The organism is Rhodoferax sp. EU05-FHT12H12 (assembly GCF_058791215.1).
The window spans coordinates 341,608-777,744 of sequence record NZ_JBYTDI010000001.1 but is presented as its reverse complement, the minus strand read 5'-3'; the positions used below and the strand labels follow the sequence as shown (position 1 = coordinate 777,744).

Sequence of the window (436,137 nt, the reverse complement as noted above, 5' to 3'; positions counted from 1 at the left end):
ACGCGGGAATAGCTCAGTTGGTAGAGCGATACCTTGCCAAGGTATAGGTCGAGAGTTCGAGCCTCTTTTCCCGCTCCAATTTCGTACTGGAGTGTCGTTTCTAGTGCAGTGTCAGTTTATGCGGGAATAGCTCAGTTGGTAGAGCGATACCTTGCCAAGGTATAGGTCGAGAGTTCGAGCCTCTTTTCCCGCTCCAATTCAAAAAATGGAAGTCTTGACTTCCATTTTTTTATTCAAAGTGGCGCGGTAGCAAAGCGGTTATGCCCCGGATTGCAAATCCGGTTAGTCCGGTTCGACTCCGGACCGCGCCTCCAGATTTTTCTGGTCACAAACGCCTCGTCGGCCTCGGTTGGCGGGGCGTTTTTGTTTGACAATAGACCCACGTGCCTGAGTGGTGAAATAGGTAGACACATCGGACTTAAAATCCGCCGCTTCGTGAATAACGGGCGTACCGGTTCGATTCCGGTCTCAGGCACCAACCACTACTGCTATGTCGAACTACAACGCCCCTTTTGAAATCCATGTCCATGGTCAGGTGATGCTGCGTGCAGACGTGACCTTCGCCCAGTTGCAAGATGCGTTGAAGCCGATGTGGAAATACGCTGGCGCCAAGTCGCTGACGGACGGCGCCAAAAGCAGCTACGAGGATGAACCGGGCATCCAGCTTGATGCGCATGACCATGTGCTGCAGATGTGCTGGACCGTGGCCGGGGATGAAGACTTCCGCCAGACACTGGACGAAGTTTGTATGAACCTCAATGAGTTGGCCGATGCGGGGGCCGCGATTGAGGTCACTTTCTATGACTCCGAGTTCGACGAGGATGAGCCGTCTTCCAGTGCCGCGTCACGGGACGATTTCGTGGTCCTGTTCGTCGGCCCTAACCCGGCCTCCATCATGCAAGTCCAGCGCGATCTGTTGGTGCAGGATGTCATCAACCTGATGGAGCGCCACTTTGATGGCTCTGAGTTGGGCGGTGTGGTAGCGGAAGTCGACAAGCTGTTTACCCAGCGCTTTGATGCGCTCGTCAGCTCGTTGGAGATTGGCAAGCCCCCACGGGGATCGGGGGGCGGTTTTGGCGGTGGCCACGGCAGCGGACGCAAGCCACGGCATTTGCACTGACCCCTTTTTTTGCGTGTTTGGGCACGCTGGCACGTATACTGAATTCACCGTTGGCCATGTAGCCTGAGATCCCTAGATTTCCGTGTCGTTGCGCGTTTCCAAAAAGACATCCATGCTTAAAAAAATTAGCGTTCAGCAATTGACAGTTGGCATGCACCTCAAGGAGTTTTGTGGTTCGTGGATGGAGCATCCGTTCTGGCGCACTGGCTTCGTCATCACGGACCCCAAGGACATCACCACGATCTTGGCCAGCAGTATCAAAGAAGTCTGGATTGATAGCAGCAAGGGCCTGGATGTGGCCGATGGGCAGTTTGTGGTCACCGAATCTGAGTCGGAAGAACTGGTGGAAGAGGAGTTGCGCCAAGCGGTGTCAGCCCAGCGCGAAGTAGCACCGGTTTCGATGAGCGTTGAATTGCAACGTGCTGCCAAGATTTGCTACCAATCCAAACAGGCCGTCATGTCCATGTTCCAGGAGGCCCGCATGGGCAACACTGTGGATGCGGGCAGTGCCAAGCAGATGGTGGAAGAAATCACGGACTCGGTGACGCGCAACCCGGGTGCTTTGATCAGTTTGGCCCGACTCAAGACGGCAGACGACTACACCTATATGCATTCTGTCGCCGTGTGCGCCATGATGGTGGCGCTGGCCAAGCAACTGGGCTTGGACGATGACCAAACCCGTCTGGCTGGCTTGGCCGGCCTTATGCATGATTTGGGCAAGGCAGCCATGCCCATGGACGTGCTGAACAAACCGGGCAAGTTGACTGATGCCGAGTTCGCGATCATCAAAACCCACCCCCAAGAAGGTTTCCGGCTGCTCAAGACGGGTAAGGATGTGGACCCGGTGGTGCTGGATGTGTGCCTGCACCACCACGAAAAAACCGATGGCTCTGGCTACCCGGAGGGTTTGAAGGCTGACCAGATCAGTCTGTTCGCCAAGATGGGGGCGGTTTGCGATGTGTACGACGCTATTACCTCCAACCGCCCTTATAAAACTGGCTGGGACCCGGCCGAATCGTTGCGCAAGATGGCCGAATGGGCCAATGGACATTTCGACGGCAAAGTCTTTCAAGCCTTTGTCAAAAGTCTGGGGATTTACCCGATTGGATCACTGGTGCGACTGAGTTCGGGGCGCTTGGGCGTGGTGGTGGAGCAGACAACAAAGTCGCTGACGACGCCCTGTGTGAAGGTGTTTTTTTCCACCAAATCCAATATGCGGATCGTCCCCGAGATGGTGGATTTGTCCAAGCCCAGCGTGAACGACAAAATCGCCAGCCGCGAAGATCCGGCCAAATGGCGCTTTACCGATTTGAACGAGTTATGGTCCGGCTTGCCCAATGCGCCTTGGTAAGGATGCGGATTTTGAATGAAATAGGTCGCTAGCCCTCGTGAATGCTGCGTGAGTAGCTATCAAAAAAAGAGCAAGTGTTCGGGCACTTGCTCTTTTTTTGTTTTAGCAGCCTCGGGTGATGGGCATCTCAACCGGTTTGGGATTGAGTGCGTATTTTCCCAGTTCCAGTTTGGCAATGGCGTTGCGGTGCACCTCATCCGGGCCGTCAGCAAAGCGCAGCGTGCGGGCTTGGGCGTAGCTGTAGGCCAAGGGAAAGTCGTCGCACATGCCGCCGCCACCGTGTACTTGTATTGCCCAGTCGATGACTTCGCAGGCCATGCTGGGAGCCACGACCTTGATCATCGCAATTTCATTTCTGGCAAATTTATTGCCACCCATGTCCATCATCCAGGCCGCCTTGAGCGTAAGCAGGCGCGCCATGTCGATTTTGCAGCGGGCTTCGGCAATGCGTTCTTGTGTCACCGTCTGTGCAGCAATCGGTTTGCCAAATGCAATACGGCTGGAGGCGCGTTTGCACATCAGCGCCAGCGCACGCTCGGCCAGGCCGATCATGCGCATGCAGTGGTGGATGCGCCCGGGGCCGAGGCGACCCTGGGCAATCTCGAAGCCGCGACCTTCGCCCAACAGGATGTTGGAAGCCGGCACGCGCACGTTTTCAAACAGCATCTCCATGTGGCCATGGGGTGCGTCGTCGTAGCCAAACACATTGAGCGGGCGCACTAAGGTGATGCCTTGGGTGTCGGCCGGCACCAATACCATACTTTGCTGGGAATGGCGAGGCGCCTCGGGATCGGTCTTGCCCATGGTGATGTAGACGGAGCAGCGTGGGTCACCGGCACCGGAAATCCACCACTTGCGGCCGTTGATCACATACTCATCACCTTGGCGCTCAATACGCGTTTCGATGTTGGTCGCATCGCTGGACGCCACATCCGGTTCAGTCATGGCAAAAGCCGAGCGGATCTTGCCCTCCAGCAGGGGCTTGAGCCAGCGCGCCTTGTTCTCGTCCGAGCCATAACGGGCGATGGTTTCCATATTGCCGGTGTCGGGGGCCGAGCAGTTGAACACTTCGCTGGACCACAGGACGTGGCCCATGATCTCGGCCAATGGGGCGTATTCCTGGTTCGTCAAACCTGCGCCGTGGTAGCCCGACGCCTCGGCGCTGTCCACCGGCAAGAACAGGTTCCACAGCCCTGCAGCTTGGGCCTTGGGTTTGAGGTTTTCGATGGTTTGCAGCGGGGTCCAGCGCTTGCCGGCCGCGGTGTTGGCCTCGATCTCTGCGTGATACGCGCCCTCGGAGGGGTAGATGTGTTCGTCCATGAACTTGAGCAGGCGGGTCTGCAAGTCTTTGGTCTTGGGGGAGTAGTCAAAATCCATGGAGTCTCCGGGGGGGGTAGATGTGTGTGTGGTGTAGAAAGCTTCAGGCCTGGCGGGCAAACTTCCATGCCATCTGGGCCAGTGGGCGGGCACCTGCAGCGGAGCTCACGGCCTGTGCGCTGGAGGCCGTGCCAGCCTCTACGCGCTTGGCAATACCTTGCAAGATGGCCGCGATGCGGAACATGTTGTAGGCCATATAGAAGTTCCAGTCCGCCTTGAGCTGCGCGGGCTCGGCCAGGCCAGTGCGGTCGCAGTACATGCGGATGTAGTCGTCTTCGCTGGGGATGCCCAGCGCAGCAAAGTCCAACCCGCCAATGCCGCGGAAGGCGCCGGGCGGAATGTGCCAGGCCATGCAGTGGTAGCTGAAGTCGGCCAGTGGGTGCCCCAGCGTAGATAGCTCCCAGTCCAGCACGGCACGTACCTTGGCCTCGCTGCTGTCAAACATCAGGTTGTCCAGGCGGTAGTCACCGTGCACGATGCTGACCATGCTGTCATCGCGTGCCATGGCGGGAATGTTCTTGGGTAGCCATTCCATGAGCTGGTCCATCTCGGGGATGGGCTGTGTGATGGAGGCCACGTACTGTTTGCTCCAGCGACCAATCTGCCGCTCGAAGTAATTGCCGGGCTTGCCATAACCCGCCAGTCCGCGTTCCGCAAACTTGACCGTGTGCAGGGCGGAGATCACGCGGTTCATCTCGTTGTAGATGGCGCCACGTTGTTCGGTCGTCATGCCGGGCAGGGACTGGTCCCACAACACGCGGCCCTGCATGAACTCCATCACGTAGAACGCACGTCCGATGACGGATTCGTCTTCACACAGACAGTGCATCTGCGGCACCGGCACATCGGTGCCATGCAGGCCCTGCATCACCGCAAACTCGCGCTCCACTGCATGGGCCGATGGCAGCAGCTTGGCTACCGGGCCGGGCTTGGCGCGCATCACATAACTTTTGCCGGGTGTGTTGAGCTTGTAGGTGGGGTTGGATTGGCCGCCCTTGAACATCTCCACTTCCAATGGTCCGGCATAGCCTGGCAGGTGGCCTTGCAGCCAGCTGTCCAGGGCTGCCACGTCAAATACGTGTTGGCCGGAGACGGAACGGGTGCCGATAAAGTGGTCAAAGTCGCTCATGCAGATGGCGTCGTGTAAAGGTCGAAAACTAGTTGTCGGCGTCAATGATGCGCATGAGCGCGGCGCGATCGCGTATCACCAGGCCGCCGGGTTCGATGCGAATGGCATCCTCGCGCTCCATGGCCTTGAGCTCCTGATTCACGCGCTGGCGCGACGCACCCAGTAGCTGCGCCAGTTCTTCCTGTGCCAGTTGCAGGCCAATACGCACCTCGCTGCCATCGCTGAGCGAGGGCACACCGTAGCTGCGTACCAGGTGTAGCAGTTGCTTGGCCAGGCGCGCGCGCAGGGGCAGGGTATTCAGGTCTTCCACCAAGCCGTAGAGCTGGCGAATGCGCCGTGCGTGCAGGCGCAGCATGGCTTCGTACAGCTCCACATGGTTGGCCAGGATTTTGCGGAAATCCGCCTTGGCCACGCAGAGGATGGTGGTGTCCCCGTGCGCATAGGCGTCGTGGGTGCGACGGTCCCCATCGAAGATCGCCACATCGCCAAACCAGATGCCCGGCTCCACATAGGTCAGCGTGATCTGCTTGCCCGAGATCGAGGTGGAGCTCACGCGCACCGCACCCTTGGCGCAGGCAATCCATTCTTCGGGCGGCTCGCCGCGCGCTGCAATCAGCTCGCCGTCTTTGTAACGTTTGACGTAGGCGCATCGAAGAATGTCGTGTTTGAGAGAAGGCGAGAGGGATGAAAACCAGCGCCCCGCGTTGATTGCAGTGCGTTCATCAATGGTAAGAATGGGGTCGTCCATGGCCTGTCTTTTGGGTGACTTGCTGAAGGGAAATCTCGCCCACATTGTCACCCCCGGGACCTCGCTGGGTGCATGCGGGTGTCGCCAGTGCGTCTGGTGCCGGTACTACTCTTCTTCGTGCAGCAGGCTCAGGCCAATGGCGCCGCGCCGCCGCAGCCATGGGCTGGGGCGGTAGCGTGGGTCGCCGTAGACGGTTTGCATGTTGAACAACACTTCCAGCACATTGGTGGGGCCACACAAATTGCCCAGTGCCAAGGGGCCCATGGGATAACCCAAGCCCAGTGTTACTGCGGTCTCCAGATCCCTGGGGCTGCAAATGCCTTGTTGACACATATCCGCCGCAATGTTGACGATGTTGGCCACCACGCGCTGGGTCACAAAGCCGCCGCTGTCGCGCACCACACTCACGGCTTTGCCATCGCGCGCAAACAGCGCATGGGCAGCATCGCGCATGTCGGTGCGCGTGGCCGGGTTGGTTGCCAGCACGCGGCGCTTGGTGCCTGCATCGTCCAGCAGCATGTCGATGCCCACCGTGCGCGCCGGGTCCAGCCGCTCCACCACGGCCACGGTGGTGATGTCAAAGCCCAATGGCGCCACCAGCGTCAGCGCCAGTGGGGAAGGGGATTGCCCGGTCTCGATCTTTGCGCCCAGGTTCTTCAACAGCATCAGCAGTTCCATGCGCCGGGATGCACGGGGCGACAACCACACGGGGGGCATCTCGTCGACCACGGGCACGGGCGGTTCGGCGGGCAGCGTGGCGTGGTCGTCGGCGTATTGGTAGAACCCTTCGCCAGCCTTGCGCCCGGTCAGGCCCCCGGCCAGGCGCTGGGCGGTGATCACGCTGGGACGGTAGCGCGGCTCCTCGTAGTACTGCTGGTAGATGGATTCCATCACCGGGTGCGACACATCCAGCCCCGTCAGGTCCATCAACTCAAATGGCCCCAGCTTGAAGCCGACCTGGTCGCGCAAGATGCGGTCGATGGTGGCGAAGTCCGCTACACCTTCCGACACGATCCGCAGGGCCTCGGTGCCATAGCCACGCCCAGCATGGTTGACGATGAAGCCTGGTGTGTCTTGTGCCAGTACCGGTGTGTGGCCCAGATCCTTCGCGTATTGCTGCAAGGCCTGCACCACTGCGTGCGCAGTCTTGAGGCCCGGGATCACCTCCACCACTTTCATCAGTGGCACCGGGTTGAAGAAGTGAAATCCGGCCAACTGCGCCGGACGTTGCAGACCCGCTCCCAGTGCAGTAATGGACAGGGACGAGGTGTTGCTGGCCAATATGGCGGTAGGGGGTAGGCAGGATTCCAGGGTTTGTAGCAGTAGGGTTTTGACATCCTGCTGTTCCACCACGGCTTCCACCACCAGTGTGCAAAGCGACAGCGCTTGCAGAGTCGCAACCGGGCGGATGCGGGCCGTGAAGATGTCCACATCACTCGCAGCGATGCGGCCCTTGTTTGCCAGGGTGCGCCATTGCATTTGCAAGGTGGTACAGGCAGCTTGTGCGGTGCCTGGGGCTGTGTCAAACAGCCAGACGGTGCTGCCGGCCTCGGCTGCTATTTGGGCAATGCCGCGCCCCATGGCGCCGGCACCGACGATGCCAATGTGTTCAAAGTAAGGATTCATGCCCGAATTATCTGGCGCAGCAGCCCAGGTGTCAGGGGTGTTGCCGGTGGCTCGGCCCCTTTTTCAGGCCGTTGGGGTGTGCGAGAATCGATTGCATCAATGAAGCCGGTCTTTCAATTCAACCATTCCGCCCTTGGGGTGGTGCTCCTGTGTGCCGCCATGGGCAGCAGTGCATTGACCCTGGGCCGCGCCCGGGGGGCTGCCTTGTTGGGGCAGCCCTTGCAGATCACCGTGCCAGTGCAGATTGCCGCGGATGAAGATGCCAGCGGCGTGTGTTTTGAGGCCGATGTGTTTTACGGTGAGGTGCGCCAAGAGTCCACCCGGGTGTCCATCACCCCTGAGCGAAATGCCGCAGGTAAGCCGACGGCTGTGCGTATCCAGGCTCGCATGCCGGTCGATGAGCCTGTGGTGTCGGTGTACCTTCGGTCGGCCTGTGGAGTTTCCACATCCCGCCGTTACGTGCTGTTGGCCGACTTGGTCTCCGAGCTCAGCCCGGCACTGGTTCCCAGCGCACAGGTCCAGCCCGCACGTCCGTCAGCGGTGGTGTCATCCGGGGAGCGTGCCCCATCCAGCACCCCGGCTGCGGTAGATACGGGGAATATGGCTCCCACCGCAACGTTGGTGGTCAAACCAGCACCGACGCCTGCGGCACCTGCCAAAAGAACAGCTCCGCGCACCGATGCCGCCCAACCCAGCGGCAAGACGCCAACCGCCAGTCGGCCACGCCTCAAACTGGCACCGCTGGATTTGTCGCAGGATTGGGATCCGGCGCTCAAGTCGTCTTCTGAGTTGTTGGTGCCGCCGGTGGAGGATTTGCAAAAACGCCTTGCGGCAGCGGCACTCTGGAAAACCCTAAACCTCACCCCAGAAGAGGTCTTGCAAGATGCTGCGCGTTTACAAGGGCTTGAGCAAAGCGTAGGCAAGCTCTCTGAGCAAACTGCACAAAACCAACGCCAGATGCAGACGCTGCTGGCGCGCCTGGAAAAGTCAGAATCCGAACGCTATTCCAATCCGCTGGTCTATGCCCTGGTCGCCGGATTGCTGGCCTTGGCTGGTGGCATGGTGTGGTTGTGGCTCCGCTTGCGCAATGCTGGCGATTCTCCTTGGTGGCGTGGGCAGGGCGAATCGCAGTCGACACCTGTGGAGCGCGAAACTACGGCTCCAGACACCCCTGCAGTCAGTCTTCCCGCCGTTTCTGCGCCTGTGCTTGCCACGGCGGCCCGCGCTAAGCCAGTGCCAGCGGATACCCGCAAGCCCTTGAAAGATGTGGACATCGATTTGCATCTGGATGAGCTGTCGCCGCCAACTCCGGTGGTGGTGCCGACGGCATCGGCGCCGCTTTCTTCCCGCATGATGGGGCTGCGCGATTTTTCGCCCAGCATGTCCGGCTCACTGCGTTCCATCAACACCCAGGAGGTGCTGGACGTACGCCAACAGGCCGATTTTTTTATGACGCTGGGGCAGTACGATGATGCCATCGCCCTGCTGGAGCACAACATTGCCGACCACGCGGAGTCCAACCCGCTGGTGTATCTGGATCTGCTCAAGGCCCTGCATACTCTGAGTCGCAAGGAGGCGTTTGACCGCTACCGCGACGAGTTCAATGCCTTGTTCACGGGTGAGGTGCCGCCCTATACCCAGTTCAATCAGCCCGGTCAGGGCCTGGATGCCTATCCCGAGTTGTGCGCCCACATCGCCTCGGTGTGGCCCAGCAAGGCCGCGCTGGAATTCATTGAAAAATGCCTGGTGCGTGCCCCTAATGCGGCCGCCGACGTGCGTTTCGATTTGGAGGCCTTCCGCGAGTTGCTGCTCTTGCATGCGTTGCTGACACGCTTGTCAGGGGAGGCGACCAGCGGTCTGGCACCGTTCAGTGCCGCCAAATCGGTGGAATCGTCGCTTCAGCCTTCTGCAGACACGGGGGCGGTTCCGGTGGAGGCAGCTTTGCCCTCCATGGACATTGACTTGGATTTGTCCGAGTCCGTGCCCGCGTCGGACAATCTCATCGAGTTCGACGCCTCAGGCCTGTCCCTCACACCACCGTTGACCTCGCGTCGCTAGAGCGGCGGCGTGGCCCGAGGTTCAGCGCCGCACCTGAAGCGCGCCGGGATTGATGATGTTGGATGGTGTGCCCTTGATGAAATTCACGACATTGTCGAACGCCGCACCGAAGTACATCTCATAGCTATCCTGCTCCACATAGCCGATGTGGGGCGTGCAAATGCAGTTCTCCAGACGCAGCAGTGCGTGGCCTTGCAAGATGGGTTCGGTTTCAAACACATCCACTGCGGCCAGGCCCGGGCGACCACGGTTCAGGGCACCGATCAGGGCGTCTGTTTCAATCAACTCAGCCCGTGAGGTGTTGACCAACAGGGCCGTATTCTTCATGCAAGCCAGGTCGGCGCTGGTGACGATGGAGCGAGTGTTGTCATTGAGTCGCAAATGCAGGGTCAGCACATCGCTGCGCGAGAAGAAGTCTTCCCGGTCTGTGGCGCTTTGGTAGCCATCTTGCACGGCTTTTTGGCGCGAACCTTCGCTGCCCCAGACCAGAACGTGCATGCCGAAGGCGCGGCCATAACCCGCTACCAATTGGCCAATGCGGCCATAGCCCCACACCCCCAGGGTTTTGCCGTGCAGCACGTTACCTAGCCCGAAATTCGCGGGCATGGAGCCCGCCTTGAGTCCGGACTGCTGCCAGGCACCATGCTTGAGGTTGCCAATGTACTGGGGCAGGCGGCGCATGGCCGCCAGAATCAAGGCCCATGTCAATTCCGCAGGGGCGACAGGGGAGCCCACGCCCTCTGCCACGGCAATGCCACGCTCGGTGCAGGCTTGCACATCGATGTGTGCGCCAGCGCGACCGGTTTGGGCGATGAGTTTGAGACGAGGGAGCTTCTCGATGAGGGCGCGGGTGATTTGGGTGCGCTCGCGGATGAGGACGATGACGTCGGCATCCTTGAGCCGGATGGACAATTGACCCATGCCTTTGACGGTATTGGTGTACACCTTGGCCGGGAAGGCATCCAGCTTGGCGGAGCATTGCAGCTTGCGCACGGCATCCTGATAGTCATCCAGAATCACAATATTCATGCCTGCCATTGTGCCTTGGGATGCTGGCTGCCCGGGCGGGCGCAGGGCAAATTTGCCCTGCTTTTGTTACGCAGTTTCGCAGGCAGCCAGACGGTCCAGCTCGGCGCAGACGTCGGCCATGCGCCCCGAGATGACCATGCGACCGACCTCGGAGCGGGATTGTCCGCTTTCCAGGACGCGAACCACCCGCAAGGGCTTGGATTTACAGGAATTTTGGCCTCTAGCCCCCGTGGAATCTGCGCGCATAGCTATCAAATGAGGAGCATTGCAATGCTCGGTAGATCGGGCTGAGGCGTAGCGGGGGGCACGCTGGGGCGGACTCGGCAGCAGCCATGTCAGCAGTAGTCGCAAGGGGGCCAGAAAGTCGGGTTTCATCACGAGGGCGGTATTCATGGTGGGTGCTTTCTGTCTGCGTTACATCAACATGGTGTTACGAATCAGGCCTACGGCCAGGCCTTCGATTTCGAAAGGTTCACCGGGCTCAACCACGATGGTCTGGTAGTCGGGGTTTTCGGGGTGCAGCTCGATCAGGTGCTTGTTGCGGCGAAAGCGCTTGACGGTGACTTCTTCACCCAGGCGGGCGACGACGATCTGGCCGTTTTTGGCATCTTTGGTGGCTTGTACGGCCAGCAGGTCGCCGTCCATGATGCCGGCGTCGCGCATGGACATGCCGCGCACCTTGAGCAGGTAGTCGGGCTGGCGCTGAAACAGGCTGTTTTCGACGTAGTAGGTTTGGTCCACATGCTCTTGGGCCAGGATGGGCGAACCGGCGGCCACACGGCCAATCAGGGGCAAGGCCAATTGGGCCAGGCCTGGCAAGGGCAGGGCGAACTGTTTCATGCGCGACTCTTGCATGGAGCGCAGCACCTCGCCCTTGAGACGGATGCCGCGGGAAGTGCCACTGACCAGTTCGATCACGCCTTTGCGGGCCAAGGCCTGCAAATGCTCTTCGGCTGCGTTGGCGGACTTGAAGCCCAGCTCGGTGGCGATTTCCGCCCGGGTGGGGGGGGCGCCGGTGCGCGCAATGGCGCCCTGGATCAGATCCAGAATTTGCTGTTGGCGGGCGGTGAGTTTGGGACTTTCAAGCATACTGACTCCTTCGTGGTGGGTCGGCGCTGGCTGTGTGTCTGTACACACTGTTTTCTCATCCAGTAACTGTATTTTTAACCAGTTTTTTGATTAATGCAAGTGGGGCAGTGATATATGGGTAAAAAAGTGGTGGTTTTGGGCACGGGCGGCACGATTGCAGGCCGATCGGAACGGGGATCGGACAATGTGGGCTACAAGGCCGGGCAGGTGGGCGTGCAGTCATTGCTGCAGGATATTGCCCCGCTGCAAGCTGCGCTGCAGGGCCGCACGCTGGTGGCCGAGCAGGTGGCGCAGGTGGACAGCAAGGACATGGGCTTTGCCGTGTGGGCGGTGTTGGCGCAGCGTTGCGCCCAGCACCTGCAGGACGCCGAGGTGGATGCCGTGCTGATCACCCATGGCACTGACACGCTGGAAGAAACCGCTTTCTTCCTGGAGCAAGTGCTGCCGCCAGCGCTATTGCAGGCCAAGCCTTTGGTGCTGACCTGTGCCATGCGCCCGGCGTCAGCGCTGACGCCTGATGGTCCGCAAAACGTGCTGGACGCAGTGGCTGTGGCGCTGGATGGCACGGCGCGGGGGGTGCTGGTCGTGTGCGCGGGCGCTGTGCACAGCGCCCGCTTGGTGCAGAAGTGCCATACCTACCGCGTGGACGCGTTTGACTCGGGGGATGCCGGGCCGCTGGCTGTGGTGGAGGAGGGGCGGGTGCGTTGGTTTGGCGTGTCAGCCTCCACAACCCCGTCGCATGCGGTGGACTTGCAGGCCTGGGCCAAGGTGGCTTGGCCGCGGGTGGAGATTGTGATGAATTACGTGGGGGCGTCGGGGGCCATGGTGCGCAGCCTGGCCCGGCCGGACGACACCGTTGCACCATTGCGCGGCCTGGTGGTGGCCGGAACCGGCAATGGCACGCTGCATGTGGACCTGGAGGCCGCTTTGCTGGAAGTACAGGCGCAGGGTGTGCAGGTGGTACGCGCTAGCCGCTGCGCGCGTGGCCAGGTGGTGCAGGGCGAGGCGACTGCCGCTCTGCCGCATTCCCGGGGCCTGTCTCCGGTCAAGGCACGGATTGCGTTGACGTTGCAGTTGATGGCGTAAAAAAAGCCGCTGACGCGGCTTTTTTTGGGGGGGAGGCAGGTCGCTTACGCAGACAGTGCTTCCATCACCCGTTGGGTAATGGCATCTACATCGCCCATGCCGCTGATGGCGCGGTATTGGGGGGCGGCAGTGGGATCTTTTTGGGCCCAGCCGGAGTAGTACGCCACCAGCGGGCGGGTCTGGGCGCTGTAGACGTCCAGGCGTTTCTTGACGGTTTCTTCTTTGTCGTCGTCGCGCTGAATCAGCGGTTCGCCGGTCACGTCGTCCTTGCCTTCTGCCTTGGGCGGGTTGAACTTGACGTGGTAGGTGCGGCCCGAGGCGGGGTGAGAGCGGCGGCCGCTCATTCGCTCAATGATGGCGTCGAAGGGCACATCGATTTCGACCACGTAGTCCAGCGCCACACCGGCGGCCTTCATGGCGTCGGCCTGGGGGATGGTGCGGGGGAAACCATCGAACAAAAAGCCCTTGGCGCAATCGGGCTGGGCGATACGTTCCTTGACCAGGTTGATGATCAGGTCGTCACTGACCAGGCCACCGGATTTCATGACGGCATCGGCCTGCAGGCCCAGTGGGGTGCCGGCCTTGACGGCGGCACGCAGCATGTCGCCAGTGGAGATTTGCGGAATTCCGTACTTTTGACAAATGAAGGTGGCTTGCGTGCCTTTGCCAGCGCCAGGTGCGCCCAACAGAATCAGTCTCATGGATAACCTCGGGTAAAACAAAACTTTGGCGCTTGTTCGGCACCTTGCTGGTGCATTTTTTTTGCGCGCGTGTAGCGCTGGAGAATAGCACGGGCTGTCCCGTGCTTAACTTACAGCTTGGGAGCCAACCCTGCGAGGATGGCACGTACGCGTGCCAGGTCTTCGGGGGTGTCTACGCCAGGGCCTGGAGCGTGCTCGCTGACATGCACCACGATGCGGTGGCCATGCCACAGCGCGCGCAGTTGCTCCAGCGCTTCCACCACCTCAATGGGGGCCTGGGGCAAGCGCGGAAACTCGCGCAGAAAACCCACGCGGTACGCGTAGATGCCAATATGGCGCAAGGGCGCCGGCGAGGGCAGGCTGCTGATGCCATTGGCAAAACCATCGCGCCACCAACTGATGGGCGCACGGCTGAAGTACAGGGCAAGGTGGGCTGCGTCATGCACCACTTTCACCACATTGGGGTTGGCAAAGTCGGCCACCTCGGTGATGGCGTGGGCGGCCGTGGCCATGCTGGCCTGCGGGGTCGTTTGCAGCAGGGCTGCCACTGCCTGCACCAGGTCGGGGCTCATCAGGGGTTCATCCCCCTGCACGTTGACCACGATGTCCTCGTCGGCCAGGCCCAGAATGTCGCAGGCTTCGGCCAGGCGGTCGCTACCGGAGGGGTGGTCCTGGCGTGTCAGGATGGCTTGCACACCATGGGCGGCGCAGGCCTGCACGATGGAGTCGCTGTCGGCGGCCACTACCACGCGGTTGGCCTGGGGGACGCCTTCACTGACCCGTTGGGCTACCCGCACCACCATCGGAATGCCCCCCAGGTCTGCCAGAGGCTTGTTGGGCAGACGGGTGGAGGCCAGGCGGGCCGGAATCAGAACCGTGAAGCTCACAGGCCGAGCTCCGCGTCACTCAGAACACGTGCCTCGTTTTCCAGCAGGATGGGAATGCCATCGCGCACCGGGTAGGCCAGGCGCGCGCTGCGGGAGATGAGTTCCTGCTGGTCGCGGTTGTATTCCAGGGGGCCCTTGGTGACGGGGCAAACGAGCAATTCGAGAAGTCTGGTGTCCATGTCAGGATGATAGCGGGGCAGGGCGAAGGGGTTGCAGGCAGCGGTCCAGCGCGGCATAGAACTCGGGCGGTGCGGTTTGCACCAGCGGGACAGCACGGGCCAGGGGCGCATGCTGCCACAGCTTGGATGCGTCTTTTTCGGTGCAAATAAGGGTGTAGCCCTCGTGGATGCTGCGCGACCAGCTATCAAAATCATAGTGATCTGGTAGCGCCATGGTACTTTCCAGCGTCACTCCGCGCGCGCGTAGCAGCGCAAAAAACGCCTCGGGTTGGGCGATGCCCGCCACTGCACGCACAGGGCCGGCACCTGGTGCATGCAGCGCGGCCAACGGTTGGATATCTCCCGCGGCACCCACGGTGTGATCGGCCAGCTGGCGCTGTGCCGCATAACCCGTCAGGGCACTAGGGCCGGTTTTCAGCACCAGCAAATGTCCGCTGCGCTGACCTACTGCGGGCAACGCGCGCAGCGGCCAAGGCTCGCGCAGCGGGCCGGCCGGCAACAGCCAGCCATTGCCCGTGCCGCGGCTGTCGAAGACGCAGACCTCCACGTCGCGGTACAGCGCGTAGTGCTGCATGCCGTCGTCGCAAACGATGATCTGGGTGTGAGGATGGTCTTGCAGCAGGGCCCGTGCGGTAGCCGCGCGCTGGCGGCCCACGTACACCGGAGCCCCGGTCTTGCGCTGCAGCAGCAAGGGTTCATCACCCACCTCGGCCGGAGTGGCGCCATCGTGCACCGCCAGAATGGCATCACCCTGGCGGCCATAGCCACGCGAAACAATGCCCACCCGCCAACCCTGCGCCTGCAAATGTGCCACCACGCCAATGACCGTGGGGGTCTTGCCGGCCCCACCTGCCACCACATTGCCCACCACCACCACGGGCACAGGCAGGCGCTGGGTGGCCAGCCACTGTTGGCGGTACAGCCAGCGTCGCAAGGCAATCAGGGTGCCATAAAGAAACGCCATGGGCTGCAGAGCCCAGGCCAGCGCACCGCGGCCTGTCCAGGCCCGCAGCAAGGCCTGTTGCAGGCCGGGGTGCATGGCTTACTGACCGCCCGCCTGGGCGGAAGACTGGGTGGCGAAGGTGATCTGGTTCAGCCCGGCACGGCGGGCGGCCTCCATCACGGTCACCACGGCTTGGTGCTTGGCACTGGCGTCGGCGCTGATGATGACCACGGTGTCTTTGCCTGCTTTTGCATTGTCGGTCAGGGCGATGGCCAGGCTGTCCAGGTTGCGGCCCGCGATGGCGTTTCGGTTGATGCTGTAGCTGCCATCGGCACTTACTGCCACGATGAGTTCCTTGGGGTAGTCGCGCTGGGCATCGGTGTCGGCTACGGGCAGCTTGAGCTGCAGCTCGGTGAACTTGCTGTAGGTGGTGGACAGCATCAGGAAGATGAGCACGACCAAGAGCACGTCGATAAACGGGATCAGATTGATTTCGGGCTCTTCGTGACGACGGGGACGGAAGTTCATGGGGTGGCGGCTCCTGCGGGCATGCCCGGCTTACTTGCGCATGGCCTTGAGGTGGCGGCTCAAGTGATCGGCAGCCAGCTCCAAGGTCAAGAGGTAGCCATCGACGCGGGCTCGGAAGTAGCGCCAGAAAATCAGCGAAGGGATGGCCACAATCAGGCCGAAGGCCGTGTTGTAAAGCGCAATCGAAATGCCGTGTGCCAGCTGGGCCGGGTTGCCGCCTGTGCTGCCGCCGGGCGCCTGCGAGCCGAAGATCTCGATCATGCCCACCACGGTGCCGAACAAGCCCATGAGGGGGGCGGCTGAGGCGATGGTGCCCAGGGCGCTCAGGTATTGTTCGAGGCGCTGCGAGACCCGGCGGCCTGCGCCTTCCATGGTGGCGCGTACATCGTCTTCGGAAATCTGCGGGTCGGCGTTGACAGCGCGCAAACCGCTGGCCAGCACTTCGCCCAGGGCCGAATTCTTTTCGAGCTGGGTGACAACGTCGGGAGCCGGGACGCTGGTGCGGGTGACGCTGAGCACTTCTTCCAGCAAGCGGGGGGGGGCCACCTTGGCCACTTTGAGGCTGAGAAATCGCTCAATCACGATGGCCAGGGCCAGGATGGAGCAGGCAATCAAGGGCCAGATCGGCCAGCCTGCGGCTTGTATGATGGAAAACAAGAGTGAAACCCCACGCAGAGTAAAAGCTGGCTGATTATGGCGTACCCCAGTGCGCCCATTTTTCACAAAATGTGTGGATAAGTGTGTGGGCAACTGCACTTGGGATACCTCTCGGGCCCGTCTGCATGCGGGTGCCAACAGTTTGATGACAAATACAGCAGTGAAAAATCCAATCAATTCAATGACTTGCTACGAACGCCCATGCGTTGGCGTGTGCCGGTGGCGTGTGTATGGCAGCGTTTGAGTCTGCGCCCCCCGTGCGGCGGGTGTGGCCGGTGTCGGCCTTGTGCCGCGCGCTGGCTGACACCCTGGATGCGCGCTTCAATCCGGTGCGCGTCACCGGAGAACTGGCCAGCTTCATGCGGGCCAGTAGTGGCCACTGCTACTTCACCCTGAAAGATGCACAAGCCCAGCTGCGTTGCGCCATGTTCAAGCGAGCAGCGTCACAGCTGGACTTTGCACCACGCGAAGGTGAATTGGTGGAGCTGACCGGACGGCTGGACATCTACGGCCCGCGCGGCGATTTGCAGCTGATTGTGGAAAGCATGACGCGCCAGGGTCAGGGCAATCTGTTTGAGCAGTTCATGCGCCTCAAGGCGGAGCTGGAGGCCGAGGGTTTGTTTGACACCGCACGCAAGCGCCCCTTGCCAGCAGTGCCACGCACGATTGGCCTGGTGACGTCGCTGGGGGCTGCGGCCCTGCACGATGTGGTGACCGCCCTGCGCCGACGTGCGCCCCACGTGCAGGTGGTGCTGGCGCCAGCCTTGGTGCAGGGTGAGGGCGCGGCCCCCGCGCTGGTGCAGGCCCTGGCGGCGCTGTACCGCTACCGCGATGCGCAGTCGCAGGGGATGGATGCCATTTTGTTGGTGCGGGGTGGCGGTTCCATGGAGGATTTGTGGGCTTTCAACGACGCGACCCTGGCCCGTACTATTGCCGCCAGCCCAGTGCCAGTGGTTAGTGGCGTGGGGCACGAAACCGACTTCACGATTGCTGATTTTGTGGCTGACGTGCGGGCTCCCACGCCCACGGCGGCGGCCGAAATGGTGAGCCCGGCCACGCAGCAGTTACAGGACTTGGTGGACGGCCAGCAAGACCGCCTGCAAGCGGCCCTGATGCGCGTGGTGGACCGGCAGGCGCAGCGTCTGGATGGTGTTGCGGCGCGCCTGGGGCGGCCTTCGTCCATCGTGGCTCAGCGCAGTGCCGGTTTGGTGTATCTGCGCCAGCGCATGCTGCACGCCATGGCCTCCGAGGTGCAGTGGCGGCGCTCTGCCTGGCAGCACATGCAACAAGGCCTGTTGCCCAGCTTGGCACGGGCACACCAGGCCCAGCAGCAGCGCACCGCAAGCGCAGGCTTGCGCTTGGAGCTACTGGACCCCAGCCTGGTTTTGCGCCGGGGTTATGCCTGGCTCAGCGACGCATCCGGGCATGCGGTGACCCGCGCCGCCCAACTTCGGGCGGGTGAGTCCGTGCGGGCCACCCTTGCCGACGGTGCGGTTGATCTTGTGGTCACCCAACAGGTTTCCAATTAGTTTCTACAATTCCGTTTTCTTGCTAACCAACTCAGAGGACTCCATGGAACATACCTTGCCCGCCTTGCCCTACGCGATCGACGCTTTGGCTCCCGCCTACTCCAAAGAAACCTTGGAGTTCCACCATGGCAAGCACCACAATGCCTACGTGGTGAACCTGAACAACCTGCAAAAGGGCACCGAGTTCGAGAGCATGACGCTCGAAGAAATCATCAAGAAGTCCAGCGGCGGCATCTACAACAACTCCGCCCAAATCTGGAACCACACCTTTTTCTGGAACTGCATGAAGCCCAACGGTGGCGGCGAACCTACCGGCGCGTTGGCAACTGCCATCAATGCCAAGTGGGGCAGCTATGCGGCCTTCAAGGAAGCGTTTGTGAAGTCGGCTGTTGGCAACTTTGGTTCCGGCTGGACCTGGCTGGTAAAGAAGCCTGATGGCTCGGTAGACATCGTGAACACTGGCGCGGCCGGCACGCCCCTGACTACCGCTGACACAGCACTCTTGACCGTGGACGTGTGGGAACACGCGTACTACATCGATTACCGCAATATGCGCCCCAAGTTTGTCGAAACTTTCCTCGACAAGTTGGTGAACTGGGAATTTGCGGCACAGAACTTCGCCTGAAGCGCGTTTTGTCTTAGCCGAAAGGCCAACAGGGTGACCTGTTGGCCTTTTTCACGTTGGGGTCATACTTTCATCTCGAAAATTTTTTTCGCCAGAATGAAGTTAAATTTCGTATCGTGAGAATGCATTGCAAAAAACAGGGTTTGGGTCAGACCACTGAAAGCACAATCACGCACTATCCGGTGAATAAAGTCGGTGGGGAGTGCAGACCCACGGCGCCACACCTTTCTATTTTTTGGAGACAAGAGATGAGTACCCAGCAACCCACCATCATCTACACCCTGACCGATGAGGCGCCTCGCCTGGCCACGGCGTCGTTTTTGCCCATCATTCGCACCTTTGCGGCGCCTGCGGGCATCAACGTGACCGAAAGCGATATCTCGGTGGCTGCCCGGGTGCTGGGGGAGTTCCCAGAATGTTTGCCCGAAGCCCAAAGACTGCCCAACACCTTGGCCGAGCTGGGCAAAAAGACGCTGCAGCCGGATGCCAACATCATCAAATTGCCCAATATCAGCGCCTCGGTGGGTCAGCTGCAGGCTTGTATCAAGGAGCTGCAGTCCAAGGGCTACGCCATCCCTGACTACCCCGAAGCCCCTCAAACCGACGAAGAAAAAAGCATTCGCGCCCGTTATGCCCGCTGCATCGGCTCGGCTGTGAATCCCGTGCTGCGCGAAGGCAACTCGGACCGCCGTGCGCCCAAGGCCGTGAAGGAGTACGCCCGCAAGAATCCTCACAGCATGGCCGAGTGGAGCCAAGCTTCGCGTTCGCACGTGTCGCACATGCATGCCGGCGATTTCTACCACGGTGAAAAATCCATCACTCTGGACCGTGCCCGTGAAGTGAAGATGGAGCTGATTACCAAGAGTGGCCAGACCATCGTGCTCAAGCCCAAGGTGTCGCTGCTGGACCGGGAAATCATTGACAGCATGTTCATGAGCAAGAAGGCCTTGCTGGAGTTTTACGAGAAGGAAATCGAAGACGCACGCAAGACCGGCGTGATGTTCTCACTGCACGTCAAGGCGACCATGATGAAGGTGTCTCACCCCATCGTGTTTGGCCATTGCGTCAAGATCTTTTACAAGGAAGCGTTTGAAAAACACGGGGCCTTGTTCAAGGAGCTGGGCGTCAACGTCAACAACGGTATGGCCGACTTGTACGGCAAGATTGCTACCCTGCCGCAAAGCAAACAGGACGAGATCAAGCGCGACCTGCACGCTTGCCACGAGCACCGCCCCGAGCTGGCCATGGTGGATTCGGCCAAGGGCATCACCAACTTCCACTCGCCCAACGACATCATCGTGGACGCGTCCATGCCCGCCATGATCCGTAACGGCGGCAAGATGTGGGACGCCAACGGCCGCCTCAAGGACGTGAAGGCGGTGATGCCTGAGTCGACCTTTGCCCGCATTTACCAGGAGATCATCAACTTCTGCAAATGGCATGGCAACTTTGATCCCAAGACCATGGGCACTGTGCCCAATGTGGGTCTGATGGCCCAGCAGGCCGAGGAGTACGGCTCGCACGACAAGACTTTCGAAATTTCGGAAGATGGCGTGGCCAACATCACCGACTTGGCTACGGGTGAAGTGCTGCTGAGCCAGAACGTGGAAGCGGGCGATATCTGGCGCATGTGCCAGGTTAAGGACGCTGCGATCCGCGACTGGGTCAAGTTGGCCGTCAACCGTGCGCGCAACTCCGGTATGCCAGTGGTGTTCTGGCTGGATTCGTACCGCCCGCACGAGGCGCAACTGATCACCAAGGTGAAGATGTACCTGCACGAGCACAACACCGTGGGGCTGGACATCCAGATCATGAGCCAGGTGCGTGCGATGCGTTACACATTGGAGCGTGTGATCCGCGGCCAGGACACCATCAGTGCCACCGGCAACATCTTGCGCGACTACCTGACCGACCTGTTCCCCATCATGGAACTCGGCACCTCGGCCAAGATGCTGTCCATCGTGCCGCTGATGGCCGGTGGTGGCATGTACGAAACCGGTGCCGGCGGCTCTGCGCCCAAGCATGTGCAGCAGTTGGTGGAAGAAAACCACTTGCGCTGGGATTCACTGGGTGAATTCCTGGCCCTGGCCGTGTCGCTGGAAGACCTGGGGCTGAAGACCGGCAATGCCAAAGCCAAAGTGCTGGCAAAGACCTTGGACGCTGCGACAGGCAAACTGTTGGACAACAACAAGAATCCTTCGCCCAAGACCGGCCAGCTTGATAACCGTGGTAGCCAGTTCTACTTGGCCCTGTATTGGGCGCAGGAACTGGTGGCGCAGACCGAAGATCCTGCGCTGGCGAAGCTGTTTGCTCCCCTGGCCAAGCAACTGGCAGACAACGAGCAAACCATTGTGGCGGAGTTGGCTGCGGTGCAGGGGAAGTCGGCGGACATCGGCGGCTACTACCTGCCAGACACCAGCAAGCTGGATGCCGTGATGCGCCCCAGCCAGACACTGAATGCTGCTTTGAAATCGGTCAAGGCCTGATGCCGGCGGGCCTTCAAAGGCCTGCCACCAAATAGTGCAAAGCCCCAGCAGACGCGAGTCTGTTGGGGCTTTGCACTATGGGGGCGGAGCGCGCCTGTTACTCAGTTGCGCTTGTCAAATGGTGCGCCACCCAGCTTGCTTCCCGCCTTGAAACCACGTTTTGCAAACCAACCCTGGTTCATTTCCAGCACGTAGCGCACCGGTTTGCTGGCGCAATGGGTATCGGTCGTTTGTGGCTTCATGTCTGCCAAGTTGACGATGGTGCCATCGTCAGCAACAAAGGCGGCAGTCAAGGGCAACAACGTGTTCTTCATCCAGAAGCACAAGCCTGAGGGGCGTTCAAAGACAAACAACATGCCCTCGTGGTGTGGCATATCTTTGCGGAACATCAGGCCGATGCTGCGTTGGTCGGGCGTTTGTGCCACTTGTGCGTCGATGCGATGCATCCCGGCTGTGAGCTGAACGCGGGGCAAATCCATTTGGGGCGCCTCTTGCGCGAGTACGGCCCCGGCTGTTGCCATACACAGTGTGAGGAGGTAGCGGCCGAGAGATTTCATGTGGTGTCAGTGTTCGAGTGGGTGGGCGAATACGATTTGAATTGTGCGCCATGCGCAGAGGCAGATGGCCAGGCATTTACAACTAAAATTCCATGGTTCCAGTCTGGGTGCTGCGCGTTGTCATGCGCCCTCAGGCATCACATTGTTACCGTATTGAACACGGAGTCCTGTTTCTATGTACCAGCACATCAAGGTGCCTGAGCAAGGCCAAAAAATCACCGTCAATGCCGACATGACATTGAATGTGCCGGATCAACCCATCATTCCCTATATCGAAGGTGACGGCACCGGACTCGACATCACACCGGTAATGCTCAAGGTCGTTGATGCGGCGGTCGCCAAAGCCTATGGTGGCCAGCGCAAGATTCAGTGGATGGAAGTGTATGCCGGTGAGAAATCCACCAGAATGTATGGCCCCGATGTTTGGTTGCCCCAAGAGACTCTGGATGTGGTGCGTGAGTACGTGGTGTCCATCAAAGGGCCGCTCACAACCCCGGTGGGCGGTGGCATTCGCTCGTTGAACGTCGCGCTGCGCCAGGAGCTCGATCTGTATGTGTGTCTGCGTCCCATCCAGTATTTCAAGGGTGTACCCAGTCCGCTGAAGGAGCCCGAGAAGACTAATATGGTTATCTTCCGCGAAAACTCGGAAGACATTTATGCGGGTATCGAGTTTGAAGCTGAGTCGGACAAGGCCAAGAAGCTGATCAAGTTTTTGCAAGACGAATTCGGTGTCAAGAAGATCCGCTTCCCCAATACTTCCGGAATCGGTATCAAACCGGTATCGCGCGAGGGAACCGAACGCTTGGTGCGCAAGGCCATCCAATACGCCATCGACAACGACAAGCCCAATGTGACGATCGTGCACAAGGGCAACATCATGAAATTCACCGAGGGTGGTTTCCGGGACTGGGCCTATGCGTTGGCGCAAAAAGAATTTGGTGCCGAATTGATTGATGGTGGCCCATGGTGCAGGTTCAAGAACCCCAAGACCGGCAAGGACATCATCATCAAAGACAGTATTGCGGATGCCTTTTTGCAGCAAATTCTGTTGCGCCCGGTGGAGTACAGCGTCGTGGCGACTCTCAACCTCAATGGGGATTACATCTCTGACGCATTGGCTGCCCAAGTCGGTGGCATTGGCATTGCCCCTGGTGCCAATTTGTCCGACACCGTGGCCATGTTTGAAGCGACCCATGGCACCGCCCCCAAGTATGCGGGTAAGGACTATGTGAACCCTGGGTCCGAGATTCTGTCGGCTGAAATGATGCTGCGCCACATGGGCTGGAAAGAGGCAGCGGACCTGATCATCCGTTCGATTGAAAAGTCGATTGCCAGCAAGAAAGTGACCTACGACTTTGCCCGCCTGATGGATGGCGCCAAGCAGGTCAGCTGCTCCGGCTTTGGCCAAGTCATGATCGACAATATGTGAGTTTTGTGGTGCGGCACTGTCTGCTGTGCCACTCCAATCGTTCAAACCGCTGTGGGGCATGGCCTTGCAGCGGTTTTTTCTTGGTCGGGCTTGAAACCCCTGCGTTTGCCACCAACTCCAGACAACATCGCCAGCGTGCACGCAAGCAAGCGCCCGATAAAATCCAACGCATGGCTACCAACAAACCAACCCAACCCACGATTTCGCCGCCCTCCACTGGGGAGGGAGATGGCTCCGTCGTGATGGAACGACTGACGCAGAAGGTGCAACCACCCTCCATGTACCAGGTGGTGATGCTCAATGACGATTACACCCCCATGGAGTTCGTGGTGGTGGTGATTCAGGAGTTTTTTGGCAAGGATCTGGAGGCCGCGACACAAATCATGCTCAAGATCCACTTGGATGGACGGGGGGTCTGTGGTGTCTATTCCAAAGACATTGCGGCAACCAAGGTGGATCAGGTGATGGAAGCGGCACACAAGGCCGGCCATCCTCTGCAGTGCGTGAGCGAACCGGTGGATTTGTAGGGTATTTGCGGCGTGAGCGCTTCGGGCGACGTAAAACGCATTACAGTTATTCAACACAGCAAGGCAAAAAGGAATTCATATGATTGCCCAAGAATTGGAAGTCAGCCTGCATATGGCGTTTGTCGAAGCGCGGCAGCAGCGACATGAGTTCATTACCGTAGAGCACTTGCTGTTGGCCCTGCTTGACAACCCCAGCGCTGCCGAAGTGCTGCGGGCCTGCGCAGCCAACATCGATGATTTGCGCAAATCCCTGAGCAACTTCATCAAGGACAACACGCCCCAGGTGGCGGGCAGCGATGAAGTTGATACCCAGCCGACCTTGGGCTTTCAGCGCGTGATTCAGCGTGCCATCATGCATGTGCAGAGCACTGGCAGTGGCAAGAAAGAGGTCACGGGCGCCAATGTGCTGGTGGCCATCTTCGGCGAGAAGGATTCGCATGCGGTCTACTACCTGCACCAGCAGGGCGTGACACGCCTGGATGTGGTCAACTTCATTGCCCATGGCATCAAGAAGAGTGACCCGCCAGAAGCCGCCAAGTCCAGCGAGAACCCTGCGGAAGCAGAAGAGGGTGGTTCTGAAAAGAACGAGAAAGCCTCCCCGCTGGAGCAGTACACCCAGAACCTGAACCAGCTTGCCAAGGAAGGCAAGATCGATCCGCTGATTGGCCGTGAGTACGAGGTCGAGCGGGTGATCCAGATCCTGTGCCGCCGTCGCAAGAACAACCCCTTGCTGGTGGGCGAAGCCGGCGTGGGCAAAACGGCCATTGCCGAGGGCTTGGCGTGGCGCATCTCCCAGAACGACGTGCCGGAAATTCTGGCTGATTCCGTTGTCTACTCGTTGGACATGGGCGCCTTGCTGGCAGGCACCAAGTACCGCGGTGATTTTGAGCAACGACTCAAGGGCGTCTTGAAGGCACTGAAGGACAAACCCAATGCAGTGTTGTTCATTGACGAAATTCACACACTCATCGGTGCCGGTGCCGCATCGGGCGGTACGCTGGACGCCTCCAACCTGCTCAAGCCGAGCCTGAGCTCGGGCCAACTCAAGTGCATTGGTGCAACGACATTCACGGAGTACCGCGGTATCTTCGAGAAGGATGCTGCACTGTCCCGCCGTTTCCAGAAGGTGGATGTGGTGGAGCCCACCATTGACCAGACCGTGGAAATTCTCAAAGGGTTGAAGTCGCGTTTTGAAGAACACCACAATGTCAAGTACGCCCTGGCTGCATTGCAGGCTGCGGCGGAACTGAGCGCGAAATACATCAACGACCGCCACTTGCCGGACAAGGCGATTGACGTGATTGACGAGGCGGGCGCTGCCCAGCGAATCCTTGCCCCCAGCAAACGCAAGAAAACCATCAGCAAGACCGAGGTGGAGGAGATTGTGGCGAAGATCGCACGCATTCCTCCCGCCAATGTGTCCAACGATGACCGCAGCAAGCTCAAGACGCTGGAGCGTGACTTGAAGAGCGTGGTGTTTGGTCAGGACAAGGCGTTGGATATTCTGGCCTCTGCGGTCAAGATGGCGCGCTCGGGTCTGGGCAAGGGTGACAAGCCTATTGGCTCCTTCCTGTTCAGCGGCCCCACGGGGGTGGGCAAGACCGAGGCTGCCAAACAGTTGGCCTACATCATGGGTATTGACCTGATTCGCTTTGACATGAGCGAGTACATGGAGCGCCATGCGGTGAGCCGTCTGATTGGCGCGCCTCCCGGTTATGTGGGCTTTGACCAGGGCGGTTTGTTGACGGAGGCTGTGACCAAGAAGCCACATGCCGTGTTGCTGCTGGATGAGATTGAAAAGGCCCATCCGGACATCTTCAATGTGCTGTTGCAGGTCATGGACCATGGCTCATTGACCGACAACAATGGCCGCAAGGCGGACTTCCGCAACATCATCATCATCATGACGACCAATGCGGGCGCCGAGACCATGAACAAGGCGACCATTGGTTTCACCAACCCCCGAGAAGCGGGTGACGAGATGGTGGACATCAAGCGACTGTTCACGCCGGAGTTCCGTAACCGTCTGGACGCCATTGTGGGCTTCAAGGCCTTGGACGAGGTCGTGATCCTGCGCGTGGTGGACAAGTTCTTGTTGCAACTGGAAACCCAGCTGGCCGAGAAGAAGGTGGATGTCACCTTCACCGACAAGCTGCGCAAGCACTTGGCCAAGAAGGGCTTCGATCCATTGATGGGCGCACGTCCGATGCAGCGTCTGATTCAGGACACGATTCGCCGTGCCTTGGCAGATGAGTTGCTCTTCGGTCGTCTGGTCGATGGTGGTCGACTCACCGTGGACTTGGATGATGCTGTGGCGGACAAGACGGAAGTGATTCTGGATATACAGCCGCTTCCCAAGAAGGAAGGCAAGTCAAAGCCAGAAGAGGCTACGGCGGGCTGAGAACTTTGCGACAGGCAAAATAAAAAGGGGCGCTTCAAGCGCCCCTTTTTATTTTGCCGTTAGCCATTTCAGTTGGTGTTGAGTTGGGCTCGGATCGCCTCTATACGCTGGCGGTTTACACCAAAGTCTTTGCGCCCGATGCGGCTCGCAGAGCGCACCTGAATTTTCTGTTGCGCGGCATCCAACCAAAACTCGACATCGTCGGTAAAGCGCAGCAGCTGGGTCGTACTTTGGGCATACAAATAGTCATCGGTTTGCGACACGATCACTGTACCTGACTGAGCTTGCAGCACGCCCACCAGTTTGGCCATGGCCGCTTTGGCATCACCCTGGTAATCCAGGGGCGCAATTGCTGCGTACTGGGCTTGTGGATGATTTGGGTAAAGGTCGGCCTGGCTGCTCACACTGTTGGGTGTGTGGGCCGGTGGTTTCAGTCGACCGTCTTTGACTCCCAAATCGGAGGGCTGTGTCCCTTTGAGCCAGCCCAACTGGCCTGCCAGAAAGAGCAGCGCGGCAATGACTACGGCCACCAAAGCAATGAACCAAACGACTTTCATGGCGAACCTCCTCTAGGCAAGTGTGTTGTGGTTGCACCCTGCCATTGGGACAAGGTTCAACCAAACCCAAGCTTACTTGAAGCCGACGCGGTCCAGCATCTGCTGAACCTTGACTTGGTTCATCCCCACCACACTGATGGGAATGGTTTCGCTCTTGAATGAACCACCGCCCATTGCCTGCAGTGCGGGGTTATTGGACTTCACGCCTTTTGCCGTGGGCCATTCATTGTTGCCATTGGCAAAGTGCTCTTGGGCAGAGGGGCTGGCCAGGTACTCCAGAAACTTGACCGCATTGGCCACGTTCTTGGAATTCTTGGCGACTGCGCCGCCTGCAATGTTCATGTGGGTGCCCCAGGTCGCTTGGTTGGGGAATACGACGCCGACACGCTCTACAACTGCCTTGTCGGCGGGAGCCTCAGAGCGCATCAAGCGCGCCAGGTAGTAAGAGTTGGTCACGGCAATACCGCACTCTCCGCTGGCCACCGCCTTGATCTGGTCCGTGTCGCCACCTTTGGGCGCACGTGCCATGTTGTCGACCATGCCCTTGAGCCATTGTTCGGCGGCGGCGTCGCCCAAATGCTCGGTCACGGAGCCAAACAGCGACAGGTTGTAAGGATGTGAGCCGGAGCGGATGCACAGCTTGCCTTTGTTCTTGGCGTCACCCAGCTCTTCGTAGGTGTCCACGTCTTCTTTTTTGACCTTGACCTTGTCGTACACAATCACGCGTGCGCGGGTGGAGAAGCCATACCAGGGCGTGCCACCGTCGGCGGCGGTTTTTCCGCGCAGCTGTGCAGGAATTGCGTCTTCGAGCAGCTTGGATTTGACCGGCTGGAACAGACCATCCACTTCACCGCGCCACAGGCGGCTCGCATCCACCAGCAAGATAATGTCAGCCGGAGATGCAGTACCTTCAGCCTTCAAGCGCGCCAAAATGCCGGCATCATCGGCGTCCACACGGTTGAGTTTGATGCCTGTGGCCTTGGTGAAGTTGGTATACAGGGCTTCATCTGTGGGGTAATGGCGTGCTGAATAAATGTTCAGCGTTTGCTCTTGCGCCATGGCGCCCGTTGCGTAAACGGCCATCAGTGCGGCCAAGGTAATGCGAGAAATTTTCATGGTGTGTCGCTTGGATGTTGTGAGAACCAGTCGCATCATAGAGCAAACACGAATCATTCGTAATAAAGGTGGATTGATGCTGATCACGGAGTGGATAAAAAGAGGATGGATGACGTCGGTCGTCTCGGGGAGCGTCTGGGTTTTGGTGGGCTGCGCATCGGTGCCGGTAACAGAGGCTCCCGTGGTTGATGTCGTTCCGTCTGTGCCTGTACCCCCCGTCTTGGTGGTGAAGCCTCCGCCAAAGATAGGGCTGGCACTGGGTGGAGGGGCTGCGCGCGGTTTTGCGCATGTCGGCGTGATTCAGGTGCTTGAAGAGAACGGCATCCGCCCAACCCTGGTGACAGGCACCTCTGCAGGTAGTTTGGTTGCGGCCATTTATGCCAGTGGCAAGACTGGGGCGCAACTGCAGCGTGTAGCGGAAACAATGGAGGAGGCCGCCATTGCGGACTGGACCCTGCCGATCTTCAGTCGGGGCATGCTGCGGGGGGAGGCACTTGCGCGCTACGTGAATACCCAGGTGGGCTCGCGCCGGATCGAAGACATGCCTTTGCCTCTGGGCATCATTGCGACGGACCTGAATACCGGCAAGGACGTTATCTTCCAGCGCGGCGACACTGGCACAGCGGTTCGGGCTTCCAGTGCTGTGCCAGCAGTGTTTCAGCCCGTCAAGATTTCGGGGCGTGAATATGTGGATGGCGGACTGGTGTCGCCCGTTCCTGTGGGGGCTGCGCGCAAGATGGGGGCAGATTTTGTGATTGCGGTGGACATTTCCAGCCCACCCGAAGGTAGCTTGACGGGGGGAACGCTGGAAATTTTGCTGCAGACCTTCTCCATCATGGGCAAGAGCATCAACACCTTTGAACTGCGCGATGCCGACGTGGTGGTACGTCCCGCCCTGCAGGGTATTGCCAGTTCCGATTTCAGTGCCCGCAAGCGCTCGATCGACGCTGGCCGCCAAGCCATGCTGCGCGCGATTCCCGAACTCAAGGCGGCATTGGCCGCCCGCATGCGTTGAGGGAAGGGGGGGAGTGGCGGGGCCAAAAAAAAGGCCCCGTTTTGCAACGAGGCCTTGAAGGGATCCCTGAACCTGAAGGTTTCGAAAGGACCCGAGGAGACAACCGGTGGAAACAAACTTTGTTTCCGATGACTGAATTATCTCAGGGTTTTCCCTTGGTAGCTAGGGAAAAGGCTCAAATTATTGAAAAAACTTCGAGCCCTGGCCTGAATTAACGCTTTTTGGCGGCAGCCTTGGTGGCGTTGGTCGCAGTGGCGGCCACAGCGTTGAAGTTGGCTTCGGCCACATCAGTCGCTTGCTTCACAGCTTTTTGCACGGATTCCAGGGCGTTGTTGGCAGCAGCCACCGAGCTCTTCAGGATCGCCACAGCGGCTTCGGAGCCGGCAGGTGCGTTCTTGGCAGCGCTGTCGACCAGGCCGGCAAACTTCTTCTGGGCTTCGGCAGCCTGGCCTTCGACTGTCTTGGTCAGCTCGGCGCTGGCGCCGGAAGCGATGTCGTACAGGTGGCGGCTGTAAGCAGCCGTCTTTTCAGCCAAAGGCTGCAGCAGGCTGGATTGCAGGGCCAGCAGCTCTTGGGCGTCTTTCACGCTCAGGATGGACTGGGTGTGGCCAGCGACTTCGGACAGGGCAGCCTTGGAAGCAGTCAGGTTCAGTTCAACGATTTTTTCCACGCCTTCGAAGGCCTTGTTGGTCAGGCCAAACAGGGTTTCGATGTTGGCTTTGTGGGAAGCGATTACTTGTTCAACGGTCAGCATGTTCATTCTCCAGTAGTTAAGGTGAAAATCACTATCTGCTCCGTAACCTGGCCCCTTGGCTCTGTTTATGTTGCAGTGCAGCATGGGGTGAATTGTACCGATGCTGCACTGCAATGCAAGCATTATTTGTTGCGGTGCAACAATTTAGATGCGAAGGCCTAGTTCGGCACTTTTTCATGCCTTTGTCACCGCAGGCCACTAGGGTGCCATGCGCTGGCAGAATGGACCCATGGATCACGTTCCTGCCAAACCCCACGCCGAACCGCGCAGCGCCTACAAGGCATTCCGTCCCATCTCCACCCGCTGGTCGGACAACGATGTCTATGGCCACGTGAACAACGTCGTCTATTACAGCTGGTTCGATACCGCGGTGAACGCCTACCTGATAGAACAGGGGGTGCTCGATATCCACCAGGGCGCCACGATTGGCCTGGTGGTGGAGACGCAGTGCAACTACTTTGCCTCGCTGGCTTTTCCGCAGGCGGTGCAGGCCGGCATCCGGGTGGCGAAGCTGGGCAATTCCAGCGTGCGTTACGAGGTGGGCATCTTTGGCGAGGGTGAGCTCACCGCCGCCAAAGGCCACTTTGTGCATGTGTATGTAGACCAGATCACCCGCAAACCGGTGGCGTTGCCACCGGCCCTTAAAAAAGTACTGGAGACCCTTGTATGACCGCTTCCGTGGTGGACGATGCCATTAGCTCCCGCATGTCGGTGCGGGCCTTTGCCGGGCAGCCGGTGGCGCGTGCGGACCTTGAAGCGATTCTGGAGGTTGCCAGCCGGGCGCCCAGTGGTACCAACTGCCAGCCCTGGAAGGTGTATGTGCTGCAGGGTGCCAGCCGCACCGGGCTGATGGACAAAGTCTGTGCCGCGCACGATGCCATCCGCGCCAACCCGGCGCTGGCGGCCGAGTACCAAGAAGAATACGACTACTACCCGGGCCAGTGGGTCAGCCCCTACATTGACCGGCGCCGTGAAAACGGTTGGGGCCTGTATGGCTTGCTGGGCATTGGCAAGGCCGACAAGGACAAGATGCACGCCCAGCACCAGCGCAATTTCCGCTTCTTCGACGCACCTGTGGGCCTGATGTTCACCGTAGACAAGGTCATGGGCCGCGGTTCACTGGTGGACTATGGGGCGTTTTTGCAGAACATCATGGTGGCCGCGCGTGGGCGTGGCCTGCATACCTGTCCCCAGGCGGCTTGGAACGGGTTTGCCAAGATCATCTTGCCGCACATTGGTGCGGGCGAGGGCGAGATGCTGGTGTGCGGCATGTCGCTGGGTTACGCGGATGCGCAGGCTCCCGTGAACGGTTTTCACACACCGCGCGTGCCGGTGGCCGAATTCACCCATTGGCTGGACTAAGGTCGGTAATTTATAAGAAATAGGGCCATAGCCCTCGTGGATGCTGCGCAAGCAGCTATTAAAAGCATAGCAAATCAAGGTGCCACAGCGGCGCCGCCTGTCACACCATGATCATCGCCAGCCTTCTGGATACCGACTTGTACAAGTTCACCATGATGCAGGTGGTGCTGCACCAGTTCCCGGGTGCGCAGGTGGAGTACCGCTTCAAATGCCGCAACCCAGGGGTGAACCTGGCGGCCCATGCCGAAGAAATCCGGGAGGAAATTCGCAGCCTGTGCAACCTGCGCTTTCAGGACGACGAGCTGGCCTACCTGCGTTCGCTGCGCTTCATCAAAAGCGACTTTGTGGACTTTCTGGGCCTGTTCAAGCTCAACGAGAAATACATCACGGTCACCCCCTTGCCCACAGGTGAGCTGGAGATCGTGATCGAAGGGCCTTGGCTGCACACCATCCTGTTCGAAATTCCGGTGCTGGCCATCGTCAACGAGGTGTATTTCCGCAATACCCAGCCACAACCGGACCTGGAGGAGGGGCGCCGCCGCCTGGACACCAAGATTGCCGAGTTGCGCGTGGCCGGGTTGGGTGACCTGAAGATCGCCGACTACGGCACGCGGCGGCGCTTCTCGCGTGCCTGGCACGAGGAAGTGTTGCAGGTGTTGGCCGCCAAGCTGGGTACGGTGCGCAGCCCGGGCCACACCGATGCTGCTCCGGGTCAACTGGCCGGTACCAGCAATGTGCTGCAGGCCATGCGCATGGGACTGTTGCCGCTGGGCACCATGGCGCACGAGTACCTGCAGGCCTCGCAGGCACTGGGGCCACGCTTGCGCGACAGCCAGATATTTGCCTTCGAGTCCTGGGCCCGCGAATACCGGGGCGACCTGGGCATTGCGCTCAGCGACGTGTATGGCATGAACGCCTTCCTGCGCGACTTCGACATGTACTTTTGCAAGTTGTTCGATGGGGCACGCCATGACAGCGGCGATCCCTTCACCTGGGGCGAGCGCATGCTGGAGCACTACCAACGCAACCGTGTCAACCCGCGCACCAAAACACTCATCTTCAGCGATGGCCTGACGGTGCCGCGCACCATCGAGCTGTACCTGCAGTTCCGGGGGCGTTGCCAGCTGGCATTTGGGATCGGTACCAATCTCACCAACGACCTGGGTTACGAGCCCTTGCAAATCGTCATCAAGATGGTGCGCTGCAACGGCCAACCGGTGGCCAAGTTGTCGGATACTCCATCCAAGAATATGTGCGATGACGAAAAGTACCTGGCCTACCTGCGCCAGGTCTTCGAGATCACGCCACTGGCCTGACAGCTGCGGGCTGTTCAGCGTTTTTTCAGGGAATCACCAAAGCATGTCTACCAAGCCCCGCATTCTTGTGGCCCGCGCCATTTTTCCGGAGGTGCTCGACTTCCTCTCCCAGCACTTCGAGGTGGAGTCCAACCAGGCTGACCTCGACTGGAGTCCCGAGGAATTGGTCCGGCATTTGCAGGACAAGGATGGCGCGCTGACCACTGGCAGCGTCTCCATCAGCGCCGCACTGCTGGCGGCCTGCCCGCAACTGCGTATTTGCGCCAACATGGCGGTGGGTTTCAATAACTTTGATGTGCCCGCCATGACGGCCGCCGGTGTGCAGGGCACCAATGCGCCCGATGTGCTGACCGAAACCACCGCCGACTTCGGCTTTGCCCTGCTGATGGCCACCGCCCGGCGTGTGACCGAGAGCGAACACTACCTGCGCGCCGGCAAATGGACACGCTGGAGCTACGACATGTTTTGCGGCTCCGATATTCATGGCGCCACGCTGGGCATCATCGGCATGGGGCGCATTGGGCAGGCCATTGCACGCCGTGGTGCCTTGGGCTTTGGCATGCCGGTGATTTACCACAACCGCAGCCGCCTGGATGCGGCCACCGAAGCTGCCTGTGGCGCCCGCTATGTGGACAAGGACACTCTGCTGCAGAGCGCCGACCACGTGCTGCTGGTGGTGCCGTACTCGGCGGCCTCGCACCACACCATTGGCGCCGCCGAGCTGGCCCGCATGAAGCCCACGGCCACGCTGATCAACATCGCCCGGGGCGGCATCGTCGACGACGCGGCCCTGGCCGTGGCCCTGCGCGAGGGGCGCATTGCCGCCGCCGGACTGGACGTGTTTGAAGGCGAGCCCAAGGTTCACCCCGACCTGCTGACCGTCCCCAACGTGGTGCTCACCCCCCACATTGCCAGCGCCACACGGCGCACGCGCCTTGCCATGGCGCAACTGGCTGCGGATAACCTGGTCGACTACTTTGTCCGCGGAACGGTGCGTACGCCCGTCAACACGCCACTGCCCGTGGCCCGCAGCGCATGAAGTGGTGGCCACAGACCGATGCCGACAGTGGCACGGGTGGCACTCCATCGGCAGACGAGCTGGTTGGCATCGGTGCGGTAGCCCGCGGCTTCAACGCCAGCATTTTTGTGGTGTGTGGCCTGGTGATCATCGCGGCCTACGCGCTGGGCCTGTTCACCGACGGCCTCAACATGCGCAACATGGTGCTGCTGGTGTGCCTGGCCGCGATGGTGCAGGTGTTCCTGATCCGGGGCTGGGTGCGGTCCAGCTCCGCGGTGGTGTTGGTGTTGCTGTTTGTGGGCGTGTTCTCCAGCATGGTGCGCTTTGGCTCGGTCAGCATTGCGCAGGCCGCGCTGGCCGGCATACCGCTGATTTACTGCGTCATCATTCTGGGCGAGCGTGCGGGCCTGCTGCTGTTGTCCTTGTCGATTGGTGCCAGTGCCTGGATCACCTGGGCCCAACTGTCGGGCAGCCTGCCACCGTCGTCCCCCACGGTGCCGCAAGCCCAATGGGCCATTCTGGCCGCTGGCCTGTTTGTGGCCTACCGCATGGCGGTGCTGATCAAGCGCCACCTGCTGGATGCCTCCCAGCGCATCAACGCAGCGCAGAAGATGCTACTGGACGAGCGCGACGCCAGCAACGCACGCGTGCTCAAGGCCTTGTCGGAACTGGAGCGCCAGCGCTATGTGATTGACCAGCACGCCATTGTCACCATCATGGACCTGGGCGGCCACCTGACCTATGGCAACCAGCGCTTTGTGGAAATCAGCGGCTACGCGCCCCAGGAGTTTCTGGGCAAGAGCTACCGCATGATGGACTCGGCCCAGCACGACGACCGCTTCTATGCCGACCTGCTGCACACCATTTCCCAGGGCAAGGTGTGGCGCTCGGAGTTGTGCAACCGCGCCAAGGACGGCACCCTCTACTGGCTGGACATCACGGTGGCCGCCTTCATGCACACCGATGGCACGCCGCGCGAGTACATCACCGTCAGCACCGACATCACCCAGCGCCGCCAGGCCGAGCAGTCCGCGCTGGCGGCCAGCCAGGCCAAGTCACAGTTTCTGGCGAACATGAGCCACGAGATTCGCACGCCCATGAACGGCGTGGTGGGCATGGTGGACTTGCTGCGTGCCACTGAACTCACGCGCGAGCAGCGCCGCATGGTGGGCACCATCCACGACTCCTCGATTGCACTGCTGCAAATCCTCAACGACATCCTCGACTTTTCCAAGATCGAGGCCGACAAGCTGGAGGTGGAGGCCATGCCCACCCACCTGCGCGAGCTGGTCGAAGGTGTGGCCCAGCTCATGGTCACCATCTCGGCCGGCAAGGACATTGACCTCTCGGTGCTGGTGGACCCCGACCTGCCAGCCTGGGTCTGGGTAGACCCTACGCGCCTGCGCCAGGTGCTTTACAACCTGGTCGGCAATGCCCTCAAGTTCACCCTGGGACGGGCCGAGCGGCGGGGCAATGTGCGTCTGTACGTGCGCGCGGCGCAGCAGACCCAGGGCGTGCCCATGCTGGAACTCAGCGTGATGGACAACGGCATTGGCATGGCACCTGAGCTGGTGGAGCGTTTGTTTGAGGCCTTTACCCAGGCCGACGTGAGCACCGCACGCCAATTTGGCGGCACAGGGCTGGGCCTGACCATTAGCCGTCGCCTGGTCGAGATGATGCATGGCCGCATCCTGGTGCACAGCACCCAGGGGGAGGGCTCCATCTTCACCGTGCTGCTGCCACTGCAGGTGGCCACCGTGGGGGGCGAAGTGGTGCCCGGCGTGCGCCTGGAAGGCACGCAGGTGCTGCTCGTCACCGACGACCCGGACTGCGCGCAAAACCTGCCCGGCCATCTGCGTCTGGCCGGTGCCCAGGTGCAAAGCGTGCACACGCTGGACCAGGCCGGCCCCTGGCTGGCAGCAGCCCCCCACCAAGCGGTGCTGCTGCTGGATGTGGAGGCGGCCTGGGACGAATCGGTGGAGGCCTGGGCCCAGGCCGGCAGTGGCCGCGGTGTGGTGCGCCTGGTGCGGCAAAACCAGAGCAGCCTGCCTGGCCGCTCGGTCACCGTCTGCGCCCGGCCGCTGCTGCTGCAGGAGTTGCTGCGTGGCATTGCGCTGGCCTGTGGGCACCTGTCGATACCTGCCGTGGTGCCCAGGCCCGTGGCGGCATTACCGCTGGGGCCGGCTTCCTTGTCGGTCGAGGCCGCGCGCGATGCGGGCCGCCTGATTCTGCTGGTGGAAGACAACGAGACCAACCGTGAAGTGATGCAGGAGCAACTGCGCATCCTGGGCTATGCCGCAGAGGCGGCACCGGACGGCGCCACCGCACTCACCATGTGGCGCACCGGCCGCTACGGGATGATGCTGACCGACTGCCACATGCCACACATGGACGGCTTTGCGCTGACCGATGCCATCCGCCAAGCAGAGGACCCACAGCAACACATGCCCATCGTGGCGGTGACGGCCAATGCCATGGACGGCGAGCTGCAGCACTGCCTGGAGCGTGGCATGGATGACTACCTGACCAAGCCCCTGCGCCTGAGTGAGCTGGGCGCCATGTTGGTCAAATGGTTGCCGCGCAACACCGATGTACAAACCGCACCGCCGCAGTGGGACAGCCAGGCCCTGAGCCGCATGGTGGGCGATGACCCCACCATGCACCGCCGTCTGCTGGACCGCTTTGTCACCACCACGTCCACGCAGATGGGCGAGCTGGAGGTGCTGCGTGCCGCGCAGGACCTCAAGGGGCTGGCCGCAGTGGGGCACCGGCTCAAGTCATCGGCCCACACGGTGGGGGCGATGCAACTGGGCGCTCTGTGCCAAGACCTGGAAACCCTGGCCCGCCAGGGCAAGGCCGAGGAGGCCTTGGCGCTGGTGCCGGCCATCCAGCAGGCGTTTGCCGCGGTGGAGCCGATGCTGCGTGGGGCATAGGCTGCTATAAATTCAGGAGCTGCTTGCGCATACTCCACGGGGGCTAGAGTGGTTTTTTATTCATATTTGACTGGGTGTGGCAATGCAATGGTTTGAAGGGCTGCTCGTCGGCTTGGCGGTGGTGCAACTGGCGGTGTTGCTGGTGCTGCTGGTACGGCGTGCGGCAGTGCCGCCGCCCAGCCCCTTGCAGGAAGCGCAGCGCCAGGAGCTGTTGGCGCTGGTGAAGACCAGCAGCGAGCGGCTGGAGCGCGAGCTGCGCCGCGAGGTGACCGAGTCCGCCCGCGATGGCCGCCAGGAGTTGTCGCACAACCTGGCCACCTTTCAGAAGGCCTTTGTAGAGCAGGGCGCCGAGGCCACACGCACCCAAAACACGCAGATCGACGCCTTTGGCCAGCAGCTGGCCCTGCTGCAAAAAACGCTGTCGGACACACTCACCAACCAGCTCTCAGGCTTGAGCGAGTCCAACGCACGGCGCATGAATGAAGTGCGCGAGACGCTGGAGAAACAACTCGCCCAGCTGCAGACCACCAACGCCGCCAAGCTCGACGAGATGCGCGCCACGGTGGACGAGAAGCTGCAGACCACGCTGCAGGCCCGCCTGGGGGAGAGCTTCAAACAGGTGGCCGAGCGCCTGGAGCAGGTGCACAAGGGCCTGGGTGAGATGCAGACGCTGGCGCAGGGCGTGGGCGACCTCAAACACCTGCTGACCAATGTGAAAACCCGCGGCATGTTTGGCGAAGCACAACTGGCCGGCCTGCTGGAGCAGGTGTTTGTGCCCGACCAGTACGCCACCCAGGTGGCCACGCGCCCAGGCAGCAAAAACGTGGTGGACTTTGCGATCAAGCTGCCTGGCAAGTCGGACGACGGCACGCCGCTCTGGCTGCCCATCGACGCGAAGTTTCCCAACGAAGACTACGAACGCCTGCTCGATGCCCAGGGCCGCGCCGATGTGCTGGCCGCCGAGGTGGCGGGCAAGGCGCTGGAAATGCGGATTCGGCTGGAGGCCAAGTCCATCTCCGAAAAATACGTGGAGCCGCCGTACACGACCGATTTCGCGATTTTGTTCTTGCCCACCGAAGGTCTGTACGCCGAGGTGCTGCGCCGCCCCGGCCTGATGGAAAGCTTGCAGCGCGACCACCGCATCACGCTGGCCGGCCCCACCACCTTGTTGGCCATGCTGAGCTCCTTGCAAATGGGCTTTCGCACGCTGGCGCTGGAGAAACGCTCCAGCGAAGTCTGGCAGGTGCTGGGCGCCGTCAAAACCGAGTTTGGCAAATTTGGTGATGTGTTGGCCAAGGTCAAGGCGCAGACCGAGACGGTGCTCAAAACGCTGGACAGCGCCGAGGTGCGCAGCCGTGCCATGGGCCGGGCCCTCAAGAAGGTGGACGCATTGCCAGATACGCAGGCGCAAGCCTTGTTGCCCACCGACCGCGACTTTGACCGTGACGCCGACGCGGCCTCGGCATGAGCCGTTCTGCTGGCGAAGCCTCTGGGGCACACGCCAACGGCAGCATTGGGGGGCTGCTGCGGCTGGTGGCCGGGCAGGTGTGTCTGCATGCCAGCATGGCCGGTATGCGCATGGCGGCACCGCTGTGGGCTCTGCAGCAAGGGTATGGTCCGCTGGCGGTGGGCTTCTTGCTGGCCTTGTTCTCGCTGAGCCAGGTGTTTCTGGCCTTGCCGGCGGGCCGGTATGCCGACCGCCACGGCCTGCGGCGTCCGGTGGCGTTGGGGATTGGGGCGTCCATGCTGGGGGGCGGGCTGGCTGCGCTGCTGCCCCATTTTGCGATGCTGTGTTTGAGCGCCTTGCTCATGGGCGCCGCCACCGGGGCTGCCTCGATTGCCCTGCAGCGGCATGTCGGGCGTGCTGCGCATGGTGCACAAGAGTTGCGGCGTGTGTTCAGCTGGTTGTCCATCGGACCGGCTGTCTCCAACTTTCTGGGGCCGGTGTGCGTGGGGCTTTTGATTGACCATGCCGGTGTCTGGTTGGGTGGGCATGCCGCAGACGCCAATGGTTTTGTCGCCGCATTTGCCCTGACGGCTTTGGCACCCGCACTGGCCTGGCTGTGTGTGCGCCATGCCGTGGAGTTGCCCAGCCTGCACACCAAGCCCGGCGCAGCTGCGCCCAGCGTGTGGCCGCTGCTGCGCGAGCCACTGATGCGGCGTTTGCTGTTGGTGAATTGGTTGCTCTCCAGCTGCTGGGATGTGCACACTTTTGTCGTCCCGGTGTTGGGCCATGAGCGGGGTTTCAGTGCTTCGGTCATCGGCACCATCCTTGGCGGATTTGCGGTGGCGGCAGCTGCGGTGCGTGTGGTGATGCCACTGCTGGCGGCCCATTTGCGGGAATGGGCGGTCGTGACCGGGGCCATGGTCGCCACAGCCGGGTTGTTTGCGGTTTACCCCTTCATGCCAGGCGCCTGGTCCATGGGCCTGTGTTCGGTGCTGCTGGGGCTGGCCTTGGGCGTGGTGCAACCCATGATCATGAGTACCTTGCACCAGATCACGCCCCATGCCTTGCATGGCCAGGCCATCGCGCTACGGCTCATGAGCATCAACCTCTCCAGCGTGATGATGCCCATGCTGTTTGGCACGGCTGGTGTGGTGGTGGGCGTGTCGGTGGTGTTCTGGACCGTGGGCGCCCTGGTGGGCCTGGGGGCCCGCACCGCCTGGGCGTTGCGGCCCCGGGCGGTGTCTTAGCGGCGCTTTTTACACGGTCAGGCTGTAGAAAGTGCGGATGGTGTCCCAGGCGTCCTGCGGGTCGTCGGTGTAGTGGAGCAGGTTCAGGTCTTCGGGCGAGATCGCGCCTTCTTCCACCAGCACGTCCATGTTGATCAGCCGCTTCCAGTAGTCGGTGCCAAACAGCACGATGGGCACGGGCTTGGCCTTGCGGGTCTGTACCAAGGTGATGACTTCAAACAACTCGTCCAAGGTGCCAAAACCGCCAGGGAAGGCCACCAGGGCCTTGGCACGCATCATGAAATGCATTTTGCGCGTGGCGAAGTAGTGGAACTTGAAGCTCAGTGAGGGCGTGACATAGGGGTTGGCCCGCTGCTCGTGGGGCAAGGCGATGTTCAGGCCCGGGGTGGGGGCGCCCATTTCAAACGCGCCGCGGTTGGCCGCCTCCATGATGCCGGGGCCACCACCGGTGCAGATGAAAAGGCGGTCTTTGAGTGGCTTGCGTGCGCTGTAGCCCGCCACCAGGCGGGCAAACAGGCGGGCGTTTTCGTAGTGCTTGGCGTTGCGCACGTGGCGCTCGGCCAGCGTCAATTGCGCCGCGTCGCCGCTGGCCTTGGCGGCCCTGAGTGCCGTGTTGGCGTCTTCGGGGGAGGGGAAGCGGGCGCTACCAAACACTACGACGGTGTTCTCCACTCCTTGGGCGGCCTGGTCCAGATCGGGCTTGAGCATCTCCAATTGGATGCGCATGCCACGGGTCTCGCGGCGCAGCAGAAATTCAGGGTCGGCAAAAGCCAGGCGGTAGGCATCGGCCTCCAGCATGTTGCCGAGGTCGGCGTGGGCTTGCAGGTCGGCCCAGGCATTGGCCAGGCGGGCTTCGTTGAGGTTTTGCGTGTTTTCCATGCGTGCATTGTGCGGCAAATGCAAGGCAGCAAAAAGGCTCCCGAGGGAGCCTTTTTGCGGAGCACGGAGCGTGGTTTAGACGCGTTTGCGATATTCGCCAGTGCGGGTGTCGATTTCGACCTTGTCGCCTTGGGCCACAAAGATTGGCACACCGATTTCGAAGCCGGTAGCGATCTTGGCGGGCTTGAGCACCTTGCCGGAGGTGTCACCCTTCACGGCGGGTTCAGTCCAGGTGATTTCGCGCTCGACGCTGGTGGGCAGTTCCACCGAGATGGCCTTGCCTTCGTAGAACACCACTTCGGCAGTCATGCCGTCTTCCAGGTAGTTCAGCGAATCGCCCATGTTTTCGGCTTCCACTTCGTACTGGTTGTAGTCTGCGTCCATCCAGACATACAGGGGGTCGGCAAAGTAGGAGTAAGTGCAGTCCTTCTTGTCCAGAATGATCTGGTCGATCTTGTCGTCGGCCTTGAACACGACTTCGGTGCCGAAGTTGGCGATCAGGCTCTTGAGCTTCATGCGCACGGTGGCAGAGTTGCGGCCGCCGCGGCTGTATTCGGTTTTCAGGACGACCATGGGGTCTTTGCCGTGCATGATCACGTTGCCGGCGCGGATTTCTTGAGCGATTTTCATAGGATTGCGAGAACGTATGTCGCGTGGTGCGACTGTAGGCCGCTGTCTGCGGCGGGGCATGACTTGCCCCAAAACTCAGGCGGCAAATTCAGCAAAGCCTTGGATTTTATCTTTTTTTCTGCACGAAATCGGTGAGCTGGCTGGCCAAGTCGTCCATTTGTAGCAGGCGGTGGCGCCAAGCGTGTGCAGCGGCGGACCATTCCGCCAGGGGCAGGGCTCCCCAATCCAGGGCCTGGGGGCCCGCCCCCGCCGTGGCTGCCAAGCCATTCCAGGCGCATTGGGCGGCATGCAGTGAGGCGGGGGCCTGCATCTGGTCAAGCAGCGCCTGCAGCTTGTCGGCGTGGGCGCCATCGTCCTGGGGGTAGATCTGCCACAGCCACGGCTGGCCGGCCCAGATCGCGCGCACCAGCGAGTCTTCCCCGCGCACCAGGTTCAGGTCGCAGGCCCAGAGCAGTTCGTCGAAACCGCATTGGGTCAGCGGCTGCAGCCAGTGCAGGGTCAGCGATCCCTTGCCCGTGCTGGGCCAGTCCCACGGTGCGAGCAGGACTTCCACCGCCTGGCGTGCCCGGCCCGGCGTGACCAGCAACAGCGTGGAGATGTCGCTCTCTACAAGCCCTTGCAAAAATTCCGCCAGCGCGGGTGGTTCGTAACAAAACAGGGAGACCACGCGTTGGTCTTGCCATGCAATCCCTCGTTGAGCCAGCCAGTTCCGGCGTGCCTCCGTGTCAAACGCAGCCTGACGGGCCAGGTAATCCGGCTCGCGGATCAGACCGCCCGTGCCTGCAGTGAAACCGGGGTAGTAGAAATGCTTGGTCCAGCCTTGGGCCGGCCCTTGCATCACCGGTGAGGGCAGGGCGTGGCAACGTTCCACATAGGCCTCGGCCGAGAGGTACTCCAGGTTGATCCACACGGGTGGTTTGTGGTAATTTTGGCCACTATCCCTTGTATTCATTGCGCGAGCAGCTATAAATTCAGGAGCAATTTCGCAGCCAAAGCCTTCTACCCATACATCGGCAGGAGGCAGTGCCTGCAGCACGGCCGGGGTCTGTGCGTCCCCCCAGGGGTGCACCTGCACACCGGGCCACTGGCCCTCCGCGGCGCCAGGCGCCATCCAGGCCAGGGCGCTGGTGTCATCCACCCACAGGCGCACCGCGTGGCCGCGGTGGGCGAGGTCGGCGCACAGGCGCCAGCACACGCCGATGTCGCCAAAGTTGTCGATAACTCTGCAGAAAATATCCCATTGCATGGCGGCTATTGTCCATGCGGTGCTGGCTTGCCCAAGGAGCACGCACAATAGCGTCCCATGTCTGAAGTACCCTCCGCAGAAACCCATTCCGACGCGCTGCTGCGCGAAGTGGCGGCTCTGCCGCCGCTGCCCGGGGTGTACCGCTACTTTGATGCGGACAACCAGCTGCTCTACGTGGGCAAGGCCATCAGCCTGAAGAAGCGGGTCAGCAGTTATTTCCAGAAGGACCACGGGGGCACACGTATCGGCCACATGGTCAGCAAGATTGTGCGCATGGAGACCACGGTGGTGCGCTCCGAGGCCGAGGCCCTGCTGCTGGAAAACAACCTCATCAAGACGCTGAACCCGAAGTACAACATCCTGTTTCGGGATGACAAGAGTTATCCCTATTTGAAAATGACCGGCACGCCGCCCGTGCCCAAGAACCTGGCGCCCGCTGATGCGTCCGGCAAACCGCGCCCACCGCAGCCCGTGGAGTTTGCCCGTGTGTCGTACTACCGCGGCGGGGTTGAGAAGAAACACCGCTACTTTGGGCCTTACCCCAGTGCCTGGGCGGTGAAAGAAGCCATCCTCCTGATGCAAAAGGTGTTTCGCCTGCGCACTTGCGAAGACCCGGTGTTCAGCAACCGCACCCGGCCCTGTCTGCTGTACCAGATCAAGCGATGCTCCGCACCCTGTGTGGGCCACATCAGTCCGTTGGATTACGCACAGGACGTGGCCAATGCTGAACGCTTTTTGCGTGGCGAGGCGCAAGACGTGATGCGGGGCCTGGAGGCCCGCATGATGGCGCACGCGGACAAGCTGGAGTTTGAGCAAGCGGCCGAACTGCGCAACCAGGTGGCGGCGCTGTCCAATGTGCTGCACCAGCAGTCGGTGGACAACGTGTCGGACCGCGATGTGGACATCCTGGCCGTGAAGGTGCAGGGCGGCAAGGCCTGTGTGAACTTGGCCATGGTGCGTGGCGGCCGCCATCTCGGCGACCGACCCTACTTTCCCGTGCATGTGGAGGACGCCACGGTCATGGGCGAGGCCGATGACAGCGAGGTGAAGAAGTCGGTGGAGGCCCAGGTGCTGGAGGCATTTTTGGCGCAGCACTATATCGATGTGCCCATGCCCGGTGCGCTGGTGGTGAGCGAGCCGGTGAGCAAGGGGCTGCTGCAGGCGCTGTCTGAACAAACCGGCATCAAGGTCACCGCCGTGCACCAGCCACGCGAACAGCGTCGCGCTTGGCTGGACATGGCACAGACCAATGCTGCATTGCAACTGGCCCGCCTGCTGGCCGAAGAGGGCTCGCAGCAGGCGCGCACGCGCGCTTTGGCCGATGCGCTGGACTTGGCGCTGGAGGACCTGGATGCGCTGCGCATCGAGTGCTTTGACATCTCGCACACCGCTGGCGAGGCCACGCAGGCGTCGTGTGTGGTGTTCCAGCACCACAAAATGCAGAACAGCGAGTACCGCCGCTTCAATATAGAAGGCATCACCGGCGGCGACGACTATGCCGCCATGCGCCAGGTGCTGACGCGCCGCTACAGCAAGCTGGCCGAGGCCCTGCGTGAGGCCAAACACCAGGGCACCACACCCAGCGGCACGGCGCGGCTGCCCGATCTGGTGTTGGTGGATGGCGGCAAGGGCCAGGTGGCCATGGCGCGCGAAGTGTTTGAGAGCCTGGGTCTGGACCTGTCGCTCATCGTGGGTGTGGAGAAAGGCGAAGGCCGCAAGGTGGGGCTGGAAGAGTTGGTGTTTGCCGATGGCCGTGAGAAGGTCTACCTGGGCGCCGACTCCGCAGCCCTCATGCTGGTTGCACAGATCCGTGACGAGGCACACCGCTTTGCCATTACCGGCATGCGTGCTGCACGTGCCAAGGTGCGCACCGGCGGCGGCAAGCTCGAAGAAATTCCGGGCATTGGCCCCAAGCGCCGCGCCAAACTGCTGCAGCGTTTTGGTGGTGTGCGCGGTGTGGCGCTGGCCAGCGCACAGGACATTGCCACGGTGGACGGGATATCGCGCGAACTGGCCGATGAAATCTACCGGGCCCTGCATTAGCCGTGCCACAATCCCGCCATGTTTATGACCATCCCCACCCTCATGACCTGGACGCGGATCTTCGCGATTCCCCTCATCGTGGGTGTCTTCTATTTGCCCGACTCCATGGCGTCGGTGTACGAGCGAAACCTGGTAGCCACCATCATGTTTGTGGTGTTCGCGGCGACGGACTGGCTGGACGGTTACCTGGCCCGCAAGCTGAACCAGACCTCGTCATTCGGAGCGTTTCTGGACCCGGTGGCAGATAAGTTTTTGGTGTGCGCCTGCGTGCTGGTACTAGTGCACCTGCAGCGCGCCGATGTGTTTGTGGCCCTCATCATCATTGGCCGCGAGATTGCCATCTCTGCCCTGCGCGAGTGGATGGCACAGATTGGTGCATCACGCAGCGTGGCCGTGCACATGATCGGCAAGGTCAAGACGGTGGTGCAGATGGTGGCCATTCCCTTTCTGCTGTTTGATGGCCGGTTGTTTGGTGTGATCGACACGCACCAGTGGGGTGTGTGGCTCATTTGGGCCGCTGCGGTGCTCACGGTTTGGTCCATGGTCTATTACCTGCAAAAGGCCTTGCCGGAGATCCGTGCACGAGCCAATTAACAAGTTCGCCATGCGCGCGCCCCTAAGCGGTGCATCCCGCATGGCGCCTACACTTTGTTGCATTTACAGCGGCCCCCCGCAGCCGAAAAAACTTCCAGCCTGCGCCAAGTTTTAGAAAGAATTGCGTCTAGAATTCGCCTCCGCGCTGTTGCAATGTTGCAGGGCATATTGACACGGAATTAGGCCGTGGCTTTAATGCAATGCAGCAGCTTCGACTGCTATCGCCAAACCACTGTGTGCCTGCGTTGTGTTCCATTGCGCAGTCCTTGGTGGGACTGGGCGGTACAACCAAATTTGAAGAGACAATCCATTAATTTGCTTCCGTACAAGGGGTCTTTGTGAATAAAACAGAACTGATTGAGCACATCGCAAAACACGCCGACATTTCCAAGGCTGCTGCAACACGTGCTCTGGAATCCACCATCGGTGCAGTGAAGACCACCCTGAAAAAAGGCGGCACAGTTTCCTTGGTCGGTTTTGGTACTTTTGCCGTGGGCAAGCGTGCTGCGCGCACGGGTCGCAATCCACGCACTGGCGCTGCGATTAAAATCAAGGCTGCCAAAGTGCCAAAGTTCCGTCCAGGCAAAGCATTGAAAGATGCTCTGAACTAAAATTCGGTTTCGGTTTGGGTGATTAGCTCAGTTGGTAGAGCGTCTGCCTTACACGCAGAATGTCGGCGGTTCGAGCCCGTCATCACCCACCACCCACCCAGCAAAGGCGAACAGTGTGTTCGCCTTTTTTGTTGTTTACATGGAGAGTTAGTGCATGTTTGAATTTGTCCGCCGGAACACCAAGTTCATCGCGGCGCCATTGTTCTTGCTGATCATTGCCGCTTTTGTGTTGGTGGGGATTGACGGTTACAAAGGTGTCGCCTCCACGGGAGCCACCGTGGCCCAAGTCGGCAACACCAGCATTACCCAAGAAGAATGGGACTTCGCACACAAGAATGAAGTGGACCGCTTGCGTGCCTCCATTCCGAACCTGGATGCCAAGTTACTCGACTCTCCGGAGGCCCGTTATGCGACGCTTGAACGTTTGGTGCGTGAGCGGGTCATGGCTGCTGCTGTCAATGACGCGCATCTCACCACCTCGGATGCGCGCTTGGCCCGTGAGCTGCAGCAAAATCCGACAATCGCCGGTTTGCGCAAGCCCGATGGCTCGCTGGACATGGACCGTTACCGCCAGTTGGCAGCTAGTCAGGGCCTGACTCCGGAAGGTTTTGAAGCCCGTGTGCGCACGGATCTGTCGCTGATGCAGGTGGAGTCGGGTGTGACGTCCACTGCCTTTGCGTCCCATGCGCTGGCGGACATGGCCTTGAATGCTTTTTTTGAGCGACGCGAGGTGCAGATCACACGTTTCAGCCCTGCCGATTTCGCCAGCAAGGTCAGCCTGTCAGACGCAGATGTCGACGCCTTCTACCAAGCCAACCTTTCCCAGTACCAGTCGCCTGAATCCGCCACCGTTGAGTATGTGGTGTTGGACTTGGATGCGATCAAGAAATCGGTGGTGCTGAATGAGGCGGACCTCAAGTCGTACTTCGAACAGAATGCCAGCCGCCTGAGCGCCAAGGAAGAGCGTCGCGCCAGCCATATTCTGATCAATGCCCCCAAAGACATGCCTGCCGCCGACCGTGAAAAGGCCAAGGCGAAGGCACAGTCCCTCTTGGAGCAAGTCCGCAAAGCGCCTAACAGCTTTGCCGATCTGGCCAAGAAAAATTCGCAGGACACCGGTTCTGCGCCCAACGGCGGCGACCTGGATTTCTTTGCGCGTGGTGCGATGGTCAAACCCTTTGAGGACGCCGCTTTTGCCATGAGCAAAGGTGATGTCAGCGATGTCGTCGAATCTGATTTCGGTTTTCACATCATCAAGTTAACGGACGTCAAAGCTTCCAAACAACCCGTGTTTGAAGAAGCACGGGCGGGACTGGAGGCCGAGTTGCGTCTGCAGCAGGCTCAGCGCAAATTTGCCGAAGTGGCAGAAACCTTCACCAACGCGGTGTACGAACAATCGGACAGCCTGAAACCCGTGGCCGAACGCCTCAAGCTGGACGTTAAACAAGCCACCAATGTGCAACGTCTGCCTGCAGGCGATGCCAAAAGCATGCTGGCCAATGAGAAATTGCTGGCTGCCATTTTTAGCGCCGATTCACTCGAAAAGAAACGCAATACCGAGGCGGTGGAAACTGGCCCCAACCAGTTGAGCGCAGCGCGTGTGGTGTCATACAGTCCCGCGGCTGCATTGCCCTTGTCCGTGGTACGCGCGCAGGTGCGTGAGCAACTGGTGGCGAGCCGTGCACAAGAGTTGGCCAAAAAAGAAGGTGTTGCCAAGCTGGAAGCATGGAAGGCAACGCCCGCATCCGCCAGCTTCCCCGCTGCCGTGACCGTATCGCGCGAAGCCAAGCAGCCCGTGCAGGGCCTGTTGCTGGATGCCGCCTTGCGTGCAGACCCCGCTAAGCTGCCTGTTACCCTGGGTGTGGATTTGGGACGTCAAGGCTATGCCATTGTGAAAGTCAACAAAGTGTTGCCACGCAATCCGGTCGCCGACGATGTGACCAAGCAAGAGCGCAATCAGTACGCCCAGTGGACCGCCAATGCGGAGAGCTTGGCCTACTACGCGGCCCTCAAAGAGCGCTTCAAGGTGCAAATCAAAGTGCCTGCACCCACAAGTTCTGCCCCGTCTGAGGCTCCATAAGGGTTTTATCGGGTTATAATTTCGGCTCTGCGGTGGCTGTAGCTCAGTTGGTAGAGTCCAGGATTGTGATTCCTGTTGTCGTGGGTTCGAGCCCCATCAGCCACCCCAAGGTATGTAAAAACCCTGTTTTCGCGAGGAAACAGGGTTTTTTTACGCCTGGTCGATTCCCTTGGCCTGCGTGCGCTTGAAGAAACTTTTTCTGCCATCCGATATCTCATCCACCTGACCCGGGTGCGCGCAGCGTTTGGTCGCTGCTGCAGCCACCGGGCAGTCGTTGGATGGAGAAAACACATGGTTGAAGACAGCATCTTTTTCAAGACGATTGATGCGGCCTTTCCGAACATCGGAAAGAAGATCAAGCTGTTCTGGGGGCACCCGGAATTTGTGGCGCTCATGCACGAGCTGCAGCACGACATGGGCGAGAGGCCGCGGGCCGGGTTTCCTGCAGAGGTGTTGATGGCCATTCATGAGTTGTCGAATGACCACGATGCAATTTACCCGCAGCTCGCCCGCAAGGATGCCAATCTCTGGCACCTTTGAGGCGCTTTGACGTACGCGGCCTAGTTCACCATTACCAGCTTGCCCATCACGCCGCGTGAGCCCATGTGGGCGTAGGCAGCCTTAAGCTCGGCCATGGGCATGGTGCGGTCGATGACCGGCTTGATCTTGCCTTGGCCGTACCACTGGGCCAATTCACCCATCATGGCGGCATTGGCCTTGGGTTCCTTCTTCGCAAAATCGCCCCAGAACACGCCGACGATGGATGCGCCTTTGAGCAATGCCAGGTTGAAGGGGAGCGCGGGAATGGGGCCGGACGCAAAGCCCACCACCAGGTAGCGGCCGCGCCAGGCGATGGAGCGGAAGGCTGGTTCAGCAAAGTCACCACCCACCGGGTCGTAAATCACGTCCGGGCCCTTGCCGTCGGTCAGGGACTTCAATGCTTCGCGCAAATTTTCTGTGCTGTAGTTGATCGTGGCGTCTGCACCAATGGATTTGCAGAGGTCGCATTTCTCTTGTGTGGAGGCCGCGGCAATTACCCTGGCTCCCATCGCCTTGGCAATCTGGATCGCGGAGGTGCCCACACCACCTGCGGCGCCCAGCACCAGCACCGTCTCACCGGCCTTGAGCTGTGCGCGGTCCACCAGCGCGTGGTACGACGTGGCGTAAATCATGATGAAGGCCGCGGCATCCACCATGGGGAATCCTGCGGGGAGCGGCATGCACAGGGCTGCAGGGGCGATGGTGTGGGTGCCAAAGCCGCCGGTACCGCTCAGGCAGGCCACGGATTGGCCGACTTTCAGATGGGTGACACCTTCGCCCACGGCTTGCACGATGCCCGCGTACTCCGAGCCTGGCACAAAGGGCAGGGCAGGTTTCATCTGGTATTTGTTTTGCACGATCAGGATGTCGGGAAAGTTCAGGCTGGCGGCTTTGATCTCCAGCAGCACCTCGCCGGCCTTGGGCTGCGGTGTAGGCAGCTCTTGCCAGGTCAGGGCGTCGATGCCGGTGGGGTTGTCGCATAACCAGGCGTGCATGGGGTGTCTCCAAAAAAGTTGGCAAATCATAGGTGGGGGCAGGCTTGAAAAATGTCTCTCGTGCGACCAGGTTTCACCCCCCCCACCTACAATGCCAGCACACTCTGCACTCCTATGAAAATCCTGATTTCCAACGACGACGGCTACCAGGCCCCCGGCATCGTGGCGCTGTATGAAGCACTCAAAGACATTGCCCAGGTGGAGGTGATTGCCCCCGAGCAAAACAACAGCGCCAAATCGAACGCGCTGACCCTGCATTCACCGCTCTATGTGCACCACGCGGCCAACGGCTTTCGCTACGTGAACGGCACCCCTGCCGACTGCGTGCACATTGCGCTCACCGGCCTGCTGGACTACCGGCCTGACTTGGTGGTGTCTGGCATCAACAACGGCGCCAATATGGGTGACGACACGATTTACTCCGGCACGGTGGGTGCGGCCATGGAAGGCTTTTTGTTCGGTATTCCGGCGATTGCCTTCTCTCAGGTCGAAAAAGACTGGGTGCACCTGACCTCGGCTGCCCAAAAGGCACGCGAGCTGGTGCTGTCCATGCAACAGCAGCAGCTCATCACCCCCAAGCCCTGGCTGCTTAACGTCAACATTCCCAACCTGCCGTTTGACGAGATTGGCAGTGTGAAGCTGTGTCGCCTTGGCAAGCGCCATGCAGCGGAAAAAGTCATTCAGCAGCAAAGCCCACGTGGCGAGACCATGTACTGGATCGGTGCGGCCGGCCCGGTGAAAGACGATGCCGATGGCACCGACTTCCATGCCACGGCGCAGGGCCATGTGGCCATCACACCGCTGAAGGTGGACCTGACCGACCACGACAATCTGGGCTACTGGGCGCAAACCGCATCCCGGTTGGCACCGCACCCTCCCGTCGCCGCATGAAGCCACGCCCGTCCTTTCCTGCCCGGCTTGACGCCACGCTGGCCAAAACGCGGCCCAATCCGCATGGCGCCGTGGTCAGCACTGCGGTGGCCGCGTCCAAGTCCGTGGCGCAGGCTGCGCTGGCCAAGCCCACGGTGGTGCCGACAGCGCGCGCCAAGGCCCCACTGCCTCACGCGCCCCACATGCCCCAGGGCCATGGCATGGACTCCCAAGCCGTGCGCCAGCGCATGGTGCAGAAGTTGGCCGGGCAGGGCGTGACCGACCCACTGGTGCTGGGTGCCATGGGCGCGATCGAGCGCCACCGGTTTGTGGACAGCGCGCTGGTCAACCAGGCCTACGAAGACACCAGCTTGCCGATTGGGTTGGGACAAACGATTTCCAAGCCCGGTGTGGTGTCGCGCATGATCGAGCTATTGCGCAATGGCGCCACCGGACGTGTGGGGCGTGTGCTGGAAATCGGTACGGGCTGCGGATACCAAGCCGCGGTGCTGAGCCTGGTGGCCGATGAGGTGTACAGCATCGAACGCCTGCGCGGCCTGCACGACAAGGCACGCGAGAATCTGCGCCATCTGCGCCTGCCCAATGTGCACCTGTTGTTTGGCGATGGCATGGCAGGCTACGCCAAGGGCGCGCCGTATGCCGGCATCATTGCCGCAGCCGGTGGCGAGGCGGTTCCCCAAGCCTGGGTGGACCAATTGGTCGTGGGGGGACGCCTGGTGGCACCGGTTGTCACAGGCGGGGGGACGCAGGCCTTGTTGGTGCTGGACAAGACCCCACAGGGCGTGCGCCAGACGCTTTTGGAGGCTGTGCATTTTGTCCCCCTAAAATCGGGCATTGCCTGAAGGGAATTAAACATATGTTTGGTGTGCGTCGTTTAGCGTTGGCCGGGGCTTGTGTGGCCGTGGTGGTCTTGTCCGGCTGTGGCTCTACGGCTGTCAACCGGGCACCGGTGGAAGACCGTGGCAGCTCCGCTGGCAAGGCCGGCACGGTGATTGACCCACGCACCCAGGCAGTGAAGCAGCCGCCGGGGTTCGAAAACGCGGGCAAGGCGGGTTACTACACCGTCAAGCCCGGCGACACCCTCATGCGCATTGGCCTGGAAACCGGCCAGGGCCACAAAGATATCGCGCGCTGGAATGCGCTGGATAATCCCGACAAGATTGAAGTGGGTCAGGTGTTGCGTGTGGTGCCGCCCGTCGCCGACACCGTGGCGGTGGCCAAACCCGTGGCAAGTTCGTCGGCTACGACCACCTCTCTGCCCGCCGCGGGTGCGGCGTCGGCACCCGCCAAAGCTGCGTCCACACCGGTGGCGGCCGCATCGGCACCCAGCACACCAGCGCCAGCGGCAGCCGCCTCTGGTGAGGATGAGCTGGCCTGGATCTGGCCCGGCAACGGCCCGGTGGTGGCGGGTTTTGACGAGGCAAAGAACAAAGGCCTGGACATTGGCGGCAACGCGGGCGACCCGGTGCTGGCGGCTGGCGAAGGCAAGGTGGTGTACGCCGGTGCTGGCCTGCGCGGTTATGGCAACCTGATCATCCTCAAGCACAACAACACTTACCTCACGGCCTATGCCCACAACCAGACCCTGCTGGTCAAGGAAGACCAGACGGTGAAGAAGGGCCAGAAGATTGCCGAGATGGGCAGCAGCGACGCCGACCGGGTGAAGCTGCACTTCGAGGTACGCCGGCAAGGCAAGCCAGTGGACCCGGCCAGGTACCTCCCCGCCAGATAGCAGGCCCCCATGAAAAAGCCCAGCCCCCCCGCCCCGGATGACGCTCCCGCCCGTCCGAATAACGCGGGAGGCAGTTGGGCATCCCATGTGCCTCCAGAGCGCATGGAATCTGCGCGAGAAGCTCCTGAAAATATAGCAAGTGCTGCTCCCGAGGGCTGGCCAGCAGAGCTGGCCCCGTCCGCTGCGGGCGAGGAAGTGGCCGATGCACTGGCGGTTTACCTGCGCGGCGTGCGGCGTACCGAACTGTTTACCCCCGAAGAAGAGTTTGCGGTGGCTACCCGCGCCCGTGCGGGTGACTTCGCGGCGCGGCAAAGCATGATCGAACACAACCTGCGCTTGGTGGTCAGCATTGCCAAGGGTTACAACGGGCGTGGTGTGCCCATGTCCGACCTGATCGAGGAGGGCAACCTCGGGTTGATGCACGCCATTGACAAGTTCGAACCCGAACGGGGATTCCGCTTCTCTACCTACGCCACGTGGTGGATACGCCAGTCGGTGGACCGGGCGCTCATGTACCAGGGCCGTGCCGTGCGCTTGCCGGTCAATGTGGTTCGCGAAGTGCAGCAGGTGTTGCGTGCCCGCCGGGCGCTGGAAAATGACGCGGCGCTCGTGGCGCAGCGACCCGAGGGTATCCGCGTGGAGGACATTGCTGCGCTGCTGGGCCGTGAGGCGCCCGATGTGGCCGATTTGCTGGCCATGTCCGAGGCGCCACGTTCGCTCGATGCGACGCTGGACCCGGGCGGCGAGGAGCATTCGCTGGGGGACAGTCTGGTGGATGAGCTGGCACTGGACCCGCAGGCGCAGGCCCATGCCCACGAGGTGGATGGGCTGCTGGAGGAGTGGATTGCCACACTGTCTCCGCGGGAGCGCGAAATTCTGGAGGGTCGCTTTGGCCTGCATGACCGTGAGCCTGAAACGCTGGACGTCATCAGTAGCCGGCTGGGCCTGACGCGTGAGCGTGTGCGCCAGGTGCAGAACGAGGCGCTGTTCAAGCTCAAAAGGCACCTGGCCCGCCGCGGCATCAAGCGCGAATTCCTGATGTAGCCCGTGGCCCCCACGCTCCGCCACTGCGTGGGGCGCTGCCCCCCCCCGAGGGGGCTAATTTCCCTCTTTCGGAGCTGGCCGCCAAGTGGTTCAGCACTTGGGGTGGCCCGGCGATACATTGCCCTCTCTCCGACCTGAGACAATTGGGGTATGAGCGACGTTATTTCTCCAGACACCCTGTCCCCGATCTCCCCCGACACTCCCACAGAACCCGCACTGCCTGAGGGCTGGTTGCGCGTCAAATCCCTGGACCTGGAAGCCCAGGGCGTGGCCCACCGGCCTGATGGCAAGGTGGTGTTCATTGACGGTGCGCTGCCGTTTGAGGTGGTCAGTGCCCAGATCCACCGCAGCAAAAGCAGTTTTGAGAAGGGCACGCTGACCGAGATTCACCAGGAATCGTCCCAGCGCGTGCGCCCGGCCTGCCCGCACTTCGGCCTGCACGAAGGCGCCTGCGGCGGCTGCAAGATGCAGCACCTGCATGTGAGTGCCCAGGTGGCGGTGAAGCAGCGTGTGCTGGAGGACAACCTGTGGCACATCGGCAAGGTCAAGCCCGACAACATTCTGCGCCCCATCGAAGGGCCGGCCTGGGGTTACCGCTACCGTGCGCGCCTGTCGGTACGCCACGTGCGCAAAAAAGGTGCGGTGCTGATTGGCTTCCATGAGCGCAAGAGCCGCTACGTGGCCGACATGAAGGAGTGCCATGTGCTGGCACCCCATGTGAGCGCCATGCTGGTGCCGTTGCGCCGCCTGATCGAGTCCATGGACGCGGTGGAGACGTTGGCACAGATTGAGCTGGCCATGGGGGATATGGCGCCTACCGCGGGTGCCAATGGCGGTGCGGGCGAGGTGATTGCCATGGTGCTGCGTCACCTGGAGCCTTTGTCAGAAGCTGACTTGAGCCGCTTGCGCGAATTTGCGGCGGCCAATCCTGGCTTGCAATGGTGGTTGCAGCCCAAGGGGCCGGAAACCATCCACCGCCTGGACGAACTGCCCGGCCACACCACGGGCCAACTGGCCTACCAGTTGCCCGACTTTGGCATCACCATGCCGTTTCGCCCCACGGACTTTACCCAGGTGAACCCGCATATCAACCGCGTGCTGGTGTCGCGTGCATTGGGTCTGTTGGCGGTGCAGAAGACCGAGCGTGTGATCGACTGGTTCTGCGGCTTGGGCAACTTCACGCTGCCGCTGGCTACCCAGGCGCGTGAGGTGCTGGGGGTGGAAGGGGCGGAGTCACTGGTGGCGCGTTCGCGCGAGAACCTGAAGCTCAATATGACTGCAGATTCTGAGTCAAATCGCACGCAAGCCCCTGCGAAACCTGCGCTGGCAGCTACCAAATTTGTAGCGCGCAACCTGTTCGAGATGACGCCTGAGCTGCTGATCGGTGATGGCGCTGCCGACAAGTGGCTTGTGGACCCGCCGCGCGAAGGTGCTTTCTCCCTGGTGCAGGCGCTGGCCGCTTTGCACCAACAGCCCGAGCTGCGCAAGGGCTGGACGCCGCCCCGGCGCATTGTCTACGTGAGCTGTAACCCCGCTACGTTGGCGCGTGACGCGGGAGTGCTGGTGACGGAAGCCGGCTACCGCTGTACCAAGGGCGGGGTGGTCAATATGTTCCCTCACACGGCGCACGTGGAGAGCATTGCGGTGTTTGAGCTGGCGGACTGAGCCGCCACACCACACAAACTAACGAGGAAAAGATCAAGACTTGCCGCTGGCTTTCGCGGTGGGCTTGGTCTTTTCTTCTTTGGTTTCGGTGACGATTTCTTCTTGCGGTGGGGGCGGCTTCAGGCCCGAGGGCGCAATGCCTTCGATCTTGTTGTCCCGCATGTATTGGTCCATGTCCTTCCAGCCCGCAAACACCGCGGCCTTGGAGGCTTTTTCATTCAGCGCATAGCAGTCTTCAATGCTGCGCAGGCCGTGGCGGCAGGCGCTGCCTATGGCTTTCGCATCGGCCTCACGCTGGGCCACGCGCGGATCCGCCAGCAGGGCCTCCAGGTCGCAGCCGGCCAGCAGCAGGGTGAGGGTGATGGGGAGTAAGCGCAAATACATGGGTGCAAGGAGTGGTCTAGGTCATTTATCGGCAGATTTTGCGCCTTATTGAGCGCACCATGCAAAAAGGCCCCGAAGGGCCTTGTGTGCAGGGGGTGTGCGGCGTTTAGTCGCGTTCACCACCGAAGATGCCCAGCAGGGCCAGCAGGCTCTGGAACACGTTGATGATGTCCAAGTACAGGGCCAGCGTAGCACTGATGTAGTTGGTTTCACCACCGTCAATGATCTGCTTGATGTCGTAGAGCATGTAGGCGCTGAAGATGCCGATGGCAGCCATGGACATGGCCATCATGCCGGCCGTGGAGCCGACAAAGGCGTTGATCACGCCACCCACCATCAACACGATCACGCCCACAAACAGCCACTTGCCCATGCCGGACAGGTCACGTTTGATAACGCTGGCCAGGCTGGCCATCACCAGAAACACACCCGCTGTGCCGCCAAACGCGGTGAGCACCAGCTCGGAGCCGTTGCGAAAGCCCAGCACCTGGCCAATCAGGCGCGACAGCATCAGACCCATGAAGAAGGTAAAGCCCAGCAGCACGGGCACGCCGGCCGCAGAGTTTTTGGTCTTTTCGATGGCGTAGATGAAGCCGAAGGCACCGGCCAAAAACACCACCATGCCCAGAATGCCGCCCAGCGACTGGGTGATGCCGGTGGCCACGCCCACCCAGGCGCCCAGCACGGTAGGCACCAGGCTCAGGGCCAGCAGCCAGTAAGTGTTGCGCAGCACTTTGTTGCGCTGTGCGGAAGATGCGCCATAGCCCAGGCTGTGGCCCATGGTGGTTATGCGATCAGTCATAGTCTTAGCTCCTTGTAACTGCAGTCTGCAGGTGCGGACATTCTAGGGATAAACAAGGTGCTCGCCGCATTTGGCCTTGTGATTGGCCGGGTTTTGTGCAGGGCTGTTCTTCGATGGCGATGGCCAATGCGCTTTTTGCAAACGGTATGCTTGGGGTTTTTCCCTATCCGCATCATTTCTACCTACAGGGTCTCGCCATGAAAACCAAATCCGTTCTCGAATTCTCCGACGTCAAAGCCATCGCCGCGGCTGCCGAAGCCGAGGCCCTCAAAAACAACTGGGCTGTGAGCATTGCCATCGTGGACGATGGTGGGCACCTGCTGTCTTTTCAGCGTCTGGATGGTGCTGCCCCCATCTCGGCACACATTGCGCCAGCCAAGGCCCACACCGCGGCCATGGGCCGCCGCGAAAGCAAGGTGTATGAGGACATGATCAACGGCGGCCGTGTGTCTTTCCTGAGCGCTCCCAACCTGGAAGGCATGTTGGAGGGGGGCGTGCCCATCCTGAAAGACGGCCAGTGCCTGGGCGCCGTGGGTGTGAGCGGAGTGAAGTCCAACGAAGACGCCCAGATCGCCAAGGCCGGCATTTCCGCCATCGGCTTGTAATGTCTGGTGTGTAGCAATCAATAGCTACAAAAATAATAGCTGCTAGCGCACGATGGACGTGGGCTAGCAGCTATTTTTATGCCTATTTGGTGAGAATCAGCTTGCCTGAGCGGGTGCTCTGCAGGCGGTAACGCTGCCCGTTGTGCTCAATTTCAATGGCCTGGCGCTCGCCCAGCAGTGCGCTACTGGGCAGCACGGCATCCTGCGCATGCCAGTACGCCAGCGCCATTTCGGCGGCGGCATGGTCGGCGGGGCCCCTGTCGCCAGACGCCAACGGTGCGGGTTCTGTCACGCCATCTCCTGTCAGGGTTTGGGTTCGGTGATAAAGCCGATCTTGCGCAGCCCGGCTACCTGGGCCGCCCCCATGGCTTGCGCCACAAACTCGTAACGCACAGCCTTGTCGCCGCGGATATGCAGCTCGGGCTGGGGCTCCTTGGCGGCCTCGGCCTGCAGCACGGCAGGCAGGGTGTCGGGTGCCACCGGGTTCTGGTTCAAAAAGTAGCCGCCCTGGGCGTCCACGCTGAGCTGGATGGTTTCGGGTTTGGTGTTCTGGGGCTGGCTGGTGGCGGTGGGCAGCTCCACGTTCACCGCGTGTTTCATCACTGGCACGGTGATGATGAAGATGATCAGCAGCACCAACATCACGTCCACCAGGGGCGTCATGTTGATCTCGTTCATCACCTCGGATTCGCCGTCCGCGCTGGTGTCTTGCATTCCAAAAGACATACGCTGCCTTACGCCTTCTTCATGGCAACAACCTTGCCGTCTGCCTGGTGCTTGCCCACACGGGCACCGGTCACAAAGTAGGCGTGCAGGTCATGGGCAAAGCGGTTGAGCTTGGTCAGGATGGACTTGTTGCCGCGCACCAGCGCGTTATAGCCCAGTACCGCAGGAATGGCCACCGCCAGGCCCAGTGCCGTCATGATCAGCGCCTCCCCGATGGGGCCTGCCACTTTGTCGATGGTGGCGGAGCCCGCAGCGCCAATGCCCATCAGTGCGTGGTAGATGCCCCAGACGGTGCCAAACAGGCCCACAAACGGCGCGGTGGAGCCGACCGAGGCGAGGACGGCCAGCCCGCTCTGAAAGCGTGCTGTGCTGTCGTCAATGCTGTTGCGCAGGGCGCGGCTGATCCAGTCGCTGATGTCCAGCGCGTCATGCAGCTGGGTTTGGGTGTTGCGGTGGTGGGCGGTGGCTTCTTGCCCAGCCTGGGCCAGTTGCACAAAGGGGTTGCCTTGCTGGGGGCCCAGGGCTTTCAGGCCGGTAGAAAAGTCTTCGCTGTGCCAAAACGTTTCGGTGCGCTGGCCGAGGGATTTGAACTTGAGAATGTCCAGCGCCTTGATGAGGATCACGATCCACGAGGCCAGGGACATGCCCAGCAACAACACAGCGACAGATTTGGTAACCCAGTCACCTTGGGTCCAGAGGGTGACGAGTCCGAGTTGCGATTCCATGTACTACTCCACTAAAAAGATCCAGAAAAATTACTGCAGTACCCAGTTCACGGGTACGTCAAACCACATGGCCTCGGGCACGCCACCGCGCTTGCCGGGCACGTAGCGCCATTTGAGAACGGTGTTCAGCGCTGCCTGGTCTAGCCGCTCGAAGCCACTAGACGTTTTCACGGAGGCCTGCGAGGCCTGCCCCTCTGTGCTGATATACACCCGTACCACCACCTTGCCCTGTTCCTGCAGGCGCTTACTCAGGGCTGGGTAGGGCGGTTTGGGGTTGTTGAGGTAGTCCGCATCGCTGGAGGGCAATTCCACCTTAGGCGGAGCGGGTGGTGATGGGGGCGCGTTGGTAGCGCTGCCGGTGTTGGTGCTGGCAGCCGCCGCGGCCACCGCGGTCGGGGCTGCGGCAGAAGGAGCGGGTGCGTTGGCTGAAGGCGCAATCGCCAGCGGCGTCGGGGTTGGCTGCTGGGCCACTGCGGGTGTTGGGGTTGGTGCCACGGGTTTGGGGGTAGGGGCCTTCACCTCAACCTTGGGTTGCGGCTGGGGCTTGGGTTGTGGCGCCGGCGGCGCTGCAGGTGGCGCCATGATTTCCACCAGAATTTCGGCCGGCACCACGGCCTCGACCACCCGGCGCAGCAGGCCCACTTGCATGGCCCACAGCACCGCCACGTGCAGGGCAATCACGCTGACAACGATAGTGGTATTGCGGCTCATGGCGGGACGCGCGTAGGGGCGGGGCAAAGCGGAAGTGGACATTGTGGAGGAGGGGCGGCAGGGGCGCGGAGGGCTCAGGTGTCGGCCCACATGCGCAACATATTGTGGTAGACGCCAGTCAGCGCCGTGGTGTGGGCGTTATCGCCATGCTGCTGGCGTAGGGCCAGCAGGTTCATATCCAACTCGTACAGCATGCGGCGCTGCTCATCGCTGCGCACCAGGCTCTCAATCCAGAAAAAGCAGGCCAGGCGGTAGCCTCGGGTAACGGGTTTGACCTGGTGCAGGCTGGTGCCGGGATACAGCACCGCATGGCCGGCTGGCAACTTGACCGATTGCTCACCATAGGTGTCGGCAATGCAGAGTTCACCGCCGTCATAGTCCTCTGGGTCTGACAAGAAGATGGTGCACGACACATCGGTGCGCAGGCGCCCACTGCTGTCCGGCAGGTAGCGCACCGAGCCATCGATGTGGTTGCCGTAAAAGTTGCTGTCGCCGCCATACCGGTTCAGGCGGGGCGGAAACACCTTTTTGGGCAACGCTGCCGAAAAGAAAGTCGGGCTACGGTCCAGCCCGCGCAACACCATCGCGCGGATGGTGCGCGCTGTCTCGCAGTCGTGATCCAGTTGCTCGTTGTTCTTGACCTGCCGCGCCAGCTCTCCAGCCCCCTTGCGCCCGTCGGCCCACGGCGCTGCGGCCAGCAGGGCTTGGGCCTGGGCGACTTCGTCAGCAGACAGGATGTCGGGCAAATTAAGGAGCATGGCGTGGCGTTCTTTAGTTTTAGAAATTGATATTCATACTGAGCTGCAAATTACGTCCAGAGCCTGGCACATAGTGGCCGTTATAGACAGAATCGACATAAAGTTTGTCAAATACGTTGATCAAATTCGCTTTCAGGACATAACGTTCGCTGAACTTGTATTCGGCCATCATGTCCAGCGTCGCATATGGACGGGTTTGAACATCACGGTTGGTGTTTGCGTACTGTTCGCTACGGAAGTTGATGCCACCGCCCAAACGAAATTCCTGTGTGAATTGGTAGGTTGACCACACGGTTCCGCTGTGGACAGGAGTCAAACCCGGTCGGGAGCCCACTGCATTGGTGCTTCCGGACGATTGGGCGCAATTCCCAGTGGCTGGGCATGGGGCTGCAGCATCTACTTTCGCGTGTGGCATCCACATGTAGGAGCCGAATACTTCCCATTTAGGAGAAAGTCGTCCTGTTAGATCAATTTCAATGCCAGCCGTGCTGCGGCGTCCGGACAGAATTTGAGTTGCTGCTGCAGAATCTGGATCAGTATTCCGCTCGTTAAATTTGGTCGAGTGGAAGAGCGCTAAGCGCGTGGTGTAACGTTTGTCAGCGCTATCCAGTTTTGCACCAAACTCAACGTTTTGGCTTTTCTCTGGAGCCGCATTGACGGTTGTTGATGAGTATGAATAGGTGTCCGCTGAGGTGTTGTATGAAGTGCCGTAAGAGACGTGGTAGGAGCTCAGCTCGGTCGGCTGAAAAAGAAGACCGAGGCGAGGGCTCCAGTTGCTAATTGTTTGCGAGAACTTTCCGGTACTCACTCCTGTACTGGCGTTGAAGCTCTCGTAATTGCCTCGCATGCTGTCGTAGCGCAGGCCGCCCAGTACTTTCCAATGTTCCGCGACTTGCATCATGTCTTGGGCATACAAGCCAAAATTGTCTGCAGTGAACGCGCCACTTTTTCCGACGGGCCGTCCATTTTCATCGTAAGACGCATCTGTGTTTGGGGTACCCACGGTAGTGAACGGTTTGGCAGTGGTATTTGTAGGGGCATAGTTGTTCTTTGCCTCATGGGCCAAATCGATACCGGTCAACAATTCATGTTTCAAGCCCAAAGCAGAGAATTTCTTGCTGTAGTCGCTCTGTACGTACGTTCCGTGGAAGTCTTGAATTTTGTTCCGGCTGTTGTTGTTGTTGTGATTCAGACGTGTCGAGTCCGTGATGTTGCTCGTATTCGTTCCGGCGGCATAGCTGAGTGTGTCAGAGCGAAGATCGCGTGTGTACACTCCGTTGCGCAGCTGCGTTTTGAGCTCTGCATCGTCTTGGAATCGATGGGTGTGTGACAACGTGATGTGGTCCGCCGAACCTTTGTTCTGGTCGCTTGCCATACCGTAATTGTTCGTCGGACTGACGTTGAGCATTGCACGCTCGGACGAACCCGCTACTGGGACCCACGGAATTCCCAGGTTCATGCCATTGTCGTTACGCAATGAGTAGAGGTTGACAGCGAATTCGTCAGCGGTACCTATTCCAAAACGGTATGTAGCGGCCAACCCCTTTTTATCAATTTTTGTACCAGCACCGTTGTTGTCTGCTTTGGTCGCCATTGCGTTGATACGCAGACCCGCGTCTTCCCCTGTCTGGATGTTGAAGTCGCCCGTTACTCGGCGATAGTTGTAACTGCCAACCGTTGTCGTGACTTCACTTTGGTCCATTGCGCGCGCTTGCTTGCTGACCTGGTTGACTGCGCCGCCTGTGGAACCACGGCCAAACAGCATGGAGGCAGAACCGCGTATGAGCTCTATTCGATCGTGATTGAAGGTGTCGCGATCGTAGGCTGCCGGGTCACGAAGGCCGTCCAAGTAGATGTCGCCTGTAGTTGCAAGTGAGAAGCCACGTAGGCGGATGTCCTCCTCACCACCTTCTGCCGCTTGAAACGCGACACCAGCGGTGTTGTGAAGCGCATCTTTCACAGTCTCTTGTGCGCGGTCATCCAGTAACTTTTCTGTGACTACGGTAATGGACTGGGGAATATCGCGAAGCTCTTGCTTGCCCTTTCCGATCGTGGTTGTAGTCGTGCGTAGGGTGTCTTTACCTTGAACTTCATCTGCTTTTTCCGTGATGGTGACGGGCTTAAGCGTTTTCACCTCCGCGTCATTGGCTTGCTGCGCCAGCGCACTGCCGGAACTGGCAAGCAGCATGGCGCCCAAGGGCAACAGTGGTGCGGTGTAGATAGGGGATGGGCGAGCGAAAGCAGGGGCAAGGTGTGGCATGGCGCGTAGTCTTCAGGGTAGAGGGCTGGCTGGCTATGTCATGGCTGCCGGACGGCGGCCAGGTGTGGCTTGCTGCTGTGGGTTAAAACCAAGTAAACAAGAAGCGTTCTTGTTTACTGTCAAAAAAAAGCGGTCGATTTACCGGGACATGGATACAGCAATTGGCATCCAGCTTTGCTGGGCGATGCTGGCTTGGGCATGGCATTTGTCGATCACATCACGGGCGCAATCTTCGCAGCGGCCACACTGGGTCGCAACGCCAAGTTCAAACTGGATGTCGTCAAATCCTTTGCCCTCGCTGGCGTGCAGAGCAATCTCTTTCTCGGACACGCGGCGGCAAACGCAAACAATCATGGCAAATCGGGGTGGCTGATATTGATGGATGAATTTTAAATGAGAATCTGTCTTATTTGTATTCTATGTAAAGAAAAATGTCTGAAAAAAATTGATATGGGTCAATGGGGGCTGGCCGCTGGCATGAATTGCGACATGCTTACGCGTGGGGTAGCAACGTGGCGTGGTTATCCCACGGCAGGGAAACCCCATAGCGCTGTGGTTGGGGAGTGTGGCTCCGGTAGAGCAGGGCTGCCGTGCCGCCACCGACGATCCAGCGCCCACTATGGGCGGCCAGCGCGCCAGCACCCACCAGGGCCTGGGTCTGTAGCTCGTCTCCCGCAGCAGACCACGACGCCAGCCAACCGGCATGGGGGGCGCTGACCCAGAAGCGCCCCTCCGCCCAACACACGTCACCTGCGTACCCGTCCCAAGCGCTGGGTGCTTGACGGGTTTGCCAGTCCACTGTGCGCAGCTCCTCGCCTTTGAGCAAGGCCAGCGCGGGCGCGCGTTCACGGTCCAATGGCTGCGGGTGTTCTGCCTGTAGCGCAATGCCCAGCGTGCCGTCGGGCGCGAAGGCCAGGTGGCGCAAACTCAGATAGTGGTCGGCCAGGCGGTACTGGGCCAACGACTGGCCACTGGCCACATCCAGCCGCGTCAGGTTGGAATCCATGCGGCCAATGTTGAGCTTGCGGCGTCCGGTTTCGGGCAGGTTCAGGATGCCACCATTGGCCACCATCAGGGTGCCTGCGGGCTCCAGCAGCAGTGCGTGGGGGCCAATGCCGCCGCTGGGAAACTCGCGCAGCTTTTCCAGCGTGTGCAGGTCACGCTCGGCAATCAGGCCTTGGCCGGTGTCGCCATCGGTCTCGGTGGTGAAAAAGGTGTTGCCGTTGGCGGACAGTGCTGCATGGCCACCGAGGTAGCGGTCGTCTTCCATGGTGTGCCACTGCAGGGCTTTGCCGCGCCGCGGGTCCATGCGCAGCAGGTATTCACCGGGGCGGCGGGCCAGCACCAGCGCTTGCAGCGGGGTGCCCTGCGTGCCGGGCACCAGCAGCAGTTGGTGCGCGCGTGCGGGCAGGGCGATGCCACGCGGCGTTTGCCCCGGCGTCCAGACACCGGCCCAGGATTGCTCGCCGCGCATCCAGGCGGTCAGCACGCGGAGGGCATCCGGGTTGCGGGGTGTGGCAGCCCAAGTGTCTATGCCGCTGCCAGCCACGCCCAGCACGGCGGCGGCCTGGCCCAGAAAGGCGCGGCGAGAGGGCAACACAGTCATGCAGGCTCAGTCCCCATCAGCGTCGGTAAAGCCCATGGTGATGGTCAGCACGTCGCTGGCCAGGCCATTGGCCAGTGCTGAGGCCTGGGCCAGCGCGGCTTGTGCGGCGCGCACCGAGGCGGGGTTACCAGGTCGTGCGGACTGCACGGCACGCAGCATGGCCGCGCTGCGCTCTTGCAGGGCCAGGCCGTCGCGCAAGTGGCCGCGACCCAGCAGCAGGCTGTGGAGGCTGCCCGCCACTGGCCAACCCGGTGTGGCGGCCTGTGCGGCGGGTGCGCCGACCAGGAACGCCTGCAGGCCCTGGGCCTGGGCTTGCCAGCAGGCGGCGGTCTGGCCGCTCAGGCCGCGCACCCAGGGGGCGCTGTCTTTGCCACGGGTGTCTGGCACCATTTTTTTGATGCGCAATTGGTCCAGCCCGCCCACGGCTTGGCCAAACCATTCGCCGTACAGGGTCCAGGCGTCTTCCTCTTCCCGCTCGGTGCTAGCCAGTGTTTGGTAGCCAGTTTGCAGGGCATCGCTCTCGGCCAGCACCTGCTGGGCGAGCACGCTGGCGTAGGCGGCGGCGTGGCCGCTGCCGTCGGTCTTCCAGAGCAGCCACTCCAGCGCGGGCAGGCCGCGTGCCGTGGCGCCCACGGTGTCCAACTGCTGCACGCGGGTGACGCTGCCGCTTTCCAGCAAGCGCTGGATTTGGGCTGGGCGGGTGGGCCAGAAGTCGATCGCGCGCGCCGAGCGCCGCTCCAGCAGCGGCCCCACGGCCACCGCCGCCAGCCGCTCCCAGGCCAGCATGGTGGCCACCCACAGCGCGCGGTGCTGGGCCCAGGGCGCCTTGGCCTGCGCCAGAGACTGCACCAGCGCCTGCGCGGCCTGCTGCAGGGCGGCGGCGCTGGGCTGCAGGTGCTGGGTCAGCAGGCCCTGCACCATCTGGCCCGCCGAGATGTAGGGTGCTGCCACCTTGGGAGTTGCTATGGTTTTAGTAGCTGCTTGCGCAATATCCACAAGGGCTAGGGCACTAAAAGGCACCGATTTTAGAAGTGCACGTCGTTTCACAAAGACTCCACAAAAGCGACCAGCGCTTGCCGGTCGCGGGCATTGAGTTGCAACACTTGCTGCCGGGCCGCCTGGGCTTCGCCGCCGTGCCACAAAACGGCCTCCAGCACGCCATTGGCCCGGCCGTCGTGCAGCAGGCGGCGGTGGCCGTTGACGTCATGCACCAGGCCCACGCCCCACAGCGGCGGGGTTTTCCACTGCTGGCCGTTGGCCGCGTAGTCGGGGCGACCATCGGCCAGGTCGGGGCCCATGTCGTGCAGCAGCAGGTCGGTGTAGGGCCAGATTTTCAGGCCCTGCACCTTGGGGCTGGACAGGCGCGGAAAGGGCGCCGCACCCGTGGTGTAGCTGGGCCGGTGGCAGGCGCTGCACTGGGCTTGGGCAAACAGGGCTTGGCCGCGCAGTACCTGCGCGTCATTCACATTGCGCCGCGCAGCCGGGGCCAGGGTGGCCTGGTAGAAGATCACCTCGCCCAGTGTGCGCTCGTCAATCTCGGGCGCCTTGCCCTGTGCGCCGCGCGGGGCAACCTGGCAGTCTTTTTGCGCAGGCATGCAGGCTTCGTCCGGGTGCTGGGCCGAGGTGATGCCGATGTCACCCAGGAAGGCACCAGCCGTTTGGCTGGCCACGCTAGCCTGGTTGGCCTTCCAGCCAAAGCGGCCGACACGCTTCGCCTGCGCAAAGTCATCCCACACGTGGTTGGGCTGCCCTTTGATGGGGCCGGGGCTGGCGGCCTGTAGCGACGCGTTGGCCAGGATGTCGGATTCGGGTATTGCTTCGAGCAGGCCCACGCCGGCCATTTGCGGCGCAATACGCGGGCTGATCATGGCCCCGGGCGCCAGTGGGCCATAGGCCAGGTGGGTCAGGCTGTAAACGGGTTTGCGCAAGGTGTAGCGGGTGCCGTCGGCAAATTGGCCACGCAGGGACTGGTAACGGATGCGCACTTGACCCTCGGGCGCGACGCCCTGGATGGCTGCGTTGTTGAGCTGGTCGCCATAGACCGGGTCGGGCACCACACCGCCGTGGGCGCCGATGCCGGGAATGGACAGGCGCATGAGCAGTGCCACAGGCGGCTCGCTCAGGCCTTTGCGGAAATCGGGTGGTGCACCGCGGCCGTCTTGCACATGGCAGCCCCCACAGGAGCGGGCGATGAAGTGCGGGCCCAGGCCGTCGCGGGCGGTGGTGGAGGCGGGGGCTTCCACCCAATTGCGGCGGAAGAAGGAGTTGCCCACGGCAAAGCGGGCGCGCTCGTCGTCGTCCAGCGTGGGGAAGGGCATGGAAAAGGCGTTGCGCCCGGTGGCAAAGGCTGTCGCCTCTCCGGCCGTGAGTTCACCCTGAACGGCACCGGAGAGGTCTGCTTCGCCATGGCCCCATAGGGGCCACAGCAAACCCGCCATGGCGCCCGCCGCAGTCAGCGCCAGGCCGACTTTTTGACGGGTGCGCAACTTCATTTGGCTTGGGCCAGTTTGGTGATGCCCAAAGCGGCTGCGGCTTCGGTGATGTCCTTGGACTGCTGCACCAGGCTGTCAATCGTCTTCTGCACGCGGATACGGCCGGGGGCGTCTTTGGCACCCACGATTTCGCGGTCAAACGGGGCCTGGATGGCGGTGGCGTTGGCCACGCTCTGGGCGATCTGCTTGCTCACCTTGTCGGCCAAGCCGGCATTTTTGGTGGCCACCAAGTCTTTGAGGGACGCGCCTTGCAGCATGCTGCCGTCCAGGCGCTTGTAGCTGCCCAGCCAGACGTTCTCAATGCCCTGGGCGTTGGTCACCACGTCGCGGTGGGTGTTGTCGGAGAAGCAAGAGTGTTCGTCTTCCTTGTCCTGGGTGTTCATGGCCACCTCCAGGCGTTCACCGGCCAGTTCGCCGCGCGACAGCGAGCCCATGCCCACGATCATTTTGCGCACCGACTGGATGCCACCTTGTTCAAACTTGGCGCGGTAGTTCTTGGCGCCGGGTGTCCAGGCTTTCACTAGGAAGCTCAGGTCGTCGATCAGCAGCTCGGTGACGGTGACCAGGTAGGCGCGGCGGCGGTCGGCGTTTGCGGCCTTGCCGTCCACAAAGTCTTCGAACGATCGGCTGCCGGGGCCGGTGTCGCTCTGGTCCTGGCCCCACAGCGAGAACTCGATCGCGTGCCAGCCGGCTGCAATGTTTTCCTCACCACCACGTTCGTTGAGCTTGGCCAGGTTGGCCTTGGTGATCTTGACCTTGGGGTTGTTGACCAGGCCAGCCTTGGGCTTGCCGGTAACGCTGTCGATGTAGGACTCGTCCAGCGGCCAGGCGTTGATACGACCTTCGGGGCCGTTGTCGTCGTCAATCGGGCCACTGTAGAAGCGGAACACTTCGGTCTGGCCATAAAACTCGCGCGCGGCCAGCCAGGCTTTTTTGGCATCTTCCAGGCCTTGGGCCGAAGGTGCGGCGGCAAAAGCGGCGATGGCCTTTTGCAGGGTCTGGGCACTGGTCAGCACGTCGCTGTAGTTGGCATGCACCAAGGTGGCGTAGTGCTGAACCACGGCTTTGGGCTCGGTGGTTTGGGCGTGGGCAGACGCACCCAACAACATGGCTGCGCTGAGCAGGGTGGTCTGGAGGAAATGACGCTTGTGCATGAGGAACTTTCGAGAAAAAGACGGAGGCTGATCATATGCCAATACAAATCGTTCTCATTTTGGTTGAGTCAAGCTTCCTTAAATTTTCATGATCCGGTAAGCCACTGGCCCAAGTCGGCCTGTCGCAAACAACTTTCTTGTGCGCGCAAAAGAAAAGTGTCTGCCGCTCGCCATACTTCACGTCAAATAGAAATCATTCTCAATTACATTGGAGTAGGACTATGAACGATGTCTTCAAGGGGGTGATCGATGCGCAGGCCGAAAAGTTGCTCTCGGGCTACCGCAGCAGCGATCCATTTTTCTTTGCCACACCCGAGCACACGCTGCTGGCCCGGGGCCACTATGCCCGGGTGCCGCACGCAGCGGGATTGCCTGCGCTGAGCGGCGTGGTGGCTGAGGCCTTGAAAACCGCCCAGCGCAACGGCCACCCGAACCCAGTCGTCGTGGGTGCGATTCCATTTGATTCGCATCAACCGGCGCGCCTGTCGATTCCGCACCACGTGGTGTTTGCGGGGCCTTTGAGCTGGCGCGGCGAAGTGTTTGAGCGCCGGCCCAGCAGCTACACCGTGCAGCCCATGCCGGCGACGCAGGTGTATGCCGATGCGGTGGCTACTGCGGTAGACCGTATCCGAGCCGGAGAGCTGAGTAAGGTGGTGCTGGCCCGCACGCTGGAGTTGACCGGCAGCAATAACATTGATGTGCAGTTTCTACTAGAGCGCCTGGCGCGCCGCAACCAGCACGGCTATACCTTTGCCGTCGATCTGGGAGGCACCGAGCCCGGTACGCTTGTGGGGGCCAGCCCGGAGTTGTTGATCAGCCGCAGAGGGCTGCAGGTGCGATCCAATCCGCTGGCCGGTTCGGCGGCGCGGTCGGTGGACAGCCAGGAGGACATTCGACGCAGCCGGGCGCTAGCGAATTCGGCCAAGGACTTGCATGAACACCAGGTTGTGGCAGACGCCGTTGTCAAAGGCATGCAGCCGCATTGCCGCATGCTGGATGTACCCGACGGCCCATCGCTGATCCACACCGCAACCATGTGGCATTTATCGAGCGATATCCGCGGCGAACTGGCCTCCGCAGACACGAACGTGCTGAAACTCGCGGCCAGTCTGCATCCTACGCCGGCCGTATGCGGTTATCCCAACGCGGCAGCGTTGGCCCTGATTGACCAGTTGGAGCCGTTCGACCGGGACTTCTACACCGGCATGGTGGGTTGGTGCGATGCCGAGGGCAATGGCGAATGGGTGGTGACTTTGCGTTGTGCCAAGGTGCAGGGGCGTCGCATGCGCCTGTTTGCTGGCGCGGGCATCGTGGCGGACTCGGACCCTGTGAGCGAAGTCGCCGAGACTGGCGCCAAGTTCCGAACCATGCTGAATGCACTGGGCCAGGTTCCGGCGGAGGTGGTGTGATGTTGCCGCACTGCACCTCATGGCCCGAGGACCTTGCTGCACGCTATCGCAGCCGGGGGTATTGGCGTGGAGAGACATTTACGGGCATGCTGAACGAACGCATTGCGCGCCACGGAGACCGTTTGGCCGTTGTCAGCGACACGCGGCGCTGGAGCTACCGCGATCTGGGCGCGGAGGTGGATCGGTTGGCGCGCGGTTTTCATGCGCTGGGCATTACGTCCAATGACCGCGTGGTGGTGCAGTTGCCCAATTGCGCCGAATTCTTCTCGGTGCTGTTTGCTCTCTTTCGGGTGGGCGCATTGCCCATCTTTGCCCTGCCTGCGCACCGGCAATTTGAGATTGGTCATTTTTGCCAGCATGCTGAGGCGGTTGCCTACATCATTGCCGACGAACACGGCGGGTTTGACTACCGCCAGTTGGCCCGCGATGTGAGGGCGGTTGCACCCAGCCTTCAGCATGTCTTGGTTTTAGGTGCGTCGGCGGAGTTTCGTGGGCTGCATGACTTGCCGCCGCTATCGGGCGCGTTGCCTGTACTGCCACAGTCGCACGAAGTCGCTTTTTTTCAACTCTCCGGTGGCAGCACAGGCACACCCAAGCTGATTCCGCGCACGCATGACGACTACCTGTACAGCGTGCGCGCCAGTGCAGAGATATGCCAATTAAATGGCGACAGTGTGTACCTGAGTGTGATTCCGGCAGGGCACAACTTCACCATGAGTTCTCCAGGCTCGCTGGGTGCCCTGTATGCCGGTGGCGCGGTGGTGATGTGCGCGCATCCCAGCCCCGATGTGGCGTTGGACTGGATTGCGCGTGAAAGCGTCACCATTACGGCGCTGGTGCCACCACTGGTGCCGGTGTGGTTGGACGCAATCCAGCGCCTGAAGCCCGACCTGCGCAGCCTTGAGGTGGTACAGGTGGGCGGTGCACGCTTCAATACGGAGATGGCACGGCGTGTCACGCAGGAACTGGGTGTGACCTTGCAGCAGGTGTTTGGCATGGCGGAAGGGCTGGTCAACTACACCCGCCTGGACGATACGCCGGATGCCATCTTGCACACGCAGGGTCGGCCCATCTCGCCGGATGACGAGGTGCGCATTGTGGATGACGATGACCACCTCGTGCCTGAAGGTGAGGTAGGCCACTTGCTCACACGTGGGCCGTACACCATTCGTGGCTACTACCGCGCAGATGAGCACAACCAGCGCGCCTTCACGCTCGAAGGTTTTTACCGCACGGGTGACCTGGTGCGTCGCACCCCCGAGGGCAATCTGGTGGTGGAGGGGCGCGCCAAAGACCAGATCAACCGGGGTGGTGAAAAGATTTCTGCCGAAGAGGTGGAGCACCAGCTGCTGGCACACGCAGGCGTGGTGGACTGCGCCATGGTGGCCATGCCCGACGCCTACCTGGGTGAGAGGAGTTGTGTCTTCGTGATTCGCAGGGACGAGCAACTGCGCAGTGTGGATCTGATCCGTTTTCTGCGTGAACGTGGCTTGGCGACTTACAAGATTCCTGACCGCATCGAGTTCGTGAACCAGTTTCCTAAAACCAGCGTGGGCAAGGTCAGCAAGAAACAGTTGCGCCACGACATAGCAGCGCGCCTGGCGGAGCTGCATCCGCACACACTCTAACTTTTCCGTACAAGAGATACACAACCATGACCATACCCAAAATTACCTCCTACCCGATGCCCACACATGCGGGTGACAGCCGGGTGGTGTGGCAGCCCGATGCCAAACGCGCCGTGCTGCTGGTGCACGATATGCAGGACTACTTCCTGGACTTTTACGACCGAAGCCTGGCACCCGTGCCAGCGCTGATCCAGCATACGCGCCAACTGGTTGATCTGGCGCATGCCCAGGGCATTCCTGTGGTCTACACGGCTCAACTGCCAGAACAGTCTGTAGCCGACCGGGGCCTGCTGCAGGACATGTGGGGGCCGGGGCTGACTGCTCAGCCACAGCGCAGCCGCATCGTGGCCGCACTGGTGCCCCAGACGCAGGATACGGTGTTAGAAAAATGGCGCTACAGCGCGTTTCAGAAGTCACGCTTGCTGGCCCTGATGCGCGAACAATCGCGTGATCAGCTCATCATCTGCGGCATTTATGCGCACATCGGTTGCATGATGACTGCGTGCGAGGCTTTCATGAACGACATCCAGCCGTTCTTTGTGGCCGACGCGTTGGCCGATTTTTCGGCGCAAGAGCATGAGATGGCCTTGCGCTTTGTGGCCCAGCGCTGTGGCCAGACGGTGCTGACTCAGACTCTGCAGGACAGCCTGCAGCCCCGTTTGCCGGCATCGCTGCACGAACTCAAAACCAACATCGCGAACAGCTTGCAGGTCTCTGCGGAGGAGCTGCAAGACGATGACAGTTTGCTGGACTGGGGGCTGGACTCCATCCGCATCATGTCCCTGTTGGAAGGGTGGCGCCGCGCCGGCCTGGAGATCAATTTCATGACCCTGGCAGAGCAGCCCACGCTGGCAGCTTGGTGGGGCCTGCTGAACCAAGAAGAACTGGTGACCAACGAATGACGCCCCCATGTATCCCTGGAACAAAAGTCACCCGGCGCCGTGCCGCACTGCTGTGCGGACTCTGGCTACAAGCCTGCATGCCCCTGCAGGCACAAACTGCAGTGGCTACTGAGCTGGTGTCGGTTCCAGCCGAATGGCGGCCGGCAGAACTGTCCCGCAGCCTGAGTTTTGACGTGAGTTCCAAGTTCACCGGCCAGCGCTACCGCATCCTGATCGGCTTGCCGCACAAGGCTGTCCCGGCGGGGGGCTACCCCGTACTGTGGGCATTGGATGGGTTGGCCAGCTTCCCAATGATGGAAGTGGTGCGCCCCAGGCCCCCCGCCGCGAACGAGAGCGCTGAGTGGCGCCAGAAAATTGGCGAGGAACCGGCCGGGCTGATTGTTGCGGTGGGGTATGCGAGTGGCGATGCTATAGATGTCAACGCGCGCGCATTGGACTACACCCCCGGGGTATCTGGCAAGACTGGTGATGCGTTTTCGACCCAGCATGGTGGTGCGGATGCGTTCCTACGCTTTTTGACCGAGGAGCTGCGCCCGCAACTGGCACGGTATTTCCCTATGCATCCGCAAAAGCACACGCTGTTTGGGTTTTCGTATGGCGGCCTGTTCACGCTGCACACCTTGAGCACCCAGCCCCAGCACTTTCAGCGCTACTGGGCGGCCAGCCCGTCGCTGTGGTTTGGAGGATCGGTGACGATGAAGGAATTGCCCCAGCGTCTGCGGGCGCTGCAGTCGGTGCGGGGTGTGAAGAAAGTGGTGGTCACTGTGGGGTTGGACGAGCAGTATCCCGCCAGTTTTGCTTCACCCGAGGTGAGGCAGCGGCTGCAGGTCCGCACCATGGTAGACAACGCCGCGCTGTTTTCGCGCTTGTTGACGGAGGCCGCGCCGGCCGAGCTGCAGGTGCAATTCCAAAAACTGGCGGACCATGATCACCAGGACATGCTCATGCATGGCGCGCGCCGGGTCGTAGATTTTGCATTTGCGGAGTGACGGCATGCGCAGTACAGCTTCCCAGCGCATGGCCACTACTTCGGCCCAATACGGTATCTGGATGGGCCAACAAATGGTGCCCGAGAGCCCGTGCTATCTGACCGCCGAGGTAATCGAACTGCGTGGTGCTTTGGACTTGCAGGCCCTGTGCGATAGCGTGGCGGAGGTGCTGAACAACTGCCAAACCCTGCATATGCGCTTTCAGATGACCGAGGAAGGTCTGTGGCAATGGCCGCAGCCCGTGTCCGATACGTCGCTTCCCCTGCATGACTTTCGCAAGGAGATAAATCCGGAGGCTGGTGCGCGGCAATGGATTCAGCAATCGCTTTCGGTGCTGTGCGATCCAACGCGGGATTCGCTGTACCGCACTGTGGTCTTGCAACTGGCCGACGATAGGTATTGGTGGTACTTGCAGGTGCACCACATAGCGCTGGACGGTTACGGCTACAGCCTGGTGTGCCAGGCAGTAGCCACACGCTACAGCCTGCGTGTGCGGAACGAGTCCTTGCCCGCGCTGCCAGACTGGACGCTGGACAAGGTGGTGCAGGCCGAGCAGACCTACAAAGCCAATGGCAAGTTTCAGAAAGACAAGGACTTTTGGGGCCAACACCTGCACCGCGCGCCCTTGCCCGCAGTCGTGGATGCGGCGCAGGAGTTCTCGGATGACATCGCGCGCAACAGCACGCGCCTGAGCCAGGCGTCCATCGACCAGTTGCAGCAAGCTGCCCAGCGCTGCGGACAGGACTGGGGCAGCTGGATGTTGGCGGCCATCGGCCTGTGGCTGGCCAAACACTCGGGGCAGCGCCAGCTGACCTTTGGCCTGCCCGTCATGAACCGGCTGGGAACCCCTGCACTGGGCGTGCCCTGCATGGCCATGAACATCGTGCCCATGAGCGTGCATGTGGATCCCGAAGCGGACATGCAAAGCATGGGCAAGCAGCTCGCGGACCGCATGCGTTGCATGCGCCCGCATCTGTATTACCGCTACGGCTGGATCCGCGGGGATCTGGGCTTGCTGGAGATCCAGAAGCACCTGTTCAACCAGGCCGTCAACCTGATGCCGTTCGACCGCCATGCACCGTTTGAAGGGCTGGACAGCACGGTCCTGCCCATTACGGCGGGGCCAGTCAAAGACCTGAACATCAGCGTGTCGGTGCTGAACGCCGAATGGCGTCTGCTCACCGAAGCCAACCCCAATGCCTATAGCGTCGAACGTCTGGCCGAGCTGCATGAGGACTTGTTGCAGTGGTTGAGCACGCTGGCGGCGTACTCCGAGCGCACGCCTCTTGCCCCCCTATTACAGGATATGCCACCGGTGTCCATTTTGCGCGGCCCTGAATTGGACCGCCCCGTGACCCCCGTGCTGGAGTTACTGCTGGCGGCTGCGGCAAGGCGGCCAGACAAGGCGGCGATCGAAACCCGGGGTGAGTTTCTTACGTATGCAGAGTTGCTGCGCCAAGTCCAGCAACTGGCGGCACGTCTTGCAGAGGGCGGGCTACAGGCGCAGGACCGCGTTGTTATTTTGTTGCCGCGCGGTCCTCAAGCCATTGTTGCCATTCTGGCCACCCTGTGGGCCGGCGGCTGCTATGTGCCCCTGGATCCCTTGGGGCCGGGAAGTCGGCTGACCATGGTGTTGGCCGATGCGGCGCCACAGCAAGTCATTACCCTGGCTTGCTGGGCCGGTAAGGCGGGTGCCTGGCCCGTACTGAGCCTGAATGACGCCAATGTGGCCATGGGGAGTGGTGCCATGGAGCACCCGTATGCCGCTTCCAGTGCGCAACCCGCATATCTGCTCTATACATCGGGCTCAACCGGCAAACCCAATGGCGTGGTTATGGGGCATGGCGCGCTATCGCATTTTGTGGCCAGCGCGGGCCAGTTGTACGGCGTGCATCTCAATGACCGGGTGTTGCAGTTCGCGCCCCTGCATTTCGATGCCAGTATTGAAGAGGTCTTTCTGGCGCTGTGCCATGGGGCCACGCTGGTTTTGCGCGACGATGCCGCGCTGGATTCGGTAGCAGCTTTCGCGGCTTTTGTGGCGCAGGCGCGCATCAGCATCCTGGACTTGCCCACCGCCTATTGGCACGTACTGGCGCATGCGCTGGACCCCGAGCAGGCCGCCTTGCTGCAGGGGGTACGGTTGACCATCATCGGTGGTGAGGCCGCATTGCCCGAGAGGGCGCGACGTTGGCGTGCCTTGCTCCCTGGCAATGTGTTGATGAACAGCTATGGTCCTACGGAAGCATCGGTGATTGCCACCACTGCAGCCCTGAGCGGACCAGGAGCAGTCTGGAATGGCCAGGACACGATGCCCATTGGCTTGCCCCGGCCTGGGGTAGATGCCATCGTTGCAGATGAACACGGCTATCCAGTGGCCGTGGGTGTGGCGGGTGAGTTGTTGCTCAGCGGCGATGCACTGGCTTTGGCGTACCGCGGAGACGCTGCGTTGACAGCGCGCCGATTCGTGACGCTGCCTGCGCTGCTACAGCGGCCGCGTGCCTACCGCACAGGCGACCGTGTCTGCTTGCAGGATGGGCAATTGGTATTTTTGGGGCGTCTGGACAACGAGGTCAAGATCAGTGGCTTGCGCATTGACCCTGCCGAAGTGGAAAACGCGTTGCTCACGCATACCGGTGTGCAGGAGGTGGCTGTGGTTGCTGTGCCTCGTACTCAGACCGGTTGGGCTTTGGTGGCATTTGTGGTGGGGGGCGACCTTGATCCGAAAGCATTGCGCCACCATCTGGCGGAGCTTCTGCCCGCTGCCGCCATACCTGGTCATTGGCAAGTGCTGGATAGTCTGCCTCGCAATGTGAATGGCAAGTTGGATCGCAAGCAGCTTGTGGCTCAGATGGATGGGCAGCTGGGGACCGTGCCAGCACAGGCAACGGTGCTGGAGAAACAGATTCTGCAGGTGTGGAGCAACGTGCTGGGGGCCATGCCAGAGAGCGTGGAAGCTAACTTTTTTGATTTGGGTGGCAAATCGCTGCAAGCCATCCAGGTGTCTAGCCAACTCAGCCGTTTGCTCCAGCGTGAGATTGCGGTGTCGGCTCTCTTTAAGCACGCCACGGTGCAGGCCTTGGCGCAGGCGCTGTCGGCACCGGTGGCCCATCGCCCGCCGCCTGCGAGTCAGGACCAGGCCTTTGCCCCGGTGTTGACCATCCAGCAAGGGCAGCCCCCCGCGCTGTTCTGCCTGCCGCCCGCGGAAGGCTTGTCCTGGTGCTATTTGGGCCTGGCGCGTCATTTGCCGGACACCGCGATTTATGGCCTGCAGGCCTCCGTGGTGCTGGACGGGTTGCCATCCAGTTTTGACGCGATGGTCGACCGCTATGTGGCCTTGATACGCCAACAGCAAGCAAGCGGACCTTACCGTTTGCTGGGTTGGTCGCTGGGTGGTGCACTGGCCCAGGGTATTGCTGTGAAGCTGACGCAGCTTGGCGAGGCGGTGGATCTGGTTGCGCTGATGGACAGCTATCCGGTCAGCGCGTTTACGCAATGGCGTGCGCCCACGCTGCATGACGCGCTGATTGCATTGCTGAGTGTGAATGGCGAGCTGGTGGCAGAGACGCCGGAATCCATTTACCAGCGTTTGTTGCGTCCGGGTAGTCCGTTGGCTTCCCTGGGGCGCAGTGCGCTGGAGCGCTGGGGGGAGGCGGCACTGCACGGTATGCAGCTTTTTCGCAGCAGTGACACCCCCCGTTACGAAGGGGATTTGCTGCTTTTTTATGCACGGGAAGGGGGGGCAACAGCGCCACAGCCCGCCTCGTGGAGGCCCCACCTTGCGGGCCGACTCGACACCGTGGGGCTGGATTGCAACCATTTTGGGATGAGCGACCCAGGGCCCATGCAGGCCATTGGTATGGAGCTGGCTAGGCGCTGGAACAAAGCTACTGCATTGGCATAACAGGAGGGAAGAGATGAACGACAAATTGGCTGTAGTGACGGGGGCGGCGCAGGGCATTGGCGCTGCAGTGGTGCGTGCTTTGGTGCGTCGCGGTGTACGCGTTGCGGCGCTGGATATTCAGATTGACGCTTTGCAAAATCTGGCCGCCCAGCAAGACGGGGATGTGAAGGCCTATGGCGTGGACTTACGTTCCAGCCGGTCGGTCAACACCGTGGTCGAGACCATTGAAAAGGACATGGGGCCCATCGACATGCTGGTGAACGTGGCAGGCATCCTGCGGATGGCGAACGTGGTGGAGGTGAGTGATGAAGACTGGGAGAATACCTTTGCCGTGAATACACATGGCGTGTTCTATCTCTCCAGGGCCGTGGCGCGGCGCATGCAGCCACGCAAGCGTGGGGTCATTGTCACGGTCGGGTCCAACGCTGCAGCGGTTCCACGCATGCAGATGGCTGCCTATGCCGCGTCCAAAGCGGCAGCTTGCCATTTCACCAAGTGCCTGGGACTGGAGCTGGCGGGGTCAGGCATCCGCTGCAACATTGTCTCGCCGGGTTCTACGGATACCGCCATGCAACGGCAGCTTTGGCAATCTGATGCCGATGCACATAAAGTGATTGCGGGTTCTTTGCCCAGCTTCAAGACGGGCATTCCGTTGGAACGTATCGCCAGCCCGGACGACATTGCGGCTTCCGTACTCTTTTTGCTCAGTGATGACGCGCGCCACATTACGCTGCACGATTTATGCGTGGACGGTGGTGCCACTTTGGGTGTGTAACGCATGTTTCTTGAAGGCCCTTTTCTGATCGGCATGTACGACTTGACGCCTGCCGGGGCGCCGGCGGAGCTCGATGTGTGGCTGCTGGAGTTGGCGCTAGGCCGGGGAGGGCTCAAGGCATTGCTGCCATGGTTGTCCGAGCAGGAGCAGGCCCGGTGTTTGCGTTATCGGCGGGGGGAAGACCGGATGCGCTATGCCGCTACCCGGGCAGTGCTGCGGCACATGCTCGCCCATCGGCTCGATTGTCCGTTGCAAGACATCGCGCTGGTATTCAATGCGTTTGGAAAGCCGGGCCTCGCGCCTCACTTGTTGGAGAGGCAGGGGTTGCATTTCAATGTGTCCCACGCTGGCAAGTTTGCGGTGATTGCCTTGTCGTCCCTGGGTTCTGTGGGGGTGGATATTGAGGCCATCACCTCGGTAGATCAGATCTGGCCTCTGGAGACGGGGCTCACCGACGTTGTGCAACGCTATTGCCGGGAGGGCGAGGGCGCTGAAGCGTTCTTTCGCATCTGGTGCGGCAAAGAGGCGGTATTGAAAGGACTGGGGGTGGGCATTTCCCAGCATCTGTCGTCGGTGTCCGTCGTTCCGGATACGGAGCATGGGTACTCCGTGGCACTGCCCATGGGGAATCCGCCCGTGCAGGCTTGGCAATTGCAAGCTCCGGCAGGCTTTGCGGCCGCACTGGCCGTACTAGAGCCGGTTGCGGCAGTGCTTGGGCATCAGGCCGAAATGGCGACGGAATGCAGTTGAAAAATTTGCCTGGCTGCTGTAGCCGGCGATCTCGGCTGCACGCGCAACGCTGACGCCGTCATGACGGAGCGCCATGGCCGCGCGTTGCAGGCGTTGCTGACGCAGGTAGTCAAAAATGGTTTGGCCACACACTTCGCGAAAATGCTGCTGCAGGGTGTTGGCATTGCAACCAATGGCTTGGGCGATGGAGCGCATGTCTAATTGGTCTGCCTCTCCGCTGTCCAGAAATCGCTTTAACCGGTCTATACGGCGCAGGGCACTGCCTGGCAGCGCGTGCTTGCCCGGGGCGTCGGTTGTCAGAGTTTGTGTCAGTGCTTCGGCTACCAATTCCAGCGCCCGACTCTCCTGATGCAGTTTCTGCATCACGTTGTTCAAACCTTCAGGGCGTATGAGCAGTTCTGCGACGGAGATGGCGCGCGGGGTGGGCGTCCAGCTATGCATGGCGAGGTGTTCACCGATGAAATCGCAGGGCAAATCTGCGGCATCGAACCATGCGGGCGTCAATGTGAGGACCACCATGCGCTGCCGTGAGCCGGCCCACGAGTGGCGCCGAAATGTAGCTGGCGCATTCAACGCCACCACCGCACCCTGTGGCCTCGCCTTTCTGCCTTCACCAGCGCCCAGGGGTAGGCTGTGTGCATCCATGAATACTTCTGCATCCCCCTCCAGTTTTAGCAGCACTTTGACGCCTTCACTGCGTATTTCAAACTGCGTTGTCATGTCCTGCAACTGCAGCAGGTCCGTGCAGTGCAACGACAAGCCTTCGCGCAGCGGGATGATGGAAAAACTGCCTTGCATGAGAGGCGAGGCACTCCGAATGCCGGGGGTCAACAGCTGGTGGTCTTGGCCCATTTGCATACGCAAAGCGCTGGCATGAATGGGCTGAGGTGCGGCCAAAGGTTGCTGCGGTGATGGGGAAGGGTTGTGCACAAACATCTTTCTTGCTCCGGCAAACAAAAAACGGGGTGTCTATTGCCATACTATTGGCTATTCTAAATGATAACGATTCGCAATAACTTTGGGCTCCGAAAGCCCTTTTAAGGAAAAGACATGCAGGCTAGTGTGGTGGGCATACGGGTAAAGCCGTTGGTGATGGCGCTGGGGTTGGCGTATGCAGCGTTTCCGGCAGCAGCCCAGGAGCCCGTGAAGACTTTGGCTGAAGTGGTAGTTCTGGATACGGCTGAAGACGCCCTAAAGCAGGCGTCCGGGGTCTCCATCATCACAGTGCAGGATATTGAGAAGCGCCCACCAATCAATGATTTGTCTGAAATCATTCGAACCATGCCGGGCGTGAACCTGACCGGTAACTCCACCAGTGGTCAGCGCGGCAACAACCGCCAGATTGATCTGCGCGGCATGGGGCCGGAAAACACGCTGATCCTGATTGACGGCAAGCCCGCGAGCAGCCGGAATGCGGTTCGCTATGGCTGGCGTGGTGAGCGTGACAGCCGTGGTGACAGCAACTGGGTGGCGCCAGAGTTGGTGGAGAGCATTGAGGTTATTCGCGGCCCGGCAGCGGCACGTTATGGCAACGGTGCGGCGGGTGGTGTGGTCAACATCGTTACCAAAAAGGCCGCCAAAGAAACGCATGGACAGGTCAGCTTGTACGCGAACGCTCCGGAGCACTCCGATGAAGGTGCGACGCAGCGCTTGAACTTCAGCTTGAGTGGCCCTCTGGCTGAAAACTTCTCCTACCGGCTTACGGGCAATACCAATGAAACGGGGGCTGATGGCAAATACATCAATGCTGGCAAGCAAGCGCCAGGGTATGGAACTGTGTTGCCGGCAGGTCGTGAAGGGGTGCGTAACCAGGACCTGAGTGCGCAGTTGAGCTGGAATTTTCTGCCAGATCAAACCCTGGATCTTGATGTCAACTACGGGCGCCAGGGAAACATCTACACGGGGGATACGCAAAACGTCAATACCAACACCGCTGTGGATGCCTTGCGCGGCAAGGAAACCAATATTCTCACGAAGCGTGCCTACGCGCTGACGCACAAAGGCAAATTCGATTTCGGCCGAACCAGCAGCTATTTGCAGTACTCCGAAACGGAAAATGCGCGGGTTCAAGAAGGGCTGGTAGGTGGTACGGAAGGCATATTCCTCACAGGAACACCAACCTATCTGACAAGTCTGCTGCAGGATATGACGGCCCATTCCGAGGTGAACCTGCCTATCCGTGGCACCTGGAACCAAATGCTGACTACCGGTGTGGAGTGGACCGGACAGAAGTTGCAGGACCCCAGCTCCAACTCGCAGGTCAATACGTTCGGGAACATTCCCGGTGTCAGCAACTCGGGGCGTGGTGCAGACTCATCTGCCAATATTGTTTCTGTGTTTGCTGAGGACAACATTGAGGTGGCCGCCAACACTCTCTTGACACCCGGCATTCGCTTTGACAACCACACACAGTCTGGTGCCAATTGGAGCCCCTCGCTGAACCTGATCCAGATGTTGGGCAGCAATCTGACGGTGAAGGCTGGTGTAGCGCGTGCCTACAAAGCGCCCAACCTGTTCCAGAACAATCCTAACTATCTGCTCTACAGCTCTGGCAATGGTTGCCAGACGGTAGGTAACGGAACCACTGGGTGCTTTTTGCTGGGCAATGAAAATCTGAAGGCTGAAACCAGTGTCAATAAAGAGCTGGGTATCGAATACAAGGACGGGGGGCTTTCCGCCGGGATTACGTGGTTCCACAACGATTACCGCGACAAGATCCAGGCTGGAAGCACACCCATTGGCATATCGGCTACCGGCAACCGCAGCATCTATCAATGGACCAACGTTGCTGCAGCCGTAGTGCAGGGGCTGGAAGGCAATGTCCGCGTGCCGGTGACCAAGTCATTGGACTGGATCAACAACTTCACTTACATGATCGAGTCCAAGAACAAGGACACGGGCGACTACCTGTCCGTGATCCCGGAGTACACGGTCAACTCGGCGCTCGATTGGCGTGTCAGTGGCAAGCTGGGGCTGATGTTTACTGCCACGTTTTATGGTGAGCAAAAGCCGATGAAGTACGACTACAAAGGGGCACTGGTCACCGGTACCTCTGCTAACTCCGTATCGCCATATGCCATTGCCAGCTTCAGTGGTAATTACGAGATCAACAAGGGTTGGAAAATGAGCGCGGGTATCAACAACTTGTTCGATAAACGCCAATTCCGCCAGGGCAATGCGGTGTCGGTGACCAGCACCCCGGTGTATGGCACGACAGGTGGGGCTGGGGCCGCCACCTACAACGAGTCAGGCCGCACCGTGTATGTGTCATTGACGAGTTCGTTCTGATGAGCACCACGACATTGCAAGGAAAAGGGGTGCTTTGGCGCACAGTGTTTGCCGCCGTTGTGTGGCTAGGCCAGGCTGGGGGGCAGGGCGCAGTCGCACAAGAGGTGGTGACAGACCTTGCGGGGCGCAGTGTGCGGGCGCCAGCCAAGGTCGAGCGCATTCTGCTGGGAGAGGGGCGATTGGTGCCACTGCTGTCGGTGCTGGAGCGTGGCGACCCGCTGCGCCGTTTGGTGGGCATGTCGGCGGACTTTGAAAAGCTGGACCCGGCGGGTTATGCGCAGTATGCGAAGCGCTTTCCTGCGATCGGGCAGATTCCCCGCACGGGCCGCACCACGGGCGACAGTTTCAGCGTGGAAAAGGCAATTGCCCTGAAACCTGATTTGGCCATTTTTGGTCTGGGGGGACATGGTCCCTCGCCCAAGGATCGGGAAACCTTGGCGCGCCTGAATGCGGCAGGCGTGGCGGTGGTGTTTATCGACATTCGCTTGGAGCCGTTGCGCAACACTTTACCCAGCGTGGAGGTGCTGGGCAAGGTGCTGGGACGGCGTGTCGAAGCGGCTGAATTCATGGGCGTTTACCAAACTCAAATGACCCGTGTCACCCAGCGTCTGGCCCGGGCCAAACCGCGTCCCCCCTCGGTGTTTCTAGAAAACCGGGTCGGCATGAATGAGGAGTGTTGCGACACCATGGCCAACGGCATGCTGGGCCACGTGCTGGATGCTGCGGGAGGGCGCAATATCGCCAGCAGCATGGTGCCCGGTGCATTTGGCACACTGAGTCTCGAGTATCTGTTGAGCCATCCGCCTGAGGTGTACATCGGCACGGCCATTGGTGCCAGTGACAGCGTGGCACGCACCCCCAACCTGATTGTTCTAGGGGCAGGCGTCGATGTGCGTACGGCACGTGATTCGCTGGTGCGAGCCACCCAGCGCCGCGGCATTGCGCATTTGCCCACGTTCAAGCAAGGGCGGGTGCACGGTATCTGGCACCACTTCTACACCTCGCCATTTAACGTGGTGGCGGTGCAGACGATGGCCAAATGGCTGCACCCGGCACTGTTTGCCGATCTGGACCCGCAGGCCACCCTGCAGATGTTGTATCAGCGCTTTCAGCCAGTGCCATTGGATGGTGTGTATTGGGTGTCTTTGGAGGCTGCGCCATGAAGGGCGCAAGTCTCGTGGCACGTTATGACCAACATGTGCGCCAACGCCTGCGTCGCCTGCTTGGGTTGCTGGTATTGGTGCTGGTACTGGTTGCCATCGATCTGGCCACCGGCCCTTCGGGCATGCCACTCCCGGTGTTGTGGCGAGGCCTGTGGGACGCACAGAGTCTGCAACTTGGTCAGCGTGTCATCTTGTGGGAGGTACGCATGCCGTTTGCGGTGATGGCCGTGCTGGTGGGGGCTGCCCTGGGGCTATCGGGGGCACAAATGCAGACTGTGCTCAACAACCCGCTGGCCAGTCCATTCACCCTAGGGCTGTCGGCGGCGGCCACAGTCGGGGCCGCATTGGCCATCGTCACCGGGTTTGACGCCTGGGGCTTGGGCCTCCATGTGGCATTGCCCCTGTGTGCGTTTGGTGGGGCGGCTACAGCGGCCGGGCTGATTTATTTGCTGACTTGGCGTTGGGGGGCTTCGATCGGGGCGGTGGTGCTGTTCGGGATTGCGTTGATGTTCACCTTCGAGGCGGTGTTGTGGCTGTTGGAGTTCATTGCCGACAGCAATGCCCTGCAGCAAATTGTGTTTTGGAACATGGGCAGTTTGGGACGAAGCACCTGGCCCAAAATTGCGACCCTAGGACTTGTGCTGCTGGTGTGTGGCGTGTGGACTCAGAGCCAAGCCTGGCAACTAACCGCCTTGCGCGCTGGGGAGGACCATGCGCGCAGCAGTGGCGTGGCTGTTGAACGTCTGCGCTTGCTGAGTCTGTTGCGCGTCTGTGTGTTGAGTGCAACGGCGCTGGCGTTTGTGGGCACGATTGCCTTTGTCGGGCTGGTGGGGCCTCATATCGCGCGCATCTTGCTGGGGGAAGACCATCGGTTTTACCTGCCCGCCAGTGCCTTGGCCGGGGCGGTCATGCTGGCAGGTGCTTCCATCTTGAGCAAGACCCTGGTGCCGGGCGTAGTTCTGCCGATTGGCATCGTGACGGCACTGGTCGGTGTCCCCGTGTTTTTGGTGCTCGTTCTGCGCGCCAAAGGTGGATTGCAGGTATGACGCTGCAACTCAAACACATGGGGGTAGCCTATGCAGGCGTGCCTGTGGTGCAGGGGCTGGACCTGGCGCTTCCCGGGGCGGGACAGGTGGTGGCCCTCGTGGGGGCCAATGGTGCAGGAAAGTCCAGTACTTTGCGCGCTATTGCGGGTTTGTGCGGCATGACCGGTGAAGTCTGGCTGGATGGTGAAAACTTGGCTGACCTGAGCCTGGCGCAGAGGGCGCGCCGTGTGGCCTACATGCCGCAGAGCTTGCCCCAGGCCACATCACTCACCGTGTATGAGTCTGTGCTCAGCACACTGCGCATTGCCTGTTCGCACTGGTCGTCGGCACAGGTGCATGCGCGCATTCCTGAGGTGTTGCAGGCGATGGGCTTGGAGTCGCTGGCACTGCGGGCACTGTCCACACTGTCCGGTGGGCAAAGGCAAATGGCCGGGTTGGCCCAGCTGTTGGCGCGTAGTCCACGGCTATTGCTGTTGGACGAACCTACCAGTGCACTGGATGTGCGCTGGCAGCTGCAACTTTTTCAGGTCTTGCGCACGCATGTGGCTGCCCATCAAACGCTGTGTGTGATGGCCGTGCATGACCTCAATCTGGCGGCCCGGTTTTCTGACGTCATGCTGCTCATGGCAGATGGCCAATTGCTGGCCAGTGGCCCTCCAGCGCACGTGCTGACACCTGCGTTGTTGCACCAGGCATACGGCGTGGAGGCTCGGGTGGAGCGCTGCTCCCGTGGCATGCCGGTGGTGCTGGCGGATATGGCCGCACCATTCACCGATTGATTCAACTTTTTCTGACAAAGAGAAACGCATGCTATTTCTGCAAGGCTATATGAACAGTGCTGAGCCCAGCCGCTACATGACACGACTGTGCTATCACTTTTCCAAAAAAATCGAAGTGCAGTACGACGAGGTTCAGGGCGTGGCGCTTTTCCCTTGGGGTCGATGTACTTTGACGGCGATGGAGGATGGCATTCGCTTTGCCTGTGAGGCGGAGGATGCCAACAAGATGACCCAAGTTTGCAACGTGATCGACTCTCACGTGGTCCTGTTTTCCCGCAGAACGCCATTACAGGTTGTCTGGGATGCCCCGCGTGGGGAGTCAGGCCCCAGCGATGTGGAGGCCTGACCGTAGCAGTTTTAGGGCAGCTCGCCCATCTGGCTCTGCAGGTAGTTTTGCAAGCCCACTTTGCCAATCAATTCGATCTGGGTTTCCAGAAAGTCGATGTGTTCTTCGGTGTCATCCAGAATTTTTTGTAGCAGGTCGCGTGACACATAGTCGCGCACCGATTCGCAGTGGGCGATGCCGGCCTTGACAGTGGCCTGGGCGCCGACTTCGGCCTTCAGGTCGCATTCCAGTGCCTCAGGCACGTTTTCGCCGACCAGGATTTTGGCCAAGTCCTGCAGGTTGGGCAGACCGTCGAGCATGAAGATGCGGTCCATCAGCATGTCGGCGTGTTTCATTTCGCCAATCGACTCGGAGTATTCCTTCTTGGCGAGCTTCTCCAGTCCCCAGTGCTTGTACATGCGGTAGTGCAGGAAGTACTGGTTGATGGCGGTCAGCTCATTTTTGAGTTGGGCCTGCAGATGGCCAATGACTTGTGCGTCGCCTTTCATGGGGGGCTCCTTGTAGTGAAGGGGTAATTATCCCCAAGTGCCAGGATCCCAACGAATTCTCCCGCAGTGAATAACCCCCAAATAGAAACCATAAAAATATTGCAAATGAGAACGATTCGCATATACTAAATTTATTCGCAATGAATCAGACGCACTGATCAGCCCAGGAGAGACCATGCAAAGCATCCCGCAAGCCCACCCCAACGAGGAGTACACCCTGCCTTGTGCCGAAGCCCTGTTGGCCGGCACGATGGCGCTGATGACGGGCCACGTGCAGGCCTGCTGCGGTGCGCACCGCGAGGCCATGGTGGGCAAGATCGTCGCCAACCTGACTGCGCTGGCCGAAGACCCCTTGCTCTCGCCCGGCTTCAAGACCTTGCTGTGGGCCCTGCGTCAACGCTGGCAGAGCCAGGGGCAGGGCGCCGCACTGGCGCAACTGCCTGCCACCGAGCGTAGCTTGTGGCACAGCAGCCCGGAGGTTGTGCAATGAGCTCTGCAGTGCAAGCTTTGTTGGAGGGTCATAGCTCGGCGGCCCGCCATGGCAAACGCAGCGCCTACCGCGCGATGTGCGCGTGTTGTGCGCCCGAGCCAACGGCCCACGACGGCAAGCCCCAACGCCAGGGCGCCAAGCGCCCGGTCTTGGCCTGGCGCACCCGCCTGGCGCTGCAGCAGACCGAGGCCGCAGGTCTGGAAACCCCTGCCGTATAAGCAAAAAATAGAGCCAAAAGTGCCACTAGCCCTTACAGATGCTGCGCAAGCAGCTATTAAAAACATAGCATTTGGAGGCCCGCCCATGCTGAAGAATCTGCCTAGCCCTGAGATCCATTGCCACCACGACCACGTGGCACCCCCGGCATCCGGCTCGCGCCGTCGGCGCCTGTGGGACCTGGACCACCATTGCCATTGCCCACTGGTGGGGGTGAGTTTGCCCATGGACACGCTGCGCCGTTTGGTGAACAAGGCGCTGGGCGGCAGTGCCGTGGCCAATGACTACGAGGTGCACGCTGGCGCCGTGTCGGAGTGCGCGCGCCGATGCAAGCTGTCAGAGTTGATGCAGGCCGAACTGGACGCGCGGTATGCCCGCGAAATACAAATCTTCAAAGGGGCCAAAAGCGCCCTGGCGGTGGCGGAGCTGTGGATCAAGTACCTGAAAGCCGGTGATGTGGCGGGCGCCTTTTGGGCGGCGCTGAGCCATCCGCGTTGTGATGTGCCGCTGCAGGAAGCCATGTGCAAAGACTTGCACATGTTTCAGCATCAGGCAGGTGCCGGGGTGCGTCTGGAGATCGCTCGCTTCAATGCACTGGCCGAAGAGAATGCGGTGCTTGGGCGCGAGCTGGGCAAGGTGCAAGAACGCATCACCCGGGTGATGGCGCAGAAGACAGCGGATATGGAGCGCCTGCATGCCGAGCTGCTGCAGGCGCGCGCCGACGCGATTGCCAAAGACAGCCGTATCGCCTTCATGGCACAAGACCTGGAAACGCTGCAGGCCTCCATCCCGCAACTGGAGGACAAGCAGCGCCTGCAAAAGCGCGTGGACCAGATGGCCCAGCGCCAGCAGGAGCTGGAGGCGAGCAACGCGGACCTGCGCCGCCGGCTGGCTGTGGCAGAGCGCGCAGTTGCAGAGCGATCAGGCGTGGAGCGTTCGGTGGCTGAGTCGCCTGCCGTGCCGGATGTGCAGGCGGTGGTGGTGCAGCTGCACCAGAAGGTGGTGTTGTGCGTGGGCGGACGCAGCGGCAACATTGCCAACTACCGTGACGTGGTGGAGCGCGTGGGCGGCAAGTTTGCTCACCATGATGGTGGCGTGGAGGACAACGCCTCGGTGCTGGACGCGAACTTGGCCGCTGCGGATTTGGTGATATGCCAGACCGGCTGCATCAGCCACAACGCCTATTGGCGCGTCAAAGATTTTTGCAAACGCACGGGCAAACGCTGCGTGTTCGTGGAGAACCCCAGTGCGTCGTCGCTGGAGCGCGGCCTGGCTCAGATCACCTTGCCCAGGCCGGTAGCCGATGTGTTGGCGCCTGAGCTGCCGCGGTGAAATAAAGTGTCGGCAACAATGTAAATGCGAATACTTCTCAAGTAGAATAAGTTACTTAGAGTAGCAAGCCAAGCCAATCAAGGGCGTCTATCCAGGCGCCCTTGGCATGCCCAGCCAGCCAATGTGAAACAACCGTTTTTCCAATAGGTGGTGTATGGCAGGTATCCGTGTGTCCGGGCAGTTTTCGCTGACCCGGTTGTCCTTGTGTTTGGGCTTGGCGTTTGGCGGCAGTGGCGTGTGGGCCCAAGAGGCGCCAGTCACAGAGCGCCCGGTGGCGACGCTGAAGGAAGTGGTCGTCAGTGCCAGCCGTGTCGAGCAGGAGTTGGAGGATGTGCCTGCCACTCTCACCGTGATTACGGCCGAAGACATTGCGCTGGAAAACCCCACCGATCTGGAGGAACTGCTGGCGAACGAAGTGGGTGTGTCGGTGCGCTCCCAGCCCAACCGTTCTTCGGGTGTGTTTTATGCCACCGGACGTGGTGGAAATGAGGGCGTGAATATCCGTGGCCTCGAGGGTGATCAGGTTCGCTTGCAGGTGGATGGCGTGAGCTTGCCCTCCACCTACGCCAGCGGCCCTTATGCGGCAGGCCGTGGTGACACGATCGACCCGGAAGGGTACAAGCGGGTTGAAATACTGCGTGGGGGCTCCAGCAGCCAGTTCGGTTCGGATGGATTGGCTGGAGCGGTCAGTTTTGTCACCAAGGAACCGGAGGACTTGCTCACCTTGGGTAAGCCCCAGCAATTCACCCTGAAATCCGCCTATGCATCGGTGGACAACTCGTTCCAGCTTGCGCCCAGTTTTGCGTTTGCGGGTGATGGCGTTAAAGGCATGGTGTTGGCGAGCATGCGGCGCAGCCACGAAACCGACAACATGGGCACCAACGATGCCGCCAACACCAGCCGTACCACGCCTAACCCGGTCAACAACCAGGCGGACTATGTATTGGCAAAACTGGTCTTGTCGCCCAGTGCTGCACACCAGGTCAAGCTGAGCGCAGAAACCATTCGGCGACAGAACAACACGGACATCAAGAGTTTCTTCGGTGATCCTTTCACCGTGGCCACGTTGACAGACGTGGATGTGCGCGAAGACATTTCCCGCGACCTGGTCAAGCTGGATTACCGTTATGCGCCCAGTGGCGCGTGGTTTGATGTGTTGAGCGTTGGGGTGTACGCACAGCAATCCAAAAACCTGCAGTACGGCTATGAGGCGCGTTCGACAGCCCCGCTGGTGCGCACGCGGGACACCAGCTACGGGGAAAGCACGCTGGGGGCAAATCTGCAAATGGAAACCAACCTTGGTGATCGCATCAAGCACCGATGGGTTTATGGCCTGGATACATCCGTCACCGATGTCACTTCGTTGAAAGAGGGATACAACAGCTCCGGCACCGCCTTTGTGCCCAACAAGAGCTTCCCGGATACGGACTACCGTGTGTTGGGGGCATTCATCCAGGATGAAATCAACTTGGGTTCTGTGAGTGTGACGCCTGGTTTGCGATACGACAGCTTCAAGCTCACTCCCAAGCCCGATGCCCTGTACCGGGTCAACAACTCGGCAACCCCATCGGAGTTGAGTGACTCTGCACTTTCTCCGCGTTTGGGTGCTGTGTGGAAGCTGGCGCCCATGGCCCAGTTGTTTGCGAACTACGCGCATGGCTTCCGGGCTCCCAAGGCGAGCCAGGTGAATGGTGGTGTCACCAACTTGACGGCCGCAGATCCTTACACATCAATTGGCAATCCGAACTTGAAATCAGAGACGAGTGACTCCGTGGAGTTGGGGTTGCGTGGCCATATTGCCGACACCAAAAATTCTTACAGCGTTTCCGTTTTTCACGGCAAGTACAAAGACTTTATTGCCAGCAATGTCAAGGTGACGGATAACGCGGCGCCCACGCCGGATGTGTACCAGTCCATCAACTTGAGCAAGGTCACCATCAGCGGCTTTGAGGCACGTGCCAACTGGGCGCTGACGAAGAACTGGAACGTGTCGGCGGCCTATGCCCACGCCGAAGGTGATTCAGAGAGCAATGGTGTGAGCACGCCTTTGGCCACCATTGATCCGGACAAGTTGATTGTGGGTTTGAGTTATGCCCATGGCGCGCACTGGGGCTTGGCCACACAGATCACTGCGGTGGAGCGCAAGCTGCGCAACCCCGATACCACCAAGGTTACGCCAGGCGGTTACAGCGTGACTGACGTTTCAGCTTGGCACAACTTCAGCAAGTCAACCCGCTTGACTGCCGGCATCAACAACCTGTTCGATAAAAAGTATGTGGAATGGGCGGATGTGCGTGACCTGGCCGCTACCAGCACCATTGTGGATGCTTACACCCAGCCCGGCCGCAACTTCAAAGTGAGCCTGACCCACAGTTTCTAACGGTGAGGGCACCGTTTGCCGGAGGCGCTTTCGGGTGCTTCCGGTTTTTTACTTCAAAGAACGCAATGACTGACTTGACGTGGTGGAAGGGCTGGCGCCCGCTGTTTTTCTGGCTGGTCCTGATGTTGGGTGGCTGGCTGTTGCCGTCTTTGGGTTTCGCCGCCTCCTTGTTGTTCGTAACGACTGGTCCCATTACGCCAGGCAAATTCAAGGTGCTGTCTGAAGCTGCTGCCCCCTATGGTGTCAAGGTCGAGGCCAAGTTCATCGAAAAACTGGGTGTGGTCGATGCCCGCCTCTGGGCCGGGCATGACATAGTGTTGTTTGACGCGCCGCGCGACCATATCCAGGAGTCCATTGCAGCCAAGGTGAATGAAGCATTGCCTGCGTTGGCGCAGGCCAAAACACCGGTGTTGTGGCTGCACACCAGCAAGCCTCAATGGTCCCATCTACCGGATGATCTGGCCAGGCGCTTGCATGCCTATTACGTGAATGGCGGGCGCGCCAACAGTGCCGGTTTTTTTGCAACCGTGGCGGCCCACTTTGCCAAGAAGCCCTGGAAGGGGATTTCTGCGCCACAGGTGTTTCCGGCAACCGCGATCTATCACCCCAAGGCTCCTTCGCTGGTGTTTGCCGACACGGCATCGTATCTGCGCTGGAAGGGCGCGCCCAAGGGCAAGCCGGTGATTGCCGTGGCCTTCCACCAGCAAGCCATCGCGGCCGAGCAGACCGGCATGATTGATGACTTCATTGCCCGCATAGAAGCTGCGGGCGCCGTGCCGCTGGCCTTCTATAGCCCGGTGATGGACAACAACGCCAACACACAGGTGCTGGCGCCCGAGGGCAAGCCGCTGGCCGATGTGCTGATCACCACGCAGATCATGCTCAACCCCGAGGGGCGGCGTACCGAGTTTGAGAAGCTGGGCATTCCGGTGATCCAGGCCATGGCCTACCGCAAGGGCAGTGCCGATGCCTGGTGGAATGACAGCGCGGGCATTGCGCTGATGGACGTGCCGTTTTACCTGGCCCAGCCCGAGTACGCGGGAGTGCACGACATCATGGTGGCGGCAGCCACTGACAGCGACGACCAGTTGCGCGCGATTCCGGAACAAGCCGATGCGGTGGTAGGCAAGGCCCTGGGGCTGGCCCGCCTGGCACGTGCCACCAATGCAGACAAAAAAGTGGCCATCATGTTCTGGAACTACCCTGCGGGGGAAAAGAACCTGGGTGCTTCGTTCATGAACCTGCCCACCAGCTTGCACAGCACCTTGGCCGCCATGAAGGCCGAGGGTTACCGCACCGAGGCGATGGACGCGGCAGCACTGACGCGCAATCTGCAACGCCTGCTCACACCGTTTTACCGCCCGGGCAGCGTGGCGCAAGAGATGGAGGCGCTGGTGCGCGATGGCTTGGCCGAGTTGATGCCCTTGGCCACCTACAAACAATGGCTGGCCAGCCTGCCGGACGAGCGCCGTGAGGTCTGGTCGTCTGCCGTGGCACAGCCCGAGAAATCGGTATTTTTGGTGCGCCGCAATGGCGAGGCCTACTTTGCCATTCCGCGCCTCAAGTTGGGCAACGTGGTCATCATGCCGCAGCCCCCGCGTGGAGAACCGGTTGGCGGCGGCCTGTATGCCAAGGGCAAGGAGATTTACCACTCCACCACCGCAGCGCCACCGCACTCCTACATGGCCGGCTATTTGTGGACCCGCGCGCAGTTCAAGGCCGATGCCCTGATCCACTTTGGAACCCATGGCACGCAAGAGTGGTTGCCCGGCAAGGAGCGCGGCCTCTGGGTGCATGACTACCCGCTGATGGCGCTGGGCAATGTGCCCGTGATCTATCCCTACATCGTGGACAATATTGGCGAAGCCACGCAGACCAAGCGGCGTGGCCGCGCGGTCAACATCAGCCACCAGACGCCGCCGTTTGCGCCGGCCGGTCTGTATGCCGTGTTGACCAAGTTGCATGACGACCTGCACGCCTGGCTGGCCCAGGACCAGGGTGCGGTGAAGGAGCAATTGCGCCTGTCCATCACCGCCCAGGTGCGCAAGGAGCGCGTGGACCGTGATATGGCGTGGACACCCGAACGCATGGAGCGTGAGTTCCCCGTTTTTATCAATGCGCTGCACGATCACCTGCACGAACTTGCCCAAACGGCACAGCCCCTGGGCCTGCACACCTTTGGCCAGGGCTCGGATGAACAGGGCCGCCTCTACACCGTGCTGATGATGCTGGGCGCCCCGTTCTGGGAGGCCGCAGCCACGTTGGCCGATGGCAATGACCTGGAGGCCGACGAGGCCATCATTGCGGACTACGCCAAGATGACGCAAACCGCACCCTACAAGTTGCTGGTCAGGCATGCGGTGCAGGGCCAGCCCACCGACGGTTTGCCGCCCAAGCTCAAGGCCATGGTCGAACAGGGGCGTCGATGGGTCGCTGATCTGAAGGCAGACGGCGAAACCCGCAACCTCCTGGCCGCCCTGAGCGGCCGCTACATCCCCACGTCCTACGGCGGCGATCCGATCAAAAACCCTGACAGCCTGCCCACCGGGCGCAATCTGTATGGTTTTGACCCCTCCCGGGTACCCACCAAAGCCGCCTGGGAAGCCGGCAAGGAGGCGCTGGACAAGCTGGTGGCGGCGCACAAGCAAAAAACGGGCGTGACGCCTTCCAAGTTCACCTTTACGTTGTGGTCGGTAGAGACCATGCGCCATATGGGCATGCTGGAAGCCCAGGCGCTGTGGGCCATGGGGGCGGAGCCCGTCTGGGACGCCGGCGGCCGCGTGACCGACGTGAAGCTGGTAGCGCGCAAGGACCTGGGCCGGCCACGCATTGACGTGGTGCTGTCGGCCACAGGCCTGTACCGCGACCACTTTCCCAACGTCATGAAACAGCTGGCGCGTGCTGCCCAACTGGCTTCGCAGGCGACGGCCGAATCCGACAACGCGGTGGCCAAGAATGCCAAAACCATCACCGGCCAACTGCAGGCCCAGGGCTGGCGCGCCGATGCGGCACAGCGCGCGGGTGAGACGCGCATTTTCTCGGGCGCCTCGGGCAACTACGGCTCTGGTCTGGACGACGCGGCCTTGGCCACCGACACCTGGAAAACCAAGGAGGAGGGCGATCGCAAGATGGCCGAGCTTTACCTGCGCAAGATGCAGTTTGCCTATGGGCCGGTAGAAGCTGATTGGGGCAAGAGCGGCGCCGACCTGGCGCGTGAGGCCGGGGGCAGCAGCGGGGGAGCAGGCTTGAATCTTTACGCCGCCCACCTCAAGGGTACCCAGGGTGCGGTATTGGCCCGCAGCTCCAACCTCTATGGCATGCTTACCACCGACGACCCTTTCCAGTACCTGGGTGGTATTGCCACGGCGGTGCGGTACCTTGATGGCAAAGCGCCCGAGCTGTTTATTTCGAATCTGCGGGGCACGGGTTCGGGCAAGGCTGAGGACGCGGCGGGTTTTCTGTCCAAAGAGCTGGCCACGCGCAACTTCCATCCCGGCTACATCCAGGGCCTGATGAAGGAGGGTTACGCGGGCACCCTTCAGATGCTGGACGGCATCAACAACTTCACCGGCTGGACCGCGGTAGCACGCGAGATTGTGCGGGACGACCAGTGGCAGGAGTTTGCCGATGTCTATGTACGAGACAAGCACCAGCTGGGCATGCGCCAGTACATGGAAAAGAACAACCCCCACGCGCTAGCCCAGATGATGGAGCGCATGCTGGAGATGGCCCGCCAGGGGTACTGGCAAGCCGATGCTGCCACCGTGGATGAACTCAAAGCGCGTTACACCGATCTGGCGAAGCGCTTTGACGTGCGCACCAGCAACACCACCTTCCAGGAGTTTGTCGGTTTGTCAGGCTATGGTCTGGGCCAATCGGTGGACGGCGCGGTGACCGCTGCAGCCCTGGCGTCCACCCGTCCGGCCACGGCTGCACCGCCCTCTGAGGCTCCCGCAGAGGCAAGGCCTTCGGAACCTTTTGTCCCCCCTTTGATTGAAGGCATGAAGCTGGAGAAAGTGAGTGAGCCCGTGGTTCAGGCCTTGAGCACCATGCTCTTGTTGGCTATGGGTGTGTTGTTGATGACGCCGGCCATCGGGGCCTGGCGCCAATGGAGAAAAACATGAAAAACCAACGATTGGCCAGGGCCTTGAACCTGTGTCTTGGCTTGTGCCTGGGCGGCACGGCAATGGCCCAGGTGCCCAGTCAGCCCACCCAGGGCCTGCAAGGCCGCATCTGGGACACGCGCACCCAGGCGTTTATCACCGAGTCCGTGTTGTACCAGCGTGCCGCGGCTGCCCGCTATGTGCTGCTGGGCGAAAAACACGACAGTGAGGCCCACCACGCGCGGCAGCTGGATGTGCTCCAGGGCCTGGCGGCCCTGGGCGCCCAACCCGCGCTGGCCATGGAACAGCTGGATTCAGAACACCAAGACGCGCTGAGCCGCGCACAGTCGGCCGGGCAGACCGATGCAGAGGCGCTGGCCGATGCGGGCCAGCTCAACCGCAAGGGCTGGCGCTGGCCCATGTACAAGGATCTGATGGCCTTTGCCGCACAGCGCCAGTGGCCATTGCGTGCGGCCAATCTGTCGCGTGCAGAGGCCCGCAAGATCGCGCTTGGCGAAATGACACCGGCTTTGCCTGCTGCCACGCCAGCGCAGCTGGCGGCATTGGAAAACGATGTGGTGCAAGGCCACTGCGGCCACCGGCCCGAGCCTGCACGCTTGGCTGGCATCGTGGCTGCACAACGCGCGCGTGACGCACGCATGGCCCAGGTGCTGGACGCCGTGGGTGGCCCCGTGGTGCTGATTGCCGGTGCGGGCCACGTACGCAGCGACCGCGCGGTGCCGCGCTACCTGGCCGCACCCGACAAAGCGCTGACCATAGCTCTGGTTGAAACGGTGTCGGGCAAAGCCGCGCCCGCTGATTACGACCACGCCGGCTTCGATGTGCTGTGGTTCACCGCACCCGGCGAGGTGCGCCCCGATCCCTGCGCCACTGCATTGCCAGGCCTGGCGGCACCTGCTGCTGTGGCGCCCGTTGCCCCTTCAACCCCGTCTCCCAATCCCAAGCCTTAAGGAAACCCCATGAGCCAAAGCTCGATGATCGAAATCTTCATGTACCAGGTGGGGCAGCTGTTCTTGCTGCCGGTGCTGACCCTGGTTGCCCTGCTGTTTGTGTATGCGCTGTATGTGCTGGGCTCTTTCACGGTGCAGGCACTGCAGCGTCGCAATCCCGCCAAGTTGGGCGGCTACCCCTTGATGCGTTATGTGGAAAGTCGTCCCGAAGCCACCGAAGACGAGCTCGACCTGTTTGCCCACAAGTTGCTGGAGCCTGAACGTCTGGCCAGTCGTATCGCCCCCATGCTGGGCCTGGTGGGCACCATGATTCCCATGGGGCCTGCACTCAAGTCGCTGTCGGATGGCAACCTGGCCCAGGTGTCCGGCAGCCTGACCGTGGCGTTCTCTGCGGTGATCCTGGCGCTGATTGCCGCCAGCATCACCTACTGGGTGGCCAACGTGCGCCGCCGCTGGCTGGCCGAAGAGCTGGTGACCCTGCAGCAAAGGAAGACAGCATGAACGCCGCGCAGGGCCGCCCCAAGCAAGCTCGCATAGCAGTGCGCAGCGCGGAGGTTTTCCAATGAGCCTCAAGCTGTTGCACGAATCCGAGAGCGACGATCCCATCCTGTCGGTGGTGAACATCATTGACATTTTTCTGGTCATCATCGCCGCGCTGCTGATCACCGTGGCGCAAAACCCCATGCTCAATGCCTTCAGCAAGCAGGAGGTGACCGTGATCACCGATGCCGGCAAGCCCACCATGGAGATGATGGTGAAGAAGGGCGAGAAGATCGAGCGCTACAAGTCCAGCGGCCAGATCGGCCAGGGCGAGGGCGCCAAGGCCGGAACCGCCTACCGTATGAAGGATGGCGGCATTGTCTACGTGCCGGAATAGCCATTTACATATGAAATAGGCCTCTATCACCCGTGGAATATGCGCGAGCAGCTATGAAATTCATAGTGAATTGGGCGTGACCACGTCAGTACACCAGCCGCTCCGGGTGGATCTCCTGCAGGATGGTGGTGGCGATCTCTTCGATGGACTTGGTGGTGGTGGACAACCAGCGGATGCCGGTGCGCCGCATCATGGCCTCGGCTTCGCTGACCTCCATGCGGCAGTTCTCCAGGGCGGCGTACTTGGAGTTGGGGCGTCGCTCGTTGCGAATCTCGCTCAGCCGCTCGGGCTGGATGGTCAGTCCAAAAATCTTGCCTTTGTGGGGCACCAGGGCCGGCGGCAGTTGGCGGCGCTCAAAGTCTTCGGGAATCAGCGGGTAGTTGGACGCCTTCAGGCCGTACTGCATGGCCAGGTACAGTGAGGTGGGCGTTTTGCCACTGCGGCTCACGCCCACCAGAATCACATCACTTTGCTCCAGGTCGCGGTTGCTCTGGCCGTCGTCGTGCGCCAGGGAGAAGTTGATCGCCTCGATGCGGTCCTGGTACTCCTTGCTTTTGCTGGCGTCGCTGAAACGGCCAATGCGGTGGTTGGACTTGATCTGCAGCTCGTTTTCCAGCGGGTGCACAAACATGCCAAACATGTCCAACAGCATGCCCTGGCAGCCTTCCTGAATCACTTTGAGCACTTCCATGTTCACCAGCGTGGTGAACACAATCGGTTTGTTGCCGTCCACCACCCCAGTGTGGTTGATCTGGCGCACGGCCTGGTGCGCCTTGTCGGCGGTGTCCACAAAGGGCAGGCGCACATGGCGCGCCTTCATCTCAAACTGGGCCAGGATGGCGTTGCCAAAGGTCTCGGCGGTGATTCCGGTGCCGTCGGAAATGAAAAATACGGTGCGTTGGGGCATGGTGGGTGGGTCCGGGTGTCAGTGAATTGCAAGCGCGCGCGGGTTTTCAGGTGTCTGGCGGGGGGCGCCTGCCACCTACAATCACCGCAATTTAGCGCATTTGGTAACCGCGTCGTAATTCCATAAGAGCAACAACAGAAAACGAACGGTCGTGCGTTTCGGCAGGCGGGTGATATTTCCCCGCGGGGCCATGTAAAGGTTTTAACTTCTGGAGCATTCCTATGTCTAATCTTTTCAACCCGACCGACCTGGTCGTCCCCTTCGAGCTGCTGCGCATGGCCGATGTGGAATCCGTGGGAGGCAAAAACGCCTCCCTGGGGGAGATGATTTCCCAACTGCCGCAGGGCGTGAAGGTGCCCACTGGCTTTGCGACCACGGCGCACGCCTTCCGCCAGTTTCTGGCGCACGCGGGCCTGGCCGACAAGATCAGTGCCAAGCTCAAGGACCTGGACACCGAGGATGTACGCGCCCTGGCGCAGGTGGGCGCCGAGATTCGTGCCATGGTCGAGGCCCAGCCTTTCCCCGCGGACCTGGAGAAAGCCATCCGTGAGGCCTTTATCACCCTGTCCGGCGGCAACGCACAAGCCAGTTTTGCCGTGCGCTCCTCCGCCACGGCCGAAGACTTGCCCGACGCCTCTTTTGCCGGCCAGCAGGAAACCTTCCTCAACGTGGTGGGCATCGAGGACGTGCTGCACAAGATGAAAGAGGTATTTGCCAGCCTCTACAACGACCGCGCGATCAGCTACCGCGTGCACAAGGGTTTTGCCCATGATGTGGTGGCGCTCTCGGCTGGCGTGCAGCGCATGGTGCGCTCCGACCTGGGCGCGGCCGGTGTGATGTTCACCATCGACACCGAGTCCGGCTTCGACCAGGTGGTGTTCATCACCTCCAGCTACGGCCTGGGCGAAACCGTGGTGCAGGGCGCGGTGAACCCTGACGAGTTTTACGTGCACAAGCCCATGCTCAAGGCAGGCAAGCGCGCGCTGATCCGCCGCAACCTGGGCTCCAAGCTGCTGCAGATGGTGTTCACCTCGCCCGAAGAAAAGGCCGCCGGCGGCAAGCTGGTCAAGACGACGGATGTGCCCACCGAGCTGCGCAACCGCTACTCGCTGACCGATGCCGATGTGGAACAACTGGCCAAGTACGCGCTGGTGATCGAGGAACACTACGGCCGCCCCATGGACATCGAATGGGGCAAGGACGGCGTGGACGGCCAGCTCTACATCCTGCAGGCCCGTCCCGAGACGGTGAAGAGCCAGGCCGGCAACCAGGCTGAGTACCGCTACAAGCTCAAAGGCAAAGGCACCGTGCTGGTGGAAGGCCGTGCGATTGGCCAGAAGATCGGCACCGGCCCGGTGCGCATCGTGCACAACATCAACGAGATGGACACCGTGCAGGCGGGCGACATTCTGGTCACCGACATGACCGATCCCAACTGGGAGCCGGTGATGAAGCGCGCCAGCGCCATCGTCACCAACCGCGGTGGCCGTACCTGCCACGCGGCCATCATTGCGCGTGAACTCGGTATCCCGGCCGTGGTGGGCTGTGGCAACGCCACCGACCTGCTCAAGGACGGCATGCTGGTGACGGTGAGCTGCGCCGAAGGCGACACCGGCTTCATCTATGACGGCCTGCTGGAGACCGAGGTGTCCGAGGTGCAGCGCGGCGCCATGCCCGAGATCCCGGTCAAGATCATGATGAACGTGGGCAACCCCCAGCTGGCGTTTGACTTCTGCCAGTTGCCCAACCAGGGCGTGGGCCTGGCGCGGTTGGAGTTCATCATCAACAACAACATCGGTGTGCACCCCAAGGCCATCCTGGACTACCCCAACATCGACAGCGACCTGAAAAAGGCGGTCGAGTCCGTAGCCCGTGGCCATGCCTCGCCGCGGGCCTTCTATGTGGACCGCGTGGCCGAAGGTGTTGCCACCATTGCAGCAGCTTTCTGGCCCAAGCCCGTGATCGTGCGACTGTCGGATTTCAAGAGCAATGAATACCGCAAGCTGATTGGTGGAAGCCGCTACGAGCCCGAGGAAGAGAACCCGATGCTGGGTTTCCGCGGCGCCGTGCGTTACACCAGCACCGAGTTCGGCGAGGCGTTTGCCATGGAATGCGAGGCCTTGAAGCGTGTGCGCAACGACATGGGGCTGACTAATGTGCAGGTGATGGTGCCTTTTGTGCGCACCCTGGGCCAGGCCAAGAAGGTCACCGAGTTGCTGGGGCGCCATGGCCTGCGCCGCGGCGAGGATGAACTCAAGCTGGTGATGATGTGCGAGATTCCGAGCAACGCCATCCTGGCGGACCAGTTCCTCGAATACTTCGACGGATTCTCCATCGGCTCCAACGACCTGACCCAACTGACCCTGGGGCTGGACCGTGATTCGGGTCTGGAGCTGCTGGCTACCGACTTTGACGAGCGTGACCCTGCGGTCAAGGCGCTCATCAGCTTGGCCATTGCGGCGTGCAAGCGCCAGGGCAAGTACATCGGCATCTGCGGCCAAGGCCCCAGCGATCACCCCGACTTTGCGCAGTGGCTGGAAGAGCAGGGCATCTCGTCCATCTCCTTAAACCCCGACTCGGTGGTTGCCACCTGGCAGCAGCTCGCCAGCAAATGACGGCCGTGGCAAGCCCACGCCGGTGGCACCTGCATGCAGGGCTGCTGGCGTTGTGGTTTGCCGTGTCGTTTGGCGTGGTCTTCTTCGCCAACGACCTGCAGCAGGAAGTCCTGGGTTGGCCGGTGGGTTTCTGGTTCGCGGCCCAGGGCGCTGTGCTGGCTTTTATTGCCATCGTAGTGGTGTTTGCCTGGCGGGTGAACCAGCGCAGCACCGAAACCCTGGGCTTTGACCCGGAGGCCTATCGCGGCTACGAGCGGCGTTTGCATCGCCGCTTCGGGTTGTATGTGCTGTTGGTCTTGTTGTTCATTTTCGCATTGGCCTGGGCCGAGAGCATGGGCTTGTCCAAGCCCTGGGTTGCCGGCATTTTCCTGTCGACCACGTTGGTGCTGTATGCCGTCATTGGCGTGATCGGACGCACCGCTGATGCGAATGAGTACTACGTGGCCGGACGCCGTGTGCCCGCCATATACAACGGCATGGCGACTGCTGCCGACTGGATGAGTGCAGCCTCTTTCATCAGCATGGCTGGTGGTCTTTACCTGCAGGGTTTTTCAGGGGCGGGGGGGCAGCCCGGCGGTCTGGCCTATGTGCTGGGTTGGACGGGGGGGTTCTGTCTGGTCGCGCTGCTGGTGGCACCCTATCTTCGGCGCATGAAGCTTTACACCGTGCCCGACTATTTCGCGGTGCGTTTTGGTGGGCGTTGGCCACGCATGCTCGCGGCCATGGCTGCGGTGTTGTGTTCGTTTACCTATGTGGTGGCCCAGATCTATGGGGTGGGGTTGATCACCTCGCGCCTCACCGGCGTGCATTTTGAAATCGGCATTCTGCTGGGCCTGGGGGGCGTGCTGGTGTGTTCGTTTTTGGGGGGCATGCGGGCAGTGACATGGACCCAGGTGACGCAGTACGTAATCATCATCCTGGCCTTTCTTATTCCGGTGTCCTGGCTGTCGTACAAACAGACCGGAAATCCTCTGGCCCCCCTGGCCTATGGCCAGCAACTGGGCAAGATTGCCGAGCTGGAGCGGCAGTTCAAGGCGTCCCCCGTCGAGCAAGAGGTGATTGGCATTTACGCCCAACGCGCCCGCGACCTGGAGCGCAAGTTGCTCAACGTGGAAGAGGCTTTGCAACAGGAGCGTCAGGTACTACGCCAACAGTTGCGTGCCTTGGGGGATCTGAAGGCGGATGATGCCCGCGCCCAGCATTTGCGTCGTGAATTGGCTGCCTTGCCCAAAGATGCCAACGCGGCACGCGAGCGCTGGACCAAAGCGCTGGTCGACAATCTGGAACGTGCCCAACCCTTGGGCGGCATGCCGGCCCATACGCGGCCTTACGCGGGAAGTCCGGATGGCACTGCCCAGGAGCGAGCCGACTTTGATGGCGCCCGGGCCAATTTCCTGGCCCTGATGTTCTGCTTGATGGTGGGAACGGCTGGACTGCCGCATTTGCTCACGCGGTACTACACCACGCCCTCGGTGGCCGAGGCGCGGCGCTCGGTGGCGTGGTCCCTGGTGTTCATTGCCTTGCTGTATTTGTCGGCCCCGGCGCTGGCGGTCTTGGTCAAGTACGAGGTGATGGCGCACTTGGTGGGCCAGCCCATGGATGTGCTGCCCCACTGGATGGCCCAATGGGCGCGCGATCCCTCCCTGCTCATGGCCGTGGATGTCAATGGGGACCAAATATTGCAGTTTGCGGAGCTCAAGATCGGCCCGGACCTGGTGATGCTGGCCACCCCCGAGATTGGTGGCTTGCCGTATGTGGTGTCGGTGCTGGTGGCCGCCGGTGGCCTGGCAGCCGCGTTGTCGACGGCCGATGGACTTCTGCTCACCATCGGCAATGCGCTGGCCCACGATGTGTACTTTGAAGGCAACAGCAACAAGGCGCAGGCCATGCGCCGCGTCATGTGGTCCAAGTTCGCCTTGTTGGTGGTGGCTTTGGTGGCCGCCTACGCAGCGGCGCAACGACCAGCCGGCATTTTGTACCTGGTGTCCGCTTCCTTTTCCTTGGCGGGGGCTGCCTTTGTGCCCGCCATGGTGTTGGGCATTTTTTGGCCGGGCATGACCCGGTCGGGCGCCGTGGGCGGCATGCTGACCGGCTTGGGTGTCACGGTGTACTACATGGCCATCAATTTGCCGGTGGTGCGCCACACCCTGGGCTTGCAGGGCGACGGACTGTGGTGGGGCATTCAGCCTATTTCGGCGGGCGTGTTTGGAGTTTCTGCAGGTTTTGTGGCTTGTGTGCTGTGCAGCTGGCTGGGTCGCCCCGACCCGGTGCCTGAGCGCGATTTGGCACCCCATCTGGGCTGAGCTATAATCATAGGCTTCGCCTTGCTGCACCCTGTTTAGACGCCGGGGGCAGCTTATCCAACCCAAGCCGCCAGGCAATGGGGAAATCCTCAAGGAGTATCAATGCGTCATTACGAAATCATCCTCATGATCCACCCGGATCAGAGCGAACAAGTTCCTGCCATGCTGGAGCGTTACAAGGGCATGATCACCGCTGGCGGTGGCAAGGTGCACCGTGTTGAAGACTGGGGCCGTCGTCAGATGGTGTACATGATCAACAAGCTGGCCAAGGCCCACTACCTGTGCGTCAACATCGAAGCCGACCAGGCCGTGATGTCCGAACTGGAACACGCGTTCAAGTTCAACGACGCTGTGTTGCGCCACCTCACCGTGCTGAAGAAAAAAGCCGAAACCGGTCCTTCTTCCATGATGAAGACCGTGGAACGTGAAGACGCACGCAAGGCCCAACAGGCCGAGTACCAAGCGTAAACACGTATTTGCCTGAGAAGGAGTGCAAACCAACTCACTGGTTTTAAGTGCCTGTATCGCAGAGGTTGAATCCATGCGTTACACGCCAGCCGGCATGCCCGCCCTGAATTTGCGGCTCGAACATGAGTCCCAAGTCTCTGAGGCAGGTGGTCAGCGAACCGTGAAGGTGGTGGTGAAAGCAGTGGCTTTCGGCACATTGGCAGAGCGGCTTGCAAAGCAGGCCATCGGCAGTGTCTGGAGGTTCAATGGTTTTCTTGCCAATGCACGCCAAGGCAAATCCCTCGTGTTTCACATTCAAGATTTTTTGCAAGACTAATTTTTAGGAGTCCATCATGCCCGGACCAAAACGTTTCAACAAAGACAAGCGCCCCAAGCGCAACACCCAATCGCTGCTGTTCAAGCGCAAGCGCTTTTGCCGCTTCACCGTGACTGGTGTGGAAGAGATTGACTACAAAGACATCGACACGCTGCGTGACTTCATTGCTGAAAACGGCAAGATCATTCCCGCACGCCTGACCGGCACCCGCGCAATTTTCCAGCGCCAACTGAACACCGCTATCAAGCGCGCTCGCTTCCTGGCGATGCTGCCTTACAGCGACCAGCACAAGATCTAAGGAGTCCCGACCATGCAAATTATTCTGCTCGACAAGGTCGTGAACCTCGGCAACCTGGGCGAAATCGTCAAGGTCAAAGATGGCTACGCACGCAACTTCCTGATCCCTTCTGGCCGTGCACGCCGCGCTACCGAATCTGCCAAGGCAGAGTTCGAAGCCAAGCGCGCTGAACTGGAAAAAGCAGCTGCTGCCAAGCTGGCTGAATGCCAGGCTCTGGGCGAAAAGCTCGGTGGCACCACCATCAAGCTGACCCAAAAGGCTGGCGTGGATGGCCGTTTGTTTGGTTCCGTGACCAACTACGACATCGCCGAGGAACTGGTGAAGGCCGGTTACAAGGTTGCCAAGGCCCAAGTGCGCATGCCCAACGGTCCCATCAAGATCGTTAGCGACAGCACGGTGAGCGTGGCTCTGCACACCGACGTGGTGGTGGACATCACCGTGTCCGTGTACGGCGAAACCGCTTAATTGCACCCAGAAGGCTGACCCGCGGTTGCGGGGCAGCCCTCTCCAAAAGCCGCCGGGGCTGGTCCCTTGCGGCTTTTGTGTTTTTGGGGGCGGACTTATCCTGAGCTTTACACAGTTTGCCCACATCTTGCCCCCAGCTTTTGCTATCGACGTGCCCCTGCGGGCCGCTTAGGATGCAAGGTTCCAAGGAAATTCACCATGTCTGCCGTTTTGTCTGCCAGCGACGCTTTTGAGCCCGACCGCCAAATTGCCCAACTGCGTGTTCCACCACATTCCATCGAGGGAGAGTCCAGCGTGCTGGGTGGTCTGTTGTTGGACAACGAGGCCTGGGACCGGGTGGGCGATGTGGTGGTGGACACCGACTTTTACCGGTATGAGCACCGCCTGATTTACGCCTCGATCGGCACGCTCATCAACGGTAACAAGCCTGCCGACGTGATTACGGTGTTTGAGCATTTGCAAAGCCAGGGCAAGGCCGAAGACATTGGCGGGCTCACCTACCTGAATTCGCTGGCCCAGTATGTGCCCAGTGCCAGCAATATCCGCCGCTACGCCGAGATCGTGCGCGACCGCTCCATTCTGCGCAAACTGGTCAGCGCCAGCGACGAAATCGCCACCAATGCCTTCAACCCCAAGGGGCGGGCGGTGTCTGAGATCGTGGACGAATCCGAGCAGAAGATTTTCAACATCGGTGAGCAAGGCAAACGCAACAAGCAGGGCTTCCAGGGCATGGACACGCTGGTGGTCAACCTGTTGGACCGTGTGCAGGAGATGGCCGATAACCCCAACGACGTAACCGGGGTGCCCACGGGCTTTATCGACTTTGACCGCATGACGGCCGGTCTGCAGGCGGGTGACCTGATTGTGTTGGCTGCCCGTCCCTCCATGGGCAAAACTGCGCTGGCCATCAATATCGCAGAGCATGTGGCATTGAACGAAGGCCTGCCGGTTGCCATCTTCTCCATGGAAATGGGCGCCGCCCAGTTGGCGGTGCGTATCGTCGGTTCCATTGGCCGCATCGACCAGGGCCACTTGCGCACTGGCAAGCTCAGCGACGACGAATGGCCGCGTCTTTCTGAAGCGATCGAGAAGCTGCGCACCATTTCCTTGCACATCGATGAAAGCGCGGGTCTGAACTCCAGCGAGGTCCGGGCCAATGCACGCCGTCTGGCACGCCAATGCGGCCAGCTCGGCCTGATCGTTGTGGACTATTTGCAGCTCATGAGTGGCAGCAGCGGCGATGGTGAAAACCGTGCCACTGAGCTCGGTGAAATCTCCCGGGGCCTGAAGATGCTGGCGCGTGAACTCAAGTGCCCGGTGATTGCGCTCTCGCAGCTCAACCGCTCGGTGGAGCAACGCCCCGACAAACGCCCCATGATGAGTGACTTGCGCGAATCTGGCGCCATCGAGCAGGATGCGGACATCATCATGTTCATTTACCGCGATGAGTACTACACCAAGGACCAGTGCAAGGAGCCCGGCGTGGCTGAAGTCATCATTGCCAAACAGCGTAACGGCCCCACGGGCACGGTCAAGCTGGCCTTCATGAACCGCTTCACCAAGTTCGAAAACCTGGCCCATGGCGGCGGGGGCGACGACTACTGAGCACGCTCCGACGCCAACGACAAGGACTGGATGCCAAATTGGCCTCCAGTCCTTGTCGTTATTGCGCGAGCAGCTATTAAATCAATAGCATTCCAGTCCGTGGGACTTGGGGCACGTCACTGCGTGAGTGGTCTGCCCTACAAGTATTAGAGAACCTCACTCGCAAAGTCCGCCAGGCGCGAACGTTCGCCGCGCGCCAGCGTGATGTGCCCGCCGTGTGGCCAGCCCTTGAACTTGTCCACCGCAAAGGTCAGGCCCGAGGAGCCTTCGGTCAGGTAGGGGGTGTCAATCTGCGCGAGGTTGCCCATGCAGATGATCTTGGTACCAGGGCCCGCGCGTGTGATCAGGGTCTTCATCTGTTTGGGCGTCAGGTTTTGCGCTTCGTCGATGATCACGTACTTGTTGAGGAAGGTGCGCCCGCGCATGAAGTTCATGCTCTTGATCTTCACGCGGCTGCGGATCAACTCGTTGGTGGCAGCGCGGCCCCACTCGCCCGCACTGGTGTCGGTCTTGCCCAGGACTTCGAGGTTGTCGTCCAGCGCACCCATCCAGGGGCCCATCTTCTCTTCTTCGGTGCCTGGCAGGAAACCGATGTCCTCTCCCACGCTTACGGTGGCGCGGGTGACGATGATTTCGGTGTAGCGGCGGTCGTCCAGCACCTGGGTCAGGCCGGCGGCCAGGGCCATCAGGGTCTTGCCGGTGCCGGCGGTACCGGTCAGGGTCACAAAGTCGACTTCGGGGTCGGTCAGCAGGTTCATGGCGAAGTTCTGCTCGCGGTTACGGGTGGTAATGCCCCACACCGCATTCTTCAAGTGGTTGAAGTCCTTGAGCGTCTTGAGCACGGCGGTGGTGCCGCGAATTTCGGTCACGCGGGCATAGAGGCTGGGTTCGCCGGGTGATTCGAAATACACAAACTGGTTGATCATCATGCTCGGCACGACAGGGCCATCCACCTTGTAGAAGGTGTGGGGGCCTTGTTGCCAGCTTTCCACCGCCTGGCCGTGTGTGGCCCAAAAGTCGGAGGGCAGGGCGAGTGCGCCGGAGTACAGCAGATCGCCGTCTTCCAGCGTCTTGTCGTTCTGGTAGTCGTCCGTGGCAAGGCCCAGTGCGCGCGCTTTCACGCGCATGTTGATGTCCTTGGACACCAGCACCACCTCACGCGGCGCATAGTGCTGGCGCAAGGCTTCCACCACCCCCAGGATCTGGTTGTCGGCCTTGCCTTGGGGCAGGCTGGTGGGCAGGCTGTAGTTCAGCGGTTGGGTCTGAAACATCAGCTTGCCGCGCGCATCCTTGTGGCCGGTGCTGTCGAGCTGGAAGCCCGCTGTGATGTCGGCACCGGGGGTGCCGGCCAAGGCGTCGAGCGTGCGGCTGGTCTGGCGGGCATTGCGCGCCACTTCGGTCATGCCCTTTTTGTGCCCGTCCAGTTCCTCCAGCACGATCATGGGCAGGTAGATGTCGTGTTCCTCAAAGCGGAACAGGCACATCGGGTCGTGCATGAGTACGTTGGTGTCCAGCACAAACAACTTGGTGGGGCCGGTTCCGCCGGTCTTTTTGGCACGGCGTACGGGTGATACGGCGGTCTTGGCGGCGGGGGCGGCCAGCACAGGGGTACTGACTGGTACGTTGACGGGGGTGTGCGTCAAGGCAGCTGTTTGCGGCTTTTTGTTGGCTTCTGCCGCTACTGGCTTGCTGCGGGTGGCAGAGGCAGCGGGCGCCAGGGGTTCTGTCTGCGGGGCTTTGCGCTGGGGGCGCTGGGAGGCTCGTGCGGGTGCGTCAAAGTCTTTGGCGGTCAGGCGATCGGCGCGCTTGGACGGGGCAGTGGGCAATGGCATGGAGTGGGCTCGCAGAGAATGGAAAGTGAGAAACCGTAGCCGGAAAAACGAAAAAGCCGCCTTGAGCCAAGGCGGCTTTTTGTGAGAGCGCGGTTGCGACGTTCAACGGCATGAAACCATTATGCATGAGCCCCATGGCGGTCTTGTTTTGGTGGTGCACCAAAACAACAGTGAACGATCAGCCGGCTTTTTTGAGTGCTTTGACAGCCTTGAGCACATCATCCACGTGGCCGGGAACCTTGAGGCCGCGCCATTCTTCCTTGAGCACGCCATCGGCGCCTACCAGGAAGGTGCTGCGTTCAATGCCCTTGACCTTCTTGCCGTACATGATCTTGTTCTTGACCACACCGAACATGTGGCACATTTTTTCTTCGGTGTCGGCAATCAGTTCAAACGGCAGTTCCAGCTTGGTCTTGAACTCGTCGTGCGACTTCATGTTGTCGCGGGAAACGCCGAACACCTCGGCGCCGGCTTTGACAAAATCTTTGTACTTGTCGCGGAATTGCATGGCTTCCGTGGTGCAACCGGGGGTGTTGTCCTTGGGGTAGAAGTACAGCACCATGGTTTTTCCGACATGGGTGGTGTTGCTCACCTTGATGCCGCCGGTGGCGTTGGCTTCAAATTCGGGTAGGGGTTTGTTGACAACGATCGCCATAGGGTATTTCAGTCTCGCGTGCTTGATGTGTCAGTCGTAGTGCGGGGCGCCAAACGTGACAGCAATTCGTCGCCCCAGACCGCAACCCGCGATTTTACTCTGAAATGCCTACCACCCCGCTACGAATTGCTGGTGGATCCCCTAGACCAGCAGAGCGGCGACTACCTTGCGGCCTTCGCCCGCCAGAAAGTTGTAGGTGCGGCATGCGGCGTGGGTGTCCATGGTTTCCACGCCAATGCGCCTGCCAAACAGGGCGGTCAGCCACTGGGGCGGCGGAAACTGGATGCGCGGGCCGCTGCCAAACAGCACCAGCTCGGGCTCCAGCGCTGCCAGTTCGTCAAAGTGACCGCCCAGCAAATCGGCAAAGCTGCTTGCGCCCCAGGGGCGGCACAGGCCCTGGCTGCTGACCAGGATGCTGGAGTGGTGTTGCTCACCGTTCACGGCCACCCAGCCCGGTCCGTAGCCGGTGATGGACGGGCCTTGGGCCGCATCGGGGATGAATTTCATGGTGGGTTCGGGCCTGTAGGGGGTAGGAAGCGGTTTGCGCTGTGGCAACGCGGGTGTGGGCCCGTCGTTCTGTGGTCAAATTATAGGTTTCACCCTGTGCTGCCTACCTCCCGGAGGGACTTTGAAAACCATTCAGAAATCTGCCAAGCTGGCCAATGTGCTCTATGACATCCGCGGTCCCATCATGGACGCGGCGCGTCAGATGGAGGACGAGGGTCAGAAGATCATCAAGCTCAATCTGGGCAACTTGGCGGTGTTTGGTTTTGACGCGCCCGAGGAAATTCAGCAGGACATGATCCGCAACCTGCCCAACTCGGCAGGCTACTCCGACAGCAAGGGCATTTTTGCGGCGCGCAAGGCCGTGATGCACGAGACCCAGAAGCAGGGCATTGTCGGCGTCACGCTCGACGACATCTACCTTGGCAATGGCGCCAGCGAGCTCATCACCATGGCGACCAACGCGCTGCTGGACGATGGTGACGAATTGCTGCTGCCGATGCCCGACTACCCGCTGTGGACGGCCGCTACCAGCCTGTCTGGCGGGACACCGGTGCATTACCTGTGTGATGAAACCAATGGCTGGATGCCCGATCTGGACGACATCCGCGCCAAGATCACACCGCGCACCAAAGGCATTGTGGTCATCAACCCCAACAACCCGACCGGCGTGATGTACTCCACCGCGCTGCTGCAGGGCATCATCGAGATTGCGCGCCAGCATGGTCTGGTGATCCTGGCCGATGAGGTGTATGACAAGGTGCTGTACGACGGCATCCACCACACGGCGCTGGCCAGTCTGTCCACCGATGTGCTTACCCTGACCTTCAACTCGCTGTCCAAAAGCTACCGTTCTTGCGGCTACCGCGCCGGTTGGCTGGTGGTGTCGGGCAACAAAAAGGTTGCCACCGATTACATCGAGGGCCTGAACATGCTCTCGAACATGAAGCTGTGCTCCAACGTGCCTGGCCAGTGGGCGATCCAGACCGCCTTGGGTGGCTACCAGAGCATCAACGACCTGGTGTGTGAGGGCGGACGCCTGCGCCGCCAGCGTGACCTGGCCTATGAGCTGATCACCGCCATCCCCGGCGTGAGCTGCGTCAAGCCGCAAGCCGCGCTCTACATGTTTCCCAAGCTGGACCCGGCGGTGTATCCGATTGCCGATGACCGCCAGTTCTTCCTGGAGCTGCTGCGCGAGACCCGCGTGATGCTGGTGCAAGGCACGGGGTTCAACTGGCAGCAGCCGGACCATTTCCGCATTGTGTTTTTGCCGCACGAGGACGACTTGCGCGAGGCCATCGGCCGCATTGCCAAGTTCCTGGAAAGTTACCGCAAGCGCAATGCCAGCTGAATCACTCTGATTTTGATAGCGGCTCGCGCAGTATTCATGCGGGCCGGACGTATTTTTTACTTGAAAAGCTTATGAAACCGATACAAGTGGGCGTGATGGGCCTGGGCACTGTGGGCAGTGGGGTGTTCAACGTCCTGCAGCGCAACCAGGAAGAGATCAAGGGCCGTGCCGGCCGCGGCATCGAGGTGACCATGGTGTCGCGCCGCAACACCGCGCTGGCCAAGGAGATCGTGGGTGACAAAGCCCAGGTGGTGGCAGATGCGCGCGAGATCATCCGCAACCCCGACATCGACATCGTGGTCGAGCTGATTGGTGGCTACACGCTGGCCAAGGAGCTGGTGCTGGAAGCCATTGCCGCGGGCAAACACGTTGTTACTGCCAACAAGGCACTGCTGGCCGTGCACGGCACCGAAATTTTTGCCGCGGCGTCTGCCAAGGGCGTGATGGTGGCGTTTGAGGCCGCCGTGGCTGGTGGCATTCCCATCATCAAGGCGCTGCGCGAAGGCCTGACCGCCAACCGCGTGCAGTGGATTGCCGGCATCATCAACGGCACCACCAACTTCATCCTGTCCGAGATGCGCGACAAGGGCCTGGACTTCGATGTGGTGCTGAAAGAAGCGCAACGCCTGGGCTACGCCGAAGCCGACCCCACCTTCGACATCGAAGGTGTGGACGCCGCGCACAAGCTCACCCTCATGTCGGCCATTGCCTTTGGCATCCCGGTCCAGTTTGACAAAGCCTACGTGGAAGGCATCACCCAGCTGGGCTCGGCCGACATCAAGTACGCCGAGCAACTGGGTTATCGCATCAAGCTTTTGGGCATCACCAAGCGCACGGCCAAGGGCATCGAGCTGCGCGTGCACCCCACGCTGATTCCGGCCAAGCGCCTGATCGCCAATGTGGAAGGTGCCATGAACGCCGTGGTGGTGAATGGTGATGCCGTGGGCACCACGCTGTACTACGGCAAGGGCGCAGGCTCCGAGCCCACCGGCAGCGCCGTGATTGCCGACCTGGTCGACATCACCCGCCTGCACACGGCCGACGCCGCCCAGCGCGTGCCGCACCTGGCCTTCCAGCCGCACAGCATGAGCGACACCCCCATCCTGCCCATGGGTGAAGTGGTGACGAGTTATTACCTGCGCCTGCGCGTGGCCGACGAGGCCGGTGTGCTGGCCAAGGTCACCGGCATCCTGGCCGAGGCCGGTATCAGCATCGACGCCGTGCTGCAGCGTGAAGCCGACGAGATCAGCGGCGAAGCTGGCACGCAAACTGACGTCATCATCCTCACGCACGATTGCGCCGAGGCCAAGATGAACGCCGCCATTGCCCAGATGCAGGGGCTGCCCACGGTGCTGGCGCCTATCACCCGTATCCGTAAAGAGGAGCTGAACTGATGCGTTACCTCTCCACCCGCGGCAACCCCGACCGCAAACGTTTCTGCGAAATCCTGCTGGAGGGCCTGGCGCCCGATGGCGGCCTGTACCTGCCGGAGGCCTACCCGCAAGTCAGCGACGCCACCTTGCAGCAATGGCGCCGGGTCTACCACGAGCAGGGCTACGCGGCCCTGGCGTTCGAAATCCTCTCGCTCTACATCGACGACATTCCGGCCGACGATCTGCGTGCCCTGTGCGCCAAGACCTACACCGCCGAGGTGTTTGGCACCGGTGAGATCGTGCCGTTGCGCCATCTGGAAGACGGCGTCTGGATCGAGGCCCTGTCCAATGGCCCCACGCTGGCCTTCAAGGACATGGCGATGCAGCTGCTGGGCAACCTGTTCGAGTACGAACTGGGTCGCCGTGGCGAAGAGCTCAACATCCTGGGCGCCACCAGTGGCGACACCGGCAGCGCGGCCGAATACGCCATGCGTGGGAAGAAGGGCGTGCGCGTCTTCATGACCAGCCCGCACGGCCGCATGAGCCCCTTCCAGCAGGCGCAAATGTTCAGCCTGCAAGACGCCAACATCCACAACATCGCCATCAACGGCGTGTTCGACGACTGCCAGGACATCGTCAAGGCTGTGTCCAACGACCTGGCCTTCAAGCGCAAGTACAAGATTGGCACGGTGAACTCCATCAATTGGGCGCGCTTGCTGGCCCAGGTGGTGTACTACTTTGCTGGGTACATCCAGGCGACTGAGCAGAACGCGCAGAAGGTGAGCTTTGCGGTGCCTTCTGGCAACTTCGGCAACGTCTGTGCTGGCCATGTGGCGCGCCAGATGGGTCTGCCGATTGACAAGCTGGTGGTTGCCACCAACGAGAACGATGTGCTCGACGAGTTCTTCCGCACCGGTGTTTACCGTGTGCGCGGCACGGCGGATACGCATGAAACCTCCAGTCCGTCCATGGACATTTCCAAGGCCAGCAACTTCGAGCGTTTTGTGTTCGACCTGTTGGGCCGCGATAGCGCACGGGTGAAGGCTTTGTTTGGCGAAGGCCTGTCCAAGACCGGCCAGTTCGACCTGAGCGCAGACCCGGTGTTCGCCCAAGCCGCCAGCCGCTACGGTTTTGTCAGTGGCAAAAGTGTGCATGCCGACCGCCTGGCGACCATCCGCGCGACCTTCGAGCAGCACGGCATGGTGATCGACACCCACACGGCCGATGGCCTGAAGGTGGCGTTGGAGCAGCGCACGCCCGGTGTGCCCATGGTGGTGCTGGAAACCGCCTTGCCCATCAAGTTTGCGGCCACCATCGTGGAAGCCCTGGGCCGCGAGCCCGAGCGGCCCGCGAAGTTTGAAGGCATCGAGGCCCTGCCCAAGCGGGTGCAAGTCATGGACGCCGACGTAGCCGCCATCCAGGCGCTGATTGCCGCGGAGTGCGGCTACTGAGCCAAAATATGAGAGAAATAGCTGCCTAGCCCTTATGGAATATGCGCAAGCAGCTATATAAACCATAGCAAGAAAGAGCATGTCTACAGCCCCCCGCAAACCCCTGATGCCGCTGGACGACGCGCTGGCCCAACTGCTGGCCAGCGTGCAACCCTTGGCCCAGACCGAGTCTGTGTCCATCAGCGATGCCGATGGTCGCGTGCTGGCAGAGGCCATTGTCTCGGGGCTGCAGGTGCCGCCCTGTGACAACAGCGCCATGGATGGTTATGCGGTGCGCGTGGACGACGTGCTGGCTGCGCAGGGCGCCTTGCCGGTGTCGCAGCGCATTGCAGCCGGCAGCGTGGGCTCGGCCTTGCAGCCGGGTACCGTGGCTCGCATCTTCACCGGTGCGCCAGTGCCACCGGGGGCCGACGCGGTGGTGATGCAGGAAGAGTGCACGGTGGTGGAGGCGACGGATGCCTCTGCGCCACCCCGTGTTCAGATCAATGCCACCCCGCTGCCTGGCCAAAACATCCGCCGTTCGGGCGAGGATGTGGCCCGTGGCGACGTGGTGCTGGCCGCTGGCACCCGCTTGGGGCCCGCCGCGCTGGGCCTGGCCGCCAGCGTGGGAATGGCCCAACTGCAGGTGGTGCGCAAGCCGCGTGTGGCGCTGTTCTCCACGGGCGACGAGCTGGTGCTGCCCGGCACCGTACCGCCCGAGCAGATGCCACCGGGTGCCATCTACAACTCCAACCGATTCTTCCTCAGCGCCATGCTGCGCCGCCTGGGCTGCGAGGTGACCGACCTGGGCATCGTGCCCGACCGGCTGGATGCGACCGTGCATGCGTTGCAACAGGCTGCCGCCAGCCACGACCTGGTACTCACCAGCGGCGGTGTCTCGGTGGGAGAGGAAGACCACATCAAACCTGCCGTGCAGTCCCTGGGGCAGCTGGACCTGTGGCAAATCGCCATCAAACCCGGTAAACCCTTTGCGCATGGCCGCATTGGCGCGGCGCACTTCGTGGGTTTGCCGGGTAACCCGGTGTCCAGCTTTGTCACTTTTGTCTTGCTGGTGCGGCCCTTGTTGCTGCGCCTGCAGAAGGTGCAGGATGTTGCTATGAAAAGCATAGCTGCCCGCGCAGACTTTGATTGGCCCAGGGCCGAAAAACGCCGTGAATTTTTGCGCGTGCGCCGCAACGACCATGGTGGCCTCGATCTCTTCACCAACCAGAGCTCCGGCGTGCTGACGTCTGCAGTCTGGGGCGATGGCCTCATTGACACGCCGCCGGGCGAACCCATCCTCTATGGCGCCACAGTGCGCTACATCCCGTTTAGCGAGTTGTTGGCATGAAAATTACTGTGCGCTACTTTGCGTCCGTGCGCGAAGCCATGGGCACCGGTACCGAGGTACTGGACACCCAGGTTGCCACGCTGGGCGCGCTGCGCGCCGAGCTGGTGGCCCGTGGCGGCGCAGGGGCCGAGGCCCTGGCCCCCGGCCGTGCGGTGCGCATGGCGCTGGACCAGGTGATGAGCCCCGAGTCCACGCCACTCACCGCCAGCTGTGAAGTTGCCTTCTTTCCGCCCGTTACCGGGGGCTAGACTGCCACCGCAGCACTAAGCGCCGCCAGTTGGGTTGTCAGTGCGGCGGATGCCGCGGTCATCGGGGCGCGCAGCTCCGCCTGCATCAACCCCTGCTGCGCCAACAGCGCTTTGACCGGCCCCGGGTTGGGTTCTGCAAATAGCGCCTCTATCAACGGCAGCAGCGGGCGCCATAGCGCCTGTGCTGCCACCAGTTCACCGCGCAGCACATGGTGCATCAGCGCCACCAGGCGCGCCGTGTGGACGTGGCCGCTGGCCGCAATCGCACCGGTTCCGCCCAGCGCCAAGGTGGTGAAGATATTGGCATCATCCCCGGCCAGCACCTGCAACTGCCTGTCGGCAATTAGCGCCTGGGTCTTGGCCAGGTCGCCACCGCAGTCTTTGATGGCGATGATGTTGGGGTGCTGAGCCAGCGTGCGCAGCGTGGCCAGCGTGAGCAGGGCTCCGGTGCGCGCAGGGATGTCGTACACCACCACAGAATGGGCACTTGCATCGGCAATCGCAGTGAACCACTGCAACAGCCCGGCCTGCGAGGGCCGGATGTAGTGGGGTGCCGGCACCAGCAGGCCCGCCAGCGGGCGCGTGCGCAGGGTGCGCACCCAGTCCAGCGTGTCCGGCAGGTGGTAGCCCGACAGGCCCATTACCAGTGGCAGGCCCGGGGCAGCCTGCGCCACGGTGTCCAGCACGGCCAGTTGCTCGTCGGCACTCAGCGCGGCGGCTTCGCCCGTGGAGCCGCAGACCACAATGCCGGCAATGCCTTGCGGCACCAAGTGCTGCACCAGCTTGCGCAGGGCCGTGTGGTCCACGGTGTTGTCCCGAAACGGGGTGACCAGTGGGATCCACAGGCTGGAGAAGGTGGAGGGAGCGTGCACGAAAACATCCTTTGCAGAAACAAGACCGATGGAAAGAACCATCGTCAGCTGCGCGGCGGTTTGCGTAAACGGGGGAGGGTGTTGTTCGCAGTTCCATCGCTCATCTGAGGACGGAACCGCAGCTCCGGTCAAATGAGCTTGGGTTTTTTGGAAGTGTTCGCAGCCATCGCGCACGGGCCTGCCAGAGCCAAAATGGCCATGGTGAAGCGTGTGGTGTCTGTGAACATGGCTGCCATGCTAGCACGGTGCCACAATTCGACCATGCCTTCTGACGCCATTTCTTCCCCCCGTGTTCGAATCCAGCCACAGCCTTTCGATGTGGCGCAAGAGATTGCCGCCCTGCAGGCCGGTGATCCGCGTGTGGGTGCCGTCTGCACTTTTGTGGGCACGGTGCGGGACCGCAATGTGCCGGGTGCGGAAGGGTCGGTGCAAACCATGGAGTTGGAGCACTACCCCGGTATGACCGAGAAGTCCATCGAAGCCATGGTGGACGCGGCTTTTGCACGTTTCGACATCCTGGGCGCCCGCGTAGTGCACCGCGTGGGCCTGTTGTACCCGACCGACGGCGTGGTCCTGGTCGCCGTGACCTCGGCCCACCGCGGCCAGAGCTTCCAGGCCTGCGAGTTTTTGATGGACTACCTCAAAACCCAAGCGCCTTTCTGGAAGAAGGAGCAGACGGCCGCCGGCGCGCATTGGGTGGATGCCCGCGTCAGTGACGACGAAGCCCTGGCGCGTTGGGGCATAGAGGCACGCAACGCCTGAGCCCCCTGTGGCGAAAAGCGTAGCACCCGGGCCCTGAAAACAGGCGCTTTGGGCCTGATCCACCTACAATCATTCGCAGGCAGTTGCTGCAGTGGGTCTTGCCCCATTCAGTCTCCGCCTCAGCGCATTCAACAAGGGTAGCAATGGATTTCCGGCGACTCGCACTGCGGCTTGGAGGGGGTGTGGCGGTCACGCTGTGGAGTGCGTGGGTGTGGGCTGCTGCCTTGCCGGTGGACTATCGTTGCGACCTGCAGTCGGTGCAGCAGCCCATGGCCCATCCCGATAACGGCTGGACTGCGGCGCCCGATGGCAAGGTGCCGGTGGACCCGGAAGGTGGCGCCTGCTGGATTCGCATCCGCCACTTGCCTGCTGCCCAGGCACAGCAAACCCGGCCTTGGCTGTCCTTTGCTGACCTCAATGTGCAGCGCGTGGACATTGCCCTGTTCGATGCCCGGGGCAAGCCCTTGGGGCAGGCCCTGCGCTTGGGCCCCAGCAGTGGGGCGGTGGTCACCGGCTTGCGTGCCCTGTTTCCCCCCGATGCCGTGGCCGTGTTTCCGCTCTACGCCCGCTTTGAGCCGGCCCTGGGTGCTCTGGCCTACCCCGGTCTGGCGCGCACCCTCCTGGTGGAGGCCGTGGTGCCCGAAGACAGCCTGCGCAACGAACACGGGACCGACCTTCTCAACCACAGTGGCGCAGTCTTTCTGTTCACCACCGCGCTGGTGGCGCTGTTTTTCAGCATTACCCTGCGAGAGGTCAATTACGCCATTTATGCGCTGTATGCGAGCCTGCAGTCGCTCACCATTTTCACCAAGAGCGGGCTGCCGTTTGTGCTGGATGCGAGCTCTCCGCTCTGGCTCAATGCCTGGATTTTTAATTATCTGGTCGGTGTGCTGTCGGTATTGCTAAGCGTGCGTTTTGGACGCTTTGCCAAACACAGCCCCCGCACCACCAAGGTGGCCTATGGTGTGGCTGTGCTGTTTGCCAGCATGATCCCTTTGCACTACCTGTGGCCCGGTTTGGCCAATGTGCTGATCTATGGGCTGGTGCCGCTGCACTTTCTGGTGCTGCTCTCCGGCAACTGGCGCGGCTGGCGTGGGGGCGAGCGCGGCTGTGGCATCCTGCTGCTGGGGCTCACCCCGATTGCCATCTATTGGCTTGCTTTTTTGCTCTACAACGTGCTTCTGCGCGAGCCCATGCCTTCGGCGGTGGCGTTGGGCTCCACTTTCGATTTCGCGCGCACCCTGTTGCTGCCTATTGCGTTTTGCTACGGCATTGCCGACCGCACGCTGCGCCTGCAGCGTGAGACCTCTCGCATGGCCCGCTTTGATGCGCTCACAGGCCTGCTCAACCGCGAGGGCGCACGCCAGTATGGCCAACTGCGCATCGACGAAGGGGATGTGCCCGCGGCCCTGATGCTCAATGTGGAGCGTTTTCACGCCATCAACGAAACCCTGGGCCCCACGCTGGGGGACCAGATTCTCAAGGAAACCGGGCGCCGACTACAGGCCGTTTGCCGAGTGCACGCCAGCGCCTGTGTGGGGCGCATGCATGCAGACCAGTTTTGTCTGGTGTTTCCCAGCGACATCGGCCTCACGGCCATGCGCGAAGAGGTGGACTACGCGTTCAACAGTCCCGCAGAGATTGAGGGCCAGGCGGTCGACATCACCTTGGCAGTGGGGGTGGCACTGCCCCCCGCTGACCACACCACCATGGCGCAACTACTGCGCAACGCCGAAATCGCACTCGACGCGGGGCGCACCCAGCACCGCAACTGGCTGCTGTACCAGCAGGAAATGGAGACGAGCCAGCGGGCCGATTTGGACTTGCTGTCCGAGCTCAAGCGGGCGGTGGAGCAGAACGAGCTGCGCCTGTACCTGCAGCCCAAGGTACGCCTGAGCGACGGCACGGTGGGCAGTGCCGAGGCACTGGTGCGCTGGGAGCACCCACGCCGCGGCATGATTCCGCCCGGCGACTTTGTGCCCTTTGCCGAGAAGACCGGGCGCATCACGCTGATTACCCGCTGGGTGCTGGAGCGGGCCATGCGCCTGGCCGCCAGCTACCGCGCCCAGGGGCGGCCCTTGCAGATATCGGTCAACCTCTCCACCTTTGATCTGGGCGAAACCGGCTTTGCAGCCCGCACCGCCATCCTGGCGCACGAGGTGGGTGTGGATCCGGGTGATATCCGGCTCGAAATCACCGAGAGCGGTGCCATGCAGGACCCGGCCTCGGCGCTGGAGGTGATGAACGCGCTGCGCACCAGCGGCTTCAGCCTGTCAATTGACGACTTCGGTACCGGCTACTCCTCGCTGGCCTACCTGCAAAAAATGCCGGTGGTCGAACTCAAGATCGACCGCGCCTTTGTGCGCAATGTGCGCCCCGGCAGCGACGGTGCTGCACTGCTGGAGTCCACCATTGCCATGGGGCACCGGCTGGGGCTGACGGTGGTGGCCGAGGGGGCCGAGGATGCGGAGGAGTGGTCGCTACTGCGGGCCATTGGCTGCGACTATGCGCAAGGCTGGTTTGCTGCGGCACCCATGCCCGTGCCCGAGTTTGACCGCTGGTGCGAAACGCAACTGCCTTTTGTGCGGTGAAATCCATAGAAACATTCAGGGAGATCTGCCATGCATTGGCTGTCACACGGTGTGGAGCAACTGATTGCCAGCACCCAGGAAGAGGGCTACGCGCCCGAGGTAGTGGTGGTGGGCTCGGGGTATGGCGGCGCGGTGGCCGCATTGCGTTTTGCCGAACATGGCCACAGCGTAGCCGTGCTGGAGCGGGGGGCTGAGTACCTTGCCGGTGAATTCCCCACTGACTTTGGCCAGTTCGGCGGCTTTGTGCGGGTTGAGGTGGGTGGCAATGCCGAACGCCAACAGGGGCCTGCGGCGATGGGGTACGAGGATGCGCTGTTTGACTTTCGCGTGGGTACGCGCGCCACGGCCCTGGTGGGCAATGGCCTGGGCGGTGGCAGCCTGATCAACGCGGCGGTGGCGCTGCGCCCCGATGCACGCGTGTTCCAGCAAGAGGCGTGGCCCGTGGCGCTGCGCGAGGCTTCGCTGGATGCCGACTACGCGCAGGCCGCACAGGTGCTGGAAGTTCAGTCACCCGCTGCCCAGCGCGCTTCGCCAGCCTGTGTGCCGCAGCACACCGCCAAATACCAGCGCATGCAGGAGATCGGCCAGGCCGCCGCAGACCGGTTTGCCAATACCCGCCTCAAGGTCAGCACCGAAGACGTGCCCCTGGCGATCGAGTTTCGCGCCGATGCCCCGCTGACCCTGGGCCCGCGCGATGCCTGCGTGGGCTGTGGCGACTGTTGTTCGGGTTGCAACCACAACGCCAAGCTCAGCCTGGACAAAACCTACCTGCCGCGCGCGGCCCAAGCCGGTGCGCGCATGTTCACCGGCGTCAGCGTCTTGTATGTGCGGCACCAGCCCGATGTGGCCCACCCCGGACGCGACTGGCTGGTGCACTGCGTGCGCACCACCGAGCGTGGCACCTGGGAGCAGTCCTTCGAGGCACCGGAGGGACCGCTCAACAGCGCCTACGAATTTGTGCTGCGCACTGGCCGCGTGGTGCTCAGTGCGGGCACCTTTGGCTCCAGCGAAATCCTGTTGCGCTCGCGGGAGCATGGCCTGCCCGTGGCCCACAGCTGGCTGGGCCGGGGCATCTCGGCCAATGGGGATGACCTGAGCGCCGCCTATGACATGGCAGACACGGCCAACGCACTGGGAGAGGGCAGTGGCGCCGTGCGCGCTGCCTCCGACAAGGTCGGCCCCACCATCAGTGCGGTGATCCGCTACCACGACACCCAGGACCACACCCGCAGCACGGTCACCGAAGACGGCGGTATCCCCGGCATGCTCGCCCCCGTGGTGGGTGAAGCCCTGGCCACGCTGGGGGTGCTGCCCCAACTGGCGCGTTTTGGTCTGCGCCAAACGGGTAGCCAGGACCCGCTGGTGGCGGACCCCCGGCGCACCGCGCGCAGCCTGGTCATGCTGGGGATGGGGCACGACAGCTCGGCCGGGCAGGCCCGGCTGGCCAAGCCGCAGTCGCGCATCGCCTGGTCCTGGGGCAGTGGTGCGGTGGATCCTGCGCCCGGGTTGCACCGCAGCCGTGCTGCCAGTGTGGAAGGCGTGGGGGCCGAGTTTTTGCCCAACCCGGCCAGCGGCGTGTTGCCCGACAAGATCGCCAGCGTGCTCAGTGGTCCCAAGGCCGAGAGCGGCTGGGTCACGGTGCATCCGCTGGGCGGCTGCCGCATGGGGGCCTCGCCCACACAGGGGGTGGTCAACCACCTGGGCCAGGTCTTCCTGCCCGATGGGGGCGTACACACCGGCCTGCTGGTGGTGGACGGCTCGGTCATCCCCACCTCGCTGGGGGTCAACCCCTTGCTCACCATCACTGCATTGGCCGAGCGGACCTGCCGTTTGCTGCTGCAAAACGAGACCGCCCGCGCGCCGCAAACCCGCGCCTTGCCCCTGCACCCGCCCGTGGCCCCCATGGTGAAAGCCGAGCCCGAGGCACCCCACGGCGCCGTGCTGGCCGAGGTGTTGCGCGGCCCCTTGCAGCCCAAGCCCGATGCCGTGCTGCCACCCTGGTGGCCCGCCGGGCCAGCTGCACCGGCTGCACCGGCTGCACCGGCTGCGGCGCTGTTTTTGCAGATGGATGTGGCCGACTGGACGCGCCTGTGGCAGGACCCCCGCCACACGTTACAAGCCTTGCCGGGCACCCCTACGGCGCGCAGCCTCACGACCTCGCGTTTGGTGATCGATGCCACCCAGGGGCCATCCACCGTGTTGCACGTCACTGGTGGCACGGTGCAGTTGTTCCGCGCCGCCCCCGAGGGTTTGGGGGCCCGAGCCTGCCGCGCGGTGCGCGCCGGGCTCACCTACGGCATCACCCGCTGGTACCCCGACAGCCTGCGTCCCAAGGAAGCGGGAGACAAGAAACAAAGGCTGAGCGATATGGTTTGGGACGGCCTCAAGCTGCTCTGGCATGCCAGTGCTGCCCGAACCTTTGACTACCGCCTCACCTTGAGTGACGGCGAACGCAGCTGGTACCTGCAAGGTGAAAAGCTGATCCAGCCTGCCTTGAGCTGGGCGGAGCTGTGGGGCTGGCTGCGCAAGAAACTTCGGCACGGCGGCTGGCCCGCCCCACAACGCCGCAGTGTGTGGGACGAGCTGACCCAGCTGGACGTGCAGCTCATGCAGGCCAAGGGCGGGCGCGTGCTGGCCACGGGCCGCCTCACCATGGATGTGCCCGAGATGGTGCGCCGCATCGCGCCACAAATGAAACCCGGGCCCGACACGGTGAACGCGCTGGCCGCCTTCATCACCTACCCACTCACCATCCTGCGCTACGTGGTCAGCAGCCGCATGCTGGACTTCCGCCTGCCCGACTACAAAAAAGACCTCCCAGCCACCGACCCTGCCACGCTGCCCGACAACGGCGACTTTGAGCTGACGGCGGACCAGTACCCGCCCATTCGCCTGCCCGATGGCCGTGTGGTGCCGCCACAGGCACCGGTGTGCCTGACGGTGCCTTTGCGTGCCGGGGCCGATGCGTCGGACCCGAAAACCGAAACCATCCGCATCGGCCTGGTGCGCTACGCCCAGCCGCGGGTCGAGTCCAGCGTCACCGCGCAGCGCCTGCGGCGTTTCAAGTCCATCATCTTGCTCAACGGCTTTGCGCAGAACACCTTGCCCTTTGTGGCCGAGGAGTTGGGTGAACGCGCACTGGCCGCCATGCTGTATGCGCAGGGCTGGGATGTGTGGTTGCTTGAGTACCGTGTGAGCCCCTTTCTGCGCGCCTCGGCCCGGCTGTCCAGCATGGACGACATTGGCGCCTGCGACCTGCCGGCTGCGGTCAACCACGCGCTGGCCGTGCTGCAGGCCGAACGCAGCGAGCCCGAATGGCTGCCGGGCCAGCTCAGTGTGTTCAGCCACTGCGTGGGCTCGGCCTCTACCGCCATGGCGCTGCTGGGCGGGCACCTCATGCACGAAGCGGGCAAGCCCAAAGTGGCGGCGGTGCTGTTCTCGCAGTTCCAGCCCTATGTGATTGGCTCCGTCACCGCGCAAATGCGCCTGCAGGTGGCCGCACTCATGGTCAATGCGCTGGGGCTGGAGTATGTGAACTTTGCCGCCGGCACGGCGCAGGCGGATGGCCTGCATGCCCTGATGGATCGGCTGTTTGCCAGCTTCCACTACGACGAGGCCGAGCGCTGCCCGCACGAACACGACCTGCGCGTGCACCAGCCCGACAGCACCTCGTGCAAACGCATGGCTGGCTTCCTGAGCCGCCTGTTCCGCCACGACCAGTTGATTGAGAGCCAGCCCGGCCGCCCCGGCACGCACGAAAAGCTGGACCTGTACTTTGGCCGCACCAACCTGGGCGTGTTTTTGCACGGTGCCAAGTGTGTGGAGTACGAACACCTGGTGGATGCTGACGGGCAGAACATCTACGTGACGGACGAAAACGTGCGCCGTTACCTAGGCATGCCGGTCATGCTGCTGCATGGGGCTGACAACGTGTTGTTCGACCAGGAGTCGCTGCACGAGACGCAACGCCAGTTCAGCCGTGCCTTTGGCGGGCAGCGCCTGGCCACCGGTCTCGACCGCTTTTTGGTGGCACCCGAACATGCGCACTTTGACTGCACCATTGGCAAGCGCGCGCCCGAGGTCATTTTTTCGGAGGTGGTGGACTTTTTCAACCAAGCCCAGGCTGCCGACCTACCCGAACCGGTAACGCAAAACCGCCTGCGTGCGCGCTTGCCGCGCACCGGACCGCTCACGGGGTGGGTACGCCGTGAGGGGGATGAGACAGTGCTGCGCGTGTGGATGGAGGTGGACAACTCCCAGGCCGACACCGCCGTGGCCGCCATGACACTGCTCTCGGTGGGGCGCCAGCGCAGCGTGCACGCCTGGTCCTTGGTCAGCAGTCCGCTCGAAGGCCTGGTGGGCGTGGCACAGGACGCAGCACCCGACCAAAGCATTGTGTATGCCGTGGCCGATCTGCGCGTGCCCGCCGACTGGCTGGGTGCCATCACCGTCGCCATGGTGAGCCTGCACCGCATTGCTGCCGATGCACCCGCCGATGGCGCAGCCCAGGCGCTGCATTGGCCCGATGTGTGGGGCGCACCAGTGACCGTGCAGGATGTGGCGCACAGTGCCGGGCGCAGCCCGGTGCCTGCGGTGCCACCGTCGGCCGAGGCTGCACATGCGGACTACCGGCAAACCCTGGCACAGGGCCAAGGAGCCGCCGGCTGGGAGTTGGCCCCGACAGCCACCGCCGTGCCGCACGCGGTAGGCCATGGTGCGCTGCAGCCCCTGCCGCTGGACCTGACGCTGGACGACGCCGTGGCCCTGCTGCGGCCCCTGGCCGCGCTGGTGCGCGAGCAGCGCGCCGTGGCACTGCGCGCGCAGCCCGGCACGCTGTCACGCGAGCGCCGCAGCCTGCGCTGGATGCGCGACTGCGTGCTGCGCCTGCAAGCGGATGTGTTGGCCCCCCAAAACGGCCTGCGTTTTGTGGCCGCCACCTGCCGCCACCCAGGCATCACCGCGTTGGAGGCTGCCCGCAGCGACCACACTCTGCAGCAGCTGGCCGAGCGCCAGCGGCAGGCGCCAGCTTCGCTGATGTGGATGCTGGGCGACCAGATTTATGCCGATGCACGGGCCGGCCTGGCCTCCAGCAGCTCGCCCATCGAGTCGTTGCTGCCTCGCTACCGCGAAGCCTTTGGTTCGGCGGGCTTTCGCCAACTGGCGCGCAGCCTGCCGTTCTACATGGCCATGGACGACCACGAGATTGCCGACAACTGGAGCCGCGACGAAGAGCGCCTGGGCACGGCGCGCGCCGTGCTCACGCGCAATGCACTGAGCGCATTTGCGGCCTTCCAGCGCGCCCATGGCCCGGCACCGCTGGGGCCGCAGGGGCACGACGGAGCGGTTTCGCACGCGGCAGCGGCATTTCTCTCCCTCAACACCCGGGTGCACCGCAACCGTGCCTTGGGCACCGAGCGGCGCCTGCTGGAGCTCGGCCAGTGGCCGGTGCTGGAAGCCTGGCTGCTGCAAGAGCAGGCGCGCGGCCACCAGGCCAAGTTCATTGCCACGGGCGCGGTGCTGGCACCGGGCCTGGTGCAGGGGCTGGGCCGGCCCTCACCGCGGTCCACCGACAACTGGCAGTTTGCCGAAGGCGACCGCCAGCGTGTGCTGGACTTCATTGCCACGCAGCACATCAGCAACGTGGTCTTCCTCTCGGGCGATTACCACTGCGCGGCCAGTGCCACCATCACCTTCAGCCACAGCCCGGTCAAGGCCTACGCGCTGGTCGCACCGCCGTTGCACGCGCCGCTGCGGTTTGCCAACGTGGCCGCCAGCGATGTGCTGGCGCAGGAGACGGTGCCATTGGCGGGCGGCAATGCGCAGATTGAAGCGCAGGCCTGGAATGGCGACGGCTGGCTCGAGTGCGAGCTGGCGCCGCTGGCCAGCGGCGGCCAGCGCTTGCGCGCCAGTTTCAGCATGCGCCGTTTTGATGTGAGCACCCTCGACCAGGTGGTGACCGAGTGGACCCTGGCCTGAATGGCGGACACCGGCGCGAGGGGCAGGGCGGTTTGATGTGGATCAAACTGCCTGCCAATGTCCGCTGGCGCACGGGCGCTGGCCTTGAAATGGGGCACCATGGCCCCAAGCTGGTTGTCATTCCATAAACCGTCGCGGGAGCAGCAATGCGAATCGAAAAACTCACCACCAAATTCCAGGAAGCCTTGAGCGAAGCCCAGAGCTTGGCCCTGGGCAATGACAACCAGTACATCGAGCCCGTGCACGTGTTGGCGGCCATGATCCGTACCGACGATGCTCCCAAGGCCCTGATGAACCGCGCCGGTGTCAACGTGGCGGGCCTGCTGGCTGGGGCCGAGGCTGCCATCAAACGCCTGCCCCAAGTGCAGGGCCATGAGCAGGTGACGGTGGGCCGTGACATGGTGAGCCTGCTGCAGGCTTCAGAGAAAGAATCCATCAAACGCGGCGACCAGTTCATTGCCGGCGAGCTGTTTTTGCTGGCACTGGCCGACCACAAGGGCGAAGCGGGCAACCTGGCCCGTGCCAACGGACTGACCCGCAAAGCCCTGGAGGCTGCCATTGAGGCGGTGCGCGGCGGCCAGAAGGTGGACAGCGCCGACGCCGAAGAGCAGCGCGAGTCGCTCAAGAAATACTGCATCGACCTGACCGAACGCGCCCGCCTGGGCAAGCTGGACCCGGTGATTGGCCGAGACGACGAAATCCGCCGCGCCATCCAGGTGCTGCAGCGCCGTACCAAAAACAACCCCGTGCTGATTGGCGAGCCCGGCGTGGGCAAGACCGCGATTGTGGAAGGCCTGGCCCAGCGCATCGTGGCCGGTGAGGTGCCGGATAGCCTGAAGGGCAAGCGTGTGCTGAGCCTGGACATGGCGGCGTTGCTGGCCGGTGCCAAGTTCCGTGGCGAGTTTGAAGAACGCCTGAAGAATGTGCTGAAAGACCTGGCCAAGGACGAAGGGCAGACCATCGTGTTCATTGACGAGCTGCACACCATGGTGGGGGCCGGCAAGGGCGAGGGTGCCATGGATGCCGGCAACATGCTCAAACCCGCGCTGGCCCGTGGCGAGCTGCACTGTGTGGGCGCCACCACCTTGGACGAATACCGCAAGTACATCGAGAAAGACGCCGCGCTGGAGCGCCGGTTCCAGAAAATTCTGGTGGGTGAACCTACGGTGGAGGCCACCATTGCCATTTTGCGTGGCCTGAAAGAACGCTACGAAGTGCACCATGGCGTGGATATCACCGACCCCGCCATCGTGGCCGCGGCGGAGCTGTCCAACCGGTACATCACCGACCGCTTTTTGCCCGACAAGGCCATTGACCTGATCGACGAGGCCGCCAGCAAGATCAAGATCGAACTGGACTCCAAGCCCGAGGTGATGGACAAGCTGGATCGCCGCTTGATCCAGCTGCAGATCGAGCGTGAGGCCGTGAAGCGCGAGAAAGACGAGGCCTCGCTCAAGCGCCTGGAGTTGATTGACGAAGAGATCCGGTCCCTGCAAAAGGAGATCGCCGACCTGGACGAAATCTGGAAGGCCGAAAAGGCCACCGCCCAGGGCAGCGCCCAGGTGCGGGAGGAAATTGACAAGTTGCGTACGCAGATTGACGGCCTGACCCGCAAGGGCGACCTGGCCAAAGTGGCTGAACTGCAATACGGCAAGCTGCCTGAGTTGGAGAAGCGGCTGAAGGAGGCGCAGGAGAAAGAAGCCGGCAAATCCAAAAACGGCGAAGGTGCCACGCGTCAGCTCTTGCGCACACAAGTCGGTGCCGACGAAATTGCCGAGGTGGTGAGCCGCGCCACCGGCATTCCCGTCAGCAAGATGTTGCAAGGCGAACGCGACAAGCTGCTGCAAATGGAAGACAAGCTGCACGACCGCGTGGTCGGGCAGGACGAAGCCATTGCCGCCGTGGCCAACGCCATCCGCCGTTCACGCTCGGGCCTCTCCGATCCGAACCGCCCCACCGGCTCCTTCTTGTTCCTGGGCCCCACGGGCGTGGGCAAGACCGAGCTGTGCAAGGCGCTGGCAGGTTTCATGTTCGACAGTGAGGAGCATCTGGTGCGCATCGACATGAGCGAGTTCATGGAGAAGCACTCCGTGGCGCGCCTGATTGGTGCGCCCCCCGGCTATGTGGGCTACGAAGAAGGTGGGTATTTGACCGAGGCCGTGCGCCGCAAGCCCTACAGCGTGCTGCTGCTGGACGAGGTGGAAAAGGCCCACCCCGATGTGTTCAACGTGCTGCTGCAGGTGCTGGATGATGGCCGCTTGACCGATGGCCAGGGCCGCACCGTGGACTTCAAGAACACCGTGATCGTGATGACCAGCAACATCGGCAGCCAGCTCATCCAGAGCATGGTGGGGCAGGACTACGAGGACGTGAAAGAGGCCGTGACCGGCGAGCTGAAGAACCACTTCCGCCCCGAGTTCCTGAACCGCATCGACGAAACCGTGGTCTTCCATTCGCTGGACGCTGCCAACATCGCGTCCATCGCCAAGATCCAGCTCGCCACGCTGATGGGCCGCCTGGCCAAGATGGACCTGACGCTGCAGGTGAGCGACGCTGCGGTGGCCGAACTGGCCAAGGTCGGCTTCGACCCGGTGTTTGGTGCGCGACCCCTCAAGCGCGCCATCCAGCAGCGTATCGAGAACCCGCTGTCCAAGCTGTTGCTGGAAGGCAAGTTCGCGCCCAAGTCCACCATCAAGGTGGGCGTGGACCCCATCCTGGCACCGGGGCAGTTCAGCTTCGCCTGAAGCCAGCCGGAGCCCCCCAATGCAAAACGCACCGGTGACGGTGCGTTTTGTTGTTGGGCGTGGGCTTTCAGGCGTTTTCGTTCATCTTGCGCCGGAAGAAGGCGCCAAACCAAATGGCCATCACCACAATGAAGGCCAGCACCGCCACACTCATCAGGCCGTAGTCGGTGGAAAACAGGTCGGTCATCAGTTTCATGGTTTTCTCCTAAGTGTCAAAGCCATCGTAGGCGTGTGGCAGATGCAAGTTCTGACCTGCATCAAACCGTGCTTCAGGCCGCTACGGGCGCAGGTGCCATGCTGTCCCAGGCCGCACCGGCCTCTGCGGTGTACATCAAGGCGGGGCCGCCGCCCATGTACACACACACCGCCAGCATCTCGTCCAGCTCGGTGCGGGTGCAGCCCAGTTTGTGCAGCGCCTTGATGTGAAAACCGATACACCCCGAGCAATGCTGGGTGATGCCAATGGCCAGCGCGATCAGCTCCTTGTGTTTGGCGCTCACAGTGCCTTCGGCCATGGCCGCTTTGGCCAACTGGCCGAAGCCTTGCAGGGCGTCCGGCTGCGCCTTGCGCAAAGGGCTGAGGTTGTCGTTGATGTTCTTGATCAGGGTGCTGTGGTCAAAGCTGCTCATGCCGGGCTCCGTGGCTGAAAGCTTGACTGTAGGCAGCACGGCGCGGGGTCGCCTTGACCCGGCGCAAACAACGGTGGATCGCGTGTGGAACGGCTGCTCCCACGCTTTTTAAGCGCCAAATTGGCCTCTAGTACCCGTGGATATTGCGCAAGCAGCTATTAAATGTATAGCGTATTTCGGCCGCTCAGTGCTGCCACTGCACCTGCCGCGCCAGCCGCTCAAACGCCATGTCGGCGGCCACGGCCAGCAGGCCGACCAGCACCGCGCCTTGCAACACATAGGCGGTATTGAAGCCACTCAGGCCCACGATGATGGGCGAGCCCAGTGTCTTGGCACCCACGGTGGAGGCGATGGCGGCGGTGCCGATGTTGATGATGACGGAGGTGCGCACGCCGGCCACCCACAGCGGCAAGGCCAGCGGCACTTGCACTTGCCACAGCTGTTGCCAGGGCGAGAGGCCCATGGCGCGGGCAGACTCTTGCACCGGCTGCGGCACCGACTCCACCCCCGCCAGCGTAGCCTGCAGCACCGGCAGCAGCCCAAACAGTGACAGCGCCAGCAGCGCCGGCAGTTCCCCAAAACCGACCACGGGCACCGCCACGGCCAGCACGGCCACGGGCGGAAAAGTCTGGCCCATGGCGGCTATGGTTTCCAGCAGCGGGCGGAAGGCGCGGCCAGCCGGGCGCGTGGCGGCCAGCCCGGCCGCCGTGCCCAGCAGCACCGACACCGCGCTGGACAACAACACCAGACCCAGGTGCTGCCACAGCAGCGCAGCCAGTGGCTCTTGCAGGTAGACCGGGCGCGGCAGGGCGGGGAACAGTGCGGCAAACAGCGGCGCGCTGTGCGGCAGGCCATAGGCCAGCGCCAGCAGCAGGGCCGCTGTCCACAGCAGGTGGTCGGCCCACCAGGCGCGGGCCGGGCGCGGGGCGTTCACCACGTCCTTAGCCACGGTGCTGCGCTTCCAGCAGATCGGCCGCGAGCACCTGGCCCAGTGGCTCGCCCGCAGCATTCACCACCCGCAGCGCCGACACCGCATGCGCCGCCATCTGCGAGAGGGCTTCACGCACGGTGGCGGTGTCGGCAATCTGCACGGTGGGCACGGGCCCGTTGAGTGGCTGCACCAGCGGTGCAACGGGCCGCAGCGAGAGCAGCTTGAGCCCGCGGTCCGCACGGCCCAAAAAATCCGCCACAAAGTCGTTGGCTGGCGTGGCCAGCAGTTCCAGCGGTGTGCCCACCCGTTCGATGCGGCCCTGGCGCAGCAGCACGATGCGCGTGGCCAGCAGCAGGGCTTCGTCGATGTCGTGTGTAACCAGCACAATGGTTTTGCCAGACGCCTGGTGCACGCGTTTGAGCTCCAGCTGCAGCGCCGCGCGTGTCACCGGGTCCAGCGCGCCAAAGGGTTCGTCCATCAGCAGCACATCGGGGTCGGCTGCCAGTGCGCGCGCCACGCCCACACGCTGCTGCTGCCCGCCCGACAGCTGGTGCGGGTAGCGGTCGCGGTACTGCGCGGGCTCCATCGCAAACAGGGTCAGCAGCTCGGTCACACGTGTTTCGATGCGCTCTTTGCTCCAGCCCAGCAGCTGCGGCACGGTGGCAATGTTGCGCGCCACGGTCCAGTGCGGGAACAGGCCCACCGACTGGATGGCATAGCCCATGCGCCGGCGCAGGTCGCGCACGTTGAGGCTGTAGATCTCTTGCCCGTCCAGCAGGATGCGGCCGCCGTCGTGGTCCACCATGCGGTTGATCATCTTGAGCGCGGTGGACTTGCCCGAGCCCGAGGGGCCAATCAGCACCAACAGCTCGCCGCGGGCAATGGTCAGGTCCAGGTCGGTGATGGCGGGCGTGCCGTCATACGACTTGCTGGTGTGGTCGAAGGTGATCATGCGGTGGGTTTTTCCAGCAGCGCGGCCAGCGCCTTGAACAGGGCATCGGCCAGCACGGCCAGCAGCACAATGGGCAGCACGCCCAGCATCACCAGCTCGTTGGCCGCGCTGAACAGGCCGTCAAACATGATGTGCCCCAAGCCCCCGGCACCCACCAGCGCAGTCACCGCGGCCAGGCCCGTGGTCTGCACCACCGCCGTGCGCAGGCCCACCAGCAGCACCGGCAGCGCCAGCGGCAGCTCCACCTGCCACAGCACCTGCCAGGGCGCCATGCCCATGGCACGCGCTGACGTGGTGACTGCCACGGGCACCTGCTCCAGCCCGGCCAGCGTGGAGCGCACGATGGGCAAGAGCGCATACAGCAGCAGTGCCAGCACCGCGGGCGCCAGGCCCACACCGCTGATGCCCATCTGCCCCAGCACCGGTGCCTGCGCGGCGGCCCAGGCCAGCGGCGCCATCAGCAGGCCAAACAGTGCGATGGAGGGAATCGTCTGGATCACATTGAGCACGGGAAACAGCGCCTGGCGCAGCCGTGGCGCGCGCACCATGGCCCAGGCCAGCGGCACACCCATGGCCACCGCGGGCACGATGGACAGCAGCACGATCTGCAGGTGGCGCAGCACGGCGGCGCCAAACACATCGCTGCGGTTGGTGTACTCCTGGGCGATGGACAGGTCTTGCCCCATGCCCAGTACGGCCAGCAAGGGCAGGGCGGCGGCGGTAAGCACCGCCAGCCGCGCCAGCGTGCCCAACCGCAACCGGGCCACGGCGTCCAGCGCCACCAGCCAGGCCAGGCCCGCCAGCGTCCAGAAGCCAGCACCCAGTGCCGTGCGGTGCAAAGAAGATTCGGTGTGCGCCACGTGCTGGGCATGTGCACCGGCCAGCAGCCACAGCCCGGCCAGCGCGGCCGCCATGGCGGCCAGCACCAGCCCGTGCGTGGCGCGGCGCTGGGCCTGCACTGCCGCCATGGCCAGCGCCAGCAGCAGCGCGGCGACCAAGCAAGCCCCGAGGCCCTGCAGCAGGTCCATCACAAACACGGGTTCGCCCGAGAGCAGGCGGTTGGGCGCCACGCGCACAAAAGGCAGGGCCCAGGCGGCAACCAGCGCCAGCGCCACACACAGTGCCAGCACCGGGTTGCCGCGCCGGGAGGGCGTGTCCGCCACGGCGGCGGCTATTTCAGGAAGCCCTTGCTCTGCAAGAAGGCGGTGGCTACCTTGCGTGGGTCCTGGCCTTCGAGCTGGATGCGTGCGTTCAGCATTTGCAGCGTGGGGCCGTCCAGCGCCTTGAAGATGGGCGCCAGCACCGTGGCAATGGCGGGGTATTTCTTGAGCACTTCTTCACGCACCAGGGGCGCGGGTGCGTACACGGGTTGCACGCCCTTGGGGTCGTCCATCACCACCAGGCCCAACGCGGCTACCGGGCCGTCGGTGCCGTAGGCCATGGCGGCGTTCACGCCCGATGTTTTTTCGGCCGCGGCCTTGATGGTGGCTGCGGTGTCGCCACCGGCCAGCACCAGCGACTGGTCGGCGCGCAGCTTGAAGCCATATGCCGCCTGGAAGGCCGGCATGGCATCGGCCCGCTCCATGAATTCGGCCGAGGCCGCCAGCTTGAAGGTGCCGCCCTTGGCGATGTAGCGGCCCATGTCGTCCAGCGTACGCAGCTTGTTGGCCGTGGCCACGTCGCGGCGCACGGCAATCGCCCAGGTGTTGTTGGCATTGGCCGGCTCCAGCCAGACGATTTTGTTCTTCCCCAGGTCCATTTTCTTGGCCAGCTCGTACCCTGCGCGCAGGTTCTTCCATGCCGGGTTGCTCTCGTCGCCCAGCATGAAGGCGCCGTTGCCGGTGTATTCGGGGTAAATATCAATCTCGCCGGCCAGCAGGGCGGTGCGCACTACTTTGGTATTGCCCAGTGCCACCTTGTTCTCGGTCTTGATGCCATGGGCCTCCAGTGCCAGCACCACGATGTTGCCCAGGAGTTTGCCTTCGGTGTCGATCTTGGAGCCCACGCGCACGGGGCTTTGGGCCTGGGCAGCCCAGCTAGTCAGCAGGCCGGCTGCCAGCACCAGCAGGTGGCGGCGGGCAAAAAGCGAGGATGTACGCATGGCGGGTCCTTTCAAATGAGGGCACAGGATAAGCGAAAGCGAATAGCCCGGGTAACCCTCCGGATGGCCGGTGCTGTGGTGCAATGGGAGCCCCTGAATGCGAGCCCGGAGCGTGCAATGAAAGCAATTTGGAACGGCACCGTAATAGCCGAAAGTAATGACACCGTGCTGGTGGAAGGCAACCACTACTTTCCCGCCAGCGCCCTGAACCGCGACTACGTGCAGTTCAGCAACCACAAGACCAGCTGCGCCTGGAAAGGCCAGGCCAGCTACTGCTCGCTGTTGGTGAATGGCGAGATGAACATCGACGCCGTCTGGTACTACGCCGACCCCAAACCCGAAGCGGAAATGGTGCGCGACCGGGTGGCGTTCTGGAAGGGCGTGCAGGTCACGGCCTAGGCTGATTTATTGGTCAAATTGGCCTCTAGCCCGCATGGAATATGCGCGAGAAGCTACTGATTTGGTAGCAATCTGCGCGCGCTCCCGCAGCTGCCCCGATCACGCAGCCATGCGCTGGCCGTGACGCAGCCCGCGCATGGCGTAGTGGGTGACGGCAATGCACAGGCCCGCAACGGCCAGGCAGTGTCCGAAAAATCCGGCCACCGAGGCGCCGAAGTCCCACCAGTCCAGGGACATTTGAAACAGCAGCTTGTCGCGCAGATTCAGGGCCTGCGCGCTGATCAGACCTTGCACTGCAATGCCGAGCGTAATGCTGCGCAGCACTGCCGTCCGTGCCCGGTTGGGTTGGGTGATGCCGAACAGCCGGCTGGCCGTGACCATCAGCAAGGGCCAGCGCAGTCCCAGATGAATGGCGACCACCAGCAACAGCCAGTAGGCGCCACCGGCATGCAACCGCCGCGCCGTGAAATCGTCGTCCCAGCGCAGCCCGGCAAACACGGTCTCGGAAATTACCAGGCTCGTTGCCAGCAGCACCAGCATGCCCGTGAGCAGCAGCAAGGTGAGGGCGATGTTGAACTTGCCGCGCCGTGCACGAGGCGCGTTGGCCAGACCGGCAAACCAGCGGCGATGGAATGCCCCATGCACCACCAGCAGCATGAACATGCTGAGGCCCGCCACCTCATGCGCCGCATTACCTTGCCAGTAGTAGGAAAAAGCAAACAGCAGCAAACCTGCGGCCACGCCGTCCAGCGCCAGTCGCAGCAGAAAAACAGGGTTCAAGGCAGGGCTCCTGGCGGTCTGGGGCTTATTCCACTGGCTTGCCACGGAACTCGGACAAGCGTCTGGCGGTGTACAGGTACTGACTGTCCTTCTGCGACGCATGGCAGGCCATGCAGCGTGCGGTGTTTTCCTGCAGATTGATGGTCCGATCGGGCTTGAACCACTGGTACTGCCAATCACCGGTGCGGCGGCGCTCCTCAAAGTCGTTGCCCCAACCCGCGCCTTTTTCCATCACGAAGTAGCGAAAAATCTTCTCGTCCCGGTAGTCCGCCAGCACGAAATGTGTGCCGTTGGGCACCGGCAGGCCTTTCTGAATGGCCTCGATGGCGGCCCGCGTGGTGGAGATGTGCTCCGTCACCTCACCGCGGCGCACCGTGGTGTAGTGCACCAGTTCATCCAGCTTGGGGAAGGTCACACGGTTGGGCTCTGCATGCGCCTGCAGGCCAGCGATGCACACGGCCAGGGTGATCCCTGCGGTGGCCAGCGCGCCCCAGCGCACGAATGTTTGGGTGAATTGCTTCATGGTGTCGTCCGAAGTTGTTGTTGCCAGAATTGCGTGGCCTGTTCGATCCAGCCCTGGGCACGGGTGCCCTGGCCGGTGCCAAATCCGTGTGCCACCCCTGGGTAAATGTGGAACTCCACCGGGGTTCCCAGGCGTCGCAGCGCGTTGACGCGGGCTTCCATGGAGGCAGGCGGTGCAATGCCATCGCGCTCGCCCACCACCACAAACGTTGGCGGCTCGGACGCGGCCACATCCGCGTGGCTGGTGTACGCCATCACCACCGCCGACGGCTTGGGCAGCGGCTGCCCGCCAAAGGCGGCCGTGCCATGGGATCCAATGGCCGCTGCCATGCGCGCGCCAGCGGAACTGCCCCACAGTGAATAACCCACTGTGCTGACTTGCAGTGCGCTGGCGTTCTGGAAGATGTAAGACACCGCCGCCGCCAGATCTTCGGTTGCCACGCGTCCCCCTTCACCCGCGCGGTACTTCAGCACGAAGGCATTGAGCCCCTGTTGGCTGATGGCTTGGGCGTAAGGAAAGCCCTCATGCACCGAACCCACGTAGGCAAACCCGCCGCCGGGCGCAATGACCGCGAAGGGCGCACCGGGCTTGCCGCGGAAGAAAAAGAGTCCGGTGTGGCGCAAGGCCGGGTGGGCCTGTTTCTGGGCTTCGGTATGGAAGTCATGGAACACGGTGCGGCCCGCGTTGGTGTCGTCCACCATCCGGTTCAGGGCACCCACCACCACGCCAGGGTTCACCTCGCTGTGGTAGGGCAAGAGTTGCCCGATGTCTGCCAACGGCATGGCCGTGTCATAGGCGCGTCCATCCCAAGGCAACATGCGCTGGCCAAAGCCGCGAAAGGCGGAGTGGTTCAACAGGTCGCCCAAGCTATCCTCAGCACGCAAATGGGGATAGCGGGACGGGGCTTTGTCCTCCTGGGACACATGCACTGCAACCTTGTGGGCGGACGGGGGGCTCACCTCACTCGCTTCGCTACAGGGCATGGCCATGAGCATGGGTAACATCCCCCTGACCAGCTTGCGGGCGGGGTCAATCCAAAGCTTCTTTTTCATAGCCTTATCGGCCTGACTTTGATGTGTTGCAAGGATCAAAGCCCAGTCATCTTCAATACGCTTTCTGGCAGACGTGCCCCTTGAAGGCTGATTTTTGAAGCCTCAGCGTCCATCTCGCTGAGTTCCACAGCGGTGAGCTCGACACGCATTGCCCCCAGGTTCTCTTGCAGACGGTGTAGCTTGGTTGTGCCAGGGATGGGCACAATCCACGGCTTTTGGGCTAGAAGCCACGCCAGTGCGATCTGCGCAGGCGTTGCTCCCTTGCGAGTCGCAAAGTTGCGAACGATATCGACCAAAGCCATATTGACCCTCAGCGCCTCTGGCGCAAAGCGCGGCACGTGAGTGCGGAAATCGGAGCTGTCGAATTGGGTTTTCTCATCGATCTTGCCGGTGAGAAAACCCGCTCCCAAAGGGCTGAATGGAACAAAGCCGATGCCAAGCTCCTCCAGTGTCGGAAGTATCTCAGCCTCTGGCCCGCGCCACCACAGCGAATACTCGCTTTGAACCGCTGAGACCGGCTGAACCGCGTGTGCACTGCGTATCGTTTGAGCGGATGCCTCCGAAAGCCCAAAGTATTTGACCTTGCCTTCTCGAATCAGGTCGTTGACAGCGCCAGCTACATCCTCAATGGGCACCGATGGGTCAACCCTATGCTGATAAAAGAGATCAATCGTTTCGATGCGAAGGCGCTTCAGCGAAGCTTCTGCTACGGCTTTGATGTGTTCCGGGCGACTGTTCACACCGCCGCTACGCGCACCGGTCTGCAGATCAATGTCAAAGCCAAATTTCGTGGCGATCACGACCTTGTCCCGAATCGGTGCCACGGCTTCACCGACGATGCTTTCATTGGTGAAGGGACCATAGGCTTCCGCCGTATCGAAGAAGGTCACACCCTCATCAAAGGCTGCACGGATCAAAGAAATGGCCGTGCTCTTGTCCACCGATGGCCCATAAACGGCACCCAGACCCATACAGCCAAGACCCATGGCTGACACTTCCAGTCCAGCCGTTCCCAATATTCTCTTCAACATGGTGTGATTCCTTTGCTGTGTGGCCCGTTATTGGGGCTGAAGTTGCGTTCGGGGGCGAACAATGAATGCGAGAACAAGTCCCAAGGAGAGTGTGAGCATGGCGGCGCTTGCAGTGAAGGTATTGGCGATGTGGTGCGCCAATGTCCCAGTTGTGCCCAGCGCCACCGAACCACCAGATGCAAACACCACGACCAAAATACTGAGCCCCAACGATCCCCCTAACTGGTGGGCGACATTGACGAGTCCAGACGCGGCTCCGGCGTCTTCACTGGCGACGCCTTGGACTGCGGACACTGTCAGCGGGGCTAGAACAAACCCTTGACTGATGCCAATCAGGACCATCGGCAAAGCGATCGCTGTTACGTAGGGGGAATACTCAGACACCTGGGCAATCCAGGCCATACCCACAATACCAATAGCCAACCCGATGGCAAGCAGCGGTGCATTGCCAAATTTGCGAGTCAATCGTGGCACCAATATGGCCGCAATAAAGTTGGGAATGGTTGTTGGGAGGAATGCGAGACCAGCCACTAGAGGCTTGTACATCAGCACACTCTGAAGGAATTGCGTGGTGAAGAACCAGAAACCCACCATGCCGCCAAGAAACAACATGCGGGCCGCATACGCTCCGCTGCGCTCACGGTTGGCAAACAAGTGCAGCGGGAGAATAGGTTGTTTGGCACGTGACTCATGGAGAACAAAAAACGTCAGGAGCGCCAAACCCATGACTAGTGATGCGCTACTGATGCCCTCGCCCCATCCAAATTCGGCGGAACGAACAATGCCAAAAACCAGTGCACCCATTCCCAGCGTCGAACTCACTGCACCCGCCAGATCGAGTTGGCCTGACTTCAACGGAGTCTCCACAAGGTAGCGTTTTGCACCCAGTATTAGTGCGATGCCAATGGGAAGGTTGATTAAAAAACCGACCCGCCAAGAGATCATCTCTGCGATCAACCCACCCAGAACCAAACCAAGGCTTGCGCCCACTCCGGCTGCCGCCGCATACAGCGCAAGCGCGCGGGTTCGCTCATTGCCTTCGGCAAAGTGAATGGAAAGCAGCGCCAGCGTTGACGGGGCAAGAATCGCTGCACCGACACCCTGAATGGCCCGCCCAAGCAGTAGCCATGTGGGTGATGGTGCAAGGCCGATAGCCATTGACGCCGCAGTAAAAATCGTCAACCCGGCAATGAACATGCGTCGACGCCCTAAGATGTCACCGGCGCGTGCTCCCAGCAGCAAAAGCCCACCGAAAGCCAGGGTGTAGGCGTTCTGAACCCACGACAGCGCTGCAGAGGAGAAGCCCAGGTCCGCCTGGATGTTGGGCAGACCTGTCAGGACGATAGAGATGTCCACCACCAGCATAAGGTAACTCGTCACGATGATGGCCAGAACGGCGGTCTGGTTGACACCGTTCAAACGATGGTGCTCATTTACTTCATGCACTATTGAGGAGTTATTCGGTTTTTGTATTGGCATAGTTACCCTTCACCCAGGTTCGGAAATCCACTATGTCCTGTCCCACATTGGCGCGGCAGCGTCCATGGAGGGCTAAGGGGTGATCAGCTAAGGTGCTGCCTAAGACGGGTTAATTGCTTGTTGGTCACGCCAAGTGAAATGTGAAGTACGTTTGGAGATACGCCACTGACCACCTTCACGAACATATTCGTCGTTGTAAGACACGCCATTGGTATTCCTGGTCTTCTTCCCGTCCGCCGTGCTGATAAGGACAACGAGGCAATAGTGAACCGCTGTCGCGCGGTCACCATCAATTTGGGCGGTGTGTTGACCATTGATGTGGTACATGGTTTCAAAGTTGGCGACAAAGTTTGTAAAAGTTTCCTGTATCTCCTTACGTCCTTTGAGCGACGCAAAAAGCTGGCCTTCGAAGTAGGTGTCGACGACTGCGTCTTCAGTGAACAGAAGCGATTGAGTAGCCATATCCTTCTTGTCTGCGAGATTTGAGAATGCGTCGACGAGCGCCTTTAGAGCTCCTTTGTCTTCAAGTTCTTGGATGCGTTGTTCTAGAGTGGCGTTTTGCATAGTCTTTCCTGATGCTGTTGATGAAGTTGAGTAAGGTCTGGTGAGTTTGCAGGGCGATAAAAAAGTGTGCAGATCGAGGTCATGTCTTTACATAGAGTCCAGGCCCTTTCTCTTCAAAAAGTCCGACAACAAATCGGCAATGTCGCGATTGTTCAAATCGGAGAAAGGAAAATGGGTGTTACCTTGGATTCCGACCTGAGGCAGGTGCACTACCGTGACATCTCCACCGTGGCGATTCACTGCATCTCGCCATAGGCGCGCCATCTCCAGCCGGATTCGCCAGGAGTCTTGTCCAGGATTAGCCATAGGCTGCTCGGGAATGTTGTCACCGTAGAAAACAATGATGGGAATACGAGTGAGCTTCATGAACTCGTCCATGGACACACCCAAGGCTTCCAGAGAACCACCGGCACTCTTCAATGGTGCGGGTAACTCTTCTTTGGGAAACACAAATCCGCTGCCTGGCTCATACGAAACAATGGCGCGGACATTGGGGGCCTTCATTGCAGTTAACCAGCCAGGGCCACCTGCTTGAGAGTGGGTGATTAGTACACCCGCCCCGATTTTTTGGAACAGTGCTGCAGTGGCATCTGAAATCACGTCGGCGTCATAGGGGCCCGTGTTGGGGGTCATTTGGCGGAAGTATTGGTCCAGCGCCTCGGGCGCGCGTGAGAACTGTGTATTCGCAAAGAAGTTGGGCCACACCCCAAGGCGAAATTGGTTAAACCAGATCTGTTCATCAGGTGTGGATGCCACATTGAGCGGGACGGTGCTGCGTCCGGCCTTGCCACGGCGCGGTTGGTCCAGCAGATAGACTGGAAAGCCACGGCGCAAAAAGAGGTTCTGAAACCCTTCGCGACCGTCTGGTGTGCTTTCCCATGTCTTGGAAGATTGGCCAGCACCATGCCACATGACGAGTGGTAGTGGACGCGCATTGACTGGAACCTGGTAGTACACATAGGCGTGGTCACCGTGGTAGCTCTGTCCTGCTGCACTTGGGTTGAGTTGATCAAAGGTGCCTGGGTTTCGAATGACCGTACCACCCACGGCAAAACTGCCTTGTGCCTGAATGACCAGCGGTGCACTGTCATCTGTCTGCGCTGCGGTCGCGCCTTGCGAAAGGGTGAGCGCTACCGACATGAATAGCAATCCCGTTGCCACGGTCTTCAGTGGCATCCGATGCAAAGTGTTGATGGAAATGCGTGTGGTCATGGTGGTCGATCCTTGGTGAGGCAATGGAATCAGGAATTTTCGTAAAAGAGGGTTTATGTCAACCCTGGCTCACACCCAGGCTGTGGCGTACTTCCAGTGTTGGTGACAGGGATAACTTCACAATCAAGTCAGAAAGGCTGTTAAGGGAAATCTCATGCCCTTTGAACGGCTCACCCTTGTGGGTGATCGTGTAATTGATTTCGATACCGTGCGTGAACCAGCCCGGCCGCAAGATGGTGTAGTCCAGGTCCGAAGCCTCGATCACAGCAGCGGAATCGCGGTAGGGGTTCAGCACACTGCGGTATTTTTCGCCTGGCACTTCGCCATAAATACCCATGGAGCTGATGAAGATCAGTCGTTTCAAACGGGCCGAATGCATGGCTTCCACAATGGTGAGGGCTTGTTGCGCCATTGCGCCCGACAGGTTTGCGTAGACCGCATCCTGGTCCTGCATGGCCGCTGTCAATTCCTGACTGTTCAACACATCGCCTTCGATGATGGTCACCCGACTTGGATCCGGATTTTTCAAGCGGAAGGCTTGTCGCAGGTAGAGGGTGATGTGCACGTCCGAGTGTTTGAGGAAGTGCGCTGTCGTATGGCGCGCCAGCTGGCCGTTGGCACCAAGAATCAGGATCCGAGTCATCATGTTTTCTTATCTTCAGTCGAAGAAGTTGGCCTGGATAGCGTCCAGCCAAATCCCAGCAGTGGCATCTGGACGCCGTTGTTCAAAGTGACTGTGTGCATGGCGTTCTCTGCAGTGTGGGATTGGAGCGAACTGTAAGCTTGCAACTCGCATCTGAATAGCTGCAAATCATTTGTTGGATTGGCATCCAAAAGGGGATAATCATTCGAAAAAGAGGGGCACCCATGGCCATCAACGAACTGCGTTCCGTGACCACATTCATCAAAGCCGCCGAGTTGGGCAGCCTGCGCAAAGCCGCACTGGAGCTGGACATCAGCCCCCAAGCCGCCAGCAAGGCCTTGGCCCAGCTGGAGAAGCATCTGGAGGCCCGGCTGTTCCACCGCACCACGCGGGTCATGTCGCTCACCGACGCGGGCCAGCGGCTGCTGGAGGATGTGCAGCCCGCACTGGTGGGGGTGCAGCGCGCGCTGAAAAAGGCCAAGTCCACCACGGACGAGATTGCGGGCCCCCTGCGCATTACCGGCCCCCGCACCACCTTTCAGCCCATCCTCTGGCCTCTCATCGAAGAGTTTTGTGAACGCTACCCCGGCATCCAACCCGATGTGCTGCTGGAAGACCGTGTGGGCAACTGGGTGGAGGACCGGGTGGACGTGGGTTTTCACATGGGGCGCTCGCCGCACGAGGGCGTTATTGCCCGCAAGCTGTTTCCGCTGCAGCTGCTGGTGTGCGGCTCGCCCGACTACTTTGCGCGTTACGGCGTGCCCGATTCACTGGCGGCCCTGGCCAACCACCGCTGCAGCGTGTTCCGCCACCCTGGTACCGGAAAACTCGCCCCCTGGCACCTGCGGCTGGACCAGCAACCGATTGAACAACCTGTGGTGCCCACCATCATCAGCAACGACGAAACGCTGGAGCTGCATGCCGTGTTGGCTGGCAAGGTGCTGGGGCAACTGGCCGGCGCCACCGCAGCACCCTACATACGCACAGGCCAGTTGGTGCCCATTTTGTTGAACCACATGTCGGACATTGGCAGCTACTTTGTCTACTTCGGCAGCCGCCAATCACAACCCGCCCGCGCCCGCGCATTCGTAGACTTGGTGGTGGAGCGCCTGACCGATAGCGCTGCGTATGTGCTGTCTCCCAAAGAGCTGGCGGGCACCAAAAGCAGGTTGCCCAAACCGGCACGAGGTACCAAGGGTAAAGCCAGCTGAACGGGGAGGCGGGGCAGCGACTTTTATAGATAAAAGTGCATCCATCCCTTGTGAAATATGCGCGAGCAGCTACTAATTTAATAGCAAATATTTCTTCACGCAGCGCCTGATGCACATTGCCTGGCCAACTGTCGGCAAGCTAGCGGCGTGGCGCTTGTAGGCGTATTCCTACGCCAAGTCGGGATTTTTTCCTCTGGTTCCGAGCGCGTGCGCCAGCCACACTGGCGGCGTGGTTTATTCAGTCACCACAGAAGGAAAATCCATGAACTCGTACCCCATCCCTAGCAATCAAACTCGCGTGTCGCGTCTGCATCCGCTGATCGCGGTTGCCGCAGGCTCCGTGGTGCTGGTGAGCCTGCTGGGCGCCGCTGCCATTACGGGAATACTCCCCAACTCCAATGCCAAGGCGGCGTCCGATGGTGTTGCCATCAGTGCTCCAGCGGATGTGTCTGCCCCTGCGACAAAAGCTCCCGTGCAGAAGGCTGCAAGCCAGAAGCCAGCAACGCAAAAGTCCTCCACGCAAGTGGCAAGCAATTCCAGCGTCCCTGCGCAACCCGCTGCGGCGCCCGCGGCTCCGGCCCAGAAAAACAGCGTGGTTGGTATCGGTATTGGTGCTCTGGTGGGCGGTGCGTTGGGCAGCCAGATTGGCAGTGGCGACGGCAAGACCCTGGCCACCATCGCCGGTGCAGTCGGCGGTGGCTACGTTGGCAATGAAATTGCCAAGAAGAACGCGGCCCCTTAAACCTCTGGCCCCGCTACGCGGCTTGCCGCCACTGGCGGATTTGCGCCACCGTGGCGGTGGCGCCACCGCACACGATGAACAACACGTTGCGGTAGGGCGCCAGCGCCGCGTTGGCTTCATAGGCCAGCGCCAGGCTGGCACCGCAGGCCGGTTCCACCAGCACGCGGTGGTCGGCCAAGAAACGCTCGCACGCATCCAGCGCACTCGCGTCTGACACCAACACGCTCTGTACCGGGCGCTGCTGCGTCCACTGGAAAGCCTGTTCGCACACGCGCTTGGCTCCGAGTGAGCTGGCAATGCTGGTGATGGCATCCAACGCCACCGTGTGCCCGGCCTGCATGGCCGCGTGCAGCGACGCAGCGCCATTTGTTTCCACCGCAATGATGGGCACATTGCTCCAGCCATTGCGCGCCATGCCCTCGGCCACGCCCGACAGCAGGCCACCACCACCCACCGACAGCACCACCGCATCGGGCACCACGCCAGCGTGTGCTACTTCGTCCACCATGCTGGCGTGGCCGGTCCATAGCAGCGGGTCGTCAAACGGATGCAAAAACGCATCGTCCGGCCCCACCATGGAGAGCGCCAGCTCATTGGCCTCTTGCCACGACGCGCCATGCACGATCACATCCGCGTCCTCCAGCCGCAGCAACTCTTGCGCCCGTGCCGTGGTGGTCTGCGGTACCACCACCGTCACAGGGATGTTCAACACCCGCCCCGCATACGCCACCGCCATGCCCGCATTGCCGCCCGACGACGACACAAAACGCTTGGCCCCGCGCTGCGCATGGATCTGACACGCATGGCCAATGCCACGAATTTTGAAACTGCCCGGCGGTTGCAGGGCTTCCATCTTGAGCCAGACGGTGCGCTGCGCGGCGAGGCTGAGGGCGCGGGATTCGAGGAGAGGGGTTTGTAGGTGGAGGGGTGTTTGCGACATGGTGAAGAGGTTAACCTCTCGGCGCAGGCCTGCATAGGACAGTATCTGAACTCCAATGTTGGCACACAGCCCCTTAAACCAAGGCCGCCAGCCACTCGCCAACTGCCCCACGGCCACGTCGTAGTAGTGTGGGTCAACCAGCGCGTAGAGCGCTATGTCAGCCGCCATGCCGGGAGCCTTCCGTCCAAGCCCACGACCACGTGTTGCCAAGGCCTTTGGATCGCCGCATACTGTGTCATCAGCAGCGCTCGCAGAAGCGCTTGAAGCTAAGGCGTTGGAAATCATACGTTTTGGGTTTCAAAAGGGAGATGCATATGAAGTTGCTGAAAAACCGTTCCATTGCGACACGCATGCGCTTGGGCTTTGGTTTGCTCATCCTGGTGAGTATTGCGGTGGCCCTGTTCGGGCGCCTGGCCTTGGACCAGGTGGGTGGCCAGGTGCGCGCACTCACAGAACACAATCTGGTGGCGGTGACCGTGCTGTCTAACATCAAAGACAACGTCAATCTCACGGCTCGTGCCGCCCGCAACATTGCATTGCAGACCGACCCCCAGGGCAAGCTAGTCGAAAAAACCATTATCGACAGCAACCGCACCTCCACCCGCGCCTTGCTTAAGCAGTTGGAGGAATTGCTGACGCTTCCTGAAGAGCAAGCCAAGTTCAAGGAAGTGTCCACCAAGCGCTTGGCGTATGCAGCCAAGTTGGATCAGTCGGTAAAGCTGGGCCTGGAAGGTAATAACGAGGCAGCGCGTGACTTATTGGTGGGTGAGGTGACGTTGCTGCAAAAAACGTATTTCACTGAACTAGATGACCTGATTGCCATGCAGCGGGAGCGCATGGAGGATGCGCGCCACTCGACCGATAGCACGGTGCGTCAGGCCGGGTATGCGATGTTGCTGCTGCTGGCGATGGCGATGGTTTCGGGGGCGCTGATTGCCAATTGGACCGCCCGCAGCGTGACACGTCCGCTGCTGGCGGCCGTGCATGTGACGCAGCGTATTGCCCAGGGTGACTTGAGCACCCATGTTGAGCCGGAGGCCAAGGACGAAGTGGGGCGCTTGATGGAGTCCCTGCGGTCTATGCAGGAGTCGCTGCGCAATCTGGTGGGGATGGTGCGCAGCAGCAGTGATGCTGTGGCATTGGGTGCTTCCGAGATCGCTGCAAGCAATGGCGACATGTCCCACCGAACGGAGCAGCAGGCCTCCAACCTGGAAGAAACCGCCGCGGCCATGGAGCAAATCTCTACCATGGTGCGCAGCAGCGAGGCCCTGGCCCAGCAGGCCAATGACTGTGCCCATGCGGCCAACGGGGCCGCGGAGCGCGGTGGTGACGTGGTCAGTCAGGTGGTGAGCACTATGTCTCAGATCAACGTGGCGTCCCAGCGTATCTCCGACATCGTGAGTGTCATCGATGGCATTGCGTTCCAGACGAATATCCTGGCGCTAAATGCTGCGGTTGAGGCGGCCCGGGCGGGAGAGCAGGGACGCGGGTTTGCCGTGGTGGCCTCGGAAGTTCGTAGTCTGGCACAACGCTCGGCCACCGCTGCGCGCGAGATCAAGACCTTAATCAGCAGCAACGTGGAGAAGGTCGATGCGGGCTCGCGTCTGGTGGAGACAGCGGGCACCAACATGGCCGATATTCGCGAGCAGGTTGGGCGCGTGGTGAGCTTAATTGCCGAGCTTGGCACCATGTCGTCTTCGCAGAGCCGGGACATCGTGCAGGTGAACCAATCGGTGGCGCACCTAGACCAGGCCACCCAGCAGAACTCTGCCATGGTGGAGCAGTCTGCCGCGGCGGCCGACAGCTTGAGCCAGCAGGCGCGGCTGTTGGTGGACGCCATCAGTGCCTTCCGGCTGCAGCCTGCTGACCGGGCATTTGTTGCCGCTTAGGCGCGCGCTAACCCAGGTAGCTAGAAGAAAGGATACGGCCCCGGGTAGGCGCCGATGTAGCTGGTGTGGCTGACCAGCCCGTGCGCGGGCTGCCACAGGTGCAGCAGGCAGGCCGCGGGGCCGATAAAGGACTGGGGCACGGCCTTGGGCGCCAGCTGCAGCGCGATCTCGGTGGTGGTGCTGGGGCAGCTGGCCACCACGGTGCCAGCCCAGCGCCGCACCATGGGGCGGTGCACATGGCCGCAGAGCACGGCCTCCACATGGCTGGCCGTGCGCAACACGGCTTCCAGCGGAGCCGGGTCGCGGTAGGCGTATTCGTCCAGATACGGAATGCCGCTCACAAACGGTGGGTGGTGCAGCAGCACCAGCGTGGGTTTGTGCGGGTTGGCCTGCAGTGTGTGCTGCAGCCATTGCAAGCCGGCGGCATCCAATGCGCCATGGTGTTGCCCTGGTACACACGAGTCCAACGCGATGATGCGCACCGCGTAGTCGTCCACGCAGTAGTGCAACGGGCCATCCGTCGGCAGGTAGCTGTGGTCGGCAAAGGCGGTGCGAAACGCCTCGCGGTGGTCGTGGTTGCCGGGCAGCACGAGGTAAGGAATGGTGAGCTGCGAGAGCAGGGCGCGTGCGTTCGCATATTCATCCGCCTCGCCATAGTCCACCAGGTCGCCGGTGATGACGACCAGATCGGGCCTGCGGTCCAACTGGTGCAGGTGGGCGATGGCGTTGGTCAGCGCGCGGTTGGAGTCGGCCACGCCACGGTAGAGTGCGCCGGGCGGGCGCACATGCAGGTCAGACAGTTGGGCAATCAGCAAGGCGAGGCTCCAAAAAAACGGGCAGTGGTGGCCCAAGGCAAGCAATGCGCGGGCCATGGCCGTGATATGGCGGTGCGTATAGCGCAGCAGGGGGTAGCCGTTACGATTGGGCGATGTCTCCCTTTACCCGCCGCATCCTCCAAGCCGCCCTGTACGAAAGTATCGCCATTGCCGTGGTTACGCCCACGCTGGCCCTGGCCTTCTCCCATCCACCCGGCTCGGCCTTTGTGCTGTCGGCCGTCATGTCCAGCATCGCGCTGGCCTGGAACTACATCTTCAACAGCCTGTTTGAGCGCTGGGAAGCGCGCCAGACCGTGAAGGGCCGCTCGGCCATGCGCCGCTTTGTGCACGGCTTGGGCTTCGAGGGTGGCTTGGCCATCATTCTGGCGCCGGTGATGGCGTATTGGCTGGACATCTCTTTGTGGGCCGCCTTTGTGGCGGACCTGGGCTTGCTGGCCTTCTTCTTTGTCTACACCGTGGGCTTTACCTGGGCGTTTGACCGCATCTTTGGCCTGCCGCAGTCGGCCCAATAGAGGGATTTTTAAGCGTTTTAGGCCTCTAGCGCCCATGGATATTGCGCGAGCAGCTCCTGATTTGATAGCGTTTTAGGCCGCCACCTTGTTTTTCAAGCGCAGCAGGCTCAGGCCCAGCAGCACAAACAGGCCACCCGAGACGCGGTTGAACAAGCGCTGCTTGTGCGGGTTGGCCAGTTGCCCCTTGAACAGGCGCGCCACCAGCACATAGAACAAATGCGAGAGCAGTGACATGGCCACAAAGGTGCAGGTGAGCACCGCCACCTGCTCGAACACCGGTGCATCCGCCGTGATGAACTGCGGAAACAGCGCCGAGAAGAACAGGATGGCCTTGGGGTTGGTGAGCGCCACGCCCATGCCCTGGCCATAGAGCCGGCGGGTGATGGTTTTGTCGGCCGGTGTGCCAGCCTCTGCGGTGGCCGAAGCCGCCGCGGCAAACGACACCGCCTGGCTGCGCCACTGACGGATGCCCAGGTAGACCAAGTACAGCGCGCCCACCCCCTTGAGCACGGTAAACGCCAGGGCCGACACGGCCAGGATGGCGCCCATGCCCGCCATCGCCACGCCCGAGATGATGAACAGCCCCGTGGCATTGCCCAGCGAGCTGGCCACCCAGTCCCGCTTGCCATGCGCCATGGCGTTGGAGATAGCCAGCAGCACACCGGGCCCAGGGCTGAAGGTGACCAAAAATGCGACGCCACAGAAAACGAGCCAGTTGGAGAGGTGCATGGTCAATGTCCGGATGGGGCAGGTGGGCTAGCAGTTTATGCGACGGCCGGCAGCGCCTGCAGGCTGCGCAGGGTCTGCAGGCAGGCCTGGGCGACTTCGGTGCCCTTCTTTACAAAGTGCTCGCGGTAGAAGCGCAAGTGCTCTTCGTGCTCGTGAAAATCGCGCGGCGTCAGCACGGCGCTGAAGACGGGTACATCGGTGTCCAGCTGCACGCGCATGAGGCCGTCGATGACGGCGGTGGTGACGAACTCGTGGCGGTAGATGCCGCCATTGACGATGAGGCCGCAGGCAATGATGGCGTCGTAACGACCGCTGCGTGCCAGGCGCTGGGCATGCAACGGGATCTCGAAGGCGCCGGGCACCTCGAAGTGGTCAACCTGCTTGGGGGAAATGTCGTGTCGCTGCAGTTCGGCTTTGGCGGCCTCGGTGCTGCTGGTGACGATGTCGCGGTGCCAAGAGGAGCTGATGATGGCAATGCGCGGCGAGGAAGGCTGATTCATGATGGTCTCAAAAGAGGGTTAACAAGAATCAGGGCGCACGCAAACACAGCAACAGGCGCGCGCCAAGACGAGCCTGTTTCAGGTGTGCGCGATCTCTTTCATCCGGACTATGACCGTCGGCTCTGGCATCTCACCAGATCTGCTGACCCCACGCTGGCAGAGGCTGGCGTGGGCGCTCGCGGGCTGCTGAGGTCAAGCCACAGATACCGCCGGTGGGGAATTGCACCCCGCCCTGAGAACGCGGCAACCCTTACGGGCTGCGGGCGGAATTCTAGCCGTGGTGTCAAGACCCTTCAGGCCACGTTGCGGGCCAGAAAGTGGCTGGGTGGCTTGCCCATGCTCTGCTTGAACATGGCAGAAAACGCGCTGTCGCTGGCGTAGCCGGCGGCGGCAGCTACCTGGGCAATGGGCACGCCGCGCGCCAGCTGGGGCAGAGCGTGCGCCAGCACGGCCTGGGTGCGCCACTGCTGGTAGCTGGTGCCCAGTTCGTCGCGGAACAGGCGGGCCATGGTGCGCTCACTGGCGCCCACGTCGGCCACCCATTCCTTGAGCTGGCCTTTTTCGGCCGGGTCGCGCAGCACCGCTTCGCACAGCGCGCGCAGGCGCTTGTCGCCATGCTCGGTGTGGGGCATGGGCACGCCCAAGGCCTGGGTGTCGGCGCGGCTTACTTCATCCGCGGTCAGGGCCATCAGCGCGGTGTCGCGCGGGCCGGGTTCGCTGCCTTCCAGCGCATGCACCAGCTCGCGCAGCAGCTTGCTCACCACCAGCACGCGGCATTCGGTCCAGCTGGCGGGCAGCACGCTGGGCGCTATGTCCACGGTGCGCAGCTCGGCGGTTTCCAGCACCACCACGTTGTGTTGCACATGGGGGGGAATCCACACCGCGCGGCTGGGGGGCACGATGAAGGTGGTTTGCCGCTCGCCCTGCGTCACCGTGACCTGCATGAGCCCGCTGGCGCAGTAGGTGAACTGCGACCAGGGGTGCTGGTGGGGTTCGATGTGCGCATCCATGGCCAGCGCGCGGGCGCGGCTGCGCACCGGGCGCTCGGCCGTGGGCGGGCGTTTGGCCGAGGTGTCAAACGACACGGGCCGGAGCGGAGTCTTGCGTTTCATGGGCGTTGATCATTGGGTCTGGTTTGGCGGAATTTCGACAATTATTGTCTTTTTGTCGTAATCAAGAAACGGCCCACGCCCGTACGATGCCGACCATGACCAGCGCAACCCTCACTTCCGGCACCGCCGCACCCTCCGTCCCCATGAAGCAAGACGCCACCGTGATTGGCCTGGTGGGCTTGGCCCACGCCAGTTCGCACTTTGGGCACCTGATCCTGCCGCTGCTGTTTCCGGTGTTTATGCAGGAGTTTGGTTTGAGCTACTCGCAGCTGGGCTTGCTCATGACCATGTTTTTCGTGGTGTCTGGCGTTGGCCAGGCCTGCGCCGGTTTTGTGGTGGACCGGCTGGGCGCTCGCCCGCTGATGTTTGTGGCCTTGGGGCTTTTCATTGGGGCATGCATTGCCGCGTCGTTTGTGACCGGATACACCGGCCTGTTTGCGGTAGCTGCCTTGGCAGGCCTGGGCAATGCAACCTTTCACCCGGTGGACTTCACCATCCTGAATCAACGCGTCTCCACCCCGAGGCTGGGCTATGCCTTCAGCGCACATGGGCTGACCGGCAATCTGGGCTGGGCCGTGGCACCGGTGTTCTTTGCAGGGCTGGGTGCCCTGATGGGCTGGCGCAATGCCTACTTGGCCGCGGCCGTGATGTACGCCGCCATCCTGGCGCTACTGGTGGTGCAGCGCGAACACCTGAGCACCACGGTGGCACCGCGCGTGGCCGCCCATGCCAAGACCGAGCACGACATGGCGTTCATGAAGCTGCCCGTGGTGTGGTGGTGTTTTGGATTCTTTTTGCTGTCCACTATGACTCTGGCTGTGGTGCAGAGCTACGCGGTGTCCATCCTCAAGGCCATGCATGGCGTGAGCTTTGAGGCGGCCACGCTGACCATTTCGTCCTACATGCTGTGCGGCGCGGTAGGCATGTTCATTGGCGGCTTTGTGGCGGCCAAGTCCAAGCACTCGGACCGCGTGGTGGCCCTGGCCATGGCGGCTGGCGCCGTGTTGCTGGCCCTGTGTGGTACCGGCTTGCTGGGTGCCACCGGCACCATGGTGGTGCTGGCGATCACCGGCTTTGCGGTCGGCATTGGGGGCCCTTCACGCGACATGATGATCAAGAAGGCCACGCCCAAGGGCGCGACCGGCCGCGTTTACGGGCTGGTGTACTCGGGCCTGGACACCGGGTTTGCGGTTTCGCCTTTGGTGTTTGGCGTGTTCATGGACCGCGGCTGGTACGGCGCCACGCTCTTGGGCGCGGCCCTGGTGCTGCTGCTGAGCGTGGGCGCGGCGCTGGGTGTGGGCTTGCGCACCGCCAAGTAAGCCGCGCGCATTTACGGTTTTTTTATACCCCCGCTCCCAATCTAAACCCCGTTTTTACGCCTGCCTGACCACACTTCTCCCATCGATTTGATGCAGGAGAAATGATGGAAACGGTGAACACATTGCATGTGGTCTACGGCCTGGGCGGCATGTGTGCCGCCTTGTTGCTGGCCTATCTGGTTTATGCGCTGGTATGCGCGGAGGACTTTTAATGAGCAGCTCGGCTTGGGGGCTGCTGGCCCTCTTTCTCACAACCCTTTTGATCGCTTCCTGGCCTTTGGGCATCTGGGTAGCACGTATCAGTTCTGGCCGCCTGCCGCAGTGGCTGCTGCGGCTGGAGGCGCCGCTGTTCCGCCTGGCGGGCACGTCGCCCGAGCAGTCCATGCCCTGGAAGCAATACACGGTTGCGCTGCTGGCTTTCAATGTGCTGGGCGCGCTGGTGGTCTACCTGCTGCAGCGCTGGCAAGCGGTGCTGCCGCTCAACCCGGCGGGCATGGGCGCCGTGTCGGTGGACTCGGCGCTCAACACTGCGGTGAGTTTTGCCACCAATACCAACTGGCAGGGTTATGCGGGCGAGTCCACCATGGGCTACCTCACGCAGATGCTGGGCCTGGCGGTGCAGAACTTTTTGTCCGCGGCCACCGGCATCGCCGTGGTGTTTGCGCTGTTCCGTGGTTTTGCCGCCAAGTCCACCGCCGTGATTGGCAACTTCTGGGTCGACATCACGCGTATCACCGCCTGGTTGCTGGTGCCGATCTCCTTGGTCATTGCCATCGTCCTGGTGGGCCAGGGCGTGATCCAGAACTTTGACGCTTACCAGGATGTCACAACACTGGCGGGAAGCCCCCAAACCCTCCCCATGGGCCCGGTGGCGTCGCAAGAGGCCATCAAGATGCTGGGCACCAACGGTGGCGGTTTCTTCAATGCCAACTCGGCCCACCCGTACGAGAACCCCACGGCACTGAGCAACTTCTTACAGATGCTGGCGATCTTCCTGATCCCCGCGGCGCTGTGTTTTGCCTTTGGCCGCGAGGTGGGCGACCCGCGCCAGGGCTGGGCCGTGCTCGCCGCCATGACGGTCATGTTTGTGATTGCCGTGGCGGCCATCATGCCGGCCGAGCAAATGGGCAACCCGCAGATTGCCGCACTGGGTGTGGACCAGACCGCCAGCAGCCTGCAGAGCGGCGGCAATATGGAAGGCAAGGAGACGCGCTTTGGCATCACCGCCAGCAGCCTGTTTGCCGTCATCACCACGGCCGCTTCCTGCGGTGCGGTGAACGCCATGCACGACTCCTTCACCCCGCTGGGTGGCATGGTGCCCATGGTGATGATGCAGCTGGGAGAAGTGGTGTTTGGTGGCGTGGGCACCGGCCTGTACGGCATGCTGATCTTCGCCATCCTGGCGGTGTTTATTGCGGGCCTGATGATTGGCCGCACCCCCGAGTACCTGGGCAAGAAGATCGAGTCGCATGAGATGAAGCTCACCTCGATGGCGATTCTGGTCACACCGATTCTGGTGCTGGCAGGTACCGCCATTGCCGTGCTGGCGGGTGCGGGCAAGGCCGGCATTGCCAACCCCGGCGCCCATGGTTTCTCTGAAATCCTGTACGCACTGACTTCGGCCGCCAACAACAACGGCAGCGCCTTTGCGGGCTTGTCGGCCAACACACCGTTCTACAACTACCTGCTGGCCATTGCCATGTGGTTTGGCCGCTTTGGCGTGATCGTGCCGGTGCTGGCCATTGCCGGTGCACTGGCCGCCAAGAAGCGCCTGCCCGCCACCACTGGCACCTTCCCCACGCATGGCCCGCTGTTTGTCGTGCTGCTGATGGGCACGGTGTTGCTGGTGGGCTTGCTGAACTACGTGCCCTCGCTGGCCCTGGGCCCGGTGGTCGAGCACCTGATGCTCTGGCTATCCGTTTAAACGCCCCCTATTTGCGAGAAAACTTTATGACAAGCAAAACTTCTTTAACGTTGATGGACCCCGCATTGGTGAAACCCGCCGTATGGGCCGCGTTCACCAAGCTGAACCCCCGTGTGCAGTGGCGCAACCCGGTGATGTTTGTGGTCTACATCGGCAGCATCGTCACCACGCTTTTAGGCCTGCAGGCGCTGCAAGGCACGGTGGGTGATTCGGCCGGCTTTATCCTGACCGTGGCCGTGTGGCTGTGGTTCACCGTGCTGTTTGCCAACTTTGCCGAAGCGCTGGCCGAAGGCCGCAGCAAGGCCCAGGCCGATTCGCTCAAGGGCTTGAAGAAAAGCACCTGGGCCAAAAAGCTCAAAGACCCCGTCCATGGCGCTACCTGGTTGCCGGAACAAGCCGAGAACCTGCGCAAGGGGGATGTGGTGCTGGTGGAAGCTGGCGACATGATCCCCGTGGACGGTGAAGTGATCCAGGGCGTGGCCACGGTGGACGAGAGCGCCATCACCGGCGAATCGGCCCCGGTGGTGCGCGAGTCGGGCGGCGACTTTGCATCCGTCACCGGCGGCACGCGGGTGTTGTCCGACTGGTTGGTGGTGCGCATTGGTGTGAACCCTGGCGAGTCGTTTCTGGACCGCATGATTGGCATGGTGGAGGGCGCCAAGCGCCAGAAGACGCCCAACGAAGTGGCGCTGACCATTCTGCTGGTGGCGCTGACCATCGTGTTCCTGGTGGTCACGGTCACGCTGCTGCCGTTCTCCATCTTCAGCGTGGAAGCCGCGGGCAGCGGTACCGTGGTCAGCATCACCGCGCTGATTGCGCTGCTGGTGTGCCTGATCCCCACCACCATTGGCGGCCTGTTGTCGGCCGTGGGTGTGGCAGGCATGAGCCGCATGATGCAGGCCAATGTGATTGCCACCTCGGGCCGTGCGGTGGAAGCCGCGGGTGATGTGGATGTGTTGCTGCTGGACAAGACCGGCACCATCACCCACGGCAACCGCCAGGCCGCGCTGTTCATTCCTGCGCCCGGCATCAGCTTGAGCCAGTTGGCCCTGTGTGCCGCACAGGCCTCCATGGCCGATGAAACGCCCGAAGGCCGCAGCATCGTGACACTGGCGCAAAGCAAGGTGAATATCGAACCGCTGGTGGGCAAGACGCAGGAAGTGCCCTTCACCGCACAGACCCGCATGAGCGGCATGGACGTGATGCACCCCGATGGCAGCACCCGCCAGCTGCGCAAGGGCGCAGTGGACGCCGTGCGCAAGGTCCTGCAAGCGCAAGGCAACACCATGCCGCCCGAGGTGCTGCGCGCCGCCGATGAAGTGTCACGCCGCGGCAGCACGCCGTTGGCCGTGGTCGATGGCAACCAGGTGCTGGGCATTGTCGAGCTCAAGGACATCGTCAAGGCTGGCATCAAGGAACGTTTTGGCGAGCTGCGCCGCATGGGCATCAAGACTGTGATGATCACGGGTGACAACAAGCTCACCGCTGCCGCCATCGCCGCCGAGGCGGGTGTGGATGACTTCCTGGCCGAGGCCACGCCCGAAGACAAGCTGACGCTGATCCGCAGTTACCAGGCCGAAGGCCGCCTGGTCGCCATGACGGGCGACGGCACCAACGACGCCCCGGCACTGGCCCAGGCCGACGTGGCCGTGGCCATGAACAGCGGCACCCAGGCCGCCAAGGAAGCCGGCAACATGGTGGACCTGGACTCCAACCCCACCAAGCTGCTGGAGATTGTGGAGACTGGCAAGGCGCTCTTGATGACGCGCGGCTCGCTCACCACGTTTTCGATTGCCAACGACGTGGCCAAGTACTTCGCCATCATCCCGGCCATTTTTGTCAGCACCTACCCACAGTTGGCCGCACTCAACGTGATGCGCCTGGGCAGCCCCAACTCGGCCATCCTGTCGGCGGTGATCTTCAACGCGCTGATCATCGTGGTGCTGATTCCGCTGGCGCTCAAGGGCGTGAAATACCGGCCCGTGGGAGCCGCTGCACTCTTGCGCCGCAACCTCGCCATCTACGGCCTGGGTGGGCTGGTTGTGCCCTTCATCGGCATCAAGGCCATTGACCTGTTGCTCGTTGCATTGAATCTGGTTTAAGGAGTCCTCTCATGAAAAAAACAGTACGTCCCCTGCTGGTGGTGTTTGCAGCACTCACCCTGGTTGCCGGTGTGGCCTACCCGCTGGTGGTCACCGGCGTAGGCCAGGCCGTCTTTCCGAACCAGGCGCATGGCAGCCTGATCCTGCGCGACGGCAAGCCCGTGGGTTCGGCCCTCGTCGGCCAGAACTTCAGCGACCCCGGTCACTTCTGGGGCCGCCCCTCGGCCACCAGCCCAGCGCCCTATAACGCCGCCGCCTCCGGTGGCTCCAACCAGGGCCCGCTGAACCCGGCCCTGGTGGATGCAGCCAAAGGCCGCCTGGACGCCCTGCGTGCCGCCGACCCCAGCAACACCGCACCGGTGCCGGTGGAACTGGTGAGCGCTTCGGCCAGCGGGCTGGACCCCCACATCAGCCCCGCCGCCGCCCAGTACCAGCTGGCCCGCGTGGCGGCCGCCCGCAAGCTGCCAGTAGACGCGGTGCAAGCGCTGGTCGCGCAACACACCACACGCCCGTTGCTGGGCGTGCTGGGCGAACCCGTGGTGAATGTGCTGCAACTGAACCTGGCGCTTGATGCACACTAAGTAGATGGCAAGCCCTTTAGATTCACGGCCCGATCCGGACGCTCTGCTGGCCCAGCTGCAAGAGGCGCAGGCCAGCCAGCAGCGCGGCAAGCTGCGCATCTACTTTGGTGCCAACGCGGGTGTGGGCAAGACCTACGCCATGCTCAGCGCGGCCCAACGTGCGCAGCGCGCAGGCCAGCGGGTACTGGTTGGCGTGGTGGAAACCCATGGCCGCAAGGACACGATGGAGCTGCAGGCCGGGCTGAACGTGCTGCCCTTGCAGGAACTGGCCTACCGCGGCCAAGTGCTGCTGGAGTTGGACCTTGACGCCGCCCTGGCTGCCAAGCCTGACGTGCTGCTGGTGGACGAACTGGCCCACAGCAACGCCCCCGGCTCGCGCCACCCCAAACGCTGGCAGGATGTGCAGGAGCTGCTGGATGCGGGCATCGACGTCTGGACCGCACTGAACGTGCAGCACCTGGAAAGCCTTAATGGCACGGTAGGCGCCATCACGGGCGTGCGTGTCAACGAGACGGTGCCCGACACCGTGCTGGATGGTGCCGACGAGATTGTGCTGGTGGACGTGACCGCAGACGAACTGCTGGCGCGCCTGAAGGCCGGCAAGGTCTACATCCCGCAGCAGGCTGAGCGCGCCAGCCAGAACTTCTTTCGCAAGGGCAACCTGATCGCGCTGCGCGAAATTGCGCTGCGCCGCACCGCGGAGCATGTGGGCGACGATGTGCGCAGCTACCGCCAGCACCTGGTGCAAACCGCGCGTGCGCAGGACTCCGCCGATCAGCCTGCCTGGAACACCTCCGGCGCGCTGCTGGTGTGTGTGGGCCCGCACGCCGGGGCCGAACACGCGGTGCGCACCGCGGCACGCCTGGCCGGGCAGCTCAATGTGCGTTGGCACGCCGCCTATGTGGAAACGCCAGCACTGCAGCGACTGGCCGCGCAGGACCGGGACCGCACGTTGGCGGTGCTCAAGCTGGCGGAGGAGCTGGGTGGCAGCACGGCGGTGCTGACCGGTGACAGCATTGCCATGGCGCTGTTGCAACAGGCCCAGACGCTGAACTGCGCCACGCTGGTGCTGGGGCGCCCGGTACGGCACGACTGGCGTGGTCTGTGGCGTGTGCTGCGCCCCACGCTGACACGCCAGCTCGCCACGCTGGCCCCTGCGCTGGACATTGTGGAAGTGGGTTTTACCGACAGCGTGCGCAAGCTGGGCCAGCCTCTGGGCCGCAGTCCCGAAGATGAGCCCGTCGCATCGCGCTGGCGCACGCAATGGGCGCGTTATGGCGGTGCAGTGGCAGCGTGCCTGCTCACCACCGTGGTCACACAACCCCTGTTGCCCTGGTTTGACCTGGCCAACATCGTCATGCTGTTTTTGCTGGGGGTGGTGCTGGTGGCGGTCAAGCTGGGGCGTGGGCCGGCCAGCCTGGCCGCGGTGCTGTCGGTGGCATCGTTTGATTTTTTCTATGTGCAGCCGCGCTTGTCGTTTGCGGTGAGTGATGTGCAGTACCTGGTCACCTTTGCGGTGATGCTGGTGGTGGGGCTGTTGATCGGACAACTCACCGCCAATCTGCGCTTCTCGGCCCATGTGGCTGCCAGCCGCGAGCGGCGTGCCCAGGCCCTGTTTGAGCTCACGCGCGAGCTGTCGGCCGCGCTGCAAACCGAGCAGGTGGTGGAGTTGGGCGAAGCCGCCGTGCGGCGCACCTTTGGCGGCCAGGCCAAGGTGTTGCTGCCCGATGCCCGCGACCAGCTTGCCTTGCCCGCAGACCTGCCAAATGGCCTGGACGGCAGCATTGCCGATTGGGCCTTTCACAACGGCCAGCGCGCTGGGATGGCGACGTCGACCCTGCCGTCCAACCCTTGGCACTATGTGCCGCTGCAAGCCCCCATGCGGGTGCGCGGCGTGCTGGCGCTGCAGCCGGCGCAGGCCCGCTGGCTGCTGATTCCTGAGCAGGTGCAACAACTCGATACGCTGGCCAGGCAAATTGCGATTGCACTGGAGCGTGTGCACTATGTGGAAGTCGCGCAGGGTGCGGTGGTGCAAATGGAGTCGGAGCGCTTGCGCAACACGCTGCTGGCGGCCATGTCCCACGATGTGCGCACGCCGCTGACGGCGCTGATTGGTCAAGCCGAGTCTTTGGCCGGCTCGGAGCCACTGACCGCGGACCAAAAAGGCGCTGCCGACGCCATCAGCCACGAGGCGCGTGAGCTGAGTGCCCTGGTGGGCAATTTGCTGGAAATGGCCCGGCTGGAAAGCGGCCAGGTGGAGTTGCGGCTGGAGTGGCAGTCGGTGGAGGAGGTGGTGGGCAGTGCGATTCGTGCGGCGCGGCATGCGCTGGGCCCACTGGCCGTGCACACCACGATTGCGTCGGACCTGCCTTTGGTGGAGTTTGATGCGGGGCTGATCGAGCGTGTGTTGGTGAACCTGATGGAGAACGCAGCCAAGTACGGCGTAAACACACCGCCGCACACACCGGCTGTAGAGGTTTTGGCGCAGGCGAGGCAAGACACCCTGGAGTTGCGTGTACGTGACCATGGTCCGGGCTTGCCGCCGGCCAGCCTGGGAAAGGAAGCCGACCTCTTCGAAAAATTCACCCGCGGTAAAAATGAGTCCACCACACGCGGCGTGGGGCTGGGCTTGGCCATTTGCAAGGCCATTGTTGATGCGCACAAGGGGCGTATTACGGCCCGTAACGCGGATGGCGGTGGTGCAGAATTCACGATTACCTTGCCGCGGCGCGCGCCACCGCTTGCCCCCACTGAAGTCGACGAACCTTAAGCCCCATGTCTACGCCGTCCCCCGTTGCCGTACTGATTGAAGACGAGCCCCAGATCCGCCGCTTTGTGCGCGTGGCACTGGAGGCCGAAGGCTGGCTGGTGTTTGAGGCCGAAACCGCGCAGCATGGCCTGCGCGACGCCGCCACCCGCAAGCCCGACCTGCTGGTGCTGGACTTGGGCTTACCCGATGGTGACGGGCTGGACGTGATCCGCGATGTGCGCAACTGGTCGGCGGTGCCTATCGTGGTGCTGTCGGCCCGCAGCGACGAGGGCGACAAGATTGCCGCGCTGGATGCTGGCGCCGATGACTACCTGACCAAACCCTTTGGCGTGGGCGAGCTGCTGGCCCGGGTGCGCGCCAACCTGCGTCGCCCGCGCGCGGCCAGCGCCGAGGGCAAGGCAGACGATTCGCTGTTTGTGTTTGGCGAGGTGGCTGTGGACCGACAGGCCCGGCTGGTGCGCCGCGCGGGCACCGAGGTGCACCTCACCCCCATCGAGTACCGTCTGCTGCTGGTGCTGGTGGCCAACGCCGGGCGGGTATTGACGCACCGCCAGCTGCTGCGCGAGGTTTGGGGCCCGTCGCATGCCGACCAGAGCCACTACCTGCGCATCTACATGGGCCACCTGCGGCAGAAGCTGGAGGCAGACCCCAGCCAACCGCAGCATCTCTTGACGGAAACGGCGGTCGGTTATCGCTTGATGGTCTAAGTGGTGCGTTTGAGGTGCGCCAGCGGTAGCTCGGTGCTGCTTTTGATGCGGTTGAGCACGATATTGGAGCGGATGCTGCCCACGCCCTGGATGCGGGTGAGGCGGCGCAGCACCTGCTCGGACAGCACACTCAGGTCGGCCGCCACGATCTGCAGGATGTAGTCCGATTCGCCAGCGACCGAGTAACACTCCAGCACCTCCGGGAAGCCCGCAATCTCGCGCTCGAAGGCCAGGCCTTCGTCGCCGCTGTGGCGGGTCAGCGTCACGTACGAGATGGCGCGCACCCCGAGGCCAAGGGCCGCAGGCTCCAGCAGCGCCACATAACGGCGGATGATGCCGCTGGCCTGCAGGCGCTGCACGCGGCGGCTGACCTGCGAGGCCGACAAATGCACTTGCTCCCCAATTTGCTGGTGGGTGGCATGGGCATCGCGTTGCAGTGCAGCAAGAAGACTGATATCAAAGCTATCCAGCAACGAATCTTCATGTTTTTCAAGTTTCATGCATAAATTATGCATCTCGGATGCCTTGTCAGCTGCAACTTGCACACCCTTTGCATGTCCAATTGACCACAATCAAGCCTTCAAGAACAGCGTTTGAGGAGCACAACCATGGCCACAGCAACAGGTGATTTGTTTGACAACCCGATGGGCCTGATGGGCTTTGAGTTTGTGGAGTTTGCGTCGCCGCTGGCGGGCGTGATTGAGCCCGTGTTTGAGCGTATGGGTTTCACGCTGGTGGCCAAGCACCGCTCCAAGGACGTGGTGCTGTACCGCCAGGGTGAGATCAATTTCATCGTCAACCGCGAGCCCAAAAGCGTGGCCGGCTACTTTGCCGCCGAGCACGGCCCCAGTGCCTGCGGCATGGCATTCCGCGTGAAGGACTCGCACCTGGCCTACAAGCGCGCGCTGGAGCTGGGCGCTCAGCCCGTCGAATTGCGCCCCGGCCCCATGGAGCTGAACCTGCCGGCCATCAAGGGCATTGGCGGCGCGCCGCTGTACCTGATTGACCGTTATGAAGATGGCAAGTCCATTTACGACATTGACTTTGAGTTCATCGAAGGCGTGGACCGCCACCCGGTCGGCCATGGCTTTAGCGTGGTCGATCACCTCACGCACAACGTGTACCGGGGCCGCATGGCGTACTGGGCAGATTTCTACAGCAAGCTGTTCAATTTCCAGGAAATCCGCTACTTCGACATTCAGGGGGAATACACCGGCCTCACCTCCAAAGCCATGACCGCGCCGGATGGGCTGGTCCGCATTCCGCTCAACGAAGAGGCGCGCCAGGGTGGGGGGCAGATCGAGGAATTCCTGATGCAGTTCAACGGCGAGGGTATCCAGCACATCGCTCTGCTGTGCGAAGACCTGCCGAGCGCTATCGACAAATTGCAGATGACAGGAATTCCGCTGCTGACGGCTCCCAATGACGTGTACTACGAGAACCTGACCAAGCGCCTGCCGGGCCATGGTCAGCCGGTGGGGGCATTGCAAGCGCGTGGCATTCTGCTCGACGGCACGACTGAAGGTGGCCAACCGCGCTTGTTGCTGCAGATCTTCTCGCAGCCGCTGCTGGGGCCAGTATTTTTCGAGTTCATCGAGCGCAAGGGCAACTACCGTGAGGGCTTTGGCGAAGGTAATTTCAAGGCCCTGTTTGAGTCGCTGGAGCGTGACCAGATCAACCGTGGTGTGCTCGAAGCCGCCAAGTGAACCCAGGCGCACCGAGGAGACAACACCATGAAAATCGACCGCATCCACCACGTCGCCTACCGCTGCAAGGACGCCAAGGAAACCGTGCTTTGGTACCAGAAGATGCTGCACATGGACTTTGTGCTGGCCATCGCCGAAGACCTGGTGCCCAGCACCAAGGCACCGGACCCGTACATGCACATCTTTCTGGACGCAGGGCAGGGCAATGTGCTGGCCTTTTTTGAGCTGCCCACGCAGCCGCCCATGGGCCGTGACCCGAACACGCCGGAGTGGGTGCAGCACATCGCCTTCCGCGTGAAAGACCGCGCCGAGCTGCTGGAGTTCAAGGCACACCTGGAGGCGCAAGGCGTAGACGTGTTGGGCGTGACCGACCACGGCATGTTCCACAGCATCTACTTCTTCGACCCCAACGGCCACCGCCTGGAGCTGGCCTGCCCGGACCCCGAAGAAGCCGCCAAGATCGCCCAGGCCGACGCCGTGAAATGGGCCATGCTGGAGGAGTGGAGCGTGACCAAGCGCGCGCCCAAACATGCGGCCTTTTTGCACGCCAACGAGCTGGGAGCCAAGGCATGAGCGCTGCGTTGACGGCGCTGAACGCCACACATGCCCCTGAGACGCAAAGCTGGGTGGAATCGGCCAACGCGCCGGACACCGACTTTCCGATCCAAAACCTGCCGTTTGGCCGCTTTCGCCACAACGCGCTGGAGCCCTGGCAGATTGGCGTGGCTATTGGCGACCGTGTGCTGGACCTGCACGCCACGGGCCTGATTGACCACAACAACATGGCACGCCTGATGGCGGCACCCGTGGCCGAACGCCGCGCGCTACGCCTGGCGATCTGGGAGGGGCTGTGCGCTGGCTCTGCACTGCAAAAGGTGTGGGTTGATGCACTGCTGCGCCAGACCGAGGTGGAACTGGGCCTGCCGTGCGAGGTGGGCGACTACACCGACTTCTACACCGGCATCCACCACGCCACCACGGTGGGCAAGCTGTTCCGCCCCGACAACCCGCTGTTGTCCAATTACAAATGGGTGCCGATTGGCTACCACGGCCGCGCCAGCAGCATCGGGGCCAGCGGCCAGCAGTTCCACCGCCCACGCGGGCAGACGCTCAAACCCGGTGCCACCGTGCCGGACTTTGGCCCCACCGCGCGGCTCGACTACGAACTGGAAATGGCGGCCTGGGTGGGCATGGACAATGCGCTGGGTGCTCCTGTTTCCATAGCGGATGCCGAAGACCACCTGTTCGGCCTCACCCTGCTCAACGACTGGAGCGCACGTGATGTGCAGGCCTGGGAGTACCAGCCGCTGGGGCCGTTTTTGGCCAAGAACTTTGCCACCACCGTTTCGCCCTGGCTGGTAACGATGGAAGCACTGGCGCCGTTTCGCGCGGCCTTTGTGCGCAGCGCAGACGACCCGCAGCCCATGGCCTATTTGGACTCCGCGCCTAACCGCAGCGCCGGGGCGCTGGATGTGCAGCTGGAAGTCTGGCTGCAGACCCCCGCCATGCGCGCTGCAGGTAGTGCGGGCGAGCGCCTCTCGCAATCCAACCTGCGCGACGCCTACTGGACACTGGCGCAGCTGGTGGCCCACCACACGGTGAACGGCTGCAACCTGCGCCCCGGCGATGTGCTGGGCACCGGCACCTTGTCCGGCCCGGCGCCGGAGCAGGGCGGCTCATTGCTCGAGTTGACCCAAGGCGGCAAGCAGCCCATCACCTTGCCCAATGGCGAGGTGCGCACCTTCTTGCAAGATGGCGACACCATCATCCTGCGCGGCGCTTGTGAGGCAGCAGGGGCGCGGCGCATTGGTTTTGGCGAGTGCCGGGGCACGCTGCTGGCAGCGCGGTAAAGGAGTCCGGGCATGGCACACGACTACACCATTCCCCAGCGCTGGACGCACTACACCGCACAAGACCACGCGGTGTGGAAGACACTGTTTGAGCGGCAAACCGCGCTGCTGCCCGGGCTGGCCTGCGCCGAGTTTGTAGAGGGCATGCGCCAGCTGCCGCTGTCGGCCGAGCAGATTCCGGACTTTGCCGAGCTCAACCAAACCCTGGGCCAGAGCACCGGTTGGCAGGTGGTGGCGGTGCCGGGCCTGGTGCCCGACGAGGTGTTTTTTGAGCACCTGGCGAACCGGCGTTTCCCGTCGGGCAACTTCATCCGCGGTGCCCACCAGCTGGACTACCTGCAGGAGCCCGATGTGTTCCACGACGTGTTTGGCCATGTGCCCATGCTCATGCACCCGGTGATGGCGGATTTCATCCAGCTCTATGGCCAGGCCGGGCTCCGCGCACAGCGCATCGGCAAGCTCACCGAGCTGGCGCGGGTGTATTGGTACACGGTGGAGTTTGGGCTGGTGAAAGAACAGGTGCAGGGCGAACATGGTGCTGAAGAGGCCTTGCGCATCTACGGTGCGGGCATCGCTTCTTCATTCACCGAAAGCGGCTTCTCCGTGCAAAGCCCGTCGCCCCACCGCATCGGCTTTGACCTGGAGCGGGTCATGCGCACCCGCTACCGGATTGACGATTTCCAGGAGTGCTACTTTGTGCTCGACAGCCTGGACGACCTGCTGGCCCTGGCCCGCATCAACTTCGATCCGGTGTACGAGCGGCTCAACAGCGGGCCCACGTTTGCACCGGGGGATGTGTTGCCTGGCGACAAGGTGTTTCAGCGGGGGGATAGGGCTTACTTGCGGGAACAGGCACCTGCATCGGTTTGATTGATAGAGAAAATGCCCTCTAGACCACGTAGATATTGCGTGCGCAGCTACAAAAAATAGTAGTAGCCCAGTGAAATCGTAAGCGTGCGATTGATGCAGTAGCTGGCTGTGGGCAACGTGCCCCATGCCCACGCTTAGTAGGCTATGCCATTCAGGAGTTGTGCTGCGAGGCGCTTGGCGAGTTCAGTGACGATACTGAACGAGAGTGCGAGGCCCTTTTCCTTAGCCTGGATCTTGATTTTGTTCCATGTCGTCTCGGACCGAATCTTGTCTAAGAACTCGTGTCCGTCCCAGGTAAGTTCGAAAGGGGAGACCTTGATGAGCCGATCACTTGTGGTAGATACAACGGGTTCACAGCGCAACAAGCCTGCGTCGTATAGAAGGCGGCAGTGATATGACACGATCTCGTAGGAATAGCCCTCGACTTCAGGCTTCTCGACAATCGTCGAACTTTCCTTCTCTTCGAACTGAAGAAGGATCTTCCTGACTAGATCGAAGTCGCGTTTCATGAGGTTTGATCCATAGCGGAGAAGCGTCGGGGCGGGTTTTGGTGAGGCCTAACGTGAAGATGACCGGACCACAACACGTCGCGGCGAAGCCGCCTCCTGCTGTTGTGGGTCCGTGTCGATTGGCATGTTAAAACGCATTGTCATTCGTTTTGAGAGATTGCAAGGCAATGGAGCGCATACATGGCGCCAACTGCGTGGCGACCCCAATGGATTAGATGCAGGAACGACCAATGCCACAGAGCGTCGTCAACCTCACCGCGATCGAACAGCACCAAGCCAGCGCGTATGTCTTTGTACGTATCGAGTAAATCGTCACCGATATCGCCCATGCCGGGTTCTTCGGTGCGATAAGGATGGGGATCAAAAACTTCACGGTAGTACCAACCTGAAAAAGGTGCCAAGTTTGCTATCGCCCTTGCGAGTGTTTCCGAAGGGATATCAGGTAGACCATCCTCATTTTCACAAGAGACCTTTGGTAGCATCAGGGCGGACGAATAAAGGCGGCCAAGCCAAAATGCGGCCTCGACATTAGCATTCGCGGACGGTGGGTTCTCGCACCAAGAACAATACCCGCGCGCAACTTCTGCGAAGTCTGCGGCACTAGCAGCACTGCGTTCCATGCGCTTTAACGCAATGTCCAGAGCAAAACCTGCTCTATAAGTTGGCCCTTGCTCAATAAACTGGACATCTGATCTCCCTTGAAAGCCCCATGTGGACTGGATTTTTGGCATGTTGCAATGCCTTCAATCGAAATAAAAAAACGCCAAACCCAGCCGCAGTTGGCGTTCAGTGTACGTGCGTTGTCAGTTACAGAGCATCCCCCAGATGGGTGATTAGCTCGCCCGCGTTCCGCGATGGGCGAATATGGAGCGAACCGATGCGACTAGGCGGTTTTAGAGACAACTCGACCTCTAGCCCCCATGGAATATGCGCGAGCAGCTATCACAACGGTAGCGCCGTAGTGCTCTTGATCTCTTCCATGGAGAACGCAGACGACACGCCGGCCAGCTGCGCGGTCTGGATCAGGCGTTTGTAGAAGCGGTCGTAGCCCGCGATGTCGGCTGCCACGACCTTGAGCAGGTAGTCCACATCGCCGCTCATGCGGTGGAACTCCATCACCTCCGGCATGCTGGACACCGAGGCTGCGAACTCGCGCAGCCAGGCCTCGTCGTGGCGGTGGGTGCGCAGGCTCACAAACACGGTCACTGGCAGCCCGGCCTGCGCGCGGTTGACGATGGCCACGCGCTTCTCAATCAGGCCGGACTCTTCCATCGCCTTCACGCGTTTCCAGCACGGCGTGGCCGACAGGCCCACTTTCTCGCCCAACTGGGCGGCGGACAGCGTGCCGTCGGTTTGCAGTGCGGCCAGAAGGGCCCGGTCCATGCGATCTAGTTCTTTCATGCTGCTGATCTGCGAATTAAAAGAACGTTCATTCTACAAATCACTGGTATTGCGGTAAATGCGAAACGATTTTTCCGGGCGCTCGCCCTAAGATTTGCCGCATTCCCGACTGCCTTTGAGGACTGCCATGCACGCACCTGCCCACGAGATTTACCTGGACTGCAATGCCACCACACCGGTGCTGCCCGCTGCGCGCGACGCCGCCACGCGTGCGCTCATGGGCCAGTTCGGCAACCCCAGCAGCAGCCACAGCACCGGCCTGCGGGCCAAGGCGCTGCTGGACGGCGTGCGTGCGCAGGCCGCCCGGGTGTTGGGGACAGGCCAGGGGCAGTTGCTGTTTGTAAGTGGTGCCACCGAGGGCATACAGACGGCTGTGCTCTCAGCCTTGTGCGCGGTGCGGGCGCGGCGCGATGCCGGCGAGCGGGTGGAGGGCCCGATTCTGCTGGGCGCCACCGAGCACAAGGCGGTGCCGCAAGCGGTGGCGCACTGGAACCGCCTGCTGGGCCTGCACCTGCCGGTGCTCACGGTGCCGGTCAATACCCAAGGCCTGCATGACTTGGCGTTTTTAAAAGCGCATCTTCCCGCTGCCACGCTGCTGTGCACCATGGCGGCCAACAATGAAACTGGGGTGGTGTCGGATATTGCAGGCATCGAGGCGCTGCTGCAGGCCAGCGGTTCCCGCGCCCTGTGGCTGGTGGACTGTGTGCAGGCGCTGGGCAAGCTGGCGCTGGACCTGCAGGCCACGCGTATCGACTACGCGCCGTTTTCGGGCCACAAGTTGTATGCGCCCAAAGGCATTGGCATGTTGTATGTGCGCGAGGGCAGCCCCTACACCGCCCTGATGGCCGGTGGCGGGCAAGAGGGCGGGAGCCGAGCGGGCACCGAAAACATGCCCGGCATTGCCGCCCTGGGCGCGGTGCTGCAGGTGCTGGAGGAAGGCGGGGAGGGCGTCTTTCGCTCGCACCCGCAGCTCGTCCGCGACCGGGCCCGCATTGCCGATGCCCTGGTGGCAGCCTTCCCCGGGGTAGTGTTCAACATGCCCTGGGGGGGCAGCCTGCCCACCACGCTCAATTTCTCGGTGCCTGGCTTCAGCAGCAAGACCTTGTTGAACGTGTTTGACGCGGCGGGCATGCGCATCAGTGCAGGCAGTGCCTGCAGCGCTGCCAAGGCCGAGCCCAGCTATGTGCTCCAGGCCATGGGCTTGCCGGATTGGCAAACCCTGGGCGCAGCCCGCTTGTCCATCGGCGCGACGGTGGACGATGCCTTCCTGGACGAGGCCTGTGCGCGCATTGCAAGGTGCGGGCAGGTGCTGCGGTCGTCGGCATGCGGCGATGGCCTGCCCCCGGCCGATACTGGCTTGGACGCGGGGGCGGAGTGGGGTGTTGACGCGGAGGCTGGCGCGGCTGCCGTGTCGCCCCAGGCACTGTCCGCCTTTTTTAAGCTCTACCCGGATGCGCGTTTGGTGGATGTGCGCGATGTGGCCGAGCACCAGGCCGGCCACAACCTGCTGCCCTGGCCCGACACCCTGACCCTGCAAACCCCGGCCCTGAACCTGCCACTGGAGACCCTGCGCCGCAGCAGGCTGGCGGACCTGCCCCAGGCACAGGGGCCATTGGTGCTGTTTTGCCGCAGCGGCGCGCGCAGCCAGCAGGCGGCTGCCTTGCTGCGCGCGCGCGGGCACGGCCAGGTGTGGCACCTAGAGGGTGGCCTGGCCCTGGCGGAAATGGCATAGGGTGGTGCGCAAAACGCATGCCTTGCAACGGCACAATGGCGGGCATGCAGAGACCTCACTCCTCCCCTGAACCGTCGTCCCCCCAACTCGCTGGCCACCTGCTGGTGCAGTGCCTGGTGGAACAAGGTGTGACCCACGCCTTTGGTGTGCCCGGTGAAAGTTACCTGGCCGTGCTGGACGGCTTTCACCGCTACCGCGCGCAGATCCAGTTCATCGTCAATCGGCAAGAGGGCGGGGCCGCCTTCATGGCCGAGGCGCACGGCAAGCTCACCGGCCGCCCCGGCATTTGTTTTGTGACCCGCGGGCCAGGTGCCACCAACGCCAGCATTGGCGTGCACACGGCGTTTCAGGATTCCACGCCCATGGTCTTGCTGGTGGGGGACGTCGCCAGCGACCAGCGCGACCGCGAGGCTTTCCAGGAAATGGACTACCGCGTGATGTTTGGCCCCAGCGCGCTGGGCATGGCCAAACGGGTGGAGCGCATCGACGATGCCGCGCGTATTCCCGAGTACATCGCGCGTGCCTTTGCCACTGCCATGAACGGCCGCCCCGGCCCGGTGGTGCTGGTGCTGCCCGAAGACATGCTGACCCAAACCCTGGTGCCCAATGCGGCGGGCAAGTTGCCCCAGCCGCTGGCGCGTGTGGAGCCCGTAGAGGCTTGGAGCGACCCTGGCGCCTTGCGCAACCTGCGTCAGTTGCTCCTCAAAGCAGAGCGGCCCCTGGTCATTGCCGGAGGTGGTGGCTGGACACCGCAGGCCGCACAGGCGCTGCAGCGCTTTGCCGAGAACTGGCGCTTGCCGGTGGGCAATGCCTTTCGCTTTCAGGACACCTTTGACAACCACCACCCGCAGTACGCGGGCGACGTGGGCATTGGCATCAACCCCGCACTGGCCAAACGCGTGCGCGAAAGCGACCTCATCATCGCCATCGGCCCGCGCCTGGGCGAGATGACCACCGGTGGCTACACGCTGCTGCAGGCTCCCAAGGCGGCCCAGACGCTGGTGCACATCCACGCCAGTGCCGAGGAGCTGAACCGCGTCTACCAGGCCGACCTGGCCATCCACGCCAGCATGCGTGCCGCAGCCCGTTCGCTGGAGGTGCTGACAGCCCCGGTGAACCTGCCCTGGGAGGCCTGGACACAGGGCTGCAACGCCGACTACCAGGCCAACCTGGTGCCCAGCGTGATTCAGGACCTGCCTGCCGACAACGACCGCGGGCTGGTGGACATGCCCTCGGTGATTGCCGCGCTGCAAAAACACTTGCCCAAGGATGCGGTGCTGACCAATGGCGCGGGCAACTTTGCCAGTTGGTTGCACCGCTTTTACCGCTACACGGGGCTGGCCAGCGGCCACAAGACCCAGCTGGCGCCCACCAATGGCGCCATGGGCTACGGTGTGCCCGCCGGCATTGCGGCGGCCATCACGACCGGGCGGGTCGCTTTCACGATTGCGGGCGACGGAGACTTTCTGATGAACGGCCAGGAGCTGGCCACGGCCGTGCAGCATGGGGCCAAGAGCATCATCTTGCTGCTCAACAACGGCATGTACGGCACCATCCGCATGCACCAGGAGCGTGAGTACCCGGAGCGTGTGGCGGGCACCGCCCTCAACAACCCCGACTTTGCGGCGCTGGCGAAAGCCTATGGCTACGCGGGCGTGACCATTCGCAAAAGCGCGGACTTTGAGGCCGAACTGCTGGCCGCATTGGCGCGGCCCCATGGAACGGTGATTGAGGTGGTCCTAGAGCCTGAGCTCATCAGCACACGCGGCACCTTGGCCGCAATGACCCAGGCCGCCCTGGTGCAAACGGCGCTGCAGCGCTGAGCGAGGTCGCCAGAATGCTCCTGAATCGATAGCTGCCCGCGCTTATTCCACGGTGGCTAGAGGCCTATTTAGGCCGAATGTGCAACGCGAAAGAGGGGCTGACCCGGCGTGGCGGTGGTTTTGCCAGGCTGGCCCGCACCGGGGGTGCCCAGCGGCGGCAGCACGATGAAGGGGCCTGGGCCCGCCTCGCCCCACTGCGAGCAGGCCATGACGTAGCTGGCGCCGACGCCGGGCTGCTCGGTGTCCACAATCATGGCAATGCGCATGCCGCTGAAGTCGGTCTGGGTGTAGAGCCGCCGCACGCCGGTGGCCCCCCCAATGGTGGGCAGGTGGATGGACTGGGCGGGTGACCAGCGTTTGCGCAGGCCGTCGGCCAGCGTGAGCCCTTCCAGGGGTGTTTCGGTGCGGTACTGGGTGTGCAAGCCTTTGGCGGCAATCACGACCAGTGCGCCTGCCACATTGCGGCCCACGGTCAGAAAGTCGGCCGCCAGGCCCAGGTTTTCCAGGCGCTGGCCGGTGGCATCAAAACGGCTGTCACCGCTGTCGGCGATAAAGCTCCAGACGCTTCCATCGGGGCCGATGCTGAAGGCTTCTTCCTGGCCCTGCGCATTGCGCATCACCACCGTTTGTTGCCAGGTAATGCCCTGGGGGGTGTTTTTCTGGGTGCCGGGGATGCTGTTTTGCATGGTTTGTTCTCTTCTTTCAACGACTTGCGCCCAAGTTTGCTGCGATGCCACAAAAATGTCCTCAAGGACTCCTTAAAATTCCTGAATTCGTGACCGACCAGGCCCCAAAGCCGCTCAGAAAGATTGATTTGCCTGTGACCACAGCTTCCACCGCGCCCGATCCCGGCATCAGCATGTTTGGCGCTTGTGCCCTGCAGCGGCATGAACGCCGCCTGCTGCGGGACGGCCAACCGGTCATGGTGGGGGCCCGCGCCTTTGATGTGCTGTGTGTGCTGGTGGACCATGCGGGCCAGTTGGTCACCAAAAAACAGCTGTTCGACCTGGTCTGGCCTGGCCTGGTGGTCGAAGAGAACAACCTGCAGGTGCACGTCTCCAGCCTGCGGCGCATTCTGGGCGCCGATGCCATTGCCACAGTGCCCGGGCGCGGCTACCGCTTCACCATGCGCATGGCCGAGAGCCCTGCACCCACCGCGGAGCCCGTGCGGGCTGCCAATAGCCAGGGGCGTGCTTCCGACCAGCAGGCCTACCGCCGCACCATTGCAGTGCTGCCTTTTGTGGACCTGAACGCGGACCCCGAACAGGAGTATTTTTCGGACGGCTTGGCCGAGGACATCATCAGCCATCTGACGCGTTCGCCCTGGCTCTTGGTGGTGTCGCGCAACTCGTCGTTTGCCTACCGCAAGTCCAGCGACAGCAGCCAGGCTGTGGGGCAGGCGCTGCGCGCGCGGTATCTGGTGTCAGGCACGGTGCGCAAGGCCGGGCAGACCCTGCGCATGACGGCTGAGCTGGTGGACACCTCCACCGCAGAGACCCTGTGGTCCGACCGCTTTGACCGGCCTCTGACAGACATGTTTGCCATCCAGGCCGAGATTTCGGCGCAGATTGTCAGCGCCATTGAGCCGGTCTACCTGCACAGCGAAGAGAAAGTGGCGGCCGAGGTGCCCAACCAGGACCTGGAGCACTGGGACCTGCTGATGCGGGCGCGTTGGCATTTCTGGCGCACCACGCCCGACCATGTGGTGCAGGCACAAGCCCTGCTGACACGGGCGTTGGAGATCAAGCCCAACGATTCGCCCAGCCTGTCGCTGATGGCCTTTACCCACCTGGCCAAAATCTGGGGCGCCTGGGCCGAAGACCCACGCGCCACCGTGGCCGAGGCCAACCGCCTGGCCCTGGTGGCCGTGCGCAATGACGAGCGGGATGCCTTTGCCCATTTCACATTGGGCACCGCGATGTCGTGCGCCGGCCAGATGGAGGCCGCCATTGCCGAGATGGAGTGTGCGCTGGCCCTGTACCCGCAGGCCTCGGCCGCGGCGGGTGAGCTGGGGCGCTTGCTGGTGTTCTCCGGCCGCACCGAAGAGGCCGAGGAATTCATCTTGCAGGCCATCGACGCGAGCCCGCATGACCCGCACCTGAGCCTGTGGATCCGCAGCCGTGCGATTGCTTGCTTTATCGACGGCCGCCATGCCGATGCGGTGCGCTACGCCCGCGAGGCCACCGCCAAGCGTGCCGACTGGTACTTCAACCACTTGCTGATGGCGGCCTGCCTGTCGGCGGTGGGGGATATGGCGTCGGCACAAGACAGCCTGACCAAGGCGCTGAGCGGGCGGGGCTACAACTTGCAGTCCCTCATGTTTGGTCACCCTTTTGTGAAAGTGGAGCACCGGGAAAAGTTTCTCGGCGCCCTGCGCGACGCGGGGTGGCAGGCTTAAACTTTCAGGCTTTGTGGCGGCGCTGTGCTGCTGCAGCTTCCTGAAAGCCCGCCGTGCCCACTGCCAACCCTGATGCAAGCGTCCTGTCTCCATCTGTCCGGCCCCGCAAGGTGGCCATTCTGGGTGGCGGCATTTCCGCACTCACCACTGCGTTTGAACTGACCAGCCAGCCCGGCTGGGAGCAGTCGCTGGACATCACGCTCTACCAGATGGGTTGGCGCCTGGGTGGCAAATGCGCCACCGCACGCGGCGAGCACATGCGCATCGAGGAGCACGGCATCCACGGTTTCCTGGGCAGCTATTACAACGCGCTGCCAGTCATGCGCCGGTGCTACGAGGCCTTGGGTCGCACGCCCGATCAGCCGCTGGCCACGTTTGATGAGGCCTTCAAGCCCGAGAGTTTTGTGCTGATGTGGGAATACATCGACGGCAAGATGAGCCGTTGGCCTTTCACCTCGCCGCGCAATGCGCTGGTGCCCGGCGATCCGGCGTCGCTGGCCAAATTGCAGTCGGTGGCGCACTGGGTGGCCGCCACGGCCGATGTGCTGGATGCGCTGCTGGACCACCACGCGCACGCCTATGCCGATTTGGGCCTGGTGAAGTCGGCCCAATGGGCGCTGGGGCGCACGCTGGTCAAGGGCGTGGTGGCTTTGCTCAAGTCCGAGTCGGTGGCCCTGCACGGGGTGGAGTCGGCGCTGTGGAAGGCCCTGGACGCGGCCTGGAACTGGGTGCGCGACACGGCCGAAACCTTGGTCAAGGACAACACCGAGCTGCGCCGCCTGCTGATCGTGGCCGAGTTTCTGTTGGCCATTTTGCGGGGCTGCATCCGTGACGAGGTGGCCACCAAAGGCTTTGACCCGCTGGACGAAGAGAACTTCAGCGACTGGCTGATCCGGCATGGCGCGTCGGTCATGGTGGCGTCCAGTCCCATGGCACTGAACACGGTGAACCTGTCCTACCAGTACCCCCAGGGCGACACGGCGCGCACCGCGCTCATGGGCGCCGGCTGCTACCTGCACTGGACCTTGCGCAGCTTTGCCTACGCGGGTGCGTTTGCCTGGCTGTTTGAGGCCGGTACGGGCGAGACCGTGATTGCGCCGCTCTACGAGGTGCTGCGTAAGCGCGGCGTGAAGTTCGAGTTTTTCCACAAGGTCGAGTCGTTGAAGCTCAGCGCCGACCAGTCGCAGGTGCAGGAAGTGCACTTCGCCGTGCAAGCCACCCTCAAGGACCAACAGCGCCCGTACGAGCCGCTGATTGCTGTCAAGGGCTTGCCGGCCTGGCCGGGCCAGCCGCGCTACGCGCAACTGGAGCAGGGTGACGCACTGCGCGACGGGCGGGTGGATCTGGAGTCGTACTGGAGCGGCTGGCAGCCGGTGGCGCACCGCACGCTGCGCGCCGGGCAGGACTTCGACCAACTGGTGTTTGCCATCTCGATTGGCGCCGTGCCCTACCTGTGCCGCGAGCTGCTGGACGCCAGCCCGCAGTGGCGCACGATGGTGGACAAGGTGACCACCGTGCAGACCCAGACCATGCAGCTGTGGATGAACCGCAGCACCACTGAACTGGGTTGGGACATCGAGTTCCAAAACCCCACCGACACGGTGATTGGTGCCACCTACCTGAACCCGCTGGACGGCCAGGTGGACTTCACCCACCTGTTGCAGTGGGAAGACTGGCCGCAAGACTCGGCCCCCAAGGCGCTGTGGTACTTCAGCGGCGCCATGGCCGAGTACGAAGCGCCGCCACCGTTCACCGACACCGGCTACCCCGCCCGTGCCCACGCGCGCGTGCAGGCGCAGTGTGTGCAGTACCTGCAGGCCAGCATGGGGCCGCTGCTGCCGCTGGCCACCACCAATGTGGTCAGCCCGCCTGGCGACCCCATGGGTCTGGATTTCAGCCTGTTGCGCACCAACCCGGCCCATCCGGGCGTGGGTGTGCAACGCTTCAACCAGCAGTTCTGGCGCGCCAATATCGACCCGACCGAGAGTTATGTGACGTCCCCCCCCGGCAGCACCAAGGCGCGCCTGAAGGCTTGGGGCAGCGGTTTTGCCAACCTCACGCTGGCGGGTGACTGGATTTACACCGGCCTCAATGTGGGCAGTGTGGAGGGCGCGGTCATGGGCGGGCGCCTGGCGTCCTTCGCGGTGTCGGGTTACCCGGCGCTGGCGGACATTGTGGGCTACCCAGCCTCGCAAGGGCCTGTTTGATGGCCTTGGAATGCTATTTATTTAGGAGCTTCTCGCGCTTATTCTGCGGGGGCTAGAGGCCTAAATGGCATAAAAAAGGGCCGGTGTAGTACCGGCCCTTTTTGCATCCTGCTGGCAGGATTACTTGATGTCCACGCCGTAGAAGGTGTGGCGGCCGAAGGGGCTCAGCTTGAAGTCCACGACTTCCTTGCGCACGGGCTTGAGTTGCACGGCGTGGGCGATGGTGAACCAGGGCGCCTGCTCCTTGAAGATCACCTGTGCTTTTTCGTACAGCTTGGTGCGCTCGGCGGGGTTGGACACTACCTTGGCCTTCTGCACCAGGTCTTCAAACGGCTGGTAGCAGAACTTGGCCACGTTGGAGCCGTTTTGCTTGGCCGAGCTGCAACCCAGCAAGGTGTTCAGGAAGTTGTCTGGATCTCCGTTGTCACCAGTCCAGCCCAGCATGCCCATCTGGTGTTCACCGGCTTGCATGCGCTTGCGGTACTCACCCCATTCAAAGCTTTTGATTTCAGCGGTCACGCCGACCTTGGCCAGGTCAGCCTGCATCAACTCCGCAATACGCTTGGCATTGGGGTTGTAGGGGCGTTGCACAGGCATGGCCCACAGGTCGGTGCTGAAACCGTTGGGGTAACCAGCGGCAGCCAGCAACTTCTTGGCTTCGGTGGGGTTGAAGGCGTCGTCTTTCAGGGCCTTGTTGTAGGACCACTGGCCGGGCGGAATCGGATTGACCGCCGCCACACCGGTGCTCAGGTACACGGCAGACACGATGGCCTTCTTGTCGATGGCCATGTTGATGGCCTTGCGCACGCGCACGTCGTCAAACGGCTTCTTGGTGGTGTTGTAAGCCAGATAACCGATGTTCAGGCCGGGCTGTTCCATCACGGTGACGTTGGCGTCCTTGCGGATGGCGTCCAGGTCGGCCGGGTTGGGGTAGGGCATGACGTGGCATTCACCCTTTTGCAGCTTGGCCCAGCGCACGGATGCATCGGGCGTGATGGAGAAGATCAGGTCATCGATCTTGGCCTTGCCAGCCCAGTACGCGGGGTTGGCCTTGAAGCGGATGATGGAGTCCTTCTGGTACTGCACCACCTGGTAGGGGCCGGTGCCCAGCGGGTCTTGGTCGATCTTTTCAGGCGCGCCAGCCTTGAGCATGGCAATCGCGTATTCCTTGGACTGGATGCCGGCGAACTGCATGGCCAGGTTGGCCAGGAAGGGCGCTTCGGGGGCATTCAGCGTGATCTTGACGGTGTACTCGTCGACCTTGTCCACCGACTTGAGCAGCTTGGGCATGCCCATGTCGCCGAAGTAGGCGTGGTTGGGGCTGGTCACGCGGAAGAAGGGGTCGTTTTCTTTCCACTGGCGCTCGAACATGAACAACACGTCGTCTGCATTGAAGTCACGGCTGGGTTTGAAGTTTTTGTTGGACTGGAACTTCACGCCCTTGCGCAGCTTGAAGGTGTATTCCAGGCCATCCTTGGAGATGGTCCAGCTCTCGGCCAGCGAAGGCTCCACCTTGGTGCCGCCGCGCTCGAAGTGCACGAGGTTGTCGTAAATCTGTTCTGTCACGTCAAACGACGTCCCTGTGGTGTTGACACCGGGGTAGAAGTTTTCGGGGCTGCCTTCCGAGCAGTACACCAGGGTCTTGGCGGCTACCGGCGTGAGGGCCAGAGCAGCGGGCAGTGCCAATGCGCACAACCACGCACTTTTGGTGCGGCGGGTGGCCAAGGCATTCTTCAGTTTCAGGGTCATGGGAGTTACTCCTCTGGGGTTGATGCTGCCTATGCAGCGGGTTGGCTAAAACGCGAAGCTTCGTGACAAGCAACTTGCCTGCCAGCCAAAGTTTGCAATACGGGCCGCTCGGCATGGCAGCGTTCCGTGGCGTGTGGGCAGCGCGTGGAGAACACACAGCCTGCCGGCGGGTTCAAGGGCGAGGGGAGCTCGCCCTTGAGCACAATGCGCTGGCTCTTGCCACCCGGCGCATGCATGCCGGGTGTGGAGGCCATCAAGGCCTGGGTGTACGGGTGCAAGGGTTGCTCGAAGATGGTGGTCTTGTCGCCATGCTCCACCACCTGGCCCAGGTACATCACCATCACGTCGTGGGCAATGTGGCGTACCACACCCAGGTCGTGCGAGATGAACAGGTAGGCCAGGCCCAGCTCGTTTTGCAGGTCGGCCAGCAGGTTCAGCACCTGCGCCTGGATGGACACGTCCAGTGCCGATACCGGCTCGTCGGCTACCACCAGCGCGGGGTCCAGCATCAGCGCGCGTGCAATCGCAATGCGCTGGCGCTGGCCACCCGAAAACATGTGGGGGTAACGGTCGTAGTGCTCGGGGCGCAGGCCCACCTTGGCCAGCATGGCACGGGCTTTTTCCTGCCGTTGCGCCGCATTGAGGTTGGTGTTGATCTCCAGCGGCGCTTCCAGAATCTGGCCAATGCGTTTGCGCGGGTTCAGCGAACCGTAGGGGTTCTGAAACACCAGTTGCACCTTCTGGCGCAGCGTGGATTTGTTGCTGGGGTCGGTGGCGTCTACACCACCCAGGCGCAGGCTGCCTTCGGTGGGGGATTCGATCAGCGAGACCATCCGTGCCAGGGTGGACTTGCCACAGCCGGACTCGCCAACCACGGCCAGGGTATGGCCGGCTTGCACGCTGAAGGACACACCGGAGACGGCCTGCAGCTTGTCGGGCGCCTGCATGAAGCCGCGGCGGATGGTGTAGACCTGGCGCAGGCCTTGGGCCTCGACCACGGGGGTGTTGTTGGGGGTGGTGCTCATGCGGTCACCTCTTCCTGGCCCAGTGCAAAGTGGCAGCGCACGCTGCCGCCTTGCCAGGGGCTGAGGCTGGGGCGCTGGGCGCAGGTGCCTTCACGTGCATGGCTGCAGCGCGGGCCGAACAGGCAGCCACTGGGGCGGTCATGCAGGCCGGGCACCATGCCGGGAATGGTGTTGAGTCGGCTCTGGTGCAGGCTGCGTTCGGGCATGGCCGAGAGCAGGGCTTCGGTGTAGGGGTGGGCCGGCGCGGCAAACAGGGCGTCGGCCGTGCGTTCTTCCATCACCTGACCGGCGTACATCACGGCCACGCGTTGCGCCATGTCAGATACCACGCCCATGTTGTGGGTGATCAGCACCAAGGCCATGCCGCGGTCTTTTTGCAGGCTCTTGAGCAGGTCCAGAATCTGCGCCTGGATGGTCACATCCAGCGCCGTGGTGGGCTCGTCGGCAATCAGCAGCTTGGGGTTGCAGGCAATCGCCATGGCAATCATCACGCGCTGGCTCATGCCGCCCGAGAGTTGGTGTGGGTAGACCTTGAGGCGGCTCTCGGGGGCGGGAATGCCCACCTGTTCGAGCAGCTCGATGGAGCGCTTGTGTGCGGCCTTGCGGTCCATGCCCAGGTGCAGCTTGAGCGTTTCGGCCAGCTGGTAGCCCACGGTGAAGCAGGGGTTCAGGCTGGTGGTCGGGTCCTGAAAAATCATGGACATGTCTTTGCCGGTGAAGCGGCGGCGTTCGCGCTCGCTCAGGCCCAGCAGGTCGTGGCCATCGAAGCGCAGTGTCTTGGCCTGCACGCGACCGGGGAAGGCGACCAGGCCCATCAGTGCCATCATGGTGACACTTTTGCCTGAGCCGGATTCACCCACCACACCCAACACTTCTCCAGCCTCGAGTGTGAGGCTGACATCCTGCACCGCGTGCATCACGCCGTTGTGCGACGGGAACTCCACGGACAGGTTTTCAATTTCTAGCAATGCCATTGGCGTTGTTCTCTTTTCGGCTTAACGTTTGAGTTTGGGGTCCAGCGCATCGCGCAGTCCATCCCCAAGCAAGTTGAACGCCAGCACTGTGATCAAAATGGCCAGACCGGGAAAGGTCACGACCCACCAGGCGCGCAGCACGAATTCGCGTGCATCGGCCAGCATGGTGCCCCACTCGGGGGACGGCGGCTGTGCGCCCAGGCCCAGAAAGCCCAGTGCGGCGGCATCCAGAATGGCGGTGGAAATGCCCATGGAGGCCTGCACGATCAGCGGTGCGGTGCAGTTGGGCAGCACCTCGCTGAACATCAGGCGCAGGTGGCTGGCGCCACCCATGCGTGCTGCGGTCACATAGTCGCGTGAGGTCTCGGCAATCACCGCCGCGCGCGTGATACGCACGTAGTGCGGCAGCACCACAATCGCCACGGCGAGCATGGCATTCACCAGACCGGGCCCGAGGATGGCCACGATCACGATGGCCAGCAGCAGGCTGGGCAGCGTGAGGATGATGTCCATGGCCCGCATGATGGCGATTTCCAGCAGACCCTTGAAGTAGCCAGCCACCAGGCCGAGCACCGTGCCGACCACGACGGAGATGGACACGACGGCAATGCCGATGACCAGCGAGAGACGGGCGCCGTGCATAAGGCGCGAGAGGATGTCGCGCCCAATGGCATCGGTACCCAGCAGGTGGGCCGACGAGCCACCCGCTTGCCAGGCCGGAGGCTTCAAGAAGGCTGCGTTGTTGGTCAGGTCGGGGGCGTAGGGCGCCAACCAGGGGGCGAACAGGGCCATCAGCAGCACGAGCACCACGATAGCCAGGCCGGCCATGGCGCCCTTGTTGACGCGGAAATAGCGCCAGAATTCTTGCAGCGGATGGGCGGGTTGCGACGCCACCGGCGTATGAATAGCGGTAGTAGTCATTACTTTTGGTGGCGAATACGGGGGTTGATGATGCCGTAGGTGATGTCCACCAACAGGTTCACGGTCATGACCACGATGCCCAGCAGCAACATGCCACCTTGCAATACGGGATAGTCACGCCGGCTGATGGCTTCGATCAGCCATTTGCCCACGCCGGGCCAGGAAAAAATCGTCTCGGTCAGGATGGCCCCGGTAAACATATGGCCCACTTGCAGGCCAATCACGGTCACAACCGGAATGAGTGCATTGCGAAAGGCATGTACCGCCACGACGCGCAGGCCCGTCAGACCCTTGGCCTTGGCGGTGCGGATGTAGTCTTCGCCCATCACTTCCAGCATGGCCGAGCGTGTCATGCGCGCAATCACCGCCAGCGGGATGGTGCCCAGCACGATGGTGGGCAGGATCAGATGCGACAGGGCCGAAAGGAAGGCCACCTTGTCTTCGGACAGCAGGCTGTCGATGAGCAGAAAACCGGTGGTCGGCTCAATGAAGTACTGCACGCTGATGCGGCCTGACACGGGCGTCAGGTCCAGTTGCACCGAGAACAGCAGGATCAGCAGCAGCCCCCACCAGAAGATGGGCATGGAGTAGCCGGTGAGCGCCGCCCCCATGACACCGTGGTCCAGCACGGAGTTGCGCTTGACCGCCGCCAGAATGCCGGCCGGAATGCCCAGCAGCAGCGCAAACAGGATGGCGCACAGGGCAAGCTCGATGGTGGCGGGGAACAAGGTGGCGAATTCGCTGAGCACCGATTCGCGGGTGATGATGGATTTGCCCAGGTCGCCTTGCAGCACTTTGCCGATGTAGATGCCGTACTGCACCATGATCGGCTGGTCGAGGCCGTACTCCTTCAAGAGGACGGCGTGGCGGGCGGCATCAATGCCGCGTTCACCGGCGAGGGTTTCGATGGGATCGCCCGGAACGAGGCGGATCAGGAAGAAGGCGAGCAGTGTCATTCCGATGAAAGTCGGGATGATCAGGCTCAGGCGGGTAAAGAGGAATCTCAGCATGAGGGGGTGGATTCTAGGCATGTAGGACAGTGCTGAACCGTGATCAGCACCAATAACAACTAGCGACTTTCCCTTATGAGGTCAGGCACCAGTCACCCAAGTGACAAGCAATGGTGATGCCAACAAAAAAAGGCCGGAGGGTTCCGGCCTTTTTTTTCGGCAATCTGGCGATTACTTGAGGTGCTTGCCGATCAGGCCAGCCATCTCAAACATGGACACCTGGGCTTTGCCGAAGACTTCCTTCAGCTTGGCGTCGGCATTGATCATGCGCTTGTTCACTGCGTCTTGCAGCTTGTTCTTCTTGATGTATGTCCACAGCTTGCTGACCACTTCGGTGCGGGGCAGAGCGGCTGCACCGACCACAGCTGCCAATGCAGAGCTGGGCGTCAGGGCCTTCATGAACGCGGCGTTCACGGTGCGCTTCTTGGCGGGGGCCTTTTTGGCAGCGACCTTTTTAGCAGGAGCTGCTTTTTTGGCAGGGGCCGCTTTCTTGGCGGGAGCTGCTTTCACAGCGACTTTTTTCGCGGGAGCGGCTGCCTTTTTAGCAGGAGCCGCTTTCTTTGCGGGAGCGGCTTTTTTTGCCGGTGCTTTTTTCGCAGTTGCCATGATTGATTGTCCTTCTAGAAGATTGATTAATCACCAGCAAAAAACTGCTTCTTCACTGGTACTGCGGATGCTAATGGCAAAAAAGCACGTTTCCAAGGGAGAAACTGCATTTTTCCCTCTGGGATGTTGTTTTTTTCATTGGAGAATGGCTCTGTATCTTGTTCTGGAGCCTCTTTCATGCCGATTGCCTTTGCCACCTGTGATCTTTGCGATGCCCACAAAGCCGATACCAGCGGCGATTTTCGGGTGTTGCCCCCTGTATTTCGGGACTTTGGTGCCGTGCGAAAGTTCGCCGGCCCGGTGGTCACCGTGAAGTGTTTTGAAGACAACACCCTGGTCAAAGCCGCCGTGGATGCCCAGGGCTGGGTGGACACCCCGGCGGGTCGCGTCGCCCAGGTGCTGGTAGTCGATGGTGGTGCCTCACTGCGCAAGGCATTGCTGGGGGGCAACCTGGGCGCTGCGGCTGCGCGCAATGGCTGGGCCGGCGTGGTGATTGACGGCTGCGTGCGTGATTCCGCTGAACTGCTCACCCAGGCCGTGGGCATTCGTGCCCTGGCGGCCATGCCCCTGCCCACCGAGAAGCGCAATCAGGGGGAGGTCGGTGTGGCCGTGCAAGTGCAGGGCGTGTGGGTGCGCCCCGGCGACTGGTTGTATGCCGACGAAGACGGCATGGTGGTGTCGGCTATGGCGCTGGTGTAGCGGCCCCACTGCGCGAGGGCAGGGTCGCCAGTACCACGCCCAGCAAGGCCACGGCGAACGCCAGCAGTTGCATGCCGCTGAGGCTTTCGCCCAGCACCAGCACGCCGACCAGCGCGGCCGAGATCGGCAGCATGACCGTGAATACACCGGCGCGGGCGGCTGGCACGGTCTTCAGGCCGGTCATCCATAGCCACACGGTCCACACGCTGGCAGCCAGCGCATAGAACACCAGCAGCACCCAGGAGCCGGTGGCGACACCAGTAAAGTTGAAATGCCAAGCGGCATAAACCCCCATGGGTGTCATCAGCACAAAGCCCCAGAGGTTGATGAGCGCGGTGATGCGTTTGGGCGAGAGGGCCCCCGTGAGCTTCTTGCCAATCACTGCATAGGCCGCCTCACACAGCACCGCACCAAACACCAGCAGGTTGCCCAGCAGCGCCTTGTTATGTGCCAAATCGGCCTCTAGCCCTGATGGATGTTGCGCGGGCAGCTCCTGTTTTGATAGTGCCAGCAAGCCAATGCCAACTGCACCACAGCCCACCGCTAGCCAGGTGCGCAAGCCAATACGCTCGCGCAGAAAGACCCAACTCATGAGTGCCACCACCGCGGGAATGCTGGCCATGATGACACCGGCCGACACCGCACTGGTCATGCTCACGCCAAACAGCATGCAGATGGAGAACAGGAAGTTGCCCAACAGTGACTCCAGAAACACCAACGCGCGCGTATGCGGCGTCATGGCTGGTTCCCCGGCCGGGCGCTTGAGCCAATGCACCATGGCCAGACCGCCAATGCCAAAGCGCATCCAGGCCAACAGAAAGACCGGCAAGGCCGCGACCAGCGGTTTGGACAGGGCGACATAGCTGCCCACCAGCGCCATGCTCAGGGCCAAAAAGAAGTAGGCCAGCAGGCGGTTGGGGGCGGAGGTGGAGTGGGGCATGCGGGATAGGGGGGGGAAAACGGCAAGCGTGCAAGCCTACACCATGCGTGTTGCCGCAAGTGGCTCCATCGGCGACTTCAAATTGCGTTACTGTGCCTACCGATTGTTTTGCAACCGATGAGGATCGCCATGGCCATTGGAGAGTTTGCCTACGCCAACAACAGCAACCGCTTTCTCGCGTCAGCACCCCTGCAGGCGCAGCCGTTTGCGCTGGTGGGGGTGCCTTTTGATGGTGCGGTGACCAACCGCCCAGGTGCGCGCTTTGGCCCGCAAGAAATTCGCCGGGCTTCGTTGATGTTGTGCGACGGACTGCACCCGGTGTTTGGCGTGTCGCCGCTGGAGGCGCTGGGCGATGCGGGCGACCTGCGCCTGCCCAATGCCGGCGCGCTGGCCCAGGTGCGCGAGGCCATCCAGGCCCAGGCCGCAGCGCTGATGGCGCGCCACCACTGCGTATTTCTGGGCGGTGACCATTCCATCACGCTGCCGCTGTTGCGCGCGCTGCATGCGCAGCACGGGCCGGTCGCGCTCATCCACTTCGATGCCCACTGCGACACCTGGGAAGACCACTTTGGCGAACCCTCCGGCCACGGCACCTGGACCTACGAGGCGCTGCAGGAAGGCCTGGTGCTGCCCCAAAAAACGGTGCAGATTGGCCTGCGCTCCAGCGGCACCCGTGCAGCCCGTGAGTACGTGCAGGACCAGGGCGGCCTCATCTTTACCGCACGCGCGCTGCGTGGCCGCGACGGAGCGGGGCTGCAGGACGTGGTGCAGCAGATCCGCACGCGCATTGGCCAGCAGCCCTGTTACCTGACGCTGGACATTGACTGCCTGGACCCGGCCTTCGCCCCGGGCACCGGCACACCCGAGCCCGGTGGCATGAGCAGCTCGCAGGTGCTGACGCTGCTGGAGGAGCTGGCTGACCTCCACTTTGTGGGCATGGACTGTGTGGAAGTGGCCCCGGCCTACGACCATGCCGAGCTCACCAGCAACGCGGCAGCGACCTTTGTCTGGACCTACCTGGCCTCCCAGGTGGCCAAGCGCACGGCCTGAGGTTGCGTCATGCTGCTGCAATCCGACACCCAACTGAACCAGAAGAGTTACTACGAAGCCAGCGTGCAGCGGCCTGCTGCCTTGTCGCCTTTGCAGGGCGAGGTGCACGCCGATGTGCTGGTGGTAGGCGGCGGCTTTGCCGGGCTGTCGTCTGCCATCGCGCTGGCACAGCGCGGCTACCAGGTGGTGGTGCTGGAGGCCGACCGGGTGTGCAGCGGTGCCTCCGGGCGCAATGGTGGCCAGTTCATCGTCGGCTTGGCCAGCGGGCAGGGGCCGTTTGAAGCGCAGTTGGGCCTGGCCACAGCCCGGCAGGTCTGGGACATGTCGCTGGACGCGATTGCGCTGCTGGAGCAACGGGTGCGTGAGTTCGACATACGCTGCGATCTGCGCAAGGGCTACATCACGGTGGCGGACTCGCCGCGCAAAGCCCGCGCGCTGGAAACCGAGGTGGACCTGCTGCGTACGCGCTACGGGTTTGAGTCGGCCCTGTATACGGGCAGCGAGGTGCAACAGCACATTGGCAGCACGCGCTACTGTGCGGCGGCGGTGGAAGACACATCCGGGCATTTGCACCCGCTCAAATATGGCTTGGGCCTGCTGCGTGCGGCGCTGGCATTGGGGGTGCAGGTCTACGAGCACTCGGCGGTGACCCAGTTGCAACGCGGTGAGCCACTCATTGCACGCACAGCACAAGGCTCGGTCACGGCACGTTTTGGCGTGCTGGCGGGCAACTGCATGCTGCCCGAGTACGGCCCGCAGGTGGCGCCCGACATTGCGCCGCGCACCATGCCTGTGGGGACCTACATCATTGGTACCGAACCTCTGTCTCAGGCCAAGTGCCAGTCGCTGATTCCTTCGGGGGCCGCGGTGTGCGACAACAACTTTGTGCTGGACTACTTTCGCTGCAGCGCGGACCACCGCATGCTGTTCGGCGGGCGCGTGAGTTACTCCACGCGCACGCCCCCGGGGCTGCAGGCGATGATGGCGCAGCGCATGGCCAGCATCTTCCCCGCGCTGCAGACGGCGGCAGTGGAGTTTGTCTGGGGGGGCTTTGTGGACATCAGCATGAACCGGGCCCCCGACTTTGGACGCCTGGGCTCCAACCTGTATTACTTGCAGGGTTTCAGTGGCCATGGCGTAGCGCTCACCGTTCTGGCCGGGCAGTTGGCGGCAGACGCGATTGCGGGGCAGGCCGAGCGCTTTGATGTGTTTGCCCGTGTGCAGCACCGGCCGTTTCCGGGTGGAGCGTTGTTGCGCACCCCCAGTCTGGTGCTGGGCATGCTGTACCACCGGCTGATGGACCGCTTGTAAGTCAGTCGCGCTGTGTTGGTTCAGGTTTTCTTGCCACCGCGACCCGCCGCCAGCGCGCGCTTCACGGTGCTGGCCAGCACAGGCCCCCAGTGTGCAATGTCTTCCAGCGTGGCATAGCCATAGCCAATCACCAGACCCTTGGCGTCGCTGCGCTGCAGGCAGTAGGCCGACAGCGCGCGCACCGTCATGCCCTGCTGGGCAACGCGCAATGCTAGGGCCTGGTCGTCCACGGCGGCGGGCAGGCGCAGACACAGATGCAGCCCCTGTTCTGCCCCGCTGATGTGGGCGTGGGGGCCCAGGCAAGGCTGCAGGGCGTCCAGCAGCTGTTGGCGCCGCTGCGCATAGCTGTGGCGCGCCTTGCGCAGTGCGCTGGCAAAGTGCCCTAACTCAATGAATTCGGCCAGCGCGGCCTGCAGTGGCATTTGGCCGGGGCGGTTCAGGTCGTAATGTGCCTGGCGAAACGCGCCGGCCAGGGCCTTGGGCACCACCAGGTAGCCGAGTTTGAGGCCCGGGTACAACACCTTGGAGAACGAGCCGAGGTACAGCACGCGCTCGTCATGTGACAAGCCAGCCAGCGAGGAAATAGGCGGCCCGCTGAAGCGGAACTCGCTGTCGTAGTCATCCTCCAGCACCCAGGCTTGGTGCTTCTGGGCCAGCGCCAACAGTTGCTGGCGACGCGCCAAGGACATGACGGCTCCCGTGGGGTACTGGTGCGAGGGCGTGGTGTAGATCAGCCGCGGGGCGTGGCGTTCGTCTGCGGCGGTGGGGGCCATGCCATCGGCGTCCACCAGCACGCCGTGGGTGCGCAGGCCGCTGGCCATGAAGGCCTTCACCGCACCCCAGTACGCCGGGTCTTCCAGCCACACCGTATCGCCATGGTCGGCCAGCATCTGGGCGCACAGCTCCAGCGACTGCTGGGTGCCGCTGGTGATGATGACCTGGTCCATGTCCAGCGGCACGCTGCGCGACACGCGCAGGTAGTCGGTCACCGCCCGGCGCAACGGGGCGTGGCCGCCGGAGTAGCAGTAGTCCAGCATGTCGGGGTAGCTCATGCGCCAGTGCTTGTTTTGCAAGCGCTGCCACAGCGCCACCGGGAAGGCGCTGAAGTCCGCCACACCCGGGGTGAAGGGCTGGATTTCCAGCATGGCCGAGGTGAACTGGGTGGCCAGGGCCGTGCCCCGGCGCGAGAGCCGTGCTCCGGCATGGGTGGTCCTGCCCGCGCGGCCCCGCTGGCGCGGGCTGGGCAGGTGCTCATTCACAAAGGTGCCGCTGCCCACACGGCTGACCAGGTAACCCTCGGCACCGAGCTGGTTCAACGCCGCCATCACAGTATTGCGCGAGAGCTGCAGGTCCTGGGTGAGTTCGCGGCTGGAGGGCAGGCGATCGCCGGCCGCCAGGTGGCCGTGCAGGATGGCCCGGCGCAGGCTCTCGTACAAGCGCCGGTTCAAGGGCAGGGCGGCAGCACCCGGGCTGTGGTGCATATCGGTCAGGAGCAGTTCGGACAGCATGGTGTGGGTACGTGGCGGGACGAAGAAGCGGGTTAAAGTGGCACCATCAGGTTTTATCAAATGGCACTGTTTTGCAGCCAATTCTGCCGCAGAATGGTTTGACAGCGCGCACTGCTACAGTGGCTCAGGCCCAACAATGCCCACCCTCTGGGGTGCGCCGCAAGGAGATGGAGAATGACCGAGAACAAGACAATGAGCTTCAACGATTTGGAGCAATGGCTGAATGAACGTCGGGTGACGGAAGTCGAGTGCCTGGTGCCTGACTTGACTGGTGTGGCGCGCGGCAAGATCCTGCCGCGCGGCAAGTTCACCGAAGACCGTGGCATGCGCCTGCCCCAGGCCATCGTGGCCATGGGGGTGACCGGTGAGTTCCCCGAGAGTGGCCCCTACTACGATGTGGTGGACCCCACCGACAAGGACATGCAGCTGCGCCCGGACCCCTCCTCGGTGCGTATTGTTCCCTGGGCCACAGACCCCACCGCGCAGGTGATCCATGACTGTTTTGACCACGAAGGCAAGCTGGTGCCGTTTGCACCACGCAGCGTGTTGCGCCGGGTTTGCGACCTGTTTGCCGCCGAGGGCCTGCAGCCCATCGTGGCACCGGAACTAGAGTTCTACCTTACCGCCCGCAACACCGACCCCAACACCTTGCTGCGTGCGCCGATTGGCCGTAGTGGCCGTGCCGAAACCTCGCGCCAGGCCTACAGCATTGACGCGGTGAACGAGTTCGATCCGCTGTTTGAAGAGATTTACGACTACTCCGACAAGATGGAGCTCAACGTGGACACGCTGATCCACGAGGTGGGTGCGGGGCAGATGGAAATCAACTTCTTCCACAACAAGCCGCTAGGCCTGGCCGACGAAGTGTTTTTCTTCAAACGCACGGTGCGCGAAGCCGCGCTGCGCCATGACATGTACGCCACCTTCATGGCCAAGCCGATTGCCGGTGAGCCGGGCAGCGCCATGCATGTGCACCAAAGCCTGATTGACGTGGCCACGGGCAAGAATGTCTTCAGCAACGAAGACGGCACGCCGTCCGAGTCCTTTATGCACTACATCGGCGGCTTGCAGCGTTACATTCCGGCGGCCATGGTACTGGTGGCACCCTATGTGAACAGTTACCGCCGCCTGTCGCGCAACACGGCAGCACCCATCAACATCGAATGGGGCTATGACAACCGGACCGTGGGTATTCGTTCACCCATCTCGTCACCCGCCGCCCGCCGCGTGGAAAACCGTGTGATTGGTGCTGATGCCAACCCCTATGTGGCCATGGCCATGACGCTGGCGTGTGGCTACCTGGGTCTCAAAAACAAAATCAAGCCCAAGCCCGAGATGCGCGGTGATGCCTACCTGTCCCCCTACGCCTTGCCACGCAGTCTGGGGGAGGCCCTGGACTGGTTGCGCAAGGAGTCTGACTTGCACGAGGTGCTGGGCAAGGAGTTCATCACCGTGTACTCCGAGATCAAGGAACTCGAATTTGACGAGTTCATGAAAGTCATTTCTCCCTGGGAGCGTGAGCACCTGTTGCTGCACGTGTAAGCCACTCAACCTTCAAGCTGAACGCCATGAACACTGCCGTCGATACCGCCCTCATCCAGTCCCTGGACAGCGCCCACTTTCTGCACCCTTTTACTGACTTCAAGGACCTGTCCAGCCGCGGTGCGCGCGTCATCACGCGGGCCGAAGGGATCTATGTCTGGGACTCCGAAGGCAAGAAAATTCTGGACGCCATGAGTGGCCTGTGGTGCGTGAACGTGGGTTACGGCCGCAAGGCGCTCGCCGATGCGGCGCACCAGCAGATGATGACGCTGCCTTACTACAACAGCTTCTTCCAGACCACCAATGTGCCCGCTGTGCAACTGGCGGCCAAGCTGGCCAGCCTGGCCCCCACGGTGGGAGACCGCAGCTTCCAGCACGTGTTTTATTCCAGCAGCGGCAGCGAGAGCAATGATTCCAACGTGCGCATGGTGCGCCGCTACTGGGACCTGCTGGGCCAGCCGCAACGCAAGGTCATCATCAGCCGCCACAACGCTTACCACGGCAGCACCATGGCCGGGGCCTCGCTGGGTGGCATGAGTGGCATGCATGCCCAGGGCGACTTGCCGATTCCCAATATCACCCACATCGAGCAGCCCTACTATTTTGAAAATGGCAAGCCCGGCGAAACCGCGGATGAGTTTGGCGTGCGCGCCGCGGGCTGGCTGGAAGAAAAAATCCTGGCTGTGGGACCGGACAAGGTGGCAGCCTTTATTGCCGAGCCGGTGCAGGGCGCGGGTGGCGTGATCATTCCGCCGGCCACCTACTGGCCCGAGATCCAGCGCATCGTCGACAAATACGGCATCCTGCTGATCAGCGACGAGGTGATTTGTGCCTTTGGCCGTCTGGGCCACTGGTTTGGCTACGAGAAGTTTGGCTACAAGCCTGATCTGGTGACCTTTGCCAAGGCGGTGACCAGCGGCTACATCCCGCTGGGAGGGGTGATGGTCGGCAACCGCGTGGCCAAGGTGCTGATCGAGCAGGGCGGGGAGTTCAACCACGGATATACCTACAGCGGCCACCCAGTGGCCTGCGCGGTGGCCCTGGCCAATCTGGACATCATGGAAACCGAGCAGCTCCCCCAAAAGGTGCATGGCGAAATTGGTGCCTACTTTGCTCAACGTTATGCGGAGCTCAACGAGCACCCGCTGGTCGGCTTGGCCGAAACCTGCGGTTTTGTCGGCGGCCTGGTGCTGGTCAAGAACAAGAAGACCAAGGAACGCTTCAAGGAAGACGACGGAGTTGGCATGCTGTGCCGGGGCCACTGCTTTGGCAACGGGCTGATCATGCGTGCCGTGGGCGACCGCATGATCATTGCCCCGCCCCTGGTGATGACCCGTGCAGACATTGACGAAATGATGCGCCTGATCCATCTGGCGCTGGACTTGACGCAACGGGACCTCAAAGCCCGCGGATTGGTGTAAAGCAACTGATTTGCACTTCTATAATCTTTTTTGGTCTGAAATTTGCTTATTCACACCAAGCCGTTTTGATTGTCTTTAACCCAACCCTCTTTTAGTGGAGACAAACTCGCCATGAAAAAATACCTCTGGTCTTTTGCACTGACAGCAGTAGCTTTGGCTGCTTGCGGTAAGAAAGAAGAAGCCCCCGCTGCCGCACCAGCTGCAGCCCCGGTGGCCAGCGTACCTGCCGCGCCAGTGAACACCGAAGAAAAGGTGCTCAACATTTACAACTGGCCCGACTACGTCCCAGAGGGCATGATTGCCGCGTTTGAAAAAGAGTCCGGTATCAAGGTGAACTACGACACCTTTGAGACCAACGAAGCCCTGCAGGCCAAGCTGGTGGCAGGCAATACCGGCTACGACATCGTCGTGCCCGGCACCGTGTTTGCCAAGGGTCAGATCGAAGGCGGCCTGCTGCAGCCGCTGGACAAGTCCAAGATCAAGAACCTGGCCAACCTGGACCCCGCCATCATGGCGACCCTGACCAAGGCCGACCCCGAGAACAAACACCTGGTGCCATGGGCCTGGGGTTTCACCACCGTGGGCATCAACAAGACCAAAGTGACCAAGGCCCTGGGTAGCTTGCCCATGCCCGAAAACGCTTGGGACCTGGTGTTTGACCCCAAGTACAGCGCAAAGCTCAAGTCTTGCGGCATCGCCTACCTGGATTCGCCCACAGAAATCATGCCCGTGGCCCTGCACTACGTGGGCAAGGACGCGTACTCCAACAATCCTGAGGATTACAAACTGGCGTCTGCCATGCTGGCCAAAGTGCGCAAGGACGTGCGTCTGTTCAGCTCGACCATGATCGACGACATCGCTGGCGGCAAGGCCTGCGTGGCCGTGGGCTGGTCTGGCGACATCAACATCGCTGCAGGCCGCGCCAAGGAAAATGGTTCCAAGGACGAAATCGAATCGCTGCTGCCCAGCACCGGCGCCTTGATCTTCTTTGACACCATGGCGATCACCAAGGATGCCAAGCATCCCAACAACGCAGCGGCCTTCATCGACTTCTACCTGCGTGCCGAAAACGCAGCCCTGATGTCCAATGAAATGAGCTACCCCACTGGCAACAAGGCCGCGATCGAGAAGATCAAGCCTGAAATTGCTGGCAACAAGACCATCTTTGTGGAGTCCGACTACTTCGCCAAGATGATCCCGCCCAGCAGCTTCAGCAACGAGGCGCGCGAGGCTTTGGCAACTGCCTACAACGCCTTCAAAAAAGGCAAGTAAAAACCTGGCTTCATGCCATCCAGGGCTGTTTGTACGCAGGTATAAACAGCCCTTTTTATTGTTTGCAACCCATGCAAAGGCCCTGAGATGACAGTGCAATCCGGAAAACCAGGCTACCTGGTCACAGAGAAGCTGGTGAAACGCTTTGACGAAGCTACCGCTGTGGACGAGGTGTCCTTGTCCATTGCGCAGGGCGAGATTTTTGCGCTGCTGGGCAGCTCGGGTTGTGGCAAGTCCACCCTGTTGCGCATGCTGGCTGGGTTTGAGTCGCCCACTTCAGGGCGGATTTTGCTGGGCGGACAAGACGTGGCCAAACTGGCCCCGTACGACCGGCCGATCAACATGATGTTCCAGAGTTATGCGCTGTTTCCGCACCTGGACATCTGGGAGAACGTGGCCTTTGGCCTTAAACGTGAAGGCTTGCCCAAGGATGAGATCAAGCAGCGCGTGGGGGAAATGCTCGATCTGGTGCAACTGGGCAGCTTTGCCAAGCGCAAGCCGCACCAGCTCTCGGGTGGACAGCAGCAACGCGTGGCGCTGGCACGCAGCCTGGCCAAGCGCCCCAAGCTGCTGCTGCTGGACGAACCGCTGGGCGCGCTGGACAAAAAACTGCGCGAACAAACCCAGTTCGAGCTGGTCAACATCATTGAAAAAGTGGGTGTGACCTGCGTGATGGTGACACACGACCAGGAAGAGGCCATGACCATGGCCAACCGCATTGCCGTGATGAGCAAGGGCCGTGTGCAGCAGGTGGGCTCGCCCGAAGAGGTGTATGAACATCCGGCCAACCGTTTTGTGGCGGATTTCATCGGTAATGTGAACATCTTTGAAGGTCGCCTGAGCATCGACGAACACGACCGCTGTGCTGCCGTGACCGGCATTGGTGAAATCCACGTGGGCCATGGTGTCAGTGGTACGCTGAACATGCCCGTAGGCATTGCAGTGCGCCCCGAGAAGATCGAGATCAGCAAGGTCCGTCCCGATGTATCGGTGAACCTGTTCACGGGCAAGGTCAAGGAAATCGCCTACTTCGGCTCCTACAACACCTACATCGTGGTGGCCACCGATGGCACCAAGGTGAAGATCACCGAGGCCAACACCTCGCGCCAGGAGCTCAGCGACATCACCTGGGAAGACGATGTGTACTTCTGGTGGGGTGACCGCTCTGCCATCGTGCTGCGCGATTGAGGCACACCATGGCACAACTCTCCCTTCCCATGCCCGGCCGCCGCCTGGTCATTGGCGTGCCCTACGCCTGGCTGGCGGTGTTCTTTCTGCTGCCGTTCCTGATCCTGCTCTACATCAGTTTTGTGGACATGGGCAGTGACATCCACCCCTTCAAGCCAATCTGGGACAGCACCACCGGGCTCTTGAAGCTCAAGTACGAGAACTACTGGTCCATCTTCCGCAGCAGCGAAGGCGGGGCCTTGTTCCAGACCATCTATATCGAGGCCTATCTGCGCTCGATCTGGTACGCCTTGTGTACGGCGGTGTTGTGTCTGGCCATTGGGTATCCGTTTGCCTATTTCATCGCCCGCTCGGCCCCCAGTGCACGCCCGGCCTTGTTGATGATGGTGATGTTGCCGTTCTGGACGTCGTTTTTGCTGCGCGTCTATGCCTGGAAGGGCATTCTGGCGGACCAGGGCGTGGTCAACCAGGTGTTGATGGCCTTGGGCCTGATCAGCGAGCCGATCCAGATGCTGTACACCAATGTGTCCATGCTGGTGGGTATGACCTATGTGTACCTGCCCTTTATGGTGCTGCCGCTGTATGCCAATCTGGTGAAGATGGACTTCCGCCTGCTGGAGGCCGCCTACGACCTGGGCACCACGCCGTTCAAGGCCTTCTGGCTGGTGACCGTGCCGCTGTCCAAGGCGGGCATTGTGGCGGGCTTCATGCTGGTCTTCATTCCGGCCGTGGGCGAGTTTGTGATTCCCTCGCTGTTGGGCGGGCCTGAAAACATCATGATCGGGCGTGTGGTCTGGGATGAAATGTTCACCAGCAACAACTGGCCCCGCGCCACGGCGCTCGCGGTGGTGATGATTGCGCTCATCATCGTGCCACTGGCCGTTTACTACCACTACACCGGCGACAGTGACGCGTCCGGCAAGGCATGAGGGACAGGCCATGAAACCCTGGATTGAAAAAAACTTTGGCAAGGGCTGGATGGCCCTGGTCTACCTGTTCCTCTACATGCCGCTGATCTTCATGGTGGTGTTCTCGTTCAACAGCACCCGACAGGACGCGAACTTCACCGGCTTCTCGTTGCGCTGGTACGAAGCGCTGACACGTGACACCAAGATTGTGGAGGGCTTCTGGCTCTCCATCCAGGTGGCGACGGTTACCGGGGTGTTGTCGGCCGTGCTGGGTACGTTTGCGGCCTTTGTGCTGGTGCGCTACCGGCGCTTTCTGGGGCGCACTGTGTTCTCCGGCATGGTGAACGCTCCGCTGGTGATGCCCGAGGTGGTGATTGGTTTGTCGCTGCTGCTGCTGATGGTGGGGGCGCAAAACCTCATGGGCTGGCCCGAGCGTGGCATGTTGACCATCATCCTGGGCCACACGCTGCTGGGCATGGCCTATGGCATGGTGGTGGTGCAGTCGCGCCTGCTGGAGGTGAACCGCTCGCTGGAAGAGGCCGCCATGGACCTGGGCGCCAAGCCCTACGAGGTGTTCTTTCTGGTCACGCTGCCCAATATTGCGCAGGGCATTCTGGCGGCGTTTCTGCTCTCGTTCACGCTGTCGTTTGACGATGTGGTGATTTCGGAATTCCTGTCCGGCCCGGGCGTGAGCACCTTGCCCCAGGTCATCTTCAGTTACGCGCGCCGGGGCATCAATCCCACGATTTACGCGGCCGCCACACTGCTCATCTTTACCGTGACCATCGTCATCATCAGTTACAGCGTGTGGGTGGCGCGGCAGACGCGTAAACGCGAGCGCGAGATCGCGGCTGCCACACGGGCCGAAAGCGCCCCGCGCTGACAACCCGCCGCCCCCTTGCGGGCGGCTCACAACAACGAGGACGACATGAGCCAATTGCAATTTGACGGGCGCGCCGTGATTGGCGGCCAGCGTGTGGCCGCCCTGAGTGGTGCCACCTTCCAAAGTATCTCGCCGGTGGACGGGCGCGTGTTGACCGAGGTGGCGCAGTGTGGTGCGGCCGATATTGACCGCGCCGTGGGTGCTGCCCGTGCCGCCTTTGATGACAAGCGCTGGCGCGGCCTGCCACCGGCGCAGCGCAAACGCATCATGGTCAAGTTTGCCGACCTGTTGCTGGAAAACGCCGATGCCCTGGCCCTGACTGAAACGCTGGACATGGGCAAGCCCGTGAAATACGCGCGCGCAGTGGACGTGAACAGCGCGGCCAACTGCATCCGCTGGTATGGCGAGGCGGTGGACAAGGTGTACGACGAAATCGCCCCCACGGCCGATACGGCGCTGGCGCTCATCACGCGCGAACCGGTGGGTGTGGTGGGGGTGGTGGTGCCCTGGAACTACCCCATGATCATGGCCGCCTGGAAGATTGCACCCGCGCTGGCCGTGGGCAACAGCGTGGTGCTCAAGCCCAGCGAAAAATCGCCGCTCACGGCGCTGCGCCTGGCGGACCTGGCGCTGGAAGCCGGCATTCCCGACGGCGTGTTCAACGTGGTGCCGGGCTTTGGCCCCGAGGCCGGTTCGCCGCTGGCGCTGCATATGGATGTGGATTGCATCGCCTTCACCGGCTCCACACGCGTGGGCAAACAAATCCATGTGATGGCCGGGCAGAGCAACCTCAAGCGCGCCTGGACCGAGCTGGGTGGCAAGTCCCCCAACATCGTGTTTGCCGACTGCCCCAACCTGGACCGCGCGGTGGAAGCGGCCGTGGGCAGCATCTTCTTCAACCAGGGCGAGAGTTGCAACGCGCCCTCGCGCCTGTATGTGCAAGACAGCATCAAAGAGAAATTTTTGGAGAAGGCACTGGCGCTGGTGCCGGCCTATGCGCCAGCCAACCCGACCTTGCCCGACACGGTGATGGGCGCGCTGGTGGACACGCTGCAGATGAACACGGTGCTGCGTTACATAGAAAGCGGCAAAGCCGAAGGTGCCAAGCTACTGGCCGGTGGCGAGCAGGTGCTGCAGTCCACCGGCGGTTGTTATGTGCAGCCCACGGTGTTTGACGGTGTGCGTGGCGACATGACCATCGCACGTGAAGAAATCTTTGGCCCGGTGCTGTCCGTGCTGTCTTTTAGCGACACGGCCGAGGTGGTGCGCATGGCCAACGCCAGCGTCTATGGCCTGCAGGCCGGCGTGTGGACTAGCGATTTGAATAAAGCCCATGGCGTGGCGCGCGCACTGCGTGCCGGCACGGTGCACGTAAACCAGTACGACGAAGATGACATCACCGTGCCGTTTGGCGGCTACAAACAAAGCGGGGTAGGGCGCGACAAGTCCCTGCACGCCTTCGACAAGTACACCGAGACCAAGACCACCTGGATTCGCATCGACAGCCCGGTGTGAGCCCCGGTTGCCCGAGCCGCAGCGGTGGCTTGGGGACTTCATTCACTCCTTTTTTGATAGCTGCTCGCGCATATTCCATAAGGGCTAGAGGCCAATTTCATGCATAACTACGCCGATACCATCCGTACCCTGCAAGCCCAGGGCGTGCACTCCGTGCTGTCCCAGTTTTGTGACCTCCATGGTGTGGCCAAGGGCAAACTGGTGCCGCTGGAGAAGTTGCAGGAGTGGGTGGAGGTGGGTGCAGGCTTTGCCGGTCCCAGCATCTGGGGCACAGGACTGCCGCGCATGGGCCCGCGCAGCGAATACTACGGGCGGGTGTTGCCCGAGTCGTTGCAGGCGCTGCCCTTTATGCCGGGCGTGGCCCGCGCAGTGTGTGACGGTTTTGCGGGTGGTGAGGCGCTGGACACCTGCTCGCGCCAGGTGCTGAAAGCTGCAGTGGCCCAACTGGAGGCGCGTGGCTGGCGCATGTGGGTGGGTATTGAGCCGGAGTTCTTTTTGCTGCGCGAGGTGAGCGGTGCCTGGCAGGTGGCCGATGCCCACGACCAGCTGGACAAACCTTCGTACGACCTCAAGTCCATCCACCGCAATGCGGCCTGGTTGGAGGACATGCGCAGCACGCTGGTGCAGCTGGGGTTCGATTTGCAGCAGATCGACCACGAAGACGCCTGCGGCCAGTACGAGATCAACTACCGTTTTGACCACGCATTGGCGGCGGCCGACCGCTACATGCTGTTCAAGCTTGCCGCCCACGCGGTGGCCGAGCGCCACGGCATGGTCTTCAGCGCCATGCCCAAGCCGCTGGCACACGCACCAGGTAGCGGGCTGCACTTTCACATCAGCATTACCGATGCGCAAGGGCGCGCGGTGTTTGCGGATGCCGAGGGCGACCTGGGGCTCAGCGCGGCGGGCCACCAGTTTGCCGCGGGTCTTCTGCGCCATGCCGATGCGCTGGCTGCGCTGTGTGCGCCCACCGTCAACAGCTACAAACGTTTGGCTTCCAGCGACAGTGCCTCTGGCACTACCTGGTCGCCCGTATGGAAGGCTTATGGCGCCAACAACCGGACCTGTCTGGTGCGGGTGGTCGATGGTCGCCTGGAGTGGCGCCTGCCGGACCCGTCTTGCAACGTCTATGCGGCCATTGCCGCCACACTGGTCGCCGGCCTGCAGGGTATCGACAACACCCTGCAGCCACCTGCACCGGTTGCGGACGATTTGTACTTGCGTGCCCAAGCAGGGCAAGACTTGCCGCCTGCCTTGCCTGTGGACCTGCGCGCGGCGTTATACGCGCTGGAGCAAGACACAGTGTTGCGCCGGGAGGTGGGAGAGGCGTTCTGTGCACAGTTCCTTGAGCTCAAGCGGGCCGAATGGGCCGCGTTCAGCCAGCACGTCAGCCCCTGGGAAATGGCGCGTTACGCACAGGCGTTCTGATCCTGTTCAGGCTTGGTGTAGGCCCAGGGCTGCCGCATTTCGACATGCGTCAGCCCTTTTCTTATTATGAAATGGCGAGTGAGCTTTTTTGTCTCCTACATTTCACATGCATGCTTGTCGTTTTGCATTGAGAAATGGCATTCATAAGTTGTTGATTTGTAATGAATAAATTTATGTCTTATATAAGACATAAGATTAAAAATATGTCTTATATAAGACATAGAATTCATCCATGGGCACCAGAATTGCAAGGCAAACGGTGCACAGCCAATCAACCAACCTAGGAGTGTTCTCATGACGCAAAACCTCAACTCGCAACTGAGCCGCGAACAACAAATCGCCGCACTGGAAAAAGACTGGGCCACCAACCCCCGTTGGAAGGGCGTGAAGCGCGGCTACTCCGCTGCTGACGTGGTTCGCCTGCGTGGTTCGCTGTCTATCGAGCACACCTTGGCCAAGCGCGGCGCTGAAAAGCTGTGGGACAAGATCAACGGCGGCGCCAAGAAGGGCTATGTCAACGCTTTCGGCGCCATCTCTGCCGGTCAAGCCATGCAGCAAGCCAAGGCAGGCCTCGAAGCCGTGTACCTGTCGGGCTGGCAAGTCGCTGCTGACGGCAACACGTCCGAAACCATGTACCCCGACCAGTCGCTGTACGCCTACGACTCGGTGCCCACCATGGTGCGCCGCATCAATAACACCTTCAAGCGCGCCGACGAAATCCAGTGGGGCCGTGGCGTCAACCCCGGTGACAAGGAATTCATCGACTACTTCCTGCCCATCGTGGCGGATGCAGAAGCTGGTTTCGGCGGCGTGCTGAATGCCTTTGAGTTGATGAAGAACATGATCCAGTCGGGCGCTGCTGGCGTGCACTTCGAAGACCAACTGGCTGCCGTGAAAAAGTGCGGCCACATGGGCGGCAAGGTGCTGGTCCCTACCCAAGAAGCCTGCGAAAAACTGATTTCCGCACGTTTCGCGGCCGACGTGATGGGTGTGTCCACCATCGTTCTGGCCCGTACTGACGCTGAAGCGGCCAACCTGATCACGTCGGACCACGATGCCAACGACAAACCTTTCCTGACCGGTGAGCGCACGCAAGAAGGTTTCTACCGCGTCAGGAACGGTCTGGAGCAAGCCATTAGCCGTGGCGTGGCCTACGCGCCCTATGCCGATCTGGTGTGGTGCGAAACCGGCGTGCCAGACATCGGCTTCGCCCGTGAATTCGCCCAGGCCGTGCACGCTGCATGCCCCGGCAAGCTGCTGTCGTACAACTGCTCGCCGTCCTTCAACTGGAAGAAGAACCTCAACGACAGCCAGATCGCGTCCTTCCAGGAAGACCTGTCCGCGCTGGGCTACAAGTACCAGTTCATCACACTGGCCGGTATCCACATCAACTGGTTCAACACCTTCCAGTTTGCCCACGCTTACGCCAACGGCGAAGGCATGAAGCACTACGTCAACATGGTGCAAGAGCCCGAGTTCGCCGCACGTGACAAGGGTTACACCTTTGTGTCGCACCAGCAGGAAGTGGGCGCTGGTTACTTCGACGACGTGACCACCGTGATCCAGGGCGGTTCGTCCTCGGTGAAGGCCCTGACCGGTTCTACCGAAGAAGAGCAGTTCCACTAAGCTGCCCTGTTTGCAGAATTTGGGCCGGACTTTCGTGAGGGGAGTCCGGCCCTTTCTACTGGGGCGTTTGACTGGGGTTAAAATCTCAAGATCAACTTTGTATAAGAGCGAGAAAGGCAGTTTGGTTATGACACCGCGAACTACACCGGCGACATTCATCAGCGAATAAGGCCGTAGTCCGCGCGCCTTGTGCGCAAGCAGCTACCAAATTCATAGTAAAGCGCGGACCTTCCCGCGCTTTTTCTTTTTGCTCTCGACGCTTTCTTAGGCACACCATGATTCAAATTACGCTCCCCGACGGTTCCCAACGTGAATTTCCCGGCCCGGTCACCGTGGCCGAAGTGGCTGCCTCCATTGGTGCGGGCTTGGCCAAAGCCGCTTTGGCCGGCAAAGTGGACGGCAAAGTGGTGGACACCAGCTTCCAGATGACAGTCAACAGCGCGTTGTCCATCATCACGGCCAAAGATGCGGATGGTCTGGAGGTTATTCGCCACTCCACCGCCCACTTGTTGGCCTATGCCGTCAAGGAGCTGTTCCCGGATGCGCAGGTCACCATCGGTCCCGTCATTGAGCATGGTTTTTTCTACGACTTTTCGTACAAGCGCCCCTTCACGCCAGAAGACCTGGTTGCCATTGAGAAAAAGATGACACAGCTGGCCGCGCTGGACGAGCCCGTGGCGCGTCGCGTGCTGCCGCGTGATGAGGCAGTGGCTTACTTCAAAAGCCTGGGCGAACATTACAAGGCCGAAATCATTGCCAGCATTCCTGCCAACGAGGATGTCTCGCTCTACCGCGAAGGCAAGTTTGAGGATCTGTGTCGTGGCCCCCACGTGCCCAGCACCGGCAAGCTCAAACACTTCAAGCTCATGAAAGTGGCTGGTGCCTACTGGCGCGGCGACCACAAGAACGAGATGCTGCAGCGTATTTACGGTACGGCCTGGGCCACCAAGGACGAGTTGCAACAGCACTTGACCATGCTGGAGGAAGCCGAAAAACGCGACCACCGCAAGCTGGGCCGGGAGCTGGATCTGTTTCACATTGACGAGCATTCTCCCGGCACCGTGTTCTGGCACCCCAAGGGCTGGACGGTGTGGCAGGGTGTGGAGCAGTACATGCGCAAGGTCTACCAGGACAACGGCTATCTGGAAGTCAAGGGGCCGCAGATCATCGACAAGGGCCTGTGGGAGAAGACCGGCCACTGGGATAAATACCGCGAGAACATGTTCACGACAGAGAGTGAAAAGCGCGAATATGCCCTGAAGCCCATGAATTGCCCGGGCCACATCCTGATCTACAAGCACGGCATCAAGAGCTACCGCGACTTGCCGTTGCGCTTTGGTGAATTTGGTGCCTGCCACCGCAACGAGCCCTCGGGCGGCCTGCACGGCATCATGCGGGTGCGCGCCTTCACACAGGATGACGGCCACATCTTCTGTACCGAAGACCAGATTCAAGCGGAAGTGGTGGCCTTCACGACCTTGCTGCAAAAGGTTTACAAGGACTTTGGCTTTACCAACATCATCTACAAGCTCTCTACACGCCCTGAAAAGCGTATTGGTACTGAAGAGAGCTGGGATCGCGCGGAGAACGCGCTGGCAGAAGGCCTGCGCGCCTCTGGCTGCGACTTCGAATACCTGCCGGGTGAGGGCGCGTTTTACGGCCCCAAGATTGAGTACACGCTGAAAGACGCACTGGGCCGACCCTGGCAGTGCGGCACCATCCAGGTGGATCCGAACTTGCCCGAGCGTCTGGACGCCGAATTTGTGGGCGAAGACGGTGCGCGCCACCGCCCCATCATGTTGCACCGTGCGATCGTTGGCAGCCTGGAGCGTTTCATCGGCATCTTGATCGAAGAGAGTGCTGGCGCCTTGCCGGCCTGGCTGGCTCCGGTGCAGGTTGCGGTGCTCAATATCACCGATGCGCAGGCGGATTACGCCCGTTCCGTGGCTAAAACGCTGCAAAATCAAGGGCTTAGGGTCAATTTAGATCTGCGCAATGAGAAAATAACCTATAAAATACGGGAGCATTCGATGCAAAAGCTGCCGTACTTGGTCGTCATTGGCGACAAAGAGATGGCAGCAGGAGCCGTCGCAGTGCGCGCCCGGGGTGGTCAAGACCTCGGTGCAATGCCTCTGGAGGCCTTTATTGAAAGGATCGCCAGCGACATTGCCAACAAATCAGCGGCTTGAGGTTGTACCCAAGAAACCCCGGTTTGACGGCGTGCCATGTGCGGCAATCGCTACTATTGGAGTAGCAAAAATTGTGAAGGATTGAGCCATCGCTACTGAATTTCGTGACCGCCGTCAGCGTGAAGAGCGCAAACACCGTCTTAACCGGGAAATCATGGCCCCAGAGGTTCGCCTCTCTGGTCCTGAGAATGAGCCGCTAGGTGTCGTTAGCCTGATGGAAGCCCTGCGTATGGCAGGCGAGCTGGATGTTGATCTGGTTGAAATTGCCGCTACTGCCAACCCGCCTGTGTGCCGGTTGATGGACTATGGCAAGTTCAAGTATCAGGAGCAGAAAAAAGCGGCGGAAGCGAAAGCCAAGCAGACGGTTATTGAGATCAAGGAAATCAAGTTCCGTCCTGGTACCGATGACGGCGACTACAACATCAAGATGCGCAACATCCGGCGCTTCTTGGCCGATGGCGACAAGTGCAAGATCACTTTGCGTTTTCGGGGTCGCGAAATCACCCACCAAGAAATTGGTTTGGCGATGTTGCAGCGTATGCGCGACGAACTGGGCGACACCATCCTCGTGGAGCAATTCCCGAAGCTGGAAGGCCGCCAGATGATCATGATGATTGCCCCCGGCCGTAAAAAGCCTGGTGGCGCACCAAAGCCCGCAGCAGAACCTGCGGCCTAAATTCTCTCGGCAGGTCTGGTCACCTGCCGTGTTGAACGGCGGATCTTCGGATTCGCCAAGTAGTGGAGCGGTAAAACGCGCCACTTTAAAAGTGGCTCGGGGCCAACAAGGCTGGAAGTAGTTTTCCGGACGCCTCACGAGCACAAATGAAAAGGAGCATTTACATGCCCAAAATGAAGACCAAGAGCGCGGCGAAGAAACGCTTCCGCGTCCGTCCAGGTGGTACCGTCAAGCGCGGCCAAGCCTTCAAACGTCACATCTTGACCAAGAAGACCACCAAAAATAAACGCCACTTGCGCGGCTCCACTGGAGTTCATGAGACCAATATGGGTCACATGGCACAGATGCTGCCCGGTCGTGGTATTTAATTAACGACGAACAAGGAGTAATCACATGCCTCGCGTCAAACGTGGTGTAACGGCTCGCGCCCGCCATAAAAAAGTTCTGGCCCTTGCAAAAGGTTTCCGTGGTCGCCGCGGTAATGTCTTCCGGATTGCCAAACAGGCCGTCATGAAGGCTGGGCAATATGCCTACCGTGACCGTCGTACCAAGAAGCGTGTCTTCCGTCAGTTGTGGATTGCGCGTATCAACGCCGCAGCCCGTCAATGCGGTCTGACATACAGCCAGTTTGCCAATGGTCTGAAGAAAGCGAACATCGAGATCGACCGCAAGGTTCTGTCCGATATCGCGATCCATGACATGGCGGCTTTTGCTGGCATCGTGGAACAAGTGAAAGCCAAACTGGCTGCTTGAGTTCGCGGCTGAATGCTACTGATTTTGTAGCGTTCTGCGCACCAGAAACAAGGGCTAGCGCTTGAAAAAGCACTAGCCCTTTTTCAATGACATAAACAGTCTCCTCAAATTTATGACCGAGTTGAACGCCATCGTTGACACCGCCAAAGCGGCTTTTGCCCAAGCGGCAACGCCTGCTGATCTGGAAAATGCCAAAGCCCTGTTTCTGGGGAAGTCCGGCCGCATGACCGAGCTCATGAGGGGGATGGCCGCGCTGAGCGTGGAAGAGAAAAAGTCAACCGGTGCCGCGATCAACGTGGCCAAGCAGGCGATTGAAGCTGCGCTGACTGAGCGCCGTCAGGCGCTGGCTGATGCCGAGCTGCAAATGCAGCTGCAGGCCGAAGCGCTGGACGTGACGCTGCCAGGTCGTCAGCGCGGGCAGGGTGGTTTGCACCCCGTGTCTTTGACGCTGGAACGTATTGAAGCCATTTTCGGGTCCATGGGTTTTGAAGTGGCCCAGGGCCCGGAGATCGAGTCCGACTGGTTCAACTTCACCGCGTTGAACACGCCCGAAGACCATCCCGCGCGCTCCATGCATGACACCTTCTATGTGGAAGGTGGTTCGGAGACCGCGCCCAACCTGCTGCGCACCCACACCAGCCCCATGCAGATCCGCTACGCAGTGCAACACGTCAAGACGCATCGTGCCGCTGCAGGTGCTTCCGCCGATGGCCTTTTCTCCGGCGACATGCCCGAGATTCGCGTGATTGCGCCTGGCCGCACCTACCGTGTGGACAGCGATGCCACCCATTCCCCCATGTTCCACCAGTGCGAAGGCCTGTGGGTGGGCGAGAACGTGAGTTTCAAGGATCTGAAGTTTGTCTTCACCGATTTCTGCCGGACCTTCTTTGAGAGCGACGATCTGGTGCTGCGCTTCCGCCCCAGCTTCTTTCCCTTCACCGAACCCAGCGCCGAAATTGACATCCAGTTCCAGACCGGCCCCCTGGCTGGCCGCTGGCTGGAAGTGGCCGGTTCCGGCCAGGTTCACCCCAATGTGATCCGCAACATGGGCCTGGACCCCGAGAAGTACATTGGCTTTGCCTTTGGCATGGGCCCGGACCGCCTGACCATGCTGCGCTACGGTGTGAACGACCTGCGCCTGTTCTTTGACGGTGACATCCGTTTCTTGTCCCAGTTTCAGTAACTGCCACAAGACCCCACCGTCGCCCACTGTCGTATCTCTAGCCTGACTGACCATGCAATTTTCTGAATCCTGGCTGCGCACCTTCTGCAATCCTTCCCTTTCCACCGCCGAGCTGGCGGAGACGTTGACCATGGCGGGGCTGGAGGTCGAAGAGCTCAAGCCCGTCGCTCCTCCTTTCACCAAGATCGTGGTGGGTGAGATCAAGGAAGCCGAACAACACCCCAACGCCGATCGCCTGCGCGTCTGCAAAGTGGATGTAGGCCAGCCCGAGCTGTTGAACATCGTTTGCGGCGCACCGAATGCCCGCGTGGGCATTCGCATCCCCTGCGCGCTGGTGGGTGCCGAGCTGCCGCCCGGCGAAGATGGCAAGCCCTTCCTGATTAAGGTGGGTAAGCTGCGCGGTGTGGAAAGCCAGGGTATGCTGTGCTCGGCCCGTGAACTCAAGCTGTCGGAAGACCATGGCGGCCTGCTGGAGCTGCCCCTGGACGCGCCCTTGGGGCAGGACATTCGCCAGTATCTGGATCTGGATGACACCCTGTTCACCCTCAAGCTCACGCCCAACCTCGCGCATTGCCTGAGCGTCTATGGCGTGGCCCGTGAAGTGGCTGCATTGACCGGTGCGCCGCTGATCACCGCACCTATTGTCCCCGTGGCGGTGACGACCCAAGACAAGGTAGCCGTGACGATCAGCGCCCCCAATCTGTGTGGCCGTTTCTCCGGGCGTGTGGTGCGCAATGTCAACACCAAGGCCAAAACTCCCCAATGGATGGTGGACCGCCTGGCCCGTTGCGGTCAGCGTAGCGTGACGCCGCTGGTGGATATTTCCAATTACGTGATGTTCGAGTTGGGACGTCCGTCGCATATCTTCGATTTGGACAAGATTCATGGCGCCTTGGACGTGCGCTGGGGCAAGCCCGGTGAGCAGCTCAAGCTGCTCAATGGAAACACTGTCATCCTGGATGACAAGGTGGGTGTGATTGCGGATGACTCCCAGGTCGAGTCGTTGGCCGGCATCATGGGCGGTGATGCCACCGCCGTGTCCGACGACACGCAACACATTTACGTGGAAGCCGCCTTCTGGTGGCCCAAGTCGATTGCCGGTCGTTCACGCCGTTTCAATTTTTCCACCGATGCAGGCCACCGCTTTGAACGTGGTGTGGACCCGGAGCTGACTGTGGAGCACATTGAGCGCATCACGCAGCTGATCATCGAGATCTGCGGCACACCGGCCACCACCTGTGGCCCGATGGACGACCAAAAAGCGAACGTGCCTGCACCGGCACCGGTCACGCTGCGTGTGGCCCGTGCCATCAAGGTAATCGGCATGCCGCTGACCCAGGCCCAGTGCGCAGATGCCCTGACGCGTTTGGGCTTGCCCGTGGTGGAAGGTAATGGGGTGGTCACCGTCACACCGCCGTCCTACCGTTTCGATTTGCAGATTGAAGAAGACCTGATCGAAGAAGTGGCCCGCATGGTGGGCTACAACAACCTGCCACATACCCCTCCGCTGGCACCCATTACAGCCAAAATCCGTGCCGAGGCGCAGCGCAGCCCGTTTGCCGTGCGGCGCGCGCTGGCCGCGTTGGGTTACCAGGAAACCATCAACTTCAGCTTTGTGGAGGAGCGCTGGGAGCATGAGCTGGCTGGCAACCCCAACCCGATCAAGCTGCTGAACCCGATTGCCAGCCAGATGAGCGTAATGCGTTCCTCGCTGATCGGCTCACTGGTGCAGGTGTTGCGCTTCAATGCCGCCCGCAAGGCGCCGCGTGTGCGCGTGTTCGAACTGGGCCGCGTGTTCCTGCGCGACGCATCCGTCAAGAGTACCGATGCCACCGTCGAAGGTTTCGACCAACCCATGCGTATCGCCGGCTTGGTGGGCGGCAGTGCCGACACCCTGCAGTGGGGCCGCAAAGAGCAGGGCGTTGATTTCTTTGATGCCAAAGGCGACGTGGAAGCCTTGCTGGCGCCGTTGAAAGCCACCTTCACCCCTGGCACCCACCCCGCCATGCACCCCGGCCGCTGTGCCCAGGTGGTGTTGGACGGCAAGGTGATTGGCCATGTGGGCGAGTTGCACCCCAAGTGGCGCCAGTCCTACGAGTTGGTCACAGCACCCATGGTGTTCGAACTGGCGCTGGATGCGGTGCTGGCCCGTCCGGTACCCGAGTTCAAGCCGGTGGCCAAGTTCCAGGCTGTGCAGCGCGATATCGCGGTGGTGGTGGCTGACAGCGTGACCCATGCTGATTTGATGGCCGCCGTATGGGCCGCGCCTACGTCGGGCTTGTTGCGCGATGCGCAGTTGTTCGATGTGTACCGCCCCAAGTTGGCTAAGGATGCGGTGGCTGCAGACGGCGGGACCGACCGCAGCTTGGCTGTGCGCCTGACGCTCAACAGTGACGAAGCCACCCTGACTGAAGAACAGATTGAAACCGCGGTGAAGGCCGTGGTGGAGCAACTGGTTGCGGCGGTTGCTGCCCGCCAGCGCGTTTGACCTGACCCATTCCCACGAGAAGGTTGTAGCCACCATGGATTTTTCTGTTGAGAGCCTGGAAACGCCGGCGCTGACCAAAGCCCAGTTGGCCGACATGCTGTTTGAGCAAATCGGGTTGAACAAACGAGAGTCCAAGGACATGATCGACTCGTTCTTTGACCTGATTGCGGCCAGCCTGGTGGATGGCACAGACGTGAAAATCTCCGGCTTTGGCAACTTTCAGATCCGCACCAAGGCGCCGCGGCCGGGCCGCAACCCGCGTACCGGCGAGGCGATCCCCATCCAGGCACGCCGCGTGGTGACCTTTCATGCCAGCCACAAGCTCAAAGAGCAAATCCAGGACGAAGGCAAAACGGTTTAGCGCCGTTTAGCAACACCCGACCGCCATCTGGCAGCTGGCCGCAAAATGGTCTTTGCACGCGAGTAAAAGTTAGAGTAACCTCTGCGCTTTGCCTCGTACAGCTTTGATTTAAATGGAGAAAACTCTCCCCCCCATTCCCGCCAAACGCTATTTCACCATCGGTGAGGTGGGGGATTTGTGCGGCGTAAAACCCCACGTGCTACGGTATTGGGAGCAGGAATTCACGCAGCTGCGCCCGATGAAGCGCCGTGGCAATCGCCGCTACTACCAGCACCACGAGGTGCTGATGATTCGGCGGATTCGTGATTTGCTCTACGACCAGGGTTTTACGATCAGCGGTGCGCGCAACAAGATGCAGGAGCTCCTGCAAAGTGAACGCGACAAGAAGCGCAATGGCGAAGTCATGCTCGATGGTCTGGAAGTCGTTGAAGTCGATGACATGGACTTGGATGACTTTGAAGACAGCCAGTTGGTGGATGCACCCGACCTGCCAGCGATGGAGTTGGTGCAGCTCAAGCGGGAATTGTTTGAGATTCGTGAACTTCTTGCCGAAGCAATCTGAAAGCGCCTCAAACAGAGGTTATAATTCGAGACTCGATCGGTGTGTGGCGCAGCCTGGTAGCGCACTTGCATGGGGTGCAAGGGGTCGAAGGTTCGAATCCTTTCACACCGACCACGATAAATGTCAAAAGCCTTCAAGCAGTGATGCTTGAAGGCTTTTTTCATTGGAGAATCGTGGGCGCTTGGTTGCAATCGAATGCCAAGGTACTTCATTGATGGACACTCTTTCAGGACTGGTATCTTCCCCATGAGCTCATTGATCAATTCCCTCAAATCCGAGATCGCCCGCGTTGCCCGCAAGGAGCTCAAGGATGAGTTGCTGGCCCTGCGCAAGACCGTGACAGCCCATCGCTCCGAGATTGCCGCACTCAAGCGTGAGGTCAAAGCGTTGGCTGCGGCGGTGAGGGTTGGTATGCGGGCCTCCAAGGCACGCGCGCAGGACGACACTGCTGCACCTGCGGTCGCGGCGCCGGGCATTCGCTTCAGCGCGGAGCGCTTTGCGGCACTGCGTGGCAAGCTGGGTCTGACCCAGGCCCAGATGGCCACTCTGCTGGATGTGTCTTATCTTTCGGTCCACAAATGGGAAGGGGGCAAGGCCCAGCCTCGGGCCGCCCAGCAGCAGAAGATTGCCGTGGTGATGAAGATGGGCAAGCGCGAAGCCATGCGGCGGCTGTTGGCCTGAGGCCTGGTCTGGCCCGGACCTCTAGACCAGGGCGAGTGCAGTTACAAACAGGGCTTTGACGATAGCCCAGGTCAGCACCACCAGAAGCCCCGTTTTCCATCGTACCCGTGCGGCGTTCAGCGTGTTTTCTGCCAAGGTGAAGATGGTGGCCGCGACCAGGCCGAACGCGAGCCCCAGTGCCACGCGGACCAAGAGGCGTTGCCAGAGTCCGTTGACCCCATCGTCTACCGGCTGGAACACACCTACCACCACGCCGAATACCAGCCAGCGTACCAAGTAGCCCCACCAACGGGTCCAGAGGCCCGCACCGACCTGGGGCCACGGGGGCAGCGCACTATCAGATTTTTCCATTGTCAGCCTCTTGGTAAAAACAGCGCGCGCAGGCCTGCCGGTAGCGTTCATTGCCACCAATCTCGACCTGCTGCCCTTCGCACACCCGTCGACCTTGTGCATCGATGCGGATGTTCATGGTGGCTTTGCGACCGCAGGCGCAGATGGTCTTGATTTCTTCGATGTCGTCCGCCAGCGTGAGCAGGTAGGCCGCGCCGGGAAACGGGTTGCCCTGAAAGTCCGAGCGCAGGCCAAAGCAGATGGTGGGAATGTCCACGGTGTGGGCAATCTGGTGCAGCTGGCGCACTTGCACGGGCGTCAAAAATTGCGATTCGTCGATCAGCACACAGGCCAAGTCAGTGCGCGGCGTGAGCAGGGCCAGGAAATCGGTGTCAGCGTCGAACACGCTGGCCGGGCGCTGCAGCCCCAAGCGGGAGGAAATGCTGCCGCGGCCGCTGCGGTCATCAATGCCGGCGGTGAAGAGCTGCACAGCCTGGCCTTGCTCCTCATAGTTGTAGGCAATTTGCAGCAGCGAGGTGGACTTGCCGGCATTCATTGCCGAGTAGCGGAAAAACAGTTTGGCCATGGCGCGCGTAAGAACAGTAGGAATCGCGTGAAATGTGGTTAGAGAAGGGCGGGGGCCGTGTGCGCTGGTGCCAGCCGCACCGTGCGAAGCACCCAGGGAACGAAGAGTGCCACAAACACACCGCTGACCACCCCTTTGACAGCCGACCATAACGATGGCTCCCACTGCAGCTGCAGGCCCAGAACCTTGAGCAGCTTTTGTTCACCCCAAAAAAGCAGGGCACCCAGCAGGGCCGCGCCGATGACGCGGGCCGGGCCTGTCGGTGCTGCGAACCGCAGCTTTCGGCGATCCCAGTGCAGGCAGATGGTGGCGGTGGACAGCCAGGCCGTGAGCATGGGGACATAGTCGGGTGGCTGACCGCCCGGCCAGCTCAACAGCGCCGCCATGGCTACGCCCACAATGGCCGCCAACTGCCATCCCAGAGAGTGCTGCAGCGGGCTGGGTTGGTGGCGGGCCCAGGCAAACACAAAGAGGCTGGCACCGCCCAGCAAGGCGCCGCCCAGCACGTCCTCCAGGTCGTGCACACCCAGGTACATGCGGCTGAACATCACCCCCAGTGCAATGGCGCTGCACAGACACCAGACCCAGGCACGGCGCACCTCCCAGGCCAGCCACATCCACAAGGCCACGGCCATTTGGGCGTGGCCGCTGGGCAGGCCGTAGCTGGCACCCACCAGGTCATCCAGGCGGATCTCCAGCGGTGGGCGCGGGTCCTGGAACAGGTCTTTGGCGTAGGCGTTGAGCAGCGCGTTGCTGGCCACTACCACCAGCAGGCGAAAGAACCGTTCCTTGTTCCACACCCAGTAGCCGATCGACATGAAGAACATCAAAAACGTGGCGTAGCCCAGCCACGAGAAGGCCATGGCCAACTGCGTGCCAGCGTCCGAACGCAGCGGCAATACCCACTGCAGCTCATGCAGAATGTTCATTGATTGCTCCTGTTTTTATAGCTATTAGCGCAATATCCACGGGGGCTAGGCCCCTTTTTTATTCTCAAACAAGGCCACGGCGTTGTGCGCGACCTGCAGTGTGTCGTAGTAGGCATACGCGCCCACGCTGACCGCGCCCAGCAGTGGGACAAAGCGAGAGGCACCCTTGCGCAGCGCTGCCACGGCGAGCATGCCGCCCAGCTTCTGCGCCAGGGTCTGCAGCACCTTGAGGGTGGTCGGGCGCACCACCACGCGCTCGCCCATGCGCACCGCGATGTCGCGAAACAGCTGGGCCGAGAGTTGCTTGAACAGGCAGTACAGCAGGTGCTCACGCCCCAGCGTGTGGTGCTGGCCGTAGACCGCGGCGATGTCGGCCACCATCTGCACCTGCAGCCTCCACACGCCCACCATCTCGGGCAGCACGGTAACCCAGCCCAGCCAGCCCGGCGGCAGCGAGAGCGAACCCGCCAGCAAGCTGGCCTTGCGCGCGGTGGCCCTGGCAATCGCGTGGGCGCGCTCGGCAGGGTGCTGCTGCGTGGGTTCGTTGCTGGGGGGCACCTGCACCACCAGCTCCAGAATCGCGTTGGCCATCTGCACGCGCAAGGGCAGGCTGCGTTTAGCCATGGGTGTTCTCCAGGGGAAAGACCGCGCTGTCGCGGCCCATGGGAGGTGCCAGTCGCTTGGCCAGCACGCGGTAGGTTTCCAGGTCAAACGTGAGCGCCTGCCGGCTCTGGCGTACATCGTCCAGGTCTTCGGCCGAGTGCACGGTGGCTACATGGCACCACTGGTCAAACACATGTACATCGGTGCGGCCGGTGCGTGCATGGTGCTCGCGGATGCCGATGCGGCCCGCGTGCGGCCACGCTTGCAGGGTTTGTTGCACCAGGTCCACCTGGGCCTTTTTGCTGGACTTGCGGTTGTGCAGCGGCTTGAATTCCTGGACCAGGCGTGTTTGCATCAACAAGGCACCCAGCTCGCCTGCAGTCTCATGCCACTCCACGCGGCGAATCGCCTGCGCGATGCGCGCCTCGCGCGCCACTTTTTCCGCACTCTGGAAATGGGCCAGCACGCGGGTGCGCATGTTCACGCTTTTGCCGATGTACAGCGGTGTGCTGCCCTCGCCGTAAAACAGGTACACGCCTGGGGTATCGGGGATGTCGTCCACCGGGGTTTCGAGCTGGGCGGGAGCACTGGTGCCACCACGCAGCAGGGCAGTGGCTTCGCGTTGCACCGCCTCGGCGCCCAGTTCGGCCTGGGCGAGCTGCAGCCATTGCAGCACCACCTCCACATCGCCCATGGCGCGGTGGCGGGCCTGGGTGCGCAGGCCGTGGCGCTGCATGATGGCGTCCAGCCCATGGCCCTTGTGCTGCGGGTACAGCCTGCGCGACAGGCGCACGGTGCACAGGGTCTTGACCTTGAGCGGCTTCTCCAGCCGGGCCAGCTCCTGCACCACAAAGCCATGGTCAAAACCCACGTTGTGGGCCACAAACACCGCGCCGTCCAGCAGCGCCAGCAGCCGGGGCGCCACCTGCGCAAATGTGGGCGCGTCTTCCACCATGGCATCGGTGATCCCAGTCAGGCTTTGGATGAAGGAGGGAATGGGCACGCCAGGGTTCACCAGCGTGCTCCAGCGCGCCACCTCCACGCCGTGCTCCACACGCACGGCAGCAATTTCGGTGATGCGGTCATGCACCGCGCTGCCTCCGGTGGTCTCCAGATCCAGCAAAACAAAGCAGGGCAACATGGCAGCGTTCAGCAAAACATCAGGGCCAGCCAGGCCGGATCGTCCAGCAGGTTGAAGACCACAAAAGCACCTACCTGGTACGACCGAGCCTGCAACTGCGCGCGCTGGCCGTCGTCCAGCCAGCGACCCAGCAGCGCGTCAAACAATGTCAAGGGCATGGATGCCAAAGTGGCCGGCACGGCGGTCGGCAAAGTAGCGTTCCAGCGTTTCCTTGACGGTGCGAAACGCGATCTCATCCCAGGGGATTTCGTCTTCGCGGAACAATTTGGCCTCGATAGTCTCGGTGCCGGGGTTGAACTGGTCGCTGGTCAGGCGGGCGCGGTAGAACAGGTGCACCTGGCCCACACGCGCCACATTCAGCAGGGTGAACAGGCCTTCCATCTCAAACTGCGCGCCGGCTTCTTCATCGGTCTCGCGTGCGGCCCCCTCGGCGGTGGTTTCGTTGAGCTCCATGAAGCCTGCGGGTAGGGTCCATTTGCCAAAACGCGGCTCGATATTGCGTTTGCACAGCAGCACCTGCTCACCCCAGTGCGGCACTGTGCCCACCACGTTGAGCGGGTTCTCGTAATGGATGGTGTTGCAGGCCGGGCAGACGGCGCGTTCCTTGGTGTCGCCGTCATCCGGCACGCGGTAGACCACGGCGGTGCCGCACTGTTTGCAATGGCGAATGGGGGGGCGCAGCATGGGCGCGCTCAGACCAACTGCACGTGCAGGGGCTGCAGCCCCTCCACACGGGCCAGCAGCACATCGCCGCGCACCACGGCGCCCACGCCCTCGGGCGTGCCGGTGAAGATCAGGTCGCCAGGCTGCAGCGTCCAGGCGGCGGACAGCTGTTCGATGGTCTCGGCAATGTTCCAGATCAGCTTGGCCGTGGTGCTGCGCTGGCGGTCCTGCCCATTCACCTGCAGCGCAATGGCGGCGCTGTGGATCCCGGGCACCTGGGCCGCGGGCGTAATGGGGCCAATGGGCGCCGAGAAATCAAAGCCCTTGCCGATGCACCAGGGGCGGCCTTGTTTTTTCATCTCGTTTTGCAGGTCGCGGCGCGTCATGTCCAGGCCCACGGCGTAGCCGTAGATGTGCTGGTGTGCGTCGGCTGCGGCAATGTTGGCACCGCCCTTGCCAATGGCCACGACCAGCTCCACCTCGTGGTGCAGATTGCTGGTCAGCGTGGGGTAGGGCATGGCCACGGTCTGGCCGGCCTCGGCCACCAGCGCGGCGTCGGCCGGTTTCATGAAGAAGAAGGGCGCCTCGCGGCCGGTGTGGCCCATTTCCTTGGCGTGGTCTTCGTAGTTGCGGCCCACGCAGTACATGCGGTGGATGGGGAAGCGGGCGGAAGCACCCACCACGGGGATGGACGGAATGGCAGGGGGCGTGACAACAAAGCTCATGGCGCGTTCCTTCCTTAGGCCGACTTCACCACCAGGTCAAAGTGTTCCACCACGGGGGGGGATGCAAAGAAGGGGCCCACGATGGCGCGCCACTGGGGGAACAGCTCGCCCTCGCGGAAGCCCACGGTGTGGTCTTCCAGCGTGTCCCAGAATATTTGCAGGATGTAGCGTTCGGGGCTCTCGATGCCCTTGTTGACCTTGTAGCCCTGGAAACCCTTGGCCTTGGAGATGACGTCGCGCAGGCCGCGGGCAATGGCTTCGTCAAAGGCGGCGTTTTGGCCGGGGTGGATGCGGATGTCGGCAAGTTCCAGAATCATGGGGGCTCCAGGCGGGCAAATGTCAGTGGGAGGGGCTCCAATGGTAACGGCTTCGGGTTTATCCTCGCGGGCATGAAGCTGTACAACTACTGCCGATCGTCCGCCTCGTTCCGGGTGCGCATCGCGCTCCACCTCAAAGGCCTGCCGTTTGATTACCTGCCGGTGCACCTGGTGCGTGGCGAGCAGTTGCAGGACGACCACCGCGCGTTGTCGGCCGATGGCCTGGTGCCCGTGCTGGAGGTGGACGGTCACACGCTCACCCAGTCCATGGCCATCATCGAGTACCTCGACGAAACTCGCCCCACACCGCCCCTGTTGCCCGCCAGCGCACTGGGCCGCGCCCAGGTGCGGGCGCTGGCGCAAACCATTGCCTGCGAGATCCACCCGCTCAACAACCTGCGCGTGCTCAAGTACCTCAGGCATACGCTGGAATGTGCGGAGGAGGAAAAGACCACCTGGTACCGCCACTGGGTGCGCCAGGGCCTGCTGGCTTTTGAGCGCCAGTTGGAGGTGCTGCACGCCCAGGGCCTGCGCCCCACGGCCTTTTGTTACGGCGATGCGCCCACGCTGGCCGATTGCCTGCTGGTGCCGCAAATCTTCAACGCCCGCCGCTTTGACACCGACCTGAGCGGTTTGCCGCTGACGATGGCGGCGTTTGATGCCTGCATGGCCTTGCCCGCGTTTGATGCGGCCCAGCCCAGCCGTTGCCCGGACTTCACGCCATGAGTGTTCCCGCAGACTGGCTGGTGCCAGACTGGCCGGCTCCGGCCCGAGTCAGGGCGCTGTGCACCACGCGCAGCGGCGGGCAGTCTCAAGCGCCCTATGACCTGCTGAATTTGGGGACCCATGTGGGCGACAACCTGTCGGATGTGCAGGCCAACCGCGCCGTGTTGCAGCGTGCGCTGGCCGTGCGGCCCGTGTTTCTGGAGCAGGTGCATGGCACGCAAGTGCAGCTGCTCGATAGCACGGTGCCTGACGGTGCCCAAGCCGACGCCTGCCTGGCCACCCAGCCCGGCGTAGCCTGCACCATCATGGTGGCGGATTGCCTGCCCATCCTCTTGTGCGACGCCAGTGGCAGTTGGGTGGCCGCAGCCCACGCGGGTTGGCGCGGGCTGGCCGGGCAGGGGGGTGTGGGGGTGGTAGAGAGCACGCTAGCCACCGTTTATGCATCAAATCGTACTCCAGCCCCCGTGGATAGTGCGCCATTAGCTCCTGAAATCATAGCGTGGCTGGGGCCCTGCATAGGCCCTGCGGCGTTTGAGGTGGGGGACGAGGTGCGTCGTGCGTTTCTAGACGGCACACCCGGCGCAGCGGACTGCTTTGTACCGGCCAACGCTGGCAAATGGCTGGCCAACCTGTCGGCGCTGGCGCGGCAGCGCTTGCTGGCGGCGGGCGTGCAAGCCATCTACGGCAATGACGGCAGCACGCCCTGGTGCACTGTCAGCAATCCCTCACGCTTCTTTTCCCACCGGCGGGACCGGGTCAGTGGGCGTCTGGCTGCCTGTGTCTGGCTGGATTGACGCTGCGGCGTGGGCCGCAATGGCGGCTTCGCGCTCCGCCACCTCCTGCGCCCGGATTTTGCGTTTGCGTGCCGGCGTGCCCATGAAGTACACCATCAGGGCGATAGGCAGCACCCCGTAAAGGACAAAGGTGACGATGGCGCCCAGCACGGTGCCATTGGAGTTGGTGGCTTCGGCCACACTCATCATGAGGGCGACGTAGAGCCAGGCGATCGGAATGATGTACATAGGGTTTCTCTTGGTGTATGTCAGGATAGCGCAGGTCTTGGACTGCCATACTTGGGCGTTAGACTAGAGACACTAATTCCGAAGGTGATGGCGTGACCCAACCCAATTCCGACTTTTTGGCCCAGGCAACGCAACAATTTCAGCAGGCCTTCACCCAGAGCTGGTCCAAGGCGCTGGAATCCTTTCAGGGCTTGGACCTGGGAGCGGCCGGTGCGGGCTTCCCCGCCATGGCCGAAAAACCACCTGAAATCCATTTCGCCCCCGAGAAACTCCAGGCCCTACAGCAGCAGTACCTGCAGGATGCCATGGGCCTGTTCAGCCAGGGCCTGAGCCACCCCACCCAAGCCCCCGCCAGTACCGACCGCCGTTTTGCCGCGCCCGCCTGGGGCGACAACCCCATGGCCGCCTACGCCGCCGCCGTCTACCTGCTCAACGCGCGCACCCTCATGGGCCTGGCCGAGGCCGTGGACGCCGATGCCAAGACCAAGAGTCGCATCCGTTTTGCCGTGGAGCAGTGGATGGCCGCCGCCGCCCCCAGCAACTTTTTGGCCTTCAACGCCGAGGCGCAGAAGAAGGCCCTTGAGACCAAGGGCGAGAGCATTGCCAAAGGCATGAAGAACCTGGTGCACGACATCCAGCAGGGCCATGTCTCCATGACGGACGAAAGCCTGTTCGAGGTAGGCAAAAACGTGGCCACCACCGAAGGCGCGGTGGTGTTCGAGAACGAGCTGTTCCAGCTCATCGAATACAAGCCACTCACCGCCAAGGTTTTTGAGAAGCCATTTTTGCTGGTGCCCCCGTGCATCAACAAGTTCTACATTCTGGACCTGCAGCCCGAGAACTCGCTGATTCGCTATGCGGTGGAGCAGGGCCACCGCACCTTTGTGGTGAGCTGGCGCAACCCCGACGCCACACTGGCCCACAAGACCTGGGACGACTACATCGAGCACGCCGTCATCCGCGCCATTGGCGTGGCCAAGGACATCAGCGGCTCACCCACCATCAACGCGCTGGGCTTTTGCGTGGGGGGCACCATGCTGGGCACCGCGTTGGGCGTGTTGGCCGCGCGTGGCGAAAAACCGGTGGACAGCGCCACCTTCCTCACGACCTTCCTCGATTTTTCGGACACCGGCATCCTCGATGTGTTTATTGACGAAAGCTTCGTCAAATACCGCGAAGGCGAGTTGGGCAAGGGCGGCCTCATGAAGGGCCAGGACCTGGCCAGCACCTTCAGCTTTTTGCGCCCCAACGACCTGGTCTGGAACTACGTGGTGGGCAACTACCTCAAGGGAGAAACCCCGCCGCCGTTTGACCTGCTGTACTGGAACAGCGACAGCACCAACCTGCCGGGCCCGTACTACGCCTGGTACCTGCGCAACACCTACCTCGAAAACAACCTGGTCAAGCCCGGCAAGCTCACCGTGTGTGGCGAGAAGCTGGACTTGCGGATGGTGGATATGCCGGTCTACATCTACGGCTCGCGGGAGGACCACATCGTGCCGATTGGCGGCGCCTATGCGTCCACGCAGGTGTTGCCGGGCAAAAAGCGCTTTGTGCAAGGCGCATCGGGCCACATTGCCGGCGTGATCAACCCGCCGGCCAAAAACAAACGCAGCCACTGGATCCGTGCCGACGGCAAACTGCCCAAGACGCATGCTCAGTGGCTGGAGGGCGCGACCGAGCATGCCGGCAGCTGGTGGACCGACTGGTCCCAGTGGCTCAAGGGCCATGCTGGCAAGCAAATTGCTGCGCCCAAGAGCTATGGCAAAGGCAAGTACAAAGCCATAGAGGCGGCTCCCGGACGTTACGTGCAAGCCAAGGCTTGAGATTTTTTAGATTCATTAGAAGGAGACACCTATATGGAAGACATCGTGATCGTTGCTGCAGCCCGTACTGCAGTGGGCAAATTTGGTGGCTCTTTGGCCAAAATCCCCGCCACCGAGCTGGGTAGCCTCGTCATCAAGAGCCTGCTGGAGCGCAGTGGCTTGCCGGTGGACGCCGTGGGCGAAGTGATCCTGGGCCAGGTGCTGGCCGCAGGCGTGGGCCAGAACCCCGCGCGCCAGGCCGGCATCAAGTCCGGCCTCGCCAAAGAGACACCCGCACTCACCATCAACGCCGTGTGTGGCTCCGGCCTCAAGGCCGTGATGCTGGCGGCCCAGTCCGTGGCCTGGGGCGACAGCGAGATCGTCATTGCCGGAGGTCAGGAGAACATGAGTGCATCGCCCCACGTGCTGCTGGGCAGCCGCGACGGCCAGCGCATGGGCGACTGGAAGATGGTGGACACCATGATCACCGACGGCCTGTGGGACGTGTACAACCAGTACCACATGGGCATTACTGCCGAAAACGTGGCCAAGGCCCAAGGCATCACCCGCGAACAGCAGGACGCCCTGGCGCTGGGCAGCCAGCAAAAGGCGGCAGCGGCGCAAGAGGCGGGCAAGTTCAAAACCGAAATCGTTCCGGTGTCCATCCCCCAGCGCAAGGGCGACCCCATCGTGTTTGATGCGGACGAATTCATCAACAAGAAAACCAACGCCGAAGCCCTGGCCGGCCTGCGCCCCGCGTTTGACAAGGCGGGCAGTGTGACTGCCGGCAATGCCTCCGGCATCAACGACGGCGCCGCTGGCGTGGTGGTGATGACGGCCAAGAAGGCCGCGGCCCTGGGCCTCACGCCCCTGGCGCGCATTGCCAGCTTTGGCACCACCGGCCTGGACCCCGCCCTCATGGGCCTGGGCCCGGTGTCGGCCACCCAGCGTGCCCTGGCCCGCGCGGGCTGGAAGGCGCAGGACGTAGACCTGTTTGAACTGAACGAAGCCTTTGCGGCCCAAGCCTGCGCCGTCAACAAGCTGCTGGACATCGACCCCGCCAAGGTGAACGTGAACGGTGGCGCCATCGCCATCGGCCACCCCATCGGCGCGTCCGGTGCCCGCATCCTGGTGACGCTGCTGCACGAAATGCAGCGCAGCGGCGCCAAGAAGGGCGTAGCCTCGCTGTGCATTGGCGGCGGCATGGGCGTGGCCCTGGCCGTTGAGCGTTAAGTATGTTTTTGGCTGCCAGACCGCATGGAATATGCGCTGGCAGCTCTTGTTTTCATAGCGGTTAGATTTAAAAAGAGGACACAAAATGAGCCAAAAAGTAGCGTACGTCACCGGTGGCATGGGTGGTATCGGTACCGCCATCTGCCAGCGCCTGCACAAAGAGGGCTTCAAGGTCATTGCGGGCTGCGGCCCCACACGCGATCACGCCAAATGGCTGGCTGAGCAAAAGGCGCTGGGCTACACCTTCTACGCTTCGGTGGGCAATGTGGGAGATTGGGATTCCACCGTGGAAGCCTTTGGCAAGACCAAGGCCGAGCATGGCAGCATCGATGTGCTGGTGAACAACGCCGGCATCACGCGTGACCGTATGTTCCTGAAGATGAGCCGCGAGGATTGGGATGCCGTGATGAGCACCAACCTGGATTCCATGTTCAACGTCACCAAGCAAGTGGTGCCGGACATGGTCGAAAAGGGCTGGGGCCGCATCATCAACATCTCCTCGGTCAACGGTGAGAAAGGCCAGGCCGGCCAGACCAACTACTCGGCTGCCAAGGCCGGCATGCACGGTTTCTCGATGGCGCTGGCGCAGGAGCTGGCCACCAAAGGCGTGACCGTGAACACCGTGAGCCCCGGTTATATCGGCACCGACATGGTCAAGGCAATTCGTGAAGATGTGCTCGCCAAGATTGTCGCCACCGTGCCGGTTAAACGCCTGGGCGAACCTTCCGAGATCGCGTCCATCATCGCCTGGCTGGCCTCTGACGAGGGTGGCTACGCCACCGGCGCCGATTTTTCGGTCAACGGCGGTTTGCACATGGGGTGATCCCCAGGCAGCTGTGCCCCGGCCCAGGCCGGAGGTATTCCAAAAGGCCCGCTGCGTGCGGGCCTTTTGCGTGGTGCCACGGGGCCCTAGGGCAGTGAAAGTGTGAGGTTGTAAATGCCGCTCAGATGGGGGGCACGACCGCAGGGTTGTCTGCCGAAGGAAGATAGAACAGGCTCACCGAGAGCGGCGCGATGGTGGGTGGTGTGGCGGGGCCCAGCACGGCTTGGTGCGGCATAAACCGGGTAAAAAATGCGGTGTCATGGGTATTTTTGGACGCTGGGCAGGTGTTTCTCGTCCGGTGAGTTGGCATGGACCACAGCGTACAAGGATACGGACTGTTGCAGATATACAGAAACTGAAGGCCAAAGTAGATTTTTTCCCTAGGGACGTGGGGTATGCTCAGCACACTTGACAGACGCACTGCGCATCGCAAGCCACTGAATATGACCATTGAAGATTCCGTTTGGGTAGATATAAAGTCGCTACGTTTGGGGCTTTATATTGAGCTGGATGTGGGCTGGATGTCCCATCCCTTCCCCACGGGAAGCTTCAAGATCAGTTCCCCCAAGCAGATCGAGACCCTGCAGACTCTGGGCTTGACCCGCATCCGCTGCCTCCCCTCCAAGAGCGACCCCGATCCCGCTGTCGAGCAAGCAGCAGCCGGTGCACAGGCACATGCCGCTGCGCTGGACGAGCGCCAACTGGCGGCGCTGCGCGACAAAGAGCAACGTCGTCTGCGCGCTACCGCACTGGCAGCGCAGGACCGCGCCCTGGTGGTGTGCGAGCGCCGTTTTGGTGAATCGGTGCGCCTGTACCGCAAAACACTGGACCAGGTGCAGACCCAGCCCAAGGTGGTGGCTGAGCAATGCCAGTCCATGGTGGCCGCCTATGTGTCCGAGCTGCTGGATCATGGCGAAGCCTCCATTCGCTTGCTCTCCGAGGCGGCGGGCGACAAGTCTTCAATGCATCCGGTCAATGTGACCGTTATCTCACTGCTGCTGGGCAAGGCTATGGGCTTGCAGGCAGGCGAATTGCAAGACTTGGGCATGGCGGCCTTTTTGCATGACATTGGCAAGGTCAATGTGCCGGACCGGGTGCGCTGGGTGGAGGAAAACTTCTCCACCGCCGAGTACCGCATGTACCAGGAGCACGTGGCCCAGGGCGTGAACCTGGCCCGGGCCATGGAGCTGCGCCCTGGCGCGCTGCTGGCGCTGGCACAGCACCACGAGCTGGCCGATGGCAGTGGGTTTCCGGCCCGTATCCGGGGCGAAGCCATGTCGGTGGCTGGCCGTATCTTGGCGTTGGTGAACCGCTATGACAACCTGTGCAATCCCGGTCGCCCTGCCACAGCCCTGACACCGCACGAAGCGCTGTCGTTGATCTTTGCGCAGCTCAAGACCCGCTTCGACGCCGCCGCCCTGAGCGCCTTCATCCGCATGATGGGGGTGTACCCGCCGGGCTCGGTGGTGCAGCTGATCGACGACCGCTACGCCATCGTGGTGTCGGTCAACTCGGCACGCCCGCTCAAGCCGCGTGTGATCGTGCACGAGCCCAGTGTGCCCAAGCACGAGGCCTTGATCCTGGACCTGGAGCACGCGCCGCAGTTGGGCATCCGGCGCAGCCTGAAGCCGGCCAGTTTGCCGCCCTCAGCCCTCGACTACCTGGCACCACGCCAACGCATTTGCTATTTCTTTGAACAGGCCCCAGACCTCGAGTTGCCTGCGCAGCCTGCATGACCGACGCGGGCCTGGCGGAGCTGCTGGACGGCACGCTTGACGCCATCTGGCTGGTAGACCCCAAGACCCTGCGCATCACCGCCGTCAACCCGGCGGCCGCCAGCTTAGTTGGCCTGCCCGCAAACACGCTGGTCGGCATGCCCGCCATTGCGCTGGCCGTAACCCCCGAGGACATGTTTTTCTGGGAGGACGTGGCCGCGGGCCTGGCGCATGCCATCCACTCCAACGCCATGCTGCGCGGAGCGGATGGGGACGCCGTTGCCGTGGAGCGCAAGGTCAGCCGGATCTGGTTGACCCCGGACACTCCCTGCTACCTGGTGGCACTGCGCGATCTGCGCGCCGAGAAAGCGGCAGAAGAAACGCTGGAGCACCGGGTGTCGGAACTCAGCGCCACGCTGGAGTCCACCGGGGACGGCATTCTGGTCATCGATCTGCAGGGGCAGGTGCGCAACTTCAACCAGCGGTTTGCCGATTTATGGGCCCTGCCCGGGGCGCTGCACGGCAGCCAGGCACACGGTGAGCTGGCTGCGTATCTGCAAGCGCAGGTGCTGGACCAGCCGGCCTACGAAGCTGCGGCCCAGGCCCTGGCCTTGGACGACACCGTGGAACAGGTGGACATTCTGCGCCTGCGTAGCGGCCGGATTCTGGAGCGCCGCTCGGTGCCCCAGCGTAGCCGCAATCGGGTACGCGGGCGGGTGTACTCGTTTCGTGATGTCACGCAACACCTGCAGTCCGAAGGGCAACTGCGCCTGGCGGCCAAGGTCTTCGATTCCAGCCCGGAGGCGGTCTTCATTACCAACGCTGCCTTTGAGGTGCTGCAGGCCAATCCGCGCTGCGTTGCGCTCGCCGGGCCCGCCTCGGGGCAACTTTTGGGTACATCGGCGCGGCAGTTGTTCCATGACCCCACACGGCCGCAGCTGTTCGCCGAAATCGAAATGGCGCTGCTGGCCCATGGTTTCTGGTCGGGTGAGGTCTGGCGCAGCATGGGTGAGACCCCTGTGGCGGTAGAGGTGTCCTGGGTCGCACTGCAGGATGCACAAGGCCAACTGAGCCACACGGTGGGCTTTTTCAAAGACATGACCGAGCGCCTGGAGGCGCAACGTCGCATCGAAAAATTGGCCTATCGCGATGTGCTCACGGGCCTGCCCAACCGTCTCTTGCTGGGGCAGCGCGTGGAGTTTGCCCTGCGTCTGGCCGAGCGCGGAGGGGGCGACTTCGCCATTCTTTTCATTGACCTGGACCGTTTCAAGAACATCAACGACTCGCTGGGCCATGCCTTTGGCGACCGCGTACTGATGGAGGTGGCCGACCGCATCCTGCACTGCATGCGCGATGTGGACACGCTGAGCCGCATGGGCGGCGACGAGTTCGTGGCGTTTTTGCAGGATGCCGATGCCATGGGGGCCGAGGTGGCAGCGCGGCGCATTCTGGATGCGCTGGCCCAGCCTTTCCTGGTCGACGAGATGAATTTTTCGCTGGGCTGCAGCATCGGTGTGGCCATGTACCCGGCCGACGGGCGCACGCTGGACGACCTGATCAAGTGCGCCGATACCGCCATGTACCGCGTGAAGGAGCGGGGCCGGGGCAACTTCCGTTTCTACCAGCCGCAGATGAATGTGGACCTGCTCTCGCGCATGAAGATGGACCACGCCATGCGCCGTGCCATGGAGTCGGGCCTGTACCGCCTGCACTACCAGCCCCAGGTGGCGCTGGATGATGGCCGCCTGCTGGGCGCGGAGGCGCTGGTGCGCTGGACTGATCCCGAGCTGGGCGTGGTGTCACCGGCCACCTTCATTCCGCTGGCCGAGGAGTCGGGCTTCATCATCACCATCGGCAGCTGGGTCATGCAGGAGGCGGTGCGCCAGGCTGCCGTCTGGCAGCGTGGCGGGCGGCCACTCGTGGTGTCGGTCAACGTGTCGGCCCTGCAGTTCCAGCAGCCCGATTTTGTGGAGCGTGTGGCCGCCTGCATTGCCGATGCGGAACTGAACCCTGCACTGCTGGAGCTGGAGCTTACCGAGTCCATCCTGGTGCAAGACGCCAATGAGGCCTTGGCCCGCCTGCATGCGCTGGCCGGCCTGGGTGTGAGCCTGGCCATTGACGACTTTGGTACGGGCTACTCCAGCTTGGCCTATCTGAAAAAATTTCCCATCTCCAAGCTCAAGATCGACCGCACCTTTGTGATGGGCTTGCCCGAAGACGAAAGTGACCGCGCCATCGTGGGCGCTACTGTGGCCATGGCACGCGCGCTCAAGCTCTCGGTGGTGGCCGAAGGGGTAGAGACCCAGGCCCAGTGCGACTACCTGCGGGAGCTGCAGTGTGCGTCGTTTCAGGGGTTCTTATGCTCGCCGGGGCTGCCGGCAGCCGAGTTTGAGGTGCTTGCCGCGCGGCTCACACCGCCGCCGCTGCCCGGGGCTCTGGGCTTCTAGCCGCGCAAGCCCTTGTAGAGCATGTAGGCAGCCAGCAGGTAGAGCACCATGGCAAAGGTGCGCTTGAGCTTGGCGATCGGCAGGCGGTGCGCGGTGCGGGCACCCAGCGGTGCGGTCAGCACGCTGCAGCTGGCAATCACCAGCAGGCCTGGCAGCCACACATAGCCCAGTGACCAGGCGGGCAGCCCGGCCACGCCGCTGCCGCTCCACACATAGCCGGTCGTGTTGGCCAGTGCAATCGGAAAGCCCAGTGCCGCACTGGTGGCCACGGCGTTGAGGATGGGCACATTAAATGCCACCATGAAGGGCACACTGACAAAGCCACCGCCTGCACCCACCAAGCCTGACAAAAAGCCGATGACGCTGCCGGTGGCGGTTTGCCCGGCCATGCCGGGCATCTGACGGCTGGGTTTGGGTTTTTTGTCCAAAAACATCTGCGTGGCCGAGTAACCCACAAAGGCTGCAAACAGCAGCGCCAGCGTGGTGCCTTTGAGCAGCGCGAACACGCCCAGGCTGGCCAGGGCCCCGCCCAGCACGATACCGGGGGCCAGGCCCTTGACCAGGTCCCAGCGCACGGCGCCGCGCTGGTGGTGGGCGCGCACGCTGGAGATGCTGGTAAACATGATGGTGGCCATGGAGGTGGCAATCGCCATCTTCACCGCCAGGTCGGCCGGAATGCCGCGGGCCGAGAGAATCAGGGTGAGAAAGGGGCCAATCAGCATGCCGCCGCCTATGCCCAGCAGCCCTGCCATAAAACCGGTGGCCAGGCCCAAGGTAGCCAACTCGCCAATCAGCAGAGGTTCGAAGGTCATGCGGGGAAGTCGGGAAGTGAAGGGTGTCTGTGAAGGCCACCGGACCGGCATCCTGAACCGGGGTTCAGGTGGGCGAGGTCAGCACCAGCATTGGGTTCATCTAACGCGAGATGATCACGCTTGCGGGGCAATGTTCCAAGCCCTGGCTCAATGAGCATTGGTTCAAGGAAATATAAAGCCCGGCAGCTTCACAGACAACGCTATTGTAGGCCGGGCCACGTGCCGTGCGCAGGCAAACGCGCAGGTTTAAAGCAGGCGGCCGTCTTCGCCCAGTGCCGCGTCCAGCCGTTCCAGCAGGGAGTTCAGCAGCAGGCCGCCATCGGCTGCGGGCAGCGCTGTGGTGGCGGGACTGGTGGTTGCGACCTCGGCACTGGCTGGCGCTGTCGTCACGGGGCGTTCCGACAGGTCAAAGGCCAGGTTCAGCGCAGCCAGCACCGCAATGCGGTCGCGGGCCCGCACCTTGCCGGCGTCGCGGATCTTGCACATGGCGGTGTCCACGCGCTCCACGGCTTCCAGCAAGCGGGCGTCGCCGCCTTCGGGGCAGCCCAGCAGGTAACTCTGCCCCATGATTTGAACTTCAAGCTGTTTCATGGTGCGTCTTTGTGCGTGGCCAGGGCGTCAGGTAAGCGTTCCAGCAGCGCATCGACCCGGGCCCGTGCGGCATTGAGGCGTGACTTCAAGCCGTCGCGCTCATGGGTCAGTGTCTCCACCTGCGAAGCGAGCAGGGCGTTGGTGCGCTGCAGCTCGGCGTAGCGCACCAACAGGCGCTCCACGCGTTCGGCAATTTGGTCGATGGGGATCTGGTTCGACATAGATCGCACATTGTAGGGTGAGCGAAAGCTGGGGCAGCGTAAAATGCGCCCGTTGGTGCTCGCGGTGTGGTTCACACGCCGCAGTTCAACGGGAAGCAGGAGGGATAAGCCGGCAACGGCCAACCTAACCTGCGCTGCCCCCGCAACGGTAAGTGGACGAGTCCTTGAACTCCGCTTCCATCACGGCCACTGAGCGTATCGAACACACGCTTGGGAAGGCGATGGAGGTTGCTTCCACCAGCCCGGATACCGGCCAACACGGTGGAGGTGCGTCTGGCGCGCCTCCGTGATGCCCATGCCTGGCGGGGAAGCCGGGGAGGGTTCCTGTTCGGGTTTTGCTTTCATGACATGGTGTATTTCTGGAGTGCGATGTTCGGCACTTCTGCTCGCCTTATGGGCTTCGTCTGCGCAGGCGGAGTCTTCGCGTACCCTCAAGGAGGTGGTGGTCACCGCCACCCGGGTGGAACAACCCCTCGCCGATTTGCTGGCTGATGTGTCCATCATTGACCGCGATGCCATTGAGCGCAGCGGTGCCGCTTCGCTACCCGACGTATTGCGGGGACTTCCCGGTGTGGAAATGGTGCGCAACGGTGGAGCGGGTGCCTCCACCTCGGTCTACCTGCGCGGTGCGGAGTCGCGGTTTACAGCGGTGTATGTGAATGGTGTGCGCATGGATTCGCAGGCCACGGGTGGCGTGTCGTGGGAGGCAATTCCACTGGCCCAGATCGAGCGTGTGGAGGTGCTGCGTGGGCCCGCAGCTGCAGTCTATGGCTCGGACGCACTGGGCGGCGTGATCCAGATTTTCACGCGCAAGGGGGATGGCGTTTTTTCCCCCTCGGTGAGCCTGGGTGTGGGCAACTATGGGACCTCGAAACTGGATGTGGCGCTCAGTGGGGGGGAAGGGCACTGGGATTACGCGCTCGCCCTGGGCACCGAGAGCAGCAAGGGTTTTAATGCGCGCGTGCAAGCAGGTCAAAACCCGGACGATGATGGCTACAAAAGTGACTCTGCCAGCCTGCGGCTGGGAGCGGCACTGTTGGCCGGGCACCGCCTGGAAGCCAGTTTTCTGGGCAATGATCAGAACTCCCAATACGACAGCACCGGTGTGGTGGACAACCGCAATCTGCGCCAGGTGCAGGCGACTGGACTGAGCTGGAGCGGCGCGTGGAGCGACGCCTACCGCACCACCGTGAGCGTGAACGAGTCTGTAGAACGCTACGAAACCCTTCCCAGCCCGTACGTGACCAAGACCCTTCTGCGGGGCTACCTGTTGCAAAACGAATGGCGCGCGGGCACCCACCTGCTTACCGCCACGCTGGAGCGGCGCGAGGACTTGCTCAACAACGCCAGCACCACGCCCCGCGATACCAGTCGTTTTCAGAATGCGCTGGCGCTGGGGTATGGTCTGGCGGGTGAGGTGCATTCGGTGCAGGCCAATATCCGTCGGGATCAGGACAGTGAGTTTGGCCCGCAAGCTACCGGCAGCCTGGCCTATGGCTATGCCATCACGCCGCAATGGCGCGCCACGCTGGCCAGCAGCACGGCGTTTCGGGCACCCACCCTGTACCAACGCTTCAGCGTCTACGGCACCGCCGACCTGCAGCCGGAAACCAGCCGCAACCAGGAGCTGGCACTGCGTTACCGCCAGGGCCCCGCACAGTTTGCGGCCACGGTTTACTTCAACGAGGTCAGCAACCTGATCAGCTACACAGCCCGTACCGGCAGTTGTATCAACAACCGGCCGCCAGTGGCACTGTCATCCCGGGGCTGCTACCTCAACACGGCGCGTGCCCGCTACCGCGGGGTGACGCTGTCGGCCCAGTCTATGGTGGCCGATGTGCATTGGCATGCGTCGCTGGACTTGCAAGACCCCCGAGATGGCGTCACGGGTGACCTGCTGGCACGCCGTGCCACGCACCATGCCGTGCTAGGGGGCAGCACTCGTTGGGGTGTCTGGTCTATGGGGGCGCAAGCCCTGCTGTCTTCGGCGCGTTATGACAAAGTACCGAATGCCACTGTGTTGCCCGCCTATGCGGTGCTCAATGTGTCCGCCACGCGTCCGCTGTCTCCCCAATGGAGCGTATTGGTGCGCGTGGACAATGCAACCGATGCCAACTACCAACTGGCAGAAACCTATGCCACCGCTAGCCGCACCCTGTATGTAGGCCTGAAATGGGCGCCCTGACATTTATGCAAACCACCGCCACATGCCCCGCCATCCTGATCGCCGCACCCGCCTCCGGGCAGGGCAAGACGACGGTCACCTCGGCACTGGCACGTTTGCACACGCGCCAGGGGCGGCGCGTGCGGGTGTTCAAGTGCGGCCCGGATTTTCTGGACCCCTGCTGGCACGCACTGGCCAGCGGTGCACCGGTGTACCAGATGGACCTGTGGATGACGGGGGAGGCCGATTGCCGTGCGCGCCTGCATGCGGCAGCACTGGAGGCCGATCTCATCATCGTGGAAGGTGTGATGGGGCTGTTTGATGGCGAGCCCAGCGCGGCCGATCTGGCGCAGCGCTTTGGCTTGCCGGTGCTGGCGGTGGTGGATGCTTCGGGCATGGTGGGCACCTTTGGGGCGCTGGCGTTTGGCTTGCAGCATTACCGGGCAGATATGCCCTGGGCGGGTGTGCTGGCCAACCGCGTGGCCAATGTGCGCCATGCGGGCATGCTGCAGGCCAGCGTAGCGCCCGAGCAATGGTTGGGCGCAGTGCTGCGCAATGCCACCATGGCCTTGCCCAAGCGCCACCTGGGCCTGACGGTGGCCACCGAGGTGGTGGACGCCATGGAGCGCCTGGACGCGGCGGCGGATGCGCTGGCCACTACACCGCTGGGGCAGATGACGCTGGAGGATTTGCAGCGTTGGGCTGTTGACTTCGTTGCACCGGAAATCCCCCTTCCTATGGCGCCAGGCGGCTGGGCGGCAGAACGTTCTGCTGCGTGTCCCCCGACCGCTTTGCGGTCTCCTCCTTTACTTCCGCAGAACGCTCTGACGCCCAGCCACCTTCCATTGTTTGGAACTACCGTTGCTGTTGCGCGTGATGCGGCCTTCTGTTTTATCTACGCTGCCAATCTCGACACGCTGCGCGCGTTGGGGGCCGAGCTGGTGTTTTTCTCTCCGCTGGCCGATGCGGCGCTGCCGGCGTGCGACGCGCTGTGGATTCCCGGTGGCTACCCCGAGTTGCATGCCGAAACGATTGCGGCCAACAAGGCTTTCAAAAACAGCCTGACTGCGCATGTTGCCGCTGGCAAGCCCGTGTGGGCCGAGTGCGGCGGCATGATGGCCTTGTTCGACACGCTGGTGACGTTGGACGGCCAGCGTCACGCGCAATGGGGGGTGCTGCCCGGCGAAGTGACCATGCAGAAGCTGCTGGCAGGCCTGGGGCCACAGCAGTTGGCTTTGGAAAGCGGCACCTTGCGTGGCCATACCTTCCATTACTCGACCACGGCCACGCCCTTGCAGCCTGCCGTGCGCACCTCCCGCCCCCATACGGAGCCGTCTGACGACGCAGGGGAGGCCGTGTGGCAAGTGGGCGGCGTGCGGGCCAGTTACTTCCACGCCTGGTTCCCGTCCTGCCCCGAAGCGGTGGTGGAGCTGTTCACTGCGTCTGTGGAGGTGACGGCGTGAGCGTCGACCTGCTGCACTTCCACCCCGGCCCGCAGCGCATCGTCTGCCTGACGGAAGAGACCACCGAGTGGCTCTACCTGCTGGGCCAGGAGGCACGCATTGTGGGCATCTCGGGCTATACGGTGCGGCCCAAGCGTGCGCGCGACGAGAAGCCGCGTGTCAGTGCCTTCCTGAGTGCCAAGCTGGACAAGATCATGGAGCTGCAGCCCGACTGCGTGCTGGGCTTCTCCGACCTGCAGGCCGACATTGCGGCGGATGTGGTCAAGCGCGGCGTGCAGGTCACCATCTTCAACCAGCGCAGCGTGGCCGAGATTTTCTCCATGCTGTTCCAGCTGGCCGCCATGGTGGGCGAGGCAGAGCAGGGCGCGCAGCGCGTTGCGCAGATGCAGGCGGACTTGCGCGCCATGCAGGCGGCAGTGGCTACCAAGGTGGCCGCTGGTGCACGCCGCCCCAAGGTCTTTTTTGAAGAATGGGACAGCCCGCACATCAGCGCCATCCGCTGGGTGTCGGAGCTGGTCGGCATGGCGGGGGGCGACGACTGTTTCCCGGAACTGGCGGCCGAGTCGCTGGGCAAGAACCGCATCATTGCGGACGGTGCCGAGATAGTCCGCCGCAACCCCGACATCATCCTGGGCTCCTGGTGCGGCAAGAAATTCCGGCCCGAGGCCGTGGCGGTCCGCGAGGGTTGGGGCGCGGTGAACGCCGTGCGCCACCAGCAGCTGTTTGAAATCAAGTCGCCCGACATCCTGCAGCCCGGTCCTGCCGCGCTGACCGATGGCGTGGCCAAGATGCACCAGATCATCCTGCAGTGGATGAACGCAGACCAGGCGGGGGCGTTCCGATCATGAGCGCCATGACGATTGCGAAAAGTGAACTCATTCTGGGCGGCCAGAAGAGTGGCAAGTCGCGCCGCGCCGAGCTGCTGGCACGCCAGTGGCTGGACCAGAGCCGTGATCACCGCGCCGTGCTGATCGCCACCGCCCAGCCCTGGGACGACGAGATGCGCCAGCGCATTGCCCGGCATCAGGCTGACCGTGCGGAGCGCGTGCCCGGCATGACCACGGTGGAAGAATCCTTGGCGTTGGCCGAGGCCATCCAGACGCATGGCGGCGCCGACACGCTGCTGATGGTGGACTGTCTGACGCTGTGGCTCACCAATCTGCGCATGCCTGCAGAATATGAGTCAAATATGCCTCTAGCCCCCGTGGATACTACGCCAATAGCTTCTCTTTTGATAGCAATTGCACAGGCGCCCGGCCCCGTGGTCCTGGTGGGTAACGAGATTGGTCTGGGCGTGATCCCCATGGGACGCGAGGTGCGTGCCTTTGTGGATGCGCTGGGCAGGCTGAATCAGGACGTGGCCGCCACCTGCCAACGCGTGACGCTGATGGCCGCCGGCCTGCCGCTGACCTTGAAAGACGCCGCATGACCATGACCTGCGCCGGATTATTTCAACAGATCAGGCATTGGCTGGAAGGCGGGGTGCCAGCGCGTTTTGCTCCGTGTCCCCCGCCCGCGTTGCGGGCTCCTCCTTTACCTACGCAAAACGCACTGGCACCCCGCCTTCTTCTTGCGCTTTTGCTTGCGTTCAGCTTGTTGGAGGCAGCCCAGGCCCTGCAAGTCACCGATGACCGAGGCGTCACCGTCACATTGCCAGCCGCACCCCAGCGCATCGTGAGCCTGCTCCCCTCGCTGACCGAAACCGTATGTGAACTGGGCCAATGCCACCGGCTGGTTGGGGTGGACCGCTATTCCAACTTCCCGGCCAGCGTGCAAAAGCTGCCGCAGGTGGGGGGCGGGCTGGACCCGAATATCGAGATGATCGTCGCCCTCAAGCCCGATGTGGTGCTGATGGCCACCTCGTCGCGCGCCGCGGATCGGCTGCAGGCCCTGGGCATCAAGGTCATTGCGCTGGAACCCAAACGCCATGCCGATGTGCAGCGCGTGATGCTCAAACTCGGCCAGTTGCTGGAAGTCCAGGATGCCGCCCGCATCTGGCGCGCGATTGACGCCGCTGTATCGGCCGCGGCCCAGTCGCTGCCGGCCAGCGTGCGCAACACCAAGGTGTACTTTGAGGTCAACCAGGGGCCGTATGCGGCGGGTGAGTCCTCCTTCATTGGCGAAACGCTCGCGCGCCTGGGCGCCAAGAACATCGTCCCGGCCAACCTCGGCCCGTTCCCCAAGCTCAACCCCGAATACATAGTCCGTGCCAACCCCGACCTCATCATGATTGGCCAGCGCAGCGCCGATGGCCTGATGGCGCGGCCGGGCTGGCAGAGTATCCGCGCGCTGCGTGAACAGCGCGTCTGCATCTTTCCCGCGGATCAGTCCGACATGCTGGTGCGCCCCGGCCCGCGCATGGCGGAAGGCGCACGCCTGATGGCCCAGTGTTTGATCGCGAAAGCCCCGGGAGCCAAACCATGATGCCCACGCGCGTCTTCTGGCTGGTTTGGGCCGGTGTGCTGGGGGCATTGGTGCTTGTGGCACTGGGCGTCTGCGTGGGCAGTGCCGGGCTGGAGAACCTGATAGGCCCGCTGCTCAACCCTGCGCAAGACCCGCAGCAAACCGCGATGGCGCAGCAAATCGTCTGGCAGATCCGCCTGCCACGCACGCTGGGCGCCTGGGCCGCTGGGGCCCTGCTGGGCTTGGCCGGTGCGGTGGCGCAGGGTCTGTTTCGCAATCCGCTGGCCGATCCGTATTTGCTGGGCAGCGCCTCCGGCGCCTCGCTGGGTGTCGCGCTGGCCTTGGCCGCGCTCGGTGGCGGTGCCGGCATGTTGGGCGGCAGCATGATGAGCGGGGGCGTCGCGGTCAGTGTGTTTTCCAGTAGCCTGTGGGTGCGCCTGGGCCTGACCGGCGCGGCGTTTCTGGGTGCGGTGTTGGCCGTGATGCTCACGCTGGTGCTGTCGCGCGGCGTGGGCCACACGCTGCGCCTGCTGCTGGCCGGTGTGGTGGTGGGCGTGGTGCTGGGCGCCATGACACACCTGGTGCTGCTGTTTTCGCCCGAATCGCTGCAGGCCATGCAGGCCTTCATGCTGGGCTCCACCGCCTTTGTCGGCTGGACGTCGTGCGTTCTCATGGCCAGCGTTTGGGGCGTGTGTGTGTTGGCGGCGTGGCTGCTGGCGCGTGTGCTCGATGGCCTGAGCCTGGGCGACGCCACGGCCATCAGCCTGGGCTTGCCGGTGGCGCCCATGCGTGCGGCGCTGGTGGGGGTGTTGGCGCTGGCCACGGGTACGGCGGTGGCGCAGACGGGTTTGATCGCGTTTGTCGGCCTGGCCGCGCCGCACCTGGTGCGATCAGTGGTGAAGACCACGCATGCGCACCTGATGCTGCTGTCCAGCCTGATGGGCGGCGTGCTCTTGATGGCGGCGGATATGCTGGCACGCGGGCTGATTGCGCCGCAGGAGCTGCCTGTGGGCATGCTCACCGCCGTGCTGGGCGGTGGTTATTTGTTGTGGCTGATGCACCGCAGCAGCAACCTGGGCGGAGGGCGTGCGGCATGACGGGCGCTACCAAAACCATAGCTATCTGCGCACAGTCCATCGGGGTCAGCCTCGGAAATGGCTTGCAAAAACAGCCCATCCTGCACGGCATCGACCTGGACATCACGGCTGGAAAGTGGACCAGCATCGTCGGTCCCAATGGCGCGGGCAAGTCCACCTTGCTCAAATGCCTGGCCGGCGTATTGCCGCACAGCGGCAGCGTGAGTTTGCTGGGCCAGCCGCTGTTGAGCCTGCCGCATCGCCAGCGCGCGCAGCAACTGGCCTGGCTGGGCCAGAACGAAACCTCGGCCGACGATTTGACGGTGTGGGACGTGGCCATGCTGGGCCGCCTGCCGCACCAGGCCTGGCTGGCACCACCCAACGCGGCCGACCATGCCGCCGTCGAAAGCGCGTTGCGCGCCACCCGTGCCTGGGATTGGCGCGAACGCGCACTGGGCCAACTCTCGGGCGGCGAGCGCCAGCGTGTGTTGCTGGCGCGTGCGCTGGCGGTGCAGGCACAAGTGCTGCTGATGGATGAACCCCTGGCCAACCTGGACCCGCCACACCAGGCCGACTGGCTGGATGTGGTGCGCGCACTGGTGGCCCAGGGCAAGACCGTGGTCAGCGTGCTGCACGAGATCACCATGGCGCTGCAGGCCGATACGATGGTTGTTATGGCCGCCGGTCGCGTCACCCACCAGGGCGCATGTTCCGACCTGGCCACGCACCGCGCCATGGAAGATGTATTCGACGGACGTATTGCCGTCCACCCCGTACAGGGGCAGTGGATTGCGCTGCCCAAAGTCACCCAACCCGCCAAAAGGGCTCCCATGCAAATTGAAACTCCACCGGTCGACTACGAACGTGTCGTCCCCACGGCCGAGCGCCGCGGCCTGATCCTGATCAACACCGGCCACGGCAAAGGCAAGAGCACAGCCGCCTTTGGCCTGGCCCTGCGCGCGCATGGCCGTGGCAAGGCCGTCAAGGTCTACCAGTTCATGAAGGTGCCGACCGCGCGCTTTGGCGAGCACCGCCTGTTTGAGCAACTGGGTATTCCCATCGAAGGCCTGGGCGACGGTTTCAGCTGGAAGAGCAAGGACCTGGACCAATCGGCCCAACTGGCGCTGGACGGCTGGGCCAAGGCCGAGGCGACGATTCGCGCGGGCGAACACTTCATGGTGGTGCTGGACGAGATCATGTACCCGCTGCGCTACGGCTGGATTCCGCTGGAAACCATCCTCACCTGCCTGCGCGAGCGCCCGCCGCATGTGCATGTGGTGCTGACCGGCCGCAACGCGCCGGGCGAGCTGGTGGACCTGGCGGACACGGTGACCGAGATGACGCTGGTCAAACACCATTTCAAAGCCGGCGTGCCCGCACAACGTGGCATTGAGGATTGAAGCTTTGCGTGCATTTTTTGTTCTTGTTGCAGTGGCGCTCGGTTTGATATCCAGCGTAGCCATGGCGCAGGCACAACCTGTGTCGCGCATCGTCACGCTCGCCCCCTCGCTGACCGAGGCCGTGTGTGCGCTGGGCCACTGCGCGCAGCTGGTGGGCACCGATCGGCACTCCACCTGGCCTGCATCGGTGGTGGCGCTGCCCAAGGTGGGGGGGCTGGAAGACGCGCAGATCGAGCGCATCGTGACGCTGCGGCCCAACCTGGTGTTGCTGGGGCCACGCAGCCGCGCGGGTGAACGCCTGCAGGCGCTGGGCGTGCCGGTGTTGATGCTGGACGCACGCACCCACGCCGATTTGAAACGCATGCTGGTCAAGCTGGGGGAAGCGCTGGGCGAACCGGCCCGCGCCGCCGACCTCATTGCGCGCCTGGATGGCGAACTGGACGCTGCGGCCGGTCGCATGCCAGCCGCCTTGCGCGGGCGCAGCGTGTATGTGGAAGTGGGGGCAGGGGCCTCCGCCGCCAGTGACAAAAGTTTTATTGGCGAAACCGTGGCCAAGCTGGGCCTGGTCAATGTGGTGAGCGGCGAGCTGGGCCTGTTCCCCAAGATCAACCCCGAGCTGCTGCTGCGCCGCCCACCCGACCTGATCATCGGCCCGCGCGCCACGCTGACCAATCTGTCAGACCGCCCCGGCTGGAGCACGCTGCCCGCAGTGCGCCAGCGGCAGCTGTGCCTGCTGGACACCGAACGTATGGACCTGCTGTCACGCCCCGGCCCACGCCTGGGCGAGGCGGCGCACATGCTGGTGGAGTGCCTCAAGGCGCTGCCGCCCCGTTAACTTTTTTCTTCAAGGACTTCCTGATGCAAACCCGAAAAATCCCCGCCACCATCGTCACCGGCTTTCTGGGCAGCGGCAAGACCACGCTCCTGCGCCACCTGCTGGCCAATGCGCAGGGCCGCCGCATCGCGGTCATCGTCAACGAGTTTGGCGAACTCGGTATCGACGGCGAGCTGTTGCGCGGCTGCGGCATTGGTTGCGACGAAAACGGCGAAGAAAACGGCCAGTTGTACGAGATGGCCAACGGCTGCCTGTGCTGCACCGTGCAGGAAGAGTTTGCCCCGGTGATGGAAAAGCTGGCCGCCCGCCGCGACCAGATCGACCACCTGATCATCGAAACCTCGGGCCTGGCCTTGCCCAAGCCACTGGTGCAGGCCTTCCAGTGGCCCGCGCTGCGCAACACCTTTACCGTGGACGCGGTGGTGACCGTGGTGGACGCGCCTGCGGTGGCTGCCGGCGACTTTGCCGACGACCCGGTGGCCGTGGACGCCCAGCGCCGTGCCGATGACAACCTGGACCACGACTCGCCGCTGCACGAACTGTTTGAAGACCAATTGGCCACGGCCGACCTGGTGATCGTGCACAAGACCGATGGTGTGACGCCCGCGCAGCTGGTGGAGGTGGAAGCCGCCATCCGCACCGAAACCCTGCCCGGTGTGAAGCTGGTGCACGCGCAGCATGGCCGCATCGACATTGGTGTGCTGCTCGGCTTGGAGCGCGCGGTGGAAGACCAGATTGATGGACGCAAGACCCACCACGACGAGGAAGAAGACCACGACCACGATGCGTTTGATTCGGTGCAGGTCTTGCTGGACGTCACCAGCCGCGAAGGCCTGCTGGCCGCGCTGCAAGGTGTGGTGGCACGCCACGAGATTTACCGCGCCAAGGGCTTTGTGGCTCTGCCTGGTGCGGCCATGCGCCTGGTGGTGCAGGGCGTGGGCACCCGTTTTGACAGCTACTTTGACCGCCCCTGGCGTGCCGATGAAGTGCGCCAATCGCGCCTGGTGCTGATTGGTTCCGAACTCAATGCCGCAGTGTTGCAAGCCGAGTTGGGCGAAGCGCTGGCGGCACCCGTCGCAGCTTAAAACACGTACAGAAAGAAAGACTCCATGCATTTGCTCTCCACCCGCCCTGGTGGCCACGTGGAAGACGGTGGCCAGGGTGTCGTGCGCGTGGAACAGACGCGGGGCGACATTGTGGTGCTCAGCGCGGCCGACACCACACTGTCTTTGCTGGCCGATGCGGCACAGCAGTTGCCCGAGGGCTTCCCCACGGTGCGCCTGGCCAACCTCATGTGGCTGCGCCAGCCCGCCTCGGCCGACATGTACGTGGACGATGTGCTGCAGCATGCACGCGTGGTGGTGATCGACCACCTGGGTGCGGCCAGCGACTGGGCCTATGTGGTGGAGCGTGTGCGCGAGCTGGCACGCGAACGGGGCCAATGGCTGGCCCTGTTCTCGGGGGATGCGAGTGAAGACCTGCAACTGCTGTTGCGCAGCACCGCCCCGCACGAGGATTGCCGCCAGCTCTGGCGTTGCCTGCGTGAAGGTGGCCGTGACAATGCGCGCGGTTTTTTCGACTTGATCGGCCATTCCGCCTTTGGCCTGGGGGCTCGGCCCACACCGCCGACGGTGTTGCCTGCGGCCATGGTGTACGAATCGCTGGGTGCCCAAGCATGGCAAGACGGCGCCCCCGTGGCGTTGCTGGTGTTCTACCGCGCCCATGTGCAGGCCGGCAACACGGCGGTGTTTGACGCCATGCGGGCCGCGCTGCACGGCCAGGGCCTGAACACCGTGGCCGTGGCGGTGGACTCGCTGAAGAACCCCACCAGCCTGGCACTGCTGCAATCGCTGGCCGCACAGCACGGCGTGGGTGTGGTGCTCAATGCCACCAGCTTTGCGATCACCGCGCTGGACGGTGATGACGTCGACAGCGTGGACGGTGCACAGATTGCGCCATTGGCGGGCGACGCACCGGTGTTACAACTCATCACTGCCGGCTGCGCACAAGAGCAGTGGGCGGCCGACCCGCATGGCCTGGCACCGCGCGACCTGGCCATGCAGGTGGTGCTGCCCGAGGTGGATGGCCGCATCGGCACGCGCGCCATCAGCTTCAAGGGCCTGGCCTGGCGCTGCGAGCGCACCGAGGTGGACGTGGTGCGTTACCAGCCCGAGCCCGAGCGCATGGCCTTTGTGGCCGAGCTGGCACGCCGCTGGTGTGTGCTGCGCGACAAACCGAATGCCGACAAACGTGTGGCGCTGATATTGGCCAATTACCCGAATGACGACGCGCGCCTGGCCAATGGTGTGGGCCTGGATACACCGGCCTCCACCGTGGCGCTGCTGCACGCCATGCAGGACGCAGGCTACGCCACCGGTGCTTTGCCAGAAGGTAGCGACGCGCTGATGGCCGCCTTGGTGGCGGGCGTGACGAACAACCTGGACGCCAACGACATGCGGCCAGCCAGCCAGAGCCTGGCCATGGCCGACTACCTGGCGGACTTCAACCGCCTGGACGCCGCCAACCGCGATGCGGTGAATACGCTGTGGGGTCAGCCGGAACAAGACCCCATGGTGCGCAGCGGCCGCTTCATGGTGTCCGGCCATCGCTACGGCAACGTATTTGTCGGCAACCAGCCCGCGCGCGGGCGTGATCTGGATCTGGTGGCCACCTACCACGATGCCGATCTGGTACCCACGCACAACTACCTGGCGTTTTACTTCTGGCTGCGCCGCCAGTTTGCGGTGGATGCGGTGGTGCATGTAGGCAAGCACGGCAACCTGGAATGGTTGCCCGGCAAAAGCGTGGCGCTGGGTGCCAACTGCTGGCCCGATGCCATCCTGGGCCCTTTGCCGCATCTGTACCCGTTTATCGTCAACGACCCCGGCGAGGGCAGCCAGGCCAAGCGCCGCACCCAGGCCGTGATCATCGACCACCTGATGCCGGCCCTGACGCGCGCCGAGACCTATGGCCCGCTGCAGAAGCTGGAGCGGCAGATGGACGAGTACTACGAGGCTTTGTCGCTGGACCCGCGCCGCGCCCAGCGCCTGCGCGGCGACATTCTGGACCGCGTGTTGACCGAGAACCTGCACACCGACCTGGGCTTTGCCAAACCCGCCGACGATGCGGGCCGCGAGGCCTTGCTGCAGCGGCTGGACGCCTACCTGTGCGAGATCAAGGAATCACAAATTCGCGACGGCCTGCACATCCTGGGCAGCTCGCCGCAAGGCCGCCAGCAGATCGACACGCTGGTGGCGCTGGCGCGTTTTCCCGGTGGCACGGCGGCCGGGCAGCGCAGCCTCCTGGTGGCCTTGGCGAAGGATTTGCAGCTCGACGGTGTTGAGGGCTTTAGCGCGCTGAGCCCGGAATGGGCTGCGCCCTGGAGTGGCCCGCATCCGGCAGTGCTGCAAGCACAAAGTGATGATGCGTGGCGCCATGCGGGTCATACGCGGGAGCGGCTGGAGCTGCTCGCACGGCAATTGGTCACGGACCATGTGGTGGGCGATGACGCACTCGATGCCGTGGCTTGGCCCCATACCGCACCGGTGCTGCAGCGCATGCAGGCCGTGCTGCGCCCGCGCCTGGACGCCTGCGGCCCGCAAGAAATTTTGCAGTGCCTGCGTGGCCTCTCAGGCAAATTTGTCCCCGCAGGCCCCAGCGGCGCGCCATCGCGTGGCCGCCCTGACGTGTTACCCACAGGACGCAACTTCTATTCGGTGGACACGCGCGCCGTGCCCACACAAACCGCCTATGCCATGGGTGCCGCTGCGGCCGAGCGCGTGATCGAGCGCCACTTGCAGGACCATGGCTGCATGCCGGGCCAGGTGGGGCTGTCGGTCTGGGGCACCAGCACCATGCGCACCGGTGGCGAAGACATTGCCCAGGCGTTTGCGCTCTTGGGCGTGCGGCCCAAGTGGGCCGATGGCAGCAGCCGGGTGGTGGATATTGAGGTGTTGCCCATGGGCCTGAAGGGCAGGCCACGCGTGGATGTGACGCTGCGCGTATCCGGCTTCTTCCGTGATGCTTTCCCCAATGTGATTGACTTGTTTGACACCGCCGTGCGTACCGTGGCTGCGATCAGTGAAGAGGATGAGCCCGACGAGGTCAACCCCATCCGCGCTCGCGTGCGGCGCGAGGCGGCGGATGCACAGGCCAAGGGCTTGAGCACCGAGGCGGCTGAGCGCGAAGCGACCTGGCGCGTGTTTGGCCCGCGCCCCGGCGGCTATGGCGCTGGGCTGCAGGAGCTGATGGCCAGCGGCCGCTGGAACGATGGTGCGGATTTGGCTCAGGCCTATCTGCGCGCCGGTGCCTTTGCCTACGGCCAGGGCGAACACGGCGTGGCCGCGCGTGGCAGCTTTGAGCAGCGCATCGCCGGGCTGGACGCGGTGCTGCACAACCAGGACAACCGCGAGCACGATGTGCTCGACTCGGACGACTACTACCAGTTTCAGGGTGGCATGGCGGTGGCTGTGGAAGCCCTGACCGGCGAGGCCGCCGCGCTGTACCACGGCGACTTCAGCGTGCCTGGCGCGCCACGCATCCGCACGCTGGGCGAAGAGGTGGCGCGCGTGGTGCGCTCCCGCGCGGTCAACCCCAAGTGGCTGGAAGGTGTGCGCCGCCACGGCTACAAGGGCGCGTTTGAGATGGCCGCCACGGTGGACTATTTGTTTGCGTTTGACGCCACCACCGGTGTGGTGGGTGACCACCAGTACGCGCTGGTGGCCGACGCCTATTTGCACGACGACACCAACCGCGCGTTTTTGCAGCAGCACAACCCCGGCGCGCTGCGCAGCATTGGTGAACGCCTGCTGGAGGCCATGCAGCGCGGCCTGTGGGAAGCGCCGGGCGACCAGCGCGAACGTATTGAAGACCATTTGCTGGCGCTGGAGCGCCGCGTGGAAGAACACGGAGAAGGACCCCTGCCATGAGCACGACCATGAACACTTCTGCACCCACCATTCCCCTGGAAGCCGCCACGCGTGCGGCGTTTCCCTTCACCGCACTGGTGGGCCAGCCCACCTTGCAGCGCGCGCTGCAGCTTGCCGCCATCGACCCCGGCATTGGCGGTGTGCTCATCAGCGGCCCGCGTGGCACGGCCAAGTCCACCGCAGCGCGTGCACTGGCCGCGCTCTTGCCCGGCGCACCGTTTGTCACGCTGCCGCTGGCTGCCAGCCTGGAGCAATTGGTGGGCACGCTGAATGTGGAAGACGTACTGCGCGACGGCCAAGTGCGCCTGGCGCCTGGCCTGGTGGCGCGTGCGCATGGCGGTGTGCTCTATGTGGACGAAGTGAACCTGTTGCCTGACGCGTTGGTGGACGCGCTGCTGGACGTGGCGGCCAGTGGTGTGAACACGGTGGAACGCGATGGCATTTCGCAGCAACACGCCGCACGTTTTGTGCTGGTGGGCACCATGAACCCGGAGGAGGGCGCGCTGCGCCCGCAGCTGCTGGACCGCTTTGGCCTGTCGGTGGCACTGGCCAACCCGGTGGACGCTGCGCAGCGCAGCGCCATCCTGCGGGCACGCCTGGGCTTTGATGAAAACCCCGCGGCGCTGGGTGCGCAGCATGCAGAAGAACAACGTGCCTTGAGCGCTGCCCTGGTGGCGGCCCGCGTCGCATTGCCGCGCCTGGCCTGGTCGGATGACGTGTTGAATCACGCCGCAGCCTGTGCCATTGCCGCCGGTGTGGATGGCATGCGCGCCGACCTGGTGATGCTGCGCGCCGCCCGTGCGCTGGCCGCGCTGGAAGGTCGCACGGAGGTGACGGTGGCCGATGTGGACGCTGTGGCCGAACTGGCACTGGCCCACCGCCGACCCGAAGGCAGTGCGGCGCAGCCACCGAGCAAAGCCAGCGCACCGCAGCAACCCCAACCAAGCCCCCAGCGCCTGCAAGACCAACCGCCTGAAGCATCCACCCCCCAAGGCGACTGGGGCGCCATGCCAGCCCAGCCTGAAGGCACCACCAAGGTCCAAAAAATAGCCGGGTGGCCGCCAAAAAAAGCCTAGGCCACCCCAGCCGCCACCCGCGAAACGGGCCTGGCAGCTGGCGGTGGCCTCCACCCTCTACCGCATCCGCAACGACTGCGCCCGGTGCACGACAGCGCAGCAACGCCATTGCCTGGCTGCCTACTGTCGTTGCCAAGGGGCCTGCACAGCTCACGCGCGAACACTTGCGTCGTCAGCCGGTGGCCTTGCGCACCGGCCGCCTGCATTGCATCGTGCTCGACACCTCAGGCTCCATGCGCCAGCGCGGCCGCCTTGCGTGGGCCAAGGGCCATGCGGCCTTCATGATCGAGCAGGCGGCGCGCCAGGGCGACGATGTGGCGCTGCTGCGTTTTGGCGGGCAGGGCGTAGAGTTGTTGTTGCCACCGGGCCGTGCGCGCGCCTCCGGCAGCCAGCGCCTGCGCCCCGTGGGTGGCGGCGGTGGCACGCCACTGGCCGAAGCATTGGTGCAGGCCGACCGCTTGCTGCAGCGCACGCTGCGCATCAGTGGCCCCACCGAATGTTGGCTCTGGCTGCTGACCGATGGCCGCACGCTGGAGCAGCCGCAGGCGCCGCTGACGCCGCAACACGTGGTGATCGTCGACTTTGACGACCCGAAGAAAGGTCTGGGCCGCTGTGCCGCCTGGGCCACACGCTGGGGGGCGGAGCACCGGTGGGCACAGGCCTGAACCCTCTGCACCGGAACCTGCCCATGCCCTATGCCGCCGCCATTGTTTAATGTCACCAGATTTGCTTTTTTATTTAACCCGTAACCCCAAGGAGAACGCTATGACTGAATCGACAACGCTGACCCACACCCCCTCTGCCACCCAGAACCCCGGCCTGGCCGTGCTGCGCCCGCTGCTGGCCGCCGCCGCCCTGGGCTTGGTGGTCCTGTACGGCGTGGCCTTTGCCGAGAGCCCGCTGGCGCACAACGCAGCGCATGACGTGCGCCACGTGACCGTCAAACCGTGCCACTGAGCCACGCGCACTTCACAGGGAGATCGCCATGATTTTTCAACGATTGATCTTTGCCGCAGTGGCCGTCGCGCTACTGGTGGGCAGTGTGCAGTCGGGCGTGCAGCAGTTGCAGGCCGTACCCATCATCCTGGCTGCCGAAGTGTTTGAGAGCCAGAAGGTGGAGGCGCCCGAACCGGTCGCCACACCCGCCATGGCCGCAGCGCACACGCATGCCGATGCGACTGCCCATTCCCATGGGGATGCGGCAGAAGAATGGGCACCCGCCGATGGCGTGGAGCGCGCGCTCTGGACCTGGGTGGCCAACGTGCTGCACGCGTTCAGCATGGCCTTGCTGGTGTTTGCAGTCATGGGCCTGAGCCTGTACCGCGGCAGCCGTCTGCACTCCCTGGCGCTGGCCGCCTGGGTGGCTGCAGCCGGTTGGTTGACCTTCCATTTCTGGCCGTCGCTGGGCTTGCCCGCCGAAATTCCCGGCATGGACGCTGCCCGATTGGGCTCGCGCCAGGGCTGGTGGGTGTTGGCGGCCGGCAGTGCGGCGCTGGCCTGCGTGTCAGTGGCCATGCTGCGCAGCCATTTGCGCTGGGTGGCCGCGGCGGCCTGGCTGGCCTTGCCCTATGTCGTGGGTGCTCCCCACATCATGGCCGACCCCTTGGCCGGTTTCAGCGGGGAGGCCCAGGCCACCCTGCGCCAACTGGGCACGCAGTTCGTCTGGGCCACCACCTGGGTGTCGCTGTCGTTCTGGCTGAGCATGGCAGTGGCGGGGGGGTTGGCGTTCCAACGCTGGGTGCGCCCGGCTGTGATGGCCATGCTGCCGCGTGCAGAAGCGCACGCCACGGACCCGGTGCAAGCACCCCAATGAGTGACAGGGGCTGCACGTCGGTGCAGTGCCCTGTGCAAGAGACACGTACATCACAACAAGGAAGTCCCGTATGGACGCGACATTAGCAACGCCCCAACCCCTGCATTTCCACGCCCCCCACAAAACGCCTGCGCAGCGCCCTGACGCGGGCCAGCGCGTGTGGACGGTGGCCGAAGTGCAGGCCCTGCTGGAGCTGCCCTTCAATGACCTGATGTTCCAGGCGCAAACCGTGCACCGCCAGCACTTCGACCCCAATATGGTCGAGCTGGCCACGCTTTTGTCCGTTAAAACCGGCGGCTGCCCCGAGGACTGTGGCTACTGCCCGCAAAGCGTGCACTTTGACACCGGCGTGGAAGCCGGCAAGCTGATGGGCGTGGACGCGGTGCGCGAGGCTGCCGAGCGCGCCAAGGCCGCGGGCGCCACGCGTTTTTGCATGGGCGCCGCCTGGCGCGCACCCAAAGACCGCGACGTGGAGGCCGTGGCCGAGCTGGTCAAGGCCGTCAAGGCCACCGGGCTGGAAGCCTGTGCCACGCTGGGCATGCTCAACGACGGCCACGCCGAAACCCTGCGCGACGCCGGGCTGGACTACTACAACCACAACCTCGACAGCGCGCCCGACTTCTATGGCGACATCATCACCACGCGCGACTACCAGGACCGCCTGGACACGCTGGCCCGCGTACGCAACGCGGGTGTCAGCGTCTGCTGCGGCGGCATTGTGGGCCTGGGCGAATCGCGCCTGCAGCGTGCCGGCCTGATTGCCGAGCTGGCCAATTTGTCGCCGTACCCGGAGTCGGTGCCCATCAACCATCTGGTGAAGGTGGAGGGCACACCGCTGGCCGACCAGCCCGACCTGGACCCGCTGGAGTTTGTGCGCACCATTGCCGTGGCACGCATCACCATGCCGCTGGCGCGTGTGCGCCTGTCGGCCGGGCGCCAAAGCATGGGCGACGCGGTGCAGGCCCTGTGTTTTGTGGCCGGTGCCAATTCCATCTTCTACGGTGACAAGCTGCTCACCACCGGCAACCCCGATGTGGACGCCGACGGCGCGCTGCTGCAGCGCCTGGGCCTGCGCACCGGCAAGCCTGTGCCCACGCCCTGACGCACGGATCCACCATGATGACGCTGGCCTTGGCATTGCTCGTTGCACTGGCGGTAGACCGCTACGTCGGCGAGCCGCGCCTGCGCCTGCACCCCGTGGTGTGGATGGGGAACTACCTGGGCGCCGTGGGGGCCTGGGTGCAGCGCCATGCCGTGCAGCAGCCCGAGCGCCGCGATTGGAAGGCTTTTTGGCTCGCAGCCCTTGTGTGGATTGCGGGAGCAGCTATGGTTTCAGGAGCGGCCTGGGCGCTGCAGGCAGCCTTGCTGATGCTGCCCTGGTGGGCCGCCGGCCTGGGCCTGGGCCTGGCGCTCAAGCCCTTGCTGGCCTGGGCCATGCTGCATAGCGAGGTGCAAGCGGTGGAAGCGGCGCTGGGCCAGTCGCTGGCGGCGGGCCGCGAGCGCCTGCGCTGGCTGGTGAGCCGCGAGGTGGCGCAGTTGACCGACACCCAGGTGCGCGAAAGCGCCATCGAGACGCTGGCCGAAAACCTCAACGATTCGGTGGTGGCGCCCATTTTCTGGTTTGTTCTGCTGGGCCTGCCCGGTGCGGCGCTGTACCGCTTTGCCAACACGGCCGACGCCATGTGGGGCTACCCCGGCGTCTACAAAGGCCAGAACTGGGCCTGGGCCGGCAAATGGGCGGCACGGGTGGACGATGTCCTGAGCTGGCTGCCCGCGCGCATCACGGCGCTGCTGCTGTTGCTGGTGACCGGTGTGCGCGGTGCCGGTTTGGCGCGGCAGCTGCCCGCCCAGGCGCGCCAGACGCCATCGCCCAACAGTGGCTGGCCCATGGCCGCCATGGCGCTCAACCTGGACGTGGCACTGCGCAAGCCCGGTGTGTATGTGCTCAACCCGCAGGGCCGTGCCGCCGTGGCCACAGATACGGCGGGAGCCCTGGTTTATGCATCAAAAGCACTGCTAGCCCTTGTGGTGATTGCGCAAGCAGCTATGGTTTTGATAGTGTGGGGGGCGGGGCGATGAGCCAGGCTCCCCGTATCCATGGCGGGCCCGACGCGCTGGGTGCGCCGCGTTACGACTTTTCCACCAACAGCAATGCCTGTGGCCCCTGCCCGCAAGCGCTGGCCGCCGTGCAGGCGGCCGATACCACGCGCTACCCCGACGCCAGCTACACCGCGTTGCGCGCTGCGCTGGCGGACTTTTATGCGGTCGCACCCTGGCGCATCGTGTTGGCGGGCAGTGCCAGCGAGTTCATTTTTCGCATCAGCGCCTGGGCGCGGCAGCAGGGCGCCCGCACGGTGAGCCTGCCCACCCACGCCTACGGCGACTACGCCCATGCCGCGCAGGCTTGGGGCCTGCAGGTGGCGGCGGATGGTGACCTTGCCGACCTGGCATGGGCCTGTGAGCCGTCCAGCCCGCTGGGGCAGGCGCATAGCCCCATGCTCACCCGCGTGCGCGGCACTGTGGTGCTGGACAGTGCCTACGCGCCGCTGCGCCTCTCGGGCCAGCCCACGCTGGGCGACAGCCAGTGCCAGCAGCTCTGGCAGCTGTTTTCGCCAAACAAGGCGCTGGGCCTGACCGGCGTGCGCGCCGCCTTTGCCATTGCGCCCTTGGGCGCAGAGGCCGCGGTGCAGCAGATGGAAGCCCTGGCCCCCTCGTGGGTGCTGGGCGCGCATGGCGTTGCCATGTTGACGGCTTGGACGCAGCCTGACACCCAAGCTTGGCTGCAGGCCAGCCTGGTGACGCTGGCCGCATGGAAGCAGCGTCAGACCACGCTGCTGCACGCCGCAGGCTGGACCCTGCAGACCAGCGACACGCCGTTTTTCTGTGCCCGCCCACCTGCAGGGGTGGACGCTGCCGCCCTGTGCGCCACGCTGCGTGCGCAAGGCATCAAGCTGCGCGATGCCACCTCATTTGGCCTCGCTGGCTGGGTGCGGTTGGGGGTGTTGCCGCCTGCCGCTGTGGCCGCCTTGGTGCAACAACTTTTACACGGAGATTGAGCATGCGAATTGCTTGTGGCCTGGGTCGTTGGGGAGCCCCTTGGGGTTGGGCACTGGCGCTGCTCCTGGTGGCGCCTGCCGCCTGGGCGCAGGCCAAGCCATGCGCGATGGTGCTGATGCATGGCAAGTGGGGGCATCCGAACGGCCTGGCAGCCTTTGGCCGCACCCAGGAGGTGGCGTGTGACACCAAGAGCCTGGAGATGCCCTGGTCGCGTCGGCGCAACTACGACCAGCCCTACCCGGTGGCGATTGCCGAAATCGCGGCGCAGGTCAAAGCGCTGCGGGAACAAGGCTACAGCCGTGTCCTGCTGGCGGGCCACAGCTTTGGCGCCAACGCCGCGCTGGCCTACATGGCCACCGAGGGCGATGCCGATGGTGTGATTGCCCTGGCACCGGGGCATTCCCCCGCGTTCACCTATGCCCGTGGCATCGGCAAGGCTGCTGTCGACCAGGCGCGGCAGTGGGTGCAAGACGGCAAGGGCGGTGATTCACTGGAAATGGAAGACTTCAACCAGGGCAAAGCCCGGCCAGTGCGTATGCGCGCCGATGTGGTCTTGAGCTACTTTGACCCCGAAGGCTTGGGGCACATGCCGTTGAGCGCCTCTCGTTTCAAGAAGGCGGTTCCCTTTTTGTGGGTGATTGGCACCAGCGACCCCTTGTATGCCTCGGGGCCCACCTATGCCTATGACAAGGCGCCAGCGCATCCTGCCAGCCAATACCTGGTGGTCGAGGCCGACCACATGGGCACCCCCGATGTGGCCGCCGCGCAGGTGTTGGCGTGGGTGAAGGGCCTGCCATGACCGCCAAGTGCATCATGGTGCTGGGCACCACCAGTGGCGCCGGCAAAAGCTGGCTCACCACCGCGCTGTGCCGCTATTACGCGCGCCAGGGGCTCAAGGTCGCGCCCTTCAAGGCGCAGAACATGAGCAATAACGCAAGGGTGGTTGCCTCTGAAAACGGGCAGGGAGAAATTGGCTCTGCCCAGTATTTCCAGGCCCTGGCCGCTAACGCCGTGCCCGATGTGCGCATGAACCCTTTGTTGCTCAAACCCGAGCGCGACACGCACAGCCAGGTGGTGCTGATGGGGCAGGTGAGTGCGGAGCTGAGCGCCATGCCTTGGCGCGGCCGCAGTCTCAAGGTCTGGCCGCAGATTGCGCAAGCCTTGGACGACTTGCGGGCCGAGAACGATGTGGTGGTGATCGAGGGTGCGGGCTCACCGGCCGAGATCAACCTGGCCGCCAGCGATGTGGTGAACATGCGCGTGGCCCGGCACGGCGACGCGGCCTGTTTGCTGGTGACCGACATTGACCGCGGCGGCGCGTTTGCGCACCTCTATGGAACTTGGGCGCTACTGCCCGAAGACCAGCGGTCACTCATTAAAGGCTTTGTGCTCAATAAGTTCCGGGGTGACGCGGCGCTCTTGGCGCCCGCGCCGCAGATGCTGCAAGACCTGACCGGCATTCCCACTGTGGCCACCTTGCCGATGTGGTGGCAGCACGGCTTGCCCGAGGAAGACGGCGTGTTTGACGACCGGAGCGTGGCCAAGGGGGCGGTGAACCTGACGGTGGCGGTGGTGGCCTATCCGCGCATCAGCAATCTGGACGAGTTCCAGCCGCTCAAGAACATTCCGGGGCTGCGCTTGCAGTGGGTGCGTAGTCCGTCTGAATTGGCGGGCCTCACGCCTGCGGACTGGGTCATCCTGCCGGGCTCCAAGCACACCAGTGGTGACCTGGCTTGGCTGCGCGCGCAAGGGCTAGATGCGGCGATTGCGCGCCATGCGGAGCAGGGTGGGGCGGTGCTGGGGGTGTGTGGCGGGCTGCAAATGTTGGGTGAGGCGCTGATTGATCCGCATGGGATTGATGGCAATGCACCGGGGCTCGGTTTGTTGCCGCTGGTGACGGTGTTTGCGGAGGACAAGACGGTGCGGCACACCAGCACTCAGTTTGCTGCTGAGTTTCATTCGCCAGCGCAGGGAGGCGAAGCCGGGGGGCTCATACTGCCAAACGCGCAGAAATCGCCCCCCGACTTCGCCTCCCCGCGCTCGGAATCTAGCGTGGGTGCGGACTTCGCCTCTGCCTTCGCTTCGCCTTGGGCTGCGTTGGCAGGCGTGTCTGTTGCAGGTTACGAGATTCACCACGGCCAGACTGCCCAGCACGCCGCCATGGCGGCTGCTGGCGACGTGGCCCATGCGGTGCTGCCTGACGGGCTGGGCTGGTGCAACGCGCGCGGCAATGTGCTGGGCCTGTACCTGCACGGCCTGTTTGAAGACGCCGCCGTGTTGCAAGCGCTGTTTGGCGCGCAACTGGGTGGCACCGTGCCCACGCTGGAGACCGTGTTTGACGGGCTGGCGGACTACATCGCAGCGCACTTTTCTGAAGGTGTGCTGCAGGATTTGTTGAACTGATTTTTTGAAAGCGATTGCCATGACAAACTTTTTGCCCACCCTTGCCGATATCTCCGACGCCACGCTGACCGGCGCGCTGCAGCACACGCTCAACAACAAGACCAAGCCCCTGGGCTCGCTGGGGCGTCTGGAGGATGTGGCGCTGACGATCGGCCAAATCCTGGGCAACACGGCCCCCGTGCTGGACCAGCCGCAGATGGTGGTGTTTGCGGGTGACCATGGCCTCACGGCACGTGGTATCTCGGCCTTTCCGAGTGATGTGACCTGGCAGATGGTGGAGAACTTTCTGGCCGGTGGCGCGGCGGTGAGTGTGCTGGCCAAGCAGAACGGCATTGCACTGACCGTGGTGGACTGCGGCGTGAAGCGCGACTTTCTGGCGGGCATGCCTGCAGGCAGCACGCGCCCCGGTTTGCAGGTGCGCAAGGCCCAAGGGGCCGAGTTGGGCACGGCCGATTCGTCGGCCCAAGCCGCCATGACGGCCGCGCAGCGCGACGAAGCGCTGCAGCACGGTATCGATTTGGTGAAGGGCCTGCCGGGCAACGCGCTGCTGCTGGGTGAGATGGGTATTGGCAATACCTCGGCCGCGTCGCTGCTGCTGTCGCGTTTGGCGGGGCTGGACATTGCTGTGTGCACCGGTGCTGGCACGGGCCTGGATGCGCCTGCGGTGCAGCGCAAGACCGAGGTGCTGCGCGAAGTGCTGGCGCTGCATGCCAAGGCCACGGCACCGTTGGATGCACTGGCTGCCTTTGGTGGCTTTGAGATTGCCACCATGGTGGGCGCGGTGCTGCAAGCCGCGCAGGAGCGCCGCGTGATAGTGGTGGACGGCTTCATTGCCACCAGTGCGGTGGTGGTGGCGCATGCGCTGCAGCCGCTGGTGCTGCAGCGCTGTGTGTTTGCGCACCGCTCGGGCGAACGCGGCCACGAGTTCATGCTGCAGCACCTGGGCGTGCAGGCTCTGCTGGATCTGGGCCTGCGCCTGGGCGAGGGTTCGGGTGCCGCGCTGGCCTGGCCCCTGCTGCAGTCGGCCTGCACCATCCTGCGGGACATGGCGAGTTTCGCGTCTGCCGGGGTGTCTGAAAAATCGGCCGATCCGGTCGCCGCGCACTGAGCCGCGCACGGTGTCGCAGTTCCTTCGCCACTACCTGCTGTCGCTGCAGTTCTTCACGCGGGTGCCGGTGACCGGCCGGCTGGCGGACTGGGTGGGCTTTAGCCCGGCGATGTTGCGCGCCAGTGCCGCACATTTGCCGGGCGTGGGCTGGCTGGTGGGGGGCGTGGTGGCGCTGGCTAGCTGGTTGCTGCTGGCGCTGCTGCCCGCCAGCCCGTTTGCCCCACTGGTGGCCGCGGTGTTGGGCACGGTACTCAGTGTGCTGATCACCGGTGCCTTCCACGAAGACGGTCTGGCCGATGTGGCCGATGGCTTGGGGGGCACGCAGAACCGCGAGCGGGCGCTGGAGATCATGAAGGACTCGCGCGTGGGGGCTTTTGGTGCCATTGCCGTGGTGCTGGCGCTGCTGGCCAAGGTGGGCCTGCTGGCGCTGCTGGGTTCGCTGCATGGGGCAGTGCTGTGTGTAGCGCTGTTCACGGGCCATGTGGTCTCACGCTTCTGGCCGCTGCTCACCATCCGCCTGCTGCCGCATGTGGGTGATGTGGCGGGCTCCAAGTCCAAGCCGCTGGCGGACCAGATCAGCCTGGGCAGCCTGTGGGTGGCTGTTTTATGGTCGTTTAGTGCTCTAGCCCTCGTGCTTATTGCGCAAGCAGCTACTATTTTGATAGCGTTTGGCTGGACGGTGCCGACACTGCTGGTATGGCTCGCTGCCGGTACATGCGCCAGCGGTCTGGCTTGGTTGGGCATGCTGCGCTGGTTTGCACGGCGCTTGCAGGGTTTTACCGGGGACTGCCTGGGGGCCACGCAGCAGGTCTGCGAGTTGGCGTTTTACCTGGGGCTGGCGCTGGCCTGGAGCGCGGTGTCGCGCGGCACGCTGGCATGACGCTGTGGGTGGTGCGCCATGCGCAGCCGCGGGTCCCCCCCGGCATTTGCTACGGCGCGCTGGATGTGCCCGCGGAGCCTGAGGCAACCCAAACCGCGGCCCGGGCATTGGCCCAGGTGCTGCCGCAAAGGGCGCAAGTTCATGTCTCGGTGCTACAAAGATGTGAGCTGCTCGCGCAGTGTTTACGGGGGCTGCGGCCCGATTTGACCTTTAAATCCGAACCGCGGCTGGTGGAGATGCACTTTGGCATGTTCGAGGGCGTCGCCTGGGCCGATATCGGCAAGGAGGCGATGGATGCCTGGACGGAAAACTTCTGGGCCCACCGCTTTGGCGGGCAGGAATCGGTGGCGGAGTTCATGGGCCGGGTGGCCGAGGTCTGGGACGCTTGCCAGCCCGCGCGGGCGGCAGGGCAGGTGCAGGTCTGGATCACCCATGCCGGCGTGGCCCGGGCGGTCACCTTGCTGGCGCAAGGCTTGCGCAGCGTGCCCCATGCCGAGCAGTGGCCTCGGGAGGCGCCAGCCTTTGGCCAATGGATGCAGGTGCTGCCCTGAGCCTCGGGGTGCCGTCCACCCCATTCGCCTGCAGCTTGGCCCGCTAGACGCTGGGCGGCCTCAGGCCAGCAGGGTGGACACGTCGCTGAATGTGTCCGGGTCGGGAATGCGTGCGTGCAAGGCGTCTGCATCCAGCTGCAGGGCGTCGCGCGCTGCGGCTGGCAATTGCAGCACGGCCCGCCGCACGGCGTCGTGGTTGCTTGCCTGGTCTGCCAGCCAGCCCGCCAGATGCACCACGGCACACAGCTTGGAAACCTGGGCCGTCTGTGTGTCGGCTGCATGGCCCAGCGCTTGCACCACGTCCTCGGGGAAGTCCCAGCGCTTGGCCACTTCTGCCGTGATCTGGCCCTCGTCAAAGCCAACCAGGCTCCGTTCGCGTTGCCAGCGCTCGCCAGGGACGCAGGGCAGTTTTTCAATCGCCTCCAGCAGTTGGGGCTGGTGCTGCGCAATCATGAGCTCTCCCAGGCGCAACATCATGGCGGTGAGCCAGGCCTGTTGCTCGTCGATGTGCACCTCGTTGGCCAGAAACTTGGCATACCCTGCACACACCATGCTGTAGCGCCAGAACTCCAGCCGGTTGACGCCGTGCGGCAGCGCAAACACCTGCGCCATGCAGATGCCCAGTGCGCGGGCGCGAATTTGCGACATCCCCACCACACTGACCGCGCTGTCCAGCGTGGTGACCGAGCGGGACAGGCCAAACAGCGCGCTATTGGCCATGCGCAGCAGGGTGGCCGTGAGGGCGGGGTCTTTGGCAATCACATCCCGCACCGTCACGACATCGGCGTCTTCGTCGTTGAGGGTACGGATCAGTGCATGCGCCACCTCGGGCATGACCGGCAGCTTGACCGTTTGGATGAAGGTGCTGATGTCGGACATGGTGCGGGTTTACCGAGTGGGGGCAGGTGTCTTGAGTGTATAGCTACAGGTGGGGGCCACACTGCATTGCCAGCACAGGGGCTTGCGCGCCTGGCACACATAGCGGCCATGCAGGATCAGCCAGTGGTGGGCATCCACCAGATACGGCGCCGGAATGCGTTGCAGCAGCTTGCGCTCCACCTCCAGCGGCGTCTTGCCCGGAGCCAGTCCGGTGCGGTTGCCAAGGCGAAACAGGTGTGTATCCACCGCCATGGTGGGTTCGCCAAAGGCCACATTGAGTACCACGTTGGCCGTCTTGCGGCCCACACCCGGCAGGGCTTCCAGCGCCTCGCGCGTGCGGGGTACTTGGCCTGCGTGCTGGTCCACCAGCATCTGGCAGGTTTGCAGCAGGTGCTTGGCCTTGCTGTGGTACAGGCCAATGGTCTTGATGTGTTGCTCCAGACCTTCCAGTCCCAGCGCGAGGATTCTTTGGGGGGTGTTGGCGACTGCAAAGAGCCGCCGGGTGGCCTTGTTCACCCCCACATCGGTGGCCTGGGCCGACAGCAGTACCGCCGCCAGCAACTCGAAGACTGAGCTGTACTCCAGCTCGGTCTGCGGGTGCGGGTTGGCCGCCCGCAGGGTGGCAAAAAATGTTTCGATATGGGCAGGGGTCACTAGGCGGTTACATCCAGGAAGGTGCTGGTATCCGGAAACTTGGCACGCAGCCAATCGGTATCCAGGGTCAATGCGGCAATCACTTCGGTGGGCAGGCTGTCCACAGAGTCGGGGCCGGCATCCTCGGTTTCGGCCAGCAGGCCGGCCAGGTGCACCACCGCACCCAGGCGCGAAAAGGCTTGCTCGGTGATGGGGTCGGCCGAACGCTGCAGGGCCTGCACCATTTGCATGGGGAAGTTCCAGCGACGGGCGAGTTCCGCCGTGATCTGACCCTCGGTGAACCCAATCAGGCGTTTTTCGCGTTGCCAGCGCACACCGGGCAGGTGCGGGAGTTTCTCGATCTCCCGCAGGGTGGCCGGGTCGGCCTGGGCGATGAGCAGTTCGCCCAAGCGCAGCATCATGCCGGTGAGCCACGCCAACTGGCTGTCAATGGCCAAGCGTTGCGCCAGCCATTGCGCATAGCCTGCACAGGCCATGCTGGTGCGCCAGAAATCTCTGCGGTCCAGGTCTGGCAGGTTGGGGAAAGATTCGCTGAGGCAAGCGCCCAGTGCCAGCGTGCGCACTTTGACCATCCCCACCATGGTGATGGCGTCGTCCAGAGTGCCCACCCCACGGGGCAGGCCGAACTGGGCGCTGTTGGCCAGGCGCAGCAGCTTGGCCGAAAGCGCCGGGTCTTTGGCGATCAGGTCCCGCACCTGGGCGACGGAGGCATCGTCATCGTTCAGGGTCTGGATCAACGCATGGGCGACCTCAGACATCGATGGCAATTTGATGCTCGCAAAGAATGACTCTAGGTTGGCCATGGACTCTCCAGAAATGGGGGCGACCCAATCGGTGACAATTTACCCCAATCCCACCGGTTGCCTGTCCAATTGGCCGGACGCCCAGATTTATTTTTTGCCCTTGCAAGTCGAAAGAGAGCCTCATGCAATTTGCCGATCGTCTGAACAATGTAGAAACCTCCGCCATCCGTGAGCTGTTCAAGCTGCTGGGCAAGCCCGGCATCATCAGTTTTGCTGGTGGGTTCCCCGACCCTGCGCTGTTTGATGTGGAAGGCATCCGCGAATCCACGGATGCGGTGTTGAAGAACAACCCCGGCCCGGTATTGCAGTACGGCGCCACCGAGGGCTGGCAGCCGCTGCGTGAAGGCATCAGCACCCATATGGCCAGCAAGGGCGCCACCGTGGCCCCCGATGGTTTGATCGTCACCACCGGCAGCCAGCAGGCGCTGGACCTGATTGGCAAGACCATGATCTCGCCCGGCGACAAGGTCATCATGGAGGCGCCCACCTTCCTGGCCACGATCCAGTGTTTCCGCCTCTACGGCGCGCAAGTGATCGGCGCGCCGATTGATGCCAACGGCGTGGACGTGGACAAGCTCGAAGCACTGATCGAAGAGCACAAACCCAAGCTGGTGTACCTGATCCCGACCTTTGGCAACCCCAGCGGAGCGATGCTGAGCCTGGAGCGGCGCAAGCGCATTCTGGAGATTGCGGTGCGCACCCAAACGCTGGTGGTGGAAGACGACCCCTATGGCGAGCTGTTCTTTGATCAGGCCCCGCCACCGAGCTTGCTGGCTCTGAGCGACAGCGTGCCCGGCAGCCGTGACTGGCTGGCGCACTGCGGCAGCTTCAGCAAGGTGCTGAGCCCCGGCTTGCGTGTGGGCTGGCTGATTGCGCCGCCTGCGCTGTTGAGCCGGGCCACCATGTGCAAGCAGTTCAGCGATGCCCACACCAGCAACCTGACGCAGGCCACCGCCGCCCACTACCTCACGCTCAACCGCCTGCCCACGGCGCTGAAGGCGGTGCGCGCCACCTATGCCGAGCGTGCCCGTGTGATGGCCGGATGCCTGCAGCGCGAGCTGGGCGATGCCATTGCCTTTGACCAACCCCAGGGCGGCATGTTCTTCTGGGCGCGCCTGACCGGCGCCCACGGCAAGGAGCAGAACGCCAGTGAATTTGCCAAACGTGCGATCGAGAAGCTGGTGGCCTTTGTGCCAGGGGCACCGTTTTATGCAAACGACCCGGACCCCAGCACCCTGCGCCTGAGCTTTGCCACGGCCGACGTGGCCAAGATCGAAGAGGGTATTGGCCGTCTGGGCCAAGCCCTGTAACGGGCCTGCATGTGAGCTGGACCGATCTGGAGCGTTCCTCCCAGGCCAATATCGGCCTGGGGTCTGCATTGGCCTTTGTGGCGGGGGCCACCAATGCAGGCGGCTTTCTGGCGGTGGGAACCTACACCTCCCACATGACGGGCGTTGTCTCCGCCGTGGCCGACTACCTGGTACTGGGGCAGTGGTCCGTGGTGTTGATCGGTGTGTGTTCGCTGGCGGCTTTTCTGGCGGGAGCCATGACCACGGCCTGGATGGTGAACTGGAGCCTGCAGCGCAAACTGCGCAGCGCCTTTGGCCGCCCCTTGCTGCTGGAGGCCATTCTTTTGCTGTGTTTCGGTGTGTTTGGTTCGGCCGCCGAGGCGAAATTCTGGTTCTTTGAACCGCTCACCATCGTGCTGCTGTGTTACCTGATGGGTTTGCAAAATGCGGTGGTGACCAAAATCTCCAAGGCCGAAATTCGCACCACCCACCTCACCGGCTTGGTAACGGACCTGGGTATCGAGTTGGGAAAGCTGGTGTACATCAACGGCCATACCAACACCCCGGTGCGCGCCAACCGCGAACGCCTGCGGTTGCAGCTGCGCATGGTGGCCTGCTTTTTCGGCGGTGCGCTGGTGGGCGCGATGGGGTTCAAATGGGTGGGCTACAGCACCACGGTACCGCTGGCGCTGATCCTGATGGCCCTGGTCTGGCGCCCATTGTGGGCGGACTACCAAGCCTGGCGCGCGCGCCAGGGGCAGGTCACCTAAAGCTTGGTGATTTTGGTGGCGGGCACCATGCCCGGCGTGCCTAGCAGGTGCACCACCAGTTCGCCTTGGCGGAAAATCACATCTTTGACCGTTTCGTAGCGTCCCTGGTACAGCACGGCATCCCCCGCCTTGAACTTGGGCAGTGGCGGCACAACAGGCCGGGCCTGGGCGGGCCTCAGGTTGCTGGCCATCCAGGGGTGCCGTTGCGCCATCTGCTCCATGGCTTCGGCCATGGCTGCCTTGATGTCCGCCGCGGTAAACGGTTTGGACAATTGAAACAGGGCCCCTGCGCGCTGGGCCTGTTCGGCCAGGGTCGGGCTCATGTAGGCACTCATCAGCCCGAATTGGCACTGCGGGTTGAACTTTTGCAGCGACTGGTGCAGGGAAATGCCGTTGATGGCGTCTTTGGAGTAACAGTCCGTCAGCAACACGTGGGGTTGGTGTTCAGCGGCCACTTCCAGTGCCGCATGTGGCGTACTGGTGGTTTTGATCCAGGACGGTTCAAAGCCGTATCCTTCAAGCAACTGGCGTAGAAAGGTCTGGATTGCGGGGCTGCTATCTGCCACCAAGAAATGGATCGCGGGCATGGAGAACGAAGAGAGCTCGAAAGGGGCCGGGACATTTCCCCAGAACCCACAGGAATGGATGGCCCTGAGCATAATGGCGCGGCCGCGGTTTTTGATCGCCCATTGAAGGAATTTTGATGTACTCCACTCTAAAAATCGACTTTGTATCGGATGTGTCCTGCCCGTGGTGCGCCATTGGCCTGCAGAGTCTGCAAACCGCCCTGGAACGCCTGGAGGGCGAGGTGCGGGCCGACATCCATTTCCAGCCCTTTGAGCTGAACCCCAAGATGGTGCCGGAAGGCGAAGACATCACCGAACACCTGCACAAGAAGTACGGATCTACCCCCGAGCAGGCCGCCGCCGCGCGCGAGAACATCCGCCAACGTGGCGAGGCCTTGGGCTTCACCTTCAACATGGACAAGCGCGGCCGCATCTACAACACCTTCGATGCGCACCGCCTGCTGCATTGGGCCGCAACGTCCGGCCAGCAACTGGCGCTGAAGAAGGCCTTGTTCACGGCCTACTTCACCCAGGGCGAAGACCCCAGCAACCACGAGGTACTGTTGCGTGCCGTGCGGGCGGCAGACCTGGATGTGGACGAGGCCCAGCGCGTGTTGGCGACCGACGACTACGCCACGGAAGTACGCGAGCAGGAGCAGTTTTATCTGGACCAGGGCATCCATTCGGTGCCTGCCGTGGTCATCAATGACCGTCACCTGATTTCGGGCGGCCAGCCGCCCGAGGTGTTTGAGCAGGCGTTGCGCCAGATCGCGGCGGGCTGATTATTGTGATGGACCGGCGGCAACTCCTGGGCTGGGCGGCCGCTGGCGCGAGCACCCTGTGGCTGCCACGCAGTGCCTGGAGCCAGCCCAAGCTGCAGGACAACCCTTTCGCATTGGGGGTAGCCAGCGGTTCCCCCACCCACGACTCCGTGGTGCTGTGGACCCGGCTGGTGACGGAGCAGGTGCCATCACTCGGGCCTGTCACCGTGCGTTGGGAGGTGGCACACGATGCGGAGTTCCGGCGCCCGGTGCAGTCCGGGCAGGCGCAGGCCTTGCCCGCGCTGGCGCATTCGGTGCATGTGGAGGTGCAGGGCCTGGAGCCCGACCGCTGGTACCACTACCGCTTCATGTTTGGGGCTGCGGTCAGCTTGGTGGGCCGCACGCGCACCTTCCCGGTACCGGACGCTGCGGCCCACAGGCTGCGCCTGGGGTATGCCTCGTGCCAGCATTGGGAGCATGGCTACTACAGCGCCTACCGCCACATGCAGGCAGAGCAGCTCGATGCCCTGATGTTTCTGGGCGACTACATCTACGAATACGGCGGTAGCAGCCAGGCCGTGCGCACCGTGCCACTTGCAACCACCCTCACGCTGGACGATTACCGCGCCCGCTACGCCCTCTACAAAAGCGACCCCCACCTGCAGGCCATGCATGCCGACTGCCCCTGGCTGCTGACCTGGGACGACCACGAGGTGCAAAACGACTACGCCAGCAGTACGCAGGGCAGCCGTGGGCCCGAGGGCATTGACTTTGCCGCCCGCCGTGCCGCCGCCTACCAGGCCTATTACGAACACATGCCGCTGCGCGCCGCGGCACTGGGCCGGGCGCTGAACGGGGTGTGGGGGGCCAAGCGCGAGTTGCGCCTGTATGACCGGGTACCGTTTGGCCGCCTGGCGACCCTGCATCTGCTCGATGACCGCCAGTACCGCGATCCGCAGGCCTGCACCAAGGGCGGTGGCCCGGGTTCCAGCACCGTCAACCCGGCCAGTTGCGCCGCCTTGGCCGACCCGCGGCGCACGCTGTTGGGCGCGGCGCAGGAGCGTTGGCTGGAACAATCTTTGGCCGCAGGCGGCGGGCAGTGGACGGTGCTGGGCCAGCAAACCGTGTTTGGCCAGCGGGACTTCAAACCCGGCGAGGGGCGCAGTGTGTCCAACGATGGCTGGGACGGCTACGCCGCGGCCCGCACGCGGGTGACCGATGCCTTGCAGCACCACCAGACCCGCAACCCGGTGTTTCTGGGCGGTGATGTGCACTCCAACTGGGTCGGCCATGTGAAGGCCGACTACGCACGTGCCCAGAGCAAGGCGGTCGGGGTGGAGTTTTGCGGCACCAGCATCACCTCGCGCGGCGGCAGCAACGACGGCTTGCCAGAGACCCTGGCCGAGAACCCGCACTTTGTGTTTGCCGACCGCGAGCGGCGCGGCTACGGGGTGGCCGAGTTCACGCCCAAGGGGCTGAGTGTCACCCTGCGGGCGGTAGACGATGTGACGCGGCCAGACTCCGGGGTGCAGACCCTGGCCACTTTTGCCGTGGAACCAGGACAGGCGGTGGTGCACCGGGCCTGAACACACCGCCCAGGCGGCGGTTTACGCCAGCACTTCCAGCAAGCGGTCCAGCCCACCTTCGTTGATGGCCACCTGGGCCTGGGCGCGCACGGCGGGCTTGGCGTGGTAAGCCACCGAGAGGCCCGCCGCACCCATCATGGGCAGGTCATTGGCGCCGTCGCCCATGGCAATGCACTGCGCAGGTTCTATGCCCAGGAGCGAGGCCACTTCCAGCAGCGTGCGGCGTTTCTCGGCACCATCGCAGATGTCACCCCAGCTCTGCTGCACCAGCCCACCGGTCAACACGCCGCAGTGGGGGCCTGAGGCAATTTCCAGCACATTGGAGCGCGTGAAGTCGATACCCAGCAGCGCGCGCACATGCTCGGCAAAGTAGGTAAAGCCGCCGCTGACCAGCAGCACCTTGAGCCCCGCCTTTTGGCAGGCCGCCACCAGCGCGGCGGCGCCGGGGTTGAGCTGCAGGCGTTCGCGCTTGACGGCTTCCAGGTCAGCCACCGTCACGCCCTGGAGCAAGGCCACCCGGCGGCGCAGGCTGTCCTTGAAGTCGGTGATCTCCCCGCGCATGGCCGCCTCGGTGATGGCGGCCACTTCGGCCTTGCGGCCCACGGCGTCGGCTATTTCGTCGATGCACTCGATGTTGATGAGCGTGGAGTCCATGTCAAACGCGATGAGCTTGTAGTCGGCAAGCTTCAGTGCGGCGGGCAGGTTCTGGATGACGAGGCCGGGGGAGGTTTCGGTGCTGGACATGGGGTTATTTGCTATGGTTTCAGGAGCTGTTTGCGCAATATCTACGGTGGCTAGAGGCCGATTTGATGCATAACTAGGCGGGGGTGGCTGCGAGGGGCTGACCCAGGCTCTTGAGGATGTCGCGCACCATCTGCGCCCGGTCTTTCACTTCCAGCAGCTCGCGCTCAATGCGCAGCTTCTCGTTGCCGGCCAGCTTGATGTGTTTGTTCTTCTGGATCAGGCCAATGATCTTCATGGGGTCGATCGGCGGGTCCTTCTTGAAGGTGATGGTGATCACGCCGGGGGCTGCGTCCACCTTGACCACACCGTAGGGCTTGGCAATCACCCGCAGGCGGTGCACGTCGATGAGGGTCTGCGCCTGGGCGGGCAGTTTGCCAAAGCGGTCCACAATTTCTTCGAGCAGGCCGTCCACCTGGTCGGTGTTCTTCGCCGTCGCCAGCTTTTTGTAGAACGAGAGGCGCAGGTGCACGTCGCCGCAGTAGTCGTCGGGCAGCAGCGCCGGGGCGTGCAGGTTGATTTCGGTGGTGACGTTGAGCGGGCTCAGCAGGTCGGGCTCGATGCCGGCCTTCAGGCAGCGCACCGCTTCGCTCAGCATCTCGTTGTAGAGCTGGAAGCCCACCTCCAGCATGTTGCCGCTCTGGTTTTCGCCCAGCACCTCGCCGGCACCGCGAATCTCCAGGTCGTGCATGGCCAGGTAGAAGCCGCTGCCGAGTTCTTCCATCTGCTGGATCGCATCCAAGCGCTGCTGGGCCTGTTTGGTCAGGCCTTCGATGTCGGGCACCATCAGGTAGGCATAGGCCTGGTGGTGGCTGCGGCCCACACGGCCACGCAGCTGGTGCAGCTGCGCCAGGCCAAACTTGTCGGCGCGGCTCATGACGATGGTGTTGGCCGTGGGCACGTCGATGCCGGTCTCAATAATCGTGGAGCACAGCAGCAGGTTGTAGCGCTGGGCGATGAAGTCGCGCATCACTGCTTCGAGCTGGCGCTCCGGCATCTGGCCGTGGGCCACGGCAATGCGGGCCTCGGGCAGCAGCTCTTCGAGCTTCTGGCGCCGGTTCTCGATGGTCTCCACCTCGTTGTGCAGAAAGTAGACCTGCCCGCCACGCTTCAATTCGCGCAGCACGGCCTCGCGGATCACGCCATTGCCCTCGGAGCGCACAAAGGTCTTGATCGCCAGCCGGCGCTGCGGGGCGGTGGCAATCACGCTCAAATCGCGCAGGCCTTCGAGCGCCATGCCCAGCGTGCGCGGGATGGGGGTGGCGGTGAGCGTGAGCACGTCCACCTCGGCGCGCAGCGCCTTCATCTGCTCCTTGTGGCGCACGCCAAAGCGGTGTTCCTCGTCGATGATCAGCAGGCCCAGGTTGGCGAACTTGGTGTCCTGGCTCAGCAGCTTGTGCGTGCCCACCACAATGTCCACCGTGCCATCAGCCACGCCCTTGAGGGCGGCGGTGATTTCCTTGCCACTGCGAAAGCGGCTCATCTCGGCAATCTTCACGGGCCACTTGCCGAAGCGGTCCACCAGCGTCTGGTAGTGCTGTTCGGCCAAGAGCGTGGTGGGCGCCAAAAACGCCACCTGTTTGCCACCCGTCACGGCGACAAAGGCCGCGCGCAGGGCGACTTCGGTCTTGCCAAAACCCACGTCGCCGCAGACCAGGCGGTCCATGGGGCGGGGGCTGATCATGTCCTGGATCACGCAGTGGATGGCTGCCTTCTGGTCGGCGGTTTCTTCAAAGCCGAAGTCGTTGGCAAAGGTTTCGTAGTCGCCCGGGCTGTAGCGGAAGGCGTGGCCTTCGCGCGCCGCGCGGCGCGCGTAGATGTTGAGCAGCTCGGCTGCGCTGTCGCGCACCTGTTCGGCAGCGCGGCGTTTGGCTTTTTCCCACTGTCCGCTGCCCAGGCGGTGCAACGGGGCCTCGTCGGCACTGACGCCGGTGTAGCGGCTGATCAGTTGCAACTGGCTCACGGGCACATAGAGCGTGGCCTTGTCGGCGTACTCCAGGTGCAAAAACTCCTGCAACTCGGGTTCGCCCTGGGCATTTTTGTTGCCCATGTCCATGTTGATCAGGCCGCGGTAACGTCCAATGCCGTGCGCGCTGTGCACCACCGGGTCACCCACATTGAGCTCGGAGAGGTCCTTGATCAGCGCCTCCACATCGCTGACCTGCTCCTGCTTTTTGCGGCGGCGCGTGGTGGGGCCGGCAGCAAACAGCTCGGTCTCGGTGACCAGGTCGATGCCGAATTCCAGCCAGCTAAAGCCGACCGTCAGGCCCGCGGTGGCAATGCCAAACTTCTCGTCGCTGGCCAGAAATTCGGCCAGCGAGTCAAACGCCGGTGGTGAGATGCCACTGGCGCGCAAGAAGTCCAGCAGGCTCTCGCGCCGGCCATCGCTCTCGGCCAGCACCAGGATGCGGTGCTGGGTGTTGCGCGCGTGGGCCTTGAGGCGGGAGAGCGGGTCTTCGGTGCCACGCTCGACCGACAGGGGGGGCAGGCCCGCAAACTCCACAAACGCATCACCTTCACCCGGTGCGCGGATCGCCAGCTGGGCGTGGGCGTTGGCCCGGGCATAAAACTGCTCGATGCCCAAAAACAGGGCTTCAGGGGGCAGGGCGGGGCGGTCGGGGTCGCCCTGTACCAGGCGGTAGCGGTCTTTGGTGTCTTGCCAGAAGCGCTGGAAGGCAGGCTCCAGGTCACCATGCAGCACTACGGTGGAGGAATAGGGCCCCTGGGCGCCTGCTGCGCGGGCACTGTCCCCCACATAGTCGAACACCGTAGCCATCTCGTCGAAGAACAGTGGCAGGTAGTACTCGATGCCGGCGGTGGCGACACCATTGCCAATGTCTTTGTAGATACGGCTCTTGGTCGGGTCGCCCTCCAGCATCTCGCGCCAGCGGCTGCGGAACTTGGCACGTGCCTCGTCGTCCATGGGGAACTCGCGGCCGGGCAGCAGGCGCACTTCGGGCACCGGGTAGAGGCTGCGCTGGCTGTCGGGGTCGAAGGTGCGGATGCTGTCGATTTCGTCGTCAAACAAGTCCACCCGGTACGGCACCGGGCTGCCCATGGGGAACAAATCAATCAGCCCCCCGCGCACGGCGTATTCGCCAGGGCTCACCACCTGGGTGACATGGCTGTAACCCGCCAGCGTCAATTGGCTTTTGAGTTTGGCTTCGTCCAGCTTTTGCTTGACTTTGAACTCGAAGGTGTAGCCCGCCAGAAAGCTGGGCGGCGCCAGCCGGTACAAGGCGGTGGTCGCGGGCACGATAACCACATCGGCACCGGTGTCCTGGTCGCGCTGGGAGATGCGCCACAACGTGGCCAAGCGCTCGCTGATCAGGTCCTGGTGCGGCGAAAACGTGTCGTAGGGCAAGGTCTCCCAGTCGGGAAACAGGGCGCAGCGCAGGGTGGGGGCAAAAAACGCGATTTCTTCGAGCAGGCGCTGGGCGTCACTGGCATTGGCCGTGACCACCGTCATGGGCTGGCCAGCCGCTTTTTCGCGTTCACCCAGGCGGGCCAGGAGCAGGGCATCCGCCGAGCCGACCGGGCGGGGGAGGGTGAAGCGTTTGCCGCTGGTGAGTTTAGGTAAATCCATAACGGGTATCGAATGCGGCAAGAAATGCAGAACACCCCCAAACGACGGTTTGGGGGTGTGAAAAACCTGCGGGGGCAGGCTGTCGGTATTTTAAGGGCCGTTCACAGCTCCAGCACCGAAGGGGAGAAGCCGGTACGGCCCTCACCTGGGGTGCTACGGGCCATCTCCAGCAGTGCGTCAGGCGTCATGGGGCGGGCGAACAGGTAGCCCTGCATTTCGTCGCAATCCAGCGCCAGCAGAATGTCCCGCTGGGCCTCTGTCTCGACGCCTTCTGCCACTACGTGCAGGCCCAGGGCATGGGCCAACTTGATGACGGCATCCACAATGGCGCGTGCATCCACACTGTCTTCAATATCGAGAATGAAGCTGCGGTCGATCTTGAGCTGCTTGGCGGGCAACTGGCGCAGGTAGCTCAGGCTGGAGTAGCCGGTACCAAAATCGTCAATCGACAGCAGCACGCCGAGGCGGCTGATGGCATCGAATGCGGTTTGTGTGGCCCGGATGTCTTCCATGGCGACAGACTCGGTGATTTCGCACACCAGGCGTTCGGGGGGAATGCCGTGGCGTTTCAGCGCGGCGCCAATGCGCTCGCCCAGGTTGTCCTGGCGCAGCTGGTAGACCGACAGGTTGATGGCCACAGAGAGGTTCAGGCCCGCCTCTTGCCACGCCTGCATTTGCCGGCAGGCCTCGTTGATGACCCAGTCGCCCAGCGCATTGATCAGGCCGTAGCGTTCGGCAATCGGGATAAAGATATGGGGCCCGACAGCGCCACGCCGTGGGTGTTGCCAGCGCAGCAGGGCCTCCACCCCGCGGATGGTGCCGCGGCGGTTTTCCACCTTGGGCTGGTAATGCAATGAAATCTCGCCCCGGGCCAGCGCCTGGCTCAGGTCCGCATGCAGGCTGACCTCGCCGTGGTTGCTGGCGTCCATATGCGCTTCAAACAGGGCGTAGTTGCGGCCTCCCATGCGCTTGGCGGCGTACATGGCGGCATCGGCGTGCGCCAGCAGTTTTTCGTTCTGTGCATGGTCAGGGCATAGCGCAATGCCGATGGAAGTGCCCAGGTGCATGGAGCGGCCGTCGATCTCCAGCGGGGCCGCAAACTGGTTGATCACCCGCTGTGCCAGAGTGACGGCATCGGCGGTATTGCCCAGGTCTTCCAGCAAGATGACAAACTCGTCGCCCCCAAGCCGGGCCACGGTGTCGGCCTCGCGGGCGCACTGCTGCAGTCGCTGTGCTACTTGCTGCAGCACCTTGTCGCCAGTGGCATGTCCAAAGGCATCGTTGATGGGCTTGAAACCGTCCAGGTCGATAAACAGCACGGCGATGCGCTTGAGATGGCGCGACGCCGGCGATTTGTCCTGGCGTTCGAAGCGGCTCACCGCGTGGCGCAGCCGGTCTTCCAGCAGCAGGCGGTTGGGCAGTCCCGTCAGGGCGTCTGTGAATGCGTGCTGCTGCAAGACCTCGTTGGCTTTTTGCAGTTCGGCGTTGGTGGATTGCAATTTGTTCGAGAGTCGCGATGCTCTGCTTTGCATGCGTGCATCCAGGATGGCGGTGACCATGGTCATGCTCAGGAGCATCAAGGTGCCCAGGATCACAAACACGCCCAGTTCATCTCCGGCCAGCGCATCTGCGCTGAGGCAAATGGAGTTGATCGGAAACTGCGCCGCTGCCATGCCGGTGTAGTGCATGCCGGTGATGGCCAGGCCCATGACCAGGGCGGCGGCCAGTTGGTAGGCCCACAGGTGCTTTCGATTGACACGGCGCAGCCAGAAAAAAATCAGCAGTGCAACTGCCGATGCGGTGGTTGCAATCACCGCAGAGGCCGCCACCAGCCACCAGTCCCAGACGATGCCCGGAGCCATGTCCAGCGCAGCCATGCCGGTGTAATGCATGGCACAAATGCCAGCTCCCATTAACAGTGCGCTGGTGACCAGCCGTGGTCGGCTGAGCTGCCCTTGGTTGGCAGCCCCCAGGGCAATCGCGGAAACCACGACCACGGCGATCCAGGACACAAAGGTCTGCATGCCCCGGTAACCCAGTTCAATGGGCAAGGTGAATGCAAACATGCCCACAAAGTGCATGGACCAAATGCCCGTGCCCATGGTGATCGCCCCGCCAAACCACCAGAAGCGGGCCAGTGCCTTGTCGGGCGAACGCATGCGTTTGGCCAGTTCCAGCGTGACAAAGGACGCAAAACAACCAATCAGCAGTGATAACAGGACCGTGGTGGGGTCGTACAGGGGAAGGAGATACGGCATGGGCTCAATTGATATGATTCGTCGCTGCGACGGTTTGCATCCATTTTTCACCTGCATGGGTGAATCTTTGCCCTGCGAATGGACGTGGAAATTTTGCCATCTTTTCCTTATCTTCGCCGCACAGCGGGCACCTTGCCGACTCCCACCTGATTACCCCTGTCAGAGAACGCTATTGACCATGCAGCAGATCACAACCTCGCGCTTCTTTGCGTTGATTCCCTGTGCTGGCAATGGCAGCCGCTCAGGCGCTGCAGGCCCCAAGCAGTACCAGCCCATCGCCGGTCAGCCCATGGTGCTGCATACGCTGGCAGCCTTCGCCGCGGTGCCCCGGCTGGCAGGGATTTTGGTGGTGGTGTCCCCCGGCGACCTATTCTTTGATCAGCAGAATGCTATTGTTTTGATAGCTGCTTGCGGAGGATCCACAAGGGCCAAGACCGTATTGAATGGTCTAACTGCCTTGCAGGAGCAGGGTGCTTTGGCCGATGACTGGGTGCTGGTGCATGATGCCGCCCGCTGCTTGGTGACGCCCGCCCAGATTGAGGCGCTGATGGATGCCTGCCAGCACGACGCGGTAGGCGGCCTGCTGGCGCTCAAGCTGCCAGATACACTGAAGCGGGCGCAGGATGGGCGCGTGGCCCAGACGGTGGACCGCAGTGACAAGTGGCTGGCCCAAACCCCGCAGATGTTTCGCATCGGTGCGCTGCAGCAGGCCTTGCAGATGGCTGGCGATGCCGTGACCGATGAGTCCAGCGCCATGGAGTTCGTTGGCCTGCAGCCCCGCCTGGTCGAGGGGAGCGCGCAGAATTTCAAAGTGACCTACCCGCAGGACTTTGCGTTGGCCCATGCGGTGCTGGCCGCGCGCGCACTGGAGTAAACCACCATGCACGCCTTTGCCGCCTTGCTGGACACCCTGATTGCCAGTTCTGCCGAGCGCAAGCCGGTGCTGGCGTCTATTTCGGGCATGCAGATGCCCACGTTTTCGGTCAACCCGACCCCAAGAACCAAGGACACACGGGAATGAACATTCGAATCGGCGAAGGTTGGGACACGCACCAGCTGGTGGAAGGCCGCAAGTTGATTTTGGGCGGAGTCGAGATTCCCCACACCAAAGGCCTGTTGGGCCACTCCGATGCCGACGCCTTGCTGCACGCCATCACGGATGCTCTGTTGGGTGCCGCTGCGCTGGGCGATATTGGCAAGCATTTTCCCGACACCGATGCCCAGTACCTGGGGGCTGACTCCGCGGTGTTGCTGGCCAAGGTGGCGGCCGATATTCGGGCGCTGGGCTATGCCATTGGCAATGTGGACAGCACCATCATTGCCCAGGCGCCCAAGCTGGCGCCCTACATCGTGCCCATGCGTGAGCGGGTGGCGGCGGTGCTGGGTATCGATGTGGGCCAGGTGAATGTGAAGGCCAAAACCGCTGAAAAAATGGGCCCGGTGGGCGAGGGGCGCGCCATGGAGGCACGCGCTGTGGTGCTGCTGTTGAAAGCTTAAAGACGGGTGGCGCGCTGCAGCCGGATCTGGGCTGTCAGGCCGCCTGACGTGGAGTTGGCCAGCTTGAACACGCCGCCCATGCGTTGGATGGTTTTGTCCACAATCGCCAGGCCCAGGCCGGCCCCATTGGCCGCCGTGCGCGCGGCCTCTCCGCGGTAAAAGGGCTGGGTCAGCTGGTGTAACTGCTCTTCGCCCACGCCAATGCCGTGGTCGCGCACCTTGATCAGTACCCACTTGTCACGCGCAATGGCGGCAATGTCGATCATGGCGATGCCGGTGTGCACCGATTTGCCATAGCGTCTGGCATTTTCCAGCAGGTTGGACAGCACCCGGCCCAGCTCCACTTCGTCAGCCATTACCAGCAGGTCGTCCTGCATGTCGATCTTGATGCGCACGTCGGGCAGTTTCTGCAGGGAGTAGACGCAGGCGTCCACCACATCGCCCAGCACGACCGGGGCCAAGGCCACGCGGTCAGGGCGTGCATAGTCCAGAAACTTGTCGATGATGGCATCGAGCTGGTTGATGTCGGCCACCATGTAGGCGCGGGCGCTTTCTTCGGCCACGCTCATCTCGGTTTCCAGTCGCAGGCGCGCAAGCGGTGTGCGCAGGTCATGGGAGATGCCGGCCAGCATGACGGCCCGGTCTTGCTCCACCTTGGCGAGTTTTTGCGCCATGCGGTTGAAGCCGATGTTGACCTCGCGGATTTCGCTGGTGTTGACGTGTTCGTCGAGCTGGCTGGCGCTGAAATTGCCCTCCCGCACGCGGCTGGCCGCAAACGACAGGTCCTTGAGCGGGCGGTTGATCAGGCCCGCAATCAGTGCGGCCCCGGCCAGCGAGAGTGCTGCCGCCACAAACAGCCAGATCATCCAGGTGGCCCCACCGGCAATCGACACCCGGTTCTGGTCGGTCTGCAGCCAGTACTCGTCGCCATCAATCACAAAGCTGACCCACAATCCCGGCTGGTCATTGACCATACTGGCCACGATGGTGCCTTTGCCCAGCCGCTCGGTCATGTCCACTGCCACGCGGCGGCTCAGGGCATCGTTGTCCAGCAGGGAGAAGCGGTCGTTTGGCTCGCGCGGCACGATGCGCAGGCCTTCCTCGTCCTTCATGGTTTTGATGAGGGAGATACGGGCTATGCCATCGGCGTGGATAAGTGCGGCACGGCTCAGGTTGACCTGTGAGGCCAGTTGCTGTGCGGTTTGCAGTGCGCGAGGCTCAAATTCGAGCGAACGCAAGGTCTGCAGCCAGGCCAGAATACTGCCCAGCAGCAGGATGGCCAATAGAAAAAACGTGCGCCAAAACAGGCTCAGGCGCGTAAAGCGCCAGCGGCCGGTTGGGACTTCCGCATCGGCCAGCGCGGCGGGGGCGCTGGCATCAAAATCGGCTTGCTCGGTTTTTGCCACAGTGGCGCGGCCCAGCATCAGGCCGCGTCGTCAGGCACAAACACATAACCCACGCCCCATACCGTTTGAATGAACCGCGGGGTGGTGGCATCACTTTCCACCAGCTTGCGCAGGCGCGACACCTGAACGTCCAGGCTGCGGTCAAAGGGCTCAAACTCGCGGCCTCGCGAGAGCTGGGCCAGTTTTTCGCGGGACAGCGGAATGCGCGGGTGGCGCACCAAGGCCTTGAGCATGGCAAATTCGCCCGTGGTCAGGGTCAGTTCCTGGCCTGCCTTCGTCAGCGTGCGGGCGCCCAGGTCAAACACAAAGGTGCCGAACTTGACCACCTCGTTCTCGCTGGACGGCGCACCCGGCACCTCGGTCACCGGTCGGCGGCGCAGCACGGCGTGGATACGGGCCAGCAACTCGCGGGGGTTGAAGGGCTTGCCCAGGTAGTCGTCGGCGCCTACCTCCAGGCCCACGATGCGGTCGATGTCCTCGCCCTTGGCGGTGAGCATGATGATGGGGGTCACGTCATTGGCTGCGCGCAGGCGGCGGCAAATGGAGAGGCCATCTTCGCCAGGCATCATCAGATCCAGCACGATCAGGTCTGCCGTTTCGCGCAGCATGATGCGGGTGAGCGACTTGCCGTCCTCGGCCAGCAGCACATCAAAACCCTCCTGCGTCAGGTAACGGCGCAGCAGGTCCCGGATGCGGGCATCATCATCAACCACCAGAATTTTGTTGGGACGGTTTGCGTTGGCTTGCATGGGGTACTCGAAATTTGTAACAGGCGCGATTTTGCGTTGCACAGGCCCGCGAATGCCGAGGCCAAGCCTTACTTTGACACTATGTTACAAATAAGCAAGCCCATTGACAGGCCTCCGCTCCAACAATGTCGCCACCACAGCGAACTCTTGCGTTAACCCACCATGCGTTGCTTTTTACTTCCCCTTGTGTTGGCTGCCTGTCCCCCTTTGGGGTTGGCCGGGCCTGCCGATGGTCGGGCGCCCACGGCCCCTGCGCAGGGGCGTGATGCGGCGTCCGGGGGCGGAACCACTGAACCAGGCAAAGACCAACGGCGCGCAGCCTTGCGCCAGGCCTTGGTACCTGTGCAAGATGCGGTCCCTGCCGGGGCCGAGCGTCCATCTGGGCGCCAGCTGAGTCCGACCGAACGGGCTGAGCTGCGCCGCCAGTTGCGCGACCAGTCCAGCCGCTGAGTTAGCGCCCCGGCCCGGTCGCGCTGGGCGAGCCGCCAGGGGCGTGCGAAACCTCCCGCAAACGCGCAGCTGCGCGCCATAATGTTTGCAAGAACACTTGTAGGGAGGGCCTTTGGCGTGTATTAGCGTTCCGGGTGGCTGGAGTTTCCCTTGCTGTTAGAGCTTGCCAAGGGCGTGGCACTGCTGCTGGCTTTGAGCCAGTTGTATAGCTACAGCGTGCGCGCTTTGCGCCAGCACCCCTGGCTCAGCCAGGGGGTGGGAGGACTCCTGTTTGGCGGGATTTGTGTGGTGGGTATGCTCATGCCGCTGCAGATCGCCCCCGGAATTATTTTTGACGCACGCTCGGTGGTGTTGAGCATGGCCAGCCTGTTTGGCGGGCCCTGGGTTGGCAGTGTGGCCGTCGGCATTGCAGCCGCCTACCGCTGGCACCTGGGCGGGGCGGGGGCCAGTGTGGGGGTGGCTGTTGCGCTGGCCTGTTACGGGATGGGCCTGGCGTATTACTGGGTGTACCGCCGTGGCTGGGTGGGGTTGGGCTGGTGGCAATTGCTGGCCTTTGGGCTGCTGGTGCACGTGGTCGAGCTTTATCTGTTCACTTGGCTTCCCGGCAATGTGGGCGCTGTCGTGTTGCAGACGATTGCCTTGCCCATCCTGCTGGTGTTTTCCCCTGCCACCCTGCTGATGGGGGTCATTCTGAAAGATGTGCGGGCGCGCATGGAGACCGAGGATGCGCTGGGCAGCCAGGAGGAGCGCTTGCGCGCAACCATTGGGGCCATCCCCGACTTGCTCTATGTCCTGGACGCGCATGGCACCTTTGTCGAGGTCCTGTCTGACGCTGCCCTGTTGCTCGGCGGCAGGGGCCAGCACTTGCTGGGCAAGCGTCTGCATGATGTACTGCCCCCCGAGGATGCCGATTCCCTGTTGGCGCACTTGCTGCGGACCCTGGAGTTGCAAACCACCCAAACCTTTGAGTTCGATTTGCAGTCCACACAAGGGGGCCGTCGTTTTGAGGGCCGGGCCCACGCACTCAAGGCTGTGGCGGGCCAGCCGCGTTGCCTGGTGTTGTTGGCCCGCGATGTGACTGCACGCAGCGAGGCCGAAGCCGCGTTGCAGGCCTCGGAGAGTCGCTTTCGCAGCCTGCTGCAGAACGTGGGCGCCGTGGCGGTGCAGGGTTACACGCCCGATGGCACGATCACCTATTGGAACAGCGCGTCCGAGCGCCTGTATGGCTACACGGCCGAGGAGGCGGTGGGCCGCAATTTGTTCATGCTGGTGGTGCCGCACATGCTGCGCCAGGCCTTTCAGGATGTGCTGCAGGACATGCAGGCCAGCCCCGATGCTTTTGTCTCGCAGGAGCTCACCCTGGTGCACAAAAATGGCCAGGAAGTGCCGGTGTACTCCAGCCATGCGGCGGTCTACGCCCAGGGGGCCGTGGCGGAGTTCTTCCGTTTTGACATGGACTTGGCCGAGCGCCGCCGTACCGAAGCGGAGTTGCGTGTGGCGGCCACCGCCTTCGAGGCGCAAGAGGGCATGATGGTGACCAACGCGCGCCGGGACATCCTGCGTGTCAACCAGGCATTCACCCGGATTTCGGGCTACGAAGACCACGAGGTGATTGGCAAGTCCCCCAGCATGTTCAGTTCCGGTTGGCACGACAACGCTTTCTACGCGGCACTGAACCAGATGCTGGAGCAACAGGGCCATTGGGAGGGCGAGATCTGGAACCGCCGCAAGAACGGCGAAATCTACCCGCAACAAATGCATATTTCATCGGTTGCGGACGACGATGGCCGGGTTACCCACTACGTGGCGACGTTCATTGACATCACCCAGCGCAAGGCGGCCGAAGACCAGATTCGCCAGTTGGCGTTTTATGACCCGCTCACCGGACTGCCCAACCGCCGCATGCTGATGGACCGCCTGCAGCATGCGCTGGCAGGCAGTGCCCGCAGCGGGGCTTGCGGGGCGCTGCTGTTCATTGACCTGGACCACTTCAAGACCCTGAATGACACGCTGGGCCATGACAAGGGCGATTTGTTGTTGCAGCAGGTAGCGCACCGCCTGATGGATGCAGTGCGCGAAGAGGACACGGTGGCACGCCTTGGGGGTGATGAATATGTGGTGATGCTCGAAGGGCTGGACGCGCAGCGCACGGTGGCGGCCGGGCAAGCCACCCAGGTTGGCGAAAAGATCATTGGGGCACTCAACGCACCCTACCGGCTGGCCGGGCACGAATACCACAGCACGCCCAGCATCGGGCTGACGTTGTTCAGCGGGCACGAGATGGCACTGGACGAGTTGCTCAAGCAAGCCGACCTGGCCATGTACCAGGCAAAAAGTGCCGGCCGCAACGGCCTGCGCTTTTACGACCCGCTGATGCAGGCCGCCGTAACCCAGCGCGCAGAGCTGGAGGCCGACATCCGCCAGGGCTTGCTCTTTGGCCAATACGAGTTGCACTACCAGCCGCAGGTGGACGCTCTCGGGCGGGTGCAAGGCGCCGAGGCTTTGCTGCGATGGAAGCACCCGGTGCGCGGCATGGTGTCTCCGGCGGACTTTATTCCGGTAGCGGAAGAGAGTGGCCAGATCGTCATATTGGGTGGCTGGGTGCTGGAGACTGCATGTGCCCAACTGGTCAGCTGGGCCAAGGACCCGGTCACCGCCCACCTGAGCCTGGCAGTGAATGTCAGCTCGCGCCAGTTTCGCCAGCAAGACTTTGCCGAGCACATGCTGGCGCTGCTGGACTACACCGGTGCCAACCCCAGGCGCCTGAAGCTGGAGCTGACAGAAAGCCTGCTGGTGGACAACGTGGAGGATGTGATCGCCAAGATGTCGGCGCTGCGGGCGCGTGGCGTGGGCTTCTCGCTGGATGATTTTGGCACCGGCTACTCCTCACTGAGCTACCTCAAGCGCCTGCCCTTGGACCAGCTCAAGATCGATCAGTCCTTTGTGCGCGATGTCCTGAGCGACCCCAACGATGCGGCCATTGCCAAAACCATTGTCGCCCTGGGACACAGCCTGGGCCTGGAGGTCATTGCCGAGGGGGTGGAGACGCTTGAGCAGCGCGATTTTCTGCTGAACAGTGGCTGCCAGGCCTACCAGGGCTACTTGTTCAGCCGACCGCTGCCTGTGGATGCTTTTGCCGTGTATGTGTTGGCCTCGCAGGTGCAAGAGGAGCCTGCATGAACGAGAACCTGTCTCCACCGGGCCATTTGCACCAACACCGGGTGCGCATGATGCTATGGGTGGCGGCGGTCTTGATGATGGGCATCGGGGTGGGGTGGGCGGCCTTCTTTTTTGCCCGCGGGGCCTGGATCATCGTTGCGATGGAGGTGACCATGGCCTTGCTGGGGGCGGGAGTGGCCTGGCTCACCCAACAGCGCCGCACGCGGCTGGCTTTTTTTGTGATGCTGGCCACGGTGTATTCCTCGATCTGTGCTTTTGGCCTGGTGTTTGATATTCCCGACGCGCAGGTGCCGCGCTCCACCCACCACTTCCTCCTGGTGCTGGCGCTCGCGGCCATGCTGGTGCTGCGCGATGAGGCGGGCTGGATGCGCCACAGTGTGGTGGGCCTTTTGTTCGTCTCTTATGTGGCGTTGAGCAGCACCACTTGGGGTCTTCAGACGCAGTACTTGATTCCGCATGAGGTGCGCATCAGCGGAACCTGGGTCAACACGGCGCTGGCCATGCTGGGCTTGTACGCACTGGTGCACATCATGGTGACGGAGGTTGCGGAGTCCAGCGCGCTGGCGGTGGACATGCGCAAGGGCATCGCGCGGGACGAGTTCTTTTTGCTCTACCAGGCCCAGCTGACCCACGAGGGCGAAGTGCTGGGTGCCGAGGCCTTGCTGCGCTGGCGTCACCCCAAAATGGGCCTGGTGGCGCCCGGGGACTTCATCGACATGGCTGAGCAGACCGGCCTGATTTTGCCCCTTGGGGCCTGGGTGCTTCGCCATGCATGTACCCAGCTCGTCACCTGGTCGCAGGTGCCCGAGATGGCGCACCTGAGTCTGTCGGTCAATGTGAGTGCACGGCAGTTCCGCCAAAGCGATTTTGTTGGACAAGTGGAGGCGGTTCTGGAGCGGACCGGGGCCAACCCGCAACGCCTCAAGCTGGAGCTGACCGAGAGCATGCTGGTGGAGGACATGGACGACATCGTGCACAAGATGGAGTCCTTGCGCGCACTGGGCGTAGGCTGCTCGCTGGACGATTTCGGTACGGGCTATTCGTCCCTGAACTACCTGAAGAAGCTGCCGCTGGACCAGCTCAAAATCGACCAATCCTTTGTGCGCGACGTGCTGAGCGATCCCAATGATGCAGCGATTGCCCACGCCATCATCACGCTGGGCAAGAGCCTGGGCTTTGCCGTGGTTGCTGAGGGCGTGGAAACCCAGGGGCAGCGCGAGTTTTTGGTGGCGCACGGCTGCCATATTTTTCAGGGCTATCTGTTCAGCAAGCCGATTTCCTTGACGGAATTTGTGGCGTTTGTACGCAACGCCCGTGGCCACAAGCCCGGGCCGGACGCCGCCGCTGCGTGAGGGAAAACCAGCTGTATTTTTGCGGATCAAGTGCTCATCTCGGTGCCATACTTGGGGCTAGCCCTTGCGACTGACGCACCACCCACAGAGCCCGCGACATGCCAGATCCCGTCTCCTTTGCCAACAGCCGCCCCCCTGTCGCTGAGGCCGGCACTGCACTGGGGCGGTTTGAACTGCGACGGGTGCTGGGGCAGGGGGGGCAATCCACCGTGTGGCTGGCATTTGACCCACGCATGGAGCGGGAGGTGGCGATCAAGGTCATGCGTCCGGGGGCGAACTCTGACGCGCAGTCCGTGGCCCAGTGGCTGCAAGAGGCGCGCAACGCCAGCCGCGTGACCCACCCCAACATCGTGCCCGTCTACGAAGCCGATGTGCATGGCCGCCAGCCCTACCTGGTGTTTGAATACATTCCCGGCAGCACGCTGGACCAGCACCTGCAGCAGCGTGGTGCCTTGCCGGCAGCCGAGGCCGTGGCCCTGATGATGGATGTGTTGGACGCGGTGGCCGTCGCCCATGCTGCCGGTGTGGTGCACCGAGACCTCAAGCCGTCCAACGTGGTGGTGGATTCGGCCGGCCGTGCCCGCGTCATGGACTTTGGCATAGCCGCCCGTATTCGCGACAGCCAGAACCAGGCCACGGTTGCCGACAGTGCAGGCACGGTTGGCTACCTGTCGCCCGAGGCGGCGAATGGGGACGCGCCAACACCCGCCATGGATATTTTTTCATCCGGCCTGGTGTTGGCTGAGCTGCTGATGGGGCGGCCCCTGCTGATGGAATCGGACCCGCACCGCGCCATTTACCGCACCCTGCACGAACAGCTGGAGTTGCCCAAAGTGCTGCCTGCCGGGGTGGATGACCGCCTGCGCGCCATCGTCCAGCGCGCCTTGGCCAAAGATGCCAAGCAGCGCTACACGAGCGCGCGCGCTTTTCAGAGTGAGCTGGAGCTGTGGAGCAAGTCCTTGCAGGGGGATGCGGCCGGTGAGGGGGGGGCGGTGAACAACAGCACGCTGGAGTTTCTGCTGCGCCGCATGCGCCACAAAAGCGACTTTCCGGCCATGTCCGATTCGGTGGGGCGTATCCAGAGCATGGCCAGCTCCGAGACCGAGAGCGTGGGCAGCGTTACCAACGAAATCCTGAAGGACGTGGCGCTGACCAACAAGCTGCTGCGCTTGGTGAACAGCGCCCACTATGCACGCGGCGGCAATATCAGCACGGTGTCGCGTGCGGTGAGCCTGGTGGGCTTCAACGGCATTCGCAATATGGCGCTGAGTCTGGTGCTGCTGGAGCACATGCAGGACAAGGCCCACGCGGGTCAGCTCAAGGAGGAGTTTTTGCGCTCGCTGATGGCCGGATCGATTGGTGGCGAATTGTGTCCGGTGCTCAAGGACAGTGAAGAGGCCTTTATCGGGGCCATGTTCCAGAACCTGGGCCGTCTGTTGGCCCAGTTTTATTTCCCCGAAGAGGCCACGCGTGTGCGCACTCTGGTGCAGTCGGCGCGTGAGCCCATGACCGAGCGGGCCGCCTCTACCAGTGTGCTGGGCCTGAGCTACGAAGATCTGGGCCTGGGCATTGCCAAGGCCTGGGGTTTGCCGGTCGGCATCCAGCGCTGCATGACCAAGCCCACGGGTGCGCCGCCTTCGCTGGCGCCTAAGGATTCGGCCGAACGCATCCGCTGGATTGCCTTGGCGTCCAACGAGATTGCCGATGTGCTGCTCAAGAGCGACTCCAAGGATGTAGAGGGGCGGATTGCCCTCATCACCAAGAAGTACGCGCAGGCCATGGGCACCAGCGGCAAACAGGTAATGGCGGCCACCTTCAAAGCACGGCAAAAGCTGATCGATCTGGCAGCGGCCATGGAAATCCGGGTCAACCCCGGCTCGGCTGCCGCCAAGCTGCTGCGCATGCCTGACGAGCTGGGCAGCCGGCCTGCGGACCTGCAGTCGGACACCGACGGCAACCTGGGGCGCTTCGAGCTGCAGGCCACCCAGTCGGCATCGCTGGACAGCGCCGCAGCCCCCATCACCCGGGCCGGCCAGGTGGCAGAAACGCTGGCGGCGGGCATCCAGGACATCACCAACGCCATGGTGGAGGACTTCAAGCTGACTGATGTGTTGCGCATGATTCTGGAGACCATGTACCGCGCACTGGAGTTTGACCGCATCATTTTTTGCATGCGCGACCCCAAGACCGAGATGATGTCCGGCCGCTTTGGCCTGGGCCAGGGCGTCGAGGCCCACGTCAAGGACTTCAAGACCCACCTCAAGGCCACCACGCCGGACCTGTTTGGCGTGGTTTGCGTGAAGGGTGCGGACACCATGATCACCGACGCTACCGAGCCCCGCATCGTGCAGCGCCTACCGGCCTGGTACCGGCAAAGCCTGAATGCGCCCACCTTCTTGCTGTTGCCGCTGCAAATCAAGAATGCCCCGTTTGGCCTGATCTACGCCGACAAGGTGCGCCACGGTTCGCTGGAGCTCGACGAAAAAGAGCTGGCCTTGCTGCGCACACTGCGCAACCAGGCCGTCATGGCGTTCAAGCAGTCCAGCTGATCGGTCTTGTTGTGAATGCTATCTAATTGATAGCTGCTTGCGCATATTCCACCGGGGCTAGAGGCCTAAATGGCTCTTATTGGGCGGCCCAACCACCGTCCATGTTCCAGGCCACGCCCCGCACATTGTCTCCCGCAGGCGAGCAGAAGAACACGGCCAACGCGCCCAGTTCTTCTGGTGTGGTGAACTGCATGGACGGTTCTTTTTCGCCCAGCAGCTGTTTGGTGGCGTCAGCGTTGCTGATGCCTTGGGCGGCCGCCTTGGCGTCCACCTGCTTTTGCACCAGGGGTGTGAGTACCCAGCCGGGGCAGATGGCGTTGCAGGTTACGCCGCTGGTGGCGTTCTCCAGCGCGGTCACCTTGGTCAGACCCACCACCCCATGTTTGGCCGCTACATAGGCCGACTTTTCGGCGGAGCCCACCAAGCCGTGCACGCTGGCCACGTTGATGATGCGGCCCCAGTTTTTGGCTTGCATGCCGGGCAGGGCCAAACGGGTGGCGTGGAAGGCGCTGCTCATGTTGATGGCGATGATGGCGTCCCACTTTTCCACCGGAAAGTTCTCCACCCGTGCCACGTGCTGGATGCCAGCGTTGTTGACCAGAATGTCCACACCGCCAAAGGTGGCGTTGGCGTAGTTCACCATGGCCTCAATCTCGCCGGGTTTGCTCATGTCGGCGCCGTGGTAGCCCACCTGGGCACCCAGCGCAGCAATTTCGGCCGTGGGGCCGTCCACATCACCAAAGCCGTTCAGCACGATGTTGGCGCCTTGGGCGGCGAGCGCCTTGGCGATGCCCAAACCGATGCCGCTGGTGGATCCGGTAACGATGGCGGTTTTACCTTTCAACATGCTGCGTCCTTCCAAAAGAGTAGGGGGGTTTCCATTAGGATGTGGTCATTATCAAACGAGTGATTGCACCATGGCTGACCCTACGCTGAACTACGTACCCTGCGCTGACGCCCACGGCGGGCACCGCATGGCGTATTGGCAGTGGGGTGTGCCGGATGCGGCCCACACCATCGTCTGTGTCCACGGTCTGTCGCGCCAGGGGCGCGACTTTGATGTGTTGGCCCAGGCGCTGCTGGCGCACAGCGTGCAGCCGCTGCGTGTGGTCTGCCCCGATGTGGCGGGCCGCGGCCAGAGCGACTGGCTCAAAGACCCGCAGGGCTACCAGTTGCCCATTTACGCGGCCGATATGCTGGCGCTGCTGGCCCACCTGAAGCCCGCCACGCTGGATTGGGTGGGCACCAGCATGGGGGGCCTGATTGGTATGGCCGTGTGCGCACATGCGCAGGCCGTGGGTGCCACGGTGCGCCGCCTGGTGCTCAACGATGTGGGCCCCGCCATCCAGTGGGAAGCCTTGGCCCGCATAGGCACCTACCTGGGCAAGGCCCAAACCTTTGACACGCTGCAGCAGGCAGCCGACGCCATGTGGGCGATCTCGCAAAGTTTTGGCCCGCACACGCCGGCCCAGTGGTTGGCGCTGTCGCGCCACATGGTCAAGACCACAGCTGACGGCCGCGTGGGCCTGCACTACGACCCGGCGATTGCCGTTCCTTTTGGGGCGGTGACACAAGAGGTTGCCGCCCAAGGCGAGGCCCAGCTCTGGCAGCTGTATGACAGCATCACGGCACATACGCTGTTGCTGCGCGGCGCCAATTCTGATTTGCTGTCGCCTGCCACCGCGCAGGCCATGACCCAACGTGGCCCCAAGGCGCGGCTGGTCGAATTTGCCGGTGTGGGCCATGCCCCCACACTTATCGCGCCCGACCAGGTCGAGACCGTAACGAGTTTTTTACTGGGGTGACATGCCCCGGATGATGTGAGCCTTGCATGAAAAGTTTGTATGCCGAGCACAGTGCTTCGGCCACCCCGCAGGTCATCGCGGCCACCGCAGACAGCCTGCCCGAGCAGGCCGACGCCCTGGCGCGTGCACGTGCCTTTGCCGAGCCCTTGTTGGCCACCCAAACGCTGGATACCGGCGAAAACGTGCTGCTGCATGCCGATGCCGTGGCCGCCATCCTGCGCACCATCGGTGGGTCCCAGGCCATGCAGGCCGCCAGCTATTTGGTCTACGCCTGTGACCACCTGAACAAGCCGCATGAGGTGATTGCCAAGGCCTTTGGCGACAACTTTGCCGACCTGGCGCTGGAGACCACCAAACTGGTGCGCCTGCAACGCATGGCGCGTGTGGCGCAAAACTCGGCCAGCCACAGCGGCAATGCAGCGCCCATGGCCCAGACCGCCGCCGCGCAAACGGAGAGTGTGCGCAAGATGCTGCTGGCGTTCTCCAAGGACCTGCGCGTGGTGATGCTGCGCCTGGCCTCGCGCCTGCAGACGCTGCGCCACTTTGCGGCCACCAAGCTGCCGGTGCCGCCGGGCCTGGCGTCCGAGGCGCTGCAGGTGTTTGCCCCGCTGGCCAACCGCCTGGGCATCTGGGAAGTGAAGTGGGAAATGGAAGACCTGTCCTTCCGCTTTCTGGAGCCCGACACCTACAAGCAGGTCGCCAAGCTGTTGGACGAGAAGCGTGCCGAGCGGGAGGCCTCGGTAGAGCGCCTACGCCAGCAACTGGCAGAGGAATTGGGCACACAGGGCATTCACGCCACTGTGCAGGGGCGGCCCAAGCACATCTACAGCATTGTCAAAAAGATGCGCGGCAAGTCGCTGGGGTTTGACCAGGTGTATGACATCCGCGCGCTGCGCATCGTGGTGGCCGCGGTGCCTGACTGTTACGCCGCTTTAAGCTGGGTGCACAGCCGCTTTGTGCCAGTGACCGAGGAGTTTGACGATTACATCGCCCGGCCCAAGCCCAATGGCTACCAATCCCTGCATACGGTGGTTCGTGATCTGCAGGGCCAGCCCATCGAAGTGCAAATTCGCACCCAGGCCATGCATGACCATGCCGAACACGGCGTGGCCGCGCACTGGGCCTACAAGGAGGCCGGTGCCAAGGGGTATGGCGGCAGCGTGACTGCCGCGGGCGAGTACGACGCCAAGATTGCCGTGCTGCGCCAGCTGCTGGCCTGGGAGCGCGATTTGTCGGGTGCGCAAGCGGGGGGCGACGGTGCGGGCATGTTCGAAGACCGCATTTATGTGCTGACCCCCGATGCCGCCATCGTGGAGCTGCCCCAAGGCGCCACGGCGGTGGACTTTGCCTACAGCGTGCACACCAACTTGGGCCACCGCTGCCGCGGTGCCAAGGTGGATGGCGCCATGGTGCCGCTGAACACACCGCTCAAAAACGGGCAGACCGTGGAGGTGACAGCGGTCAAAGAAGGCGGCCCGTCGCGCGACTGGCTCAACCCTGAGTTGGGCTACCTGGTGAGCCACCGTGCGCGCGCCAAGGTACGCGCCTGGTTCAACGCGCTGGCCATGGGCGAAACCATGGCCAAGGGCCGCGAGGCGGTGGAAAAGCTGCTGCAGCGCGAGGGCAAGACGGCCATCAAGCTGGACGACCTGGCCAGCCAGCTGGGCTTCAACAATGCCGATGCGCTGTTTGAAGTGGTGGGAAAAGACGAGTTTTCGCTGCGCAACATCGAGATGCTGCTGCGCCCACCCGAGCCCGCCGCGACACAAGACGACTACATGCCGCTTAAAAAGCCGCGTGCGGCCGGTGGCAAGGGAGGGGTGTTGGTGGTCGGGATCGATTCGCTGATGACCCAGCTGGCCAAGTGTTGCAAGCCCGCACCGCCCGACCTCATCAGTGGCTTTGTGACACGCGGCAAGGGCGTGAGTGTGCACCGCTCCGATTGTTCCAACTTGCGCAATATGGTGAACCGCAGTGGCGACCGGCTGATCGACGTGGAGTGGGGGGTGCCCAGCGGCAAGGACGGCAATGTGTATCCGGTGGACGTGGCGGTGGAAGCCATAGACCGTCAGGGGCTGCTGCGCGACATCTCGGAAGTGTTCGCCAAGGAAAAAATGAACGTCATTGGTGTGCAAACCCAGTCGGTCAAGGGGATCGCCTGGATGACGTTTACCGTGGAGGTGGCAGAGTCCGGTCGCCTGGCCCGCGTGCTGAAGATTGTGGGCGAGTTGGCGGGTGTGCGCACGGCACGGCGGCGGTAAAAACCCGCGGCCCGTAGGCGGCATTGCATGGTTTTGAGCCTTGACAAACATCAAGAATCCGCGATAGTAACCCCACGCGCCGCACCATGTTGCCACGGGCTTGGGCCTGCAAAGAGCAACGCGGCGTGCCAAAAATATCTGCATGGCTTTTCAGGGGAAAGCGGAGGAAGTGCATGGACGATACGCTGGTGCAAGGGCAGGAAGGCCAGTTTCGACAGATTGTGGAAATGGCTCCCTATGCCATTGTCATGATTGGTGAGGGCGGGCTGATTGAGATGGTGAATCGGCAGGCGGAGACCATATTTGGTTATGTCCGCAGTGAGTTGCTGGGGCAGGCGATCGAGGTGCTGTTGCCCGAGCGTTTTCGGCGTGTGCACCCGGCCCACCGCGGCAACTTTGTGGCCGAACCCAGCCCCCGCTTGATGGGCATTGGCCGTGACCTCTACGGGAGGCGCAAGGACGGCGGCGAGTTCCCCATCGAGATCGGCCTGACCCCCATCAGAACCCCAGAGGGCATGAAGGTGGTGTCGGCAATCGTCGATTTGTCCGAGCGCAAGCGGCAGGAAGAGCAGTTCCGCCAAGTGGTGGAGATGGCCCCCAATGGCATGGTCATGATCGACAAGTCCGGCACCATTGAAATGGTGAACACGCAGGCGGAGAGCATCTTCGGTTACAGCCGCTCGGAGTTGCTCGGGCAGTCCATCGATATGTTACTTCCGGCCCGCTTTCGGGGGGCGCACCCGCACCACCGTGCCTCGTATTTCTCAGACCCCAGCCCGCGTGCCATGGGCAGCGGTCGCGACCTGTATGGCTTGCGCAAGGACGGTAGTGAGTTTCCCGTGGAGATTGGCCTGAACCCCATCCTGACGGCTACCGGGGTGAAGATCCTGTCTGCCATTGTGGATATTACGGCCCGCAAGCAGTCAGAGCAGCAGCTCAGCAACCTGGTGGGGCAGCTCACGCGCAGCAATGACGACCTCAACAACTTTGCTTACGTGGCCTCACACGATCTGAAGTCGCCACTGCGGGGGGTGGACCAGCTCGCCACCTGGATTGCGGAGGATCTGGGCGATTCGCTGAGCAGCGAGACCCAGGACCACCTGCGGCTGATGCGCAGCCGCATCAGCCGCATGGAAATGCTGCTGGACGACTTGCTGGCCTACTCGCGCGTGGGGCAGTCGGATAACCCGGTGGGTGCGGTGAATACGGGCAACCTGGTCCGCGATATTTTTGAGCTGGCCGCTTCGCGCAAGAACATTGCGCTGGTGGTCGCGGAGGACATGCCCATTGTGCGCACGCAGAAGGTGCCGCTGGAGCTGGTGCTGCGCAACCTGATCAACAACGCCATCAAGCACCATGACAAGCCCGTGGGCACGATCCGGGTCCATGCGCGGCCTTGTCCGGGAGGCTATGAATTCACGGTGCAGGACGATGGGCCTGGCATTCCGCCAGAGCACCAAAAACGCGTGTTCACCATCTTCCAGACGCTGAAGCCGCGCGACGAGGTGGAGGGCAGTGGCATGGGGTTGGCCATTGTCAAAAAAGCCGTGGAGACGGTAGGCGGCGTGGTCACACTGGAGTCGGACGGCCAGACTGGCTGCGCCTTCCGCTTCACCTGGCCCACACAACCCGACTGAGGAACAACAACGATGCTAGCCAACAAGACCGACAAAGACGTGACCTTGCTGCTGGTGGACGACGACGATGTGGATGTGATGGGCATCCAGCGTGCGCTCAAGAAGCTGCAGATCACCAACCCCATCGTGCGGGCGCGCGACGGCATCGAAGGCCTGGCCAAACTGCGCGAGTGCAACGCGGCGCGGCGCCCCTACCTGGTGCTGTTGGACCTGAACCTGCCGCGCATGAATGGCCTGGAGGTGCTGGCTGCCATTCGCAAAGACCCGGAACTGTCCAGCGCGGTGGTGTTTGTGCTCACCACGTCCAAGGCCGAAGAGGACAAGGCCTTGGCCTACAAGCACAACATTGCCGGCTACATCATCAAGAGCCAGGTGGGCGACGGGGTGATGCGTGCCATGGAAATGCTGCACGGTTACTGGCGTGTGGTGGAGCTGATTGCGTAGCGACAAAGGACTTCATGATTGCGGAACTTTCCCTGCTGCTGATTGACGACGACGAGCTGGACCGGCACGCCATCACGCGGACCCTGCGCAAGAGCTCCGTACCCTGTGACGTGAGTTATGCCGAGACTGCGGCCGCGGGGCTGCAAATGGCGTCCAACAAAAAGTTCGATGCCATCTTGCTGGACTACCGCCTGCCGGATGACAACGGACTGGAAGTCTTGCGTACGCTGCGTGGCGGTGCCTACGACGGCGTGGCCGTGGTGATGCTGAGTCGATACGAAAACGAAACTCTGGCCGAAGAGTGCCTGGAGGCGGGGGCGCAAGATTTTTTACTGAAAGATGAAGTGAACAGCCGCCACCTGACCCGTGTGGTCATGCAGGCGCGCCAGCGGTTTCAGATTGAGGAGCGCTTGCGCTACAGCCTGGAGCAGGTCCGCAGCTTGTCTGAGCATGATGTGCTGACCGGACTGATGAACCGCCGCGGCTTTGAGCGCTCGCTGGAAGCCCAGTTGGCACGTGCACGCCGCATGGATGGCCGTTTGGCCATCCTGCTGCTGGATCTGGACGACTTCAAAAGCATCAACGACACCCTGGGGCACGATGCGGGTGACCAACTGCTGGTGGAAGTGGCGCGACGCCTGACGCTGATTGCACGCGATGGCGACCAGCTTTGTCGGCTGGGGGGCGATGAATTCGTGGTGATGATGACCAACTTTGACCACGACGAGCAGGCCATCGTGCTGGCGGACCGCATCAACGCCAAGCTGCGCGAACCCATCTTCATCGGTTCTACCGAGCAGACCATCACCACCAGCATTGGCATTGCCGTGCTGGGCAACACCACCGACAACGCAGCCGATCTGCTCAAGTACGCCGACCTGGCCATGTACCAGGCCAAGCTCGATGGCCGCAACAAGAGCCGCTTCTATTCGGTCTCGCTGCAGGAGGCGGTGCAGTTTCGTTCGCTCATTAAAAACGATTTGCAGCGGGCGTTGGAGAAGGACGAGCTCAAAATTTACTACCAACCGCAGATTCGCTCTGCCGACGGTGGCTTGTCCGGCATGGAGGCCTTGCTGCGCTGGCACCATCCGCGCCTGGGGGTGCTGTCACCCGCGGCCTTTTTGGCTATTGCCGAAGAAACCGGCCTGATTGTGGATATTGGAGCTTGGGTGCTGTACGAGGGTTGCCGACAGCTCAAGGTCTGGCGCGACCGCTACGCGCCTCATTTGGCGGATTTGACGCTGGCGATCAACCTGTCGGCAGTGCAAATCAAGCAGGAGAAACTGCCCCGTACCGTGATGGCAGCGCTGGCTGCACATGGCCTGCCCGCCAATTGTCTGGAGCTGGAAATTACCGAGAGCATGCTGATTGAGGTGACCAGCACCACGGTGTCCCTGCTCTCGGAAATCTCCTCCCAGGGCGTGGCGATGTCGCTGGACGACTTCGGTACCGGGTATTCCTCATTGGATCACCTCAAGCTCTTCCCCATCAGCATTCTCAAGATCGACAAGGGTTTTGTGTCCGCCGTGGGAGAGGGGGGCAAAAGCGAAAAGCTGTTCGTGGCCATCATCGCCTTTGCCAAGGCACTGAACATGCAAATTGTGGTGGAAGGGGTGGAGACCCAGGCCCAGGCGGAGTTCTGCACCCAGCAGGGCTGTGACCTGTTACAGGGCTATTTCTATTCCAAGCCCATTCCCGCCCACGAGTTTGAGGCCACCTTTCTGGCGGGCTCCACGCGGCACTAGGGCAGGGTCAGTCCAGTGCCACTTCGGCCAGTGGCACGTCGCACAGTGCGGCCAGCGCCTTCACCACCATGGCGTGGTCTTCACGCTGGGGAATGCCTGACACGGTGACTACCCCCACCACCCCCACGCCGCGCACGCGGATGGGGAAGCTACCGCCATGGGTGGCGTAGTCGCGCAGGGGCAGGCCTTGTTTGGCCTCAAGCGAACTCTTTTCCTGATCCAGCTTCAGCCCCAGCGCGTAGGAGCTGGTGTGCAGCAGCTCCACCGCGTTGCGTTTGCGGCGCGCCCAGTCGGCATTGGTGGGGCCGGTGCCGGGCATGGCGTAGTAAAAAATCGTTTCCTTGGACAGGCGCACTTCAATCGCCAGTGCGACGCCAGCTTCTTCGCACAGCGCCTTGATGCGCGTGCCCAGCGCCCAGGCGCTGCTTTGGTCAAAAGCGTCGAATTGCAGGCGCTGTTCTTGCAGGGCCAGGCGGTCGAGATCGGTGTGTTTCATGGTGAAAAAGGAGGGGGATGGTTGGCTTGATGCAAGTCAATGGTAGCCGCTGGATAGGCCGTTCGGAGTATTGTTTTGCTGGTGGAAGTGTGCAAACTGCTGCCGTGTTCTTCGCAGTACAACGCGAAATCACCAACAACAAAAAAGGGATGGTCATGAACAATTTGAAAATTTCTACACGCCTGAGCCTGCTGATTGCGGTGCTGTCCCTTCTCATGGTGCTGATTGGGGGCATCGGGGTACGCGGCATGGCCGAATCGAACGCAGGCTTGCAGACGGTGTACGAGGACCGCACGGTGCCACTGGGGCATTTGCTCAACATTCAACGTTTGATTTTGCGCAACCGGGTGGACCTGAACAACTCGGTGGCAGTGGCCAAACCCGAGGTCACCCAGGACAATCTGCAGGACCTGCAACGCAATATTGCCGAGGTGTCCAGCATCTGGAAAGCGTATAAGTCGTCGACGCTGAGACCTGAAGAGGCGGAGATCGGACAAAAATTTGAAGTGGCGCGCGGGCGCTATCTCAACGAGGTGTTGATACCCGCCCAAGCGGCCATGAAGGCCAATGACCTGGAGGCCCTGCGCACCCTGGTGGCCGAAAAAGACAACGCGGTGTACCAGGACGTGCGGGCCCATATGGTCGGTCTGACCGAGCTGCAGCTCAAAGTCGCCAAGGAGGTGTTTGACCAGGCCCAAGCCAGTCTGAACACCGTGCGTACTCTGGCGATTGGCATGGGAGTCTTGGGGGTGCTGTTTGGCATCCTTTCTGGAGTGAGCCTGGTCCGAAGCATCTCTGGCTCGTTGAAGCAAGCCATGGAAGCCACCGACGCGGTCGCGCAAGGCGATCTGACCCACAGCATCCGCACCGAGGGCAAGGATGAAATCGCGCAGTTGATGCAGTCTCTGGCGGCCATGCAGGACAGCCTGGTCGAGGTGGTGAGCACCGTGCGCCAGGGTTCGGAGTCCGTGTCCACGGCGAGTGCAGAGATTGCGCAAGGCAACCAGGACTTGTCGTCCCGCACCGAGAGCCAGGCCAGCGCACTGGAAGAGACCGCTGCGAGCATGGAAGAGCTGTCTTCCACCGTCCAGCAAAACGCCGACAACGCGCGCCAGGCCAACCAGTTGGCACAAAGCGCCTCGTCGGTAGCGGTGCAGGGCGGCGAGGTGGTGGGCCAGGTCGTGCAGACCATGCGCGGGATCAGTGAGAGTTCCAAGCGCATCGCCGACATCATCAACGTGATCGACGGCATTGCCTTCCAGACCAACATCCTGGCACTGAACGCCGCAGTGGAAGCTGCGCGGGCTGGTGAGCAGGGCCGCGGCTTTGCCGTGGTGGCCAGTGAGGTGCGCAGCCTGGCGGGCCGTTCGGCCGAGGCAGCGAAAGAGATCAAGTCCTTGATCAGTGACAGTGTCAGCAGGGTCGACCAGGGCACTGCTCTCGTCGACCAGGCCGGCGCCACCATGCAGGACGTGGTCAACAGCATTCGCCGGGTGACGGACATCATGGGCGAGATCAGCGCGGCCAGCAGCGAGCAAAGCGCAGGTGTCAGCCAGGTCGGGGAGGCGGTGACGCAGATGGACCAGGCCACCCAGCAAAACGCGGCGCTGGTGGAGCAAATGGCCGCCGCCGCCGCCAGCCTGCGCAGCCAGGCCCAGGATCTGGTGCAGGTGGTGGCCGTGTTCAAGCTGCGCCAGGGGGCGGATTTGCAGCCCGCCAGCCGGTCCGCGCCGCGCGCTGTTTCCAGGTCCGGGCAGCGGTTGCTATCGAATCAATAGCTGCTGGCGCAGTATTGACGTTGGCTAGAGGCCATTTTTATGCCAAATCCGGCATGCCAAGCAGCTGAACAATGTGTTGCCAGTGTCGCGGCTCCACGGGGGTGATGGAGAGGCGGTTGCCCTTTTTCAGCACCGTCAGGTCTTGCAAGGCGGTGTCTGCCCGCAGCGCAGGCAGCGTCAGGTTGTGGGTTTTGTGCAGCACCTGCACATCCACCAGCAGCCAACGCGGCGCCTCGGGTTTGCTGGCGGCATCGAAGTAGGGCGACTTCGGGTCGAATTGCGTGGGGTCGGTGTAGGCACCGGATGCCACGCACGCAAGGCCCACGATGCCCGGCTCCGCACAGCTGGAGTGGTAGAACAGCACACCATCGCCTACCTGCATGCCATCGCGCATGAAGTTGCGTGCCTGGTAGTTGCGCACGCCGGTCCAGGGCACGGTGGCGTTGGGCATGGCCAGCACATCGTCGATGGACGCTTCGGCGGGTTCGGCTTTCATGAGCCAGTAGTTTTTCATGGCAGTTCAGCTATGCCCCGTGATGAAGATTGGCAGGAGTGTGTGAATTTTGGCCTGTGGTTCCCGAAATTGTGCAACAGCGTGGGCTATAAACGCGAGGCCCCGAATTTTCGTGGGCTGCATGCGGGTGGAATGCCCATCGCGCAGGCACGTATTGCAATCAAAAAAGGGAGTGAATTCATGATGAAAAAAATGATCGGCATGGGAATGCTGACCGCTGCGGTGTTGTTGACCGGGTGTGCGACGCGCACCAAGATGGCATTTGAGAACGAAGGCGACACACTGACTGCCAACAGCAAGCCGGTTTTGTTGATGACTGTGACTTTGAAGAACGCTTACAAGACCTCCCACCAGCCCAAGCTGCTGGTGGTGAATGTCGAGAAGCCCGATGCCAAAGATTCCAGCGAGCGACTCAATTTCACGATGGATGAGAAGGCGAAAGTTGAATCCGACAAGCCGGAAACCGGCAATAACTACTTCATCCGCATGGAGCTCGAGCCAGGGCCCTACAGAATCATGGGGCTCACTAGCAATTCCACCGGTTTTCTGATCAATGGCATTTTCTTTGCACCCTTGCACAGTGACATCGTTGCAAAGAAAAGCGGTGTGTACTACCTTGGACACGTGGACGCTACTGTGCGTGAGCGCAAGGGCGAGGAGTTCCGGGCAGGTTCTCCGGTACCCTTGATCGACCAAGCGGTGGTCGGCGCTTCTGGTGGAACGTTTGATATCACCATCAGCGATGCCTTCGACAAGGACGAGGCTCTGTTTCTTGCCAGATTCCCTGCTTTGAAGGGTGTCACGGTTACCAAGGACATCCTGCCCGCTTTTGATCGCGCCAAGGCACAAGCCTGGTGGCAAGCGCACTGAGCCCAATAGCCCTGGGCTAAGAGGGCGCCTACGGCGCGGGTTTGGCGATGACCAGCCAGTCCCCGCGGCCAGGGCTTGTTGCGATGGGGCGCCCCAAGGTATTCCAGATGCAGCTTTTACCTGCTGACACATAGCCCCCTGAGGGGCCGCCATGGTTGGCCATCAGCACGACCATGTGGTGCTCTTGGGCGTAAGCACGCCATAGCGGCGCCTCTGCGGCGTAGCCTGTGTCTGAAGTCAGGATGCCGGCTGCGTACACACGAGCACCAGCCTGGGCGGCGCGGGCGGCATGGATGGGCTGATTGGTATCCGCGCAGATGGCGCTGGCTATGCGGGTGGCACCCAACTGCTGGGTATGCATCGGCTCCTGCCCCGGCGTCGCAAATTGCTTCTCGCCCTGATGCAAATGGAACTTGCGGTACACGCTGTGCTGGCCATCGGGCCGCAGAGTGATGGCGCCCAGGGAGGGCAGGGCACCACCCGAATCCACGGGCGCGCCCACGGTGATGGCCATGCCGGTATGGCGGGCCGCTTCGCGCAACGGCGCCAGCAGTGCGTGGTCGCCGTGCAGCACCAGCTTGGGCATGGCGGCCAGTTCGTAGCCGGTGAGGGACAGCTCGGGGAACACCAGCCACTGCACGCCATGGTCGGCTGCGGCCTTCACAAACCGTAAGTGCTCCTGCACATTGGCAGCCACCTCCAACGGCACCGAAGTGCTTTGTGCAGCAGCGATGGTGATTGCTACATCTTTGGTAGCTGCTTGCGCAATATCCACGGGGGCTAGAGGCTTATTTGGTATGTAAAAACGAGGTATGGGCGGGGCGACCCGGCAGGCTCAGCGCCGCAGTGCGGGCAGGTGTTTGCGCCACCAGCGTGCCGCGGCGCCAGACCTTGAGGCGGGTGGCCTTGAGGCGCAGGGCTTCTACGGGGTTCTGCGCCTGCAGGAGCACGAAGTCGGCGTTGCAGCCGGCCTCCAGACCGTAGCCTTCCAGATGCAGGATGCGCGCAGGGTTCTTCGTTACGGCGTCAAAACATTGCGCCATGGCGGCCTGGCTGGTCATTTGCGCCACGTGCAGGCCCATGCTGGCTACCTCCAGCATGTCGCCGCTGCCCATGCTGTACCAGGGGTCCATGCAGCAATCCTGGCCAAAGGCCACGGTCATGCCGGCAGCCATGATCTCGGGCACGCGCGTCATGCCGCGGCGCTTGGGGTAGGTGTCGTGCCGGCCTTGCAGCGTGATATTGATAAGCGGGTTGCTCACCACGCTGATCTGCGCCTCGGCCATGAGCGGCAGCAGCTTGCTGACGTAGTAGTTGTCCATGCTGTGCATGGAGGTGAGGTGCGAACCGGTCACGCGGCCGTGCAGGCCCAGGCGGTTGGCTTCAAAGGCCAGTGTTTCGATATGGCGCGAGAGCGGGTCGTCCGACTCGTCGCAGTGCATGTCCACCAGCTTGCCTTGTTCGGCCGCCAGCTCGCACAGCAGCTTCACGCTGGCCGCGCCGTCGGCCATGGTGCGCTCGAAGTGGGGGATGCCTCCCACCACGTCCACACCCAAGCTCAAAGCCTTCTTCAGGTTGTCCACGCCGCCTTTGCTTCTTAAGACACCATCCTGCGGAAAGGCGACCAGCTGCAAGTCGATATAGGGCGCGACCTTTTTCTTGACAGCCAACAGGGCTTCCACCGCCAACATGCTCGGATCGCTGGTGTCCACATGGCTGCGGATGGCCAGCAGGCCGTTGGCCACGGCCCAGTCGCAATAGGCCAGGGCGCGGTCTACCAGCGCCTCAAAGGTCAGGTGCGGTTTGAGTTCACCCCAAAGCGCAATACCTTCCAGCAAGGTGCCGCTGGCGTTGAGTCGTGGCAGGCCCAAACTCAGCGTCGCGTCCATGTGGAAATGCGCATCCACAAAAGGTGTGGAGAGCAGCATGCCGCCGGCATCCACCACTTCGGCGGCCGGGGCCATCAGCCCTTCGGTCACCTCCACAATCCGCCCGGCCCGCACTGCTACCGACATGTTTTTGCGTCCGTCGGGCAGGGCGGCGTTGTGGATGAGCAGGTCCAGCATGGTTCAACTCCCTTTAATTGCTATGCAATTCATAGCTGCTTGCGCAATATCCAAGAGGTCTTGTTGCCAATTTGGCTTGTAAACTACTGGGTGCCGAAGATGCGGTCACCCGCGTCGCCCAGTCCCGGCATGATGTAGCCGTGGTCGTTCAGGCCACGGTCGATGGCGGCAGTGAAAACGCGCACATCGGGGTGCTCTTTGTACAGGGTGTTGATGCCTTCGGGGCAGGTCAGCAGGCACAGGAACTTGATGGACTTGGGCTTGCAGGCCTTGAGGCGCGTGACGGCGGCGGCGGCCGAGTTGCCGGTGGCCAGCATGGGGTCGACGATCACCACGTCGCGCTCTTCCATATCGCTGGGCATCTTGAAGTAGTACTCCACGGCTTGCAAGGTCTTGGGGTCGCGGTACAGGCCCACGTGGCCCACGCGGGCACCGGGCACTACGCTCAGCACGCCATCCAGAATGCCGTTGCCGGCGCGCAGCACGCTTGCAAACACCAGCTTTTTGCCGTCAATGACCTTGCCGGTGGTCTTCTCCAGCGGGGTTTCAATTTCCAGGTCCTGCAGCGGCATGTCGCGGCAGACTTCGTAAATCATCAGGCCGGCCAGCTCATTAAGCAGGCGGCGAAAGCTGCTGGTGCTGGCTTCCTTTTTGCGCATCAGCGTGAGCTTGTGCTGCACCAGCGGGTGGTCGATCAGGGTGACATTGGCACGGGCTGCGGGATCGATGGTGACCATGTTGTTATTCCTTGTTGGTTTTGTGGAAGGTTCAATTGTTGAGAAGCAAGTTTGGCGCCTGGGATTCGCTCCGGCCTTTAGCGCCGGCTGCCGCCCAGGATGCTGCCCAGCACGCCGCGGATGATCTGGCGGCCCACTTCGCGGCCGATGGAGCTTGCGGCGCTCTTGATCATTTGTTCGCCCACGCTGGCGCGTGAACGGCGGGCGCCGCCGCCCAGCATGTCGCCAATGCTGTCCAGAATGCCGCCGCCGCTGGGAGCGGGTGTTGCAGTCGGCGTGGGGGCCGAACCCCGCCTGGATGCGCGCGGTGGTGCCGCAGTATCTGCCGCCGGAAAGTCGTCTTCCACCGGTTCGGCATGGCCCATATTGGCCTGCGTGCGGCCCTTGAGTTTCTCGAACGCGGACTCGCGGTCCACGGCTTTTTCGTACACGCCAGCGACGATGGATTCGGAGAGCAGCGTCTTGCGTTGCTCCGGCTTGATGGGGCCGATCTGGCTGGCCGGGGGAAGCACAAACACGCGCTCTGTCAGGCAGGGCCGGCCTTTTTCGTCCATCAAGCTGACCAGCGCCTCGCCCACGCCCAGTTCGGTGATGGCGGTGGCCACGTCCAGGCCGGGGTTGGCGCGCATGGTGTCGGCCGCGCTCTTGACGGCCTTTTGGTCGCGCGGTGTGAAGGCGCGCAGCGCGTGCTGTACGCGGTTGCCCAGCTGGGCCAGCACGCTGTCGGGAATGTCCAGCGGGTTTTGTGTGACGAAGAACACACCCACGCCCTTGGAGCGCACCAGGCGCACCACCAGCTCAATGCGTTCGATCAGCACCTTGGGTGCGTCGGCAAACAGCAAGTGGGCCTCGTCAAAGAAGAACACCAACTTGGGTTTGTCCAGGTCGCCCACTTCGGGCAGGGCCTCGAACAGCTCGGACAGCATCCACAGCAAAAAGGTGGCGTACAGGCGCGGCGACTGCATGAGCTTGTCGGCCGCCAGGATGTTGACCACCCCTTTGCCCGAGCCATCGGTCTGCATGAAGTCTTCAATATTGAGCATGGGCTCGCCAAAGAACTGGTCGCCGCCTTGCTCCTCGATTTGCATGAGGCCGCGCTGAATGGCGCCAATGCTGGCGGCGCTGATGTTGCCGTATTCGGTGGTGTATTGGCTGGCGTTCTCGCCCACGTCCTGGCACATGGCGCGCAGGTCTTTCATGTCCAGCAGCAGCAGGCCGTCGTCATCCGCAATCTTGAACACCAGTTGCAGCACGCCGGCCTGGGTTTCGTTGAGGTTGAGCATGCGGGCCAGCAGCAGGGGGCCCAGGTCGCTCACGGTGGCACGCACCGGGTGGCCTTGCTGGCCAAACACGTCCCACAGCGTGGTGGGGAAGGCGGAAAACGCGGGTTCGTCGATGCCGCGTTCCTTGAGGATTTTGCCAAGCTTCTCGCTCAAGGCACCTTTTTGGGAGATACCGGTCAGGTCGCCCTTCACATCGGCCATGAAGACGGGAACGCCGATGCTGGAAAAGCCCTCGGCCAGGGTCTGCAGGGTGATGGTTTTGCCGGTTCCGGTGGCGCCGGTGATCAGTCCATGGCGGTTGGCCTTGTCGGGCCGCAAAAAGCAGCGGATGGTGGAGTTGCCGGTGCCGTGTTGGGCAATCAGGATGCCCTCGTCTTGGATGGAAGCCATGGATGTCCCGAAAAGTACAATCAGGGGAGTAGCGTAACGAATTTTTGAAGGATTTCGCGTGGCAGGACACAGCAAATGGGCCAATATTCAGCACCGCAAGGGGCGCCAGGACGAGAAGCGCCAGCGCGTCTGGACCCGGGTAAGCCGGGAAATCATGGTGGCAGCCCGCACCGGCGGGGGTGACCCCAGCGCCAACCCCCGTTTGCGCCTGGCGATTGAAAAGGCCAAGGCAGCCAATATGCCGCTGACCAACGTGAGCCACGCCATTGCCAAGGCCACCGGCACACTGGAGGGCGTGAGCTACGAGGAAGTGCGCTATGAGGGGTATGGCATTGGCGGCGCGGCCATCATCGTGGACTGCATGACCGACAACAAGGTGCGCACCGTGGCCGAAGTGCGCCACGCTTTTCTGAAGCACGGCGGCAATATGGGTACCGAAGGCTCGGTCGCTTTCCAGTTCAAGCACTGCGGCCAGCTGATTTTTGCCCCCGGCACCAGTGAAGACAAGGTGATGGAAGTGGCACTGGAAGCCGGTGCCGAAGACGTGATCACCGACGACGATGGCGCCATCGAGGTGCTGACGGCCTATGCCGACTTTGAAGCCGTGAAGAAGGCGCTGGAGGCTGCAGGCCTGATGGCCGAGGTGGCCAACGTCACCATGCGTGCCGACAACACCATTGAGCTGACCGGTGAAGACGCCGAGCGCATGCAAAAACTGCTGGACATTCTGGAAGACCTGGACGACACCCAGGATTTGTTCCACAACGCCGCCCTCTAAGAACACAAAGCAATTTATGAACGTACTTGTTATTGGCGGCGGTGGTCGCGAACATGCCCTGGCCTGGAAGCTGGCGCAGTCTCCCAAAATTCAGATGGTCTATGTGGCCCCCGGCAACGGTGGCACAGCGACCGACCCGCACCTGGAAAACATCAATATCACCGACGTGGTGGGCCTGCGCACCTGGGCGCAAGACAACAAGATCACGCTGACCGTGGTGGGCCCCGAAGTGCCACTGGCGGCGGGTGTGGTGGACGAATTCCGCGCCCACGGACTGCGCATCTTCGGCCCTACCAAGGCTGCGGCCCAACTGGAAAGCTCCAAGGCCTTCAGCAAAGCCTTTATGCGCCGCCACAACATTCCCACGGCCGAATACGCCACGTTCTCTGACCCGGTGGCCGCCCATGCCTATGTGGACAAAATGGGCGCCCCCACCGTGGTCAAGGCCGATGGCCTGGCTGCCGGCAAGGGTGTGGTGGTGGCCATGACGGTGGCGGAAGCGCACGAGGCGATTGACTTCATGCTGGTGGACAACACGCTGGGCGTAGCGCACAACGACGGTGGCGCCCGCGTGGTGATTGAAGAGTTTCTGGAAGGCGAAGAGGCCAGCTTCATCGTCATGGTGGACGGCAAGAACGTGCTACCCCTGGCCACCAGCCAGGACCACAAACGTCTGCAAGATGGCGACCAGGGACCCAACACCGGTGGCATGGGCGCCTATTCACCCGCGCCGGTGGTGACGCCCGACATCCACGCCAAGGCCATGCGCGAGATCATCTTGCCGACCGTCAAGGGCATGGAGGCCGACGGCATTCCGTTCAGCGGCTTCCTCTACGCCGGGCTGATGATCGACAAAAACGGCCAGCCCAAGACGCTGGAGTTCAACTGCCGCATGGGCGACCCCGAGACGCAGCCCATCATGATGCGGCTGAAGACCGATCTGGTGGACGTGCTGATGGCCGCCACCGAGCCCGGCCTGCACGGCAAGCTGGATGAGGTGGAACTACAGTGGGATCGCCGCACCGCACTGGGCGTGGTGCTGGCCGCCCATGACTACCCGCTGAGCCCGCGCAAGGGTGATGCCATCACCGGCATCCCCAAAGACAGCGAAGACGCTGCCGTGTTCCACGCCGGGACGACGATCAAGGACGGTGTGCTGCAAACCTCTGGTGGGCGCGTGTTGTGCGTGACGGCGCTGGCCGACAGCGTGAAGCAGGCGCAGCAACGCGCTTACCAGGTCATCAGCGAGATTGCGTTTGACGGCATGCAATACCGCACGGACATTGGTTACCGGGCCCTCAAGGGCTGAGCATGCAGCCGATCGAGAAGCTGCCGCACCCGGTGCAGTTGCGGGGCAGCCCGCTGGCGCGCTGGGTGCTGGCCCTGTTTGGCTGGAGGGTGCGCTTTGACGGCTTGCCGGCGTTGCAAGGCGTGTTCGCGGTGTACCCGCACACCAGCAACTGGGACTTCATCGTCGCCATTTTGGCCAAATGGGCCGTGGGCCTGGAACTGAACTTTTGGGCCAAGGACACCTTGTTCCGGCTGCCAGGCTTTGGCCGCTGGCTGCGCTGGGTGGGGGGCGTGCCCGTGCGGCGCCACGCACCCCAGGGCGTGGTGGCGCAGGTGGTGGACGGTGTGGCCCAGGCACGCGCACAACAGCGTTTGTACTGGTTGGGCTTGTCGCCCGAAGGCACACGCCAGTGGGCGCCGGGCTGGCGTAGCGGCTTTTACCAAGTGGCCCTGCGTGCCGGCGTGCCGCTGGGCGTGGTGAGTCTGGATTACGGACGCAAGGTGGTGAATGCCACCACATTTATGACTTTGACCGGTGATGCAGAGGCAGACTTTGCCAATATCGCCGCAGTGTTGGCCGGTGTGCAGGGCAAGAACCCGGCGCTGGCCGCTCCCATACAACCCATGCCGGCCCCCCCTGGGGCTGGCAAACGCACACAATGAGCGCCATGTCCGATCCGCAAGCCACTCCCGCCTTGGTGCGCCAATATTTGCTGGGCTTGCAGAGCCGCATCACGATGGCCATCGCTGACCTGGATGGCGGTCAGTTCCTGGTCGACCCCTGGGAAAAGGCTGCGCATGAGCTTTTGCAGGGCAATGGCGTCACGCAGATTCTGGAAGGCGGTGCGGTGTTTGAGCGCGCAGGCTGTGGTTTCTCGCATGTGCGCGGCGCCAAGTTGCCACCCAGTGCCACCCAGCACCGCCCCGAGTTGGCTGGTGCGCCGTTTGAGGCCATGGGTGTGTCGCTGGTGTTCCACCCACGCAACCCCTATGTGCCCACGGTGCACATGAACGTACGCATGCTGGCCGCCAAGAATCCGCAAGGGCAAGAAGTGTGCTGGTTTGGCGGCGGCATGGACCTGACGCCGTATTACGGTTTTGACGAGGATGCTGTGCATTTTCACCAGACCTGCAAGGATGCGCTGGTGCCGTTTGGGGATGACAAGTACCCGCGCTTCAAAAAGTGGTGCGACGAGTATTTCTTTCTCAAGCACCGCAACGAGCCGCGTGGCGTGGGTGGTGTGTTTTTTGACGATTTTTCCGAATTGGGCCAGGACCGCAGCTTTGCCATGCTGCAGGCCGTGGGCGATGCGTTTCTGGCTGCCTACCTGCCGATCGTGGAGCGCCGAAAAGACGCGGCCTATACCGAGCGCGAACGCGCGTTTCAACTCTACCGCCGGGGCCGCTATGTGGAATTCAACCTGGTGTGGGACCGTGGGACGCACTTTGGCTTGCAGTCAGGCGGGCGCACGGAGTCGATTTTGCTGTCCATGCCGCCGCTGGTGAGCTGGGCCTACCAGCAGCAGCCGGAGCCGGGTTCGCCGGAAGCGGCCTTGATCGGGCATTTTTTGACGGCCAGGGATTGGGTGTGATGCAGCCTCGGCGCATTGGCGTGTTTGGCGGGGCGTTTGACCCGCCACACCGGGGGCACCATGTGTTGGCGGCGACGGCGATTGCGCAACTGCAGCTGGACGCACTGCACATCGTCCCCACCGGCCACGCCTGGCACAAAAGCCGCACGCTGAGCGACGCCTCACATCGTCTGGCCATGGCCGAGCTTGCCTTTGCGGACCTGCCACAGGTGGTGGTGGACGGGCGGGAGCTGGACCGCCCCGGGCCGACCTATACCGTGGACACCTTGCTGGAGTTGCAGCAGGAGAATCCGGGCGCGCAGCTGTACCTGCTGATTGGCGAAGACCAGGCGCGCGCGCTGCCCAGTTGGAGCCGCTGGGAGCGCTTGCCTGCACTTGCTATAATTTGTGTAGCTGCTCGCGCAGATTCAACGGGGGCCAAGGGCCAATTTGATGCCTTAAAGGCACATGTGCCCGGCCTGAAGGTCCTGAATATGCCCCCCGTGGCCACCAGTGCCACCGACATCCGACACCGCGCCGCCACGGGCCAAAGCATTGGCCCTCTGGTTTTTGAAACCGTTGCGCGTTATATTGACCAACACCATCTTTACCGACCGACCTGATGACTACTCCCACCGTTGCCAAAAACACCCAAAAACTCCAACGCGCCATTGTGGACGGCCTGGAAGACGTCAAGGCCCAAGACATTGTGGTGTTCGATACCGAGCATCTTTCCTCCTTGTTTGAGCGCGTGATCATCGCCTCGGGCACCAGCAACCGCCAGACCAAGGCGCTGGCCGCCAGTGTGCGCGATGCCGTGCGTGAAGCCGGTTTCCCCAAGCCCCGCATTGAAGGTGAAGCCAACGGCGAATGGATCATCGTGGACTGCGCACAAGCCGTGGTGCACATCTTCCAACCCACCTTCCGCCAGTACTACCACCTGGAAGAGCTGTGGGGCGAAAAACCGGTGCGCCTGAAGCTGGGTGCGGCCAAGCCTGTCGTGGCAGAGGCCGCCAAGCCTGCAGCCAAAGCACCGGCCAAAAAAGCAGTGGGCGAGTCCAATATGCGCCGCTCCAGTGCCGCCAAGAAGGGTGTGGAAGAGGCATTCCCCTCCAAAGCCGCACTGAAGAAGGCTGCGGCAAAGTCTGCTGCTGCCAAAGCACCGGCCAAAAAGGCGCCCGCCAAGAAAGCCGTGGCCGCCAAAGCCCCGGTCAAGACCGTGGTGGTGAAACCCGAAGTGAAGCCCGCCGCCAAAAAGACGGCTGCCAAACCTGCCGCGGCGAAAAAAGCGCCCGCCAAGAAAGCTGCCCCCCGTAAAGCCTGAGGTCGGCGATGCGGCTGGTCATCATCGCTGTGGGGCAGCGGGTGCCCGATTGGGCGCAAACCGCGTGGGACGACTACGCCAAGCGCTTTCCGCACGAGCTCAAAGTCGAGCTCAAAGCCATCAAAACCGAGCCACGCGGCTCCAAAACCGTTGAGCAGTTGTGCGCCGCGGAACGCAAGCGGATTGAGGAAGCCATCCCCAAGGGCGCGCGCATTGTCGCGCTGGACGAGCGCGGCACCAGCCTGCGGACCACCGCCCTGGCCGAGCGCTTACGGGAATGGCAGCTGGGTGGAGGCGATGTGGCCTTGGTGATCGGCGGGCCCGACGGGCTGGACCCGGAGTTCCGCCAGGGCGCCCATGAGCGTATTCGCCTCTCCGATCTGACCCTCCCACACGCCATGGTGCGCGTGCTGCTGATCGAGCAGCTCTACCGCGCCTGGTCCGTCAACGCCAACCATCCCTACCACCGCGAGTGAGCATGCCCAGTCCTGGTTTCATCTATCTGGCCTCCCAAAGCCCGCGCCGCCGTGAGTTGCTGACGCAAATTGGTGTGGCGCATGAGTTGCTGCTGCCCACACCTGACGAGGATGCCGAGAGTTTGGAGGTGGTGCTGCCAGGAGAGGCGCCCGATGCCTATGTGCAGCGCGTGACCGCTCTTAAATTGATAGCTGCTCGCGCACGTTTGACGAGGGCTGGAGGCCAAAACCGTCCGATTTTGTGTGCCGACACCACGGTGGCGATGGGCGATGCCATTCTGGGCAAGCCCGAGCATGAAGACGATGCCAAGCGCATGTTGCGCGCCTTGTCAGGCCAGACGCACTGTGTGTTCACCGCCATTGCCATTGGCTGGGGTGACAAGACGGTCCAGGCCTGCTGCGAATCGCGTGTGACCTTTGCCGCGATGAGTGATGCCGAGATTGCCGACTACGTAGCCAGCGGCGAACCCATGGGCAAGGCCGGTGCCTATGGCGTGCAGGGCCGGGCGGCGGCGTTCATTGCGCGTATCGAGGGGTCGTACTCTGGCATCATGGGCCTCCCTTTGTTTGAAACAGCGCAAGCCTTGCGCGAAGTGGGCTTTGCATGCAACAAGACATCCTGATCAACTGGTCGCCGCAAGAGACGCGGGTGGCCATCGTGGAACACGGTGCGGTGCAGGAACTGCACGTGGAGCGTACGCTGGAGCGCGGGCTGGTGGGCAATGTGTACCTGGGCAAGGTGGCACGTGTGCTGCCGGGCATGCAGTCCGCCTTCATCGACATTGGCTTGGAGCGCGCGGCCTTTCTGCATGTGGCGGATGTGTGGCACCCACCGGCTGAGGGCGAATCGCTGAGCGCCTCGCGCGCCTCGCAACCACAAATACCGATCGAAAAACAGGTGTTTGAGGGCCAGTCGCTCATGGTCCAGGTTATCAAGGACCCGATTGGTACCAAGGGTGCGCGCCTGTCCACGCAGATCAGCATTGCCGGGCGCCTGCTGGTGTTTTTGCCGCAGGACGACCATATCGGTGTGTCGCAAAAAATACCCACCGCACAGCGTGACGAGTTGCGCAACCGCATGCAGAAGCTGGCGGGCAAGGAGGGCGGCGGTTTCATCCTGCGCACCAATGGCGAAGATGCATCGGATACCGAGCTGGGCGATGACATTGCCTATCTGCGCAAGGCCTGGGCACGTATCAAGGATGCCGCACTGCGCCTGCCCGCCCAAAGCCTGTTGCACCAGGACCTGAGCCTGCTGCAGCGCGTGCTGCGCGATCTGGTGGGCGAGGGCACGCAGACCATCCGCGTGGATTCGCGCGAGCAGTTTGAGGCGCTCCAAGCCTTTGGTTCGGAGTTCATGCCGGCTGCGGCCGAGAAGCTGCAGTACTACAAGGGCGAGCGCCCGATTTTTGACCTGTATTCCATCGACGAAGAAGTGGCCAAGGCGCTAGCGCGCCGTGTGGAGCTCAAGTCGGGTGGTTACCTGATCGTGGACCAGACCGAGGCGCTGACCACGGTGGACGTGAACACGGGCGGTTTTGTCGGTGCGCGCAATTTTGACGACACCATCTTCAAGACCAACCTGGAGGCCGCGCAGGCGATTGCCCGGCAGCTGCGCCTGCGTAACTTGGGCGGCATCATCATCGTGGACTTCATCGACATGGCGCGCGAAGACCACCGTGAGGCTGTGCTGGGTGAGTTCCGTAAACAATTGGCGCGTGACCGCGTGAAGACCATGGCTGGCGGCTTCTCGCAGCTGGGCCTGGTGGAGATGACGCGTAAGCGCACGCGCGAATCGTTGGCCCACATGCTGTGTGAGCCGTGCCCAACCTGCGAAGGCAAGGGCATTGTCAAAACCCCGCGCAGCGTGGCGTATGACATCTTTCGCGAGATATTGCGTGAGGCGCGCCAATTCAACCCGCGTGAGTTCCGCGTGGTGGCGTCGCCTAAAGTGATTGAACTGTTCCTGGACGAGGAAAGCCAGCACCTGGCCGGACTGTCCGAGTTCATCGGCAAGCCGGTGTCGCTGCAAAGCGAAGCCGCCATGGCGCAGGAACAGTACGACATTGTGTTGTTGTGATGGTGGCGTGTGACTGAACGACTGCGGATCGCCGTACTGAGCCGGAACTTTGCCACGACTGGTGGCGGCGCCGAGCGCTATTCCATCGCCATGGTGGAAGAGCTGGCGACGCGGCACGAGGTGCACGTGTTTGCGCAGACCATCGCGCATGATTTTCCGGGGGTGACCTACCACCGCATTCCCATGCCATTGGACCGGCCGCGCTGGATCAACCAGCTGTATTTCGCCTGGAAAACCTGGCAAACGACGCATCAAGGCTTCGATATCGTGCATTCGCATGAGAACACCTGGCACGGCAATGTGCAGACAGTGCATGTACTGCCAGTGCAGCACACCTTGTTTGAGGGCAAACAGGGTGCGGCGCTAGTACTGCGTTGGCTCAAGGTGCTGACGAGTCCGCGGCTATTGGCCTATTTGTGGCTGGAAAAGCGCCGCTATGCCTGGGGCCTGCGCAAACAAGTTGTTGCGGCTTCGGAATCTTTGCGAGAGGTGGTGGCCAAGACTTTTCCGGGGGCGCAATCCATGCTGTCGGTGATCGCGCCGGGGGTGGAGGCGGTGCCGGGCAAAGTAACACCAGCGGAGCGGGAGACCGCGCGGCGAGGCCTGGGTTTGTCGGCGGGAGATGGCTCCTGGTTGTTGTTTGTGGGCAATGATGTGGTTCGCAAGGGCTTGCCAGCGCTGTTGGATGCGATGCGACAACTGCCCTCCTCTGTGGGGTTGCTGGTGGTGGGGCAGGGGGACGGACATGCCCAAGCGATGGCACAGGCCCAGGAGCTGGGTTTGGCGCCCCGGGTGCGTTTTCTGGGGGCTCTACGCGATATGGGCCCGGTGTACCGCGCGGCCGATGCCCTGGTGCACCCCACACTGGAAGACGCCTATGGCATGGTGGTCTTGGAGGCGATGGCGCATGGGTTGCCGGTTGTCGTCAGCCAAGCGCACTACTGTGGTATTGCACGTGAGCTGCGTGACGGTGTTGATGCGCTGTTGTTGCAGGATCCACAGGATGCCTCTGCCTTGGCCCAAGCGATAGGGCGCATACTGCCCGGCGGACCCGTGATCGACGCGTTGTCGCAGGCCGCCGTGGCTTTTGCACGTGAACGCTCTTGGGCACAGGCGGCCACTTCGTACGAGAGCTTGTATAAGTCTGCAGCACCACACTTCAAACAGCGCTGGCTCGTGTTGGCCCACGCCTTCAACATGGATGGCCGGGCCGCTAGCCAGACAATTACCGACAAGCTGCCGCATCTGGAGGCTGCTGGTATTGAATTGGTCGTTCTAAGCGGCGTGTCCGGTAGCCGTGATCACCACTACGAGCACTACCAACTGTGGCCAGCGGGGCCAGCAGGCCTTCGTTTTGAATTGCGGCATGTGCTGCGCAAGCACCTCAAATCACCCCTAGCTTACCGCAGCGTCATGTTAGTGGCTTCTGTCCTGCTGTTGCCGTTTATGCTGGTAGAGAAACTGCTGCGTCCAGTGGAAAGCTCTTGGTCCTGGTGGTTTAGTGCCTATTTGATGGGGCGGCGATTGGCGGAGGGGCGAACGTTCGACCTGATTTATTCCACTGGCGGAGCCTTTGCTGCCCATCTGGCGGGCAGAGCGCTGAAGCAGCGCTTGGGCGTGCGCTGGTTGGCCGAAGTGCATGATCCGCTGGTTATGCCCGGCAGTGTCCCGAGCACCCCGCAGGAGCGTATGCAAGCGGAGGTGGAGCGCGCTATTTGCACGGATGCTGACGTGGCCATCTGGTTCACCGACGCCGCCCTGGCAAGCGCCCGGCGGCGCCATCCCCAGTTGGGCGCACGCGGCAAGATGATGTTGCCAGGCATTGATGCTCCATTCAAGGCGCTGCCTGTGTATGTACCCGGACCCAAGATGGTCATCGGGCATTTTGGTTCGCTATCTCCCACACGCAATCTCACCCCTATTTTTGTTGCGCTGGAGTCTTTGGTTGCGCGACGTCCAGAATTGCGTTCCGTAATGGAGTTGCAACTGACCGGTGGGCCCTTGGATCCCGTTTCACAAGCATATATCGCCCAATCTCCGGTGCGAGATATGGTGCGCCATCTGGGGCGTATCGAGGCCGACCCGATCACTGGCATGTCAGGTCGCGAGCAGATATTGCACCGTATGCGCAGCGCTGACGTGCTGCTTTTGTTGCACGGTACTGAGCCCATCTGCGCCGAGTACATTCCATCCAAGCTGTACGAATACCTTTGGATGCAACGGCCGATTTTGGCGACGGTGCATGGGAATGCGCAGATGGCGGGATTGCTGCGGGAGCAGGGGCATAGTGTCGTTGAAACGGCCAAGCGGCATCAAGATGCTGCAGAAGATTTCGCTCGTGCATTGGAAGGACTTTGTGAGCAGTGGTTGGGGTCAGGTTTGTCCGATGGAGAGCTCGTAAATCCATGTACTACGCAGGCAGCAGCAGCCGAGCTGCTGACTTGGGTGACTAGTCAGTCTTAATTTCACCGACAATCCCCACCTTCTAATACTAATTCTTATACGGATGCAGCCCAAAGTCGCTCTCATCACCGGTGTAACCGGTCAGGATGGTTCTTATCTTGCAGAGTTTTTGCTGGAGAAGGGCTATGTCGTGCATGGTATCAAGCGCCGCGCCAGTCAGTTCAATACTGCGAGAGTGGACCATTTGTACCAGGATCCGCACATCGATCATCGCAACTTTGTGCTGCACTATGGTGATCTGACCGACACCAGCAACCTGGTGCGCATCCTCCAGGAGGTTCAACCGGACGAGGTCTACAACTTGGGCGCACAGAGCCACGTTGCCGTAAGTTTCGAGAGCCCCGAGTACACCGCTGACGTTGACGCAGTCGGTACCCTGCGCTTGCTGGAAGCCATCCGCATTCTTGGGCTGGAGAAGAAAACGCGCTTTTACCAAGCCTCCACATCCGAGCTATACGGCTTGGTGCAGGAAACGCCACAGAAGGAAACTACGCCCTTTTATCCTCGCAGTCCGTATGGCGTGGCCAAACTCTACGCCTACTGGATCACGGTCAACTACCGTGAAGCCTATGGCATGTATGCTTGCAACGGTATCCTCTTCAACCATGAAAGCCCACGCCGTGGCGAGACCTTTGTCACCCGTAAAATTACACGTGGTCTGGCAAACATTGCGCAGGGGCTCGATCAATGCCTCTACATGGGGAATATGGACGCATTGCGGGACTGGGGGCACGCCAAGGACTACGTACGGATGCAATGGATGATGCTGCAGCAAGACCAACCCAAGGATTACGTCATTGCCACTGGTGTGCAGTACAGCGTGCGCCAGTTCATTGAAAAGTCCGCTGCTCAACTGGGTATTACGCTGCGTTTTGAAGGGCAGGGCGTGGATGAATGCGCAATCGTCTCATCGGTGCTGGGAGACAAGGCGCCGGGTGTGAAGGTGGGCGACACCGTCGTGCGCGTGGACCCGAACTACTTCCGCCCCGCCGAAGTGGAGACGCTGTTGGGCGACCCTAGCCTTGCCAAGAAGGATCTGGGCTGGATTCCCGAGATCACGCTGGACCAGATGGTGGAGGAAATGGTGGCATCCGATCTGGCCCAGGCGCGTCAGCATGCATTGCTGCATAAGCATGGCTATGCGGTTCCTGTGAGCAAGGAAAGCTGAGCGGCATGTCTGGAACAGAGAAAATTTATGTGGCAGGCCATCGCGGGATGGTTGGCAACGCCATCGTGCGCACGCTGCTGGCACAGGGTGTGCCAGCGACCCAGATCTTGACACGCTCCCACGCCGAACTGGATCTGACGGACCAGCGTGCGGTGCAGGCCTTTTTTGCGCAGGAGAAGCCGACGCAGGTCTATCTGGCCGCCGCTAAAGTGGGCGGCATCCATGCCAACAACACGTATCCAGCGGAATTCATCTACCAGAACCTCATGTTGCAGGGCAACGTGATCCATGCATCGCACCTGCATGGTGTGCAGAAGCTGCTGTTCCTGGGGTCGAGCTGCATTTATCCCAAGTTGGCACCCCAACCGATCAGCGAGGACGCCTTGCTCACCGGCCCCTTGGAGCCTACCAATGAGCCTTACGCGGTGGCCAAGATCGCCGGCATCAAATTGTGTGAAAGCTATAGCCGCCAATATGGGCGCGACTACCGCAGTGTCATGCCCACCAATCTGTACGGGCCGGGTGACAACTACCACCCCGAGAACAGCCACGTCATTCCCGCGCTACTGCGGCGGTTTCATGAAGCCAAGGAGCAAGGTCTGCCGGAGGTCGCCATCTGGGGAACAGGCACACCGCGTCGGGAATTTCTCTATGTCGATGACATGGCGGCTGCCTCTGTTTTCGTCATGGGCTTGCCGGTTCATGCCTACGAGGAAAAGGTGCAGCCGCAACTCAGCCACATCAACGTCGGATACGGTACAGATGTAACGATTGCAGAGTTGGCACAGACCGTAGCGGCGATCGTTGGCTATCCAGGTCGCGTGGTTTTTGATGCCAGTAAACCGGACGGAGCCCCCCGCAAATGGATGAGTTCCGAGCGACTGAATGCGATGGGATGGCAGGCGCAAATGGGTTTGAAAGAGGGGCTGCGTATCGCCTACCAGGACATGCTGCGCGGCGTGCTGCCTAATGTTTGATTGGGCGCGAGAGCGCCTTCAAATCACTATTCATTCTGAATCACAGACATCTAGAGGGTTCAATCAATGGATTGCTAGCATGGAAGGCGGCCTTGGGAATAAGTTTTTTCAATAAGCTGCGGCACTCCCACCTTGACGGAGCACAGGCTCTGTGAGCTGTGTTTTGCTGATACCCGGTAGCATCCCTACGACCGCTCAGAGACATCCCGAAAAGACTTCCATTCACAAAGCAGTGCAGCACTATGTCGTACAGACCAGGGCAGGCGAGATCGCATTCAATGCTCACCAGAGGATGCTTGCAGCAGTGGAAGCTATATATAGATTACGGGCTTTCGAAAAGATCATCCAGAAAAAGAAATTGAGCAAACACAATCGTGTGTGCACCAATCGAATTCAGAAACTCACAAGTTCTACGCAGCATTAATATGATTTCTACTATAGAAAACCTACAGGCGCTTGTCATTTCATTGGAGCATTCAAAGGGGCGTCAGAAAAAGATAGAAAACGAAATGCGGAAAACTGCATTGAAATGGCATTTTCTGAATGCTTGTAATGGTGAGCTCCTGGATTTTTCCCTTGTCCCATACGATGCGCAGAAGGTCAAGAAACTTCTGGGCTTTGAGTTGACCAAGAAAGAGATTGGATGTTATCTATCACACATGAACTGTTGGCATGCTTGCATTGAGGCGAATGAAAATGTCTTGGTTTTTGAAGATGATTTTGTTATCCAGGAAAATTTCGATGAGGTACTCCAACGGCTCACATCGGCGGATTTTTCTTGGGACATTATTCGCTTGCAAGCTCTTGCCGAGAGTTCTTTTAAGGTCGTCCAGGACTTCGGTAGTTTCCGCGTGGTAGAGAATGACTCCGATCCGCTCGGTGCCACCGCATACTTGGTGAATCCACGCTCTGCAAGAATTCTGCTTCAGCACTCGGCATATATCTTTGAGCCCCTGGACCACTTCATCGAGCACAAAGAAAAACACGGTTTGAAGATGTTTGCCATCGATCCTTATCCGATCAAGGTGTTCGATCCCACCCGTGGCACTTCAACCATCACCGATCGACCAGAACGAGGGCCTGTGAAAGGCTTTCGAAAAATCTACCGATCCTGGATGAGGGCTGTCGATAGGATGACGTCAAAGAATCCGTGGTTCCCGAAGCCGTAATGGCAGAGACGTTGTAAATGCTGTTCAACTCGTATGGATTCCTGTTTTTCTTCCTTCCTGTTGTGCTCGGCGGGTTTTATTTCGCATCGAGGTATGGAAGAAAGTATGGAGCCGGTTGGCTGGTCCTCGCGTCGTTGTTCTTCTATGGCTATTGGGACGCCAAGTATTTATTGCTGCTGTTACTGTCGATAGCATTTAATTTTTTCATGGGGCAGCGTATTTCTCGTGCTGCCAACGGAGGTGCCAGGAAGAACTACCTGGTTGCAGCCATTGTGGTTAATCTGATGGCACTTGCCTATTTCAAGTATGCCAATTTCTTTCTCGCGAATGTATTTGCTGGCCGAAGTGTGCATCTGGACATCGTTTTGCCACTGGGCATCTCTTTCTATACGTTTACCCAGATCGCGTATTTGGTGGACGCTTATTCCGAACGCGCGGATGAAAGAAATTTTTCCCATTACACCTTGTTCGTCACCTTTTTTCCTCACCTGATTGCGGGCCCTGTGTTGCATCACAAGGACATGATGCCCCAGTTCGCTCGAAGTGAAACCTATGAGGTGAATTGGGGCCATCTGGCCAGCGGTTTGATTCTGTTTTCTGCAGGATTGGCCAAAAAGATTTTGTTTGCGGATGCATTTGCCCCATATGTCGCAGCGGTTTTCGATGCTGCCGGCAATGATGCCGTGATGCTCACTATTTATGAGGCTTGGGCTGCCGCTCTGGCCTATACCCTGCAAATCTACTTTGATTTCTCCGGGTACACGGATATGGCGCTGGGACTGGCCTTGATGTTCAATATCAAGCTGCCTAAGAACTTCAACTCTCCTTACAAGGCGACCAGCATCATTGATTTCTGGCGGCGCTGGCACATCACGCTGTCGACCTTTCTTCGGGACTATTTGTATATTTCTTTGGGAGGGAACAGAAAGGGTGTGCTGAGGCGATATGCGAATTTGTTTGCCACCATGTTGTTGGGAGGAATGTGGCACGGTGCCGGATGGACGTTCATTGTCTGGGGCGCGTTGCACGGCCTGTACCTCGTCGTCAACCATCTGTGGCGAACCGTTCTTTCAGGCGTCCGACAAAGCGTGGTGCCGCGCTGGCTGTCTGGCAGTGCATCCTGGTTGCTGACGTTCGTCGCTGTGGTCGTTGCCTGGGTCATATTCAGGGCCAAGGACATGCCGGAGGCTATCAAGATTCTGCAGGCTATGTTTGGCATCGCATACCATCCCATTGCTTTACAGGATGTCTTACATGGCCATTTGTTCGTTGTAACGGAACTCCCCGGCCATGAGCTGGCTCGCTTGGCCTTTGTGGGCTTGCTGTGGGTGCTGATTCTTCCCAATTCCAATCGTCTGCAATATTTTGACAAGGGCATCCTCCGTGCCGTCTTGCAAGCCTTTGTAGTGGGGGGGCTACTATTCCTCTCGGTTGAGCGGTTTGGGCGGTACAGCCCGTTTCTTTATTTTCAGTTCTGATCTATGAAGACAGAAAAGTTTTTCTTCTTGAGCACATTTTTCTGCTTCATCCTGTATGGACTTCTGGGTTTGTACTTCCTGCCCTTGGCTGCTTTTCAGGGAGACTTGACCAGAATGGCAATGCTGCCTGAGCGCTTGCTGGGATGGCAGAGAGTACAACCCGCAATCGACCACCAGCTGCTACAGCAGAGTCCGATTGCTGATGCCGATGTATTTGTCATTGGAGACAGTTTTTCCGATGGCCGGGTTTGGCAGTCCGTTCTGACGGCGAACCAATTGAAAGTGCACACCCTGCTGTGGGGAGAACTTCCTTTTGTCTGCGAAGATGCCGCGACCTGGTTGCGTGTGCAAGGTTTCAAGGGGCGTTACTTTGTCATTGAAACCAATGAACGCAATCTTCCACACCGCTTGAATGATTCTCTGGCTTGCAAGAATGTGCAGCATAAAGAGAAGATCGGGGAGGCGAATATACGTTCCGCACCGATTGAGCGGTTTGACGTCGCCCATGGAGATTATTCAAGCAAACTGTCAGTGGGCTTGAGAACGGCCTTTAATACTTTTCTTTTTCATGACTGGGAACAATCGAACCTTACCGACAAAGTGCAGCTGCAACCTGAGGTTTTTCTGAAGAAAGTCAGAAATGGCTGTTCCCTGTTTAGCCACCTCAAATGCGATAGCGCTCTGTTTTATTCACCTGACAGCGAACGGGATGTTGATCCGGGCGTCTTGCAGAAGATAGAGGCCATCAATACCCACATGAGGGATGTTGTACCGATATGGGTCGTAATTCCGAACAAAGCGACCACCTATCTGTATCAGGACAAGTACTTTTGGAAAGCGTTGGAGCAAAGAGTGCGTGCACCCAATCTTCTGGCGATGAATTTAAGCGCCATCAATCATGGCGAGGTCGACCTGTACCCCGGAAATAACACCCACTATTCGACGCGGGGGTATTTGCTGATGGGCGAGGCCATCCTGAAGGAGATCCGGAAAGACGACTTGAATGCCCGGTGACTAGATTTTCCGATGGTTCAAGCTGCCAAATATCGCGCAGAAGAAAAACAGGAGCTCGAAAAATATATCGTAGGAAACTTCTACGGTCAGGAATGACAAGAGAAAGAACGGAGGCATCAACATGGAATACTTACTCCAGAATCCTCCCGGCCCGGTTTTTTTCAAAGCGTTTCTGCTGCTGTTGAAGAGCGACAGAAAGACCAGCAGTGTGGCCGGAATTCCCAGGCCCAGAGTCAGGTCCGTCCAGCCACTGTGTGTGGCCACCATGTGGTCGCCTTCCTTGCTGTAAAAGTCCGGCCATTTTTCCTTGGCCAGGTAGGAAAACGAGTAGCTCATCAGGCCATAGCCCCAGGGGGTTTCTTGAATTAACTGGAACGCGGCGGTCAGCCATGCCACCCGGAGGTAGGTGCTTTGGTTCACCGCCTGTCCATTTTCATTGCGTGGCAGTGCTTGTGTTACCCAGTCTTTCCAATAGTTTTGCTCGGATATTGCTAAGCCAGTCTTGATGTCTGCATAGGCAGAATGCCAAGCCGCATTTTCCTTCATATGCACGCCGCCCACGATGGCCAGGGGAATGGCCGCGGCGACGATGCCCCATTTGATTTTTGGAGCGTAGTAGTCTTTCTTCAATGTCAACAGTAGGACGCCGAAGAGGATTACAAAAGATATGAGGAACCCATTCTTGGTGTTGGCAAAGTAGAAGGAAAGCAGGGAAATGCCCATGGTAAATGCCGGGAGTGTGATTTTTTTCTTCCAGTTTGGAGATTCCAGTGCCAGAAGCAGATGAGTGAGTCCGGCAATGAAGGCAAGTCCTACAAACACCACTATCTGGGGTTTTCCCCCGAATGGAGCCATATAGAAGTCAGTTGGAAAAGAACCTTGGCTGGAGGCCAGCTCGTACAGATAACGAAGCAGATAAATTGTCAGCGACACGTAGATGGACAACTGGAGCACAAAGGCCGGTCCAGTCTTTGGGTGCTCATCTTCCCGCAATGATTTTCCGGAGAGAAGCACGCCGATGCATGCTCCGATGAGGCTTGATATTCCGGATCGCAACCAGAAGCCCATCAACTCCTTCCATTGCATTTCCTTCTGATGGGAAAGAAAGAAGTAGTGGGCGACGGCCCAGGTGAAAAAAAGTACCAGCGGAAGGTTGGCCGTCAGCGCGACGCGAAATGTCTCTTTATCTCTGGAAAAAAGGTAGATCGAAGAGAGGCAGCCTGCCAGTAGCAGCAGGTTTCGAAGGGCCATGGTCCCAGGGAGTGGCCATATGGAAAGCAGGCCTGCACCTGAAATGAAAAGCAAGCCTACAAACAAGCGCTCATGCTTCGTGCGAATATTCTTCATCTTGCGTTCAGTGGAGCGCATCGGCTATCACATTTTTCACAAATGCCTTGAGATGCTCGATGCTAGGTCGCTGCAGCAACAAGGGTTCGGCTGCCCTTTGCAGAAGGACTGCATCTTTGCCAATCGTTTCGGTCAGATCCTTGAATTGATTCTTCATCATCGGGGCAAGATTGATCATGGCATTCGGATTGAAGTCGACGCAAACACATTCATCAACCCAGGCCAGCGGCAGACTGTCCGCATAGAAGGCTTCCACGATTTTCTCCGTGTAATAACCCGGATAGAGTGTGTTTTCAGGGCAGAGGTTGAAGGCGTAATCTTTCAGTACCTCACGTTTGGTGAACGTGCTGCTGGAGTGATGATGTATCGAGATGTCAAAAACTGGACCGAACCCGTCCACGTCCATGTGTTTGCGCAACTCCCGTATTAGGGTCTCTCGCGGCTCCCGCTGATGGCTAGCGAAGATCGCTGCCCTGCGGGCCTTCTGGAGAAAGGCGTTACCCAGGGGCTGCAACAGCCTTTCAGGCCTCAGTAGGCATCCAAATCGTGGGTTGGCGTTACCGATGACCCCCTCACTTGACCAGTCTAACATTTCCATCCAGTAGGGATGGCGGTGATGCTTGGCGTTGGCGACGGCTAGGTCAAAGCTCAGCGCGTAGTCGCAGGGAATATGGTTGTGACGCAGGTTCTCCGCCGTTTGGAACAGCGTCAAGGGGCGATGGGCGGAATGCATCCGCTGCGTCCAGGATTGAATGACTGGGCGCAGCGGTTTTGGCGCCCAGCGCAACCCGCTGCCTGGATGGAAAAAAGGCCCGAATATGACGAGGTCCGCTTTGCCGGCGTGGGTCCATTCAATTTCGTAGCCGAGGGTTTTGATGATGATGGGTACCAAAGACTGTGGATAGTCTTCAGCAACTCCGGATAGAGCGATGCGTATCGTCTTGCGCATGGGCATGAAATTGAAAGGGCTGGCGTCTTGGCTAGACTAGGTCTTTGCGTTCTCTGTAGAAAGTCTCGTAGGGGTACTGCAATTCGTCTGCCACCTGCTTTTTGACACGCTTGTCAAACATTCCGCGATAGCCACCAATGAGCACTTCCTTGTACTTGACATTTTTGATGTAGTCCCTGTTAAATTTGGCTGCAGTACGAATACCCTTGGTGTAGCCATCATCCGCGATGTCAGAGTTGATGTTGTCGATATTGGGTAACGTTACCGAGGGAATTTCCCGCCCGAATTTTTCGTGGTAGCGCCAGAAGAAATCTCCATCCTCTTCTCCAAGTCCCAGCAGTCGCTCATCGAAGAAGCCGACATCTATCAACTCACCCTTGTCTACAACATAGTGAGAAAAGCTTCCATTGATCTTGAAGGTTCCTGGCTGCCGCTGGAGTGCTTGTTCAAACTTGGTAAAGAAACCGCCTTCCATATCAGCCGGGATGTGCAAGTCATCATTGAGCACCAGGACGCGATCATGGCTTGCGGTCAGGATACCTCGGTTCCACATCTTGGCGAGCGACTGAAAGTTGGGGAAAACAATCGGGAAGCAGTTCTGTTGGCTTGCCAGGAAGTAGAGCAGTGCCGTACGGTAATGTTCGTTGAAGGGCGCCCGTGCGGAGCCGTTGGTGGTGATGATGATTTCCACTTCGGCGCGCTCCCGCTTGATGCTTCTTACCAAAGGGACGAGGAATTCTTCAAACCGCTTGTCAAAGGTGGTGATCACGATTGAATAGTTCATTTTTTCTTTCAGTTTCGCTAGCGTGGTGGTATTTGCTGAACTAGGTTCGGCCAAACAAGCGCCGGATCTTTCTGCCACATCGCGAAAGGCGATTGCCGCCCTCGCTGGGCCAGTCCATCTCTCGTTCCCAGGACGACTGGTAGATCACACCACAATACAGAGGAGTCAGTTGTTCCTGCGTGATTCCTCGTCGCGTTTCTTGGTCGAGTTGCCACGCATAGTGATAGACCTTGAAGAGTGCTTGGCAAGGATGCAGGGGGATGGCTTGGTAGGCTAGGAGCGCTTCCCCGTACCAGCGGGACTCGATCGGTGCCAATGTGATGGCATCAGCAAAGCTCATCGAGCGCGGTCGCAGATAGTGGCTGTCTAGCGACTCCCAAACCTTGCGGTGCCAGACCAGGGGAAAAGGGCCGAAGCTGTAGCGCCGCCCGGGGCGGGCGAACAGTTCCTGCACTTGCGTAGCTTCACGGATGAAGGCCTCCACGATGCGGGATCGCCCATGCTGCAGGGCAGCTTCTAAGAGATCGTGTGCCTCATCCAGCACTGTGTAGGGGTAACCATCGGGCGCCAAGAAGTCATGGGCATTGAAACGGCGGATGAAGATGGCATCGGAATCTAGGCAGACGTAGGCATCGGCTAGCCCGAGTCGCCAGAACTCCGATTTGATGATCTGCTGGGTCACGGCGCCATGCATTTGCCCAAGCTGCACCGGATCGATGCGCGGAGATGCCTGCAGAATACTTTCGTCGCTGATCAGCTGGGCGCGGGTCGTGCCTAGGTGCTCGCGAAACAGGGGCAGCTCTCTCTCCGGCACGGACACGTAGAGGGGAAGCTGGTCCGTATTGAAGCGCTCGATCGACTGCAGAAGGCGTATAACGCGCCGCAAGTCGGTGCTATAGCTTTTGCAGTACAGCGCGAGCGGGGTCATGCGCGCCTGTCCTCGTAGGCCGTAGCTACTTTCATGAAGAACTGCAGCGGATGCGTGGCGCGAGCGACCATGATGCGCTGGAGTGCATAGGGGTTGTCGCCCATCTGGACCCGGCCGCGGTGCGTGCTGGTGGCCGTTACGTAACCCGCGGTCCGTACCATCTCTTCGTGCGCGGCTTTGAACCAGCCATAGGGATAGCAGAAATGCCGGACTTCAGCGCCCAGCATTTGCTGCAGCTCGTCCTTGGACTGCACGATCTGCTGGCGGGCCGCATGTTCAGACAGATCCATCAGATTTGCATGGGTCTGCGTGTGCGAGCCCACATCCATGCCGGCGTAATGCCAAGCCAGCCAGTCTCGCTGCGTCATCAGTGGCTTCTGTACCACTTTCCCAGCGTCCCAAGCATTTGTACCACCCACCATGCGGCTGACGCCGTAGCAGGTCGCTGTGAAGCCGTTGGACTCCAGCACGGGCAGGGCGTGGGCTAGGTTGTTCTGGTAGCCATCGTCAAAGGTGATACCCACCACCTTGCCTTGCTGCTCTCCACGCAGATAGGGTTCTAGTTCGCGCATGGACAGGCCTCGGTAGCCTAGCACTCGCAGCATGCGCATTTGCCAAGCAAACGAGGAGGGTGCCACGATCAGTCCGCGCAGCATCGTGCCACGCGGTGGCGGTGCGTCGATCTGGTGGTACATCAGTATGGGTATCTTCATGTCTGCAACCTTTGCAGGTTGGCGTAATAGCCGTTGCGCTTAAGCAGTGTGGCGTGATCGCCGGACTCCACGATGCGCCCCTGGTCAATCACCACGATGCAGTCCGCACGTTCAATGGTGCTTAGGCGGTGGGCGATGACCAGGGTGGTGCGGTTGCGCATCAGTGTTGCCAGCGCTTCCTGCACCACACGTTCCGATTCCGTGTCCAGCGCCGAAGTGGCCTCATCGAGAATGAGGATGGGCGCGTTCTTAAGCAGAGCTCGCGCAATCGCGATGCGCTGGCGCTGGCCACCTGACAGTATTGTGCCGTTCTCCCCCGCCAGGGTGTTCAGACCCTGGGGCAACTGGGCAATGAACTCCCACGCATGGGCGGCGATGGCGGCCTCCTGTACCTTGGCATCGTCGACGCCGCGCGATTGGCCGAAGGCGATATTTTCACGTATGCTGTCATTGAGCAGAACAATGTCCTGGCTAACCAGTGCGATTTGCTGCCGCAGGCTAGACAGAGTCAGGGTGTTGATGTCGATGCCATCAATCGTGATGCGGCCCGACTCGGGTGCGTAAAAGCGGGGTATTAGCGCTGCCAGTGTGCTTTTGCCGCCGCCCGATGCGCCTACCAAGGCGATGGTCTGGCCTGGTTTTGCATGCAGATCTATCCCGTCCAGTGCCAGTCTGTCGCTATTGGGGTAGCGGAAGTAGACGTTTTCGAAGCGAATCTCACCCCTGCAGTCCCTAAGGTGGGCCTGCCCCGTATCGGCTTCCACGGGGGCGTCCAGCACACCAAAGACACTTTCGCATGCGGCCAAGCCGCGTTGCAGAATGGGGCTGATGGTGGTGAGCTGTTTGATCGGCGAGATCAGCAGCAGCATTGCGGTGATGAAGGAGACAAAGCCACCGGCCGTGTCACCGGCCTGTCCCATGGACCTGGTCAGGGCCATGAAGATGATGAAAGCGATGGCAACAGATGCCGTCATGTGGGTGATTGGGGTGAGCGCCGACGCAGGAATGGCTTCTTTCATCATGCTTCTTCGGAAGTTTTCTGTGGCTGCGTAGAAGCGCTGCTGTTGCTGTTGCTGCCCGCCATAAATTTTGATGACCTTGTTTGCGGCAGATGTCTCCTCCACTGTGTGGGCGATGTCACGCAGCGACTTCAGGCTGGTTTTGCTAGCTTTGCGTATACGCTGGCCAAACCCCTGTACCAAGGCAGCAATCACGGGTCCCACCGTGAGAGTTATCAGAGTCAAGCGCCAGTCTAGATACAGCAGGTAAATCAGAAGTGCTACGGCGGTCAAAGTCTCGCGCACCGCCGTCACCAGAACGTTGGTCGCTGCCTGGTTGATTCCGTCCACATCGTTGTGAATGCGCGTGATCCAGTACGAGGCAGGCTGCGCAAAAAAAGCCTGCGTCGGCGTCTCCAGCAGCTTGTCAAACACTGCGCGCCGCAGATCCACCACCAAGCGCGTGGAGACCCAGGTCATCAGGTAATTCGTCACGAAGGACAGGACCCCTCGCGCAAGGAATAGCAGCACGATACTGGCAGGGATCAGCCACACCATGCGCGCGTCGGTGGTACGGAAGCCGCTATCAAGCAGATGCTTCATGATGGCCGGGAATACCGGCTCAGTAGCGGCAGTGCACACCATGCAAAGTACTGCGACAGAGAATGCCTTCCAGTATGGGCGTAGAAAGCCCAACAGTCGCAGATAGAGTGTGCGGTCTGCTTTAGTCATGCTGCGACAGAGTCGGTTTTGTAGGAGAGTTCCATGCCTCACTCTTTTGGATCTCCAGTGCTTTTACGTAGCGGTAAAACGTGCCCTCAAAGTTGCCGACAGCAATAACGAAGCCCGCCCAACCATCCAGAAAACCGAGCTTGAAAACATAGTGCTTCCAGAAAGCCCACTTGGCGTGTAATAGTGCCGACCACATCGAGATCTTCTTGCCCTTGATTTTTTCAGCGCCCAGACTGGAGTAGCGGTTGGCCTTGTGCATAACCTCGGCCATGTTCTTGAAGGGGAACTGCCAGATCGCCGCGCGCATATGGCCAAGGGGCTTGTCGGTATGCAGCACATAACCTTCATGCACTGGTTTGAGGTCATAGCTCATGGTGCCCTTGCGGAACAGCTGGGGCTGCCGGTAGTTGGGGTACCAGCCAGAGTGGCGGATCCATCGGCCCATGAAGAAGTTTCGCCGCGGCGTGTGGTAAGCGTCCTGCCCGGCGGGGTCCTGCGTCAACTGGCGAATCTCGGCAGCCGCCTCGGGTGTGCAGCGCTCATCCGCATCCAGGCTGAAAATCCATTCGTGAGAGCACGCCGCGATCGCTTGATTGCGCAGGTCCCCAAAACCCTGAAATTTCACCTGAACCACCCGGGCTCCAAGCTGCACTGCCAGTTCTGCGGTGCCATCCGTACTCCAAGAATCCACGACGATGATTTCATCGGCCCAGCGTACGCTCTCGATGGCTGCCCGAACTTTCTCCGCTTCATTGAAGGCGATGATGTAAACAGAAATCAATGGCATGGGGGTGATAACATCCATATGTGGGGTGAACTTTCTCTGCAGCGCTGGCTCTACTTGCAAGCAAAGTGCCGTCAACACCCTCCGCGCGAGCGGCCTAGTCTATTCCAAAATGTCTTCTTTCGATCTGATATCGGTGGTTATTACCACCTATAACCGTAGTGACGCGCTGGCACTAGTGTTGGAAGGCTTGAGGCACCAAACTGACCGCCATTTTGAAGTCATCATTGCGGATGACGGGTCAACACAATTCCATCAAGATCAAATTGCTCAGGCTTGCGCATCTATGGGCATTGCGGTGCACCATGTGTGGCACCCGGATGTCGGCTTCACCGCGGCCCAGGTGCGCAACTTGGGTGTCGCGGTGTCCAAAGGTCCGTACCTGGTATTGATGGATGGCGACTGTGTTCCCGAAGTGGACTTCATCGCACGCCACCGGGCGCTGAAGCAGGGCGGTTGTTTTGTGAACGGTAGCCGGGTTTTGCTCAGTGAGAGTTTTACCCGCCGATTGCTGGCACATACCGAGGCCATCACTTCCCGCTCCATCGGCTATTGGTTACGCAGGCGATTGTCCGGAGATGTCAGCAAGCTCACAGGTCTGCTGCGCCTGCCAGACTCTCGCTACCGTTTACAACCCAAGTTTGTTTGGAAAGGCATACGCAGTTGCAATATGGCCGTCTGGAAATCCGATTACCTTACAGTGAATGGTTTTGATGAGAGTTTTGTCGGATGGGGGCATGAAGACGCAGACTTTGTGCTGCGCTTGCACAACGCAGGCTTGCTGCGCAAGAACGGCTTTTGCGCCACGGAGGTCTACCACCTATGGCATCCAGAAGCTAGCCGTACGCAAGAGGGCGTGAATGCCGATAAGGTTCGGGAGCGCCAAGCTACCGGCCAAGTGCGCTCTACCATTGGTTACCAAGAAAGCATAGATGCCGCCGATGTGGTGGTGCGCAGTTGGGGATAATTGGAAGATGATGAATAAATTTTTGCTGGCTGTCATCACATGTGTTGTGAGTCTGCAGGCGAGCGCGCAGTTCCGCGTCGAGGTCTCGGGCGTCGGCTTGACCCAGATTCCGGTGGCCATCACCAGTTTTAAGGGAGAAGAATCGTCCCCTCAAAAGCTTTCGGCCATTGTTATGGCTGACCTGGAACGTAGTGGCCAGTTTCGTAGCACAGAAAGTGTCTCTGGCCTTTGGGATGAATCTTCCCGCCCTGACATGTCGGCGTGGCGTCAAAAGGGGGCCGATGCCTTTGTGATGGGGAGTGTTACGCGATTGGCAGATGGCCGGTTTGATGTGCGCTTCCGCTTGTGGGACGCGGTACGCGCCCAGGACTTGGGCGCCCAAAGCCATGCTGTTGTGGCTGGGGACTTGCGTCTCGCGGCGCACAGGATCGCCGATTTTGTCTACGAAAAACTTACCGGGGACAAGGGCGCATTCTCCACACGGCTGGCGTATGTCACCAAGGCCGGTAGCAACTACAACCTGTGGGTTGCGGATGCGGATGGAGAAAATGCTCAAAGTGCCTTAAACAGTCCAGAGCCTGTGATCTCGCCATCCTGGGCTCCCAATGGCAACCAACTTGCCTACGTGTCGTTTGAATCGCGCAAGCCCGTGGTTTATGTGCACGACGTGTCCACGGGGCGCCGCCGATTGGTCGCCAACTTCAAGGGTTCCAATAGCGCGCCAGCTTGGTCTCCAGATGGGCGAACGCTTGCGCTCACCTTGAGTCGTGATGGCGGATCACAGCTGTACTTGATGGATGCCAATGGCGGCGAGCCCCGCCGATTGGCCCAATCCAGTGCGATCGATACCGAACCTGTGTTCACTGCAGACGGGAAGACCATTTACTTTGTCAGCGACCGAGGCGGCTCTCCGCAAATCTATAAAATATCTGCCACCGGCGGAAATCCGGAGCGTGTCACGTTTTCCGGGTCTTACAACATTTCGCCGACCATGAGTCCAGATGGTAAATGGCTGGCATACGTCTCCAGGGTGAGCGGGGCTTTCAAGCTCCATGTGATGGATGTCGCGTCGGGTACGGTGAATGCGATCACCGATACCAGCGCCGACGAAAACCCCAGTTTCTCGCCCAATGGCAAGTTGGTGATATACGCTACGTTGCAGCAGGGGCGAGAGGCGTTGATGACCAGCACGTTGGATGGAAAAATTAAAGCGCGCTTGGCGGGGCAAAATGGTGATATTCGGGAGCCCGATTGGGGCCCCTTCCAAAAGTAATCTGAAATTTAACAAGGAGTTTTTTAATGAAGCGTATCGTTTTGTCCCTGGCAGTTGCCTTGGTCCTCACTGCCTGTGGTTCGTCCGTCAAGTTGGACAAGGTCCCCGTGGAAGACAAATCCGGCTCGTCTGTGGGTACCACCAGCGGTGCAGGCAAAACCGACGGCAGCGGCGTTGCAAAAAGTGACGTAGCGACAGTCGACTTGGACAAGGCCAAGCAGGATGCCTTTATGAAGTCCACGACCCGCACTGTGTATTTCGATTACGACAGTTTCGTGATCCGCTCCGAATTTCAGTCCGTGATCGAAGCACATGCCAAGTTTCTGAAATCGGACAAGGCACGCAAGGTGACTTTGGAAGGCCATACGGATGAGCGTGGTGGCCGCGAGTACAACTTGGCCCTGGGTCAAAAACGTGCAGAAGCAGTGCGCAAGGCGCTGGTGCTGCAAGGCGTTGCAGACAACCAACTGGAAGCTGTGAGTTTTGGTAAGGAAAAGCCTGCGGCATTGGGCAATACCGAGGCAGCGATGGAAAAAAATCGCCGCACCGAAATCAGCTACCGCTAAACCATGGTCACACTGGGTTCAGGTGCACGTGGGCGGCACTGGTTTTTGGCGCTCACGTTGGTGGCGGGCGCAGGTCTTGCGCATGCGGGTTTGTTTGATGACGAAGAAGCCCGCCGTGCCATCCTGGATCTGCGCCAGCGCATTGATGTGCTCAAGCAGGAGTCCGAGCAAAAACTCGCAGAGGAAACCAAGCGCTCTTCAGAAGAGAGTGCCCAGTTGCGCCGTGCAATGCTTGATTTGCAGAACCAGCTGGAGGCGATCCGTGCAGAGATGGCCAAGTTGCGTGGGCAAAGCGAGCAATTGGCGCGTGACGTAGCGGAAATTCAGCGCCTTCAGAAAGACGCTGGGCAATCGCTGGAAGAACGCCTCCGCAAACTGGAGCCTGTCCGTGTGAGTGTGGATGGTCGTGAGTTTTTGGTCGAGCCCGCGGAAAAACGCGAATTTGAGACTGCGCTGGCCGTGTTTCGCAAGGGGGATTTCGCGGCGGCCCAAACGTCGTTCGTCGATTTCTTGTCCCGCTACAGTGCCACTGGCTACCGGCCATCCGCCTTGTTCTGGTTGGGCAACGCGCAGTACGCAACCAAGGACTACAAAGAAGCACAAGCCAATTTCCGAGTGTTGGTGCAGCAAAGTCCCGACCACATGCGTGTGCCCGAAGCACTCTTGGCCATTGCCAATTGCCAGTTGGAAGTGAAAGACGTGAAGGCCGCGCGTAAAACCTTGGACGAAGTACTGGCAAAGCACCCAGGAACCGAGGCTGCCGCTGCGGCCAAAGAGCGCTTGGCGCGTCTCAAATAAGCCAGCCAGCAATAACGCCCATGACCGATAGCCCGGCGCCTGCCGATCTCGTGCGCCGCTTCTCGGGTCTGGACCGCTTGTTGGGACTGGCCCCTGCAGAGCGGGTGCGGCACGCACATGTCATGGTGGTCGGAATCGGCGGAGTCGGTTCCTGGGCCGCCGAGGCATTGGCACGCAGTGGGGTGGGGCGCCTGACCTTGGTGGACATGGACCATGTCTCCGAATCCAATATCAACCGCCAGCTGCACGCCCTGTCCTCCACGCTGGGCATGGCGAAAATCGAAGCCATGCGACAGCGGATTGCCCTGATCAATCCAGCATGCGAGGTCTGTTGCCTGGATACCTTTGCCGATGCCGAGAACTGGGCCTCGCTGGTTGCTGAGGGTGTGGATGCGGTGCTAGACGCTTGCGACCAAGTACGCACCAAGACCGTAATGGCTGCCTGGGCTGTCCAAACGAAGACTCCGTTCATTACGGTAGGTGCTGCCGGTGGTAAACGTATGGCCCATGCCGTAGACATTGCAGACCTCAGTGAGACGACCCACGACCCCTTGCTCGCTCAAGTTCGGTACCGCTTGCGCCGAGAGTATGGTGCCCCCAAAAATGGCAAAAAAATCCAAGTGGCATGTGTATTTAGCAAAGAAGCGGTTGCCGGTCCCGACGCCTCTTGCGCGGTAGAGTCGGACGGTTCGCTCAATTGCCACGGGTATGGCTCCCTGGTGACGGTGACTGCAACCTTTGGCATGTGTGCTGCTGGCTGGATCATTGACAAAATATCGCGACGAGAGCCGAGGAGCGAAAAAAACACGCTATAATTTGAGGCTTCGCGGGATGCATGTAGCGTTAGTTGCAAGTTCTCGTTGGGACCATAGCTCAGTTGGTAGAGCAGCGGACTTTTAATCCGTTTGTCGTGGGTTCGACCCCCGCTGGTCCCACCATTATTTTGGGAATTTAGCTCAGCTGGTAGAGCAGCGGACTCTTAATCCGTAGGTCGAGAGTTCGAATCTCTCAGTTCCCACCACTTTATGTGGAATCGAAAAGCCCACTGTTGCAAAACAGTGGGCTTTTTCTTTGTTTGGTGCCGCTCCGTCCGGTCAGGGACGAAGCGCGTTGAACGAGGCTTTAGCCCTCCATCTGTGCGGTCAATGCTAGCCACTGTTCTTCCAGTGACTGAAGTTCGCTGTTGACGGCTTTCAGACGCTTGCCGGTTTCGGCAATCACGGACGGGTGCGGGTTGGTAGAGAGTTTGGCTTCCAACTCGGCACCTTCGGTGTTGAGCGTGGCCATGTGTTCTTCTACTTGGGCCAGTTCCTTCTTCCATTTGCGCAGGGCTTCGGGTGCTGGGCCGGTTTTGACCACCACCGGCGCTGCCACAACGGGGGCCGTGGCAGCCGATTTGGCTTCTTCCTTGGCCAATTCGCGCTGGCGCTTGGCTTCATCCAGCAGGTAGCGCTGGTAGTCATCCAAATCGCCGTCAAACGGCTCCACGCCGCCGCGCGACACCATCCAGAATTCATCGCACACCGAGCGCAGCAGCGCACGGTCGTGGCTCACCAGCATCACGGTGCCTTCGAATTCGTTGAGCGCCATGGCCAGGGCCTCGCGCGTCGCCAAATCCAGGTGGTTGGTAGGCTCGTCCAGCAGCAGCAGGTTGGGGCGCTGCCAGACGATCATGCACAGCACCAGGCGGGCTTTTTCGCCACCGCTCATGCTGCCCACGGCCTGCTTGACCATGTCGCCGCCGAAGTTGAAGGTGCCCAGGAAGCTGCGCAAGTCCTGCTCGCGCGTCTGCTGACCGGCAATTTTGCCTGCGGCTGTCATTTCCCGCACCAGGCGGATCATGTGTTCCAGCGGCGATTCGTCAGGCCGCAACACGTCCAGTTCCTGTTGCGCGAAGTACCCGATGTTCAGGCCCTTGCCCTCGGTCACCTCACCGCCCAGCGGGGCCAGGTCACGCGCCACGGTTTTCACCAGCGTCGATTTACCCTGGCCGTTGGCACCCAGAATACCGATGCGTTGCCCGGCCAGCACCGATTTGCTGACGTTGTGCACGATGGTGGTGGGCGGTGTGCCCTTGGGCGCGTCTTCGGGCGGTGGGTAGCCAAAGCTCACGCCGCTCATGGACAGCATCGGGTTGGGCAGGTTGGCCGGTTCCTTGAACTCAAAGGTGAAGTCTGCCTCGCTGAGCAGCGGTGCAATCTTCTCCATGCGGTCCAGCGCCTTGACCCGGCTTTGCGCCTGCTTGGCCTTGCTGGCCTTGGCCTTGAAGCGTGCAATGAACTTTTGCAAATGAGCAATCTTGTCTTGTTGTTTGCTAAAAGCAGTTTGCTGCAGCGCCATTTGTTCGGCGCGCAGGTCTTCGAACTTGCTGTAGTTGCCGCCGTAGCGCACCAGCTTGCCAGCATCGATGTGCAGCGTCACATTGGTCACCGCGTCCAGAAACTCGCGGTCGTGGCTGATGACGACCATGGTGCCTTCGTATTTCTTGAGCCAGGCTTCGAGCCAGACCAGGGCATCCAAGTCCAAGTGGTTGGTGGGTTCGTCCAACAGCAGCAGGTCGCTGGGGCACATCAGGGCGCGCGCCAGTTGCAGGCGCATGCGCCAGCCGCCGGAGAAGCTGTTCACGGGCTTGTCCAGCTCCGTGGTCTTGAAACCCAGGCCCAAGATCAGGGCTTGGGCGCGGGCGGCCGCGTCGTACTCGCCCGCATCGTGCAGGCCGGTGTAGGCGTGGGCCATGCGGTCGTAGTCGTCGGTTGCTTCTGCGGCGGCCACTTCGGCACGGGCAGCGCCCAACTGGGTGTCGCCTTCGACCACAAAGTCGGTGGCGCCCATCTCGGTTTCGGGCATGTCCTGCGCCACTTGGCCCATGCGCCACTGGGTGGGGATGTAGTACTCGCCGGCATCTTCATGCAAATTGCCGTTGAGCAAGGCAAAGAGCGAAGATTTGCCGGCGCCGTTGCGGCCCACCAGGCCGACTTTTTCGCCGGGGTTGAGGGTGACGGAAGCACTTTCGAGGAGCACCTTGGCGCTGCGGCGCAGGGTGACGTTTTTTAAGGTAATCATTCTTTGGGACTCAGCTATTTATGGATTCATTCAGGCGTTTCAGGCCTAGGGGTTGGCGAGGGCTGGTAGACGGGATATCCGTTCTACGGCGCATCTCGCGGGCGAACACTTTGGGGCCGCAATGGTTATTTCGTTAACACCGTGTTGGACGGGCTTGCTCTGTGGCAACCGCGAACAGCGCCTGCACCCGGACACCCCATCCACCATCCCCAGCGAGGTGTGTCTCCATCGCCAGAGGAAAACCTGTTCGTAGCGGCGGGGTTGGGGTGCGGGGCGCAGTGAGGTCAAGGAGGAGGCCGAAGGCCGGGGGACACGAACGGAGTCACGTACCCCAACTCCGCTGCGAGCCCAGCAAAGGGCTATAACAGCAAAGCCTCCTTGGTCACCAACAACACCTGGTCTTCCCCTGCGCTGGTTTCCAGCCACACCACTTCCAGTTCAGGAAATGCGGCTTCAAAGAAAGCCCGCTCATTCCCAATCTCCAGCACCAGCACCGCATTCGGCGCCATCACGGCCGGGGCCTGCTTCAGCAGGGTCCGGATGAAATCCATGCCATCCCCACTGCCACCCGCCTGGTTGCCATCCAGCGCAATAAAGGGCTCGGCCAGGTACTCGGCAGGCAACTCAGCCATGCTCTGGGCGTTCACATACGGTGGATTGCAGAGGATCAGGTCAAACGGGCCGGGCAGGGCACTCAGGCCATCCGACTCGACCAGCTGCACACGCGCCTGCAAGCTGTGCTTGTCCACATTGATACGGGCCACGGCCAACGCATCAGCCGAAATGTCGGCACCCGTCACTTCCACATCGGGGTAGACCATGGCCGCCAGAATGCCCAAGCTGCCGTTGCCCGTGCACAGGTCTAGCACCCGGTGCGTGCTTTCCTGCAACCAGTAGTCGATGCCGCCATCCACCAGCAACTCGGCAATCAGCGAGCGCGGCACGATGACCCGCTCGTCCACATAAAAAGGGACACCCTGCAGCCAGGCCTCGTTCGTCAGGTAGGCCGCAGGTTTGCGTGTACTGATGCGTGCTCCTAAAAGCGTAGCTGCTCGCGCATATTCCTCGAGGGTTACGGGTCTATTTGACTCTAAATCATCGCCCCCCAAGGGGGTATCCAGCGGCAGGCCCAGCGCGTGCAACACCAACCAGGCCGCCTCGTCGCGTGCATTGGTTGTGCCGTGGCCGAAGGACACTTTGGCATCGGTGAGCTGCTGGGTGGCTTGGGCCACCAGTTCCGACAAGGTCATGCCTGTGCCTGACGGTTCAGATTGACCAGCACCTGGCGGTAGATGTTCTTGAGCGGCTCGATGTCGGCCACCGCCACAAACTCGTTGATCTTGTGGATGGTGGCGTTGGGCGGGCCCATCTCGATCACCTGCGGGCAGACCTGGGCAATGAAGCGCCCGTCGCTGGTGCCGCCGGTGGTGGAGAGCTGGGTTTCGATGCCGGTCTCGGAGCGGATGGCGTCGCGCACCGCGTCCACCAGCGTGCCCGGTGTGGTGAGAAAGGGCAGGCCACCCACGGTCCAGGCCAGGTCGTACTCCAGCTCGTGCTTTTCCAGCACGCTGGCCAGCCGCTTTTGCAGCGACTCGGGCGTGGACTCGGTGGAGAAGCGGAAATTGAAATCGATCACCACGTGGCCGGGAATCACATTGCTCGCGCCCGTGCCGCCGTGGATATTGCTAATCTGCCAGGTGGTGGGCGGGAAAAAATCGTTGCCCTGGTCCCACGCGATGCCCACCAGCTCGGCCAGCGCGGGCGCGGCCAGGTGGATGGGGTTTTTGGCCAGGTGCGGGTAGGCAATGTGGCCCTGCACGCCCTTGACCGTGAGCTTGCCGCTCATGGTACCGCGCCGGCCGTTCTTGATCATGTCGCCGGTGCGCTCCACCGAGGTCGGCTCGCCCACGATGCAGTAGTCCAGCACTTCGCCCCGGGCCTTCAGTGTGTTGCAGACCACTACGGTGCCGTCATTGGCCGGGCCTTCCTCGTCGCTGGTCAGCAGCAGGGCGATGTTGAGTTGCGGGTCGGGGTTGGCAGCCAGGAATTCTTCGATAGCCACCACAAATGCGGCCAGCGAGGTCTTCATGTCGCTGGCGCCGCGGGCAAACAGCTTGCCATCGCGGTGTGTGGGGACAAAGGGCGCACTGTCCCACTGCTCCAGCGGGCCGGTGGGCACCACGTCGGTATGGCCAGCAAACACCAACGTCTTGGATGCTATGTTTTTAATAGCTTCTTGCGCAGTATCCACGGGGGTTGCAGCCCGTTTTGCCCATAAGTTGGTGACGCGAAAATCTGCCGGACCACTTTCGATGGTCTCACAAACAAAGCCCAACGGAGCCAGGCGCTGGGCAATCAAGGCTTGGCAACCGCCGTCGTTCGGCGTGACTGACGCCATGGAGAGCAGCTGCTCGGTGAGCTGCAACGTTGTTGTCATCAGTGCTTTACATCCAGGGTAATTTCGGTGAACGAGGCTTCTTCTTCCTCTTCCGCCGCCGCGACCGGCTTGGCGGCTTTGGTGAAATCGTTTTGCAGGCGCCACAACAGGTTGGTGGGCGAGTCGGCGTGGGCCAGGCCTTCCTTGCGGTCGACCACGCCTTCCACAATCAGGCGGGCAATGTCGTGCTCAAAAGTCTGAGAGCCCTCGGCCATGGACTTTTCCATCGCTTCGCGCACGCCGGAGAAGTCGCCTTTTTCAATCAGTTCAGCGATCAGCTTGGTGTTGAGCAGCACCTCCGCGGCAGGAGTGCGCGTGCCGGCGGTGGTACGCAGCAGACGCTGCGACACGATGGCACGCAGCGCGGCCGCCAAGTCGCCCAGCATGGTGGAGCGCACCTCCACCGGGTAGAAGCTCAAAATTCGGTTCAGCGCCTGGTAGCTGTTGTTGGCGTGCATGGTGGCCAGGCACAGGTGGCCCGACTGCGCATACGCCACCGCCGCTGACATGGTCTCGCGGTCGCGGATTTCGCCAATCAGGATCACGTCGGGCGCCTGGCGCAATGCGTTTTTCAGGGCGACCTGTAGCGACTGCGTGTCAGTGCCAATCTCGCGCTGGTTCACCACCGACTTCTTGTTTTTGAACAAAAACTCCACCGGGTCTTCGATGGTCAGGATGTGGCCCGACACGTTTTCATTGCGGTAGTCCATCATGGACGCCAGTGTGGTGCTCTTGCCCGCGCCGGTGGCACCCACCATGAGCAGCAGGCCGCGCTTTTCCATGATCAGGTCGCCAAGAATCGGTGGCAACTGCAGGTTGGCCAAACTCGGAATGTCTACGGCGATGTAGCGAATGACCGCCGCGATGGACCCCCGTTGGCGCATGGCGCTGACGCGAAACCGCCCCACGCCAGCCATTGGAAAGCCCACATTGAGCTCGCCCTCTGCCTCCAACTCGGCAATTTGTTCAGCCGACAGCACCTCGGCCAGCAGGTTCCTGGGCGCGTCGGCCGGCAGCACCTGGCTGTTGATCGGTACACACTGGCCATTGATCTTGATCAGCGCAGGGGCGTGCGCGGACAAGTACACATCCGACGCCTTCTTGTCGCTCATCAGGCGAAGAATGCGTTCCATCGTTCCCGAAGCTTGGGGCGTGGTGGTGGCCATGGCGTACCTCTCTTGGAACAGGTCGGGGGCTTAGTCGCGCAGCAGGTCGTTCAGGCTGGTGGTCGAGCGGGTCTTGGCGTCCACCTTCTTGACGATGATGGCCGCATACATGCTGTACTTGCCATCCCCCTTGGGCAGGCTGCCGCTCACCACCACCGAGCCGGCAGGCACGCGGCCGTAGCTCACGGTGTCGGTGGCGCGGTCGTAAATGGGGGTGCTTTGGCCGATGTACACGCCCATGGAGATGACCGAGTTTTCTTCCACAATCACGCCTTCGACCACCTCGGAGCGCGCGCCCACGAAGCAGTTGTCTTCAATGATGGTGGGGCCGGCCTGCATGGGCTCCAGCACGCCGCCAATGCCCACGCCGCCGGACAGGTGCACATGCTTGCCGATCTGTGCGCAGGAACCCACGGTGGCCCAGGTATCCACCATGGTGCCTTCGTCCACATAGGAGCCGATGTTGCAGTACGAAGGCATCAGGATCACGCCTTTGCCCTGGAAGCTGCCACGGCGCGCCACGGCGGGGGGCACCACGCGCACACCAGTGGCCTTGAGGGCTTCGGCGCTCATGCCGGCAAACTTGGTGGGCACCTTGTCGTAAAAGCCCAGGTCGCCGGACTGGATGATTTCGTTGTCTTTCAGGCGGAAGCTCAGCAGCACAGCCTTCTTGATCCACTGGTGCGTGGTCCACTGGCCCACACCTTCACGCGTGGCCACGCGCAGATGGCCGGCATCCAACTCGTTCAGCACATGCTCCACCGCGTCGCGCACTTCGGCGGAGGCAGAGGCGACGGAGATGTTGGCGCGGTCTTCCCACGCGGCTTCGATAACGGTTTGCAGTTGTTGGCTCATAGGGCTCTTGAGAAAGGAAAAAGTGGTTGAAAGACTCAGGAAACTCGGGATTTCACAAATTGGACGATGCGCTGCGCGGCTTCCACGCACTCTGCCGCCTCGGCCACCAGCGCCATGCGGATGCGCTGCGCGCCAGGGTTGCTGCCATGGGCCTCGCGGGCCAGGTAGCTTCCGGGCAAGACCGTCACATTGTATTGAGCGAGCAGGTCGCGCGCGAAATCGGTGTCGCTGCCCTCGACCTTGGCCCACAGATAAAAGCCCGCATCGGGCAGGGCCACGTCCATCACCTCGGCCAGCATCGGCGTGACCTGGGCGAACTTGTCGCGGTACTGAGCGCGGTTGTCCACCACATGGGCCTCGTCGTCCCAGGCGGCGACGCTGGCGGTTTGCACCACCATGCTCATGGCGCTGCCATGGTAGGTGCGGTAGAGCAAAAACTGCTTGATGAGTTTGGCATCACCCGCGCAAAAACCGCTGCGCATGCCCGGCACATTGCTGCGTTTGGACAGGCTGGTGAAGGACACCAGGTTTTTGAAGTCCGTGCGGCCCAGCTTGGCGGCGGCCTCCAGGCCGCCCAGCGGCGGCTCGTCGCGGAAGTAAATCTCGCTGTAGCACTCGTCGGACGCAATCACAAAGCCATACTGGTCGCTCAGCGCAAACAGCTTGGCCCATTCGGACAGCGGCATCACGGCACCCGCCGGGTTGCCGGGGGAACACACGTACAACAGCTGCGTGCGCGCCCACACCTCGGCTGGCACGCTGTCCCAGTCCTGCGCAAAATTGCGCTCAGGCACTGATGGCACAAAGTAGGGCTGTGCACCGCAGAGCAGAGCAGCGCCTTCGTAGATTTGGTAGAACGGGTTGGGGCACACCACCTGCACCGGGCCACGCGCATCGGCTTTCTCGGGGTTCACCACCGTCTGGGCAAAGGCAAACAGCGCCTCGCGCGAGCCGTTGATGGGCAGCACCTGCGTGGCTGCGTCCAGCTGTAAGCCATAGCGGCGCTCCAGCCAGCGCACCATCGAATTCCGCAGCTTGGCATCGCCCGCCGTGGCCGGGTAGACCGACAGGCCGCCATCACTGCTGCGGATGGCATTGCAGTAGGCGTCCTTGATCAGGTCGGGCGTGGGGTGGCGGGGCTCGCCAATGCCCAGGCTGATGGGGCGGTAGGCGGGGTTGGGGGTGACAGTGGAGAACAGCTGGCGCAGGCGTTCAAAGGGGTAGGCCTGCAGGCGCGACAAATTCGGGTTCATGGGGCGGCATTATCCCCCGAGTCCCTCGCGACTTTGGGCCGCAGGCGCTGCCTGGCACAGGGATGTGCACCGCATTTTCATGCTGTAACGTTTGCCCAGCGTTGCAGGGCGGGGCGTGCACCTGCTACACAGTATCATCGGGGGCCATTCGTCAGTCATCGCTGACTGATTAATCCAATGAAATCAACTGCTTAGAGCAGACACCATCGATCCGTGCGCCTCAATTCCATCAAGTTATCCGGCTTCAAGTCCTTTGCGGAGCCCACCAACTTCCTGTTGCCAGGGCAACTGGTGGGGGTGGTGGGGCCCAACGGTTGTGGCAAATCCAACATCATGGATGCCGTGCGCTGGGTACTGGGCGAGAGCAAGGCCAGCGAGTTGCGTGGCGAATCCATGCAGGACGTGATCTTCAACGGCACCACCACGCGCAAGCCGGCCAGCCGTTCCAGCGTGGAACTGGTATTTGACAACGCCGACCACCGGGCCGGCGGCCAGTGGGGCCAGTTTGGCGAGATTGCCGTCAAGCGCGTGCTCACGCGGGACGGCACCAGTAGCTACTTCATCAACAACCAGCCCGTGCGCCGCCGCGACGTGCAGGACGTGTTTTTGGGGACCGGCCTGGGCCCACGTGCTTACGCCATCATTGGCCAAGGCACCATCAGTCGCATCATCGAATCCAAACCTGAAGAACTGCGCCTGTTCCTCGAAGAAGCGGCGGGCGTGTCCAAATACAAGGAGCGCCGCCGCGAGACGGAAAACCGCCTCTCCGACACCCGCGAGAACCTGACCCGGGTGGAAGACATCTTGCGCGAGCTGACCAGCAATTTGGAGCGCTTGGAAAAGCAGGCCGAAGTCGCCCAGAAGTACAACGCCTTGCAGGCTGACGTGACACAGAAGCAGCACCAGCAGTGGTTCTTGAAGCGTGCCGAAGCGCTGGCCGACCAGGCCAAGGTGCAGTCCGAAGGCTTGGCGGCGGTCAACGCGCTCGAATCGCGCATGGCCGACCTGCGCCACATCGAGGCTGATCTGGAAACCGTGCGCCAGGCCCACTACGCGGCGGGCGACCAGGTGAACCAGGCCCAGGGCCTGCTGTACGAGGCCAGCACCGACGTGGGCCGGCTGGAGGCTGAAATCCGCTTTGTGGTGGAGGGCCGCCAGCGCGTGGAGCAGCGTATGGTGACGCTGAAAGACCAGATTGCCGAATGGGCCGTACGCCGTGACGATGCCCAGGCCGAAATCGAACGCCTGGCCGAACTGGCCGCCTTGGGCGAAGAACAAACCGAGCTGCTGGCCGCCCAGGTGGAAGAGCAAGCCATGCAGTTGCCCGACATGGAAGAGGCCGTGGCCAGGGCACAGAGCCAGGCCAACGACCAGCGCGGCGGCGTGATGCAGGTGCAGCAGCAGATCCAGGTGCTGGCCGCCGAACAGCGCAACATTGAAGAACAAAGCCGCCAGCTCAGTACCCGACGCGACCGCCTGATGGCCGACCGCAATGCGCTGTCGGCCCCGGACGAAGCGCGCTTGGTGAACCTGCAGGAACAGCTGGAAGCTGCGCAGGAGGCGAACCAGATTGCCGATGCGCGCCTGCAAGACCTGCAGGAATCCGTGCCACAACTTGACGAAGCACGCCGCAGCCAGCAGCAGGCTGTGAACGACGAATCCGCCAAGCAGGCCGACTTCTCGGCCCGCCTGGAAGCCCTGAAAGCCTTGCAGGAGAAGGTCAAGACCGACGGCAAGCTGCAACCCTGGCTGGCCAAACACGGCTTGGGCCATTTGCAGGGCCTGTGGACTCGCATCCATATCGAACAAGGTTGGGAAAACGCCCTCGAAGGTGCGTTGCGCGAGCGATTGGGTGCGCTGGAAGTATCGCGACTGGAAATGCTGCGCGCCTTCGCGGTGGACGCGCCTCCCGCCAAGCTGGCCTTCTACAGCCCGCCCTTGGCAACCGTACCGGAGCGCGCCAGCAGCTTGCCGCGCCTGTCGGACCTGCTGCGCGTGAACGAGGCCGGCCAAAAGGCCGTGCTGACCGACTGGCTGCAGGGCTGCTACACCGCCAGCAGTTTTGAAGATGCCCTGGCCCAGCGCGACAAGCTGCAGGGCGGCGAGAGCATTTATGTGAAGTCCGGCCATGTGGTGACGGCGCACAGCGTGAGCTTTTACGCACAGGATTCCGAACAAGCCGGTCTGTTGGCCCGCGCACAGGAGATTGAAAATCTTGAAAAGCAGCTGCGTGCCCAGCAGTTGATCGCGGACGAATCCCGTGTGGCCCTGAGCCGCGCCGAGAGCGCCTACGCTGAGAGCGCCCAGCGCCTGGTCGGTGTACGCCGCGAAGCCGCAGAGACGCAAAGTCGCGCGCACGAGTTGCAGGTGGAGACCCTGCGCTTGACCCAAATCCTGGAGCAGACCCGGGCCCGCAGCGCACAGATCGAAGCCGATATGTCCGAGGTGGAAGCCCAACTGGACGACCTGCAGGAGCGCCGCGTGGAAGCCGAAGGCCGCTTTGAGTCCCTGGACATGCAATTGGCCGACAGCCAGGAGCGCCACGCCCAACTGGAAGAACGTGTGATCGAAGGCCAGCGCAAACTGGCCCAGTGCCGGGAGCAGCAACGCAGCCTGGAGCGCCAGGCGCAAGAGGCGGTGTTCGCCCAGCGCAGCCTGCAGGCGCGTAATGCCGAACTCTCCCGGGCCATTGAAACCGCGGCGCAGCAAACCCAAAGCGTGCTGGCCGAGCAGCAGCGCGCCCAGGACGAGCTGACCCGCCTGACCGATGCTGCTGCCCAGGCTGGTTTGCAAAACGCGCTGGCCCTGAAGCTGGAGCGTGAACAGGCCCTGGGTGCCAAGCGCAGCGAATACGATGACCTGACCGCCAAGCTGCGTGCCAGCGACGAGCGCCGCATGCAGCTGGAGCGTGAGCTGGAACCCTTGCGCCAGCGCATCACCGAGTTCCAGCTGAAAGAACAGGCCGCCCGCCTGGGCTTTGAGCAGTTTGAAGCCCAGTTGGTGGATGCCCAGGCAGACCTGGCAGCCATCGAACAAAGCATCAAGGACGGCAATGTTCGCCTGTTTGGCATGCAGGGCGATATCGACCGCCTGCACCGCGAAATTGCGGCCTTGGGCGCCGTCAACCTGGCTGCGCTGGACGAACTGGCCGCCGCGCGCGAGCGCAAGCAGTTCCTGGACATGCAGAACGTGGACCTGACCCAGGCCATGAACACGCTGGAAGACGCGATCCGCAAGATCGACGCGGAAACGCGTGAGCTGCTGTCGGGCACCTTCGATCAGGTGAATATGCACTTCGGCCGCATGTTCCCCGAGCTGTTTGGCGGTGGCAATGCGCGCCTGGTCATCACCGGCGATGAAATTCTGGACTCCGGCGTGCAGGTGATTGCCCAGCCGCCCGGCAAAAAGAACCAGACCATCCACCTGCTGTCGGGTGGCGAAAAGGCGCTGACCGCGATTGCGCTGGTGTTCGCCATCTTCCAGTTGAACCCCGCACCGTTCTGCTTGCTGGACGAGGTGGACGCGCCGCTGGACGATGCCAACACGGAGCGTTATGCCAAGCTGGTCTCCAGCATGAGCAAGGGCACGCAGTTCCTGTTCATCAGCCACAACAAGATTGCCATGGAAATGGCCGAACAACTGATTGGTGTGACCATGCAGGAGCAGGGCGTGTCCCGTATCGTGGCCGTGGACATGGAGTCCGCCGTCACCCTGGCTGAACTGGCCTGACCTGCGGAGCGCATCTCCCGCAAACCACACAAGATTCCAACGATGAGCAACTTACAACTCGGACTGGCCATCGCAGGCGGCATCGTGCTCGCCGGCGTGGTGGCCCACAGTGCCTGGACCTCACGCCGCAACGCCCCGCGCCAGGCCCTGCCCGAACCCAGCACAGACACGGCGGCCCCGGCAGACCAGGAGCCCACGCTGTCCGACAGCGGCTTGGATACGCCAGAGTTTTCGCTCCCACAGCCCCCCCGTCGCCCGGTGATGGACTCGCTGATTGACGTGATCGCCACCGTAGCGCTGGACCCCAGCGTGTCTGCGGTGTCAGGCGAGGCGGCGCTGGCGGCCTTGCCCAGCACACGCCGTGCGGGCACCAAGCCGTTCTCGGTCGAGGGCTACAACCTGCACACCTTGGTGTGGGAAGCGCCCATGCCCGGCCAGCGTTACGGTGGATTCCAGGCCGGTGTGCAACTGGCCAACCGCTCGGGGGCGCTCAATGAGATCGAGTACTCCGAGTTCGTGGTCAAAACCCAGGCCTTTGCCGACGCCATCAACGCCACCCCCGAGTTTCCCGAGATGCTGGACGAAGTGGCCCGCGCACGTGAGTTGGACCAATTTGCCAGTGCGCATGACGCGCAGCTGGGTTTCACTATCCGCGCCCGCAATGCCTCATGGAGCCCTGGTTACATCCACCAGAATGCTGCACGCTTGGGGTTTGTGCCGGGCGTGATTCCGGGCCGTATGGTGTTGCCCGCATCACAGGAAGGCCTGCCGCCGGTGTTGGTGCTGGGCTTTGACTCGCAGGCTGCACTGGCCGACGACCCGGCCCAGTCGGCGATCCGCGACATCAGCCTGCACCTGGACGTGGCGCAGGTAGACCGCGCCGAACATGCCTTCGAGCGCATGCGCGAATCGGCCGCCGCACTGGCCCAGGCCATGGAGGGCGTGGTGACGGACGACAATGGCCAGCCACTGCCCGCACAGACCATGGATGTGATTGGCACCGAGCTGCAAACCCTGTACGACACGCTGGAACAGCGTGACCTGGCTGCCGGCTCCCCGCTGGCACGGCGCCTCTTCAGTTAACTCCTTCCGCTTTCCATGGCCACGCTGGACTTGTTTTCCCCCGAGCCGGCCACGCCGGACCACGATCGCTTGCTGGCGCTGCATGCCCAGCTGCACCACCATGCCCACCAGTACTACGTGCTGGATGCGCCCACCATTCCCGATGCGGAATACGACCGCCTGTTTCGCGAGCTGCAGGCCTTGGAAATGGCGCACCCCGAGTGGGTGACACCCGATTCACCCACCCAGCGCGTGGGCGGCAAACCGCTGGATGCGTTTGCCACGGTGCGCCATGTGGTGCCCATGCTCAGCATCCGCACCGAGACCGACACTGAATCTACCGGGGCCGAAGCCTTTGACGCCCGGGTGCGCAAAGAGCTGGAGCTGACGCCGAGCGACGCACCGGTGGAGTACGTGGCCGAACTCAAGTTCGATGGCCTGGCCATGAGCTTGCGCTACGAGCAGGGCGTGCTGGTGCAGGCCGCTACACGCGGTGATGGTGAATATGGCGAGGACGTCACGCAAAACATCCGCACCATTGGCCAAATCCCTTTGCGCCTGCCGGAAGGTGTGCCTGCTGTTTTGGAAGTGCGTGGCGAGGTTTATATGCGCCGCGACGACTTCGAGGCCATGAACGAGAAGCAGCGCGAGAAGGGCGAAAAAACCTTTGTCAATCCGCGCAACGCGGCCGCCGGGGCCGTGCGCCAGCTGGACCCCGGCATTGCCGCCCAGCGGCCACTGAGTTTTTTTGCCTACGGCCTGGGGGAGGTCACGCCGGCAGAGCAGGGCGGCCCGGCATTCGCCACGCACTATGCCATGCTGCAAACCCTCAAATCATGGGGTTTTCCGGTCGCAGCCCAGGTGAATATTGCGCGAGGCGCTCCTGAATTGATAGCGCACCACCAGCACATCGGTGCCTCGCGCGACCAGCTGCCCTACGACATTGACGGCGTGGTCTACAAGGTCAACAGCCTGCCACTGCAGCGGCAGCTCGGTTTTGTCACGCGCGAGCCGCGCTGGGCCGTGGCGCACAAATACCCGGCGCAGGAGCAAATCACCAAGGTCTTGGGCATTGACGTGCAGGTGGGCCGCACCGGCAAGCTCACCCCCGTAGCGCGCCTCGACCCGGTGTTTGTGGGGGGCACCACGGTGTCCAACGCCACGTTGCACAACCTGTTTGAACTGCGGCGCAAGAGGGTGCGTGTGGGTGACCAAGCCATCGTTCGCCGCGCAGGGGATGTGATTCCCGAAGTGGTCGGGATTGTCAGCACCAGCCCGCGGACCACTTATGTGCCCAACTTCCGCATGCCTCGCAGCTGCCCCATCTGCGGTAGTGCCGTGGTGCGTGAAAAGACCGAGATGAACCACCGCTGCAGCGGTGGCCTGTTCTGCCCGGCCCAGCGCAAGCAGGCCATCCTGCATTACGCGCAACGCCGCGCCGTGGAGGTGGAAGGCTTGGGCGAAAAGCTGGTGGAGCAGTTGGTGGACATGCAGGTGATCCGCACCCTGCCGGACCTGTACAAGCTGGGGCTGAGCGCACTCGCTGCGCTGGACCGCATGGCTGAGAAATCAGCCCAGAACATCGTCGATGCGCTGGAAAAATCCAAGCAGACCACGCTGCCCCGTTTCCTGTTTGGGCTGGGGATTCGCCATGTGGGCGAGGCCACGGCGAAAGAACTGGCACGCCACTTCGGCACGCTGGACGCGATCATGGATGCCTCCGAGGAGGCCCTGACGGGGGTGAGCGACGTAGGCCCCATCGTCGCCAAAAGCCTGCACACCTTTTTCGCCCAGCCACACAACCGCGAAGTGGTGGAGCAACTGCGCGCCTGCGGTGTGCGCTGGGAGGAGGGTGACGCCGCGGCGCAGACTCCCAAGCTGCTGGTCGGCAAGACATTTGTGTTGACGGGGACCTTCCCCACCTTGAGCCGTGACCAAGCCAAGGATCTGCTGGAAGCGGCCGGCGCCAAGGTGGCCGGCTCGGTCAGCAAGAAGACCAGCTATGTGGTGGCGGGGACCGAAGCTGGCAGCAAGCTGGACAAAGCCCAGGAGCTGGGTGTACCCGTGCTGGATGAGGCGGCCATGTTGGCGCTGTTGGCCCCAGGTGCGGAGGCACCAGAGCCATGATCCGTCGTCGCTACTTGTTGGGTACGGCGGGCGTCGCGCTCGCAAGCCTGACGCTTGCCTGGCCTGGCGTGTCGCAGGCACAAGGTGCGGGGCGTGAGGCGTCCATCCTGGGCTGGCGCGGGCGTATCCAGCGCATGCTGGACCGGCAACGCCTGCCCCTGATCGATATTGAAGCCACCTATGTCGCGGGCCGTACCAATATTGCCTACCTCATCGAGCGCATGGACGCGCTGGACGTGGCGCAGATTGCGTTTGCACCGGCCAACGCAGCCAACAGCCAACCTGCGCTAGACCTGCACCGGGACTATCCCGAGTACTTCATCCCGACCAGCAACAGCGGCGAATTTCCGCGATGGTGGAACGATCCCGTGGCATTTGTGTCCGGGGTTCGCAAGGAACTGCAAAATGGCCGCTACTACCTGATGGGTGAGCACGAGTTTCGCCATTACCCCTCGCCCGAACAGGTGGCGGCTGGCCAGACATCTCGCGACATCACCATTGCGCTGGACGGCCCTGCGGGCCATGCCCTGTTCCAGCTCAGCGAAGAAACCGGCGTGGCATTTCAGCTGCACTACGAAATCGAGGATCGACTGCTGCCGGTGCTGGAGGCCATGCTTGCACGTTATCCCAAGGCGCGCGTCATCTGGTGCCACGCGGGCATGGTGCGTTATGAACAGCGCGCCACCGGCTACTCTCCCGACTATGTGCGCGGCCTGATCGAACGCTACCCGGGCCTGCATTGGGATCTCGCCGTGCCGGCGCCCGAGCATATCTACCAGCCGTCGGGAGCGCGGGATTCAACCTTGTTTCGCGAGGGCCGACTCGACCCGCGCTGGCAGTCAGTGCTGGAGCAGCATGCCGACCGTTTTCTCGCCGCCAGTGATTACCGGCCACCCGTAGAGCAGGAATACACCCGCAATATCCAGCGCCTGCGCAGCCTGATTCTGGATGCGCTGAGTGAGCGCAGCCGCCACCAGATTGCCTATGGCAATGCCTGGCGCTTGCTGACCGGTGCGCCTTGGCGTGCCGCACCGGCCACGTCCTGACGACTGTCACAGCCAGACCGAGGAAACAACCATGAGCGTTCGTGAAATTTTGAAGATGGGCGACCCGCGCCTGTTGCGCACAGCGCAGCCGGTGACAGACTTTGACAGCGATGCCTTGCATCTGCTGATCACCGACTTGCTGGACACCATGCGCGCGGCCAATGGGGCCGGACTGGCAGCACCGCAGATTGGTGTGGACTTGCAACTGGTAATTTTTGGCTCCAACGAGCGCAACCCGCGCTACCCGGACCGCCCCAGCGTGCCTCCCACCGTGTTGTGCAACCCCATCATCACGCCGCTGGGCGAAGCCGAAGAGAGTGACTGGGAAGGCTGCCTCTCGGTACCCGGCTTGCGGGGTATGGTGCCGCGCTGGTCGCACATCCGCTACACGGGTTTTGACCCGTATGGCGACCCGATCGACCGCACGGTGGAGGGCTTCCATGCCCGCGTGGTGCAGCACGAGTGTGACCACCTGTGGGGCAAGCTCTACCCCATGCGGATGCGCGACTTTAGCCAGTTTGGCTACACCGAGGTGCTGTTCCCCGGGATTGCGGCGGCAGAGGACGATTGAGGCCCTTGATTGCTATTGAATTGATAGCTATTCGCGCATATTCCATAAGGGCTGAGGAACTAAAACACCCTAAAACTGCGGGTTTGTATCGGGGTGGCGTGCGGTCGCATTCAGCGCTAAGCTGGAGTTCCATGAAGAACTGTGTGTTCACGCCATGCGCACTCCCATTCGCCTACTGATGGCCGGTCTGGGAATTGGCCCCCGGATCGTGCTGGTTTTTGTCCTCGTGTTTGGGTGCATGGGCAGCGTTGGCTTGCTGCTGATGCGCAACAGCCTCTTGCCCACCTTTGACAGCATGGAGCACAGCTTTGCCCAAGAGGGTGCCAAGCGTGTGGTCAGCCTGTTTGACCAGGAGATGGTCAGCGTCGGCAACCAGAACCGGGACTGGGCCTTCTGGGACGATTTGTACCAGCACATGCAGCGCCCCAACCCGGTGTTTGCACGCAGCAACCTGGGCGCTGAGGCCATGCAGAGCTCCAGCCTGCACGCCATCATGTTGGTGGACCTGCAAGGCCGCGTGGTGGGCTTTGGGCCCCGCGCCTTTAGCGGTGGGGCGCAGGCGCAGGCACAAGACCTGGTGGCCCCCTTGTTGCAGCGCTGGGCCCGCTTTCCGGTGCAACCGGGGGTCACCGAATGTGGGATGGCACGTGTGGCCTACGCCTTGAATGCGGTGTGCTGGACCGGCATTGTGCAGAGCAATGGCAAGGGACCGGCCGTGGGCACGGTCGTGATGGCCCGGGAGCTGGATGCCCACACGCTGAAGCACATGGCCCAGTTTGCCGGGGTCACGTTTACCCTGGAGCAGTTGGGTGCCAACCACACGTCGGCCCCCTTGCCCGGCATGTTGACGTGGGAGCTTCCGGCCCTGCAGTACCTGCCCAAGAGAGAACTCTATGCAGAGTTTTCGAAAGACGCCATGGCCATGCAGTACCTGCTGCGGGACCTGAATGACACCCCGCTCTCGTGGGTGCGCATCCGCATGCACCGTGAGCTGATGGAGCAGGGGCGGCGCGTGGTGGTGAATGTGCTGGTGCAGTTGGCGGTGTTGGCGGTGGCCACCGGGCTGGTGCTCCTGATGACGGTGCACTGGTGGCTGGTGCGGCCGATTGCCCGCTTGCGTTCGGCGGTGGCCGACGTCAGTGCAACACGGCGCTGGGATCAGACCCTGGCCTATGAACGGCCCGATGAAATTGGGGCGCTGACGCAGGGCATCAACAGCCTGCTGGCGGTGCTGCACGAGCAGGTGGGCGTGCTGGAAACGTTGTCCAGCACCGATGCGCTGACGGGCATTGCCAACCGTCGCCAGTTTGACGAGCGACTGGCCCATGAGCTGGTGCGGCTGGGTCGGCACAGTGCACCACTGTCCCTGCTGTTGCTGGATGTGGACCACTTCAAGCTCTACAACGACCACTACGGCCACCCGGCGGGGGATGCGGTGTTGCGCCAGTTGGGCGGGCTGCTGCGGGCGAGTTGCCGCCAACAGGATTTGCCTGCCCGTTTGGGAGGGGAAGAATTTGCCCTGCTGCTGCCCGACACCGCGGCAGCCGGTGCTGCGGCCATGGCCGACAAGGTCATGAAGGCGCTGGCTGCCCTGGCGATTGGCCACGAGCGTTCGCTCACCGCACCCCATGTCACCGTGAGCATTGGCATCGTGACCTGGTCCGAGGTGCTGGACGGGGGCGCCGCCGAGCTGTTTGCCCAGGCCGACAAGGCCCTCTATGCGGCCAAACACAGCGGGCGCCAACGGGCCTGCGTGTACGGAACGCCCGCCGTGCCTAAGCTTTGAGGGCGTCCAGCAGCTCGGTCTCGATGTCGATCTGCGCACGGTTGTGCTGTAGCTGCGGGCCGTGGATCAGGAAGGTGTCTTCCACGCGCTCGCCCAGCGTGGCCACCTTGGCCAACTGCACCACAATGTTATGGCGCGCCAGCACGCGGGCAATGCTGTAGAGCAGGCCCAAGCGGTCGCTGGTCGAAATGTTGAGCAGCCAGCGCTGGGCTTTTTCATCCGGTTTGAGCGACACACGTGGTGCGATGGGGAAGCTCTTGACCCGGCGTGACACCCGGCCCCGGCTGGGCGCGGGCAGGGGGCCGGCCTCGGCTATGGCTTGGGCCAGACCGGTTTCCAGCAGGCTGGTCATCTCGCGGTAGTGCTCGTCCATGTCCGCCGTGGTGACGACCTGGAAGGTATCCAGGGCGTAACCCTTGTGCGTGGTGTGGATGCGGGCGTCCAGAATGCTGAAACCACCCTGGTCAAAGTAGCCGCAAATGCGGGCAAACAGGTCTGGCTGGTCTTGTGTGTAGACCAGCACCTGCAAGCCTTCACCCACGGGAGAGCGGCGGGCCCGCACGATCGGTTGGTCGGTGGCCACATGGCGCGACAGCTGTTTGGTGTGCCAGGCGATATCGGCCGCGTCGTGGCGCATGAAATAACTCACGTCCAGCGTGTCCCACAGCGGCTTGTGGGCCTCAAACGGCATGGCATAGAGCGCCACCATCACCAGCGCTTCGCGTTTGCGCAGCTCCACCTCGGCATCGGCATCGGGGGCGCGGCCGCCCAAGGCGCGGGCCGTGTACTTGTACAGGTCTTCCAGCAGCTTGCCCTTCCAGGCATTCCACACCTTGGGACTGGTGCCGCGGATGTCGGCCACGGTGAGCAGGTACAGCGCCGTCAGGTAACGCTCGTTGCCCACGCGTTTGGCAAACCCGGCGATCACCTCCGGGTCGGACAAATCAGACTTCTGCGCAATGCGGCTCATGGTCAGATGTTCGCCCACCAGAAATTCGATGAGCCGGGCGTCTTCGGTGGCAATGTTGTGTTGCTTGCAGAAGCGGCGTGCCTCCACAATGCCCAGCTCCGAATGATCGCCCCCACGGCCTTTGGCAATGTCGTGGAACAGTGCCGCCACGTACAGAATCCAGGGCTTGTCCCAGCCTGAGGCCAGTTGCGAGCAAAACGGGTACTCGTGCGCATGCTCCCCCATGAAGAAGCGCCGCGCATTGCGCAGCACCATGAGGATGTGCTGGTCCACCGTGTACACATGGAACAGGTCGTGCTGCATCTGCCCCACGATCTTGCGGAACACCCACAGGTAGCGGCCCAGCACCGAGGTCTGGTTCATCAGCCGCATGGCGTGGGTGATGCCCTCGGGCGCTTGCATGATCTGCAGGAAGGTGCTGCGGTTGACCGGGTCGCTGCGGAACTTGGCGTCCATCAGGTCGCGTGCGTTGTACAAGGCGCGCAGTGTCCGGGCTGACAGGCCTTTCACGCCCACGGTCGTCTGGTAAACCAGAAAGGTTTCCAGAATCGCATGGGGGTTGCGGCGGTACAGGTCGTCGCTGGCCACCTCGATCATGCCGGCCTTGTCGTTGAAGTGGTCATTGATGCGGCGCGGCGCATGGGTGGAGGGGTTGAGCCGCTCCTCAATGTTCAGCAACAAAATCTGGTTGAGCTGGGTCACCGCCTTGGCCGCCCAGTAGTAACGCTTCATCAGTGCTTCGCTGGCGCGCACCATATTGCGTTTGTTGGGTTCGGAGGCCAGGGTGACGTAGCCAAACGACTCGGCCACGGCGGTCTGCATGTCAAAAATCAGGCGGTCTTCGCGGCGGTTGGCAATCAGGTGCAGGCGCGCGCGGATCAGCAGCAGCAGGGTCTCGTTGCGCTGAATCTGCTTGATCTCGAAATCGGTGGCCAGGCCACAGGCAGCCAGGGCCGCCCAATCATTGCCGTAGCCCGCCGCCTTGGCCACCCACAGAATGACCTGCAGGTCGCGCAGGCCACCGGGCGACTCCTTGCAGTTGGGTTCCAGGGAGTAGGGGGTGTCTTCAAACTTGGTGTGGCGCTGGCGCATCTCCAGCGTCTTGGCCACAAAAAAGGCCTTGGGGTCCATGGCCGCAAAAAAGGCCTGCTGGAACTGGGCCACCAGCGCCTGGTTGCCGGTGATGAGCCGACACTCCAGCAGCGCGGTCTGCACCGTCACGTCCTTTTCGGCCTCGGCCAGGCAGTCGGCCAGGGTGCGCACGCTGGAGCCAATCTCCAGGCCCACGTCCCAGCAACTGCCGATGAAGGCTTCGATCTTCTTCTGCAGCTCGGGGTCGAACTCGGGCGACTGGCCGTTTGGCAACAGCACCAGCACGTCCACATCCGAGTGTGGGAACAGCTCGCCGCGTCCAAAACCGCCCACCGCGAGCAGCGCATAAGGCTCGCCCAAGCCGGCCTGTTGCCACAGGCCCACCAGCACACTGTCGGTGAGCTGCGACATGCGCTGCAGCACCTTGCGCACGGCGCGGCCGGTGGATTGGGGGGCCGCAATGGTTTGCAGCAACTGCGCTTTGTGCGCGCGGTACTCGGCGCGCAGGGCCTGCAGCTCGGTCATGGGCTTGTAAAAATCAGGCGTTCACAAAGTCTGGTGTGGCGGGGCTGCCGCTGGAGAGCGTCATCACCTCGTAGCCGGTGGGGGTGACCAGCACGGTGTGTTCCCACTGGGCAGAGAGCGAGCGGTCTTTGGTGACGATGCTCCAGCCGTCCTTTTCGGGGCCGTCCTTGATGTCCTTGCCGCCGGCGTTGATCATGGGCTCGATGGTGAATGTCATGCCTTCGACCAGCTTTTCCAGCGTGCCAGGGCGGCCGTAGTGCAGCACCTGGGGCTCTTCGTGGAAGATGCGGCCGATGCCGTGGCCGCAGAACTCGCGCACCACGCTGAAACCATGGCCTTCGGCGAATTTCTGGATCGCATGGCCAATGTCACCCAGGTGGATGCCGGGTTTGACCATCTTGATGCCGTGCCACATGGCGTCGTAGGTGATGGCGCACAAGCGCTTGGCGGCAATCGAGACCTCACCCACCATGAACATGCGGCTGGTGTCGCCGTGCCAGCCGTCTTTGATGACGGTGACATCGATGTTGACGATGTCGCCTTTTTTAAGCTGCTTGTCGTTGGGGATGCCGTGGCAAACCTGGTGGTTGACCGAGGTGCAGACGGACTTGGGGTAGGGGATGTTGCCACCGCCGGTGTAATTGAGCGGGGCGGGGATGGCGCCTTGCACCTGGGTGATGTAGTCGTGCGCCAGCTTGTCGATTTCGTTGGTCGTCACGCCGGGTTTGACGAAGGGGGTCAGGTAGTCCAGAACTTCGGAGGCCAGTTTGCCCGCCACGCGCATGCCTGCAATGCCGTCGGCGTCTTTGTAGGTGATAGTCATGGGGCGAGATTATCCCAGACCCGACGCCGCCTAGCACGGCCAAGGGGTTCCTGCGCCCACTTTGACGCTAGCATTGACCGTTTCCAGGGAGAACACCATGAAACGCTTTTTTCTTGCATCGCTGCTGACACTCTGCGCTTGGTCTACCCACGCAGCGCCCCCGACACCCGAGTCCATCGAGATACTGCTGAGCCTGGTGCAAGCAGACAAAGTCATGGATGGCATCAAGCCGCAGGTTCATGTCGCCATGAAAACCAGCATGGACCAAGCACTGAAGGGCCGCAAACCTACTGCCGAGGAACAAAAGGTGCTCGACGCCTACCTGCTCACGGCGACGCAGATCGTGAATGAAACCTTGACGATGGAACGCATCAAGCCCTTGCATTTGCAGCTCTACGGCCAGCATCTGACCCAGGAAGAGGTCGACGGCATGATCACTTTTTACCAAAGCCCGGTGGGCAGGTCGATGGTGACCAAGATGCCACAGATCATGCAAGGTGTGATGGCGGCCTTGCCGTCCCTGATGGCGCCCATGCAGGAGAAGTTGCGCCTGGCCGGGGAGCACATGGTGCGCGAGCTGGTCGCACTACAGAGAAAAGCGCCCCAAACCAATCTTTGAGCCTATCCCGCAAGACTCCGCCCCAGGCCCCCCCGGGGATCAGGTAGATGACAGCGGCGCGGGCATGGTCATGGGGGTTTTGCGGCGCGGCACGTGCTGTTCGTCCAGCAGCCGTTCGATGCGCTCAAACACCTCCAGCCGTGAGAACGGTTTCTTCATGAAGTCGTCTGCACCGATGGCGCTGCCAAAGAACTGCTCGGTGGCCTGCTCGTTGCCGCTGATCATGATGACCGGGATGGAGCGGGTCAGCGCATTGCGGCGCAACACCCGCAGTGCCGAGAATCCGTTCATCTGCGGCAGCACGATGTCCAAAAAAATCAGGTCGGGCGGATCGGCCATCACCATGGCCAGGCCGTTTTCCGCATCTCCGGCAATGCGCACATTCAGGCCAATACTTTGCAAAATCTTGCGCAGTGCCGCACAGACGGTGGCGGAGTCGTCGATGACAACGATGCGCAAATCGGGGCGGGCATTGAGCCGCGGGCGCCCCCGCCGTTCGGGCAATTGCCCTGTGGGGTCAACAATGGGCAAGGCTGCCACGGGCGTGGGGGGGGCCTGAAAAAGATTGCGAAATTTGCTTAAAAGCGCCACGGGCAATTCTCCGGTTTGCGGTGCGGGCCTGCGCCCGCGGCAAATTGTGCGCCCAAGAAGGACATCCTGTCGCGCCAAAGGCAGCCGCACAGCCAGTTAAAATCGCCGCTCACCCATCCAGCCCTGCCGGGCGACGCTTCATCTTTCCTAGGCCACCACTGTGACCCTGCACCTGACCTCTTTTGAGGGCGGCAACGCCCTGAGCAACTTCCGTGTTCAACAGCTTTTGCCGCAATTGCAGGGCATTCACGACAAAATTTCGGGCATTTCGGCCCGTTTTGTCCATTTGGTGGCCACCGAGACCGCCTTGGACCAGTCGCTGGCGGACAAACTGGCCGCCTTGCTGACCTATGGCGATCCCTACGCCGGCCCCACGGACGGCGCCAGCATCGTTGTCAGCCCCCGTTTTGGCACGGTGAGCCCCTGGGCCTCCAAGGCCACCGACATTGCCCACAACTGCGGTTTTGCGGTCAAACGCATCGAGCGCCTGGTCGAGTACCGCCTCACGCTCAAGAGCGGCCTGCTGTCCAAGACAGCCCTGAGCGCGGATGAACTGCAGAAAGTTGCCGCGCTGCTGCACGACCGCATGACCGAAAGCGCCATGCTGGACCGTGCCCAGGCGCAAGAGTTGTTCAATGCGCTGCAGCCCGCACCCATGGACCATGTGGATGTGCTGGGTGGTGGCAAGGACGCACTGGTCAAGGCCAACACCCAGTTTGGCCTGGCCCTGGCCGCTGACGAGATTGACTACCTGGTCAACGCCTTCACCACGCTGGGCCGCAACCCGACCGACGTGGAGCTGATGATGTTCGCCCAGGCCAACAGTGAGCACTGCCGCCACAAAATTTTCAACGCCGAGTTCACCATTGACGGTGTGGCGCAGGACAAGAGCATGTTCGGCATGATCCGCAACACGCACCAGTTGCACCCCCAGTACATGCTGGTGGCCTACTCGGACAATGCCTCCGTGATGGAGGGTGTGGAAGTCGAGCGATTTGTAGCAAAATCGGCCTCTGGTTCGCGTGAAATAAGCGCGGCCAGCTATGAAAAACGTAGCGAAACCAATCACATCCTGATGAAGGTGGAAACCCACAACCACCCGACCGCCATCTCCCCGTTCCCCGGCGCCTCCACCGGCGCAGGCGGTGAAATCCGCGACGAAGGTGCCACTGGCCGCGGCTCCAAGCCCAAGGCAGGCCTGACCGGCTTCACCGTCTCCAAGCTGTGGGGCAGCACCATGGGCAAGCCGGAGCACATTGCCAGCCCGCTGCAAATCATGGTCGAAGGCCCATTGGGCGGTGCGGCCTTCAACAACGAATTTGGCCGACCCAACCTGCTGGGCTACTTCCGCGAATACGAGCAGACCGTGGCGAGTGACGTGGATACCGTGCAGCGCGGCTACCACAAGCCCATCATGATTGCGGGCGGCCTGGGCATCATCGACGCGGGCCAGACCCACAAGATCGAATTCCCTGCCGGCAGCCTGCTGATCCAGCTGGGCGGCCCCGGCATGCGCATCGGCATGGGCGGCAGCGCCGCCAGCTCCATGGCCACCGGCGCGAACGCGGCCGAGCTGGACTTTGACTCCGTGCAGCGCGGCAACCCCGAGATCGAGCGCCGTGCGCAAGAGGTGATTAACCAGTGCTGGATGCAGGGCGACCAAAACCCCATTCTGGCGATCCACGACGTGGGCGCCGGTGGTTTGTCCAACGCCTTCCCTGAGCTGACCAATGACGCAGGCCGCGGTGCACGTTTTGATTTGCGGGCTGTGAAGCTCGAAGAGTCCGGCATGGCGCCCAAGGAAATCTGGTGCAACGAGAGCCAGGAACGCTATGTGATGGCCATCGCCCCCGAGTCGCTGGCGCAGTTCACGGCGCTGTGCGAGCGCGAGCGTTGCCCGTTTGCGGTGATTGGGGTGGCAACCGAAGAGCGCCAGCTGCAACTGGTGGACGAGGGCGCAGAGTCGCCTGTCGATATGCCCATGAACGTGCTGCTGGGCAAGCCGCCCAAGATGCACCGCGACGTCAAGACGGTTGCGCGTACCTTCAAGCCATTGGACCTGACCGGTGTGGACATCCAAAAGGCCGTGATCGACGTGCTGGCGCACCCCACCGTGGCGTCCAAACGCTTCCTGATCACCATTGGCGACCGCACTGTGGGTGGCCTGACGCACCGCGACCAGATGGTCGGCCCCTGGCAGGTGCCGGTGGCGGACTGTGCGGTCACCTTGGCCGACTTCAAAGGTTTTGCGGGTGAAGCCATGTCCATGGGAGAGCGCACGCCGCTGGCCGCGCTCAACGCACCCGCATCGGGCCGCATGGCGGTGGCCGAAGCCATTACCAACCTGCTGGCTGCGCCCATCGAGCTGCCCCGCGTGAAGCTGTCTGCCAATTGGATGGCCGCCTGCGGCGAAGCCGGTGAAGACGCGGCGCTGTACGCCACGGTCAAGGCCGTGGGCATGGAGCTGTGCCCAGCCTTGGGCATTTCCATTCCCGTGGGCAAGGACTCCTTGTCCATGCGCACGCAGTGGAAAAACGAAGGCGCCGACAAGAAGGTCACATCGCCCGTCTCCCTGATCGTGAGCGGCTTCGCCACGCTGCAAGACGTGCGCGGCACGCTGACGCCACAGCTCAATGCCACAGAAGATACGACTCTGGTGCTAGTGGACTTGGGCAAGGGCCAGCACCGCATGGCCGCCAGCATCCTGGCGCAAACGCTGGACCAGACCGGCGACACCGTGCCCGATCTGGACGATGCCAAGGACCTGGTGAACCTGGTGAACGCCGTGAACGCGCTGCGTACCAAGGGCCAAGTGCTGGCCTACCACGACCGCGGCGACGGCGGCCTGCTGGCCACCGTGGCCGAAATGGCCTTTGCCGGCCGTGTGGGTGTGGCACTCAATGTGGACATGCTGGTCACCGAAGGCGACGGCATCTCCGACAGCCGCATGGATGTGGGCGACAGCAAAAACTGGGCAGGGCAGGTGGGCGCCCGCCGTGAGGAGCTGACGCTCAAGGCCCTGTTCAGCGAAGAGCTGGGCGTGGTGCTGCAGGTGCGCACATCTGAACGCTCCGACGTCATGGCCACCTTGCGCGAGCATGGCCTGTCCAAGTTCAGCCACTTCATCGGCAAGACGCGTCCTGCCACCGATGCCATTGCCGCAGGCAAGGGCGAGCTGCAGATCTGGCGCGATGCCAAGAGCATCTTCAGCGCCAAACTGGCCGACCTGCACCAGGTCTGGGACGCCGTGAGCTGGAAGATTGCCCAGCAGCGCGACAACCCTGTGTGTGCCGATGCCGAGCATGCCGCGGCGGGTGCCGAGAACGACCCCGGTCTGCATGTTTACATGCCAAATAGTGCTCTAGCCCTCATGGAATCTGCGCAAGCAGCTACTAAAAACGTAGCGCCTGCCATTCTGGGCAGCCGCCCCAAGGTCGCCGTACTGCGCGAGCAGGGCGTCAACTCGCATGTGGAAATGGCCTACGCCTTCACCGAAGCCGGCTTTGAAGCCTACGACGTGCACATGACCGACCTGCAGACCGGCCGCGCCAAGCTGGCCGACTTCAAGGGCGTGGTGGCCTGCGGTGGTTTCAGCTACGGCGACACGCTGGGTGCTGGCATTGGCTGGGCCCGCAGCATCACGTTCAACGACGTGTTGGCTGACCAGTTCAAGGCCTTCTTCGCCCGCCAGGACACCTTTGGCCTGGGCGTGTGCAATGGCTGCCAGATGTTTGCCGAGCTGGCCGACATCATCCCCGGCGCGCAAGACTGGCCACGCTTCACCACCAACCAGAGCGAGCGTTTTGAGGCACGCCTCGCGCTGGTGGAGGTGCTGGAGTCGCCCAGCCTGTTCTTCAAGGACCTGGCCGGCATGCGCCTGCCCATTGCGGTGGCGCACGGCGAAGGTTTTGCCAACTTCAAGTACCGCGGCAACGCGGACAAAGCCATTGCTGCCATGCGTTATGTGGACAACACTGGTGCGGCCACCGAGGCCTACCCGTTCAACCCCAACGGCAGCCCTGGCGGCCTGACCGCCGTTACCACGGCCGACGGCCGCTTTACGGCCATGATGCCGCACCCCGAGCGCGTCTTCCGCAACGTGCAGATGAGCTGGACCTCGCTCGACAAGAGCGAACTCAGCCCCTGGATGCAACTCTGGCGCAATGCGCACAAGTGGGTGGCGTAAGCACTTTGAACCCTTGGAATTAACCGCCGTTCGCCGCTTCTCTTATCTGGTCCCAGCCCTAGGGGTTGGGGCCTTGGGTGCATACACCGCCATCTCATGGTGGGCCTTGGCCATGGTGTTGGGCGGCGTGATGTTTGCGTGGGATTGGTTGTGGGGTGACGCTCATCTGCTGCAAGCGCGTGTGGGCTGCTTGTTTATTGCCGCCGGTACCGCAGGCTTGTTGGTGTCCTATCTGTTGGCACAGCGTTTGGGCCTGGGGGTGGCAGAGTTTCTGGCACTGGCCTCCGGGACAGCGCGCAGGGTCCGTTGGCTTTACAACTTGCCAGCCATCTCGGTGGGGGTGATGGTGTACGGTGCGCTGATTCTCAGCAAGGCCGACCGATAACACTTTTTTTGTACTCTCGCATGGCGACGGGAAATGCGGTGTGACTAACTCCGTGAATTGCAACACGTGGCCTTGCAATCTAGCAAAGTCCCCCAAACTCTGCCCCCTTAGCAACCAATTTATGCGACGCACTATGTCCGACCTGATCAGCAAACTGCAATGGCGCTACGCCACCAAGAAGTTCAACCCCGCCAAAGCGGTGCCCCAAGAGAAAGTGGACCGCATTCTGGAAGCCATTCGCTTGACCGCCACCTCCAGCGGCTTGCAGCCTTACGAGGTGTTTGTGGTGACCAGCAAAGAGGTGCGCGAAAAGATCAAGCCCATTGCCTGGAACCAGGAGCAGATCACTGACGCCTCGCACCTGCTGGTGTTTGCCGCCTGGGACAACTACACCGTTGAGCGTATCAACACCATGTTTGACCTGGTGAACGCAGAGCGCGGCTTCAAGAACGAAGGCTGGGAAAACTACCGCCAGATGCTGCTGGGCACCTACCCCCAGCGCGATGCCGAAGTGAACTACCAGCACACCGCACGCCAGGCCTACATCGGCCTGGGCACCGCACTGATTGCGGCGGCCGAAGAGCAGGTGGATGCCACGCCCATGGAAGGTTTCGATCCCAAGGCGCTGGACGAAATCCTCGACCTGCGCGCCCGTGGCCTGCGTAGCGTGGCGATTCTGCCGCTGGGCTACCGTGCGGATGAAGGCGACTGGCTGCAAAACCTGAAAAAAGTACGCCGTCCCCGCGACCAATTCATCACCGAAGTCGCATGATCCACTGGCGCCGCCTGATCCAGCCACGCAAACTTGCGTTCTGGCTCATGCTGGCGTTGAACGCGCTGTCCACCGCTCTGATGTGGATCGTGCAGCGCTACCCACTCACCCCGCTGGCCAGCCTGGTCATCGGGGTGTTTGCCTTGGGGAATGCCTGGTTGGGCTTGCGATTGGCTTGGCGCTTGTTGTCCACACCGCCGGAACCGCCAAAGCCAAGCGCCTGAGGTTCAAACCCGAGCCCCCAAAGCTCAGTGCCCAAACTCCTGCCCTGTGCGAGGCCGGGTTTTGTGAAAGGTCATGGGTACGGCCCGGGCCGCCTCCAGTTCCTGGCGACTCTGGTTGGCCACGCTGGTCTTCATCTTGCCCACCACGTGCATTTCGCAGGGCTTGCAGTCAAAGCGCAGGGTCAGTTTTTCTTTGCCGTTGATGAGCTGCAGTGGCTCGGCCTTGACCTGGCCCTGCACACCGGTCACGCCCTTGGCCTGCTTGGGGCACAGGCTCAGCGAGAAGCGCACACAGTGCTTGGTGATCATCAGGCTGACCTCACCCAGCTCCTCCACCGCCTCGTAGGCCGGGGCAATAACCTTGACACCGTGTTTGGCATAAAAGCCGTGTGCGGCCTGGTTAAACACATTGGCCAGATAACTCAGGGTGTCTTCCGGGTAGGCCACGGGTGGCGACACCGGCACACCAGGTGCCAGCCGCACAAAGCCGGCGGCACGGGCACGCTCCAGCGCTTCTACGGCCTCACGGCGCAAGGGGTTCAGCACCGATGCAGGCACAAACAGGCCGCTAGCCCCCGTCACATCTGCGGAAATTGCTTCAAAAATCGTAGCGCCCAACTTGCTGATCTGGGTGCGGTTGCTGGCATCGGCCGCCGCGGCGTCGTTGGCACGTTCAGCCGGCAGGTCGGTCTGGGCCGTTCCCACAAACCCGTCTTCGTCCGTGCAGGTGAGGGCAATGCCCCGTGCCGTCTGCTGCAGTGTGGCCCAGACACCGATGCGGCGCTCGCTGCTCTTCTTGTCCAGTACCCGGGTCCAGTTCACATCGCGGTTGCGGTTCACCTCCACGCCCTTGCGCAGGTCTTTCAGGCCCGGCACCGGGTCTTTGGGGAAGACGCGCCACAGGCCCTTGGCGGCGTTGAGGGCTTCGGCACGGTTGATGGCCAAACCCACCAGTTCCTTCTGCAAGTCGTAGTAGCACAGGCCGTCACCGTTGCTCAGCGCCTGGCTGGGGGCATTCAGTTCCAACTCCACGCTGTCAGCGTTGACCTTGCGCACATAAGCAATGGCCTGGCCCGGGTTCTTGGGGCTGTCAAAGGCGCCGATGTCGATCTGCCGACCCTGCACAAAATAGTCCGTGAACTCCCGGTTGAAGTTCTGGTTGGGGTCCGGCTCGAAGCTAAACGTCGTGGTTCCGCTGCTGCTGCGGGCCAGCGGTTGGTCAGAGTCTTGGCGGTCTTCGATCAAGCGGTCCAGCAGCTTGCGGTAATGGGCGGTGATGTTCTTCACATAACCCATGTCCTTGTAGCGCCCCTCGATCTTGAAGCTGCGGATGCCTGCATCCACCAGCGCGGCCAGGTTTTCGCTCTGGTTGTTGTCCTTCATGGACAGCACATGTTTGTCATGCGCCACAAAGCGCCCCTTGTCGTCCACCACCTGGTAGGGCAGGCGGCAGGCCTGGCTGCATTCGCCGCGGTTGGCGCTGCGCCCGGTATGGGCGGCGCTGATGTAGCACTGGCCGCTGTAGGCAACGCACAGCGCGCCGTGGATGAAGAACTCCAAGGTGCATTTTTCAGGGTCGGTGGCGGCACGGATGGCGGCAATTTGCCTAGCCGTCAGCTCGCGTGCCAGCACGATTTGGCTGAGGCCCACGTCCTGCAAAAAGCGCGCCTTTTCGGGCGTGCGGATGTCGGTCTGGGTACTGGCGTGCAGCTGGAGAGGCGGCATGTCGATGGCCAGCAGCCCCATGTCCTGGACGATCAGCGCATCCACCCCGGCCTCATAGAGCTGCCAGGCCTGTTGGCGTGCCGGCTCCAGCTCGTCATCGCGCAGGATGGTGTTCATGGTGACGAAGATGCGGCTGTTGAAGCGGTGGGCATGCTGCACCAGACGGGCAATCTCGGCCACGCTGTTGTCGGCGCTGCTGCGCGCCCCAAAACCGGGGCCTCCGATGTAGACCGCATCGGCGCCGTGGTTCACGGCTTCGATGCCGATCTCTGCCGTGCGCGCAGGGGCCAAAAGTTCGAGTTGAAAATCTTGCAAGGACATGGGCGCAATTATCCCAGCCTCGCACCCCAGGCGGTACACTGCGGCGCTTCCCATGGCCCAAGTTCCCTCTCCCGTTTCCTCTACCCGTTGGCCCCGCGTGGCCGTGCTCTGGTTCAGCGGCATTTTGGCCGCCATGCAGTTCGCCAAGATTGCGGTGGCCTTTGTCGAGCTGCAGCGCCATTACGCGGCCAGCGCCGCTAGCATGGGCTGGGTGCTGTCCACGGTGGGCATGGTGGGGCTGCTGCTGGGCGTGACCATGGGGCTGCTCGCCCCGCGCATCGGCTACCGGCGCCTGCTGGTGGGTGGGCTGGGCTTGGGCGCACTGCTGGCCCTGGCCCAATCTTTCCTGTTGCCCTTGCCCTGGTTTTGGGCCAGTCGCGTGTTCGAAGGGGCTTCGCACCTGGCCGTGGTGGTGGCTGCGCCCACGCTGATGGCGGCCAGCGCCGCGCCGCAGCACCGGGCCATTGCCATGGGCTTGTGGAGCACCTTTGTCGGGGTGGCCTTTGCCATCACGGGGGCCGTGGGCCTGCCTTTTATTGCCAACTTTGGCCTGTCGGCCCTGTTCCAGGTCCACGCGCTGGGTCTGGCGGTTGTGGCCATGGCGGTGCTGCTGTTGTTGCCTGCCGATGTGTTGCGCCAGCGCAGCCCGCACGCCGGGCTGCCGTCCCACCATGGGTACGCACTGTTGCGCCAGCACGTGCACATTTACACGCGTTGGACCACCGCTTTGCCAGGCCTGTGCTTTTTGGGCTACACGGGCATGGCCGTCGCGCTGCTGACATTTTTGCCCCAGCAGGGCGGGGCAGACCGCGCCTGGCTGGCCGCGGCCCTGCCGCTGACCGGCGTGGCGGGCACGTTTTGCGCGGGCTGGATTGCGCAGTACTGGTTGTCGCCACTGCGCCTGGCACGTTGGGCCTTTGTGGCGGTCGGTGTGAGCGGTCTGGCTTGGGGTGTGGGGCTGTGGTTCGGTTGGTGGGTGGCACCGGTGGCGCTGGTGCTGATGTTTGCCGCGGGCCTGTCGGGTGGCAGCTCGTTTGCGCTGATTCCTTTTTTGAATGAAGAACCCGCCCAGCAGGCGCGCGCCAACGGCGCCGTGGCCCAGTTGGGCAATCTGGGAGCCACCTTGGGCCCTCCCTCCTTTGCGCTGGCCATCAGCGGATGGGGCGGGGCGGGTCTGGCGCTGTGCGTGTTGCTCTGTGCCAGTTTCGGGCTGTCACTCAGTCTCTGGGGCGCCACCCTGCACAGGCGGGGTGCCGCGTGAAACCGCAGCGCCATGCGGGTGTGGATGTGCTGCGCGGCGCGGCCTTGCTGTGGATGACGGCCTATCACTTCTGCTTCGACCTGAACAACGCGGGCCTGATCCGGCAGGATTTTTACACCGACCCAGTCTGGACCTGGCAGCGTACCGCCATCCTGAGTCTGTTTTTGCTGTGCGCCGGGGCCGGGCAGGCCCTGGCTGCCGAGCGGGGGCAGCCTTGGCTACAGTTCTGGCGCCGCTGGGGGCAGATTGCACTGTGCGCGCTGCTGGTCACGGCGGGTTCTGTGCTCATGTTTCCCAAGAGTTACATCTACTTCGGGGTGCTGCACGGCATGGCCGTCATGCTGCTGCTTGCGCGGCTGACGGTGCATTGGGGCCGCTGGCTCTGGTGGCTGGGAGGGTTGGCCATTGCTATGAAATATGTAGCTGCTTACGCAATGGATGCGGGCGCCATACCCCTTTTCTTCAATGAAAAGGGACTCAACTGGCTGGGCCTCATTACCACCAAGCCGCAGACCGAGGACTACGTTCCCTTGCTTCCCTGGTTGGGCGTGATGTGGTGGGGTCTGGCCGCCATGCAATGGTGGCTGCGCCAACCAGCGTCCGGCCCGGCCTGGACGCCGCCGCCAGCCTTGCGTCCGCTGGCCTGGCTGGGCAACTGGAGTTTGAGCTACTACATGCTGCACCAGCCGGTGTTGCTGGGTTTGCTCTGGGTATTGGCCTAGCGCTGCGCGCGGCGTGGCCGCAGCAGCTGTTGGCGTTGCTCGGCATCCAGCAACTGCGCGCGCAGGCCGGCAATGGCGCTGGTGTGAAGCTGGGATACGCGGGATTCGCTCAGGCCCATGCGGGTGCCAATCTCGTGCATTTTGTATCCCTCGGCGTAATACAGGCTGAGCACTTCCTGCATCTGTCCGTTGAGTGTGGCTAGGCTGTTGGCCAGTGCCTTGCGAAACACGGAGCGTTCCAGCATGACCAGCGGGTCCGCATCGCTGCCTGCACACTGGTCCAGGTAGCCACGCAAGTCGGCGTTCTCGGTCAAGTCGTCCAGCGACACCAGCCAATAGCCATGGGCCTGCTGCAAGAGCTGGCGGTAGTCTTCCAGCGGCATGTCTATGTCCTGTGCCACTTCGCCTTCGACCGGCGCGCGGCCCAGTCGGTGGCCCAGGCGTTGCAGGGCCTGCTCCACCTCGCGCATGCGTCGGCGCACCAGGCGGGTGGCAGGGTCCAGCGCACGCAGGCCGTCCAGCATGGCGCCACGGGCGCGCCGGGCCAGGTAGTGTTCAAACTCGGCGCCCGATGTCTCCCGTGTGGTGCGGATGATGGCGTCGATCAGCCCCAACATGCCGTCCTGCACCAGATCGTCGGTCAGCACATTGGGTGGCATACCCTGGGCCACAGAGCGCGCAATACGCCCCACCAGCGGGCTGTGCTGCTGCACAAGTTGCTGCTGTTCCGGGCGGCTGAGGTCAGGTTTGCGGCTCATGAAAAAATGATGGGCAAAGAAAAAGCGCGGCCGGGGCCGCGCTTGGACTGTACTGCTTCGTCGAAAGGCCGGGGATTTATTCGACCTTGGCCTTGGCGCGCAAGTCTTCCTGGAACTTGCTCATCTTCTGCTGCTGCAGTTGCTGGGCAATTTGGGGCTTCACGTCGTCCAGCTTGGGCAGCTGGCTTTCGCGGATGTCTTCCAGGCGGATGATGTGGTAACCGAACTGGGACTTCACCGGGGTGTCGGTGGTCTTGCCCTTGGCCAAGGCCACCAGCGCGTCCGAGAACTCTTTCACGTAGTTGCTGGGGTTGGCCCAATCCAGGTCACCGCCGTTGGCGCCGGAGCCGGGGTCCTTGGATTCTTTCTTGGCGATGTCTTCAAACTTGGCGCCCTTTTTCAGGCGGGCGATGATGGCTTTGGCCTGCTCTTCTTTTTCCACCAGGATGTGGCGGGCACGGTATTCCTTGCCGGCGTTGGCTGCGGCAAACTTGTCGTACTCAGCCTTGACTTCCTCGTCGGTGACGGGGTTCTTTTTCTGGTAGTCGTTGAACAGCTCGCGGATCAGGATGGACTGGCGGGTCAGTTCCAATTGGTTCTTGTAATCGTCGGTTGCGTCCAGACCGCGGGCCTGGGCTTCCTGCACGAAGATTTCGCGGGCGATGATTTCTTCTTTCAGCTGGCCTTGCATTTCGGGCGTCACGGGACGGCCGGAGCGCTTCACCTGTTCGGCCAAGGCATCTACGCGGGACTTGGGAACGGCCTTGCCGTTCACGATGGCGATGTTCTGGGCCATGGAGACCGACGCGACGCTCAATAGCGCAGCGGCGGCCAGGGCGGACAAAATGTGCTTCTTCATACCGGTTCCTTCAGGGATGCATTAAATGGGGGTGCTGCCAGAGGGCGAGTCTTCGGCCTCAATGGCCAGGGCATGCAGGCCCTGATCAATGAAATCTTGCAGCGCATCATACACAAGGCGATGCCGTGCTACGCGGCTCTGGCTTGTAAACAATGGTGAAGCGATTCGCACCCTGAAATGGGTGCCAAAACCGGTGCCGTTGGCCCCAGCGTGGCCCGCGTGTTGGTGGCTTTCGTCCATCACTTCCAGGTGGGTGGGGGCCAGGCGTTCCTGCAAACGCGCTTGCAGGTGCGCGGCGGTGGGGGTGGTGCTCATGGTGCGGGTTTGTCCTGGGATGCTTCGTCACCCTTGAGGTAGGGCGAGATGTAGATGCCCTGCCCGATGATGAAAACCAGCGGGAATACATAGCCCCAAAGTTTGAAGTTCACCCAGGTCTCGGTGCTGAAGTACAGCACCACATAGGCGTTGATGGCGGCCATGAACAGGGTGTAGGCAATCCACGCCACGTTGAGCTTGTGCCAGATGCTGTCGGGCAGCTCCAGCTGGCTGCCCAGCAACAGCTTGAGAAAGTTCTTTTTCAGGCCCCACACGGCCACAGCGAGTGCGATGCCCATCACGGTGTAGAGCACGGTGGGCTTCCATTTGATGAAGCGGTCGTCATGCAGGGCCAGTGTCATGGCGCCAAATCCCAAAATCAGCACCAGCGTGATCTTGTGCATCATCTGGAGCTTGCGGTCCATGGCGTAAATCACCGCCATTTGCAGCACGGTGGCCCCCATCAGCACCGCGGTGGCTACATAGATGTCGTAAAACTTGTAGGCGCCGACGAACAGCAGAATGGGAAAGAAGTCGAGAAAGGTTTTCATGCGGGTGTGAAGTGTAGCGAGGCCGAATTCATGCAGTAGCGCAGGCCGGTTTCGGTCGGGCCATCGTCAAACACATGGCCCAGGTGCGCGCCGCACTGGCTGCACACGGTCTCTACGCGCACCATGCCGTGGCTGCGGTCGGTAATCTCGGTGATGGCGCCGGGCACGGCCAGCGAGAAGCTGGGCCATCCGCAGTGCGCGTCAAATTTGGTGCCGGAGTCAAACAGCGTGTTGCCACAGCAAATGCAGTGGTAGCTGCCGTCGGCCCATTGGCGTTCGTACTTGCCACTGAAAGGGCGCTCGGTGGCGGCGTGGCGCGTGACCTGGAAGGCCGCGGGCTCAGCGCCCTTTTCAGCCAGCACGGCTTGCCATTCGGCGTCGGTTTTGGTGATGGGGTAGGGCATGGGACGTCTTTCAAAAAGAGGAACAGGCAGGGGGCTAGGAGCTGCAGCTGATGGCGATGCTGCCCGCCCAATCCGGCGGAAAGTCGGCCCAGGCTGCGTGCTCTGGATGTTCGTCGAACGGATGCTCCAAAACTTTCAAGAGATCGGCGACCACGCTGAAATCCTTGCGCTTGGCGGCTTGGATGGCTTCTTCGCCCAAATGGTTCCGCAGCACATACCTGGGGTTGATTTTTAGCATCAAATCGGCCGCTAGGCCGCGTGGAATATCCGCAAGCAGCTCTGAATACGATAGCAGCCAGGCATCCAGGCCGGCCCGATCCAGGAACAGGTCGCGCACCGAGGCATCGTCTGCACGCTGCTCACGCGCCCAGTGGCTCAGGCGGCGCCAGAAGATGGTGAAGTCCACCTTGTCGGCCGCCAGCAGCTTCAGGATGTCCTCAATCAATGGGCGGTGTGCCTCCTGAAGGTCCGCAAAGCCCAGCTTGGCCGCCATGCGCTGGGCAAACGCCAGCGGGTAGATGGCTTTGAAGGTCTCCAGTGCGGCAATGGCCTGCTCCTGCTCCGCAATCAGCGGCATCAGCGCCTGGCCCAAACAGAACAGGTTCCAGTACACCACGTTCGGCTGTTTGTAGAAGGCGTAGCGGCCCTGGTGGTCCGAGTGGTTGCAGATGTGGCCGGGATCGTAGGCGTCCATGAACTGGAAGGGGCCGTAGTCAATCGTCAGCCCCAGGATGCTCATGTTGTCGGTGTTCATCACACCATGACAAAAGCCCACGGCCTGCCACTGCGCCACCATCTGCGCGGTGCGCTCGGTCACCGCGGCCAGCAGGGCCACATAGGGGTTGCCGCCCCAGCGTGCATCGGCGCGGCAGGCCGGGTAATGGTGGTCAATCACAAAGTCGGCCAGCACCTTGAGCTGTTCGTGGTGGCCATGGTGGCAAAAATGCTCGAAGTGGCCAAAGCGGATAAAACTGGGCGCCAGGCGGGTGACCACCGCAGCCGTTTCCATTTCCTCACGTCGCACGGGGGCGTCCGAGCCTGTGACGCAGAGGGCGCGCGAGGTCGGAATGCCCAAGCCATGCATGGCTTCGCTACCCAAAAATTCGCGGATGCTGCTGCGCAAAACGGCACGGCCATCGCCCATGCGGGAGAAGGGCGTCAGCCCGGCCCCCTTGAGTTGCAGCTCCCAGCCTGGAGTTTCGCCCAACAGGATGGCACGGCCATCACCCAGCTGGCCGGCCCATTGGCCAAACTGGTGGCCACTGTAGACACTGGCCAACGACAGGCCGCCGGCCAGCGGCCGGTTGCCGGTGAAAGCCTGTAGCGCGTCGTCTGACTGCAGCTTTTGTGAATCCAAACCCAGGGCCCGGGCGGCACTGGCGCTGCGGCCCACCCAATAGGGTGCGGGCAATGGGGTAGGGGAGAGTGCGGCGTAGAAGTCTTCGCCCAAGCTGGCAAAGCGATTGACCCAGGGCAGTCCCACATCCAGCGGGTCACCCAGATGTGACGAAATAGGCATGGATGAATTGTCCCGCATATGACTAATGCTGGCCTTTTTCAGGGGCTTGGTGGGATTACCATGCGGCGACGCGTAGGCGACACCCGGTCGTGGCGCGCAGCAACATTCGAATAATTCCAGAGGTGACCCATGTTAGGTTTGATGCAAAGCCAGCAGCTGCTGATTTCTACCCTGATCGATTTTGCGGAGCGCCACCATGGCGAAGGCGAAGTGGTATCGCGTCGCGTGGAGGGTGACATCCACCGCACCACCTACAAAGACATTGCCGTGCGGGCCCGCAAAGTGGCCAACGCCTTGGACCAGATGGATCTCGCGTTCAGCGACCGCGTGGCCACGCTGGCCTGGAATGGCTATCGCCACCTTGAGCTATATTTTGGTGTGAGCGGCTCGGGCCGCGTGCTGCACACGCTGAACCCACGCCTGCACCCGGACCAGATTGCCTGGATTGCCAACCACGCAGAAGACCAGGTGCTGTGTTTCGACATGAGCTTCCTGCCCATCATCCAGGCTGTGCACAGCCGCTGCACCACGGTGAAGCACTGGATTGCGCTGTGTGATGCCGACAAGCTGCCTGCCGACATCGGCATCCCGGGTCTGCAAAGCTACGAAGCCTGGATGGGCAAGCAACCCGAGCAATACACCTGGCCCGAGTTTGATGAAAACTCGGCCTCCAGCATGTGCTACACCAGCGGCACCACAGGAAATCCCAAGGCCGCGCTGTACAGCCACCGCTCCACCATCCTGCATGCGTTCTCCGGTGCCTTGCCCGACGCATTGAACATGAGTGCCCGCGATGCTGTGCTGCCCGTGGTGCCCATGTTCCACGTGAATGCCTGGGGCCTGCCGTATTCGGCCGCCATGACGGGCGCCAAGCTGGTGTTTCCCGGCCCCGCCATGGACGGCAAGTCCATCTTTGAGCTCATCGAGTCCGAGAAGGTCAGCTTTGCCGCTGGGGTACCCACTGTGTGGCAAATGATGCTCGCGCACATGCAGTCAGCCAACCTCAAGTTCTCCACCCTCAAGCGCACGGTGATAGGTGGCTCCGCCTGCCCGCCCGCCATGATTACGGCGTTCAATGACGTCTACGGTGTCGAAGTGCTGCACGCCTGGGGCATGACCGAGATGTCGCCCCTGGGAACCGTGTGCACGCTCAAGAACAAACACCTGAGCATGGACTCGGCTGACAAGATGAACGTGCGGCTCAAGCAGGGCCGCGGCATCTACGGCGTGGACATGAAAATCGTGGATGAAATGGGGAAGGAGCTTCCCTGGGATGGCAAGGCCTACGGTGACTTGCTGGTCAAGGGCCCCTGGATCATCAGCGAGTACTTCAAGGGCGAGGGTGGCTCTCCGCTGGTGGATGGCTGGTTCCCCACTGGCGATGTGGCCACCATCGACCCCGATGGCTATATGCAGATCACCGACCGCAGCAAGGATGTGATCAAGTCCGGTGGTGAGTGGATCAGCTCGATTGATGTGGAAAACATTGCCATGGCGCATCCCGCTGTGGCCATGGCCGCGTGCATCGGCATGAAGCATCCCAAGTGGGACGAGCGGCCCATCATTGCTGTGGTGAAGAAGCCCGGCAGCGAGGTGACACGCGATGAACTGCTGGCCTTTTACGAAGGCAAAACGGCCAAGTGGCAGGTGCCTGATGATGTGGTGTTTGTCGACACGATTCCCTTGGGGGGCACCGGCAAGATGCAAAAGAGCAAGTTGCGCGAAATGCTGAAGGACTACCGCCTGCCCATGCTCTAAAAATGCGTGCAGTCGCATGGGCGATAGCTCTTGGGGGAAACCCTTGCGCTGCACTGCACAAACAAATGTACGCTGCGCAGGCTTGAGTTTTACAGGAGACAACACCATGAAGAACACGCTCAAATTCATCGCCGCAGCGACCCTGGTGGTCTGCGCCCAGCAGGCCGTCGCACAAAAGGGCGAGACCGTCAAGATTGCCTGGATTGATCCGCTCTCCGGACTGATGGCGCCCGTGGGCACCAACCAGCTCAAGAGCTTCCAGTTCTTCGCTGAAAAGTTCAGCGCCAACAACCCCGCAGGCGTCAAGTTCGAGGTCATTGGCATCGACAACAAGCTCAGCCCCACCGAGAGCCTGAACGCACTCAAGTCGGCGCTGGACCAAGGCGTGCGCTACATCACCCAGGGCAACGGCTCTGCAGTGGCCGGTGCCCTGATTGACGCCGTGGCCAAGCACAACGAACGCAACCCCGGCAAGGAAGTCCTCTTCCTGAACCACTCGGCCGTAGACCCCGATTTCACCAACAGCAAATGCAACTACTGGCACTTCCGGTTTGATGCAGACACCTCCATGAAAATGGAAGCCATGACCACCTTCATGGCGGACAAGAAGGACGTCAAGAAGGTGTACCTGCTGAACCAGAATTACTCGCACGGCCAGCAAGTGTCCCGCTACGCCAAGGAGACCCTGGCCCGCAAGCGCCCCGATGTCCAGATCGTGGGAGACGATCTGCACCCATTGGCCCAGGTGCGGGACTTCTCGCCCTACATCGCCAAAATCAAGGCATCCGGCGCCGACACCGTGATCACCGGCAACTGGGGCTCGGACCTGGCCTTGCTGGTCAAGGCCGCCAACGAGGGCGGCTACACCGGCAACTTCTACACCTACTACACCGGTGTGAGCGGCACGCCCACCGCCCTGGGCACCAACTCGGCCGGCCGCGTGTACCAGATCGCTTACAGCCACTACAACATGGGCGGCCAGATGGACAAATGGACCGCCGACTTCAAGGCCAAATTCAACGACGATTTTTATACCGGCTCAGTCATCCACATCTACACCGCGCTGGGTGAGGCCATGGCCAAGGCCAAATCTACCGACCCGGTGAAAGTGGCCGCGGCGCTGGAAGGCATGAAGTTCAAGAGCTACAACGGCGACGTGGAAATGCGCAAAACCGATCACCAACTGCAGCAGCCCCTGTACCTGACAGTCTGGCAAAAGGCGGACAAAAAGTACCCCTACAGCCCGGAGAACACCGGCATGACCCTGGCTCCGGTCAAGACCTTCGAGTCCTATGTATCCAGCACGCCCACCAGCTGCCAGATGAAGCGCCCCGGCTGAGCGACCATTGGCGCAACGTCAGCAGGCCCGACCCGGTCTTCCTAGTCGGGCCTTTTTTTGGGTGGGTGCCCGCTGCACCCGCCTTGCCTTGAAAGGTAGATAGCGGATGGAGTTTTTCATCATTTCGATGCTAAATGGCTTGAGCTACGGGCTCTTGCTGTTCATGCTCAGTGCCGGACTGACCTTGATCCTCAGCATGATGGGGGTGCTCAACTTTGCGCACGCCAGCTTCTATATGGTCGGGGCCTACCTGGGCTACACCGTGTCGGGCTGGGTCGGCTTTTGGCCCGCCTTGGTGGTGGCCCCGCTGGTCGTGGGGGCGCTGGGCGCCGTATTTGAGCGGGTGGCCCTGCGCAAGGTGCACAAGTTTGGCCATGTGCCGGAGCTGCTGGTCACCTTCGGCTTGTCCTACATCCTGCTGGAGCTGGTGCAACTCATCTGGGGCCGAACCGCCCTCGAATTCAAACCTCCTGTGTCGCTGCAAGGCCCGGCCTTCACCCTGGTCAACCATGCCGTGAACGGCCTGCAACTGGTCTGGGGTGCTGCGCCGGCCGAGCTGTGTGCGGCCGCGGATGCCGCGGTGCGCGTGGTGTGTTCACCGTTCCCCATGACGCGGGGCTTCATGATGGTGATTGCGCTGCTGATGCTGCTGGCGCTGTGGCTGATGCTCACGCGCACCCGTATTGGGCTGGTGATCCAGGCCGCGTTGACCCATCCCGAGATGGTGGAGTCCCTGGGCCACAACGTGCCGCGTGTTTTCATGCTGGTGTTTGGCGTGGGCACCGGGCTCGCGGGTCTGGCGGGTGTCATTGGTGGCAGCACCTTTGTGACGGAGCCTGCCATGGCCGCCACCGTGGGGTCGGTGATCTTTGTGGTGGTGGTGGTCGGCGGCATGGGCTCACTCTCGGGCGCCTTTCTGGCGTCGGTGCTCATTGGTGTGATCCAGACTTTTGCGGTGGCGTTTGACTACGCGTTGCTTGACGTTCTGCCCCACCTCGGCGTGCCGGTCAGTGACACCTTGCGCGCCAATTCCATCGCCAAACTCACCATCGCCCAGGTCGCGCCCATCTTGCCCTACCTGTTTTTGGTATTGATCCTGATTTTCAGGCCCAAGGGTCTGCTGGGCACCCGGGAAGGCTGAACTGTTTATGCAAACACCTGTGCGTTTGTACGCATCCCAATCCCTCAACCTGGGCCGCATTGTGGTGTGGGGGCTATTTGCCCTCGTGTTGCTGGTGTCGCCGCGGGTGTTCACCAGTGGCCTGTCCATCACCATGCTGTCGCAAATGGGCATTGCCATCATTGCCTGCCTGTCCTACAACATGCTGCTGGGGCAGGGCGGCATGCTCAGCTTTGGCCACGCGGTGTATACCGGCCTGGGTTCCTACATGGCCATCCATGCACTCAATGCGGCGGGGGCAGGCACCTGGGCCATTCCAGTGAGCCTGGTTCCGCTGGTCGGGGGCGCTGCCGGCATGGGCTTTGCTGCCCTGCTGGGCTATGTCACCACGCGCAAATCGGGCACCACCTTCGCCATGATCACACTGGGCATGGCCGAGCTGGTGTTTGCCATGTCGCTGATGTTCTCCGAGTTCTTTGGCGGTGAGGCCGGCGTGTCGGCCAACCGCGTGGTCGGACAGCCGTTTTTCGGCATCACCTTTGCCCCCGCGGTGCAGGTGTACTACCTGATTGCGGCCTACACCTTTGTGGCCGTGGCGGCCATGTTCGCCTTCACCGGTACGCCGCTGGGCCGCATGCTCAATGCGGTGCGGGACAACCCCGAACGTGTGGAGTTCATTGGCTACAACCCCCAGCGCATCCGCTACACCGCCTTCATCATTGCTGGCTTCTTTGCCGGAATTTCGGGAGGTCTGGCAGCGTTGAACTTTGAAATCGTCACCGCGGAAGTGGTAGGGGCTTCGCGGTCCGGCGCTTACCTGCTGTTCACCTTTCTGGGCGGTGCCACCTTCTTCTTTGGCCCCATTCTGGGCGCCGTGCTCATGGTGCTGGCCTTTGTGCTGCTCAGCGAATTCACCAAGGCCTGGTTGCTGTACCTGGGCTTGATCTTCCTGTTCATGGTGATGTACGCCCCGGGCGGCATTGCCAGCCTCATCATGATGAACCTGCGGGTGGCCAAGTTTGGCAAGCTGGGGCGGTTGTGGGTCAGCTACCTGGGGCTGGCCGCTACCGCGCTGTTGGCACTCGCCGGTGCGGGTGCCATGGTCGAGATGGTCTACCACCAGCAACTCAACGCCGCACTCGGTCCCGAACTGCGCTTTCTGGGCACCACGCTCAATGCCACCAGCCTCAACAGCTGGTTTGGCGCGTTCCTGGTGTTGGTGACCGGGGCAACCCTGTTTGAGCTGGTACGCCGACAGTTCAGCCGCGACTGGAGTCAAATCCAGGAAGAGATAGAAGCAGAAACCCAGCGGAGGGACGCCCAGTGAGCGCCACACCCCAGCATTCCCCTGCATTGGAGCTGCGCGACCTGCGCAAGAGCTTTGGCAAGTCGGAGATCATTCGCGGCGCCAACCTGGCCGTGCAGCCCGGTGAGCGCGTGGCAATCATCGGCCCCAACGGCGCGGGCAAGTCCACGCTGTTCAACCTGATCAGCGGGCGCTTCGAGCCTAGCAGCGGTGACGTGCTGCTCAACGGCCAACGTATCAACGGAAAAAAGCCGTTTGAAATCAACCGCATGGGCCTGTCGCGCAGCTTCCAGATCACCAATATCTTCCCCAAGCTCAGTGTGTTCGAGAACTTGCGCTGCGGCGTGCTCTGGAGCCTGGGCTACAAGTACACCTTCCTCAAATTTCTGGTGAACCTGCACGACGCCAATCACCGTGCCGAAGAACTCATGGCCATGATCAAGCTGGACAAGAAGCGTGATGTGCTGGCCATGAACCTGACCTACGCCGAGCAGCGCGCATTGGAAATTGGCGTGACCATCGGCGGCGGCGCCAATGTGATCCTGCTGGACGAACCCACGGCAGGCATGAGCAAGAGCGAGACGGGGCGATTTGTCGGCCTGATCAAAGAGGTGACCGTGGGCAAAACCCTGCTGACGGTGGAGCATGACATGGGTGTGGTGTTTGGTCTGGCCGACAAGATTGCCGTGGTGGTCTATGGCGAGGTGATAGCCTTTGACACCCCCGAGGCGGTGCGCGCCAATCCGCGCGTGCAGGAGGCGTATTTGGGCTCTGCCGTAGCCGACGCGCAGGCGGGAGGACACTGAGATGGGTTCTGAGATGCTGACGATCAAGCACCTGCACGCCTTTTATGGCAAGAGCCATGTGCTGCATGGCGTAGACATGGCAGTAGGTGAGGGCGAGATTGTGGCCCTGCTGGGCCGCAACGGCTCGGGCCGCTCCACCACGGCCAAGGCCATCATGGGCCTTGTGGAGTGCGAGGGTTCGGTGCTATGGCGCGGACAGGAAACCCGCGGCAAAGAAGCGTTTGAAATTGCCCACCTGGGGATCGGGTATGTACCCGAAAACCGCGATGTTTTCCCCAAACTCACGGTGCATCAAAACCTGCTGCTGGGCCAAAAGCGCAGCAAAAAGCAGGCACGCTGGAGTTTTGCCGACATGTACCGCATGTTCCCGCGCCTGAAAGAACGGGAACATACCGAAGCAGGCGTTCTGTCGGGCGGCGAGCAGCAAATGCTGACGCTGTGCCGCACGCTCATGGGCGACCCCGACCTCATCATCATTGACGAGCCCACCGAAGGCTTGGCGCCCAAGATCGTGGAACTGGTGGCCGAGTACCTCAAAGTCTTGCGCAGCCGCGGCATCTCTGTGCTGCTGATTGAGCAAAAACTCACCATCGCGATGGCCATTTCCGATCGCTGCCTGGTCATGGGCCACGGCAGCATTGTGTTTGATGGTACGCCGCAGACACTGCGCGACAACACGGACATCCGCAAGGAGTGGCTGGAGGTCTAAGGGATAACCCTTGGTTTGTCCCACGAGGGACAAAAGCGCTTGGATTGGAATCCAAAGCCCCTACAATCCTTAAAAAAGAACGATCGTTCTATTTTCTCTGGCTCCACCTTTTCAAGGAATGAAAGCATGACCGCCCAGTACCAAGTCCATGGCGATATCGCCGTCATCACGCTGAACAACCCGCCGGTCAATGGCTTGGGTTTGTCCACCCGTCAGGGTATTGCAGACGGCATGGCCCAGGCCAATGCCGACGCGGCGGTCAAGGCCATCGTGATCACTGGCGCTGGCAAGGCCTTCTCGGGCGGTGCAGACATCAAAGAATTCGGCAAACCCACGGCCCTGCAAGAGCCCAACCTGATCAGCGTGATTGGCGTACTCGAAGCGTCCAGCAAACCCGTGGTAGCGGCTATCCACACGGTGGCCATGGGCGGTGGCCTGGAACTGGCCCTGGGTTGCCACTACCGCGTCGTTGCCCCAGGCACCAGCGTGGCCCTGCCCGAAGTGAAGCTGGGCCTGCTGCCCGGCGCCGGTGGCACGCAGCGCCTGCCGCGCGTGCTGGGTGTGGAGCCCGCATTGAACATGATCGTCAGTGGCGAAACCGTCAAGAGCGACATGCTGGCCATGGCCCCAGGCCAAAAGCTGTTCGACAAAATGGCAGCGTCGGCCGAGAGCGTGCTGGAAGAGGCGATGGCCTTTGCGCGTGAAAAGGCTGATGTGCGCCCCCTGCCTCTGGTGCGCGACCTGAAGTGCAAGCACCCCCAGGGCGACGCCTACTTCCAGTTCGCCCGCAACATGGTCAAGGGCATGAGCAAGAACTTCCCCGCACCTGCCAAGTGTGTGGACGTGGTGGAAGCCGCCACCAAGAAGAAGTTTGACGAAGGTATGAAAGTTGAACGCGAGGCGTTTATCAACCTCATGTTCACCGCCGAGAGCAAATCCCTGCGTCACCTGTTCCTGGCTGAGCGTGCAGCATCAAAAATAGCTGATGTGCCCGCCGATACTGCGCAACGTGCTATTAACTCTGTAGCAGTTATCGGCGCTGGCACCATGGGTGGCGGCATTGCCATGAACTTCCTGAACGCCGGCATCCCCGTCAAGATGCTGGAAATGAAGCAGGAAGCGCTGGACCGCGGCATCGCCACCATCCGCAAAAACTACGAAGCCCAGGTGGCCAAGAAGAAACTCAAGCAGGACAAGTACGAGCAGCGCATGAGCCTGCTGAGCACCACGCTGAGCTATGACGACCTGAACACTGCCGACATGGTGATCGAAGCCGTGTTTGAAGAAATTGGCGTGAAGGAAGCCGTGTTCAAGGAACTGGACCGCGTCATGAAGCCCGGCGCCGTCCTGGCCTCCAACACCTCCACACTGGACGTGAACAAGATCGCCGCCTTCACCAAACGCCCCGAAGACGTGGTGGGCCTGCACTTCTTCAGCCCGGCCAACGTGATGAAGCTGCTGGAAGTGGTGCGCGGCGAGAAAACCGCCAAGGACGTGATGGCGACCGTCATGTCCGTTGCCAAGAAGATCAAGAAGACCGCCGTGGTCTCCGGCGTGTGCGATGGTTTCATCGGCAACCGCATGATCGAACAGTACGGCCGCCAGGGTGGCTTCCTGCTGGACGAAGGCTGCACACCTGCGCAAGTGGACAAGGCCATGGAAAAGTTTGGCATGGCCATGGGCCCGTTCCGCATGGGCGACCTGGCCGGCAACGACATTGGCTGGGCCATCCGCAAGCGCCGCTACACCGAGCAGCCCGACATGAAGTACAGCAAAACCGCTGACCTGCTGTGTGAGAAGGGCCGTTTTGGCCAGAAGACCGGTGCCGGCTGGTACGACTATGTGCCCGGCAAGCGCGACGCCATCCCCAATGCCGAGGTGGTGGCCATGATTGAAGAGCACCGCAAGAGCCTGGGCATTACGCCGCGCAAGATTTCGGACGAAGAAATCGTGCAACGCCTGGTGTTCAGCCTGGTCAACGAAGCGGCCCACATCCTGGAAGAGGGCATTGCCGCCAAGGCCAGCGATATCGACATCGTCTACATTTTTGGCTACGGCTTCCCCGCGCACCGCGGCGGCCCCATGAACTACGCCGACGAAGTGGGCCTGTTCAATGTCGTGCAAGCGATGAACCGCTTTGCCCAGAACCCGCTGGACGACGCCAAGTTCTGGCAGCCCGCGCCGCTCTTGGCCAAGCTGGCCGCTGAAGGCAAGACCTTCAACTAAGCAGGCTGCACCATGCTCAAGAAAATAGCCTGGGGTGTGCTGGCCTTGCTGCTGGCACTGGTGGCTGTGCTAGCCATCAACACCCTGCGCAAGGGCTCGCGCCAGCTGGATGTGCCGCCGGTGCCTGTGGTGGCGGTGGATGCAGTCGGTGTGGGCCAACGCTTGGCAGAAGCTGTGCGTTTGCGCACCATTTCCTCGCGGGATGACGCCAATCTCAACGCCGACCAGTTCAGGCAACTGCACGCGCTGTTGCAGGCCAAGTTTCCCAAAACCCACGCCGCCCTCAAGCGGGAAGTGGTGGGCGACCTGAGCCTGCTCTACACCTGGCCCGGCAGCAAGCCAGACCTGCAGCCCATCCTGCTGATGGCCCACCAGGACGTGGTGCCCATTGCGCCTGGCACCGAGAAGACCTGGGAGACCGACCCCTTTAGCGGTGACGTAAAAGATGGCTTCGTCTGGGGCCGTGGCGCGTGGGACGACAAGGGCAACCTGATGGCCCAACTCGAAGCCATCGAGTTGTTGGTGGCCAGTGGCTACCAGCCCGAGCGCACCGTGTACCTGGCCTTTGGTGCCGACGAAGAGGTGGGCGGCCACCGTGGTGCCGAGAAGATTGCGGCGCTGCTGAAAGAGCGCAAGGTACGGCTGGACTTTGTCATTGACGAAGGCCTGCTGATCACCGAAGGCATCATGCCCGGCCTCAAGGCCCCGGCAGCGCTGATTGGTGTGGCCGAAAAAGGCTACCTCTCGGTCGTGCTCAAGATGTCGGCCACACCCGGTCACTCGTCCATGCCGCCGCCCAAGGGCACCAGTGCCATTGCCATGATGAGTGCCGCCCTCAAGCGCATTGACGACGAGCAGCTGCCGGCGGGCATCCGTGGCGTGGCGGCAGACATGTTTGCCACCGTGGCTCCCGAGATGGGCGGCTTCTCCCGCGTGGCTCTGTCCAACCTCTGGTTGTTCGGCCCCATCGTGCAAAAGCAACTGGAGAATGGCGCAGGCACCAACGCCGTGATGCGCACCACCACGGCGCTGACCATCGTCAACGCTGGCAACAAGGAAAACGTGCTGCCTGGCAACGCCGAGGCCACGGTCAACTTCCGCCTGCTGCCCGGCGACACCAAAGACATGGTGGTGGAACGCACCCGCGCCCTGGTGGCGGATGCCACCCGGAGCGACAAATTCGAGCTGTTTGCGCTGCCCGGCGGTGCCGAAGCCTCGAAGGTGGCACCTACCGATTCTGCGCAGTACGCCCTCATCAACCGCACCATCCGCGAAGTGTTTCCGGGCACGCTGGTGGCCCCTGGCTTGATGATTGGCGCCACCGACTCCATCCACTTTGGCGAAATCAGTGAGCACATCTTCAAGTTTTCGCCCGTACGTGCCGGCCCGGAAGACCTGAAACGTTTTCATGGCACCAACGAACGCATTGCGGTCAGCAACTACACCGAGCTGATCCGCTTTTACCACCGCCTTTTGACGCAAGGTGCCAAGGCACCCCAACCCTGACCCCATTTAGGAGAGCTTCACCATGACATCAGCAGTAATTGTTTCCACCGCTCGCACCCCCTTGACCAAGGCCTGGAAGGGTGCCTTCAACATGACCCACGGCGCCACCATGGGCGGCCACGTGGTGGAGCATGCCATTCAGCGCGCCGGCATCGAAGCCGGCGAGGTGGACGACGTCATCATGGGCTGTGGCACACCCGAAGGTGCCACGGGCGCCAATATCGCCCGCCAAATCGCGCTGCGCGCAGGCTGCCCCGTCACCGTGTCGGGCATGACCATCAACCGTTTTTGCTCCTCCGGCCTGCAAACCATTGCCAGCGCCGCCCAGCGCATCATGGCCAACGAAGGCGACATTTACGTGGCCGGTGGCGTGGAAGCCATCTCTTGCACCGCGCAAGAGATGAACCAGCACATGCTGCAAGACCCTTGGCTCATGAAGAACAAGCCCGAGGTCTACTGGGCCATGTTGCAAACCGCCGAGCAAGTGGCCAAACGCTACAACATCAGCCGCGAGGCCATGGACGAATACGGCGCCAGCAGCCAGCAAAAAGCCAGCGCGGCCTTGGAAAAAGGCCTGTTCAAGGACGAAATCGCCCCCATCACCGTCACCATGGGTGTGGCCGACAAGGTCATGGGCCTGATGACCAAACAAGTCACCGTAAGCGATGACGAAGGCATCCGCGCTGGCACCACCTATGACAGCATCAAGGACCTGCGCTCTGCCGTGCCCGGCGGTTTGGTGTCCGCCGGCAACGCCAGCCAGCTGTCCGATGGCGCAGGCGCCACCGTGGTGATGCACGAAAAGCTGGCCGAGCAAAAAGGCCTCAAGCCCCTGGGCCGCTTCCTCGGTTTTGCCGTCGCCGGTTGTGAGCCTGACGAAATGGGCATCGGCCCCGTGTTCGCCATCCCCAAAGTGCTCAAGCGTCTGGGCCTGACCATCAATGACATCGACCTGTGGGAGCTGAACGAGGCCTTCGCCGTGCAGGTGATCTACTGCCGCGACAAGCTGGGCATCCCCGCTGACAAGCTCAACGTCAACGGCGGTGCCATTGCCGTGGGCCACCCCTTCGGCATGAGCGGCCAGCGCCTCACCGGCCACGCCCTCATCGAAGGCAAACGCCGCGGCGCCAAAAAGGTCTGCGTCACCATGTGTATTGGTGGTGGCATGGGTGCTGCGGGCGTGTTTGAAGTGCTGTAACACTGCCTCGGCATTTGCCAATCCAAGGGCCACCGTTTACGGTGGCCTTTTTTTTTGTTTTCACACAGCCTTCACCCGGCCCGCACTGTGCCATCACATCGGCATCGCACACCCTGCCGACACTGCCAGCACATGCAACAACAAGGGTCGGAAATGATGAAAAACGCACTGTTTTTGAAATGCACGCTGGTGTTTGTGTTGGGCGTATTGCTCTGGGTTCCGCTGCTCATGATTGAAAACACCATCCACGAGCGCACCACCTACCGCGAAGAAGCCGTGCAGGCCATCGCCGCCAGCTCTGCCGGCGAGCAAAAGCTATGGGGCCCGGTGCTGACCATCACCGTGGACGAGGAATACGACGAGCCCGTGAGCGGATGGACCAAGGCCGGTGCCGTGGCGGGCAGCACCCGCGTCACGCGCAGACACACCCTGCAAGTCACACCGTCGGCGGTCGATTTGAAAGGCCAGATGGACGTAGAGCGGCGCAAGCTGGGCTTGTTCAGCACCCCCGTGTTTGAGCTCAACGCCACGCTCAGCGGCCACTATGTGGCGCCCACGGCCAAAGACTTGCCCAAGCTGGGGCCCAACGCCCGGCTCAAGTGGGGCGCACCCGTGTTGACCGCGGGTGTGGGCGACACACGAGGCATTGCCGGTGCACCCGTGGTCACCCTGGCAGGTACCACGCTGGCGGTAGAGGGCGGCAGCGATGTCAAAGACTTCACCAGCGGTTTTCATGGTGTGGCCAACAATGTGCCCCTGGATGGAAGCGCCAAGACCTTGCCGTTCTCCATCACGGTGCGCTTGGTGGGCACCAGCGCCTTCGGCTTTGTGCCGGTAGGCGATGTGGTGACCGCCAACCTGAGCAGCAATTGGCCGCACCCCAGCTTTGGTGGCGACTTCTTGCCCCGCACGCGAACCGTACAAGACACCGGCTTTACAGCCCAGTGGGGCACCACAGCGCTCGCATCCAATGGCGGCGGCACTACAGAAGGGTTCCAGGTGCGCCTGATTGAGCCGGTGGACGTGTACCAACAAGCCACACGGTCGGTGAAGTACGGCTTCCTGTTCATCGTGCTGAGTTTTGCCGCCTTCTTCGTGTTCGAGCAACTCAAGAACCTGCGCATCCACCCCATCCAATACCTGCTGGTCGGTCTGGCCCAGGCGGTGTTCTTTCTGCTGCTCACCAGCTTGTCGGAGCACATGGCCTTCGCCGTGGCCTACGGCGTGTCCGCTACGGCGTCGGTGGTCTTGGTGGGGGTGTACTTGGCCTCAGTGCTGCGTGGCGCAGCGCGGGCTGTGGGGTTTAGCACTGCCATGGGCACGCTCTACGCAGCTTTGTTTGGCATCTTGCAGTCGGAGCAAAACGCGCTGTTGTTGGGCTCGGTGTTGATCTTCTTGCTGTTGGCAGCGGTGATGCTGGGCACGCGCAAGGTGGATTGGTATGGGCATACCGCCTAAGGTGCCGGTCAACGTGCTGCTGATCGTTGACGAAGTGTGAATCGCCCCGGTTCAACTGGACACTTTTGAATTAAAGTTTTTTTCTGGGGGAGGACTTAAAACGGTCATCCCCCAGTGACAAAAATTGCTCAGAGCAGAGGCATCTAAAGACTGATTGAAGTCGGTCAAATCGAACTCTTGCGCGAGCTACTGCATCTTTTCAGCCAGCATTTTGGCGTAAGCAGGATTCGGGACAATCCCCAAACCTACCGCTAGATTTAACAACCTCTTAGCCTCGTTGAAATCACCTAAATAGAACTTGATAACTGACCAGTTTTCTGGGGTTTGCGGAAATTTCGGATCGAGCTCGTAAGCCTGCCCAAATAATGCATCCGCTATCGAATATTCAATGAGGCCATTCTCTTCATTTGAAATAAGGTAGCCGGCAAACATTCCATGTGCAGAGGCTAATTCATTGATGATCTTGGAATTTTTCGGATCAAACCCATTCGCCATTTCTAGAAAGCGAATCGATTCCTTTAAATTGACTCGCGTATCTCCCTCTCCTCGAATGGCACGTTGACCCATGATGAGTCCAAATCCAAAATATGCGCCTGCATTGTTCCGGTCAAACATCCAAGACTGATTGAATCGTTTTATCGCTGTATCTAAGTCACCTTGGTTGTAGTACCGCCACCCAAGGCGCTCCACTTGCTTGCTGGTGACTTCATTGCTTTCGATTTCTGGAGTGTGCCGACCTCCATACATCGGAAGTTCGTTCATGGGGCGGTCGGCCACAGCCGCAGTTGACGCTATCAGAAAAGCAATGTGAAGAAGAAATTTCATCGTTCTGAAAAGTAGGAAGCTTCCCAAACCAGTTAGGGGTTACTTGTGATCAATCGTTCAGGTTTAAATTTCACCCGCCCATGAGCGGCTAGCTGAGCGCCTCTGATTCTGACTGTGAAGTGAAGGTTTAAATATCCGCCATTCGGGTGAACTTCTGAATGTCGGCTTCTGCCGGCGGATTCAACCGGTCGATGCAACACTCCTTCTGCTCACGCAGGTTTTAGTGTGTTGCATCGACCGGTTGAATCCGCCACTGATTGCAGACATTTGCAGCGCTCCAAAGTAGTCGTTAACGTAGAGCTAACCGGCGCTGCGCGGCTTTATCGCGCAGCCTCCAGCGACCGAAGGGAGCGAGGTTGAGCGCCGGGTTAGGCCGCATTTTCAACCTCGCAAAACCGATGGATGAGCGAGTGTGCTTGACTTCATTTTGCTTCCAGAAGGCTCGCATCGAACCATACGTCTTCGTAATTTTCCCCGTCTATGAGGAACCGGTGACCTGGCGGCAGGTCCAGATACTCCACCGCTGTCGGTAAGTATTCCGAGAGATGCTCTACGTGTAGTGGCGCGAAGAACTCTGAGTCTTGAGACATCTCACCACCGCACCAGATGTACCAGCCATTCGTTGTATCCGTGGCCGCTATGCGAAGACCGTGTATGGGCTCCTTGCCCAGTGTGGAAAGCGCGATGCCAAGTTTCGAGTTTGACGCTGGTGGCTGTGGCTGAACCTTTTTCCAATCGCATACGGATTGCTGGCTGGCTATACGCATGATGCTCCTCTGCGGCCTAACATAATGTATGCCGCAAACCCTGCGGGATATTCTGGCGGCTGCGGGATAAGCTGGGCGCAAAATGCACTGGGAATCCGCTTGCAGTAAAGATTTCAGTAAATCTCATGTGCGTTTGTACAGGTATAGAAATCCGACAAACCCCGCACTTTGTAAGGAGTGGAGTGAGTCACTGATTTCACGATTTTTACGTTTCGAAACCAGCTTGAACATCCCCCAATCGGGTGATTTTGTGAACATTGGCTTCCGCCGCGATGCCGAGACGCCTGCAGACTGAAAGCAGACATGGAGAGCGCTCTATTGTGGACATTCGGCATCAGTCATGCATTCATGGTTAGTGTTTAGGCCGCACTGAGAGAAGCGCAGCTAACGGCCATGAAATGAACGCTGACACAAAGCCTATCGGTGACAGGAGTAGCGTTCTTCCCATGATATGAATATCGTGCACGCCTAGATAGCGACCTAACGATCCAGGTGCGAATATGAAGGTTACAGCCGCGACCAATAGAAACAAAAGCAGGAACGTTATTTGTGGAGCGACACCACGCTTAAAGCGCCACAGCAGCAGGCTGCCCAATAGAAGTGGCGGTAGCACGATCCATAGGACGATTATTTCGAACTCAAGGCCTGTCATAAATCCCCACACCTAGCTTAAACATGAATTTCCCCCGTCGTCCGCCAAGGCCCGCGTCCGTGGCATAGCTACGGCGTCTACAGACTGAATCCGGTCATTGTCACGGAGAGTTAAGCCACCGCTGCAACGGCGATGGCGACCGCAAGCAGCGCGAGATAAAAGGCACCTCCAATGAGAGACAGTCCGGACTCTGTAATGACTCGCTTGCCGTCTCGGAGAAACGAAAACGCGCCGGCAGCACCATAAATTCGCCCTTCGTCACCGAACAAGGGCTCACCACGCCATTTGCCACCGGAAACGAGCCAGACTATTGCTCGTCCAGTTTGAATGGCGATGACTCCCAGAACTCCGCCAGTGATTTCATCCATTTGACTGCATTTTCAATTGGGCGTTTGAGTTTGCCTATCCCCAAACTATGTGATTTTTTGAACGTCTGCCATCGCCACGAAGCCGGGGCGTCTGCGGACTGATTGCGGGCATTCAATTTCTACATAACGGCGCGGATAAACCGCCGAAAAGCAGAGAAAGATTCTCTAGATGCAAAGAAGGCAATTGCAATGAGGGCTAAGCCGCTAAGGCTAAACAGAATCGCCATAAGCCAAATTTGGAAAATAAGCATTACTCCAGCAAATGCAAGTAGTAATACTCCAACGACAGTGATGCCCTGTCTGTCTTTGGCTTGGTCTCCAAATTGGCTATGCATTGCTTGGATAACGATTAGAAGCGTGCCTTCGTATGAAGGTAAAGAGCCGTCGCGCGTACAGACAATAGCAACACGGACGGAATTGCACAATAAAACAAGACTATCCAGACATAGCTAAAAAAGGCGTTGGCAACACTAAAGCTGTTCTGATGAGTTGGGTCCAGTGCAAATGTAGCAATTGCAAATAGCGGGGCAACAACTACAGACACAGCAACGCCCCTTATCGCACCTTGAAGGGTGGTCGAAATCAAAGCGGCAGGAATAAGGCAAAGCAAAGCCAAAAATGCGGGCGCATCTATGGGGCTTGGCAGTAGTGCAGTCCAGTCCGGAAGCCGTACTGTCTTCGAGAAGTTAAAAATATCGGGCCAAATCACAATGACCGAAGACAAAAGCAACAGGCTTGCGACCATTGATATTCGATTGCGATTCATGAGAGGGCTAATTGATGACGGCATGAGTGATTTTCACCACATGGAGGCACTATGGGTATCCCCCATTCGGGTGAATCTCGCAATGTCGGCTTCCGCCGCATTGTGGCCGCCCATCGTACCCGCCTGGTAAAGCAAATCGGAGGGTCTGCTATCCGGCACTACGTCTAGGTCATCGAAGACCGCTTTGGGTCCAGTACACCATTACAGTTTCCACTGTTCCATTGATTTGGTGAGTGATCCTCAGGAGTTTCCTGCCCATCGTCACCAAGCGGACACCCACCGCTAGGCGGCCCCCAGCATTGCAGGAAAATCTCACCATGACCCTACGCACCACCCTCGACTTCCTGCTCAACGACTGGCTGGACGCCACAGCGCTCACGGCGCGCGAACGCTTTGCGGACCACAACCGCGAGACCTTTGACGCGGTGCTGGACACCTGTGAACGCATAGCACGCGAGAAGTACGCGCCGTTCAACCGCCTGGCCGATGTGGAAGAGCCGCGCACGGTGACGGAGCCCGATGGCAGCCTGCGGGTGGTGTTGCCGCAGGCCACGCACGATGCGCAGAAGGCCTATGCCGAATCCGGCATGCTGTCGGCCGCGCAGGACTACGACATGGGCGGCATGCAGCTGCCCTATAGCGTGGAGGCGGCGGCCAATGCCTTCTTTGCCTGCGCGTCTGTGAGCATTGGCACCGGCATGCTGACCACGGGCAATGCCAACCTGTTGATGACGCACGGCACGGCGCTGCAAAAAGAGGTGTTTGCCAAAAACGAATTTTCGGGCCGCTGGTCGGGCACCATGTGCCTCTCTGAGCCGCAAGCGGGCTCCAGCCTGTCGGACGTGGCGACCAAGGCCGTGCCCGATGGTGCGGACTTTGCCAACGATCCTCTAGGACCACGCTACCGCCTCAAGGGCAACAAGATGTGGATCTCGTCGGGCGAGCACGAGATCAACGAGAACATCATCCACCTGGTGCTGGCCAAGATTCCCGATGAAAGCGGCAAGCTGGTGCCCGGCACACGCGGCATTTCGCTGTTCATCGTGCCCAAGAAGATGGTGAACCCGCAGGGCGAGCTGACCGGTGTGCGCAACGATGTGGCGCTGGCCGGCCTGAACCACAAGCTGGGCTGGCGCGGCACCACCAACACGCTGCTGAACTTTGGCGAAGGCAAGTTCCCCGTGGACGGCCAGCCTGGCGCCGTGGGCTACCTAGTGGGCCAACCCGGCAAGGGCTTGGCCTGCATGTTCCACATGATGAACGAGGCCCGCATTGGCGTAGGCATCGCAGCCACCATGCTGGGCATGGCGGGCTACTACGCGGCATTGGACTACGCCAAGAACCGCCCGCAAGGCCGGCCCATCACCGGCGCCGGCAAGGACGCCGCCGCACCACAAACCCGCATCATCGAACACGCCGATGTGAAACGCATGCTGCTGGCGCAAAAATCGTACTGCGAGGGCGCACTGGCGCTGGAGCTGTACTGCGCGCGCCTGGTGGACGAGCACCACACGGCCGGTGGTGCAGAGGCCGAAGAGGCGCGCTTGCTGCTGGAGGTGCTGACGCCGATTGCCAAGAGCTGGCCCAGCGAATGGTGCCTGGAGGCCAACAGCCTGGCCATCCAGGTACACGGCGGCTATGGCTACACGCGCGATTTTCCGGTGGAGCAGTACTGGCGCGACAACCGCCTGAACATGATTCACGAAGGCACCCACGGCATCCAGGCCATGGACCTGCTGGGCCGCAAGGTGCTGATGGAGGAGGGCAGGGGCCTCACGTTGCTCAGCCACCGTGTCATGGCCACGGTGCACCGCTGCAGCGGCATTCCCGCGCTGGCGGCGCACGCCAAGGCGCTGGGCAAGGCCTTGCAAGAAGTTGGCGGTGCCACCCAAAAAGCCTGGTCCACCGGCGTGCCGGGCGAGGCGCTGGCCAATGCCGTGCCCTACCTGCAGGCCTTTGGACACACGGTGCTGGCCTGGATCTGGCTGGACGTGGCCGCCTGCGCGCTGGACAACGACCCCAAGCAGGAACAGCTGAGCACCCAGGGCAGGGTAGGCGCAGCGCAGTTTTTCTTCCATTACGAATTGCCAAAAATCGGCGCCTGGCTGGGTGTGGTGCAATCACGGGATCTGACCTGTGCATCATTTCCCGAAGGAGCTTTCTGATGGCCTTTTTCAAAAAATACAACGGCACCACCAACGCCCGCCTGCTGCGGGTGGAGCGCGCGATCTGGGTGTTGATTTACGGCGGCCTGTTGTCCATCGTGCTGGGGGCCTTTATTGACCAGCAAGAGGCGCAGGACGCTGGCCTGTTTTACAACCTGGGTGGCCTCGCCGTGGCCGTGGGCGTGGTACTGATTTACGTGCGCTCGCGCCTGCGCGAAGAGGACTGAACGGCACCCATATCGCGTGGGAGACATGGTTGTGGCGCGCTGAAACGGACAATCGTTTTCGCCGGGCTGCGCCTACAAGTGTGGCCCCATTTTTTTCCCCCATTCCAACAAGGTAGACACGCATGACACGCACCATCCAGACATTGTTTGACCTGACCGGCAAGACCGCGCTGATCACCGGCGGCTCGCGCGGCCTGGGCCTGCAAATGGCCCACGCCTTGGGCGAAGCCGGTGCCAAGGTGATGATCAGCTCACGCAAGGCCGAAGACCTGGAAAAAGCCTGTGCCGAGCTGCAGGCCGCCGGCATTGATGCCCGCTGGATTGCCGCCGATTGCGCCAAGGACAGCGAAATCACCCGCCTGGCCGAAGAAACCCTGCACCGCATGGGTGAGGTGGACATTCTGGTCAACAACGCCGGCGCCTCCTGGGGCGCCCCGGCCGAAGACCACCCCGCCGAGGCCTGGGACAAGGTGATGAACCTCAACGTGCGCGGCTACTTTTTGCTGAGCCAGATCATTGCCAAGAAGAGCATGATTCCACGCAAGACCGGCCGCATCATCAACATCGCCTCGATTGCCGGCCTGAACGGCAACCCCGAAGGCATGATGACGATTGCCTACAACACCTCCAAGGGTGCGGTGGTCAACTTCACCCGCACCCTGGGCGCCGAATGGGGCAAGTACAACATCACCGTCAACGCCATCTGCCCGGGCTTTTTCCCCAGCAAGATGACCTATGGCCTGCTCAAGACCATGGGCGAGGACAAGCTGGCCGCAGGCGCACCGCTCAAGCGCCTGGGCGATGACGAGGACCTGAAAGGCCTGGTGGTACTGTACGCATCCGACGCCGGCAAACACATCACCGGCCAGTGGCTGGCGGTGGACGGTGGCGTGTCGGTCGTCACAGGCGGCTGACCGGTATGACGCACGCGGTCAGCGGCGGTTTTGGGGTCGAGATTCCCTTTGTCACGCACCTGGGGTTCAACCTCACCCTGTTTGCCGATGGGCACTCCGAGATCCGGTACGCGCCCAAGGCCGAGCACCTCAATTCCTTCAACGTGACCCACGGTGGCGCACTGATGACGCTGCTGGACGTGACCATGGCCACCGCCGCGCGCAGCGTGGCGCCCGAGATGGGCGTGGTCACCATCGAGATGAAGACCAGCTTCATGCAGCCCGCAGTACCCAGTGCCGATGGGCCGCTGGTGGCCAAGGGCGAGTTGATGCACCGCACGGCCACCATGGCCTTCACCCAGGCCACGGTGTTGGACGCGGCAGGCAAACCTTGCGCCCACGCCACGGGCACCTTCAAATACGTCAAACGCCTGGCCACCGGCAGCCGCAGTGTGAACCCGTTGAACCTGAACCCCGGCGGCCTGTCTACCGACTGATTTCAAGAGAAATGGGGCGCTAGCCCCCGTGGAATATGCGCGAACAGCTATCAAAAGAGTAGCGTTTAACAGGAGCACGGCATGAGCATCACGACACTGCAGTACCTCAACACCCACACGGTGTTCAACCAGGCCGAGCCGCTGGTGGGCCGCAACCTGTTGACTGGCAACCGAGCGCTGCAGAGTGCGCTGAAGTTCAACGCCCCCGCGCTGGACACCGCCAGCCTGCACGCGCTGGGCGCGCAGATGGGCAGTGCCGAGATGCAAACCCACGCCCGCCTGGCAAATGTGCACACCCCCGTGCTGCACAGCCACGACCGCACGGGCCGCCGTGTGGACCAGGTGGAGTTTCATCCCAGCTACCACGCGCTGATGACCGCCGCGGCGCAAGCAGGCCTGCACGGAACGCCGTGGACTGAAGTTGCCCACGGCCACACCCGCCGTGCAGCGGCCTTCATGCTGTTCACCGAGGCGGAGCCTTCCATCCTGTGCCCCATCTCCATGACCTACGCCGTCATGGCCGCACTGCCGGGCAATGCCGCCATCTTCAAAGACTGGGCGCCGGGCTTGACCGCACGCGCCTACGACCCCGCTTTCAAGCCCTTCAGCCAGAAAGCCGGCCTGACCATGGGCATGGGCATGACGGAGAAGCAGGGCGGCTCTGATGTGCGGGCCAACACCACGCAGGCCTTCCCCGACGGGCAGGACGCCTGGGGCCAGCGCTACACGCTGGTCGGCCACAAGTGGTTTTTCTCGGCGCCCATGTGTGACGCGTTTCTGGTGCTGGCGCAAACACCGGCTGGACTGAGTTGCTTCTTCATTCCGCGTGTGCTGCCGGACGGCAGCACCAACGCCATCCGCATCCAGCGCCTCAAGGACAAGCTGGGCAACAAGGCCAATGCGAGCTCCGAGGTCGAATTCCTCAACGCCACCGCCTGGCTGGTGGGTGAAGAGGCCCGCGGTGTGCCGCAGATTCTGGAAATGGGCACCATGACGCGGCTGGACTGCGCCCTGGGCACCAGCGGCCTGATGCGTCAGGCGCTCAGCATCGCACTGCACCACACCGCGCAGCGCCAGGCCTTTGGCAAGCGCCTGATCGAGCAGCCGCTGATGCGCAACGTACTGGCCGACCTTGCTATCGAAAGCGAAGCTGCTTGCGCACTATCCATGCGACTTGCACGCTCTTTTGACCATAAAAATGATGCCCATGAGCTGCTCATGGGCCGGCTGCTTACGCCGATTGCCAAGTTCTGGATCTGCAAGCGCGGCGCCGCGTTTGCCCAAGAAGCCATGGAGTGCCTGGGCGGCAACGGCTATGTGGAGGAGGGCGGCGAGGGCACCATGGCCCGCATCTACCGCGAGATGCCGCTCAACTCGATTTGGGAAGGCGCGGGCAACATCATGGCGCTGGACCTGCTGCGCGCGCTGCGCAAGGGCGACGTCGCCGCCGCGCTGCTGCGCGAGCTGGCCCCGGCCCAGGGTGCCCACCCCGCACTGGACCGCCTGGCCACGGCGCTGCCCAGCCGGGTGGAGCACATGGCCACCGAGATGGAAGCGCGCCGCCTGGCGCAAGACGTGGCGCTGGCCGTGCAGGCCGCGCTGCTGTTCCAGAGCGCCCCCGCCGCCGTATTTACCGCATTTTGTGATTCCCGCCTCGCGGGCAACTGGGGCCACACCTTTGGCACCCTGGGCGCCGCGGTGGACTTTGACAGCATTATTGAAAGGGCCATGCCATGAGCGCTACGTCGACCGACCTCATCCTCCACCACTACCCCACCTCGCCGTTTTCGGAAAAGGTGCGCCTGGTGCTGGGCTACAAACAACTGGCCTGGAAGTCCGTCCTCATCCCCGCCATCCTGCCCAAGCCCGATGTGCAGGCACTGACCGGCGGCTACCGCAAGACGCCGTTCCTGCAGATTGGCAATGACATCTACTGCGACAGCGCGCTGATCTGCGATGTGCTGGAGCACATCCAGCCCACCCCCACGCTGTACCCCGAAAGCCACAAGGGCGTGGCCCGCGTGCTGGCGCAGTGGGCCGACACCACGCTGTTCTGGGCCGCCATGGCCTACAACCTGCAACCCAAGGGGGCTGCCAGCATGTTTGAAGGCGCGCCGCCCGAGGCCGCCAAAGCCTTTGGAGCCGACCGCGCCGCCATGTCCGCCGGCATGACACGCCTGCGCCCGGCCGACGCCACCGCCGCCTACAAGAGCTACCTGCGCCGCCTGGCCAATATGCTCGAAGGCCAAGACTTCTTGCTGGGCAGCACGCCCTGCGTGGCCGACTTTGCGGCCTACCACCCACTGTGGTTCAGCCGCAAACGCGTGCCGGTGATGGCCGATATCCTGAACGCCACCCCGGCCGTGCTGGCCTGGATGGACCGCATGGCCGCGCTGGGCCATGGCAGCTTCGAGAAACTGACCGCTACAGAATCGATAGCTGCTTGCGAAGCATCCACGGTCGCCAGCGCCCCATTTGCCCATGATGCAGACACCACCTTCCAGGACGAGCACGGCATTGCGCTGGGCAGCGAGGTGACGATTGCCGCCGAACTGTTTGGCCAGGAACCCACTGCCGGCACGCTCATTGCCGCCACGCGCACGCGCTTCACGCTGCAGCGCACCGACGAACGCGCCGGCACCGTGCGTGTGCACTTTCCGCGCATTGGCTACGTACTCAAGGCCGCCGCATGAGCGAAGGCTTGCAATGGCAGTGGCTGCGCTTTGACCAGCTAAGCCGGGAACAGCTCTATGCGCTGCTGCGCCTGCGCAGCGAGGTGTTTGTGGTGGAACAGAACTGCATCTTCCAGGACATGGATGGCCTGGACGCCCAGGCCATGCATCTACTGGGAGTTCGGGTGGCAGTGGACTCTGCGCAGGTCCCCGAACTGGTGGCCTATGTACGCTGCTTCCCCAAGGGCGTCACGTTTGACGAAGCCAGCATCGGCCGCGTGGTCACGCGCCAGAGTGCGCGGGGCGGTGGCCTGGGCCATGTGCTGATGGCCGAGGCGATTCGCGCGTTGCAGCAGCAGTGGGGCGCGCAGCCGATTCGCATTGGCGCGCAAGCGCACCTCCAGGCCTTTTACGAGCGCCATGGCTTTGCCGATATGGGCAAGCCCTATGTAGAAGACGGCATCGCCCACATCGAGATGGTCCGCCAGCCCGGCTGACCCCACAACAACTTGGAGACACCCCCGTGATCACTGATTTCAAAGGCAAAACTGCCGTCCTCACCGGCGCCGGCTCGGGCTTTGGCCTGGAATGCGCACGCCTGGGCGCCAAGCTGGGCATGAACCTGGTGCTGGCCGATGTACAGCAGGATGCGCTGGACACAGCCGCCGCCGAAATGCAGGCCGCCGGCGCACCGGTGCTGGCGATGAAGGTGGATGTATCCCAGGCCGCGCAGGTGGAGGCCTTGGGTGCCGCCACGCTAGCGCGCTTTGGTGCGCCGCACTTTGTCTTCAACAACGCGGGCGTGGGCGCCGGGGGTCTGGTGTGGGAAAACTCCGCCAAAGACTGGGAATGGGTGCTGGGCGTCAACGTCATGGGCGTGGTCCACGGCGTGCGTGTGTTCACCCCCATGATGCTGGAAGCCGCCGCCAAAGACCCGGCCTGGACAGGCCACATCGTCAACACCGCCAGCATGGCCGGCCTGCTGAATGCACCCAATATGGGCGTGTACAACGTCAGCAAACACGCGGTGGTGGCGCTGAGCGAAACCCTGTACCAGGACCTGGCGCTGGTGACCGACCAAATCAGCGCCAGCGTGTTGTGCCCCTTCTTTGTGCCCACCGGCATCAGCCAGAGCCAGCGCAACCGCCCCGAGGGCGAAGCCGCCCCCGCCACGCGCAGCCAGCGCATCGGCCAGGCCATGACCGACAAAGCGGTCACCCACAGCAAGGTGACAGCGGCCGAGGTAGCGCAGAAGGTGTTCGACGCCATCGCCGCCAACCAGTTCTATATCTACAGCCACCCCCAGGCCATTGCCTCGGTGCAAACGCGCATGGAGGACGTGCTGATGGCGCGCAACCCGACCGACCCGTTTGCCCACAAACCTGCGCTGGGTGCGGAGCTGAAAAAGGCGCTGCGCGGCTGACCCGGCAGGGCCGCAGAACCTCTGGCTTGGGTTAGAGTCGTATCCCAGTGCCCCAAACGTTGGGCACCCGACGCTTTTTCATCTGGAGTGCCGCATGCGTTTTCAACCAAGCTTGCACCGGCTGGCCGCTGTCGTTGGCGCCATCGGACTGTTGCAGCCTGCCGGGGCCGGCACGCTGCAGTTGCAAGTGCAAGACAAAAACGGAAAGCCCCTCCCTGAGGCCATCGTGTTTCTGGAGTCCCCCGAGGCCAAGGCTGCCGCCAAGCCGCTCAAGGGTGTGGAAGTGGCGCAGGTGGCCCGGCAGTTCAAGCCCGCCGTCACCGTGGTCACGCCCGGCACAGCGGTGCTGTTCCCCAACCAGGACACGGTGCGCCACCACGTCTACTCGTTCTCACCCGCCAAGACCTTCGAGCTCAAGCTCTACACCGGGGTGCCGGCCAACCCGGTCACCTTTGACAAGGTGGGCGTAGCGGTGCTGGGCTGCAATATTCACGACACCATGGTGGCCTGGGTGCTGGTGGTGGACACGCCGTATTTCGGCCGCACCGATGCCAGCGGCAAGCTCACCCTGGACAACGTACCCCATGGCAACTACAAGCTGCGCACCTGGCACACTTCGCTGCCCACTGGTGCGCCCGCGGCCGAGCAGGCACAGGCGGTGGGCGCTGCCGCTGCGCCCGTGCTGGTGAAGCTGGCGGGGAGCAGCATTTGAAGCCCAGCCTGTTTCGCCTGTATGCCCACTGGGGCATAGGCACCAAGTTTGTGGTCTTCTCGGTGGCCTTGCTGCTGCTGGTGCAAATTGCGGTGTACAGCGTGGTGCGCAGCAGCATCAGCAGCAATGTGCGCGCCCAGTTGGCCCAGGAGCTAGCGATTGGGGACAAGGTCTGGTGGCGCCTGCTGGACCAGAATGCCCAAAAATTGCGCCTGGGCGCGGCCGTACTGGCGGCCGATTTCGGGTTTCGTTCCGCCCTGAGCAGCGGCGACACCGAAACCCTGCGCTCCGCACTGGAGAACAGCGGCGCGCGTATTGGCGCCCCTATCACCGCGCTGCTGGACACCGGGTTTGCCCTGCAGGCGGCGGGCTATGAGATGGGCGGGCAGGAAGCCCTGACCCCCGTGCTGCAGCAGGTGGCCGCCCAACTCAGCCAGACAGAGCAAAGCTCGCAGCTGCAACTGATCAACGCCACGCTCTACCAGTTCGTCATGGTGCCGCTGAAGGCGCCACTCACCATTGGCTGGGTACTGATGGGCTTTCCCATCGAACAATCCCAGGCCAACGACATGTTTGGGCTCTCGGGCATCCACGTGGCGCTTGTCAAACCGCAGGGCGGCGTGGTGTTGACCAGTCTGCCGCCCAAAGAGCAGGCCGCACTCAGCCAACTGGGGCAGGGCACAGAACTGCAGCTACCCGAGGACACGCTGGTGGTGCGCCGCAGTACCGAGCGTACGGACGTGCAAGCGGTTGAGACCTACCTGCTGCGTTCGCTGGACGAGGTGGTCGCTCCGTATCTGCAGGTACAAATTGCCCTGTTGGGCATCACGGCGCTGGGCCTGGCCCTGTTTGTGGCGGGCAGTGCAGCGCTAGCGCGCCGTATCACCACGCCCTTGCGGTCTTTGGTGGGCGCGGCGGAGCAGCTCAGCCGGGGCGAGTACGACCACCAACTGCCCGCGCTGCGCCACAAGGACGAGATTGGTGACCTGGCGCGCGCGTTTGACCAGATGCGCAGCAGCATCCGCAAGCAGCAGGGCGAGATCCTGCAACTCGCCTACTGGGACCGCCTCACCGAATTGCCCAACCGCACCCAGTTCCGTGACCTGCTGCAGCAGTCCATCCGCGCCAGCATTGCGCTGGAGGGCGCGGCGCCCCCGGTGGCCGTGGTGCTGCTGAATCTGGACCGTTTCAAACACGTAAACGATGTGCTGGGCTACGCCTTTGGCGACGGCTTGCTGGTGGCTGTGGCGCAGCGGCTCAGTGCCTTGATTGGGGCGGAATTGGGTGTGGTGGCCCGCATGGGCGGCGACGAGTTTGCGGTATTGATTGAAGGCAGCACCGCCGAGGAAGCGGTGGCCGTTGCCCAGAAGATCGCCGCCTCGTTTGACCAGCCCTTGACGCTGGAAGACCAGACGGTGGACTTCAGCGCAGGCATTGGGGTGGCATCCTGGCCGGCCCACGCGCAAGACGCCGACACCTTGCTCAGCCGCGCCGAAATTGCCATGTACGTGGCCAAACAAAAAACCACCGGCATCCAGGTCTACGACCCGGCGCTGGACTCGTCGAGCACACAAACCCTGTCGCTCCTGACCGAGTTGCGCCATGCGGTGGAGCAGGGCCAACTGCGCCTGTACTTGCAGCCCAAGCTCAACCTGGCCGACAACACCGTGCTGGCTGCCGAAGCGTTGGTGCGCTGGCAGCATCCCACACGCGGCCTGGTGCCGCCCATGCAGTTCATTCCGTTTGCCGAGCAAACCGGCTTTGTGCGCCAGCTCACGCTGTGGATGTTTGAGGAAGTGGCGCGCGAACTGCCCACGCTGCGCGCCGACGGTCGGCCCCTGCGCGTAGCCATCAACCTCTCGACCCGCGACCTGCTGGACCAGGACTTTCCGGCCAAGCTGGACGCAATGATGGCCAAGTACAACGCCCCCACCGACGCGTTTTGCCTAGAGATCACCGAAAGCGCCATCATGGACGACCCGCAGCGCGCCGAGGCCACGCTGAACCGCCTGGCCGAGCGCGGCTTCAAGCTCTCGATCGACGACTTTGGCACCGGCTACTCGTCGCTGGCCTACCTCAAGCGCCTGCCGGTCAACGAACTCAAGATCGACAAGTCGTTTGTGATGGGCATGGAAACCGACGAGAGCGACGCCAAAATCGTGCGCTCCACCATCGACCTGGCGCACAACCTGGGCCTGAGTGTGGTGGCCGAGGGGGTGGAGAACCAGGCCATTCTGGACAAGCTGCGCGAACTGCACTGCGACGAAGCCCAGGGCTACTACATGAGCAAGCCCGTTCCGCTGCCCGAGTTCATGGCCTGGCGCGCCAGGCACCTGGCTGCGGCCTGACGGCCCTCAGGCCGCCCGCGCGGCATCCGCCTGCCAGCGCCGCCAATAGTCCAGTGCCACGGCATAGGTCGTGCGTTGCACCTGCACGGTGTCCTCGATGTTCACCCCGTAGCCGCCCGCCATGGTGAACACCAGCGGAATGCGGCGCTGCCAGCACCACGCCATCACACGCCGGTCGCGCGCCTCCAGGCCATCGGCCGTGATCTTGAGGCGCCCCAGGCGGTCGCCCTCGTGCGGGTCGGCACCGGCCAGGTAAAACACCACACCGGGCTGGCACTGGCCGTCCAGCGTGAGCAGGGCTTGCTCCAGGGCGGCCAGGTAGTCGGCGTCCCCACAGCCATCGGGCAGCGGCACATCCAGGTCACCCGCCTCTTTGCGAAACGGAAAGTTCTTGTCCCCATGCAGCGACAGCGTGAACACACTGGCGTCGTTGCGAAAGATATGCGCGGTGCCATTGCCCTGGTGCACGTCCAGGTCAATCACCGCCACCTGCAGGGCAGGGCGGTGGCGGCCGTCGACCAGGCGGGTACGGCCCCATTCGGCCTGCAGCACACGTGCGGCCACGGCCACGTCGTTGAACACACAAAAGCCGCCCCCCTTGTCGGCATAGGCGTGGTGGGTTCCGCCGGCCAGGTTGGCCGCCAAACCTTCGTTCAACGCCACGCGGGCTGCGGCCACGGTGGCGCCCACGCTGCGGCGGGCGCGCTCTGCCATGGCCGGGCTCCAGGGGAAACCAATCTCGCGCAGCACCGCGGGCGCGGCCGTACCCTCCAGAATCGCGTCGATGTAGGCCTGTGTGTGCACCAGCGCCAGTTCGCCACGCGTGGCGGCCGGCGCCTCGGTCAAGCGCACGGCGGGCAGGTGCGCCGCCAACTGGTCGCGCAGCATGCGGTACTTGGCCATGGGGAAGCGATGGCCTTCGGGCAAGGGGAGTACAAACTGGTCGGAATAGAAGGCCTGCATGCGGGGATTGTGGCAAACGGCAAAGGCCTTCAAAAAAAGTGAGAAAATACGCGTTTTCACACCAACCAACAGGATAGTTCCATGGGCAACAAAATCGTTACCGAAGCCGACCGCAAAGCCACTCCCGCCCCCAAGCCCCTGCCTGGCTACACCCTGCCCACCGGCGGCCGCGGCCAACGCATCAGCCTGGAGCGTGGTGTTGCTACCCGCAGCAAAAAGAACCCCGGCAAGCGTCACAGCTAAGCCCTGACACCCTGCACAGGGTGTCCCCATGCAAAAGGCCCTCAAACGAGGGCCTTTTTACTTTTAGGCATCAAAAGTGGCTGTAGCCCGCATGGATGCTGCGTGAGCAGCTACTGAATGCATAGCATTATTTGACACCCATGTAGTCTTTCTTGCCCACTTCCACACCGTTGTGGCGCAGCAGCGCGTAGGCGGTGGTCACGTGGAAGAAGAACTGGGGAATGGCGTAGTGCAGCAGGTAGGTGGAGGCGTCAAAGCGGCGCTCGCGCGGGGTGCCGGCCTGGATCACGATTTCGCGGCTGTGGGCTTGCTCAAACAGCTGGGCATCCAGGCCATCGATAAAGCTCACCACCGTGGCAATGCGGGTTTGCAGCTCGGCAAAGGTGAGTTCGGTGTCGGGCATCACCGGCACGTCCACACCGGCCAGGCGCGCGGCGGCACCTTTGGCAAAGTCGCTGGCAATCATGACCTGGCGCAGCAGCGGGAACATGTCGGGGTACAGGCGCGCCTGCAGCAGGGCGTTGGGGTCGATCTTCTTGGCGGTGGCATGTTCCTCGGCCTTGTGCAGCACGCCGCTCAGGGCTTGCAGCATCTGCTTGAAAACGGGGATGGAGGCGGTGTAGAGGGCGTCGGTCACGGGAAAAATTCTCAAACATGAAGGGAGGCCGAGCCTAACAAGCTTTGCGTTTTTCTGCCCGCTGGTGGGCTTTCGTGCTTGTCAGACTCGGTGTTTCTCTGCATCATGGGCCGCACGACAACTCCCCAGCTGACGCGATGAATACTCCACGGCTTCAGCAACTCTCTGCACACGCAGGCTTTTCTGCCGGCAACCTGACCGAACAATTACGCACCGTGCACGCAGTCGTGTGCTCACGCTATCCCGCCATAGACCGTGTGGCCTTGGCAACTTACTCCCCAGATACCGACGAATTGCAAACCTTTGTGAGCAGCAACCTGGACGGGGTCAAACTCTCCCATTACCAGGCGAAGCTGGCGGAGGTTCCATCGCTGATGGTGCTGGCACAAAACCGCCAGTGCCGGGTGGTGGATGACATAGCCGATAACTTTCAGTCACACCGCGCGCACACCGATTGGCTCAAGGAGCGCGACTACCACTCCAGCTTCACGGTGCCGGTGTTCCACGGCGATCACCTGGCCGCCTTTTTGTTCTTTGACTCCAAAATCCCCCAGGCTTTTGATGCAGACACCACGGCGTTTCTGGAGGTGTTTGCCAATCTGATTTCGCAGCTCTACCTGTTGCAGCTGCAAGTGGTGCACAGTTTGGTGGGCACGGTGAACTTGGCCAGCGGCTTGGCCCGTATTCGCGACCTGGAGACGGGGCAACACCTGGAGCGCATGGCGGCTTATTCCCAGTTGATGGCGCGCAGTTTGGCGCCACAACACGGCCTGGACGACGAGTTTGTGGAATACGTGCATTTGTTTGCCCCTTTGCACGACATTGGCAAAGTGGGAATTCCAGACAAAGTCTTGCTCAAACCCGGCAAGCTTGATGCCGACGAGTGGGTGACCATGCGCCGCCATGTGGAGATTGGCGAATCGATCATCGCCCAAATGGCACAAGAGATGAACCTGGGCACCAGCCTGGCCACCGAAGTCATGCGCAACATTGTTGCCGGCCACCATGAACGGGGCGACGGTTCTGGCTACCCGCGCGGCCTGCACATGGCAGACATCCCGATGGAGGCCCGCATTGTGGCGGTGGCCGATGTCTACGATGCCTTGTCCAACCGCAGACCGTACAAAGAGCCCTGGACCGAAGAGGCCATTGCCACCGAGTTGTCCAAAGAGGTGGCGCTGGGCCGCCTCGATGGCGATTGTGTGCACGCGCTCATGTCCGCGGCCACGGAGCGCCACGCCATCCAGGTGCGCCTGGCAGACCGACCCGCAGCTTAGTGCAGGGCGCCCAAGCGCCACAAGGAGGTGACCTCTGCCGCACGCGCTGCGTGCAAGGCGTCAGTGCCCTCCGTGGCCTTGGGGTGCAGGGGCTTGGCATCATGCCGGCCCAGCACCTGCAGCCCGGCTGCGGCAAAGGCGGCCAGCAGCTCCTCGCGGCTGCGCAGACCCAGGTGCTCGGCCAGGTCCGACAGGATCAACCAGCCTTCGCCACCCGGCGCCAGGTGGGCCACCAGGCCATTCAGAAAACCCAGCAGCATCTGGCTGTTTTCGTCGTACACCGCGTATTCAATGGGCGAGCTGGGCCGCGCCGGCAGCCACGGCGGGTTGCACACCACCAGCGAGGCCAGCCCTTCGGGGAACAGGTTGGCCTGCAACAGGGTGACCTGGGCCGCCACGCCCAGTTGGTCCAGATTGGCCCGGGCGCAGGCCAGGGCACGCGGGTCCTGGTCGGTGGCCACCACGGTGGCCACATCGCGCCGCGCCAGCACGGCCGACAACACGCCAGTGCCGGTGCCGATGTCAAACGCCACCAGAGTGGCCCCCAGTGCCAGTGCGGCGGGCAGCAGCACCGGCAGCGGGGTGGTGGCTACCAGGTCCACATACTCGCCGCGCACGGGGGAGAACACGCCGTAGTGGGGATGGATGCGGTTGTTGGGCGCCGCGCCCAGTGCGGGTATCTCCACGCCCTTTTTGCGCCACTCGTGTGCGCTAGTCATGCCCAGCAGGTCGCGCAGTGTGGCCACACAGGCGCCATCGGCGGCGGCCACCGGGCCCCAGGCCTCGGTACAGGCCTGGCGTGCATCGGGCGCGCGGCGCAGCGGAATGCTGTAGTCGGCATTAAAAGGCAGCAGCACCATGGCCAGCACGCGGGCCCGCTGCGACTGGGCCTGGCGGTGCAGGTTGAAGCCCTCGGCCGCCGAGGCGGGCGGTTTGTGGAGGGCCGCGCCCTTGGCCGCGCGTTGTTTGCGCTGCGGGGTCTTGTCAATGCGCCGGGCCAGTGCCTGCAGCAGCTGGCGGGCATTTTGGAAATCGCCGCGCCAGAGCAGGGCGGTGCCTTCGCAGGCCAGGTGGTAGGCGTCATCGGCCGTGGTGGTGTCGTCGGCCAGCACCACGCGTTTGGGGGGCGCGGCACCGCGCTCGGAGCGCCACAGCGCAGAACAGGCCTGGCCCGCTTCGGTCCAGTGGATATGGGAGGGCTGCATGGGGAGAGGAGGCCTTAGAGGTTGTGGCGCACGGCTGGCGTGCGCATGGTGACCAGCTCTTCAGCGGCCGTGGGGTGGACCGCGAGCGTAGCATCCAGCGCGGCCTTGGTCGCTTGCAGTTGCAGGGCCACGCCCACCAGTTGGGCCATTTCGCCCGTGTCCGGTCCTACGGCATGGAAGCCCAACACGCGGTCGGTGTCGCGGTCCACCAGCAGTTTGAGCAGCATCTTGCCCGTGTGGCCGGACAACGTGGCCTTCAGCGGGCGAAACACGGCACGGTACACGTCCAGTCGTGGGTGACTTTTCAAGGCTTGCTCCTCGGTCAGCCCCACCACGCCAGCCTCGGGTGTGGTGAACACCGCCGTGGGTACCAGCGTGTGGTCCACACGGCGCGGGGTGCTGCCAAACACGGTGTCGGCAAAGGCATGGCCCTCGCGGATGGCCATGGGCGTAAGGTTGACGCGGTTGGTCACATCGCCCACGGCATAGATGTTGGGCACCGTGGTCTGGCTGAAGTCGTCGACGGGGATGGCACCCTGGGCGTCCAGCGTGATGCCCACGCCCTCCAGGCCCTGGCCCTGGGTGTTGGGCCCTCGGCCCAGTGCGCGCAGCACGCAGTCGGTGGCCAGGGTGTCGCCGTTGTCCAGGTGCACCTGCAACGCATCGCCTACGCGGGCAATGGTCTGCACTTCGCGGCCAAAGCGGAACTGCAGGCCGCTGTGGGCCATTTCTGTCGCCAAGTGCTGGCGCAGTTCGTCATCAAAGCCGCGCAGGATCTGCTCACCACGCACCACCACCGTCACGTCTGCCCCCAGCAAATGCAGCACACAGGCCAGCTCCAGCGCGATATAGCCCGCACCTTGCACCACCACGCGCCGGGGCAGGGTGGGCAGGTCAAAGAAGCCATTGGAGTCAATCGCCAATTCATGGCCCGGAATGTCAGGACCCCGCGCCGGCTGTGCGCCGCTTGCTATCAAAATGTGTTTGGCCTGAAAGCGCTGGCCATTCGGCAGGATCACCGTGTGGCGATCCAGCAGGGTCGCCCGGCCTTCCAGAATCTGCACACCGGCGTTCAGCAGGTTGCTGCGGTAAATGCCTTCCAGGCGCGCCACCTCGGCGTCACGCCGGGTCTTGAGCGTGGCCCAGTCAAAGCGGGGCGCATCCACCAGCCAGCCAAAACCGGCAGCCTCTTCAAACTCCTGCGCAAAGCGCGAGGCATAGACCATCAGCTTTTTGGGTACGCAGCCGCGGATCACGCAGGTGCCGCCCATGCGGTATTCCTCGGCGAGCGCCACGCGCGCACCGTGGTTGGCAGCAATGCGCGCTGCGCGCACGCCGCCGGAGCCGCCCCCGATGACGATCAGATCAAACTGCTCCATAGGTTCCCTCGTGTGGGCTGCGGTGCCGATGCTGGATTACAACTGACCCGCGTACTTCTTCAGAATGGCGTCGTACACGCCGTTGGCCTGGATGGTTTTGAGGCCCGCGTTGAAACGGTCGCGGATGACCGAGTCCTTGAACACCGCCTTGCGCGGGTTGGGCGGGAAAATGGGGTGGATGGTGACGGGTTGACTCACATCCACCTTGGGGCCCAGTTGGGTGCTGAAATAGCGGAAGATGCGCCGGTCGCCTACCACCACATCCACACGTTGGGTGTAGAGCAGGTTGTTCTGGATGATTTGCTGCGGGTACTCTTTGTACTGGGAGTGGTTGAGCACCAGGGTCTTGAAACGCTCACCCAAAATCACTTCGGCATTCTGGAAAGCTGCCACCGAATGGTTGGCCAGGTCTTCGACCCGTTTGATCTGCAGATTGCGCGAACTCAGCGTGATGGCCACGTTCTGGTAGACGATGTAGGGGTCGGAAAAGTAGTCGTTGCCGCCTATGCCCTCGTCAACGGTCAGCAGCACGTCCAGCTGACCGGCCCGGTGCATGGCCAAGGCCCGTGCCGGTGGAAACTGCAGCCCCACCATCCGGTAGCCCCCAGCGGCCAGGGCCTGCTCGGCAATCTCCACCTCCAGGCCCTCCTTGCCAGACTCCAGCACGTAGGGCGGTTTGGTCAGGCCAAAACCCACCCGCAATTCCACGGCACCCGCGCTACCCAGTGCCAGCAAGTAGCAACAGGCACTGACGATCAGGGTGTGGAACCAAGGCATGGTCTGCAGTTTACGCGCCTCCGCAGAAAGACTAGTCCGAACGGGCTATTGAGAAATCCGGACCGCAGCCCAGAATGAACCAAGAGTTGTAAGCGTATGTAAACCACCCCGAGGAGAATGGCATGAACATGAGGTACACGCTGCTGGCCGCAGCTGGGCTGATGCTGGCAAACGCCGCACACGCCGGCCTGTCTTTTGTGCAGATTGCATCGAACCCGGTCGTTGCCAGAACTGAGGTTTTTGACGGTATTGCAGGCCTCAACGCCATGGCTGTCGGCACATCGGTGACGCTGGGCAAGCTGGTGTCAGACCAAGCGGGTACCGTCACTTTCACCTATTTGGGGCAAGAATCCAGCTATCTGGACAGTTTCAGCATGTACCTGGGCGGCCCTGGGCAGACTTTGCTGGAAAGCCAAGCCGTGGGCAGCGCGGTGTCCGCCTCCATCGGCCCCGGCGACCTGAACTTCTGGTTCGAAGGCATCAGCGGGAAATTTGCCTACAACGGCGGAAGCTGGGACTCCGGAACCTCGATCGGCCTGATCACGGGGGCCACGGGCGCCAAGTCCGGCAACTACCAGTTCATCCTGGGCTACAACGACTCTGCGGGCTCCTCCAAGCTGGGCGACTGGGACGATTTTGTGGTGGGCGTCACCTTTGTCTCCGCCGTGCCAGAGCCAGAGACCTACGCCATGATGCTGCTGGGCCTGGGGGCTGTGGGGGTCTTGGCGCGCCGTCGCAAAGCAGCCCAAACCAGCGCATCCCGGGCGTCCCAGGCATAAGTCCTGCGGGCCCTCGCACCCAAGGCCCCGGGGGACGGGGGCAGCTTGGTCGCCAAATACAAGGCGGGGCAATGGCTGTGGCAAACTCTCGCCCTTAATTCAGCAGCCTGCTGCCCCGCGCAGCCGTCCCATCTCTGTCAGCGTTAGCCCGTCCCCATGCAGAAAATCATCGCGCAGATCGCGCAAGAAATCCAGGTTCGTCCCCAGCAAGTCGAGGCCGCCGTGGCCCTGCTGGACGAAGGTGCCACCGTCCCGTTTATTGCCCGCTACCGCAAGGAAGTGACCGGCGGGCTGGACGACATCCAGCTGCGCGAGCTGGAAACCCGCCTCTCTTACCTGCGCGAGCTGGCCGACCGCAAGGAAGCGGTGTGCAAAGCCATTGACGAGCAGGGCAAGCTCACACCCGTGTTGATGGCCGCCATCCACAACGCTGCCACCAAGCAGGAAGTGGAAGACATCTACCTGCCCTTCAAGCTCAAGCGCCGTACCAAGGGCCAGTTGGCCCGGGAAGCCGGACTGGAGCCGCTGGCCGACGCCTTGTTTGCCGACCCCACGCTGGTGCCCGCCGAGGCAGCACTGGCCTACCTCAAGCCGCCACTGACGCCGGAACAGATTGCCGACAAGCAACCCGATTTCTCCACCGTGTTCGCCGTGCTGGACGGTGTGCGCGATTTGCTGTCCGAGCGCTGGGCCGAAGATCCGGTGCTGGTGCAGGACCTGCGCGCCTGGCTGTGGAACGAGGGCCTGCTGCAAAGCAAGCTGGCCGAAGGCAAGGACGAGAACAACGCCGACGTGTCCAAGTTCCGCGACTACTTCGACTACGACGAACCGATTGGCCGGGTACCGAGCCACCGTGCGCTGGCCGTGTTCCGGGGCCGTGCGCTGGACATTCTGGATGCCAAACTGGTACTTCCCGAGTCAAATATGCCTCCAGCCCCCGTGGCTTCTGTGTCAGCAGCTCCTAAAAAGATAGCGCCCCCCGCAATCTCCCTGGCCGAAGGCCGCATCGCCCTGAAGCTGGGCTGGAGCCACCAGGGCCGCGCGGCGGACGACCTGATCCGCAAATGCGTGGGCTGGACCTGGAAAGTGAAGCTCAGCCTGTCCACCGAACGCGACCTGTTTGCCCGCCTGCGCGAAGATGCCGAGAAAGTGGCGATCAAGGTGTTTGCAGACAACTTGCGTGACCTGTTGCTGGCCGCCCCGGCCGGCCCGCGCGTGGTGCTGGGCCTGGACCCTGGCATCCGCACCGGGGTGAAGGTGGCCGTGGTGGATGCCACCGGCAAACTGGTCGATACCACCACCGTATTCCCCCACGAGCCGCGCAAAGACTGGGAAGGCTCGCTGCACACCTTGGGCAAGCTGTGCGCCAAGCACGGCGTCAACCTCATCGCCATTGGCAACGGCACTGCCAGCCGCGAGACCGACAAGCTGGCGGGCGACCTGATCAAGTTGCTCGGCAAAATGAGCGCGCAGGCCGGGGCTCCCGAGCTGAAGATTGAAAAGGTGGTGGTGTCCGAAGCTGGGGCTTCGGTCTACTCCGCCAGCGAATTTGCGTCGCAAGAGATGCCCGATGTGGACGTCAGCCTGCGCGGTGCGGCATCGATTGCCCGCCGCCTGCAAGACCCGCTGGCCGAGCTGGTGAAGATCGACCCCAAGAGCATTGGCGTGGGCCAGTACCAGCACGATGTGAACCAGAGCGAGCTGGCCAAAACGCTGGACGCGGTGGTGGAAGACTGCGTGAACTCGGTGGGCGTGGACCTGAACACGGCCAGCGTGCCGCTGCTCTCCCGCGTGTCTGGCCTGTCCGGCACCGTGGCCAAGGCGGTGGTGCGCTGGCGCGAAGCCAATGGCGCCTTCGGCAGCCGCCAGGACCTGATGAAGGTCACCGGCCTGGGCGCCAAGACCTTCGAGCAGAGCGCTGGATTTTTGCGCATTCGCGGCGGCAGCAACCCGCTGGACATGACCGGTGTGCACCCCGAAACCTACCCCGTGATCGAACAGATCATCGCCAAGACCGGCAAGCCGGTGGCCGAGATCATGGGCCGCGCCGACATGCTCAAGACCTTGCGCCCCGAGCTGTTTGCCAACGAGCAGTTCGGTGTCATCACCGTCAAGGACATCTTCACCGAACTGGAAAAACCCGGCCGCGACCCGCGCCCGGACTTCAAGGTGGCGCGTTTCAACGACGGCGTGGAAGACATCGCCGACCTGAAGGAAGGCATGATTTTGGAAGGCACGGTGAGCAACGTGGCCCAGTTCGGCGCCTTCATTGACTTGGGCGTGCACCAGGACGGCCTGGTGCATGTGAGCCAGTTGGCGCACAAGTTTGTCAACGACGCGCGCGAGGTGGTGAAGACCGGCGACATCGTCAAGGTGCAGGTGCAAGAGGTGGACGTGGCGCGCAAGCGCATCAGCCTGACCATGAAGATTGGTGCCGCACCCGCGGGCAGCAAAGACCGGGCAGGGGACAACCGCTACCAGGGGCCCGCACGGGGTGAGCGCCAGCAAGGCAGCTACCGCGACAACGCCCCCTCGGGCAACTCCGCCATGGCCTCGGCGTTTGCCAAGCTCAAGCGCTAGACCGGCCCCGCAAGGGCCCAGTGGCCTCCATTGCGAAACCCCGCGGCTGCGGGGTTTCGCTTTTGTGACGCAGGCGGCCGCGCAGGGATAGATAATCGGCACATCCCCAAAAGTTGGTTGAGGAGACCGTGGCCATGAAACTCAGTGCATTGCTGGAGCAGCAGTTCAATCTGCCCAGCATCCCCAAAGTGGTGGCACTGCTGCTCAGTGAGCTGGAACGTCCGGAAATTGACCTCAAGAAGGTGACCCAACTCATCAGCACCGACCCGGCGCTGACCACCCGGCTGCTGCAACTGGGCAACTCCCCGTCTTTTCAACTCTCGGGCCGCATCAGCAGCGTCTCGGAGGCACTGGCCCTGCTGGACTTGAACCAGGTGCGCACCATGGCGCAGGCCGCGGCCACCGGAGCGTCGCTCAAGGCGGTGCCAGGCATCCAGCTACAGCAGTTCTGGGACTACAGCCTGAATGTGGCGCGGGTCTCGCGCTCGCTGGCAGGGGTGGTACGGCTGAACCAGCAGGCCGCCTTTACCTGCGGGCTGATCCATGCCGTGGGCGAACTGGCCATGCACCTGGCCATGCCCGACATCACCGCGGCGCTGGACGAAGACGTGCACCCGCTAGGCATGAACCGGGCCACGCAGGAGCGCAAGCTGCTGGGCTACTGCTACGCCAGTGTGGGCGCAGGCTACGCCCGCATGTGGCATTTTCCGCAGCCCATGGTGGATGCGCTGGAGCACCAGTACGCCCCCTTTGAGAACCATGTCTACGAGCCGCTGGCCGGGGTGATTCACCTGGCAGCCTGGCGCGCCCGCGGCAAAGAGGCCAAGCTCACCCAGCGTGGCCTGGCGGTCACCTTTCCCGGCTCCGTGGGTCTGGCCCTCGGGCTGGATATCGACATGGTGCTGCAACAAGACCCGTTTGACTGGGCAGCGTATACATGAGGCCCTCGCGCCTTGGGGCGGCCCGGCGGCACTCAAGCCTGGTCCACCGGTCAACAGGTGTTTTTCGATTGAATTCTTAGATGCAGGCACTTCACATATACGCGGGCCCCAAAGCCCGGGCGGCGCTGACTGCCCACGGGCTGCAGCCCGAACACATTCGCACAATCCCAGGCGCAGCCGGGGGACCCAAGGGCCTGATCCTCGGGCCGCTGGATCGCTTTATTTTTGGCGACTGGCTCACGCGCTCGCAGCAACCGGTGGATCTGGTGGGCGCCTCCATTGGCGCATGGCGCATGGCCAGCGCCTGCCTGAACGACCCGGCCGCCGCGTTTGCGCGGCTGGAGCACGACTACATCCACCAGCACTACGAATTGGCGCCAGGCCAAAAGCGCGTGCGTGCAGAGCAGGTGAGTGAAACCTTTGGCCAAAGCCTGCAAGCCTTTTATGGTGGCCGGGTGCCCGAGGTGCTGCAACACCCGCGTTACCGGCTGCACATCGTGACCTCGCGCGGGCGCCACCTGCTGCACACCGAGCACAGCCTGCGCACGCCACTGGGCTATTTGGGTGCCTTTTTGACCAACACCGTGCACCGCCGGGCCATGGGCGCCTGGCTGGAGCGGGTGGTGTTTTCCAGCCCACATGCGGCATCGGGCGGCTTGTGTGCCCCCTTGCCCTTTGCCACGGGGGACTACCGCACGCGCCAGGTGGCGCTGAGCGAAGCCAACTTCAAGCCCGCCCTGCAGGCGAGCTGCTCGATCCCCTTTGTGCTCAAAGCCATCCACAACATCCCCGGCGCCCCACAGGGCGCCTACTGGGACGGCGGCATCACCGATTACCACCTGCACCTGAACTACCCCGGCGCCAGGGATGCTATAAAAACAGGAGCTACTCGCGCAGAATCCACGGGGGCCAGAGGCACATTTGATGCAAAAGGACTGGTCCTGTACCCCCACTTCCAGAAAAGCGTGGTGCCGGGGTGGCTGGACAAGGGACTGAAGTGGCGCCACGGCTCCACCGCATTTCTGGACACCATGGTGCTGCTGGCGCCCAACCCCGAATGGGTGAAAACTTTACCGAACAGCAAACTTCCAGACCGAACAGACTTTACGCACTATGGCAATGATCTGGCAGGACGGGTGAAGGCGTGGACAGCCGCCACCCGCGCGAGCCAGCAGATGGTGGACGAGTTCATCGCCTGGCTGGACAAGCCCGACATGAACCTGGTACGCCCTCTATGAACCCTCCTGCTGCGAGTCACTTTGCCTTTGCCCTGATAGCTGCGCTGGTACTGACCGGCAGTGCAGCCTCGGCCGGCCCCTTGCTGGAACGCCTCAAGGAGCGACGGGCGGCCCAGGCGGAAACCCGCCCCGGCGAACCGGGCCCCGCAGGCAGGGAGCAAGCGCTGGACAACCCCTATGGGGACCACCATGCGACCCAGCAGACCGCACACCGCAAGGTACTGCGTGACGTGCCCTACGGCAGCGATGCGAAGCAGCGCATGGACGTTTACCTGCCTGCCCAGGCCCTGGCGCCGGGCCTGGCCCCCGTCATTTTCATGGTGCACGGCGGCGCGTGGCGCGTGGGGGACAAGCGCATGGGCAATGTGGTGGACAACAAAACGGCGCGCTGGTTGCCCAAGGGCATTGTGTTTGTCTCCATCAACAACCGTTTGCTGCCCGACGCCGATCCGCTGGACCAGGTGCACGACGTGGCCCAGGCTCTGGCCTTCGCCCAAACCCGGGCAGCCAGTTGGGGCGCGGATCCGCAGCAGTTTGTCCTCATGGGGCATTCAGCGGGCGCGCATTTGGTGGCCTTGCTGGCGGCTTCTTCCACGCTGGGCAACGAGGCGGGTACCAAACCCTGGCTGGGCACCGTGGCGCTGGACAGTGCGGCACTGGATGTCGCACCCATCATGCAAGGCAAACACTACAAACTTTACGACCCCGCGTTTGGCACCGACCCCGCCTTCTGGCGGGCAGTCTCCCCGCTGCAGCAGTTGCAAGCAGGGGCCAAACCGTTGCTGGCGGTGTGCTCCAGCCGTCGCACCGAGTCCTGCGACCAGGCGCGCGCTTTTGCAGCCCATGCCAGCCAGCTGCAAGTGCGAGCCCAGGTGCTGCCGCAAGACCTGAGCCACGGGGATATCAACGAACAGTTGGGACTGCCCGGCGACTACACCGCCGCGGTGGAAGGATTTTTGTCCAGCCTGTCACCCGCGCTGGCCAGTCGGCTGCGCTAGGCCAGAACGCCAAGACCTGCGTACGCAGCCGCCCAGCTGGCATATGGGCGGGAGCAGGCGTGGGTAGGTGCCTTGGCTATGCCATGTCTGGAAAGAAAATGCAGCGCGCTGCGGCCCCCCTCAGAGTGAGGCGTACAACAGACCGCGGTACTCGTCCGCCGTGGCAATGCGTGGATTGGTCTTGTGGCAATGGTCGGCCAGGGCGCCCGTGATGATCTGGTCGAACTGCGAAGCATCCACGCCCATGGCAGCCAGGCCGGTCGGAAGCCCCAGGCGGGCGTTCATGTCCTTGATGGCTTCTCCCATGTCGCTGGCGGAACCCAGGCCCATGGCGTGGGCCATGCGCTGCAGGCGCTTGTCCCTCTGGACCGATTCCGCCTGCGCGTTGAAGGCCACCACGGCAGGCAAAAACATGGCATTAAGCGTGCCGTGGTGCAGGCGCGGGTCCACACCACCCAGGCTGTGGCTCAGCGAATGCACGCACCCCAGCCCTTTCTGGAATGCCATGGCACCCTGCATGCTGGCGCTCATGAGTTGGGTGCGGGCTTCCACATCGCTGCCGGTCTGGGTGGCGCGGGCAATATGGGCCCAGGCGCGCTCCAGGCCGTCCAGCGCAATGCCATCGGCCGGCGGGTTGAACGCGGGGGCCATGAAGGTTTCCATGCAGTGCGCAATCGCATCCATGCCGGTGGCGGCGGTCAGCTTGGGTGGCAGGCCCAGGGTGAGCTCGGGGTCACAAATGGCGGTCTTGGGTACCAGGTGCCAGCTGTGAAAGCCCAGCTTGCGGTGGTCGTCCACGATGAGGATGGCGCCGCGTGCTACCTCGCTGCCGGTGCCACTGGTGGTGGGCACGGCGATGATCGGGGCCACGCGATCCGTGATGCGCACCGAGCCGCCTTCAATGGTGGCGTAGTGGGTGAGGGGGCCTTCGTGCGTGGCGGCGATGGCCACGCCTTTGGCGCAGTCGATGGCTGAGCCGCCGCCCACGGCAATGAGCCCGTCGCAGCCCTTGGCCACGTACATCGCCGCTGCAGCGCGCACGGCAGCTTCGGTGGGGTTAGAGGGCGTCTGGTCAAAGACTTCGACAGTCAGGCCGGGCAGGGCATCGAGTGCTTTTTGCACAATGCCGGCGGCCTTCACGCCCTGGTCCGTCACGATCAGGGGGCGGGTGATGCCCACACGCTCGCACTCTTGCCGGAGCAGGCGCACGGCACCACACTCAAACTGGATCTGGGTTACGTAGTAGATGAAGGCCATACGTGCTCCACGTGTAGGATTGAAAAAAACACTGTAGCAAGAAGCCACGTTCCCATGAGTCACCACCATGACCGCCACGCCAACCCGCGTGCCCTGTTGACCCCCGCCATGCGCAGCGTGGTGGACCGCATCGCCCGCGCCGGCCACGTGCCCATGCATGCCCTGAGCCCCGACCAGGCGCGCGCTGCCTACGCTGCCGGTGCCCATGTGCTGGAGCTCCCCACCCAGAAGCTGCCGCGAGTGGAGGACTTTACGGTCACTGCGCGCGATGGTTTTGCCATTCCGGTGCGCCACTACGCGCCTGCCGCGGGCAAGTTGCCTGTGTTGCTGTATTTTCACGGCGGCGGCTTTACCGTGGGCAGTGTCACCACCCACGACGGCCTGTGCCGACGCCTGGCCCACCTGGGCCATTGCGCGGTGCTCTCGGTGGACTATCGGCTGGCGCCCGACAGCAAATTCCCCACTGCCCACAACGATGCCTGGGACGTGGTGCAGTGGGTTGCACGTGAAGGTGCCTCACGCCAGTTGGAGGCCACCCGCATGGCCCTGGGGGGTGACAGCGCGGGCGGTACCCTGGCCGCGGCCTGCGCCATCGAGGCACGCAACGTGGGAATGCCGCTGGCCTTGCAGCTGCTGTTCTACCCCGGCTGTGCCGGCCACCAGGACACGCCCTCGCACCGCACCTTTGCTGCGGGTTTTGTGATTGAGGAGCCGCATATCACCTACTTCTTCGAGCAATACATCCGTACCCCGGACGACCGCAACGACTGGCGCTTTGCCCCGCTGGATGGCAAGGGGCCGGACGGATACGAGGTCGATCTGGGCGGCGTAGCGCCCGCCTGGGTGGGCCTGGCGGAATGTGATCCACTGGTAGACGAGGGCGTGGCCTACGCCGACCGCCTGCGCATGGCCGGCGTACCGGTGGACCTGGAGATCTACCGCGGCATGGTCCACGAATTCATCAAGATGGGCCGTGCCATTCCCGAAGCTGCCACCGCACATGCCGATGCAGCGCGGGCACTGCGCCAAGCTTTTTCCATTTCCTGAACGACACACCACCATGCACCTGCAACGCTCTGATTTCCGTTTCTTCCACCCCCTGCGCGTGCGCTGGGCCGAGGTGGACATGCAACACATCGTGTTCAACGCCCATTACCTGATGTATCTGGATACTGCCATGGGCGACTACTGGCGCGCGCTGGCCATGCCTTACCAGGAGAGCATGGCGCTGCTGGGCGGCGACATGTATGTGAAGAAATCCACGCTGGAGTACCACGCCTCAGCCCGCTACGACGACATGCTGCACATTGGCCTGCGCTGCGCGCGCGTGGGCAACTCGTCCATGGTGTTTGAAGGCGGCATTTTTCGGGGCGATACGCTGCTGGTGTCTGGCGAGCTGCTGTATGTGTTTGCCGACCCTGTCAGCCAGACCTCGCGCCCCGTGCCCGAGGCTTTGCGCCAGGCGTTTACCGCGCAGACGGCTGGGCAGGCCTTGACCCACACAGCCGTCGGGGACTGGCACACCTGGGGTGCTCGCATTGCACCTTTGCGCCGCGCGGTGTTTGTGGAAGAGCAGGCTATTTCCGAGCAGTTGGTGTGGGATGAAGCCGACGCCGACGCGGTCCACGCGCTGGTGCACAACGCACTGGGCCAGGTGGTGGCCAGTGGCCGCATGCTGGTGCATGCACCAGGGGTGGCCCGCATTGGGCGCATGGCAAGCCACCGGGTGCTGCGGGGTTCGGGACTGGGCTTGCAGGTGCTGCGCGCCCTGATGGCGGCAGCGCGTGCGCGTGGTGACACCGAGGTGATGCTGCATGCCCAATGCAGCGCAGAGGGTTTTTATGCCCGGGAGGGTTTTGTGCCGTGCGGCCCGGTATTTGTGGAAGCCGGCATCGCGCACCAAGAGATGGTACGGACTTTGGCGTGAAGACTAAAAGCCCAGCGAGGCCAACAAGTCGTCCACATCGTCCTGCTTGAGGGCGCTGTCGGCCGTTTGGGGGCCTTCAAGCACATGGTTGTCCACAGTCACCGGCTCGGTGCCGCTGCTCCGAGCAGCACTGGAAGGCGCGGCGGGTGAGCTGTCGACCAGCAGTTGCACCAACTGCATTTCGGTGCGGGTGATGATGTCTATGACCTTCTTGATCACCTGACCCGAAAGGTCCTGAAAATCCTGCGCCATCATGATGTCGCTGAGCACCGCGCCCTGGCCATCGGCAAACTTTGCGGTGCTTTGGGCAAACTTGCCACAGACCACCATCAGGCCGCGGGCCTTGTCCACACTCATGTCGGAGGAGGCCGCCAAGCGGGCCAGCGATTCGCCCAGTTCCACGCCACGGGTGGCCAAGTCATCGCACTCGGGTTTGGCAGTTTCCACCAAGGTCAGAACCTTGTTGGCCGCGTCTTCGGTCATCTTGCCAACATAGGCCAATCGGTCACGGGCATTCGGGATTTCCTCGACGATGGCGCTCAACTGGTTTCCGCCTAGCACCGTCAATGCCTCATGCATTTCGCGGGTAATAGCGCCCAGTCGGGCAAATGCTTCTTCTTTGCTAAGCGGCGTTGACATAAAAAAACAATCCCTTCCCGACGCGTTATATGGCGTGTTTATTATGAGTCCAGCCGCCGGCCCCGTGGCGTCAACTCGCAGAAAAACAGCGCTTTATATGTCTTCGAGCAAAAGATAGGGCAGGGGAAGCAGCTGCAACTCGGAATCTGCGGCAAGCAGAGGCCCAGTTTCCAGTGCCGCCAGTTGCAAGGACACGATGGCATCCATGCCGCCGCCAGGGGCCCTGGCCGCCTGTACCACCGTGCCCACGGGTTGGCTCGTGTCTGTTGGGGTGAAAATTTCTTGGCCGACTTGTAGCTCTCCGGCGCTGTGTACTACAAACGCTCGGCGCTTGAGCGTGCCGCGGAACTGGCTGCGCGCCACCACTTCCTGGCCGGGGTAGCAGCCCTTCTTGAAGCTCACGCCCCCCACCGACTCGTAATTCAGCATCTGTGGGACAAAGGCCTCGAACACCGGTTGGCTCAGGGTCGCGACGCCGCTGCGTACCTCGCTCCACAGCCAGGTCTCCAGCGCCAAGGCCTCGCCCTGCGGTACTGCGGTACCCACTGGCGCCACCCAGAGCTGCCGTGGTGTGCCATCCGCCGGGTACAGCTGGACCACGGATTCAGCATCAAAATCAGCCTTAGCCCATGCCACACCTGCGCTAGCAGCTACATTTTTTGTAGCATCCCCAAGCAATCCGTAGATAGAAAAACGTTCGCTGGCATCGCTGAGTTTGGCCTTGGCACGCATCACGAACATGGACAGGCGCTTGAGCGTGGGGGCCAACAAATCTCTGCTGCACACCAACAGGATGTCACCGGCCGGGCGTTTGAACCCAATGAAGCTGGCCTGCATGCGGCCCTTGGCCGAGCAAAACGCGGCCAACCGTGCGCTGCCCAGGTCCAACAGCGCAAAGTCGTGCGTCAGCTGGCCGTGGATGAATTTGGCGGCGTCTTCGCCTTCGATCTGGATCACGCCCAAGTGGTCCAGGCGGGCCACACCATTGAGGGTGGCAAGAGGTGAGGTGGAGGAGGGCTGCATGCTCATGGCTGAATTATCATTCCGCTTTTGATGACTGACGGGAAGTAGGGCTGTGCGCTTGTTTTTTGCTGCGGTGCTACTCACCGCTTTGGGGTTGCTGGGGGCGGGCTATGTCTGGGTACAGTCGCCGCTGGCGCTCAGCGCGCCGGTTGTGGATGTGTCCATTGCACCGGGGGCCAGCGCCCGCCAGGTGGCCAATGCGCTGACACAGGCCGGCGTGCAGGCCAACCCCAGCCTGCTGTACGGGTGGTTCCGGCTTTCAGGCCAGTCCCGCGCGATCCAGGCCGGTAGCTATGAAATAGAAGCAGGCAGCACGCCCCACAGCCTGCTGCGCAAGCTGGTTGAGGGCGACCAGGCCCTGCGCACGGTGACGCTGGTCGAGGGCTGGAACTTCAGGCAAGTGCGCGAGGCCTTGCGCAAGGCTGCGCATTTGCAATCCGAAACTACCAGCCTGTCCAGCCAGGCACTTATGGCCCAGTTGGGCCGCCCCGGGGTGCATCCGGAAGGCCGCTTTTTCCCTGATACCTATACCTATGCCAAAGGCTCCAGCGACTTGGCGGTCCTGCAGCGCGCACTGCGCGCCATGGACCAGCAGTTGGAGGCGGCATGGTCGTTACGCAACCCGCAGGTCCCACTCAAAACGCCGGAGGATGCCTTGGTACTGGCCAGCATCATCGAGAAGGAAACCGGCAAAACCAGCGACCAGCCCCTGATTTCGGCGGTGTTTAATAACCGCCTCCTGATTGGCATGCGCCTGCAGACTGACCCTACCGTCATCTACGGGCTGGGTGAGTCGTTTGATGGCAATTTGCGCCGCGCTGATCTGCTAGCGGACACGGCATACAACACCTACACCCGAGAGGGGCTGCCCCCAAGCCCAATTTCCATGCCGGGCAAAGCGGCGCTACTGGCAGCCGTGCAGCCCGCAGCCAGCAAGGCTTTGTACTTCGTGGCGCGCGGCGACGGCAGCAGCGAGTTCAGCGAGTCGCTGGACGCGCACAATAGGGCAGTCAACAAATACCAGCGCGGCCAGTAGCGCCAGACGCAAGCACAGGGACGGCATGAGCGGACTTTTCATCAGTTTTGAAGGCATCGACGGCGCGGGCAAATCCACCCATATTCAAGCACTCGCTGACGCCTTGCGCGCCCAAGGCAGGGCACTGACCCTGACCCGCGAGCCGGGCGGAACACCACTGGCTGAGCAGCTGCGCCATATGGTGTTGAACGACAGCATGGACCCGATGACAGAGGCGCTGCTGGTATTTGCAGCACGGCGCGACCATGTGCAGCGCGTGATCATGCCGGCGCTGGCGCGGGGGGAGGTGGTGCTGTGCGACCGCTTCACCGACGCCACCTTTGCCTACCAGGGTGGCGGGCGCGGGTTTGACTGGCAGGTGCTGCGACAGCTGGAACAGTGGGTGCAAGGCCCGGACCAGGCCGGTTTGCTACAGCCCCACACCACGGTCTGGTTTGACCTGCCGCCGGCGGTGGCTGCGGAGCGGCTGGCGGGTGCCCGGGTGCCCGACAAATTCGAATCACAACCGATTGCTTTTTTCGAGAGCGTAGCAACGGGCTATGCGCGCCGTCAGGCGGAAGACCCCGCCCGTTTTGCCCGCATCAACGCACACCAGACGCCTGCGGCGGTGTGGCTGGATGTGCAAGCCGCCTTGCGTGAACGCGGAGTCCTGCAACCATGAGCGAGCCTGGCAAAAACAACGCCCTGGCCCCCTGGATTCAGGCCCAGGTGCACACCCTGCTGGAGCAGCGTGGCCACGCCTGGTTATTGCAGGGGCCTTCCGGTCTGGGACAGTACCCCTTGGCACTTGCATTGGCCCGTGCCTGGCTGTGTGAAAACCCGAGTCCACGAGGTGCGTGTGGCGAATGCGGCAGCTGCCATGCCATTGAAGTGCGCACCCATGCCGACCTGTGCATGCTGATGCCCGAAACCACCATGATGGAGTTGGGCTGGCCACTGAGCGAGAAGGCGCAGGGTGAGATTGACGACAAAAAACGCAAGGCCAGCAAGGAGATCCGCGTGGACGCCATGCGCGACGCGGTCGAGTTTGCCCAGCGCACGAGTGCACGCGGTCGTGGCAAGGTGGTGGTCGTTTTTCCGGCCGAGAACATGAACGCCATCACCGCCAATGCCTTGCTCAAAACTCTGGAAGAGCCTGCTGGTGATGTGCGGTTTGTGCTGGCCAGCGAATCGGCCCACCAACTGCTGCCTACGATCCGAAGTCGCTGCATAGGTCACACCATGCTTTGGCCCGGTGCAGAGGAGGGCGTGCAATGGTTGCAAACCCAGGGGTTGGACGCGGCGCGCGCGCGGTTATTGCTACAGGCTACCGGGGGCCGACCTGCCGATGCTCTGCTCTTTGCCGAGTCCGGTCGCGATCCTTTGGCCTGGGCGGCCTTTCCCCGTGCCATGGCCCTCGGCGACACAGCTGCAGTGAAAGACTGGACCGCATCGCAGATCATCGATGCCCAGCACAAGCTCTGCCACGACCTGATGGCCAAGTTGTGCGGCGCAACACCCCGCTTCTTTGAACCCAAGGATTTGGGCGCACTGTGCATTCCCATGCCGGTGCTGGGGCGCTGGAGCAAGGCCCTTTCCCATGCCATGAAAACCATGGACCACCCCTTCAACGCGGGCCTGATGGTCGAGGCGCTTGTCGGCCAAGCCCAATCGGCCCTAAACTCAGGGCATTAAGTCGCGACCATGAGCACCAACCCCGCCACCGCCCGCCCCAGTGTCATCCAGCTCTCCATCAAGGAGAAAGCTGCCTTGTATGCCGCCTACATCCCCATGTTTACCGAAGGCGGTGTATTCATTCCGACTACCCGGGAATACACCTTGGGCGATGATGTGTATGTGCTGCTGTCCTTGCCGGAAGACGTTCAGCGCTACCCGGTAGCCGGCAAGGTAGCTTGGGTCACACCGCCCAAGGCCTCGGGCGGCCGCACCCAGGGCGTGGGCATTTTGTTTCCCAAAGACGAAAAGTCACGCCAGCTCAAGCTAAAAATTGAAGAGATTCTGGGTGCCCATATGGCGTCTGACCGCCCCACACAAACCGTGTAACACCGGGCCCGTTCAACGGGCCAGCTGCAGCGCAGCTGCAGTTTTGAGAGATGGATTCCCATGTTTACCGATTCCCACTGCCACCTGACATTTCCGGAGTTGGTAGCTGATTGGCCCGCTATTCAGATAGCCATGGCCCAAGCTCAGGTGAACCGCGCCCTGTGCATCTGCACCACACTCGAAGAGTTTTCAACAGTCCATGCCTTGGCTTTGGCACACGCACACATCTGGGCGAGCGCTGGTGTTCATCCGGACAACGAAGGGGTGACCGAGCCCAGTGTGGCGGAGTTGGTGCGCCTGGGCTCTCTGCCCAAAGTGATCGCCATTGGAGAGACCGGTTTGGATTACTACCGACTGGGCGAGCGCACGGTTGCCGATATGGAGTGGCAACGCGAGCGCTTTCGCCGCCATATCCAGGCGGCACGTACAGTGCAAAAACCCTTGGTCATCCACACCCGCAGTGCGTCGGACGATACGCTGGCCCTGCTGCGCGAGCAGGGTGAAACCGGTGGAGCAGGGTGCGCGGGTGGGGTGTTCCACTGCTTTACCGAAGACATGGCGGTGGCCAAGGCAGCACTGGACCTGGGTTTTTACATCTCTTTTTCCGGCATCTTGACGTTCAAGAGTGCACAGGCCATTCGGGATGTAGCTGCCTTGGTCCCCATGGACCGCTTGCTAATCGAGACTGACAGCCCCTACTTGGCACCGGTTCCCTACCGTGGCAAGACCAATAATCCGTCCTACGTGCCGTACGTAGCGCAAACACTGGCAGCCCTCAAGGGCTGCGATGTGCAGACCATCGCCCAGATCAGTAGTGCCAATTTCGATGCTTTATTTCATCCAAATGATCATGAGAAATCAGTTTAAGAATCTCATTTATCTATTTGTTTTAATTGGGTTTAGCTCTGCAAGAGCAGGATCATACGAAGACTTTTTTCTGGCATTGGAAGCCGACAACCCCATCGTGATTGGCCAGCTTCTGGAGCGCGGGTTCGACCCTAACACCCCCAATCCCAATGGGGTTCCCGCACTGATGGCCGCGCTGAAAGTGCCTGCACCCAACGTTGCCGCCTTACTCGTGCGCCACCCGGACCTCAAAGTTGAGGTCCGCAATGCGCAGGATGAAAGTCCGTTGATGTTGGCCGCATTGCGCGGGTACGCTGAATTGTGCGCACTGTTGATCGAACGCGATGCCGATGTGAACAAGTCGGGATGGGCGCCTTTGCACTACGCCGCCACTGCAAGCCATATTGCGGTGATGCAGCTGCTGCTGGATCAACACGCCTATATCGACGCAGCCTCGCCCAACGGATCAACTCCATTGATGATGGCCGCCATGTACGGCAACGCCTCCGCCGTCAAATTGCTGCTGGAAGCTGGCGCAGACCCCACCATCAAAAACGACCTAGGATTGACGGCCATCGACTTTGCAGAGCGCGTTAAAAAAACAGATTCCACCACGATCATCGCGGCCTTCATCCGGGCCAGACGCCCCAAGGGGGCTTGGTAGAAGACTCCATCTGTACTTTATACGATGTATATTATGTAAAGTTATGATGCCAAACATAAACCCCTTCATTAGCGAATCGTAAATGCCACGGTTGGAACGGTCGGATCTGCAAAAGATGCGCCCAGGGCCAATTCACCCTTGCCGTGCAACACACACTCTTCTCTGCGCAGCAGCATGTTTGCGCCGCCAGCTTCGGAGAAACGCACCCAGCTTCCGTAGCTACTCACGTCCACCAACATCACGCAACCATTTCGCCATTCCAAACGTGCATGTGTGCGTGAAACTCTGGGGTCGTTGACAACAAATTCCACAGTTTTCACGCGACCAATGTGGATAGGCAATTCAAAGGACTTGAAACTTTTCACGGTATCCATCCACTGCAATACAACTTCCCGACCCAACGCATCCCCCAAGCTAAGCAAATCTGATGGGCTGAGTTGGGCCTGCATCGTCAGGAAGTCTGAGGGTTCTTCCTCCCGCCACTCAATCTGAAACACATTGCAGGGCTCAGCCCGTCCGCGAATATGGATGGGGCCCAACATTCGAAAATTGCTGCCGCGTATCTCTTGGACTGTTTCCAAAGTGCTGGCACTGGCCCAGATTTGGTGTGGGCCGCACAAATCACACAAACGGGATGCCACATTCACGGCATCCCCATAACAGTCGTCTGCAACCATCTCCACCTCGCCCGATGCCAATCCGATACGAATCGGTAATCGCGAGTCAGACTGCGGGCGCATACGCTTCTTGTGGTGCAATCTTTGGATATCGACCGCCGCAGCAACGGCCTGCCCGGGGTTGAAGAACACGACCATTACGCCATCGCCCAGTGTCTTGACGAGGCGTCCACCATGTCGTTCACATTGCTCAGTGATCCAGGTCGTGATTTGGGTAACGGATTCGGTGGCGCGCGCATTCCCCAACGTTTCAAACACCGCAGTGCTGCCGTGCAAGTCGGTGAAAACTACGGTCGCTTGAACACCCATTCCCAATTGATCCTGCTCTTGTATAGAACTCTGAGTTTAGGGCATACAGCCGGAAATAGAGTGCGTGAAATCACACCAGTGCAGCAAAAAGAAATAGCTCTGCAATGCATAGCTTATTCACTGTTTACCCAGATCTTTAAAGTCTACCCTTCGCGTTGATAGCGTTCCAGCCAACAGGCACATAGTCATGTTCGCAATACTTTAGAGGGAGTCTTCTTCCATGCGCAGTGTTGTATATCTCGCAAAGCCGGTATCAGCCCCTATTGCCCATGGCATCAGGTTTGCTTATGGTGCACGGCGAGTCACTTGAGAATAAACAGATATGCGTTGGACCCCCTCGAATCTTATGAACAGCCTGCTAAAAGGCAGCAGCATGGCTAAACCCAAGCTTTTGAATGCCCCCACACTCAACGACATCCGGCACGCGATGCTGGACATCCTTGGGGACAATGGCGCCCAAACCTACCCGATAGTTCAATTACGCGTAACGTATGCCGAAGACGTGCAAGATCTCTGGTACCTGCGGGGAGACGTCATGGCCGCGGTAGCTGCACTGAATGGTGAAGTAAGCGCAAGGCAGCAGTTGGCCGATATCAGTGCGATGTTCAAAGGTTTGCTGCCCAGTGGACTCAGCGCGCGTCCCAGCCCTCTGGGGCACTAATCACTTAGTGGCCCCAGACCAACATGACATCCCTGCCTTCAGCAGCCAAATCCGCAGCTCTTCCTACCGGCAATAGCACCTTGGTCTGAACGTGCCCATAGGGCAAGTTGGTCAAGACCGGTACTTTCAGTTGTGCCTGAAGCCACGCGACCACGGTGTTGAGTTTGAAACCTTTATCGTGTGGGCTCAATTTGAAACCGGTGAACTGTCCCAACACGACAGCCTTCTGACTTGCCAGAACGCCTGCATGCAGGAGTTGGGTCAACATGCGTTCAATCTGGTAAGGATGCTCCCCAACATCTTCCAGAAATAAAATGCCGCCCTTGATGATGGGAAGGTAGGGCGTTCCCACCATCGAGACCAGCACACTGAGATTCCCACCCCACACTGTTGCGTGGTGAATGCTCAACGGAGAGGTTCCGGCCCAAGCCTGGTTTTGACGCCATCCAGTGCCCTCACCCTGCCCTCCTGCCATGTCATGGAAACAATCTTCCATGATGTCATCAGGCTGCAGATCGGGTGCTCCGCCCACGCCAAAACCCTCGCACAAAGCCGGGCCAGCCCAAGTAACCGCGCCCGTTTTGGCAAGCACGGCCAGTTGGAAAGCAGTGAAGTCACTAATGCCTACGAACTGGGTGCCTCGCTCGATCGCCTTCGCAATCGCTTTGTAGCGAATACCATCCACAATGCGCGTAAGTCCGTAGCCACCCCGGGAGATCATGGCGATATCGGCCCCACTTGCCGCCGCGCGGTGAATGGCAGCCAATCGGGTGTCGTCATCGCCCGCAAAACGCATATGGCTGCTTAGTACATCCGCATCCAATTCAACGTCGTAGCCCAGAGCGCCAAGGCGCTTCACGCCGCGTCTGAATGCAGCCTTGTCGCGCACTGCCCCCGAGGGGGAATAAATGTAAACGTGTTTTTTCGCCATGGGTGATTATCCGTTGCAACAGATGGCCTCAATCTGCTCAGCCATCGTGTCTGGACTCCCGTCAAGCACGTTTACATCAAGATTCCAGTCCCCGTCGCGGGATGCTTGCTCCAGTTGCTGAACAAGTCCGGCCGCGGCCCTCCAGGCTGCTTGGTAGCCCTTATCCGGATAAGGACGCGCATCCGATGCGACATGGGGGTCAGGCGGGATCTGAAGCACATCTACCACGCGTACGACCTTGCTTTCCACCAGCATCTGGGCCAGGTGAATTGCCTTGCCCTCTGCCAAGACCAGCACTTTGGGAGCACCCAATGACATCAGGAGGCGCTGTAAGCTGTGCAAATGCAGGTATGGCGTGTGCGCCACCACCTTCTTCGGCTTGTCACTGATGCCAAAGCCAATCAGGTCTGGGGCGAGGACACGAATTCCCTTGGCACTTAATGCAGGAATCAGCGCCCTAAATCGATAGCTCCATCCCGGCACATCGTGCAAGCAAAGCACGGTGTGCATAGCATCGACGGGTCCCTCGTCCAGGTAATGCATGCGCCAGCCATGCAAATTTTCAGCATCGCGGAAGAAATGGGAGACAAAGGGATAGTCCTGCATTCCCACAAACACGGATTGCGGTGTCCGCAGCGCGTCCTCCATCAGTGTTTGTGCTTGTGAAGCGTGTGCTTGGCGCCGAAGTTGAAAAAATGTGCGCAGGGTGTTGGAGCATTCGTCGGCTAACACGCCGGCTGAAACTTGGGTGTGATGGTTGAGTTGTTGGTAGGCGAAAAGATTCAGTACCGATCCCGCGGCCCCTGTTTTAGGGTCTGTGGCGCCATAAATCACCCGCTTGAGGCGTGCATGCAACAAGGCGCCAGCACACATGGCGCAAGGCTCCAACGTAACGTAGAGCTCACACCCCTCCATTCGGTAGTTGCCCAGCACCCGCGCGGCTGCGCGCAAAGCGATGATCTCGGCATGCGCGGAAGGGTCGTGCGTGCCAATCGGCATATTGCGACCTACGCCCAGCACCCGCCCGTCTTTCACAACAACGGCCCCTACCGGAATTTCCCCTGCTTCGTGGGCAGCTTGGGCCTGTGCCAACGCCAAGCGCATAAAGCCTGTGTCTTGTGTCATCCTCAGATCCTAGCCTGCATGAGGGTATGTCGGCCCATTGGCAGGAGCGAAATTCAGGAGATACTGCCCCTCGACACCAGCCAGTCTTTCAAAAGTGGAGGAGTCATGGGCTTGGCATACAAATAACCCTGCCCCTCATGACAACCCAAGTCGCGCAGGGCTTGGGCCTGTGCCTCCTCTTCGATGCCTTCCGCAATGACCGTCAAATTGAGATTGCGGCCCAGCTCAATCACCATGGAAGCAATGTGCCCCCCACACATATCTTTTTGCAATTCAGACACAAATGCACGGTCAATCTTGAGGCGATCGATGGGTAACTGGCGCAACTGGCTGAGTGATGAATAGCCAGTGCCGAAGTCGTCAATGGCAATGGAGATACCCAATTCACGCACCAAATTCAGGGTTTCCAACATGAAGTCGGCATCCTCCATGGCTACCGATTCCGTGATTTCCAACTCCAGACAGCTAGGTCGTATACCCGTATCCAGCAGTGCTGCATTGAGTTTTTCCAAAAACTCGGGGTGCCGGAACTGGATTTGTGACACGTTGACCGACATCCGCAAGTCCGTCAGCCCCAGCGCTTGCAGCCGCACCAGCTCATGGCAAGACATGCGCAACACCCAGTCGCCAATGGCAACGATCATTCCAGAAGCTTCAGCAAGGGGAATAAAGCGATCAGGGGGCACAAAGGTTCCATCCTCATTGCGCCAACGGATCAACGCCTCCATGCCCACCACTTTGCCGCTGTTAAGGTTGATCTGCGGCTGGTAGACGATGAACAGGCGCTCGCTCTCCACAGCGCTGCGCAGGCTTTGCAGCAAACGGACGCGCTCACGAATGTCTGATCCCATCTCGCTGGAGAACATGACAAAACTGCCGCGGCGGCTCTTTTTTGCACGCTTCAGGGCGATGTTGGCATCCTTGAGCGCATCGCGCCCAGAAACACCCTCCGACAGCAGCTTGGTCAATCCCATGGTGGCGGTCACCACCATGGAGTCATCCTGCACCTGGAAAGGCTCCCGAAACATGGCCAAAACCCGCAAGGGATTGACCACCGACTGCGCGCCCATCAAACCAAAGGTATCACTGCCAATGCGGGCCAGGATGACCTCACTGCCCAACTCTGCTTTGAGCCGATCCGCAACCGACTGCAGTAGACGGTCACCTTGCTGGTGGCCCAGGGCATCGTTGATTTCGGAAAAGTCGTCAATATCCAGAATGGCAATGACATCGTCAGCCGCCGACTGGCTCTTGAGCCGCTCTTCGCTCAAGTCAATGAACTTGTTGCGGTTGGGCAAACAAGACAGGCGGTCATAAAAGGCCAGCTCGTCCAGCTTGCGAATCTGTTCATAGGCCCGCAATGCCGCAGTCACTGTGGCATAGAGCTTGGTGCGTGTCAGTTCTGATTTGGTTTTGTAATCGTTGATATCGAAATCATGGATGGTTTCGATCTCTGGCGCATAGCCGGGTTGACCGGTACGCAAGATGATTCGCAGCTCATTGAGGTGCAAGTCCTGGCGAATAGTCTTGACCAGTGCCAAACCGGCATCCTCTCGCTCCATCACGACATCGAGCAAGACCACAGCCACATCGCGCTCGGTATTCAGGATTTGGGTGGCTTCGCTTGCAGAATAGGCATGCAAAAACTGCAGCGCTCGCCCCAGAATCCGCACGCCAGCCAAGGCAAAGGTTGTCGCGCGATGAACATCCGGCTCGTCATCTACCACCAACAAGCGCCAGACAAGCTCCTTGGCAGATCCACTCACGGCCTCATCTTCCAAAAAATGCAGCGTGTCGGAGTCTGTGTGGCGGCCCATCAGATTCTCGGTATTCATAAAAACATTGTGCACCAAGCTTGCACAAAAAGTCAGCGCCCCGAAGGGCGCTGCATAAACTTTTTATGAGGAATCTGCGGAAAACTCCATGGCTCTCGGGATTTCCCTTAGGCCATCCGCTACTCCCACTCTATGGTGGCCGGTGGCTTGCTACTGACGTCGTAGGTTACGCGGTTGATACCGCGAACCTCATTAATGATCCGGCCAGACACCGTTTTCAGCAGGCTGTATGGCAACTCGGCCCAATCAGCGGTCATGAAGTCACTGGTCTGCACTGCACGCAAGGCCACCACGTAATCATAGGTGCGACCATCGCCCATCACGCCCACACTCTTCACGGGCAAAAATACGGTAAATGCCTGTGACACGGCGTCGTACCAAGTCTTGGGGGCATGGCGTGGATTAGAGCCCAGCGCGTTGCCACCCTGGTACGGCGTCTTGCGCAATTCTTCAATAAAAATGGCGTCGGCCCGGCGCAGCAGGTCCGCGTATTCTTTTTTGACTTCACCCAGGATGCGCACGCCCAGGCCGGGGCCGGGGAAAGGATGGCGGTACACCATGTCGGCTGGCAGGCCCAAGGCCACACCCAATTCACGTACCTCGTCCTTGAACAACTCGCGCAAAGGCTCCAGCAACTTGAGGCCCAATTGCTCAGGCAAGCCGCCCACGTTGTGGTGGCTCTTGATGGTGACGGCCTTTTTGGTCTTGGCGCCGCCGGACTCGATCACGTCGGGGTAAATGGTGCCTTGGGCCAGCCACTTGGCGCCAGCCTTGGAGGCACCCGAAGCCGTCAGCTTGGCGGCTTCCGCCTTGAAGACTTCCACAAACTCGCGGCCAATGATCTTGCGCTTGGCTTCGGGTTCGCTCACCCCGCTCAAGTGCCCCAGGAATTGGGCAGAAGCATCCACCCGGATCACTTTGGCATGCAGTTGGCCCACAAACATGTCCATCACCATGTCGCCTTCGTTCAGGCGCAACAAGCCATGGTCTACAAACACGCAGGTCAACTGATCCCCAATGGCGCGATGAATCAGCGCGGCGGCCACGGAAGAGTCCACACCACCGGACAAGCCCAGAATCACCTCCTCATTTCCTACCTGGGCACGAATGCGTTCCACGGCTTCGGCAATGTAGTCACCCATGATCCAGTCGGCACGCGTACCACAGATACCGAGCACAAAGCGTTCCAGAATGGCCTGGCCTTTGACCGTGTGGGTTACTTCGGGGTGAAACTGCACCGCATAGAACTTGCGGGATTCATCCGCCATGCCTGCAATTGGGCAGGCGGCGTTGCTGGCCATGAGCTTAAAGCCAGGAGGAAGCTCGGTGACCTTGTCACCGTGGCTCATCCAGACGTCCAGTAAGCCATGGCCTTGCTCGTTGACAACATCCTGGATGCCCTTGAGCAATTCGGTGTGGCCATGGGCACGAATCTGGGCAGAACCAAACTCACGGGTATGGCCAGCCTCTACCTTGCCACCGAGCTGCTGCGCCATCGTTTGCATGCCGTAGCAGATACCCAGCACCGGGATACCCAGTTCAAACACCGCTTGGGGCGCCTTGTCCGTCGCCTCTTCGTAGACGCTGGCATGGCTGCCAGACAGAATCACCCCTTTGAGCTGGCCGTCTGCAGCGTAAGCACGAATCCATTCATTGCTGACATCGCAGGGATGTACTTCGCAAAACACATGGGCTTCGCGCACGCGGCGTGCAATCAGTTGGGTGACTTGAGAACCGAAGTCAAGAATGAGAATTTTCTGGTGCATGGGCAAGGGTCCGGTCAATCCGCGCGGTAGTTGGGGGCTTCTTTGGTGATTTGCACGTCATGGACGTGGCTTTCACGGATGCCCGCCGTGGTGATCTCCACAAACTCGGCCTTGTTTTGCATGTCCTCGATCGTGGCACAGCCACAGTAGCCCATGCTGGCGCGAATACCGCCTGCCATCTGGAACACGATGGCCACCATGGACCCCTTGTAGGGCACACGGCCTTCAATGCCCTCAGGCACCAGCTTGTCAGCATTGGGGTTGCCCGTGCTGGATTCCTGGAAGTAGCGGTCCGCGCTGCCCTGCTGCATGGCGCCAATGCTGCCCATGCCGCGGTAGCTCTTGTAGCTGCGCCCCTGGTACAGAATGACTTCGCCTGGTGCCTCTTCGGTGCCGGCAAACATACCGCCCATCATCACAGTGCCAGCGCCCGCCGCAATGGCCTTGGCAATGTCACCGCTGTAGCGAATGCCGCCGTCGGCAATCAATGGAACACCAGTGCCGCGCAAGGCAGTGGCCACGCTGTCCACCGCCATGATCTGCGGAACGCCCACGCCCGCAACAATGCGTGTGGTGCAGATGGAGCCGGGGCCAATGCCGACCTTGACCGCATCGGCACCCGCTTCAACCAAAGCCAGTGCCGCAGCACCGGTGGCGATGTTGCCGCCTACCACGTCCACTTGGGGAAAGTTTTGCTTGACCCAACGTACGCGGTCGATCACACCCTTGCTGTGGCCGTGTGCCGTGTCCACCACGATGGCGTCCACACCCGCGGCCACCAGCGCTTCCACGCGCGCCTCGGTGCCCTCACCCACGCCAACGGCAGCACCAACACGCAAACGGCCTGTGGCGTCGCGCGCAGCATTGGGAAAGTTGAGTTGCTTGGTAATGTCTTTGACAGTGATCAGGCCCTTGAGTTCAAAGGCTTCGTTGACCACGAGCAGGCGTTCCAGCTTGTGTTTATTCAGCAAGGCCTTGGCGGCCTCTGGCGTGGTGCCATCTGGCACGGTGATCAGGCGCTCACGGGGCGTCATGATTTCGCGTACGGCCTGGTCGTAACGGGTTTCAAAGCGCAAGTCACGCCCAGTCACAATGCCGACCACTTTGCCGCCGTCGCACACCGGGAAGCCGGACACGCCGAGCTGTTCTGACAGCGCAATCACCTGCCGCACCGTGGTGTCGGGCGTGATGACCACAGGGTCGCGCAGCAGGCCGGACTCGTAGCGTTTGACCTTGGACACATGCGCAGCTTGCTCCGCAGCGGTCAGGTTTTTATGAACAATCCCCATGCCGCCCTCTTGCGCAATGGCGATAGCCAAGCGGGCTTCAGTCACTGTGTCCATGGCCGCTGAGACCAGCGGCAAGTTCAAGGCGATGTTGCGGGAGAAACGGGTGGCGAGGCTGGTGTCCTTGGGAAGGACTTGGGAGAACGCTGGCACCAACAACACATCGTCGAAGGTGAGCGCTTTGCCGAGAAGGCGCATGTCAAAGCTCCAAAAATCGGATTGTACCCGTGTCAATTTGGTCTTGCCCCATCCCGCGCGCTACACTTGTAGGCATGAAACCGTCGCATGCATTCTTGGCCGCCATTTTGGCCCTCTCCGTCACAGGCACCTGGGCCCAATGGCAGTGGGTGGACAAGGATGGACGCAAGGTCTTCAGTGACCGCGCACCAGGATCAGATATCCCGGAAAAAAATATTTTGAAACGCCCCAGTGGACAACGGTCGACGCCGTCGGTACCCGCCGTGAGCGCAGAGGCCTCGGCACCACAAACAACAGCCCCCGCACCGGCCTTGTCCAGCAGCGCCGCCCATGGTTCTGGTGTTGACAAGGAGCTGGAAGCCAAAAAGAAGCAGGCCGCGGATACCGAAGCTGCGAAACGCAAGGCGGAAGAAGAGCGTGTGGCGAAGGCCAAGGCAGAAAATTGCGCCCGTGCCAAACAGGCCAAAGCGGCATTTGATTCCGGCGTCCGTGTGTCTCGCACCAACGCGGCCGGTGAGCGGGAAGTCATGGACGACAGCGCACGCGCAGCGGAAGCCCAACGCATCCAGGGCATCATCAACGCCGATTGCAAATAAGCAACAACGCCGAAGCGGTTAATACCCAGCCTTGGCCCCTGCACGGCGCTTGGCAAACAGACCAGCAGATTTAGCGCCTTGTTTGGCAAACCGCTCCCGGCGTGCGACTTTGGGGTCGACCTGGAGCGCGCGGTAGAGCTCCACCCTGTCATCAGGCCGCAACAGTTGCTGGCCGCTGGCCTTGCGCCCCCACACCCCCAAAGTCAGATGCGCAATATCGGACTCTGGCAGTGGCAAGAGCAAACCGCTTTGCTGCACGGCCCTGGCTGCTGTGCAGCCAGGCGGTACTTGCAGATGGCGGATCTGTACCTGCCGGGGGCCCGCGGCCAACACCACCGTCACGGCAAACGTGACTTCAGTCGCCATAGACTTGTTGCGCACGTTTGACAAACGCGTCTACCAAGCTGGCCGCAATTTTGTCGAACACGGGCCCGACCAACTTGCCCAGCGTGGCATTGTCAAACCCGTAGTTCAGCACCAGCTCGACCTTGCACGCACGCTGCGAGCCATCGCCCAGCGGATGGAAGCTCCACACACCATCGAGCTTGGAGAACGGTCCCTTCACCAACTGCATCCCCACCTGGCTGGGCTGGGTGTGGCTATTGCGGGTGGTGAAGGTTTGGCGGATACCACTGAACGAAATGCCCACCTCTGCGGTCATTCCCTGGGCGTCGTGTTCCAAAATTCGGGCATGGTCACACCACGGCAGAAACTGCGGATACTGGGCCACATCGGTCACCAGGGCATACATCTCTTGCGGGCTGTACCAGATCAGAACGGACTTGTGAACAGTTTTCATAGAATGGTGGTCTGCGCGGGATTGTAGACAAGCCCAACAGCGTCTTCCCTTTCAATCCTGTCTGTCATCCCCACCTGAGTGCAATGGCCAAAAAACCCGAAACCGCTTCCCGCATCGCCGATAACAAAAAGGCCGCGTTCAATTACTTTTTCGAGGAGCGCTTTGAGGCGGGCCTGGTGCTGGAGGGGTGGGAGGTCAAATCCCTGCGCGAAGGCAAAGTGCAACTCACCGATGGCTATGTGGTGATTCGCAACGGCGAGTTGTTCATCATCGGCCTGCAAATCAACCCGCTGCACACAGCATCCAGCCATGTGAGCCCGGACAAGGTGCGCACCAAAAAGCTGCTGATGCACAAGGAGGAAATCAAACGCCTGATTGGCAAGGTGGAGCAAAAGGGCTACACCCTGGTACCCATCAACCTGCACTGGAAAAGCGGCAAGGTGAAATGTGACATCGCCCTGGCCAAAGGCAAGGCCGAACACGACAAGCGCGACACCATCAAGGACCGCGAAGGCAAGCGCGAGGTAGAGCGCGCGATGAAAGACAGAAACCGTTAGTCCGTCCCCGCGCTGCGCTGCTTAGACCAGCCCGCGCAGGGGGTGTGCTTGGGTCGGCCACGGGCTGGCGAAGAACGGCGCCACCATGTCGGTCGTCACCTCTTCGATGCACGCCGGGTTCCAACGCGGTGCGTGGTCCTTGTCCACCGCCAAGGCGCGGATGCCCTCTACCGTCTCGCTGGCCGCACCAGAGCGGCCCAGATGCTGGGTATAGAAACAATGGCGCACCATGTCGCGCTCCATGCGCAAATCCTCAGCCAGTGTCATACCGCGTGCCCGGCGCACCTGCTCCAGCACCACATGCAGCATCAGCGGCGAACGTTTGCGCAAAGTAGCGGCCGTCTGTTGCGCCCAATCGCTGCCGTCGGCTTCCAGCGCTTGCACGATGGCGGCTACGGTCTCCAGCCCAAAATAGTGGTCAATTTGGCCTCTAGCCCGCATGGAATCTGCACGAGCAGCTCCTGAAAACATAGCAATCCAGGCATCCAGTGGGGCTTTTTCCGTCCAATCTGGGGCCGTCAATGCCTCCCAGGCCTCTGGCAAGCGGGCAGATTCGACCCACTGGTCAGCCAGGCCCAGAGCCACCGCCGTGGGGCCATCGATCACATCCCCCGTCAGTGCCAGCCATTCACCCGTACGGCCCGGGCAGCGACTGAGGAAATACCCCCCGCCGACGTCGGGAAACAGGCCAATGTTCGTTTCCGGCATCGCCATCTTGGTGTGTTCCGTCACCAAGCGGTGCGACGCCCCTTGACTGATCCCCATGCCACCGCCCATGACGATGCCATCCATGAAGGCGATGTAGGGCTTGGGGTAGTGGTGGATCAGGTGGTTGAGCGCGTATTCTTCGGTGAAGAAGTCTTCCAGCGCGGGGTTACCGGCCAGCGCCGCCTGGTGGAAGAAGCGGATATCCCCACCGGCGCAAAAACCACCAAACACCCCCGTCTTGGTGCTGCCGCGGATCGCCACCGCCTTCACTGCCGCATCGTTTTTCCAGGCCTGCAGCGTGGCCGTCAGGCTGCGCACCATGCCCAGGCTCAGGGCATTGAGCGCCTTGGCACGGTTCAGGGTGATCAGGCCCACTTGGCCGCGGATTTCGGTGATCACATCGTCGTTAGGGGCCATCGGGGTCATGTGCGTTCTCTCCATCCAATCACTTCGTTCACCACCAGGGCGCCAATCACCAGCGCCCCACCCCACAGCACTGCGCTGCTGGGTACTTCGTTTGCGCCCAGCCAGGCCAGCAGAATGCCAAAGATCACTTCCAGCAGCTGCAACAGGGAAATTTCCGGGGCCTTGAGAATCTGGGCGCAGCGCACGCTGAGCACACAGGGCACTGCCAGCTGGAACACGCCCAGAAAACCCAGCAAGGCGACGTCGTGCGCACTGGCCTGCAATGGGAAGGCCAGTGGCAGCGTCACCACGGTAGAGATGACGGCACCGACCCAGACCGCGGGCATCAGGTCCACATCGTGACCTTGGTCGTGCGAATGCTGGGTCACGGTCCAGTTGGTGGCGCCGGCAATCGGTACGCACAAGGCCACCAGGGTGCCCAGCAAGGTGACCGAGTCCAGCTGGGACGCATACATGTAAACGATGCCCGCCCCGGCCACCACGATGGCAACCCAGGTACGCAGCGGCACCCGGTGGCCAATGAAGATGCGTGCAATCAGCGCAGTGAGCAGCGGCCCCAGGGACATGGTGACCAGCACATTGCCCACGCTGGTGAGCGTGAGCGCCACCATGAAGGCGGTGAACATCACGCTCCAGCACAGGCCAGACAACCAGAACGGCAGGCCCGCGTGGCGGATTTTGTAAAACACATCGCGCCCGCGCACGAATGGCAGGATCACCATCAAGCTGAGCACCGTGAAGAACGCCCGCCAGAAGGTGACTTCAAAGCTACGTGCGAATTCCAGATGGCGTGTGATGACGCCAGCGGTGGACCACATCAGGGTCACCGCCACCATCAAAAACACGGCCCGTGTGTGGGTGAGTTTCATGCACAAAGCTTCATCGGTATGCGTATTTGCGAATCAAAAAAACCGCGGCCCCGACTATGCCGGTCCGCGGTCTCGCCCCTCACAGGGGACGGCGGCAAAGCCGCCACGGGGGCTAGCCGATCAAGAGCGACCTGCGCGCTTGCGGTCGCTTTCAGACAGGTGGCGCTTGCGCAGACGCACCGACTTGGGCGTGATTTCGACCAGCTCGTCGTCCTCAATGAATTCCACACCGTATTCCAGCGTCAATTCAATCGGGGGCGTGATCTTGATCGCGTCTTCCTTGCCGGACACGCGGAAGTTGGTCAGCTGCTTGGTACGGGTGGCGTTCACCACCAGATCGTTGTCACGGCTGTGGATACCCACAATCATGCCTTCGTACACGGGATCGTTAGGCTTCACGAACATACGGCCACGGTCGTCCAGCTTGCCCAGGGCGTAGGTGAAGATTTCACCGGCATCCATGGAGATCAGGACGCCGTTCTTGCGGCCACCGATGTCACCCTTGTGCGGCTCGTAGCTGTCAAAGATGTTCGAAATCAAGCCAGAACCACGGGTCAAGTTCAGGAATTCGTTGGAGAAACCAATCAGACCACGGGCAGGAATGCGGTACTCCAGGCGCACACGGCCACGGCCGTCCGGCTCCATGTTCACCAGCTCGCCCTTGCGCTCGCCCAGGGCTTGCATCACGCCGCCTTGGTGCTGCTCTTCCACGTCAGCGGTGACGAGCTCGATAGGTTCGTGCTTCTCGCCGTTGATCTCGCGGAACATCACGCGGGGCTTGGACACCGCCATCTCATAGCCTTCGCGGCGCATGTTTTCCAGCAGGATGGTCAAGTGCAATTCACCACGGCCCAGCACTTCGAAGATACCTTCTTCGTCGGTCTCGTTGACGCGCAGCGCCACGTTGTGTTGCAGTTCCTTTTGCAGACGGTCCCAGATCTGGCGGCTGGTCACATACTTGCCTTCGCGGCCAGCCAGCGGGCTGGTGTTCACGCAGAAGTTCATGGTCAGCGTGGGCTCGTCCACCTTCAGCATGGGCAGCGGTGCGGGGTTCAGGGGGTCGGTCACCGTCACGCCGATACCGACGTCGGCAATACCGTTGATCAGCACAATTTCGCCAGGACCGGCTTCGAGTGTCTGTACGCGGTCCAGACCCTGGAATGTCAACACCTGGTTGATACGACCCTTGACGGATTTTCCGTCCGGACCTTCCATGACCACCACGTCCATGTTGGGCTTGATGGTGCCTTGGCTGATACGGCCCACGCCGATGCGGCCCACAAACGTGGAGAAGTCGAGCGCAGAAATTTGCAGTTGCAGCGGTGCGGCAGGATCACCCTTTTGCGAAGGCACATGCTTGAGCACAGTGTTGAACAGGGCCGACATGTCGGGGCCCCACTGCTCACCAGGCGCGCCCTCTTCCAGCGAAGTCCAGCCATTGATACCCGAGGCGTACACCACGGGGAAATCCAGTTGCTCGTCAGTCGCGCCCAGCTTGTCGAACAGGTCGAAAGCCGCGTTCACCACGTGCTGGGGACGCGCACCGGGCTTGTCCACTTTGTTCACCACCAGAATCGGCTTCAGACCCAAGGCCAAGGCCTTTTTGGTCACGAAGCGGGTCTGGGGCATGGGGCCTTCCTGGGCGTCAATCAGCAACACCACGCCGTCCACCATGGACAAGGCGCGCTCCACTTCGCCGCCGAAGTCCGCGTGTCCGGGGGTGTCGACGATGTTGATGTGGGTACCTTCCCAGCTCACGGCGCAGTTCTTGGCCAGAATCGTGATGCCACGCTCTTTTTCAATCGCGTTGTTGTCCATCACGGTGTCGACCACTTTTTCGTGTTCGGCAAAGGTGCCAGACTGGCGCAGCAGCTGGTCCACCATGGTGGTCTTGCCATGGTCCACGTGGGCAATGATGGCGATATTTCGGATTTGTTTACTCATGGTTCACTTTCTGCTTACGCCCCAAGGGCCAAGGTTTCATTAACGCGTTTCAAACTCTGTTCCAAGGCCACTTGCTGGGCCTGCGATTCACCGATTTCCAGCGGGCTCAGCAAGCGCACCGGAATCAACTCACCCGCCAACACGCGCGCCGTACCCAGCAACGCCTTGGGGCTTGCCGCATACACCGCTACATGCTCCGCATCGGGCCAGGGGCCGCGCCTGCGCATTCCACTCAAAAAACGTGCCGCATTTTCGCTGTCCAGTGTGACAGGCACATGCTCTGGCAGCAGCGCATCCACTGGCAACAAGCAGGCCAGCCGCTCGGCCTCGCTCATGGCCTCCAGCGCATCCAGCGTGATGCACTGGCCCTCGCTGAACCCACCCGTACGGATACGCCGCAGGGCGCTGAGATGGGCACCACAACCGAGGGCTTCGCCAATATCTTCGCCCAGCGTGCGGATGTAAGTCCCCTTGCTGCAGTCCACTATCAATTTGATAGCTGGTTGCGCAGCATCCACGAGGGCTTGCACCACTTTTAATGCATAAATCGTCACATGGCGCGCTTCGCGCTCCACTTCAACCCCGGCCCTGGCGTATTCATACAGGGCCTTACCGTCCTTCTTCAAGGCGCTGTGCATGGGGGGCACTTGGGCAATCGGCCCGGTGAACTGCTGTACCACCGCCTCCAGCTGCGCGGGCGTCACCGACACAGGGCGCTCGCTGATCACCTCACCCTCTGCATCCGCCGTGCTGGTCTTCACACCCAGGCGCACCACTGTTTCATAGGCCTTGTCGGCGTCCAGGTGCATCTGGCTGAACTTGGTCGCCGCGCCAAAACACAGCGGCAAGACACCCGTAGCCAGCGGGTCCAGCGTGCCGGTATGGCCCGCCTTCTCCGCCCGCAGCAGCCATTTGGCTTTTTGCAAAGCCTGGTTGCTGGACAAGCCAATCGGTTTATCCAGCAAGAGCACCCCATGCACGGGGCGCCTTGCAACCCGTGCACGTGGCGCGTTCATCGTGTCAGTCCTCTTTTGCGCGGGAAGACACGGCACGCGCAATCAGCGCATTCATATCGGCCGCACGCTCGGTGGTCTGGTCAAAGATGAAGTGCAAGGTAGGCACGGTATGGATGTGCAGACGCTTGAACAGACCGGCACGCAAAAAGCCCGCCGCCTGATTCAGGCCTTCGGCCGTTTCCACCGGATCACCCACCAGCAGGCTGAAAAACACCTTGGCGTGGGCGTAGTCCGGCGTCACCTCGACGCCCTGGATCGTCACCATGCCCACCCGCGGGTCTTTCAGCTCGCGCGCGATCAGCTCGGCCAGATCCCTCTGGATCTGGTCGGCCACCTGAAAGCTGCGGTTGGGGGTGGAAGATTTTTTGCGCACCATGGACTCTTTCGCTTACAGCGTACGGGCGATTTCCTTGACCTCGAAGAACTCCAGCTGATCACCTTCCTTGATGTCGTTGTAGTTCTTGAGCTTGATACCGCACTCGAAGCCTTCCTTGACTTCGCGCACATCGTCTTTCATGCGCTTCAACGAATCCAGTTCGCCGGTATAAATCACCACGTTGTCGCGCAACAAGCGGAAATGCGCGTTGCGGTTGACGAAACCTGCAGTGACCATACAACCGGCGACCGTACCAATCTTGGACGCCACGAACACGGTGCGGATTTCGGCCATACCGATGATCTCTTCGCGTTTCTCGGGCGCCAGCATGCCGGACATCGCCGCCTTCAACTCATCCACGGCGTCGTAAATGATGTTGTAGTAACGAATGTCAACGCCGTTGCCTTCGGCCAACTTGCGCGCACCGGAGTCGGCACGGGTGTTGAAGCCGATCACGATGGCCTTGGAGGCGATGGCCAGGTTGATGTCAGATTCACTGATACCACCCACGGCGGAGTACACCATTTGCACTTTGACTTCGTCGGTCGACAGCTTGAGCAGCGACTGCGCCAGCGCTTCTTGCGAACCTTGCACGTCAGCCTTGACGATGATGGGCAACATCTTGACGTCGCCCGCACCGATGTCGGAGAACATATTCTCCAGCTTGGCGGCTTGTTGTTTGGCCAGCTTGGTGTTGCGGAACTTGCCAGCACGGTAGGTGGCGATTTCACGGGCACGGCGCTCGTCCGACATCACCATGAACTCATCACCGGCCTGGGGAACTTCGGTCAAGCCCTGGATTTCCACCGGGATGGAAGGACCCGCGGTTTCGATCTTCTGGCCGTTCTCGTCCAGCATGGCGCGCACGCGTCCATAGGTCTGTCCCGCCAGCACCACGTCACCTGCTTTCAAGGTACCGGACTGCACCAGGACCGTGGCCACCGGGCCGCGGCCCTTGTCCAGCTTGGCTTCGATGACCAGACCCTTGGCCATGGCGTCCACCGGGGCCTTGAGTTCCAGCACTTCGGCTTGCAGCAACACTTGCTCCAGCAGGGCGTCAATACCCATGCCTGTTTTGGAGGACACCGGCACGAAAGGAGAATCTCCACCGTACTCTTCCGGCACCACCTCTTCCACCACCAGCTCTTGCTTCACGCGCTCGGGGTTGGCATCGGGCTTGTCGGACTTGGTAATGGCCACCACCAGTGGAACCCCAGCCGCCTTCGCGTGCTTGATGGCTTCCTTGGTCTGGGGCATCACGCCGTCGTCTGCCGCCACCACCAAAATCACGATGTCGGTCGCCTGCGCACCGCGGGCACGCATGGCGGTGAACGCCTCGTGACCCGGGGTGTCCAGGAAGGACACCATGCCACGCGGAGTTTCCACGTGGTAGGCACCAATGTGCTGGGTAATGCCACCGGCTTCACCAGCCGCCACTTTGGCCCGGCGGATGTAGTCCAGCAGCGAGGTCTTGCCGTGGTCCACGTGGCCCATCACGGTCACCACAGGCGCGCGCGGCAGCGATACGGCCTCCTGGCCTTGCACATCGTCGTCGGTAAAGGCCTCAGGATCATCCAGGGCAGCCACAATCGCTTTGTGGCCCATTTCTTCCACCACGATCATGGCGGTGTCCTGGTCCAGTGGCTGGTTGATGGTGACCATCTGGCCCATCTTCATCAGCGACTTGATCACCTCAGATGCCTTGATGGCCATCTTGTGGGCCAGTTCGGCCACGGTGATGGTTTCCGGCACGTGCACTTCAATGACGCGTGCCTCTACAGGCGCTGCCTGGCTGTGCTGGTCATCGCGGTCACGGTCGTTGCCACGGCGGCCACGCGGACCACTGCGCCAGTTGCTGGAGCGTCCAGCACCAGCACCGGTGTCGCCACGGGTCTTGAGTTCCTTCTTCTTGGCAGGGTCGCCAGCCCAGCTGCTGGACAGCTTGGCGGACTTGACCTCTTTATTACCGGCGCCTGCGCCTGCATTGCCAGCGGGTGCACCAGCACCCGGTTTGGCGGGCTTGGCAACCGTAGAGCCTGCAGCGGGCTTGTGCAAGGTGCCCTTCATGCCAGCCTTGGCATCCACTGCGGGCTTGGTCTCTTCTGGCTTCTTGGCCACCAGCACCTTCTTGGGTGCCGACATCATCAGGCGAATGGCCGCGGCTTCTGCCTCGGCCTTGCGGCGGCGGTCACCCAAGTCCACGGCGCGGGCAGATTCCTCTTCCGCACGGACCTTGGATTCGGCGGCGGCGGTTTCGCGCGCCTCCACTTGCGCCGCGGCACGCGCTGCGGCCGCTTGTGCCGCCTCTTCCGAGGCTTCCGCTTCGGTCGCGCTCAACTGGCTCTTTTTCAGTGCTTCGGCGGCCGCGTAATTGGCGGCACGCTCTTCCGCTTCACGCTCACGCTTTTCGGCGTCTTCACGCACACGGCGTTTTTCGGCCAGATCTTCTTCCTGGCGGCGGATCAGCTCCGCCTGACGGCGGGCTTCTTCTTCGCGGCGTGTCAGCTCGGCGTGGTCAATCGCAGGCGCAGCAGACTCAGGCACTTCCGACTCCAGCTCAGGCGCATCGGACGGCACATCCACGCCATCATCGCGGCGCACAAACGTACGTTTCTTGCGCACTTCGACCTGGATGGTCCGGGCCTTGCCGGTGGCATCGGCCTGCTTGATTTCGGTGGTCTGCTTCTTCACCAGCGTAATCTTTTTACGCTCTGGACTGGCAGTGCCATGGCTGTTTTGCAAGTAGTTCAACAAGCTGTGTTTGTCACCATCGGTCAGGACGTCCGTGGCCGAGGCCTTGGGGACGCCTGAAGCCCTCAGTTGTTCAAGCAATGTATCGGTGGATTTTTTGAGTTCATTGGCAAACTCGGCAACGGTCGTACTGGACATATTCTGTGTAACCTTTCATGACCGTTACTCTTGAGAAGCGGCGTCATTGGTAAACCAATGTTCGCGCGCCTTCATGATCAGGGCCTTGGCTTCGTCCGCAGACTGGCCAGTGATATCTGTAAGTTCGTCAACGGCAAGATCAGCCAGGTCATCAAGGGTGTGCACACCACCATCTGCCAGTTTGCCGATCAGCTCGGGGGTCAGGCCTTCGAGGTCACGCAGGTCTTGCGAAACTTCTTCGACGCTTTCTTCATGGGCAATTTCCATGGTCAACAGGGCATCTTTGGCGCGGTTGCGCAACTCGTGCACCGTGTCTTCGTCAAAGCTCTCGATTTCCAGCATTTCCTGCAGCGGCACGTAAGCCACTTCTTCCAGGCTGGTGAAACCCTCTGCAATCAGGATGTCGGCGATTTCCTCGTCCACATCCAGCTTTTCCATGAACAGCTTGCGACCCGAGTCCGTCTCGTTGGCCTGCTTCTGGGCACTTTCTGCCGCGTCCATGATATTGATCTTCCAGCCGGTCAGCTCGGAGGCCAGGCGCACGTTCTGACCGCCACGGCCAATCGCGATTGCCAGGTTTTCCTCGTCCACCACCACATCCATGGCGTGACGCTCTTCGTCCACCACAATGGAAGACACATTGGCCGGAGCCAGGGCGCCAATCACGAACTGGGCAGGGTCTTCGCTCCACAGCACGATGTCCACGCGCTCGCCAGCGAGCTCGTTGGTCACGCCGTTGACGCGGGTCCCGCGAACACCCACGCAGGTGCCAATGGGGTCCACGCGCTTGTCGTGCGAGAGCACAGCAATCTTGGCGCGGGAGCCGGCATCACGGGCGCAGGACTTGATCTCCAGCAGGCCTTGTTCAATTTCAGGCACTTCCTGGCGGAACAACTCGATCATGAACTCCGGGGCCGAGCGCGACAACAGGATGGGGGCGCCACGCAGCGTCAGGTCCACTTCCATGATCATGGCACGCACGCGGTCACCGGTGCGCAGGTTTTCCTTGGGGATCATCTCGCTGCGGCGCAGACGGCCTTCGACGCGGCCGCTCTCCACAATGATGTCACCCTTGTCCAAGCGCTTGACAGTGCCGACAAAGATTTTTTCGCCACGCGACATGAAGTCGTTGAGCAGCATCTCACGCTCTGCATCACGAATCTTTTGCAGAATGACCTGCTTGGCCGCCATGGCACCAATACGGCCGATGGGCACCGAGGCCACGGGTTCCTCGATGTACTCGTCGACTTCGATGTCGGCGATCTGCTCTTTGGCTTCAAACAGCAGGATTTCCTGGTCAGGCAATTGCAGGCCGGCTTCATCGGGAACCACGTGCCAGCGGCGGAAGGTTTCGTAGTTGCCGCTGTCACGGTCCAGCGCGACGCGGATATCCACTTCGCCGGGGTACAGCTTTTTGGTGGCCTGGGCCAGGGCTGCTTCCACAGCGCCCAACACCACGTCACGTTCCACGTTTTTCTCTCGGGAAATTGCTTCCACCAGCATTAACAGTTCGCGATTCATGCCATGACTCTCCTGAACACTCTGATCAATACAAACAAACTTGGGGGACACGCCAGCTGGAATCCAGCCGTACGACTTACTCCACAGAGCCAGCGTTTCCGCGGCCCTTGAAACTCACAATCGGTGCCAGCCGTGCGTCGCGCAGCTCATCCAACGTAAAACCCAGCGCCTGCAGCGGCGGGGGCACACGTTTTTTGCTGACTTTTTGTCCGGGCTTGGGCTCGGGCGCATCGCTCCAGACGATTTGCCAACCCACGGCGCCGTCAGCCGCCACCACACGCTCCAACGTGCCACGAAATTTCTTGCGGTTGGCATTGACCTGGCCGTTGGCCGCTGCCCCCATGGGCGCTTTGAGGGTGATGTCGATGATCTGACCCGCAAAACGCTCAAAATCCTGGGTGTGACGCAAGGGACGGTCAATACCGGGCGAGGACACCTCGAGCCGCTTGTATTCCGCGCCATCCACCTCCAGTGCAAACTGCAGCTGGCGTGTCACTTTTTCACAGTCTTCCACATTCACAAACTGCTCTACGGAAGCCTGCCCTTCCACGGGTGCGGTCCAGGGCAAATCGATGGTGATGCGCAGCAAACCTCCGGCGGAGCGCTCAATCTCCACCAGGTCATATCCCAGTCCTGCTACGGTTTGTTCAACGATTTCCTGTAATGCCACGTCGGTAAAGCCTGCCTGAATGCGTGAGTGAAAAACAATCGACCAAAAAAAACGGGCGGTAGTTACCCGCCCGTTTGGTCGTGAGCTTTGGATTGTACTCCAAAACTGTGCTAAGACCCTTGATTCGTAAGGAACTATTCGGCTGCCGCCAACAGGGTTCGGGTGTAGCCGTGCTGTGGCGCATCCAGTACCCGCTCCACAGGGCCACTTTCCACCACATGCCCGGCTTGCATAACCACCACATGGTGCGCCATGGCCCGGATCACGGCCACATCGTGGGTGATCAGCAGGTAGGCCAGCCCTCTTTCGGCCTGCAGACGTTGCAGCAACTGCAGGATTTGCTGGGCCATGGTCACGTCCAGCGCGCTGGTGGGCTCATCCAGCACCAGCAGGCGTGGCTGCACGATCAGCGCCCGGGCAATGGCCAGGCGCTGGCGCTGGCCACCGGAAAACTGGTGTGGGTAGCGCTCCAGCAGGCCGGGAAACTGGGCATCCGTCAGCCCCACCACCTCCAGCGCCTCCTGCACCTGGCGGCGACGGGCCGCAGTGTCCAGCTGCGGCGCATGCACCAGCAGGCCCTCGCCCACAATTTCTTCTACCGTCAGCCGCGGCGACAGGGACGAGAACGGATCCTGAAACACCACCTGCAGCCCCTGGCGCAGGGCTTTGTCGACAGTGGCGCCCTGCCCCCAGGCCTGGCCCAGCACCGACAAACGGCCCGAACAGCGCTGCAACCCCAGGGCCGCCAGCGCCAGAGTGGATTTGCCGGAGCCCGACTCGCCCACCACCCCCAGCGTCTGGCCGGCGGGCACGGCAAAGTCGACGCCCTGCACGGCCACAAACTCGCCAGACCGAAACCAACCCTTCACGCCGCCCAGCGGCATCGGGTAGCCCACGCGCAGACCTTCACCCTGCAGCAGCACTTCGGCATCTGGCTGGGCCGGCAGCACGTGACGGACAGGTCGGCTGTCCAGCAGGCGCCGGGTGTAGGCGTGCTGTGGCTGAGCAAACACATCGGCCACGGCACCGTGCTCCACGATGTGCCCGGCCTCCATCACCGCCACACGGTCGGCAAACTGGCGCACCAGGTTCAGATCGTGGGTGATTAGCAGCACGGCCATGCCGTGTTGGTGCTGCAGCTGGTCCAGCAAATCGAGGATCTGGCGGCGCACCGTCACGTCCAACGCGGTGGTGGGCTCGTCGGCCAGCAACAGCTTGGGTTTGCAGGCCAGCGCCATGGCGATCATGGCGCGCTGGCGCTGGCCACCTGACAGCTGGTGCGGATAGGCCTTGTACCGGCGCGCAGGCTCGGCAATGCCGGTATCTGCTATCAATTGAATAGCTGCTTGCGCAGACTCCACGCGGTCCAGGCCTTGTTTTAGCTGCAAAATCTCGGCAATCTGCTCGCCTATGGTCAACACCGGGTTCAGGGCCGTCATGGGCTCTTGAAAGATCATGGCGATCTCTTGCCCGCGGATGGCCCGCAACTGGCGCTCCGGCAGGCCCAGCAGATTGACCGGCGCAGCCTGACCAAAGCGTGCGCTGCCCTGCACCTGTGCACCGTGGGCCAGGCCCAGCAAGCTCAGCGCGGTGACGGTTTTCCCGGAGCCTGACTCGCCCACCAACGCCAGCTTTTCACCGGACCGAACAAGGAAGTCCACGCCATGAACCACCTCCCGGCCGTCAAAAGCCACGCGCAGACCACGCACATCCAACAGTGAGGTGGAGGCGTTCATGTGTCCTGCTTCCGGGGGTCCAGCGCATCACGCAGGGCGTCGCCCATCAGGGTCAACAGCAACAGCGTGACCACCAGCACGGCAAAGGTGGAGAGAGAAATCCACCAGGCATCAATATTGTTTTTGCCCTGCGACAGCAGCTCGCCCAGCGACGGCGTACCAGGCGGCACACCCAGACCCAGAAAGTCCAGCGAGGTGAGTGCCAGAATGGCGCCGCTCATGCGGAATGGCAAAAAAGTGACCACGGGCGTCAGGCTGTTGGGCAGCACATGGCGGGTGATGATTTTCCAGTTGGACACGCCCAGGGCCCGTGCGGCGCGCACGTAGTCCAGCTGGCGGTTGCGCAGGAATTCGGCCCGCACATAGTCGGACAGGCCCATCCAGCCAAACAGGCTCAGCAGCACCAGCAGCAGCGCAATGCTGGGCGCAAACACGGCGCTGAAGATGATCAGCAGGTACAGCTCGGGCATGGCGCCCCAGACTTCGATAAAACGCTGAAAGGCCAGATCGGTCTTGCCCCCAAAAAATCCCTGGATGGCGCCGGTGACCACACCCAGCACCACACCGGTGAAGGTCAGCGCCAGCGCAAACAGCACGCTCACACGAAAACCATAGATCAGTTGCGCCAGCAGATCGCGCCCCCGGTCGTCGGTGCCGAACCAGTTGGCACGGCTGGGCGGCGCCGGGTTGGGCGCGGGGGCAAAGTAGTTCAGCGTCTTGGGGCCGTAGGTATTGGGTGCGAACAGCGCCCAGTTGCCGGGCTCGGCCAGGCGCTGCTGAATGAAGGGGTCCAGGTAGTCGGTGGGCGTGGCAAAGTCGCCGCCAAAGGTGGTCTCGGGGTAGTCACGCACCATGGGCCAGTAGATCTGCCTCTGGTAGACCACCACCAGCGGCCGGTCGTTGGACACCAGTTCTGCCACCAGGCTGACCAGCACCAACGTACAAAAAACCACCAGGCTGGCGAAACCCAGGCGGTTGCGCCGGAAGCGCTGCCAGGCGCGGCGGCTGGGGCTTTGGCTGTGGGCGGGGTTGGGTGGCATGGGTTCAGTCAAAGGTGACACGGGGGTCCACCCAGGCGTAGCACAGGTCGGAAATCAGCTTGGTGACCAGGCCGATCAGCGTGAAGAGGTAGAGCGTGCCCATGACGACCGGGTAGTCGCGACGGATCACGCTCTCGTAGCTCAGCAGGCCCAGGCCATCGAGCGAAAACAAGGTTTCGATCAACAGGGAGCCGGTAAAGAATGCGCCTACAAACGCGGCCGGAAACCCGGTGATGATGGGAATCAAGGCGTTGCGCATGACATGTTTCCACAGCACCTGCCGCTCAGACAAACCTTTGGCCCGGGCGGTCACCACATACTGTTTGCGAATTTCTTCGAGAAAGGCGTTTTTGGTCAGCATGGCCGTCACCGCGAAGCTGCCCAGCACCATGGCGGTAATGGGCATGGCGATGTGCCACAGGTAGTCCACCACGCGCGCGCCCCAACCCATCGCCTCCCAGTTGGCCGAAGTCAGGCCGCGCAAGGGAAACCATTGGAGCTGCCCACCAAAAATGACCAGCAAGGCCACCCCCAGGACAAAACCGGGGATGGCATAGCCCACCAGCACTAGCATGGTGGTGAGCAGGTCAAAGCGCGACCCGGCACGCACGGCCTTGGCCACGCCCAGGGGTACCGCAATCAGGTAACTGATAAAGAAAGTCCACAGGCCCAGGCTCATGGAGACAGGCAGCTTCTCCCAGATCAGGGTCGACACGTCTTTGTTCTGAAAAAAGCTCTTTCCCAAATCAAACTGCGCAAACTGCACCAGCATCTGCCAAAAGCGCTCTGGCGCCGGCTTGTCAAAGCCGTACAAGGCTTTGGCTTGTTCAATACGCTTGGGATCCACCCCCTGGGAGCCCCGGTAGCTCAATCCGCCTTCAGCACCGGTACCCGACGCAGCCCGGGCTTCCGCCAGGTACTGCTCCACCGGGCCACCGGGCACAAACTGGATCACCGCAAAGGTCAGCAGCAACACGCCCAGCAGCGTGGGCAGCATGAGAGCCAGGCGTTTGAGGGAATAAAGAAACATGCGGCGATTATGGAGACGGGCGAGCGCCGCCGGGCCGCCCCAAGGCGCGGGGGGCAGCGACCCGCACAGCAGTGGAGCATAGGGGCATCATTGCTTTGCCCACCAGGTGTCAATGGCCCAGCCCTCACCCGCTGCGTAAGGCGGCATGCGGGCGGGCTTGTCCAGGCGCCAGGCGTTGTAGGCCAGCCGGTGGGTGCTGGCCGACCACTGGGGCACCAGCACATGGCTGTGACCAATCACCCGGTCGAGTGCGCGGCAGGCGGGCAGCAAGTCCTGCTGGCGTTTGGCGCTGCTCAGGCTGCGCACCAGGGCGTCGACCACCGGGCTGGCGACACCGGCCAAATTGCCGGAGTCCTCGGTGGTGGCGGCCTGGCTGCCGAACAGGTCGGCGTATTCTTGGCCGGGGTTGTGGGTGCCGCCGTAGGCGATGGAGGTGATGTCAAAGTCAAACTTTTGCAGGCGCTGCTGGTAGAGCGCAAAGTCCACCGGCCTGAAATTGAGTTTGACGCCAATTTTCTCCAGGTTGCGGGCCCATGGCGTTACCACGCGTGCACCGGATTCATTGCTGTCCAGGTACTCCAGTTCAAAGGACTCGCCCTTGGCGTTGCGCAAGGCACCGTTGCGGTAGGTCCAGCCCGCGTCCTTGAGCAGCTGCTGGGCTTGCCGCAGGTTGGCACGCAAAGAGCCCTCGCCGTCGGTGCGAGGCGCCAGGGCCATGGGGCCAAACACAGGGGCTGGGAGCTGCTGCCGCCAGGGGTTCAACAGCAGCAGCTCGTCTGCCGACGGTGCCCCCACAGCCTGGCACGCCGTGTTGCCGAACAGGCCCTGCACACGCTGGTAGGCTCCGTAAAACATCTGGCGATTCATCCACTCGTAGTCCAGCGCCAGCCCCAACGCCTGGCGAACCCGCACATCCTGCAGCTTGCTGCGCCGGGTGTTCAGCACATAGCTTTGAAACCCGGTCGGCAGGCGGTGCGTGAACTCGGCTTTCACCAACTCGCCGCTGTCGAATTTGCGGCCATTCACGCGGCGCGCCCAGTCGCCTGCCGAGAAGAAGCGCATCAGGTCAAACTCCCCGGCTTTGAGGGCTTCGAGGCGGGCCGTGTTGTCTTTGTAGATCTTGACAGTGATGCGGTCGAAATTACCGCTTCCCCGGCGCACGTTCAGGTCCTGGGCCCAGTAGCTGCCATCGCGCACGTAGGTGATGTCTTTGCCAAAGTTCACCGGGCCAATCCGGTAGGGCCCGCTGCCAATGGGGATGTCCGTGACAACTTGGTCAAACGGCTTGGCCTTGCTGCCCTCTTCGCCCCAGCGGTGGCTGAACACGGGCAGACCCCCGACAGTCAGCGGCAGCTCGCGGTTGGCCTGCTTGAAACGGTAGCGCACCGTGGTGGCATCGACTACATCCACCCCCGCGACGTCAGCCAACAGGCTTTTGTAGGCCGGTGAGGTGAAGGGCCCCACCAGGGTGTCAAAGCTGTGCTTCACATCCCGGGCCAGCACCGGGTCGCCGTTGTGAAAGCGCGCCTGCTTGCGCAGGCGAAAGGTCGCGCTCATGCCATCGCTCGCCACAGCCACATCCTCGGCCAACAGGCCGTAGCCTGCCGCGGTTTCATCCAGCGAGCCCGCCAACAGCGAATCGAACATCAGGCTGCTGAGGTAGGCCGGTGCGGTGCCCTTGATGGTGAACGGGTTGTACTTGTCGAAAGTGGAGACGCGCAGATTGCTCACCAGCCGCAGCTCGCCGCCTTTGGGCGCCTGCGGGTTCACGTAGTCAAACTGGGCAAAGCCCGCGGGGTACTTGAGCTCGCCCCACAGGGCATAGCCATGGGCACCCCAAGCAGGCAGAACCGCACTGATCGACAGCGCAAGACAAACAGACACCCAAATTCGCATGCGACAATTCTGCATCAGACCAAGCATTTTTCATGAGGACGATATGGGCTTTTTAGCAGGCAAGAAGTTGTTGATCACGGGCGTGTTGTCGAACCGCTCCATTGCGTACGGCATCGCCAAAGCCTGCAAAGAGCAAGGCGCTGAGCTGGCTTTCAGCTACGTGGGCGAGCGCTTCAAGGAGCGCATCACCGAGTTTGCGGCCGACTTTGACTCCAAGCTGGTGTTTGACTGCGATGTAGGCAACGACGCGCAGATCGAGCAGCTTTTCAAGGACCTCTCGGTGCACTGGCCCACCTTTGACGGTTTTGTCCACAGCATTGGTTTTGCGCCCCGTGAAGCGATCGCGGGCAATTTCCTGGATGGTTTGACGCGCGAGAATTTCAAGATCGCACACGACATCAGTGCCTACAGCTTCCCCGCCATGGCCAAGGCCGCCCTGCCCTTTCTGAATGACAAGGCCGCCCTGTTGACCCTGACCTACCTGGGCGCCGAGCGCATCATCCCCAACTACAACACCATGGGCCTGGCCAAAGCCAGCCTGGAAGCCAGCGTGCGCTACTTGGCCGAGGCCGTAGGCTGCACACCGGATGGCCGCAGCATCCGCGTCAACGGCGTCAGCGCCGGCCCCATCAAGACCTTGGCTGCCAGCGGCATCAAGGACTTTGGCAAGCTGCTGAACATGGTGGCCGGTGCCTCACCGATTCGCCGCAACGTCACCATTGAAGATGTTGGCAATGTGGCGGCCTTCCTGCTGAGCGACCTGGCCAGTGGCGTGACCGCCGAGATCACCTATGTGGACGGCGGTTACAGCCAGACCATGGGCGTGACCACACCCGAGCCTGCAGCGGGCTGAATTTAAGCAAAATCGGGCTGTAGCCCGTATGGGTGCTGCGCGAGCAGCTCCTAAAAATATAGCGCCACTGCAATCTGCACTGGCGCTATATTTCATGGCAAGCCCCATTCGGGGCGACGGTCAGGACTTGACGCAGTCAGCGTAATAGCACAACCGGCCATCCTCGCCCACTTCGCTCACCAGACCGTGCACATCGGTCTCGAAGCCAGGGCACTGCGCGTTGAACTCGCGTGAGAACTTCAGGTAATCCACCACTTTCTTGTTGAACACCTCGCCGGGGATCAGCAGCGGAATGCCCGGTGGGTAGGGTGTGACCATGCCGACCGACACGCGGCCTTCCAGGTGGTCAATCTCCACGCGCTCAGTCTTGCGCAGCGCAATGTGGGCGTAGGCGTCGCTGGGCTTCATGGCGGGGGTCAGGTCGCTCAGGTAGACCTCGGTGGTCAGGCGGGCGATGTCGAACTTGGCGTAGAGCTGGTGGATGTGGTGGCACAGGTCGGCCAGTCCCATCTTCTCGTAGCGCGGGTACTTCTGCACAAATTCGGGCAGCACGCGCCACATCGGCTGGTTCTTGGCGTAGTCATCCTTGAACTGCTGCAGCGCAGTCAACATGCTGTTCCAGCGGCCCTTGGTAATACCGATGGTGAACATGATGAAGAAGCTGTACAGGCCGGTCTTCTCCACCACCACACCGTGCTCGGCCAGGAACTTGGTCACGATGGAGGCCGGAATGCCGGTCTTGGCAAACTTGCCGTTCAGGTCCAGGCCGGGGGTCACGATGGTGGACTTGATCGGGTCCAGCATGTTGAACCCACTGGCCAGTTTGCCAAAGCCATGCCAATTCGCCTTGGCGCTCTTGCTCTCACCCTTGATGATCCAGTCCGCAGCCTTGCCAATGCCTTCGTCGGCCAGGTGGTCGGGCCCCCAGACCTTGAACCACCAGTCATCGCCGTACTCCTGGTCCACCTTGCGCATGGCGCGGCGGAAGTCCAGTGCCTCGGCAATGCTCTCTTCCACCAGCGCAGTGCCACCGGGTGGCTCCATCATCGCGGCGGCCACGTCGCAACTGGCAATGATGCTGTACTGCGGGCTGGTGCTGGTGTGCATCAGGTAGGCCTCGTTGAAGAGGTGCTTGTCCAGCTTGACGGTTTGCGAGTCCTGCACCAGCACGTGGCTGGCCTGGCTGATACCGGCCAGCAGCTTGTGGATGGACTGGGTGCTGTAGACCACGGCCTCCTTGGGGCGCGCGCGGTTCTTGCCCATGGCATGGTAGGTGCCATAGAACGGGTGGAAGGCGGCGTGTGGCAACCAGGCCTCATCGAAGTGGATGTTCTCCACATAACCATCGAGCATGCTCTTGATGGTTTCGGTGTTGTAGAGCACACCGTCGTAGGTGCTTTGCGTCAGCGTCAGGATGCGCGGCTTCACCGTCTTGGCGTTCACGCCTTTGAGCAGCGGATTGGCCTTGATCTTGGCCTGGATAGTGGCGGGCTCAAACTCGCTTTGCGGGATCGGGCCAATGATGCCGAAGTGGTTGCGCGTGGGCTTCAAAAACACGGGGATGGCCCCGGTCATGATGATGGCGTGCAGGTTGCTCTTGTGGCAGTTGCGGTCCACAACCACGATGTCGCCGGGTGCCACGGTGTGGTGCCAGACCATCTTGTTACTGGTACTGGTGCCGTTGGTCACAAAGAAGCAGTGGTCGGCATTAAAAATACGCGCTGCATTACGCTCGGAAGCGCCAATCGCACCGTTGTGATCCAGCAGTTGGCCCAACTCTTCCACCGCGTTGCACACGTCAGCGCGCAGCATGTTTTCACCATAGAACTGGTGGTACATCTGTCCCACCGGGCTCTTCAAGAAGGCCACGCCGCCTGAGTGACCGGGGCAGTGCCAGCTGTAGGAGCCATCTTCGGCATAGTCCAGCAGCGCCTTGAAAAATGGCGGTTGCACGCCTTCCAGGTAGCCCTTAGCCTCGCGGATGATGTGGCGCGCCACGAACTCGGGCGTGTCTTCAAACATGTGGATGAAGCCGTGCAGCTCGCGCAGGATGTCGTTGGGGATGTGGCGGCTGGTCTTGGTCTCGCCGTACACATAAATCGGCACATCCAGATTCTTGCGGCGCACTTCTTCAATGAAGTGGCGCAGGTTCAGCACCGCAGGGTCCAGGTCCGGGCCGGGGGTGAATTCCTCGTCGTCGATGGACAAGATAAAGGCACTGGCGCGCGACTGCTGCTGGGCAAACTGGCTCAGGTCGCCATAGCTGGTAACGCCCAGCACCTCAAAACCCTCAGACTCGATGGCCTGGGCCAGGGCGCGGATGCCCAGGCCGGACGTGTTTTCCGAGCGGAAATCTTCGTCAATGATGATGATGGGAAAGCGAAACTTCATCGAAAGGCTCCAACGGGCGGGCTAAAAATGGCAAAACAGGCGCGAAGTGTAAGGACTTCTGGCAACAACATCATGGCGCTGCCCTGCATTTGAACCACAATGTGGCGTCATCAATACAAAGGAGGCCTCCCCCATGTCGCAACCCACCCTGTGGTGGCTCGTCACTGGCGCCATTGTGGCGGTAGAGCTGCTAACCGGCACGTTCTACCTGCTGATGCTCGGCTTGGGCGCGGTTGCCGCCGCCCTGGCCGCCCACCTAGGAGCCAACCTGACTGTTCAACTGGTACTTGCCTCGCTGGTAGGCGGTGGCGCAGTGGTGGTCTGGCACCTCAAACGGGCCTCAAGCCGTACCGAGGCTCCGGCCCAGGCCAATGCCAACGTCAACCTGGACATTGGTGAAACCGTGCAGGTGAGCAGCTGGAATGCCGATGGCACGGCCAGCGTGCACTACCGCGGCGCGCAGTGGACGGTCATGCACCGTGCCGGCATCAACCCAACCCCGGGCGCTCACCGGGTAGCAGAGATGGTGGGCAACCGCCTTTTGGTCGACAAAGCTTAAACAGGAAACGCTATGGAAATCGCAATCATTCTTCTGGTCATCGCCGTCCTATTCATTACCCGCTCGGTCAAAGTCGTGCCACAACAGCATGCGTGGGTGATTGAGCGCCTGGGCAAGTACCACGGCACGCTGACTCCGGGCCTGAACTTTCTGGTGCCCTTTATTGACCGCGTGGCCTACAAACACGTGTTGAAAGAAATTCCGCTCGACATTGCCAGCCAGGTCTGCATCACCAAAGACAACACCCAACTGCAGGTCGACGGCATTCTGTACTTTCAAGTCACCGACGCGATGCGCGCCAGTTACGGATCGAGCAACTACATCGTCGCCATTTCGCAGTTGGCACAGACCTCCCTGCGCTCTGTCATCGGCAAACTGGAGCTGGACAAGACTTTCGAGGAGCGCGACATCATCAACGCCCAGGTGGTAGCCGCCATTGACGAAGCGGCACTCAACTGGGGTGTGAAGGTGCTGCGCTACGAGATCAAAGATTTGACGCCACCGAAGGAAATCCTGCACGCCATGCAGGCCCAAATCACCGCGGAGCGCGAAAAACGCGCACTGATTGCAGCATCCGAAGGCCGCCGCCAAGAACAAATCAACATCGCCACCGGCGAACGCGAAGCCTTTATTGCCCGCTCCGAGGGCGAAAAACAAGCCGCCATCAACAGTGCACAAGGTGAGGCCGCATCGATCACCGCAGTGGCCGAAGCAACCGCCAACGCAATTGAACGGATCGCCGCAGCCATTCGCCAACCAGGTGGCGAACAGGCCGTCCAGTTGAAAGTGGCCGAACGTGCCGTCGACGCCTATGGCAAGGTGGCTGCGGATGCCACCACCACACTGATCATTCCCGGCAACATGAGTGAAGTCTCCGGTCTGATTGCAACCGCCATGAAAATGGTGCAGTCCAGCAAGTAAGCGGGACATACGGGCAACAAAAAAGCCCGTAGTGCATTGCACTACGGGCTATCTGTTTCTGGCGGAGCAGGCGGGATTCGAACCCGCGGTGGGTTTTACCCCACGCACGCTTTCCAGGCGTGTGACTTAAACCGCTCATCCACCGCTCCAGAGCCTCGTATTCTAGCCTGTCTTTAGGGGCAGATTGGGGTGAGAGCCAGCAAACTGCACAAAAAAAATATGCGGGCTGGCCTAGCGGCTTGGGGGCACCGGCATTTCTGCCACAGCACCCTCCACCGCGGCACGCACCATTTGCGCCAAGTCGTGCTGGATACGCGGAGAAAGTTCACGCAACTGTTCCTGCACCAGATCAGCAACCAGTTCGCGGAGCTGGTTCTCGATATGGGGCGCCACGGCCTGCATCACTCTGGCCACCATAACGTCGGTATCGATAGGAGACTGCGGCGGCGGCTCAGGGGCATGGGGCGGCTGCACCACCTCGGTCAGCGTAGGTAAAAAACGCGGCGTGGGTTTGGAGGTGCGCATCACGCGGCTCCTTTGAGATTCAGGTCGTGTTTTTGGATGGCAATTCCCCGCTGGGCGTAATGTTTCCATCGCCCACGGGCTGCCAATCGGTCTTCCTCATCGTGGCTCACCACCTCAATCACCCGGCCAAACCGGTCAAAACCGTCTGGCACGGTGTCTGACAGATTCAGCAACACACGGTCGGCGGGCAAGCCCGCATGCAGCGCACTGGCCAACACCACCGAACTGCGCGATGTCGACGGATCCCCATCCACACAATGTGCCAAAAACTCGGTCGGCGATTGCGCCCATAAATGGGCGTCGAGGCGGCGCACCATGTCGTGCGACCCCAGTACGACCAAACGTGCGCCGCGCCCGACGGCCTTGCGCAGCAGGCGTCCGGCGTATTCCAGCTTGTTGGGTGCACCGAAATGGAAGGCCACTTCCGTCACTTGTTCTCCGCCCGGGCCATCAGGAATTCAACGAGCAGCCCTACAGGGCGCCCAGTAGCACCCTTCGCCGCACCACTTTTCCAGGCGGTACCGGCGACGTCCAGGTGCGCCCAGGGGTACTGGCTGGTGAAACGCTGCAAGAATTTGGCGGCTGTAATTGCGCCGCCCATGCGTCCTGCCACGTTGGCCACATCCGCAAAATTGGTTTTGAGGCCATCCGCGTAGTCATCATCCAGGGGCATACGCCAGGCCAGGTCGGCACTGCACTCACCCGCCTCCAGCAAAGCATCTCCCAGTGCATCGTCACTGGTAAACAAACCACTGCGCACGCTGCCCAGGGCCACTACGCACGCGCCAGTGAGTGTGGCGATATCCACCACGGCGGTAGGTTTGAAGCGTTCGGCATAACTGAGTGCATCACACAGCACCAGCCGGCCTTCGGCGTCGGTGTTCAAAATCTCAATGGTCTGCCCGCTCATGCTGGTCACCACATCACCAGGCTTGACGGCGCGGCCATTGATCAAGTTTTCGCAAGCCGGAATCAGGCCCACGACATTGAGGTGGGGTTTGAGTTCGGCCAGTGCCCGGAACACCCCCAACACGCTGGCAGCCCCCGACATGTCGAACTTCATCTCGTCCATCTCGGCAGCGGGTTTGATGGAAATGCCGCCGCTGTCAAAGGTAATGCCCTTGCCCACCAGCACGGTGGGCGCTTTGGTCTTGGCTGCGCCGTCATAGCGCAAGACGATGAAGCGTAAGGGTTCGTCTGAACCTTGGGCCACGGCCATGAAAGAACCCATGCCCAGCTTGGCCACTTCCTTGGGGCCCAGCACCTCGCACGACACCTTGGGCAGCTTGGCCAGGGCCTGAGCCGCTTGCCCCAGAAGCGTTGGCGTGGCGTGGTTGGCCGGACGATTGGCCCACTCCTTGGCCAGCTCCATGCCCAACACCGTGGCAGTGGCACGCGCAAAGCTGGCGGATACCTCGGTCGCGTTGCTGGCCGCGACCAGGCATTTCTGCAGGGTGCGTGGCTCAGGCTTGCTTTTGGCATGGGTGTAGCTGTACGTGGCATCCGCCGCAGCCAATACCGCAGCCCGCACGGCGTCCTCATGGGCTGCCGCCGCGAAGGCCAGCACCACTTTTTTACCCAAGGCGGCCTTGACCGAGCCCAGTGCCGACGCCACCGCAGCCCGCACTTGCTTGGCCCTGCCCTCGCCAACCCCCACCAGCAGCAAGCGTGGCGCATTGGCCTGCGATGCCCGGTACAGCGAGACCAGTTGCCCGGGCTTGGCCCCCAAGTCACCGGCTTTCACGGCTTGGGCCACCAACAGCGACAGCTCGTCCTTGCCTGGCTTGAAATCCTGCGGCACCAGCAGCACCAGGACATCACATTTTTCGTTGGCAAGGCCCACCAGGGTCAAAGGCTTGAGTTCAAAGTTCATAATTCGTGCTTTCTTTCACCGCCATGTTATTCCATTCCTCCATCCGCAAAGAGTTGGCACGCAGTTTCGGCGCCACCTTGGTGGTGCTGGTCACCGTGGTCATGACCATGACGCTGATCCGCACCTTGGGAGAGGCCTCGCGGGGCACCTTCAACCCGGCCGATGTGATGATCATCATGGGCTACACGGTGCTTTCCGACATGCCCACCATCCTGTCCATGAGTCTGTTCATTGCAGTGCTCAGCGTACTGACCCGCATGTACCAGGACAGCGAAATGGTGATCTGGTTTGGCAGCGGGCGCGGACTGGCGTCCCTGCTCAAACCCCTGTTTCGCTTTGCCTGGCCGATTTTGGTGGTGATCCTGGCGCTGGCTTTTTTGATCCTGCCCTGGGCCTTTGGCCGCATTGAAGACCTGCGCTACAAGTACGACAAGCGCGGCGACATCGCCCGCATCGAGCCCGGCCAGTTTCAGGAGTCGGCCAATGGCGACCGCGTGTTTTTCATCGAAAAAGACGCACGTGGCCAGCAAACCGGTAATAACGTCTTTATCGCCACCCAGGAACAGGGCAAAGAAACCATCACCTCTGCACGTACCGGACGGGTCGAGGTGATGGGTGATGACAAGTTTTTGGTGCTGGACCATGGCCAACGGCTGGAGCGCACACCAGGAAAAGCCGACATGACAGTAAGCGTGTTTGAGCGCTACGGCGCACGCGTGGGGGCAGACGACCAGTCCACCCGCGACTACGCGCCCACCCATGCCAAGACCACCCTGGAGCTGGTGCAGTCCCCCACGCCTCTGCACCTGGCCGAGCTGGCCTGGCGCATCGGGCTCACCTTTGCAGCGATGAACTTCATCGTGATCGGCCTCGCGTCTGCCGGGGTCAACCCGCGTGCCGGACGGGTGGGCAACCTGGGCTTTGCCTTCCTCACTTTCGTGGTGTATTTCAACTTGCTGGTGCTGGGCAAAAGCTGGATCCAGTCCGGGCAGGTCGAATTCGGCATATTTTTGCTGGGCTTGCATGGTGGTGCCCTGGTGCTGGGCCTGCTGTGGTTGACCAAGCGCCACCACAACTGGACACCTCGCCTGCGCCGACGCCGCACCACCGCACCGGAGGCCCGCCCATGAAAACCCTGCGGCGTTTGTTGTACGGCGAGGTCATCGTCGCCGTGTTTCTGGTTACGCTGGGCTTCATTGCCCTGTTCTTCTTCTTTGATGTGGTGGAAGAGCTGCAGGCCGTGGGCAAGATCAAATCGGTGGGTTACCAAATTCCCCAAGCGCTGATCTATGTCGCGTTGATGATTCCCAGCCACGTTTACGAACTGTTCCCCATCACCGTGTTGATTGGTACCATTTTTGTCATGGCACGGCTGGCGCGCAGCTCGGAGTTCACCATCTTGCGCACCAGCGGCCTGGGCCCCTGGCGTGCCCTGCGCACGCTGATGGCACTGGGCCTGGGTTTTGTGTTGTTCACCTTTGCGGTGGGTGACTATGTGGCGCCCCTGGCCGACAAAACCGCGCAGTTGCTCAAGTCGCGCTTCCAGGGCAGCATGTCGGTCGGCAAGACTGGCGCCTGGCTGAAGGAAAAACAGGCCTATGGCCACTATGCCGTTAACGTGGGCTCGCTGGCACCGAATGCCAGCATGGAAGACGTACGCATCTTCGAGTTTGACAACCAGGGCTATCTGGTGTCCCTGACGCAGGGCAAAACCGGGCAGTTTGGCGAAGACGAATCCTGGTTGCTGCAGGACGTGGAGCGCACCGAATTCACCGCCCCCGAAAGCGCCACACCCCGTGCCGACCGGGCCCAGTTCGAGAGCTTTCGCTGGCCCACCAGGGTGAGCGCCGAAATGGTCTCGGCTGCTGTGCTGCGCCCCGAGCGCATGGGCACCATCGACCTGTTCCAGTACATGCGCCACCTCAATGCCAACGGCCAATCGGCGCAGAAATACGAAATCCAGTTCTGGAAAAAAGTGTTCTACCCGATGAGTTGCCTGGTGATGGTGGTACTCGCCCTGCCCTTTGCCTACCTGCATTTCCGATCCGGCGGCATTGCCAGCTACACCTTTGGCGGCGTCATGGCGGGCATCAGCTTTGTGCTGCTCAACAACGTGATGAACGACCTAGGCAACCTGCAGGGCTGGCAGCCCTGGTTTACCGCGGCGCTGCCGGGGCTGATTTATTCGGTGATTTCTCTCACTGCCTTCTCTTGGCTGGTACTACGACGATGAGCCTTCCCCATCCCACCGGTGTGGTGCTGTTTGCCCACGGCTCGCGCGACCCGCTCTGGCACCGGCCCATCGAGGCGGTGGCGGCGCAAATCCGCCAGTCCTCGCCAGACACGCTGGTGGTCTGCGCCTATCTGGAGCTGAGCCAGCCCGACCTGCCTACTGCTGTGGCCGACCTGATCGCCCAGGGTGCGCGCGCCGTGCGCATTGTTCCGATGTTTTTGGGCGTGGGCCGCCACGCTCGCGAAGACCTGCCGGCGTTGGTGCACAACCTGCGCGTGCAGTACCACCTGGTTCCCATCCTGCTGCAAGACGCCGTGGGGGAAGACCCGCGCATGGTGCAATTGCTGGCGCAGATCGCCCTGGACAGCGCCTAGCAATAGATGTTTTGATGCATAATGAATTTCATCTTTAGGTGAAATTTGATATGAACTTACACCAATTTCGCTTCGTTCAGGAAGCCGCGCGCCGCAACCTCAACCTGACCGAAGCCGCCAAAGCCCTGCACACCTCGCAGCCCGGTGTGTCCAAGGCCATCATCGAACTCGAAGAGGAACTGGGCATCGACATCTTTGCGCGCCATGGCAAACGCCTCAAGCGCATCACCGAACCCGGCCAGCATGTGCTCAAAAGCATCGAGCTGATCCTGCGCGAAGTGAACAACCTCAAGCGCATCGGTGAGCAATACAGCTCGCAGGACAGTGGCACCCTCTCCATCGCCACCACCCACACCCAGGCCCGTTATGTACTGCCCGAAAAAGTGGCCCAGCTGCGCACCGCCTTCCCCAAAGTCAACGTGAGCCTG

393 protein-coding genes, 10 tRNA genes, 1 pseudogene and 2 riboswitches (1 of these 406 only partly in view) are annotated in these 436,137 nt (G+C 61.9%); of the genes and pseudogenes, 241 read left to right on the top strand and 163 right to left on the bottom strand.

What is annotated here, in order from left to right:
• Positions 1-2: 2 nt before the first annotated feature.
• The 6 genes from AC3WS7_RS03605 to AC3WS7_RS03580 all read left to right on the top strand — a co-directional run bounded on the left by AC3WS7_RS03605 (position 3) and on the right by AC3WS7_RS03580 (position 2,471).
• Positions 3-78 (top strand) — tRNA-Gly (locus AC3WS7_RS03605).
• Between the two features lie 42 nt (positions 79-120).
• Positions 121-196 (top strand) — tRNA-Gly (locus tag AC3WS7_RS03600).
• A gap of 44 nt (positions 197-240) precedes the next feature.
• Positions 241-314, top strand: a tRNA-Cys gene (locus AC3WS7_RS03595).
• Positions 315-385: 71 nt separating this feature from the next.
• A tRNA-Leu gene (locus AC3WS7_RS03590) sits at positions 386-478 on the top strand.
• A 12-nt stretch (positions 479-490) separates the two neighbouring features.
• Positions 491-1,120, top strand: a complete 630-nt coding sequence (locus AC3WS7_RS03585; RefSeq protein ID WP_296469678.1) for a DUF6806 family protein — start codon at positions 491-493, stop codon at positions 1,118-1,120.
• Between the two features lie 112 nt (positions 1,121-1,232).
• Complete coding sequence (locus tag AC3WS7_RS03580; protein WP_296469676.1) at positions 1,233-2,471, top strand: cyclic di-GMP phosphodiesterase; 1,239 nt, start codon at positions 1,233-1,235, stop codon at positions 2,469-2,471.
• A 102-nt stretch (positions 2,472-2,573) separates the two neighbouring features.
• Here AC3WS7_RS03580 and AC3WS7_RS03575 read toward each other — a convergent pair whose 3' ends face one another.
• The 4 genes from AC3WS7_RS03575 to AC3WS7_RS03560 all read right to left on the bottom strand — a co-directional run bounded on the left by AC3WS7_RS03575 (position 2,574) and on the right by AC3WS7_RS03560 (position 7,351).
• A complete protein-coding gene (locus tag AC3WS7_RS03575) occupies positions 2,574-3,848 on the bottom strand; it encodes an acyl-CoA dehydrogenase family protein (RefSeq protein ID WP_296469674.1) in 1,275 nt (424 codons plus the stop codon).
• Positions 3,849-3,891: 43 nt separating this feature from the next.
• Positions 3,892-4,977, bottom strand: a complete 1,086-nt coding sequence (locus AC3WS7_RS03570; protein ID WP_296469671.1) for a phosphotransferase family protein — start codon at positions 4,975-4,977, stop codon at positions 3,892-3,894.
• Positions 4,978-5,005: 28 nt separating this feature from the next.
• Positions 5,006-5,725 (bottom strand): Crp/Fnr family transcriptional regulator, encoded by a 720-nt coding sequence (locus AC3WS7_RS03565; RefSeq protein WP_296469669.1) that lies wholly within the window; start codon positions 5,723-5,725, stop codon positions 5,006-5,008.
• Positions 5,726-5,830: 105 nt separating this feature from the next.
• The gene (locus AC3WS7_RS03560) at positions 5,831-7,351 is read right to left on the bottom strand and encodes a 3-hydroxyacyl-CoA dehydrogenase (RefSeq protein WP_296469668.1); all 1,521 of its coding nucleotides are present in this window, start codon (positions 7,349-7,351) and stop codon (positions 5,831-5,833) included.
• 99 nt (positions 7,352-7,450) lie between these two features.
• Between AC3WS7_RS03560 and AC3WS7_RS03555 the strand changes: the two genes are divergently transcribed.
• Positions 7,451-9,409 carry a type IV pilus assembly protein FimV gene (locus AC3WS7_RS03555; protein WP_296469666.1) on the top strand — a complete coding sequence of 653 codons (1,959 nt, stop codon included), beginning with the start codon at positions 7,451-7,453 and terminating at the stop codon, positions 9,407-9,409.
• Between the two features lie 21 nt (positions 9,410-9,430).
• On the opposite strand, the gene AC3WS7_RS03550 is transcribed toward AC3WS7_RS03555, so the two are convergent.
• The 3 genes from AC3WS7_RS03550 to lexA all read right to left on the bottom strand — a co-directional run bounded on the left by AC3WS7_RS03550 (position 9,431) and on the right by lexA (position 11,527).
• Positions 9,431-10,438 (bottom strand): D-2-hydroxyacid dehydrogenase family protein, encoded by a 1,008-nt coding sequence (locus AC3WS7_RS03550; protein ID WP_296469664.1) that lies wholly within the window; start codon positions 10,436-10,438, stop codon positions 9,431-9,433.
• A gap of 66 nt (positions 10,439-10,504) precedes the next feature.
• Positions 10,505-10,831, bottom strand: coding sequence for a hypothetical protein (locus AC3WS7_RS03545; protein WP_296469662.1), 327 nt, complete (start codon positions 10,829-10,831; stop codon positions 10,505-10,507).
• A 21-nt stretch (positions 10,832-10,852) separates the two neighbouring features.
• Positions 10,853-11,527: a transcriptional repressor LexA gene (gene lexA, locus AC3WS7_RS03540; RefSeq protein ID WP_296469660.1), complete on the bottom strand. Its 675-nt coding sequence runs from the start codon at positions 11,525-11,527 to the stop codon at positions 10,853-10,855.
• A 114-nt stretch (positions 11,528-11,641) separates the two neighbouring features.
• Between lexA and AC3WS7_RS03535 the strand changes: the two genes are divergently transcribed.
• Positions 11,642-12,613, top strand: a complete 972-nt coding sequence (locus AC3WS7_RS03535; protein ID WP_492655389.1) for an asparaginase — start codon at positions 11,642-11,644, stop codon at positions 12,611-12,613.
• Positions 12,614-12,657: 44 nt separating this feature from the next.
• Here AC3WS7_RS03535 and adk read toward each other — a convergent pair whose 3' ends face one another.
• The 6 genes from adk to AC3WS7_RS03505 all read right to left on the bottom strand — a co-directional run bounded on the left by adk (position 12,658) and on the right by AC3WS7_RS03505 (position 16,508).
• Positions 12,658-13,314: an adenylate kinase gene (gene adk / locus AC3WS7_RS03530; RefSeq protein ID WP_296469655.1), complete on the bottom strand. Its 657-nt coding sequence runs from the start codon at positions 13,312-13,314 to the stop codon at positions 12,658-12,660.
• Between the two features lie 110 nt (positions 13,315-13,424).
• A complete protein-coding gene (gene kdsB / locus AC3WS7_RS03525) occupies positions 13,425-14,201 on the bottom strand; it encodes a 3-deoxy-manno-octulosonate cytidylyltransferase (RefSeq protein WP_492655388.1) in 777 nt (258 codons plus the stop codon).
• Complete coding sequence (locus AC3WS7_RS03520; protein WP_094480325.1) at positions 14,198-14,380, bottom strand: Trm112 family protein; 183 nt, start codon at positions 14,378-14,380, stop codon at positions 14,198-14,200. The genes kdsB and AC3WS7_RS03520 overlap by 4 nt, the downstream gene beginning before the upstream one ends.
• A 1-nt stretch (position 14,381) precedes the next feature.
• Positions 14,382-15,419 carry a tetraacyldisaccharide 4'-kinase gene (lpxK, locus tag AC3WS7_RS03515; protein ID WP_492655387.1) on the bottom strand — a complete coding sequence of 346 codons (1,038 nt, stop codon included), beginning with the start codon at positions 15,417-15,419 and terminating at the stop codon, positions 14,382-14,384.
• A gap of 3 nt (positions 15,420-15,422) precedes the next feature.
• Positions 15,423-15,851: an ExbD/TolR family protein gene (locus AC3WS7_RS03510; RefSeq protein WP_296469647.1), complete on the bottom strand. Its 429-nt coding sequence runs from the start codon at positions 15,849-15,851 to the stop codon at positions 15,423-15,425.
• 30 nt (positions 15,852-15,881) lie between these two features.
• The gene (locus tag AC3WS7_RS03505; RefSeq protein ID WP_296469645.1) at positions 15,882-16,508 is read right to left on the bottom strand and encodes a MotA/TolQ/ExbB proton channel family protein; all 627 of its coding nucleotides are present in this window, start codon (positions 16,506-16,508) and stop codon (positions 15,882-15,884) included.
• A 230-nt stretch (positions 16,509-16,738) separates the two neighbouring features.
• Here AC3WS7_RS03505 and xseA point away from each other — a divergent pair, with 230 nt between their 5' ends.
• From xseA to AC3WS7_RS03490, 3 genes are all read left to right on the top strand, one after another.
• On the top strand, positions 16,739-18,037 hold the full coding sequence (gene xseA / locus AC3WS7_RS03500) for an exodeoxyribonuclease VII large subunit (protein WP_492655386.1): 1,299 nt from the start codon (positions 16,739-16,741) through the stop codon (positions 18,035-18,037).
• 43 nt (positions 18,038-18,080) lie between these two features.
• On the top strand, positions 18,081-18,662 hold the full coding sequence (locus AC3WS7_RS03495) for a superoxide dismutase (RefSeq protein ID WP_315479354.1): 582 nt from the start codon (positions 18,081-18,083) through the stop codon (positions 18,660-18,662).
• Between the two features lie 248 nt (positions 18,663-18,910).
• Positions 18,911-21,148: an NADP-dependent isocitrate dehydrogenase gene (locus AC3WS7_RS03490; protein ID WP_492655385.1), complete on the top strand. Its 2,238-nt coding sequence runs from the start codon at positions 18,911-18,913 to the stop codon at positions 21,146-21,148.
• A 101-nt stretch (positions 21,149-21,249) separates the two neighbouring features.
• Here the strand turns inward: AC3WS7_RS03490 and AC3WS7_RS03485 are convergent, their stop codons facing one another.
• Positions 21,250-21,705, bottom strand: coding sequence for a DUF192 domain-containing protein (locus AC3WS7_RS03485; RefSeq protein WP_492655384.1), 456 nt, complete (start codon positions 21,703-21,705; stop codon positions 21,250-21,252).
• Positions 21,706-21,880: 175 nt separating this feature from the next.
• Between AC3WS7_RS03485 and icd the strand changes: the two genes are divergently transcribed.
• The 3 genes from icd to clpA all read left to right on the top strand — a co-directional run bounded on the left by icd (position 21,881) and on the right by clpA (position 26,062).
• On the top strand, positions 21,881-23,134 hold the full coding sequence (gene icd, locus AC3WS7_RS03480) for an NADP-dependent isocitrate dehydrogenase (RefSeq protein ID WP_492655383.1): 1,254 nt from the start codon (positions 21,881-21,883) through the stop codon (positions 23,132-23,134).
• Positions 23,135-23,304: 170 nt separating this feature from the next.
• Positions 23,305-23,661 (top strand): ATP-dependent Clp protease adapter ClpS, encoded by a 357-nt coding sequence (gene clpS, locus AC3WS7_RS03475; RefSeq protein ID WP_296469632.1) that lies wholly within the window; start codon positions 23,305-23,307, stop codon positions 23,659-23,661.
• 79 nt (positions 23,662-23,740) lie between these two features.
• Entirely contained in the window at positions 23,741-26,062 is a 2,322-nt protein-coding gene (gene clpA / locus AC3WS7_RS03470) for an ATP-dependent Clp protease ATP-binding subunit ClpA (RefSeq protein ID WP_296469630.1), read from the top strand.
• Between the two features lie 68 nt (positions 26,063-26,130).
• Here clpA and AC3WS7_RS03465 read toward each other — a convergent pair whose 3' ends face one another.
• A complete protein-coding gene (locus tag AC3WS7_RS03465; protein WP_296469629.1) occupies positions 26,131-26,619 on the bottom strand; it encodes a DUF1499 domain-containing protein in 489 nt (162 codons plus the stop codon).
• Between the two features lie 72 nt (positions 26,620-26,691).
• On the bottom strand, positions 26,692-27,735 hold the full coding sequence (locus AC3WS7_RS03460) for an extracellular solute-binding protein (RefSeq protein WP_492655382.1): 1,044 nt from the start codon (positions 27,733-27,735) through the stop codon (positions 26,692-26,694).
• 109 nt (positions 27,736-27,844) lie between these two features.
• On the opposite strand from AC3WS7_RS03460, the gene AC3WS7_RS03455 reads away from it, so the two are divergent.
• Positions 27,845-28,750: a patatin-like phospholipase family protein gene (locus AC3WS7_RS03455; protein ID WP_492655381.1), complete on the top strand. Its 906-nt coding sequence runs from the start codon at positions 27,845-27,847 to the stop codon at positions 28,748-28,750.
• 211 nt (positions 28,751-28,961) lie between these two features.
• Here AC3WS7_RS03455 and AC3WS7_RS03450 read toward each other — a convergent pair whose 3' ends face one another.
• On the bottom strand, positions 28,962-29,504 hold the full coding sequence (locus tag AC3WS7_RS03450) for a phasin family protein (protein ID WP_105260965.1): 543 nt from the start codon (positions 29,502-29,504) through the stop codon (positions 28,962-28,964).
• A gap of 229 nt (positions 29,505-29,733) precedes the next feature.
• Here AC3WS7_RS03450 and AC3WS7_RS03445 point away from each other — a divergent pair, with 229 nt between their 5' ends.
• The 7 genes from AC3WS7_RS03445 to AC3WS7_RS03415 all read left to right on the top strand — a co-directional run bounded on the left by AC3WS7_RS03445 (position 29,734) and on the right by AC3WS7_RS03415 (position 38,827).
• Entirely contained in the window at positions 29,734-30,174 is a 441-nt protein-coding gene (locus tag AC3WS7_RS03445) for an acyl-CoA thioesterase (RefSeq protein WP_296469624.1), read from the top strand.
• Complete coding sequence (locus AC3WS7_RS03440) at positions 30,171-30,866, top strand: nitroreductase (protein ID WP_492655380.1); 696 nt, start codon at positions 30,171-30,173, stop codon at positions 30,864-30,866. The genes AC3WS7_RS03445 and AC3WS7_RS03440 overlap by 4 nt, the downstream gene beginning before the upstream one ends.
• A 107-nt stretch (positions 30,867-30,973) precedes the next feature.
• Positions 30,974-32,182 (top strand): nicotinate phosphoribosyltransferase, encoded by a 1,209-nt coding sequence (pncB, locus tag AC3WS7_RS03435; protein WP_492655379.1) that lies wholly within the window; start codon positions 30,974-30,976, stop codon positions 32,180-32,182.
• 43 nt (positions 32,183-32,225) lie between these two features.
• The gene (locus AC3WS7_RS03430; protein ID WP_492655378.1) at positions 32,226-33,221 is read left to right on the top strand and encodes a 2-hydroxyacid dehydrogenase; all 996 of its coding nucleotides are present in this window, start codon (positions 32,226-32,228) and stop codon (positions 33,219-33,221) included.
• Positions 33,218-36,133, top strand: a complete 2,916-nt coding sequence (locus AC3WS7_RS03425; RefSeq protein ID WP_492655377.1) for a hybrid sensor histidine kinase/response regulator — start codon at positions 33,218-33,220, stop codon at positions 36,131-36,133. Before AC3WS7_RS03430 ends, AC3WS7_RS03425 begins: the two co-directional genes overlap by 4 nt.
• Before the next feature lie 82 nt (positions 36,134-36,215).
• Positions 36,216-37,601 (top strand): DNA recombination protein RmuC, encoded by a 1,386-nt coding sequence (locus AC3WS7_RS03420; protein ID WP_296469615.1) that lies wholly within the window; start codon positions 36,216-36,218, stop codon positions 37,599-37,601.
• A complete protein-coding gene (locus AC3WS7_RS03415) occupies positions 37,598-38,827 on the top strand; it encodes an MFS transporter (RefSeq protein ID WP_492655376.1) in 1,230 nt (409 codons plus the stop codon). Before AC3WS7_RS03420 ends, AC3WS7_RS03415 begins: the two co-directional genes overlap by 4 nt.
• Before the next feature lie 9 nt (positions 38,828-38,836).
• Here AC3WS7_RS03415 and AC3WS7_RS03410 read toward each other — a convergent pair whose 3' ends face one another.
• From AC3WS7_RS03410 to earP, 3 genes are all read right to left on the bottom strand, one after another.
• Complete coding sequence (locus tag AC3WS7_RS03410; RefSeq protein WP_296469612.1) at positions 38,837-39,706, bottom strand: LOG family protein; 870 nt, start codon at positions 39,704-39,706, stop codon at positions 38,837-38,839.
• 75 nt (positions 39,707-39,781) lie between these two features.
• Positions 39,782-40,336 (bottom strand): elongation factor P, encoded by a 555-nt coding sequence (efp, locus tag AC3WS7_RS03405; RefSeq protein ID WP_296469610.1) that lies wholly within the window; start codon positions 40,334-40,336, stop codon positions 39,782-39,784.
• A gap of 106 nt (positions 40,337-40,442) precedes the next feature.
• Positions 40,443-41,582 carry an elongation factor P maturation arginine rhamnosyltransferase EarP gene (gene earP / locus AC3WS7_RS03400; RefSeq protein ID WP_492655375.1) on the bottom strand — a complete coding sequence of 380 codons (1,140 nt, stop codon included), beginning with the start codon at positions 41,580-41,582 and terminating at the stop codon, positions 40,443-40,445.
• Between the two features lie 57 nt (positions 41,583-41,639).
• Between earP and uvrC the strand changes: the two genes are divergently transcribed.
• The 7 genes from uvrC to AC3WS7_RS03365 all read left to right on the top strand — a co-directional run bounded on the left by uvrC (position 41,640) and on the right by AC3WS7_RS03365 (position 47,450).
• On the top strand, positions 41,640-43,625 hold the full coding sequence (uvrC, locus tag AC3WS7_RS03395; protein ID WP_492655374.1) for an excinuclease ABC subunit UvrC: 1,986 nt from the start codon (positions 41,640-41,642) through the stop codon (positions 43,623-43,625).
• A gap of 18 nt (positions 43,626-43,643) precedes the next feature.
• Positions 43,644-44,219: a CDP-diacylglycerol--glycerol-3-phosphate 3-phosphatidyltransferase gene (pgsA, locus tag AC3WS7_RS03390; protein ID WP_296469604.1), complete on the top strand. Its 576-nt coding sequence runs from the start codon at positions 43,644-43,646 to the stop codon at positions 44,217-44,219.
• Between the two features lie 338 nt (positions 44,220-44,557).
• A complete protein-coding gene (locus tag AC3WS7_RS03385) occupies positions 44,558-44,830 on the top strand; it encodes an HU family DNA-binding protein (protein WP_066709320.1) in 273 nt (90 codons plus the stop codon).
• 16 nt (positions 44,831-44,846) lie between these two features.
• A tRNA-Val gene (locus AC3WS7_RS03380) sits at positions 44,847-44,922 on the top strand.
• A 62-nt stretch (positions 44,923-44,984) separates the two neighbouring features.
• On the top strand, positions 44,985-46,910 hold the full coding sequence (locus AC3WS7_RS03375; protein ID WP_492655373.1) for a SurA N-terminal domain-containing protein: 1,926 nt from the start codon (positions 44,985-44,987) through the stop codon (positions 46,908-46,910).
• Between the two features lie 32 nt (positions 46,911-46,942).
• Positions 46,943-47,018 (top strand) — tRNA-His (locus AC3WS7_RS03370).
• A gap of 183 nt (positions 47,019-47,201) precedes the next feature.
• Positions 47,202-47,450 carry a hypothetical protein gene (locus tag AC3WS7_RS03365; protein WP_296469601.1) on the top strand — a complete coding sequence of 83 codons (249 nt, stop codon included), beginning with the start codon at positions 47,202-47,204 and terminating at the stop codon, positions 47,448-47,450.
• 20 nt (positions 47,451-47,470) lie between these two features.
• Here the strand turns inward: AC3WS7_RS03365 and AC3WS7_RS03360 are convergent, their stop codons facing one another.
• A complete protein-coding gene (locus AC3WS7_RS03360) occupies positions 47,471-48,445 on the bottom strand; it encodes an NADPH:quinone oxidoreductase family protein (RefSeq protein WP_296469598.1) in 975 nt (324 codons plus the stop codon).
• 114 nt (positions 48,446-48,559) lie between these two features.
• Here AC3WS7_RS03360 and surE point away from each other — a divergent pair, with 114 nt between their 5' ends.
• From surE to rlmD, 5 genes are all read left to right on the top strand, one after another.
• On the top strand, positions 48,560-49,336 hold the full coding sequence (gene surE / locus AC3WS7_RS03355) for a 5'/3'-nucleotidase SurE (RefSeq protein WP_296469596.1): 777 nt from the start codon (positions 48,560-48,562) through the stop codon (positions 49,334-49,336).
• Complete coding sequence (locus tag AC3WS7_RS03350) at positions 49,333-50,178, top strand: protein-L-isoaspartate(D-aspartate) O-methyltransferase (RefSeq protein ID WP_492655372.1); 846 nt, start codon at positions 49,333-49,335, stop codon at positions 50,176-50,178. Before surE ends, AC3WS7_RS03350 begins: the two co-directional genes overlap by 4 nt.
• Positions 50,179-50,192: 14 nt before the next feature.
• A complete protein-coding gene (locus AC3WS7_RS03345; protein ID WP_296469594.1) occupies positions 50,193-51,068 on the top strand; it encodes a peptidoglycan DD-metalloendopeptidase family protein in 876 nt (291 codons plus the stop codon).
• A 9-nt stretch (positions 51,069-51,077) separates the two neighbouring features.
• Positions 51,078-52,112 (top strand): sigma-70 family RNA polymerase sigma factor, encoded by a 1,035-nt coding sequence (locus AC3WS7_RS03340; RefSeq protein WP_296469592.1) that lies wholly within the window; start codon positions 51,078-51,080, stop codon positions 52,110-52,112.
• Positions 52,113-52,262: 150 nt separating this feature from the next.
• Positions 52,263-53,777 (top strand): 23S rRNA (uracil(1939)-C(5))-methyltransferase RlmD, encoded by a 1,515-nt coding sequence (gene rlmD, locus AC3WS7_RS03335; protein WP_296469591.1) that lies wholly within the window; start codon positions 52,263-52,265, stop codon positions 53,775-53,777.
• A 33-nt stretch (positions 53,778-53,810) separates the two neighbouring features.
• Here the strand turns inward: rlmD and AC3WS7_RS03330 are convergent, their stop codons facing one another.
• Entirely contained in the window at positions 53,811-54,161 is a 351-nt protein-coding gene (locus AC3WS7_RS03330; RefSeq protein ID WP_296469589.1) for a hypothetical protein, read from the bottom strand.
• Between the two features lie 106 nt (positions 54,162-54,267).
• Complete coding sequence (locus AC3WS7_RS03325) at positions 54,268-54,963, bottom strand: Bax inhibitor-1 family protein (RefSeq protein WP_296469587.1); 696 nt, start codon at positions 54,961-54,963, stop codon at positions 54,268-54,270.
• Between the two features lie 197 nt (positions 54,964-55,160).
• Here AC3WS7_RS03325 and AC3WS7_RS03320 point away from each other — a divergent pair, with 197 nt between their 5' ends.
• Positions 55,161-55,568 (top strand): GlcG/HbpS family heme-binding protein, encoded by a 408-nt coding sequence (locus tag AC3WS7_RS03320; protein WP_492655371.1) that lies wholly within the window; start codon positions 55,161-55,163, stop codon positions 55,566-55,568.
• Between the two features lie 82 nt (positions 55,569-55,650).
• Here AC3WS7_RS03320 and hemP read toward each other — a convergent pair whose 3' ends face one another.
• From hemP to AC3WS7_RS03265, 11 genes are all read right to left on the bottom strand, one after another.
• A complete protein-coding gene (hemP, locus tag AC3WS7_RS03315; protein ID WP_492655370.1) occupies positions 55,651-55,860 on the bottom strand; it encodes a hemin uptake protein HemP in 210 nt (69 codons plus the stop codon).
• Between the two features lie 11 nt (positions 55,861-55,871).
• Positions 55,872-56,294: an ExbD/TolR family protein gene (locus tag AC3WS7_RS03310; protein ID WP_492655369.1), complete on the bottom strand. Its 423-nt coding sequence runs from the start codon at positions 56,292-56,294 to the stop codon at positions 55,872-55,874.
• An 8-nt stretch (positions 56,295-56,302) separates the two neighbouring features.
• Complete coding sequence (locus tag AC3WS7_RS03305) at positions 56,303-57,019, bottom strand: MotA/TolQ/ExbB proton channel family protein (RefSeq protein ID WP_492655368.1); 717 nt, start codon at positions 57,017-57,019, stop codon at positions 56,303-56,305.
• Between the two features lie 30 nt (positions 57,020-57,049).
• Entirely contained in the window at positions 57,050-57,730 is a 681-nt protein-coding gene (locus tag AC3WS7_RS03300) for an energy transducer TonB (protein WP_492655367.1), read from the bottom strand.
• 74 nt (positions 57,731-57,804) lie between these two features.
• Entirely contained in the window at positions 57,805-58,488 is a 684-nt protein-coding gene (locus AC3WS7_RS03295) for a Fe2+-dependent dioxygenase (protein WP_492655366.1), read from the bottom strand.
• A gap of 19 nt (positions 58,489-58,507) precedes the next feature.
• Complete coding sequence (locus AC3WS7_RS03290) at positions 58,508-60,748, bottom strand: TonB-dependent receptor (RefSeq protein WP_492655365.1); 2,241 nt, start codon at positions 60,746-60,748, stop codon at positions 58,508-58,510.
• A 138-nt stretch (positions 60,749-60,886) separates the two neighbouring features.
• Positions 60,887-61,102 carry a (2Fe-2S)-binding protein gene (locus AC3WS7_RS03285; RefSeq protein ID WP_492655364.1) on the bottom strand — a complete coding sequence of 72 codons (216 nt, stop codon included), beginning with the start codon at positions 61,100-61,102 and terminating at the stop codon, positions 60,887-60,889.
• A gap of 139 nt (positions 61,103-61,241) precedes the next feature.
• Positions 61,242-62,354 (bottom strand): DUF1513 domain-containing protein, encoded by a 1,113-nt coding sequence (locus tag AC3WS7_RS03280; protein ID WP_492655363.1) that lies wholly within the window; start codon positions 62,352-62,354, stop codon positions 61,242-61,244.
• 6 nt (positions 62,355-62,360) lie between these two features.
• Positions 62,361-63,350: an imelysin family protein gene (locus tag AC3WS7_RS03275; protein WP_492655362.1), complete on the bottom strand. Its 990-nt coding sequence runs from the start codon at positions 63,348-63,350 to the stop codon at positions 62,361-62,363.
• A gap of 47 nt (positions 63,351-63,397) precedes the next feature.
• A complete protein-coding gene (locus AC3WS7_RS03270; RefSeq protein ID WP_492655361.1) occupies positions 63,398-64,846 on the bottom strand; it encodes a di-heme oxidoreductase family protein in 1,449 nt (482 codons plus the stop codon).
• Complete coding sequence (locus AC3WS7_RS03265) at positions 64,843-65,955, bottom strand: imelysin family protein (RefSeq protein ID WP_492655558.1); 1,113 nt, start codon at positions 65,953-65,955, stop codon at positions 64,843-64,845. The genes AC3WS7_RS03270 and AC3WS7_RS03265 overlap by 4 nt, the downstream gene beginning before the upstream one ends.
• Before the next feature lie 266 nt (positions 65,956-66,221).
• Between AC3WS7_RS03265 and dhbC the strand changes: the two genes are divergently transcribed.
• From dhbC to AC3WS7_RS03230, 7 genes are read left to right on the top strand one after another with little or no spacing between them, the layout of a single operon-like run.
• Entirely contained in the window at positions 66,222-67,409 is a 1,188-nt protein-coding gene (gene dhbC / locus AC3WS7_RS03260) for an isochorismate synthase DhbC (RefSeq protein ID WP_492655360.1), read from the top strand.
• Positions 67,409-69,037, top strand: coding sequence for a (2,3-dihydroxybenzoyl)adenylate synthase (locus AC3WS7_RS03255; RefSeq protein ID WP_492655359.1), 1,629 nt, complete (start codon positions 67,409-67,411; stop codon positions 69,035-69,037). Before dhbC ends, AC3WS7_RS03255 begins: the two co-directional genes overlap by 1 nt.
• A gap of 26 nt (positions 69,038-69,063) precedes the next feature.
• Positions 69,064-69,939, top strand: coding sequence for an isochorismatase family protein (locus AC3WS7_RS03250; protein WP_492655358.1), 876 nt, complete (start codon positions 69,064-69,066; stop codon positions 69,937-69,939).
• Positions 69,936-70,928, top strand: a complete 993-nt coding sequence (locus tag AC3WS7_RS03245) for an alpha/beta hydrolase (protein WP_492655357.1) — start codon at positions 69,936-69,938, stop codon at positions 70,926-70,928. The genes AC3WS7_RS03250 and AC3WS7_RS03245 overlap by 4 nt, the downstream gene beginning before the upstream one ends.
• A gap of 4 nt (positions 70,929-70,932) precedes the next feature.
• On the top strand, positions 70,933-74,829 hold the full coding sequence (locus AC3WS7_RS03240) for an amino acid adenylation domain-containing protein (RefSeq protein WP_492655356.1): 3,897 nt from the start codon (positions 70,933-70,935) through the stop codon (positions 74,827-74,829).
• Between the two features lie 13 nt (positions 74,830-74,842).
• Complete coding sequence (locus AC3WS7_RS03235) at positions 74,843-75,604, top strand: 2,3-dihydro-2,3-dihydroxybenzoate dehydrogenase (RefSeq protein WP_492655355.1); 762 nt, start codon at positions 74,843-74,845, stop codon at positions 75,602-75,604.
• A 3-nt stretch (positions 75,605-75,607) separates the two neighbouring features.
• Complete coding sequence (locus tag AC3WS7_RS03230; RefSeq protein WP_492655354.1) at positions 75,608-76,354, top strand: 4'-phosphopantetheinyl transferase family protein; 747 nt, start codon at positions 75,608-75,610, stop codon at positions 76,352-76,354.
• Here AC3WS7_RS03230 and AC3WS7_RS03225 read toward each other — a convergent pair.
• Entirely contained in the window at positions 76,295-77,290 is a 996-nt protein-coding gene (locus AC3WS7_RS03225; protein ID WP_492655353.1) for a helix-turn-helix transcriptional regulator, read from the bottom strand. The genes AC3WS7_RS03230 and AC3WS7_RS03225 overlap by 60 nt on opposite strands.
• 114 nt (positions 77,291-77,404) lie before the next feature.
• On the opposite strand from AC3WS7_RS03225, the gene AC3WS7_RS03220 reads away from it, so the two are divergent.
• From AC3WS7_RS03220 to AC3WS7_RS03200, 5 genes are read left to right on the top strand one after another with little or no spacing between them, the layout of a single operon-like run.
• Positions 77,405-79,642 (top strand): TonB-dependent siderophore receptor, encoded by a 2,238-nt coding sequence (locus AC3WS7_RS03220; RefSeq protein WP_492655352.1) that lies wholly within the window; start codon positions 77,405-77,407, stop codon positions 79,640-79,642.
• Positions 79,642-80,805: an ABC transporter substrate-binding protein gene (locus AC3WS7_RS03215; protein WP_492655351.1), complete on the top strand. Its 1,164-nt coding sequence runs from the start codon at positions 79,642-79,644 to the stop codon at positions 80,803-80,805. The genes AC3WS7_RS03220 and AC3WS7_RS03215 overlap by 1 nt, the downstream gene beginning before the upstream one ends.
• Complete coding sequence (locus tag AC3WS7_RS03210; protein WP_492655350.1) at positions 80,802-81,851, top strand: FecCD family ABC transporter permease; 1,050 nt, start codon at positions 80,802-80,804, stop codon at positions 81,849-81,851. Before AC3WS7_RS03215 ends, AC3WS7_RS03210 begins: the two co-directional genes overlap by 4 nt.
• Positions 81,848-82,630, top strand: coding sequence for an ABC transporter ATP-binding protein (locus AC3WS7_RS03205; RefSeq protein WP_492655349.1), 783 nt, complete (start codon positions 81,848-81,850; stop codon positions 82,628-82,630). The genes AC3WS7_RS03210 and AC3WS7_RS03205 overlap by 4 nt, the downstream gene beginning before the upstream one ends.
• A 28-nt stretch (positions 82,631-82,658) precedes the next feature.
• The gene (locus tag AC3WS7_RS03200; protein ID WP_492655348.1) at positions 82,659-82,976 is read left to right on the top strand and encodes a DUF2218 domain-containing protein; all 318 of its coding nucleotides are present in this window, start codon (positions 82,659-82,661) and stop codon (positions 82,974-82,976) included.
• 11 nt (positions 82,977-82,987) lie between these two features.
• On the opposite strand, the gene bfr is transcribed toward AC3WS7_RS03200, so the two are convergent.
• Positions 82,988-83,464: a bacterioferritin gene (bfr, locus tag AC3WS7_RS03195; RefSeq protein ID WP_492655347.1), complete on the bottom strand. Its 477-nt coding sequence runs from the start codon at positions 83,462-83,464 to the stop codon at positions 82,988-82,990.
• A 175-nt stretch (positions 83,465-83,639) separates the two neighbouring features.
• Between bfr and AC3WS7_RS03190 the strand changes: the two genes are divergently transcribed.
• The 8 genes from AC3WS7_RS03190 to AC3WS7_RS03155 all read left to right on the top strand — a co-directional run bounded on the left by AC3WS7_RS03190 (position 83,640) and on the right by AC3WS7_RS03155 (position 93,833).
• Entirely contained in the window at positions 83,640-83,954 is a 315-nt protein-coding gene (locus AC3WS7_RS03190) for a hypothetical protein (protein ID WP_492655346.1), read from the top strand.
• A complete protein-coding gene (locus AC3WS7_RS03185; RefSeq protein ID WP_492655345.1) occupies positions 83,951-84,172 on the top strand; it encodes a hypothetical protein in 222 nt (73 codons plus the stop codon). Before AC3WS7_RS03190 ends, AC3WS7_RS03185 begins: the two co-directional genes overlap by 4 nt.
• Positions 84,173-84,257: 85 nt before the next feature.
• Positions 84,258-85,502 (top strand): DUF2325 domain-containing protein, encoded by a 1,245-nt coding sequence (locus AC3WS7_RS03180; RefSeq protein WP_492655344.1) that lies wholly within the window; start codon positions 84,258-84,260, stop codon positions 85,500-85,502.
• A gap of 154 nt (positions 85,503-85,656) precedes the next feature.
• The gene (locus AC3WS7_RS03175; RefSeq protein WP_492655343.1) at positions 85,657-87,882 is read left to right on the top strand and encodes a TonB-dependent hemoglobin/transferrin/lactoferrin family receptor; all 2,226 of its coding nucleotides are present in this window, start codon (positions 85,657-85,659) and stop codon (positions 87,880-87,882) included.
• 65 nt (positions 87,883-87,947) lie between these two features.
• A complete protein-coding gene (cobN, locus tag AC3WS7_RS03170; protein ID WP_492655342.1) occupies positions 87,948-92,006 on the top strand; it encodes a cobaltochelatase subunit CobN in 4,059 nt (1,352 codons plus the stop codon).
• Positions 92,003-92,956 (top strand): ChaN family lipoprotein, encoded by a 954-nt coding sequence (locus AC3WS7_RS03165; RefSeq protein WP_492655341.1) that lies wholly within the window; start codon positions 92,003-92,005, stop codon positions 92,954-92,956. Before cobN (AC3WS7_RS03170) ends, AC3WS7_RS03165 begins: the two co-directional genes overlap by 4 nt.
• Before the next feature lie 9 nt (positions 92,957-92,965).
• Positions 92,966-93,457, top strand: a complete 492-nt coding sequence (locus AC3WS7_RS03160; RefSeq protein WP_296469534.1) for a MotA/TolQ/ExbB proton channel family protein — start codon at positions 92,966-92,968, stop codon at positions 93,455-93,457.
• Between the two features lie 61 nt (positions 93,458-93,518).
• Positions 93,519-93,833 carry a DUF2149 domain-containing protein gene (locus AC3WS7_RS03155; protein WP_296469532.1) on the top strand — a complete coding sequence of 105 codons (315 nt, stop codon included), beginning with the start codon at positions 93,519-93,521 and terminating at the stop codon, positions 93,831-93,833.
• Positions 93,834-93,918: 85 nt separating this feature from the next.
• Here the strand turns inward: AC3WS7_RS03155 and ppsR are convergent, their stop codons facing one another.
• The gene (ppsR, locus tag AC3WS7_RS03150) at positions 93,919-94,740 is read right to left on the bottom strand and encodes a posphoenolpyruvate synthetase regulatory kinase/phosphorylase PpsR (protein ID WP_296469530.1); all 822 of its coding nucleotides are present in this window, start codon (positions 94,738-94,740) and stop codon (positions 93,919-93,921) included.
• Between the two features lie 221 nt (positions 94,741-94,961).
• Between ppsR and ppsA the strand changes: the two genes are divergently transcribed.
• From ppsA to dnaB, 7 genes are all read left to right on the top strand, one after another.
• Positions 94,962-97,355 (top strand): phosphoenolpyruvate synthase, encoded by a 2,394-nt coding sequence (gene ppsA, locus AC3WS7_RS03145; RefSeq protein ID WP_492655340.1) that lies wholly within the window; start codon positions 94,962-94,964, stop codon positions 97,353-97,355.
• Between the two features lie 5 nt (positions 97,356-97,360).
• On the top strand, positions 97,361-99,658 hold the full coding sequence (locus tag AC3WS7_RS03140; RefSeq protein ID WP_492655339.1) for a VC_2705 family sodium/solute symporter: 2,298 nt from the start codon (positions 97,361-97,363) through the stop codon (positions 99,656-99,658).
• Positions 99,659-99,760: 102 nt separating this feature from the next.
• A complete protein-coding gene (gene rpsF / locus AC3WS7_RS03135) occupies positions 99,761-100,126 on the top strand; it encodes a 30S ribosomal protein S6 (protein WP_029708817.1) in 366 nt (121 codons plus the stop codon).
• Positions 100,127-100,148: 22 nt separating this feature from the next.
• A complete protein-coding gene (priB, locus tag AC3WS7_RS03130; protein ID WP_492655338.1) occupies positions 100,149-100,442 on the top strand; it encodes a primosomal replication protein N in 294 nt (97 codons plus the stop codon).
• A 16-nt stretch (positions 100,443-100,458) separates the two neighbouring features.
• A complete protein-coding gene (gene rpsR / locus AC3WS7_RS03125; protein ID WP_029708819.1) occupies positions 100,459-100,740 on the top strand; it encodes a 30S ribosomal protein S18 in 282 nt (93 codons plus the stop codon).
• Positions 100,741-100,752: 12 nt separating this feature from the next.
• Positions 100,753-101,205 (top strand): 50S ribosomal protein L9, encoded by a 453-nt coding sequence (gene rplI, locus AC3WS7_RS03120; protein WP_296469522.1) that lies wholly within the window; start codon positions 100,753-100,755, stop codon positions 101,203-101,205.
• 198 nt (positions 101,206-101,403) lie between these two features.
• Complete coding sequence (dnaB, locus tag AC3WS7_RS03115; RefSeq protein ID WP_296469520.1) at positions 101,404-102,810, top strand: replicative DNA helicase; 1,407 nt, start codon at positions 101,404-101,406, stop codon at positions 102,808-102,810.
• Positions 102,811-102,956: 146 nt separating this feature from the next.
• On the opposite strand, the gene AC3WS7_RS03110 is transcribed toward dnaB, so the two are convergent.
• The 3 genes from AC3WS7_RS03110 to AC3WS7_RS03100 form a co-directional block, all read right to left on the bottom strand.
• Complete coding sequence (locus tag AC3WS7_RS03110) at positions 102,957-104,642, bottom strand: PhoH family protein (RefSeq protein WP_296469518.1); 1,686 nt, start codon at positions 104,640-104,642, stop codon at positions 102,957-102,959.
• Positions 104,643-104,820: 178 nt separating this feature from the next.
• A complete protein-coding gene (locus AC3WS7_RS03105; RefSeq protein WP_296469516.1) occupies positions 104,821-105,297 on the bottom strand; it encodes a peroxiredoxin in 477 nt (158 codons plus the stop codon).
• 141 nt (positions 105,298-105,438) lie between these two features.
• Complete coding sequence (locus AC3WS7_RS03100) at positions 105,439-105,804, bottom strand: Mth938-like domain-containing protein (protein ID WP_296469514.1); 366 nt, start codon at positions 105,802-105,804, stop codon at positions 105,439-105,441.
• Between the two features lie 121 nt (positions 105,805-105,925).
• On the opposite strand from AC3WS7_RS03100, the gene AC3WS7_RS03095 reads away from it, so the two are divergent.
• The 5 genes from AC3WS7_RS03095 (at position 105,926) to moaD (ending at position 111,554) form a co-directional block, all read left to right on the top strand.
• Positions 105,926-107,152, top strand: coding sequence for a pyridoxal phosphate-dependent aminotransferase (locus tag AC3WS7_RS03095; RefSeq protein WP_296471339.1), 1,227 nt, complete (start codon positions 105,926-105,928; stop codon positions 107,150-107,152).
• A gap of 71 nt (positions 107,153-107,223) precedes the next feature.
• Entirely contained in the window at positions 107,224-108,546 is a 1,323-nt protein-coding gene (locus AC3WS7_RS03090; protein ID WP_492655337.1) for a homoserine dehydrogenase, read from the top strand.
• The gene (gene thrC, locus AC3WS7_RS03085; RefSeq protein WP_296471345.1) at positions 108,546-109,976 is read left to right on the top strand and encodes a threonine synthase; all 1,431 of its coding nucleotides are present in this window, start codon (positions 108,546-108,548) and stop codon (positions 109,974-109,976) included. Before AC3WS7_RS03090 ends, thrC begins: the two co-directional genes overlap by 1 nt.
• 79 nt (positions 109,977-110,055) lie before the next feature.
• Positions 110,056-111,306, top strand: coding sequence for a molybdopterin molybdotransferase MoeA (locus AC3WS7_RS03080; protein WP_492655336.1), 1,251 nt, complete (start codon positions 110,056-110,058; stop codon positions 111,304-111,306).
• The gene (moaD, locus tag AC3WS7_RS03075; RefSeq protein WP_492655335.1) at positions 111,303-111,554 is read left to right on the top strand and encodes a molybdopterin converting factor subunit 1; all 252 of its coding nucleotides are present in this window, start codon (positions 111,303-111,305) and stop codon (positions 111,552-111,554) included. The genes AC3WS7_RS03080 and moaD overlap by 4 nt, the downstream gene beginning before the upstream one ends.
• Here moaD and dapA read toward each other — a convergent pair.
• Entirely contained in the window at positions 111,551-112,426 is an 876-nt protein-coding gene (gene dapA / locus AC3WS7_RS03070) for a 4-hydroxy-tetrahydrodipicolinate synthase (RefSeq protein WP_492655334.1), read from the bottom strand. The genes moaD and dapA overlap by 4 nt on opposite strands.
• Positions 112,427-112,702: 276 nt before the next feature.
• Here dapA and AC3WS7_RS03065 point away from each other — a divergent pair, with 276 nt between their 5' ends.
• The 4 genes from AC3WS7_RS03065 (at position 112,703) to clpB (ending at position 124,499) form a co-directional block, all read left to right on the top strand.
• Complete coding sequence (locus AC3WS7_RS03065) at positions 112,703-113,188, top strand: molybdenum cofactor biosynthesis protein MoaE (RefSeq protein WP_492655557.1); 486 nt, start codon at positions 112,703-112,705, stop codon at positions 113,186-113,188.
• A 182-nt stretch (positions 113,189-113,370) separates the two neighbouring features.
• On the top strand, positions 113,371-115,779 hold the full coding sequence (locus AC3WS7_RS03060; RefSeq protein WP_492655333.1) for a putative bifunctional diguanylate cyclase/phosphodiesterase: 2,409 nt from the start codon (positions 113,371-113,373) through the stop codon (positions 115,777-115,779).
• Between the two features lie 30 nt (positions 115,780-115,809).
• Entirely contained in the window at positions 115,810-121,755 is a 5,946-nt protein-coding gene (locus AC3WS7_RS03055) for an alkaline phosphatase D family protein (RefSeq protein ID WP_492655332.1), read from the top strand.
• Positions 121,756-121,901: 146 nt separating this feature from the next.
• Positions 121,902-124,499 (top strand): ATP-dependent chaperone ClpB, encoded by a 2,598-nt coding sequence (gene clpB / locus AC3WS7_RS03050; protein WP_492655331.1) that lies wholly within the window; start codon positions 121,902-121,904, stop codon positions 124,497-124,499.
• Positions 124,500-124,566: 67 nt separating this feature from the next.
• Here clpB and AC3WS7_RS03045 read toward each other — a convergent pair whose 3' ends face one another.
• The 6 genes from AC3WS7_RS03045 to osmF form a co-directional block, all read right to left on the bottom strand.
• Positions 124,567-124,695 carry a DUF3149 domain-containing protein gene (locus tag AC3WS7_RS03045; RefSeq protein ID WP_296472168.1) on the bottom strand — a complete coding sequence of 43 codons (129 nt, stop codon included), beginning with the start codon at positions 124,693-124,695 and terminating at the stop codon, positions 124,567-124,569.
• A gap of 73 nt (positions 124,696-124,768) precedes the next feature.
• The gene (locus tag AC3WS7_RS03040) at positions 124,769-125,128 is read right to left on the bottom strand and encodes a carboxymuconolactone decarboxylase family protein (protein WP_492655330.1); all 360 of its coding nucleotides are present in this window, start codon (positions 125,126-125,128) and stop codon (positions 124,769-124,771) included.
• Positions 125,129-125,312: 184 nt separating this feature from the next.
• A complete protein-coding gene (locus tag AC3WS7_RS03035) occupies positions 125,313-126,077 on the bottom strand; it encodes an ABC transporter permease (RefSeq protein WP_492655329.1) in 765 nt (254 codons plus the stop codon).
• Positions 126,070-127,011: an ABC transporter ATP-binding protein gene (locus tag AC3WS7_RS03030; RefSeq protein WP_492655328.1), complete on the bottom strand. Its 942-nt coding sequence runs from the start codon at positions 127,009-127,011 to the stop codon at positions 126,070-126,072. The genes AC3WS7_RS03035 and AC3WS7_RS03030 overlap by 8 nt, the downstream gene beginning before the upstream one ends.
• Positions 127,008-128,174 carry an ABC transporter permease gene (locus AC3WS7_RS03025; RefSeq protein ID WP_492655327.1) on the bottom strand — a complete coding sequence of 389 codons (1,167 nt, stop codon included), beginning with the start codon at positions 128,172-128,174 and terminating at the stop codon, positions 127,008-127,010. The genes AC3WS7_RS03030 and AC3WS7_RS03025 overlap by 4 nt, the downstream gene beginning before the upstream one ends.
• Before the next feature lie 8 nt (positions 128,175-128,182).
• Positions 128,183-129,112 carry a glycine betaine ABC transporter substrate-binding protein OsmF gene (gene osmF / locus AC3WS7_RS03020; protein WP_296472158.1) on the bottom strand — a complete coding sequence of 310 codons (930 nt, stop codon included), beginning with the start codon at positions 129,110-129,112 and terminating at the stop codon, positions 128,183-128,185.
• Positions 129,113-129,229: 117 nt separating this feature from the next.
• Between osmF and AC3WS7_RS03015 the strand changes: the two genes are divergently transcribed.
• Entirely contained in the window at positions 129,230-129,511 is a 282-nt protein-coding gene (locus AC3WS7_RS03015) for a DUF427 domain-containing protein (RefSeq protein ID WP_492655326.1), read from the top strand.
• Positions 129,512-129,610: 99 nt separating this feature from the next.
• On the opposite strand, the gene AC3WS7_RS03010 is transcribed toward AC3WS7_RS03015, so the two are convergent.
• The 8 genes from AC3WS7_RS03010 to AC3WS7_RS02975 form a co-directional block, all read right to left on the bottom strand.
• On the bottom strand, positions 129,611-130,291 hold the full coding sequence (locus tag AC3WS7_RS03010) for a DUF4405 domain-containing protein (RefSeq protein ID WP_492655325.1): 681 nt from the start codon (positions 130,289-130,291) through the stop codon (positions 129,611-129,613).
• 25 nt (positions 130,292-130,316) lie between these two features.
• Positions 130,317-130,814, bottom strand: a complete 498-nt coding sequence (locus AC3WS7_RS03005) for a cytochrome P460 family protein (RefSeq protein WP_296472153.1) — start codon at positions 130,812-130,814, stop codon at positions 130,317-130,319.
• Entirely contained in the window at positions 130,811-131,866 is a 1,056-nt protein-coding gene (locus AC3WS7_RS03000; RefSeq protein ID WP_492655324.1) for an alpha/beta hydrolase, read from the bottom strand. The genes AC3WS7_RS03005 and AC3WS7_RS03000 overlap by 4 nt, the downstream gene beginning before the upstream one ends.
• Before the next feature lie 35 nt (positions 131,867-131,901).
• Positions 131,902-132,897, bottom strand: a complete 996-nt coding sequence (locus AC3WS7_RS02995; protein ID WP_492655323.1) for an aldo/keto reductase — start codon at positions 132,895-132,897, stop codon at positions 131,902-131,904.
• Positions 132,898-132,924: 27 nt separating this feature from the next.
• Complete coding sequence (locus AC3WS7_RS02990) at positions 132,925-134,376, bottom strand: MFS transporter (RefSeq protein ID WP_492655322.1); 1,452 nt, start codon at positions 134,374-134,376, stop codon at positions 132,925-132,927.
• A gap of 99 nt (positions 134,377-134,475) precedes the next feature.
• Positions 134,476-134,940, bottom strand: a complete 465-nt coding sequence (locus AC3WS7_RS02985) for a nuclear transport factor 2 family protein (RefSeq protein WP_492655321.1) — start codon at positions 134,938-134,940, stop codon at positions 134,476-134,478.
• Positions 134,941-135,027: 87 nt separating this feature from the next.
• Positions 135,028-136,152 (bottom strand): alpha/beta hydrolase, encoded by a 1,125-nt coding sequence (locus AC3WS7_RS02980; RefSeq protein ID WP_492655320.1) that lies wholly within the window; start codon positions 136,150-136,152, stop codon positions 135,028-135,030.
• A 58-nt stretch (positions 136,153-136,210) separates the two neighbouring features.
• Positions 136,211-136,798 (bottom strand): NAD(P)H-binding protein, encoded by a 588-nt coding sequence (locus AC3WS7_RS02975; protein WP_492655319.1) that lies wholly within the window; start codon positions 136,796-136,798, stop codon positions 136,211-136,213.
• A 221-nt stretch (positions 136,799-137,019) separates the two neighbouring features.
• On the opposite strand from AC3WS7_RS02975, the gene AC3WS7_RS02970 reads away from it, so the two are divergent.
• Both AC3WS7_RS02970 and AC3WS7_RS02965 read left to right on the top strand, forming a co-directional pair.
• Complete coding sequence (locus AC3WS7_RS02970; protein WP_492655318.1) at positions 137,020-138,006, top strand: LysR family transcriptional regulator; 987 nt, start codon at positions 137,020-137,022, stop codon at positions 138,004-138,006.
• A gap of 262 nt (positions 138,007-138,268) precedes the next feature.
• Complete coding sequence (locus AC3WS7_RS02965; protein ID WP_492655317.1) at positions 138,269-138,748, top strand: glycine zipper 2TM domain-containing protein; 480 nt, start codon at positions 138,269-138,271, stop codon at positions 138,746-138,748.
• Between the two features lie 13 nt (positions 138,749-138,761).
• On the opposite strand, the gene AC3WS7_RS02960 is transcribed toward AC3WS7_RS02965, so the two are convergent.
• Positions 138,762-139,688 carry a pyridoxal-phosphate dependent enzyme gene (locus AC3WS7_RS02960; RefSeq protein WP_492655556.1) on the bottom strand — a complete coding sequence of 309 codons (927 nt, stop codon included), beginning with the start codon at positions 139,686-139,688 and terminating at the stop codon, positions 138,762-138,764.
• 314 nt (positions 139,689-140,002) lie between these two features.
• Between AC3WS7_RS02960 and AC3WS7_RS02955 the strand changes: the two genes are divergently transcribed.
• Entirely contained in the window at positions 140,003-141,577 is a 1,575-nt protein-coding gene (locus AC3WS7_RS02955; protein WP_492655316.1) for a methyl-accepting chemotaxis protein, read from the top strand.
• 20 nt (positions 141,578-141,597) lie between these two features.
• Here AC3WS7_RS02955 and AC3WS7_RS02950 read toward each other — a convergent pair whose 3' ends face one another.
• Positions 141,598-142,392: a phosphodiesterase gene (locus AC3WS7_RS02950; RefSeq protein ID WP_296472140.1), complete on the bottom strand. Its 795-nt coding sequence runs from the start codon at positions 142,390-142,392 to the stop codon at positions 141,598-141,600.
• Between the two features lie 113 nt (positions 142,393-142,505).
• On the opposite strand from AC3WS7_RS02950, the gene AC3WS7_RS02945 reads away from it, so the two are divergent.
• Positions 142,506-142,925 (top strand): PACE efflux transporter, encoded by a 420-nt coding sequence (locus AC3WS7_RS02945; protein ID WP_492655315.1) that lies wholly within the window; start codon positions 142,506-142,508, stop codon positions 142,923-142,925.
• 72 nt (positions 142,926-142,997) lie between these two features.
• On the opposite strand, the gene AC3WS7_RS02940 is transcribed toward AC3WS7_RS02945, so the two are convergent.
• The 3 genes from AC3WS7_RS02940 to AC3WS7_RS02930 form a co-directional block, all read right to left on the bottom strand.
• On the bottom strand, positions 142,998-143,654 hold the full coding sequence (locus AC3WS7_RS02940) for a LysE family translocator (RefSeq protein ID WP_492655314.1): 657 nt from the start codon (positions 143,652-143,654) through the stop codon (positions 142,998-143,000).
• Between the two features lie 35 nt (positions 143,655-143,689).
• Positions 143,690-144,154 carry a 6,7-dimethyl-8-ribityllumazine synthase gene (locus AC3WS7_RS02935; RefSeq protein ID WP_296472135.1) on the bottom strand — a complete coding sequence of 155 codons (465 nt, stop codon included), beginning with the start codon at positions 144,152-144,154 and terminating at the stop codon, positions 143,690-143,692.
• An 86-nt stretch (positions 144,155-144,240) separates the two neighbouring features.
• Positions 144,241-144,398: riboswitch (FMN riboswitch) on the bottom strand.
• A gap of 49 nt (positions 144,399-144,447) precedes the next feature.
• A complete protein-coding gene (locus AC3WS7_RS02930; protein ID WP_492655313.1) occupies positions 144,448-145,266 on the bottom strand; it encodes an AraC family transcriptional regulator in 819 nt (272 codons plus the stop codon).
• 95 nt (positions 145,267-145,361) lie between these two features.
• On the opposite strand from AC3WS7_RS02930, the gene AC3WS7_RS02925 reads away from it, so the two are divergent.
• The 7 genes from AC3WS7_RS02925 (at position 145,362) to kdpE (ending at position 154,669) form a co-directional block, all read left to right on the top strand.
• On the top strand, positions 145,362-146,585 hold the full coding sequence (locus AC3WS7_RS02925; protein WP_492655312.1) for an MFS transporter: 1,224 nt from the start codon (positions 145,362-145,364) through the stop codon (positions 146,583-146,585).
• Between the two features lie 104 nt (positions 146,586-146,689).
• Positions 146,690-146,797 carry a potassium-transporting ATPase subunit F gene (locus tag AC3WS7_RS02920; RefSeq protein ID WP_363709653.1) on the top strand — a complete coding sequence of 36 codons (108 nt, stop codon included), beginning with the start codon at positions 146,690-146,692 and terminating at the stop codon, positions 146,795-146,797.
• On the top strand, positions 146,797-148,509 hold the full coding sequence (gene kdpA / locus AC3WS7_RS02915; protein ID WP_492655311.1) for a potassium-transporting ATPase subunit KdpA: 1,713 nt from the start codon (positions 146,797-146,799) through the stop codon (positions 148,507-148,509). The genes AC3WS7_RS02920 and kdpA overlap by 1 nt, the downstream gene beginning before the upstream one ends.
• A gap of 26 nt (positions 148,510-148,535) precedes the next feature.
• Positions 148,536-150,611 (top strand): potassium-transporting ATPase subunit KdpB, encoded by a 2,076-nt coding sequence (gene kdpB, locus AC3WS7_RS02910; RefSeq protein ID WP_492655310.1) that lies wholly within the window; start codon positions 148,536-148,538, stop codon positions 150,609-150,611.
• Positions 150,612-150,622: 11 nt separating this feature from the next.
• A complete protein-coding gene (gene kdpC / locus AC3WS7_RS02905; protein ID WP_492655309.1) occupies positions 150,623-151,192 on the top strand; it encodes a potassium-transporting ATPase subunit KdpC in 570 nt (189 codons plus the stop codon).
• Positions 151,193-151,196: 4 nt separating this feature from the next.
• Positions 151,197-153,962: a DUF4118 domain-containing protein gene (locus AC3WS7_RS02900; RefSeq protein ID WP_492655308.1), complete on the top strand. Its 2,766-nt coding sequence runs from the start codon at positions 151,197-151,199 to the stop codon at positions 153,960-153,962.
• A 5-nt stretch (positions 153,963-153,967) separates the two neighbouring features.
• Entirely contained in the window at positions 153,968-154,669 is a 702-nt protein-coding gene (kdpE, locus tag AC3WS7_RS02895; protein WP_492655307.1) for a two-component system response regulator KdpE, read from the top strand.
• On the opposite strand, the gene AC3WS7_RS02890 is transcribed toward kdpE, so the two are convergent.
• The gene (locus tag AC3WS7_RS02890) at positions 154,666-155,169 is read right to left on the bottom strand and encodes an Lrp/AsnC family transcriptional regulator (RefSeq protein ID WP_296472121.1); all 504 of its coding nucleotides are present in this window, start codon (positions 155,167-155,169) and stop codon (positions 154,666-154,668) included. The two genes, kdpE and AC3WS7_RS02890, sit on opposite strands and share 4 nt — an antisense overlap.
• Positions 155,170-155,277: 108 nt before the next feature.
• Here AC3WS7_RS02890 and hppD point away from each other — a divergent pair, with 108 nt between their 5' ends.
• The 4 genes from hppD to phhA are packed head-to-tail and all read left to right on the top strand — an operon-like array spanning position 155,278 to position 159,095.
• Positions 155,278-156,375: a 4-hydroxyphenylpyruvate dioxygenase gene (hppD, locus tag AC3WS7_RS02885; protein WP_492655306.1), complete on the top strand. Its 1,098-nt coding sequence runs from the start codon at positions 155,278-155,280 to the stop codon at positions 156,373-156,375.
• A 27-nt stretch (positions 156,376-156,402) separates the two neighbouring features.
• The gene (locus AC3WS7_RS02880) at positions 156,403-156,948 is read left to right on the top strand and encodes a VOC family protein (RefSeq protein WP_296472117.1); all 546 of its coding nucleotides are present in this window, start codon (positions 156,403-156,405) and stop codon (positions 156,946-156,948) included.
• Positions 156,945-158,225 (top strand): fumarylacetoacetase, encoded by a 1,281-nt coding sequence (fahA, locus tag AC3WS7_RS02875; protein ID WP_492655305.1) that lies wholly within the window; start codon positions 156,945-156,947, stop codon positions 158,223-158,225. The genes AC3WS7_RS02880 and fahA overlap by 4 nt, the downstream gene beginning before the upstream one ends.
• Positions 158,226-158,237: 12 nt before the next feature.
• Entirely contained in the window at positions 158,238-159,095 is an 858-nt protein-coding gene (gene phhA / locus AC3WS7_RS02870; protein WP_492655304.1) for a phenylalanine 4-monooxygenase, read from the top strand.
• A gap of 134 nt (positions 159,096-159,229) precedes the next feature.
• Here phhA and AC3WS7_RS02865 read toward each other — a convergent pair whose 3' ends face one another.
• The 3 genes from AC3WS7_RS02865 to AC3WS7_RS02855 all read right to left on the bottom strand — a co-directional run bounded on the left by AC3WS7_RS02865 (position 159,230) and on the right by AC3WS7_RS02855 (position 161,005).
• Positions 159,230-159,604 carry a DUF2513 domain-containing protein gene (locus tag AC3WS7_RS02865; RefSeq protein ID WP_296472112.1) on the bottom strand — a complete coding sequence of 125 codons (375 nt, stop codon included), beginning with the start codon at positions 159,602-159,604 and terminating at the stop codon, positions 159,230-159,232.
• A 140-nt stretch (positions 159,605-159,744) separates the two neighbouring features.
• The gene (locus tag AC3WS7_RS02860) at positions 159,745-160,335 is read right to left on the bottom strand and encodes a DUF5063 domain-containing protein (protein WP_492655303.1); all 591 of its coding nucleotides are present in this window, start codon (positions 160,333-160,335) and stop codon (positions 159,745-159,747) included.
• A gap of 211 nt (positions 160,336-160,546) precedes the next feature.
• Positions 160,547-161,005: an Lrp/AsnC family transcriptional regulator gene (locus tag AC3WS7_RS02855; protein WP_296472109.1), complete on the bottom strand. Its 459-nt coding sequence runs from the start codon at positions 161,003-161,005 to the stop codon at positions 160,547-160,549.
• Positions 161,006-161,132: 127 nt separating this feature from the next.
• On the opposite strand from AC3WS7_RS02855, the gene AC3WS7_RS02850 reads away from it, so the two are divergent.
• Positions 161,133-162,737 (top strand): aminotransferase class V-fold PLP-dependent enzyme, encoded by a 1,605-nt coding sequence (locus tag AC3WS7_RS02850; protein WP_492655302.1) that lies wholly within the window; start codon positions 161,133-161,135, stop codon positions 162,735-162,737.
• Positions 162,738-162,781: 44 nt separating this feature from the next.
• Positions 162,782-164,560: a thiamine pyrophosphate-binding protein gene (locus AC3WS7_RS02845; protein ID WP_492655301.1), complete on the top strand. Its 1,779-nt coding sequence runs from the start codon at positions 162,782-162,784 to the stop codon at positions 164,558-164,560.
• Positions 164,561-164,628: 68 nt separating this feature from the next.
• Here AC3WS7_RS02845 and AC3WS7_RS02840 read toward each other — a convergent pair whose 3' ends face one another.
• Positions 164,629-165,246: a hypothetical protein gene (locus AC3WS7_RS02840; RefSeq protein ID WP_296472104.1), complete on the bottom strand. Its 618-nt coding sequence runs from the start codon at positions 165,244-165,246 to the stop codon at positions 164,629-164,631.
• Between the two features lie 134 nt (positions 165,247-165,380).
• Between AC3WS7_RS02840 and AC3WS7_RS02835 the strand changes: the two genes are divergently transcribed.
• Both AC3WS7_RS02835 and AC3WS7_RS02830 read left to right on the top strand, forming a co-directional pair.
• Positions 165,381-166,958 (top strand): winged helix-turn-helix domain-containing protein, encoded by a 1,578-nt coding sequence (locus AC3WS7_RS02835; RefSeq protein WP_296472102.1) that lies wholly within the window; start codon positions 165,381-165,383, stop codon positions 166,956-166,958.
• Between the two features lie 53 nt (positions 166,959-167,011).
• Positions 167,012-169,165, top strand: a complete 2,154-nt coding sequence (locus tag AC3WS7_RS02830) for a flavin monoamine oxidase family protein (RefSeq protein WP_492655300.1) — start codon at positions 167,012-167,014, stop codon at positions 169,163-169,165.
• 120 nt (positions 169,166-169,285) lie between these two features.
• Here the strand turns inward: AC3WS7_RS02830 and AC3WS7_RS02825 are convergent, their stop codons facing one another.
• The 7 genes from AC3WS7_RS02825 to AC3WS7_RS02795 form a co-directional block, all read right to left on the bottom strand.
• Positions 169,286-170,914, bottom strand: a complete 1,629-nt coding sequence (locus tag AC3WS7_RS02825) for an ABC transporter substrate-binding protein (RefSeq protein ID WP_296472099.1) — start codon at positions 170,912-170,914, stop codon at positions 169,286-169,288.
• Between the two features lie 29 nt (positions 170,915-170,943).
• Positions 170,944-171,939 (bottom strand): peptide ABC transporter ATP-binding protein, encoded by a 996-nt coding sequence (locus AC3WS7_RS02820; RefSeq protein ID WP_492655299.1) that lies wholly within the window; start codon positions 171,937-171,939, stop codon positions 170,944-170,946.
• Positions 171,936-172,913: an ABC transporter ATP-binding protein gene (locus tag AC3WS7_RS02815; protein ID WP_296472095.1), complete on the bottom strand. Its 978-nt coding sequence runs from the start codon at positions 172,911-172,913 to the stop codon at positions 171,936-171,938. Before AC3WS7_RS02815 ends, AC3WS7_RS02820 begins: the two co-directional genes overlap by 4 nt.
• 21 nt (positions 172,914-172,934) lie before the next feature.
• Positions 172,935-173,834 carry an ABC transporter permease subunit gene (locus AC3WS7_RS02810; protein WP_296472094.1) on the bottom strand — a complete coding sequence of 300 codons (900 nt, stop codon included), beginning with the start codon at positions 173,832-173,834 and terminating at the stop codon, positions 172,935-172,937.
• Positions 173,834-174,844: an ABC transporter permease subunit gene (locus tag AC3WS7_RS02805; protein ID WP_492655298.1), complete on the bottom strand. Its 1,011-nt coding sequence runs from the start codon at positions 174,842-174,844 to the stop codon at positions 173,834-173,836. The genes AC3WS7_RS02810 and AC3WS7_RS02805 overlap by 1 nt, the downstream gene beginning before the upstream one ends.
• A gap of 171 nt (positions 174,845-175,015) precedes the next feature.
• Positions 175,016-175,450, bottom strand: a complete 435-nt coding sequence (locus AC3WS7_RS02800) for an SWIB/MDM2 domain-containing protein (RefSeq protein WP_094480519.1) — start codon at positions 175,448-175,450, stop codon at positions 175,016-175,018.
• A gap of 26 nt (positions 175,451-175,476) precedes the next feature.
• A complete protein-coding gene (locus tag AC3WS7_RS02795; protein WP_161499899.1) occupies positions 175,477-175,629 on the bottom strand; it encodes a hypothetical protein in 153 nt (50 codons plus the stop codon).
• Here AC3WS7_RS02795 and rraA point away from each other — a divergent pair.
• The gene (gene rraA / locus AC3WS7_RS02790; RefSeq protein WP_296472089.1) at positions 175,628-176,149 is read left to right on the top strand and encodes a ribonuclease E activity regulator RraA; all 522 of its coding nucleotides are present in this window, start codon (positions 175,628-175,630) and stop codon (positions 176,147-176,149) included. The two genes, AC3WS7_RS02795 and rraA, sit on opposite strands and share 2 nt — an antisense overlap.
• Here the strand turns inward: rraA and AC3WS7_RS02785 are convergent.
• A complete protein-coding gene (locus AC3WS7_RS02785; RefSeq protein WP_296472087.1) occupies positions 176,133-177,089 on the bottom strand; it encodes a DMT family transporter in 957 nt (318 codons plus the stop codon). The two genes, rraA and AC3WS7_RS02785, sit on opposite strands and share 17 nt — an antisense overlap.
• A gap of 129 nt (positions 177,090-177,218) precedes the next feature.
• Here AC3WS7_RS02785 and speB point away from each other — a divergent pair, with 129 nt between their 5' ends.
• Both speB and AC3WS7_RS02775 read left to right on the top strand, forming a co-directional pair.
• The gene (gene speB, locus AC3WS7_RS02780) at positions 177,219-178,139 is read left to right on the top strand and encodes an agmatinase (RefSeq protein WP_492655297.1); all 921 of its coding nucleotides are present in this window, start codon (positions 177,219-177,221) and stop codon (positions 178,137-178,139) included.
• Between the two features lie 9 nt (positions 178,140-178,148).
• Positions 178,149-179,450: an NAD(P)/FAD-dependent oxidoreductase gene (locus tag AC3WS7_RS02775; protein WP_492655296.1), complete on the top strand. Its 1,302-nt coding sequence runs from the start codon at positions 178,149-178,151 to the stop codon at positions 179,448-179,450.
• 20 nt (positions 179,451-179,470) lie between these two features.
• Here the strand turns inward: AC3WS7_RS02775 and pdxR are convergent, their stop codons facing one another.
• Entirely contained in the window at positions 179,471-180,958 is a 1,488-nt protein-coding gene (pdxR, locus tag AC3WS7_RS02770) for a MocR-like pyridoxine biosynthesis transcription factor PdxR (RefSeq protein ID WP_492655295.1), read from the bottom strand.
• Between the two features lie 174 nt (positions 180,959-181,132).
• Here pdxR and AC3WS7_RS02765 point away from each other — a divergent pair, with 174 nt between their 5' ends.
• The 19 genes from AC3WS7_RS02765 (at position 181,133) to AC3WS7_RS02675 (ending at position 201,634) form a co-directional block, all read left to right on the top strand.
• Positions 181,133-182,500: a glutamine synthetase family protein gene (locus AC3WS7_RS02765; protein WP_296472080.1), complete on the top strand. Its 1,368-nt coding sequence runs from the start codon at positions 181,133-181,135 to the stop codon at positions 182,498-182,500.
• 26 nt (positions 182,501-182,526) lie between these two features.
• On the top strand, positions 182,527-183,921 hold the full coding sequence (locus AC3WS7_RS02760; protein WP_296472078.1) for an aspartate aminotransferase family protein: 1,395 nt from the start codon (positions 182,527-182,529) through the stop codon (positions 183,919-183,921).
• Positions 183,922-184,032: 111 nt separating this feature from the next.
• The gene (locus tag AC3WS7_RS02755) at positions 184,033-185,193 is read left to right on the top strand and encodes an extracellular solute-binding protein (protein WP_492655294.1); all 1,161 of its coding nucleotides are present in this window, start codon (positions 184,033-184,035) and stop codon (positions 185,191-185,193) included.
• A gap of 87 nt (positions 185,194-185,280) precedes the next feature.
• Positions 185,281-186,381 carry an ABC transporter ATP-binding protein gene (locus AC3WS7_RS02750; RefSeq protein WP_296472075.1) on the top strand — a complete coding sequence of 367 codons (1,101 nt, stop codon included), beginning with the start codon at positions 185,281-185,283 and terminating at the stop codon, positions 186,379-186,381.
• A gap of 8 nt (positions 186,382-186,389) precedes the next feature.
• Positions 186,390-187,310: an ABC transporter permease gene (locus AC3WS7_RS02745; RefSeq protein ID WP_296472073.1), complete on the top strand. Its 921-nt coding sequence runs from the start codon at positions 186,390-186,392 to the stop codon at positions 187,308-187,310.
• A gap of 10 nt (positions 187,311-187,320) precedes the next feature.
• Positions 187,321-188,172, top strand: coding sequence for an ABC transporter permease (locus tag AC3WS7_RS02740; protein ID WP_296472071.1), 852 nt, complete (start codon positions 187,321-187,323; stop codon positions 188,170-188,172).
• Between the two features lie 45 nt (positions 188,173-188,217).
• Positions 188,218-189,687: an aldehyde dehydrogenase gene (locus tag AC3WS7_RS02735; protein ID WP_492655293.1), complete on the top strand. Its 1,470-nt coding sequence runs from the start codon at positions 188,218-188,220 to the stop codon at positions 189,685-189,687.
• Between the two features lie 99 nt (positions 189,688-189,786).
• On the top strand, positions 189,787-191,115 hold the full coding sequence (locus AC3WS7_RS02730; RefSeq protein WP_492655292.1) for a type III glutamate--ammonia ligase: 1,329 nt from the start codon (positions 189,787-189,789) through the stop codon (positions 191,113-191,115).
• Between the two features lie 294 nt (positions 191,116-191,409).
• Positions 191,410-192,741: an isocitrate lyase gene (gene aceA / locus AC3WS7_RS02725; RefSeq protein ID WP_492655291.1), complete on the top strand. Its 1,332-nt coding sequence runs from the start codon at positions 191,410-191,412 to the stop codon at positions 192,739-192,741.
• Positions 192,742-193,016: 275 nt separating this feature from the next.
• Positions 193,017-194,930, top strand: a complete 1,914-nt coding sequence (gene thrS, locus AC3WS7_RS02720) for a threonine--tRNA ligase (RefSeq protein WP_296472063.1) — start codon at positions 193,017-193,019, stop codon at positions 194,928-194,930.
• Positions 194,931-195,018: 88 nt separating this feature from the next.
• On the top strand, positions 195,019-195,606 hold the full coding sequence (infC, locus tag AC3WS7_RS02715; RefSeq protein ID WP_296472175.1) for a translation initiation factor IF-3: 588 nt from the start codon (positions 195,019-195,021) through the stop codon (positions 195,604-195,606).
• A 164-nt stretch (positions 195,607-195,770) separates the two neighbouring features.
• Complete coding sequence (gene rpmI, locus AC3WS7_RS02710) at positions 195,771-195,974, top strand: 50S ribosomal protein L35 (RefSeq protein ID WP_094481090.1); 204 nt, start codon at positions 195,771-195,773, stop codon at positions 195,972-195,974.
• Positions 195,975-195,999: 25 nt separating this feature from the next.
• A complete protein-coding gene (rplT, locus tag AC3WS7_RS02705; protein WP_094480549.1) occupies positions 196,000-196,359 on the top strand; it encodes a 50S ribosomal protein L20 in 360 nt (119 codons plus the stop codon).
• Positions 196,360-196,471: 112 nt separating this feature from the next.
• Complete coding sequence (gene pheS, locus AC3WS7_RS02700; RefSeq protein WP_296464364.1) at positions 196,472-197,542, top strand: phenylalanine--tRNA ligase subunit alpha; 1,071 nt, start codon at positions 196,472-196,474, stop codon at positions 197,540-197,542.
• 52 nt (positions 197,543-197,594) lie between these two features.
• Positions 197,595-200,030: a phenylalanine--tRNA ligase subunit beta gene (gene pheT / locus AC3WS7_RS02695; protein ID WP_492655290.1), complete on the top strand. Its 2,436-nt coding sequence runs from the start codon at positions 197,595-197,597 to the stop codon at positions 200,028-200,030.
• 34 nt (positions 200,031-200,064) lie between these two features.
• Positions 200,065-200,391, top strand: coding sequence for an integration host factor subunit alpha (locus AC3WS7_RS02690; protein WP_492655289.1), 327 nt, complete (start codon positions 200,065-200,067; stop codon positions 200,389-200,391).
• 112 nt (positions 200,392-200,503) lie between these two features.
• Complete coding sequence (locus AC3WS7_RS02685; protein WP_296464355.1) at positions 200,504-200,953, top strand: MerR family transcriptional regulator; 450 nt, start codon at positions 200,504-200,506, stop codon at positions 200,951-200,953.
• Positions 200,954-200,990: 37 nt separating this feature from the next.
• Positions 200,991-201,067 (top strand) — tRNA-Pro (locus AC3WS7_RS02680).
• Positions 201,068-201,199: 132 nt separating this feature from the next.
• The gene (locus tag AC3WS7_RS02675) at positions 201,200-201,634 is read left to right on the top strand and encodes a helix-turn-helix domain-containing protein (RefSeq protein ID WP_296464352.1); all 435 of its coding nucleotides are present in this window, start codon (positions 201,200-201,202) and stop codon (positions 201,632-201,634) included.
• A 21-nt stretch (positions 201,635-201,655) separates the two neighbouring features.
• Here the strand turns inward: AC3WS7_RS02675 and AC3WS7_RS02670 are convergent, their stop codons facing one another.
• From AC3WS7_RS02670 to AC3WS7_RS02630, 9 genes are read right to left on the bottom strand one after another with little or no spacing between them, the layout of a single operon-like run.
• Complete coding sequence (locus AC3WS7_RS02670) at positions 201,656-201,985, bottom strand: hypothetical protein (protein WP_492655288.1); 330 nt, start codon at positions 201,983-201,985, stop codon at positions 201,656-201,658.
• Positions 201,972-202,550, bottom strand: a complete 579-nt coding sequence (locus AC3WS7_RS02665; protein ID WP_296464348.1) for a thymidine kinase — start codon at positions 202,548-202,550, stop codon at positions 201,972-201,974. The genes AC3WS7_RS02670 and AC3WS7_RS02665 overlap by 14 nt, the downstream gene beginning before the upstream one ends.
• Before the next feature lie 38 nt (positions 202,551-202,588).
• A complete protein-coding gene (locus tag AC3WS7_RS02660) occupies positions 202,589-203,479 on the bottom strand; it encodes a phosphatase PAP2 family protein (protein ID WP_492655287.1) in 891 nt (296 codons plus the stop codon).
• Between the two features lie 45 nt (positions 203,480-203,524).
• Complete coding sequence (locus tag AC3WS7_RS02655) at positions 203,525-204,103, bottom strand: hypothetical protein (protein ID WP_492655286.1); 579 nt, start codon at positions 204,101-204,103, stop codon at positions 203,525-203,527.
• Positions 204,096-205,238 carry an exonuclease domain-containing protein gene (locus AC3WS7_RS02650; RefSeq protein ID WP_492655285.1) on the bottom strand — a complete coding sequence of 381 codons (1,143 nt, stop codon included), beginning with the start codon at positions 205,236-205,238 and terminating at the stop codon, positions 204,096-204,098. Before AC3WS7_RS02650 ends, AC3WS7_RS02655 begins: the two co-directional genes overlap by 8 nt.
• Complete coding sequence (locus AC3WS7_RS02645; RefSeq protein ID WP_296464336.1) at positions 205,232-205,381, bottom strand: hypothetical protein; 150 nt, start codon at positions 205,379-205,381, stop codon at positions 205,232-205,234. The genes AC3WS7_RS02650 and AC3WS7_RS02645 overlap by 7 nt, the downstream gene beginning before the upstream one ends.
• Positions 205,362-205,907, bottom strand: coding sequence for an NUDIX hydrolase (locus tag AC3WS7_RS02640; RefSeq protein ID WP_492655284.1), 546 nt, complete (start codon positions 205,905-205,907; stop codon positions 205,362-205,364). The genes AC3WS7_RS02645 and AC3WS7_RS02640 overlap by 20 nt, the downstream gene beginning before the upstream one ends.
• 8 nt (positions 205,908-205,915) lie before the next feature.
• Positions 205,916-206,611 carry a fumarylacetoacetate hydrolase family protein gene (locus AC3WS7_RS02635; RefSeq protein ID WP_492655283.1) on the bottom strand — a complete coding sequence of 232 codons (696 nt, stop codon included), beginning with the start codon at positions 206,609-206,611 and terminating at the stop codon, positions 205,916-205,918.
• Between the two features lie 14 nt (positions 206,612-206,625).
• Positions 206,626-206,928 carry an antibiotic biosynthesis monooxygenase family protein gene (locus AC3WS7_RS02630; RefSeq protein WP_296464329.1) on the bottom strand — a complete coding sequence of 101 codons (303 nt, stop codon included), beginning with the start codon at positions 206,926-206,928 and terminating at the stop codon, positions 206,626-206,628.
• A gap of 72 nt (positions 206,929-207,000) precedes the next feature.
• Here AC3WS7_RS02630 and maiA point away from each other — a divergent pair, with 72 nt between their 5' ends.
• Both maiA and pgeF read left to right on the top strand, forming a co-directional pair.
• Complete coding sequence (gene maiA, locus AC3WS7_RS02625; RefSeq protein ID WP_296464325.1) at positions 207,001-207,654, top strand: maleylacetoacetate isomerase; 654 nt, start codon at positions 207,001-207,003, stop codon at positions 207,652-207,654.
• Entirely contained in the window at positions 207,651-208,448 is a 798-nt protein-coding gene (gene pgeF / locus AC3WS7_RS02620) for a peptidoglycan editing factor PgeF (RefSeq protein ID WP_492655282.1), read from the top strand. The genes maiA and pgeF overlap by 4 nt, the downstream gene beginning before the upstream one ends.
• Here pgeF and AC3WS7_RS02615 read toward each other — a convergent pair.
• Positions 208,380-208,676: a hypothetical protein gene (locus tag AC3WS7_RS02615; RefSeq protein WP_296464318.1), complete on the bottom strand. Its 297-nt coding sequence runs from the start codon at positions 208,674-208,676 to the stop codon at positions 208,380-208,382. The two genes, pgeF and AC3WS7_RS02615, sit on opposite strands and share 69 nt — an antisense overlap.
• 92 nt (positions 208,677-208,768) lie before the next feature.
• On the opposite strand from AC3WS7_RS02615, the gene phaC reads away from it, so the two are divergent.
• The 5 genes from phaC (at position 208,769) to AC3WS7_RS02590 (ending at position 216,699) form a co-directional block, all read left to right on the top strand.
• Positions 208,769-210,502 (top strand): class I poly(R)-hydroxyalkanoic acid synthase, encoded by a 1,734-nt coding sequence (gene phaC, locus AC3WS7_RS02610; protein ID WP_296464315.1) that lies wholly within the window; start codon positions 208,769-208,771, stop codon positions 210,500-210,502.
• A 33-nt stretch (positions 210,503-210,535) separates the two neighbouring features.
• The gene (locus tag AC3WS7_RS02605) at positions 210,536-211,714 is read left to right on the top strand and encodes an acetyl-CoA C-acetyltransferase (RefSeq protein ID WP_296464313.1); all 1,179 of its coding nucleotides are present in this window, start codon (positions 210,536-210,538) and stop codon (positions 211,712-211,714) included.
• An 85-nt stretch (positions 211,715-211,799) separates the two neighbouring features.
• The gene (phbB, locus tag AC3WS7_RS02600) at positions 211,800-212,537 is read left to right on the top strand and encodes an acetoacetyl-CoA reductase (protein ID WP_296464310.1); all 738 of its coding nucleotides are present in this window, start codon (positions 211,800-211,802) and stop codon (positions 212,535-212,537) included.
• Between the two features lie 395 nt (positions 212,538-212,932).
• Positions 212,933-214,273 (top strand): HD-GYP domain-containing protein, encoded by a 1,341-nt coding sequence (locus AC3WS7_RS02595; protein ID WP_492655281.1) that lies wholly within the window; start codon positions 212,933-212,935, stop codon positions 214,271-214,273.
• Entirely contained in the window at positions 214,270-216,699 is a 2,430-nt protein-coding gene (locus tag AC3WS7_RS02590) for a sensor domain-containing protein (protein WP_492655280.1), read from the top strand. The genes AC3WS7_RS02595 and AC3WS7_RS02590 overlap by 4 nt, the downstream gene beginning before the upstream one ends.
• On the opposite strand, the gene AC3WS7_RS02585 is transcribed toward AC3WS7_RS02590, so the two are convergent.
• The 3 genes from AC3WS7_RS02585 to AC3WS7_RS02575 form a co-directional block, all read right to left on the bottom strand.
• On the bottom strand, positions 216,696-217,511 hold the full coding sequence (locus AC3WS7_RS02585; protein ID WP_492655279.1) for a sulfite exporter TauE/SafE family protein: 816 nt from the start codon (positions 217,509-217,511) through the stop codon (positions 216,696-216,698). The genes AC3WS7_RS02590 and AC3WS7_RS02585 overlap by 4 nt on opposite strands.
• Positions 217,512-217,757: 246 nt before the next feature.
• Positions 217,758-218,102 carry a cell division protein ZapA gene (locus tag AC3WS7_RS02580; RefSeq protein WP_492655278.1) on the bottom strand — a complete coding sequence of 115 codons (345 nt, stop codon included), beginning with the start codon at positions 218,100-218,102 and terminating at the stop codon, positions 217,758-217,760.
• On the bottom strand, positions 218,099-218,323 hold the full coding sequence (locus tag AC3WS7_RS02575) for a cell division protein ZapB (protein ID WP_296464297.1): 225 nt from the start codon (positions 218,321-218,323) through the stop codon (positions 218,099-218,101). The genes AC3WS7_RS02580 and AC3WS7_RS02575 overlap by 4 nt, the downstream gene beginning before the upstream one ends.
• Before the next feature lie 38 nt (positions 218,324-218,361).
• Positions 218,362-218,594, top strand: a riboswitch (cobalamin riboswitch).
• A 171-nt stretch (positions 218,595-218,765) separates the two neighbouring features.
• On the opposite strand from AC3WS7_RS02575, the gene AC3WS7_RS02570 reads away from it, so the two are divergent.
• The 23 genes and pseudogenes from AC3WS7_RS02570 to AC3WS7_RS02460 all read left to right on the top strand — a co-directional run bounded on the left by AC3WS7_RS02570 (position 218,766) and on the right by AC3WS7_RS02460 (position 243,480).
• Positions 218,766-220,508 (top strand): TonB-dependent receptor domain-containing protein, encoded by a 1,743-nt coding sequence (locus AC3WS7_RS02570; RefSeq protein WP_492655277.1) that lies wholly within the window; start codon positions 218,766-218,768, stop codon positions 220,506-220,508.
• A 5-nt stretch (positions 220,509-220,513) separates the two neighbouring features.
• Positions 220,514-221,950, top strand: coding sequence for a cobyrinic acid a,c-diamide synthase CobB (locus AC3WS7_RS02565; protein WP_492655276.1), 1,437 nt, complete (start codon positions 220,514-220,516; stop codon positions 221,948-221,950).
• Positions 221,947-222,798: an ABC transporter substrate-binding protein gene (locus AC3WS7_RS02560; RefSeq protein WP_492655275.1), complete on the top strand. Its 852-nt coding sequence runs from the start codon at positions 221,947-221,949 to the stop codon at positions 222,796-222,798. The genes AC3WS7_RS02565 and AC3WS7_RS02560 overlap by 4 nt, the downstream gene beginning before the upstream one ends.
• Entirely contained in the window at positions 222,795-223,379 is a 585-nt protein-coding gene (locus tag AC3WS7_RS02555; RefSeq protein WP_492655274.1) for a bifunctional adenosylcobinamide kinase/adenosylcobinamide-phosphate guanylyltransferase, read from the top strand. Before AC3WS7_RS02560 ends, AC3WS7_RS02555 begins: the two co-directional genes overlap by 4 nt.
• A gap of 149 nt (positions 223,380-223,528) precedes the next feature.
• On the top strand, positions 223,529-224,374 hold the full coding sequence (locus AC3WS7_RS02550; RefSeq protein ID WP_492655273.1) for an ABC transporter substrate-binding protein: 846 nt from the start codon (positions 223,529-223,531) through the stop codon (positions 224,372-224,374).
• Entirely contained in the window at positions 224,371-225,450 is a 1,080-nt protein-coding gene (locus AC3WS7_RS02545; RefSeq protein ID WP_296464283.1) for a FecCD family ABC transporter permease, read from the top strand. Before AC3WS7_RS02550 ends, AC3WS7_RS02545 begins: the two co-directional genes overlap by 4 nt.
• Positions 225,447-226,235: pseudogene (locus AC3WS7_RS02540) on the top strand (ABC transporter ATP-binding protein); the annotation flags it as partial. The gene AC3WS7_RS02545 and the pseudogene AC3WS7_RS02540, both read left to right, overlap by 4 nt.
• Positions 226,236-226,259: 24 nt before the next feature.
• Positions 226,260-226,829 carry a cob(I)yrinic acid a,c-diamide adenosyltransferase gene (gene cobO / locus AC3WS7_RS02535; protein ID WP_492655555.1) on the top strand — a complete coding sequence of 190 codons (570 nt, stop codon included), beginning with the start codon at positions 226,260-226,262 and terminating at the stop codon, positions 226,827-226,829.
• A gap of 4 nt (positions 226,830-226,833) precedes the next feature.
• Positions 226,834-227,664 carry an ABC transporter substrate-binding protein gene (locus AC3WS7_RS02530; RefSeq protein ID WP_492655272.1) on the top strand — a complete coding sequence of 277 codons (831 nt, stop codon included), beginning with the start codon at positions 226,834-226,836 and terminating at the stop codon, positions 227,662-227,664.
• Positions 227,665-227,687: 23 nt separating this feature from the next.
• Positions 227,688-228,749, top strand: a complete 1,062-nt coding sequence (cobW, locus tag AC3WS7_RS02525) for a cobalamin biosynthesis protein CobW (protein WP_492655271.1) — start codon at positions 227,688-227,690, stop codon at positions 228,747-228,749.
• A 24-nt stretch (positions 228,750-228,773) separates the two neighbouring features.
• Complete coding sequence (cobN, locus tag AC3WS7_RS02520; protein ID WP_492655270.1) at positions 228,774-232,592, top strand: cobaltochelatase subunit CobN; 3,819 nt, start codon at positions 228,774-228,776, stop codon at positions 232,590-232,592.
• A complete protein-coding gene (locus AC3WS7_RS02515; RefSeq protein WP_492655269.1) occupies positions 232,589-233,668 on the top strand; it encodes a magnesium chelatase ATPase subunit I in 1,080 nt (359 codons plus the stop codon). The genes cobN (AC3WS7_RS02520) and AC3WS7_RS02515 overlap by 4 nt, the downstream gene beginning before the upstream one ends.
• 164 nt (positions 233,669-233,832) lie before the next feature.
• Complete coding sequence (locus AC3WS7_RS02510) at positions 233,833-234,333, top strand: vWA domain-containing protein (protein WP_492655268.1); 501 nt, start codon at positions 233,833-233,835, stop codon at positions 234,331-234,333.
• 100 nt (positions 234,334-234,433) lie between these two features.
• Positions 234,434-234,625 carry a CbtB domain-containing protein gene (locus tag AC3WS7_RS02505; RefSeq protein ID WP_296464265.1) on the top strand — a complete coding sequence of 64 codons (192 nt, stop codon included), beginning with the start codon at positions 234,434-234,436 and terminating at the stop codon, positions 234,623-234,625.
• Positions 234,626-234,653: 28 nt separating this feature from the next.
• Entirely contained in the window at positions 234,654-235,481 is an 828-nt protein-coding gene (locus AC3WS7_RS02500; protein WP_492655267.1) for a CbtA family protein, read from the top strand.
• 70 nt (positions 235,482-235,551) lie between these two features.
• The gene (bioB, locus tag AC3WS7_RS02495) at positions 235,552-236,583 is read left to right on the top strand and encodes a biotin synthase BioB (protein WP_492655266.1); all 1,032 of its coding nucleotides are present in this window, start codon (positions 235,552-235,554) and stop codon (positions 236,581-236,583) included.
• Between the two features lie 14 nt (positions 236,584-236,597).
• Positions 236,598-237,560, top strand: coding sequence for an adenosylcobinamide-phosphate synthase CbiB (gene cbiB / locus AC3WS7_RS02490; protein WP_492655265.1), 963 nt, complete (start codon positions 236,598-236,600; stop codon positions 237,558-237,560).
• Positions 237,557-238,537 carry an aminotransferase class I/II-fold pyridoxal phosphate-dependent enzyme gene (locus AC3WS7_RS02485; RefSeq protein ID WP_492655264.1) on the top strand — a complete coding sequence of 327 codons (981 nt, stop codon included), beginning with the start codon at positions 237,557-237,559 and terminating at the stop codon, positions 238,535-238,537. Before cbiB ends, AC3WS7_RS02485 begins: the two co-directional genes overlap by 4 nt.
• 2 nt (positions 238,538-238,539) lie before the next feature.
• The gene (locus tag AC3WS7_RS02480; protein ID WP_492655263.1) at positions 238,540-239,337 is read left to right on the top strand and encodes an alpha/beta hydrolase; all 798 of its coding nucleotides are present in this window, start codon (positions 238,540-238,542) and stop codon (positions 239,335-239,337) included.
• Entirely contained in the window at positions 239,334-240,941 is a 1,608-nt protein-coding gene (locus AC3WS7_RS02475; protein ID WP_492655262.1) for a cobyric acid synthase, read from the top strand. The genes AC3WS7_RS02480 and AC3WS7_RS02475 overlap by 4 nt, the downstream gene beginning before the upstream one ends.
• Positions 240,942-240,960: 19 nt before the next feature.
• Positions 240,961-242,049, top strand: coding sequence for a nicotinate-nucleotide--dimethylbenzimidazole phosphoribosyltransferase (gene cobT / locus AC3WS7_RS02470; RefSeq protein ID WP_296464245.1), 1,089 nt, complete (start codon positions 240,961-240,963; stop codon positions 242,047-242,049).
• A gap of 10 nt (positions 242,050-242,059) precedes the next feature.
• A complete protein-coding gene (locus tag AC3WS7_RS02465; RefSeq protein WP_296464242.1) occupies positions 242,060-242,929 on the top strand; it encodes an adenosylcobinamide-GDP ribazoletransferase in 870 nt (289 codons plus the stop codon).
• Positions 242,926-243,480 carry a histidine phosphatase family protein gene (locus AC3WS7_RS02460; RefSeq protein ID WP_492655261.1) on the top strand — a complete coding sequence of 185 codons (555 nt, stop codon included), beginning with the start codon at positions 242,926-242,928 and terminating at the stop codon, positions 243,478-243,480. Before AC3WS7_RS02465 ends, AC3WS7_RS02460 begins: the two co-directional genes overlap by 4 nt.
• Before the next feature lie 60 nt (positions 243,481-243,540).
• On the opposite strand, the gene AC3WS7_RS02455 is transcribed toward AC3WS7_RS02460, so the two are convergent.
• The 3 genes from AC3WS7_RS02455 to AC3WS7_RS02445 are packed head-to-tail and all read right to left on the bottom strand — an operon-like array spanning position 243,541 to position 245,816.
• Positions 243,541-244,359 carry an HDOD domain-containing protein gene (locus AC3WS7_RS02455; RefSeq protein WP_296464237.1) on the bottom strand — a complete coding sequence of 273 codons (819 nt, stop codon included), beginning with the start codon at positions 244,357-244,359 and terminating at the stop codon, positions 243,541-243,543.
• 9 nt (positions 244,360-244,368) lie between these two features.
• On the bottom strand, positions 244,369-245,013 hold the full coding sequence (gene nth, locus AC3WS7_RS02450; protein ID WP_296464233.1) for an endonuclease III: 645 nt from the start codon (positions 245,011-245,013) through the stop codon (positions 244,369-244,371).
• Positions 245,013-245,816, bottom strand: coding sequence for an HDOD domain-containing protein (locus AC3WS7_RS02445; protein WP_492655260.1), 804 nt, complete (start codon positions 245,814-245,816; stop codon positions 245,013-245,015). Before AC3WS7_RS02445 ends, nth begins: the two co-directional genes overlap by 1 nt.
• 122 nt (positions 245,817-245,938) lie before the next feature.
• Here AC3WS7_RS02445 and AC3WS7_RS02440 point away from each other — a divergent pair, with 122 nt between their 5' ends.
• The gene (locus tag AC3WS7_RS02440; protein ID WP_492655259.1) at positions 245,939-247,126 is read left to right on the top strand and encodes an aminotransferase-like domain-containing protein; all 1,188 of its coding nucleotides are present in this window, start codon (positions 245,939-245,941) and stop codon (positions 247,124-247,126) included.
• Between the two features lie 11 nt (positions 247,127-247,137).
• Positions 247,138-247,875 (top strand): YoaK family protein, encoded by a 738-nt coding sequence (locus tag AC3WS7_RS02435; protein WP_296464226.1) that lies wholly within the window; start codon positions 247,138-247,140, stop codon positions 247,873-247,875.
• On the opposite strand, the gene AC3WS7_RS02430 is transcribed toward AC3WS7_RS02435, so the two are convergent.
• Positions 247,872-248,462: a response regulator gene (locus AC3WS7_RS02430; RefSeq protein ID WP_492655258.1), complete on the bottom strand. Its 591-nt coding sequence runs from the start codon at positions 248,460-248,462 to the stop codon at positions 247,872-247,874. The genes AC3WS7_RS02435 and AC3WS7_RS02430 overlap by 4 nt on opposite strands.
• A gap of 116 nt (positions 248,463-248,578) precedes the next feature.
• On the opposite strand from AC3WS7_RS02430, the gene AC3WS7_RS02425 reads away from it, so the two are divergent.
• Entirely contained in the window at positions 248,579-249,223 is a 645-nt protein-coding gene (locus AC3WS7_RS02425; protein ID WP_296464221.1) for a DsbA family oxidoreductase, read from the top strand.
• An 8-nt stretch (positions 249,224-249,231) separates the two neighbouring features.
• Positions 249,232-250,788 (top strand): alkaline phosphatase D family protein, encoded by a 1,557-nt coding sequence (locus AC3WS7_RS02420; protein ID WP_492655257.1) that lies wholly within the window; start codon positions 249,232-249,234, stop codon positions 250,786-250,788.
• 21 nt (positions 250,789-250,809) lie between these two features.
• Here the strand turns inward: AC3WS7_RS02420 and serB are convergent, their stop codons facing one another.
• The 3 genes from serB to AC3WS7_RS02405 all read right to left on the bottom strand — a co-directional run bounded on the left by serB (position 250,810) and on the right by AC3WS7_RS02405 (position 257,373).
• The gene (gene serB / locus AC3WS7_RS02415; RefSeq protein WP_296464217.1) at positions 250,810-251,532 is read right to left on the bottom strand and encodes a phosphoserine phosphatase SerB; all 723 of its coding nucleotides are present in this window, start codon (positions 251,530-251,532) and stop codon (positions 250,810-250,812) included.
• Positions 251,533-251,605: 73 nt separating this feature from the next.
• Positions 251,606-255,115, bottom strand: a complete 3,510-nt coding sequence (mfd, locus tag AC3WS7_RS02410) for a transcription-repair coupling factor (protein WP_492655256.1) — start codon at positions 255,113-255,115, stop codon at positions 251,606-251,608.
• 101 nt (positions 255,116-255,216) lie between these two features.
• Positions 255,217-257,373 carry a putative bifunctional diguanylate cyclase/phosphodiesterase gene (locus AC3WS7_RS02405; RefSeq protein WP_492655255.1) on the bottom strand — a complete coding sequence of 719 codons (2,157 nt, stop codon included), beginning with the start codon at positions 257,371-257,373 and terminating at the stop codon, positions 255,217-255,219.
• A 178-nt stretch (positions 257,374-257,551) separates the two neighbouring features.
• Here AC3WS7_RS02405 and ispD point away from each other — a divergent pair, with 178 nt between their 5' ends.
• The 3 genes from ispD to ispF are packed head-to-tail and all read left to right on the top strand — an operon-like array spanning position 257,552 to position 258,870.
• Positions 257,552-258,247, top strand: coding sequence for a 2-C-methyl-D-erythritol 4-phosphate cytidylyltransferase (ispD, locus tag AC3WS7_RS02400; RefSeq protein WP_492655254.1), 696 nt, complete (start codon positions 257,552-257,554; stop codon positions 258,245-258,247).
• Between the two features lie 6 nt (positions 258,248-258,253).
• The gene (locus tag AC3WS7_RS02395; RefSeq protein ID WP_492655253.1) at positions 258,254-258,394 is read left to right on the top strand and encodes a hypothetical protein; all 141 of its coding nucleotides are present in this window, start codon (positions 258,254-258,256) and stop codon (positions 258,392-258,394) included.
• Positions 258,391-258,870 carry a 2-C-methyl-D-erythritol 2,4-cyclodiphosphate synthase gene (gene ispF, locus AC3WS7_RS02390; RefSeq protein WP_296464207.1) on the top strand — a complete coding sequence of 160 codons (480 nt, stop codon included), beginning with the start codon at positions 258,391-258,393 and terminating at the stop codon, positions 258,868-258,870. Before AC3WS7_RS02395 ends, ispF begins: the two co-directional genes overlap by 4 nt.
• Here ispF and AC3WS7_RS02385 read toward each other — a convergent pair.
• Complete coding sequence (locus tag AC3WS7_RS02385; protein WP_296464204.1) at positions 258,867-260,294, bottom strand: ATP-binding protein; 1,428 nt, start codon at positions 260,292-260,294, stop codon at positions 258,867-258,869. The two genes, ispF and AC3WS7_RS02385, sit on opposite strands and share 4 nt — an antisense overlap.
• On the bottom strand, positions 260,294-261,025 hold the full coding sequence (gene ompR / locus AC3WS7_RS02380; protein ID WP_094480663.1) for an osmolarity response regulator transcription factor OmpR: 732 nt from the start codon (positions 261,023-261,025) through the stop codon (positions 260,294-260,296). Before ompR ends, AC3WS7_RS02385 begins: the two co-directional genes overlap by 1 nt.
• Before the next feature lie 189 nt (positions 261,026-261,214).
• Here ompR and AC3WS7_RS02375 point away from each other — a divergent pair, with 189 nt between their 5' ends.
• The 4 genes from AC3WS7_RS02375 to AC3WS7_RS02360 all read left to right on the top strand — a co-directional run bounded on the left by AC3WS7_RS02375 (position 261,215) and on the right by AC3WS7_RS02360 (position 268,556).
• On the top strand, positions 261,215-261,475 hold the full coding sequence (locus AC3WS7_RS02375; protein ID WP_492655252.1) for a hypothetical protein: 261 nt from the start codon (positions 261,215-261,217) through the stop codon (positions 261,473-261,475).
• A gap of 150 nt (positions 261,476-261,625) precedes the next feature.
• Positions 261,626-264,655, top strand: a complete 3,030-nt coding sequence (locus tag AC3WS7_RS02370; RefSeq protein WP_492655251.1) for an EAL domain-containing protein — start codon at positions 261,626-261,628, stop codon at positions 264,653-264,655.
• Positions 264,652-266,007, top strand: coding sequence for a putative bifunctional diguanylate cyclase/phosphodiesterase (locus tag AC3WS7_RS02365; RefSeq protein ID WP_492655250.1), 1,356 nt, complete (start codon positions 264,652-264,654; stop codon positions 266,005-266,007). Before AC3WS7_RS02370 ends, AC3WS7_RS02365 begins: the two co-directional genes overlap by 4 nt.
• Before the next feature lie 98 nt (positions 266,008-266,105).
• Positions 266,106-268,556: a protein kinase domain-containing protein gene (locus AC3WS7_RS02360; protein WP_492655249.1), complete on the top strand. Its 2,451-nt coding sequence runs from the start codon at positions 266,106-266,108 to the stop codon at positions 268,554-268,556.
• Positions 268,557-268,632: 76 nt separating this feature from the next.
• Here the strand turns inward: AC3WS7_RS02360 and AC3WS7_RS02355 are convergent, their stop codons facing one another.
• On the bottom strand, positions 268,633-269,403 hold the full coding sequence (locus AC3WS7_RS02355; protein WP_492655248.1) for a 3-hydroxybutyrate dehydrogenase: 771 nt from the start codon (positions 269,401-269,403) through the stop codon (positions 268,633-268,635).
• Positions 269,404-269,473: 70 nt separating this feature from the next.
• On the opposite strand from AC3WS7_RS02355, the gene AC3WS7_RS02350 reads away from it, so the two are divergent.
• The 5 genes from AC3WS7_RS02350 (at position 269,474) to AC3WS7_RS02330 (ending at position 276,448) form a co-directional block, all read left to right on the top strand.
• Entirely contained in the window at positions 269,474-270,361 is an 888-nt protein-coding gene (locus AC3WS7_RS02350) for an alpha/beta fold hydrolase (protein ID WP_296466439.1), read from the top strand.
• A 26-nt stretch (positions 270,362-270,387) separates the two neighbouring features.
• The gene (locus AC3WS7_RS02345) at positions 270,388-272,622 is read left to right on the top strand and encodes a RelA/SpoT family protein (RefSeq protein WP_492655247.1); all 2,235 of its coding nucleotides are present in this window, start codon (positions 270,388-270,390) and stop codon (positions 272,620-272,622) included.
• A 173-nt stretch (positions 272,623-272,795) separates the two neighbouring features.
• Positions 272,796-274,259, top strand: a complete 1,464-nt coding sequence (locus tag AC3WS7_RS02340) for a sensor histidine kinase (protein WP_296466429.1) — start codon at positions 272,796-272,798, stop codon at positions 274,257-274,259.
• Positions 274,260-274,271: 12 nt separating this feature from the next.
• A complete protein-coding gene (locus AC3WS7_RS02335) occupies positions 274,272-274,703 on the top strand; it encodes a response regulator (RefSeq protein ID WP_296466426.1) in 432 nt (143 codons plus the stop codon).
• A gap of 14 nt (positions 274,704-274,717) precedes the next feature.
• On the top strand, positions 274,718-276,448 hold the full coding sequence (locus AC3WS7_RS02330; protein WP_296466423.1) for a GGDEF/EAL domain-containing response regulator: 1,731 nt from the start codon (positions 274,718-274,720) through the stop codon (positions 276,446-276,448).
• Positions 276,449-276,455: 7 nt separating this feature from the next.
• On the opposite strand, the gene AC3WS7_RS02325 is transcribed toward AC3WS7_RS02330, so the two are convergent.
• Complete coding sequence (locus AC3WS7_RS02325; protein ID WP_296466421.1) at positions 276,456-276,944, bottom strand: heme-degrading domain-containing protein; 489 nt, start codon at positions 276,942-276,944, stop codon at positions 276,456-276,458.
• Positions 276,945-277,099: 155 nt separating this feature from the next.
• Here AC3WS7_RS02325 and AC3WS7_RS02320 point away from each other — a divergent pair, with 155 nt between their 5' ends.
• Positions 277,100-278,722, top strand: a complete 1,623-nt coding sequence (locus AC3WS7_RS02320; RefSeq protein ID WP_492655246.1) for a methyl-accepting chemotaxis protein — start codon at positions 277,100-277,102, stop codon at positions 278,720-278,722.
• Between the two features lie 37 nt (positions 278,723-278,759).
• Here AC3WS7_RS02320 and AC3WS7_RS02315 read toward each other — a convergent pair whose 3' ends face one another.
• Positions 278,760-279,236, bottom strand: coding sequence for an EVE domain-containing protein (locus tag AC3WS7_RS02315; RefSeq protein ID WP_296466416.1), 477 nt, complete (start codon positions 279,234-279,236; stop codon positions 278,760-278,762).
• 12 nt (positions 279,237-279,248) lie between these two features.
• Between AC3WS7_RS02315 and AC3WS7_RS02310 the strand changes: the two genes are divergently transcribed.
• Positions 279,249-280,106, top strand: coding sequence for a hypothetical protein (locus AC3WS7_RS02310; RefSeq protein ID WP_492655245.1), 858 nt, complete (start codon positions 279,249-279,251; stop codon positions 280,104-280,106).
• Between the two features lie 28 nt (positions 280,107-280,134).
• Here AC3WS7_RS02310 and AC3WS7_RS02305 read toward each other — a convergent pair whose 3' ends face one another.
• The 4 genes from AC3WS7_RS02305 to AC3WS7_RS02290 form a co-directional block, all read right to left on the bottom strand.
• The gene (locus AC3WS7_RS02305; protein ID WP_492655244.1) at positions 280,135-280,881 is read right to left on the bottom strand and encodes a carbon-nitrogen hydrolase family protein; all 747 of its coding nucleotides are present in this window, start codon (positions 280,879-280,881) and stop codon (positions 280,135-280,137) included.
• A gap of 13 nt (positions 280,882-280,894) precedes the next feature.
• Positions 280,895-282,172, bottom strand: coding sequence for an amidohydrolase family protein (locus tag AC3WS7_RS02300; RefSeq protein ID WP_492655243.1), 1,278 nt, complete (start codon positions 282,170-282,172; stop codon positions 280,895-280,897).
• A gap of 83 nt (positions 282,173-282,255) precedes the next feature.
• The gene (gene upp / locus AC3WS7_RS02295) at positions 282,256-282,909 is read right to left on the bottom strand and encodes a uracil phosphoribosyltransferase (RefSeq protein ID WP_492655242.1); all 654 of its coding nucleotides are present in this window, start codon (positions 282,907-282,909) and stop codon (positions 282,256-282,258) included.
• A gap of 77 nt (positions 282,910-282,986) precedes the next feature.
• The gene (locus tag AC3WS7_RS02290; RefSeq protein ID WP_492655241.1) at positions 282,987-284,582 is read right to left on the bottom strand and encodes a helicase HerA-like domain-containing protein; all 1,596 of its coding nucleotides are present in this window, start codon (positions 284,580-284,582) and stop codon (positions 282,987-282,989) included.
• Positions 284,583-284,640: 58 nt separating this feature from the next.
• Between AC3WS7_RS02290 and AC3WS7_RS02285 the strand changes: the two genes are divergently transcribed.
• The 15 genes from AC3WS7_RS02285 to AC3WS7_RS02215 all read left to right on the top strand — a co-directional run bounded on the left by AC3WS7_RS02285 (position 284,641) and on the right by AC3WS7_RS02215 (position 300,370).
• Positions 284,641-285,360: a YebC/PmpR family DNA-binding transcriptional regulator gene (locus AC3WS7_RS02285; RefSeq protein WP_296466402.1), complete on the top strand. Its 720-nt coding sequence runs from the start codon at positions 284,641-284,643 to the stop codon at positions 285,358-285,360.
• 16 nt (positions 285,361-285,376) lie between these two features.
• Complete coding sequence (gene purD, locus AC3WS7_RS02280; RefSeq protein WP_492655240.1) at positions 285,377-286,669, top strand: phosphoribosylamine--glycine ligase; 1,293 nt, start codon at positions 285,377-285,379, stop codon at positions 286,667-286,669.
• Positions 286,670-286,671: 2 nt separating this feature from the next.
• A complete protein-coding gene (locus AC3WS7_RS02275) occupies positions 286,672-287,313 on the top strand; it encodes a 1-acyl-sn-glycerol-3-phosphate acyltransferase (RefSeq protein ID WP_296466398.1) in 642 nt (213 codons plus the stop codon).
• 5 nt (positions 287,314-287,318) lie between these two features.
• Positions 287,319-288,242, top strand: a complete 924-nt coding sequence (hemF, locus tag AC3WS7_RS02270) for an oxygen-dependent coproporphyrinogen oxidase (protein WP_492655239.1) — start codon at positions 287,319-287,321, stop codon at positions 288,240-288,242.
• Positions 288,242-288,844, top strand: coding sequence for a nicotinate (nicotinamide) nucleotide adenylyltransferase (gene nadD, locus AC3WS7_RS02265; protein ID WP_492655238.1), 603 nt, complete (start codon positions 288,242-288,244; stop codon positions 288,842-288,844). The genes hemF and nadD overlap by 1 nt, the downstream gene beginning before the upstream one ends.
• Positions 288,844-289,545 carry a ribosome silencing factor gene (rsfS, locus tag AC3WS7_RS02260; RefSeq protein ID WP_492655237.1) on the top strand — a complete coding sequence of 234 codons (702 nt, stop codon included), beginning with the start codon at positions 288,844-288,846 and terminating at the stop codon, positions 289,543-289,545. Before nadD ends, rsfS begins: the two co-directional genes overlap by 1 nt.
• 8 nt (positions 289,546-289,553) lie before the next feature.
• Positions 289,554-290,021 (top strand): 23S rRNA (pseudouridine(1915)-N(3))-methyltransferase RlmH, encoded by a 468-nt coding sequence (rlmH, locus tag AC3WS7_RS02255; protein ID WP_492655236.1) that lies wholly within the window; start codon positions 289,554-289,556, stop codon positions 290,019-290,021.
• Positions 290,022-290,023: 2 nt separating this feature from the next.
• Positions 290,024-290,644: a Maf family protein gene (locus AC3WS7_RS02250; RefSeq protein WP_492655235.1), complete on the top strand. Its 621-nt coding sequence runs from the start codon at positions 290,024-290,026 to the stop codon at positions 290,642-290,644.
• The gene (gene rng, locus AC3WS7_RS02245) at positions 290,626-292,101 is read left to right on the top strand and encodes a ribonuclease G (protein ID WP_492655234.1); all 1,476 of its coding nucleotides are present in this window, start codon (positions 290,626-290,628) and stop codon (positions 292,099-292,101) included. Before AC3WS7_RS02250 ends, rng begins: the two co-directional genes overlap by 19 nt.
• 9 nt (positions 292,102-292,110) lie before the next feature.
• Positions 292,111-294,564 carry a glycosyltransferase family 4 protein gene (locus AC3WS7_RS02240; RefSeq protein WP_492655233.1) on the top strand — a complete coding sequence of 818 codons (2,454 nt, stop codon included), beginning with the start codon at positions 292,111-292,113 and terminating at the stop codon, positions 294,562-294,564.
• 43 nt (positions 294,565-294,607) lie between these two features.
• Positions 294,608-295,732 carry a GDP-mannose 4,6-dehydratase gene (gene gmd, locus AC3WS7_RS02235; RefSeq protein ID WP_492655232.1) on the top strand — a complete coding sequence of 375 codons (1,125 nt, stop codon included), beginning with the start codon at positions 294,608-294,610 and terminating at the stop codon, positions 295,730-295,732.
• Positions 295,733-295,737: 5 nt separating this feature from the next.
• The gene (fcl, locus tag AC3WS7_RS02230; RefSeq protein ID WP_492655231.1) at positions 295,738-296,709 is read left to right on the top strand and encodes a GDP-L-fucose synthase; all 972 of its coding nucleotides are present in this window, start codon (positions 295,738-295,740) and stop codon (positions 296,707-296,709) included.
• Positions 296,710-297,134: 425 nt separating this feature from the next.
• Positions 297,135-297,878 carry a glycosyltransferase family 25 protein gene (locus AC3WS7_RS02225; protein WP_492655230.1) on the top strand — a complete coding sequence of 248 codons (744 nt, stop codon included), beginning with the start codon at positions 297,135-297,137 and terminating at the stop codon, positions 297,876-297,878.
• A gap of 17 nt (positions 297,879-297,895) precedes the next feature.
• On the top strand, positions 297,896-299,356 hold the full coding sequence (locus AC3WS7_RS02220) for an MBOAT family O-acyltransferase (RefSeq protein ID WP_492655229.1): 1,461 nt from the start codon (positions 297,896-297,898) through the stop codon (positions 299,354-299,356).
• Between the two features lie 3 nt (positions 299,357-299,359).
• Positions 299,360-300,370 (top strand): hypothetical protein, encoded by a 1,011-nt coding sequence (locus tag AC3WS7_RS02215; protein ID WP_492655228.1) that lies wholly within the window; start codon positions 299,360-299,362, stop codon positions 300,368-300,370.
• Here AC3WS7_RS02215 and AC3WS7_RS02210 read toward each other — a convergent pair whose 3' ends face one another.
• The 7 genes from AC3WS7_RS02210 to AC3WS7_RS02180 are packed head-to-tail and all read right to left on the bottom strand — an operon-like array spanning position 300,371 to position 307,626.
• A complete protein-coding gene (locus AC3WS7_RS02210; protein ID WP_492655227.1) occupies positions 300,371-301,717 on the bottom strand; it encodes an O-antigen ligase family protein in 1,347 nt (448 codons plus the stop codon).
• 7 nt (positions 301,718-301,724) lie between these two features.
• Complete coding sequence (locus AC3WS7_RS02205; protein WP_492655226.1) at positions 301,725-302,666, bottom strand: glycosyltransferase family 10 domain-containing protein; 942 nt, start codon at positions 302,664-302,666, stop codon at positions 301,725-301,727.
• A gap of 31 nt (positions 302,667-302,697) precedes the next feature.
• Positions 302,698-303,450 (bottom strand): glycosyltransferase family 2 protein, encoded by a 753-nt coding sequence (locus tag AC3WS7_RS02200; RefSeq protein ID WP_492655225.1) that lies wholly within the window; start codon positions 303,448-303,450, stop codon positions 302,698-302,700.
• Between the two features lie 40 nt (positions 303,451-303,490).
• Entirely contained in the window at positions 303,491-304,378 is an 888-nt protein-coding gene (locus AC3WS7_RS02195) for a DUF6492 family protein (protein ID WP_492655224.1), read from the bottom strand.
• The gene (locus AC3WS7_RS02190) at positions 304,375-305,091 is read right to left on the bottom strand and encodes a polysaccharide deacetylase family protein (RefSeq protein ID WP_492655223.1); all 717 of its coding nucleotides are present in this window, start codon (positions 305,089-305,091) and stop codon (positions 304,375-304,377) included. Before AC3WS7_RS02190 ends, AC3WS7_RS02195 begins: the two co-directional genes overlap by 4 nt.
• Positions 305,088-306,821: a lipid A export permease/ATP-binding protein MsbA gene (msbA, locus tag AC3WS7_RS02185; RefSeq protein WP_492655222.1), complete on the bottom strand. Its 1,734-nt coding sequence runs from the start codon at positions 306,819-306,821 to the stop codon at positions 305,088-305,090. The genes AC3WS7_RS02190 and msbA overlap by 4 nt, the downstream gene beginning before the upstream one ends.
• Positions 306,814-307,626, bottom strand: coding sequence for a glycosyltransferase family 2 protein (locus tag AC3WS7_RS02180; RefSeq protein ID WP_492655221.1), 813 nt, complete (start codon positions 307,624-307,626; stop codon positions 306,814-306,816). Before AC3WS7_RS02180 ends, msbA begins: the two co-directional genes overlap by 8 nt.
• A 91-nt stretch (positions 307,627-307,717) precedes the next feature.
• On the opposite strand from AC3WS7_RS02180, the gene AC3WS7_RS02175 reads away from it, so the two are divergent.
• The 7 genes from AC3WS7_RS02175 (at position 307,718) to AC3WS7_RS02145 (ending at position 312,230) form a co-directional block, all read left to right on the top strand.
• Positions 307,718-308,572 (top strand): glycosyltransferase family 2 protein, encoded by an 855-nt coding sequence (locus AC3WS7_RS02175; RefSeq protein WP_492655220.1) that lies wholly within the window; start codon positions 307,718-307,720, stop codon positions 308,570-308,572.
• Between the two features lie 7 nt (positions 308,573-308,579).
• A complete protein-coding gene (gene tolB / locus AC3WS7_RS02170; protein ID WP_492655219.1) occupies positions 308,580-309,845 on the top strand; it encodes a Tol-Pal system beta propeller repeat protein TolB in 1,266 nt (421 codons plus the stop codon).
• Between the two features lie 26 nt (positions 309,846-309,871).
• On the top strand, positions 309,872-310,411 hold the full coding sequence (gene pal, locus AC3WS7_RS02165) for a peptidoglycan-associated lipoprotein Pal (RefSeq protein ID WP_296466352.1): 540 nt from the start codon (positions 309,872-309,874) through the stop codon (positions 310,409-310,411).
• Between the two features lie 3 nt (positions 310,412-310,414).
• Positions 310,415-311,209 (top strand): tol-pal system protein YbgF, encoded by a 795-nt coding sequence (gene ybgF / locus AC3WS7_RS02160; RefSeq protein ID WP_492655218.1) that lies wholly within the window; start codon positions 310,415-310,417, stop codon positions 311,207-311,209.
• Between the two features lie 20 nt (positions 311,210-311,229).
• On the top strand, positions 311,230-312,024 hold the full coding sequence (locus AC3WS7_RS02155) for a tRNA threonylcarbamoyladenosine dehydratase (protein ID WP_492655217.1): 795 nt from the start codon (positions 311,230-311,232) through the stop codon (positions 312,022-312,024).
• A 47-nt stretch (positions 312,025-312,071) separates the two neighbouring features.
• Positions 312,072-312,147: transfer RNA gene (locus AC3WS7_RS02150), tRNA-Lys, on the top strand.
• Positions 312,148-312,154: 7 nt separating this feature from the next.
• Positions 312,155-312,230 (top strand) — tRNA-Lys (locus AC3WS7_RS02145).
• 101 nt (positions 312,231-312,331) lie between these two features.
• Here the strand turns inward: AC3WS7_RS02145 and AC3WS7_RS02140 are convergent.
• The 6 genes from AC3WS7_RS02140 to dapC form a co-directional block, all read right to left on the bottom strand.
• On the bottom strand, positions 312,332-314,272 hold the full coding sequence (locus AC3WS7_RS02140) for an ABC-F family ATP-binding cassette domain-containing protein (RefSeq protein ID WP_492655216.1): 1,941 nt from the start codon (positions 314,270-314,272) through the stop codon (positions 312,332-312,334).
• A 359-nt stretch (positions 314,273-314,631) separates the two neighbouring features.
• Positions 314,632-315,522 carry a 50S ribosomal protein L3 N(5)-glutamine methyltransferase gene (prmB, locus tag AC3WS7_RS02135; RefSeq protein WP_492655215.1) on the bottom strand — a complete coding sequence of 297 codons (891 nt, stop codon included), beginning with the start codon at positions 315,520-315,522 and terminating at the stop codon, positions 314,632-314,634.
• The gene (dapE, locus tag AC3WS7_RS02130) at positions 315,519-316,709 is read right to left on the bottom strand and encodes a succinyl-diaminopimelate desuccinylase (RefSeq protein WP_492655214.1); all 1,191 of its coding nucleotides are present in this window, start codon (positions 316,707-316,709) and stop codon (positions 315,519-315,521) included. The genes prmB and dapE overlap by 4 nt, the downstream gene beginning before the upstream one ends.
• Positions 316,709-317,875 carry a PilT/PilU family type 4a pilus ATPase gene (locus AC3WS7_RS02125; protein ID WP_296466334.1) on the bottom strand — a complete coding sequence of 389 codons (1,167 nt, stop codon included), beginning with the start codon at positions 317,873-317,875 and terminating at the stop codon, positions 316,709-316,711. The genes dapE and AC3WS7_RS02125 overlap by 1 nt, the downstream gene beginning before the upstream one ends.
• 30 nt (positions 317,876-317,905) lie before the next feature.
• Positions 317,906-318,730, bottom strand: coding sequence for a 2,3,4,5-tetrahydropyridine-2,6-dicarboxylate N-succinyltransferase (dapD, locus tag AC3WS7_RS02120; protein ID WP_296466332.1), 825 nt, complete (start codon positions 318,728-318,730; stop codon positions 317,906-317,908).
• 35 nt (positions 318,731-318,765) lie between these two features.
• Positions 318,766-319,983 carry a succinyldiaminopimelate transaminase gene (dapC, locus tag AC3WS7_RS02115; RefSeq protein WP_296466330.1) on the bottom strand — a complete coding sequence of 406 codons (1,218 nt, stop codon included), beginning with the start codon at positions 319,981-319,983 and terminating at the stop codon, positions 318,766-318,768.
• Between the two features lie 213 nt (positions 319,984-320,196).
• On the opposite strand from dapC, the gene smc reads away from it, so the two are divergent.
• The 6 genes from smc (at position 320,197) to AC3WS7_RS02085 (ending at position 330,304) form a co-directional block, all read left to right on the top strand.
• On the top strand, positions 320,197-323,712 hold the full coding sequence (smc, locus tag AC3WS7_RS02110; RefSeq protein ID WP_492655213.1) for a chromosome segregation protein SMC: 3,516 nt from the start codon (positions 320,197-320,199) through the stop codon (positions 323,710-323,712).
• A 42-nt stretch (positions 323,713-323,754) separates the two neighbouring features.
• Positions 323,755-324,795: a cell division protein ZipA C-terminal FtsZ-binding domain-containing protein gene (locus tag AC3WS7_RS02105; protein WP_296466324.1), complete on the top strand. Its 1,041-nt coding sequence runs from the start codon at positions 323,755-323,757 to the stop codon at positions 324,793-324,795.
• A gap of 15 nt (positions 324,796-324,810) precedes the next feature.
• Positions 324,811-326,901 (top strand): NAD-dependent DNA ligase LigA, encoded by a 2,091-nt coding sequence (ligA, locus tag AC3WS7_RS02100; RefSeq protein ID WP_492655212.1) that lies wholly within the window; start codon positions 324,811-324,813, stop codon positions 326,899-326,901.
• A complete protein-coding gene (locus tag AC3WS7_RS02095) occupies positions 326,898-327,947 on the top strand; it encodes an amidohydrolase family protein (RefSeq protein ID WP_492655211.1) in 1,050 nt (349 codons plus the stop codon). The genes ligA and AC3WS7_RS02095 overlap by 4 nt, the downstream gene beginning before the upstream one ends.
• Positions 327,948-327,978: 31 nt before the next feature.
• Complete coding sequence (gene def / locus AC3WS7_RS02090; protein WP_296466313.1) at positions 327,979-328,518, top strand: peptide deformylase; 540 nt, start codon at positions 327,979-327,981, stop codon at positions 328,516-328,518.
• A 154-nt stretch (positions 328,519-328,672) separates the two neighbouring features.
• Complete coding sequence (locus tag AC3WS7_RS02085; protein WP_492655210.1) at positions 328,673-330,304, top strand: diguanylate cyclase domain-containing protein; 1,632 nt, start codon at positions 328,673-328,675, stop codon at positions 330,302-330,304.
• On the opposite strand, the gene AC3WS7_RS02080 is transcribed toward AC3WS7_RS02085, so the two are convergent.
• Positions 330,294-332,891 carry a [protein-PII] uridylyltransferase gene (locus AC3WS7_RS02080; RefSeq protein ID WP_492655209.1) on the bottom strand — a complete coding sequence of 866 codons (2,598 nt, stop codon included), beginning with the start codon at positions 332,889-332,891 and terminating at the stop codon, positions 330,294-330,296. The genes AC3WS7_RS02085 and AC3WS7_RS02080 overlap by 11 nt on opposite strands.
• A 13-nt stretch (positions 332,892-332,904) precedes the next feature.
• The gene (map, locus tag AC3WS7_RS02075) at positions 332,905-333,714 is read right to left on the bottom strand and encodes a type I methionyl aminopeptidase (protein WP_296466304.1); all 810 of its coding nucleotides are present in this window, start codon (positions 333,712-333,714) and stop codon (positions 332,905-332,907) included.
• A 97-nt stretch (positions 333,715-333,811) separates the two neighbouring features.
• Here map and AC3WS7_RS02070 point away from each other — a divergent pair, with 97 nt between their 5' ends.
• Positions 333,812-334,333: a DUF2059 domain-containing protein gene (locus tag AC3WS7_RS02070; RefSeq protein ID WP_492655208.1), complete on the top strand. Its 522-nt coding sequence runs from the start codon at positions 333,812-333,814 to the stop codon at positions 334,331-334,333.
• A 39-nt stretch (positions 334,334-334,372) separates the two neighbouring features.
• Here AC3WS7_RS02070 and AC3WS7_RS02065 read toward each other — a convergent pair whose 3' ends face one another.
• Complete coding sequence (locus tag AC3WS7_RS02065; protein WP_492655207.1) at positions 334,373-334,873, bottom strand: response regulator; 501 nt, start codon at positions 334,871-334,873, stop codon at positions 334,373-334,375.
• Between the two features lie 211 nt (positions 334,874-335,084).
• Here AC3WS7_RS02065 and purL point away from each other — a divergent pair, with 211 nt between their 5' ends.
• The 4 genes from purL (at position 335,085) to AC3WS7_RS02045 (ending at position 340,491) form a co-directional block, all read left to right on the top strand.
• Positions 335,085-339,110 (top strand): phosphoribosylformylglycinamidine synthase, encoded by a 4,026-nt coding sequence (gene purL, locus AC3WS7_RS02060; RefSeq protein ID WP_492655206.1) that lies wholly within the window; start codon positions 335,085-335,087, stop codon positions 339,108-339,110.
• 73 nt (positions 339,111-339,183) lie between these two features.
• On the top strand, positions 339,184-339,495 hold the full coding sequence (locus AC3WS7_RS02055; protein WP_492655205.1) for a hypothetical protein: 312 nt from the start codon (positions 339,184-339,186) through the stop codon (positions 339,493-339,495).
• Positions 339,496-339,628: 133 nt separating this feature from the next.
• Complete coding sequence (locus AC3WS7_RS02050; protein ID WP_296466492.1) at positions 339,629-340,267, top strand: NAD(P)H-dependent oxidoreductase; 639 nt, start codon at positions 339,629-339,631, stop codon at positions 340,265-340,267.
• A complete protein-coding gene (locus AC3WS7_RS02045) occupies positions 340,264-340,491 on the top strand; it encodes a hypothetical protein (protein ID WP_296466291.1) in 228 nt (75 codons plus the stop codon). The genes AC3WS7_RS02050 and AC3WS7_RS02045 overlap by 4 nt, the downstream gene beginning before the upstream one ends.
• A 24-nt stretch (positions 340,492-340,515) precedes the next feature.
• Here AC3WS7_RS02045 and AC3WS7_RS02040 read toward each other — a convergent pair whose 3' ends face one another.
• On the bottom strand, positions 340,516-342,537 hold the full coding sequence (locus tag AC3WS7_RS02040; RefSeq protein WP_492655204.1) for a peptidase U32 family protein: 2,022 nt from the start codon (positions 342,535-342,537) through the stop codon (positions 340,516-340,518).
• A 52-nt stretch (positions 342,538-342,589) separates the two neighbouring features.
• On the opposite strand from AC3WS7_RS02040, the gene AC3WS7_RS02035 reads away from it, so the two are divergent.
• Positions 342,590-343,798 carry an MFS transporter gene (locus tag AC3WS7_RS02035; RefSeq protein ID WP_296466284.1) on the top strand — a complete coding sequence of 403 codons (1,209 nt, stop codon included), beginning with the start codon at positions 342,590-342,592 and terminating at the stop codon, positions 343,796-343,798.
• The gene (locus tag AC3WS7_RS02030; RefSeq protein ID WP_492655203.1) at positions 343,795-344,520 is read left to right on the top strand and encodes an acetyltransferase domain-containing protein; all 726 of its coding nucleotides are present in this window, start codon (positions 343,795-343,797) and stop codon (positions 344,518-344,520) included. The genes AC3WS7_RS02035 and AC3WS7_RS02030 overlap by 4 nt, the downstream gene beginning before the upstream one ends.
• Here AC3WS7_RS02030 and AC3WS7_RS02025 read toward each other — a convergent pair.
• The 6 genes from AC3WS7_RS02025 to AC3WS7_RS02000 form a co-directional block, all read right to left on the bottom strand.
• A complete protein-coding gene (locus tag AC3WS7_RS02025) occupies positions 344,517-345,278 on the bottom strand; it encodes a FliA/WhiG family RNA polymerase sigma factor (protein WP_492655202.1) in 762 nt (253 codons plus the stop codon). The genes AC3WS7_RS02030 and AC3WS7_RS02025 overlap by 4 nt on opposite strands.
• 76 nt (positions 345,279-345,354) lie before the next feature.
• Positions 345,355-346,137, bottom strand: coding sequence for a peptidylprolyl isomerase (locus AC3WS7_RS02020; RefSeq protein WP_296466276.1), 783 nt, complete (start codon positions 346,135-346,137; stop codon positions 345,355-345,357).
• A 21-nt stretch (positions 346,138-346,158) separates the two neighbouring features.
• Positions 346,159-346,452 (bottom strand): BolA family protein, encoded by a 294-nt coding sequence (locus tag AC3WS7_RS02015; RefSeq protein WP_492655201.1) that lies wholly within the window; start codon positions 346,450-346,452, stop codon positions 346,159-346,161.
• On the bottom strand, positions 346,449-347,003 hold the full coding sequence (locus AC3WS7_RS02010; RefSeq protein WP_492655200.1) for a septation protein A: 555 nt from the start codon (positions 347,001-347,003) through the stop codon (positions 346,449-346,451). The genes AC3WS7_RS02015 and AC3WS7_RS02010 overlap by 4 nt, the downstream gene beginning before the upstream one ends.
• Positions 347,000-347,407 carry a peptide-methionine (R)-S-oxide reductase MsrB gene (gene msrB / locus AC3WS7_RS02005; RefSeq protein WP_296466267.1) on the bottom strand — a complete coding sequence of 136 codons (408 nt, stop codon included), beginning with the start codon at positions 347,405-347,407 and terminating at the stop codon, positions 347,000-347,002. Before msrB ends, AC3WS7_RS02010 begins: the two co-directional genes overlap by 4 nt.
• 34 nt (positions 347,408-347,441) lie before the next feature.
• Complete coding sequence (locus AC3WS7_RS02000) at positions 347,442-348,926, bottom strand: protein adenylyltransferase SelO (RefSeq protein ID WP_492655199.1); 1,485 nt, start codon at positions 348,924-348,926, stop codon at positions 347,442-347,444.
• 129 nt (positions 348,927-349,055) lie between these two features.
• Between AC3WS7_RS02000 and AC3WS7_RS01995 the strand changes: the two genes are divergently transcribed.
• The 10 genes from AC3WS7_RS01995 to creD all read left to right on the top strand — a co-directional run bounded on the left by AC3WS7_RS01995 (position 349,056) and on the right by creD (position 362,352).
• A complete protein-coding gene (locus AC3WS7_RS01995) occupies positions 349,056-350,684 on the top strand; it encodes a 3-(methylthio)propionyl-CoA ligase (protein WP_492655198.1) in 1,629 nt (542 codons plus the stop codon).
• A 106-nt stretch (positions 350,685-350,790) separates the two neighbouring features.
• On the top strand, positions 350,791-352,023 hold the full coding sequence (locus tag AC3WS7_RS01990; RefSeq protein ID WP_492655197.1) for a branched-chain amino acid ABC transporter substrate-binding protein: 1,233 nt from the start codon (positions 350,791-350,793) through the stop codon (positions 352,021-352,023).
• A gap of 106 nt (positions 352,024-352,129) precedes the next feature.
• The gene (locus AC3WS7_RS01985; RefSeq protein WP_492655196.1) at positions 352,130-353,164 is read left to right on the top strand and encodes a branched-chain amino acid ABC transporter permease; all 1,035 of its coding nucleotides are present in this window, start codon (positions 352,130-352,132) and stop codon (positions 353,162-353,164) included.
• Positions 353,165-353,171: 7 nt separating this feature from the next.
• Entirely contained in the window at positions 353,172-354,470 is a 1,299-nt protein-coding gene (locus AC3WS7_RS01980) for a branched-chain amino acid ABC transporter permease (protein WP_492655195.1), read from the top strand.
• Entirely contained in the window at positions 354,467-355,255 is a 789-nt protein-coding gene (locus AC3WS7_RS01975) for an ABC transporter ATP-binding protein (protein WP_296466251.1), read from the top strand. Before AC3WS7_RS01980 ends, AC3WS7_RS01975 begins: the two co-directional genes overlap by 4 nt.
• A gap of 13 nt (positions 355,256-355,268) precedes the next feature.
• Entirely contained in the window at positions 355,269-355,964 is a 696-nt protein-coding gene (locus AC3WS7_RS01970) for an ABC transporter ATP-binding protein (RefSeq protein WP_492655554.1), read from the top strand.
• A gap of 126 nt (positions 355,965-356,090) precedes the next feature.
• Positions 356,091-358,190, top strand: coding sequence for a 3-hydroxyacyl-CoA dehydrogenase NAD-binding domain-containing protein (locus AC3WS7_RS01965; protein WP_492655194.1), 2,100 nt, complete (start codon positions 356,091-356,093; stop codon positions 358,188-358,190).
• A 12-nt stretch (positions 358,191-358,202) separates the two neighbouring features.
• Positions 358,203-359,696: a M20 family peptidase gene (locus tag AC3WS7_RS01960; RefSeq protein ID WP_296466246.1), complete on the top strand. Its 1,494-nt coding sequence runs from the start codon at positions 358,203-358,205 to the stop codon at positions 359,694-359,696.
• A 22-nt stretch (positions 359,697-359,718) separates the two neighbouring features.
• Entirely contained in the window at positions 359,719-360,894 is a 1,176-nt protein-coding gene (locus AC3WS7_RS01955; protein WP_296466243.1) for an acetyl-CoA C-acyltransferase, read from the top strand.
• Positions 360,895-361,050: 156 nt separating this feature from the next.
• Entirely contained in the window at positions 361,051-362,352 is a 1,302-nt protein-coding gene (gene creD, locus AC3WS7_RS01950; RefSeq protein ID WP_492655193.1) for a cell envelope integrity protein CreD, read from the top strand.
• Between the two features lie 186 nt (positions 362,353-362,538).
• On the opposite strand, the gene AC3WS7_RS01945 is transcribed toward creD, so the two are convergent.
• From AC3WS7_RS01945 to AC3WS7_RS01930, 4 genes are all read right to left on the bottom strand, one after another.
• A complete protein-coding gene (locus AC3WS7_RS01945; RefSeq protein ID WP_492655192.1) occupies positions 362,539-363,114 on the bottom strand; it encodes a tetratricopeptide repeat protein in 576 nt (191 codons plus the stop codon).
• Between the two features lie 485 nt (positions 363,115-363,599).
• Positions 363,600-363,944, bottom strand: coding sequence for an immunity protein Imm33 domain-containing protein (locus AC3WS7_RS01940; RefSeq protein WP_492655191.1), 345 nt, complete (start codon positions 363,942-363,944; stop codon positions 363,600-363,602).
• 762 nt (positions 363,945-364,706) lie between these two features.
• A complete protein-coding gene (locus AC3WS7_RS01935; protein ID WP_492655190.1) occupies positions 364,707-364,964 on the bottom strand; it encodes a hypothetical protein in 258 nt (85 codons plus the stop codon).
• Positions 364,965-365,313: 349 nt separating this feature from the next.
• Positions 365,314-365,730, bottom strand: coding sequence for a hypothetical protein (locus AC3WS7_RS01930; protein WP_492655189.1), 417 nt, complete (start codon positions 365,728-365,730; stop codon positions 365,314-365,316).
• A 317-nt stretch (positions 365,731-366,047) separates the two neighbouring features.
• Here AC3WS7_RS01930 and AC3WS7_RS01925 point away from each other — a divergent pair, with 317 nt between their 5' ends.
• The 10 genes from AC3WS7_RS01925 to AC3WS7_RS01880 all read left to right on the top strand — a co-directional run bounded on the left by AC3WS7_RS01925 (position 366,048) and on the right by AC3WS7_RS01880 (position 376,667).
• Complete coding sequence (locus tag AC3WS7_RS01925) at positions 366,048-367,895, top strand: acyl-CoA dehydrogenase (RefSeq protein ID WP_492655188.1); 1,848 nt, start codon at positions 366,048-366,050, stop codon at positions 367,893-367,895.
• Positions 367,895-368,122: a hypothetical protein gene (locus tag AC3WS7_RS01920; protein WP_492655187.1), complete on the top strand. Its 228-nt coding sequence runs from the start codon at positions 367,895-367,897 to the stop codon at positions 368,120-368,122. Before AC3WS7_RS01925 ends, AC3WS7_RS01920 begins: the two co-directional genes overlap by 1 nt.
• 122 nt (positions 368,123-368,244) lie before the next feature.
• Positions 368,245-369,036, top strand: a complete 792-nt coding sequence (locus AC3WS7_RS01915; RefSeq protein WP_296466228.1) for an SDR family oxidoreductase — start codon at positions 368,245-368,247, stop codon at positions 369,034-369,036.
• A 5-nt stretch (positions 369,037-369,041) separates the two neighbouring features.
• Positions 369,042-369,512 (top strand): PaaI family thioesterase, encoded by a 471-nt coding sequence (locus tag AC3WS7_RS01910; protein WP_492655186.1) that lies wholly within the window; start codon positions 369,042-369,044, stop codon positions 369,510-369,512.
• A gap of 81 nt (positions 369,513-369,593) precedes the next feature.
• A complete protein-coding gene (locus tag AC3WS7_RS01905) occupies positions 369,594-371,249 on the top strand; it encodes an isovaleryl-CoA dehydrogenase (protein WP_492655185.1) in 1,656 nt (551 codons plus the stop codon).
• On the top strand, positions 371,246-372,205 hold the full coding sequence (locus AC3WS7_RS01900) for a glutathione S-transferase family protein (protein WP_492655184.1): 960 nt from the start codon (positions 371,246-371,248) through the stop codon (positions 372,203-372,205). Before AC3WS7_RS01905 ends, AC3WS7_RS01900 begins: the two co-directional genes overlap by 4 nt.
• On the top strand, positions 372,202-372,681 hold the full coding sequence (locus AC3WS7_RS01895; protein WP_492655183.1) for a GNAT family N-acetyltransferase: 480 nt from the start codon (positions 372,202-372,204) through the stop codon (positions 372,679-372,681). The genes AC3WS7_RS01900 and AC3WS7_RS01895 overlap by 4 nt, the downstream gene beginning before the upstream one ends.
• A 26-nt stretch (positions 372,682-372,707) precedes the next feature.
• Positions 372,708-373,607: an SDR family oxidoreductase gene (locus AC3WS7_RS01890; RefSeq protein ID WP_296466214.1), complete on the top strand. Its 900-nt coding sequence runs from the start codon at positions 372,708-372,710 to the stop codon at positions 373,605-373,607.
• Positions 373,608-373,701: 94 nt separating this feature from the next.
• The gene (locus tag AC3WS7_RS01885) at positions 373,702-374,319 is read left to right on the top strand and encodes a methylamine utilization protein (RefSeq protein WP_296466211.1); all 618 of its coding nucleotides are present in this window, start codon (positions 373,702-373,704) and stop codon (positions 374,317-374,319) included.
• On the top strand, positions 374,316-376,667 hold the full coding sequence (locus AC3WS7_RS01880; protein ID WP_492655182.1) for a bifunctional diguanylate cyclase/phosphodiesterase: 2,352 nt from the start codon (positions 374,316-374,318) through the stop codon (positions 376,665-376,667). Before AC3WS7_RS01885 ends, AC3WS7_RS01880 begins: the two co-directional genes overlap by 4 nt.
• 6 nt (positions 376,668-376,673) lie before the next feature.
• On the opposite strand, the gene AC3WS7_RS01875 is transcribed toward AC3WS7_RS01880, so the two are convergent.
• Positions 376,674-377,630: a histone deacetylase family protein gene (locus AC3WS7_RS01875; protein ID WP_492655181.1), complete on the bottom strand. Its 957-nt coding sequence runs from the start codon at positions 377,628-377,630 to the stop codon at positions 376,674-376,676.
• Positions 377,631-377,711: 81 nt separating this feature from the next.
• Between AC3WS7_RS01875 and AC3WS7_RS01870 the strand changes: the two genes are divergently transcribed.
• Entirely contained in the window at positions 377,712-377,873 is a 162-nt protein-coding gene (locus AC3WS7_RS01870) for a hypothetical protein (protein WP_296466206.1), read from the top strand.
• A gap of 127 nt (positions 377,874-378,000) precedes the next feature.
• On the opposite strand, the gene AC3WS7_RS01865 is transcribed toward AC3WS7_RS01870, so the two are convergent.
• The gene (locus AC3WS7_RS01865; protein ID WP_492655180.1) at positions 378,001-378,510 is read right to left on the bottom strand and encodes a DUF1993 domain-containing protein; all 510 of its coding nucleotides are present in this window, start codon (positions 378,508-378,510) and stop codon (positions 378,001-378,003) included.
• 137 nt (positions 378,511-378,647) lie between these two features.
• Between AC3WS7_RS01865 and AC3WS7_RS01860 the strand changes: the two genes are divergently transcribed.
• Complete coding sequence (locus AC3WS7_RS01860; RefSeq protein WP_296466200.1) at positions 378,648-379,787, top strand: HD-GYP domain-containing protein; 1,140 nt, start codon at positions 378,648-378,650, stop codon at positions 379,785-379,787.
• Here AC3WS7_RS01860 and AC3WS7_RS01855 read toward each other — a convergent pair.
• From AC3WS7_RS01855 to AC3WS7_RS01845, 3 genes are read right to left on the bottom strand one after another with little or no spacing between them, the layout of a single operon-like run.
• Positions 379,784-380,992, bottom strand: coding sequence for a methyltransferase (locus AC3WS7_RS01855; protein WP_492655179.1), 1,209 nt, complete (start codon positions 380,990-380,992; stop codon positions 379,784-379,786). The two genes, AC3WS7_RS01860 and AC3WS7_RS01855, sit on opposite strands and share 4 nt — an antisense overlap.
• A gap of 14 nt (positions 380,993-381,006) precedes the next feature.
• The gene (gorA, locus tag AC3WS7_RS01850; protein ID WP_492655178.1) at positions 381,007-382,371 is read right to left on the bottom strand and encodes a glutathione-disulfide reductase; all 1,365 of its coding nucleotides are present in this window, start codon (positions 382,369-382,371) and stop codon (positions 381,007-381,009) included.
• A gap of 36 nt (positions 382,372-382,407) precedes the next feature.
• Positions 382,408-383,148 (bottom strand): substrate-binding periplasmic protein, encoded by a 741-nt coding sequence (locus AC3WS7_RS01845; protein WP_296466191.1) that lies wholly within the window; start codon positions 383,146-383,148, stop codon positions 382,408-382,410.
• 122 nt (positions 383,149-383,270) lie between these two features.
• On the opposite strand from AC3WS7_RS01845, the gene AC3WS7_RS01840 reads away from it, so the two are divergent.
• The 5 genes from AC3WS7_RS01840 (at position 383,271) to AC3WS7_RS01820 (ending at position 389,684) form a co-directional block, all read left to right on the top strand.
• The gene (locus tag AC3WS7_RS01840; protein WP_492655177.1) at positions 383,271-383,927 is read left to right on the top strand and encodes an FxDxF family PEP-CTERM protein; all 657 of its coding nucleotides are present in this window, start codon (positions 383,271-383,273) and stop codon (positions 383,925-383,927) included.
• Between the two features lie 156 nt (positions 383,928-384,083).
• Positions 384,084-386,507, top strand: a complete 2,424-nt coding sequence (locus tag AC3WS7_RS01835; RefSeq protein WP_492655176.1) for a Tex family protein — start codon at positions 384,084-384,086, stop codon at positions 386,505-386,507.
• A gap of 134 nt (positions 386,508-386,641) precedes the next feature.
• Positions 386,642-387,448, top strand: coding sequence for an HDOD domain-containing protein (locus tag AC3WS7_RS01830; protein WP_492655175.1), 807 nt, complete (start codon positions 386,642-386,644; stop codon positions 387,446-387,448).
• An 80-nt stretch (positions 387,449-387,528) separates the two neighbouring features.
• Positions 387,529-388,686, top strand: coding sequence for a phospholipase (locus AC3WS7_RS01825; protein WP_492655174.1), 1,158 nt, complete (start codon positions 387,529-387,531; stop codon positions 388,684-388,686).
• Positions 388,683-389,684, top strand: coding sequence for an alpha/beta hydrolase (locus AC3WS7_RS01820; protein WP_492655173.1), 1,002 nt, complete (start codon positions 388,683-388,685; stop codon positions 389,682-389,684). The genes AC3WS7_RS01825 and AC3WS7_RS01820 overlap by 4 nt, the downstream gene beginning before the upstream one ends.
• 120 nt (positions 389,685-389,804) lie before the next feature.
• On the opposite strand, the gene gbd is transcribed toward AC3WS7_RS01820, so the two are convergent.
• Complete coding sequence (gene gbd / locus AC3WS7_RS01815) at positions 389,805-390,941, bottom strand: 4-hydroxybutyrate dehydrogenase (protein ID WP_296466172.1); 1,137 nt, start codon at positions 390,939-390,941, stop codon at positions 389,805-389,807.
• A gap of 54 nt (positions 390,942-390,995) precedes the next feature.
• Here gbd and AC3WS7_RS01810 point away from each other — a divergent pair, with 54 nt between their 5' ends.
• The gene (locus AC3WS7_RS01810) at positions 390,996-391,988 is read left to right on the top strand and encodes an alpha/beta hydrolase (RefSeq protein ID WP_492655172.1); all 993 of its coding nucleotides are present in this window, start codon (positions 390,996-390,998) and stop codon (positions 391,986-391,988) included.
• A 13-nt stretch (positions 391,989-392,001) separates the two neighbouring features.
• Positions 392,002-392,868 carry a YbgC/FadM family acyl-CoA thioesterase gene (locus AC3WS7_RS01805; RefSeq protein WP_492655171.1) on the top strand — a complete coding sequence of 289 codons (867 nt, stop codon included), beginning with the start codon at positions 392,002-392,004 and terminating at the stop codon, positions 392,866-392,868.
• A gap of 3 nt (positions 392,869-392,871) precedes the next feature.
• Here AC3WS7_RS01805 and AC3WS7_RS01800 read toward each other — a convergent pair whose 3' ends face one another.
• Together AC3WS7_RS01800 and ygfZ are read right to left on the bottom strand one after the other, a co-directional pair.
• Positions 392,872-393,507, bottom strand: coding sequence for a protein phosphatase CheZ (locus AC3WS7_RS01800; protein WP_296466167.1), 636 nt, complete (start codon positions 393,505-393,507; stop codon positions 392,872-392,874).
• A gap of 93 nt (positions 393,508-393,600) precedes the next feature.
• Positions 393,601-394,536, bottom strand: a complete 936-nt coding sequence (ygfZ, locus tag AC3WS7_RS01795; protein WP_492655170.1) for a CAF17-like 4Fe-4S cluster assembly/insertion protein YgfZ — start codon at positions 394,534-394,536, stop codon at positions 393,601-393,603.
• A gap of 46 nt (positions 394,537-394,582) precedes the next feature.
• Between ygfZ and mltG the strand changes: the two genes are divergently transcribed.
• The 6 genes from mltG to AC3WS7_RS01765 are packed head-to-tail and all read left to right on the top strand — an operon-like array spanning position 394,583 to position 399,119.
• Complete coding sequence (gene mltG / locus AC3WS7_RS01790; protein ID WP_296466162.1) at positions 394,583-395,566, top strand: endolytic transglycosylase MltG; 984 nt, start codon at positions 394,583-394,585, stop codon at positions 395,564-395,566.
• A 25-nt stretch (positions 395,567-395,591) separates the two neighbouring features.
• On the top strand, positions 395,592-396,227 hold the full coding sequence (gene tmk / locus AC3WS7_RS01785; protein WP_296466159.1) for a dTMP kinase: 636 nt from the start codon (positions 395,592-395,594) through the stop codon (positions 396,225-396,227).
• The gene (locus AC3WS7_RS01780; RefSeq protein WP_492655169.1) at positions 396,224-397,240 is read left to right on the top strand and encodes a DNA polymerase III delta subunit-related protein; all 1,017 of its coding nucleotides are present in this window, start codon (positions 396,224-396,226) and stop codon (positions 397,238-397,240) included. The genes tmk and AC3WS7_RS01780 overlap by 4 nt, the downstream gene beginning before the upstream one ends.
• 9 nt (positions 397,241-397,249) lie before the next feature.
• A complete protein-coding gene (locus AC3WS7_RS01775) occupies positions 397,250-397,609 on the top strand; it encodes a PilZ domain-containing protein (RefSeq protein ID WP_094480854.1) in 360 nt (119 codons plus the stop codon).
• A gap of 60 nt (positions 397,610-397,669) precedes the next feature.
• Positions 397,670-398,476 carry a TatD family hydrolase gene (locus AC3WS7_RS01770; RefSeq protein ID WP_492655168.1) on the top strand — a complete coding sequence of 269 codons (807 nt, stop codon included), beginning with the start codon at positions 397,670-397,672 and terminating at the stop codon, positions 398,474-398,476.
• Complete coding sequence (locus tag AC3WS7_RS01765; protein ID WP_492655167.1) at positions 398,460-399,119, top strand: ankyrin repeat domain-containing protein; 660 nt, start codon at positions 398,460-398,462, stop codon at positions 399,117-399,119. Before AC3WS7_RS01770 ends, AC3WS7_RS01765 begins: the two co-directional genes overlap by 17 nt.
• A 68-nt stretch (positions 399,120-399,187) precedes the next feature.
• Here AC3WS7_RS01765 and AC3WS7_RS01760 read toward each other — a convergent pair whose 3' ends face one another.
• The gene (locus AC3WS7_RS01760; RefSeq protein ID WP_296466145.1) at positions 399,188-400,105 is read right to left on the bottom strand and encodes an adenylate/guanylate cyclase domain-containing protein; all 918 of its coding nucleotides are present in this window, start codon (positions 400,103-400,105) and stop codon (positions 399,188-399,190) included.
• A 373-nt stretch (positions 400,106-400,478) separates the two neighbouring features.
• On the opposite strand from AC3WS7_RS01760, the gene AC3WS7_RS01755 reads away from it, so the two are divergent.
• Complete coding sequence (locus tag AC3WS7_RS01755; RefSeq protein WP_492655166.1) at positions 400,479-400,766, top strand: hypothetical protein; 288 nt, start codon at positions 400,479-400,481, stop codon at positions 400,764-400,766.
• Between the two features lie 4 nt (positions 400,767-400,770).
• On the opposite strand, the gene AC3WS7_RS01750 is transcribed toward AC3WS7_RS01755, so the two are convergent.
• The 5 genes from AC3WS7_RS01750 to guaB all read right to left on the bottom strand — a co-directional run bounded on the left by AC3WS7_RS01750 (position 400,771) and on the right by guaB (position 407,907).
• Positions 400,771-401,697, bottom strand: a complete 927-nt coding sequence (locus tag AC3WS7_RS01750; protein WP_492655165.1) for an LD-carboxypeptidase — start codon at positions 401,695-401,697, stop codon at positions 400,771-400,773.
• Positions 401,698-401,703: 6 nt separating this feature from the next.
• The gene (tadA, locus tag AC3WS7_RS01745) at positions 401,704-402,822 is read right to left on the bottom strand and encodes a tRNA adenosine(34) deaminase TadA (RefSeq protein ID WP_492655164.1); all 1,119 of its coding nucleotides are present in this window, start codon (positions 402,820-402,822) and stop codon (positions 401,704-401,706) included.
• A gap of 53 nt (positions 402,823-402,875) precedes the next feature.
• On the bottom strand, positions 402,876-404,657 hold the full coding sequence (locus AC3WS7_RS01740) for a putative bifunctional diguanylate cyclase/phosphodiesterase (RefSeq protein WP_492655163.1): 1,782 nt from the start codon (positions 404,655-404,657) through the stop codon (positions 402,876-402,878).
• A gap of 119 nt (positions 404,658-404,776) precedes the next feature.
• Positions 404,777-406,423 carry a glutamine-hydrolyzing GMP synthase gene (gene guaA, locus AC3WS7_RS01735; protein ID WP_492655162.1) on the bottom strand — a complete coding sequence of 549 codons (1,647 nt, stop codon included), beginning with the start codon at positions 406,421-406,423 and terminating at the stop codon, positions 404,777-404,779.
• A gap of 14 nt (positions 406,424-406,437) precedes the next feature.
• Positions 406,438-407,907 (bottom strand): IMP dehydrogenase, encoded by a 1,470-nt coding sequence (gene guaB / locus AC3WS7_RS01730; RefSeq protein WP_296466114.1) that lies wholly within the window; start codon positions 407,905-407,907, stop codon positions 406,438-406,440.
• A 74-nt stretch (positions 407,908-407,981) separates the two neighbouring features.
• Here guaB and AC3WS7_RS01725 point away from each other — a divergent pair, with 74 nt between their 5' ends.
• Positions 407,982-408,503: a DUF4124 domain-containing protein gene (locus AC3WS7_RS01725; protein ID WP_492655161.1), complete on the top strand. Its 522-nt coding sequence runs from the start codon at positions 407,982-407,984 to the stop codon at positions 408,501-408,503.
• Between the two features lie 18 nt (positions 408,504-408,521).
• On the opposite strand, the gene AC3WS7_RS01720 is transcribed toward AC3WS7_RS01725, so the two are convergent.
• Positions 408,522-408,869, bottom strand: coding sequence for an RnfH family protein (locus AC3WS7_RS01720; RefSeq protein ID WP_296466104.1), 348 nt, complete (start codon positions 408,867-408,869; stop codon positions 408,522-408,524).
• Complete coding sequence (locus AC3WS7_RS01715; protein WP_492655160.1) at positions 408,859-409,302, bottom strand: type II toxin-antitoxin system RatA family toxin; 444 nt, start codon at positions 409,300-409,302, stop codon at positions 408,859-408,861. Before AC3WS7_RS01715 ends, AC3WS7_RS01720 begins: the two co-directional genes overlap by 11 nt.
• Positions 409,303-409,385: 83 nt before the next feature.
• Here AC3WS7_RS01715 and smpB point away from each other — a divergent pair, with 83 nt between their 5' ends.
• Entirely contained in the window at positions 409,386-409,859 is a 474-nt protein-coding gene (gene smpB, locus AC3WS7_RS01710) for an SsrA-binding protein SmpB (RefSeq protein WP_492655159.1), read from the top strand.
• Between the two features lie 21 nt (positions 409,860-409,880).
• On the opposite strand, the gene AC3WS7_RS01705 is transcribed toward smpB, so the two are convergent.
• From AC3WS7_RS01705 to AC3WS7_RS01650, 12 genes are all read right to left on the bottom strand, one after another.
• On the bottom strand, positions 409,881-410,993 hold the full coding sequence (locus tag AC3WS7_RS01705; RefSeq protein ID WP_492655158.1) for an enoyl-CoA hydratase/isomerase family protein: 1,113 nt from the start codon (positions 410,991-410,993) through the stop codon (positions 409,881-409,883).
• Positions 410,990-411,862: a DMT family transporter gene (locus tag AC3WS7_RS01700; RefSeq protein WP_492655157.1), complete on the bottom strand. Its 873-nt coding sequence runs from the start codon at positions 411,860-411,862 to the stop codon at positions 410,990-410,992. Before AC3WS7_RS01700 ends, AC3WS7_RS01705 begins: the two co-directional genes overlap by 4 nt.
• Before the next feature lie 120 nt (positions 411,863-411,982).
• Positions 411,983-413,806 carry a translational GTPase TypA gene (gene typA / locus AC3WS7_RS01695; RefSeq protein WP_296466091.1) on the bottom strand — a complete coding sequence of 608 codons (1,824 nt, stop codon included), beginning with the start codon at positions 413,804-413,806 and terminating at the stop codon, positions 411,983-411,985.
• Between the two features lie 14 nt (positions 413,807-413,820).
• Positions 413,821-414,822: a tRNA pseudouridine(55) synthase TruB gene (truB, locus tag AC3WS7_RS01690; RefSeq protein WP_492655156.1), complete on the bottom strand. Its 1,002-nt coding sequence runs from the start codon at positions 414,820-414,822 to the stop codon at positions 413,821-413,823.
• A gap of 4 nt (positions 414,823-414,826) precedes the next feature.
• Positions 414,827-415,198, bottom strand: coding sequence for a 30S ribosome-binding factor RbfA (gene rbfA / locus AC3WS7_RS01685; RefSeq protein ID WP_296466080.1), 372 nt, complete (start codon positions 415,196-415,198; stop codon positions 414,827-414,829).
• Between the two features lie 12 nt (positions 415,199-415,210).
• Positions 415,211-418,087 carry a translation initiation factor IF-2 gene (gene infB, locus AC3WS7_RS01680; protein WP_492655155.1) on the bottom strand — a complete coding sequence of 959 codons (2,877 nt, stop codon included), beginning with the start codon at positions 418,085-418,087 and terminating at the stop codon, positions 415,211-415,213.
• A gap of 24 nt (positions 418,088-418,111) precedes the next feature.
• Positions 418,112-419,608, bottom strand: a complete 1,497-nt coding sequence (nusA, locus tag AC3WS7_RS01675) for a transcription termination factor NusA (protein WP_296466074.1) — start codon at positions 419,606-419,608, stop codon at positions 418,112-418,114.
• 76 nt (positions 419,609-419,684) lie between these two features.
• Positions 419,685-420,278, bottom strand: a complete 594-nt coding sequence (gene rimP, locus AC3WS7_RS01670) for a ribosome maturation factor RimP (protein WP_492655154.1) — start codon at positions 420,276-420,278, stop codon at positions 419,685-419,687.
• Between the two features lie 134 nt (positions 420,279-420,412).
• On the bottom strand, positions 420,413-422,014 hold the full coding sequence (locus AC3WS7_RS01665; protein WP_492655153.1) for an ABC transporter ATP-binding protein: 1,602 nt from the start codon (positions 422,012-422,014) through the stop codon (positions 420,413-420,415).
• Positions 422,011-423,054, bottom strand: coding sequence for an ABC transporter permease (locus tag AC3WS7_RS01660; protein ID WP_492655152.1), 1,044 nt, complete (start codon positions 423,052-423,054; stop codon positions 422,011-422,013). Before AC3WS7_RS01660 ends, AC3WS7_RS01665 begins: the two co-directional genes overlap by 4 nt.
• A gap of 4 nt (positions 423,055-423,058) precedes the next feature.
• Positions 423,059-424,084, bottom strand: a complete 1,026-nt coding sequence (locus AC3WS7_RS01655; protein ID WP_492655151.1) for a microcin C ABC transporter permease YejB — start codon at positions 424,082-424,084, stop codon at positions 423,059-423,061.
• Between the two features lie 87 nt (positions 424,085-424,171).
• Complete coding sequence (locus tag AC3WS7_RS01650) at positions 424,172-425,980, bottom strand: extracellular solute-binding protein (RefSeq protein ID WP_492655150.1); 1,809 nt, start codon at positions 425,978-425,980, stop codon at positions 424,172-424,174.
• Positions 425,981-426,023: 43 nt separating this feature from the next.
• Between AC3WS7_RS01650 and fabI the strand changes: the two genes are divergently transcribed.
• Entirely contained in the window at positions 426,024-426,833 is an 810-nt protein-coding gene (fabI, locus tag AC3WS7_RS01645) for an enoyl-ACP reductase FabI (protein WP_296466058.1), read from the top strand.
• Positions 426,834-426,953: 120 nt separating this feature from the next.
• On the opposite strand, the gene AC3WS7_RS01640 is transcribed toward fabI, so the two are convergent.
• Positions 426,954-429,224 (bottom strand): arginine/lysine/ornithine decarboxylase, encoded by a 2,271-nt coding sequence (locus AC3WS7_RS01640; RefSeq protein WP_296466056.1) that lies wholly within the window; start codon positions 429,222-429,224, stop codon positions 426,954-426,956.
• Positions 429,225-429,357: 133 nt separating this feature from the next.
• Between AC3WS7_RS01640 and AC3WS7_RS01635 the strand changes: the two genes are divergently transcribed.
• Both AC3WS7_RS01635 and AC3WS7_RS01630 read left to right on the top strand, forming a co-directional pair.
• Positions 429,358-429,783 carry an NfeD family protein gene (locus AC3WS7_RS01635; RefSeq protein ID WP_492655149.1) on the top strand — a complete coding sequence of 142 codons (426 nt, stop codon included), beginning with the start codon at positions 429,358-429,360 and terminating at the stop codon, positions 429,781-429,783.
• A 12-nt stretch (positions 429,784-429,795) separates the two neighbouring features.
• Positions 429,796-430,704 carry an SPFH domain-containing protein gene (locus tag AC3WS7_RS01630; RefSeq protein WP_296466048.1) on the top strand — a complete coding sequence of 303 codons (909 nt, stop codon included), beginning with the start codon at positions 429,796-429,798 and terminating at the stop codon, positions 430,702-430,704.
• A gap of 59 nt (positions 430,705-430,763) precedes the next feature.
• On the opposite strand, the gene AC3WS7_RS01625 is transcribed toward AC3WS7_RS01630, so the two are convergent.
• The 4 genes from AC3WS7_RS01625 to AC3WS7_RS01610 all read right to left on the bottom strand — a co-directional run bounded on the left by AC3WS7_RS01625 (position 430,764) and on the right by AC3WS7_RS01610 (position 433,102).
• A tRNA-Ser gene (locus tag AC3WS7_RS01625) sits at positions 430,764-430,853 on the bottom strand.
• Between the two features lie 82 nt (positions 430,854-430,935).
• Complete coding sequence (locus tag AC3WS7_RS01620) at positions 430,936-431,229, bottom strand: hypothetical protein (protein ID WP_296465901.1); 294 nt, start codon at positions 431,227-431,229, stop codon at positions 430,936-430,938.
• Positions 431,229-431,660 (bottom strand): DNA polymerase III subunit chi, encoded by a 432-nt coding sequence (locus AC3WS7_RS01615; protein WP_492655148.1) that lies wholly within the window; start codon positions 431,658-431,660, stop codon positions 431,229-431,231. The genes AC3WS7_RS01620 and AC3WS7_RS01615 overlap by 1 nt, the downstream gene beginning before the upstream one ends.
• Positions 431,657-433,102, bottom strand: a complete 1,446-nt coding sequence (locus AC3WS7_RS01610) for a leucyl aminopeptidase (protein ID WP_492655147.1) — start codon at positions 433,100-433,102, stop codon at positions 431,657-431,659. The genes AC3WS7_RS01615 and AC3WS7_RS01610 overlap by 4 nt, the downstream gene beginning before the upstream one ends.
• 23 nt (positions 433,103-433,125) lie before the next feature.
• Between AC3WS7_RS01610 and lptF the strand changes: the two genes are divergently transcribed.
• The 4 genes in view from lptF to AC3WS7_RS01590 are tightly spaced (at most 50 nt apart) and all read left to right on the top strand, a layout consistent with a single transcriptional unit that may run on beyond the window.
• A complete protein-coding gene (gene lptF / locus AC3WS7_RS01605) occupies positions 433,126-434,232 on the top strand; it encodes an LPS export ABC transporter permease LptF (RefSeq protein WP_492655146.1) in 1,107 nt (368 codons plus the stop codon).
• The gene (gene lptG / locus AC3WS7_RS01600; protein ID WP_492655145.1) at positions 434,229-435,335 is read left to right on the top strand and encodes an LPS export ABC transporter permease LptG; all 1,107 of its coding nucleotides are present in this window, start codon (positions 434,229-434,231) and stop codon (positions 435,333-435,335) included. The genes lptF and lptG overlap by 4 nt, the downstream gene beginning before the upstream one ends.
• The gene (locus AC3WS7_RS01595) at positions 435,332-435,709 is read left to right on the top strand and encodes a sirohydrochlorin chelatase (protein ID WP_296465888.1); all 378 of its coding nucleotides are present in this window, start codon (positions 435,332-435,334) and stop codon (positions 435,707-435,709) included. Before lptG ends, AC3WS7_RS01595 begins: the two co-directional genes overlap by 4 nt.
• 50 nt (positions 435,710-435,759) lie before the next feature.
• Positions 435,760-436,137, top strand: the 5' end (the start) of a protein-coding gene (locus tag AC3WS7_RS01590; protein ID WP_296465885.1) for a CysB family HTH-type transcriptional regulator. It continues 588 nt past the right edge of the window; only the first 378 of its 966 coding nucleotides appear in the window; it begins with the start codon at positions 435,760-435,762; the stop codon falls past the right edge of the window.

Excerpts from the sequence above, each read along its gene's own strand:
- kdpE (WP_492655307.1), top strand. The coding sequence starts at position 153,968 with ATGTCTACGCCGTCCCCCGTTGCCGTACTGATTGAAGACGAGCCCCAG.
- AC3WS7_RS03465 (WP_296469629.1), bottom strand. The coding sequence starts at position 26,619 with ATGAAAGTCGTTTGGTTCATTGCTTTGGTGGCCGTAGTCATTGCCGCG.
- AC3WS7_RS02685 (WP_296464355.1), top strand. The coding sequence starts at position 200,504 with ATGGAGAAAACTCTCCCCCCCATTCCCGCCAAACGCTATTTCACCATC.
- AC3WS7_RS03210 (WP_492655350.1), top strand. The coding sequence starts at position 80,802 with ATGAAGGGCGCAAGTCTCGTGGCACGTTATGACCAACATGTGCGCCAA.
- AC3WS7_RS03005 (WP_296472153.1), bottom strand. The coding sequence starts at position 130,814 with ATGAAGCAATTCACCCAAACATTCGTGCGCTGGGGCGCGCTGGCCACC.
- AC3WS7_RS03350 (WP_492655372.1), top strand. The coding sequence starts at position 49,333 with ATGAAGCCACGCCCGTCCTTTCCTGCCCGGCTTGACGCCACGCTGGCC.
- AC3WS7_RS02095 (WP_492655211.1), top strand. The coding sequence starts at position 326,898 with ATGATCCGTCGTCGCTACTTGTTGGGTACGGCGGGCGTCGCGCTCGCA.
- rpmI (WP_094481090.1), top strand. The coding sequence starts at position 195,771 with ATGCCCAAAATGAAGACCAAGAGCGCGGCGAAGAAACGCTTCCGCGTC.
- AC3WS7_RS02595 (WP_492655281.1), top strand. The coding sequence starts at position 212,933 with ATGCTCAGCACACTTGACAGACGCACTGCGCATCGCAAGCCACTGAAT.
- AC3WS7_RS02975 (WP_492655319.1), bottom strand. The coding sequence starts at position 136,798 with ATGATGACTCGGATCCTGATTCTTGGTGCCAACGGCCAGCTGGCGCGC.
- AC3WS7_RS02475 (WP_492655262.1), top strand. The coding sequence starts at position 239,334 with ATGACCGCCAAGTGCATCATGGTGCTGGGCACCACCAGTGGCGCCGGC.
- AC3WS7_RS03045 (WP_296472168.1), bottom strand. The coding sequence starts at position 124,695 with ATGAAACTGATGACCGACCTGTTTTCCACCGACTACGGCCTGATGAGT.
- ybgF (WP_492655218.1), top strand. The coding sequence starts at position 310,415 with ATGGTCACACTGGGTTCAGGTGCACGTGGGCGGCACTGGTTTTTGGCG.
- clpA (WP_296469630.1), top strand. The coding sequence starts at position 23,741 with ATGATTGCCCAAGAATTGGAAGTCAGCCTGCATATGGCGTTTGTCGAA.
- upp (WP_492655242.1), bottom strand. The coding sequence starts at position 282,909 with ATGGTCACCATCGATCCCGCAGCCCGTGCCAATGTCACCCTGATCGAC.
- AC3WS7_RS03055 (WP_492655332.1), top strand. The coding sequence starts at position 115,810 with ATGCATTGGCTGTCACACGGTGTGGAGCAACTGATTGCCAGCACCCAG.
- AC3WS7_RS03205 (WP_492655349.1), top strand. The coding sequence starts at position 81,848 with ATGACGCTGCAACTCAAACACATGGGGGTAGCCTATGCAGGCGTGCCT.
- AC3WS7_RS03155 (WP_296469532.1), top strand. The coding sequence starts at position 93,519 with ATGAGCCTCAAGCTGTTGCACGAATCCGAGAGCGACGATCCCATCCTG.
- AC3WS7_RS03200 (WP_492655348.1), top strand. The coding sequence starts at position 82,659 with ATGCTATTTCTGCAAGGCTATATGAACAGTGCTGAGCCCAGCCGCTAC.
- AC3WS7_RS02730 (WP_492655292.1), top strand. The coding sequence starts at position 189,787 with ATGCATAACTACGCCGATACCATCCGTACCCTGCAAGCCCAGGGCGTG.
- AC3WS7_RS02085 (WP_492655210.1), top strand. The coding sequence starts at position 328,673 with ATGCGCACTCCCATTCGCCTACTGATGGCCGGTCTGGGAATTGGCCCC.
- AC3WS7_RS02825 (WP_296472099.1), bottom strand. The coding sequence starts at position 170,914 with ATGACCCTGAAACTGAAGAATGCCTTGGCCACCCGCCGCACCAAAAGT.
- AC3WS7_RS02515 (WP_492655269.1), top strand. The coding sequence starts at position 232,589 with ATGAGCACGACCATGAACACTTCTGCACCCACCATTCCCCTGGAAGCC.
- dnaB (WP_296469520.1), top strand. The coding sequence starts at position 101,404 with ATGTCTGCCGTTTTGTCTGCCAGCGACGCTTTTGAGCCCGACCGCCAA.
- ompR (WP_094480663.1), bottom strand. The coding sequence starts at position 261,025 with ATGCAAGCCAACGCAAACCGTCCCAACAAAATTCTGGTGGTTGATGAT.
- typA (WP_296466091.1), bottom strand. The coding sequence starts at position 413,806 with ATGAGTAAACAAATCCGAAATATCGCCATCATTGCCCACGTGGACCAT.
- AC3WS7_RS01830 (WP_492655175.1), top strand. The coding sequence starts at position 386,642 with ATGAAACTCAGTGCATTGCTGGAGCAGCAGTTCAATCTGCCCAGCATC.
- AC3WS7_RS01720 (WP_296466104.1), bottom strand. The coding sequence starts at position 408,869 with ATGGCGACTGAAGTCACGTTTGCCGTGACGGTGGTGTTGGCCGCGGGC.
- maiA (WP_296464325.1), top strand. The coding sequence starts at position 207,001 with ATGAAGCTGTACAACTACTGCCGATCGTCCGCCTCGTTCCGGGTGCGC.
- AC3WS7_RS02310 (WP_492655245.1), top strand. The coding sequence starts at position 279,249 with ATGCCCCGTGATGAAGATTGGCAGGAGTGTGTGAATTTTGGCCTGTGG.
- cobO (WP_492655555.1), top strand. The coding sequence starts at position 226,260 with ATGCAAATTGAAACTCCACCGGTCGACTACGAACGTGTCGTCCCCACG.
- AC3WS7_RS01940 (WP_492655191.1), bottom strand. The coding sequence starts at position 363,944 with ATGCGTATAGCCAGCCAGCAATCCGTATGCGATTGGAAAAAGGTTCAG.
- AC3WS7_RS01955 (WP_296466243.1), top strand. The coding sequence starts at position 359,719 with ATGACATCAGCAGTAATTGTTTCCACCGCTCGCACCCCCTTGACCAAG.
- AC3WS7_RS02015 (WP_492655201.1), bottom strand. The coding sequence starts at position 346,452 with ATGAGCACCACCCCCACCGCCGCGCACCTGCAAGCGCGTTTGCAGGAA.
- AC3WS7_RS01665 (WP_492655153.1), bottom strand. The coding sequence starts at position 422,014 with ATGAACGCCTCCACCTCACTGTTGGATGTGCGTGGTCTGCGCGTGGCT.
- rbfA (WP_296466080.1), bottom strand. The coding sequence starts at position 415,198 with ATGGTGCGCAAAAAATCTTCCACCCCCAACCGCAGCTTTCAGGTGGCC.
- AC3WS7_RS02210 (WP_492655227.1), bottom strand. The coding sequence starts at position 301,717 with ATGAAGAATATTCGCACGAAGCATGAGCGCTTGTTTGTAGGCTTGCTT.
- AC3WS7_RS02460 (WP_492655261.1), top strand. The coding sequence starts at position 242,926 with ATGACGCTGTGGGTGGTGCGCCATGCGCAGCCGCGGGTCCCCCCCGGC.
- AC3WS7_RS03410 (WP_296469612.1), bottom strand. The coding sequence starts at position 39,706 with ATGGAAAACACGCAAAACCTCAACGAAGCCCGCCTGGCCAATGCCTGG.
- AC3WS7_RS02670 (WP_492655288.1), bottom strand. The coding sequence starts at position 201,985 with ATGGAAAAATCTGATAGTGCGCTGCCCCCGTGGCCCCAGGTCGGTGCG.
- icd (WP_492655383.1), top strand. The coding sequence starts at position 21,881 with ATGTACCAGCACATCAAGGTGCCTGAGCAAGGCCAAAAAATCACCGTC.
- AC3WS7_RS01870 (WP_296466206.1), top strand. The coding sequence starts at position 377,712 with ATGGGCAACAAAATCGTTACCGAAGCCGACCGCAAAGCCACTCCCGCC.
- AC3WS7_RS03375 (WP_492655373.1), top strand. The coding sequence starts at position 44,985 with ATGTTTGAATTTGTCCGCCGGAACACCAAGTTCATCGCGGCGCCATTG.
- AC3WS7_RS02175 (WP_492655220.1), top strand. The coding sequence starts at position 307,718 with ATGTCTTCTTTCGATCTGATATCGGTGGTTATTACCACCTATAACCGT.
- kdpC (WP_492655309.1), top strand. The coding sequence starts at position 150,623 with ATGAAAAAAACAGTACGTCCCCTGCTGGTGGTGTTTGCAGCACTCACC.
- rplI (WP_296469522.1), top strand. The coding sequence starts at position 100,753 with ATGCAAATTATTCTGCTCGACAAGGTCGTGAACCTCGGCAACCTGGGC.
- AC3WS7_RS02565 (WP_492655276.1), top strand. The coding sequence starts at position 220,514 with ATGCAAACCACCGCCACATGCCCCGCCATCCTGATCGCCGCACCCGCC.
- AC3WS7_RS02555 (WP_492655274.1), top strand. The coding sequence starts at position 222,795 with ATGAGCGCCATGACGATTGCGAAAAGTGAACTCATTCTGGGCGGCCAG.
- AC3WS7_RS02445 (WP_492655260.1), bottom strand. The coding sequence starts at position 245,816 with ATGGCCAACCTAGAGTCATTCTTTGCGAGCATCAAATTGCCATCGATG.
- prmB (WP_492655215.1), bottom strand. The coding sequence starts at position 315,522 with ATGACCTTGTCGGAACTGGTGGCCCAAGCCACCCAGCAGCTCACCGAT.
- AC3WS7_RS03425 (WP_492655377.1), top strand. The coding sequence starts at position 33,218 with ATGAAGTGGTGGCCACAGACCGATGCCGACAGTGGCACGGGTGGCACT.
- AC3WS7_RS02880 (WP_296472117.1), top strand. The coding sequence starts at position 156,403 with ATGAAAATCGACCGCATCCACCACGTCGCCTACCGCTGCAAGGACGCC.
- AC3WS7_RS01705 (WP_492655158.1), bottom strand. The coding sequence starts at position 410,993 with ATGACCCCGATGGCCCCTAACGACGATGTGATCACCGAAATCCGCGGC.
- AC3WS7_RS03420 (WP_296469615.1), top strand. The coding sequence starts at position 36,216 with ATGCAATGGTTTGAAGGGCTGCTCGTCGGCTTGGCGGTGGTGCAACTG.
- AC3WS7_RS03175 (WP_492655343.1), top strand. The coding sequence starts at position 85,657 with ATGGCAGGTATCCGTGTGTCCGGGCAGTTTTCGCTGACCCGGTTGTCC.
- AC3WS7_RS02250 (WP_492655235.1), top strand. The coding sequence starts at position 290,024 with ATGCCCAGTCCTGGTTTCATCTATCTGGCCTCCCAAAGCCCGCGCCGC.
- fabI (WP_296466058.1), top strand. The coding sequence starts at position 426,024 with ATGGGCTTTTTAGCAGGCAAGAAGTTGTTGATCACGGGCGTGTTGTCG.
- AC3WS7_RS02395 (WP_492655253.1), top strand. The coding sequence starts at position 258,254 with ATGCACGCCTTTGCCGCCTTGCTGGACACCCTGATTGCCAGTTCTGCC.
- AC3WS7_RS01920 (WP_492655187.1), top strand. The coding sequence starts at position 367,895 with ATGGCCTTTTTCAAAAAATACAACGGCACCACCAACGCCCGCCTGCTG.
- AC3WS7_RS03290 (WP_492655365.1), bottom strand. The coding sequence starts at position 60,748 with ATGCCACACCTTGCCCCTGCTTTCGCTCGCCCATCCCCTATCTACACC.
- AC3WS7_RS01810 (WP_492655172.1), top strand. The coding sequence starts at position 390,996 with ATGAGTCACCACCATGACCGCCACGCCAACCCGCGTGCCCTGTTGACC.
- rsfS (WP_492655237.1), top strand. The coding sequence starts at position 288,844 with ATGACTACTCCCACCGTTGCCAAAAACACCCAAAAACTCCAACGCGCC.
- AC3WS7_RS01725 (WP_492655161.1), top strand. The coding sequence starts at position 407,982 with ATGAAACCGTCGCATGCATTCTTGGCCGCCATTTTGGCCCTCTCCGTC.
- AC3WS7_RS03265 (WP_492655558.1), bottom strand. The coding sequence starts at position 65,955 with ATGTTGTTGGGTGCGTCTGCCCACGCCCAAACCACCGAGCCCAAAGCC.
- AC3WS7_RS01760 (WP_296466145.1), bottom strand. The coding sequence starts at position 400,105 with ATGGGTGTTCAAGCGACCGTAGTTTTCACCGACTTGCACGGCAGCACT.
- ispD (WP_492655254.1), top strand. The coding sequence starts at position 257,552 with ATGCAGCAGATCACAACCTCGCGCTTCTTTGCGTTGATTCCCTGTGCT.
- AC3WS7_RS02765 (WP_296472080.1), top strand. The coding sequence starts at position 181,133 with ATGACCGAGAACAAGACAATGAGCTTCAACGATTTGGAGCAATGGCTG.
- AC3WS7_RS03535 (WP_492655389.1), top strand. The coding sequence starts at position 11,642 with ATGGGTAAAAAAGTGGTGGTTTTGGGCACGGGCGGCACGATTGCAGGC.
- AC3WS7_RS03305 (WP_492655368.1), bottom strand. The coding sequence starts at position 57,019 with ATGGAATCGCAACTCGGACTCGTCACCCTCTGGACCCAAGGTGACTGG.
- AC3WS7_RS03570 (WP_296469671.1), bottom strand. The coding sequence starts at position 4,977 with ATGAGCGACTTTGACCACTTTATCGGCACCCGTTCCGTCTCCGGCCAA.
- AC3WS7_RS03255 (WP_492655359.1), top strand. The coding sequence starts at position 67,409 with ATGTTGCCGCACTGCACCTCATGGCCCGAGGACCTTGCTGCACGCTAT.
- hppD (WP_492655306.1), top strand. The coding sequence starts at position 155,278 with ATGGCCACAGCAACAGGTGATTTGTTTGACAACCCGATGGGCCTGATG.
- guaA (WP_492655162.1), bottom strand. The coding sequence starts at position 406,423 with ATGCACCAGAAAATTCTCATTCTTGACTTCGGTTCTCAAGTCACCCAA.
- creD (WP_492655193.1), top strand. The coding sequence starts at position 361,051 with ATGAAAAACGCACTGTTTTTGAAATGCACGCTGGTGTTTGTGTTGGGC.
- fahA (WP_492655305.1), top strand. The coding sequence starts at position 156,945 with ATGAGCGCTGCGTTGACGGCGCTGAACGCCACACATGCCCCTGAGACG.
- earP (WP_492655375.1), bottom strand. The coding sequence starts at position 41,582 with ATGCAATGGGATATTTTCTGCAGAGTTATCGACAACTTTGGCGACATC.
- AC3WS7_RS01650 (WP_492655150.1), bottom strand. The coding sequence starts at position 425,980 with ATGCGAATTTGGGTGTCTGTTTGTCTTGCGCTGTCGATCAGTGCGGTT.
- mfd (WP_492655256.1), bottom strand. The coding sequence starts at position 255,115 with ATGGATTTACCTAAACTCACCAGCGGCAAACGCTTCACCCTCCCCCGC.
- nusA (WP_296466074.1), bottom strand. The coding sequence starts at position 419,608 with ATGAATCGCGAACTGTTAATGCTGGTGGAAGCAATTTCCCGAGAGAAA.
- AC3WS7_RS02025 (WP_492655202.1), bottom strand. The coding sequence starts at position 345,278 with ATGAGCCGCAAACCTGACCTCAGCCGCCCGGAACAGCAGCAACTTGTG.
- AC3WS7_RS03160 (WP_296469534.1), top strand. The coding sequence starts at position 92,966 with ATGAGCCAAAGCTCGATGATCGAAATCTTCATGTACCAGGTGGGGCAG.
- rraA (WP_296472089.1), top strand. The coding sequence starts at position 175,628 with ATGCCGATTGCCTTTGCCACCTGTGATCTTTGCGATGCCCACAAAGCC.
- AC3WS7_RS03545 (WP_296469662.1), bottom strand. The coding sequence starts at position 10,831 with ATGAATACCGCCCTCGTGATGAAACCCGACTTTCTGGCCCCCTTGCGA.
- uvrC (WP_492655374.1), top strand. The coding sequence starts at position 41,640 with ATGTCTGAAGTACCCTCCGCAGAAACCCATTCCGACGCGCTGCTGCGC.
- smpB (WP_492655159.1), top strand. The coding sequence starts at position 409,386 with ATGGCCAAAAAACCCGAAACCGCTTCCCGCATCGCCGATAACAAAAAG.
- cobN (WP_492655342.1), top strand. The coding sequence starts at position 87,948 with ATGACTGACTTGACGTGGTGGAAGGGCTGGCGCCCGCTGTTTTTCTGG.
- AC3WS7_RS02300 (WP_492655243.1), bottom strand. The coding sequence starts at position 282,172 with ATGCTGGACCTGCTCATCCACAACGCCGCCCTGCCCGACGGACGCAAA.
- kdpB (WP_492655310.1), top strand. The coding sequence starts at position 148,536 with ATGACAAGCAAAACTTCTTTAACGTTGATGGACCCCGCATTGGTGAAA.
- AC3WS7_RS01835 (WP_492655176.1), top strand. The coding sequence starts at position 384,084 with ATGCAGAAAATCATCGCGCAGATCGCGCAAGAAATCCAGGTTCGTCCC.
- AC3WS7_RS02865 (WP_296472112.1), bottom strand. The coding sequence starts at position 159,604 with ATGAAACGCGACTTCGATCTAGTCAGGAAGATCCTTCTTCAGTTCGAA.
- cobW (WP_492655271.1), top strand. The coding sequence starts at position 227,688 with ATGCAAACCCGAAAAATCCCCGCCACCATCGTCACCGGCTTTCTGGGC.
- AC3WS7_RS03080 (WP_492655336.1), top strand. The coding sequence starts at position 110,056 with ATGTCTACAGCCCCCCGCAAACCCCTGATGCCGCTGGACGACGCGCTG.
- AC3WS7_RS02960 (WP_492655556.1), bottom strand. The coding sequence starts at position 139,688 with ATGTCGCAAACACCCCTCCACCTACAAACCCCTCTCCTCGAATCCCGC.
- AC3WS7_RS02420 (WP_492655257.1), top strand. The coding sequence starts at position 249,232 with ATGGACCGGCGGCAACTCCTGGGCTGGGCGGCCGCTGGCGCGAGCACC.
- AC3WS7_RS02545 (WP_296464283.1), top strand. The coding sequence starts at position 224,371 with ATGATGCCCACGCGCGTCTTCTGGCTGGTTTGGGCCGGTGTGCTGGGG.
- AC3WS7_RS02935 (WP_296472135.1), bottom strand. The coding sequence starts at position 144,154 with ATGAATCAGCCTTCCTCGCCGCGCATTGCCATCATCAGCTCCTCTTGG.
- AC3WS7_RS03240 (WP_492655356.1), top strand. The coding sequence starts at position 70,933 with ATGCGCAGTACAGCTTCCCAGCGCATGGCCACTACTTCGGCCCAATAC.
- AC3WS7_RS02805 (WP_492655298.1), bottom strand. The coding sequence starts at position 174,844 with ATGCTGAGATTCCTCTTTACCCGCCTGAGCCTGATCATCCCGACTTTC.
- AC3WS7_RS01945 (WP_492655192.1), bottom strand. The coding sequence starts at position 363,114 with ATGAACGAACTTCCGATGTATGGAGGTCGGCACACTCCAGAAATCGAA.
- AC3WS7_RS03000 (WP_492655324.1), bottom strand. The coding sequence starts at position 131,866 with ATGAAAAAGAAGCTTTGGATTGACCCCGCCCGCAAGCTGGTCAGGGGG.
- AC3WS7_RS03225 (WP_492655353.1), bottom strand. The coding sequence starts at position 77,290 with ATGTTTGTGCACAACCCTTCCCCATCACCGCAGCAACCTTTGGCCGCA.
- AC3WS7_RS02200 (WP_492655225.1), bottom strand. The coding sequence starts at position 303,450 with ATGAACTATTCAATCGTGATCACCACCTTTGACAAGCGGTTTGAAGAA.
- AC3WS7_RS01980 (WP_492655195.1), top strand. The coding sequence starts at position 353,172 with ATGCAAACACCTGTGCGTTTGTACGCATCCCAATCCCTCAACCTGGGC.
- AC3WS7_RS01970 (WP_492655554.1), top strand. The coding sequence starts at position 355,269 with ATGCTGACGATCAAGCACCTGCACGCCTTTTATGGCAAGAGCCATGTG.
- AC3WS7_RS02045 (WP_296466291.1), top strand. The coding sequence starts at position 340,264 with ATGATCCACTGGCGCCGCCTGATCCAGCCACGCAAACTTGCGTTCTGG.
- AC3WS7_RS02290 (WP_492655241.1), bottom strand. The coding sequence starts at position 284,582 with ATGGCTTCCATCCAAGACGAGGGCATCCTGATTGCCCAACACGGCACC.
- AC3WS7_RS02040 (WP_492655204.1), bottom strand. The coding sequence starts at position 342,537 with ATGTCCTTGCAAGATTTTCAACTCGAACTTTTGGCCCCTGCGCGCACG.
- AC3WS7_RS03455 (WP_492655381.1), top strand. The coding sequence starts at position 27,845 with ATGACGTCGGTCGTCTCGGGGAGCGTCTGGGTTTTGGTGGGCTGCGCA.
- AC3WS7_RS03250 (WP_492655358.1), top strand. The coding sequence starts at position 69,064 with ATGACCATACCCAAAATTACCTCCTACCCGATGCCCACACATGCGGGT.
- AC3WS7_RS01860 (WP_296466200.1), top strand. The coding sequence starts at position 378,648 with ATGAATACTCCACGGCTTCAGCAACTCTCTGCACACGCAGGCTTTTCT.
- gbd (WP_296466172.1), bottom strand. The coding sequence starts at position 390,941 with ATGGCCTTCATCTACTACGTAACCCAGATCCAGTTTGAGTGTGGTGCC.
- AC3WS7_RS01895 (WP_492655183.1), top strand. The coding sequence starts at position 372,202 with ATGAGCGAAGGCTTGCAATGGCAGTGGCTGCGCTTTGACCAGCTAAGC.
- AC3WS7_RS02985 (WP_492655321.1), bottom strand. The coding sequence starts at position 134,940 with ATGCAAAACGCCACTCTAGAACAACGCATCCAAGAACTTGAAGACAAA.
- speB (WP_492655297.1), top strand. The coding sequence starts at position 177,219 with ATGGCCATTGGAGAGTTTGCCTACGCCAACAACAGCAACCGCTTTCTC.
- lexA (WP_296469660.1), bottom strand. The coding sequence starts at position 11,527 with ATGCTTGAAAGTCCCAAACTCACCGCCCGCCAACAGCAAATTCTGGAT.
- AC3WS7_RS02225 (WP_492655230.1), top strand. The coding sequence starts at position 297,135 with ATGATTTCTACTATAGAAAACCTACAGGCGCTTGTCATTTCATTGGAG.
- AC3WS7_RS02970 (WP_492655318.1), top strand. The coding sequence starts at position 137,020 with ATGGCCATCAACGAACTGCGTTCCGTGACCACATTCATCAAAGCCGCC.
- AC3WS7_RS02505 (WP_296464265.1), top strand. The coding sequence starts at position 234,434 with ATGACTGAATCGACAACGCTGACCCACACCCCCTCTGCCACCCAGAAC.
- thrC (WP_296471345.1), top strand. The coding sequence starts at position 108,546 with ATGCGTTACCTCTCCACCCGCGGCAACCCCGACCGCAAACGTTTCTGC.
- cbiB (WP_492655265.1), top strand. The coding sequence starts at position 236,598 with ATGATGACGCTGGCCTTGGCATTGCTCGTTGCACTGGCGGTAGACCGC.
- dapE (WP_492655214.1), bottom strand. The coding sequence starts at position 316,709 with ATGACAACAACGTTGCAGCTCACCGAGCAGCTGCTCTCCATGGCGTCA.
- AC3WS7_RS02845 (WP_492655301.1), top strand. The coding sequence starts at position 162,782 with ATGCAGAGACCTCACTCCTCCCCTGAACCGTCGTCCCCCCAACTCGCT.
- AC3WS7_RS03490 (WP_492655385.1), top strand. The coding sequence starts at position 18,911 with ATGAGTACCCAGCAACCCACCATCATCTACACCCTGACCGATGAGGCG.
- AC3WS7_RS02995 (WP_492655323.1), bottom strand. The coding sequence starts at position 132,897 with ATGTTGAAGAGAATATTGGGAACGGCTGGACTGGAAGTGTCAGCCATG.
- AC3WS7_RS02140 (WP_492655216.1), bottom strand. The coding sequence starts at position 314,272 with ATGATTACCTTAAAAAACGTCACCCTGCGCCGCAGCGCCAAGGTGCTC.
- AC3WS7_RS02050 (WP_296466492.1), top strand. The coding sequence starts at position 339,629 with ATGTCCGACCTGATCAGCAAACTGCAATGGCGCTACGCCACCAAGAAG.
- AC3WS7_RS02980 (WP_492655320.1), bottom strand. The coding sequence starts at position 136,152 with ATGACCACACGCATTTCCATCAACACTTTGCATCGGATGCCACTGAAG.
- AC3WS7_RS01780 (WP_492655169.1), top strand. The coding sequence starts at position 396,224 with ATGAGCGAGCCTGGCAAAAACAACGCCCTGGCCCCCTGGATTCAGGCC.
- AC3WS7_RS02155 (WP_492655217.1), top strand. The coding sequence starts at position 311,230 with ATGACCGATAGCCCGGCGCCTGCCGATCTCGTGCGCCGCTTCTCGGGT.
- AC3WS7_RS03190 (WP_492655346.1), top strand. The coding sequence starts at position 83,640 with ATGCAAAGCATCCCGCAAGCCCACCCCAACGAGGAGTACACCCTGCCT.
- AC3WS7_RS02965 (WP_492655317.1), top strand. The coding sequence starts at position 138,269 with ATGAACTCGTACCCCATCCCTAGCAATCAAACTCGCGTGTCGCGTCTG.
- AC3WS7_RS02665 (WP_296464348.1), bottom strand. The coding sequence starts at position 202,550 with ATGGCCAAACTGTTTTTCCGCTACTCGGCAATGAATGCCGGCAAGTCC.
- AC3WS7_RS02945 (WP_492655315.1), top strand. The coding sequence starts at position 142,506 with ATGTCTCCCTTTACCCGCCGCATCCTCCAAGCCGCCCTGTACGAAAGT.
- lptF (WP_492655146.1), top strand. The coding sequence starts at position 433,126 with ATGTTATTCCATTCCTCCATCCGCAAAGAGTTGGCACGCAGTTTCGGC.
- tmk (WP_296466159.1), top strand. The coding sequence starts at position 395,592 with ATGAGCGGACTTTTCATCAGTTTTGAAGGCATCGACGGCGCGGGCAAA.
- AC3WS7_RS03285 (WP_492655364.1), bottom strand. The coding sequence starts at position 61,102 with ATGATTGTTTGCGTTTGCCGCCGCGTGTCCGAGAAAGAGATTGCTCTG.
- AC3WS7_RS02900 (WP_492655308.1), top strand. The coding sequence starts at position 151,197 with ATGGCAAGCCCTTTAGATTCACGGCCCGATCCGGACGCTCTGCTGGCC.
- rpsF (WP_029708817.1), top strand. The coding sequence starts at position 99,761 with ATGCGTCATTACGAAATCATCCTCATGATCCACCCGGATCAGAGCGAA.
- AC3WS7_RS03360 (WP_296469598.1), bottom strand. The coding sequence starts at position 48,445 with ATGCACGCCTGGTTATGCGACAACCCCACCGGCATCGACGCCCTGACC.
- surE (WP_296469596.1), top strand. The coding sequence starts at position 48,560 with ATGAAAATCCTGATTTCCAACGACGACGGCTACCAGGCCCCCGGCATC.
- AC3WS7_RS03185 (WP_492655345.1), top strand. The coding sequence starts at position 83,951 with ATGAGCTCTGCAGTGCAAGCTTTGTTGGAGGGTCATAGCTCGGCGGCC.
- pheT (WP_492655290.1), top strand. The coding sequence starts at position 197,595 with ATGCAATTTTCTGAATCCTGGCTGCGCACCTTCTGCAATCCTTCCCTT.
- AC3WS7_RS02330 (WP_296466423.1), top strand. The coding sequence starts at position 274,718 with ATGATTGCGGAACTTTCCCTGCTGCTGATTGACGACGACGAGCTGGAC.
- AC3WS7_RS01915 (WP_296466228.1), top strand. The coding sequence starts at position 368,245 with ATGACACGCACCATCCAGACATTGTTTGACCTGACCGGCAAGACCGCG.
- AC3WS7_RS01825 (WP_492655174.1), top strand. The coding sequence starts at position 387,529 with ATGCAGGCACTTCACATATACGCGGGCCCCAAAGCCCGGGCGGCGCTG.
- AC3WS7_RS02485 (WP_492655264.1), top strand. The coding sequence starts at position 237,557 with ATGAGCCAGGCTCCCCGTATCCATGGCGGGCCCGACGCGCTGGGTGCG.
- AC3WS7_RS02775 (WP_492655296.1), top strand. The coding sequence starts at position 178,149 with ATGCTGCTGCAATCCGACACCCAACTGAACCAGAAGAGTTACTACGAA.
- adk (WP_296469655.1), bottom strand. The coding sequence starts at position 13,314 with ATGAGACTGATTCTGTTGGGCGCACCTGGCGCTGGCAAAGGCACGCAA.
- AC3WS7_RS03330 (WP_296469589.1), bottom strand. The coding sequence starts at position 54,161 with ATGTATTTGCGCTTACTCCCCATCACCCTCACCCTGCTGCTGGCCGGC.
- AC3WS7_RS02125 (WP_296466334.1), bottom strand. The coding sequence starts at position 317,875 with ATGGCCACCACCACGCCCCAAGCTTCGGGAACGATGGAACGCATTCTT.
- AC3WS7_RS02440 (WP_492655259.1), top strand. The coding sequence starts at position 245,939 with ATGCAATTTGCCGATCGTCTGAACAATGTAGAAACCTCCGCCATCCGT.
- kdpA (WP_492655311.1), top strand. The coding sequence starts at position 146,797 with ATGAGCAGCTCGGCTTGGGGGCTGCTGGCCCTCTTTCTCACAACCCTT.
- AC3WS7_RS02940 (WP_492655314.1), bottom strand. The coding sequence starts at position 143,654 with ATGCACCTCTCCAACTGGCTCGTTTTCTGTGGCGTCGCATTTTTGGTC.
- AC3WS7_RS02180 (WP_492655221.1), bottom strand. The coding sequence starts at position 307,626 with ATGGATGTTATCACCCCCATGCCATTGATTTCTGTTTACATCATCGCC.
- AC3WS7_RS02640 (WP_492655284.1), bottom strand. The coding sequence starts at position 205,907 with ATGCTGCGCCCCCCCATTCGCCATTGCAAACAGTGCGGCACCGCCGTG.
- dhbC (WP_492655360.1), top strand. The coding sequence starts at position 66,222 with ATGAACGATGTCTTCAAGGGGGTGATCGATGCGCAGGCCGAAAAGTTG.
- cobN (WP_492655270.1), top strand. The coding sequence starts at position 228,774 with ATGCATTTGCTCTCCACCCGCCCTGGTGGCCACGTGGAAGACGGTGGC.
- AC3WS7_RS03340 (WP_296469592.1), top strand. The coding sequence starts at position 51,078 with ATGAAAAAGCCCAGCCCCCCCGCCCCGGATGACGCTCCCGCCCGTCCG.
- AC3WS7_RS03015 (WP_492655326.1), top strand. The coding sequence starts at position 129,230 with ATGAAAGCAATTTGGAACGGCACCGTAATAGCCGAAAGTAATGACACC.
- AC3WS7_RS01660 (WP_492655152.1), bottom strand. The coding sequence starts at position 423,054 with ATGCCACCCAACCCCGCCCACAGCCAAAGCCCCAGCCGCCGCGCCTGG.
- pdxR (WP_492655295.1), bottom strand. The coding sequence starts at position 180,958 with ATGCTGTCCGAACTGCTCCTGACCGATATGCACCACAGCCCGGGTGCT.
- AC3WS7_RS02635 (WP_492655283.1), bottom strand. The coding sequence starts at position 206,611 with ATGAGCTTTGTTGTCACGCCCCCTGCCATTCCGTCCATCCCCGTGGTG.
- AC3WS7_RS01995 (WP_492655198.1), top strand. The coding sequence starts at position 349,056 with ATGTTAGGTTTGATGCAAAGCCAGCAGCTGCTGATTTCTACCCTGATC.
- AC3WS7_RS02585 (WP_492655279.1), bottom strand. The coding sequence starts at position 217,511 with ATGACCTTCGAACCTCTGCTGATTGGCGAGTTGGCTACCTTGGGCCTG.
- AC3WS7_RS02070 (WP_492655208.1), top strand. The coding sequence starts at position 333,812 with ATGAAACGCTTTTTTCTTGCATCGCTGCTGACACTCTGCGCTTGGTCT.
- AC3WS7_RS01805 (WP_492655171.1), top strand. The coding sequence starts at position 392,002 with ATGCACCTGCAACGCTCTGATTTCCGTTTCTTCCACCCCCTGCGCGTG.
- AC3WS7_RS02080 (WP_492655209.1), bottom strand. The coding sequence starts at position 332,891 with ATGACCGAGCTGCAGGCCCTGCGCGCCGAGTACCGCGCGCACAAAGCG.
- ppsA (WP_492655340.1), top strand. The coding sequence starts at position 94,962 with ATGTCTAATCTTTTCAACCCGACCGACCTGGTCGTCCCCTTCGAGCTG.
- AC3WS7_RS01935 (WP_492655190.1), bottom strand. The coding sequence starts at position 364,964 with ATGGATGAAATCACTGGCGGAGTTCTGGGAGTCATCGCCATTCAAACT.
- AC3WS7_RS01885 (WP_296466211.1), top strand. The coding sequence starts at position 373,702 with ATGCGTTTTCAACCAAGCTTGCACCGGCTGGCCGCTGTCGTTGGCGCC.
- AC3WS7_RS03440 (WP_492655380.1), top strand. The coding sequence starts at position 30,171 with ATGACCGCTTCCGTGGTGGACGATGCCATTAGCTCCCGCATGTCGGTG.
- AC3WS7_RS03295 (WP_492655366.1), bottom strand. The coding sequence starts at position 58,488 with ATGCTCCTTAATTTGCCCGACATCCTGTCTGCTGACGAAGTCGCCCAG.
- AC3WS7_RS03485 (WP_492655384.1), bottom strand. The coding sequence starts at position 21,705 with ATGAAATCTCTCGGCCGCTACCTCCTCACACTGTGTATGGCAACAGCC.
- fcl (WP_492655231.1), top strand. The coding sequence starts at position 295,738 with ATGTCTGGAACAGAGAAAATTTATGTGGCAGGCCATCGCGGGATGGTT.
- AC3WS7_RS03235 (WP_492655355.1), top strand. The coding sequence starts at position 74,843 with ATGAACGACAAATTGGCTGTAGTGACGGGGGCGGCGCAGGGCATTGGC.
- AC3WS7_RS02340 (WP_296466429.1), top strand. The coding sequence starts at position 272,796 with ATGGACGATACGCTGGTGCAAGGGCAGGAAGGCCAGTTTCGACAGATT.
- lptG (WP_492655145.1), top strand. The coding sequence starts at position 434,229 with ATGAAAACCCTGCGGCGTTTGTTGTACGGCGAGGTCATCGTCGCCGTG.
- AC3WS7_RS01640 (WP_296466056.1), bottom strand. The coding sequence starts at position 429,224 with ATGAAGTTTCGCTTTCCCATCATCATCATTGACGAAGATTTCCGCTCG.
- AC3WS7_RS01855 (WP_492655179.1), bottom strand. The coding sequence starts at position 380,992 with ATGCAGCCCTCCCATATCCACTGGACCGAAGCGGGCCAGGCCTGTTCT.
- AC3WS7_RS02810 (WP_296472094.1), bottom strand. The coding sequence starts at position 173,834 with ATGACTACTACCGCTATTCATACGCCGGTGGCGTCGCAACCCGCCCAT.
- AC3WS7_RS02105 (WP_296466324.1), top strand. The coding sequence starts at position 323,755 with ATGAGCAACTTACAACTCGGACTGGCCATCGCAGGCGGCATCGTGCTC.
- rlmH (WP_492655236.1), top strand. The coding sequence starts at position 289,554 with ATGCGGCTGGTCATCATCGCTGTGGGGCAGCGGGTGCCCGATTGGGCG.
- AC3WS7_RS02955 (WP_492655316.1), top strand. The coding sequence starts at position 140,003 with ATGAAGTTGCTGAAAAACCGTTCCATTGCGACACGCATGCGCTTGGGC.
- AC3WS7_RS02655 (WP_492655286.1), bottom strand. The coding sequence starts at position 204,103 with ATGGCTAAACGCAGCCTGCCCTTGCGCGTGCAGATGGCCAACGCGATT.
- AC3WS7_RS02815 (WP_296472095.1), bottom strand. The coding sequence starts at position 172,913 with ATGGCATTGCTAGAAATTGAAAACCTGTCCGTGGAGTTCCCGTCGCAC.
- AC3WS7_RS02020 (WP_296466276.1), bottom strand. The coding sequence starts at position 346,137 with ATGAAGAAGCACATTTTGTCCGCCCTGGCCGCCGCTGCGCTATTGAGC.
- AC3WS7_RS02275 (WP_296466398.1), top strand. The coding sequence starts at position 286,672 with ATGCAGCCGATCGAGAAGCTGCCGCACCCGGTGCAGTTGCGGGGCAGC.
- AC3WS7_RS02500 (WP_492655267.1), top strand. The coding sequence starts at position 234,654 with ATGATTTTTCAACGATTGATCTTTGCCGCAGTGGCCGTCGCGCTACTG.
- AC3WS7_RS02605 (WP_296464313.1), top strand. The coding sequence starts at position 210,536 with ATGGAAGACATCGTGATCGTTGCTGCAGCCCGTACTGCAGTGGGCAAA.
- AC3WS7_RS01715 (WP_492655160.1), bottom strand. The coding sequence starts at position 409,302 with ATGAAAACTGTTCACAAGTCCGTTCTGATCTGGTACAGCCCGCAAGAG.
- AC3WS7_RS02000 (WP_492655199.1), bottom strand. The coding sequence starts at position 348,926 with ATGCCTATTTCGTCACATCTGGGTGACCCGCTGGATGTGGGACTGCCC.
- AC3WS7_RS03245 (WP_492655357.1), top strand. The coding sequence starts at position 69,936 with ATGACGCCCCCATGTATCCCTGGAACAAAAGTCACCCGGCGCCGTGCC.
- pgeF (WP_492655282.1), top strand. The coding sequence starts at position 207,651 with ATGAGTGTTCCCGCAGACTGGCTGGTGCCAGACTGGCCGGCTCCGGCC.
- AC3WS7_RS03325 (WP_296469587.1), bottom strand. The coding sequence starts at position 54,963 with ATGACTGATCGCATAACCACCATGGGCCACAGCCTGGGCTATGGCGCA.
- msbA (WP_492655222.1), bottom strand. The coding sequence starts at position 306,821 with ATGACTAAAGCAGACCGCACACTCTATCTGCGACTGTTGGGCTTTCTA.
- AC3WS7_RS01770 (WP_492655168.1), top strand. The coding sequence starts at position 397,670 with ATGTTTACCGATTCCCACTGCCACCTGACATTTCCGGAGTTGGTAGCT.
- AC3WS7_RS02220 (WP_492655229.1), top strand. The coding sequence starts at position 297,896 with ATGCTGTTCAACTCGTATGGATTCCTGTTTTTCTTCCTTCCTGTTGTG.
- AC3WS7_RS03165 (WP_492655341.1), top strand. The coding sequence starts at position 92,003 with ATGAAAAACCAACGATTGGCCAGGGCCTTGAACCTGTGTCTTGGCTTG.
- AC3WS7_RS01965 (WP_492655194.1), top strand. The coding sequence starts at position 356,091 with ATGACCGCCCAGTACCAAGTCCATGGCGATATCGCCGTCATCACGCTG.
- tolB (WP_492655219.1), top strand. The coding sequence starts at position 308,580 with ATGATGAATAAATTTTTGCTGGCTGTCATCACATGTGTTGTGAGTCTG.
- pgsA (WP_296469604.1), top strand. The coding sequence starts at position 43,644 with ATGTTTATGACCATCCCCACCCTCATGACCTGGACGCGGATCTTCGCG.
- AC3WS7_RS01930 (WP_492655189.1), bottom strand. The coding sequence starts at position 365,730 with ATGAATCGCAATCGAATATCAATGGTCGCAAGCCTGTTGCTTTTGTCT.
- AC3WS7_RS02660 (WP_492655287.1), bottom strand. The coding sequence starts at position 203,479 with ATGAACATTCTGCATGAGCTGCAGTGGGTATTGCCGCTGCGTTCGGAC.
- AC3WS7_RS03565 (WP_296469669.1), bottom strand. The coding sequence starts at position 5,725 with ATGGACGACCCCATTCTTACCATTGATGAACGCACTGCAATCAACGCG.
- AC3WS7_RS02205 (WP_492655226.1), bottom strand. The coding sequence starts at position 302,666 with ATGCGCAAGACGATACGCATCGCTCTATCCGGAGTTGCTGAAGACTAT.
- dapC (WP_296466330.1), bottom strand. The coding sequence starts at position 319,983 with ATGAACCCGAATTTGTCGCGCCTGCAGGCCTACCCCTTTGAACGCCTG.
- AC3WS7_RS02355 (WP_492655248.1), bottom strand. The coding sequence starts at position 269,403 with ATGTTGAAAGGTAAAACCGCCATCGTTACCGGATCCACCAGCGGCATC.
- AC3WS7_RS03555 (WP_296469666.1), top strand. The coding sequence starts at position 7,451 with ATGAAGCCGGTCTTTCAATTCAACCATTCCGCCCTTGGGGTGGTGCTC.
- AC3WS7_RS03220 (WP_492655352.1), top strand. The coding sequence starts at position 77,405 with ATGCAGGCTAGTGTGGTGGGCATACGGGTAAAGCCGTTGGTGATGGCG.
- AC3WS7_RS02480 (WP_492655263.1), top strand. The coding sequence starts at position 238,540 with ATGCGAATTGCTTGTGGCCTGGGTCGTTGGGGAGCCCCTTGGGGTTGG.
- AC3WS7_RS02925 (WP_492655312.1), top strand. The coding sequence starts at position 145,362 with ATGACCAGCGCAACCCTCACTTCCGGCACCGCCGCACCCTCCGTCCCC.
- AC3WS7_RS02455 (WP_296464237.1), bottom strand. The coding sequence starts at position 244,359 with ATGTCCGACATCAGCACCTTCATCCAAACGGTCAAGCTGCCGGTCATG.
- AC3WS7_RS03580 (WP_296469676.1), top strand. The coding sequence starts at position 1,233 with ATGCTTAAAAAAATTAGCGTTCAGCAATTGACAGTTGGCATGCACCTC.
- AC3WS7_RS02785 (WP_296472087.1), bottom strand. The coding sequence starts at position 177,089 with ATGCCCCACTCCACCTCCGCCCCCAACCGCCTGCTGGCCTACTTCTTT.
- AC3WS7_RS02690 (WP_492655289.1), top strand. The coding sequence starts at position 200,065 with ATGGATTTTTCTGTTGAGAGCCTGGAAACGCCGGCGCTGACCAAAGCC.
- AC3WS7_RS01985 (WP_492655196.1), top strand. The coding sequence starts at position 352,130 with ATGGAGTTTTTCATCATTTCGATGCTAAATGGCTTGAGCTACGGGCTC.
- AC3WS7_RS03180 (WP_492655344.1), top strand. The coding sequence starts at position 84,258 with ATGCTGAAGAATCTGCCTAGCCCTGAGATCCATTGCCACCACGACCAC.
- AC3WS7_RS03310 (WP_492655369.1), bottom strand. The coding sequence starts at position 56,294 with ATGTCTTTTGGAATGCAAGACACCAGCGCGGACGGCGAATCCGAGGTG.
- AC3WS7_RS02820 (WP_492655299.1), bottom strand. The coding sequence starts at position 171,939 with ATGAGCACCACCCCCAACAACACCCCCGTGGTCGAGGCCCAAGGCCTG.
- AC3WS7_RS02425 (WP_296464221.1), top strand. The coding sequence starts at position 248,579 with ATGTACTCCACTCTAAAAATCGACTTTGTATCGGATGTGTCCTGCCCG.
- AC3WS7_RS03450 (WP_105260965.1), bottom strand. The coding sequence starts at position 29,504 with ATGCTGACCGTTGAACAAGTAATCGCTTCCCACAAAGCCAACATCGAA.
- AC3WS7_RS01800 (WP_296466167.1), bottom strand. The coding sequence starts at position 393,507 with ATGTCAACGCCGCTTAGCAAAGAAGAAGCATTTGCCCGACTGGGCGCT.
- AC3WS7_RS01610 (WP_492655147.1), bottom strand. The coding sequence starts at position 433,102 with ATGAACTTTGAACTCAAGCCTTTGACCCTGGTGGGCCTTGCCAACGAA.
- AC3WS7_RS03460 (WP_492655382.1), bottom strand. The coding sequence starts at position 27,735 with ATGAAAATTTCTCGCATTACCTTGGCCGCACTGATGGCCGTTTACGCA.
- AC3WS7_RS01990 (WP_492655197.1), top strand. The coding sequence starts at position 350,791 with ATGAAGAACACGCTCAAATTCATCGCCGCAGCGACCCTGGTGGTCTGC.
- AC3WS7_RS02760 (WP_296472078.1), top strand. The coding sequence starts at position 182,527 with ATGAACACTGCCGTCGATACCGCCCTCATCCAGTCCCTGGACAGCGCC.
- AC3WS7_RS03040 (WP_492655330.1), bottom strand. The coding sequence starts at position 125,128 with ATGAGCAGCTTTGACCACAGCACCCTGATCAAGAACATCAACGACAAC.
- clpS (WP_296469632.1), top strand. The coding sequence starts at position 23,305 with ATGGCTACCAACAAACCAACCCAACCCACGATTTCGCCGCCCTCCACT.
- AC3WS7_RS03575 (WP_296469674.1), bottom strand. The coding sequence starts at position 3,848 with ATGGATTTTGACTACTCCCCCAAGACCAAAGACTTGCAGACCCGCCTG.
- AC3WS7_RS02740 (WP_296472071.1), top strand. The coding sequence starts at position 187,321 with ATGAAACCCTGGATTGAAAAAAACTTTGGCAAGGGCTGGATGGCCCTG.
- phbB (WP_296464310.1), top strand. The coding sequence starts at position 211,800 with ATGAGCCAAAAAGTAGCGTACGTCACCGGTGGCATGGGTGGTATCGGT.
- AC3WS7_RS02930 (WP_492655313.1), bottom strand. The coding sequence starts at position 145,266 with ATGAAACGCAAGACTCCGCTCCGGCCCGTGTCGTTTGACACCTCGGCC.
- hemF (WP_492655239.1), top strand. The coding sequence starts at position 287,319 with ATGTCCGATCCGCAAGCCACTCCCGCCTTGGTGCGCCAATATTTGCTG.
- AC3WS7_RS03110 (WP_296469518.1), bottom strand. The coding sequence starts at position 104,642 with ATGCCATTGCCCACTGCCCCGTCCAAGCGCGCCGATCGCCTGACCGCC.
- AC3WS7_RS02580 (WP_492655278.1), bottom strand. The coding sequence starts at position 218,102 with ATGAAACAGCTTGAAGTTCAAATCATGGGGCAGAGTTACCTGCTGGGC.
- AC3WS7_RS02795 (WP_161499899.1), bottom strand. The coding sequence starts at position 175,629 with ATGAAAGAGGCTCCAGAACAAGATACAGAGCCATTCTCCAATGAAAAA.
- ygfZ (WP_492655170.1), bottom strand. The coding sequence starts at position 394,536 with ATGAGCATGCAGCCCTCCTCCACCTCACCTCTTGCCACCCTCAATGGT.
- AC3WS7_RS02345 (WP_492655247.1), top strand. The coding sequence starts at position 270,388 with ATGAAAAGTTTGTATGCCGAGCACAGTGCTTCGGCCACCCCGCAGGTC.
- AC3WS7_RS02590 (WP_492655280.1), top strand. The coding sequence starts at position 214,270 with ATGACCGACGCGGGCCTGGCGGAGCTGCTGGACGGCACGCTTGACGCC.
- bfr (WP_492655347.1), bottom strand. The coding sequence starts at position 83,464 with ATGAAAGGCGACGCACAAGTCATTGGCCATCTGCAGGCCCAACTCAAA.
- lpxK (WP_492655387.1), bottom strand. The coding sequence starts at position 15,419 with ATGCACCCCGGCCTGCAACAGGCCTTGCTGCGGGCCTGGACAGGCCGC.
- aceA (WP_492655291.1), top strand. The coding sequence starts at position 191,410 with ATGACGCAAAACCTCAACTCGCAACTGAGCCGCGAACAACAAATCGCC.
- AC3WS7_RS03560 (WP_296469668.1), bottom strand. The coding sequence starts at position 7,351 with ATGAATCCTTACTTTGAACACATTGGCATCGTCGGTGCCGGCGCCATG.
- AC3WS7_RS03510 (WP_296469647.1), bottom strand. The coding sequence starts at position 15,851 with ATGAACTTCCGTCCCCGTCGTCACGAAGAGCCCGAAATCAATCTGATC.
- dapD (WP_296466332.1), bottom strand. The coding sequence starts at position 318,730 with ATGAGCCAACAACTGCAAACCGTTATCGAAGCCGCGTGGGAAGACCGC.
- AC3WS7_RS01840 (WP_492655177.1), top strand. The coding sequence starts at position 383,271 with ATGAACATGAGGTACACGCTGCTGGCCGCAGCTGGGCTGATGCTGGCA.
- osmF (WP_296472158.1), bottom strand. The coding sequence starts at position 129,112 with ATGCGTACATCCTCGCTTTTTGCCCGCCGCCACCTGCTGGTGCTGGCA.
- ispF (WP_296464207.1), top strand. The coding sequence starts at position 258,391 with ATGAACATTCGAATCGGCGAAGGTTGGGACACGCACCAGCTGGTGGAA.
- AC3WS7_RS02360 (WP_492655249.1), top strand. The coding sequence starts at position 266,106 with ATGCCAGATCCCGTCTCCTTTGCCAACAGCCGCCCCCCTGTCGCTGAG.
- AC3WS7_RS01765 (WP_492655167.1), top strand. The coding sequence starts at position 398,460 with ATGAGAAATCAGTTTAAGAATCTCATTTATCTATTTGTTTTAATTGGG.
- AC3WS7_RS03100 (WP_296469514.1), bottom strand. The coding sequence starts at position 105,804 with ATGAAATTCATCCCCGATGCGGCCCAAGGCCCGTCCATCACCGGCTAC.
- AC3WS7_RS03365 (WP_296469601.1), top strand. The coding sequence starts at position 47,202 with ATGGTTGAAGACAGCATCTTTTTCAAGACGATTGATGCGGCCTTTCCG.
- AC3WS7_RS02990 (WP_492655322.1), bottom strand. The coding sequence starts at position 134,376 with ATGCCAATACAAAAACCGAATAACTCCTCAATAGTGCATGAAGTAAAT.
- AC3WS7_RS03520 (WP_094480325.1), bottom strand. The coding sequence starts at position 14,380 with ATGGACACCAGACTTCTCGAATTGCTCGTTTGCCCCGTCACCAAGGGC.
- AC3WS7_RS01845 (WP_296466191.1), bottom strand. The coding sequence starts at position 383,148 with ATGCCTTGGTTCCACACCCTGATCGTCAGTGCCTGTTGCTACTTGCTG.
- AC3WS7_RS02855 (WP_296472109.1), bottom strand. The coding sequence starts at position 161,005 with ATGAAAGAACTAGATCGCATGGACCGGGCCCTTCTGGCCGCACTGCAA.
- AC3WS7_RS02615 (WP_296464318.1), bottom strand. The coding sequence starts at position 208,676 with ATGTACATCATTCCGATCGCCTGGCTCTACGTCGCCCTCATGATGAGT.
- xseA (WP_492655386.1), top strand. The coding sequence starts at position 16,739 with ATGGCAGCGTTTGAGTCTGCGCCCCCCGTGCGGCGGGTGTGGCCGGTG.
- AC3WS7_RS03585 (WP_296469678.1), top strand. The coding sequence starts at position 491 with ATGTCGAACTACAACGCCCCTTTTGAAATCCATGTCCATGGTCAGGTG.
- AC3WS7_RS02800 (WP_094480519.1), bottom strand. The coding sequence starts at position 175,450 with ATGGCAACTGCGAAAAAAGCACCGGCAAAAAAAGCCGCTCCCGCAAAG.
- rpsR (WP_029708819.1), top strand. The coding sequence starts at position 100,459 with ATGCCCGGACCAAAACGTTTCAACAAAGACAAGCGCCCCAAGCGCAAC.
- AC3WS7_RS03445 (WP_296469624.1), top strand. The coding sequence starts at position 29,734 with ATGGATCACGTTCCTGCCAAACCCCACGCCGAACCGCGCAGCGCCTAC.
- AC3WS7_RS03105 (WP_296469516.1), bottom strand. The coding sequence starts at position 105,297 with ATGGCGATCGTTGTCAACAAACCCCTACCCGAATTTGAAGCCAACGCC.
- AC3WS7_RS01900 (WP_492655184.1), top strand. The coding sequence starts at position 371,246 with ATGAGCGCTACGTCGACCGACCTCATCCTCCACCACTACCCCACCTCG.
- AC3WS7_RS01755 (WP_492655166.1), top strand. The coding sequence starts at position 400,479 with ATGGCTAAACCCAAGCTTTTGAATGCCCCCACACTCAACGACATCCGG.
- AC3WS7_RS02850 (WP_492655302.1), top strand. The coding sequence starts at position 161,133 with ATGCACGCACCTGCCCACGAGATTTACCTGGACTGCAATGCCACCACA.
- AC3WS7_RS02195 (WP_492655224.1), bottom strand. The coding sequence starts at position 304,378 with ATGACCCCGCTCGCGCTGTACTGCAAAAGCTATAGCACCGACTTGCGG.
- AC3WS7_RS03345 (WP_296469594.1), top strand. The coding sequence starts at position 50,193 with ATGTTTGGTGTGCGTCGTTTAGCGTTGGCCGGGGCTTGTGTGGCCGTG.
- AC3WS7_RS02430 (WP_492655258.1), bottom strand. The coding sequence starts at position 248,462 with ATGCCCGCGATCCATTTCTTGGTGGCAGATAGCAGCCCCGCAATCCAG.
- AC3WS7_RS03090 (WP_492655337.1), top strand. The coding sequence starts at position 107,224 with ATGAAACCGATACAAGTGGGCGTGATGGGCCTGGGCACTGTGGGCAGT.
- AC3WS7_RS01960 (WP_296466246.1), top strand. The coding sequence starts at position 358,203 with ATGCTCAAGAAAATAGCCTGGGGTGTGCTGGCCTTGCTGCTGGCACTG.
- phhA (WP_492655304.1), top strand. The coding sequence starts at position 158,238 with ATGGCACACGACTACACCATTCCCCAGCGCTGGACGCACTACACCGCA.
- pal (WP_296466352.1), top strand. The coding sequence starts at position 309,872 with ATGAAGCGTATCGTTTTGTCCCTGGCAGTTGCCTTGGTCCTCACTGCC.
- AC3WS7_RS01740 (WP_492655163.1), bottom strand. The coding sequence starts at position 404,657 with ATGAATACCGAGAATCTGATGGGCCGCCACACAGACTCCGACACGCTG.
- AC3WS7_RS02215 (WP_492655228.1), top strand. The coding sequence starts at position 299,360 with ATGAAGACAGAAAAGTTTTTCTTCTTGAGCACATTTTTCTGCTTCATC.
- AC3WS7_RS02745 (WP_296472073.1), top strand. The coding sequence starts at position 186,390 with ATGGCACAACTCTCCCTTCCCATGCCCGGCCGCCGCCTGGTCATTGGC.
- AC3WS7_RS03300 (WP_492655367.1), bottom strand. The coding sequence starts at position 57,730 with ATGAGCCGCAATACCACTATCGTTGTCAGCGTGATTGCCCTGCACGTG.
- AC3WS7_RS01910 (WP_492655186.1), top strand. The coding sequence starts at position 369,042 with ATGACGCACGCGGTCAGCGGCGGTTTTGGGGTCGAGATTCCCTTTGTC.
- AC3WS7_RS03495 (WP_315479354.1), top strand. The coding sequence starts at position 18,081 with ATGGAACATACCTTGCCCGCCTTGCCCTACGCGATCGACGCTTTGGCT.
- AC3WS7_RS02575 (WP_296464297.1), bottom strand. The coding sequence starts at position 218,323 with ATGTCGAACCAGATCCCCATCGACCAAATTGCCGAACGCGTGGAGCGC.
- AC3WS7_RS01700 (WP_492655157.1), bottom strand. The coding sequence starts at position 411,862 with ATGAAACTCACCCACACACGGGCCGTGTTTTTGATGGTGGCGGTGACC.
- efp (WP_296469610.1), bottom strand. The coding sequence starts at position 40,336 with ATGAAAATCGCTCAAGAAATCCGCGCCGGCAACGTGATCATGCACGGC.
- AC3WS7_RS03030 (WP_492655328.1), bottom strand. The coding sequence starts at position 127,011 with ATGATCACCTTCGACCACACCAGCAAGTCGTATGACGGCACGCCCGCC.
- AC3WS7_RS01905 (WP_492655185.1), top strand. The coding sequence starts at position 369,594 with ATGAGCATCACGACACTGCAGTACCTCAACACCCACACGGTGTTCAAC.
- serB (WP_296464217.1), bottom strand. The coding sequence starts at position 251,532 with ATGTCCAGCACCGAAACCTCCCCCGGCCTCGTCATCCAGAACCTGCCC.
- ligA (WP_492655212.1), top strand. The coding sequence starts at position 324,811 with ATGGCCACGCTGGACTTGTTTTCCCCCGAGCCGGCCACGCCGGACCAC.
- AC3WS7_RS01820 (WP_492655173.1), top strand. The coding sequence starts at position 388,683 with ATGAACCCTCCTGCTGCGAGTCACTTTGCCTTTGCCCTGATAGCTGCG.
- truB (WP_492655156.1), bottom strand. The coding sequence starts at position 414,822 with ATGAACGCGCCACGTGCACGGGTTGCAAGGCGCCCCGTGCATGGGGTG.
- AC3WS7_RS02035 (WP_296466284.1), top strand. The coding sequence starts at position 342,590 with ATGGCCCAAGTTCCCTCTCCCGTTTCCTCTACCCGTTGGCCCCGCGTG.
- AC3WS7_RS02350 (WP_296466439.1), top strand. The coding sequence starts at position 269,474 with ATGGCTGACCCTACGCTGAACTACGTACCCTGCGCTGACGCCCACGGC.
- AC3WS7_RS03270 (WP_492655361.1), bottom strand. The coding sequence starts at position 64,846 with ATGAAGTTGCGCACCCGTCAAAAAGTCGGCCTGGCGCTGACTGCGGCG.
- AC3WS7_RS03320 (WP_492655371.1), top strand. The coding sequence starts at position 55,161 with ATGAAAACCAAATCCGTTCTCGAATTCTCCGACGTCAAAGCCATCGCC.
- AC3WS7_RS03215 (WP_492655351.1), top strand. The coding sequence starts at position 79,642 with ATGAGCACCACGACATTGCAAGGAAAAGGGGTGCTTTGGCGCACAGTG.
- AC3WS7_RS02735 (WP_492655293.1), top strand. The coding sequence starts at position 188,218 with ATGAGCCAATTGCAATTTGACGGGCGCGCCGTGATTGGCGGCCAGCGT.
- infB (WP_492655155.1), bottom strand. The coding sequence starts at position 418,087 with ATGTCCAGTACGACCGTTGCCGAGTTTGCCAATGAACTCAAAAAATCC.
- AC3WS7_RS02405 (WP_492655255.1), bottom strand. The coding sequence starts at position 257,373 with ATGCCGTATCTCCTTCCCCTGTACGACCCCACCACGGTCCTGTTATCA.
- AC3WS7_RS01925 (WP_492655188.1), top strand. The coding sequence starts at position 366,048 with ATGACCCTACGCACCACCCTCGACTTCCTGCTCAACGACTGGCTGGAC.
- AC3WS7_RS02365 (WP_492655250.1), top strand. The coding sequence starts at position 264,652 with ATGAACGAGAACCTGTCTCCACCGGGCCATTTGCACCAACACCGGGTG.
- AC3WS7_RS02755 (WP_492655294.1), top strand. The coding sequence starts at position 184,033 with ATGAAAAAATACCTCTGGTCTTTTGCACTGACAGCAGTAGCTTTGGCT.
- rlmD (WP_296469591.1), top strand. The coding sequence starts at position 52,263 with ATGAGCGACGTTATTTCTCCAGACACCCTGTCCCCGATCTCCCCCGAC.
- AC3WS7_RS01775 (WP_094480854.1), top strand. The coding sequence starts at position 397,250 with ATGAGCACCAACCCCGCCACCGCCCGCCCCAGTGTCATCCAGCTCTCC.
- pheS (WP_296464364.1), top strand. The coding sequence starts at position 196,472 with ATGACCGAGTTGAACGCCATCGTTGACACCGCCAAAGCGGCTTTTGCC.
- AC3WS7_RS02315 (WP_296466416.1), bottom strand. The coding sequence starts at position 279,236 with ATGAAAAACTACTGGCTCATGAAAGCCGAACCCGCCGAAGCGTCCATC.
- AC3WS7_RS03280 (WP_492655363.1), bottom strand. The coding sequence starts at position 62,354 with ATGACTGTGTTGCCCTCTCGCCGCGCCTTTCTGGGCCAGGCCGCCGCC.
- AC3WS7_RS02860 (WP_492655303.1), bottom strand. The coding sequence starts at position 160,335 with ATGCCAAAAATCCAGTCCACATGGGGCTTTCAAGGGAGATCAGATGTC.
- AC3WS7_RS02645 (WP_296464336.1), bottom strand. The coding sequence starts at position 205,381 with ATGCCCTTGACATTGTTTGACGCGCTGCTGGGTCGCTGGCTGGACGAC.
- purD (WP_492655240.1), top strand. The coding sequence starts at position 285,377 with ATGAACGTACTTGTTATTGGCGGCGGTGGTCGCGAACATGCCCTGGCC.
- AC3WS7_RS01595 (WP_296465888.1), top strand. The coding sequence starts at position 435,332 with ATGAGCCTTCCCCATCCCACCGGTGTGGTGCTGTTTGCCCACGGCTCG.
- tadA (WP_492655164.1), bottom strand. The coding sequence starts at position 402,822 with ATGACACAAGACACAGGCTTTATGCGCTTGGCGTTGGCACAGGCCCAA.
- AC3WS7_RS03230 (WP_492655354.1), top strand. The coding sequence starts at position 75,608 with ATGTTTCTTGAAGGCCCTTTTCTGATCGGCATGTACGACTTGACGCCT.
- rplT (WP_094480549.1), top strand. The coding sequence starts at position 196,000 with ATGCCTCGCGTCAAACGTGGTGTAACGGCTCGCGCCCGCCATAAAAAA.
- AC3WS7_RS03415 (WP_492655376.1), top strand. The coding sequence starts at position 37,598 with ATGAGCCGTTCTGCTGGCGAAGCCTCTGGGGCACACGCCAACGGCAGC.
- AC3WS7_RS02840 (WP_296472104.1), bottom strand. The coding sequence starts at position 165,246 with ATGCAAAACAGCATCCCCGGCACCCAGAAAAACACCCCCCAGGGCATT.
- ppsR (WP_296469530.1), bottom strand. The coding sequence starts at position 94,740 with ATGCCCCAACGCACCGTATTTTTCATTTCCGACGGCACCGGAATCACC.
- guaB (WP_296466114.1), bottom strand. The coding sequence starts at position 407,907 with ATGCGCCTTCTCGGCAAAGCGCTCACCTTCGACGATGTGTTGTTGGTG.
- nadD (WP_492655238.1), top strand. The coding sequence starts at position 288,242 with ATGCAGCCTCGGCGCATTGGCGTGTTTGGCGGGGCGTTTGACCCGCCA.
- AC3WS7_RS01875 (WP_492655181.1), bottom strand. The coding sequence starts at position 377,630 with ATGCAGGCCTTCTATTCCGACCAGTTTGTACTCCCCTTGCCCGAAGGC.
- AC3WS7_RS01635 (WP_492655149.1), top strand. The coding sequence starts at position 429,358 with ATGTCGCAACCCACCCTGTGGTGGCTCGTCACTGGCGCCATTGTGGCG.
- cobT (WP_296464245.1), top strand. The coding sequence starts at position 240,961 with ATGACAAACTTTTTGCCCACCCTTGCCGATATCTCCGACGCCACGCTG.
- AC3WS7_RS03430 (WP_492655378.1), top strand. The coding sequence starts at position 32,226 with ATGTCTACCAAGCCCCGCATTCTTGTGGCCCGCGCCATTTTTCCGGAG.
- AC3WS7_RS02190 (WP_492655223.1), bottom strand. The coding sequence starts at position 305,091 with ATGAAGATACCCATACTGATGTACCACCAGATCGACGCACCGCCACCG.
- moaD (WP_492655335.1), top strand. The coding sequence starts at position 111,303 with ATGAAAATTACTGTGCGCTACTTTGCGTCCGTGCGCGAAGCCATGGGC.
- map (WP_296466304.1), bottom strand. The coding sequence starts at position 333,714 with ATGACTATCACCTACAAAGACGCCGACGGCATTGCAGGCATGCGCGTG.
- clpB (WP_492655331.1), top strand. The coding sequence starts at position 121,902 with ATGCGAATCGAAAAACTCACCACCAAATTCCAGGAAGCCTTGAGCGAA.
- gmd (WP_492655232.1), top strand. The coding sequence starts at position 294,608 with ATGCAGCCCAAAGTCGCTCTCATCACCGGTGTAACCGGTCAGGATGGT.
- AC3WS7_RS02920 (WP_363709653.1), top strand. The coding sequence starts at position 146,690 with ATGGAAACGGTGAACACATTGCATGTGGTCTACGGCCTGGGCGGCATG.
- AC3WS7_RS02325 (WP_296466421.1), bottom strand. The coding sequence starts at position 276,944 with ATGAAACACACCGATCTCGACCGCCTGGCCCTGCAAGAACAGCGCCTG.
- bioB (WP_492655266.1), top strand. The coding sequence starts at position 235,552 with ATGGACGCGACATTAGCAACGCCCCAACCCCTGCATTTCCACGCCCCC.
- AC3WS7_RS02010 (WP_492655200.1), bottom strand. The coding sequence starts at position 347,003 with ATGAAAACCTTTCTCGACTTCTTTCCCATTCTGCTGTTCGTCGGCGCC.
- AC3WS7_RS02890 (WP_296472121.1), bottom strand. The coding sequence starts at position 155,169 with ATGAAACTTGAAAAACATGAAGATTCGTTGCTGGATAGCTTTGATATC.
- AC3WS7_RS02630 (WP_296464329.1), bottom strand. The coding sequence starts at position 206,928 with ATGATTCTGGAACTTGCCGACATCCGCATCCACCCCGGCCAAAACGCC.
- pncB (WP_492655379.1), top strand. The coding sequence starts at position 30,974 with ATGATCATCGCCAGCCTTCTGGATACCGACTTGTACAAGTTCACCATG.
- thrS (WP_296472063.1), top strand. The coding sequence starts at position 193,017 with ATGATTCAAATTACGCTCCCCGACGGTTCCCAACGTGAATTTCCCGGC.
- AC3WS7_RS03550 (WP_296469664.1), bottom strand. The coding sequence starts at position 10,438 with ATGAATATTGTGATTCTGGATGACTATCAGGATGCCGTGCGCAAGCTG.
- gorA (WP_492655178.1), bottom strand. The coding sequence starts at position 382,371 with ATGGAGCAGTTTGATCTGATCGTCATCGGGGGCGGCTCCGGCGGCGTG.
- AC3WS7_RS01655 (WP_492655151.1), bottom strand. The coding sequence starts at position 424,084 with ATGTTTCTTTATTCCCTCAAACGCCTGGCTCTCATGCTGCCCACGCTG.
- AC3WS7_RS01620 (WP_296465901.1), bottom strand. The coding sequence starts at position 431,229 with ATGCGCACCTCCAAACCCACGCCGCGTTTTTTACCTACGCTGACCGAG.
- AC3WS7_RS02335 (WP_296466426.1), top strand. The coding sequence starts at position 274,272 with ATGCTAGCCAACAAGACCGACAAAGACGTGACCTTGCTGCTGGTGGAC.
- AC3WS7_RS01630 (WP_296466048.1), top strand. The coding sequence starts at position 429,796 with ATGGAAATCGCAATCATTCTTCTGGTCATCGCCGTCCTATTCATTACC.
- def (WP_296466313.1), top strand. The coding sequence starts at position 327,979 with ATGAGCGTTCGTGAAATTTTGAAGATGGGCGACCCGCGCCTGTTGCGC.
- AC3WS7_RS02750 (WP_296472075.1), top strand. The coding sequence starts at position 185,281 with ATGACAGTGCAATCCGGAAAACCAGGCTACCTGGTCACAGAGAAGCTG.
- AC3WS7_RS02320 (WP_492655246.1), top strand. The coding sequence starts at position 277,100 with ATGAACAATTTGAAAATTTCTACACGCCTGAGCCTGCTGATTGCGGTG.
- AC3WS7_RS02385 (WP_296464204.1), bottom strand. The coding sequence starts at position 260,294 with ATGCTGGGCCGCGCCACTGTGGCAAAAACCGAGCAAGCCGATTTTGAT.
- AC3WS7_RS01750 (WP_492655165.1), bottom strand. The coding sequence starts at position 401,697 with ATGGCGAAAAAACACGTTTACATTTATTCCCCCTCGGGGGCAGTGCGC.
- msrB (WP_296466267.1), bottom strand. The coding sequence starts at position 347,407 with ATGCCCTACCCCATCACCAAAACCGACGCCGAATGGCAAGCCGTGCTG.
- rng (WP_492655234.1), top strand. The coding sequence starts at position 290,626 with ATGCAACAAGACATCCTGATCAACTGGTCGCCGCAAGAGACGCGGGTG.
- AC3WS7_RS02675 (WP_296464352.1), top strand. The coding sequence starts at position 201,200 with ATGAGCTCATTGATCAATTCCCTCAAATCCGAGATCGCCCGCGTTGCC.